Genomic DNA, 386,017 nt, shown 5'->3' on the forward strand with positions numbered 1-386,017 from the left:
CAACGGCCCAGGAACGCGTCGTATCGGCCGCCGGCACTGCGTCGGACAAGGTTGCAGCGGCTGCGTCGACCGCGTCGGAAAAGGTGTCGGCTGCGGCATCTACCGCCTCGGAAAAGGTTGCCTCGGCCACCAACGCGACGATCGAAGCGGCGAAGGAGCACCCGCTTGCCGCAGCCGCCATCGCCGGCGGCGTTGTCGCTGCCGTGGCGGGTGCCGCATATGGCGTCTCCAAGCTTCTGGAGGCCGACGCCAAGCCCAAGCCGGCACCGAAGCCGCGCCCGGCTCCGCGCGTGAAGGCGACAGCACCCAAGGCTCCCCCGGTCAAGGCCGTGCCGAAGAAGTAACCGGACCAGTCCGGCGACAGGACAGGGCGCGCAATCCAAACGGGTTGCGCGCGCTTTTTCTTATGGCGTTGCACAGTTTGCGCCATCGGCGATCCGACGACGGCGGGTGTCGAGCCAACAGCGCCGCCGGATCATGTCCGGCAGACCGCGCGTCGCGACCGCGCGGGGGACGGCCTACTGCTCTTGCAACGCTTCGCCGCCGCTCCTAACCCTGTCCGATGACACATGCCGCCGATATCGTCGCCGACCTCGATCGCCTCTACACCGCGTCGGTTGATCGCCTCAAATCCGCCCTGACCGCCTATCTGGCCGACGGCACCCGTCCCTCGCCCGCCGCGCGCAGCGACGGTTCGTTCGCCTACCCCGAAATCCGCCTGCGCTTCGCCGGCGACACCGACCGGCCAGCCCCGCTGCGCTCGTTCGGTCGGCTCGTCACCCCCGGCGATTACCGGATCAGCGTCACCAAGCCCGCGCTGTTCGCCGATTATCTGGTCGAACAGTTGACCCTGTTGATCGAGGATTACGACGTCACCGTCGAGGCAGTGGCCGGACGGCAGGAAATCCCGTTCCCCTATGTGCTCGATCCCGGCCACGCGCTGAGCCTGGACGAAGTGTCGGCATCCGAACTGGCGCGTCATTTCCCGGCGACCGAACTGGCGCATATCGGCGATGAAATTGCCGACGGCCTGTGGATCCCGCACGACGACATCCGCCCGCTCGCACTGTTCGACGGCCTGCGCACCGATTTCAGCCTCGCCCGCCTGCGCCATTACATGGGCACGCCGGCCGAGCATGCGCAGCGGTTCGTGCTGTTCACCAACTATCACCGCTATGTCGACGAATTCGTCCGCTGGGCCGGGTCGCAGCTTGGAGAAGGCAGCCGGTTCACGACCCTGTCGGGGGCTGGCGGCATCACGATCACGTCGGGCGACGATATCGACAAGATCATTTCGGACAGCGCGTGGCGGCGACACCAGATGCCGGCCTATCACCTGATGGCCGACGACCGCACCGGCATCACCCTCATCAACATCGGCGTCGGCCCGTCCAATGCCAAGACGATCTGCGACCACCTCGCGGTCCTGCGGCCCGAGGCGTGGCTGATGATCGGCCATTGCGGCGGGCTGCGCCCCAGTCAGCGGATCGGCGACTATGTGCTGGCCCACGCCTATCTGCGCGACGATCACGTCCTGGACGACGTCCTGCCGCCCGAAATCCCGGTACCCGCGATCGCCGAGGTTCAGGTGGCGCTGGCCCGCGCGGCCGAAACCGTGTCGGGTCAGTCCGGCGAGGAACTGAAGCGCCGCCTGCGCACGGGCACGATCGTGACCACCGACGACCGCAACTGGGAATTGCGCTACTCCAAATCGGCGTTGCGCTTCTCACTGTCGCGCGCGGTCGGGATCGACATGGAATCGGCGACGATCGCCGCGCAGGGCTACCGCTTCCGCGTCCCCTATGGCACGTTGCTCTGCGTCTCGGACAAGCCGCTCCACGGCGAACTGAAGCTGCCGGGTCAGGCCAACCGGTTCTACGAACGCGCGATCAGCGAACATCTTCGTATCGGCATCGAAACCTGCGAACAGTTGCGCAAAGAGGGACCGAAACTCCACAGTCGCAAGCTGCGCGCCTTTGACGAGCCGCCGTTCCGCTGATCCGGGACATCGGCCGTTGCTGGTAGGGTATCGAAACCATCACGACGTCACCACGACACCACAGGGAGCAGATCATGGCTACCACGCCGCGCAAGCCCGCCAAACCGCGCTCGACCACGCCCCCGACGCGGCGCGCTCGGCCGCCCAAGCCGTCGGCCCCCGCGCCCATCGACGTCGCGCAGCCTGACCCGACCGAATCTCCCGACGACGCGAGCGTATCGTCGGCCACCACGTCGGCCGGGTCGCCCCGCAAGTCGCGCACACCATCGCCGGCCGGCACGGAAGCCTCGCCAGCGGCAACTGCGGCAAAACCCAAGCCCGCACCCAAACCGCGCTCCACGAAGCGGGCAACTCCCCGCCCCCGCCCAAAGACTGCGGCCACGCTCGCCGAACCAGCGACCACCGGCAAGACCAGCGATGGTCCGGCCGGCAAATGGGGTGTGGCCGCCATCGCCGGCGGCATCGTCGCGGTCGGTGCAGCCGCGGCCCTGCTGACCCTGCGGTCCAGCACGCCAAAGCGGCGTGCGGAAACCCCGGAATCCGGCGGCGCGCATGAGGCCGATGGTACGGATTCATCGGCATCCTTCGCCGCCGACATCGCCGACGAAGGCACTGTCCCCAATTAAGCCGGATCATCCGACGACCGACGAACGCAGCAAGAACGGCGGCTGACCCCGGTCAGCCGCCGTCTGCTCACCGCGTCACCATGTTCCCACGCCCGAACAGGTCGACCATGTTCGGCGTAATCCAGCCATAGGCGTAGTTGAGCTGAAACAGCGTGAACAGGATCGTCGCGACGACCGTCACGCGCAGCGCCAGCCGACCAAGATGGAACTCATGCGGCGCGCTTTCCGCTTGGCCCGGCACCACCGCCCCGCCGGCCTCCCGCGTGGTCTTCACGCCGAACGGCAGGACGAGAAATACGGTGAACGCCCAGAACAGGATGTAGATCGCCAGCGCCGAGGTCCACCGCATCGCCATGATGTCAGCCCGCGATCAGCAGGACGTCGACGATCGGCTTCTTGCCGGTCCACCGTGTGGCCACACGCCGCACCGACAGACGGATCTGTTCGCGCAGCTTGTCCTGGTCCCTGGCCCCGCCGCGCATCGTATCAGCCGCCGCATCGACCGCGTCGGCGATGAACGCATCACGATCCTCCTCGACCGGTACGCCCTGCACCCGCACCTGCGGCCGCCCGACCATGCGGCCGTCCTTCACGGCCACGGCGACCGAAATGAGACCGTGCAGCGATAGGCGACGACGTTCGTTGATCGTCGTGCCCTCCGCCGGCAGGATCACGTCGCCGTCCAGCACGAGCCGGCCAACCTGCGCCTTGCCGACCTTCTTGGCCGCACCCGGCAGCAGGCGGACGATGTCGCCATCGCTCTGCACCAGCACCTGCGGCACGCCTTCGGACAATCCGAACTTGGCATGCTCCATCATGTGGCGCATTTCGCCGTGGACGGGGATCAGCACCTGCGGGCGGATGAACTTGTACATCTGTGCCAGTTCGGGCCGCGCCGGGTGGCCCGACACATGGACATGCGCCTGACGCTCGGTCACCATCTCGATGCCACGCCCAGCCAGCAGATTCTGGATCCGGCCGATCGCCACCTCGTTGCCCGGAATCTGCCGCGCCGAGAAGATCACCGTATCGCCGGAGTCGAGCGAGATCGTGTGCGATCCGTTGGCGACCCGCGCCAGCGCCGCGCGCTCTTCGCCCTGACCGCCGGTCGCGACGATCAGCACCCGGTCACGCGGCAGCCGCATCGCCGTGTCCGGATCGATCGTCTCCGGAAAATCCTTCAGATAACCGCAGGCTCGCGCAACCTTCAGGATCCGGTCAAGCGAACGCCCGGTGACGCACAACTTGCGTCCGGTTTCGCGGGCGACCTCGCCCAGCGTCGACAATCGCGCCGCGTTGGAGGCGAAACTCGTGACCATGACGCGACCACGCGCCTTGGCGACCGTCTCGGCCAGACCGCGACGCACGCTGCTCTCCGACCCCGACGCCTCCATCGTCATGGCGTTGGTCGAATCGCAGACCAGAATGTCGACACCGGCATCGCCGATCGCCATCAGTTCGTCCGGAGTAGCCGGCTTGCCGATGACGGGGTTGGCATCCAGCTTCCAGTCGCCGGTGTGGAACACCTTGCCCAGCGGCGTATCAATCAGCAACGCGCTGGATTCAGGGATGGAATGCGCCATCGGCACGAAGCGGAAGCCGAACGGCCCGACCTCGAACCGCTTGTCCTGTTCGATCACACGCACCTTGACGCGGTTGGCGATGCCCTCCTCTTCCAGCTTGCCGCGGATCAGCCCGGCGGTGAACTGCGTCGCATAGAGCGGCACACCCAGATCCTCGGCCAGATACGGCAGCGCCCCGATGTGATCCTCATGCCCGTGGGTCAGCACGATCCCGACCAGATCGTCCAGGCGCTCCTCGATGAAGGCCAGGTCGGGCAGGATGATGTCGACGCCGGGGTATTGAGGATCGGCAAAGGTGATGCCGCAATCGACCATCACCCACTTGCCATTATAGCCATACAGGTTGACGTTCATGCCGATCTCGCCGGAGCCGCCAAGGGCGCAGAAGAGAAGTTCGTTCTTCGGTGTCATTCGTTACTTTCAAAGGGTCAGGAGGATTGTCGGCACCAAGCCGACCTGAATGAGGATATGCGCCCGCCGGCCGTTGATCGGCGCGAGCGCGTGAGGGTTACATATGGGCGCGTTCCCACATCATCGCCAGCCCCTGTATCGTCAGGTCCGGCTCGATATGGTCGAATACCGTGGTGTGCTGCTCGAACAGCGTCGCCAGACCGCCGGTCGCGATCACCGTCACCGGCCGCCCCACCTCGGTTTTCATCCGCGCGACCAGCCCCTCGATCATCGCGATATAGCCCCAGTAGATGCCGATATGCATCTGGTCGACGGTATTGCGCCCAATGACGCTGGTCGATGCCGGGGCCTCGATCGCGATTCGCGGGAGTTTGGCCGCCGCCGTTACCAGCGCGTCGAGCGACAGATTGATCCCCGGCGCGATGATCCCGCCCTTGTACGCGCCGCGATAATCGCTCAGGTCGAACGTCGTCGCCGTCCCGAAGTCGATGACGATCAGATCGCCGGGGTACAGCGCATGCGCCGCAATGGTGTTGACCGCGCGGTCCGCGCCCAGCGACGCCGGCTCGTCGACGTCGATCGCCATGCCCCAGTCGACCGGCGGCTTGCCGGCGATCAGCGCCGGACCACCGAAATACTTCTCCGCCAGCACCTGAAGGTTGTGAAGGGCGCGTGGTACAACCGTCGCGACGATCACGCCGGTCACGACATGCCGGTCATAACCCGCCAGGTGGAGCAACTGGCTGAGCCACACCGCATATTCGTCGGCGGTCCGGCGGGGGTCGGTGGCGATGCGCCAGCGTGCCTTGATGGCCCGCCCCTCGACCAGCGCGAACACGACATTGGTATTGCCGGCATCAATCGCGAGCAGCATGGCGAAACCCTTCAGATCGCAAAGACGTCGGCCGCATGAATGACATGGCGTGCCCCGTCCGCCAAGCGCAGGATCAGCGCCCCGTCCGGGTCCAGCCCCTCGAACGCACCTTCCACCACCGAACCGTCGGGCTGGCGCGCGGCCAGTGCGGTGCCGACCGGATGCGCCCGTTCCAGCCAGCGCGCGCGGACCGCGGTCACACCCTGGCCCCGCCAGATCTCCCTCCAACGATCGAACGTAGCCGCCAGCATCCGGAGAAAATCCGCCGGCGTCACCGACACACCGTGGCTGCGAAGGTCGGTCGTCGCGCGGTCGGGCAGGTCAGGATGGCTGCCGAGGTTGACGCCGATCCCGACGACCACAGCGTCTCCCGCCCGCTCCAGCAGGATGCCCGACAGCTTCGCACCACCAAGCAAAAGGTCGTTGGGCCATTTCAGCGTCAGTTTCGATCGCGCGTCATAGTTCAGGACGGCCGAAACCGCCTGCTCAAGCGCGACCGCCGCCACCAGCGCCAGCGTCGGGGCCGGCGGATCGTCGGCGCGCAACCGGACCAGCGTACTGGCGTACAGATTGCCGACCGGCGACGCCCAGTCTCGACCAAGCCGCCCCCTACCCGATCGCTGCCGCTCCGCACGCAGCCAAAGTCCGTCTTCCGCACCCGCCTGCGCGAGTGACAGGACATCGGCATTGGTCGACCCCGTCTCCGCGACCGTAATAAACCGGCTCAGATCCGCCTCGCTCAGAACAGCGACTGTGCCGCCGCCATCGTCCACGCGCCCAGCAACGGGATCAGCAGATAGCCGAGCGGCGAGACGAACGCCGCCGCGACGACGATCAACCCACCCTCGATCATGCTCTCGCTCTTGCCGAAGGCTGCGACCGGCTCATCGAAATACATCGTCTTGACGACGCGCAGGTAATAATAGGCACCGATGACCGATGACGCGATACCGATCACCGCCAGCGGGAACAGCCCGGCGCCGACGGCGGCATCGAATACCGCAAACTTCGCATAGAAGCCGAACAGCGGCGGAATACCGGCCAGGCTGAACATGAAGATCGCCAGCGCAAGCGCAAGGCCCGGACGGGTCCGCGACATGCCGGCCAGTGCCGAAATATCCTCGACCGCCTCACCCGCCTGATCGCGCATCTGGATGACCACCAGAAAGCTGCCGAGCGTCATCGCGACATAGATCGTCATGTACGTCATGACCGACGCGACGCCTTGCTGCGTACCCGCGGCCAGACCGATCAGCGCGAAGCCGACATTGTTGATCGACGAATAGGCCAGCAGCCGCTTGATGTTGGTCTGTCCGATCGCCGCGACGGCACCGAAGATGATCGACGCCAGCGATGCGAAGATCACGATCTGACGCCACTGGTCGACCGCCGGACCCATCGCTTCGACGGCGACCCGGACCGCGAGGCCCATCGCCGCCACCTTGGGCGCGGAGGCGAAGAACGCGGTGACCGGGGTCGGCGCGCCCTCGTAGACGTCGGGCGTCCACATATGGAACGGCACCGCCGAGATCTTGAACGCAAGCCCCGCGAACACGAACACCAACCCGAACAACAGGCCCATCGACTTAGCACCGCTCGCCGCCGCCGTGTTGGCTGCAAATGCATCAGCGATGCCGTCGAACAGCGTCGTACCGGAGAAACCGTAAACGAGGCTGATGCCGTACAGCAGGATACCGCTGGCCAGCGCGCCAAGGACGAAATACTTCAGACCCGCTTCCGCCGACCGCGTGTCCCGCCGCATGAAGCTGGCCAGAACATAGGCGGCAAGGCTCTGCAGTTCGAGGCCGACATACAGCGTCAGCAGGTCCGACGCCGACACCATCATGCCCATGCCGCATGCCGACAGCAGGATCAGCACTGGATATTCCGGGCGCAGATCGTCGCCGGCCGAGCGGCGGAAGAAATCCGGGGCCATGATGATTCCGACCGCGGCGGCGATGTAGATCAGCACCTTAGCGAACGCGGCGAACGCGTCGGCGCGGTACAGCCCGTCAAAGGCAACGCCACCCGACGACGCCGGGCCGATCAGCGCGATCCCGGCACCCGCCAGCACGGCGACCGAAGCCCACGATACCGCCCGGGTCGATGCGGGACCGCCCCAGGCCGACGCTAGCATCAGCACGATCGCACCGACCGCCAGGACGACCTCGGGCAAGGTCATCGCGATATTGGCTGCGTAATCCATCAATGCGCCCCCCCATGGGCTTCAGCAGGAGCGTGCGCACCGTCTTCATGCACCGCGACCGGACGACCGGCTGTCGGCATCGAATCACTCGGCGGTGCGGCACGGTCGATCCGCGCGAGCAACGTCGCGACGTCCTTGCGCATCGGCGCGAGGAAGCTCTCCGGGTACACACCCATCCACAACACCACGGCAGCGATCGGCGCGAGCAGCCACATCTCACGGCCGTTCATGTCCGCCATCGCCTTCACGTCGTCGAACTTCAGATCACCGAAGACGACCCGGCGATACAGGTACAGCATGTATGCCGCGCCCAGGATGATGCTGGTCGTGCACAGCAGCGCGATCGTCGTCGACACCTGATAGGTGCCCATCAGCGCCAGGAACTCGGCGACGAAGCCGCTGGTGCCCGGCAGACCGATCGACGCCATGGTGAAGAACAGGAACAGGATCGCGTAGCGCGGCATGTTGATCGCCAGCCCGCCATAGCGCGCAATCTCGCGGGTGTGCAGCCGGTCATAGATGATCCCGACGCACAGGAACAATGCACCCGATACCAGACCATGGCTCAGCATCATGATCATCGCGCCCTCGATCCCCTGCGCGTTGAACGCGAACAGACCGATGGTGACGATCGCCATGTGCGCCACCGACGAATAGGCGATCAGCTTCTTCATGTCGGACTGCACCAGCGCGACGAGGCTGGCATAGATCACGGCCACGGCCGACAGGCCGAAGATCAGCCACGTCAGTTGCCCTGACGCTTCCGGGAACATCGGCAGCAGGAACCGCAGGAACCCATAACCACCCAGCTTGAGCAGCACGCCAGCCAGAATGACCGACCCCGCCGTCGGTGCCTGCACATGCGCGTCCGGCAACCAGGTGTGGACCGGCCACATCGGCATCTTCACCGCGAACGACGCGAAGAACGCCAGCCACAGCCATGTCTGGACATGCCCCGGGAAGTCGTACGCCATCAACGCCGGGATGCTCGACGTGCCCGCCGTCTTCGCCATGTACAGCATCGCGATGAACATCAGGACCGAGCCAAGCAGCGTGTACAGAAAGAACTTGTACGACGCATAGATCCGGTTCGCCCCGCCCCAGATGCCGATGATGAGATACATCGGGATCAGGCCGGCTTCGAAGAACACATAGAACAGGAACAGGTCCTGCGCCGCGAACGTGCCGATCATCAGCACTTCGGTGAACAGGAACGCCGCCATATATTCCGGAACACGCTTGGTAATCGCGCTCCAGCTCGCCCCGATGCAGATCGGCATCAGGAACACGCTGAGCATGATGAGCATCAGCGCAAAGCCGTCGATGCCCAGCGACCAGCCGAACGGGCCGAACAGCCCGGGGGCATGTTCGACGAACTGCCACTGTGCGCCGCCGATATCGTAGCTGGCCCACAGCACGATGCCGAGGACGAAATCCGCCAGCGTGGCGGCCAACGCCAGCCAGCGCGCCGCGTTCGCGGACAGGAACAGACAGGCGATGGCGGCGATCGCGGGGATCGCCAGCATCAACGACAGGATGGGGAAGCCTTGCATCAGTTCAGCACCCTCAACCCGCAATGGCCCAGGTGACCGCAGCGGTCAGCCCGATCAACATGACGAACGCATAGGAATAGACATATCCAGTCTGGAAACGACCCGCGAGCCGGCTGCCCGCCTGTACCAGCCACGCCGAGCCGTCCGGCCCGAAGCGGTTGATCGTCTGCTCGTCGCCGCGGTGCCACAGGATGCGGCCGATCGCGAAGGCGGGGCGAACGAAGATCAGGTCGTAAAGCTCGTCGAAATACCATTTGTGCAGCAGGAAATTGTACAACACCCGGAACTGCTCCGCGACCTTGGCCGGGAACGATGGCGAGCGGATGTACGAATACCAAGCGATGTATAGCCCCAGCAGCATCGCGATCGTAGCCGACAGCTTGATGGCAACCGGCACACCATGCATCTCGTGCATCAGGTGTTCGCGGAAGGCGATCGCCCCCTTCCAGAACGTCTCACCCGCTTCCGGCTCAATGAAGAAGCCGTGGAATGCGAAGCCCGCCAGCACCGCACCGATCGACAGGACGATCAGCGGAACCAGCATCGACAGCGGGCTCTCGTGCGGATGATACCCGCCATCGCCGGTCGCCGGCGCATGATGCACGTCGTGATGATCGTGCGCGTGGTGTGCCGCATGAGCGTCATCCGCGTGGTGCGCGTCATGCCCGTGCGCATCGTGAAGCGCATGCTGGATGTGCTCCGATGCGGCCCAGCGCGGCGTGCCCCAGAAGGTCAGGAACATCACGCGCCACGAATAGAAGCTGGTCAACAGTGCGACGAGCACGCCAACAAACCATACACCCGGCTGCCCAGCGGCCCAGCTGGCCTCGATGATCGCATCCTTCGAATGGAAGCCGGCGAACCCGAACGCGGCATTGCCGAAGATACCCGGAATACCGACGCCGGTAATCGCCAGCGTACCCGCCATCATGCCCCAGAACGTCAGCGGGATCTTTTTCCGCAGTCCGCCATAGAACCGCATATCCTGCTCATGATGCATCGCATGGATGACCGAGCCGGCCCCCAGGAACAGCAACGCCTTGAAGAACGCATGGGTGAACAGATGGAACATCGCCGCGCCATACGCGCCGACACCGGCGGCAAAGAACATGTAGCCCAGCTGCGAACAGGTCGAATAGGCAATAACGCGCTTTATGTCGGTCTGGACCAGACCGCAGGTTGCCGCGAACAGGCAGGTCGCGGCCCCAACGGTGGTGACGACGGTCAACGCGGTCGGGCTCATCTCAAACATCGGCGACAGGCGGCACACCATGAAGACACCGGCCGTGACCATCGTCGCAGCATGGATCAGCGCCGACACCGGGGTCGGCCCCTCCATCGCGTCGGGCAGCCAGGTGTGCAGCCCGAGCTGCGCCGACTTGCCCATCGCACCGACGAACAGCAGCAGGCACAGCACCGTCATGGTATCCGCGCGGAACCACAGAAAGCCGATCGTCGACCCCGCCATCGCCGGCGCGGCCGCAAGGATCGCCGGGATCGACACGGTGCCGAACACCAGAAACGTGCCGAAGATGCCGAGCATGAAGCCGAGATCGCCGACGCGGTTGACGACGAACGCCTTGATCGCGGCGGCGCTCGCCGACGGCTTCTTGAACCAGAAACCGATCAGCAGATACGACGCCAGACCGACACCCTCCCATCCGAAGAACATCTGGATGAGGTTGTCCGCGGTGACCAGCATCAGCATCGCGAAGGTGAACAGGCACAGATAGGCGAAGAAGCGCGGCTGGTCGGGATCCTCGTCCATATAGCCCCAGCTATACAGGTGGACGAGCGCCGAGACGCTGGTGATGACGACCAGCATGACCGCGGTCAGCGCATCGACACGCAACGACCACGACACGTCAAACGTGCCGCTGGTGATCCAGTGCAGCACCGGCGTGACGGTCGCGACATTGCTGCCGGTCAGGAAACCGATGAAGATCGGCCAGGACAGCAGGCACGAAGCGAACAGCGCCCCGGTCGTGACGAGTTTGGCCGGCACGTTGCCCAGCGTGCGATTGCCAAGTCCGGCAATGGCGGCTGCCAGCAACGGCAGGAAGACGATCAGAAGGATCAACCGATTTACCCCTTCATCCGGTTGACGTCGTCGACCGCGATGGTGCCGCGACCACGGAAATAAATGACGAGAATGGCCAGCCCGATCGCCGCCTCACCCGCCGCCACCGTCAGCACGAACATCGCGAACACCTGACCCACCAGATCCTGGAGGTACGCGGAGAACGCGACGAAATTGATGTTCACCGCCAGCAGGATCAACTCGATCGCCATCAGGATGACGATCAGGTTCTTCCGGTTGGCGACGATGCCCAGCACGCCGAGGCCGAACAGGATCGCCCCGACGACCAGATAATGGACGAGACCGACGGTCACAGCTCGACTCCCTGCCCGACGGGCGGATTGGTGTTGCGCGTCGCATCCTGCGGACGGCGCGCGATCTGGTGCGGAATGCTCTGCGCCTTCACGCCGCCACGCTGGCGATGCGTCAGCACGATCGCGCCGATCATGGCGACCAGCAGGACCAGGCCCGCACCCTCGAAGATGAACAGATACCGCGTGTACAGCAGGTTGCCGATGGCTTCGATATTCGGCACCGCTGCCTCGATCGGCGCGGCACGACGGGCCAGCTGAATCGAGCCCGTGCTCCACGCGCCAACCGCGATCACCATCTCAGCCAGCAGCGCGACCGAAATCGCCAAGCCCAGCGGCAGATATTTCACGAAACCGGTCCGCATTTCGGCGAAGTCGATATCGAGCATCATGACGACGAACAGGAACAGTACCGCGACCGCGCCGACATAGACGATGACAAGCAGCATCGCGATAAACTCGGCCCCCACCAGCACCATCAGCCCGGCGGCGTTGAAGAACGCCAGGATGAGCCACAGCACCGAATGCACCGGGTTGCGCGACGAAATCGTCATCGCACCGCTTGCGACCACGATGATAGCGAACAGATAAAAAGCCAAGGTCTGGATCACGATGTGCTCGGCCCCCTAGACCGTCCGGATTGGAATTGGGCGCGCATTAACGGTACGGCGCGTCGGCGGCAAGGTTTGCTGCGATCGCACGCTCCCAACGATCGCCATTATCGAGAAGCTTGGCCTTGTCGTACATCAGCTCCTCGCGCGTCTCGGTCGAGAACTCGTAATTCGGTCCCTCGACAACCGCGTCGACCGGGCACGCCTCTGCACACAGTCCGCAATAGATGCACTTGGTCATGTCGATGTCGTAGCGCGTCGTGCGACGGCTGCCGTCGTCGCGCGGCTCGGCCTCGATCGTGATGGCCTGCGCCGGGCATACCGCCTCGCACAGCTTGCACGCGATGCAGCGTTCCTCGCCGTTCGGATAGCGACGCAGCGCGTGTTCGCCGCGGAACCGCGCCGACACCGGGTTGCGCTCATAGGGATAGTTGATCGTCGCCTTTTCCTTGAAGAAATACTTCAGGGTCAGCGCATGGGCCTTCAAAAACTCCCAGAGGGTGAAGGCCTTGATGTAACGAGCGACGCTCATGAACCCACTCCAACCCGATCGAGCATCAGATAACCCGACACGAGGAAAACCCAGAACAGCGACAGCGGCAGGAACACCTTCCACCCCAAACGCATCAGCTGGTCATAGCGATAGCGCGGCACGGTCGCCTTCACCCAGCTGAACAGGAAGAAGAACACCAGGATCTTCGCGAAAATCCAGATGATGCCGGGCACCATGTACAGCGGCGCCCAGTCGATCGGCGGCAACCAGCCACCCCAGAACAGCGTCGCGTTCAGCGCGCACATCAACAGGACGTTGGCATATTCACCAAGCCAGTAGAGCGCGAACGACATCGACGAATATTCGGTCTGGTAGCCAGCGACGAGTTCCGATTCCGCCTCGGTCAGATCGAACGGCGCGCGCTGCGTCTCGGCCAACGACGAGATGAAGAACACCACCGCCATCGGGAACAGCAACGGGTTCAGGAAGTAGCCGTTGAAGATCCAGACGTGCGACTTCTGGTTCAGCACGATGGCCGACAGGTTGAAGCTGCCGGTCCACAGCACGACGGAGATCAATACGAAGCCGATCGCGACTTCATACGACACCATCTGCGCCGCCGCGCGCAACGCCGAGTAAAAGGGATATTTCGAGTTCGACGCCCAACCGGCGATGATGATCCCGTACACGCCGAGCGACGACGCCGCGAGCACATACAGCAGGCCGACATTGATGTTGGCCAGCACCACGCCGTCGCCGAACGGCACCACCGCCCAGACGATCAGCGCAACCGTGAAGGTGATGATCGGCGCGAGCAGGAACAGGCCCTTGTTCGCGGCCGTTGGAACGATCGTTTCCTGCAGGAACACCTTCAGGCCGTCGGCAAACGACTGGAGCAGACCGTACGGACCGACCACGTTCGGCCCACGCCTGAGCGCCATGGCTGCCCAGATCTTGCGGTCGGCGTAGATAATCATCGCCACCGCCAGCATCAGCGGCAGCGCGATGACCAGGATGCCGATGATCGTCGCGAGGAACCACGACAGGCCGTAGCCGAAGCCGACCGTCTGATTGAAGAACGCGGTCATTCCGCCGCCTCCGCATAGTCAGCCCCATGGACCAGTTCGGCCGAGCACCGCTGCATGGTCGGGCTGGCGCGGCAGATCGCGTTGGTCAGGTAGAAATCCTTGATCGGATAGCCGGTCATCACGCCCTGCGCCGTACCGTCGATCGCCGGTGCCAACCAGTCGAAAGTCTTCAGACCCTCGGTCGCCAGCATCGGCACATCGGCGGCCATCGCCTTGCGCAGTTCGGGCAGGGTGTCGAACGGCAGCCGGTGACCCATCACGTCGGACAGCGCGCGGAAGATCGTCCAGTCCTCGCGCGCGTCGCCCGGCGGGAATACCGCGCGCTCACCTCGCTGGACGCGGCTTTCCAGATTGACCCACGTCCCCGACTTCTCGGCATAGGTCGCGCCCGGCAGGATCACGTCGGCCTTCGCCGCGCCCTTGTCGCCGTGATGGCCGACATAGACCTTGAACCCGGCGAACGCATCGAAATCGACCTCGTCCGCACCGAGGAAAAAGCCAAGCTTCGCGCCCATCACGTCGGCAATGCCGCCCGCCTGCGCATAGCCGAGCATCAGCCCGCCCATCCGCGACGCCGCCATATGCACGACGTTGAAGCCGTTCCAGTCGCCCTTGATAAGCCCCAGCGTCTCGACCAATTTCAGCGCGGCGCCATGGCCACCCTTCAGCGCACCACCGCCGACGATCACCATCGGCCGCTCCGCCCCGGCAAACGCCTCAGTCACCGCCTCGGGCAAAGTGCCGAGCAGGGCCAGATCGTCGCCGATCCACGTCACCGGGTACGTCAGCTCGGTTTCCGGCCCGATCGCGAAGACCTTCGCGCCCTTCTTGATCGCCTTGCGGATTCGCGTGTTCACCAGCGACGCTTCCCAGCGCAGGTTGGTGCCGACCAGCAGGATCGCGTCGGCGCGCTCGGTGCCGGCGATCGTGGTGTTGAAGTTGACCGCGGCCAGGCTCGACGTGTCATACGCCATGCCGGTCTGACGGCCCTCGAGCATGGTCGAGCCAAGCTTGGCGAGCAGCGCCTTGGCCGCGTACATCGTCTCGCAATCGACCAGATCGCCGGCGACCGCCGCGACGCTCGATCCCGCATCGACCGCGGCGATGGCAGCGAATGCCTCGTCCCAGGTCGCCGGGACCAGCTTGCCGTTCTTGCGGACATAAGGCTTGTCGAGGCGGTTGCGGACCAGACCGTCGACCGCATGCCGCGTCTTGTCGGTCGCCCACTCCTCGTTCACGTCGTCGTTGATCCGCGGCACGCAGCGCAGCACCTGACGGCCCCGGCTATCGAGGCGGATATTGGTGCCGACCGCGTCCATCACGTCGATGGTCAGCGTCTTGCGCAGCTCCCACGGGCGCGCCTCGAATGCATAGGGCTTCGACGTCAGCGCACCGACCGGGCACAGGTCGACGACATTGCCCGACAGCTCGCTGGTGACGGCATGTTCCAGATACGACGTGATCTGCATGTTCTCGCCGCGACCGATCGCGCCGATCTCCTCGACGCCGGCAACTTCCTCGGCAAAGCGGATGCAGCGTGTGCACTGGATGCACCGGGTCATGACCGTCTTGACGATCGGCCCCATATATTTTTCGGTGACCGCGCGCTTGTTCTCGTCATACCGCGAATGGCCGCGGCCATAAGCAACCGACTGATCCTGCAAATCGCACTCGCCGCCCTGATCGCAGATCGGGCAATCGAGCGGATGATTGATGAGCAGGAACTCCATGATGCCCTCGCGGGCATTCTTCACCATCGGCGTATTGGTGAAGATTTCCTGCTTGTCCGCCGCCGGCAAGGCGCACGACGCCTGCGGCTTGGGCGGACCAGGCTTCACCTCGACCAGGCACATCCGGCAATTGCCGGCGATGCTCAGACGCTCGTGGTAGCAGAAACGCGGGATTTCCTTGCCGGCAAGCTCGCACGCCTGCAGCACGGTGGCACCCTGCGGCACCTCGATCTCGACGCCATCGACTTTGACAATAGGCATTATTCAGCGGCTTCCATCATCGGTGCGGTGTCACCACCGCGCTCGCGGATACGGCGCTCCATCTCGGGGCGGAAATGCTTGATGAGGCCCTGGACCGGCCATGCGGCCGCATCGCCCAGTGCGCAGATCGAATGGCCCTCGATCTGCTTGGTCACCTGATACAGCGTGTCGATCTCGGAAATTTCGGCGTCGCCGGTCCGCATCCGCTCCATCACGCGCCACATCCAGCCGGTACCCTCACGGCACGGCGTGCACTGGCCGCAGCTTTCATGCTTGTAGAAATAGCTGAGGCGGGCGATCGCGCGGACGATGTCGGTCGACTTGTCCATAACGATGATCGCCGCGGTGCCCAGACCCGACCCGACCGCCTTCAGGCCGTCAAAGTCCATCGGCGCGTCCATGATCTCGGCCGCCGGCACCAACGGCACCGACGATCCGCCGGGGATCACCGCCAGCAGATTGTCCCAGCCGCCACGGATCCCGCCGCAATGCTTTTCGATCAGTTCGCGGAACGGAATGCTCATCGCCTCCTCGACCACGCACGGCCGCTCGACATGGCCGCTGATCTGGAACAGCTTGGTTCCGCGGTTATTCTCCGCGCCGAAGCTGGAGAACCAGGCCGCGCCACGCCGCAGGATCGTCGGCGCCACCGCGATCGATTCGACATTGTTGACCGTCGTCGGGCAGCCGTACAGACCCGCGCCCGCCGGGAATGGCGGCTTTAGCCGTGGCTGGCCCTTCTTGCCCTCAAGGCTTTCGAGCATCGCGGTTTCTTCGCCGCAGATATATGCGCCCGCGCCCCGGTGGACGAACACGTCGAAGTCGTAGCCCGACCCGCAAGCATTCTTGCCAATGAAGCCGCGATCATACGCCTCGGCCACGGCCGAAAACAGCGTCTCGGCCTCGCGGATGTACTCGCCGCGAATGTAGATGTAGGCGGCGCGCGCGCGCATCGCGTAACCGGCGATCAGCGCACCCTCGATCAGCTTGTGCGGATCGTGGCGGATGATCTCCCGGTCCTTGCAGCTGCCCGGCTCGGACTCATCGGCGTTGATGACCAGGAAGTTCGGCCGGTCGGCCTTCGGCTCCTTGGGCATGAAGGACCATTTGGTGCCGGTCGGGAAGCCCGCGCCGCCACGCCCGCGCAGACCCGACGCCTTGACGACGTCGATGATCGCGTCCTGACCCAGCGTCATCAGCGCCTTGGTATCGTCCCAGTCGCCGCGCATGATCGCCGCGTCGATATTCCATGGCTGATAGCCATAGACGTTGGTGAAGATACGGTCCTTGTCGCTCAGGCTCATGCCCATTCGCCCCGGTAATCGTGGTTTTCGTCGACCATCGCGGTCAGCGAGGTCGGGCCGCCGATCGGCTCGCTCGATTTCCGCCCGTTCTGTGGTCCGGCCCTCGGGCTTTCGCCACGCGCCAGCGCCTCAAGGATCGCAGTCGTGCTGTCATAGTCGAGATCCTCGAAATTATCGTCGTTGATCTGGACCATCGGCGCGTTCGAGCAATTGCCCATGCACTCTACCTCGGTCAGCGTGAACAGGCCGTCGGGTGTCGTCCGCCCTTTGATGAGGCCCTTGTTCTTGCACGCCGCCAGCACGTCGTCCGACCCGCGCAGCACGCACGGCGTCGTGCCGCAGACCTGCACATGAAACCGGCCGACGGGGGCGAGATTGAACATCGTGTAGAAGGTGGCGACCTCGTACACGCGCATGTATGGCACGCCGATCGCGCGCGCGACGAACTCGATCACCGGCACCGGCAACCAGCCTTGCGTCTGCGTTTCCTCACCGACCTGCCGCTGGGCGAGGTCGAGGAACGGGATCGACGCCGACTGTTCGCGACCCTTGGGGTAGCGCCCAAGGATCTCGTTCGCCTTGATCTGGTTTTCGTCCGACCATGCGAACGCACCCCAGCGCGCGCGAGTCTCGGCTTCGTCGGGAATTTTTGGTGCGTCAGCCATTAGCGAATAAACTCCACGCGATCGACCTTGTCGCCGCTGAAGGAATAGATGGACATGACGTCGAACTGCTCGCCGTCCGGCGCGCGCGACACGGTTTCGTGCAACACCACCGTATCGCCAAGCCGCCACGATGCCAGGATATCCGCCCGGTTCTGCGGGAACTGTGCGAACATGGCCTTCAGACCGGAACGCACACCCTCACGACCGTCGCGCAGGACGGCACCACGATAGGTCGCCTCGCACGCCGTATCGGTCATATGCTCGACATAGCCATCGGCGTCCTGCGCATTATAGAGCGCAATCATCCGGTGCGCGGTGTCGATACGCGGATCGCTCACCGATCGCACTCCCCGAACACGATGTCCATCGCGCCCAGAATCGCAGTCGTGTCCGCGAGCATGTGGCCCTTGGTCATGAAGTCCATCGCCTGCAGGTGGCTGAACGCGGTCGGACGGATCTTGCAGCGATACGGCTTGTTGGTGCCGTCCGCGACCAGATACACGCCGAACTCGCCCTTGGGGCTTTCGGTCGCGACATACACGTCGCCGGCGGGCACATGATAGCCCTCGGTATACAGCTTGAAGTGATGGATCAGCGCCTCCATCGACCGCTTCATCTCGGCGCGCTTGGGCGGGCCGACCTTGCGATCGGTGGTCATGATCGGGCCTTCGGGCATCTGCGCCAGGCACTGCTTCATGATCCGCGCGGACTGTCGCACTTCCTCGACGCGCACCATGAACCGGTCATAGCAATCGCCGCGCGTGCCGACCGGCACGTCGAAGTCCATCTTGGCATATACGTCATAGGGCTGCGACTTGCGCAGATCCCACGGAATGCCCGATCCACGGATCATCGGGCCGGAAAAGCCCCATTTCACCGCATCGTCGCGGCTGACCACGGCGATGTCGACATTGCGCTGCTTGAAGATACGGTTGTCCGCGACCAGCGAAATCGCGTCCTCGAACAGGCGCGGCAGGCGCGTGTCGAGCCAGTCGCCGATGTCGGTCAACAGCTTCAGCGGCACGTCCTGATGGACGCCACCCGGCCGGAAGTAGTTCGCGTGCATCCGCGCGCCGCTCGCGCGCTCGAAGAAGTTCATGCAGTCTTCGCGAATCTCGAACAGCCACAGGTTCGGCGTCATTGCACCGACGTCCATCACATGCGAACCCAGGTTCAGCATATGATTGGAAATGCGCGTCAGTTCGGCGAAAAATACGCGCAGATATTGCGCCCGCTCCGGCACCTCCAGATCGAGCAGCTTCTCGACCGCCAGCACGAAGCTATGCTCCATGCACAAGGGCGAGCAGTAATCGAGCCGGTCGAAATAGGGCAGCGCCTGCTGGTACGTCTTGTACTCGATCAGCTTCTCGGTGCCGCGATGGAGCAGGCCGACATGCGGATCGACCCGCTCGACGATTTCGCCGTCCAGTTCCATGACCAGACGCAGCACGCCGTGCGCCGCCGGGTGCTGGGGACCAAAATTGATCGTGTAGTTCTGGATGGTGACATCGCCGGTCGTCGGATCGGCGGCATCGCTATGGCCCAGCAGTTCGTCGACATAGTCGCTCACTGGTTCTGTCCTCCGCTGGCATTGGCACCCGTGGTCGGCACGACGTCGGGATTCACCGGCTTGTCCCTGGCCTCGTTGCCAGGATCGCGCTCGCCCGCGCCCGTCTGCGCGGTCGACTCGCTTGCCTTCGGTTCGGCTGGCGGTGCCTTGGTCGGGGTCGCGGCCGCGGCGGCCTTGGCAATCTCGGCGGCACTCAACGGCGTCGGCGCGCCCTTGGCCTGCGGCAGAGCCGCCTTTTCATCGCCCGGCAGGACATATTCCGCGCCCTCCCAGGGACTCGTGAAGTCGAACGTGCGGAAATCCTGCGCCAGCTTCACCGGCTCATAGACCACGCGCTTCGCCTCCTCCGAATAGCGCAGTTCGACGAACCCAGAGAGCGGGAAGTCCTTGCGCTGCGGATGGCCACGAAAACCGTAATCGGTCAGGATGCGACGCAGGTCCGAATTGCCGCTGAACAGCACGCCGTACATGTCGTACACCTCGCGCTCCAGCCAGCCCGCGACCGGCCAGATCCCCGTCACCGACGGCACCGGCTTTTCCTCATCGGTCGCGACATGGACGCGGATGCGGTGGTTGCGGGTCAGCGACAACAGGCAATAGACCACCTCGAACCGCTCGTCGCGATCCGGATAGTCGACGCCGGCGATTTCCATCAGCTGCTGATATTCCAGCCCCGGCGTATCACGCAGCGCGACCATGGTATCGACCAGCGTTTCGCGCCGGACGTGCAGCGCGACTTCGCCGACATGATCGACGCCGTCATACAGACCAGCACCCAGCACCGCACGGACAGCGTCGATCACGCCATCATTGGCGGCATAGGCGGGAGCAGGCGCCCTCACCGTTCGATGCTCCCGCTGCGGCGGATTTTCCGTTGCAGCTGCATGATGCCGTACAGCAAGGCCTCGGCGGTCGGCGGGCATCCGGGAACGTAGATATCGACCGGCACGATCCGGTCACACCCGCGAACGACGCTGTAGCTGTAATGATAATAGCCGCCGCCATTCGCGCAACTGCCCATCGAAATCACATATTTCGGCTCGGACATCTGGTCGTAGACGCGGCGCAGCGCCGGGGCCATCTTGTTGCACAGCGTGCCCGCGACGATCATCACGTCGGACTGGCGCGGCGACGCGCGCGGGGCCGCGCCAAACCGCTCAAGATCATAGCGCGGCATGTTGACGTGGATCATCTCGACCGCGCAGCACGCCAGCCCGAATGTCATCCACCACAACGAACCGGTACGCGCCCAGGCGAACAGATCCTCGGTCGTGGTGACCAGGAATCCCTTGTCGGTCAGTTCACCGTTCAGATTGTCGAAGAACCCCTGATCGGGCGGCAGCATCGCGCCGCTGGCCGCGGGGGTCGTGAGCTCTACTCCCAATCGAGTGCTCCCTTCTTCCATGCATAGACAAGGCCGAGCGCAAGCTCGCCGATAAAGATCATCATCGAAATCCAGGCGGTCCAGCCGAGGTTGAACACCGACACGGCCCATGGATACAGGAACGCGGCCTCGAGATCGAAGATGATGAACAGGATCGCGACCAGATAGAAGCGCACGTCGAACTGGCTGCGCGGATCCTCGAACGCGGGGAAACCGCACTCATATTCGCTCAGCTTGTCGGCGTTCGGCTTGTGCGCGCCGGTCGCCTTGGCGACCACCATCGGCAGCACGACGAACGCCGTCGACAACGCGAGCGCGACGCCGAGGAACAGGAGAATGGGCAGGTATTGCGACAGATCGACCAATGGGCTTCTCGCAGGTGCGAAGGTGATGGTTGCGCTTTAGGCTCTGCGCGCGGGTCGGGCAAGCGTGAGACCCTGTGAGAATCACTCGCAAAACACCTTTGGGCCGGTGCTGGAACATAGGTTAGCAAAGGATGCCACCAAGCTCCGGCCCGCCACCCTCACGACGGCAAGGATCCAGCTTCTGCGTCTTCTGCCGGCAGGAAAAGGGCAGCAGCGGAACCCTCACCTGCGCGAGGGTGACAGACAAGCGAAACTCACCGCAGCGCGTTGGCGATCAGCTTGTGCATGCGCGAATGCAGCGCGTCGTTGGCGGCCAGGAACTCCTTGCGCTCCATCACCTTGTCGCCGCCGCGATAGTCGCTGACGAACCCGCCGGCTTCCTTGACCAGCAACATGCCGGCCGCGACGTCCCACGGGGCCAGGCCCGACTCCCAGAACCCGTCATACCGGCCGGCGGCGGTCCAGGCGAGGTCGAGCGAGGCCGCGCCAAAGCGCCGGATACCGGCGACTTCGGGTGCGATCGCGCCGAAAATGCGGCTCCACTGCACGAAATCGCCATGCCCCAGAAACGGGATGCCGGTCGCGATCAGCGCGTCGGACAGATCGCGCCGCGACGATACGCGCAACCGCTGCTCCTGCACCCAGGCCCCACGCCCCTTTTCGGCGGTGAAGCTTTCATCGGTCAGCGGCTGATAGACCAGCGCCGTCGTGATCTCGCGCTTGCCGTTCGGCATCGGCTCCTCGACCGCGATCGAAATCGCGAAATGCGGGATCCCGTGCAGGAAGTTCGACGTGCCATCCAGCGGATCGACGATGAAGCGCGGCTTGTTGGGATCACCCGCCACCTCGCCGCGCTCCTCCATCAGGAACCCCCAGTCGGGGCGCGCGCGCGAGAGTTCCTCATAGATCGTCTGTTCGGCGCGCTGGTCGGCCATCGTCACGAAATCGGCCGGCCCCTTGCGGCTGACCTGCAGCAACTGGACCTCGTTGAAGTCGCGGCGCAGGCGCGGAGCCGCTTTGCGCGCGGCGCGCTCGATGACGGTCATGAGGCCGGATTGGGCTGGCATTGTCTTCTACTCCCCCCTCCCGCACGCGGGAGGGGTCGGGGGTGGGTATTCTACTCTCCCTTCCCGCGTGCGGGAGGGGTCGGGGGTGGGGCGTTCCAGGGCGCCACGAGCAAAGCCCGCGTCGTCGGCCGCGCTTCGCGCGCCGGCCGGTCTGACTGGACGGACAGCCATGCTGTCCGTCCAGTCAGACTCAGTCCGCGCGCCTCACATATGTCTGCTCGTATACGTCTACGACGATCCGCGTGCCGGCACCGATATGCGGCGGCACCATCACGCGCACGCCGTTTTCCAGCACCGCCGGCTTGTAGCTGGACGAGGCGGTCTGCCCCTTTACCACCGCGTCCGCCTCGACGATCAGCGCCTCGATCGTGTCGGGCAACTGGACCGAGATCGGGCGTTCCTCCCAAAGCTCCATCACCACGTCCATGCCGTCCTGCAGGAACGCGGCCGCCTCGCCCAGAATGTCGGCGTCGAGCGTGATCTGCTCGTAATTGACCTTGTCCATGAAGGTCAGCGTGTCACCCTCGCGGAACAGGAACTGGAAGTCGACGGTGTCGAGCCGCACCTTTTCCAGGCTCTCGGCCGAACGGAAGCGGACATTGTTCTTGCGACCGTCGATCAGGTTCTTCAGCTCGACCTGCATATACGCGCCGCCCTTGCCGGGCTGGGTGTGCTGGATCTTGACCGCGCGCCAGATGCCACCTTCATATTCGAGGATGTTGCCGGGGCGGATTTCGACCGCATTGATCTTCATGGAGCCTACCTGTTTGAAAGAGCTGTTGGCCGCCGCCCTTACCGTCCGGCCCCTTTTCCCGCAAGCAGCGGATAGGGATTGATGTCCTGGCCCTGCCACCACCGCTCGCCCGGATCGGTGCGGGTCAGGCCGAAATGCAGGTGATAATTGCCCGCGCCCGCATCCCCGGTATCGCCGACATAGCCGAGCAGCGTCCCGCGTTTCACCGCCTGCCCCTCGTGAAGACCCGCCGCGTACCCGGCCAGATGCGCGTAGTAATAGGTCCAGCGACGCGCCGGCGAACGAACGTACACGGTCGTCCCGCCCCGCTCGCTCTGGAACAGCTTTTCCACCGTGCCCGCCGCCGCCGCCACGACCGGCGTGCCGGCCGGGGCCATGATGTCGGTGCCATGATGCGCCCGCGCACCGCCTTCACGCGCATCGCCCCAGCTGTCACCGATCGCGTCGCGCGGCACGCCCGCGACCGGCACCGTCAGGGCGCGCACGGTCGGCTGGACCCGCTCGACGACCGAAGCGACCGGATCGAACCGCGGGGCGACTCTACCACCGCCCGCAACGCCGAAGTCGGTCATCGACACGAACAGACCCACCACGACGACGATAATGCCAAGGATGATCCAGCCGACCCGGTTCATGGCCTCTCCGCTCCGGACCCTAGTTCTGGAAAACGGCCGGCGTCCCCGGCTTGACCATTAGTGCCAGCCGCGCCGCGTCCCAGTTGGTCAGCCGGATGCAGCCATGGCTTTCGGCCCGGCCGATCGTCTCGGGATTTGGCGTCCCGTGGATGCCGTAATGCGGCTTCGACAGGTCGAGCCAGACGACGCCGACCGGACCGTTCGGCCCCGGCGGCAGCAACGCCTTCTTGTCGCTGTTGTCCGCGTCCCAGAACAGCTTGGGGTTGTAATGGAACGGCGGATTATAGGCCGCGCCCTTGATCGTCCACGACCCGATTGGCAGCGGGTCATATTGCGACCCCATCGTCGCCATGAACTGCGCGACCAGCTTGCCGTCCTTGTCCAGCACGCGCAGCACCTCGTCGGACTTGTCGACGACCACCTTCGCGCCCTGCGGCTGGTTCGACCCGACGTTCAGCGACGCCAGCGTCGCCCGCCAGTCTTCCGGCAATTTCGGGTCGTAATTGGCGGCGTCGGGCAGCGCGTTGGGGAACACCACCTTCGTCCCCGCCGTCAGCTTCGTCTGCGGGCTGTTCAGCGCCATCAGCACCGCCGGGGTGGTGTGGAACATCTCGCCCAGCTTCTCCATCACCGTCTTGTACCCCAGCATCGGCAGCTTGGCCTGCTCGGGCGCGTCCCTGGGGAACGGATTGGTATAGGGACCGGCCAGCATTTCGGGCGTCAGCGCGATGACGGTGGTGGGCCGCATCTGGCGATAGAGGTAGAGCGCGCGCAGGGTGGCGGCATCGGCCTTGCCGGTTTCCGGCAATCCGCGCTGCTCCTGAAATCCCTTCAACGCCGCGGCCAGCGACTTGCCCTCGCGTCCGTCCAGCACGCCCGGCGAAAATCCCAGATGGTCGAGGATGACCTGCACATGCAGCACGCTCCGGTCGACCGTCACCGGTGCCCGCACGGGGGTGCCGGTCTGCGCCGATGCCGCGCCGGCCATGGCCATCAATCCCGCGCCGATACCAGCCCCGATCATTGCCCGATATGTCATGCCATCATCCTCCACTGTTACGCTGTGGAGGGAAACGGTCGGCGGGCGTCTTGTTTCCGCCGCGCAACGAACTCAGCGTTTTGCGAGGATTTCGGCAAAGGCCCGGACAGCGGCGGCTTCGTCCCCGCCCCATACGCTGTGCGATACCGCCAGGAAATCCGCGCCGGCCTTGACCAGCGGCGCGGCGTTGGCCGGCGTGATCCCGCCGATCGCCACGCACGGTATCTCGAACAGCGTCGACCACCAGCTCAGCAGGACCGGATCGGCGACATGCTCGACCGTCTTGGTCGTCGTCGGGAAGAACGCGCCGAACGCGACGTAATCGGCATTGGCCTCGCCCGCCTCCATCGCCAGATGGCGGCTGTCGTGGACGGTAACCCCGATCTGCGCGGTCGGCCCCAGCGAATCGCGGGCCTCGCGCGGGTCGCCGTCGCCCTGCCCCAGATGCACGCCGTCCGCACCCAGCCGTTTGGCCAGGCCGATATCGTCATTGACGATGAACGCGACTTCCCGGTCCGCGCAGATCCGCTGCAGCGGCTCGGCCAGGTGCGCGGCGGCATGCTGGTCGATGTCCTTCACCCGGAACTGGAACGCGGCCACCGGACCGGCGTCGAGCGCGCGTGCAAGCCGGTCGGGGAAGCCACCGCCGACATCGAGCGGCGATACCAGATACAACTGACAGGGCGGCCGGCGCATGTCGCGGGAAAAGCCGGCGGCAAAATTCGGGTCGAGGGGGCCGAGGGGATCGTCTTCAATCATCCCGCCCCCCTAACGACTATACGGGCGCGGCGCCACTACCGGCAACCACGCCCGCGCCAGCGCCCTTATTCCTCGCCCCTATTCCTCGCCCTTGTAGATCCGCACCAGCTTGTCGAGCATCGCCAGCGCCTCGTGGCGTGGCCGCTGGAACGTGTTGCGACCGATGATCGACCCGTTGCCGCCGCCGGCCAGGATGTCGCGCGCGTCCTGATACACCGCGTCCGCGCCCTTGGCCGCACCGCCCGAGAACACCACGATCCGCCGGCCGGCAAAGCACGACTGGACGACATGCGCGACCCGGTCCGACTGCTTCGACCAGTCGGTGCCCTCGTACGACTTCTTGGCGTCCTTCTGCTCGATATGGTCGCCCGGCAGCTTCACCTTGATGATGTGCGCGCCCAGCAGCGTCGCCATGTGCGCGGCATACGCCCCGACGTCGAGCGCCAGTTCCCCCGACTTGGGCAGGTCGCCCCCGCGCGGATAGGACCAGATGACGGTGGCGATACCGACGGCCTTGGCCTCCGCCGACAGTTCCTTGATCTCCTCCATCATGTCGAACACCTCGTCGGCACCCGGATAGATGGTGAAGCCGATCGCGGAACAGCCCAGCCGCAGCGCGTCGTCGACGCCGCCGGTCACCGCCTGGTTGATCTGCGTCGCCCAGCTGTTCGAGCTGTTCAGCTTCAGGATGGTCGGGATCTGGCCGGCGAACGTGTCCGCTCCCGCCTCCAGCATCCCGAGCGGTGCGGCATAGGCCGACAGCCCCGCGTCGATCGCCAGCTGGTAATGATAATGGGGATCATAGGCGGCCGGGTTGATCGCGAAGCTGCGCGCGGGGCCGTGTTCGAAGCCCTGGTCGACGGGCAGGATGATGAGCTTGCCCGTACCGCCCAGCTTGCCCTGCATCAGGATGCGGGCGAGGTTGGTCTTCACGCCGGGATTGTCGGACTCGTACTTGTCGAGAATCGCCTTAACGGTCGGAGTCATCATCTTCCCCTCGAATATGCATCGTCGTGCTTCGCCATGCGGTTAGCCCGTGACCGGCCGGCGCTCAACCCCGCGCACGTCGGATCCCCTGCCCTGACGGACGCCTGCACGGAAAAAACATTTGACGCATACCCGGCCGGATCCGACCATATGGGCGGGGAAAAACAGCGGGGAATCATCGCCATGGTCTGGCTACGTCACATCGTCGCGCTGCTCGCGCTCGCGGCCACGGCGTCCGTCTCGGCGGAACCGCTGAAGGTCGGTGACCGGGCGTCGGATTTCCAGCTGACGATGCTCGACGGATCGAAGGTTACGATGGCCGACCTGCGCGGGCAGGTCGTGGTCCTCAATTTCTGGGCGACGTGGTGCGGGCCGTGCAAGGCGGAGTTGCCGCTGCTCGACGCCTATTACCGGATGCGAAAAGCCAATGGCCTGCGGGTCTTCACGATCGCGACCGAGGATTCGCTGCCCACGTTCAAGCTGAAACCGCTGTTCGCGGCGATGGCGATTCCGTCAGCGCGGCGGATCAAGGGCAATTACGGCGTGCTGGGCGCGCTGCCGACCAACTATGTGATCGATCGCGGCGGGATCGTCCGGTACGCCAAACCCGGCGCGTTCGACCTCGATGATCTGAACAGCCTGCTGGTGCCTTTGTTGAAGGATTCCGCGCCGGCTCCGAGTGTGGTGCGCTAACCCTTCCCGTCACCCACGAGCGTAGCGAAGCAATCCAGAGCAGCCCGCTACGCACCGGATTGCTTCGCTACGCTCGTGGGTGACGGATTGATGACTATCGCGTCAGCGCCGCCACGCCCGGCAATTCACGCCCCTCCATCCACTCCAGGAACGCGCCGCCGGCGGTCGACACGAAGGTGAACTGGTCGCCCACCCCCGCCTGATTGAGTGCCGCGACGGTGTCACCGCCGCCCGCGACCGAGACAAGGGATCCGTCCTGCGTCAGCGCCGCCGCCGTCCGCGCCAGCGCGACCGTCGCGGTGTCGAACGGCGGCGTCTCGAACGCGCCCATCGGCCCGTTCCACACCAGCGTGCGGCAGTTCTTCAGCACGTCGGCCAGCGATTCGACCGCCGCCGGCCCGACGTCGAGGATCATCTCGTCGGCCGCGACCTCGTGCACGTTCACCGTGCGCGTCGGCGGATCGGCGCGGAATTCCTTGGCCACCACCACGTCATAGGGGAGATGGACGGTGCAGCGCGCCGCATCGGCCGCGGCCATGATCTCGTCCGCGACGCTCGCCAGGTCGTGCTCGCACAGCGACTTGCCGACATCGACCCCGCGTGCGGCCAGGAACGTGTTGGCCATGCCGCCGCCGATGATGAGGTGATCGACCTTGCCGACCAGATGCTTCAGCACGTCGAGCTTGGTCGACACCTTGGCCCCGCCGACGACCGCCGCGACCGGATGCTCGGGCTTGCCCAGCGCCTTTTCCAGCGCGTCGAGTTCAGCCTCCATCGCGCGGCCCGCAAACGCCGGCAACGCCCGCGCCAGTCCCTCGGTCGAGGCATGCGCGCGGTGCGCGGCCGAAAACGCGTCGTTCACATACAGGTCGCCCAGTGCCGCGAAGCGCGCGACGACGGCGGGATCGTTCTTCTCCTCGCCACCGAAGAACCGCGTGTTCTCCAGCACAGCGATATCGCCAGCCGACAGCGCAGCAACCGCGCCCTCGGCCCCCTCCCAGTCGATGAACCGGACCGGGCGGCCCAGCACGTCGGCATAGGGCGCGACGATCTGCTCCAGCGAGAATTCGGCGCTCGGCTGCCCCTTGGGCCGCCCGAAATGCGCGAGCACGAGCACGATCGCACCCTTGTCGGCCAGTTCGGTCACCGTCGCCAGCGTCGCGCGCAGGCGCGTGTCATCGGTCACCCGGCCATCGGCCATCGGTACGTTCAGATCCTCGCGCACCAGCACCCGCCGGCCCGCAACTTCACCGATATCGTCCAGCGTCTTGAATGGCTTGGTCATGGATGTTCCACCTCTATCGTATCACCAATCGCAATGTCGCCGCCCGCGACCACGCGCGCCAGCACGCCGCCGCGCCAGTCCGGCGTCAGCGCCGCCTTCAGCCCCGGTGCGATCGTCTCCATTCGGCTGCACGGATCGCATTCCTGCGTCACCAGCAGGACCACCGTGCCGATCCGCAGCCGCGTGCCCGGAACCTGCGGCAGGTCCAGCCCGTCGACCAGCAGGTTCGCGCGCCGCTCCTGCCATGGCAGGCTGTGCCCGGTTTCGGCCATCGCACGGTCCCAGTCGCCCCGCTCGATCAGCGACACCTGACGCCGGCCGCGACCACCGGGCTTCACGCTCCCGCGAAAATCGCCGGCCAACCCGGATTCGATGGAGACATGGACATGGTCCAGCGTCTCCATCGGACCCTTGGGTCGCCCGTGACGGGCAATGCCGGCGATGCGTCCCGTCATGGGCCTAGAGGAACTTCGCCATCGCGGTCGCGGTGTCGACCATGCGGTTCGAGAAGCCCCATTCATTGTCGTACCAGCTGACGACGCGCACCAGCTTGCCGTCGATCACCGCGGTCTCCAGGCTGTCGACCGTCGACGATTGCGGCGTGTGCATCAGGTCGATCGAGACGAGCGGCTCGTCCGAATAGACCAGCACGCCGACCAGCGGGCCGCTTTCCGACGCCGCCTTCAGGATCGCGTTGACCTCGTCCTTCGTCGTGTCGCGCTTCGGCGTGAAGGTCAGGTCGACGAGGCTGACGTCGGGCACCGGCACGCGGATCGCCGAACCGTCCAGCTTGCCCTTGAGTTCGGGCAGCACTTCACCGACCGCGCGCGCGGCCCCGGTGGTGGTCGGGATCATCGACATCGCGGCGGCGCGCGCCCGGCGCAGATCCGGGTGGATCTGGTCGAGAATCTTCTGATCGTTGGTATAGGCGTGAACCGTCGTCATCAGGCCGCGCTCGATGCCGATCGCATCGTTCAGCACCTTGGCGACCGGGGCCAGGCAGTTGGTCGTGCACGACGCGTTCGACACGATATTGTGGTCGGCGGTCAGCTTGTCGTGGTTGACGCCGTACACGACGGTCAGGTCGACATTCTTGCCCGGCGCCGAAATCAGCACCTTCTTCGCGCCTGCGTCGATATGCTTCTGGCAGGCGACGTCATCGGTGAAGAAACCGGTGCATTCCAGCACCAGGTCGACGCCCAGTTCCTTGTGCGGCAGGTTCGCGGGATCGCGCTCGGCGGTCACACGGATATGCTTGCCGTCGATCACGATGTCGTTGCCCTCGGCCGTCACCACGCCGGGATAGCGGCCGTGGATGCTGTCGCGGCTGAACAGCCAGGCGTTCGACTTGGCATCGGCCAGGTCGTTGATCGCGACCAGATCGAGCAGGCCGTCGCCCCGCTCCAGAATCGCCCGTGCGACGAGGCGGCCGATACGGCCGAACCCATTGATCGCTACCTTGACCGTCATCGAACTGTCTCCTTCAAGTCGTTGTCCGCGCGAGGATCTCGCCTGCTCATGGCATCGCCGGATACGGACCACGGGCAACCCCCGCGTCGCAACCGACGATCAAGTCGGCGAAGCCTTTGCGAGTCCTTGCTCACCGCGTCAACCGCGCAGGTGGACGGATTGCACCGGTACATATCCCGGTTCGTCCTTGCCGCCAGTCACGCGCATGCTATCTCGGCTGATATGACAGAGACTTCCCCCACGGCGGCCGATCGGGTCGACGCCGCGATCGCGCGGATCGAGGCGGCGATCGACGCGCGCGCCCGCGCCGCCGACGCGCTGGCGGCGCGCCACGCCGCGTTGAAGGCGCGCATGGCCGAGGCGGTCGCCGCGCTCGACGACGTCATCGCCCGCGAAAGCACCGGGTGATGGCCGACGTCACCCTGACCATCGGCGGCCGTCCGCACATCGTCGCCTGTCGCGACGGCGAGGAACACCGCGTCCGCCATCTCGGCGGCCTGCTCGACAGCCGTTGGGCGGCGGCGAACCGCGCGGCCGGCGGGCTGAATGCCGAGCGCGCGATGCTGTTCGTCGCGCTGATGCTGGCCGACGATCTGGACGATGCCGAAACCCGGCCACCGGCGGGGGCCGCGGTCAGCGAGGCCGCGCTTGCCCGCATCGCCGACCGGCTCGAGTCGCTCGCGGCGACCCTTGAGCAAACCGCGCCGACACCCTAAGTATGCAGGCGACGGGTACTGCCCGGTGCGAGCCTAAAATTATCCCTGAGGCTATTCATCATCCATGGGGGCTGTCCCTGCTGGGACCCTGGTCCCGAGTATATGGTCCCCACCTGACGTTACCAGGCGTCGGCGGATAACAAGGCACACGGCCATGGTGGTCCCGTCACCCTCCCCCAGCGACGACAAGCGCGACCGCCGCGCGCGCCTGCGTGCCGCGCGCGCCGGCTTTGCGCACGCCGGCTTTGCACTGGATGGCGCATTGCCGGTTCCCGACGCCTTTCGCCGCCGCCTTGCGCCCGGTCTGACCGTCGCTTCCTATGTACCGCTTGGCGACGAGGCCGATCCCGCCCCGTTCGCCGACGCCGCCCGTGACGCGGGATGCCGGATCGCCCTGCCCCATGTCGCTGGCCGTGGAGCCGCCAAAGAGGTCGACCGCATGCGGTTCCTGTATCCATGTGGCCGCGACCTGGAAAACGGCCCGTACGGCCTTCTGCAGCCGCCTGCCGACGCCGCCGAGGCCGTGCCCGATATCGTCCTGACGCCATTGCTTGGGTTCGACCGGCGCGGTACCCGTCTGGGCCAGGGGGCGGGCTATTACGACCGCGCGTTCGCGCTGCTGCCGAACGCCTGGCGCGTCGGCATCGCGTGGAGCGTGCAGGAGGTCGAAACCCTGGTCGCCGATCCGTGGGACATGCCGCTCCACGCCATCGCGACCGAACTGGAATGGATCGAATCATGACGCCAAGCTGGCGCAAACCCGCAGGGATGTTCGCCATCCTCGCGCTCATCGCGCTGTGGTGCGTCGCGATCGCCAGCCTGTCCGGCGTGATCGGCGAATGGCACTGGGCGCTTCAGGCGATCTTCTATCTGGTAACGGGGATCATCTGGATCACGCCGTTGAAGCCGCTACTGCGGTGGATGGAAACCGGGCGGCTTCGCTGATAGCCGAAGGGGCTGATATTTGAGGGGGGGGAGTTTCGCGCCGCCTTCGAACTGATCGAAGGTGGCGCGAGTGACGGGACTCGAACCCGCGACCTCCGGCGTGACAGGCCGGCGCTCTAACCAACTGAGCTACACCCGCAAACCCCGGGGTACTCGTACTCTTTCAAGACCGTCCCTTCAACGAAAGGATGGCGCGAGTGACGGGACTCGAACCCGCGACCTCCGGCGTGACAGGCCGGCGCTCTAACCAACTGAGCTACACCCGCTGAAAGCGTCGAGGCGCGCCACCTATGTCAGTGTGCCGGACGCGTCAAACATTCTTTTCAGGCGCGCCGCTATTTTCACGCGACCCCGCCCCCTCCTGCGGCTGCACCAGCGTCCCGTGCTCGAACAGGAAGCCCGCGATATCGGGCTTGCCCGCCGCCCCCAGCACGGTCTGCAGGATGATGAGCAGCGGCACCGCCAGCAACGCGCCCGACGTCCCCCACACCCATCCCCAGAAGCTCAGCGAGATCAGGATCATCACCGGATTGATCGTCAGCCGGTGACCGACGATGAACGGCGTGATCGCATTCGCCTCGACCAGATGGCATCCGTACATCACCACCGGCGGCAGCAGCGCCAGCCAGATGTCGTTGAACGTCATCAGCCCGCCCAGCGCCAGCAGCGCGGCGGCGATGATCGGCCCGAAATAGGGAATGTAGTTCAGCAGCGCGACGATGCCGCCCCACATCAGCGGATAGGGCATGCCGAGCAGCCACAGCGCCAGCGACACGACAAGGCCAAGCGCCACGTTGATGACCGTGATCGTCCCGAGATAGGCCGACACGTCGTCGACCACGTCCTGGATGACGCGCGCGGTCGCCATCGCCCCGTTGAAGCTGGCGCGGTTGGTGATCGTCCGCTTGCGCATGCCGGTCCAGCCCGACAGGAAGAAGAACACGACGAGGATCGCGAAGATCAGCTGGACGATCACCGCCGGGGCCGAACTGGCGACGCCGCCGATAAATGACGTCGGCGTGCCGAAGCTGGACACCATCGGCGCCCTCGCCGGGGTCGCCGCGATCTGGCGCAGCGTCTTGTTCGCGAATTTCTCCAGGCTGGAATACAGGTCGAGCAGCGGCGCAAGGTTGCTCTGGATCTGCCCAAGCCGGCTGGGCAACAGGCGGAAGAAGTCGGACGCGGGCACCACGATCGCGGCGATCGCGACATTGGCGGCCAGCAGGAACAGCAGGACGCAGATGATCGCGGCCAGCGGCGACGGCACCCGCCGCCGTTCCAGCCATTCCAGGATCGGAATCAGCGCGACCGCGATCACCAGCGCGGCGGTCGTCGGCAGGAAGAATTCCGCCCCCGCCTTCAACGCGAACGGCATCGCGACCATCAGGCCGATGCCGGCGATCAGCGTCAGCGCGGCGAGCAACCGGTCGCGCCGCTGCGCGATTCGCAGCGCGTCGGCCGTGTCGATTCCCATCGGCGTCCCCAGCAGGCTGTCGCCCTCGGTCATCACCGGCCCGGCACCGGCATGGTCGCGGCCAGTCTGTTCGCGGCTCGGATGTTCGCGGCCCGGATGTTCGCGGTTTGTCTGTTCGTTCATGGGCCGGGACCGTAGCGCCATTCCAACACGACGCAATCGCCGCTAGCATCGGATCATGCGCGATCATATCCTTGTCATCGACGAAGGCACCACCTCCACCCGCGCGATGCTGTTCGCGCTCGACGGCCGCTGCATCGCCAGCGAGGCGACCGAGCTGGAGCAGCATTATCCGCGCCCCGGCCGGGTCGAACACGACGCCGCCGAAATCTGGCGCAAGACACTGCGCGTGACCGCGGCGATGGTCGCGCAAGGCGGCGGCGCGGAGCGGATCGCCGCGATCGGCATCACCAACCAGCGCGAGACCGTGGTGTTCTGGGACCGCGCGACCGGCCAGCCGCTATCCCCCGCCATCGTCTGGCAGGACCGCCGCACCGCCGGCGACTGCCGCGCGCTTCGCGACGCTGGGCACGAGGCGATGGTGCAGGACCGCACCGGCCTGATCCTCGACCCCTATTTTTCCGGCTCCAAGATCGGCTGGGCGATGCGCGAATGGCCCGAACTCGCCAGCGCCGGCGACCGGCTGGCGGTCGGCACCGTGGAAAGCTGGCTCGTCTGGAACCTGACCGGCGGGCTGCACGTCACCGACGCCAGCAACGCCAGCCGCACCGCGCTGATGAACATCGACACAGGGGTTTGGGACGACGACCTGATCGCGCTGTTCGGCGTGCCCCGCGCCGCGCTGCCCGAGATCGTCGACTGCGCCGGCACGTTCGGCACCACCACCGCGTTCGGCGCGGCCATCCCGATCTGTGGCCTCGCCGGCGATCAGCAGGCGGCGACGATCGGTCAGGCCTGCCTTGCGCCGGGCCAGACCAAGGCGACGTTCGGCACCGGCGCGTTCGTGCTGACCCAGGCGGGCACCACCCGCCCCGTCTCCCGCCACCGCCTGCTCTCCACCATTGCGTGGCAGCTTGACGGCGAACGGCATTACGCGCTCGAAGGATCGGTGTTCGTCGCCGGCAGCCTCGTCAAATGGCTGCGCGATTCGGTCGGGCTGATCGGCGACGTGCGCGAAACCGATACGCTGGCGCGCAGCGTGCCCGACACCGGCGGCGTCTACCTCGTCCCCGCGCTCAGCGGGCTTGGCGCGCCGTGGTGGGAACCCGACGCCCGCGCGGCGATCACCGGCATGAGCTTCGCGACGACGAAGGCCCACATCGTCCGCGCCGCGCTGGAGGCGATGGCGCATCAGGCGCACGACCTGAAGACCGCGTTCGCCGCCGACGGGCAGGACTGGCAGGCCCTGCGGATCGACGGCGGCATGGTCGCGAACGACTGGATGGCGCAGGATCTGGCCGACATGCTCGGTCTTGTCGTCGAACGCCCGCGCTTTGCCGAAACCACGGCGCTTGGCGCGGCCATGCTGGCCGGAATTGGCGCGAGGGTCTTCGCCGACCTGGCCGAGGCGAGCACGATGCGCGGCGACGTCGAGCGGTTCGAGCCGACGATGGCCAGCACCCCGCGCGACGCGCGACTGGCGGGGTGGAAGGCGGCGGTCGGGTCGGTGGTCGCCTGACCCGTGCTCCCGCGCCGGAATACGGGGCAGACGGCAGATATTGCACCGCAGCACGCTTTCCCCTAGACCCGCCCCACTCGCTCTGGACCCGGTGAAATTCCGGGTGGCTATTCCGGCCGCCGATCCGCCGGACAACGCACATCGCTTTCCGTGACCGACGCCCGTGGCCACCCCGCCACGCCGCGCACCTGCGATATTTGCGGACACTCCATGACAATGACCACCGAATCCCTCGCCCGGTACCGGACCGAATGGTTCGCCGGGCCGACCATGGCCCGCCGCGACATCCTGGCCGGCATGGTCGGCACCTTCGCACTGATCCCCGAAGTCATCGCCTTTTCCTTCGTCGCCGGCATCGACCCCGAAGTCGGCCTGTTCGCCTCGTTCATCATCGGCATCGTCATCGCCATCGCCGGTGGCCGCCCGGCGATGATCTCGGGCGCGGCGGGATCGGTTGCGCTGGTCGCCGCCGCGCTGGTACATGCGCACGGCCTGCAATATCTGCTCGCCGCGACGATCCTCGCCGGCGCGTTCCAGATCGTCTTCGGCCTGCTGAAGCTCGACGTGTTGATGCGTTTCGTGTCGCGCTCGGTCCGCACCGGGTTCGTCAACGCGCTCGCGATCCTGATCTTTTCGGCGCAGGTGCCCCAGATGCTCGATGTGACGTGGCACACCTATGCCATGATCGCCGGCGGCCTCGCCATTATCTACCTGCTGCCCCTGATCACCACCGCCATCCCCTCGCCGCTGATCTGCATCGTCGTGCTGACCGCGATCGCCATCGCCTTCCCGATGCCGATCGCGACGGTCGGCGATCTCGGCCGCCTGCCGTCGTCGCTGCCCGCTTTCGCGCTGCCCGGCGTGCCCGCGACGCTCGACATGCTGGCCATCGTCGCGCCCTATGCGCTGGCGATGGCGGCGGTCGGCCTGCTCGAATCGATGATGACCGCGCAGGTCGTCGACGATCTGACCGCGACCACCAGTTCCAAGGCCCGCGAATGCACCGGTCTCGGCCTTGCCAACATGGCCGCCGGGCTGTTCGGCGGTATCGCCGGCTGCGGCATGATCGGCCAGACGGTCGGCAATGTCCGCTATGGCGGCACCGGCCGGCTGTCGACGCTGGTCGCGGGCGTGTTCCTGCTGGTCGTCATGGTCCCGTTGCGCCCCTGGGTCGCGCAGGTGCCGGTCGCGGCGCTGGTCGCGATCATGATCATGGTGTCGATCAGCACCTTTTCCTGGGAATCCCTGCGTGACCTGACGCGACATCCCAAGGTTTCGGGCGTCGTCATGCTGGCGACCGTCGTCGTCACCGTCGCCACCCACGACCTGTCGCGCGGCGTGCTGGTCGGCGTGCTGCTCAGCGGCGTGTTCTTCGCGTTCAAGGTGACGCGGATGATGGACGTCGCGGTCGACCACGATCCCGTCACCGACACCCGGATCTACACCGTGACGGGCCAGGTCTTCTTCGCCAGCGCCGACATCTTCACCGACCGGTTCGTCACCGACGACAGCGCGCGCCGCGCGCGCATCGACCTGACGGCCGCACATCTGTGGGACGTCACCGCGGTCGGCGCGCTCGACGACGTCGTCGCGAAAATGCGTCGCCACGGCATGACCGTGGATCTGGTCGGCCTGAACGAGGCCAGCGCCATACTGGTCGACCGCCACGCGCCGCTGGCGCGGGGGTGATCCGGGATCACGCCACCGCCATATCCGCGAACAACGCGCGCAGATCCTTTTTCAGGATCTTCCCGTTCGCGTTGCGCGGCAGGGTATCGTCGACGAAGCGGATCGCCACCGGCACCTTGAACCCGGCCAGCCGCGCGCGGACCCAATCCTGCAATTCCGCCTCGCTCGCCGAACAGCCCGGGCACAGGTGCACCACCGCCACCGGCTCCTCGCCCAGTATCCGGTGCGGCACGCCGACCAGCGCGCAGTCGGTAACCGCCGGGTGCGCGTACAGGACGTTCTCGACCTCGGTCGAATAGATGTTCTCGCCGCCGCGGATGATGATGTCCTTGGCGCGGTCGACGATGTAGCAGAACCCCTCCTCGTCCAGCCGTGCGAGATCACCGGTCCGCACCCATCCGTCGACAAAGGTCGCCGCCGTCGCCTCGGGCCGGTTCCAGTATCCCTTCACGATCATCGCCCCGCGCGCCCACAGTTCGCCGACCTGCCCGACCGGCATTTCGGTCAAGCCGTCCTCGCCCATGATCTTCAGGTCGGCGACCGCGACCGGCGGTCCGGCGCTGTCGGGCCGGTGCAGGTAATCCTCACCCACATGACTGGTCACCGTCGCCATCGTTTCGGTCATGCCCCAGCCATTGCCGGGCAGCGCACCGAACTCGGCATGGATCCGCCGCACCAGTTCGGGCGCGGACGGTGCTCCGCCATAGGAGATCATCTCGAGCGACGAGAGGTCGTATTTTGCGCGGTCAGGATGTTCCAGCAACTGCCACGCGATCGTCGGCACGCCACCGGTCGCATGCACCCGCTCGCGCTCGATGATTTCCATCGCCCGCACCGTGTCCCACTTGCGCATGAAGACCAATGTGCTGCCGCTGGCGATCGCCCCCATCATCGTCGCGCTGCACGCGGTGACGTGGAACAGCGGGATGACCGTCAGCATCGTCTTCGGCACCGGCGCGGCCGGCGGCACCTCGCCCCGGCGCAGCATCGCCCGCGCGGCGGAAAAGCCGGCCGACAGGATGTTGGTCGTCAGGTTGCGGTGGGTGCCCAGCGCCCCCTTGGGATGCCCCGTCGTGCCGCTGGTATAGAAGATCGTCGCATCGTCATCCGGCAGCAGGTCCACCGGCGGCAGCGCCAGGTCGGGCAGCGTCGCCCAGTCATGCGGCGTGCCGATCGCATCCTCCAGCCGGCTGGCGATCCCGGTCAACGGCGTCGTCGCGCGCGACACCAGCACCTGTTCCAGCGCCGGCAGGGCCGCATAATGGTCGGCCAGCCGCGCATGCCGCTCGGCATCGGTGATGAAGATCCTCGCGCCGGAATCGGCCAGTCCGAACTCCAGTTCGCCACCGGTCCACCACGCGTTCAGCGGCACGATGATCGCGCCGATCGCCGCGCCGGCGAAGAACGCGACCGGCCATTCGGGCAGGTTGCGCATCGCGATCGCCACCCGGTCGCCCTTGCCGACCCCCATCGTCACCAGCCGCGCGGCCAGCGTCGCCGTCGCGCGGTATGTCGCCTCGTAACTGACCCGCTCGTCCTCGTGGATCGTGAACAGCCGCTCGCCATGCCCGCGCGCGGCCGCCGCCAGCCATGCTAGCGTCGGCGGCGCGTTCTTCCACACCCGCGTCGGAATCCCGCGAATCGGGATCGTCTCCATCTCGAAGCGCGCGCCGGCGGCGGTCAGCGCCGCTGTGGCCTGCGCGATCGTCATGGCCGGCCAGTCGCCTGGCGGGGTGCTGGGAAATACGCTTACCACGGACGATCCACTTCGTATCTTGAATGTCGGGTTTGGCTTATCGCCAGTCCGAATACAGGTTATAGTTGATTTGTACGGCGCTCAAGGCAATAGCATCACGGGCAAGCCGAATTGGTTCGAATGAGAGGTATGGGCGTGTCGACGAAGCGGGCGAAACCCGGGCTGCACGGTTTCGACGCCGCACGTCTGGAGCGGATCGACGTATTCATCGCCGATCGGTACATCGAAACCGGTATCCTGCCGCACGCCCAGCTGCTCATCGCCCGCGACGGCGCGGTCGTGCATTTCAGCAGTCAGGGTGCCGCCCGCGACGGCCACGGCCGCACGATCGACGAAGGATCGCTGTTCCGCATCGCCTCGATGACCAAGCCGGTGACCTCGGTCGCGTTCATGATGCTGGTCGAGGCGGGCCTAGTCGCGCTCGACGATCCCGTATCGCTGGTGCTGCCCGAATTTGCCGACATCGGTGTCTATGACGGCGGCGGCGGCGGCATGCCGTTCGTTACCCGCCGGCCCGCCCAGCCGATGCGGATGATCGACCTGCTGCGTCACACCGCCGGCCTGACCTACAGTTTCCAGAACCGCTCGAACATCGACGCCGCCTACCGCACCGGCAAGCTCGAACGCTGGCACGGCGGCCATGATCTCGACGGCTTCGTCGCCGCGCTGGGGCAGTTGCCGCTGGAGTTTTCGCCCGGCTCCGCGTGGAATTACTCGGTGGCGACCGACGTGCTCGGCGCTGTCATCGAGCGCGTGTCCGGCCTGCCGCTCGACCGGTTCCTCGCCACCCGCATCTTCGCGCCGCTGAAGATGACCGACACCGGTTTCGTCGTGCCGGAGGCCAGCCTCGACCGCCTGACCGACTGCTACACGATCCTGCCGGGCAAGGGCCGGGTGATGTACGACCGCGGTGAAACGAGCCTGTGGGCCAAAACCCCCCGCCTGCTGTCCGGCGGCGGCGGCCTCGTGTCGTCCACCCTCGACTATCACCGCTTCTGCCTGATGCTGCTGAACGGCGGCGAGCTGGACGGCGCGCGGATCCTCGGCCGCAAGACGATCGACCTGATGACCCGCAACCACCTGCCCGGCGGCGCGGCGCTTCCCGACCTGTCGACCTCGCTGTTCAGCGACGCGGCCGGCACCGGCTTCGGCCTTGGTGTCGCCGTCACGACCGACGTCGCCCGCACGATGATGCCGGGGTCGGTCGGCCACTATTTCTGGAGCGGCATGTATTCCACCACCTTCTTCGTCGACCCCGTGGAGCGCGTGACGATGGTGTTCATGACCCAGCTCAGCCCCATCACCGCCCACCCCATCCACCGCGCGCTGAAGACGATGATCTACGCCGCGATGACCTGATCTCTCCCCTTACCCAGACACATGCGACCCGCGCAGGAGACCACGAAATGACATCCCCCATCCGCACCGAACGCCACGACGACATCCTCGTCATCGTTTCCGACAACCCGCCGGTCAACGCGCTGGGTGCCGCCGTCCGCCAGGGGCTTGAGGCCGCGATCCGCGAAGGCACCGCCGACGAGTCCGTGACCGCCATGGTCATCCGCTGCGACGGCCGCACCTTCTTCGCCGGGGCCGACATCACCGAATTCGGCAAGCCGATGCAGGAACCGGGCCTCCCCACGCTGGTCGACATAATTGAGGCCAGCGACAAGCCCGTCGTCGCGGCGATCCACGGCACCGCGCTTGGCGGCGGCTGCGAAGTCACGCTTGGCTGCCACTACCGCGTCGCCGTGCCCTCCGCCAAGATCGGCACGCCCGAGGTGAAGCTCGGCCTGCTCCCGGGCGCGGGCGGCACGCAACGCCTGCCCCGCATCGCCGGCGTGAAGCTGGCACTGGAAATGACCGCCAAGGGCGATCCCATCCCGGCCAAGCTCGCCGCCCAGGCCGGCCTGATCGACCGCATCGTCGGCGAGGACAGCCTTGCCGCCGACGCGATCGCCTTCGCCCGCGAGATCGCGTCGGTACGCCCGCTGCCCCGCGCGTCGGAAAAGACGGTACAGGCCGACCCGGACGCGATCGCCGCGTTCAAAAAGGACAATGCCCGCCGCTTCCGCGGGTTCGAGGCTCCGCTCGCCAACATCGCCTGCATCGAGAAGGCGTCCGACGGCTCCAGCTTCGCCGACGGCCTCGCGTTTGAGCGCCAGGAGTTCATGCGGCTGATGATGGGCGTCCAGTCCGCCGCCCAGCGCCACATCTTCTTCGCCGACCGCCAGGCCGCCAAGATCGACGACGTCCCCGCCGACACGCCCCTGCGCCCGATCCGCCGCGTCGGCGTCATCGGCGCGGGCACCATGGGCGGCGGCATCGCCATGAACTTCCTGTCGGCCGGCATCCCCGTCACCATCGTCGAGATGCAGCAGGAGGCGCTCGATCGCGGCACGAGCGTCGTCCGCAAGAATTACGAGGCCTCGGCGGCCAAGGGCCGGCTGAAGCCCGAACAGGTCACCGCCGCGATGGACGCGCTGACCCCGACGCTGAACTTCGACGACCTCGCTGACTGCGACCTCATCATCGAGGCGGTGTACGAGACGATGGAGGTCAAGAAGGACATCTTCACCCGCCTCGACGCGATCTGCAAAGCGGGCGCGATCCTCGCGTCCAACACCTCCTATCTGAACATCGACGAAATTGCCGCCTGCACGCAGCGTCCCGAGGACGTCGTCGGCATGCACTTCTTCTCGCCTGCCAACGTCATGAAATTGCTGGAGGTCGTGCGCGGCGACAAGACCGCCGACGACGTGCTGGCAACGGTGATGGCGCTGGCCAAGACCATCCGCAAGGTCGCGGTCGTCGCCGGCGTCACCCACGGCTTCATCGGCAACCGCATGCTGATGCCACGTCAGGTCGAGGCGATGAAGCTGCTGCTGGAGGGCGCGACGCCCGAACAGATCGACCGTGTCCATGTCGCGTTCGGCATGCCGATGGGGCCATTCCAGATGAGCGACCTCGCCGGCGTCGACATCGGCTGGCACCGCGACCCGACCCGCATCGAAAGCATCCGCGACGCGCTCGCCGCCGAGGGGCGCTGGGGCCAGAAGAAGCAGGCCGGTTTCTACGACTATGACGAGAAACGCAATCCGACCCCCTCGCCTCGCGTGGCCGAGATCATCGAGGATTTCCGCAAATCCTCCGGCGCGACCGTCCGCGAGATCAGCGACGACGAGATCATCGAACGCACGCTCTACACGATGGTCAACGAGGGCGCGCTGATCCTGGAGGAAGGCAAGGCCCAGCGCGCGTCCGACATCGATGTCGTCTGGATCTATGGCTATGGCTGGCCGGTCTATCGCGGCGGCCCGATGTTCTGGGCGCAGACCGAGGGGCTGCCCAAGGTCGTCGCCGGCCTCGAAAAACACGGGTTCCCGGTTGCCGCCTCGCTGAAGGACGCGGCCGCAAGCGGCGGAAAGATCAAGTGAACCTTGCCCGCCCCGCCTTCGTGATCCCGGCGCACGTCGGGATCCAGAGCCATGGGCGGGACACTTCATTGTCTGGAATGACGGAGACGACCCCATGACCGATCTCGACACCTTCCGCACCGAAACCCGCGCATGGCTCGCCGAAAACTGCCCACCCGAAATGCGCGAACCCGTGCGGTCCGATGCCGATATCTGCTGGGGCGGCCGCAACTTCAAACCGTCCAGCCCCGCGCAGAAGGACTGGATGGACCGCATGGCCGCGCGCGGCTGGACCGTGCCCGACTGGCCCCGCGCCTATGGCGGCGGCGGCCTGTCGCCGGCCGAAACCAAGATCCTGCGCGAAGAAATGGCGGCCATAAAGGCGCGCAACCCGCTTAACAGCTTTGGTATTTCGATGCTCGGGCCGGCCCTGCTGAAGTACGGCACCGAGGAGCAGAAGCTAGACCATCTGACCAAGATCGCGCGCGGTGAAATCCGCTGGTGCCAGGGTTATTCCGAACCCAATGCCGGATCCGACCTCGCCTCGCTCGCCGCCTCGGCCGAGGATGCGGGCGATCATTACATCGTGAACGGCCAGAAGGTCTGGACCAGCTACGCCGACAAGGCCGACTGGATCTTCTGCCTCGTCCGTACCGACAAGACCAGCAAACAGGGCGGAATCAGCTTCGTCCTGTTCGACATGACCTCGCCCGGCGTCTCGACCAAGCCGATCCTGCTCATCTCCGGCTACTCTCCTTTTTGCGAAACCTTCATGGACAATGTGAAGGTGCCGAAAAACCAGCGCGTCCATGACGAGAACAAGGGCTGGGACGTCGCCAAATATCTGCTGGGTCACGAGCGCGAAATGATCTCCGGCATGGGCCTTGGCACCGCCAGCGGCAATCCGCTGATCGACGGCGCGATCGCGACGATCGGCATCGGGCCGGACGGTCGCCTCGCCGACCCGCTGCTCCGCGCGCAGATCGCCACGTTCGAGGTCCGCGCGAGTGCATTTCGCGCCATGTCCGAACGCTTCATCGACGAGCTGAAGGCCGGCCGCGCGCATCCGGCCCAGCCCAGCATGATGAAATATTACGGTACCGAACTGAACAAGAGCCGCCACGAACTGATGATGGCCGCCGGCGGGGCCGATGCGCTGGAATGGGAAAGCGTGGCATCGAACGGCGGGGCCGGTGCCCGCGCGTGGCTGCGTACCAAGGCGAACTCGATCGAGGGCGGCACCAGCGAAATTCAGCTCAACATCGTCGCCAAGCGGATCCTCGACCTGCCCGCCTGAAAGCCCGCTCCCTGTCCTCGCATCCTGCCTGAGAAAGACGTTCCATGCCCCTGTTTCTAGACGAAGACCAGACCGCATTGCAGGACACGATCCGCGATTTTGTGGCGGACCATGCGCCGGTCAGCCACATGCGGGCGTTGCGCGACGCCAACGACCCGGTCGGCTTTTCGCGCGACCTGTGGAAATCCTTTGCCGACATGGGTTTCACCGGCGTTCTTGTCGATGAATCGCATGGTGGTATGGGCATGGGGCATGTCGAGGCGGGTGTGGTGCTGGAGGAGATCGGCCGCAACCTGTCGCCTTCCCCGTTCCTGTCCACCGCCGTTGCCGCCGTCGCCGCACTGAAGGGCACGGCGCAGGCCGATCGCTGGTTTCCCGGCATCGTCGCCGGCGACGTCGTCGCCGCGCTTGCGATCGACGACGGGCCGAAACACCGTGACAGCATCGCATTGAAGGCGACCCGCTCGGGCAACGGCTTCACCCTGAATGGCACCAAGCAGTTCGTCACCCATGGTCATGTCGCCGACCTGCTGATCGTCGCCGCCCGCACCGCCGGCGACGCGGGCGACCGCGACGGCGTGACCCTGTTCGCGGTCGAACGCGATGCGCCCGGTCTGACCGCGACACCCGAACGGCTGGCGGACTCGAGCCTCGCCGCCCGCCTCTCCTTCGACGGCGTGACCGTGGATGCTGACGCGGTGATCGGCGAGGTCGATGCCGGCCGCGTCGTGCTCGACCGCCTGCTCCACGCCGGCCGCGCCGGTGCCGCCGCCGAGCTGGTCGGGGTCGGCTCCGGCGCGATGGACCGGACCGTCGCCTATCTGAAGGAACGCAAGCAGTTCGGTGTACGGATCGGCAGTTTCCAGGCGCTGCAACACCGTGCCGCGCATCTCTATTCGGAAATGGAGGTCGCCCGCGCCGCCGTCCTGAAGGCACAGCAACTGCTCGACGCCCGCTCGCCCGAGGCCGACGCGGCGGTATCGGTCGCCAAGGCGATGACCGCGATGGCGACGACGCTCAGCGTGCAGGAGGGGATCCAGATGCACGGCGGCATCGGCATGACCGACGAATATGACATCGGCTTCTACATGAAGCGCGCGCGCGTCCTGAGCGAAATGTTCGGCGATGCCAATTTCCACGCCGACCGCGTGGCGCTGGCGGCGGGATACTGAGGCCGGAATTGACCCTCCGTCGTCTCGGGGCTGCTCCCGCCGACGACGAACAAGAGCCTGAATCGCATGGACCTGAACACCAATCCTGACACCAGTCCTGAGGATCTGGCCCGCGGTCTCGTCGCGTTGCTGGATGTCGAGGAAATCGACACCGACCTGTATCGCGGCCCCCGGCAACCGGGCGGCGAAGGTCGTGTGTTCGGCGGTCAGGTCATCGCCCAGGCCCTGCAGGCCGCACAGCGATCGACCGACGGCGGCAAGGTCGCCCATTCGCTCCACGCCTATTTCATGCGGCCCGGCAGCGAGGATCACCCGATCGTGTACCGGGTGGAACGTGATTTCGACGGACGCAGCTTCGCCAACCGACGCGTGGTCGCGATGCAGCGCGGCATGCCGATCCTGAACCTTGCCGCATCGTTCCAGACGCCCGAAACCGGGCTGGCGCATCAGGCGACGATGCCCGACGTGCCCGCGCCGGACGGGCTGCGATCCGAACGCGACCTGCGGGCCGAGGCGGTCGATGCGATCCCGCCGAAGTTCCGCCGCCACATGCTGCGCGCGCGGCCGATCGAGATCCGCCCGGTGACGCCGCGCGACTGGGCCAGCCCCGTGGCCCAGCCGCCGTTGCAGCACAGCTGGTTCCGCGTCTGCGCCGGCGTCGGCGACGATCCCGCGATCCACCGCGCGATCCTGGCCTATGCCTCCGACATGCAGTTGCTCGGCACCTGCACCCTGCCCCACGCCGTCAACTGGATGACGCACAATCTCCAGACCGCCAGCCTCGATCACGCGATCTGGCTGCACGACAATTTCCGCATCGACGACTGGCTGCTCTACGCCACCGACAGCCCCTGGGCCGGGCACGCCCGCGGCTTCAATCGCGGCAGCATCTTCACCCGCGACGGCCGGCTGGTCGCCAGCGTCGCGCAGGAGGGGCTGATCCGCCTGCGCGACTGACGGTATCGGGTCGCATCGGAAAAACCGCTGTCCTATTGCAGCGATTTTTGCTTCACCCTTGAGGATGCAATCCAACGCCGCCCTCGAATGCCGACGTCACATCCGAAGTGCACACTTTTCCCGCAAACCCCGTCCCCCTGTCCACATAGGCTACCCCCCGCTCCCGGTGTAACCTTTGTAACCTTCCGGATCACTCCGTCTCCGGCTCGCCTTCCCTGTTCGGCATGACATACCGGACGCGTTCGATGCAGCCGACATAGCCCTGCGACGGCGGCTGGGTCGCCTGGCGGATGACCTGCATCGCCGCATCCCCGAACGCCGCCGCCGGCTCCGCCGCGATCACCCGGACATTGCCGGTCTGCCCCCACGGCGCGACATCGAACGCGACGACCGCCCAGCCCTCGATCCGCCGCCGGCTGAACGCGGTGGGATAGCGCAGCACCGGTTTTGTCGCCCACCCTGTCTCGATCGGGCAGGTCGATCCTGCCGGCCGCACCTTCAGGGCTTCCGGCGATACCGGAGCCGCCAGCGCCGCCCCGCGCCGCCAATAGGGATAGGCGCAGCCCCGCCGCTTGCCCGGCTCGAACCGCGACCGCCCGACGGCCGTCACCGCCGCCCGGTCCAGCGCGGCATTGCCGCTGGAATACCGCACACCGATCGCTGATGGCTTGCCGGACGCGCCGATGTCGTAACCCACCAGCGTCCAGTCGCTGGTTCCCGGCTCCTGCGGGATCGCCTTGAAGTCGGGATAGGCCCGAAGGCGAACCTCGGGCGGTGGTGTCATGCAGTCCGTGTCCGGCGCGAATCCCCGCGCATAGGCCGCGCGTGGCGGACGGACCTCGGGAAAGATCGTCGCCGCCACCACCATCTGCGCCGGTGCCTCTTCGATGGTCGCCTGCGTGGCGGTGAACCGGATCTCGCACCCGGTCCGCGCTGCGCCGGACGCGAACCGTGCGGCCGCCAGCGCGGGCACGATATCCTGGCTGCCGTCGCCATAGGCATCGCGTGCCCGGCCGATCGCGTGGGGTCGCCCAGCGGAATCGATCGCGAACGTCACCACGACCGGCATCGACGATGGTGCTGCCGGATAACGCTGTACGATGACCGGATCGACCCGGGGACCGCGCACAACGGCCTGTACCACGCCACCGCAGCTTACAGGCCCTGCGTCCCAGCCAAGCACGCGAGGCGACGGTGGCCGCCAGACCGGTGGGGCTATTTGCGGCATCGGCGCCGATGGCGCGACATGAACGACCGGCGGACTCTGCGCTCCGCCAAGCAACAGGGTTAGAATTGTGAGACTCGGAGCTAGGTACCTCATGGAGCGAAGGATGATCCGCATCTGCGCGGATCACAAGTCTGCTCAGACGGCGGTCCTGCCATAATCCTGTCGCGTCACCGGATGACTGGACGACAGCCCGCCATCCACCGCCAGCGCCTGCCCGTTGACATAGCTCGCCTCGGCGGATGCCAGGAACAGGATGACGTTCGCCAGTTCCTCCGCCTGCGCACCCCGACGCAGCGGGTTCAACCGACCGACCCGGTCGATCTTGCCCGCATCGCGCGCATAGTCGAACGTCGGTTTCGTCATGCCCGTCTCGGTCAGGCCCGGGCAGATCGCATTGACGCGCACGTTAGACCCGGACAATTGCTGTGCTGCGACCTGCGCCAGATTGATGACGCCAGCCTTGGACGCGGAATAGGCGGGTGATCCGGCCCCCGATCGCAGCCCCGCCACGCTGGCCGTCAGCACGATCGCCCCGCCGCCGCGCTCGGCGATCAGCGGTGCCGCATGCTTGATGGCGAGGAACGGCCCGATCAGGTTGATCCGCAGCACGTCGGTCATCAGTGCCACGTCGGTGTCGAAGATGTTCGCCATCCCGCCCGAAATCCCGGCATTGGCCACCATCACGTCCAGCCCGCCATGGGCATCGCACGCCAGCGCGATGGTGCGGACGACATCCTCCTCGCGGCCGGCATCCATGCGAATGGCCCGGGCAATCCCGCCGGCCTCGCCGATCATCCGCGCGGTATCGTCCACGCCTTCGCTGATATCGGCGGCGACGACAGAGCCACCCTCTGCCGCGAACGCCAGCGCGGCGGCGCGACCGATGCCGGATCCCGCCCCGGTGACGATGATGGAGCGATCGGCGAAACGCGTCATGCGCCGGCCTTCACCGCAAAGGCCCACGCCGCGTCCGCCAGCCCATGGATTCGCGCGACCGTCTGCTCGGCCTGTGCGCTGGAGGCGGTGCCGTCGATGATCCGCCGCTTGATCCCCTGAACGATGCCGGTCAGGCGGAACAGGTTGTAGGCGAAATACCAGTTCAGGTCGGGCACGCCGTCCCGCCCGGTCGCGGCGCAATATCGTTCGACCACCGCCTCGACGGTCGGGATGCCCGTTTCCGGCCCGGTCAGCCCCTGCACGCCCGATCGCCCCTCCGGCTCGGTCACCCAGCTCATCAGGAAATACGAGAAATCGGCCAGCGGATCGCCCAGCGTCGACAATTCCCAGTCGAGTACCGCGATGACGCGCGGTGCGTCGCTGGCGAAGATCATGTTGTCGACGCGGTAATCGCCGTGGACGATCGACGTCGCCGTCTGTTCGGGCAGGGTACGCGGCAGCCAGTCGATCAGCCGCTCGACCGAGTCCATCCGCTCCGTTTCCGCCGCGCGATACTGCTTGGTCCAGCGGGCGACCTGCCGCTCGAAGTAGTTGCCCGGCTTGCCATAGCTTTCCAGACCGGCCGCAGCATAATCGGTAGTGTGCAGGGCGGCGAGCGTATCGACCATCGCCGCGTAACGCGCACTCCGGTCGTCCGGCGTCAGGCCGGGCATCGCCCCGTCCCAGATCGTCCGCCCCTCGACCATCTCCATCACATAGAAGGCTGAACCGATGACGGCCGGATCCTCGCACAGGCCATAGGGGCGCGGCACGGGAAAGCCGGTCGGGTGCAGCCCGGCGATGACCCGGTATTCCCGGTCGACCGCATGGGCCGATGGCAGGATCGGACCGAACGGCTTGCGCCGCAGGACATAGGCCTTGTCCGGCGTGTCGAGCCGATAGGTCGGGTTGGACTGACCGCCGGCGAACTTGGCATAGGACAGCGGCCCGGCGAAGCCGTCGACCGCCCCGCGCATCCAGTCGCCCAGGCGGTCAAGGTCGATGCGGTCCCGTTCGCCAACGGCGATCGTCCCTTCCATGCCCGCCGATGCGGCGCTCATGCGAAGGTCACCACGCTGCGGGTCGCATCACCCCGGCGCAGTTCGTCGAACGCATCGTTGATCCGCTCCAGCGGCAGGCGCTCGGCGATGATCGTGTCGAGGTCCAGTTGCCCGCGCATGTAGAAATCGACCAGCCGGGGAATATCGACCGGAAACCGGTTCGATCCCATCAGGCCACCCTGCAACCGCTTGCCCGCCAGCAGGTCCATCGCCGACAGGCCGACCTTCTCCCCCAGCGGCATCATGCCAAGGATCGTCGCGGTGCCGCCCCGACGCAGTACCTTGACCGCCGTTGCCGCCGATTGCGGGCGACCGACCGCCTCGATCGCGTGGTGGACGCCGCCTTTGGTCAACGCGATCACCTCCTCCGCCGCGGTGTCGGACAGCGCGTCGAAACTGTGCGTCGCGCCCAGCTTTTCGGCGATCGTGCGCTTTTCCGGAACCGGATCCAGCGCGATGATTCTGGCCGCGCCGGCGATCTTCGCCGCGTTGATTGCGGCCAGACCGATCCCGCCGCACCCGACCACGCACACCGTCTCGCCCGGCGTTACGTCGGTGGTATTGAACACCGCGCCGGCGCCTGTCGTGATCGCGCAGCCGAGCAGCGCCGCGCGGTCCATCGGCATGTCGCGGTCGATCGCGACGCAGGCATGTTCGTGGACCAGCATCATTTCCGCATAGGCGGACAGGTTCAGCATCTGCGCGATCGGCCTGTCGCCGAGCATCAGCCGCGCCGGCGCACCCTTGGGCCGCCGAACGCTCGGATCGACGCACAGCGACAGGCGGCCGGTGACGCAGAACTCGCAATGTCCGCAGAACGCCGACAGGCAGGTGACGACGTGATCGCCGACCTTCACGGTCGACACGTCGCTGCCGACCGCCTCGACCACGCCCGCCGCCTCATGGCCGGGAATCGTCGGCATCGCGTGCGGATAGGCCCCGTCGACGAAGTGCAGGTCGGACCGGCACACACCCACCGCCACCGTGCGGATAAGTACCTCGCGCGGGGCGGGCTTCGACACCGTGACGTCTTCGATCGACAGCGGCGTGTTCGCTTCAAAAAGAACGGCGGCTTTCACAAGGATCTCCGAATGACTGCGACAAGAGAACGGTGGATCAGCGCCGCACCAGATCCCTGGCGGCGATCGCCTCGGGCAAGTCCGCATATTTGCCGAACTCGTTGCGTGCGATCGACCGGTTGTGAACCTCGTCCGGGCCGTCGGCGAAGCGCAGCGTGCGCATCGCCGCCCAGTCATGCGCCAGCCGGAAGTCGCCCGACACGCCGCCGCCGCCATGCGCCTGGATCGCGTCGTCCAGAATCTGCAACGCCATGGTCGGGGCCGCGACCTTGATCATCGCGATTTCCAGCTGCGCCGCCTTGTTGCCGGCCTTGTCCATCATGTCCGCCGCCTTCAGGCACAGCAGCCGGGTCATCTCGATGTCGATCCGTGCCTTGGCGATCCGCTGTTCCCAGACGGACTGGTCGGCGATCCGCTTGCCGAACGCCACCCGGCTCAGCAAACGCTTGGCCATGGCCTCGATCGCGGTTTCGGCGACGCCGATCGTGCGCATGCAGTGGTGGATCCGCCCCGGCCCCAGCCGCCCCTGTGCGATCTCGAACCCGCGGCCCTCACCCAGCAGGACGTTCTCGACCGGCACGCGGACGTTTTCCAGCACCACCTCGCCATGGCCGTGCGGCGCATGGTCGTAGCCATAGACCGACAACATCCGTTTGATTGTCACGCCGGGCGTGTCCATCGGCACCAGGATCTGGCTCTGCTGGCTGTGGCGCGCGCCCTCCGTCGCGGTCTTGCCCATGACGATGGCGATCTTGCAGCGGGGATCGCCCACCCCGCTCGACCACCATTTCGTGCCGTTGATGACATAATGATCGCCGTCGCGCACCATCGAGGTTTCGATATTGGTGGCGTCGGACGAGGCGACCGCCGGTTCGGTCATCAGGAACGCCGAGCGGATCTCCCCGCGCATCAGCGGCCCGAGATACGCCTCCTTCTGCGCGCGGGTGCCGTAGCGGTGGAATACCTCCATGTTGCCGGTATCGGGAGCGGAGCAGTTGAAGCACTCCGACGCCCAGCCGACCTTGCCCATCTCCTCGGCACACAAAGCGTATTCGAGGTTGGTCAGCTGCGTGCCCTCGAACACGAAACTGTCGTCGACGTGCGTCTGACCCGAGTGCGGCGGCATGAAGAAGTTCCAGAGACCGGCGGCCTTGGCCTTGTCCTTCATCTCCTCGATGACCGGCAGCACCTTCCAGCGCTCGCCCTCATGCGCCTGACGGTCGTAATCGTCCTGTCGCGGACGGATATTCTGGTCGATGAAGGCCCTCACCCGGTCCCGGAAATAGGTTTCACGTTCGCTGAGGGTGAAGTCCATGCACGCTCTCCGGTCGATATCAGTGTCGGCCTGCGGCTTAGACCATACCGAATATTCGGTAAAGTGCGAACCGAGGTACAACTCGGCTTTGATTAGAAGACACGACGCCATGCCCGAAAAATGACTGTCCCTGCGAAGCGATCTTGCTACAGTCCACCGATGACCGATACGGGGCTCGATGCGAGCGATACCACCGCTGATGGTGGGCAGGGAACGAAGCGCTTCCGGGCGAAGCGCGATGCGATCCTGGCGGCGGCGGCCGCCGCGATCAACGAACAGAGCGCGAAAGGCATGACCTTCGCCGATGTCGCGCGCCGGGTCGGCCTGAACACCACCAGCGTCACCTATTATTTCAAGCGCAAGGAGGAGCTGGCCGCCGCCGCGTTCGAGCATACGCTGGAACGGCTGACCGCCATGCTCGACGAGGCTATGCAGGAACCGACGCCGGAACTGCGCGTCGCCCGGTATCTCGCGCTGAACATCGACCGGCTGGCCCGCATCGAACGCGGCGAGGAAACCGCCTTCGCCGTCCTGTCGGACCTGCGCGCGACCGAGGATCCGATCCGGTCGCGGCTGATGGCCGGGTGGCAGCGGGTGTTCCGCAAGACGCGCGGACTTTGGGGTCACGCGCCCGACCGGGCGCACACCGACCTGCACGGCGCACGCGCGCACGTCCTGCTGGAAAATACCTTCTGGCTGCCGATCTGGATCGCGCGCTACGAACCCGATCAATATGCGCGGGTCGAGGCGCGATTGATGGACGTGTTCCGTCACGGAGTCGCCGGTCCCGACGCCCGCTGGAACCCCACGCTGCTCGACCTGGAGCATGACGGTGCGGAGCCGGGGCGCAGGGCCTTCCTGCTGGCGGCGACGCGGCTCATCAACGAACTGGGCTATCGCGGCGCGTCGGTGCAGCGGATCGCGTCGGAGCTGAACGTCACAAAAGGCAGCTTCTACCATCACCTCGATGCCAAGGACGATCTGGTCATCGCGTGCTACAAGCGCAGTTTCGATACGATCGTCGATGCGCAGCAGCAGGCCGATGCCGCGGGTGGCAGCCACTGGCAGCGCCTGACCAGCGCCATCGCGACGTTGCTGGACGTCCAGTTCTCCGAACGGGAACCCTTGTTGCGGACGACAGCGCTCAGCGGACTGCCGATCGAGGTGCGCCGGGCGATGGTCGACCGGTCGAACCGGATCGCGCGGCGCTATGCCGGGACGATGATGGACGGCATCGCCGAAGGGTCGATCCGCCCGGTCGACGCGCTGATCGCGGCGCAGGCGTTGATGGCGGTGCAGAACGCGGCGTTCGACATGCGCAAATGGGCCAGTACCATGCCACGCGACCGGGCAGTGGCGATGTATGCCTCGACCCTGTTGTACGGTCTGTTCGACGACCGGGCGGCGGGATAATCATTGCGCGGGAAGACCGCTGCCGCCGTGGCGGCAACGGCTTCCTTTTCAATGTGCCAGCCGAACCGCCGCCTCATCCCGCTTCAGCAGCACACCCGCGCGCCAGTAATGGAAGATCGCCCAGGGCGTGAGCATCGCCACGATCGCCATCGCATAGCGCAGCGAGTCCGCGCCGAAACTGGGGGCCAGCAGATCGCTCAATCGCCCGACGATCAACGGTCCCAACCCCAGACCCACCATATTGATAACCAGCAGCGTGATCGCCGCCCACATCGCCCGCAGCCGCAAAGGGGCCAGATGCTGGATCAGCGCGAAGCTCGGTCCCAGATAGCTGTTGGCGAAGATCAGCGACACAAAATACAAACCGATCGCCAACGTCGCATCCTCGACCAGATAGAAGCCGAGCATGAACGGCAGCGCCAGCAGCTTCATCACCGCGACGACCCAGCTTTGCACATGCAAACCGCGTCGCTTGGCCAGCGCATCGGCGATGCGTCCACCGAAAATCGCCGAAACGGACCCCAGCAACGCGCCGGGCAGCGCGACATATTTGGATACGTCCAGCATCGACAGGCCAAGCGACCGCTGCATATAGCTTGGTCCCCAGCCGGTCAGCGCATAGCCGATCATCGACGTCAGCGTGACGGCAACGACCAGGTGAAGCGCCCGGCTGTTCTGCCAGATCGAGGCGAACCCCTGCATGATCCCGGGCTGCGCGCCACCCTCGACCGCGCGCGCCGCATCCGACAGCCCGCGTCGCGGCTCGACCACGAAGAACCGTACCAGCAACGCCAGCGCCACGCCGGGCAGCCCCACGGTAAACATCGCCACGCGCCATCCGAATGAATGGGCGACGACCCCGCCGATCATCGTCCCGAACCCCGCGCCCAGCACGACGCCCAGCGAATAGATCGCCATCGCGCTCGCCCGTTTTTCCGGCGGGTACAGATCGGCGATGATCGAATGGCTGGGCGGACTGGATCCCGCCTCGCCAATGCCGACGCCAACCCGCGCCAGCATCAGTTGGATGAAGTTCTGCGCCAGCCCGCACAGCGCGGTCATCAGGCTCCATACCGCGAGACTGCCGGCGATGATGTTGCGCCGGCTGGTCCGGTCCGCCAGCCGCGCGATCGGGATGCCGAGCGTTGCATAGAACACCGCGAACACCAGCCCCGACAGCAGCCCGAGCTGCGTATCGGTCAGCACCAGATCCGCCTTGATCCGCTCCAGCAGGATCGCGAGGATCTGCCGATCCATGTAACTGAAGAAATAGGTCGCGGTCAGCAGCGCCAGCGTCAGGCTCCGTCGACGCAGCGCCAGCGTATCGGCGATTTCCGGCGCGGCCCGCGCCTTGTCGAGCAGCACGGATCAGTATCCGTTCAGGCGGGCGAACCGTTCGCGGTGGAACGCCGCATTGCCCCACATCGCCTCCAGCACCGCCGCGCGCTTCAGATACAGGCCCGCATCATGTTCGTCGGTCATCCCGATGCCACCGTGCAGCTGCACCATTTCCCGGCTGACCAGTCTGAGCGTCTCGCCGCCGACGGCCTTGGCCAGACTGACCGCCTGGTCGACGTCGGACCGACCGGAATCGATCGCCTCAAGCGCGCCCTCCACCGCCGATCGCATCAGTTCGAGTTCGGTGAACATCTTCGCCATGCGGTGCTGCAGCGCCTGAAAGGTCGACAGTTGCTGGCCGAATTGGACCCGCGTCTTCAGGAAATCGTTGGTCACGCCGAACGCCTGTTCGGCCAGCCCCAGCATTTCGGCGGCCAGCAGGGCGGTTGCCCGGTCGATGATCGTCGCGGTCAGATCGGGTCCGCCCAGCCGGATCGCCGGTGCCTGGTCGAACCGGATTTCGGCGTGGCTGCGCGAATCCGCCATGCGGCGCGGCGAGCGGGTGATCCCGTCCTCGCCCGTCACCAGATACAGGCCATCGACCGCCGATACGACGAAGGCATGCGCGGCATCGCCCTCCGCCACGAACATCTTGGTGCCGGTCAGGCGGCCGTCGACGACGGTCGTTGCCAGCTTGCGCGGATCATGCACCGGCCCCTCGTCGATCGCCAGCGTCACGATCGCCTCGCCAGACGCGATGCGCGGCAGCCACTGGTCTTGCGCCGCTTCGGACTCGCCAAGCGAGATGGCGGTCGCGGCCGGCCCGGTCGAAGCCAGCGGCGACGCCGCCAGATTGCGTCCCAGCTGCTCGATCACCAGCCCCAGTGAGAGATAGCCGAACGCCGATCCGCCATGCGCCTCCGGCACGACCACCCCGGCCCAGCCCATCTGGCCCATTTCGGTCCAGGCATCGGCGTCGAATCCCTCGACCGGCGCTGCGCTGCGCAGGCGGCGAAAGGCGGCAACCGGCGATTCGTTATCGGCCCATTCGCGCGCCATGTCGCGCAGCATCGTCTGTTCTTCGTTCAGCAAGGCCATGATCGGTACAACTCCCGGATGTTGTGGATCGGGCAATCACCGGGCCGCGCGCACGCGATCCACCGGTGCGGCCCGTGACATTACTGGTGGTCGAGCATCCCCAGGATGCGCTTGGCAATGACGTTGTTCTGGATCTCGCTCGACCCGCCATAGATCGACACCGCCTTGCCCCATAGCCATGTCCGGGTCTGCTCCAGCTCGGCATCGGTAAAACCCGCACCCTCCCAGCCAAGCCCGTTCATGCCCATGATCTCGATCGCCAGTTCGGCGCGGTCCTGCGTGATCCGCGCACCGACATTCTTGAAGATGGAGGTCGCGGCCGATGGTCCCTGTGCTGATTTCGCCTCGATCGCCGCACGCCGCAGCGTCAGCGCGAACGCCCGCTTGTCCATCTCGTGCCGGACGATACGCATCCGCAGATCGCTGTCGGAAACCTTGCCGCCGTCGTCACCGCGATACTGTTTGGCCATGTCGGCCAGCGGCGACACCTGGAACAGTCGCGCCGCGCTCGCACCACCGCCGGACAGGTTCTGCCGCTCATGCTGGAGCAGCCGCTTGCCGATGGTCCAGCCCTGCCCTTCCTCGCCGACCAGATTGCCCTTCGGCACCTGCACATCGGTGAAGAACGTCTCGCAGAACGGCGACGAGCCGGAAATCAGCCGGATCGGTTTCACCTCGACGCCGGGGCTTTTCATGTCGATCAGCAGGAAGCTGATACCCTCATGCTTGCGCGTCTTGTCGGTGCGGACGAGCGCGAAGCATTTGTCGGCCCATTGCCCGCCGCTGGTCCAGGTCTTCTGCCCGTTGACCAGATAGTGATCGCCCCGGTCCTCAGCGAACATCTGCAAGCTGGCCAGGTCGGAGCCGGCACCCGGCTCGGAATAACCCTGACACCAGCGAACCTCACCCTTCGCGATAGCGGGGATATGCTCCAGCTTCTGCGCCTCGCTGCCATATTCCAGCAGGGTCGGGCCGAACATCATCACGCCCATGCCGCCGATCGGGTTCCAGGCCCCGATGCGTGCCATTTCTTCGCTCAGCACCCGCGCCTCGGCCCGGTTCAGGCCGCCGCCGCCATAGGCCGCGGGCCAGGTCGGTACGCCCCAGCCCTTCTCGCCCATCGCCTGTTGCCACGCGCGCTCGTCGTCGCTCGGCGCGCTTGGTCCCTCCAGCGCCGACAGCGACCCGTCCTTGCCCCGAAGCGATGCCGGGAAATGCGCGGCAAGCCATTCGCGAACGTCCTTGCGGAATCCGTCGAGCGGGTCGGTGCCGGTGTCGAGCGTGGCGGCGGTCGCCATGGCCTGTCTCCTGAAAGCCGAATATGAATATCGGGTATGCCGCTGTCTGGCACGGATCGACGCCCGACGCAAAGGGGCTGACGCATGTCCGGCCCGAAGACGGACGTCGAGTCCGACTTGGCGAAGCCAAGGGCACGCCCCATTTGCGAACGCACATCACCGCCCCACGGAGACCAACCATGATCGACCTGCACTATTGGCCCACGCCGAACGGCCAAAAGATCACGCTTTTTCTGGAGGAAGCGGGGCTGGAATACCGGATCGTGCCGGTCAACATCGGCAAGGGCGAGCAGTTCGCCCCCGCGTTTCTGGCGATCGCCCCCAACAACCGGATGCCGGCGATCGTCGATCATGCCCCCACTGGCGGTGGCGAACCCGTCAGCGTTTTCGAATCCGGTGCCATCCTGCTCTACCTGGCCGAGAAGACCGGGCGATTCCTCAGCGCCGATCCCCGCGACCGGATCGCGACGATCCAGTGGCTGATGTGGCAGATGGGCGGCCTTGGCCCGATGCTTGGCCAGAACCACCATTTCAACCGCTATGCACCCGAGAAGATCGACTATGCGATCAATCGCTATGTCAACGAAACCCGTCGCTTGTACGGCGTGCTGAATACACAGCTGGAGGGTCGCGACTTCATCGTCGGCGACTATTCCATCGCCGACATGGCCTGCTATCCCTGGATCGTCCCGCACGAGGCACAGGGTCAGAACCTCGACGACTTCCCGCATCTGAAGGCGTGGTTCACGCGGATTGCCGACCGGCCCGCAACCGCCGCCGCCTATGCCCGGGGCGATGCCGTCAGCACGCAGCCGACGGTCAATGCCGACAGCGCCAGAATCCTGTTCGGCCAGACCGGGCAAAACTGACCAGCACAAGGCAAGGTCGCACGACTTAGAATATTGCGTATGGTGTCAGCCGCGACCTTCACCTAGCGTTGCCCGATGATGACCGCGCCAGAAATGCTTGCGACCGCGTTCGCGACCCTGCCCGACCTGATCCGCGCGCATGCGGCCGAACGACCGACTCGACCGGCCATCGTCGATGATGCCGGCGGAATCGACTATGCGGCGCTTGATCGCAGGATGGACAGGATCGCGACGGCACTCCAGCGCGACGGGATCGTGCAGGGCGATGCCGTCGCGATCCTGTCCACGCCTTCGATAGACCAGGCCTGCATTTTCCTCGGCGCGCTCCGGGCCGGATGCTGTGCCGCGCCGATCGCACCGTCCGCCACGCCGATGGCCATCGCGGCGATGATCGCCGACTGCGGCGCGCGCATCGTCTTCTGCGACGCTGCCAACGCGGGCGTGCTGGCCGACCAGCCAGTCGACGCACGGATCGTAACGTTCGGCAGCGACGACTACGCGGTGTGGCTCGGCGCGGAGGACGCCCGGCCTGCCCCCGTGATGATCGCGCCCGACGACGCGTTCAACATCATCTATTCGTCCGGCACCACCGGGATACCGAAGGGCATCGTCCAGAGCCACGCGATGCGCTGGCAGCATCTGTCGCGCAACGCGGCGGCCGGGTTCGGCGACGCGGTAACGATGATCGCCACCCCGCTCTATTCCAACACCACGCTGGTCAGTTTCCTGCCGACGATCGGCTGGGGCGGTACGGCGGTGTTGATGGCGAAGTTCGACGCGCGCCGGTATCTGGAACTGGCGGAGCGGCACGGCGCAACGCACACCATGCTGGTCCCGGTGCAGTATCAGCGGATCATGGCCGTTCCCGACTTCGACCGGTTCGACCTGTCGCGTTTCCGCTTCAAGACCTGCACGAGCGCGCCGTTTTCGCCCACGCTGAAGGCGGATATCCTCGCGCGCTGGCCGGGCCTGCTGGTCGAATATTACGGCATGACCGAGGGTGGGGCGTCCTGCGCACTGAACGCCACCGCGCATCCCGACAAGCTGCATACCGTCGGCCAGCCGATGCCCGGTCACGAGATCCGCCTGATCGACGACAACGGCCATGAGGTCGCGGACGGTGAGGCCGGCGAGATCGTCGGCCGCTCGGCCGCGATGATGAACGGCTATCACGGTCGTGCCGACGCCACGCGCGCGGCCGAATGGCATGATGCCGATGGCCGCCGCTACATCCGCCACGGCGATATCGGCCGGTTCGACGATGACGGCTTCCTGATCCTGATGGACCGCAAGAAGGATCTCGTCATATCCGGCGGCTACAACATCTATCCGTCCGATCTGGAGGCGGTGCTGGCGGAGCACCCGGACGTCGCCGACTGCGCGGTGCTCGGCATGCCCAGCGAGGCGTGGGGTGAGACACCGGTCGGTGTCTTCGTGCCGCGCGGTCCCGACGCCGACCCATCGGTGATCCTCGGCTGGACCAACGACCGCCTCGGCAGGACGCAGCGCCTGTCCCGATTGATACCGATGGCGGAATTGCCCCGCAGCGCGATCGGCAAGATACTGAAGCGATCCCTGCGCGACCAGCTGGAGATGATGGCATGACCAGCCTTGGACAGATCCTCGCCGCGCTGGAGCCGGCCGATGGCGGCTTTCGCGGCGTCATTCCCGACAACTGGTTGCAGGGCCGGACCGCGTATGGCGGGCTGTCGTCGGCACTGGCGCTGCATGCCGCGATGGCCTCGGACACCGACCTGCCGCCGCTGCGCTCGGCACAGGTCGCCTTCATCGGCCCGCTGTCGGGCGCGGTGACGATCACCGCCCAGCGCCTGCGCCGGGGCCGCAACGCGGCTTTCATCCAGGCCGATGTCACCAGCAATGCCGGACTGGGCCTGCGCGCCACCTTCGTCTTCATGCGCGATCAGGAATCGCGGGTCGATCACGCGGCCGGCGTCATGCCGGACTTCGCCGCGCCCGCCGCCGATGCGCAAGGGTACAGCCATAGCGTCGTCGCCTTCGCCCAGAACTTCGAGTTTCTCGACCGGCGCGACGGGACGCTCGGTGCAGCGGAATGGCTGCGCTGGGTACGGCTGAAGGATCGGGACGGTGTCGACCCGGTGGTCGCGCTGATGGCGGTGGCGGATTGCCTGCCGCCCGCCGCGCTGAAGCTGATGGGTGGCCCGGCCCCGGTCAGTTCGCTGACCTGGCAGATCAACCTGCTGACGCCTGCACCGACGACGACCGACGGCTGGTGGCTGCTGCGCGCCGACAGCAGCTACGCCCGCGCCGGATCGTCGGCCCAGGACATGGCGATCTGGAACACCGACGGCATGCCGATCGCGCAGCAGGTGCAAAGCGTCGCCCTGTTTGGCTGATCGGCTGACACAGTTTGCGACAGTTTTCGCTTGCCATGACAAATCCGGGCGACAGGGGACGGCGATAACGGCATCACTCGACGGGGATAGTCCCCGCGACCGGAGACTTTCGATGCGTAAACTGATCCTCGGCCTGTCGCTCGCCGCCACCGCCTTCGCCGGTACCGCCATCGCGCAGACAGCGACCCAGCCAACCACGACCCAGCGCCCCGCCCGCCCGATGGGCATGGATGCCAACAAGGACGGTATCGTCACCCGCGCGGAGGCGCTGGCCCAGGCCGATGCACGCTTTGTAGCGTCCGACACCAACCGCGACGGCACGGTCACGCGCGAGGAGCGCCGCGCCGCCCGCGAACGGATGCGCGCCGCCGCGGGCAAACCGGCCAAGCCCGATCGCGGCGTCACCCGCGCCGACATGCAGGCCCGCGCCGCCGCGCGTTTCGACCGGATCGACACCAACAAGGATGGCCGGATCGACGCGACCGAAAAGGCCGCGATGCGCGACATGCGCCATAACCGGCGCGGCCACCGCGGGATGCGTGGCGGCATGCGTCCGTAGCAGCCAGCCACTGCGCCCGCCGCGCCGATGACGCCGGCCGGCCAGTAACGCCCCAGTAACGCCCTGGTGCCGGGCGCGACATCGCCCGGCACATCCGCTGCCCCGGATGAAAAGCCATGCTACAGGCCGATCCCATGACCGACACACCGCACCTCCTGCTCGTCGACGACGAACGCTCGATCCGCGAGCCGCTGGCCCAGTATCTGACCAAGCAGGGGTTTCGCGTGACCCAGGCGGGCGATGCGGACGCCGCGCGAACCCGGCTGGCGGCCTATGCCATCGACCTCGTCATCCTCGACATCATGATGCCGGGCGAGGACGGGCTGAGCCTGTGCCGGCATATCGCGGCGACCAGTGACGTGCCCGTCATCCTGCTGACGGCCAGGGCCGAGGAAACCGACCGCATCGTCGGGCTGGAAATGGGGGCGGACGATTATGTCGTCAAACCCTTCTCCCCACGCGAACTGGCGACGCGCGCCCGGGTCGTGCTGCGCCGCGCGACCGCCGGTGGCGCGCGGCAGCATGCGCCTGACAGCGGCTCCTACGCCTTTGCCGGATGGGTGCTGAAATCCGGCGAGCGCGCGCTGGTCGATCGCGACGGCGTGTCGGTGCCGCTGTCGACCGGTGAATACAACCTGCTGCTGGCGCTCGTAACCCGCCCGCGTCAGGTGCTGACCCGCGACCAGCTGCTCGACCTGACGCAAGGCCGCGAGGCCGCCGCCTTCGACCGCGCGATCGACAATCAGGTCAGCCGCCTGCGCCGAAAGATCGAGGTCGACGCGAAGAATCCGGAGATCATCAAGACCGTCTGGGGCGGCGGTTATACGCTGGCCGCCGAAGTCACCCGGCTGTGAAGGCCCGCGCGTGAGGACCCGCCTGTGGCCCGGCAGCCTCGCGGGGCAACTCCTGCTGCTGATTGCGATCGCGCTGTTCGTCGCGCAGGCGATCAATTTCGGCCTTCTGTTGCAGGAACGGCGGACCTCGCGGCTGGCACAGCTCGTCACCCCAGCAGTGACGCGGATCATCGACGCGACCGAACGCATGGCGCAGGGGCGCGGGCCGGTCGCCGACCGTGGCCGGGTCCGCCGTCTGCCCGCCAACCCCATCGCCCCCGGCCTGCCGCGTCAGGTCGCGATCGAAACCGGCGTTCGCCAGGGGCTGACCGATGCGGGCCTGCGCGTCGGCCGGATCGTAACCGGCGTGCGTCCCTTCACCGGCGGGCGACGTGGCTTGCGCCGCCCCCTGCGGCGTCCGATGTCCGACAGCGAACTGGTCATCGCCATCGAACAGCCGGGCCGTGGCTGGCTGGTGCAGCGCCTGCCCTGGCCGCGTAGCGACGCCTATCTGATCTGGCGACTGATCGGCCAGACGCTGATCCTGTACGGCATCGTCCTGATCCCGGTCCTGTGGATCACCCGGCGGATCGCCCGCCCGCTGAAGGCGCTGACGCTGGCGGCGGAGGGGTTCACGCCCGGCGACATCAGCCCGGCGGTGCGCGAGGCGGGTCCACGCGACATCGTCGCGCTGATCGCCGCCTTCAACGCGCTGCGTCTGCGCGTGACGGCGATGCTGGATGAGAAGGACCGGATGCTCGGCGCGATCGGCCATGATCTGCGGACGCCGCTCGCCGCGTTGCGGGTGCGGATCGAATCGGTCGAAGACGACACCGACCGGACCAAAATGGCCGACACCATCGCCGAGATGAACCGGACGCTGGACGATATCCTGTCGCTCGCCCGGCTGGGGCGGCCAAGCGAGCCGCCGACCGATGTCGACCTGCCCGCGCTCGTTGACGCGGTGGTCGAGGATTTCCGCGATCTCGACTGTGACGTGCGCTTTCTCGACAGCGACCGGCTGACGCTGCGGCTGCGGCCCTCGCTGATGCGCCGGGCGATCCGCAACCTCATCGAGAACGCGATGAAATACGGCCATTCCGCCGAAGTCCGGGTCGAACCCCGCAGCGACGGGGTCGCGATCGTCGTCGCCGATCAGGGGCCGGGTATTCCCGACGACCGGCTGGCCGATGTCTTCGCGCCGTTCACACGGCTGGAAACATCGCGCAATCGCGAGACCGGCGGTATCGGCCTCGGCCTCGCGCTGGCCCGCGCGATCGTGCGCGAGGCGGGCGGCGAGATCATGCTGGTCAATCGCGCCGGCGGTGGCCTCGATGCGACGATCCTGTTGCCGCGCCAGACCCGTTAGGCATCGCGCGGCAGGCGCAGCATCGTGATTGCCGCCAGCCCGACGACGACCGCCGCCACCGCCATCGCCCAGACCGGCTCACCCGGGAAAAAGGTCCGCATCACCTGACCCATCACCGACGACACGATCAACTGGGGCAGGACGATGAAGATGTTGAACAATCCCATGTACACGCCCAGTTTCGCCTGCGGCAGCGCGCTGGACAGGATCGCATAGGGCATCGTCAGGATCGACGACCACGCGATGCCGACCAGCACCATCGACCCGATCAGCCAATAGGGATCGCGCACCACCAGGAACGACGCGAAGCCGGCGGCTCCGCTCAGCAACCCGACGACATGCGTATCGCGCCGCCCGATCCGCGCCGCCAGCGCCGGCATCACGAACGCCCATAAGGTCGCCACGCCGTTGTAGATCGCAAACAGCACCCCGACCCAGTTCGCGCCGTCATTATACGCCGCACTGCTGGTGTCGGTGGTGCCGAATACATGCTGCGTGACGATCGGCGTGGTATAGATCCACATGATAAACAGCGCGGACCAGGTGAAGAACTGGACCAGCGCCAGCCGTTTCATCGTGGCCGGCATCGCCGCCAGATCGCCGACGATCTGCGCCAGCGTCGCGTCGCCCCGCCCCCGCCGCACCAGCGCCGCACTGGCCAGCAGGGCGACCCCGTACAGCACCAGCCCGCCGCCCAGGATATAGACCGGCTTGTCGAGGCCGTAAGTCGCGACGAGCGCGATCACGATTGCGCCCAACGCGATCCACAGCGGGGCCAGCCGCGCATCGGCACCGCCCGCCGCATGGGAAATCGCCGGTTCGTCAGCCTCGAACCGCGCCATCTGCTCGGGCGAATATTCGCGGGTGGTGACCACGGTCCACAGCACCGCCAGGAACAGCGCCGCCGCACCGATGTAGAACCCGTAGCGGACCGACGCCGGCACCATGCCCGGCGGCGCGGTGTTGGCGACCTGGAACACTTCGGTCAGGATGATCGGGGCGAGACTGCCGATCACCGCGCCGGCACCGATGAACGCGGTCTGGAAGGCATAGCCGGCGGTCCGCTGCCGCTTGGCCAGCATGTCGCCGACGAACGCGCGGAACGGCTCCATCGCGACGTTCAGCGACCCGTCGAGCATCCACAGCAGCAGCGCCGCGATCCATAGCACCGGCGCGTTCGGCATCGCCACCAGCGCCAGCGTCGCCAGCAACGCACCCGCCAGGAAATACGGCCGCCGCCGCCCCAGCCGTCCCCAGGTCCGGTCGCTGTAATGGCCGATGATCGGCTGCACGATCAGCCCGGTCAGCGGCGCGGCGATCCACAGGAAGGCGAGATCGTCGATGCCGGTGCCCAGCGACTGGAAGATACGGCTGATATTGGCGTTCTGGAGCGCGAACCCGATCTGGATCCCGAAGAACCCGAACGAGATGTTCCACAGGCCCCAAAATCCCTGACGCGGCTTTTCCTGCATATCCTCTTTGGTCCCTGTTCGGGCGCTGGTCGCGCCTCGTTCCGTTATAGTCAGGTGGCGGACGACCGGCGCACAACCAGCCGGGTCGGCAGCATCGTCCGGTCGACCCGCTCGTCGCGTATCCGACCCAGCAGCGCCTCGACCACCCGCCGGCCGGCAAGCCCCGCGTCCTGCGCGACCGTCGTCAGCGGCGGATTGGCCAGCGCGGCGGCAGGAATATCGTCGAACCCGACCACCGCGACATCCTCGGGCACGCGCAGGCCGGCCCGCGCCAGCACCCGCATCGCGGCCAGCGCGATCACGTCGCTGGCCGCGACGATCCCGTCCGGCGGCGTACCACGCGCCAGGAGCACGGCGGCCGCGCGTTCGCCGTCATCCTCGGTCGAGATCGCCGACACCTGCATCGCCGGGTCGGCCTCCAGTCCGGCTTGGGCAAGCGCGGCCAGATAGCCACGGTGCCGATCGCGAAACTCGGGGTAGTGATCGGTGGCATCACCCAGAAACGCGATCCGCCGGCGACCGGTCGCGATCAGGTGCGCGCAGGCCTGCGTGCCGCCATCCACGTTGTCGCAGCCTATCGTCAGCCCCGGTTCGCCCGCCTGCACCGACCCCCATCGGACGAAATGCGTGCCCTGCGCCACCAGTTGCTCCAGCCGCGCCTTGTACGCCGCATAGTCGCCATAGCCGAGCAGGATTAATCCGTCGGCGCGGTGGCTGTCCTCGTAATCCATGTGCCAGTCGCTGCTGAACTGCTGGAACGAGATCAGCAGGTCGTGCGCGTGTTCGGCACAGGTCGTCATGATCGACCCCAGCATCGCCAGGAAGAACGGGTTGATGATCGAGCGGTCGGGCGTCGGATCCTGGAACAGCAGCAGCGCCAGCGTTCGCGTATGTCCCGACCGCAGGTTGGAGGCGGACCGGTCGACGGTGTAGTTCAGGCGCTTGGCGATCGCTTCGATCCGCGCCCGCGTGGCGGCGTTGACCGTCGGACTGCCGCGCAGCGCACGCGACACCGTCGGCTGGGAGACGCCCGCCAGCTGGGCGATGTCGAAGGAGGTGGGCTTGCGCTGCATGGAGTGTCCGGTGGCGACAACAGCGCAGTTTGTCCAAAGCGTCAACATACCCGGTGTTGCAGTCCGGCCACAGGTCCGGTCCGGCCGCTTTGAATACGTATGCGGGCGACTTGGCATGGGACGCGACTGAATCCATTGGAGCTGCAGCATTTCCGTCCACGGCGCACAAAGACGCCGACGGACACCACAGGGGAGGATCAATATGACCGATCGGGTCGGCACGTCGCATTTCGACATTCGCAACATTCTGAAACTCGGCGTCAGCGGTGGCGCGCTCGGCTTTGCCATGCTCGTCGCGGCGGGCGGTGCCCATGCCCAGAGCAACTCGCCGGCGACGACCGCACCCGCCGGTCAGGCCGAGCCAGCGCCACAGAGCGACACCGACCAGGCCGATTCCGAAATCGTCGTCACCGGCTTTCGCGCCGCGCTGGAAAACGCCGTCGCCGAAAAAAAGGCGAGCAGCCAGGTCGTCGAATCCATCTCCGCCGAAGATATCGGCAAGCTCCCCGACGCCTCGATCGCGGAGTCGATCGCCCGTCTGCCCGGCGTCACGTCGCAGCGCGTGAACGGCCGCTCCAACTCGATCTCGATCCGCGGTTTCGCGCCCGACTTCTCGACCACCCTGCTGAACGGCCGTGAGCAGACCTCGACCGGGGACAATCGCGCGGTCGAATATGACCAGTATCCGTCCGAAGTCATCAATCAGGTGCTGATCTACAAGACCGCCGACGCGGGTCTTGTCGGCCAGGGCCTGTCCGGGACCGTCGACCTGAAGTCGATCCGTCCGATCGAATATGGCAAGCGCGTATTCTCGGTCGGCGCGCGCGGAACCTATGCCGATATCGGCAAGCTGAACGCCGGATCGAAGGAATATGGCTACCGCGTCAGCGGCACCTATGTCGACCAGTTCGCCAACGACACGATCGGCGTCGCGCTGTCTGCCGCCTACCTGAACGAGCCGTATCAGATCCAGGAGTTCAACGCCTGGGGCTACAACAACGTGGCGCAAGGGGCCGTGATCGGCGGGTCCAAGTCCTACGTCACCTCGACCACGCTGAAGCGTCTTGGCCTTCAGGGCACGCTGGAATGGAAGCCCGCGCCCGAGTTCACATCGACCTTCGACGGCTTCTATTCCGACTTCAGCGACGACCAGATCAAGCGCGGCATTGAGCTGCCGCTGAGCTACGGCGCGCCGACGCTGTCGAACACGACGGTCGAAAACGGCCTGGTGACGTCGGGCACGTTCACCGGAGTCGAGGGCGTGGTCCGTAACGACAGCTTCGAGCGCAAGGCCAAGCTGTATTCGTTCGGCTGGAACAACAAGTATGAGGGCGACGACGGCTGGAAGGCAATGCTCGACCTCAGCTATTCGCGCACCAATCGCGACGAAGTGGTATTCGAGACGTACAGCGGCACCGGCTACGGCGCGGGTGTCGGTGCGACCGACACCATCCGCTTCAACAGCGGCCAGACCGGTGCGTTCTTCACGCCGACCCTGAATTATTCCGACCCCAACCTGATCCAGCTGACCGATCCGCTCGGCTGGGGCGGCAGCAACGTCCAGACCGGCTATTACAACGACCGCAAGGTCATCGACGAGATCAAGCAGTACCGGGTCGAGATCGAGAAGACGATCGACAGCCCGCTATCGAGCGTGAAGTTCGGCATGAACTACACCGACCACACCAAGTCGCTGACCCCGAACGAGGCGCTGGTCCAGCTCGCCAATGGCGCGACGCAAACGCCGGTCCCCAGCCAGTTCCTGCAGGATCCGACGAACCTCGCCTATCTCGGCCTTGGCCCTATCGTCAGCTACGACCCGCGTGATTTGCTCAACGGCGGCGTCATCAAGCTGACGCCGAACTTCAACGCCGACGTCGCGGCCAAGGCCTTCCAGGTCGAGGAAGACGTGATGACCGCCTATCTTCAGGGCAACCTGAAGGCGGCGATCGGCAGCGCCGACCTGACCGGCAATTTCGGCGTGCAGGCGGTGATGACCGAGCAGAAGTCGACGGGTCTGGTCAGCAACGGCGCAGGCTTTACCCAGCTGACGCGCGGCGCGACCTATGTCGACTTTCTGCCCAGCATCAATCTTGCCCTGCGCCTGCCCAGCGACTTCGTGATCCGTGCGGCGGCAGCGCGTCAGATGCAGCGGCCTCGCATGGACGATATGCGGATCGCCATCGGCTACGGCTTCGACCAGCAGCGCGGGGTCATCAACGGCGGCGGCGGCAACCCGTTCCTGCGGCCGATCCGGTCGAACAGCTATGACGTGACGCTGGAAAAGTATTTCGGCACGCGCGGCTATCTGGCAGCGCAGGGTTTCTACAAGGACCTGAAGTCCTACGTGTACAACCTTGAAGTCCCATATGATTATTCGGGCTTCCCCACGCCGACCAACTTTCCGGTCGGCGCACCGACGCAAGGGTTTGCGACGCTGCCCATCAATGGCGAGGGCGGCAAGATCTACGGCGTCGAACTGGCCGGTACGCTGGGTCTGGGCGACATCATCCCCGCGCTCGACGGCTTCGGCCTGACCGGCGGCGGTTCGTACACCAAGACCGAAATCAGCCCGACCCCGGGCGGCGCGTCGGAGGATATTCCCGGCTATTCGCGCTGGGTCGCCAACGGCACCGCGTTCTTCGAGAAATGGGGCCTGAATACGCGTGGCAGCGTCCGGTATCGGTCGACCTTCGTCGGCGAACTGTCCGGCTTCGGCGCCGGTCGCGTCCGTCGCCGCGCACTGGGCGAGTTGATCGTCGACGCACAGGTCGGGTATGACTTCAAGAACGGCGCGCTGAACGGCCTGTCGCTCTATGTCCAGGGCCAGAACCTGACCGACGAGCCGTTCGTCACCACCAATCCGGGCCAGCCGTTGCAGGTGATTGACTACCAGCGTTACGGTCGTCGCTTCCTCGGTGGCTTCAGCTACAAATTCTGAGGCAATCGTCCCCGTCCGGCACCGGGCGGACGGGGACAGCGCTGGAGGCTTCGATCATGACCGAGACGGCGAACCGGACGATCGTGATCGTTGGCGGCGGCACGGCCGGATGGATGGCGGCGGCGATGCTCGCGCGCTTCCTGGAGGCTGGCTGGACCATCCGGCTGGTGGAAAGCGATGCGATCGGCACGGTCGGCGTCGGCGAGGCGACGATCCCGCAGATCCGCCTGTTCAACGCCGCGCTTGGCATCGACGAGGGCGATTTCCTGCGCGCCACAAAGGGCACGATCAAGCTTGGCATCGAGTTTGCCGGCTGGACCACCCCGAACGCCCGCTACATGCACGGCTTCGGCGCGGTCGGACGGCCGCTTGGCCTGATCGGCTTCCACCAGTACTGGCTGCGCGCGAACGCCAAGGCCAAGGTACAACCGTTCGGCGACTATGCCCCGAACATCACCGCCGCCTATGCCGGACGCCACGCCCCGGCGCGGGGACCGACGCCCCTGCCCTATGCCTATCATTTCGACGCCGGCCTTTATGCCGGCTATCTTCGCACGCTGGCCGAGGCGCGCGGCGTGAAGCGGACCGAGGGGCGGGTCGTCGCGGTCGATCGCGACGCCGCCACCGGCGATATTACCGCCGTCACGCTCGACGATCAGCGCCGCGTGGCGGGCGATCTCTTCGTCGACTGCACGGGGTTTCGCGCGCTGCTGCTCGGCCGGACGCTGGATGTGGGGTTCGACGATTGGTCGTACTGGCTGCCCTGCGACCGGGCAATGGCGGTACCCTGCGCCCGTGTCGCCGATCCCGTGCCCTATACCCGCGCGACCGCGCGCGCCGCCGGCTGGCAATGGCGGATCCCGCTTCAGCACCGGACCGGCAACGGGCTGGTCTATGCCAGCGCGTTCCTCAGCGACGACGAGGCCGCCGCCACCTTGCTCGGCAATCTCGACGGTGCCGCGCTTGGCGATCCGCGCCCTATACGCTTCACGGCGGGCAAGCGGCGCGCGTTCTGGTCGCACAACTGCATCGCGATCGGGCTGGCGAGCGGGTTTCTGGAGCCGCTGGAATCGACCAGCATCCACCTCGTCCAGACCGCGATCGCCCGGTTGTTGCAAAACCTGCCCGGCCCGGGGACCAACGACGCCGCCCGCCATGCCTACAACCGCCAGACGCACCGCGAATATGACCGGATCCGCGATTTCCTGATCCTCCACTACCACGCCAACCGCCGCGACGAACCGATGTGGCGGGCGGCGCGCGCCATGGCGCTGCCCAAAGATCTGACAGCCAAACTGGCGCTGTGGCGCGAACGGGCGCAAGTGTCGCGGGAGGACGATGAGCTGTTTACCGAAGCCGGCTGGACGCAGGTGCTGATCGGTCAGGATATCCTGCCCGATGCCTGGCACCCGCTGGCCGATCAGGTCGCGTCCGACGATCTGTCCGTTTTCCTCAATACCGCAGCGACGATGGCCGCGCGTGTCGCCACCAGCCTGCCCGCCCATGCCGACCTGCTGCGCGCGCTCGCCGCCGCCCCGAACCGGAGCCTTCCCGCATGACCTTACGCCTTGCCGCCGCCCTGCTGGCCGCGACCACCCTTGCGACACCCGTCGCGGCCGCCGCCGATGCACCGGCGGTGACGCGGGACTACCGCGCCCGCCTGCCGCAGGACGAGGTCATCTATTTCGTGCTGCCCGACCGGTTCGAAAATGGCGACCCGTCGAACGATCGCGGCGGCCTGTCCGGCGGGCCGCTAACCACCGGCTTCGATCCGACCCACAAGGGCTTCTATCACGGCGGTGACCTGAAGGGGCTGACCGAGCGGCTGGACTATATCCAGTCGCTCGGGGCGACCGCGATCTGGCTTGGCCCCATCTTCCAGAACAAGGCGGTGCAGGGCGCGAAGGGTCGGGAGTCCGCCGGCTATCACGGCTACTGGATCACCGACTTCACCCGCGTCGACCCGCATCTGGGGACCGAGGCCGACATGAAGGCGTTCGTCGACGCCGCGCATGGCCGGGGGATGAAGGTCTATATGGACATTATCGTCAACCACACCGCCGACGTGATCCAATTCCACGAATGCGGCGAGGGCACGCCCTGTCCCTATCGCGACCGGGCAACATACCCCTATCAGCGCAAGGGCGGCGTGTCGGGCAAGCCGATCAACCCCGGCTTCGCTGGTGAGGACGTGCAGACCCCCGCCAATTTCGCCAAACTGACCAACCCGTCCTATGCCTACACCCCCTATGTACCCGCCGGCGAGGCACAGGCGAAGACTCCGGCATGGCTGAACGACGTGACGCTTTATCATAATCGCGGCAATTCGACCTTTGCCGGCGAAAGCTCGACGATGGGCGATTTCTCCGGCCTCGACGATCTGATGACCGAAAACCCACGCGTGATCGCCGGCATGATCGACATTTTCGGCGGCTGGATCGACCGTTACGGCGTCGACGGCTTCCGGGTCGATACCGCCAAGCACGTGAACCCCGCTTTCTGGCGCAGCTTCGTCCCCGCGATGCAGGCCCGCGCGGCCGCACGCGGCATCCCGAACTTCCATATCTTCGGCGAAGTCACGTCGGGCATGGAGCCGGGCTATCTCGCACGCTGGACCAGGATCGCCAGCTATCCGGCCGTCCTCGACTTCGCGTTCCAGACCGCAATCCAGCAGGTCGTGGGGGAAAACAAGCCGACCAGCGTGCTGGCCAGCCTGTTCGAGGGCGACGTGCTCTACGCCAGGGGTGAGGACACGGCGGCGATCCTGCCGACCTTCACCGGCAACCACGACCACGGCCGTTTCGCCCGCGACGTCCGCCTCGGCAACCCCCAAGCCTCGGATGCGGAAATCCTGTCGCGCGTCGAACTGGGCAACGCGATGCTGATGCTCCTGCGCGGCGTCCCCACGATCTATTCGGGCGATGAGCAGGGGTTTGCCGGCGACGGCAACGATCAGGACGCGCGCGAGGACATGTTCGCCAGCCGCGTCGCGGTCTACAACGACAACGCGCTCGTCGGCACCAGCAAGACGACGGCGACCGCCAGCTTCGACCCGCGCCACCCGCTCTACCGTCAGATCGCGATGCTCGCCCGGCTGCGGACCACCACTCCCGCGTTGACCCGTGGCCGTCAGATGCTCCGCGCGGCCGGCGACGCACCCGGCCTGTTCGCGGTGTCGCGGTTCGACCCGACCACGGGGCGCGAAGTGCTGATCGCCTTCAACACGACGCCTGCGCCGATCACCCAGGCGGTGGAGGTGGACACCGCCTCCACGCGCTTTACGACGCTGGCCGGACGCTGCGCCCCCCGTGCGGCGGCACCGGGCAGCGTGATGCTGACCCTGCCCGCATTCGGCTATACCGTGTGCGCTGCGGAGAAGAACTGACATGCCCCAGACCGATCGCCTGCCCGCTGCCCTGCCCGACCGCCCCTGGTGGAAGGGCGCGGTGATCTATCAGATCTATCCGCGCTCCTTTGCCGACTCCAACGGCGACGGGATCGGCGACCTGAACGGCATCACCGCGCATCTCCCATACGTCGCCAGTCTTGGGGTCGACGCGATCTGGCTGTCCCCGTTCTTCACATCGCCGATGAAGGATTTCGGCTATGACGTTGCGGACTATCGCGATGTCGATGCGATCTTTGGCACGCTCGTCGATTTCGACGCCCTGATGGCACGCGCCCACAAACTGGGGCTGAAGGTCATCATCGACCAGGTCTACAGCCATACCAGCGACGAGCATCCTTGGTTCACCGAAAGCCGATCGAGCCGCGACAACCCCAAGGCCGACTGGTATGTCTGGGCCGATGCCAAGGCCGATGGCAGCCCGCCGTCGAACTGGCAGTCGGTCTTCGGCGGCCCGGCCTGGACCTGGGATGCCCGTCGCCGGCAATATTATCTTCACAACTTCTTGAAGGAACAGCCGCAACTCCATGTTCATAATGGCGAAGTTCAAGATGAACTGATCGACACCGCGCGGTTCTGGCTCGACCGCGGCGTGGACGGTTTCCGGCTCGATGCGATCAATTTCACGATGCACGAACCGGCGCTGACCGATAACCCGCCAGCCCCGCCGACGAACCGCGTCCGCACCCGACCGTTCGACTTCCAGCTGAAGGTCAACAATCAGAGCCACGCCGACATCCCGCTGTTCCTCGAACGGATCCGGGCCTTGCTCGACACCTATGGCGACCGGTTCACCGTGGCGGAGGTCGGCGGGGACGACAGCGAACGCGAGATGAAGCTGTTCACCGCCGGCGAAACGCGGCTGAACAGCGCCTACAGCTTCGACTTCCTCTACGCGCCCGCGCTCGACCCGCAGACCGTCGCCGCCTCGACCCGCGTCTGGCCCGAGGATGCGGCGGCTGGCTGGCCAAGCTGGGCGTTCGAGAACCACGATGCCCCGCGCGCCATTTCCCGGTGGGGGGCGACCGACCGCACCGCCTTCGCCGCCATGAAGATGCTGCTGCTGCTGTCCTTACGCGGCAATGTGTTCCTATATTATGGCGAGGAACTGGGCCTGCCGCAGGTCGACGTCCCCTTCGAGTTGCTTCAGGACCCCGAGGCGATCGCGAACTGGCCGCTCACCCTGTCGCGCGATGGCGCGCGGACGCCAATGCCCTGGATCGCCGACGCGCCCAATGCCGGCTTCGGATCGGGCACGCCGTGGCTGCCGGTCGGCCCGGAGCATATTCCGCTGGCCGTCGACCGGCAGGAGGCGGATCCTCGTGCCCTGCTCCACCTGACCCGCCGGCTCATCGCGCTGCGTCGCGACAACCCGGCACTGGCTGCGGGGGACCTGACGCTGGTCGAGGTCGGAGCCACGATGCTCGTATTCGAACGCCGCGTTGCGGACCAGACCCTGCTCTGTGCGTTCAACATGGGGCCGGAACCGACCATCTGGCGGCCGATCGACCCTGATACCTGGCGGCAGCTGGAAGTCGTAAACGACGTGAATAGCTGGCATTTCAATGGATACGGCGCAATCGTCGCCGAAAGGATTGCATCATGAAATTTCTCGCATCCACCGCGCTCGCGCTGACCCTGCTCGCCACCGGCGCGACCGCACAGGACGCGCCGACCGTCAACGAGACGATCAAGCCACAGCCGCCGGTCGTCATCCCCAGCGCGACCGTGACCTCGCCCGACGGCAACATCGTCGTCACCGTCGCGACCGATCCCGAAGGCCACACGGTCTATTCGGTAACGCGCAAGGGCGAACTGATCGTCGCGCCGTCGCGGCTCGGCTTCCTGCTGACCGACCAGCCCAAGCTCGATCGCAACATGCAGATCACTTCGGCGAAAGAGACGAAGTCCGACACCAGCTGGACGCAGCCGTATGGCGAATGGAAGACGATCCGCAACAATCACAAGGAACTGCGCGTCCGCGTGACCGAGGCGACCAGCTTGCACCGGATGATGGACATCGTGTTCCGGGTCGAGGACAGCGGGGTCGGCTTTCGCTACGAACTGCCCGCACAGCCCAACCTGACTCATGCCAATATCGCGGAGGAACTGACCCAGTTCGCCTTTGCCGATCAGGCGACGGCATGGTGGATCCCCGCGTTCGAGTGGAACCGTGAGGAATATCTCTACAACACCACCCCGCTGAAGGACGTCGGCACCGCACAGACGCCGATGACGCTGAAGCTGGCCAGCGGCACGCACGTCGCGCTGCACGAGGCGGCGCTGGTCGATTATTCGGGGATGCAGGTCGCCAAGGTCGAGGGTAATACGTTGAAGGCCGTGCTGATGCCGGGCGCAGGCGCCGCCAAGGTCAGCCGCGACCTGCCGTTCGCAACACCGTGGCGGACGATGATTATCTCGGACGACGCGCCCGGTCTCTACATGAGCCACCTGGAGCTGAACCTCAACGAACCCAACAAACTGGGTGACGTGTCGTGGATCAAGCCCGGCAAATTCGTCGGTGTGTGGTGGAACATGATTACCGGCAAGTGGACCTGGGCGACGGGTCCGAAGCATGGCGCGACCAACGCCAATGTGAAGACCTACATCGACTTCGCCAGCGCCAACAAGATTCCGGGCGTACTGGTCGAGGGCTGGAACGTCGGCTGGGACGGCGACTGGTTCGGCAACGGCAATGCGATGAACTTCTCGCAACCGACGCCGGATTTCGACGCCAAGTATCTGGCGGACTACGCAAAGTCGAAGGGCGTCTATCTGATCGGCCATCACGAAACGGGCGGATCAGCCAGCCATTACGACAGCCAGCTCGACAGCGCGTTCGCCTTTGCCCGCGACCACGGCGAGCCGGTCGTGAAGACTGGCTACGTCACCGACGCCGGCCAGATCGAGCGTGTTGACGCCGACGGCACCCGCAAGCGCGAGTGGCACGAGGGGCAGTGGATGTCGAACCACTATCTGCGCGTCGTGCAGACCGCCGCCAAGTACAAGGTGTCGATCGACAGCCACGAGCCGTTCAAGGACACCGGCCTGCGTCGCACCTATCCCAACTGGGTCGCTCGCGAAGGTGCGCGGGGCATGGAATATAACAGCTGGACGGTGAAGAACCCGCCCGAGCATGAGGCGAACCTTGCCTTCACCCGGATGCTCGCCGGGCCGATGGACTTCACGCCGGGCGTCCTCAGCCTGAAGGGGTCGGATGACAGCGATATCCTGTCGACCATCGCCAAGCAGCTGGCGCTTTACGTCGTGCTGTACTCGCCGGTCGTGATGGCCGCCGATACGCCCGAGAATTACGCGAAATATCCGGCCGCCTTCCAGTTCATCAAGGACGTGCCGACCGACTGGTCCGACACCCGCGTCCTGAACGGCGCGGTCGGCGATTACGCGACCTTCGCGCGCAAGGATATGAAGTCCGATGACTGGTATATCGGCAGCGTCACCGACGAGAACCCGCGGTCGATGACCATCACGCTCGATTTCCTCGATCCCGGCAAAACCTACACCGCGCAAATCTATCGCGACGGGCCGAACGCGGATTACCGCACCGCGGCGCGTCACGCGATCACCATCGAGACGAAAACGGTCCGCAAGGGCGATACGATGGTCATCGCGCTGGCCCCCGGCGGCGGGCAGGCCATCCGTCTGAAGGCGGGCCGGTAACGCAACCGTCATCCCGGACCTGATCCGGGATCCAGAGCCACGAGGGATACCCCTTGCAGCTCTGGATCCCGGCGCGCGCCGGGATGACGAGGTCGTTACTGCACGGGAAAACCCCGCTTCTTCAACAACGCATTCACGTCCGGGTCGCGGCCACGGAAGGCGCGATAGGCCTCGGCCCGGTCGGTTTCGTTGCCGGTCGACAGCAACAGGGTGGCGAACCGGTCCGCGGTCGGCTTGTCCCACGGACTGCCCGCCTCCTCGAACGCGGCGAAGGTGTCGGCGTCCATCGTTTCGGACCACAGATAGCTGTAGTAGCCCGCGGAATAGCTGTCCGACGAGAACAGGTGCTGGAACTGCGGCACCCGGTGACGCATCACCAGTTCCTTGGGCATGCCGATCGCGGCCAGCGTCTTCGCCTCGAACGCATCGGGGTCGATCACGCCGTCGGGCACGGTATGGATCTTCATGTCGACGATCGCCGACGACAGATATTCGGCGGTCGCGAACCCCTGATTGAAGGTGCGCGACGTCTCGACCTTGTCGAGCAGATCCTGCGGCATCGCCGCGCCGGTCTGGTAATGGCGAGCATATTTGTCGAGCACGTCGCGGGTCAGCAGCCAATGCTCGTTCACCTGGCTGGGATATTCCACGAAATCGCGCGGCGTCCCCGCGAGGCCGGGATAATACACGTTCTGCAGCATCGCATGGATCGCGTGGCCGAATTCGTGGAACAGCGTCTGCGCGTCGTCGAGGCTGATGAGCACCGGCTCGCCCGCCGCGCCCCTGGCGAAGTTGTTGTTGTTGGACGACAGCACCAGTTGCGCCGGCGGCAGGCCACGCTGGCTGCGATAGGTGTTGGCCCACGCGCCCGACCGCTTGCCCGTCCGCGCGAAATCGTCGCGGTAGAACAGGCCCACGGGTTTCCCTGCGCGGTCCGTCACGCTCCACACCCGCATGTTCGGCTCGAACACGGGCACGGTGCCGGTGATTTCCTTGAACGTCAGCCCGTACAGCCGGTTGGCGGCATAGAGCGAACCCTGGATGATGTTGTTCAGCTCGAAATACGGCTTCAGCTGCGCCTGATCGAGATCATAGCGGCTCTTGCGCACCTTTTCCTGATAGAAGCGATAGTCCCACGGCTCGATCGTCAGCGACGTGCCGGCGATCTTTTGCATGTCGGCCACCTCCTCGGCCACGCGCGCCTTCGCCGCCGGCCACACCCGCATCATCAGGTCCATCGCCGCCGCCGGCGTCTTCGCCATGGTGTCCTGCATCCGCCAGTCGGCATGCGTCGTAAAACCCAGCAGGTGCGCACGGTCGGCACGCAGTTTCACGATGGCCGCGATCGTCGCGTTGGTATCATTGGCATCGCCATTGTCGCCACGCCCGACGAACGCGCGCCAGACCTTCTCGCGCAAAGCCCGGTCGGTGGCGTAGGTCAGCACCGGGTCCACCGCCGACCGCGTGTTGACGATCGCCCAGCCGGGCAACTTACGTTCGACCGCCGCCGCTTTTGCGACGGCCTTCACGCTGGCGGGCAACCCGGCAAGCTGCGCTTCGTCGGTGACGCTGATCGCGGTACTCTCATCGGCAAGCAGTTTTTCGGAAAAATTCGAGAATGCCCGCGCAAGCTGCTGATTATACTGACCCAGCTGAACCTTTTGCGCCGGGGTCAGTCTGGCCCCCTGGCGGACATAGCTGTCGTACATCCGGGTCACGAGCCGCTGCTGCTGCGCATTCAGCCCGCTTGTAGTGCGCGCCTGATAGATCGCGGCGATCCGCGCGAAGAGTTTGGGGTCGAACGTGATCGCGTCCGATGCGGCGGAAAAGCGCGGCGACCATTCCCGGTCGAGCGCCTGATAGGCCGGACTGTTCATGTTGCCGGTCATCACCCCGAACAGGGTCATGACCCGGCCGTACCGCGCGCCCGCCGTCTGCATCGGCACGATCGTGTTGGCGAAGGTCGGCTTGGCGGGATTGTCGGCGATGGCGCGATACTCCGCCGCGCGTTCCGCCATCGTCGTGTCGAACGCCTGCGGGAACAGCTCGGGCTTCACCTTGTCCCACGGCGGCACCCCGCCAGACGGACCGGTCCAGTCGGCGAGCAGCGGGTTGGCGGTAGCAACCCCCACCTGCGGACTGGCCAGCGCCGGGGAGGCGAGCAGGATGGTGGAGGCGGCGGCGAAAATCGGATGCATGCAGTACTCCGGGGGTGACAGGCGGCACAGCATACGCGCTTCACGCCCGCCGCCAACCCGTCACGGCACCCCATCACGGCGCGGTGGACGGCACCCCCCAGCCGCCGCCCAGCGCCTGGTACAGCGTCACCGCCGCCGTCAGCCGGTCGGCGCGCGCCTGCACCAGTGCCAGTTCGGTCGCGAGCAATCCGCGCTGTGCGTCGACCTGTTCGAGATAGGCCGAATAGCCGCTGCGATAGCGTTCGGTCGCCAGTTTCAGCGCCAGTGCCGCCGCATCACGCTGCGCCGCCAACGCGCGTTCCTGCTCGTCGTATCGGCGCACCCCGGCCAGCGCGTCATCGACGTCGCGAAACGCGCCCAGTGCCGCCTTGCGATAGGCGAATGCCGCCTGATCGCGCCGGGCCGCCGCCGCATCCGCCTGCGCGCGCAGCCGCCCGCCCTGAAAGATCGGCTGCAACGCATTGGCACCGATCGAAAAGATGCTGACCGGATTGGCGAGCAGGCTCGACACAACGAACCCGCCCGACCCGGTCAGCGCGATGTTCGGCATGAACGCCGCGCGCGCGGAATCCAGCGAACGATCGGCGGCAACGATCTGCGCCTCCGCCTGCGCGATATCCGGCCGGCAGCGCAGGACCGATGCCGGCACCGGCGCGGTGATCGGCGGCAGGGCCAGCCGGTCGAGTGCGACCCCGCGTTCGATCGCGCGCGGCGACGTGCCGGTCAGGACGCTGATCGCATCCTCGGTCCGCGTGATCGCCAGCAAGGCGGCCGGGATCAGCTGTTCGGTCGCGCGGTAGTCGGCATCGGCCTGCGCCAGTTCGAATCGCGACGAATAGCCGACGTCGAACCGCCGCCGCGCGATCCGTCGCGATTCCGCGCGTGCCGCCAATGTCTCTCGCAACACCGCCAGCCGGGCATCGAGCGACCGCAACGTCATGTAGGCGCTGGCCGTCGAGGTCGCGATCGCCAGACGGACGGTATCGCGTGCCGCTTGCGCCGACAGCAACGTCGCGCGCGCCGCCGCCGTCTGGTTCCGCAACCGGCCGAACAGGTCGAAGTCGTAGGACACCGTCGCCTGCACCTGCCCGATCGTCTGGTCGACGGGCACGCCGAACGGATTGATCGCACGCTGCTCGACGGGGCCGCCGCCGACCCCGATCGCCGGCAGTTGCGCGCCACGCGCCGCCAGCACGCCGGCCCGGGCTTCCTCGACCCGCGCCGCCGCCGTCGCAATATCCGGATTGTTCGCCAGCGCCTGTTCGATCAACCGCGCGAGAACAGGATCGCCGAATGTCCGCCACCATTCGGTCGCGATCACGGTATCGGCGGTGCCGCCCGTGCGCCATCCGGCCGGCGGCGCGACCGAGGCGGCGCCCGGCGCCATCGGCCGTGGTCCGGCACAGGCACTGGCCATCAGCGCCAGGATCAGGATCGACCGCGTCATCGGGCGCTCGTGTCCACGCGCGCCTCGACCGACATGCCGGGCCGCAGCCGCGCCGCGAGCGGCTGGCCGGGATCGACCGTGATCCGCACGCCGATCCGCTGCGGCACCTTCACGAAATTGCCCGTCGCATTGTCCGGCTTCAGCACCGCGAACTCCGATCCCGCGGCGGGGGACAGTCGCTCGATATGACCCTTCAGCACCGCATCGCCCAGACCGTCGACGACCAGCGACACCGGCTGGCCGGGGGCCATCTTCGCGGTCTGTGTTTCCTTGAAATTGGCGATGATCCAGCGGTCGGCGGGTACGATCTGCAGCAGCTGCGTACCGTTGGTCACATATTGCCCCAGCCGCACACCCACCTCGCCGACCTGCCCGGCCTCGGGGGCGCGGATCACGGTATTGCCAAGGTCGATCTGCGCGAGATGGAGTTGCGCACGCGCAGCCTCGACCTGCGCCTCCAGCCCGCTGCGGCCGACCTGCACCGTGCGGACGTCCTGGCGCGCGATCTCGCCGGCCGCCCCCGCCTGACGCACGGTCGCCTCTGCCGCCCTCAAGGCCGCCAGCGTCTGGTCGCGTTCACGCTGCGACACGGCACCGTCGCGGACCAGATCGTCGACACGGGCCATGTCCGCCCGCGCCTTCAGCAACTGCGCCTTAGCCGAGGCGAGCGCCGCCGACTGGCTCAGTACGCCGGCCGCACGCGACGCCTGGCTCTGCCGGCTGTTGGCCAGCGAGGCGAGCGCCGCGTCGACATTGGCCTGCGCCTGCGCCACCTTCGCGCGGTAGATCCGGTCGTCGATCCGCGCCAGGACTTGCCCGGCCTTCACCTGCGCGTAATCCCGGACCTCGACTGCGACCACATAGCCGCTCACCTGCGGGGCGATCACGGTGGTACGGCCGCGGACATAGGCATTCTGCGTCACCTCGTCGCCCGCCCCGAACGGCGGCAGCTTCCATGCCGCGGCGATCGCCAGCAACGCCGCGATCGCGATCAGGATGATGACGACGCCGGCGACCGGATGGCGCGGTGCCGGCCGCCAGGTCCGGCGCGGCCCGGCGGTCGCGGGCGTTTCGGCTGCATCTGTGGGTGCGGGTGCGGGCGCGGGTGTGGCTGGGGCGGGTGCCGGGGCGGCGGTATCGGTCATGTGGCTGGTCCCAGGGCCGCGCGTTTCTGGCGGACACGGTTGGAGAGACGGAAGAACAGGATCACGCAGAAGGTGACGATACCCAGCAGCGCGATGACGCGGAACATGTCGTTGAAGCCCATGATCGTCGCCTGCTGGGTCAGCGCGGCCGACAGCGCACCGGGGCCTTGTGCCAGCCTTGCGGCGACCTGCGGGTCGCTGCCCAGCAGGTGTTCGGACATGGCCAGCGCGTGGACGCGGGTCCGCGCGACCTGATAGGTGCCAAACAGCGCCGCGCCCAGCAGGCCGCCCAGATTCTGCGTCAGGTTGAACAGCACGACCAGGCTGACCAGCACGGTCGCCCCGCGCTCCATCAGTCGCATGAACCCGTAGAGCAGGCAGGGGCCGATGAAGAGCATGGTGGCGAACCCGACCATCGCCTGGCTGACCATCAGTTGCGCCGGACGGGTCAGCGCGGTCGCGTCGCTGTCCATCCACGCGGCCAGCGTCACGATCAGCGCGGCGACCATCACCTGATAGGGCGGACTTTTCGGCGAGGCGGTCAGCACCGCCGTCACCGCCCCCGCCACCATCGCCGCCATCACGACCCCGAACAGCCGGTGCGTCTGGTCGGTGTTCAGCCCGGCGGCGGTAATCAGGCCGATCGCGCCGACGCTCTGTTCGGACAGGATCAGCCGCATCAGGAACGCGACGATCGCGAACCGGGCCATGTCGCGACTGGTTATCCAGCGCAGGTCGATCAGCGGGTTCTTGCGGTTCAGTTCGATCAGCAGGACGCCGACGACCAGCGGCACCGCCGCCATCAGCGCCCATCCCAGCCACGGCGTGTCGGTCCACCATAGCAGCCGCGCCGATGCCAGCACGCCGCAGATCAGCCACATCGCCGGCAGGAACAGCGCGACCGTGACCAGGTCCAGCTTCTCGAACGCCTTGTGCTGCTGGCTGGGCGGCAGGGGGGCCGCCCACATCGCCGCCAGCGCGGCCAGCGCAAGGCCAAGCTCGATCAGGTGCAGCCCGTGCCAGTTCCCCGCCACCAGCATTTCCACCGGCACCATCCGCGCCAGCGGCGATCCGAACTGCGGCAGGGTGACCCCCAGCAGCAGTGCGATCGGCCGGAACTTGGCCGGTACCATCTGGATCAGGTAATACAGCGTCAGCGTCGACAGCGCCGCCGCCGTCATCCCGTCGACCGCGCGCACCATCAGCGCCGAACCGAACCCGGGCACCAGCACCTGAAACACGGTCGCGCCGGCATAGACGATCAGCAGCGTGTGCGAGACGGCGGGGATCCCGAACTGCTGCCGCGCCTTGACCAGCAACAGGTTCGCGCAGGCGTTGGTGCCGACATAGGCGGCGGTGAGCCAGCCGGCATCGGCGACATAGATGTCGAGTCCCCCCGCCAGCGCCTGGATGTTGATCGTCACCAGCGCGTAGCCGAAGGTCATGGTCAGGGCCATGACCACCGCGACCAGGCCGTACACCACGCGACGCCACGTCGCGTGTGCGGGGTTATAGGGCGATCCGGGAAAGGTCGGCTGTTCGTGGGGCGCGAAGCTGTAGTCGGCCATCGCCGCCCGAGCCTTACGGCTCGTCCTCACCCTGTCCAACATCCTCTGCACCGCCATCAGCTATGCCGGTCCCGCGACGCTGACAAGCGCATGATAGGACAGCCTCGTTGCAGTATTTGCATCCGACGCCGTACGCCGACCGGCTACATTGCCGGATCGCCCGGACGCGCCTATTTCGCCCGGGACATGATGATGGACGAACGACCATGAGCGACGACAAGTTTGAACGCCACCGCCAGCCGTGGAAACCGGACGAGATCCAGAAGCTGAACCTGCTCGCCAAGAAGGGCATGCCGCTGAAGGCGATCGCCAAAGCCCTGACCCGCAGCGAGGAATCGACCAAGGATCGCGCCAAGGCCGACGGCCTGACGATCGCCAAACTGCGCTGAAGGATATACCGCGTCGCCATCCCCGCCTGTGCGGGGGTGACGGCGCGGTATCCAGGGGCGATTGACGATTTCCCGTCCTTGAACACGCCACGAACACACCACTCGCTTTTTGCCGCATTCTGGTGTAGGCGGCCGCTTCGATGTTGCCGGTGCGTCCGGCGACCCATGTAATTTGACGGTACCGATGACACGTCTGCGCACTGGTGCAGCCGGCCCCGGAGCCGTTTTCGACCGCGTTTGGCGGTCCACCCCGGAGGCCCATGCCCTTTTCGAATCTACCCCCCCTGCTGTCCAGCGCGCTGACCGAACGCGGATACGAAGCCCCCACCCCGGTTCAGGCGTCTGTCCTTGAACCGCAGGCGATCGGCCGCGACATGGTCGTCTCCGCCCAGACCGGTTCCGGCAAGACCGTGGCATTCGGTCTGGCGATGGCCGGCGAACTGCTCGGCGAGGAAGGTCAGCTGCCGCCGCCGCGTCTGCCGATGGCGCTCATCATCGCCCCGACCCGCGAACTCGCGTTGCAGGTCAGCCGCGAACTGATGTGGCTCTATGCCAAGGCCGGTGCCCGTATCTCGACCTGCGTCGGCGGCATGGACGCCTCGAAGGAGCGTCGCAGCCTCAGCCACGGCGCGCATATCGTCGTCGGCACGCCGGGCCGCCTGCGCGACCATCTGGAGCGTGGCGCCCTCGACCTGTCGGCGCTGAAGGTCGCCGTGCTCGACGAGGCGGACGAGATGCTCGACATGGGCTTCCGCGAGGATCTGGAGCATATCCTCGACGCCTCGCCGCCCGAGCGCCGGACGCTGATGTTCTCGGCGACCATGCCGCGCCCGATCGTCGCCCTCGCCAAGCGCTATCAGCGCGACGCGCTGCGGATCTCGACCGTCGGCGAGGATCGCGGCCACGGCGACATCACCTATCAGGCGATGGCCGTCGCGCCGTCCGACATCGAACATGCGGTCATCAACCTGCTGCGTTTTCACGAGGCGGAAACGGCGATGCTGTTCTGCGCCACGCGCGACAATGTCCGCCACCTGCATGCCAGCCTGATCGAGCGCGGGTTTGCCGCCGTCGCGCTGTCGGGTGAGCACAGCCAGAACGAGCGTAACGCCGCACTTCAGGCGCTGCGCGATCAGCGCGCCCGCGTCTGCGTCGCCACCGACGTTGCCGCGCGCGGCATTGATCTGCCGACGCTCAGCCTGGTCGTCCATGTCGAAATGCCGCGCGATGCCGAGACGCTCCAGCATCGCTCGGGCCGTACCGGTCGCGCGGGCAAGAAGGGCACCGCCGTGCTGATCGTGCCCTATCAGCGCCGTCGCCGCGTCGATATGATGCTGCGCGGGGCCAAGATCAACGCAGAGTGGGTACCGGTGCCGTCGCCCGACGACATTCGCGCCAACGACCGCGAACGCCTGATCGTCGCGCTGCTCCAGCCGGTCGAGGTCGATGACGAGGATCGCGCGCTGGCCGAGCGCCTGATGGCCGAACGCAGCCCCGAGGATATCGCGGCGATGCTGGTCCACGCGCACCGCAACGCGATGCCGGTGCCGGAGGAAATGCTCGACCAGGGTGCCGCCCAGCGCCCCGAGCGCAACGACGGGCCGCGCGCCGGGTTCGAGGATACCGTCTGGTTCCGCATGAACATCGGCCGTCGCCAGAACGCGGATGCGCGCTGGATCCTGCCGCTGATCTGCCGTCGCGGGCACATCACCAAGAACGAGATCGGCGCGATCCGCATCGGTCAGAACGAGACGATGTTTGAGATCCCGCGCGTGGCGTCGCAGCGGTTCGTCGCCGGCCTCTCGCGCAGCAGCCCCGAGGAGGCCGATGACGTCGCGATCGAGGCGATCCAGGGCAAGCCCGACCTGCCGCAGGGCGGTGCGCCGCGTGGCGGCAGCAACGACCGTCGCCCACCGCAGCGTCGCGAGGGCGGCCCGCCGCAGCGCGGTGGTGCCCCCACCCGTCCGACGATGCGCGCACGCCGTCCGCAGGGTCAGTAAGCCTGTCCGTGGCGGGCGTCCGTATCCTCGTCGATGCCGACGCCTGCCCGGTCAAGGACGAGATCTACAAGGTCGCCTGGCGCCATGAGGTGCCGGCGACCATCGTCAGCAATGCGCATTTCCGCATCCCGGCCCATCCGCTGATCGACCGGGTCGTCGTCAGCGACGGGTTCGACGCGGCCGATGACTGGATCGCGGACACCGCCGACGCGCATTGCGTGGTCGTCACCGCCGACATCCTGCTCGCCGATCGGTGCCTGAAGGCCGGCGCGACGGTCGTGTCGCCCACCGGCAAGCCGTTTACCCATAGCTCGATCGGCAACGCGGTCGCCGTCCGCGCGATCATGGCCGACCTGCGCGCCGGCGGCGATGCGGTGGGTGGCCCCGCCCCGTTCGCCAAGACCGACCGCTCACGCTTCCTGTCGGCGCTGGACGCGGCGCTGGTGCGGTTGAAGCGCGGCTGAAACCCTGTTTGCGTCATTGCGAGCGTAGCGAAGCAATGACGGGCTTGGGGGGACCGTGAACGTCTGCCCCCTCACCCCTTGGGGAAGAAGCGCTCCACCACGCTCGCCGCCAGCCGCGCCGGCCGCAGCGTCTGCGCGTCCAGGCAGCACCAGCTCGACTTGACCTCGGCGATGACGTCCTCGCCGCGCTTGATGACGGTGTCGTAGAACGCGCGCGCGCCCTGCACCTTTTCCAGCAGAACGGTGGCCACGACATCGTCGTCCAGGAACGCCGGCTTGCGATAGGTGATCTCGTGCTTCAGCGCGACCCACAGATGGGCGGCGACCGCGTCGGGCGGCGCGATGCGCTGCCAGTGGCTGATGACCGCCGCCTGCACCCATTTCAGGTAGCTGGCATTGTTGACATGACCCATGAAGTCGATGTCGGCCGGATCAATGCCGATCGGGAAGCTGTGGGGGATGCTGTGTGACACAGACGTCATGTAGCAGACCGCGACGACGCTGGCGATGCCAGGCTCGGTCAGGCGGCGAAGATTTGCGATGGGTGAGGATAGATTTGGATGATGCCGTCAGAACGGCGAATTCATCATCCGGGGAAGAAGTGGTGGAGCCGAGGGGGATCGAACCCCTGACCTTTCGCATGCCATGCGAACGCTCTCCCAGCTGAGCTACGGCCCCATTTCTTCCCGGGAGGCGCGTCCCTAGCCGGGGTCGCCAACCTTGGCAAGCATCATATCGCACTTGCCCGAAAAACTTTGCGGCGGCGGTGTTCCCGTCCGGTCCGACCGGACCGCGGAACACCGCCGCCGCGACGACTCAATGATCGTCGTCGTTGACCGGCGCCTCGACGCCAAGATCGTCGTCACCGCCCAGATCGACCTCGTCGTCGGCCGAGGGTTCCTCGTCGTCGGCGGCCACGGCCAGTTCTTCGTCGTCGGCACCCAGGTCGGCGTCGTCCTTCTTGGTGTCGGCCTTGACCACCTCGAACGGCAGCGGCTGCTTCGACTTCAGGATCGGTTCCGGCTCCCACGCGTGCCCGCAATTGATGCAGGTGACGGGATTGTCCTTTTCGAGGTCGTAGAAACGCGTCGCGCATTTCGGGCACGAACGCTTCGTACCCCATTCCGGCTTGATCATGCCGCCTGCTACCTTTCGGATATGGACTGTGGTGATTTCCGGCCGGACACAAAAGTGCCGCCCACGAAAGTTGCCCGCGCCTTGCCATAGCGGGACCGCACTGTCAAAAGCCCGCGCCGATGGCCCATGACACACCCCAGCCCCACGCCAGCGCGCCCCAGGGTCCGCTGACCGGATCAATCGCGGTTCCCGGCGACAAGTCGATCAGCCACCGCGCGCTGATGTTCTCGGCGCTCGCGGTCGGCACCAGCCGCGTGACCGGCCTGCTGGAGGGTGAGGACGTCCTTGCTACCGCGGCCGCCCTGCGTGCCATGGGCGCGACGATCGTGCGCGAGGACGACGGCACCTGGGTGATCGACGGCGTGGGTGTCGGCGGGCTGCTGCAACCCGAAACCGCACTCGACATGGGCAATTCGGGCACCTCGACCCGGTTGTTGATGGGACTGGTCGCCAGCCACCCGATCACCGCGACCTTCATCGGCGACGCGTCGCTCTCGGGCCGGCCGATGGGCCGCGTCATCGCGCCCTTGTCGACGATGGGCGCCGACATCACGGCCAGCCCCGGCGGCACATTGCCGCTGATGGTGCGCGGCATCTGCCCGGCGGTGCCGATCACCTACACGCTGCCGATCGCCTCGGCACAGGTGAAGTCGGCGATCCTGCTCGCCGGCCTCAACACGCCGGGCATCACCCGCGTGATCGAGCCGGTCGCCACACGCGATCACAGCGAGCGGATGCTCCAGGGCTTCGGCGCGCATCTGAGCGTCGAGGACAGCCCAGAAGGTAAGGTCATCGCGATCACCGGCGAGGCCGAGCTGACCCCGCAGGATATCGTCGTGCCCGGCGATCCGTCGTCCGCCGGCTTCTGGCTGGTCGCCGGGTCGATCGTGCCGGGGTCCGACCTGATCGTCCGCAATGTCGGGCTGAACCCGACCCGCACCGGCCTTATCACCGCGCTGCAGATGATGGGCGCGGACATCACCGAACTGGACCCGCGCACCGTCGGCGGCGAGCCGGTCGCCGACCTGCGCGTCCGCCACGCCCCGCTGACCGCGATTACCGTACCGGCCGACCTCGCGCCCAGCATGATCGACGAATATCCCGTGCTGTTCGTGGCGGCGTCCTATGCGACCGGCACCACGATCGCGCGCGGCGCGCACGAACTGCGCGTCAAGGAATCGGACCGGATCGCGACCATGGCCACCGCCCTGACCGCCTGCGGCGTCGTCTGCCGCGAGCATGACGACGGCCTGGAGATCGACGGCAGCGGCGGGACGGCCATTCCCGGCGGCGCGCGGGTCGCCTCGAAACTGGATCATCGGATCGCAATGAGCATGACCGTCGCCGGACTTGCCGCCGCGGCCGCGATCACGATCGACGATATCGCACCGGTGGCGACCAGCTATCCGGCCTTTTTTGACTCGCTCGCGATGCTGACGGATACCCGGCTGACGGATACCGGGCTGACGAACAACGAGGCGCAGCAACCAGCATGATTATCGCCGTTGACGGACCCGCCGCCTCGGGCAAGGGCACCATCGCCCGCGCCCTCGCACGCCATTACGGATTGCCGCATCTCGACACCGGGCTGCTCTACCGCGCGGTCGCGATGACCGTGCAGACGATGCGGCTGGACCCGTGTGTCGAGGCCGACGCCGTCGCCGCCTGCGACTTCGACGATGCCCTGCTGGCCGACCCGGCGCTGCGCAGCGACGAGGTCGGCCAGCGTGCGTCGCTGGTGTCGGCGCATCCGCTCGTGCGCGCCGCCCTGCTTCAGCGGCAGAAGCGGTTTGCGCGCCAGCCGGGTGGCGCCGTGCTCGACGGGCGCGACATCGGTTCGGTGATCGCGCCCGACGCCGATGCCAAGCTGTTCGTGAAGGCGACGCCGCAGATCCGCGCGCAACGCCGTCACAAGGAGCTTCAGGCCGGCGGCTCGGGCGTCAGCTTCGACAAGGTGCTGGCCGATATCCGCGCGCGCGATGCGCGGGATTCCGGGCGATCGGCCGCCCCGCTGGTCATGGCCGCCGATGCCGCGCTGCTCGACACCAGCTTCCTGTCGATCGAGACGAGCGTGAAGAAGGCGATCGCCCTGGTGGATGCCCGGCGCGCGGGCTGACCGGTACCGGGCAATATCGGCTGCCAGTGTCGGCTGCCAGTATCGGCTGCTTGTATCGGCGGCGCTTTCGCCCTATGACATTGCGGTCCAGTGAGCCGGTGCTCGCGGGGGAAGGCGCGGATGGCTATGCCTCCTGCGCCCTTTTCGCATGAAGCGCATTGTTTTCCCCGGCGTGTCCCAGCCCCACGGATGCCGCGACCGGCATGGGGTCGCCGCGGCGTTTTCAGCCAAGACCAGCGGAACCAACCGCTTGGCCGGAAACAGATAAACCTGAGGACACTCCAACCCTATGGCTACCCAGCCCACTCCTACGCGCGATGATTTCGCAGCGATGCTCGATGACATGTTCGGCGGCGCCGACAGCTTCGAGGGACGCGTGGTGCACGGCACCGTTACCGGCATCGAAAACGACATGGCCGTCATCGACGTCGGCCTGAAGTCCGAAGGCCGCGTGCCGCTGCGTGAATTCGCCGCCCCCGGCCAGAAGGCCGACCTGAAGATCGGCGACGAAGTCGAGGTCTATGTCGACCGCGTCGAGAACATGCATGGCGAAGCGATGCTGTCGCGCGATCGCGCACGTCGCGAAGCCGCATGGGACAAGCTGGAAACCGAATTCGCCAAGACCGCGCGCGTCGAAGGCGTGATCTTCGGCCGCGTGAAGGGTGGCTTCACCGTCGACCTGAACGGTGCCGTCGCGTTCCTGCCCGGTTCGCAGGTCGATATCCGCCCGGTGCGTGACGTAACGCCGCTGATGGACATTCCGCAGCCGTTCCAGATCCTGAAGATGGACCGCAAGCGCGGCAACATCGTCGTATCGCGTCGCGCCGTGCTGGAAGAAACCCGCGCCGAGCAGCGTTCGGGCCTGATCCTGAGCCTGGCCGAAGGTCAGGTCATCGACGGCGTGGTCAAGAACATCACCGATTATGGTGCGTTCGTGGACCTCGGCGGCATCGACGGCCTGCTGCATGTGACGGATCTGTCGTACAAGCGCGTCGGTCACCCGAGCGAGGTTCTGAACATCGGCGACACCGTCAAGGTTCAGATCATCCGCATCAACAAGGACACCCAGCGCATCAGCCTCGGCATGAAGCAGCTGGAGAGCGATCCCTGGGATGGCGCGATGGCGAAGTATCCGATCGGCGCCAAGCTGTCGGGTCGCGTCACGAACATCACCGAATATGGTGCGTTCGTCGAGCTGGAACCGGGCATCGAGGGTCTGGTCCACGTTTCGGAAATGTCCTGGACCAAGAAGAACGTCCACCCGGGCAAGATCGTTTCGACTTCGCAGGAAGTCGAGGTCATGGTCCTGGAGGTCGATTCGGAAAAGCGCCGCATCAGCCTCGGCCTCAAGCAGGCGCAGGCCAATCCGTGGGATGCGTTCGCCGCGGCCCATCCGATCGGTTCGACCGTCGAGGGCGAAGTCAAGAACGCCACCGAGTTCGGCCTGTTCATCGGTCTGGACAACGATGTCGACGGCATGGTCCACATGTCGGACATCGCCTGGGGCGTGTCGGGTGAGGATGCCCTCAACCTGCATCGCAAGGGCGAGACGGTTCAGGCCGTGGTCCTCGACATCGACGCCGAGAAGGAGCGTATCAGCCTTGGCATGAAGCAGCTGGAGCGCGGTGGCCCGTCGGTCGCCGGTGTTGCGGCAGCAGGCGACAAGCTGAACAAGAACGCGATCCTGACCGTCACCGTTCTCGAAGTCCGCGATGCGGGTCTCGAAGTGCAGGCGGGCGACGATGGCGCGACCGGCTTCATCAAGCGTACCGATCTCGGCCGCGACCGCGACGAGCAGCGCCCCGAGCGGTTCCAGGTCGGCCAGAAGTTCGACGCGATGGTCACCGGTTTCGACCGGTCCAAGAAGCCGACCTTCTCGGTCAAGGCCATGCAGATCTCGGAAGAGAAGCAGGCCGTGGCACAGTATGGCTCGTCCGATTCGGGCGCGTCGCTGGGCGACATCCTCGGCGAGGCCCTTAAGGCCCGCATGGACGACGCCAAGAAGTAAGTATCGGTTCGGCCGGCATGCGGGTTCACCCCGCATGCCGGTTCGGTACGCCGACGCGTACAAATGTCTCAAACTGAGATTAACGTCGTTTCGGTCCTATCCTCGTGTCGCCATAACCTGTATCAGGCGGGGGCGTAACGATCTTCGAGCCGGCATCCCGCCGGTCGAGGCGAGGAGGCACAGGCGCAGGATGATACGATCTGAACTGGTCCAGTCGCTCGCGACGGCCCATCCCGACCTTTCCCCGCGTGACGTCGAGGCGATCGTAACGACGTTCTTCGACGAGATCACCGAACGACTGGCGGCCAATGGCCGGGTCGAATTGCGCGGATTTGGAGCATTTTCCACCCGCGCGCGCGATGCCCGCAACGGCCGCAACCCGCGCACCGGCGAAGTGGTCGAGGTCGACGCCAAGCGCGTCCCCTATTTCAAACCCGGCAAGGAAATGCGCCTCCGCCTCAACGTCTGATCGCGGAACAGGCATATCCCGGCTTGACCTGCGCGTCGCGCTGGGCTTGTCCTTGCGGCGTGTGCGGACGTGGCGAAATCGGTAGACGCTGCCGACTTAAAATCGGTTTCCATCGGAGTGCGGGTTCAAGTCCCGCCGTCCGCACCATCCTGACGACCCTGTTGCTGCTCACGGCCGGCTGCGACCGCCGACCCGACACCGGTGCCGTGGTCGTCAGTGCGATCGGTCCAGCGCCCACCGGCCTGCTGCGCGACCCCCTGCCCCCGCCTGCACGCCTGCTGGTCGATTCGACCGCGCAGGGGCTGGTCCGCTTCGATGCCGCGGGACAGATCGAGCCGGGGCTTGCCGAACGCTGGATCGTGATCGACCAGGGCACAAGTTACATATTCCGGCTGCGTGAAGCCCAATGGGCCGATGGCAGCCCGGTCACCGCCGAACAGGTGTCGACCATCCTGCGCCGCCGCATGAGCCTTCGCGGGAGCGGGCCGCTCGCCCCGTTCCTGACCGCCGTCGACGAAATCGTGGTGATGACGCCGCAGGTCATCGAGGTCCGGCTGCGGCATCCGCGACCCGACCTGCTGAAGCTGTTCGCGCAGCCCGAACTGGCGATTGCGCGTCGCCGCCCGACGATCGGATCGGGACCATTCCGTATTTCGGGCGTCCAGCAGGGGTCGGTCGCGCTGCGGCCGGCCTTCGACCCCAATATGGCCGATCCCGAAGACCAGCGTGAAGCGGTGCCCGAGGAGGACGTACGGCTGATCGGCGAACGCGCGGCGCGGGCGATCGTCCGCTTCGTGCAGCGCCGGGCCGATCTGGTGACAGGCGGCTCCTTTGCCGACTGGCCGCTGCTGGCCACCGTCCGCATCGCCCCCGCCGACCTGCGGATCGACCCGGCGGCCGGGCTGTTCGGGCTGGCGATCGTGTCGCGTGAGGGCTTCCTTGGCGATGCGCTCAATCGCGGTGCGCTGGCCCAGGCGATCGACCGGGGTGCGGTGACGTCCACCGTCGCACCGGCATGGGAGGGCACCGACCGCATCCTGCCCGACACGCTCGACTCGGCCCGCCCCCCGGCCGTGCCCGGCTGGACGTTGCTCGATCAGGCCCAGCGTCAGGCGGGGGCCGCCGCGCGCGTCGCCAACTGGACCGGCGGTCCGGTACGACTGCGGATCGCAATGCCGGCGGGTCCGGGCGGAACATTGCTCTATGCGCAGATTGCCGCTTCGCTCCGGCGGATCGGCGTCGGGGCGGACCGGGTCGCGATCGACGCCGACGCCGACCTGCGGCTGGTCGACGCGGTCGCGCCCTATGACAGCGCGCGCTGGTATCTTGCCACCGCCTGCCAGCCTTGCGGCGCGGCCGCGACCGCCAAGCTGGACGAGGCGCGACAGGCCCCGACCATGGCCGACCGCGCGGCCCGAATCGCCGAAGCCGATGTGCTGATCGTCGACGATGTCCCCTTCATCCCGATCGCCCGGCCGCTGCGCTGGTCGCTGGTCGCACCGCGCCTCAGCCAGTGGCAGGCCAACACGCGCGCATGGCACCCGTTGAATCGGCTGCGCAGCGACCCCAACTCCGCTCCATGACCCAGCGCGCCACCCGCATCGACCCCATGGACGTCCTGAACCGCATGCCGGTCGGTCGCGATCCCGCCGCCATCCGCGCCCGCGTCGTGGCGATCGAGGCGATGATGGAGCGGGCCTTCGTCATCCCCGGCATCAACCGGCCCGTCGGCCTGGACGCCATCATCGGGCTGATTCCGGTGCTGGGCGACGTGTTCGGCGCGGCGATGGGCAGCTGGATGATCTGGGAGGCGCGCAATCTTGGCATGTCGAAACTGCAACTGGCGCGGATGGGCGGCAATGTCGCGTTCGACACCGCGATCGGCCTGATCCCGTTCGTCGGCGACGCGGCCGACTTCCTGTTCCGGTCGAACACCCGCAATTTGCGGATCATCAAGCGGCATCTGGACAAGCATCACCCGGCGACGGTCACCGTCACCGGGTAAGGAATCACCGGCCGCCGCGCCAGATCTTCAACGTGGCACCCGGTTTCAGCCCGCCCTGATGCGCCGGGCACCGGGTATAGCGGAACGCCGTGTCGAGACAGATCCAGATCTCGTCCAGCCACCCCTGCCGGTTGGCCGTTACCCGCATCATCCCGGCACCAAGCCCCGGATTGCTGCGCGCCATCGCCTGTGCCAGGCCGCCGGCGGTCAGCGGTCGCCGCGACAATGCGTTCATATCCGGGTAGCGCAGGCGACCATAGAGCGCGGTCGAGCGGGCGAAATAGGCGTCGGGATCGAAACCGGGCATGCAGGTGCCGTGCTTGGCCCATTCATGCTGCAACAACTGGGCAGAGGGCGTCGAGCACAGGTTGCGCCGGATCGTCGCCGCCGACAGCAGGTCGGTCGATTTGCAATATTGCGGCCAGTCCTTGCCCACGCCGTCCGGCCACAGGCCGTGCAGCGTGAATCCGAACCGCCCACCCCCACCAGTGCCGCCGCCGCCGCACTGGAACCGGGCGGAGGCCTGTCGCCCGTTCTGACGGCAATATTGCGGCGTCCAGCTGATCGCCAGCGTATAGCTGCCGATCGGCAGCACACGGCGGGGCTGGCTCGCGGTGGGCAGGTCGGGGCGCGGACGCGGCGGCGTCGCCGGGACCGAACAGCTATAGGCCTGCGCCTGCGCCACCGCCGGACTGGCGAACAGGGTGATCGCGATCAGTGTGCGAACGGCGTTGGTCATGCGTCGAACTCCGTATCGACGTCACCCATGTACCGACGCTCGGCAAACCATTCGCGCGCCGTGGTGCGAAAGAACAACTGGCAGGCAACGATGCCGAGGATCGCCTGTGCGGTCGTCAGGATGCCGAACAGGCCATTGGCCAGCACGCCGCTGGCCACCTGGAGCAGATACCCGCCCGCGTTGATGGTTGTCAGCACGACCAGCAGCCACAACGCGACCCGGCTGGCCCGCCGCGTGGTCAGGATCAGCAGCAGCAGCGACAGGCCGATGAAGAAGGCGTTGACCCCGATCGCCACCGTCGCCCCGCTCTGCGCGACTGCGTCATCCCAACCGAGAATGGCGAGGACCAGCAGCAGGACAATAGACGCCAGATAGAGATATTCGCCCTGTACGATGGATTTGGGACGCATGGGCGCTCCTGCTGGTGACGGCTTCAGGCTGTGACGGCTAATCTCTCGGTGCCATCAGGCCGTGGCGAAGTCGAGGCCGATATCGGCGGCTGGCGCGGATTGGGTCAATCGCCCAACGCTGACATAGGTCACGCCGGTCGCGGCGATCGCCTGGATGGTGTCGAGGGTGACGCCGCCCGATGCCTCGGTCGGCACACGCCCGGCGACCAGCGCCACCGCCTCGCGCAGCAGGTCCGGTCCCATATTGTCCAGCAGCAGGTGGGTGCCGCCCGCCGCCAGCGCGGGTTCGATCTGGTCGATCCGGTCGACCTCGACGATGATGCGGGCGATCCCCGCCGCCTTTGCGCGCGCGACCGCCGGGCCGACGCCGCCGGCGACCGCGACATGATTGTCCTTTATCATCGCCGCATCCCACAGGCCCATGCGGTGATTCTGCGCGCCGCCCATCCGGGTCGCATATTTCTCGATCACGCGAAGTCCGGGAATGGTTTTCCGCGTATCGAGCAAAATCGCGCCGGTGCCCGCGATCCGGTCGACATAGTGGCGGGTCATCGTCGCGATGCCCGACAGATGCTGCACGGTGTTCAGCGCGCTGCGCTCGGCGGTCAGCATCGCGCGCGCATTGCCCTCCAGCCGCATCAGGTCGGTGTTGGCCGACACCCGGTCGCCATCCGCCACCAGCCGTTCGATCCGCACCTCTGGGTCGAGATGCCGGAAAAACGCCTCGGCGATGTCCAGCCCGGCGACGGTCACGGCATCGCGACTGTCCATGATGCCGACAAAGCGGGCGTCGGCGGGAATCACCGCCGCCGACGTGATGTCGCCACCCTCCCCCAGATCCTCGGCCAGGGTTGCCGTGACAAACTGGTCAATGTCGAAACCGGGCAGGTCGATGGGCATCCGTGATTTTCCCGCGAAAGGTTACAAAGGTTATACCCACAACCGGGGGTAAGGGGGCGGAAATCAGTCCCCCGTCACCCTGGCCGGTCCCAGATCGCCCTGCCCCACGGTGCCGCCGGCCATCGCCAGCATCGCGTCGAGGCTCTTCTTGGCGCGCAGGCGGAGATCCTCGTCGATCTCGATTCGCGGGGTCAGGTCGCGCAGCGCGATGTACAGCTTCTCCATGGTGTTCAGCGCCATGTAGGGGCAGATGTTGCAGTTGCAGTTACCGTCGGCACCGGGCGCACCGATGAAATGCTTGTCCGGCATCGCCTTTTCCATCTGGTGGATGATGTGCGGTTCGGTCGCGACGATCAGCGTCTGCGCAGGGGTGGTGCGCGCATAATCCAGGATGCCGCTGGTCGAGCCGACATAGTCGGCATGGTCGAGGATGACCGCCGGACATTCGGGATGCGCGGCGATCGGCGCATCCGGATATTGCGCCTTCAGCTTCAGCAATTCGGTTTCGCTGAACGCCTCGTGGACGATGCAGACGCCCGGCCACAGCAGCAGGTCGCGACCGGTCTTGCGCGCCAGATAGCCGCCCAGATTGCGATCCGGACCAAAGATGATCTTCTGGTCCGCCGGCAACTGGCTCAGGATCTTTTCGGCGGACGAACTGGTGACGATGACGTCGCTCAGGCCCTTCACCGCCGCCGAGCAGTTGATGTACGTCAGCGCGATATGGTCGGGATGCGCGGCGCGGAAGGCGGCGAAATCCTCCGGCGGGCAACTGTCCTCCAGGCTGCATCCGGCATCCATGTCAGGCAGGATGACGGTCTTTTGCGGGCTGAGGATCTTGGCGGTTTCGGCCATAAAGCGCACACCGCAGAAGGCGATGACGTCGGCGTCCGTCGCCTGCGCCTTGCGGCTGAGGTCGAGACTGTCGCCGACGAAATCGGCCAGATCCTGAATCTCGGGCCGCTGGTAATAATGCGCCAGGATCACGGCGTTGCGCTCCTTGCGCAGCCGGTCGATCTCCGCGCGCAGGTCCAGGCCGGTCAGGGTGCCGCCGATGCCGTTTCGTGCGTCCATGGTCTTCAAAGCTCCGGTGGCGGAAAGGTCAGGTGTCCCGCGCCCTGTAGCGCGACGGACACCGCTGGCGAAAGTCCTAGTTGGTGTTGCCCAACACCTCCTGCAACGACCGCGTCGTGTCCCAGCGGCTGTCGTCGGCCTTCGGTTCGTCGGCAAAGCGCACCTTGACCGTCGCGTTCAGCCCCGCCGCCCGCAATGGCATGGCAAAGCTGCCCTCGACCGCGCGGCGGGTCGCGTCACGGGCCAGCTTCATCGGCATCGCATCGCGCGCCTGCCGCACCAGCTCGACTTGTCCGGCCCGGCGATTGGCGGCATCCAGCCGGCTTTCGGCATCGGTCAGCGTTGCCAGCAGCCCGCCCGACCCATATTCGCGGATCGCGTTCATATCGACCTGCGGCCCCTCCACCTCGATCGGCGGCAGGGTGACGAGCAGAGTCGAGGTGGCGGCGTCCCACGCGACGTCGCGCTGGGTCAGCTTGCTCATGTCGACCTCGTACCGCACCAGCCCCGGCATGATGAGCGTCTTCTGCGTCGACAGGCCCATCCGCTCCTGCCGCGAGGTGACGACCGCGACGTAGCGCGCGGCGAAGGCCGACAAGCGGTTCTGTTCACGCACGCCCTGCAGGCTGGCGCTGGCGATCGTCGTCGGATCGGGCGACAGGCGTTGCGTGACATAACGCTGTACGCCCCACGCCAGCAGCAAGGCGGCCAGCACCAGCAGCAGCAGGACGCCCGCCGTTTTCAGCAGGAACGCGCCAACCCCGCCACGCGGGCGTATCGTCACAGTGTCGTCCACACGCCGTCCTTTCCGGTCACCGCCCCGCGATCGCGCAGGTCGTACAGATGCGCCAGCACCGAGCGGGCGGCGGCCGGGGCCAGTCGCGGGTCGATGCCGACATACATGCGCGCGACCAGATCGTTCAGGTCGTGCGATCGTTCCGCCAGCAGGCGCAGGATCTGTCCCTCGCGTTGCCTGCGATGACCCAACATGCTGCGGACCCAGCGATGCGGCCGCTCGATCGCCTTACCGTGGCCCGGGTAATAGACGCGGTCGTCGCGGCGGAGCAGCGTGTCGAGACTGGCCATATACGCCGCCATGTCGCCATCGGGCGGTGAGACGACGCTGGTCGACCAGCCCATGACATGATCGCCCGAAAACAGCGCACGCGTCTCCGGCAGGGCAAAGGCCAGATGGTTCGACGTATGCCCCGGCGTTGCGATGGCCGCCAGCGTCCAGCCCGTCCCGCTCACCGTGTCACCCTCCGCCAGCACGCGGTCCGGCCGGTAGCCGGCGTCGAACGACGGATCGGCGGCCCCGTTGTCGTTACGCCGGTAATGAGCCGCTGCCCCGACGATCGGCGCGCCGGTGACGACCGCGAGCGGGCGGGACGCGGGGCTATGGTCGCGGTGGTGGTGCGTGATGACGATCGCCCGCACCGGCCGTCCGGCGATCCGATCGAGGATCGCGGTCAGATGTGCGGGATCGTCCGGCCCCGGATCGACGACCGCCACGTCGGTCTCACCGACAATATGCGTCTGTGTACCGGTGTAGGTGTAGGGCGATGGATTGGGTGCGAGGATCCGGGTGACCAGGGGTTCGAGCTGGATCGGGATGCCGGTCGGATGCTCGCTCATCGTCATGCAGATGGCGGCTCGCCGCGCGGCACGCAAGGGGGGCGCAGGAATCAGAAGCGGACGGGGTGTGCCCGTCCGCTTCCCCTGTCTTACTTCTGCGACGCGATTTCCGCGCGCACTTCGGCTTCGGCGGCGTCGAGATCCTTCAACGCCTCGGCGCGATCGGCATCGCTCATCGGCGCGTTGGCGATCGCCGCACGCCCGGCGTTCAGCCCCGCAATGGCGGAGGCCATGGCGTCCCGGCGGATCTGCTCGGCATTCGCGGCGGTCGCCGCGCCGTTGGCCGCGACCTTTTCGATGCGGTTGGTGCAGATGAGCATGACGTTGCGCGCCCCGACCTTGCGGGTGACGACCAGTTGTTGGTCCCCGCCATCGGTGCCGGACTTGCAATCGGTTTCCGAGACGGTGGGCATGCCGGTCAGGCCGGTGGTCACGACCTGCCCGTTGCGGGCGCGGATGGTGCGGACCTGGATCGGCTTGCCGCTGGTGTTGGTCACCGACACGGTTTCGGAGGTCGTGCCGGAAACCGGGGCTGGCGGGGCCGGTGACTCGGGGATGTCCGCGGCGTTCGGCGGCGAGGCGCGCTCCGGCGTCGTGGCAGGCACCGCCGCCTGCGACAGGTCGACGCCGATGCTGTCACCGACGCGGGTGGTGACGGCGGCGACGGCGGCCGTGCCCGATGCGGTCAGGCCAAGCCCGGCGGTGATGACAAGCGCGATGGTTGCGGCACCGGCGGCAAGCTGGCGGCGCGAAGCGGGGGTGGTGGTCAACATGCGGAGTCTCCCTTTCAGATCGGCGATGGTGTGAAGATGACAGGCCGCCGACACAGCGCCGCCGTGCGCGGCCTTGACGATGGCGCAGGCATAGATGTGGCGATCGACCGCCGACCGCCCGTTCAGCACGCGGGCGTCGTTGGCGAGTTCCTGATCGTTACGGAACGCCCGGAAGGCCGCCCAGGCCAGCGGGTTGAACCAGTGCAGCGCCAGCACGACCAGCGCCGCCCAGTTGGCGATCAGGTCCCCGCGCGCATGGTGGCCAAGCTCGTGCGCCAGCGCCAGTTCGCGCTCGTCGGCGTCATAACGGTCGGCAAAGTCGCCGGGAAACGCGACACAGCGCCGCAGCAGGCCGAACGCGACCGGTCCGGGCGCGGCGTCGCTTTCCACCACGTCGATGCCGTCGATGGTCGCGACGATGCGGCCCCGCGCCATGATCCTCCGACAGAAATCGGCATGGGCGGTCAGGTGCCAGGCGAGGAACGCCGCCGCACCCACGCCCCACAGACCTAAGGACACGGGGCCGAGCCAGGACAATGCGGGGGTGGATGCGACGACGGCGGAACCGGCGGGCGAGGTCACGAAAATCGTGATCGTCTCCCCGGCACGCGTGATGGGGGTGGCGGCGGCCTCGCGCCACCCCGATGGCATTGGCGGCAGCAGCAGGCGCAGGACCGGCAGCGCCCACAGCGCATAGGCGACCGCCGGCCCGAACGCCCGCCGCACCGGCGCGCGGACCAGCAGCACAAGCGCCATCAGCAGCGCCGACGCGATCAGCGCCTCGACCGCCCAGACGCCCAGGCCAGACACGCTGGCGGCGTTCACTTCTTGAGGTCCTGAAGGATCGCCTCGATCTCGGCGATGTCCTGCGCGGTCAGTTCATCACGTTGCGCCAGATGCGCGACCAGCGGGGTCAGGCTGCCACCGAACAGCCGGTCGATCAGGCGCCGCGATTCGCCGCCGACATAATCCTCGCGCGCCACCAGCGGCCGGTAGAGATAGCGCCGACCGTCCGCGTCATGCGCGATCACCGTCTTGGCGAGCAGCCGGCCCAGCAATGTCTTGACCGTATTCGCGCTCCAGCCGCGCGCGGGATCGACCCGCTCCGCCACATCCTGCGCGGTCAGCGGCGACTGATCCCACAGCACCTCCATGACGACATGTTCGGCATCGCTGATACGTTCGGCCAAGACAGATACTCCAGTTCGACTACGTCTGTAGTCTCACTGATTACAGGCGTAGTCAACGGACGATTCCGCCACGTCGGAAATCTTTACATATCGGCCTCGGCGCCACCGGCCGTTAACCAGCGGAATCGCCGCTATTCCATCATTTAGCCCGACTGGCACGCGCGGTGCTTATACAGGGGTGCCGAGCGCATGGCGCTTCAGCAGGGTGGGTCGGTGCCGTCTTTCCGGATCTCCGCACCGATCCACCCGCACCCGGCTTCCTTGTCTTTTGCAGTTCGCCCCGCCGTCCTCCCGGAGAACGCGGGGATCCGCAGTCACGCGGCGCAGCGCCCTGCCGCTCTGGATTGCTTCGCTGCGCTCGCAATGACGGTGCCTGTTCGGCACGTCAGTCATCGTGTCCAATGACCAGACACGAAAACAGGGCGCGCGACCATCGGCCACGCGCCCTGTCCCGGCGTCTCCGTATGGCGGGCTTACTTCGCCAGCATCGTCGCCAGTTCACCCGATTCGTACATTTCCATCATGATGTCCGACCCGCCGACGAACTCGCCGTTGACGTAGAGCTGGGGGATCGTCGGCCAGTCGGAAAACGCCTTGATCCCCTGGCGGATACCCTGGTCCTGCAACACGTCGACGCTTTCGAACTCGACGTTCAGGTGGTTGAGGATCGCGACCGCGCGGCTGGAAAAGCCGCACTGCGGGAACAGCGGCGACCCTTTCATGAACAACAGGACGGGGTTCTGCTCGACCAGCGCGGTCAGGCGGGCTTGGGTGTCATCGGTCATCATGTCAGTCCTTGGCTACGGTTGTCAGCTGGAGCGCGTGGAGCACGCCGCCCATCCGACCGCCGAGGGCGGCATACACCGCCTGATGTTGTTTAACGCGCGACAGGCCGGCGAAACTCGCCGACGCGACGCGCGCCGCATAATGGTCGCCGTCGCCGGCAAGGTCGGTGATCGCGATGTCCGCGTCGGGGATTGCTGCACGGATCATCGTTTCGATATCGTCTGCGCTCATCGCCATGATTTACTGCGCTTCCATCAACTGGCGGCGGGCGTCGATGGTCCTGGCCTCAAGCGCGGCGCGGATCTGCGCCTCGTCAATTTCGACCCCGGCGGCGGTCATGTCACCAAGAAGCTTGCGCACCACGTCCTCCGCATCCGGCCCCTCGAAATCGGCATGGACGACCGACGACGCATAGGCATCGGTTTCCTCCGGCGTCAGCTTCATCTGTTCCGCCGCCCAGACGCCGAGCAACCGGTTACGCCGCGCGGTGATCCGAAACGCCATCTCGTCGTCGCGGGCAAACTTCGCCTCGAATGCGCGCTCGCGTTCGTCGAACATGGTCATTGCGTCTGCGTCCCCTTGCGTGTGCCTGACCGGAGATAGGCGCTGCGGCGGACTGGCGCAACGTGTGCGACGGGGTAGGTGATCCTTGCGAACGGAGTGGCTGTATCTCGTCCGTGATTTCAGCGATCGGGGCTTATCCGAAATAGGCCTGTGAATGATCGCTTAGGTCGTTAGCTGCCGTCCCGCTTCGCTAGTAAGAAGTACCGCAGCGAGGTCCCTATCACATACCCGCCCATTGCCCCGAGGCTTGCCCATAGTGGCACGAACAGAAATTCGAGGCCGCTTGTAGACGTAAGGCTTTCTGGGTGGGCGCTCTGGCACGCATACACGTAGGCGATCATCGCGAGTGGAACGATCCATAAAGCCGCACAACCGAATTTTGAATTGCGGAGAGCCAAGCCGATGATGAAACCGATAAGCGCACCCGCAAGAAGCAACATCTCGATGGTCATAGCGCATGATGCACCGCATGCCCGAACGTCCGCAAGTGAGCGAAATGGTCACGGCGCTAGGAGCGCGGCTACAGCCCCCTCACCCCACCTCCACCACCAGTTTCCCGATCGCCCCGCGCGCCGCCATCGTCGCGATTGCGTCGCCGCCGTCCTCGAACGCGAAGGTGCGGGTCACGCGTGGGGCGATCTTCCCCTCCGCCCAAAGCCGGAACAGATGGTCGACATGGGCCTGGTTCGCGGCCGGATCGCGCGCGGCGAATGCGCCCCAGAACACGCCGCACACGTCGCACGACTTCAGCAGCGTCAGGTTGAGCGGCAGTTTGGGGATACCGGCGGGGAAGCCGACGACCAGATACCTGCCCTCCCACGCGATCGAGCGCAGCGCCGGTTCGGCATAGTCGCCGCCGACCGGATCGTAGATCACGTCCGCGCCGCCCTTGCCGACCGCCGCCTTGAACTGTTCGGCCAGAGCCTTGGACTGCCCCTTGTCGAACGGCGCGCGCGGGTAGACGATGACGCTGTCCGCACCCGCCGCCTTCGCCGCCGCCGCCTTTTCCTCGGACGACACCGCCGCGACGACGGTCGCACCGAACGCCTTGCCAAGCTCGATCGCCGCCAGCCCGACGCCCCCGGCCGCGCCCAGCACCAGCAACGTCTGCCCGGCCTGCAACCGCCCGCGGTCGAGCAGCGCATGGATGGTGGTGGCATAGGTCAGCATCATCGCCGACCCTTGGGCAAAGCCGCGGCCTTCGGGCAACCGGTACAGCTTGCTCGCCTCGACCAGCACCTGTTCGGCCAGACCACCGTGACCGATCATGCCGATCACCCGGTCGCCGATAGCCCAGCCGGTCACGCCCTCGCCCAGCGCGGCAATGGTGCCAGCGATCTCGCCGCCCGGCGCGAAGGGGCGCTGCGGCTTGAACTGATACTTGTCCTCGATAATCAGGACATCGGGGTAGTTGATCGCGCAGGCCTTCACCGCGACGACGACTTGCCCCGAGCCGGGGGCGGGATCAGCCACCTCGGTCATTTCCAGTATTTCAGGTCCGCCGATCGCCCTCGACAATAGTGCCCGCATACCCGCTCCTGTTCTCGATCCACGGGCGATGCTCTGCCATCGCCGTCTCGAAATTTGAAATCTGGGTATCCCTTGCCAGTGTCAGGCCGACCTCGTCCAGCCCTTCCATCAGACACTGGCGACGAAACGGGTCGAGATCGAAGGTGAACCGGTCCTGAAACGGGGTCGTGACGGTCATCGTCTCTAGGTCGACGGTAACGATATTGGTCTTCGCGACCTCGACCAGCCGATCGATCGCCGCTTGCGGTAGAACGACGGGTACGATTCCGTTCTTGACCGCGTTGCCGGAAAATATGTCCGAATAGCTTGGCGCGATGACCGCGACCACGCCCATGTCGGACAGCGCCCAGGCGGCATGTTCGCGGCTGGACCCGCACCCGAAATTGTCGCCCGCAATCAAAATCGGACTGCCGGCATAGCGGGAATCGTCGAAGATATTGTCCGGTTGCGCGCGGATCGTCTCGAACGCGCCACGACCCAGACCCGACCGGCTGATCGTCTTCAGCCAGTGCGCGGGGATGATGACGTCGGTGTCGACGTTCTTCGCGCCCCAGGGATAGGCAGTCCCCTCGACCTTGGTGACCGCGCGCATCAGTCGGCACTCGCCGGGAAGGCGGGCAGTTTGGCGATGTCGGCCGGATCATGCTGAAGGATGACGGTCGCTTTGGTATTGGTGGCCAGCGCCTTGAACCGCTTGAACGAGGCCAACGTCGCCGCGCGGTCGGTGTTGAAGCTCGGCACGCCGTCGCTGTCGTAATTCTCGCGGAAATGCGCGGTGTCGCCGGACAGCAGGACATAGCCGGTGTCGGCGAGCTTCACGAGCAGCGCATGGTGATCGGGCGTGTGCCCCGGCATCGCCACCATCCGCACGCCGCCGTCACCGAACACGTCGCGGTCGCCCTCGACGGGATCGACCTTGCCACCGCCGGAGATCCAGTGGGCCAGCGGCGCCGGGTTGACCCGCTTGTCCGGCTCCGACGCGCGCAACGCGGCCCAGTCCTTCGCACCGATCAGCAGCGTCGCGTTCGGCACGGTCGCGGCCTGACCGATATGGTCGAAATGATAATGGCTTACCCCCAGCATCGTCACCTGTTCGGGCTTGATGCCAAGCTGCGCCAGTTGTTCGGCGATGGTCACGCGGACGGTCGCATCCATCGGCAGTTTCGGGTCGATCGCCTTGCCCTTCAGCGCGGCGGGCAGCCCCGCATCCCACAGCATCAGCGTGTCGCCGTGGCGGATCAGGTAGCAGGACGCCACCAGCCGCTTCGCCTTGCCGACATAGGCGTCGGTGTCCGAAAACTGGTTCAGGTCGTTTGCCGCCACGCTGCCGCAATCGAGCCGGGTCAGCGTGACCTTTGTCGACGGGTCGGCGGGCGCGGTATAGGCGGCGACACCGCTGATGAGCGATCCGGTCGCGAGCAGGCCAAGGACGAACTTCACGCAGTGGTCTCCATCAAATCGCGGACGTCGGCCAGTCGGCCAGTCACCGCCGCCGCCGCCGCCATCGCCGGCGAGACGAGGTGGGTGCGCGCGCCCGGCCCCTGCCGCCCGACGAAATTGCGGTTGCTGGTCGAGGCGCAGCGTTCGCCCGGCGGCACCTTGTCCGGGTTCATCGCCAGGCACATCGAACAGCCCGGCTCGCGCCACTCGAAACCGGCCTGCACGAACACCCGGTCCAGCCCCTCGGCCTCGGCCTGACGCTTGACGAGGCCCGACCCCGGCACGACGAGCGCGCGGACGCCATCCGCGACATGACGACCGTTCGCCACGGCGGCGGCGGCGCGCAGATCCTCGATCCGGCTGTTGGTGCAGCTGCCGATAAAGACATGCTGCACCGGCACATCCTGCATCCGCGTGCCAGGCGTCAGGCCCATATAGTCCAGCGACTTCTGCGCCGCCGCCTGTTTCGACGGATCGGCAAAGCTGGTCGGCTCGGGCACGACGCCGGTGATCGGCACAACGTCCTCGGGACTGGTGCCCCAGGTCAGCGACGGCGCGATGTCGTCGGCGTGAAGGTAGACGACCTTGTCATAGACGGCACCCGGATCGGTCGCCAGCGTCCGCCACCACGCGACCGCCCGGTCCCAGTCCGCACCCTTGGGGGCCATCGGGCGACCCTTCAAATAGGCGAAGGTCGTGTCGTCGGGCGCGATCAGGCCGGCGCGCGCGCCCCCCTCGATCGACATGTTGGCGATGGTCAGGCGGCCCTCGATCGACAGGTTCCGGATCACCTCGCCGGTGAACTCGATGATGTGGCCGGTGCCGCCCGCCGCGCCGATCCTGCCGATGATCGCGAGGATCACGTCCTTGGCACTGACGCCGAAGCCCAGCGTCCCGTCGACGCGGACCTCCATCGTCTTCGCCTGTTGCAGCAGCAGCGTCTGGGTGGCGAGCACATGCTCGACCTCGCTGGTGCCGATGCCGAACGCCAGCGCGCCCAGTGCCCCGTGTGCCGACGTATGACTGTCGCCGCAGACCAGCGTCGTGCCGGGCAACGTGAAGCCCTGTTCCGGGCCGACGACATGGACGATACCCTGCGCCGCCGCCGTCGCGTCGATATAGTCGATGCCGAATTCGGCGGTGTTGCGGCGCAGCGCGTCAAGCTGTTGCGCGCTCTCCTTGTCGGCGATCGGCAACACACTGCCCGCCGCATCGACGCGCGGCGTGGTCGGCAGATTATGGTCGGGCACCGCCAGCGTCAGTTCGGGCCGGCGCACCGTGCGCCCGGCGGCGCGAAGCCCCTCGAACGCCTGTGGGCTGGTCACCTCGTGGACGAGATGGCGGTCGATATAGATGAGGCACGTCCCGTCGTCGCGGCGTTCGACGACGTGGGCGGCCCAGATCTTTTCGTAAAGCGTTTGGGGACGGCTGGCCATGATGGCGGCGGGTTAACCGATAATGACCGCAGACGGAACCACCGCTGCCGCTTTCTTGCGCCGGACTGCCGATTTTATCGCGGCGGCGGCATCGTCCGGTTCAGGAACGCCACGCTGTCGGCCAGCACCGGCGCCTTCCCGCGAAACGGCTTGGACAAGGCCATCGCGACATTCTCGTGGGTGAGGCCGGGATAGTCGCGAAGCTCCACCAGCGCGCCAGCCGCGCGCAGGCGGTTCGCCAGATTGACCGCGTTGTACGGCCGGACCACGCTGTCCCTGTCCGACGTCACCAGCAGCATCGGCGGCGCGTCGGCGCGCGCATAATGAATCGGCTGGGTGGTCAGCGGATCGGCCACCCCGGCCATCGCATCGGCTGCGCTTTGGGCGGTGAAGGGATAGAAATCATACGGCCCCGACAGCCCGACCGCCGCCCTGATCGTCGTCGGCGCGACGCCCGCCGCGCGCAGATAGCGCGGATCGAGCGCCAGCATTGCCGCGATATACGCCCCGGCGGAATGGCCGGCGACGGCAATCCGGTCCGGGTCGCCGCCAAAGTCGCGGATGTGATCGCGGGTCCAGCGCACCGCCTGCGCCCCGTCCTCCAGAAACGCCGGGAAACGCACCGCCGGCACCTTGCGATAGTCCGGCACCACGACGACGAACCCGCGCGTGGCAAAGGCGCGTCCGGCAAAGCTGTAGCCAGCCCGCGTTCCCGACGTCCAGCCGCCGCCATACCAGAAGATCACGACCGGCAACGGCTTCTGCACCCCCGCCGGTCGCCAGACGTCCAGCGCCTGCCCGTGCGAACCGAACGCCACGCCCTCGCCCGCCCGCTGCACGCCCGAGCCGCCGCCGACCAGCCCGTCGGCCGCTGACAACAGCCCCGGGCCGCTACACCCGCCAAGGACCAGCGCCAGCGCGAGCGCCGCCCGCTTCACGAGGTATAATGCGCCGTGGTTTTTGCCGCGACCTCATCGGCCGTCACGCCGGGTGCCAGTTCGATCAGCGCGAAGGGCGACTGGTGGTCGGGCCGGCGGAACACCGCCAGATCGGTCACGATCATGTCGACCACGTTCGCGCCCGTCAGCGGCAGGGTGCAGGACGGAATGAACTTCGGGCTGCCGTCCTTGGCGTTGTGGTCCATCACGACGATGATCTGCTTGACGCCGGCGACCAGGTCCATCGCCCCGCCCATGCCCTTGATCATCTTGCCCGGAATCATCCAGTTGGCGATGTCGCCATTCTCGGCGACCTCCATCGCGCCCAGCACGGTCAGGTCGATATGCCCGCCGCGGATCATCGCGAAGCTGTCGGCCGAGCTGAAATAGGCGCTTTGCGGCAATTCGCTGATCGTCTGCTTGCCCGCGTTGATGAGGTCGGCGTCCTCCTCGCCCTCATAGGGAAACGGGCCGATGCCGAGCATCCCGTTTTCGGACTGCAACGTCACCGTCATGCCGGCGGGGATGTTGTTGGCGACCAGTGTCGGGATACCGATGCCCAGATTGACGTAATAGCCGTCGCGCAGTTCCTGTGCGGCGCGCGCGGCCATCTGGTTGCGATCCCAACCCTTGGGTTGCCCCGTGCCTTGATCCGCCATGTCTTACTCCTTGGTCGCGCCGGGATCGACCCAGCGCTGATCGGTGGGAAATACCGCGTCGTAATCGCCGGCCAGCGCGGTGCCGTAGACCGGGTTCGGCAGCAGGAACCAGCCATTGCCCCACAGGCCCGCCAGCGCCGGCGCGGAAACGGCGGCCCGCCGCTGCGCCGGGGTCAGCCCCGCGTTGAACAGGTCGGTCATGTCGCCAAGCTGGTCGCCGACCATCGCGATCACGCAGTAGCGCGCGGCGATGATCGCCCGGCGCGAATCCTTGGCCGACCCGCCGCCCGATCTCTTGGGCGCGTCACCCTTCAGGAACAGTGTCTCGCCGTGCTTCGCCGGCCCCAGCCCCGCGCGGGTCAGTGCCGCCTCGGTGTATCGCGCATTGGCGGCGGTGCGGTTGGAATTGAAGATCACCGTCACGCCCTGCGCACGGATCGCGGCCAGTGCCTCGACCGCGCCGGGCACGGGACCGGCCGCACGCCCGTCGCTGCGCTCCCACCGTTCCCACCGCGCCGAATCATAGGGCAGGCCGCTGGCCGCGTCGGCATATTCGTAACCGGTATTCAGCAGCACGGTCTCGTCGGCGTCGAGCACGATCGCTGGGCGCTTGCCCGCGCAGTCGACAAAACGCGGGTCCGCCAGCGTCGCACGGTCAGCGAACACCACCGACTGCGGGATCATCCGCACGGTCGGCCCGCCGCCGACCGGCCAGTGCATCCGCACCTTGCCCGCGACATACGTCGTCAATGCGGCATAGGCCTGTCGGCTGATCGCCGCCGCCTCGCCCGATCCATAGAGATACTGCATCCCCGTCGGCACGCCGCGCACCGCCGGTGGTGCCGCCACGGTCACCGGCGCGACGCTGATGCACCCCGACAGCGCGGCCGCGAGGCCAAGCGCGGCACAGCCCCGACGCATCACGCGGTCGCGTCCTCGCGTTTGCGGGTCAGCCGGAACTCGATCTTCTTGTCATAGGGGCTGCCCACGATCATCCGCTTCACATAGATGCCGGGCAGGTGGATGCAGTCGGGGTCGAGGCTGCCGACCGGCACCACCTCCTCGACCTCGGCGACGCAGATCCTGCCCGCGGTCGCCATCGGGTGGTTGAAGTTGCGCGCGGTCTTGCGGAAGATCAGATTGCCGCTTTCGTCGGCCTTCCACCCCTTGATGATCGACAGGTCGGCGCGGATGCCGCGTTCGAGGATGTAATCCTGCCCGTCGAACGACTTGACCTCCTTGCCCTCGGCCACCTGGGTGCCGACGCCGGTCCTGGTGTAGAAGCCGGGAATCCCCGCGCCCCCTGCCCGGCAGCGTTCGGCCAGCGTCCCCTGCGGACAGAACTCGACCTCCAGCTCGCCGCTCAGATACTGCCGCTCGAACTCCTTGTTCTCGCCGACATAGCTGGAGATCATCTTCTTGACCTGACGCGAGCGCAGCAGCTTGCCCAGGCCTTCATTGTCGATGCCCGCATTGTTCGACGCGATGGTCAGCCCGGTCACGCCGCTCGCCTGGATCGCGTCGATCAGGCGTTCGGGAATCCCGCACAGGCCGAACCCGCCGGCGCAGATCGTCATCCCGTCATGAAGCAGGCCATCGAGCGCGCTCGCGGCGTCGGAATACAGCTTCTGCATCGGCATATCCTATCCTGTTGCGGATCAGCGATTAGGCGGGGCGCGGGCTGGCGGTCAAGCGACCCGCGCCCGTCTCATCGCCCCTCACACCGCAGTCCCGACCAACCGCCCGATCGCAAAGGTCACCGCCAGCGCCGGCGCGCCCCAGAACGCGACCCGCACCGTCGCCCGCCCCAGCGGCGCACCCCCCGTCCGCGCGCCGACCGCGCCAAGTCCCGCCAGCAACAGCAGGGTCACGACCGGCACCAGCCAGGCCAGCAGGGTGGGCGGGGCCAGTAGCGCGACCGCCAGCGGCACCGCCGCTCCGACGGCGAAACTCGCCGCCGACGACAGCGCCGCCTGCACCGGTCGCGCCGCCATCGCATCATGGATGCCCAGTTCGTCGCGCAGATGGGCGCCCAGCGCGTCATGCTCCATCAACTGGCCGGCGACCTGCCGCGCCAGCCCGGCCTCGACGCCCCGGGCGCGGTAGATAGCGGCCAGTTCCTCATGCTCGCCCGCCGGGTCCAGCGCGAGTTCGGCCTCCTCGCGCCCGCGATCGGCGGCCTCGGTATCGGCCTGGCTGCTGACCGAGACATATTCGCCGGCCGCCATCGACATCGCGCCCGCCACCAGCCCGGCGGTACCGGTCAGCAGGATCGTGGCGCGGTCCGACCCCGCCGCCGCCACCCCGACGATCAGGCTGGCGGTCGAAACGATCCCGTCATTGGCCCCCAGCACCGCCGCGCGCAGCCAGCCGACCCGGCTGACAAGGTGGCGTTCACCATGGTCGATGCGGCTCATGCTGGGCTGGCTTTCACGGGAGGGGTAATGGTGCGTTGGTCTAGGCCGCGCGGGGGTAGCGGACAACTGCGGCGACAGGTCTGCAGGCAACGCATAACACACGTCACACTACTTCCCCGGCGAAGGCCGGGGTCCATTGGGGAATACGCCAGTGACGGCGGACCGGAAGCCGTTACAATAGACAGTGCGACTGGGCCCTGGCCTCCGCCGGGGAAGCAAGGGCAGGTAACCGCAAACCGCCGTCACCCTCCCCCCCACACCACCACCATACCGTAGCAGACCATTCCCATGCGCCGGCGACAGCCGTGGTGCCGACCGTCCAACGCGACGGCGAGGCCGTTCCCCCGCCAAGGCGGGGGTCCAGGCCCACTTATCCGGAACGCCATTGTCTTGCCTGGCGCTGGATCCCCGCCTGCGCGGAGAAACCACGCGGGCGAGCCGCCGCATCCCGTCTCGACTTACCGCCCCGCGCCCGGCACAACACGCGGCATGACCCAACGTACCGGTGGCCGCATCCTCGTCGACAACCTGCTGGCGCAGGGGTGCGACCGCATCTTCACCGTGCCGGGGGAGAGTTTCCTCGCCGTGCTCGACGCGCTGCACGACACGCCGGCGATCGACCTGGTGGTGTGCCGGCAGGAGGGCGGGGTCGGGTTCATGGCCTGCGCCGACGGGGCGATGACCGGGCGGCCCGGCGTCGCCTTTGTCACGCGCGGTCCCGGCGCGACGAATGCGTCGATCGGCGTCCATGTGTCGCGGCAGGATTCGCAACCGATGATCCTGTTCATCGGCGATGTCGACCGGGGCACCCGCGACCGCGAGGCGTTTCAGGAGGTCGATTTCGCCGCGATGTTCACCCCACTCGCCAAATGGGCAGCGCGAATCGACGATGCCGCGCGGATCCCCGAATATGTCGCGCGCGCCCATGCCGTGGCCATGAACGGACGGCCCGGACCGGTGGTGCTGGCGCTGCCCGAGGACATGCTGCTCGATCGGGTCGATGCGATCGACCGGCCTCGCGTCGAGCGGCTGGCGCAAGGCTGCGACCCGCGCGCGATGGAGCGGCTGGCCGACATGGTCGCCACCGCCGACAACCCGCTGGCCATCGTCGGCGGCGCAGGGTGGGACGCCGCCGCGTCTCAGGCGTTCGCCGACTGGGCGACGCGGATCGGCCTGCCCGTCGCCGCCGCCTTCCGCCGGCAGGATGCGATTCCCAACGCCTGCCCGGTCTATGCCGGCAATCTGGGCTATGGTCCCAACCCGGCACTGGTCGCGCGCGTGAAGGCCGCCGACCTGCTGCTGGTCGCCGGGCCGCGGCTGGGGGAGGCGACGACCGATGGCTACACGCTCGTCACACCCGAGCATCCCGGCCAGCGGCTGGTCCACGTTCATCCCGATCCGGGCGAGCTTGGCCAGACCTATCGCACCGATCTTGCGATCTGCGCCGACATGGCGAGCTTTGCCGAAGGGTGCCTGATGATCGACCGGGCGGTGCTGGCCAGCGGCATGGCCGCGCACGAGGACTGGGTGGCCTGGTCAACGCCAGCGCCGCGCGCCGTGACGATGGATCTTGGCCCCTGCGTCACGGCGATGCGCGACGCGTTGCCGGCCGATGCGATCATCTGCAACGGGGCGGGTAATTACAGCGGATGGTGGCATCGCTACTGGGCCTATGCCGGACCGGGATGCCAGCTGGCCCCGACCGCCGGCGCGATGGGCTATGGCGTCCCCGCCGCCACCGCCGCCGCATTGCGCCACCCCGGCCGCATGGTCGTCGCGCTGGCGGGCGATGGCTGTTTCCTGATGAACGGGCAGGAGCTGGCGACCGCCGTCGCCCACGGGGCCGACATGCTGGTCGTCGTGGTGGACAACGGCGCGTACGGCACGATCCGCATGCATCAGGAGCGCGAGTTTCCCGGCCGCGTCACCGGGACCGCGCTTGCCAACCCCGATTTCGCCGCGCTCGCCCGCGCCTATGGCTGCTGGGCGGAGGCGGTCGATACCACCGCCGGGTTCGCGCCCGCGCTGGACCGCGCGCTTCGGGAAACCGGCGTGCGGCTGCTGCACCTGAAGACCGATGTCGATGCGATCACCGCCGCCACGACGCTGACCGCGATTCAGGCTGCGCACGCCGGAAAGCCCGGACGTTGAGCCACTGGTCGATGATCCTGACACGGATCATGCGGAAGATCTGGTTTCGCGCCGCGATCATCAGCCTGCTCAGCGTCGCGCTGGCGATCCTGGTGGCGGTCGGCACGCCGTATCTGCCCTACGAGCTACGCGGCGACCTGGGCCAGAACGCGGTCGGCACCATCCTGCAGATCATGGCGTCGAGCATGCTGGCGGTCACGACCTTCTCGCTGACCGCGATGGTCAGCGCCTATTCGTCCGCGACCCAGCTGGCCACGCCGCGCGCCACGCAGTTGATGATCAGCGACCCGACGTCGCAGAACGCGCTGTCGACCTTCCTTGGCGCGTTCGTGTTCTCGATCGTCGGCATCATCGGCCTGCAGACCAGCGCCTATGGCCATGACGGGCGGATCATCCTGTTCGGGGCGACCGTCGTCGTCGTGATCTGGGTGGTCGTCACGCTGCTGCGCTGGATCGCGCACATCACCGCGTTCGGCCGGATGTCCGACGTGATCGACCGGGTGGAAAGCGCAGCCTGCGACGCGATGGCCGGTTTTGCCGCCGACCCCGACCTTGGCGGCAAGCCCGCCGTGCCGATTCCCGACGCCGCCCGCCCCGTGCACGGCGATACGACGGGTTATGTCACCCATGTCGATATCGAGGCGCTCGGCCGGCTGGCAACGCGGGCCGACTGCGTCATCCACGTCACCACCCTGCCCGGCACCATGGTTCATCCGCGGCGCGAACTGGTGCGGGTGGAGGGTGCGATCGACGACGAGCTGGGCGACACGATCCGCGGGGCGTTCACCGTCGAACGTCACCGGACGTTCGATCAGGATCCGCGGCTTGGCCTGATCGCCTTGTCGGAAATCGCCAGCCGCGCGCTGTCGCCCGCCGTCAACGACCCCGGCACCGCGATCGAGGTGCTGAACGCCCTGCTGCGCGTCCTGCTGAAGCTGCCGCCGCAGGAACCCGGCAAGCCGGGCAGCGCGGACCGCCCGCGCGTACACCTCATCCGGCCGACCTTCGACGATATGCTGACCGACGCGTTTCGTCCGATCCAGCGCGACGGCGGATCGAATGTAGAGGTAATGATCCGGATGACCGGCACGCTGGCCGCCCTGCATGCCGGGCTGCCACGCAGGCAAAGCCTGATTCGCCAGTCCGCTGAAGCCTGCGCCACACGGGCCAGGCGGCTGATCGACGATCCCGACGATCTGGCCGCGTTCGAGGCGGCGCATCGCGAATACTGGCCGGCGGGCTGATCCGCCTCTGCCGCTTCCTGCGCCACACGGAAAAGGCCGCCCCGGTTGCCCGGAGCGGCCTTTTTTATTCTGCCTGGGAGCAGATGATTAGATGTCGTCGCCGAGTGCGCCCTTGACCTTGCCGGCGGTCTGCTGGGCCTTGCCCTTGGCTTCCTGCTCGGCACCTTCGGCCTGGGTTTCGGGATTGTCCGACTTCTGCTTCAGGTTACCGATGGCTTCGTTGACGTTGCCTTTGATCTTGTCGACCAGTTCGCCCATGATGACCTCCATCGCGTATGCGGTACGACTGCCGTCCCGCTCGAATTCGCAGAGGTAAAACGGGCGACCCGTCGTCCGGTTCCGTGACAAATCCGTCAGATAAGCCCGGCCAGCGGACTTGACGGGTCGGCGTAACGACGCAGCCCCATGCGTCCGGCGCGATAGGCCAGCCGCCCGGATTCGACCGCCGCCTTCATCGCCGCCGCCATCATCACCGGATCCTTCGCCTCGGCGATCGCGGTGTTCATCAGCACGCCCTCGCAGCCAAGCTCCATCGCCACGGCAGCGTCCGACGCGGTGCCGACCCCGGCATCGACCAGCACCGGGATACCAACGCCCGCGCCCTCGACAATCAGGCGGATGGTGATGCGATTCTGAATGCCAAGCCCCGACCCGATCGGCGCGCCCAGCGGCATGATCGCCACCGCGCCCGCATTCTCCAGCCGCTTGGCCGCGATCGGATCATCGACGCAGTACACCATCGGCAGGAAGCCTTCCTTCGCCAGCACCTCGGTCGCGCGCAGCGTCTCGTGCATGTCCGGGTACAGCGTCTTCGCCTCGCCCAGCACCTCCAGCTTCACCAGATCCCAGCCGCCCGCCTCGCGCGCCAGCCGCAGCGTGCGGATCGCCGATTCGGCATCGAAACACCCGGCCGTGTTCGGCAGGTACGTCACCTTCTTCGGGTCAATGAAATCGGTCAGCATCGGCGCGTTGCGATCCGACACGTTCACCCGGCGCACCGCCACGGTCACGATCTCCGCGCCGCTCGCCTCCAGCGCGGCGGCGTTCTGCGCGAAGTCCTTGTACTTGCCGGTGCCGACGATCAGCCGCGAGCGGAAGGTGCGCCCGGCCACCGTCCAGCTGTCGTCCTGATGATCGCCACCGCCGACGAAATGGACGATCTCCAGCGCGTCGCCATCCTCGACCATGACCTGCGCCAGCGTGGAGCGCGGCACGACTTCAAGATTGCGTTCGACCGCGATCTTTTCCGGCGCGAGTCCCAGTTCGCTCGCCAGCGCCGCCAGCGACAGGCCTGCACCGACGCGCTTGTGCTCGCCATTGACGGTGATCGAAACGGTGCCATCGGTATGGGCCATGGGATTTCCAGTTCGTGCGAGCGGCATGTAAGGGGTCGCCCGGCATATAGGGGGCCGGTCACCGGCCCCGCAACCGGGAGCCTTTCCATGTCGTCCACCATCTACGTCCTGAACGGCCCGAACCTGAACCTGCTGGGCCTGCGCGAACCCGAGATCTACGGCACCGACACGCTGGACGACATCGCCGGCATGCTGGAGGATCGAGCCGCCGAACTGGGCCTGACCATCGACATGCGCCAGTCCAACCACGAGGGGCATCTGGTCGACTGGCTGCACGAGGCGCAAGCGACGGGGGCAAAGGCGGTGCTGCTGAACGCGGGCGGCTTCACCCACACCTCGGTCGCGGTCCACGACGCGATCAAATCGGTCACGACTCCGGTGATCGAGGTTCACCTGTCCAACCCCCACCGGCGCGAGGCGTTTCGCCACGTCAGCCTGGTCGGACAGGCCGCACGCGGAACGATCGCGGGTTTCGGCGCGCTTTCCTACACGCTGGCGCTTGAAGCGGCGGCGCGGTTCTGACAGGACGCGTCGCTATGACTGACACAATTGAACAGGGCGCGATGCAGGTCGACGTCGAACTCGTGCGCCAGCTCGCCCAGATGCTGGACGCAACCCAGCTGACCGAAATCGAAGTGGAGGACGGCAGCCGCCGGATCCGCGTGGCGCGCAAGGCCGCGCCGGTGGCAGCGCAGCCGATGCAATATGCGCCGCCACCGCCGCCGGTCGCGGCTCCGCTGGCCATCCCGCAGGCGTCGGAGGCCGGGACGCCAGCACCTGCCCCGTCGGCGAACGCGGTCAAGTCGCCGATGGTCGGCACCGTCTACCTGTCGGCCGAACCCGGGTCCAAGCCGTTTGCCAGCGTCGGGCAGAAGGTCGCCGCCGGTGACACGCTGCTGATCGTCGAGGCGATGAAGGTGATGAACCAGATTCTTGCGCCCAACGCCGGCACCGTCACCGCCGTGCTGGTCGAGAACGGCCAGCCGGTCGAGTTCGACCAGCCGCTGATCGTGGTCGAGTAATACCCTTGCGCCCCATCAAGAAACTGCTGATCGCCAATCGCGGCGAGATCGCGCTGCGCATCCACCGCGCCTGCCACGAAATGGGCATCCAGACGGTGGCGGTCCATTCGACCGCCGACGCCGACGCCATGCATGTGCGGCTGGCGGACCAAGCGATCTGCATCGGCCCGCCGTCAGCCACCGACAGCTATCTGAATATCCCGAACATCATTTCCGCCGCCGAAATCTCGGGCGCGGACGCGATCCATCCGGGCTACGGCTTCTTGAGCGAAAACGCGCGCTTCGCCGAGATCGTCGAGATGCACGATCTGCTGTTCGTTGGTCCCAAGCCCGAACATATCCGCACGATGGGTGACAAGGTCGAGGCCAAGCGCACGGCCGGCAAGCTCGGCCTGCCGCTGGTACCCGGGTCCGACGGCGCCATCAGCGACGTGGACGAGGCCAGGCGGCTGGCCGCCGGGATCGGCTATCCGGTCATCATCAAGGCGGCCAGCGGCGGCGGCGGTCGCGGCATGAAGGTATGCGAGAACGAGGACACCCTCGAAACGCTGATGCAGCAGGCGGGCCGCGAGGCGAAGGCCGCGTTCGGTGACGCCACCGTCTACATGGAAAAATATCTGGGCAATCCCCGGCATATCGAGTTCCAGATCTTCGGCGACGGCAACGGCAACGCGATCCATCTGGGCGAGCGCGACTGCTCGCTCCAGCGCCGCCACCAGAAGGTGCTGGAGGAGGCTCCCTCGCCGATCATCACGGCTGAGGAACGCGCGCGGATGGGCGGGATCGTCGCGAAGGCGATGGCCGACATGGGGTATCGCGGTGCGGGCACGATCGAGTTCCTGTGGGAAGCCGGCGAATTCTATTTCATCGAAATGAACACCCGGTTGCAGGTCGAGCATCCGGTGACCGAGATGATTACCGGCATCGACCTGGTGCGCGAACAGATCCGCGTCGCCGAGGGGCATCCGCTGTCGGTGACGCAGGACCAGGTGCAGTTCCACGGCCACGCGATCGAATGTCGCATCAATGCCGAGGATCCCCGCACCTTCGCCCCCTCGCCCGGGCTGGTGAAGCAGTTCCATGCGCCCGGCGGCATGCACGTCCGCGTCGATAGCGGGCTGTACGCCGGCTACAAGGTGCCGCCCTATTACGACAGCATGATCGCCAAGCTGATCGTCTATGGCACCACCCGTGAACGCTGCATCGCCAGGCTTCGCCGCGCGCTGGAGGAGTTCGTGATCGACGGCATGAAGACCACCATCCCGCTGCACCGCAACCTGATCGAGGATCCGGAGTTCCAGAGCGGGGACTATACGATCAAGTGGCTGGAGGACTGGCTGGCCCGGGAGACGCAGTAGCATCGCTACTGCGCACCGGGGCACACCCGGCCAGCGCGAACGAAGCCGCGCCACAAGGCGCGGCTTCGCCGCGTCTGACGGCGCGAAGCGGGCGGGATGAACGCGCCCCCGCGTTACTGTTCCCCGGCGAAGGCCGGGGTCCAGTCGCAACGTCTTCTGCGGAGAGGACCAGACCTCAGCCACGATTGCCTTCCCGATTGGGCCACGGCCTTCGCCGGGGAACAAGAAGTCCCCCCTTCCAATGTTGGAAATCCCCCGGCACAGTCATACCCATGCCGCGCGCGCCCACCACTCCTGGCACCATCGAACACGACGCTCCCATCCGCCCCGAAATTGACAAAACGGCACCGTCTCTGATGCAGGTCGTCAACTTCGGCCCGGTTTTGACGCCAGCACCGCACCTGCCCGACAATCGGGCACGCTGTCCGATTCCCGGGCAGGTCATGCCATCGACGGCCGCAAAAACGGCGGTTGCCCGTCACGCTGGCTGGTGGCACGATCGGTGCAAGGTACCCGCGCGGGCGAGGGTTCCAGTCCGAAAACCGGGGGCGTTACACCTGTGAAAAAGATCGAAGCGATCATCAAGCCGTTCAAGCTGGATGAAGTGAAGGAAGCACTGCACGAAGTCGGCGTGTCCGGCATCACCGTGACCGAGGCCAAGGGCTTTGGCCGGCAGAAGGGGCATACCGAACTGTACCGCGGTGCCGAATATGTCGTGGATTTCCTGCCCAAGGTGAAGCTGGAAGTCGTCGTCGAGGATTCGCTGGCCGACCGCGTGGTCGAGGCGATCGCCGCCGCCGCGCAGACCGGCCGGATCGGCGACGGCAAGATCTTCGTCATTCCGGTCGAAACCGCGCTGCGCATCCGCACCGGCGAACGCGACGACGACGCCATCTGATCCGATCGCGTAAGCACGGTCATGTCCGTGCTTACGCGAACGGCATTTGACGCGACGCAATATTATGTGGAAGTGACCGCCGCAGCCGCAACGCGAGCGGGCCTCATCCCGAACAAAACTTTTCGATAAGCAAAGGGCACAGCATCATGGCGAACACTGCATCCGACGTTCTGGCGATGATCAAGGACCAGGAGATCGAGTGGGTCGACCTGCGTTTCACCGATCCCAAGGGCAAGTGGCAGCATCTGACGATGGTCGCCGGCCTGATCGGCGAGGACGAACTGACCGACGGCCTGATGTTCGACGGGTCGTCGATCGAGGGCTGGAAGGCGATCAACGAATCCGACATGACGCTGAAGCCGGATCTGGACGCAGTCTATGTCGATCCGTTCTCGGCCACGCCGATGCTGATCCTGATCTGCGACATCACCGATCCGTCGACCGGCGAACTGTATTCGCGCGACCCGCGCTCGACCGCCAAGCGCGCCGAGGCGTATCTGCTGACCACCGGCGTCGGCGACACCGTGTATGTCGGCCCGGAAGCCGAGTTCTTCATGTTCGACGACGTGCGGTTCGAGAACAGCTATTCGACCAGCTATTACAAGATCGACGACGTCGAACTGCCGGGCAATTCGGGCCGCGAATATGAGGGCGGCAACATGGGCCACCGCCCGCGCGCCAAGGGCGGCTATTTCCCGGTCGCGCCGGTCGACAGCGCGGTCGACATCCGCGGCGAGATGGTCTCGACCATGATCGAGATGGGCCTCCCCTGCGACAAGCATCATCACGAAGTCGCGGCCGCGCAGCATGAGCTGGGCCTGACCTTCGGCACGCTGACGCAGACCGCCGACCGGATGCAGATCTACAAGTATGTCGTCCATCAGGTGGCGCACGCCTACGGCAAGACCGCGACGTTCATGCCGAAGCCGATCAAGGAAGACAACGGTTCGGGGATGCACACCCACTTCTCGATCTGGGAAGGCAAGACGCCGCTGTTCGCCGGCAATGGCTATGCCGGCCTGTCCGACATGTGCCTGTATTTCATCGGCGGCATCATCAAGCATGCCAAGGCGGTCAACGCCTTCACCAACCCCTCGACCAACAGCTACAAGCGGCTGGTCCCGGGTTACGAGGCCCCCGTGCTGCTCGCCTATTCGGCGCGCAACCGGTCGGCGTCGTGCCGTATCCCCTATGGCACCGGCCCCAAGGCCAAGCGCGTCGAAGTGCGTTTCCCCGACGCGCTCGCCAACCCCTATCTCGCCTATGCGGCGCTGATGATGGCAGGCATGGACGGCATCCTGAACAAGATCCATCCGGGTGAAGCGATGGACAAGAACCTGTACGACCTGCCGCCGGCAGAACTCGCCCAGGTTCCGACGGTCGCCGGTTCGCTGCGTGAGGCGCTCGACTGCCTGGCTGCCGATCACGACTTCCTGCTGAAGGGCGACGTGTTCTCGAAGGACCAGATCGAATCGTTCATCGAAATCAAGATGGCCGAAGTCGCGCGTTGGGAAATGACCCCCAGCCCGGTCGAATACGACATGTACTACAGCGGCTAAGGCGAACGGCGGGCGCTCAGCGCCCGCCCAGGCCCGGACGGCGGGGCCAAAAGCCCCGACCGACGGCATGGCTTTACCATGCCGCGACCACACCGATGGAATGGGACGCGCCGTCAGTCGGTTGCGTCCCTTCTTGGTTCAACAAAGGCTGGCAATCGGTCAGCGAAAGCGGCGACGTCGCCTGCGTTGGCGGACCCGGTTACGATGCAACGGTCAGTCCTTGCATAATGCTCGGCTTTTATGCCGGCATTGCGCGCTGCCGAGTTCGGCTCCATTTTGCCGCAACGTCGGATATCGCTACACCGACTATAACGGCACTGCGGATACACCGAACATCGTGAAGAGCAGCATCGGCCTCGACCGACGTCAGGTGTTGGCCGGTCCGGGCGTTCGCGTCTGACGACGCGGCGCCGGTTACACGACCAGCACCGTGCTGCCGCGTGTTTCGCCCGCCTCCAGCGCGCGGTGCGCGGCGGCGGCGTCCTCCAAGGCGAAGGCCCGGCCGATGTCGGGCCTGATCGCCCCGCTATCCAGCATCGCGAAGACGCGGGCGATGCCGGCGGCGCGTTCGTCGGCGGTGGCGTAGTAATCGAACAGGGTCGGCCGGGTCACGAACAGCGATCCCTTCGCCGCGAGGATGCCGAGATTGACGCCGTCGACCACACCGCCGGCATTGCCATAGCTGACGATCAGCCCGCGCCGCGCCGCACTTGCCAGCGACACCGGCCAGGTCGCGCCGCCGATGCCGTCAAATACCACCGGCACCCCCTGCCCGTCGGTCAGGTCACGAACGCGGGCGGCAACATCCTCGGTCTTGTAGAACAGGATATGGGCGGCCCCGGCGGCGCTGGCGTGGGTGGCCTTTTCCCCGGTGCTGACCGTCGCGATGACCGTCGCACCGATCGCGGTCAGCCAGCCCGTGAGCAATTGCCCGACGCCGCCGGCCGCCGCGTGGACCAGAACCGTCTGCCCCGCCGTCACCTTCGCGCACCGTTCGACCAGAAACTCGGTCGTACAGCCTTTCAGCAGCAACGCGGCCGCCGTCCGGTCATCGACGCTGTCCGGCAGCGGGAAGACTTGCGCGGCGGGCAGGTTGCGCGCCGTGGCATAGGCACCCCGCGCCGGCCCGAATGTGCCGACCCGGTCGCCGACCGCGACGCCATCGACGCCCTTGCCCAGCGCGACGATGATGCCCGCCGCCTCGCTGCCAAGACCGCCGGGCAGATCGATCGGATAGACGCCGCTGCGATGATAGGTGTCGATATAGTTCAGGCCGACGACGGTGTTGCGAATCGTCACTTCGCCGGGGCCGGGCGGCGGCAGGTCGATGTCGACCCACTGGATGACCTCCGGCCCACCGGTCCGTTCGATGCGTGCCACGCGTGCCGTCGTCATGCCGTATCGTCCTTCTTCACCGTCCACCCGAATATGCAGGATGTACGGTGAAGGCGCGCAAGGACAACCCCGGTTCAGTTCTCCAGTTGCCAGCGCACGTTGCGCAGCGTGAAGCTGGACGCGACCGGTTGGCCATCGGCGTCGCGGGCCGGCGTGAACCGCCCGTTGCGCGTCGCCAGCCGGCAGGTCGCGCCGTCAAGGTCCGCGTTGCCGCTGCTTGATACGACGCGGCAATCGGTGACGCGGCCGTTGACGCCGATGCCGACGGTCACGCTGACCCGCCCTTCCGCGCCTTCGCGACGGGCGGCGGCGGGGTAGCTGTCCTGCGGAAACCAGTCGCCCTGATTGCCACGCGGGCTGACGCCGGCGGACAGGGACATCGGCGCGGGTGTCGGGGTGACGGTGACCGGCGGCACGGGCGGTGTGACGGGACCAATGTCGACAGGATATGCCGTGAGCGGCGGCGTGTCCGTCACGACAGCGACCACCGGATTGACCGGCGCCACATCGACGATCCGGTCGGGGGCGCTGAGCGGGCGGGCCGGTGCGGGCGCCGCCACGATCTTCTCCTCGACCGGCGGCGGGACGATCGGAACGGGCACGTTGTAGGTGTCGATCGGATCGACGAACGTCGTGTAGGCGGTGTAGGCCAGCCCGGATATCAGCGCATAGCCGATCCCGGCATGGATCAGCGCCACCGATCCGATCGCAACGAGGCGATCGCGACCCGGTTTCTTGTCGGCATAGGACATGATGGTTCCTCCTGACGCATCGGCCGATTCCCAGGACGAGTCGCCCTGCAACGCCGATGAACCGAATGTGACGTTATTACGTCGCATCCGTCAATCGGGATTTCAGGGTTTCGGGTTGCAACCGATATGCCGGCGCATCATGGTCGCCGCCGACATGAAAACGGCAGGAGCGGCGACATGCAGAGCTATACCAGGCATTATATCGGCGGGCAGTGGGTCGAAAGCGATGGCGGCGCGCACCATCTGGTCATCGACCCGTCGACCGAGCAGCCCTGCACCGAAATCACGCTGGGTACCGCCAGCGACGTCGACAAAGCCGTCGCCGCCGCGCGTGCTGCGTTCGAAAGCTGGTCGCAGACGAGCGTCGAGGAACGTCAGGCCGTACTGGCCCGGATCATGACCGCCTACAAGGCGCGGATGCCGGATCTGGCCAAGGCCATCAGCGTCGAGATGGGCGCACCGATGGGCCTTGCCAGCATGGCGCAGGTGCCGAGCGGCCTTGGCCATTTCGCGATGACCGCCAAGGCGCTGGCCGAGTTCCGGTTCGAGGAAACGATCGGCAAGGCGCGGGTGCGCCACGAACCGCTTGGCGTCGTGGCGATGATTACCCCGTGGAACTGGCCGCTGAACCAGATTTGCGCGAAGGTCGCGCCGGCCCTGGCGGCGGGCGACACGATGATCCTGAAGCCGTCGGAGGAAGCGCCGGGCTGCGCGGCGATCCTGGCCGAGATCATGGACGCCGCCAGTGTTCCCGCGGGCGTGTTCAATCTGGTCAATGGCGACGGGGCCGGTGTCGGCGCGGCACTGTGCGCACACCGCGACGTCGACATGGTCAGCTTCACCGGATCGACCCGCGCCGGGATCGCGGTCGCGCAGGCCGCTGCGCCAACGGTCAAGCGGGTCCATCAGGAACTGGGCGGCAAGGCGGCGAATCTGGTGCTGGAGGGGTCGGATCTGGCCGCCGTCCTGCCGCCCACCGTCGCGGGCGTGCTGGCCAATTCGGGCCAGAGCTGCATCGCGCCGACCCGGCTGCTCGTGCACCGGAATCAGGTCGGTGAGGCGACCGCGATCGTCAAGGCGATGATGGAGCAGACCCAGGTCGGCGATCCGGCGGAGATGGGCGCGCATATCGGGCCGGTGGTCAACAAGGCGCAGTATGAGAAGATCCAGGGGTTGATCCAGTCGGCGATCGACGAGGGCGCGACCCTGGTCACCGGCGGCACCGGACGGCCCGATGGTCGAGGCGCCGGGTTCTTCGTCCGCCCGACCCTGTTCGCGGATGTGACGCCCGACATGCGGATCGCGCAGGAGGAGACGTTCGGGCCGGTGGCGACGATCACCGCCTATGACGATCAGGCGGACGGCATTCGCATCGCCAACGACACGCCCTATGGCCTGTCGGCCACGATATCGGGCGATCCGGCGGCGGCGGCGGCGGTCGCGCCGAAACTGCGCGCCGGGCTGGTGACGATCAATTCGTGGAGTCCCGACCTTGGCGCACCGTTCGGCGGGTACAAACAGTCGGGCAATGGTCGCGAGAACGGGCGGTATGGCCTGACCGATTTCATGGAGGTGAAGACGGTGCTCGGCCTGCCGGAGTGATACACCGGGTGCCGGCGCGCTGCTAAATCCGCTCGTCATCCCGGACGTGATCCGGGGTGACGTGGTGGGTGAGGGCATGGGATTGACGTATGCGAGGCACGCGGCGTGCCGGATCAGTAATCCTTCGACACGCGGACGTTGACGCTCTGCCGGCCCAGCGTGGAAATGCTCGACAACAGCGACAGCCAGCGGGTGACCTGGAACTCGACCTGGGTGGCGGAATAGCCCTGACCATCGGTGACGATCTCGGCATACAGCCGGCGGGTTACGTATTTGCCTGCCGCGATCGACGTGCCCTGCCCGGTCTGAACGTCGGCGGGCAGGATGCGCAGCCGGTCGAGACCGGCCGCGCGGCGCACCGCGTTGATCGGATTCAGCCCGTTGCCGCCATTCTGCAATGCCGCCACCGCCGCCGCCAGTTGCAGTGCCTCCGGGGCTGACAGATTGGTGATCGAGGTGCCGAACAGCAGGCGCGACAGCAGCTCGTCCTCCGGCAGCGCGGGCGTGCTGGAAAACGCGATCTCGGGCTTCAGCGCGGTGCCGGTGACGCGGATCGTCGCGCGCAGGCCGGTCGAATCGGCGTTGGCGGCGATATCCAGCGCAGGATTGGCCGGGGTTTCACCGGAGAAGCGGATGATCCCGCGCTCAAGCTCGAACTCGCGACCGGCAAACTCGTAATCGCCGCGGATCATCGTGGCGCGGCCGGTAATCGCGGGGTTCTGCGGTTCGCCGCCGATGTCGAGGTCGGCCGACCATTCGCTGGTCAGCCCAAGGCCCGAGACAAGCAACTGGTTGGCGGCGCGCGCCTTGACCGCCAGTGTCCACGGTCTGGCGATGCGCGCCTCATCCTCATCGCCACCGGGCACGTTGATTTCGCGGATATTGAGTTTCGGCACGGCCCCGGCGGCGGCGGCCTGACCAAGCCGGTAGCGGCTCTTGTCGAGCACGACATCGCCGGCGATCACGCCGCCCGAGCCATCGGAGGTGAACGACAACGGGCCAGTGACCGTGGCGGCGATGTCGTCGCGCGCGATCATGACCGCCTTGTCCGCCTGTAGCCGGAGGTCGATGCCGAGGCCGTTGGCGGCGGCAAAATCGAACTGGCCGGTGCCGGTGACACGGCCGCCCTTGCCGGCATCCGCGCCGAACCGGTCGATCACCAGCCGCGATCCACCGAAGCGCCCGACCGCCTGCACGTTGGTCAGCACGGTTCCCGTCACGGCGCTTTCGATCCGCGCGCCGCTGGCCTGGACACGACCGCGAATGGTCGGGCTGGCAACGCGGCCTCCGGCATCGGCGGCGATCGACACCGGGCCGGACAGGTCGAACAGCTCGACACCGGTCAGCCGCCACAGCGTATCGGCGGGGCCGACATAGCGAAGCTGCGCGGTCAGCGGTGCCTGACGGATCCGGGTCACGAGGTCGCCGCCGGCCAGCGGACGCAGCAGGGCCTGCCCGCGCCCGATCACCTTGCCGCCCGACGCCATGACCGCCCGCACTCCAAGCTTGTCGGCAGACAGCGCCGCTGCCAGACCGACGTCGATCGGCCGCGACGACAGGGTCAGGCCGGAGCGGCTCAACCCGCGAATGGTCAGGTCGGCATGACCGGTCGGGGGGCCACCCGCCGTGGTCGCATAGTCGAACTTGCCCGACGCCGTGCCGCCGAGGCCAAGGCCGGGATAGCCGATGTCGAGGATCGCCAGCGGCATCCGCGTCAGTCCGGCGTCGATCGCCATGCCCGTGGGCGACAGGCGTCCGCCAAGCCGCGCCTCGCCACCGGCAAAGGTCAGCCGGGTGGGCGCGACCCGCCAGCCATCGCCGTCGCGGGTCACGACGGCCGGCTCCAGCAGGGTGAGCGGGCGGCGGTCCAGCGTGCCGCGCGCGGTGATGCTGTAGCGATCGGGCGTGACGGCCGTGACGGTCTGGATATCGAACGCGCGGCCACGCGACCCGGCGATGGCGGCACGGATTTCACCGAACCCATCGCGCAAGGTGGCCGACGCGGTCATCCGCGCCAGACTGAGCGCGCCGAGACGCACGCCGACCGCCTGCGCGCTGCCCTCCACCGTCGTGCCGGCGGGGTCGAGCATCGTCGTGAAGTCCAGCCGACCGCGGCGGACCGTCACGCCGCCGGCCAGTCGCGCCGACGCGGCGACCAGATGCGTTTCGATCCGCTGAATGGTGCCGACCGGGCGGAACAGCAATTCGCCGGCAAGACCGCCGCCGGCAACGCCAAGCCGCCCGTCAAATCCACCATCGACGATGGCCAGCGTTCCGCTGGCGCGGGTGCCCGCCACGTCGAGCGCGGAGACGACGATGCTCGACTGCGCGCCGCGTGGCAGCAGGATCGCGCCCGTTCCGGTAAAATTGCCAAGACGCGATCCACCGGCGGCGGTGAAGGCATAGCCCGCCGGCGTCGAATCGAGATGCGCGCGGACGTTCGCCAGGCCGAGCGTGGCGTTGGGGGCGGTGAAGACCAGATCGAGCGTCGGTCGCTCGATCCGGCCATCCAGCTTCAGCGTCAGGGGACCATATTGCGCCTGTCGCCCGGCGCCCTCGAAATGGAAGCTGCCGTCGCGGCGGCGATAGCCATTGCCGGCGATGCGGATCGACGGCGCGGTCAGCACCATATTCCGGAAAAGCAGCGTGCCATCCGGCAGGCGTTCCAGATTGGTGACGATGCGCGGCAGGCCGCCGGCCAGACTGCGGAAGAAGCCGTTGTCCAGCCGCAGCATCTGGGCACTGCCCTGACCGATCACCCGCGTCCCCCTGCCGTTCGCCCCCGGCACGACGCGCAACGTGGAGCGGACATCGACCACGCCAAGGCCGGGGATGAGGTAGCGGCCCAGCGCGCCGTTGACGCCGACCTGATACCGACCGGTTTTCAGGTCGAGGACGAGGGTGATCCTGCCGGACAGCTTGTCCGACCGCAGGCGCAGGTCGTCGCCCGTAATGGTCGTGGCGCTCACCCGCAATTTGCCGTCAAGCGACAGGTTGCGCAGGATGCCGCCAGCGACATCGCCGACGCCGGTCACGCGGGCGGCGGTAAAGCGGATCGGCACGATGACCGGCCAGCGCGACAGACGCCCCCTGCCCGCCGCGCGCGCCTGTTCGAACCCGGTGTTGTCGAAAGCGAAACGGTCGGCGGCGAGGCGATAGTCGAACGCGGCGGTCGCGAACGGACCGTCGAGGATCGCGCGCAGCGTCACCCTGCGTCCGGTCATGTTGCGGAACAGCGCCTGTGGGCGCAGCAGCGCGGCGGTGATGCGGACGTTGCGAAAGGCGTTGCGGCCGAGGTCGACGACACCGGTCGTGTCGAGCGACAGCGATGGCGACCGCAGGACAAGCCGCCCGTCGAGCCGGCGGTCGGCAAAGGTCGCGGTGCCGTTTATCGCCACACGCGGTGCCGACAGGGTCAGCAGCTTGCCCTTGGCGAAAGGCGCTGGCGCGATCATGCCGCGCAGCCCGTACCGGCCAGCCTCGGCGGTGAGTGCGAGGTCGATGACACGGTCGCCCCGAACGTTGCCGACCGCGCGGCCCGACCATCGCGCCCAGCGGCCATCGCCGGTCACGTCGAGCGCGATTGGACGGGCGATGCCCGACATCGCCGCGAGGATGCCGTTGGCCGCGCCCCGCGCCTGCACGTCGATGTCGAAGCGGTCACGGTCCGGCGCGGCGTCGATCCGAAGGTTCAACCGGTCGGTGCCGGCGACCACCGCCCGCACATCGACCAGCGCGCGACCGGCGCGGATATCGGCCCGTGCGACCAGTCGCCCGACCCGGCGCTGGCCCAGCACCGGCGGCGCGATCGTCAGCGTGTCGATGGCGAACCGGCCGATGTGGATATCGAAATCGGGCAGGATCGGCCCGCGCCGGCCGGTCGGAATTGTCTGCGGTTTGTTCCACAGCGTCGCGCGCGGGGCTTCAAGCCGGTCGATGACGAGGCGGTTGCGGACCCAGGCGAAGGGATGCCACGACAGGGCGACGCTTGGGGCCTGAAAAACCAGGCCTTTCGGGTCGTAGACCCGCAGGTCGACGATCCGCGTGTCACTGTACAACGAGCCGTCGATCCGCCCGACCGAGAAGCGCAGGCCGTTGGCGGTTCGGATGGTCGCGATCCGGTCAGCGACCAGGCGGTGACCGATGTCAGTGTCGACCATTGCGACGACCGCGACCACCAGCAGTACGACACCGGCGATCAGACTTGCGATCCACCGCCACCACCGGCGGGGCAGTCGTTGGGGCACCGGTGGTGTCGCGTCGGGGTCGGTCAAAATGCCTGCCCCAGCGAGACATAGACGGCGATCCGCGAATCGCCGGGCTGCGGGTTGATCGGCGTGCCGACGTCGAGGCGGATCGGCCCGAAATTCGAATAATAGCGCACGCCGATGCCGGTGCCGTAGCGAAAGCCGCTGAAGTCCGGGAGCGTGGAGGTGTAGATATTGCCGGCGTCGAAGAACGGCACGATGCCGAAATTGCCGAACGCCTTGACCCGCGCCTCGATCGAGAACTCGGCCAGGCTGCGACCGCCGATGGGATCGTTGTTGGGGTCGCGCGGGCCGATCGACTGGAAGCCGTAGCCGCGCACCGAAGCGCCGCCACCGGCGTAGAACCGCCGCGACGGCGCGACCTGATCGCGCGGTGCGCCAAGGATCGAGCCGATCCGCATCCGCCCCGCCAGGATCACCCCGTCGCGCACCGGCTGATAGGTGCTCGCGTCGATCTGCGCGCGGGTATAGCCGAACACCGATCCTTGCAGCGAGGCCTCCGGGCTGAGCCGACCGCCGAGGCGGAATCCCCGCGTCGGATTCAGCAGGTCGTCCGATCCGTCATAGGTCAGGCTGGTCGGCAGCGCGCCGATGAAGAACGTCCGCCGACGCGGATCGCCGGTCGACAGGATGACGTCGCGTTCGTCGGACGCCAGCAATTCCGCTCCGACCGACCAGGCCCACGCCTTTTGAAAGAAGATGTTGGTCTGCCGCTCCAGGCTGCCCGACAGCGAGAAGGTCCGCGCCTGATAGGCGTCGCGGTTGAGGTTGGCGGCCGACAGCTGGAACGTCAGCACCCGGTCTCGGCCGTTGAAATTGTTGCGCCGGAAGGTGACCGCGCCAAGCTGTTCGCGCGTCCCCAGCACACCGCGCAGGGTCAGCGCGCCTTCCGGCGGGAACAGGTTGCGGTGGGTCCAGCTGATTTCCGCGCGGGCGCCCTCGCCGGTGCCGTAGCCGACCTCGCCCGCCACCGTGTGCGGCGGAGCCGGATCCATCTTCACGGCGATGTCGACGGTGCCGGGTGCCTGCCCCTCGACCGGCTTAACGCTGAGCGACGACACCAGACTGGTCTGGATCAGCGCGCGGCGCAGGTCGTCCAGCGCGGTCGCATCATAGGGCGCGCCTGGAACGAAGCGGGCGATATCCTGGATATGATCGGCGTCGAACACGCCGTTGTCGGGCGGCGTGGTGATCCGGCCGAACAGCCGGGTCGCGCCTGGCCGGACCGACAGGTCCAGCGTGGCGGTGCGGGCGGCGCGGTCGATGACGATTTCCGATTCGCCGACCTTTGCGAAGGGAAAGCCCTCCTTGCCGATCTCGGTCGCCAGCTTCGCCTCGCCCGCGACGATCGTGTCGGCGTTGACCGGATCCTCCGGCTTGACGCCGAACGCCTTTGCCAGCGCGTCGGCCTTCGGTCCGGCCGCCGCCAGACCATCCAGCGTCACGCCCTTGAAGCGGTACAGCGTGCCGGGCGCCGCATCGAGCACGACGAGCGGCCGGGTGCCGGGTTCGACGCGGGTCGTGACGCGCGCGTCGTAATAGCCCTCTCCGCGCAACAGGCTGGTCAGCAGGTCCGCATCCTCGTGCGCGCGACGGTCGATCTGCGCGGCGTTGGCCGGATCGCCGTCATTGGCATCCAGCGAGGACAGCGCGGCGAACCGCTGGTTCAGCAGCGGCGTGGCGACCGTGTCGATACCGTCGATCCGCCAGGCGTAGCGGGTTTCGGCGGCGATGTCGGTGGTCTGGGCGGCATCGGCCGCCGCCGCCGGATCGGCACCGATGACGGGCCATGCGACGCCGATGTCGGGCAGGTCAGCGAGCGGCGCGTCAGGATCGAGCGCGGGCAGATCGTCGGACGGCCGGCCGGCGGCAGGCGCGGGGATGCTTTGCGCAAAGGCCGGCGCGCCGGCGAGAACAAGAAATGACGCGGCGGTCGCGGTCGCGCCCAGCCGCCCCGCGCGGAACACCATGTCCCTGTCCTAACGGGCGTTCGCTCGCAGCGACAGTCCCCGATATCGCGATTCGCCGCTTACTGCACGGTGCCCGGCGCATGATCGGTGCCGAGCAGCACGATCAGCCGTTCGATCTGCCGCCAGTGGCAGAAGCGGACGTGGTTGCCGATGTCCCGGCTGCGGTCCGCGCGGATCGATGCGAACAGCGCGGCCTCCTCGCCATGCGCGGCGATCAGGTCGACGGCGTCGAGAACCGATCGGGAGTCGGCGATATAGGGCATTGGAGTCACGGCGTATCCTCGATCGCGCTGAGCGTTGCGGTGTCCATCATCCAAAAGCCATGCCGGATCGACCGTTGAGCCGGTGGCGGCGGAACGCGGTGGTAAACGGACCTGCGCGGACTGTGCCGCCTGTCCCGTTCAGGGACGGCTGGCGTCCCGGCGCGGGACGTGGCAGTCAGCGGCGATGCAATCCTCCCCACCCCCCGCCGCCGGTGGCGCGCTGGTCGCGTTCGGTGTCCTGATCGGAGCCGGCATCGGTTTTTCGGTTGGTCAGGCAACACCGGGCGCACTGATCGGCCTGGCCCTGGGCGTGACCATCGCCGGGCTGATCTGGTGGCGCGACCGCCGCCGCGCGGGGCGCTGAAACCCGGTCATCACCGGGCAAATCAGCGCCGGACGGATCAGCGGGGCGCGCGCATCTGCCACACGACCCGGCCGATGACGGTCACGGCACCGCGCGGCACCGGTCCCGCCGCCGGATTGTCGCTGGTCACGACCAGCCGGTTGCCGAGGCGCGCGACGCGCTTGACCATCAGCGTGTCGTCGATCCGCACGACATGGACCGCGCCGCGCGGGCCGGGGTTGCGGCTGGTCAGGTCGACGAAGATCGTGTCGCCGTCGAACAGCCCCGGCTCCATCGAGTCGCCCCGGACGCGGATGCTGGCCGCGGTGTCGGCTGACAGCCCGAGATACCGGGCGAGCGCGGGTGTGATCGAATCGCTGCCGACCGTCAGTTCATTGTCGACGAACGCCCCCGGTCCGGCCGACGCGGCGAGCGCGAGGCGGGGGATCGCCACCAGCGCCGGGCCGCGCGCGACCGCGCCGAGCCGGGTTTCGTCGACCCCGAGCATGTCGGCCAGCAAACGCCGATCGCGTTCGGACAGGCGACGCGGGGTGCCGCGGTGGACGAACTGCTGAAGATAGGCGGGATTGCGCCCTAGCATCGCCGACAGGGCGGCAAGGCTGTGCCCACCCGCCTGCGCCAGTTGCGCCAGTGTCGTTCGCGGATCGTCGTCAGCCATGTCCCGATCTAGTACGAGGATTTTTCCTAGACAAGTTGGAAATTGAAGAACAGACCGCGAACGCACGCTGAGGAGTCGGAGCAATGCGGGATGTCGGTGCTGGTCAAGATCAATCGCTATCTGCAACGGACGGGCATGCCCGCGACCACCTTTGGCCGGCTGTCGGTCAACGATCCGCGCCTGGTGTTCGACCTGCGCCGGGGTCGTCAGCCCGGACTGCGGATCGTGGCGCGGGTCGAGCAGTTCATCGCGCAACCCCCGCCGCCGTAACCCGGCGATCCGCCGACTGCGGGGATGCCGCGTCGGTGCTGGCGCGCGCGCTGGCCGGCAGTGCCATCGCCGCCGGATGCAGCGTGCGGGTCATTGACCATCGCAGCATCGCGTGGTCGAGCGCAACCTTCGTGGGGGAACGGCACCGATTGACGCTGGTCACGTCCGGCGATGCCGCCGACTGGCTGGCGGGCCTGCCGGATGCGGAGTTCGCCTTGCGCGGGCATCTGGTTGTCGACCTGCTCGTCGTCGGGATCGACGCCGATGCGGTGGCGACGGTTGAGGTACTGACGCTGATCGAGTCGTGATCGGTCAGCGATCCTCGCGCGGTCGATCGCCGATGGCGCGGTCCACGCCGCGTAACGTTCCGAGCGCCTCGTCGATCGACGGACGCGGCGCGTCGGACCGGCGGCGCGCACCGCGTTCCAGCCGGGCGAGCAGCGCTTCGATGCTGGGTGGTGAGTCGTCCGCCGGTATCGCCACGGACGGCGAACCCGCCGCCGGGGTCGATGGTACGGGCAGCGGTGCCGGCGGCGCACTGGCCGGCGCGTCGGGACGAGCCTCCGGTTCGATCCGCAGGGCGGCGGCGGGGTCGGTTTCGACCGATTTGATGGCGACGCGCGGTTCGCTGACCGGCGCTGGCGCGTCCGTCGGCGGAGCGAAACGCGGTGGCGGCGTGATCGGCAGGGGGGGTGCCGGTTCGGGTGTCGCCGCAACCGGCGGGTCCGCCTCGGGAACAGGATCCGATGACGGCCGGGCGATCAGCGCGCCGACCGGGCGGACCGGTTCGCGGGGAGCAGGCAGGATCGCATGCGGATCATAGGCGGCCAGCGGCTGGTCGAGATCGTCGGGCAGGTCGCGCACCAGCGGCGGCACGGGCGGCAGGACGGGGGTGGGCACCGGATCGCCGAAATCGGCGGCGGCCGAAATCGGGCGGCGGGCCGGGGCATCGGGGTGCGAATCGGCACGACGCAGAACGGGTACGCCATCGGCCGCCGGCGCGCGCGGGGCAAAGACTCCGCCCGGACCGAACAGCAGATACAGCGACGACCAGACGACGGCGGCCGCAATTATCCCGAAACCGAGCGCCAGCACCGCGCGGGCGGTGATGCCCAGCGGCGGCTGCGCGACCGGGACCAGCGCGGCGATGCCGCTGTTCCACGTCCAGTCCTCCAGCATGTCCTGCGGCAGGAAGGCGAAGACGAGCGCGACGATGACGGCGGCGGCGATACCACCGGCCGGCGGGATCGCGGCGTTCAGACGGAGACGGGAGTACGCGACCATGATCTTCCCAATGATGCAGCGTCGATCAGCTGCTGGTAAACAGGACCGTAACGCGAAATATTTGACGACCAGTTACGCTCGGTCTCGACAAATATACGCGCACGGTCGCGTCGCGCATCCCATCCCGACCGGTCGGCGAACATCGCCGCCAGCGCCGATGCGATAGCCGACGGATCGTCCGGCGCAAACAAGGTGCCGGTATCGCCATCGCGGATCAGCTCGCGGTGGCCGCCGACGTCGGATGCCGCCACCAGCCGGCCTTGCGCCATCGCCTCCAGCGGTTTCAGCGGCGTGACCAGATCGGTCAGGCGCATCGCCTTGCGCGGATAGGCGAGGATGTCGATCAGGCCGTAATAGCGTTCCACCTCGGTATGCGGCACGCGCCCGATGAAGCGGATCGCCGACGCGGCGGGTGACGCCGCCGCCTGCGCGCGCAACGCCGCCTCCATCGGACCGCCGCCGACCAGCACGAGACGGGCGGCGGGGCGCGCGGCGATCAGCGCAGGCATGGCGGCGATCAGATCGTCCAGCCCCTCATAATCATAGAAGCTGCCGATGAAGCCAACGACGTCCGCGCCATCAAGGCCAAGTTCGGTCGCCAGCGCGGTGTCACGCGGCGGCGGCGTGCCGAACAGGCCAAGGTCGACGCCGTTCGGTGACACCAGGATCTTGGAATCGGCGATGCCGCGCGCGATCAGGTCGGTTCGCAATCCGTCGCAGATGACCGCAACCGCATCGGCCCGACGCACCGCCCATGTCTCCAGCATCCGTGTCGCGCGGTAGCGGGCCGATCCTTCGGTCCCGGTCCCGTTGCCGACCGCCGCATCTTCCCAGAAGGCGCGGATTTCGTAGAGCAGCGGCAGACGGTGCCGCCGGGCGACACGCAGCGCTGCGAGCGCGTCGAGCACCGGTGAATGGGCGTGGAGAATGTCGGGTTTGAACGTGGCGACCGCGCGGTCGATCCGCCGAGCAAAGGCGGCGATGCCCATCAGCTCGGCGACCGGCCCCCGCCCCTTGCGGGCCGGCGTCCGATAGAATGCCAGGTCGTCGACGGTTTCGAGCGCATCACTGTCGGTGCCGTGGCGCGGGCCGGTAACGGCGGCGACGGTCCATCCGCTGGCGACCTGCGCCTTCAGGATCGCCCGCGTGCGGAACGTGTAGCCGCTTTGCAGCGGGAGTCCGTGATCGAGGACATGGAGGATTCGCATGGGCAGCGTATGCCACGAACGAGGTTAATATTTGCGTGATGATGGGGGAGCGAGATTTGGCAAAATACAACTCTGCCATCGTCATTGCGAGCGTCGCGTAAAATTCGGGATTCCGGTCGCCATTGTGAGCGTGTTCTCCGGCGAAGGCCGGGGCCCAGTCGGGTTGCAGTTGGTCGTCATCGCCGACGTTTGCCCAACTGGACCCCGGCCTTCGCCGGGGAACGAGACGGGGGTCGGAGAGCAGGAAGCGAACCGCCATCGTGACGGTCCGCGTTGCGGGTGACTATGAAGCCACATGCTCCCTTGCCGCCTGCTTAACCGCGTATAAACCGGCGGCGGCCTAGTCCTGGCAATGTCGTCGGCCGGGGTCGCGTCGTTCAAGGATATCGCCTGCGTCATGATCGACAATTTCGCGCTTGGACTGACGCACGGCCTGTTGATGCTGATCGCGTTCCTGTTGCTGAAGCGGCCCGACCTCGATCGCGAGGAGCCGGTCGAGCCGTCTCATCCCCAGAAACGCCCGCCGCGAAAAGGCCGCCCGCGTGCGTGACCTTGCGTTCATCGCCTTCCTGCTCGCACTGTTCGCGACCGGGTTCAGGCGGCCGTTCCTGTTCGTGCTGGCCTATGTCTATATCGACATCGTCTCGCCGCAGCGGCTGACCTATTTCCTGCTGAACGCGGTGCCCATTTCGCTGATCGCGGTCGCGCTGGCGGTGCTGGGCTGGGTAATCGCCGACGACAAGCGCGATTCGCGGTTCGCGCCGCGTCAGGCGCTGATCGTCGTCCTGCTGCTGTATTGCTGGGCGACCACGATCGGTGCCGATTTTCCGGTCGAGGCGAAGGAGAAGTGGGACTGGGTCTGGAAGGCGCTGGCCTTTGCCGCGTTCCTGCCGCTGACGCTGCGCACGCGGTTGCGGATCGAGGCGCTGCTGCTGTTCATGGTCGTCTCCGCCGCGTCGATCATCATCGTCGGCGGGATCAAGACGCTGGCGAGCGGCGGCGGGTACGGTCAGCTGAACCTGATGGTCGACAACAACAGCGGGTTGTACGAGGGCAGCACGATCAGCGCGGTGGCGGTGGCGATCGTCCCGGTCATCATCTGGTTCACGAAATACGGTACCATCTTCAAGCCCGACTGGCGGGTGAAGACCTTTGCCTATGCGCTGGCCTTTGCCTGTCTGCTGATCCCGGTGGGGACGTCGACGCGGACGGGCCTGCTGTGCATCGTCCTGCTGGGACTGATGTTCGTCCGGGTGGCGAAGCGGAAATTGCTGTATGTCGGGATGATGGCCGCCGCCGGGCTGATGGCGGTGCCGTTTCTGCCTTCCGCCTTTTCCGAACGAATGGGGACGATCCAGGGCTATCAGGGCGACGAATCCGCCTCGACCCGGCTGGCGGTGTGGCAATGGACGATGGACTTCGCCAAATCACACCCGTTCGGCGGGGGGTTCGAGGCGTATCGCCAGAACAAGATCCGCATCGACATCGTCCGCCGCGACGGGGCGGCGGGCACGCGGATGGCGGAGGAATATGACCAGGCGCGCGCCTATCACAGCGCCTATTTCGAGATGCTGGGCGAACAGGGCTATCCGGGCCTGATCCTGTGGCTGGTCATCAACCTGACCGGGCTGGTGCGGATGGAGGTGCTGCGCCGGCGCTATCGCGACCCCGACGGCCCTTACGCCTGGGCCGGGGAACTGGCGAGCGCATTGCAGATGGGGCACGGCGTCTACCTGCTTGGCGCGGCGTTCATCGCCATCGCGTTCCAGCCGTTCATCTACATGCTGATCGGCGCGCAGATCGGGCTGGACACCTATCTGGCGCGCAAGCGGGCGGGCGAGACGTACCGGGGCATGCGCAAGGTCGCGCCCGGCCCCCTTCCCGTTTCGTGAGTGAACTGCGCGCGCTGACGGGGATGCGCGGCATCGCGGCATGGTTCGTCGTGCTGTATCATATCCGCCTGTCGATCGCGGGTTTGCCGGTGGGGTTACGCGACGTGCTGGCCAAGGGATATCTGGCGGTCGATTTCTTTTTCCTGCTGTCCGGGTTCGTCATCTGGCTGAGCTGGGGCGCGCGGTTGCGGCGCGACGGGTGGCGGGCGGTGCCGGTTTTCCTGCGGCGGCGGGTGGCGCGGATCTGGCCGTTGCATCTGGTGATGCTGGGCCTTGCCGTCCTGCTGGCGGGTGCGCTGGCGCTGACCGGGCGCGGTGATCCGGCCGATTACCCGTGGGGCGAGCTGCCGCTGCATATCGTGCTGGTACAGAATTGGGGGTTTACCGACCGGCTGACGTGGAACGATCCGGCGTGGTCGATCAGCACCGAGTTGGCCGCGTACCTGCTGTTCCCGCTGCTGGTGATGGCCATCGACTGGCGACGGGTGGCGACCGGGTGGCTGGTTGTGGTCGCGGGTGGACTGGTGACGGGACTGTATCTGGCGATGGGCGACGCGCCGACGCTGGGGACCGACATCTGGCGTTATGGACTGGTCCGGTGCCTGTTCGAGTTCGCGCTCGGCACGGTCGTCTGCGCGCTGTGGCTGCGCTGGCGCGATCGGCGGGGGGCGATGCCGGTGGCGATCGGCGTGGCGGCGGTGGTGGGCGTGGCGCTGATCGCCGGCGTGCCCGAGACGCTGGGCGTGCCGGCGCTGTTCGCGGTGCTGCTGCTGGCGCTGGCGCTATCGTGCGAGCGGGCGGGGAACCCGCTGGAGGCGCGCTGGATGCACGGGCTGGGCGAGGTGAGCTACGCGACCTATCTGGGCCATTTCCTGCTGTGGGTGGCGTTCAAGCTGGTCTTCGTGGCCGATGCGCGGGCGGTGCCGTGGTGGCTGGTCGGCCTCTATCTGACGATGGTGCTGGCGGCATCCGTCCTGCTCTACCGCTGGGTCGAGCGGCCGGCGCAGCGGTGGATCAACGGCAAGGCGTAACGCCATCCCGGACCTGATCCGGGATGGCGCGATGTTGTGTCTCAGTCGACCGGCTCGTCGGCCAGTTCTTCCTCCAACGCGGCAAGGATCGCGCGATTGAAGGCGGGGATGTCGTCGGGCTTGCGGCTGGTGATGAGGTTGCCGTCGACGACGACCTCCTCGTCGACCACGTCGGCACCGGCATTCTCCAGGTCGGTGCGGACCGATGGCCAGCTCGTCACGCGGCGGCCATCGACCACGTCAGCCTCGACCAGCAGCCACGGCGCGTGGCAGATCGCGGCGATGATCTTGTCGTCCTCGAAGAACTCGGTGACGATCTCGACTGCGCGATCCTCGATCCGCAGCTTGTCGGGGTTGCCGACGCCGCCCGGCAGCAGGAGCATGTCGTAATCGTCGGTGTCGACCTGATCGAGCGTCAGGTCGGGGGTGATCGTGTCGGCGGGCTTGCTGTCGTTGACGACGCCCTGGATCGGATCGGTCTTGATGGATGCGAGCGTGATCTTCGCACCGGCATCGAGCAGCGCCTGACGCGGCTTGAACAGCTCGTCATTTTCAAAACCGTCGGTGGCGAGGATCAGGACCCGCGCAAGGGAAAGGTCGGCCATGTCGCTATTCTCCAGTGGTACACCCCGGGGGGACGGGTTGCCTCTTCAACCCCGGTCCAACCGGCGTGTTCCGGAACGATGCGGTGGCTGACGCATTTTCATGGTCGTTACGAAGGAGTTCCAATGGCATCCGCCAAGGTCGTGTACTGCGATGACAGCAAGCCCGGCATCACGCGGCGGCGGGCCGGCAGCGGCTGGTCCTATTACGACGCCGATGGATCGCGCATCACCGACCGCGCCGAAATCGACCGGCTGAATGCGGTCGGCCTGCCGCCCGCCTACCGCGACGCATGGTATTGCCCGAAGGCGAACGGGCATATCCAGGCGGTCGGATGGGACGAGAAGGGCCGCAAGCAATATCGCTATCATGTCGATTTCCGTGAGGCACGGGACGCGGCGAAATACGAACGTTGCGCCGAATTCGGTCACGCCCTGCCCTCCCTGCGCAAGCGGGTGGAGGCGGACCTAAGGAAGCGAACGCTGAGCCGCGAGCGGGCGGTGGCGGCGGTCGTCCGGCTGCTCGACCATACGCATATCCGCGTCGGCAACGAGGCCTATGCCGCCAGCAACAAGAGTTTCGGCGCGACGACGCTGCGCAAGCGGCACGCACGGATCACGGGCAACACGCTGAAACTGCAGTTCGTCGCCAAGTCGGGCAAGACCTGTGCGCTGAAGATGACCGACAAGGCGCTCGGGCGGTTCGTGAAGACCTGCCAGGATCTGGACGACCAGCATCTGTTCGCGTGGCTGGACGAGGCCGGCGAGCCGCGCCCGGTCACCTCGGCCGACGTCAATGCCTATATCCGCGAGGCGACGGGCACGGACTTCACCGCCAAGCATTTCCGCACCTGGGGTGCGAGCGTCGTCGCGTTCGAGACGCTGGCGACGGCCGAGAATGACCTGAGCCTGAAGGCCATGCTGGAGCCGGTGACGCAGCAGTTGAACAACACGGCCGCCATTGCGCGCAAGTCCTATGTCCACCCGCTGCTGATCGGTCTGGTGAAGACCGGCCAGTCGCTATTCCGCAAAACGCTTCGCCTGCCGCGTTCGGCCCGCTATCTGTCGCGCACCGAACGCGGACTGATCGCCTTTCTTGAGCGCGCCGCGCCGCCAGCCGCCAAGCCAGCCTGACCCCCGCCTGACCAGAGTATGTCCATGTCCAATACCGCCGCCGCCACCCCCGTCCCGAAGATCGACCCCGAAAAGGTCCACGGGCAATTGCGCGAGCTGTTCGACAGCAGCATCCTGTGGTTGCAGACCAACTGGGCGCAGATCCTGATCGCGGTCGGCATCGGTGCCGCCATCGTCGTCGCGCTGCATTTCGCCCGCAACCAGGGCAACCGGCTGTGCCGCGAGGATCGCCGGCTTGGCGGATGGGGCATGGTGTTCGGGCGCGCGGTGGTGCGGACCAACAATTTCTTCATCGTGATGCTCGCGGCCAAGCTGGTGGTCGGATATGCCGATGCGCCGGCCGCGCTGACCACCACGGTCAATTTCCTGTTCACGGTCGCGGTCGTGTTCCAGGCGGCGATCTGGGCGCGCGAGATCATCCTGGGGTCGGTCGAACACCGGGCCAGTCGCGAGAACTACAATGGCGAGGCGCTGGTCAGCGCAATGGGGCTGATCCGCCTGCTGGTCACCTTCGTGCTGTTCGCGATCGCGCTGATCGTCGTGCTGGACAATCTGGGGGTCAACGTGACCGGTCTGGTCGCCGGTCTGGGCGTCGGCGGCATCGCGATCGGTCTGGCCGCGCAAGGGATCTTCGCCGATCTGTTCGCGGCGCTGGCGATCATCTTCGACCGGCCGTTCCGGCGCGGCGACGCCATCACCTATGACACGACGTCGGGCACGGTCGAGGAAATCGGCCTGAAATCGACGCGGATCCGCGGGCTGAACGGCGAGGAGCGGATCATCAGCAACAAGACGCTGCTCGACAAGGAAATCCAGAACAACACGCGGCGCCAGCGTCGGCGGATCAAGTTCGCGATCGGCGTGACGTACCAGACCGCGCCCGACGTCTGCCTGGCCATCCCGACGATGCTCAGCGAGATCGTTGCGGCGCACGACCTGGTGTTCGTCCGGTCGGGCTTCGTCAATTTCGGCGCGTCGAGCCTGGATTTCGAGGTCGAGTTCGACACCCACCTGCCCGATTTCCAGCACGCCTACGACGCGCGCCACACGGTCGGGCTGGCCATCCTGAAGCGGTTCAACGACGAGAAGATCGAGATCGCCTATCCGACGCAGACGACCTTCACCGCCGCGCCCGACGGAACGATGGTGATGCCCTATCCGCAGGTGCAGACGGTGCGCGCGATCGACATCGAGAAATAGGCGCGCCGGACGCAGACCCGGCGCGCGCGTCGTCAGATCCCGCCTTCATCCAGCGACAACAGGCTGGCGTTGCCGCCCGCGCTGGTCGTGTCGACCGACACCACCCGTTCGGCGCAGAAGCGGTGGAGATAGTGCGGACCGCCCGCCTTGGGACCGGTGCCCGACAACCCCTCGCCGCCAAAGGGTTGCGACCCCACAACCGCGCCGATCATCGACCGGTTGATGTAGAGATTGCCGACCCGCGCCTCCGCCTCGACCACTTCGGCCGACCGGGCGATGCGGCTGTGCAAACCCATGGTCAGGCCGTATCCCTTGGCGTTGACCCGGGCGATCGTGTCCGACAACTGCCCCGCCTCCCACGTCGCGACGTGCAGGATGGGGCCGAAAAACTCCTGCGTCAGATCCTCGATTCGGTCGAGCCGGACCAGCGTCGGCGGCACGAAGAGGCCGTCGTCGGGCACCGCCACCGTCTTCAGGATGCGATCGGCAGCGGCGGTGCGATAGGCCATCAGCCGGTCATAGGCCGCACGGTCGATGACCGGGCCGACGTCCGTCGCCGGGTCGCCGGGCGCGCCGATGGTCAGCGTCTCCATCGCCCCCTTCAGCATCGCGACGACGGTGTCGGCGACGTCCGCCTGCACGAGCAGCAGGCGCAGCGCGGAACAGCGTTGCCCTGCCGAGCGGAAGGACGAGGCGACGACGTCGGCCACCACCTGTTCGGGCAGCGCGGTGGAATCGACGATCATCGCGTTGATGCCGCCGGTTTCGGCAATCAGCGGCACGATCGGCCGTTCGTCATCGGCCAGCAGCGACCGGGCGATCTTTTTTGCCGTCGCGGTCGAGCCGGTGAAAGCCACGCCCTGGATCCGCACGTCGGCGGTCAGCGCCGCGCCGACCTCCGGCCCGCCGGGGACAAGGATCAGCGCGTCCTTCGGCACACCGGCCTGATGCGCCAGCGCGACCGCGCGGGCGGCGATGGCCGGGGTCTGTGGTGCTGGCTTCGCCACGACCGTGTTGCCGGTGACGAGCGCGGCGGCGGTCTGGCCGAGGAAGATCGCCAGCGGGAAGTTCCACGGCGCGATCGTCGCCCAGACGCCGCGCCCCTCGCAGTGCAGCGTGTTGCGCTCGCCGGTCGGGCCGGGCAGTTCGATCGGGATCAGACGATCGCGCGCTGCCTGCGCGTAGTAGCGGCAGAAATCGGCGGCCTCGCGCACTTCGCCGATCGCGTCGGGGATGGTCTTGAACGCCTCCTGCACACAGATCGCCATCAGCTCCTCGCGGTGCTGCTCCAGCAGGTCGGCGAGACGGTCGAGGATCGCGGCGCGGGCGGTGACGGGGGTGCGCGACCAGTCGGGGAAGGCGGCGTGGGCGCGGGCGATGGCGTCGGTCACATCCGGCGTCGGCAGCGGCTGCGCGAGCAGGGCGACCGGCGTGTTCACCACCCTAGTAATTGCGTCCAGCGTCGGACGATCGCTCAGGTCGATGCCCATCGAATTGCGGTGGCTGGCCCCGAACAGGTCGACCGGCAGCGGGATCGACGGATGGCGCGTGCCGCCGACGGCGGCGATCTTGGCGACCGGATCGGCGAGGATCTCCGCCTCGGTCATGCGTTCGTCGGCGAGCTGGTGGACGAAGCTGGAGTTCGCGCCGTTTTCCAGCAGACGGCGGACCAGATAGGCGAGCAGGTCGCGGTGGCCGCCGACCGGCGCGTAGATCCGGCACTTGTACCCGTTCTCACGCACCAGCCGCTCATACAGGCCGTCGCCCATGCCGTGCAGCCGCTGGAACTCGAAATCGCGGCCGTTGCCCGCCCATTCCATGATCGTGGCGACGGTCAGCGCGTTGTGGCTGGCAAAGGCGGGGCGGATGTTCTTCGCGTCCAGCATGTCGCGCGCGACCGCCAGATACGACACGTCGGTCGCCGCCTTGCGCGTGAACAGCGGATAGTCGGCCAACCCCTCGACCTGCGTGCGCTTGATCTCGCTGTCCCAATAGGCGCCCTTGACCAGCCGGACGTTCATGATCCGGCCCAGCCCGTCGGCCCAGGCGATGACCGGCCGCGCGCGCTTGCCATAGGCCTGCACCGCCATGCCGAAGCCGTCCCAGCCGCTCAGGCCCGGCATCGCCGCCACGCGGCCGATGATGTCGAGGCTCATCTCCAGCCGCTCGGATTCCTCGGCGTCGACGGTCAGCGCGATGCCCTTGTCGGCCGCCTGCCGCGCCAGGATGCCGAGCATTTCGGCCAGCTCGGGAACGCACTTGTCCCAGCGCGCGACCTCGTAGCGCGGGTGCAGCGCGGACAGCTTGACCGAGATCGAATGGCCGGCGGCGGGATCGTTGCCGACCGCGTCGATCGCGTCGACATAGGCGTTGAAATAGCGCGCCGCGTCCTCGACCGTGCGCGCCGCCTCGCCCAGCATGTCGAAACTGGCGGTGAAGCCGGCATTGTCGGGCTTCTTCATGCGGCGCATCGCCTCGTCGATGGTGCGGCCCATCACGAAAATCTCGCCCATCATCTTCATGGCGGCACCCACCGCCTGCCGCACGAACGGCTCSCCGGCGCGGGCGATCAGGCGGCGCAAGGGTCCGCTCTCGCCCTCGCGTACCAGCACGCGGCCGACGACGAGGCCCCAGGTGGCGGAATTGACCAGCTTCGACGACGACTTGCCGGTGTGCGCGCGCCAGTCGGCATCGCCCAGCTTGTCGGCGATCAACAGGTCGGCGGTTTCGGGATCGGGCACGCGCAGGAACGCCTCGGCCAGGCTCAGCAGCGCGATCCCTTCCGACGAGTTCAGCCGGTATTCCTGGAGGAAGCGGTTCACCCAGCCTTTCGACTGTTCGGCGCGCAGGTCCGCCAGCAGCCCGGCGGCATGGCCCAGCACCCGCTCACGCGAATCACTGGTCAGCGCGGCGCGGTCCAGCAGCGGTTTTAGAATATCGGGTTCGGCCGCCCGATACTGGTTTGCCATGGCCTTGCGAGCGAGTTCCGTAGCGGCGTTCGACATTTTCATGCTTTCGGTCGGGTGAGACTTGCGGGACAGGGCGTGCCCGTCCTACAGGGATGCCTGAAGCGCATACCGCCAAATGACGCAAAAGGGGAACCGCCCGTGACGAGTACGACCCCGGCAGACGGCATCACGCCCGACCAGATGCAGGCGCGGATCGGCACCGAAAGCGTGTCCGACTGGGTCGCGGTGACGCAAGGGATGATCGACCAGTTTGCGGCCGCCACCGGCGACCATCAGTTCATCCATGTCGATCCCGTCGCCGCCGCGCAGACCCCGTTCGGCGGCACCATCGCCCACGGTTTTCTGACCCTGTCGCTGATGCCGCTGCTGGCGTCCAAAGTTCCCGACGCGCCACGGATCGCGGGTACGAAGATGGGCGTGAACTATGGCGGCAATTCGGTGCGGTTCCTGTCGCCCGTGCGGTCGGGGTCGCGGGTGCGCGGGCGGTTCACCTTGCTGTCGTTCGATGAAAAGCGGCCCGGCCAGTGGCAGCAGACCAATGCGTTTTCGGTCGAGATCGAGGGGCAGGAGAAGCCCGCGCTAATCGCCGAATGGATCAGCCAGATTTTCGTCTGACCCGCACCCATTGCCCCGGCCGGACGGTCGGGGCCGATACTTTCAGGAGAGACCATCATGCGTTCAGCCGTCATCGTTTCCACCGCCCGCACCCCCATCGGCCGCGCCTATCGCGGGGCGTTCAACGCGCTGCCCGCGCCGACGCTGGCGGGCCACGCGATCAAGGCGGCGGTCGAGCGCGCGGGGATTGCCGGTGACGACGTTGCCGACGTGGTGTTCGGCGCAGCGCTGCAACAAGGTAGCCAGGCGGGCAATATCGCGCGCACCGCGCTGCTGCGCGCCGGCCTGCCGACCAGCGTGTCGGGCATGTCGGTCGACCGGCAATGCGCCAGCGGCCTGATGGCGATTGCGACGGCCGCCAAGCAGATCGTGGTCGACCATATGGACGTCGCGATCGGCGGCGGCGTGGAAAGCGTCAGCCTGGTCCAGACGCCCAAGATGAACCTGATGCCCGACCCCGAACTGGTGGCGATGCACAAGGACATCTATATGCCGATGCTCCAGACCGCCGAGGTCGTCGCCAGCCGCTATGGCATCACCCGCGACCAGATGGATGCCTATGCGCTCCAGTCGCAGCAGCGCACCGCCGCCGCGCAAGGCTCCGGCCGCTTCGACGCGGAGATCGTGCCCGTCACCGCGACGATGGCGATCGTGAACAAGGAAACGAAGGAGGTCACGCACAAGGAGATCACGCTGTCGAAGGACGAGGGCAACCGAGCGGACACGACGCTGGAGGGCCTGCAGTCGCTAAAGCCGGTGCTCGGCCCCGATGCGACGATCACCGCCGGCAATGCCAGCCAGTTGTCGGATGGGGCCTCTGCCAGCGTGCTGATGGAGGAAAAGGTGGCGGCCGCGCGCGGGCTGACTCCGCTTGGCCGTTATGTCGGCATGGCGGTGGCGGGTACCGAACCGGACGAAATGGGCATCGGCCCGGTCTTCGCGATCCCCAAGCTGCTCGAACGCTTCAACCTGAAGATGGACGATATCGGCCTGTGGGAGCTGAACGAGGCGTTTGCGGTACAGGTGCTGTATTGCCGCGACCGGCTGGGGATCCCCGACGAGCTGCTCAACGTCAATGGCGGCGCAATCTCGATCGGCCATCCGTATGGCATGAGCGGCGCGCGGATGACCGGCCATGCGCTGATCGAGGGCAAGCGGCGCGGGGCGAAATATGTCGTGGTAACGATGTGCGTCGGCGGCGGCATGGGCGCGGCCGGGTTGTTCGAGGTGCTGTAACCCACGGCCGCGATCATACGGGGCGGCAACCATCGCCGCCCCGGCACGTTTCTCGACCAGACCCACCGTCAGGAGAGAATATCGTGGCAGACCATGACAATCCGCAGGAAATCGCCGCCAAGTTTCTGGACAAGCTGAAGTCCAGTCCGTTCGTCATGCTGGGCTTGATGGACGGTCAGCATTCCGAGCCGATGACCGCGCAGCTGGACGACGACCAGCCGAACACGCTGTTCTTCTTTGCCGGCAAGGACAATCGCGCGGCCAAGGGCGGCGACGCAATGGTGCAGTTCGTGGCGAAGGGGCATGACTTTTTCGGCTGCCTCGCCGGCGCATTGTCGCAGCACAACGATGCGGCGCAGATCGACAAGCTCTGGAACAACCAGGTCGAGGCATGGTTTCCGGGCGGCAAGACCGACCCCAATCTGACGCTGCTGCGGTTCGACGTCGATTCCGCCGAACTGTGGGAAACCGACATTTCCCTGTCGGGCAAGCTGAAGATGCTGTTCGGCGGCACGATCACGTCGGACGAATCCAGCAGCCATGCGGTCGTCAATTCGGTCGGCTGACCAAATTGACGCTTTAAACAAAAAAGGGGCGCTCCATGACGGAGCGCCCCTTTTTTTTTGCGCCGTCCGAGGACCGCGTCAGTCGTTATGCGCGGCGATGAAGCCCTCCACGACCGGGGCAACCTTGTCGCGCCAGCGCGATCCGTTGAAGATGCCGTAATGGCCCGCACCCTCGGCCATGTAATACATCTTGTGATCGTCGCTGAGCGCGGTTGCCAGGGTCAGCGCGGCGCGCGTCTGGCCCAGCCCCGAGATATCGTCGCGCTCACCCTCGATCGCCAGCAGGCCGATGTCGGTAATTGCCGCCGGATCGACCGGCTTGCCGCGATGCGTCATCGTCCCATTGGGCAGCGCATGGGTCTGGAACACCAGATCGACGGTCTGGAGATAGAACTCCGCCGTCATGTCGCAGACCGAGCGATATTCGTCGTAGAACTCCTTGGTCGCGTCCGCGCTGCTGTCGTCGCCCTTCACCAAATGTTTGAACATCTCGAAATGCGACATCATGTGGTTGCCCAGGTTCATCGACATGAAGCCGGCAAGCTGGAGGAAACCCGGATAGACCTTTCGCCCGGCCCCGGGGTGCATCAGCGGCACGGTGACGATCGCATTCTGTTCGAACCAGGCATGCGGGCGCTTGGTGGCCAACGTATTGACCGCGGTCGGTGCCTCCCGCGTGTCGACCGGACCGCCCATCATCGTCAGCGTGCGCGGGCGGCAGGGGTTCCGGTCGGCGCTCATGACGGCAGCGGCGGCGTAGCACGGCACCGAGGGCTGGCAGACCGCGAGCATGTGTGCGCCCGGTCCGATCGCCTCCATGAAGGCGATCAGATAGTCGATATAATCGTCGAAATCGAAACTGCCGTCCGACAGCGGCACCAGCTTCGCATCGCGCCAGTCGGTGATGTACACCTCGGCCGACGGCAACATCCGCTCGACCGTGCCGCGCAGCAGCGTGGCGTAGTGGCCCGACATCGGCGCGACGATCAGCAGCTTGGGGCTGCCCTCGACGCCCTCGCGCACGAACCGCTTCAGCTGGCCGAAGGGTTTGCGCAGGACGATCTCCTCACGCACCGCGACCTCGCGACCGTCGATGGTCGTGCTGGTCAGGCCGAAAGCGGGCTTGCCGCGCGGCGCGGCGGCGTGAGCGAACACCGACAGCGCCGATCCGACGACCGTGCCACCGCCCATATAAGAAAACGGGTTTGCCGGATTCTGCAGGAGGCCTGCGCCCCAATTGGCCATCGCGCTGGCACCGGCCAGCATGGAGCGTTGCATTTCATAAGCATCGTAGAGCATCGGGTATCCTGTACCTCCAAAGGCTTGCGGATCTCATAACATATTTCCGGTCGATTGGGTAACGCCGACGATAGCGTTTGGGATGCATCGCACCGCCGACCATCCGTCCCGCGGTCCATTCACTCCCGATCCGCCAAGCGCGTTGAGCGGTTCTCCGCGCCCTGCTAGGCGCTGATCCATGGCAGACACAGCATCGCGACCGTCCCCCGCCTCCACCGAACCCGCACCGCCTGCGGCGAAACGGCGGGTCGGCAATCTGGCGATGGTGTGGCGCTATGCCTCGCGCTATCCGGTGCAGATCGCGATTGCGGGTCTTGCCCTGCTGGTGTCGGCGGGCGCAACGCTCTGGATCCCGCGCACCTTCAAGATGGTGGTCGACAACGGCTTTGCCGCGAACGCCGATGCCGGCCGGATCGCACCCTATTTCCAGGGGCTTATCGGCGTCGTCGTGGTGCTCGCGATCGCGACGGCGGTGCGCTTCTATTTCGTGTCGTGGCTGGGGGAGCGGACGGTGGCGGACATCCGCACGGCCGTACACCGCAACCTGCTGCGGCTGGCCCCGCGCTGGTTCGAGGAGAACCGGCCGTCGGAGATCGCGAGCCGGCTGACCGCCGACACCGCGATCATCGAACAGGTGGTCGGGTCGACCGTGTCGATCGCGCTGCGCAACATCGTGATCGGCATCGGCGGGGTGATCTATCTGTTCGCGCTCGCGCCGAAACTCGCCGCGTCCCTGCTGCTCGGCATTCCGGTGCTGATCCTGCCGATCGTAGTGCTGGGCCGGCGGGTGCGGCGCTATTCGCGGACCAGCCAGGACCGGCTGGCCGATATCGGTTCGATCGCGGTCGAGACGCTGGGCGCGATGAAGATCGTCCAGGCGTTCGGGCAGGAAACCCGCGAGGGCGACCGGTTCGAGGCGGCGGTCGGCAACAGCTTCGCCAGCGCGCGCCAGCGTTTCGCCCTGCGCGCGGTCATGACGGCGATGGTCATCGGCCTGCTGTTCGGCGGCGTGGTCCTCATCATGTGGGAGGCAGTGCATGACGTCGCCAACGGCAGCCTGAGCGGCGGCGCGCTGACCGCGTTCGTGCTGACCGGCGGGATCGTGACGGGATCGTTCGGCGCGCTGACCGAGGTGTGGGGCGACCTGTTGCGCGCGTCCGGTGCGGCGGCGCGGCTGTCCGAACTGCTGGCCGAGGAGCCGGAGATCGCCGCCCCGGCGGTGGTCACCCCCCTGCCCCAGCCGGCGCGCGGGGCGATCGCGTTCGAGGGTGTGCGGTTCCATTACCCGACCCGGCGTGAGGTGGCGGCACTGGAGGACTTCACCCTGTCGGTCCAGCCGGGCGAGACGGTCGCCGTCGTCGGCCCATCGGGCGCGGGCAAATCGACCCTGTTCCAGCTAGCGCAGCGGTTTTACGATCCCGATGCCGGCCGGGTGACACTGGACGGCGTCGACCTGCGCGACGCCGTCCCGGCGGCGGTGCGCGCTCGGATCGCGATGGTGCCGCAGGAGACGGTGATCTTCGGCGCGTCGGCGCGCGACAATCTGCGCTACGGCCGGTGGGAGGCGAGCGACGACGCGTTGTGGGCAGCGGCCGAGGCGGCCAATGCGGCGGAATATCTGCGCAAGCTGCCCGAGGGCCTCGACACGTTCCTGGGCGAGGGCGGCGCGCGGCTGTCGGGTGGCCAGCGCCAGCGGCTGACGATCGCCCGCGCACTGCTGCGCGACGCGCCGATCCTGCTGCTCGACGAGGCGACGAGCGCGCTGGACGCGGAGAGCGAGCAACTGGTCCAGCAGGCGCTGGAACGGTTGATGGCAAACCGCACGACACTGGTCATCGCCCACCGGCTGGCCACCGTGCGCGCGGCCGAGCGGATCGTGGTGATGGACGACGGACGGATCGTCGAGGAGGGCAGCCACGGCGTGCTGATCGGCCGTGGCGGCCTGTACGCGCGGCTGGCCAGTCTGCAGTTCAACGACGCGGTCTGACGCAAACGGTTGCATCCGGCTACCGTTCTTGCGATCCTCCGAAAAACGGCAGGAGAGTGGGATGCGCGACTTCGACGTCATCGTGTACGGGGCGACCGGGTTCACCGGGCGACTGGTCGCCGAATATCTCGTCACCGCCTATCCGGGCGATGCCGCGCCGCGCTGGGCGATGGCCGGGCGGTCGCTGACGAAGCTCCAGTCGGTGCGTGACGCCATCGGCGCGCCGGCCGACCTGCCATTGCTGACCGCCGCCGCCGACGATCCCGCCGCGCTGCGTGCGATGACCGCGCGAGCGACCGTCGTCCTGTCGACGGTCGGACCGTATCAACTGTACGGCGCGGATCTGGTCGCGGCCTGCGTGGCAACCGGAACCGCGTATGTCGACCTGTGCGGCGAACCCGTCTGGATGCGGCACATGATCGACGCGCATCACGCGCAGGCGCAGGCGTCCGGCGCGCGGATCGTGTTTTCCTGCGGGTTCGATTCCATCCCGTTCGACCTCGGCGTGCTGACGCTGCAGGATGCCGCCAAAGCGCGGTTCGGCGTGCCCGCACCCCGCGTGAAGGGGCGGGTACGGGCGATGAAGGGCGGCTTTTCCGGCGGGACGGCGGCCAGCCTGAAGGCAACGCTGGCGGCGGCGGCGCGCGATCCGTCGATCCTGAAGCTGCTGACCAGTCCGTTCGCGCTGACCCCGGGTTTTACGGGCGCGCATCAGCCAGCCGGCCTGCTGCCCGAATATGATCCGACGATCGCGGCGTGGGTGGCCCCGTTCATCATGGCCCCGATCAATACCAAGAACGTCCATCGCACCAATTTCCTGCTCGGGCAGGCCTATGGCGCGGACTTCGTCTATGACGAGATGGTGGTGGCGGGCCTTGGCGACATGGGCCGGGCGGCGGCGGAGGCGCTGGCGAAGATGAACCCGCTGGCCTCTGACAAGGGCCCGAAGCCCGGTGAGGGACCGAGCCGGGAAGAGCGCGACACCGGCCATTACGACATTCTGTTCGCCGGCCTGATGCCCGATGGCAGCCGGATCGACGCCGTCGTCACCGGCGACCGCGATCCGGGCTATGGATCGACATCGAAGATGATCGCGGAAACGGCGCTGTGTCTGGTACGGGATGTGGCCGGCAATGGCGGCGTCTGGACGCCCGGAGCACTGATGGGCACGGTGCTGCGCGACCGGTTGCAGGCCAAGGCGGGGCTGACCTTCACCGCCGACGCAGCGGACTGATTATTCCGCCAGCGCCACCATCGTCGCGGTGGCGGTTGCGGCGGCGGCTCCGATCGTGGCGAGCCAGCCGAAGCGGCGGCGGCGGGCGACGTGGCGAAATGCGGTCAGGCGATTGCTGTCGAGATAGAAGCGGCCGGGTGCCGGCTCGACGATAGCCCCGAACTGGCGCAATTGGCGGAACAGCCGGCGCATGTCGCCCCGCGGTTCGTAGGCAATGGCATGGCGGGGCGTAACGGCACCGGCGTGAACGAAGTCGCGTACGATCCGCTTGCGCGACCGCACCGCCGCCATCGTCGAAATCAGTGCCCGCATCTGTCCGCCCCCGGAATAGTCCGCGTCGCACGGTAACGGGTCGATCGTTAACGACAAGTAACGAATGAGGATCAATCGGCACTCACCGGAGGATGACCCGTGTCGGACCCTCATTCCGGGATGACGGCAATCGGCGGCAGATGCCGATCACCCCTAACGCCGCTTGCCCTGATGGCGGATGTTGGCGGGGCGGCCGCGTTGTTTCAGGATTCGGTCGGTGCGCCGTTTGGACGGTTTGGCCGGACCCGCCGCGCCCTTGCCGCCGGGGATCTCGAACCGCAGCGCACCCGATACCGGGTTCGCCTCGGCCAGCCGCAGTTGCAGGCGCATGCCCAGCGTGTATTCCTCGCCGCTGGTTTCGCCGACCAGCTTGCGCGCGGCCTCGTCGAAGCGGAAATATTCGCCGCCAAGATCGCGAACCGGCATCAGCCCGTCGCCACCGATCCCGTCGACGGTGGCGAAGAAGCCGAAATTGGTGACGCCGGTGATGCGGACGTCCATCGTCTCGCCGACCTTCTCCGACAGATAGGCCGCGACATAGCGGTCGATCGTGTCGCGCTCCGCCTCCATCGCGCGGCGTTCGAGCCGGCTGATCCCCTCGCCGATGGCCTCCATCGCCTGCGACTCGGCCGATGTCAGCCCGCCCTCCCCCAGATGATACGACGCGACCAGCGAACGGTGGACGAGCAGATCGGCGTAACGGCGGATCGGCGAGGTGAAGTGCGCGTAGGACCCAAGCGACAGGCCGAAATGGCCGTGATTGGCCGGCGCGTAATAGGCCTGGGTCTGCGCGCGCAGGATCTGCTCCATCACCTGCGGGCGGAAATCGGCATCGCCGACCTTGTCGATGATGCGGTTGAAGGTTGCCGGGCGCACCACCTGACCCAGCGCGAAGGGGATGTCGAAGGTTTCGAGATAGTCCTTCAGGCCCAGCAGCTTCTCGCGCGCCGGGGCCTCGTGGACGCGGTACATGACCGGGGCCTTCTTCGCCTCCAGCGCCTTGGCGGCGGCGACGTTGGCGGCGATCATGTAATCCTCGATCAGCCGGTGCGCGTCGAGCCGTTCGCGCGGCGCGACCGACATGATCCGGCCGGTTTCGTCGAGCACGACGCGGCGTTCGGGCAGGTCGAGGTCGAGCGGCTCGCGTTCGTCGCGGGCGGACGCGAGCGCACGCCAGCAGGCCCAGAGCGGGATGAGGGCGGCCAGCACGTCCGCGCGCGGCGCATCGGCCGGCGCGTCGATCATCGCCTGCGCGTCCTCATACGCGACATTGGCGATCAGCCGCACGACCGCGCGCGTAAAACGCCAGCTTTTCAGCGTGCCCGACCTGCTGACCTGCATGTGGCAGGCGAGCGCCGCGCGGTCCTCGCCGGCCTTTAGCGAACAGACATCGGCCGACAGGATTTCGGGCAGCATCGGCACGACCTGATCGGGGAAGTACACGCTGTTACCGCGCCGCCGCGCTTCCTTGTCCAGCGCGGAGCCGGGGCGGACGTAATAGCTGACGTCGGCGATCGCGACGATGGCCTTCCAACCACCCTCGTTCGACGGATCGTCATCAGGCGTGGCCCAGACCGCGTCGTCGTGATCGCGGGCATCGGCCGGGTCGATCGCCACGATCGGCAGCGCACGCAGATCCTCGCGGTCATCGGCCAGATCGAGCGCAGCCATTCGCGGGGCCTCGGCCAGCGCCTCGTCGGAAAAGGCGGTCGGAATTTCCAGCTTGTGGATCGCGATCATCGAGAAACTGCGCGGCGCGAACGGGTCGCCCAGCACCTGCACCACGCGGCAGGTCAGCCGCGGCGGACGCCCGCCCTTTTCGGCGGTGACGAGATCGCCGGGCTTGCCGTCGCCAGCGTCGGCGACCTGATATTCGCGGCGTTCACGCTTGTCGACACTGGTCAGCCAGAGCCGCCCCGCCTCCTCGCGCAGCACGCCGACCAGCATTTCGGAGGCGGGCGCAAGCGTTTTCAGCGGATGCGCGATCCAGCCATTTCCGGCCTCCTCGGTCCGCGCCAGCACCCGCTGACCGATGCCCAGATCGCCGCGCTTGCGTTCGCGGACGCGCAGGCGCGGCACCGGCGCGTCGGATTCCCAACGCTCGGGCACCGCCCACACATTGCCGCCGTCATCGACATCGGCGATCCGCAGGACCGTGACTTTCGGCAGACCGCCCATCTGGTGAAACGCGCGGCCGGGGGCGCTGTCGATCAGCCCCTCGTCCGCCATGTCCTTCAGCAACGCCTTCAACAGGATCTTGTCCTGCGCGGTCAAGCCGAACGCCTTGGCGATCTCGCGTTTGCCCGCCGGCACGTCGGACCGGCTGATGAAGTCGAGGATCTGCTGGCGGCTGGGAAGCCCGGGGGTCGGTTTGCGCATCGACAGCAGATAGGGTTTCGCAAGGCCGTCGTCACCTTGTAAGAGTGCGCGTCTCAGGTAGAACGGGGCCATGACAACGCTGACATACGACCTGCTGATCGTCGGGGGTGGCATCAACGGTTGCGCCATCGCGCGCGAGGCCGCGCTGAACGGCCTGCGCGTGCTGCTCGTGGAAAAGGGCGACCTGGCCGGGGCGACGTCGTCGGCGTCGACGAAGCTGATCCACGGCGGCCTGCGCTATCTGGAATATTACGACTTCAAGCTGGTGGCGGAGGCGCTGCGCGAGCGCGAGCGGCTGGTGAAGGCCGCGCCGCACATCATCCAGCCGATGCGCTTCGTCCTGCCGCACGAACACGCGGTGCGGCCGTGGTGGATGGTCCGCGCCGGGCTGTATCTGTACGATCTGCTGGGCGGGCGGATGACGTTGAAGCGGTCGCGGGGGCTACGCGCGAACGATACCGCCTATGTCGCGCCGCTGAAGGGTGGAGCGAAGGGTTTCGTCTATTCGGATGCGTTCGTCGACGATTCGCGGCTGACGGTGCTGAACGCGGTCGATGCGGCGGCGAACGGCGCGGAAATCGTGGTCGGCGTGGCGCTGGAAAGTGCGCGGCGCGAAGACAATCTGTGGCGCGCGGTCCTGTCGGATGGGCGGACGGTCGAAGCGTATGGTCTGGTCAATGCGGCCGGGCCGTGGGTCGCCGAGCTGCTTGGACGGCTTGGGATGAACGCGGCGGCCGGCGTGCGGCTGGTCAAGGGCAGCCATATCGTCGTGCCGAAACTGTACGACGGCACCCACGCCTATATTCTGCAACAACCCGACCGGCGGATCGTGTTTGCCATCCCCTATGAGGGCGGGACCGAGATCGGCACGACCGACATCCCCGTGGAGCGCCCCGAGGATGCGGTGATCGACGCAGACGAGATCGCCTATCTGTGCGAGGCGGCGAACCGGCATTTCGTGACGCAGATCACGCCCTCCGACGTGACGTCGACTTGGTCAGGCGTCCGGCCGCTGTACGACAACGGCGCGAGCGAGGCGCGGGCGGTAACGCGCGATTATGTGCTGGAACTGGATGACAGCGGCCCTGCCCTGCTGTCGGTATTCGGCGGCAAGATCACCACCGCGCGACATCTGGCCGAGGAAGCGGTGGCGAAGATCGCGCCGAAGATCGGCTGGGGGGTCCACCCCCGCACCCGCGCGCGCGTCTTTCCCGGCGGGATGATCGGCAACCTGCCCGACTGGATCGCGAAGGTTCAGGCGACCTGGCCCTTCCTTGGCGACGAACGCGCTGCGCGGATGGCGCGGGGCTATGGCGCGATGCTGGCCGAAATGCTGGACGGCATTACCGACGTAGCGGGCATGGGCGCGGACCTTGGCGGCGGGCTGACCGAGGTCGAGGCGCGCTGGATGCACGACCACGAATGGGCGCGGTCGCCTGAGGATGCGTTGATGCGCCGGTCGAAGATCGGCTTGCGGCTGAGCACGGACGAACGCGTGGCGTTCGATGCGTGGTGGGCGACCACGTTCGGCTGAGGCGTTACCCCAACCGCTGCGCTTTCGCCCAGGCAAGGAACAGGTCGGGCCATGCCGCGACCGGTTTGCCGACGGTGCCGCGCAGACCGAAACCGTGGCCGCCATGCGCGAACAGATGCGTCTCGACCGGCACCCCCGCCGCCTTCAACGCCGCGCGGAAGGCGACCGTGTTGCCGACATCGACGGTTCCGTCATCCTCGGCATGGAGCAGGAAGCAGGGTGGCGTGGTAGCGGTGACGTTCAGCGCGGTGCTATGCGCGCGCTCCTGCGCCGGGGTCCGGTTCGCCCCCAGCAGGCGGGCGCGCGACCCGGTATGGCCGAGCGGCAGCGTCATCGACTGGACGGCGTAGATCGGCGCGGCGGCGTCGGGCCGCGCGGACTGGCGATCAGCGGCATCGACCGGGGCATAGGTCCGCGCGTCGAACCGGGTCGCCAGATCGCCGCAGACGTGGCCGCCGGCGGAAAAGCCCATTGCCGCGATCCGGTCCGCGCGAAGGTCATAGATCCCGGCCCGCGCGCGGATCAGCCGCATCGCCCGCTGCGCATCGGACAGCGCCACGTCCGGCCCGGCCGCCCATCCGTCGCCCGGCAGGCGATAGAACAGCACGAACACCGTCCAGCCGCGCGCCGCCAGCCAGCGCGCGATTTCATACCCCTCCTTGTCGATAACGATGCGGACATAGCCGCCGCCGGGCATCACCAGCGCCGCCGATCCGTTGGGCACGGCGGGGCGGAACACGACCAGGCGCGGGGTCGCGATGCCGCTGACCGAACGGTCGGACAGCGCGGGATTCGTACTGCGCTGGGTGATGGTTTCGACCGGCGGCACAGGCGGCGCGCCGGGCGCACCGTTCGGCCAGAGGTCGATCGTCTCGACCGGGTCGGGCAGACGGCCGGTCGCGCCCGGCGGACGAGTCTGCGCGGTGGCACCGCCGGCGACCAGCGCGGTGGCAAGGGTGCCGAGCAGGGCGTGACGGCGGTCGATCATGGGGCGCGGGCCTTTACAATTGCCAACGAGTGGTCCGTCCTTGCGAGCGTCAGCGAAGCAATGACGGGATGGGGATGACGCGACATCATCCCCCACCCATCACATCTTGAACCGCGCGCCGGCCAGGAACGTGCGGCCGAAGTGGTTGTATTCATAGTTCCGGTTGGCATCGAGGTCGGTGTAGCGGCTGCGGTAATTGTCCGTCAGGTTGGTCCCCTCCAGCGAAATCTCGAAGCCCGGCGTGATCTTGTACCGGACCGACGCATCGACGTTCAGCGTGGAATTATACCCCTCGAAGATATTGCCGGTGCCGGAGCTTCCGTCGATATACGGGCTGCGATAGCTGACCGATCCACGGGCCGAGAACTTCGTGTCCTCGTAATACAGCGTCCCGTTATAGGCGCGCTTCGACAGGCCATATAGGGTTTCGGTCCGCGTCACGTTGACGAGCGCGCCGCCCGGCACCACCGCCGGGCCGCTCTGCACATAGGTCGCATCCGAATCCACGAAGGTCGCGTTGGCGATCATGCCGAAGTTCTTCAGGAACCCCGGCAGGAACCGGAACGTGCTCTGCAACGATAGTTCCAGCCCCTTCAGCGATGCGCCGCGGCCGTTGGTGATCGTGCTGATCTGCCACCCCTCGGGCCGCTCCACCATCGAGGCTGCGGGCGAGCTTGGCGGGATGACCGATGTCGGCAGGCCGGTCGAGGCGAAGGTGCCGCTGGTCGTGACCGAGACGGGGAAGCTTTCGACGGATTTCTTGAAGATCGCCACCGACAGGATCGACTGCGGCGCGAAATACCATTCCGCCGCCAGATCGTACGCCGTCGCGCGGAACGGTTCGAGCTGCGGATTGCCGAAGCTGATCCGGTAGTTGAACCCGTCGACCGATCCACCCGGCGTCAGGTTGCCGAGCGTCGGCCGCGTGATGACCTTGGCGATCGCGCCGCGCAGGATGATCTCGTCGGTCGGGAACAACGCGACGTTCATCGATGGCAACCAGTCGTCATAGGTCCGGTCGATCGTGACGGTCGCGCCGTTGTTCAGGCCAGTGGAAGTCTGCGCGGTGTGGGCATAGCGCATGCCCGCGTTGGCGGCGTAGCGCAGACCGAGGACGTCGCCTTTCACATCGACCTGGAAATAGCCGCCGGTCACTTCCTCGCGCACCGCCCGCGTATTGCCGGGGTCGATGACGGGCGTGCGGCCGTACAGATTGGTCAAAGCCGCCGACTTGTCGATGTTTGGAATGATCCAGGTCGTGGTCGTGCCGGCCGGCTGGCCGGCATTGCCCAGCGTGAAGCTTTCACCCAGGCCGGTCGCGGGCAGGCCGTACACCGCGCCGGGCGCGAACACCTGGTTCGATGCCGAGCAGGTGACAGCACCGATAACATTGTCCCGCGCCGGAGCCGCGAGCGTCGGGCAGACGACGGCATCACGGGTGAAGCCCTCTGTCTGGAAGTCGAACCGGCGGTACATGCCGCCGGCCTTCAGCTGAAAGCCCTCGGCAACGTCCCATTCGGCGCGCAGCTGGCCGGTGCGGAACTTGTTGATCGTGTTCGACGGGCGGTCGCGGATTTCGGCGAGCTGGAAATTGGCCTCGTCGGTGACGCTGGTGCCGAAGGTCAGCTTCGGCTGGAACATGTCGGAATAGTCGTAGGAATAATTACGGGCGGTGCGGTTGTCGAACACGAACGTCGTTTCGACCGGGATGCTGGCGGTCGATTTGGAGAAACCGCCCATCGCGGTAAAGCGGACCGTGTCGGTGACGTCCTGATCCCAGCTGCCGCCAAGCTGGTAGAATTCGGTCTTCGACTGGCGCAGATAATGTTCGGTGCGGACATAGGCGTCGTTCAGCGTGGCCGAAATCATGTTATTGTTGGCGTCATAGGTCGGATTGACGAGGTCGATCGAGCGTTCGTTCGACCGCAGCAGCACCTCCGCCCATTTTTCCTCGCGGCGTTCCTTGAAGCGCGAATACAGGCCGTCGATCGAGATCTTGGTCGCGTCGCTCGGCGCATATTGCACGCTGCCGGTGATGCCCAGCCGCTCGCGGCCGTGGAATACCTCGCCGTAGCGCGGGATGCGCGGGTGGAAGGCGAGTGCTGCCGTGTTGCACGCCGCACTCGGGCGATAGGTGCCGCCGGCATTGGACGACGGCACCGCGCTGGTGGCGCTGGTATAGAAGCAGGGCGTGCCGTTCACCGAATCGAACCGCGCCTGCGCCCAGCGGACGGTGTTGTTGCCCAGTTCCAGATTGTCGGTCTTGGTATAGGCCGCCGAAACCGCCACGCCGAACGTGCCGTCGGGCGACTTGTACGACAGCAGCCCGGCAAGCCGGGGCCGCGTATTTTCGCTCAGGTCGTTGTAGCTGGCCTGCGCCGACCCGACGAGCGTGAAGCCGGTCTTGCCGCCCAGCGGGTTGCCGGTGTTCAGGTCGACGACCGCGCCGAGCGACCCTTCGTCGAGTGAGGCCTCGGCGGTCTTGTGGACGACGATCGAGTTGAACAGTTCGGAGGCGAAGACGTTGAAATCGAACGCGCGGTCGCGGTTCGCGCTGGCCCCGTCGGTCGACGTCGCAACCGTTTCCAGCCCGTTGACGCGGACGCGGGTGAACTGCGCGCCGAGACCGCGGACGGTAATCGCGCGCCCCTCGCCGCCGTCACGCTGGATCGAGATGCCGGGAATACGCTGCAACGATTCGGCGAGGTTCTGATCCGGGAACTTGGCGATGTCCTCGGCGACGACCGCGTCGACCGCCGACACCGACTCGCGCTTGACGCTGAGTGCCGCATCGAGCGAGCGGCGGAAGCCTGTGACGACGATCTCGGCGGCCTCGCCATCGGCGATATCCTGCGGCGCGGATGGCGGGGCCATGGTCGCGGCGGGATCGACCGGCTGGCCGGCGGGGACGACCGCTGTCTGCGCGGGGGCGGGATCGACCTGCGCCGGCGTGCCGGGCGTCGCCGTATTCGGAATCTGTGCGGCCTGCGCGAAGGCGCTGGCCGGCATCGCCAGCGCCAGGATCAGCGTGCCTGCGGAAACGCCCCCGAGCCAGCGCGGCCCAAAAGAGCGCGGATGCCCGTTCGCCATTGCCTGAATGTCCATATGCTCCACTCCCCGTTCCGGCCGAAGCCGATGACACCGGTAGCGCGCAGCGATCGTCGATCGCGCGGCCACCACCTGATCTCAAATGGGGGAGTTCAGCCCGTCCGCAGTGACGCCACGGTGACGCCATCACGACGGGGGCAGATCGTCCTCTCCCGAACGGCCGGCTTTTGCTGGTCCGTTCCCCGCTTCCCTGTTCGCCTTAGGTAACCGGTGTCACAACAATGTCGAACGAGTCGGGCCGTGTCAACACACCCCCTCGACATTGATCGACGTTGAGACCGAAGCGGGTCGGCGGTCAGGTGCCGGGCTGGATATAGGGGACGCGCGCGAACAGCTCGCGCTGCCAGCGGCGGGGATCATTCTCCACGCGGCTGCGGACGTCGAAGATCATCGTCGCGCGGGTCTTGCGGTCGTGGCGCGGCCAGTGGCCCAGCCCCGCATGATCGGGGTCGCCGCGAGTCGCGAACGCGACGAAGCTGTCCTGCATCGCCGTCGACACGGCGCGGGCATCGGCCGCCATGCCGGTCTGCGACCCCTCAGCCCCCAAGGTGCCGAACACCAGCGGGATATCCATCGTGTGGAATGCGCCGCGCCCGGGGTCCGTGCGCGAGGTGAAATCAACCTGATAGACCCAGGCCGGAACACCCGCATCGGCCCGCGCCTCCGCCTCGATCACTTGGCCCCGCCAGCTGCGCCCGGCGGTGGTCGCGTCGTAGAAGATGTCGGTCGGTGACCAGGCGGGATAGCGCGCGCGGTATTGTGCCACGACCCATTCGGGCAATATGTCGATCTTCAGTTCAGGCGCCATCCGCTCGGCCAGATTGCTCCAGTCGAGCCCGCGCACCTTGGGCGAGTCGATCGACAGGAAGGCACGCGTCTCGTCATGCGTGTTGCCCAGCATCATCGGGATGCGGTTGCTCAAGGGGTTGGCGTCGGGCCAGAACGGATGGCGCGTCAGCCACGTCATGTCGAGCACCGGCCCGAAATACACGCCGCCGCCCATGACCGGATCTGGCGCCGACAACCCCTCGACCAGCCGCTCCACCGGCATCGTCAGCAGTGGCGACAGGTCGCCGGCACCCACGCCCAGTTTCGCCAGATAGGCGCGCGCCCGCTCTGTCGCGTGCAGCGGGCCGGATGCCGTCACCTGTTGCCCGCTCATCGTCGCGGCACGGTGGAACAGGCCTGCGGCGGCGGACATGCCCATCAGCGTCGCGATCTTGGCCCCGCCGCCCGACTGGCCGAAGACCATCACCCGGTTCGGGTCACCACCGAAGGCGGCGATGTTGTCCCGCACCCATTGCAGCGCGAGGATCAGGTCGAGTTGCCCCGCATTGCCGCTGTCGGGAAACCGGTCCGACAGCCGCGCGAGATAGAGATAGCCCAGCGCGTTCAGCCGGTGGTTGACCGTCACGACCACGCAATCGCCCCGCGCCGCCAGCGCCCGCCCGTCATTCTGCGGATCGGTGACGCTGCCGTTCGCATAGGCCCCGCCGTGGATGTAGAGCATCACCGGCCTGCGCGCGCGGGCGTCCGCGTCGGCGGTCCAGACGTTCAGGAACAGGCAGTCCTCCGACTGCGGACCATAAGGCCCGGTCTGCGGACAGACCGGACCGAAGTCCTGCGCGGGCCGGATCCTTCCCGGCGTCGCCACCGCGACCGGCGCGCGGAAGCGTTCGGCGCGGCCATAGCGGATACCGCGAAATGCCAGCACCTGCCCGTCGGACGTGCCGGTGAAGTCGCCCGCGGGCGCGCGGACGACCGGAGGACTCATCGCGCGCGCGGCCGTGCCGGCCAGCAGCAGGGACGCCCCCGCCCCGGCGATCGCACCACGACGGGACCAGCCGTCCCCGGATTCATCGCCGGACATCAAGCCCGCCGGCCAGATACGCATCGACATCGGCCTGCCGGAACAGCGAAGCATCGCCGGGCAGCGAGTGCTTCAGCGCCGCGAGCGCAAGTCCGATCCGCGCCACGTCGGCAAGGTCCGCGCCGGAGCGGATACCGTGCAGCACGCCGGCCGCGAACGCATCGCCGCCGCCGATCCGGTCGACGATACCGGCCAGCACGACTTCATCGGTCTGGACGTGCGCGTCGCGGGTGTCGATCCGCGCCGACAGCCGGTGCAGGTCGACATGCTCGACATGCCGCGCGGTCGAGGCGATCGTCCGGAGCCTGGGAAACGCCGCGAACGCCGCCTCAGCCGCTTCACGCCGACGATCCTCGGCGTCGGCGGAAAAGTCACGGCCCAGCAGCAGCGCGATGTCGCGGTGGTTGCCGAACATCAGGTCGGCATGTTCGACCAGCCGGGTCAGGATCGCGCGCGGGTCGGAGTCCCAGCGTTCCCACAATTTGCCACGCCAGTTGCCGTCGAACGACACCGGGATGCCGCGCGCGCTCGCCGCCTCGACCGCCGCGATCGCGCTGTCGGCCGGGACCGGTCCCAGCGCGGGCGTGATGCCCGACAGATGCAGCCGGTCGACCCCGTCCAGCAATGTATCCCAGTCCCATGCCGCGACGGGCGCCTGCGCGAAGGACGACCAGGCGCGGTCGTAAATCACTTCGGTGGCGCGCATCCCCGCCCCCGACGTGACGAAATACAGCCCTATCCGGTCTCCACCGGTGACGATATGACGGGTATCGACGCCGTGCCCGCGCAGGCAAGCGATCGCCGATCGGCCAAGGTCGTTGTCGGGCACCATCGTCGCCATGCCGACGTCATGGCCAAGCCGCGCCAGCTGGGTGACGACATTGGCCTCGGCACCCGCGACCCATACGTCGAGTCTGGGCGTCTGGAGCAGCAGTTCACGGCCCGGCGGCGACAGACGCAGCATGATTTCGCCAAATGCCAGGAATGTCGCCATGTCTCTCTCCCTGATCTTCGCCCAAGCCGGGGAAGATCGTCCATATTAGCGCGCCAGCCAACCGCCATCGACGGCCAGGATATGCCCCTGGACGTAATTCGCCGCCGCCGACGACAGGAACACCGCCGCCCCGCCAAGGTCGCCGGCATCGCCCCATTTGCCCGCCGGAATACGGTCGAGGATGCTCTTGTTGCGAGCCTCGTCCGCCTGCAATGCGGCGGTGTTGTTGGTGGCGATATAGCCCGGAGCGATCGCGTTGACGTTGATGCCCTTGGCCGCCCATTCGTTCGCCAGCAGCTTGGTCAGACCGCCGATGCCGGATTTGGACGCGGTGTAGCTCGGCACGCGGATGCCGCCCTGGAATGTGAGCATCGAGGCGATGTTGACGATCTTGCCAGAGCCTTGCGCGATCATGTGCCGCCCGGCGGCCTGGCAGAGGAAGAACACCGATTTCAGGTTCGTGTCGATCACCGCGTCCCAGTCCGCCTCGCTGAAATCGACCGCGTCGGCGCGGCGGATGATGCCGGCGTTGTTGACGAGGATGTCGAGACCGCCAAGCGCGGCGACGGTCTCATCGACCACGCGCTGCACCGGTTCGATGGTCGACAGGTCGGCCGACACGATGACCGCGCGGCGGCCGAGATTACGGATCATGCCGGCGGTATCGTCGGCCGGGGTGCGGCCAACACAGGCGATATCGGCACCGGCGGCGGCCAGCGCGACCGCGATCGCCTGACCGATGCCGGTGTTGGCCCCGGTCACGATGGCGACCTTGCCGGTCAGGTCGAAGGGGCTTGGGACGGCGGAGTTGGTCATGCTGAACTCTCCCCCCTCCCGCTCGGGCGGGAGGGGTCGGGGGTGGGCGGGCGGTGCGCTTGGCCGCATCGGACGGGAGGTGGAACGAAGGCCCACCCCCAGCCCCTCCCGCCATGCGGGAGGGGCGATGCGGTTACGCGAGCTGGCAGATGTCCAGCACGTTCATGTCGGTATAGTCCTGATTCTCGCCGGCCATCGCCCAGATGAAGGCATAGGCCTTGGTCCCCGACCCCATGTGGATCGACCAGGGCGGGCTGATGACCGCTTCCTCGTTGGCCATGACGATGTGCCGCATCGCCTCGCCCTCACCCATGTAGTGGAAGACGCGGTCGCTGGGGCCGTCCAGCTCGAAGTAGAAATAGATCTCGCTGCGCCGCTCGTGGATGTGCGGGGGCATCGTGTTCCACACCGACCCCGGCTTCAGCACAGTCAGGCCCATGACCAGCTGCGCGCTGTCGCAGATGCCGGGGATGACCATCTGATAGATCGTCCGCTCGTTCGATTCCTCCAGGCTGCCACGCTCCAGCGTGGTCGCGTCGCCGACCGAGATGACCCGCGTCGTGAACGCCTTGTGCGCCGGGCAGGACGCCAGATAGAAGCGCGCGCCATCGCCGGAAAACTGCACGTCCTTCGCGCCCATCGTCACATACAGGCAATCCTTGTTGCCCAGCGTGAACGCTTCGCCATCGACGGTCACGGTGCCGTCGGTCTTGCCGACATTGACCACCGCCAGTTCGCGCCGCTCCAGGAACGGGTGACCCGCCGCCGATGCCGGCGCGGTCTGGTCGGGCAGCTTCACGCTGCCATTGGCGACCGCGACGCCGCCGATCACGAAGCGTTCGGCATGCGTGTAGTTCAGCACGCATTCGCCATCGCGGAACAGGTTCTGGATCAGATACCGGTCGCGCAACTCGTCGTTGGACACGCATTCCATCATGTCGGGGTGGGTGGCGTAATAGGTGCGGTCGAACATGGTCTGCTCCGGTCGATGCGACGCGCCGACAGGGCCGCGTCCAGAAAAATGATAGGCAGGCAATTGCATATATTGGAACGTTATCCCACAGGATTATCGTCGATCCGGTAGGCGCGCCGGACGAGTCCGCTGGTCAGTTCGTGAGCCAGATCGGCGGCCTCCCAATCCTCCAGCCGATGCTCGGCGACCAGACGGGCGAGAAAACCGCAGTCGATCCGCCGCGCGACGTCGTGACGGGCGGGAATCGACAGAAAGGCGCGCGTGTCGTCGTTGAAGCCGACGGTGTTGTAGAAGCCCGCTGTCTCGGTCGTCATCTCACGGAACCGGCGCATCCCCTCGGGACTGTCGTGGAACCACCAGCTCGGCCCCAGTTTCAGGCACGGGTAATGCCCGGCCAGCGGGGCCAGTTCGCGGGCATAGGTGCTTTCGTCCAGCGTGAAGAGGATGATCGACAGCGCGGTCGATGTCCCGAACCGGTCGAGCAGCGGTTTGAGCGCATGGACGTAATCGGTGCGGGTCGGAATATCCGCCCCCTTGTCGCGCCCGTGACTGGCGAACAGGCCGGCATTGTGGTTGCGCGACGATCCGGGATGGATCTGCATCACCATGCCGTCCTCGACGCTCATGCCCGCCATTTCGGTCAGCATCTGCGCGCGGAACAGTTCGGCATCGGCCGGCGTCCAGTCGCCACCGACGATCCGGGTGAACAACGCCTCGCATTCGGTGACGGACAGGTTGGCGGTCGCGGCGGTCGGATGGCCATGGTCAGTCGCGGTGGCCCCGGCGGCGCGGAAATCGGCGCGGCGCTTGCGATGCGCGGCAAGATAGCCCTGCCAGCCATGCACGTCCTCGCCGGTCAGGTCGCCGAACCGCGCAAGCGCGCCGGCGAACTGTTCATGTTCGACGTCGATGACGCCATCGGGTCGATAGGTGGTGACGACGCGACCCTGCCAGCCGCTCGCGCGGATCCGGTGATGCGCGTCGAGGCTGTCATGCGCGCCCTCGGTCGTGGCCAGGAAGTCGATGCGGAACCGGTCGAACAGCGCGCGCGGGCGGAATGCGTCGGTTGCCAGTTTCTCGCCGATCGTGTCGTAATACAGGTCGGCCGTCGTCGGCGCGAACGCCTGCGTCATGCCGAACACGTCGGCGAACACATGATCGAGCCACATCCGCGACGGCGTGCCCCGGAACAGGTGATAATGATCGGCCAGCAGCCGCCATGCGGCGCGGGTATCGGTCGCGGATACGCCCGCCCGGCTCGGGATCGCCAGCGAATCCAGGTCGACGCCCTGGCTGTACAGCATGCGATAAAGATAATGGTCGGGCGCGAGCAGCAGCGTCGTCGCATCGGTCCACGCGGCGTTGTCCGCGAACCAGGTCGGATCCGTGTGGCCGTGCGGACTGACGATCGGCAGATCGGCGACGGTCGCGTACAGCGCGCGCGCGATCGACCGCGTCGATGGATCCGCCGGGAAAAGACGGTCCGGATGCAGTTCCAGGGCCCGTACCATCGTTCATCCTCCCTACCGCTTCTTCGCGAGCGTGCATCACGCCGGTAACCGGTGTCACGACATCAAGCAACCGTGAAGTGACTAGTCCCAGCCGACACCACCCGTCAAACCCCGTCGTCGAACGGCGCCGCCACCGACCCGCGCCGGATCAGCGTCGACAGGAACAGCGACGGCTCCTCGATCACGTCGCCGCCATCCTCGCCGGCGATCAGTTTCAAAGCGGCGGATCGCGCCATCGACGCGATCGGCCAGCGCACCGTCGTCAGCGGCGGCCAGACATGCGCGGCGATCGGCGTGTCGTCGAAGCCGACGATCGACAGGTCGCGCGGAATATCCAGCCCGCGCTGGCGCGCGGCGTGGATGATCCCGGCCGCCATTTCATCGTTCGACGAAAAGATCGCGGTCGGGCGGGGCATGACGTCGAGCAGCCGTTCGGCGGCGACCAGCCCGGATTCGAAGGTGTAGTTGCCATCGGCGATCATGCTGCGCGGCAGGGCGATCCCGGCGGCGGCCAGCGCGTCCTCGAACCCCAGCCGCCGTTCGTGCGCGGATCGGAAACCGTGCGGCCCGGCGACCAGACCGATCCGCCGATGCCCCTGCCGGATCAGATATTCGGTCGCGGCACGCACCGCCTCCCGGTCGTTCGAGGCGACCATGTGGTCGGCGTCGTCGATCACCGCCGACCCCATGCGGACATAGCGGCAGCCGATCGAGTCGCACAGCGCCGCCACCGAATCATTCTCGCTGACCGGCGGCATCAGCAGGACACCGAACAGCCGCTGGCGTTCCAGAAAGTGGCGCAAATCGTCGAGCATGGTCGCCGAGCCGCGATTGAGCGGCCGCACGACCATTTCGAACTCCGATCCCTGCAGCGCCTCCAGCATGCCCTGCTGCACGTTCAGCACGGTCTGCGCATTGGGGTTGTCGTGGACCAGGCCGATCAGGAAATTGCGCCGCAGCGCCAGCGCGCGTGCCTGCGGGTTGGGAATATAGCCAAGGTTGCCGATCACCTCCTCGACCCGCTTGCGGGTGTCGTCGTTCAGCAACGGCGACCGGTTGATGACGCGGCTGACCGTCTTCTTGGAGACGCCCGCGATCCGGGCCACGTCGTTGATCGTCGGCTGACCGGTTTTCTGCATAGATGCATTGCATAGCCCGAACGGATATGAACGGCCAGCCTTGCCGAATCGGATACGGACGCGCATGGATCGTGACACCGGTTACCAGATATAAAGAGGATGCCATGGCCAAGGCCCTGCGGGTCGATCCGCATGACAGCGTGGCGACGCTGCTTGAAGATGCCCGGCGCGGCGACGTGATCCTCGACGGCGCGGATGCGACCATCCTGGCGGCCGACGTGCCGCGCGGCCACAAGGTCGCGGTGATACCGGTCGCGGCGGGATCGCCCGTCGCGAAATACGGTTTTCCGATCGGGCTTGCCACCTGCGCGATCCCGGCGGGCGCGCATGTCCACACGCACAACCTGAAGACCGGCCTCGAAGGCACGCTGGCTTACCGCTACAGCCCGGTCGCCGCCGCTGCCCTGCCCGACCAGCCGGTCCCGTCGTTCGACGGCTATGTCCGCGCCAACGGCCGGGTGGGAACCCGCAACGAAATCTGGATCCTGTCGACCGTCGGCTGTGTCGCCCGCACCGCCGAGCGCATTGCCGCAAAAGCCGCCGGCCTCGTCGGCGATCTGGTCGACGGCGTCCACGCCTTCACCCATCCGCATGGCTGCTCGCAGCTGGGTCAGGATCTGGCCGGCACCCGCACGATCATGGCAAACCTGGCGAACCACCCGAATGCGGGCGGCGTGCTGATCGTCGGGTTGGGATGCGAGGAAAACCAGATCGCCGCGCTGATGGCCGAAATCCCGCCCTCGCGCCACGCGATGATCCGCACGCTGACGACCCAGGCCAGCGACGACGAAATCGCGGAAGGATGCCGGCTGGTCGCCGAGCTGGCCGTCCTTGCCGCCGCGCCGCGAACGGCGGTCGGGCTGGACCGGCTGGTGCTGGGCGTCAAATGCGGCGGATCGGACGGACTGTCTGGCCTGACCGCCAACCCGCTGGTCGGGCGGATGAGCGACCGCGTCGCCGCCGCCGGCGGTCGGGTCATCGCCACTGAAATCCCCGAGATCTTTGGCGCGGAACAGATGCTGATGAACCGCGCCGCCGACACAGGGATATTCGACCGGGTCGTTGCCGTGGTGAACGACTTCAAGCAGTATTTCCTCGACCACGGTGAACCGGTGTCCGAAAATCCCTCCCCCGGCAATGTCGCGGGCGGCATCACCACGCTGGAGGAAAAGTCGCTCGGCGCGGTGCAGAAGGCGGGCCACGCCCAGCTGTCCGACGTGATCGGCTACGGCGAACAGGTGCGCGGCCCCGGCCTCACCCTGCTGGAGGCGCCGGGCAACGATGCGGTGTCGTCGACCGCGCTGGCGGCGGCGGGCGCGACGGTCATCCTGTTCACCACCGGGCGCGGCACGCCGCTGGGCTTCCCGGTGCCGACGATCAAGATCGCGTCCAACACCGATCTCGCCACCCGCAAGCCGGGCTGGATCGATTTCGATGCGGGTGCGGTCCTGGACGACGGGATGGCGGCAACCGGCGACGCGCTGCTCGACCGGATCATCGCCATCGCAGGCGGTGTCGAGACGGCAGCCGAACGCAACGGCGAACGCGAAATCGCGATCTGGAAACGGGGTATAACGCTATGATCCGCCTGTCCCATGCGACCCTGGACCGACTGCCCGTCGATATCGCGACACCTCGCGACCGTCCGGCCGGCGGGGTCGGCATCGTTCATTTCGGCCCCGGCGCGTTCCACCGCGCGCATCAGGCGGCGTATATCGACCAACTGCTGGCCGACGATCCGCGCTGGGGCATCGCGGCGGTGTCTTTGCGGACGCGCGGCACGGTCGATGCGCTGGCGGCGCAGGACGGATTGTACACGCTGGCCATTCGCGATGCCGAACCCGCGATGCGGGTGATCGGCGCGCATCGGGCGTTCCTGGGGCCGGAGGATGCGGCGCGGACGCTGGCGTTGCTGGCCGATCCGGCGGTGGCGCTGGTGACGACGACGGTCACGGAAAAGGGCTATTGCCTGGCCGGCGACGGCACGCTGGATCTGGCGCATCCCGATATCGTCCACGACCTTGCCCGATCCGCCACCCCGCGCAGCGTCGTCGGCTGGATCGTCGCCGGACTGGCGGCGCGCAAAGGTGCCGGCACCCGACCCTTCACGCCGATGCCGTGCGACAATCTGGCCAGCAACGGCCCCAAGCTGAAGGCGGCACTGGTCGCATTCGCGCGGGCCGGTGATCCGTCGCTCGCCGACTGGATCGACGGCGAGGTCCGCGTGCCGTCGACGATGGTCGATTCGATCACGCCGGCCAGCGATGCCGGGCTGGAGGCCGATGTTGCCACGACCCTGGGCGTCATCGACCGCGCGCCCGTCCAGCGCGAGACGTTCACCCAGTGGGTGATCGAGGATAGCGGCCGGCCGATCGGCCCCGATCTGGGTGCGGCGGGGGCGACGATCACCGACGACGTGGCGGGGTATGAACAGGCCAAGCTCAGGATCCTGAACGGTGCCCATTCGACCCTGGCCTATGCCGGCCTGTTGCGCGGGGCGACCAGCGTTGCCGACGCGATGCGCGACGCCGATCTGGCGGACTTCGTCGATGCAATGATCGCGCGCGATATCATCCCGATGCTCGCACCGGTGCGCGGGCTGGACATCCAGGCGTACCGCGCCGCCGTGCTGCAACGGTTCCGCAATCCGGTGATCGTCCACCGGCTCGACCAGATCGCGCAGGACGGATCGCAGAAGCTGCCCTACCGGCTCGGCGACAGCCTGATCGCCAATCGGCGGGCGGGGCGGATGCCTACGCGGATCGTCGCCGCATTCGGGGCGTGGGTCGCGTTCCTGATCCAACGGACACACGACGGCGGGCCGATCGTCGATCCGGCGGCGGACACGCTGAAAGTAATTGCGGCGGATGGCGACGCGGCGGCGGTGGTCGCCCGTCTGGCCGAACGCGGACTTGGCATCCCGCGCCTCGCGCAGGACGACGCGACGCTGCTGACCGCCTTGCAACGCGCCGCTGCAGCCGCGCAAGCGGGCGACTGGGCGACAATCTTCGCCGAATGACGGCATGCGCTTGTCAATGACACCGGTTTCCCATACGCTGCGGTCAACGATAAAAACGACAGGAGAGGTCCCTTGGCGATACAGCCGATCACGACCGACATGACGACCGCGATCGCCCGGCGCTTCGTCGCGGCGCGGCGCGACGGCACGGCGCTGCCCGAGTTTCCGGGTCAGGTGCCAGCGACGCTGGCGGAGGGGTATGCCGTGCAGGACGCGGCGCTCGCGCTGACCGATGGCGTCGTCGCGGGCTGGAAGGTCGGCCGGATCAACCCGCCGCTGAACGGCGTGGATCGCCTCGCCGGCCCGATCTTCGCCGATCAGGTCTTCACCGCCGACGGCGCCGAACCCTGCGCCATGCCGGTCTTCGCCGACGGGTTCGCGGCAGCCGAGGCGGAGTTCCTGCTGCGGATCGGCACCGCGCCCGATTTGGCCAAAACCGACTACACCATCGACGAGGCGCGGACGCTGATCGACGCGGTCCATGTCGGCATCGAGATCGCCAGTTCCCCCTTCCCCGGCATCAACGCGCTGGGGGCGACCGTTACCGTGTCCGATTTCGGCAACAACAACGGGCTGGTCGTCGGCGACGATGCCGCCGGCTGGCGTGATGGCGACATCAACGCCTGGCCGGTCGAACTGTGGATCAACGACGCGCGGATCGGCGCGGCGACGACCGCGACGATGCTCGACGGCCCGTTCGGCGCGGCGCGCTATCTGTTCGAGCATCTGGCGCGCCGTGGTATCGCGCTGACACCGGGTCAGTGGATCTCGACCGGCGCGGTCACCGGCGTCCATCCGGTGCAGGTCGGCGACCGGGTCGAGGCCCGCTTCGACGGGCGGTTCTCCGTCCACTGCACGATCAAGGCCCGATAGAGGCGCATCACGAGGGGAAGACCAATGGCAATCGTGGATACGCCGGAGGTCACCGGCGCGGCGGGCCGGATCGGACGCTATCGCTGGCTCATCTGCAGCCTGCTGTTCGCGGCGACCGCGATCAACTATGTCGACCGGCAGATGATCGGCGTGCTGAAACCGACCATTTCGGCCGAACTCGGCTGGAACGAAACGACCTATGCCGACGTCATCTTCTGGTTCCAGGCCGCTTATGCGATCGGCTACTTAAGCTTCGGCAGGATCGTCGACGTGCTGGGCGCGCGGATCGGTTATTCGGTTGCCTTCGTCATCTGGACGCTGGGCCACACGCTGTGCGGCTTTGCCGGCAACGCCTTCCAGTTTTCCGCCGCGCGCGTCGTGCTTGGCCTTGGCGAGGCGGGCAACTTCCCGTCCGGAATCAAGGCGGTGTCGGAATGGTTTCCGGCGCGTGAGCGTGCCTTCGCCACCGGCGTGTTCAACGCGGGCGCGAACATCGGCGCGGTCATCACGCCGCTGATCGTGCCGATCATCACGATCGCGTTCGGATGGCGCATGGCGTTCATCATCACTGGCGCGATCAGCCTGATCTGGCTGGTCGCCTGGATCGCGATCTATCGCCGCCCGCGGGAAGTCGCCAAGCTGTCGGCGGCCGAACTGGCACATATCGAAAGCGATCCGGCGGACCCCGCCGAAAAGATCGGCTGGCTGAAGCTGCTGGGCTACCGCGAAACCTGGGCCTATGCGCTGGGCAAGTTCCTGATCGACCCGATCTGGTGGCTGTTCCTGTTCTGGACGCCGGATTTCCTGGCAAAGACGTACAATCTCGACCTGAAGAGCTTCGGCCCGCCGCTGGTCGTCATCTACATCATTTCCGATCTGGGCAGCGTGGCCGGCGGCTGGTCGTCATCGAAACTGATGAAGCGTGGGTACAGCGCCAATTTCGCGCGGAAGATCACGATGCTGGTCTGTGCGTTCGCGGTCATGCCGATCTTCTTCGCGCAATATGTCGACAATCTCTGGCTCGCGGTGGGGATCGTCGGGCTGGCGACGGCGGCGCATCAGGCGTTCTCAGCCAATCTCTACACGATCCCATCGGACATGTTCCCGCGCGGGGCGGTCGGGTCGGTGGTCGGCATCGGCGGCACGGTCGGCGCGATCGGCGGCATGATGATGGCCAAGTTCACCGGCTATGTCCTGCAGACGACGGGCAGCTACACGCTGATCTTCGCGGTGGCGGGCAGCACGTATCTGATCGCGATCACCGTCGTCCATCTGCTGTCGCCGCGCCTCGCCCGGGTCGAACCACGCTGACCACACCGATCGCCGGAGAGACGGGGTTACCCCGCAAAGGCCCCAAGGGAGAGACCGTCCGTGAAGCGTATCGTCATGACGTCCATCCTCGCCCTGTCCTGCGCCGCACCAGCGGCGGCACAGGACAACGGCCTGCTGTTCCGGGTATCGGCCGACACCAGCCTGACCGCCGACACCGCGCGCGGCGACCCGGTCCCCAATTTCCGCAGCGGCGCGGATGTCGTCGCGGACGGGGCGATCGGCGGTGCGGCGCGCTGGGCCGATGACGGCTATGTCGCGTGGAAGGCCCCGGGCAATATCCGGGCGCAGCGTGGCACCCTCGCCTTCTTCTGGCGCCCGCGCCAGCCGGTCGGCGAGGCCCCGTTCGTGCTGTTCCGCGTGGGGTTCGCCGACCACAGCAGCTGGGACATGGCGTTCCTGCGGATCGACTGGAACGGTCACGGCTTCGACGCCTTCGTCACCGACGCCAACCTGTCGCGGGTGCGCGTGTCGTGGGCGATGCCGACCCCGCCCGCCCCTGATGCATGGCGGCATCTGGCCTTTGCCTGGGACGAGACGACGGGCGTGCGCCTGTTCGTTGACGGGCGGGAGGTGGCGCGCAAGGACCAGAGCGCGGATCTGGATAGCGGGCTGGATCAGCTGGGGCTGGCGGGTCGGGTGCTGTCGCCGCATCAGGTGCAGAGCCGGTATAATTTCATGCGCGGATCGGATTTCGATGAAATCCGCGTCTACGATCATAGGCTCGGGGACGCCGATGTCGCCGTGCTGGCCGGCAAACGTGAACCCGCCCCCCCGCCCCCTGCGGACCGCGCCGCGCTGCGCGCCGCATGGCTGCATCGCTATGGCTGGGACCGGGGATCGCCGCCGCCCCTCGACGCGCCGGTCACCCGCGTGCGGAAGGTCGAGTTCGCCGATGCGAAAGACCTGAAACAGTGGATGTGGAAAGGCGTCGACGGCATTGCGGAGACGACGTGGCCCGGCGTCTACAACCGGTCGAAACTGCCCGGTCGCGACGATTATTTCCAGTTGCCCGACTGGAACACCTATGTCGAGGGTGGCAAGCGGTACGACCTGACCATCCCGCCTGCCGAGCGCGTCAACCGGGTCGAGATCCGGGGTGCGGCCTATGGCAGGCTCGACTGGAGCGACGGCACCGCCACCACGACGCTGTCCAAACGACCGCAAGGGATCGTCCGGAGCGTCGACCAGTTCGTGCCCCGTACCGGCGGTCGCCTCAGCTTTACCAACGTGATGCAGGAACAGCCGATCCAGGAGATCTGGGCGTATGACATCGGCGCTGGCACGGAGCCGGCGGGTCGTTTCAAACTATCCTATACCATCAACGCCGCGACCTCCGCCGATATCGCCGCGCTGAGCGACCTCAACGCCTATATCGCCGGGCGGTTCGCGCCCGACGAGCGCGCCACCGTCGTCGCAATGCCGTCGTCCGGGCTGAAGGCGGCGGTCGGGGCCGGGACCGCCGGCGCAGGCGGCGCGGTCGTCCGGGCGAAGGACGACGCGCCGATCGTCCACATCCTGATCCCGGCCAGCTTCGGGGATGCCCTGCCCGATCGGCCGCTGGCGCGCGCATTCGATTATGGCTGGCAGAACCTGCATGACGGGCTGGACGGCATCGCCATCGACATTCCCGCGCTGACCGCGACCGCCAACGCCGCCGGCCTCATCCCGCTCAACATCCGGGTGAAGGATCCGGTCTGGCCGGGTCGCGACATGATCGACCTGTCGGTATCGGTGCGGCCGGGTGAGGCGCGGACGCTGTGGCTCGACCTGCGCGACCGGATCCTGCCCGACGCCAGCCTGTACCTGACCATCGCCAGCGCCGCGCCCGACTTCACCGCCGACAGCCTGAACGGCGCGAAGATCCGGCTGGTGTTCAAGCCGCGCGGGGCGGCAAAGGCCGAACACGTCGCCGACCGCTTCGCGCAGGTGAAGGACAATTGGGGCTTCCTGGTCGAGGAGCATACCGCCTCCAAACGCGCCGGGCTGTATGCGCGGCTGTTCGCCGACATATCCGACCTGCTGCGCGTCGATCCCGACCATGTGCAGGCGCGCGCCTATTGGGCGGACATCAACTATCGGCCCGAAAACATGCCCGCCTTCGTCCAGCCGACGCCGCCCGCCGGCGTGCCGCTCTGGGCATTCCGCCAGTTGGAGGATCTGAAGCGCGTCCGTCATTTCGTCGACTGGTGGATCGACAACCGGCAGGTTCCCTATGGCGATTTCGGCGGCGGCATTTCCGATGACGTCGACCTGGTGCAGCAATGGCCGGGCCTTGCGCTGATGGGGGTCGATCCCGACAAGATCAACGCATCGGTCCGCGCGCTGTCGGACGCGGTGTACCGCAACGGCATGATCGTGAACGGCCTCGGCGCGATCACCACCGACGAACTCCACGCCTATGAGGAGGGGCTGAACATCAACGCCGCGCGGCTGTACCTGAACTGGGGCGAGCCGCGCAGCGTCGAACGGCTGATGGACAACACGCGCGGGCTTCAGCGCGTGATCCTGAAGAACCCGGCCGGACATCTGCACTTCGCCAGCAACTGGTATGGCGGGCGCAAGATGTACCGCGAGGGCGCGTGGGAATGGCAGAAGCCCTATTCCTTCACCGTCCTGCACGGCCCGATCCTGCTGGGGCTGTACAATGGCAGTCCGGCGGCGCGCGCCATGGTGACCGGCGTCACCGACGGGTGGATGGCGCATGGCAGACAGGCGGCGGACGGCAGCTGGTCGTGGCCGAACGAGATCAACTGGCGCACCGATGCCGAGCGCGCCGGCGATGGCGGCGGCGTGTCGACCCCGCTGCAGGGCGCGTGGTCGGCGTGGCGCTTCACCGGCGATGCGAAATATCTCCGGCCGATCACCGCGCGGATCGCGAAGGCCGGTGCCGGCGCGCTGGCCGAATTCAACGAGAATGCCTTCGACCTGATGCCGGGCGGCCGGGACGTCTGCGCGACGCTGGCCGCGTCGGCCTCGACCGATCCGTTCGCGCGCTATGCCCGCTGGGCCGCGACGGGCGACACCGCCCCGCTGGAGGCGCTGCACGCCGACGCGATCGCCGACAAGGCGAGCCACGAATATATGTATACGGAAGGGCATTGGTGGTCGGACCGCGTCGACCAGCCGAACGAGATCCTGCAACGCGAGCGGCTGGGCGGCATTGCGCTGCGCCGCAACCAGACATGGCCCGGCAACACCGTCAGCTGGCGGTTCGTCGCAGCCGGCGCGGCGGAAAAGGTCGCGATCCTCGTCCCCGGCGCGACCCGCGACCGGTTCCGCATCATCGCCTGGAACACCACCGACGTCGCGCAGGCGGCGGCGATGGCGACGTGGAACGTCACCGCCGGCCGCTGGACGATGCAGGCGTCGACCAGCAGCGACGGCGGGCGGACGCTGACCCCGACCGCGCCACCACGCGACGTCATGCTGGAACGCAGCGCCACGACCGACGTGACCTTCGCGCCCGGCACCACGACCGTCCTCGACTTCGCGCTGGTCGCGGCATCGACGCCGGTCGACCAGCGCCCTGACCTTGGCATCGGCCGCGACGATATCGTGGTGACAGGACGCCGGGTGGCGGTCGACGTCCACAGCCTGGGCGCGGTCGGCACCGGCGGCGGACGGGCCGACCTGGTTGATGCGGGTGGCGCGGTGGTGGCGACGGCGCGCATCCCCGCGCTGGCCGCGCCGGTCGACCTGCTGCCCCAAACCACGCGGGTGACGTTGACCATGCCGGCAAAGGCAGATCCGGCGACGCTGGCGGTTCGCGTCGCGCTGGACGGCGACGCGGCGGAGATCACGCAAGGCAACAACCGCGTGATGCTGCGGCCGTGACGACGCGCCGTGCCGTGCTGGCCGGGCTGGCGGCGTCGGCGCTGGTCCCCGCCGGCGTCCGTGCCGGGTCCGGGCTGCGACCGGCGCTGGACGCGGCGGCTGCCCGTGCGGCGGACGATCCGGCCGGGGCGTTGCGATTGCTGGCGGGCTTTGACCCGACCGCCCTGCCGATCCGCGACCACCTCGACCTGACCAGCGCGCGCGCCGGGCTGGCGATCGACGCGACGCTCGCGCGCGACTTCCCCAACGGACGACGCGGGCGGGGGCCGTACCGGGTCACGCACATGAGCGGCGCGTGGAAAGCCGCACCGAACGACCCGGCGGCGATCGACGCGGACACCGACGGCCTGATCGCCGATGCGGACGCCGGTGTTGTCCTGCCGCTTGCCTCGCTGGATCGTACCATCGCTGCGCTGTCCACCGCCCGGGCTATTGCTCCCCCGTCGATCGTGGTCGCCCTGACCCGGCAGATCGCCACGCTGGACGCCATGCGCGACCGGTCCGGCACGCGCCCCGGCATCGGCCGATTGCGGCATGGGGCCGACTGGTACGCGCTGCTGCTGCAACGCGCGCTGGGACCGGTGACGCCGGGCATGGCCGAGCGGCGGCTGATCGCCGAACGCGACCGCCTGCATGACCGCGCGCAAGGGCTGTTCGACCGGATCGGCGCGCCTGCCGGGACCATCGCCGATCGCTATGCCCGGCTCTGGCGCGACGACCGCTTCCTGTATCCCGACAGCGCGGACGGACGCGCGCGGCTGATCGCCGACATGAACGGGATGCTCGCGACGGCTCGCGCCGCCGTGCCGGCCATGGTCGGGCCGGGCGTGCCGTCCTGGTGCCTGGACGCGGTCGCCCGGCCGCTGGCCCCGGCCGAGATCGCCGCCGGGCGTGGCGGCTACCGCGTGGTGCCGACCGCGACCACGCCCGGGGCCTATGTCGTCGATTTGAAGGATATTCGCCGCCGCCCCCGCTGGACGCTACCGGCCGTGGTCGCGCACGAACTGCTGCCCGGCCACATGATCCAGCTCGGGCTGGAAACCGCCGCCCCGCCGCACCCCTTGCGGATCGACTATGCGGCGGCGTTCGTCGAGGGGTGGAGCATCCACGCCGAAACGCTGGCGGCAAAAACGGGGGCCTATGACGATCCGCATGACGCGCTGGGCCATGTCCACTGGCTGCTGTTCCGCGTGACCCGCGCGCTGGTCGATCTGGGCATCCACCGGCACGGCTGGTCGATCGAACAGGCGCGCGCGGCGCTGGTCGCGTGGCAGGGGGAGCCGGCCTATTTTGCGCCGTTCGACGTCGAACTGGCGCGGATCCCGATCGAACCGGCCTCGCGCGTTACCGAGGCGATGGCCTGGCTGGCGATCGCCGACGCCCCGCAATCCGCCACCGGGTGGGCCGCACGGCTCGCCGATGGCCGCCGGCGCACCGACGATCTTGGGAGACGAACGCGATGACCATCACCCGGCGTGACGCCTTTGCCGGCCTCGGGGCCGCCGGCGCGCTCCTTCTGCCCGCCAGTGCCACCGCGACGCCCGCCCCCGGCCCTGCCCCTGCCCCCGACTGGCGGCGTGGCCTCGACAACCAGCGGATCGCCGATCTGGGCGACGGCCGGTTCCTGAACCCGGTCATGGCCGGCGACCGGCCCGACCCCGCCATCCTGAAGGACGGCGCGGACTATTACATGACCTTTTCCAGTTTCGATTCCTATCCCGGCCTCGTCATCTGGCATTCGCGCGATCTGGTGAACTGGCAGCCGATCGGCCCGGCACTCAACCGCAACATCGGTTCGGTCTGGGCAGTCAGCCTGGAAAAGCATGACGGCCGGTATTTCCTCTACATCCCCGTAAAGGCCGATCCGAACACCATCTACGTCATCCACGCCGACCGGATCGCGGGACCGTGGAGCGACCCGGTCGACCTGAAGCTTCACAAGCATATCGACCCCTGCCACGTCGTCGGCGAGGATGGCAGCCGCTGGCTGTTCCTGTCGGGCGGGGACCGGGTGCGGCTGGCCGATGACGGCCTGTCGACGGTCGGCGCGGTCGAGCATGTCTATGACCCGTGGCGCTATCCGGCGGACTGGGTCGTCGAGGGCTTCTCGCCGGAGGGGCCGAAGATCGTCCGCCACGGCGGCTGGTTCTATCTCATCACCGCGGTCGGCGGCACCGCCGGCCCGCCGACCGGACATATGGTCATCGCCGCGCGCTCGCGCTCGATCCACGGACCATGGACCGACTGCCCCGCCAACCCGATCGTCCGCACCACCGACGTCGCCGAACGCTGGTGGTCGCGCGGCCATGCCTCGCTGGTCGAGGGGCCGGCCGGCGACTGGTGGGCGCTGTATCACGGCTATGAGAACGGATACTGGACGCTGGGCCGCCAGACCCTGCTCGATCCCGTCGAATGGACCGCCGATGGCTGGTTCCGCATGACCGGCGGCGACCTGTCGCAGCCGCTGCCGGCACCGAAGGGCGGCCGCCGCGTGCCCCACGGTCAGGCGCTGTCCGACCGGTTCGACACGCTGGCGCTGGGGACGAAATGGAGCTTCTTCCGGCCTGCGCCCGACGAGGCGAAGCGGGTGTCGGTGAAGGACAACACGCTGACCATGGCGGCCAGCGGCACCGCACCGGTCGATTCATCCCCGTTGCTGCTGATCGCCGGCGACACGCGCTACCGGTTCGAATGTGACATCGCGATTGACGCGGGCACGACCGCCGGCCTGCTGCTATTCTACGACGACCGGCTGTATTGCGGGCTGGGGTTCGACGGCACCCGCTTCGTCACGCATCAATATGGCGCGGAGCGGGGACGCCCCGCCAATCCGCATGGCCGTACGATGCGGATGCGCGTGACCAACGACCGGCATATCGTCACCTATGACACCAGCGGCGACGGCGGCCGGACATGGCAGCGGTTCGATCGCGGGATGGAGGTGTCGGGCTATCACCATAATGTCCGGGGCGGGTTCCTGATGCTGCGCCCCGGCCTCTACGCCGCCGGGGCGGGCAGTGCGCGCTTCCGCGATTTCCGCTTTACCGCGCTGTAGCCGCCCCCGCCGGCCGCGCCGGCTTCACATACGTGTCAAGCCAGTCGGTCATCTGCCACAGCGTCTCGCTCGTCGATTCCAGCGCGCGATAGCCGTGCGGCTCGTTCGGCAGGACGACATAGCGGACAGTCGCGCCATTGCCCTTCAGCGCGGCGTACATCCGCTCCGACTGGATCGGGAACGTCCCAGAATTATCGTCCGCACCGCCATGGATCAGCAGGATCGGGGCCTTGATCCGGTCGGCATAGGTGAAGGGCGACATCTCGGTGTAGGTCGGCGTCGCCTGCCAGTAGGTGCGCTGTTCGGCCTGGAACCCGAACGGGGTCAGCGTGCGGTTGTACGCGCCCGACCGGGCGATGCCGGCGCGAAACAGACTGGTGTGCGCCAGCAGGTTGGCGGTCATGAACGCGCCATAGCTGTGTCCGCCGACCGCGATCCGGTCCCGGTCGGCCACCCCCAGCTTCACCACCGCATCGACCGCCGCCTGCGCATCGGCCGCCAGCTGCTTCACATAGGTGTCGTTCGGCTCCGCCCCGTTCTCGCCGATGATCGGCATCGCCGGATCGTCGAGCACCGCATAGCCTTGCGTCAGCAGGAACAGGTGGCTGGTCCCGCGCGGCCGGGTAAAGCGGTTGCCCTGATCGACCGTCTGGCCGGCGACCTTGGCGTCGGTATATTCGGACGGATAGGCCCATAGCAGCGTCGGCAACGGCCCGTCGCGCGCCGCATCATAGCCGGCCGGCAGGTACAACGTGCCCGACAGCGGCAGGCCGTCGGCGCGAGTGTAGGTGATTGTCCGCTGAGTCACGCCGGCGAACACGGGGGCCGGATCGGCGAAATCGGTGATCGCGCGCGCGGTGCCGCCGCCAACGCTGCGCAGGACGTAATTGGGCGCCTGCGCCGCGCTTTCGCGCCGCGTCAGGATCCGGTCGCCCGTCTCGTCGAGCAGCGAGACGACGGTTTCATAATAGGGGGCCGCCGCCGTCCACACCCGGGTCGGGGCCGCGCCCGACACCGGCATCCGCGACAGGAACGGGAACGCGCCCGCCTTCGTCGCGCCATCGCCGGTCGCGAACACCGCCGCATGATCGGGCGTGAACTGCATCACCGGCTTGCCCGCCGCATTCTCCTCGGTGATCGGCAGGCCGGGGTCGCCATATTGATCCTGATAGTTGCGCGTCGCCAGCAGGCGGGTCGTGCCGGGCCTTGCGGGCGCGACCGCATAGCGCCGCTCGGTCCGCGTCTTCCACGCCCGGTCGATCAGCAGCGCAAAGCCGTCGTCGCCCCACATCGTCGCCGCGTGGCGGTTTACGGTCTTGGCCAGCTCGACCGGCGGCGCGGCAAAGGGGGCGGCCTGCATCATCACCCGATCGTGGAACGGCACCGCCGCCTTCGGATCGCCGCCGTCCAGCGCCTCGGTCCAGACCAACGTGGCCGGCGCGTCGCTGCGCCATTCGGGTTCGCGCGGACCCTTCACGGTCGCGTCGAAATCGACCGGCAGGTCGTCGGCCAACGGCCGGTCGGCAACTGTCCGAACCGGTTGGCCGGAGATCGTCGTCACCGCGATCTCGGTCGGGAAGTAGTAGGCGGGCAGCAGATAGGAATAGGGCCGCTTGAACCGTTCGGTCAGCAGGTACCGGCCGTCCGGCGAGACGCTGAAGCCGACATACAGGCCCGGCGCGCCGATCGGTGTCGCCGCCCCGCTGGCAGCGTCGATCCGGGTCAGCTGGCCGGTGAAATAATGGTCGAACAGCGCCTCGTCATGCGCGTTCAGCAACAGATCCTCATAGGTCCGCGCAGCCGATGTCCGCCCCTTGCTTTCCTGCACCACCGGTCCGGCGGGCGTTGCGGGCGCAGCCGGAGCAGGCCCGCGACCGGCGACGACCAGCCGCGCGACGATGGCGCGGCTGTCCGGCATCCAGGTGAAGGACGACCCCAGCGCCGCGTTCAGCCCGCGCGCCAGTCGCCGGGCACGACCGTCGCGTCCGGCGATCCACAGCGCCAGCCCGTCCGCTTCCTGCACCACGAAGGCGAGATGGCGGCCATCGGGCGACCAGTCGGGCGAGGCGAAGCGGGTGCCCGCCGGCAGCGCGACGGGAATGGTCCGGCCGCTGGCGATGTCCTTGAACGACAGCGCGTTCAGCCACTGCACGCGCACCTCCGCCGGGCCGTTGGTCGCCGGGTCGATGCGATAGCCGGCCAGCCGCAGGATCGGCTTCGAAAGATTGGCGATGGTCGGCAGGTTCTCACGACCCAGGATGGCCAGCGTGGTGCGATCCGGGCTGACCGCGACCGACGGGGTCGGGGCCGCCTCCAGGATCCGCGCGATCGCGGGGGGTGCCCGGTGGTACCCGCTGGCCGGATCGCCCGCCGCCGCCCCGGCCAGCGCACCCGTCGCCGTTCCCACCGACACCAATGCCATCACGATGCCGCTCCCGATCCGCTTCATTCCGATATCCCGATATGGTCGTCGTCGGGCGGGACAGTGTCGCAAGCCGGCCACACGGGCAAGGCGCGCCTGCACCCGATCTGCACGGGATCAACACCGGTCGGGCACGGGCACAGCGGTCCAGCCGCGATATCGACCGGGCAAACCACGCTCTCCCTGTCCGGAGACCCGTTGATGCCCCGTCCGCCATCCCCCGCCCGCTTCAGTTTCCATCGCAAGGTCGCCGCCGCCATCGCGCTGGTCGCGCTGGCCGACGGGATGCTCAACGGGTGGCTGGCGGTGCCGTTGCCCGCCATCTTCGCGCTGTGCTGGACCGCTGTGCTGGCGTTTGCGGTGGCGGCGGTGCGGCGGGACCGGAGGGCGCGGGCCGCGCTCCTCCTCGCGCTGGCGTTCGCGCTGCTGCTGGTCGAGGATCCGACCCTGCTGGGCTGGTCGCTGTTCTGGACCGCGATCGCCAGCGCCGCCCTGCTGCCGCGCCACCGCTTCGATGACGCCGCGCGCTGGGCGATGCGGCTCGGCCTGCACGCGCTGTCGGGCATCGCCGCGCCGTTTCACGATACCGCCCGCCTCACACGGCTCGGCCGCGACGGACAGTGGTGGCGGCCACGCACGGTAGCGGCGACGATTGCCCTGCCGCTGATCGGCGGCATCTGCTTCGTCGCGCTGTTCGCGGGCGCGAACCCGATCATCAGTGCGGCGTTCGACCGCATCGCCCTGCCCTCGCCCGCGATTGCCATCGCGCACGGCGTTATCTGGTGCGTCGTCCTGCTCGGCACCTGGGCCAGCTTCAGGCCGCATGCCATCATCGGGCTGGTCGGCGCGCGCGGCACCGGTCCCGTGCAACGATTGCCCGACGTACCGGTCGCGACGCTGGGCCTGTCGCTCATCACCTTCAACATCGTGTTCGCGGTACAGAACGCGCTCGACATCGCCTTTTTGTGGAGCGGGGCCGCGCTGCCCGCCGGCATCACGCTCGCCGACTACGCCCATCGCGGGGCGTATACGCTGATCGCCGCCGCGCTGCTCGCCGGGCTGTTCGTCCTCGTCGCGCTTAGCCCGGACGGGGCCGCCGCCCGGCAACCGGCGCTACGCCGCTGGCTGGTGCTCTGGATCGGCCAGACCCTCCTGCTGGTGGCGTCGAGCATCCTGCGCCTGTTCGACTATATCGCCGTCTATTCGATGACCGTCCTGCGGTTGTCGGCGCTGGCGTGGATGCTGTTGGTCGCGGTCGGCCTGATCCTGATCGTCTGGCGGTTGCTGACCGCCCGCAGCGCCGCGTGGCTCATCAACGCCAATGCGCTCGCCGCCGCACTGGTGCTCAGCGCGGCCGGCGTCATCGACCTCGGCGCGACGGCGGCGGCGTGGAACGTGCGCCACGCGCATACCGCCGGCAACCTGGACCTGTGTTACCTGCGCGGCCTCGGCCCGTCGGCGCTGCTGTCGCTGATCGCACTTGAACGCCGGGTTCGGGGCGCGCGGTTGCAGGACCGGGTCGCCTTCGTCCGCGCCGAGGCGATGCAGATCCTGATCGAGCAACAAGCGAACCCGCAGGACTGGTCGTGGCGCGGTGCGCGCCGCCTGCGTGCGGCAGAGACGGCGCTGGGGCCGCATCCTCGCGCGGTCGCCGCAACGACCAATGGCCGCAACTGTGACGGCACGCCGTTCCCGCCGCCGCCCGCCCCATTGACGCCGGGGCCGGAACAATGATCCAGTGTCCCATGCCGCGCACCGTCCTGATCGTCGATGACGACCCGCATATCCGCCAGTTGCTGGTCTTCGCACTGAACAAGGCCGGGCTGGAGACGATCGAGGCGGATGACGGCGAGGCCGCGCTGACCACCGCCGCCGCCCATGCGCCCGACCTGGTGGTGCTGGACATCAACATGCCGCGCATGGACGGGCTGGAGGTCTGCCGGCGATTGCGCGGCACCGGCGACGTGCCGATCCTGTTCCTGTCGTCGCGCGACGACGAGATCGACCGGATCCTGGGGATCGAGCTGGGCGCGGACGATTATGTCGTCAAACCCTTTTCCCCGCGTGAGGTCGTCGCCCGCGTCATGGCGATCCTGCGCCGCACCGCCGCCAGCCCGCCGCCGGTCGACCATGCCGGCCCGGCAGTGCGACGCGGTCGGTTGAGCCTCGACTTCGACGGCTGGCGCGCGAGCTGGGACGGGGTGGAGGTGCCGCTGACCGTCACCGAATTCTCGATCCTGCGCACGCTCGCCTCGATGCCGGCCAAGGTGTTCAGCCGCGACTCGATCATCGACCGGCTGCACGGTCCGGGCTTCGCGATCACCGACCGGACGATCGACAGTCATATCCGCAACCTGCGCGGCAAGTTCGCGCAGGCCGGCGGGGCCGACGTGATCGAGACGCGCGCCGGCATCGGCTATTGCCTGGGGGCCTGCACTGGCGACACCGGATGATGATGGCCGTGAAGGCGTGGGCGAAGCGGCACTGGCCGGCCTTGCGCCTGCGGACCATCCTGTTCGCCACGTTGTTTCTCGTGGCCGCGCTGCCCGGTGTCGGCGCGGTGTTCCTGCGGGTGTACGAGAACACGCTGGTCCGCCAGACCGAGGCCGAACTGGTGGCGCAAGGGGCCGCGTTGCAGGCCGCGTCCGAGGCGCTGTGGCCCGGCGCGCCGGCAGCGGCCATGCCCCCACCCGGCGACCTGCACCCGGAGCCGCCGCAGATCGACCTGAGCAGCACGCCGCTCCTGCCCGAGCGCGCGGCCCCGGTCCGTGACGGTCGTCCGGTGGCGGCGGATGCGCGGGCGGCGGGGGCGGCGATCCTGCCGCTTCTCGCGCGGACCCGGCAAACCACGCTGGCCGGGATCCTGCTGCTCGATCGCGATGGCCGGATCGTCGGCGGCCCGGCGGCGGGCGCTGGCATGGCCCGGCTCGCCGAGGTGCGCGCGGCGATATCCGGCCGGCCGGCCACCGTCCTGCGCCGCAACGGGGCCTACCGCGCCACCTATCGCTTCGAATGGCTGTCGCGCGCGGCGGCGATCCGGGTGCATCACGCGCGGCCGATCGTCGTCGGCGGGCGCGTGGTCGGCGTCATCCTGCTGTCGCGGTCGGCGCGCGCGCTGTTCCGGGGGATTTACGAGGATCGCGGCAAGATCGCGATCGGCATCGGCGCGATCCTGCTGGCGCTGATCGCCCTGAGCGGGCTGTTGTCGCGTGGCATCGCCCGGCCGATCGAGGCGCTGGGGGCGGCCACGCGCGCGGTAGCGCGAGGGAGCGGCACGATCCCGCCGGTGCCGCCGACCGCCGCAATCGAGATTCAGGGCCTGTATGCCGATTTCGCGGCGATGGCGGTCGCGATCGACCACCGGTCCCGCTACCTGCGCGACTTCGCCCACGCCGTCAGCCACGAATTCAAGACCCCGCTCGCCGGCATCCGGGGTGCGCTGGAACTGCTGGTCGACCATGATGCGACCATGACGGCGGCGGATCGCGCGCGGTTTCTCGCCAACGCGGACGCCGATGCCGGGCGGCTGACGTTGCTGGTCACCCGGCTGCTCGATCTGGCGCGCGCGGACATGACCGCCGCCGCGACGCAAGCGCGCACCGTCCTGCCGCCGATCCTGTCGCGGCTGGCCGACGCGCACCGGTCGCCGTCCTTTGCGGTCGTGGTCGTTGCTGACAGTGATGTCGGGCCGGTCACGCCCAGCGCCACGACGATCGAGACGGTGCTGACCACGCTGATCGAGAACAGCCGCCAGGCCGGCGCGACCAAGGTAACACTCACCCTGTCCGCCACGCCGCAGGCCGCGATCCTCCACATCGCCGACGACGGCCCCGGCGTAGCCGAAGCGGACCGCGCGCGTATTTTCGAGCCGTTCTTCACCACCCACCGGGCGCGCGGCGGAACCGGTCTTGGCCTGCCGATCGTCCGGTCGCTGCTGGCGACTGCGGGGGGCGGTATCGAGCTGGTTGCGTTGCCCGGACCTGCCATATTCATCGTGACGATCCCTCGCGCGGAGTAAGGGCTGTTGGCGGATTGCCGGCGACCCGGTAATCGGGCGGCCATGCGCTTACCCCTTTTCATCGCCGGCCTGATCGGCCTGTCCCTGTCGAACGCCGCGCCGGGCCAGTCGGCCGACCGCCCGACCGCCGGGTTCGTCCGCGTCCGGCTGGTCACGTCGGCCGGGCCGATCGTGCTGGCGCTCGACGCCCGACATGCGCCGGCGACCACCGCCAATTTCCTCGCCTATGTCGACGACCGCCGGTTCGACGGGATCGTGTTCTATCGCGCCGCGCGCAGCCGGCTGGCGCCCAAGTTCGGCTATATCCAGGGGGGTATCCGTACCGATCCCCGGCGGATCCTGCCGCCCTTCCCGCATGAACCGACCACGCGCACGGGTATCCACCATCTTGACGGCACGATCTCGATGGCGCGGCGGGCCGAGCCCAATTCGGCGGGCGGCAATTTCTTCATCACCGTCGGGCCGATGCCCAGCATGGACGCCACCGCCACCGCGCCGGGTTACGCCGCGTTCGGCCGTGTCGTCGCAGGGATGCCGGTCGTGAAGCGGATCCTGGCCGCGCCGACACAGGACGGCGCGTTCAAGGGTCAGATGATCGTCCGCCCGATCACCATCCTCACCGCCCGCCGGCTGGACGGCAAACCGCGTCCGACCGGTCGCGTCAAAAGCTGGCTCGTGAAGCTGCCACCCAAACGCTAGGTGCCGATCAGCGCAGGCGCGTCCAGGTCTGCGTCTTGCACAGCGGCACGAAGACGCAGCCGCGCACCTTCAGCGTGTCGCCGCCAACCGGCGTGACCTTCGCCTTGTAGGTCTTGCCGTCCTCCGGGTTGTAGATCGTGCCGCCGGCCCAGGCATCGCCATCGGCGGTGAAGCCGCCAAGGATCGGCATCCCGCGCAGCGTCCGGTTGCGCAACGCGGCATCGGCGTTGCGCGCATCCTTCATCGTCGGGTTGGCCCGCAGGGCGTCCGACGTGACGATCCGCCCGCAGATCGACGGACCGCAGCGCTGAATTTCGACGACGCCGTTCAACCGCCCCGTCTTCCAGCGGCCGATCGCCGCGTCGGCGGGTTGTGGCGCAGCCGCGAGGGTCAAGGCGGTGAGAAATGCGATCATGAAAATGTCCTGTATTGATCGGCCGGGCGGACAGGGCCGCGCTTGCCGGATTACTGTCCGTCATCCCGGCCTACGCCGGGATGACGGTGTGCGTCCTCAGTTCCGCAGCGGCTTGCCCGTTTCCAGCATCTGCTTCACGCGCGCCTGCGTCCGGGAATCGCGCACGCTCTCCATGAACGCCGCGCGTTCCAGCGTCAGCAGCGCGTCTTCGGTCACGATGTCGACCGGATCGGCCTCGCCACCAGTCAGGACGCGCGCCACGCGGCCGGCAACGACCACGTCGTAATCGGTCGCCACGCCCTTCTTGTGGAAATCGGCGACCGCGCCGGCGATGCCGACCGCGCCACTCTCCCCCGCCAGACGGAAGGTCGGCGGCTCAGGGGGGGCATAGCCCTCGACCATCGCCAGCGCGCGCGCCTTTGCATCCGCCAGCAACCGGTCGCGGTTCATGGTGATGCCGTCGTCCTTGCGCAGGATCTGCATCGCCTTCGCCTCGGCTGCCGACTTGGACACCTTGGCGGTCGAGATCATCTCGAACACCTTGCCAAGCGCCGGCATCGGCCCGCGCGGCATCATCGGTGCCTTCGCCCAGCGATCGAGCATCTCGCCATGCCCGCCCCAGCCGGGGACGAGGCCGACGCCCGCCTCGACCAGCCCGGCATAGGTTTCGGCATGCGCCTGGATGGCGTCCGAATGGAGCAGGATCTCGCACCCCCCGCCCAGCGCCATGCCGGCGGGTGCACCGACCACCGGGAAGGGCGCGTATTTCAGCGCCTTGAACGCGCGCTGGCCGCCCGCGATCAGCTTCTTGATCTCGCCCCAAGCGCCCATCGCGACCGCGAACAGCGCGACGCCCAGATTGGCCCCGGCCGAGAAGTTCGACCCCTCGTTATACACCACCATCGCCGTGAACCGGTCACGGACCAGCGGCACCGCCTCCTCGATCAGCGCGATGACATGCGGGTCGAGCGCGTTCATCTTGCCGGTGAACTCCAGCGCCACGACGCCGTCACCGACATCCCACAGCGCGGCCGAATCGTTGCGGAGCAACGGTTCGGACCGCCGCTTGATATCCTCCAGCAGCAGCACCCCGTCGGGGCGAACCACATCGGCGTATTCGCCGTCCAGCGACAGATATTGCCGCTGGCCGTCCTGAACCCGGTAAAAGCTGCGATCACCGACAGTATCGAGGATCGCCGGCACCGGCCGACCTTCGGCGCGCAGACGGTCGGCAAACGTCTTCGGCCCGATCCGGTCTAGCAGCTCGAACGGCCCGAACTTCCAGTTGTAGCCCAGCGTCATCGCGTCATCTATCGCGACGATATCGTCCGCCGCCTCGCCGACCAGTGCGGCGGCATAGGATAGCGTGTTGCCAAGAATCGCCCAGGCATAGGCCCCGACCTTGCCGGGTGCCGCGATCAGCGCGGCCAGATCCTTGTCCGCCCCGCCGGTCAGCTTGGCCGGAGTTTCGGTCGGGCGATAGTCGCCGGTCGCGAGGTCGAGCGACAGCTTGGTCCGGCTGCCGTCCGCGCCCTTGTCCAGCCGGTAGAATCCGCCCTTGCCCTTGCGGCCGGTGAACCCGTCGGCGATCATCCGGTCGACCACGGGCATCGGCCGCACCGTGTCGAAATACGGGTCGCCCGCCGGCAGCGTCGACGACAGGCTCTTGGCCAGCAACGGCATCAGGTCGACACCGACCAGGTCGATCAGCCCGAAGATGCCGGTCTTTGGCACGCCCATCGGCCGCCCGCCGATCTGGTCGGCCTCCTCGATCGTCACGCCCTGATCCATCGCCGCGTTGACCGCGATCGCCAGCCAGTAGGTGCCGATGCGATTGGCGATGAAGCCCGGCGTATCCTTCGCGCGGACGATGCGCTTGCCCATCGACCGGTCGATGAAGTCGGCGACACGGTTCGCGGTGGCCGGGTCGGTGTGTTCGCCGGTCACGATCTCGATCAGCCGCATGTAGCGCGGCGGATTGAAAAAGTGCGTGATGAGGAAGTCGCGCTTGAACTGATCCGACCGACCCTCGACCAGATGTTCGAGCGGGATGGTCGACGTGTTCGACGACACCGCCGTGCCCGGACGCTTCAGCGCCTCCAGCTTCGCATACAGCGCCTGCTTGATGTCCAGTCGTTCGACGATCGCCTCGACCACCCAGTCACATTCGGCGACGCGGTCCAGATGGTCGTCGATATTGCCGGTTTCGACCAGCTTGGCCGCCGCCGCCGACATGAACGGGGCCGGCTCTGTCTTGAGCATCTTCGCCACCGCACCCTTGGCGACGGCGTCACGGTCAGTGCCGTCTTTCGGCACAATGTCGAGCAGCAGGACGGGGATACCGGCATTGGCGACCTGCGCCGCGATGCCCGCCCCCATCACGCCCGCACCGATGACGCAGACCTTTTTGATAGACTCTCCCATCATGCGCGCTCCAGCACCGTGGCGATGCCCTGCCCGCCGCCGATGCACTGGGTCGCCAGCGCATAGCGCCCACCCTCGCGCGCCAGCAGCGACGCCGCCTTGCCGACGATTCGCGCGCCGGTGGCACCCAGCGGATGCCCCAGCGCGATCGCGCCGCCGTCCAGATTGATCGTTTCTTCGGTCAGGCCAAGGTCGCGGATGCAGGCGATCGCCTGCGCCGCGAACGCCTCGTTGATCTCGACCACGTCGAGGTCACCGACGCTCAACCCGGCGCGCTCCAGCGCCTTTTTCGACGCGCCGATAGGCCCGAGGCCCATCGTTTCCGGCGCGCAGCCAGACACGCCGATCGCCTTGATCCGCGCCAGGATAATCAGGCCGTGCTTCGTCGCGAACTCCTCCGACGTTACCAGCACCGCCGATGCACCGTCGGTCAGCGGCGATGACGTGCCGGCGGTGACCGATCCGTCCTTGCTGAACGCGGGCTTCAGGCCGCCGAGCACCGCCTCGGTCGTTTCGGCGCGGATGATGCCATCCTCGCTGACGACGCCGGCCTTCGTCTGGATCGGCACGATCTCGTCGGCGAACTTGCCGGCGTCACGCGCGGCGGCGGCCTTGTGCTGGCTTTTGACCGCAAAGCTGTCCTGTTCGCCGCGCGTAATTTGGTATTTGCGCGCGACGTTTTCCGCCGTCTCGCCCATGCCCATATACGCCCCGGCGCTTTTCTTCGCGAGTTCGGGGTTGGGCATCGGATTGTAGCCACCCATCGGGATCCGGCTCATCGATTCGAGACCCGCGCAGATGAACGCCTCGCCAGCGCCGATCGCGATCTGGCCGACCGCGATGTGGATCGCGCTCATCGACGACCCGCAAAAGCGGTTCACCGTCATGCCGCCGACCGACAGCGGCAGGTCGGCGAGCAGCCCGATCATCCGCGCGACGTTCAGCCCCTGCTCGCCTTCGGGAAACGCGCAACCCAGCACGATATCCTCGATCTGCGCGGGATCGACGCCGGTGCGGTCGATCAGGCCCCGGATGACCTGTGCGGCAAGGTCGTCCGGGCGGACCCGGGCGAGCGCGCCCTTGCCGGCGAGGTGGAAGGGCGAACGGGCGTAGCCCGCGATCACGGCGTTAGTCATTCGATCCTCTCGACGGCTGACCCGGCTTGACGACGGGTCTTGCGGTTTGACGCAAAGGTGCAGTACCTCCCCCATACGTCAAGTGAAACCGCCCGGCAATATCGCGAACCGCGGGCACTTGCGAGAAATTGGGGAGAGACGCCGTGGCCGATACCGACATCCCGACAATGGCCTTCGGCGCGCCGTTCGCGCATGAACCGCGGCTGCTAACCGACATGCTGGATGCGACGGTGGCGCGGCACGGCGCGCGGCCGGCGATCGATTTCATGGGACGGATCACGCCATATGCCGACCTCGCCCGGTCGATCGAGCGGGCGGCGGCGGGGTTGCAGGCGCTGGGCGTCGTCAAGGGTACGCGGGTGGCGCTCTGCCTGCCGAACACGCCCTATTACCCCATCCTGTTCTTCGCGACGCTTCGGGCCGGCGGGATCGTGGTCAACGTCAACCCGCTCTACGTCGAGCGCGAGCTGCGCCACCTGCTGGTCGATTCGGGCGCGCAGATCATCGCTACCTGCGACATTCCCGAGATCCAGGCCCGCGTGCTGGCGATCGCGGCCGAACTGGGCATGGGCCATGTCATCACCTGTCCGATGGCCGATGTGCTGCCGCGCCTGAAGTCGGTCGCCTACCGGCTGTTGCGCCGCAGCGATATCGCTCCCCCGCCGCCCGCCTCGCCGCGCCATGTGACGTTCGCGGCCTTGCTGGCACGCGGCACGGCACCGACACCGCTGTCGGTGCCGATCACGCCGGGCGACGTCGCGGTGCTGCAATATACCGGGGGCACGACCGGCCTGCCCAAGGCGGCGATGCTCAGCCATGACAATCTGGTCTCGAACGCCGACGCCAATCTGGCGCATACCGGTGGAAATGATGCCGAAGCGGACCGCATCCTGGGGGTGCTGCCGCTGTTCCATGTCTTTGCGCTGACGACCGTCCTGGGGGCGGCGGTGCGGATCGGCGCGATGATGATCCTGATGCCGCGTTTCGACCTGGCCCAGACGCTGAAGACCATCGCGCGGACGAAACCGACCTATTTCCCCGCCGTCCCAACCATCTTCGGCGCGATCGCCAAGCTGGCAGAGACGCAGACCATCGACCTGTCGGCCATCAAGACCTGCATTTCGGGGGGCGCGGCCCTGCCGGCCGAGGTAAGGCACAGTTTCGAAACCCTGACCGGCGCGACCCTGGTCGAGGGCTATGGCCTGTCGGAAGCCTCGCCGATCATCACCTGCAACCCGATCGGCGGGTTGAACAAGCCGGGGTCGGCGGGCCTTCCCTTTCCCGGCACGACGATCGAGATCCGCGACCGCGAGAATCCCTCCCGCCTGCTGCCGCGCGGGCAGAATGGCGAAATCTGCGTGCGCGGACCACAGGTCATGAAGGGCTATTGGAACCAGCCGGCCGAAACCGCGAACGTCTTTGTCGACGGCGCGCTGCGGACCGGCGATGTCGGGCATCTCGATGCGGACGGCTATCTGTTCATCGTCGACCGGATCAAGGATCTGATCCTGTGCGGCGGCTACAATGTCTATCCGCGCGTGATCGAGGAGGCGCTGTACGAGCACCCGGCCGTCGTCGAGGCGGTCGTGATCGGCATCCCCGACGCCTATCGCGGCCAGTCGCCCAAGGCGTTCGTCACGCTGACCGCGCCCGGTGCGGCGACGCCGGTCGAACTGCGCGATTTCCTGCGCGACAAGGTCAGCAAGATCGAGCTTCCCCGCGAAGTCGAAATCCGCGAAAGCCTGCCCAAGACGCTCATCGGCAAATTGTCGAAAAAGGAGCTGGTCGAAGAAGAACGCATCAAGGCAGCCAGTGTGAGCGATCCGCGACGATGAACGACGCCGAACCCGAACTGCGCGGCATCCAGGCGGTGGCCGACACGCTGGGCATCACCCCGCGCACGCTGCGCTTCTACGAGGATCGCGGGCTGATCCAGCCGCAGCGGGTCGGCACCGCGCGCATCTATACCAGGCGCGAAACCGCGCGGATGCAGCTGATCCTGCGCGGCAAGCGGCTGGGGTTCTCGCTGCGCGAGATCCAGGAATTTCTCGACCTGTACGATGCAGACCCGGGCCATGCGGAGCAGATGAAGGCGCTGGCCGAACGCTGTCGCCTGCGCATCGACGAGCTGGAGCATCAGAAGGACGCGCTGGTCCAGACGCTTGCCGAACTGCGCACGATCGAGGATGCGGCGCTGGACCGGGTCCGCGCCGCGGGCACGGGCAAGCGTTGCGCCGACGGCGGCCCCGTCACCCCATAGGCATTACCGCAACCGGACGCGCGCGATCCGGTCGCTGGAGGTCAGGAACAGCGACCGGCCGCCCTCACCGATACAGCAATTGGCGACCGCCAGCCCGGTGCCGATGATCCCCAGCAACCGTCCGTCCGGCGAACAGACATGGACGCCGCCCGGCCCGGTCGCAAAGACGGTGCCGCGCGCATCGGTCTTGATCCCGTCGGGCAGGCCGGGGCGGCCGGCGGCAAGTTGCGGGCGCATGTCGCGGAACCGCCTTACACCGGTCGGCATCCCACGCGCGTCGAGCGCATAGGCCAGCACCTCGGGCCGCGCCTCGTCCGACAGCGCAACGTACAGCGTCCGCTCGTACGGGGACAGCGCGACGCCGTTCGGCCGGTGATGGCTGCGGTCGATCGCCACCACCGTGCCGTCCGCGTCTCGGCGATACACGCCGTTGAACGCCATTTCCCGCAAAGGGGACATATCGCCATCGGCCAGACCATAGGGCGGATCGGTGAAATAGATCGCCCCCGACCGGGCAATGGCCAGATCGTTCGGGCTGTTGAACCGCTTGCCCTCGAACCGGTCGATCAGGATGGTGCGCTTGCGGGTTTTCAGGTCGACGCGCGTAATCGCCCGGGTGCCGCTGTCGGCGATCACCAGCCGCCCCTGCCCGTCCAGCGCCAGCCCGTTCGACCCGCCCTCGCGAATGCCGGCCGGTACTGGCCCGCGCAGGCCGGACGGCGACAGGTACGGCCGCGCCCCCGTCTTCGCGCTCCAGCGATAGGCGATGTTGGCCGGCACGTCGGAGAACAGCAGGCTCTTGTCCGCGGGGTTCCAGACCGGCCCCTCCGCCCAGCGATAGCCGGTGGTGAGGATCTCCACCCGCGCGTCGGCCGCGACGATGGCATCCAGCGCCGGGTCGAGCCGCTCGATCCCGGCGACCGGCGCGGCCGCGCGGACCATGTCCGCAAGCGGCAGGACGGCCAGTCCGCCAAGCACCGCGCGACGGGTGGGCGCGCTCATGCGACACCCGGCACGACAGCGCGGCCCTCGCGCGCGGAGCGATAGATCGCCTCGATCACCAGCATGTCGCGCAATCCCTCCTCGCCCGCCACGATCGGTTCGCGGCCGGTCTTCACGCATTCCGCCAAATGGTCGAGCTGGCCGACGAACTGGTTTTTCCGCGCCGGCGGCAGGACGCGCGGCTCGGTCTTCCAGTCCTTGTTGATTCGCATCGCCTGCCCTTCATAGGGCGTCGCCGGCTCCATCCCGATCCAGCCCTTCGTGCCGGTCACGCGGTAGGCGTTGTGATTGCTGCTGTAGCTCGACACGCCGTTGCCGAGGATGCCGGAGGGGAAGCGCAGATGGAAGTCGATCCGGTCCTCCACGGTGCGGAAGCGTGGATCGCCGCGGTCGGTCGCCTCGACCGCGCTGACCAGCACCGGCTCCTCGCCCGACAGATACCGCAGCGCGTTCAGGCTGTAGATACCGATATCCATCAGCGACCCGCCACCCGACATCGCCCGGTCCAGCCGCCACTGGCCCGGTTGTGCGTCGAAACCGTGTTCGGCGGTGATGATCCGGGTCGCCCCGACATGCCCGCCGCGCGCCAGCTCGATCGCAAGCCGGTTGTACGGCTCGAACCGGCTGCGATAGCCGATCATCAGCTTCCTGCCCGCCTTGCGGCACGCGGCGATCATCGTGCGACATTCGGCGACCGACACCGCCATCGGCTTTTCGCACATCACATGCTTGCCCGCCTGCGCCGCCCGCACGACATATTCGGCATGCAGGCTGTTGGGCAGCACGACATAGACGATGTCGATGTCCGGGTTGTCGCGGATCCGGTCGAAGCTTGTGTAGTCATAGCGATGCGTTTTCGGGATGCCGTACTGGCTGCCGTATTTTTCCAGCTTGGCCGGCGTGCCGCTGACCAGCGCGACGAGGCGGGCATGGTCGCAATCCTTGAACTGCGGCATGATCTGGTTGGTGGCATAGGAGCCAAGGCCGACGATCGCATAGCCGAGCTTGCGCTCGCCGGTCGCGGCCAGCACGCCACCCGGCAATGCGCCGAGGGCCAGCCCCGCCGCCATTCCGCGCAAGATCCCGCGCCTGTCGTCCTGCATCATCATACCGCTCCCGTGGTGTCTGCCGGGTGTGTCCGCGTTTTCGGCGGTGAACTCAACCGCCTACCGTGATCCGCTGTGTCGCCAGCCGGTCCGCCTCGGCCGCATCGTGGGTGACGTACAGGATCGGCAGGCGCAAATCGTCGCGGATCCGCTCGATCACGGTCATGATCTCGTCCCGCCGCGCGGCGTCGAGCGACGACAACGGCTCGTCCATCAGCAGCGCGCGCGCGCCCGACAGCAGCGCCCGGCCGATCGCCACCCGCTGCGCCTCGCCCCCCGACAGCGATCGCGGCCAGCGGTCGAGCAGATCGCCGATCCCCAGAAAGGCGACGACCTCGTCAGGGGTGATCCAGCGGTCGCCCGACGCCGCCAGCCGGTGGCCGTACAGCAGGTTGGCGCGCACCCGCCGGTGCGGGAACAGCCGCCCGTCCTGAAACACATAGCCCATCCGCCGCTTGTCCGGTGCAACGTCGATCCCCGCGCGCGCATCGAACAGCGTTTCGCCATCGACGCGGATATGCCCGCGCGCCGGCGTCATCAGCCCGGCGACCATGTTCAGCACCGATGTCTTGCCCGCCCCCGACGGGCCGAACAGCACGGTAAGCCCGCCCTCGACCACGAACGACAGCGCGATGCGGGTATCGCCGACGGTCCGGCTGATCGCGACGTCAAACGCCATGCGCCCGCTACCGCCTGCCATCACGCCGCCCCGCGCCGCCGCGCCGCGCCAGCCATTCCGACAGGATCAGCGCCGCGAACGACAGCGCGACCGCGATCCCCGCCAGCCGCACGACCGCGCTTTCGCCCCCCGGCACCTGCAACGCCGCATAGATTGCGATCGGCAGCGTCTCGGTCTCGCCGGGAATATTGGAGACAAACGTGATCGTCGCGCCGAACTCGCCGATCGACCGCGCGAAGCCGAGCACCAGTCCGGCCAGCACGCCCGGCAGCGACAGCGGCAGCGTGATCGTCGCGAAGGTCCGCCACGCGCCCGCGCCCAGCGTCCGCGCCGCGCCCTCCAGCCGCCGGTCGACCCCCTCGATCGACAAACGGATCGCGCGGACCATCAGCGGCAGGGCCATGACCCCGGCGGCGATCGCGGCCCCGGTCCAGCGGAACAGCACCGACACGCCGAACACGGATTGCAGCCACCCGCCGATCGGCCCGTCCTGCCCGAACGCCAGCAGCAGCAGCCATCCGGTCACCACCGGCGGCAGGACCAGCGGCAGATGGACCAGCGCATCGACCACCGACCTGCCCAAGAAATCCCTGCGAGCGAGGATATAGGCCAGCGCGAAGGCGAGCGGCAACGTCGCTGTCATCGCCACCGCGCTGACCTTCAGCGACAGGCCGATGACCTGCCAGTCTTCCGCGCTCAGCATCACGGATTCAGCGCGCCGAGAACCCGAAGCGGCGGAAGATCGCGCGGCCCGCCGGCGAGGTCAGGAACCGGCGGAAACCGATCGTGTCCGGGCTGCGCGCGGTTGTCAGTACCGCGATCGGATAGGTGATCGGCGGGTGGCTGGCGGCGGGGAAGACCCCGACCACCCGGACCGCGCGCGAGGCGCGGGCGTCGGTTTCATAGACGATGCCGTAGGGCGCGTTGCCGCTGGCCACCAGCGCCAGCGCGGCGCGGACGCTGTCGCCCTTCGCCAGCCGCCCCTGCACCGACGGCCAGACGCCAAGCGCGGTCAGCGCCGCCTTGCCATAGCGTCCGGCGGGCACGGCGGCGGGATCGGCCATCGCCAGCCGCCCGGTCCCAAGCGCGCGGGCCAGCGGAAAGCCGCGCCGGATCGCGATGCCGCCACGGGCCGCGGCCGGCGCGATCAACACCAGCCGGTTGCCCAGAAACGACGATCGCGTGCCGGGGCGGATCAGCCCGCGCCGCTGCACGTCGTCCATCCAGTCGGTATCGGCGGAAATGAAGATGTCGGCGGGCGATCCGGCGGCGATCTGCCGGGCCAGCGCGGACGAGGCGGCGAATGAGATGACCGGCCGGCCGTGCCCCTGCGCCGCCCAGACCCGTGCCGCCTCGCTCAGCGATTCCTGCAGGCTGGCGGCGGCGAGAACCAGCGGCGGTCGCGGCTGTGCGATCGCCGGGGACAGCACGGACATGGCGGAAAGGACCGCAAGTACCAACCGTATCAACAGTCCCCGCATTTTCATTCCCTTCGCCCGCCGCGCCATGATCGACCTATAGGCGAAAAATCCGCGTCGTCAGCCGCCGATGCGCACGCAACCCCTATGCCCGTCGGACAGGCAGAATATGGCGACCCCAACATTTATTTCCCCGATGCCGGGTCGCGCGCTCCAGCACGGGATGGTAGTTGGAGATCGGTTCAGCCTACAGCATGGGTTGATGATGCAAGCGCCGGGACACGCGGTTTCGCGGCCACGGCGGGAAAGACGAATGACGATGCGTACCGAAATGAACATCCGTTGCCGGCGGCTCGCCGCGAACGCGCGCGCCGGCATCGCGCTGGCCGTCCTGACGGCGGTGACGACCGCGCCGCTACACGGCCAGATCATTCCCCCGCCGGTCGTCCCGACCGTGCCGATGACACAGGCGATCACCCCGACACCGGCGATCCCGACGCTGACCACGGCGCAGATGGAGCAGCTGACCCGCTTCCTGACCGACGGTGCCGCCGCCCACGGCCTGCGCCAGTCGACCGCCTGGACCGCGACACCGACGAGCAACGCCGAGATGGTCCGCGCCGTGCTGGATCAGGCGCACGCCATCCACTCCGGCCGGCTCGACACCGCCGATTTCCAGCAGGACTGGGGCCTGCGCCCCGAGCCTTATGATCCCGCTCCCGCCTTCGCGGCCGCGGTCCGCACCAACAGCCTGAAGCAGTGGATCGCCTCGCTGGCACCGCCCTATGCCGGCTATGACGGGCTGGTGGAGGGCCTGACGACCTATCGCAAGCTGGCCGCCGCCGGTGGCTGGGCAACGCTTGCCGCCGGGCCGGACCTTGGCATGGGCGCGACCGGAGCGCGCGTCACCGCGCTGCGCACCCGGCTGGCGTTCGAGGATCCCGACGTCGCCAGAACCGGCACGACGTTCGACGCAGGGCTGCGCGACGCGGTGCGCCGGGCGCAGAACCGCTATGGCCTGAACCCGACCGGTGTCGTGTCGACGCAGACGCTGGCGGCGCTGAACGTGCCGGCGATCGGGCGGGTGCGACAGATCATGGCCAACATGGAACGCTGGCGCTGGCTGCCCGCCGAGCTGCCCAAGGACCGAATCCAGGTCAATATCGCCGCCGCGGTGCTGACGGTGTTCGACGGCGACAATCCGGTCGCCTCGATGCGCGCGGTCACCGGCCGTCCGGGCAACGAGACGCCGATGCTGCGCTCGACGATCCACAGCGTCGTCATCAACCCGCCGTGGAACGTGCCGACCTCGATCGCGACCAAGGAATTGTGGCCCAAGGAAAAGCGCAATCCCGGCTATCTGCGCCGCGCGGGGTACAAGATCATCCCGACCGGCAACGGCGGCACCCGGTTGCAGCAGGAGGCGGGCGACCGCAGCGCGCTGGGCCGTTACAAGTTCGATTTCGATAACCCCTATGCGGTCTACCTGCACGACACCCCGTCACAGGCGACCTTCGCCAGCTTCAGCCGGCTGGCCAGCCATGGCTGTGTCCGGCTCGAAAAGCCCGGCGAATTGGCCGACCTGCTGCTGAAGGGCGACCCCACCTGGACGCCCGAGATGATCGACGCGACCGTGGAAAAGGGTGACACCACCCGGGCGCGGTTGACCAGGCCGGTGGCGGTGTACCTGCTGTACTGGACCGCCTTTGCCAGCGCCAACGGCCGGATGAACTTCCGCGCCGATCCTTATGGCTGGGATACGACGCTGGCATCGAAGATCGAGGCGCGCTCGACGCGCCAGACCATGGCTGCGCTCTGAGCATGACGAGGATGATGATGACCCGTTTCCCGCGCTATCGCGCAACGACGCTGGCTGGCCTGATGGCGCTGGGCGTCCTCGCCGGCTGCTCCGGTTCCGAGCCGGAGAACCAGCCGCCCGAGGCCACGGAGACCAGCACGGTCAACGATGACGCGGCCCCCCCGGCGGAGGCTCCCGCCGCTACCACGACGATCGCTGCGGAACCGGCCGGACTGCAACCGCCCGTCGTCGTACCCGAAATAGAGCCGGTCGAACCGACCCCGCCCGACGCGCAGGTGCTGGAGGATGCCGATGCCACCGGCATGACCGCGCGCGTGCGCCGTGACGAGGCCCCCGCCCCCGGTTCGGAGGAAACACCGGCGGCGTCGGAGCCGGCCCCGGATACCGGCGAAACCCCCTGATGACGGCATGACGCCAGCGCACACCGACGAGGCACGCGAAGCCGTGCCGACGTCGCGTGCGCCCACCGCTGTGGCCGCCGCTGTGCCCGCCCATCGCCGCTGTTCACGCTCGGCTCGCCCGATCCTGGCGGCGGCGGTCATCGCGACGATATCGGTCGTGCTGCCCGCCGGTCTGTCCGCCGCGGCAACGACCAGCGCAGCCATACCGGGGCGGTGCGCCTATGCCGAACCGCTTGTGCGCTCCCGGCAGCAGACCGTCCTCGTCCTTTGCGACAGCGTCACGATCGACCGTGATGACACGCTGGCGATCATTGATTTTCGTCAAAGAAGCTGGGGATCGAAGGCGCGGATTACCGGCGAAGTGGCGGACGACCGCCTGTCGACATCATCGGCGGCCATCGCCGGTCGATCCCCGGTCGCGGCATCCGGCACCTGCCGAATGGACCACCGCAGCGACGGGCGTCTGTCCGGGGTACGCTGCCTGCTGAAAACCGGCAGCCGCTGGTACGCCGCCAGTTTCATCGCATCGCGCCTCTGACGCCATGTGACGGACCGCCACCCGGTGACCGGGTGGCGGCGATGCATCACCTCAGTTGCGGCGCGCAAGTTCCTTGTTGATGCCCAGCGCCACCAGCGTTCCGACCGCGCCGGACAGCAGATACCCGCCGGCGGCCGCCAGCCCGAAATTGCTGGCCAGCAGCAGCGCGACCAGCGGCGCGAAGCCCGCACCCACCAGCCAGGCGAGATCCGACGTCAGCGCCGCGCCGGTATAACGCCGTGCCGAGGCGAAGTTGGCCGATACCGCGCCCGACGACTGACCGAACGCCAGACCAAGCAGCGCAAAGCCGGAAATCATGAACACCAGTTCGCCCAGATCACCGCCGTTCAGCATCTGCGGCGCAAAGCCGCTGAACACCGCGATGCCGGTGGCCGAGGCCGCCAGCAGCGAGCGACGACCGATCCTGTCGGCGATCAGGCCGGAGGCGACGACCGCGACGACGCCGACGATCGCGCCGATGATCTCGATCACCAGGAATCGGGCCGGCGTCTCGCGCGTGAACAGATACACCCACGACAGCGGAAACACCGTGACCATGTGGAACAGCGCGAAACTGGCGAGCGGGGCGAACGCGCCGATGACGATGTTGCGCCAGTCGCTGCGGATCGTCTCGCTGACGCGCGAGGGCTGAAGCTCGCGGGTTTCGAACAGGCGGGCATAATCCGGCGTCGACACGATCCGCAGCCGCGCGAACAGCGCCACGACGTTGATCGCGAAGGCGACGAAGAACGGATAGCGCCAGCCCCAGTCAAGGAAGTCGGCGCTGGACAGGGTGGAGATGAAGAACGCGAACAGTGCGCTCGCCACCATCAGGCCAAGCGGCGCGCCAAGCTGCGGGATCATCGCGTACCAGCCGCGCTTGTTCTCGGGTGCGTTGAGCGCCAGCAGCGACGGCAGGCCGTCCCACACGCCGCCAAGCGCGATGCCCTGGCCGATGCGGAACACCGCCAGCAGGATCGCGGCCCACGACCCGATCGTCGCGTAGCTCGGCAGGAACGCGACCGCCGCAGTCGATCCACCCAGCAGGAACAGCGCGATGGTCAGCTTGGTGCCGCGCCCCAGATTGCGGTCGATCGCCAGAAAGATCACCGAGCCGATCGGCCGGGCGATGAACGCAAGCGCGAAGATCGCGAACGAATAGACCGTGCCGGTCAGGCGGTCGACATAGGGAAAGAACAGGGCCGGAAACACCAGCACCGACGCGATCGCGTAGACGAAGAAGTCGAAAAACTCCGACGTCCGCCCGATGATGACGCCGATGGCGATCTCCCCCGGCGCGATGTCGCCGTGTCGCGCATTGATCGCGCGGGAATCGCGTTCGGCCCCGTGCGAGCCAGTCACGGTCTGTGCAGTCATTACTTCATGTCCTTCGCAACCGGCGGACGTCGTACCCGCCGGTATCGCCCGGATCGCGCCGGTATGCTATGCCTATGCGTCAAATATGCGTTGGTCGGCATTGGACAAAATGTCCAGTGTTGCAGCGCAGCGTGCAGGCGTAACGCGATCCCATGTCGAAGCTCCCCCGCCTTCCCCGTACCGGTATTCCCCGCCCGAAGACCCAGGGCATCGCCCGTGTCGGCAGGATGCTGGCCGCGCTTGCCCTGCCGGCCGTGCTGGCGGGGTGCAACATGGTCGTCATGAACCCGTCCGGCGACGTGGCGCTGCAACAGCGCAACCTGGTGCTGATCGCGACGGGGCTGATGCTGCTCATCATCATTCCGGTGCTGTCGCTGATTGCGCTGTTCGCCTGGCGCTATCGCCACACCAATACGGACGCCGAATATCAGCCGGACTGGGACCATTCGACCCAGCTGGAGCTGGCCATCTGGGGCGCGCCGCTGCTCATCGTCATCTGCCTTGGCGCGGTGACGTGGACCGGCACGCACCTGCTCGACCCCTATCGTCCGATCGAGCGGCTGGAGGCGGGTCGCCCGATCCGGGCGGGCACCCGGCCGCTTGAGGTTCAGGTCGTCGCGCTCGACTGGAAGTGGCTGTTCATCTATCCGGAATACGGCTTCGCGACGGTCAACGAACTCGCCGCCCCGGTCGACCGGCCGATCCAGTTCCGCCTGACGTCGTCGTCGGTGATGAACGCGTTCTATGTGCCCACGCTGGCCGGCATGATCTACGCCATGCCGACGATGGAAACCAAGCTGCACGCGGTCATCAACAAGGCCGGCAATTATGAGGGCTTTTCCTCGAACTACAGCGGCGCCGGCTTCTCGGGCATGCGTTTCCGTTTTCACGGGCTGAGCAACGCCGACTTCGCCGGCTGGGTCGCCCGGAACAAGGCGGCGGGCGGGTCGCTCGACCGCACGCGGTACATCGCGCTGGAAAAACCGACCGAGAAGGTTCCGGTCATGCGCTTTGCCAATGTCGATCCCGAATTGTTTGACGTGGTCGTCAACAACTGCGTCAAGCCGGGCACGACCTGCATGTCCGACATGATGGCGATGGACGGCACGCACAGTGCGGGGATGGAGCACACCGCCAATGCGGGCAATCCGCAGGGCAAGGTTCAGGAGGAACCTCTGACCGGGGCCGACGCAGGCAAGGCGCCGCCAAGCGACCATTCGGCCAGCGGCAAACGTACCAACTCGTCGCCCGCCAACCCGAACACCCTTTGATTGGTCTGGAACCATGACACTTTCCCCCCTCTCCGTCAGTCCGATATTCGGCCGCCTGTCGTTGGAATCGCTGCCGCTGCATGAACCGATCGTCGTCGCCACGTTCTGCGCGGTGGCGCTGGGCGGGGCCGCGCTGGTGGCGGCGCTCACCTATTTCAAACTGTGGGGCTATCTGTGGACCGAATGGTTCACGTCGGTGGACCATAAGAAGATCGGGATCATGTACATGATCCTGGGCATCGTCATGATGCTGCGCGGTTTTTCCGACGCGATCATGATGCGCGCGCAGCAGGCGATGGCCTTCAACGGATCCGAAGGCTATCTGAACGCGCACCATTACGACCAGGTGTTCACCGCGCACGGCGTCATCATGATCTTCTTCGTGGCGATGCCGTTTGTCACGGGCCTGATGAACTATGTCGTCCCGCTCCAGATCGGCGCGCGCGACGTGTCGTTCCCGTTCTTGAACAATTTCAGCTTCTGGATGACGGCGGCCGGTGCGGTCATCGTCATGATGAGCCTGTTCGTCGGCGAGTTCGCGCAGACCGGCTGGCTGGCCATGCCGCCGCTGTCGGGAATCCTCTCCAGTCCCGGGGTCGGCGTCGACTATTACATCTGGGCGTTGCAGATCGCGGGCGTCGGCACGCTGTTGTCGGGCGTCAACCTGATCGTGACCATCGTCAAGATGCGCGCACCGGGCATGTCCATGATGAAGATGCCGATCTTCTGCTGGACCGCGCTGTGCACCAACGTGCTGATCGTGGCCGCCTTCCCGGTGCTGACCGCCGTCCTCGCGCTGCTCAGCCTCGACCGCTATGTCGACACCAACTTCTTCACGAACACGCTGGGCGGCAACCCGATGATGTACGTGAACCTGATCTGGATCTGGGGCCACCCGGAGGTGTACATCCTGATCCTGCCGATGTTCGGCGTGTTCTCGGAAATCACCTCGACCTTCTCGGGCAAGCGTCTGTTCGGCTATACCTCGATGGTCTATGCGACGGTCGTCATCACGCTGCTCGCCTATCTCGTCTGGCTGCACCATTTCTTCACGATGGGGTCGGGGGCGAGCGTCAATTCGTTCTTCGGCATCACGACGATGGTGATTTCGATCCCGACGGGCGCGAAGATCTTCAACTGGCTGTTCACGATGTATCGTGGGCGCATCCGGTTCGAGCTGCCGATGATGTGGACGATCGCGTTCATGGTCACCTTCACGATCGGTGGGATGACCGGCGTGCTGCTGGCGGTGCCCCCGGCCGACTTCGTGCTGCACAACTCGCTGTTCCTGGTGGCGCATTTCCACAACGTCATCATCGGCGGCGTGGTGTTCGGGGCGTTCGCCGGCATCAACTATTGGTTCCCGAAGGCCTTCGGTTTCAAGCTGAACGAATTCTGGGGCAAGATCTCGTTCTGGTGCTGGACGGTCGGCTTCTACTTCGCCTTCATGCCGCTTTATGTGCTCGGCCTGATGGGCGTCACCCGTCGCCTGCGCACCTTCGAGGATCCTTCCTTGCAGATCTGGTTCATCATCGCGGCGTTCGGCGCGGCGCTGATCGCGGCCGGGATCGGGGCGATGCTGATGCAGTTCTACGTCAGCGTGCGCGATCGCGAGGAGCTGGCCGACACCACGGGCGATCCCTGGAACGGGCGCACGCTGGAATGGGCGACCTCGTCGCCGCCGCCGGCCTACAATTTCGCGATGACCCCGGTCATTCATGACGGCGACGCATGGGCCGACATGAAGAAGCGCGGCTACCAGCGGCCAGTGCAGGGCTTCAAGGCGATCCACATGCCAAGCAATACCGGCAGCGGCGTGGTGCTGGGAGCGCTGTCGGTGGCGTTCGGCGCGGCGATGATCTGGTACATCTGGTGGCTCGCGGCGCTCAGCTTCGTCGGGATCGTCGGTTACTCGATCGTCCACACCTTCAACTACAAGCGCGATTTCCACATCCCCCAGGACGAGGTGATCGCGACCGAGGCCCAGCGGACCGCGCTGCTGGCACAAAAGGCGTAAACGACGATGTCCGGTACCAACATGACCGCCACGCCGACCGGGGAGGACGCCACCGTCTTCTACGTGGTCGACGAACACGACCACCCGGAAGGCGGCAGCACGATGCTGGGCTTCTGGATCTACCTGATGAGCGATTGCCTCATCTTCGCGATGCTGTTCGCGACCTACGGCGTGCTGGGGACCAGCTACGCCGGGGGGCCGGGTCCGAAGGAGCTGTTCGACTTGCCGCTGGTGGCGCTGAACACGTCGATGCTGCTGTTCTCGTCGATCACCTACGGCTTTGCGATGCTGGCGATGAACGACGGCAAGCAGGGCGCGACGCAAGGCTGGCTGGCGATCACCGGCCTGTTTGGCCTCGCCTTCCTGGGCATCGAACTGTACGAATTCTCGCACCTGATCCACGAGAACGCCGGGCCGACGCGCAGCGCGTTCCTGTCGTCCTTCTTCACGCTGGTCGGCACCCACGGCCTGCACGTCACCTTCGGGCTGATCTGGCTGGTCGTGCTGATGGTGCAGGTGCAGGTGAAGGGCCTGATCCCCGCCAACACCCGACGCCTGATGTGCCTCAGCCTGTTCTGGCACTTCCTCGATGTCATCTGGATCGGCGTCTTCACCTTCGTCTATCTGATGGGAATGCTGCGATGAGCGCCGACCACCACGCCCCCCCCGCCCACAGCGGCGATCTTCACGCTTCCGGGCTGCATGGGGCGGTCCACCACAACGACCATGCCGACGATCACGCGCACGGCAGCCGCAAGGATTATGTGATCGGCTTCGTGCTGTCGGTGATCCTGACCGCGATCCCGTTCTGGCTGGTGATGACCAACCCGCTGTCGCAGCAGACGACCGCGCTCATCATCATGGCGTTCGCGATCGTCCAGATCGTCGTGCACATGATCTACTTCCTGCACATGAACGGCAAGAACGAGGGCGGCTGGTCGATGATGGCCCTGCTGTTCACAATCGTCGTCGTCGTCATCGCGCTCAGCGGCTCGCTGTGGGTGATGTATCACATGAACACCAACATGATGCCCGCCGCCGCCGAAATGGGGCAGATGGGATGACCGCCCGCGTCGATCGCACCGTCGGGGCTGCCCGGTCGGCGCGATCGACGGTGCTGCTTGGGCTGCTCGCCCTGCTGATGGTCGTCGCGCTGGTCGCGCTGGGCACCTGGCAGGTGCAGCGCCGGGCGTGGAAGCTGGACCTGATTGCGCAGGTCGACGCCCGGCTGAAGGCCCCTCCCGTCCCCGCCCCCGGCCCGGCCGCGTGGCCGCGCATCGACAAGACCGACGCCTATACCCGCCTGCACGCCGACGGCATCTGGCTGGTCAGCATGGACACATTGGTCAAGGCGGTCACCACGCGTGGCTCGGGCTGGTGGGTGATGACCCCGCTGCGGACCCGCGACGGCGCGACCATCCTTGTCAATCGTGGTTTCGTCCCCGCCCGCACCTATCGCCATGCCGAGGGGCCGGCATCCGTGACCGGCCTGTTGCGCGTGAGCGAACCGGGCGGGGCCTTCCTGCGGTCCAACGACCCGGCGGCGGGAGCGTGGTATTCGCGCGACGTGGCCGCGATCGCCGCGCATCACCGGCTCGACATGGTCGCCCCCTATTTCATCGACGCGAACGCGGTGCCCGGCCCGGCCGACGCGCCGGTCGGCGGCCTGACCATCGTGTCCTTCTACAACAACCACCTTGTCTATGCGCTGACCTGGTACGGTCTGGCGCTGATGGTGGCGGGGGGATACGCGCTGCTGCTGCGCGAGCGGGCGCGGCGGCGGGCCGCGACACCGGATCCATCGCGATGACGACCCGTCCGGCCGACCAGCGCGTGCTGTCGGAGGGCGGTTCGCCCGTCGCCTCGTTCGTGCCGGTCGATGCCGCCGGCCACAAGAACATGATCCAGCTGATCGAGCTGCGCTGGCTGGCCGTCGTCGGTCAGTTGCTGACGATCGCGCTGACCCGCTGGGGGCTGGGCATCGGCCTGCCGCTGGTGCCGATGGCGATGGTGCTGGGGTCGCTGGTCGCGCTCAACCTCGTCAGCCTGCTGCTGCTCAAGTGGCGGCGGCGGGTGACCAACATCGAACTGTTCGTCACGCTGCTGCTCGACGTGATCGCGCTGTCGATCCAGTTCTGGCTCAGCGGCGGCGCGACCAACCCGTTCATCTCGCTGTTTCTGCTACAGGTGGTGCTCGGGTCGATCCTGCTCGAACGCTGGTCGACCTGGGTCATCGTCGTCGCGACCAGCATCGCCTTTGCGTGGCTGACGGTCAGCTACCACCCGCTCGCGTTGCCGCCCGGGTTCGGCGAGACGCTGTTCGGCCTGCACATCCGCGGCATGTGGGTCTGTTTCGCGCTGGTCGCGGTGCTGCTGGTGATGTTCGTCGGGCGGATCACCGCCAATCTGCGCGCGCGCGACGAGGATCTGGCCGATATCCGCCAGCAGACGACCGAACAGGATCACATCATCCGCATCGGCCTGCTCGCGTCGGGCGCGGCGCATGAACTCGGCACCCCGCTGTCGTCGCTGTCGGTGATCCTTGGCGACTGGCGACGGATCCCGCGCATCGCCGAAGACCCCGAACTGGTGCAGGAAATCGGCGAGATGCAGGCGGAGGTGCTGCGTTGCAAGGCGATCGTCACCAACATCCTGCTGTCGGCGGGCGAGGCGCGCGGCGAGGCATCGACCGCGACCACGGTCCACGCCTTTCTCGACGGAGTCTTTTCCGACTGGATCAGCGCGCGCGGCTACCCGAACGCGCATTATCTCAACAGCTTCGGCCCTGATCTGCCGATCGTGTCGGATACGGTGCTGCAACAGGTGCTGTACAACGTCCTCGACAATGCGGCGGAGGCGTCGCCCGACTGGCTGCGGATGAATGTCGCGCGTGACGGCGATACGCTGGTGGTGACGGTGTGCGATCACGGCCCTGGCTTTGCGCCGGAAATGCTGGAGCGGCTCGGCAAACCCTATCAGTCGAGCAAGGCGCGGCTGGGATCGGGCCTCGGCCTGTTCCTGGTGGTCAACGTCATGCGCAAGCTGGACGGCAGCGTGACGGCCAGCAACCGCGCGGGCGGCGGCGCGGAAATCCTGCTCACCCTGCCGCTGTCGTCGCTGGCGCTTGCGGAAGGATGATGATGGCAACCGAACCCCTGCTGTTCCTGGTCGAGGATGACGCCGCCTTCGCGCGCACCCTGCAACGCTCGTTCGAGCGGCGCGGATACCGGGTGTCGGTCGCCGCCGACCCGGACGGGCTGACCACGCTGCTGGCGCACGCCACCCCGGATTATGCGGTCGTCGACCTGAAACTGGGGCAGGCGTCGGGCCTGACCTGCGTCCAGACGCTGCACCAGCATGATCCCGACATCGTCATTGTCGTGCTGACCGGCTATGCCAGCATCGCGACGGCGGTGCAGGCGATCAAGCTGGGCGCGACCTCCTACCTCGCCAAGCCCGCCAATACCGACGATATCGAAACCGCGTTCGGCACCATCGGCAACGTCGACACGCCGATCGGCGAACGGCCGACCTCGATCAAGACGCTGGAGTGGGAGCGGATCCACGAAACGCTGGCGGAAACCGACTTCAACGTCTCCGAAACCGCCCGCCGGCTGGGGATGCACCGCCGCACGCTGGCGCGGAAGCTGGAAAAGCGGCGGCTGACCTGATGTCGCCGCCCGCCCGGCCGTGACCGACCGGCGCACAGCCGATAATCGGGCACTGAGCGGCAATTCGGACGGACAGGCCCTGAAGTGATCCCGGCCCGCCCTTGCGCGCCCCTGACGGGCATCGCGGGGGTAGCAAGCGGCCGGTCCATCGGCTAGGGTATCGTCACCAAAACGAAACAACCCGAAAGCCCTGAGATTTGACCGACGCGACGCTGATCGCCGAACCTGCCGGTATCGAGACCATCTCGATCGTGGACGAGATGAAGTCGAGCTATCTCGACTACGCCATGAGCGTCATCGTCGCCCGCGCGCTGCCCGATGTGCGCGACGGTCTGAAGCCGGTGCACCGCCGCATTTTGTATTCCGCGCATGAAAGCGGCTTCGTCGCGGGCAAGGCCTATCGCAAGTCCGCGCGCATCGTCGGCGACGTGATGGGTAAATACCACCCGCACGGCGACAGCTCGATCTACGACGCGCTGGCCCGCATGGCGCAGGACTGGTCGATGCGAGTGCCGCTGGTCGATGGCCAGGGCAATTTCGGGTCGATGGATCCCGATCCGCCCGCAGCCATGCGCTATACCGAGGCGCGGCTGTCGAAGGTCGCCAACGCGCTGCTGAACGATCTCGACAAGGACACGGTCGACTTCACGCCCAATTATGACGGGTCGGAGCGTGAGCCGTCGGTGCTGCCGGCGCGCTTCCCCAACCTGCTGGTCAATGGCGCTGGCGGCATCGCCGTCGGCATGGCGACCAACATCCCGCCGCACAATCTGGGCGAGGTCATCAACGCCTGCCTTGCCTACATGGACAACGGGGCCATCACGACCGAGGAACTGATCGAGATCGTTCCCGGTCCCGACTTCCCGACCGGTGCGATCATCCTCGGCAAGGCGGGCGCGCGATCGGCCTATGAGACCGGGCGTGGTTCGGTCATCGTCCGCTCGCGTCATGTCGTCGAGGAAGGGCGCGGCGAGAAGCGCGCGATCGTCCTTACCGAAATCCCCTACCAGACCGGCAAGAACGGCCTGGTCGAAAAGATCGCGGAGGCCGCCAAGGACAAAAGGATCGAGGGCGTCAGCGACATCCGCGACGAGTCCAACCGCGAGGGCGTCCGCATCGTCATCGAACTGAAGCGTGACGCCACGCCGGAAGTCGTGCTGAACCAGCTGTGGCGGCACACGCCGGCGCAGTCGAGCTTCCCCGCCAACATGCTGGCGATCCGTGGCGGCCGCCCGGAACTGCTGAACCTGCGCGACATCATCGCCGCGTTCATCGGTTTCCGCGAACAGGTCATCACCCGCCGGTCGAAGTTCGAGCTGAACAAGGCCCGCGAGCGCGCGCATCTGTTGCTCGGACTCGTCATCGCCGTCACCAATCTGGACGAGGTCGTCCGCATCATCCGCGGGTCGTCCAGCCCGGCGGAGGCGCGCGCGAAACTGCTGTCGCGCGCCTGGCCGATCGCCGAAATTGCCGGCTATCTGCAACTGGTCGAGGCGGTCGAAAAGGAGATCGAGGGCGACACCTACACGCTCAGCGAGCTTCAGGTCCGCGCCATCCTCGACCTGCGTCTCCACCGTCTGACCGCGCTGGGTCGCGACGAGATCGGCGACGAGCTGAAGACACTGGCCGATTCGATCAGCGAGCTGCTGCTGATCCTCGCCGACCGTGCCAAGCTGTACGAGGTGATGCGCCAGGAATTGCAGGCGGTCCGCGACGAGTTCGCGACCCCGCGCCGCTCCGAGATCGCCGCCGCCGCCGACGGCATCGACGACGAGGATCTGATCGAGCGCGAGGACATGGTCGTGACCGTGACCATGCAGGGCTATATCAAGCGTACCCCGCTCGAAACCTTCCGCGCGCAGGCGCGTGGCGGCAAGGGGCGGTCGGGCATGGCGACCAAGGACGAGGACGTCGTCACCGAACTGTTCGTGACGAGCACCCACACGCCGGTCCTGTTCTTCTCGACCGCCGGCAAGGTGTACCGGATGAAGGTCTGGCGCCTGCCAGAGGGCGGTCCCGCCACGCGCGGGCGGCCGATGGTCAACCTGCTGCCCCTGGCGGCGGGCGAGACGATCTCGACCGTTCTGGCCCTGCCCGAGGACGAGGCGGAGTGGAGCAAGCTGCACGTCATGTTCGCGACCGCGCGCGGGGCGGTCCGTCGCAACGCAATGGATTCGTTCGCCAACGTGCCGTCCAACGGCAAGATCGCGATGCGGTTCGAGGAAGGATCCGAGGACAAGCTGATCGGCGTCGCCCTGCTCAGCGAGCATGACGACGTGCTCCTCGCCACCCGCAGCGGCAAGGCGATCCGCTTCGCCGGCGACGACGTTCGCGAGTTCCAGAGCCGGACCTCGACCGGCGTGCGCGGCATCATGCTGAAGGCGGACGACGAGGTCATCTCGCTGTCGGTCCTTCACCGCGTCGAGGCGACGCCGGATGAGCGCGAGACGTATCTGAAGTTCGCCCCGTGGAAGGGCGAACGCGAGGGCGACCACGGCCTCGGCGCAGACCGCTATGACGATCTGCGGACCCGCGAACAGTTCATCCTGACCGTCTGCGCCAACGGATATGGCAAGCTGTCGAGCGCCTATGACTATCGCCAGTCGGGTCGCGGCGGACAGGGCATCACCAACATCGACAATATCGGCCGCAACGGCCCTGTCGTCGCCAGCTTCCCCGCCGGCAAAGGACACCAGCTGATGCTGGTCACCGATCAGGCCAAGCTGATCCGCATGTCGCTCGGCAGCTTGCGCGTCATCAGCCGCAATTCGGCGGGCGTGAAGCTGTTCGACGTCGGCAAGGGCGAGCATGTCGTCTCCGCCGCGCGGATCGAGGAAACGGAGGAGGAGGCGCAGGTCCATCTGGCCGACGATACCCCGACCATCGCCCCCGATACCGGCGCGACGATCGGCGACGACGCGGCCGAAGGTCCGGCGGAGGGCGAATGACGCCGCCCCCCATGTCGAACGCCGTGTCGACCACCGCCTACAAGGTGCTGACCGCCGATCAGATGGCGACGCTGGAGAAGGACAGGACCTTCGCCGGCGCGCCGGTCGACCGGGCCGATGGCTACATCCACCTGTCGACCGAAGCGCAACTGACCGAGACGGTCGACAAGCATTTCAGCGGCCAGACCGACCTGCACGTCGTCGCGGTCGACCTTGAGGTGCTGGGCGAGGCTGTCCGGTGGGAGCCGTCGCGCGGCGGGCAGTTGTTCCCGCACATCTACGGCGCGCTGCCGCTCGACGCGGTGCTGGCCTATGGCCCGCTCGCGCGCGATGCGGATGGCAGGGTCAGGCTGCCCGTCGCCGGCTGACGCGGTACCGCGGGATCACCGCACGATCTGCACACGGCCTCGACATCGCGGCGATATCACGGGGAAACACCCGTGAAGGCCCGCCCGTCATGTTCGTCCGTCCCCGCTACGCGATCGCCACCATCCTCCTCCTGCTGGCAGAGACGGGTATCGCCCTGTTCCTGCGCGATCCGCTGATCCGCCCCCATGTCGGCGACAGTCTGGCCGTCACGCTGGTGTATTGCGGGCTGCGCGCCGGAACGCGGGCACGGGTCCGACCGGCCGTTACGATCGCGCTAATCGTCGCCACCATGATCGAAATCGGGCAGCGGTTCGGCGCGGTCGATCGGCTTGGCTTCGGGACCTGGCCGATCGCGCGCGTCGTGCTCGGCACCGGCTTCGATCCATGGGACTTCTCTGCCTATGCGGCTGGCGGTGCACTCGTCCTGGTCGTGGAAACCGTTCGTCGAGCGGGGATCACGCCGGGGCCTGCACCAGCCGGATCAGCGTGCCGTCGGGGTCGATCAGCGCCCCTACCCGCCCGCCCCACGCCTCGCGACGCGGGCGATGCGCGCGCGGCCAGCCGCGCGTCGCCTCCACAATCCCGGCATTGATGACGACCGCGAAGAACGAATCGACATCGTCCATCCGAAAGCAGCAGCTGAACGAACTGCTCGCTGGATCAAGATTGGGAAACGAGAAGAATTCGAGAGTCAATCCGCCGCGCCGCAGGATCATCCAGCCCGCATCCCGCCACGTCTGCTCGAACCCCAGCCGACCATAAAAGGCGGCGGTACCATCGAAACTGCGCGACGGCAGATTGGGTGTCGCGACGTCGGACATGCCATTGGTCCCGGCTGTTGAGGCACCAGCATACACCGCGCATGGCCCCTGTCACATGCCCCCTACCAATGTTGGAAATCGTCTGACATCGGATGCCGCATGATCGAGCATCCGCCTCTCCTCCAAACCCCGTCGCGACCATCCGCGACCATGGTCGCCGAAGTTGACGAAACGACACCGTCTCTGATGCAGGTCGTCAACTTCGCTGCCGTGCAGCCCCCATGCTGGCCCTTCGCCCCTCGCCCCGCTATCGCCGAATCATGACCCACGACATTCACATCATCGGCGGCGGACTCGCCGGTTCCGAAGCCGCCTGGCAGCTTGCCGAGGCGGGCATCAAGGTTCGCCTGTCCGAAATGCGCGGCAGTGGCGAAGCGACGCCGGCGCACCAGACCGACGGCCTTGCCGAACTCGTCTGCTCGAACAGCTTCCGCTCGGACGATGCGGAAAGCAACGCAGTCGGCCTGCTGCATCAGGAACTGCGGACGCTCGGCTCGCTCATCATGCGCCAGGCGGATCTGCACCGCGTCCCCGCCGGCTCCGCGCTGGCGGTCGACCGCGACCTGTTTTCGGACAGCGTCACGCAGGCGATCGACCATCACCCCAACATCACTCTGGTGCGCGAACGCGTCGATACCCTGCCCGACGGTCCGGCGATCATCGCCACCGGCCCGTTGACCGGGGCGGCGCTGGCCAGCGACATCGGCGCGGCGACGGGCGCGGAATCGCTGGCGTTTTTCGACGCGCTCGCGCCGATCGTCCACCGCGATTCGATCGACATGGACATCGCCTGGTTCGCCTCGCGCTGGGACAAGGGCGAGACCAAGGACTACATCAACTGCCCGATGACGCAGGAAGAGTATCTCGCCTTCCACACGGGACTCGTCGAGGGTGAGAAGACGCCGTTCAAGGACTGGGAAAAGGACACCCCCTATTTCGAGGGCTGCATGCCGATCGAGGTGATGGCGGAGCGCGGTCTGGACACGCTGCGCTACGGGCCGATGAAACCGGTCGGCCTCGACAACCCGAAAACCGGGCGCTGGCCGCACGCCGTCGTTCAGTTGCGTCAGGACAATGCGCAGGGCACACTCTGGAACATCGTCGGGTTCCAGACCAAGCTGAAGCACGCCGAGCAGGTCCGCCTGTTCCGTACCATTCCGGGGTTGCAGAATGCCGAGTTCGCGCGGCTGGGCGGCCTGCACCGCAACACTTTCATCCGCTCGCCCGAACTGCTCGATGAGACGCTGCGGCTGAAATCGCGGCCGAACATCCGCTTCGCCGGACAGATCACGGGATGCGAGGGCTATATCGAAAGCGCGTCGATCGGGCTGCTGGCGGGGCGCTTTGCGGCGGCCGAGCTGAACGGCACGACGATGACCCCGCCGCCGGTCGCGACCGCGCTGGGCGCGCTGCTGGGGCACATCACGGGTCTTGCCGAGGTCGAGACCTATCAGCCGATGAACGTGAACTTCGGCCTGTTCCCGCCGATCGCCGGCCGCACGAAAAAGGCCGACCGCAAACGGATGTACACCGACCGCGCGCGGGCCGCACTGGCCGACTGGATGGCGAACCAGTCACGGCCGGTGGCCGCGTCCGTCGGCTAGCAAGCCAGATGCGTCATTTCCGAAACCCTGGACTGTTTCGCCACGCGCGCAATGACGGATGGACCGGGGTGTCAATCCGGCCCTAATCGTCCACAGCCGCAGCGGCGGGCGGACAGACGCAGCGCGCACGGGCGGTGCGTTTGGGGGCGGTCGTGGCGAACTCGACCGGCGTCATCGTCCCCGACGTGTCGCGGTCGGCGGTAGCGAACTTCGCGGTGGTCTTGGCTGCCCATTCGTCGAACGACAGCCGGCCGTCCTTGTTGGTGTCCAGCTTGGCATAGGCTTTGCGCCGCGCGGCCAGATATTCGTCGCGGGTGATCCGGCCGTCGCGATCCTTGTCATAGCGGCCGAACCGTTTTTCCTCGCGGGTTTTCGGCGTCGCTTCGGGCAGGGCCGGCAGGGCTTCGGCGCCACCGGTCTGCATCGGTGTCGCCACCGCGGCGGCCGGCGTCGCGGGCAACAGCGGCTCGGGCCGGGTATGACTGCCGAGCACGAGCGCGCCGGCCCCGACCATCGCCAGCGCCGCCGCGCCGCCCGCCAGATATCGCCACATCATCCCACCCCCGCCTGTCCCTGTCGCCGCCACGCTATCACGTCGTCACCCGGCCGCAACCCCGCCGATCAGCGACCGGTCAGGCGGTGGAGCAGCAGTCGCCCGACCCGCGACGGGCTGCCCGGTGCAGTGCCGGCCAGATCGGCACGCGCCAGCACCGCCAGCGCCCCCAGCGCCCGCAACCGGCGCGGCAGCGTACCCGTCAGCCCGGCCGCCAGGTGCCGCGCCGCCGCCTGCCCGGCCCGCGCCGCCGCCGCGCCATCGCGCAGCTTGGCCGCCAGGTCGGCCAGCGCCCAGCCGGCACCCAGATCGGCGATCCGTCCGTCACCCCCGCCGCAGACGGTCGCCGCCGCCGCGAACAGCACGCCCCCGCGCCGCTGCCCGAACAGCGCGATCGCCGCGTCGTCGGGCGACGGATCGTCCAGCAGCACCTCCCATGCGTCGATCATCACGGCCAGATCGGTTCCGGCGACGCCCGCCGGGACGACATGCGTGGCGATGCCCTGCAACACCGGCTCGGCCGGCGGCGGCGCGGTGGCGAGCGCGGCCAGCGCATCGTGCCACCACGTCAGCCGCATCTGCCCGACCAGCGGCTGGCTGGTCGACCGGACGATCCCGCCCAGCGTCGTATCGAGGGCCAGCAACGCCGCCAGCCCGGGCTGCGCGGCATCCGGCGCATAGCCAAGGGCAAGGCCGCGTTCGGCGGTTAAGGAGTCGTTTACCATGACATTTGATCGGACCTTAGCGGGTGCGGCGGCAAGGAGGACGCGGATTCATCCGAATTGGGCGTATAGTGAATGCGGCAGGGCCAAGACAAACCACGGCGATCGACGCGATCGCTGCTGCTGGATCGCGGTGGTAACACGCTGGCGATCATGGCGGCGGCGTTGATCCCGTTGTCGGCGATGGCCGGGTCGGCGGTGGACATGGCCCGGATGTACGTCGTCAAGGTGCGGTTGCAACAGGCGTGCGACGCCGGCGTTCTGGCCGGGCGCAAGTTCATGACGCTGGATTCGGGCACATCGCTGGGGACCGATGCCACGAACAGGGCAACGGCGTTCTTCGACAACAATTTCAAGGTCGGTTGGTACGGGACTTCGGCACCGGACCCCGCCAAGCGATTTGTGCCCACGCGGACCAGCGACAACCAGGTATCGGGCGTGGCGACCATCACTTTGCCGATGACCGTCATGAAGATGTTCGGCAAGCCCGACGTCGTCCTGTCGACGACCTGCATGGCGCGGTTCGACGTCGCCGATGTCGACACGATGTTCGTCCTCGATATCACGGGATCGATGACCTGTGCGGCGAACGAAAGCGTTTGCACGATGACGTCGGAAACCTACACGCGTGACGACGGCACGACGGGCTATAGCTATACCGAAAAGCCGTCGTCCAAGATCAGGGCGCTGCGATCGGCCGTGCTCTCCTATTACGACACGCTGAAATCCAGCGCCGATACCGCGACCAAGCTTCGCTTCGGCTTTGTGCCTTACGCGTCCTCCGTAAACGCAGGCGCGGCCATTCGCGCAGGAAATCCGTCACTAATGGTCAGCCCGCAGTGGGCCTATCAATCCCGCCGGGTAATCGGCGACGCCAACGATGGAGGATCCTATACCAGCGCTGGCACCGGATTCACCTATGCGGCGTGCATGCAGTATAACGGGCTACGCAGCCCCCAATCCGGGTGGGACGGCAACGGCCGCGCCGTCTATTATTCGAACGCCAACTGGAGCAGCCGGAATGGCTATTGCTCGGCAACGACCCAGGGGTTGCGGCCGCTGTGGCGGTACGGCCAGTGGAATGCCGACATCACCGGTTTCCTGGCCGGTAATCCGGTGCAGGATCCTAGCCAGGTCGTGACCGCGATGACCCGGTGGTCCGGTTGTATCGAGGAACGGATGACGACACCGGGCGTGACCTCGTTCGACCAAGCCAACCTTCCCCCAGATCTCGACCCCGATCGCGTACCGACCGACACCGCAACCCGCTGGCGGCCGATGTGGCCAGAGAGTGTCTACATCCGCAACAATCCCGGCCCAGCGTCACAGGACACCGCCGACGACCTGAACGCGATCGGTTCCGTTGGCAATCAGCAGGGCGGCTTTGCGGCCTGTGGCAAACCCGTGAAGCGCATCACGCCGATGGATCGCACCGACGTCAGCAACTATGTCAACGCGGTCGATTTCCGGGCGATCGGCGGCACCTATCACGATGTCGGAATGATCTGGGGCACCCGCCTTCTGTCACCAACAGGCGTCTTCGCCAACGACACGGCGGCGTGGCCCAACCGGAACGCGCCCAACCGCAATATCATCTTCATGACCGATGGCGCGATGGCCCCGAACGAGACGATCTATGGCATGTACGGCCTCGAATGGAGCGACCAGCGGGTATCGGGCGGCGATTTCGGCAACCTGACCGCCTATCACAACGCCCGGTTCCTGGCGGAGTGCGACGCGGCAAAGGCGCGCAACATCACGGTGTGGGTCGTCGCGTTCGGCCAGACGATCAACGACGAACTGCGCAACTGCGCCTCCACGCCCGACCGCGCGTTCTTCGCGTCGGACAATGCCACGCTGACCACGCAGTTCCAGTCGATCGCCCGCCGCATCGCCATGCTACGACTGTCGCAATGATGCGGCCGCGCGCACTCTGGCGGGACCGGCGCGGGGTGACCGCGATCGAGTTCGCCATCATCCTGCCAGTCATGCTGCTGACCATCATGGGCCTGAGCGATCTGGCGTACCGCGAATATGTGCAGGTGGTGTTCGAGGGCGCGTTGCAGAAGGCCGGGCGCGATTCGGCGATCGAGGGCGGCGACGACATGGCCGCCGATCTCGATACCAAGGTGATGACGTCGGTATGGACGGTCGCCAAATCGGCCACCTACAGGACGGCGCGCACCACCAACGCCACCTTTTCGCAATTCAAGCCCGAACGCTTCACCGACAGCAACGACAACAAGAAATACGATGCGGGCGAATGTTTCGACGACGTCAACGGTAACCGGCAATGGGATCAGGATCCGGGTGCCACCGGCCAGGGTCGCGCCAACGACGTCACGCTGTACGTCATGACGATCACCTATCCGCGGCTGTTCCCGCTGCTGAAATCGCTGGGATTCCCGACCATGGAGACGTTGACCGCGCGCACCCTGCTGAAGAACCAGCCCTATGCCAGCCAGGTCGTGACGTCGCAGCCCGTCGTGCCGATCTGTTCATGACCCCCGCCCTGCACCACCGCCTCCGCCGCGCCCTGCGCCGGTTCGCCCGCGAAACCCGCGGCGTCGCGCTGGTCGAATTCGCGTTCGCCGCGCCGATCGTGCTCGGCATCGGTACCTATGCGGTCGAGCTGGCCAATTACGGGATCACCCAGATGCGGGTCAGCCAGATCGCGCTGAACCTGGCCGACAACGCATCGCGCGTCGGCGCGACGAGCAGCCTGTCGATCCAGCAACTGCGGGAGGGCGATATCAACGACGTGCTGCAGGCGGCGCGCTATCAGGGCAGCAGGATCGGCCTGACCACGACGGGGCGCATCACCTTGTCCAGCCTGGAACAGAACAGCAGCGGCGGGCAGTGGATCCACTGGCAGCGCTGCATCGGCCTGAAACGGGGGGTCGGGTATGATTCCAGCTATGGCACCGAAGGTGACGGCGCGAGCGGGACGGGCTTTGCCGGCATGGGCGAGACAGGCGCGAAGGTGACGGCACCGCCCGCGTCGGGCGTGATGTTCGTCGAGATCAACTACGACTATCAGCCGGTGTTCGGCAACTGGGTGCTGGGGACCAAGAAGATCCGATACATCGCGTCGTTCATCGTCCGCGACAATCGCGATTTTGGCCAGATCCACAATCCGGCACCGGCCGCCGCCGCATCATCCTGTTCGCTCTATACGGCCTGACCGACCGCCCCGGAATTTCCGGGACGGTCGGGGCAGGACAGGTCAGACGACCTTCTTCACCGTGGCGACGATCTTGTCGGCGGTGATGAGCGCCAGCTTTTCCAGATTGGCGGCATAGGGCAGCGGCACGTCCTCGTTGGTCACGCGCAGCACCGGCGCGTCGAGGTCGTCGAAGCCGTGCTCCATCGCCAGCGCGACGATTTCGGACGCGATCGAGCAGGTCGGCCAGCCTTCCTCAACCACGACCATGCGGTTGGTCTTGGAAAGGCTTTTCAGCACCGTGCCGGTATCGAGCGGGCGCAGCGTGCGCAGGTCGATGACCTCCGCGTCGATGCCCTCGGCCGCCAGCTTCTCGGCGGCTTCGAGGCTGAGGCCGACGCCGATCGAATAGCTGACCAGCGTGACGTCCTTGCCCTCGCGCATGATCCGCGCCTTGCCGATCGGCAGGACGTGGTCGTCGAGCTTGGGCACGTCGAACGACCGGCCGTACATCAGCTCGTTTTCGAGGAACACGACCGGATCCTCGCTGCGGATCGCGGCCTTCAGCAGACCCTTGGCGTCGGCCGCGTCATATGGCGCGATGACGATCAGGCCGGGGACCGATGCGTACCACGGGCCATAGTTCTGGCTGTGCTGCGCGCCGACGCGGCTGGCAGCACCATTGGGACCACGGAACACGATCGGGCAGCGCATCTGGCCGCCGGACATGTAATTGGTCTTGGCCGCCGAATTGATGATGTGGTCGATCGCCTGCATCGCGAAGTTGAACGTCATGAATTCGACGATCGGGCGCAGGCCCGACATTGCCGCGCCGGTACCGACGCCGGCAAAGCCGTATTCGGTGATCGGCGTGTCGATGACGCGACGCTCGCCGAACTCGTCCAGCAGCCCCTGCGTAACCTTGTACGCGCCCTGATATTGCGCGACTTCCTCGCCGATCACGAACACGCGGTCGTCGCGGCGCATTTCCTCGGCCATCGCATCGCGCAGGGCTTCGCGGACGGTCGTCTTGACCATCTCGGTACCCTCCGGAATTGCCGGATCAGCCTTGCCGGTCTTCTCGGCCGCGGCCACCAGTTGCTTGGTGCCGGTGTCGACGTCGTGACCAGCCGCGCCCTCGGGGGCCGGCGGGGTCGCGCCGCCATCCGACGGCGCTTCCTTCGGTGCGGCGTTGGCCGCATCGCCCGAACGGTCGGACTTGGCCGCAGGCTCTTCACCCTCGGCGGCGATCGTCGCGATGACGGTGCCAACCTTCACGCCGTCCGTGCCCTCGGCCACGTCGATGCTGGCGATCGTGCCCTCATCGACCGCCTCGAACTCCATCGTCGCCTTGTCGGTCTCGATCTCGGCCAGGATATCCCCGGACTTGACCGTGTCGCCTTCCTTGACCAGCCACTTCGCCAGCGTACCCTCTTCCATCGTGGGCGAGAGCGCCGGCATCTTGATTTCGATCGCCATCAATAGGACTCCACCAGGATGTCGGTATAGAGTTCGGCCGCATCCGGCTCGGGGGTGTTCTCGGCGAAGTCCGCGGACTCGTTCACGACCTTGCGGATTTCCTGCTCGACCGTCTTCAGTTCCTCAGCCGTCACGCCCTGTTCTTCCAGCAGCTTCTTGACGTGCTCGATCGGGTCGGACTTGTCGCGCACGGCCTGAACCTCGTCACGGCTGCGATACTTGGCCGGGTCGGACATCGAATGGCCGCGATAGCGATAGGTCTTCATTTCGAGGATGACCGGCCCCTTGCCCGCGCGGACCCAGGCCAGCGCCTCCTCGGCAGCACCGCGGCACGCCAGCACGTCCATGCCGTCGACCTGGATGCCGGGGATGCGGAAGCTTTCGCCGCGACGGTAGAGCTGGTCCTCGGCCGATGCGCGGTTCACGCTCGTGCCCATGGCGTACTGGTTGTTCTCGATCACGAAGATGATCGGCAGCTTCCACAGCTCGGCCATGTTGAAGCTTTCGTACACCTGGCCCTGGTTCGCCGCGCCATCGCCGAAATAGGCGAGGCAGACGCCACCGTCGTTGCTGTACTTGTGCTTGAACGCGAGACCCGCACCCAGCGACACCTGCGCACCCACGATGCCGTGGCCGCCATAGAACTTGTGCTCGGTCGAGAACATGTGCATCGACCCGCCCTTGCCGCGCGAAATGCCGGCGGCACGTCCCGTCAGCTCGGCCATGATGACCTTGGGATCAATACCGTAGGCGAGCATGTGACCATGATCGCGGTAGCCGGTGATGACCGAATCCGTGTCGTTGTTCAGCGCGGACTGAAGGCCGACCGCGACCGCCTCCTGACCGATGTACAGGTGACAGAAGCCACCGATGAAGCCGAGGCCGTAGAGCTGGCCCGCCTTTTCCTCGAAACGGCGGATCAGCAGCATCTGCTTGTAGAACGCCACCAGCTCGTCCTTCGACGCCTGATAGGGTTGCGGCTCCGCGGGACGCTCGCGGTTGACGATGGGTGGCTCGCTCGAAGGGCGGGCTGGGGCTTTGGCCACGATGGGAGACCTCGTTTCCGTAAGGGAGGATAGGCGGCTGCTATAGTCCGGGTCGGACGCAAACTGCAATTGCCCAGACGCCTACGATCTCGCCGACGATCTCCACCGACGATATCCCGCCTTTGCGCGACCATAGGCAAAGCCGGTTGCGGCCGGCATCGCCACGGGCCTAAAGCCGCAACCGATGACATCCGCCGCCCATTCCCCGCCCCATCCCTTTTCGATACCCAATTTCCGCGCCTATTGGGCGGCGCGCCTGATGATGACGCTGGCGCAGAACGGCATGATTATCGTGGTCGGGTGGCAGACCTACACCATCGCCCGCGCGACCATGTCGCCATCGGCCGCCGCCGCGCAGCTCGGGCTGATCGGCCTGTTGCAATTCCTGCCGCTGTTCGCCTCCACGCCGATCACCGGATGGGTGGCCGACCGGTTCGACCGGCGCTGGATCACGCGGGTCACGGTGACGCTGCAACTGGCCTGCGCGCTGACGCTGGCGGTGGTGACGTACGAGAATACGATGACGCTGCCGGTGCTGTTCTCGGTTGCCGTCGCACTGGGCGTCGCGCGCGCCTTTGCCGGACCGGCCTTTTCCGCGCTCGCCCCCAATCTGGTCCCGCGCGAGGTGCTGCCGACCGCGATCGCGCTCAGTTCGATCTCGTGGCAGATGGGGACGATCGTCGGCCCGGCGATCGGCGGTTATGCCTATGCCTGGACACCGTCCGCCGCCTATTTCCTGGCAACCGGACTGTTCGCGCTGGCGCTGGTGTGCCTGTTCCTGATCGGTCCGGTCGCGCGCAGCATCGCGGTGCGCAAGGGCAACCCGCTGCGCCAGATCGCCGATGGCCTCGCCTATGTCGGGCAGAACAAGCTGGTCCTCGGCGCGATCACGCTGGACCTGTTCGCGGTGTTCCTGGCCGGGACCAGCGCGCTGCTGCCGATCTATGCGCACGATATCCTGAAGGTCGGGCCGACCGGCCTCAGCGCGCTGGCCGCCGCCCCCGCCGTCGGTGCGGCGCTGGTCGCGCTGATCTTCTCGATCCGGCCGCTGAAGACCAATGTCGGCCCCAAGATGCTGGTATCGGTGCTGGTCTACGGCACCGCGACGGTCGTGTTCGGCCTGTCGACCGCGATGCCGCTCAGCCTGATCGCGCTGGCGGTGGCCGGCGCGGCCGACATGTTCTCGGTCTATATCCGCCAGTCGCTGATCCAGCTCTATACCCCCGACGACAAGCGCGGGCGGGTGGGCGCGGTGTCGCAGCTGACGATTTCGGCATCCAACGAGCTGGGCGAGGCCGAATCAGGATTTCTCGCCTCTGCGCTCGGGCCGGTCGGCGCGGTGCTGGTCGGCGGCGGCGGGGCGATCGTCGTCACGATCCTGTGGACCTTCCTGTTTCCCAGCATCCGCCGCGCGCGGACATTCGATCCGCCACAGGCGTTACTTGACGAAGCCCAGCAAACGGAGACAGCCCGATGAAGGCCAACACCATTCTCGACACGATCGGCAACACGCCGCACGTCCGCGTCGCCCGACTGTTCCCGGACGCCGAGGTCTGGATCAAGTCCGAACGCTCCAACCCCGGCGGGTCGATCAAGGACCGGATCGCGCTGGCCATGATCGAGGCGGCCGAGGCCGACGGCCACCTGAAGCCAGGCGGTACGATCATCGAGCCGACCAGCGGCAATACCGGTGTCGGGCTGGCGATGGTCGCGGCGGTCAAGGGCTATACGCTCGTGCTGGTGATGCCCGAAAGCATGTCGCTGGAACGCCGGCGGCTGATGCTGGCCTATGGGGCCAGCTTCGACCTGACCCCGCGCGAGAAGGGCATGAAGGGCGCGATCGAACGCGCGATGGAGCTGGTCGAGCAGACGCCGAACAGCTGGATGCCGCAGCAGTTTGAAAATACCGCGAACATCGACGTCCATGTCCGCACGACCGCACAGGAAATCCTCCGCGACTTCGCCGACACGCCGATCGACGCCATCATCACCGGCGTCGGCACCGGCGGCCACATCACCGGTGTCGCCGAGGAGCTGAAGCGCCACTGGCCCGCGCTGAAGGTGTTTGCGGTCGAACCGCTCGCCTCGCCGGTCATCAACGGCGGTCAGGCGGGTCCGCACCCGATTCAGGGCATCGGCGCCGGCTTCATTCCCGCCAACCTCCACACCCAGTCGCTGGACGGCGTGATCGGGGTCGACGCCAACGACGCCAAGGACATGGCCCGGCGTTCGGCCGCCGAGGAAGGAATGCTGGTCGGGATCAGTTCGGGCGCGACGCTGGCGGCGATCCGCCAGAAGCTGGCCGATCTGCCGGCGGGGTCGCGCGTGCTGGGCTTCAACTACGACACGGGCGAGCGGTATCTGTCGGTCCCGGACTTCCTGCCGGAACATTGATGACGACCGACAAGACCGAAACGACGCCAGCGATCCGCGCGATCCTTGGCGTCGTCGCCGTTGCCGCCATTGCCGGGCCGGCGCTCGTCGTGCGCCATGCACCGATGCCGGCGGCCAAGCCGGTGATGGTCAGGATCCCAAAGCGGGTGGTGCCCCAGGCGGAGGTGCCGCCGGTCGAGCCGGTGACCTTTGTCGATCTGGCCCCCGACGATGCGCGGTCGTTCAACGCGACCGTGCCGTTCTCCACCGCGCCCAACCCGGCCGCGCGGCCCTTCGTGCTGCCCGGCGGACAGGAAGACCGCGACCGCGCGACCGACTGCCTCGCGGCGGCGTTGTGGTACGAGGCGGGCGACGACGCGGTCGGTGAGAAGGCGGTGGCGCAGGTCGTGCTGAACCGCGTCCGCCATCCGGCCTTTCCCAAGACGGTGTGCGGCGTGGTGTTCGAGGGATCCGATCGCAAGACCGGCTGCCAGTTCACCTTCACCTGCGACGGTGCGATCACGCGCCGTCCGTCGGACACCGGCTGGCAGCGCGCCCGTGCCATCGCCACGTCGGCGTTATCGGGCGAGGTCTACAAGCCGGTCGGCTATGCCACCCACTACCACACCGACTGGGTCGTGCCGTACTGGCAGTCGAGCCTGGACAAGGTGGCGGCGGTCCACACCCATCTGTTCTTCCGCTGGACCGGCTGGTGGGGCACGCCGCCGGCCTTCAACCGTCAGGTGCAGCCGTCGGAACCGGTCGTCGCCAAGATGGCCGCGCTGTCCGACGCCCACCGGCTGGGGGCCGTCATCGCCGCTGCCGATGCGTCGATCGTGGCGGCGACGCCGTTCTTCGGTCGCGCATTGCAGCCGCTGGTGAGCGATCCGAACACCTTCCTGACGACGCTGGCCCCGACGACCACGCCGCAAAGCTATCGCGCGCTGGCCGAGCAGGCCTGTGGCGACCGGCCGACATGCAAGGTGATGGGCTGGACCGACGTGGCCAACATGGCGTTCACCCTGCCGCTGGAACCCGAACAGATGGCGGCGATGTCGTTCAGCTATCTGCGCGACCGGCCGGCGGGGTTTGAAAAGGCCCTGTGGAACTGCACCGAGTTCAAGGGGCTTGCGCCAGCCGCCTGCATGAAGCGACAGGCGCTGCGGATCACCGCACCGAGTGAGCCGGCCGCCGCGCCAGGACCGGACGCGCCACGCGGACCGGAGGTGCTGGACGGCGTGCGGCGGAAAACGGCGATCGAGCCGGTGAAAACACCCGTTCCAACTCCATCACCGACGCCAACGCGGCCTTCATAGACGCAGCCACCCTCACCCTCCCGGTGCTCACGCGCCTCCTTTCCTCTCCCGATGGGAGAGGAAAGGAGGCGCCGAAGGCGACCAAGGGTGAGGGTGATACGCCAGGCCTCTACCTCACCGCCCGATCACGCCGCCAGGAACATCTCCGGCGGCAGCGCCATCAGCGACTCCGCGCCGCCCTCGATCTTGCGGCGGTGCGCGCCGGCCTCGGGCAGCAGGCGTTCGGCGTAGAAGCGCGCAGTGACCAGCTTGGCGTCGAGGAACGCGGCGTCGCCCTCGCCCGCCGCCTTCAGCGCAGCGGCGGCCACCGCCATCCGCAGCCACATCAGGCCAACCGCGACCAGACCCATCAGGTGCATGTAGCTGACCGCGCCAGCGCCGACATTTTCCGGGTTCTTCATGCCATTGGCCATGAACCACATCGTTGCCGCCTGAAGCTCGTTCAGCGCGCGCTCCAGTTTGCCGGCAATGTCGGCGGTGGCGGGATCGGCCTTGGCCGCGGCGGTTTCCGCCGCGACGATGCCGAAGAACGCCTGCACCGCGCGGCCGCCATTCTGGGCCAGCTTGCGGCCGACCAGATCCATCGCCTGCACGCCGTTGGTGCCTTCATAGATCATCGCGATCCGCGCATCACGGACGTACTGCTCCATGCCCCATTCGGCGATGTAGCCATGCCCGCCATAGACCTGCTGCGCGTTGGTCGCGATCGCATAGCCCATGTCGGTGCCATGGCCCTTGATGACCGGGGTCAGCAGGCTGATGAGGTCGTCGGCCAGCTGCTTTTCGGCCTCGTCCTGCGCGTGATGCGACAGGTCGACCTGCAATGCGCCCCACAGGCACAGCGCGCGAAGCCCCTCGGTCAGCGCCTTGCCCTCCATCAGCATGCGGCGGACGTCGGGGTGGACGAACAGCGTATCGGCCTTTTCCTGCGGCTCGGCAGGGCCGGTCAGCGCGCGGCCCTGACGCCGGTCGCGAGCGTAGTGGACCGCGTTCTGGTAGGCGGTCTCGGCCACGCCCAGCCCCTGCAAGCCCACGCCAAGCCGCGCCGCGTTCATCATGATGAACATCGCGGCCAGCCCCTTCATCTCGTCACCGACCAGCCAGCCGATCGCACCGTCATAGTTCATGACGCAGGTCGAGTTGGCGTGGATGCCCATCTTGTGCTCGATCGAGCCACAGGTCACGGCGTTGCGCGCGCCGATCGACCCATCCTCGCCGACCATGAACTTCGGCACCACGAACAGCGAGATACCCTTCGAGCTGTCCGGCGCGCCCGGCGTCTTGGCGAGAACCAGATGAATGATGTTCTCGGTCAGGTCATGCTCGCCCGACGAAATGAAGATCTTCGTGCCGGTGATCGCGTAGGATCCGTCGCCCTGCGGCTCTGCCCGGGTGCGGATCAGGCCCAGATCGGTGCCGCACTGCGGCTCGGTCAGGTTCATCGTGCCGCCCCACTGGCCCGATACCATCTTGGGCACATACATCGCCTTCTGCGCGTCGCTGCCCTTGGCGAGCAGCGCGGCGATCGCGCCGTGCGTCAGCCCGGGATACATCGCAAACGCCATGTTCGACGAGATCATGTACTCCTCGAACGCGGTCGCCACGACATGCGGCATCGCCTGGCCGCCGAATTCCTCGGGCGCGGACAAGGTGGCCCAGCCCGATTCGACGAACTGGTTGTACGCCTCCTTGAAGCCCTTGGGCGTGGTCACCGATCCGTCGGCGTGGCGGGTGCAGCCCTCCTGATCGCCCGACTGGTTGATCGGGAACAGCACCTCGGCGACGAAGCGTCCGCCCTCCTCCAGCACCGCATCGACCACATCCGGAGTCGCGTTCTGGAAACCGGGGACGTTGGCATAGCGCGACAGGCCGACGACATGGTCGAGGATGAAGCGGGTGTCACGAACGGGGGGCGTGTACTGGGGCATCTCAGCGATCCTTGGTTTCGATAAGGGCAACGAAGTCGTTCAGTTCGGCAATGGCGGCGTCCAGGTCGTGCTTCTGTGCTTCGAGCAGGGCGACCCGCGCGCGGCAGCGTTCAATCGTCACCGCGCGCTGCGCCTGACGACCGTCGCCGATGTCGTAGAGGTCGATCATCTCGCGAATCTCGCCCAGGCTGAACCCGACGCGCTTGCCGCGCAGGATCCAGGCGAGACGCGCACGATCCCGGTGCGAATAGATTCGCTGGGTGCCGCGCCGCTCCGGCGCGATCAGCCCCTCATCCTCGTAGAAGCGCAGCGCGCGCGCGGTCACCTCGAACTCGGTGCACAGGTCGGAAATGGAGAACCAGTCCCGGTCGGGTCGCGGTGTGACCGCGGAATAGGCGACAGCAATCGACATGGCGACACTATGCCTGCCGTTTACGTCAACGTCAACTGCCGCAAAGGGCCTGACCGGTGGTGCCGCGTAACGCCCTTGCCTCCGACACCGATTCGCTGACCTGCGCGACGTCCAGCGCGGCGAGCGATGCGCGCCCGGTGCACAGCGACTCACACGCCGCGGGAACCTCGGCGGGAAACACGATCCGCTCGCCATCGAACGTCGCGTCGATCCGGCACGCACCGAAGGTGATCGCCAGCGTGTCCGTCGACCGCTGCGCGGTGCCGGACGCGGCGCATCCCGCCCCCTCGCCATAATCGACGATCGCCCCGACACGCAGGTCGCGCCCCGACCCGGCGACGATGCACATCCGGTCGCTGTCGCGCGACCACAGACCGGTCAGGACCGCACGGGTGGGATCGGGCACCAGCCCCGCCGTCACCGCCGCCGCCTCCAGCGCGGCGCCGGCCGACCCGTCGTTACCGGCCGGATCGGCGGGTCCGCACGCCGTCACCATCAGCGTCAGCGCGAGTATCCGCCTCATTCGACCGGAGTCAGGCGATCGCCCTCGATCCGCCGGAAGAAACAGGATCGCGCACCGGTGTGACAGGCCGGGCCAGCCGGCTCGGCAATGACCCAGACCGCATCCTGATCGCAGTCGATGCGCAGTTCGCGTACGCGCAGGACGTGGCCCGAACTTTCGCCCTTCTTCCACAACCGCCCGCGGCTGCGCGAATGGAAATGCGCCTCCCCGGTGGCCTGCGTCGCGGCCAGCGCCTCGGCATCCATGTGCGCCAGCATCAGGATTTCGCCGGTGCCGGCGTCGGTCACCACCGCCGTCAGCAGACCTGCGGCGTCGTATTTCGGGTCGAGCGTCAGCCCGGTGTCGCGTGGGTCCGTCATGCCCGCCGGTGTAAACCGTGGCGACGGTCGCGTCACCCGTCGCGACGGTGTTACAAAAGGGCGACAACCGCGATCGGGGGTTCTATAGGGCTGGCTCGCACAAGCCATACGCGGGCGACCATGCTGACCACACATCCCTATGACGACGACAAGCTGCGCGAAGAGTGCGGCATCTTTGGTGTTTCGAGCAGCGAAGGGGCGGCGGCCATGGTCGCGCTGGGCCTGCATGCGTTGCAGCACCGCGGCCAGGAGGCGGCCGGGATCACGAGCTTCGACGGCGCGCATTTCCACACCCACCGGGCGATGGGCCATGTCGCGGGCAATTTCGACCGCGACGATGTGATCCGCAGCCTGCCGGGCACCGTCGCGTGCGGCCATGTCCGCTATTCGACGACCGGCGAAACCGCGCTGCGCAACGTCCAGCCGCTCTATGCCGATCTGGCGACCGGCGGCTTTGCGATCGCGCATAACGGCAATATTTCCAACGCGATGCGCCTGCGCCGCGAACTGGTCCGGCGCGGGTCGATCTTCCAGTCGACCAGCGATACCGAGACGATCATCCACTTGGTCGCCACGTCCAACTATCGCACGCTGATGGACCGGTTCATCGACGCGCTGAAGCAGGTCGAGGGCGCGTATTCGCTGATCGTGATGACGCCGGAGGGGATGATCGCCTGCCGCGACCCGCTCGGCATCCGGCCGCTGGTCATGGGGCGGCTTGGCGAATCGGTGATCTTCGCATCCGAAACCGTCGCGCTCGACGTGGTCGGGGCCGAATTCGTCCGCGCGGTCGAGCCGGGCGAACTGGTCGTCGTGCAGGGGTCGGAGATCCGCTCGCTGCGTCCGTTCGCGCCGATGGCCCCGCGTCCGTGCATCTTCGAATGGGTGTATTTCTCGCGTCCCGATTCGATCGTCGAGGATCACTCGATCTATTCGGTCCGCAAGGGCATCGGCGCGCAGCTGGCGATCGAATCACCGGTCGACGCCGACTATGTCATCCCCGTCCCCGATTCGGGCGTGCCGGCGGCGATCGGCTATGCGCAGGCGTCGGGCATCCCGTTCGAGCTTGGCATTATCCGCTCGCACTATGTCGGCCGCACCTTCATTTCGCCGGGCGACAAGGTCCGTCACCTGGGCGTCAAGCTGAAGCACAATGCCAACCGCGCACTCATCAAGGGCAAGCGGATCATCCTGGTCGACGACTCGATCGTACGCGGCACCACCTCGCTGAAGATCGTGCAGATGATGCGCGATGCGGGTGCCAGTGAAGTGCACATGCGTATCGCCAGCCCGCCGACCCGCCACAGCTGCTTTTACGGCGTCGACACACCCGAGCGCGCCAAGCTGCTCGCGGCCAAGCACGATGTCGGCGGCATGACCGACTTCATCCACGCCGACAGTCTTGCGTTCGTGTCGATCGACGGGCTGTACAAGGCGCTGGGCGAGGCCAAGCGCGCCGAGGTGCGTCCGAAATATTGCGACGCCTGCTTCACCGGTGACTATCCGACCACGCTGACCGACCATGACGAATGTTCGGATGTCGACCAGTTCGCGCTGCTCGAAGAACGACTGGTCTGACGGTCATGACGAAACCACTTGAGAGCAAGCTGGCGCTGGTCACCGGGGCCAGCCGGGGGATCGGGGCCGCCACCGCGCTGTCGCTGGCCGCGCAGGGCGCGCATGTCGTGCTGACCGCGCGCACTGCCTCGGGGCTTGAGCACATCGAGGAGGCGATCTTCGATGCGGGCGGATCGGCGACGATCGCCCCGCTCGACCTGACCGAAACCGATTCGATCGCGCGGCTTGCCACCGCGATCGGCGGACGCTGGCAGGCGCTGGACATTCTGGTGCTGAACGCAGGGATGCTTGGGTCGTTGTCGGCGGTGCCGGCGATCGACCCCAGGGAAATGGCCAAGGTGCTGACACTGAACGTCAGCGCGCAGGCAGCGATGATCGCGGCGTTCGACCCGATGCTGCGCAAATCGGCGGGTGCGCGCGTGATCGGCGTCACCTCCAGCGTGGGGCGCAAGCCTCGCGCCTATTGGGGCCTGTACGGCGCGTCGAAGGCCGCGTTCGAGACGCTGTTGCTGGCGTATGGCGACGAAATGGCGGAAATCGGCCAGATCCGCACCGCGATCCTCGACCCCGGCGCAACCCGCACCGCAATGCGCGCCCGCGCCTATCCGGGCGAGGATCCGGCGTCGGTCAAGGAACCGCAGGTCGTCGCCGACCGGATCGTCGCACTGGCGATCGACGGGTTCGAGGCTGGACATTTCGAGCGGGTGGGCTGACCTCTTGTTCCCCGGCGCAGGCCGGGGTCCAGTTGGGAAAACGCTCTTTGGTGAGTTTCGGCCGCTGCCACAGTTACCCTGGCAACTGGACCCCGGCCTTCGCCGGGGAACGGCAAGGTCAGCCCCGCTTCATCAGCGTAACCTGTGCGACGTCGATACCACCGCCACGAAACCCGCCCTCGCAGTACATCAGATAATAGCGCCACAGCGCGACGAACCGCGCGTCGAACCGCGCGGGCAGCCGTCCAGCCGCCACCGCCGCATCGAACGCCAGCCGCCACAGCCGCAGCGTCTCGGCATAGTCCAGCCCGAACCCGTGCCGGTCGCGCCAGTCCAGTCCCCGCACCTCGGCCAGCGCGCGAAACGCGGATTCGGACAAAAGCATCCCGCCGGGAAAAACGTACCGCTGGATGAAGTCGACGCTGGCGGCGTAGGCGGGGAAGATCGCGTCGTCGATAATGATATACTGGATCGCCGCGCGCCCGCCCGGTTTCAGCACGCGCGCGATCGTGTCGAGATAGGTCGGCCAGTATTGCTGCCCGACCGCCTCGACCATTTCGATGCTCGCCACCGCGTCATATTGCCCGGTGGCGTCACGATAGTCGGTCAGGCCGACGGTGACGCCCGTGAGGCCCGCCGCCGCCATCCGCGCCTCGACATGCGCCTTCTGCTCGGTCGACAGTGTCAGCGCGTGGACCTGCCGGCCACCGCGCGCCGCAACCTCGGCAAATGATCCCCAGCCGCAGCCGATCTCCAGGATGGTGTCGCCCGGGCCTGTCCCGGTCCGATCAAGCACGGCCTCAAGCTTGCGCTGCTGCGCCGCAGCCAAATCCTCGCCCTCGGCAAAGATCGCACTGGAATAGGTCAGGCTGGGGTCGAGCCATGTCTCGTAGAAGTCATTCCCCAGGTCGTAATGCGCGGCGATGTTGCGGCGTGACCCCGCGCGGTGATTGCGCCGCAGCCAGTGGCCGAGCCGCATCGCCCCGCGCACGAACCCGCCGGCGCGCGCCGCGCTGCCCAGCGACGCGCGGTTGCGCATGAACAGGTCGAACAGCGGCACCGGATCGGGACTGGACCAGTCGCCGGCAGCCCAAGCCTCGTACCAGCCGACCGATCCGCCGGTCGCCAGCCGCACCAGTGCGCGCCAGCGATGGAGGTGGACGACCGGCACCGGTCCGGGTGAACGCCCGCCGATCAGCCGGTGCGTCCCGTCGGGCAGATGCGCGTCAATCGCCCCCTCGGCCAGCCCGGCGTCGATCCGGTCGAGCAGCCGGTGGAACACGGGTGCTGTCGCGCGCCTGACGACGGACCTGCGCTGTTCTGTCCGCGCTTCAACGACGTGCCCTGGATTCATGCGCGCGCTCTTGCACCGATGGGTGACGCTAGGAAAGCCCGAACGTCAGAGCCGCGCCGCCGCCGCCAGCGCCCGCTCGCGCGCTTCGCGGTGGCCGATGATCTTGGCCGGGTAGGCGCGCGGCCGACACCCGGCCTCCTCGGGATCGTGGATCGCGGCGTCGCGCACGCCCTTCAACTCGGGCACCCATTCCCGGATGTAGCCGGCGGCGTCGAACTTTTCCGACTGGGTCAGCGGTGCCATGATCCGCCCGAACATGTTGGAATCCACGCCCGTCCCCGACACCCACTGCCAGTTGACCGCGTTGTTGCCGTAATCCGCGTCGATCAGGCAGTCCCAGAACCAGCGCTCGCCCTCCCGCCAGTCGATCAGCAGGTGCTTGATGAGGAAGCTGGCGGTAATCATCCGTACCCGGTTGTGCATCCACCCCGTCGCCCACAATTGCCGCATGCCGGCGTCGACAATCGGATAGCCGGTCTGCCCGGTCTGCCACGCCTTCAGGTCGGCCTTCGCCGCCTTGCCCGTCCGCCAGGCGAGCGCGTCGAACTTGGGGCGACCATTTGCCTCGGCATAGTCCGGCATCGCCATCACGACCCCGGCGGTAAAGTCGCGCCACGCGATCTCCTTGCGGAACGTCGTCAGGCTCTCACCGCCGGTGTCGACCGCGTGCCACACCTGGCGCGGGCTGACCTCGCCGAAATGCAGGTGCGGCGACAGGCGCGAACTGCCGTCGATCGAGGGCATGTTGCGATCGGTATCGTAATCCGCGACCTTTTTACCGAAGCTCGTCATCGCCTTGCGCGCGGCATCCTCGCCCGCCGTCCAGTCCTTCGCAAACCCCGTAGCCCAATCGGGTTTGGTCGGCAGAAGATCCCAGTCCTTCAGCGTATCGCTTTTCGGCCAGCGACCGGGCGCACCGATCGTGCGCGGCATGGCGATCGGCTCGGGCGGCGGCATCTGCTTCGTCAGCGCCTTCCAGAACGACGAATAGACCTTGAACTGGCCGCCGGACCCGGTCCGCACATCCTCGGGCCGGGCCAGATGGTTGCCGTCGTGCAGCGTCAGCGCGTCGCCCAGCGCATCCTCCACCTTGCGCCACCACGGTTCGTAATGCCGGATCGCGTGGACAGCGCCAGCACCGGTTTCCTGCATGACCGCCCGCAGCGTTTCGACCGCCGGGCCGCGGCGCAGGATGAGGCGCGACCCCCTGGCCTCCAGCGCCTTGGCCAGTGCCGCCAGGGCGTGGTGGAGATACCAGCGTTGCGCGCCGCCCATCCGCCAGTCGCCGGGACCGTCATCGTCCAGCACATAGACCGGAATGACCGGCCCGGCATTGGCGGCCGCGACCAGCGCTGGCTGGTCGTGCAGCCGCAGATCCTGGCGCAGCCAGAGGATGACGGGATCGGGCATCGGGTCGCTTTCGGCAGAGGTTTCGGGATCAGGCGCCTAACGCATGGTGCCGGCAAACGCCGCACCCAGCGTCAGGATCGCGCCGACGTGCCGCGACGCGATCTCCAGCGCGTCGTCGCCGTACCCGCCGCCGACCGTACTGGCGAGCGGGATACCGCGCGCGATCGCCAGCCCGGCAACCAGCCGCTCACGCCGTGCCAGCCCGTCCAGCGTCAGCGACAGCCGGCCCAGCCGGTCGCCCGCGAACGGATCGACCCCGGCCTGATACAGGATCAGCTCGGGCCGCTCCGCCTCCAGCAGCGGCACCAGAGTGTCGGTCAGCGCCGCAAGATAACCGTCGTCGTCAACCCCGTCGGGCAGGCCGACGTCCAGCGTCGAGCGGGCCTTGCGCACGGGAAAATTCTTTTCGGCGTGGATCGAATAGGTCGTGATCCCCGGCCGGCCCGCCAGCAACGACGCCGTCCCGTCCCCCTGATGCACGTCGCAGTCGACGACCATCAGCCGATTCACGTCGCGCTCCTCGATCAGCCGGACGGCGGCGATGGCCAGATCGTTGAACACGCAATAGCCGGCACCGGTCGCATGCAACGCGTGATGGCTGCCGCCAGCGGTGTTGGCCGCGAACCCGTGCGCCAGCGCCAGCCGCGCGGCGAGCCAGGTACCGCCGGGCACGACCGCCGACCGGGCCGCGACCGCATCGGTGACCGGAAAGCCGATCCGCCGGGTCTTGTCGGCGGGCACGCTGGCGGTCAGCACCTGATCGACATAGTCCGCATCGTGTACGGCCTCCAGCCAGTGACGCGGCATCGCTTCGGCCTCGTGCCACGTCACCGCCGTCCCTTGCGCCCGCAAGAGGTCGCGGATCAGGCCGTTCTTGTTCCACTGATAGGTCGATCGTGCCGGGGCCGGCGCGACATAGGCGGGATGATGGACGACCGGGATCATCCGGCATAGGTAATCACGACCCGCCCGCCGCCCAAGGTGGCGCAGAAAAGGTACATGCCGATGTCCGACGCCGTCAGTCCGAACGCGACGCCAGCCCCCTATGTCCGCCCGGACGTCGCCGCTTTCCTTGCCTATGCCAATGCGATGCCCGGGCCGCGCATGCACGAACTGGGGGCACCGGCGGCACGGGCGATGTACCATGCGATGAAGGATGTCGCGGACCTGCCCACCGGCGACCTTGCCGTCATCCGCGACCTGTCGATCGCCGGACCCGCCGGGCCGATCGCGCTGCGCCTGTTCGACGCCGCCGAAACGCGCGTCCCCGGACCGGTCGTCCTATTCTTCCACGGCGGCGGCTTCGTCATCGGCACGATCGAGACGCACGCCAGCATCTGTGCGGAGGTTTCACGGCAACTTGGCCTGCCGGTCGTCTCGGTCGAATATCGTCTGGCGCCCGAGGCCCCCTGGCCGGCCGCGCCCGACGATGCGGAGGCGGCGGCGCGCTGGATCGCGTCCAGCCCGCCCGAACTGGGCCTTGCCGTGACAGGTCTGGTGACGATGGGCGACAGTGCGGGCGGCACGCTGGCCATCACCACCGCGATGGCGCTGCGCGATGCGCCGGCCGCCGTGCCGGTGCTGGTCCAGGCCCCGATCTATCCGGCGGCCGACATGGGCACCGACTATCCATCCTACAGCCAGTTCGCCGACGGTCATGTCCTGACGCGGGAGGGGATGGACTGGTTCGCCGCCGCTTATGCCCCCGACGTCACCGACCGGCGCGGCTCGCCGATGGCGGGCGACCTGCACGGCATGCCGGCGGCCGTCATCATCACCGCCGGCCTTGATCCGATCCGCGATCAGGGTCGCGCCTATGCCGCCGCGCTCGTCACTGCCGGCGTTGCGGTCACGTTCCGCGAGGCGATCGGCACCGTGCACGGGTTCGTCACGCTGCGCCGGGCGATTCCGTCGTCGCAGGGCGACGTCGCCGGCTATCTGTCGGCGGTGAAAGCGGCAATCGTCGAGGCGGAGGCGGCACGGGTCATGGCGCAGGCCGCCGGATAGCGGTGCGCGGCGTGCAGGCAGGTAGGCGGGCGGGCGGCGATCAACCGCCGCGTCGGTGCGACGGACGGTGCAGCTTCGCCTTGCTTCGGCCACGCACGCGGGAGAAAGGGAAGGAATCATGACGCAAACGCCCCCAGACGCCCTGCCCTATCGCCCCTGTGCCGGGGTGATGCTCGTCAATGCCGAGGGCCGGGTCTTCGTCGGCCAGCGCCGCGACGCGACAGTGTCGGCGTGGCAGATGCCGCAGGGTGGGATCGACCCCGGCGAGGATGCGCTGACCGCCGCCATCCGCGAGCTGGGCGAGGAAACCGGCGTGGCCCCCGACAAGGTGGAGCTGATCGCCGAAGCGCCGGGCGAGTTCGTCTACGACCTGCCGCCCGACCTGATCGGCAAGGCGTGGAAGGGCAAGTGGCGGGGCCAGCGCCAGCGCTGGTTCCTGTTCCGCTTCCTGGGTACCGACGCGGACATCGACATCGACACCGACCACCCGGAGTTCAGCGCGTGGCGCTGGTCCGACCCCGTCGACCTGCCCGCGCAGATCGTGCCGTTCAAGCGCAAGCTGTACGAGGACGTGCTGACCGCGCTCGGGCCGCATCTGTGAAACGCTGCTGGCCGATCCTGCTGGCAACGCCGCTGCTGCTGGCCAATGCCGATCCCAGCGACATTCCGATCCCGCCGGCGATCCGCGCGATGCTGGATGCCGCCATCGCGTCCAACAACGACAGCGAGATCGCGGTCATCGTCAAATATGCCCGCGCGGTCGATCCGGCCAGCGGCGACGCGGTCGCGCGGATCGCCGACAGCTGGCGCGTGAAACGCCGCGAGGATCAGGTCCGTACCATCCGCGAGGCGAGTTTTGTCGACCTGTGGACCGGCCGCGCACAGCTTGGCGGGTGGAAAACGACGGGCAATTCCGACAATACGGGCCTCAGCGCGGTCATCGACCTGAACCGTGAAGGCATACGCTGGCGTCAGAAATTCAAGGCGCAGGCCGATTATCAGGAAAGCGCCAACGTCACCACGCGCGAACATTATCTCGCATCCTACGAACCCAACTACAAGATCGACGACCGCGCCTATATCTACGGTGCCGCGCAATATGAAAGCGACCGGTTCCTCGGCTATTACGATCGGTATTCCGCCTCGGTTGGCGCGGGCTACAGCGCGATCAAGACGCCGCGCGTGAAGCTCGACCTCGAACTCGGCCCCGCATTTCGCGACACGTCGTTCACCGACGACACGCAACAGCGCAGCGCGGCGGCGCGTGGCTCGCTGGACTTCAACTGGAAGCTGACCAACGGCCTCAGCATCAGCCAGACCGCGTCGGCCTATGTTCAGCGGTTCAACAGCACGGTGAACGGCCTCACCGCGCTGAACGCCAAGCTGATCGGCCCGTTGTCGGCACAGCTGTCCTATAACGTCCAGTTCGAAAGCACCCCGCCGGTCGGGTCGGTGAGCACCGACACCACGACCCGCGCCTCGCTGGTCTATAGTTTCTAGGCGGTATTTCCGCTTCTCCACGATCCGCGCTACACCGGCCGGCATGAGGGGATTATCCACGACAGAGCGCGATGCGGTCGCGCGCGCCGGCGACGCGCCGATGCTGCAACAGGTGCTGGACTGGGCCGCGATCAACAGCGGCACCCGGCACCTGGCCGGGGTCGCGCGCATGGCCGATGTTCTCGCGGATGCGTTTGCGGTCCTGCCGGGCCGGATCGCGCTGGTCGCGCCGGACCCGGTCGACAGCGTCGATGGCGACGGGCGGGTGGGGGCGCTGGACCATGGCCGGCACCTGCACCTCGCGGTCCGCCCCGACGCGCCGGTGCAGATGCTGTTCACCGGCCACATGGACACGGTCTATCCGGTCGATCATCCGTTCCAGTCGCTGACGATGCGCGACGACGGGACGCTGAACGGTCCCGGTGTCGCCGACATGAAAAGCGGCCTGTCGCTGATGCTGGCCGCGCTGTCGGCGGTCGAGGCATCACCGCTGGCGTCGCGGATCGGCTATGAGGTCGTTATCAATTCCGACGAGGAAACCGGGTCGCTGTCCTCGGCCGCACTGCTGGCGCGCGCGGCGCGCGGCAAGGTCGCGGCGCTGACCTACGAACCCGCGCTGCCCGACGGCACGCTGGCCGGCGCGCGCGGCGGCACCGGCAATTTCTCGATTACCGTGCGCGGTCGCGCCGCCCATGCCGGCCGCAACCCGGAGGATGGCCGCAACGCGATCGTCGCCGCGTCCGACCTCGCGCTGCGGCTGCACCAGTGCCGGGGGCCGCGGCTGGCGGTCAATCCGGCGCGGATCGACGGCGGTGGGCCGAACAACGTCGTGCCCGACCTCGCCGTCCTGCGCGTCAACTTCCGGCCCGCCGGGCTTGACGACATCACCCGCGCCAAATCCGAAATCGACGCCGCCGTCGCGGCGGTCGCCGCTGCCCATGACGTGCACATCGCCGTGCATGGCGGGTTCAACCGACCGCCAAAGCCGGTCGATGCAACGGCCGAACGCCTGTTAACGCTGGTGCAACAGGCCGGGGCCGCGCTCGACATCCCTGTCTCCTGGCGCGCGACCGGGGGCGTGTGCGACGGCAACAACATCGCCGCCGCCGGCGTCCCCGTGGTCGACACCATGGGCGCGCGCGGCGGTGCCATTCACTCAACCGAGGAATTTCTGATCGTGGAGTCGCTTGCCGAACGGGCCGCCCTGTCCGCGGTCACCATCCTGCGCATCGCCGAACGGGGTGGCCTGTGACCTTCCGCATCCGCGCCGCGCGCGATTCCGACCTGCCGCATCTGTACGAAATGGCCAAGCTGACTGGCGGCGGCTTCACCAACCTGCCCCCCGACCGCAAGGCGCTGACCGCCAAGCTGGAGCGGAGCCACGCCGCGTTCGCCCGGACCAGCGGCCCGGTCGCCGACGAACTGTTCGTCCTGATCCTGGAAAACACGGTGACCGGCGAAGTGCGCGGCACCTGCCAGATCTTCACGCTCGTCGGCCAGACCCACCCCTTCTACAGCTACCGCATCGGCACACTAACCCAGCACAGCCGCGAGCTTGGCCGCACGTTCCGCGCCGAAATGCTTGGGCTGACGACTGATCTGGAGGGGTCGAGCGAGGTCGGCGGCCTGTTCCTGCACCCAGGCGAGCGCGCCGGCGGGCTTGGCCTGCTGCTCGCGCGCAGCCGCTATCTGTTCATCCGCGCGCACCGCGACCGGTTTGCCGACCGGATCCTCGCCGAATTGCGCGGCGTCATCGACGAGGCGGGCGGGTCGCCGTTCTGGGACGGCCTGGCTGGCCGGTTCTTCGGCATGAATTTTCAGGATGCCGACCAGTTCAATGCGATCCACGGGCACCAGTTCATCGCCGACCTGATGCCGAAACACCCGATCTACACCGCCATGCTGTCGGAGGGCGCGCGCGCCGCAATCGGCCTGCCCCACCCGTCGGGTCGCGCGGCGATGCGGATGCTGGAAAATGAGGGCTTCTCGTTCGAGAATTATGTCGACATCTTCGATGGCGGCCCGTCGATGACCGCCAAGACCGATCAGGTCCGTACCATCCGCGACGCGCGCGCGGCGACGATTGCGCACATCGCCGACAATGACGGACCGGAGTCGCTGGTCGCCACCGGTCAGCTGGCGGCATTCCGCTGCACGTTTGGCGCGGTGCGGGACGGCGACGGCGGCGTTATCGTGTCCGGCGATTGCGCGCAGGGGCTGAACGTCGCCACGGGCAACACGATCCTTCATGTGGGGCGTATCTGATGCAGGTCGAGATCAATTTCGACGGGATCGTTGGTCCCAGCCACAATTATGCCGGCCTCAGCCACGGCAATCTTGCCGCCACGCGCAACGCCGGCCTGATCGCGCGACCGAAGGCGGCGGCGTTGCAGGGGATCGCCAAGATGCGCGCCAACCTCGCGCTCGGGCTGGTGCAGGGAATCCTGCTGCCCCACGCACGCCCCGATCACGCGTGGCTGACAACGCTGTCCACCGATTACGCCACCGCCGATCCGCATCTGAAAGCGCAGGCGCTGTCCGCGTCGGCGATGTGGGCGGCGAACGCGGCGACCGTGTCGCCGGCCGCCGACACGCGCGACGGCCGGTGTCACCTGACCGTCGCCAATCTGGTGACGATGCCGCATCGCAGCCACGAATGGCCGGGCACGCTGGCGCAACTGGAAATCGCGTTCGCGCACCCGGCCTTCGCGGTCCACCCGCCGGTGCCCGCTCCGTTCGGCGACGAGGGCGCGGCGAACCACATGCGGCTGTGCACCGACCACGGATCACCGGGCGTCGAGATCTTCGTCTACGGCGTGGCCGGTGGCCCCTTCCCCGCGCGCCAGCATGTCGAGGCCAGCCGGGCCATCGCACGCGGTCACGGCCTGTCGCCCGGTGCCACGGTGTTCGTCCAGCAATCGGCCGAGGCGATCGCCGCCGGCGCATTCCACAACGATGTCGTCGCGGTAGCCAACGAAACCGTGCTGTTCGCGCATGAACTGGCGTTCGCCGACCGCGACCGATTCCACGCCGAATTGCGCGCCGCAATGCCGACGGTCGAGATCATCGAGGTGCCCGCCACCCGTGTCTCGCTGGCCGATGCCATCGCCTCCTATCTGTTCAACGCGCAGTTGGTGACCCTGCCCAGTGGCGGCGGCATGGCCCTGATCCTGCCCGGCGAGGCGCGCGAGAACGTGGCGGTCTGGACATGGTTGACCGAACTGGTCGCCGGCAACGGTCCGATCCGTCGGCTGGAGGTGGTCGATGTCCGCGAATCCATGGCCAATGGCGGCGGTCCGGCCTGCCTGCGGCTGCGGGTCGTCGCCGATCCGGCGACGATCGACCCGCGCTTCCTGGTCGACGATGCCAAACTCGACCGGATCGCCGCGGTGATCGACACCCACTGGCCCGACGCCATTTCGCCCGACGCCATCGCCGACCCGGCGCTGGTGGCACGGATAGAAGCTGCCCGCGCCACCCTGCTCGCGACACTGGATCTTGTCGGGTTAATTGACAGGTAACCATGTTCGTTAGAACCGAAATGGCTTGAATCGGCGGGTGGCACGGAGCTTGCTGCTGCATCGCCCATGTGGAATCGCATCGTTCGCCTGTTCACGATCAAGACCAAGTTCGAGGCGTTTCTGGTCATCTACGGCCTTGGCCTCGGCTCGGTGCAGCGCGGGGTGCAGTATCTGCACCAATATCCCGGCACCGGCGGCTGGCTGCTGTTCGCGGTCTGCCCGCTGGCGGTGTTCATGGCCGGCGCGCGCATCCTCGATTCGATCGAGCGTGGTCGCGACGACTGAACGACTTGCAACAGGGTAAGGAAAACTTGGTCGCAGATACGCCCGAAGGCGGTATGTCGGTTTCATGCCCAATCTGACTCACCTTCAGCGGCTTGAAGCCGAAAGCATCCACATCCTGCGCGAGGTCGTGGCAGAGGCCGAAAATCCGGTGATGCTGTATTCGATCGGCAAGGATTCGGCGGTGATGCTGCATCTGGCCAAGAAGGCGTTCTATCCCGCGCCGCCGCCCTTCCCACTGCTCCACGTCGACACGACCTGGAAATTTCGCGCGATGTACGCGCTCCGGGATCGCGCAGCCGCCGAGGCCGGGATGCGGCTGATCGTCCACAAGAATGCGGAGGCCGAGGCGCTGGGCATCAACCCGTTTGACCACGGTGCCCGCCACACCGATATGTGGAAGACCGAGGGGTTGAAGCAGGCGCTGACCGCCGGCGGCTACGACGCCGCCTTCGGGGGTGCGCGCCGCGACGAGGAAAAGAGCCGCGCGAAGGAACGCGTCTTCAGCTTCCGATCGGCGGCGCAAGGCTGGGACCCGAAAAACCAGCGGCCCGAACTCTGGCATCTGTACAATGCGAAAAAGGCGAAGGGCGAAAGCATCCGCGTCTTCCCGCTGTCAAACTGGACTGAACTCGATATCTGGCAATATATCCTGGCCGAGGGGATCGAGATCGTGCCGCTCTACACCGCCGCGATGCGGCCGACCGTGGAGCGTGACGGCATGTTGCTGATGGTCGACGACGACCGGTTTCCGCTGGCCCCCGGTGAAGTGCCGGTCGAACGGTCCATCCGCTTCCGGACGCTCGGCTGCTATCCGCTGACCGGCGCGGTCGAGAGCGAGGCGACGACACTGCCTGAGATCATTCAGGAAATGCTGCTGACGACCACCTCCGAACGACAGGGGCGCGCGATCGACCACGATCAGGCCGCCAGCATGGAAAAGAAGAAGCGCGAGGGCTATTTCTGATGACCGCCTACACACCCGACGCGCTCGTTGCCGAAGACATCGACGCCTATCTGGCGCAGCACGCGACCAAGACCATGCTGCGCTTCATCACCTGCGGCTCTGTCGATGACGGCAAGTCGACGCTGATCGGCCGGCTGCTCTACGATTCCAAGATGATCTTCGAGGATCAGCTCGCCGCGCTGGAGGCGGATTCGAAGCGGCTGGGCACGCAGGGGCAGAATATCGACTTCGCGCTGCTGGTCGACGGTCTCGCTGCCGAGCGCGAGCAGGGCATCACCATCGACGTCGCCTACCGGTTCTTTTCGACCGACAAGCGCAAGTTCATCGTCGCCGACACGCCCGGCCACGAACAATATACCCGCAACATGGTGACCGGTGCCTCGACCGCCGACCTCGCCGTCATCCTGATCGACGCGCGGAAAGGCGTGCTGACCCAGACCCGGCGGCACAGCTATCTCGCGCACCTGATCGGCATCCGCGAAATCGTGCTGGCGGTGAACAAGATGGATCTGGTCGGGCACGATCAGGCGACCTTCGACTCCATCGTCGCCGAGTATCGCGCCTTTGCCACCTCGATCGGGATCGAGCGGTTCACCGCCATCCCCCTGTCGGGGCTGTCGGGCGCGAACGTTGCCGATCCCTCGCCCAACATGCCGTGGTACACCGGCCCGACGCTGATGACGCATCTGGAAACGGTCGAGGTCGACAGCGACCGTGCGGCCACGCGCCCGTTCCGCATGCCGGTGCAGTGGGTAAACCGGCCAGACCTCGACTTCCGTGGCTTTGCCGGGCTGATCGCCAGCGGCACCGTGTCCGCCGGCGATCCGGTGCGGATCGTGCCGTCGGGCAAGACCTCGACCATCGCCCGCATCGTCACGCATGGCGGCGACCTGCCCCGCGCGGTCGCTGGCCAGTCGGTGACATTGGTACTGGCCGACGAGGTCGATTGCTCGCGCGGCGACGTGATCGCCACGGCCGAGGCTCCGCCGCAGTCGTCGGACCGGTTCAATACGACGATCGTCTGGATGGCCGACGACGCGCTGGTTCCGGGCCGCGCCTATTGGCTGAAATCCGGCACGCAGACGGTCAGCGCGACCGTGCAGGCCCCGCGCCACGTCGTCGACGTGAACACGCAGGCCGAACTGTCCGCCAAGACGCTGGGCCTGAACGACATCGGCGAGGCGGAGGTCTATACCGACACGCCGCTGGCGTTCGAGCCGTATGACGACAATCACGATCTGGGCGGCTTCATCCTGATCGACCGCGCGACCAACGCGACGGTCGCGGCCGGCATGATCCGCTTTGCCCTGCGCCGCGCACAGAATGTCCACTGGCAATCGATCGACATCACGCGTGAGGCGCACGCCGCGCAGAAGGGCCAGAAGCCGCGCGTATTGTGGTTCACCGGCATTTCGGGGTCGGGCAAGTCGACCATCGCCAATCTGGTGGAAAAGCGGTTGCACGCGCTTGGCCGGCACAGCTTCCTGCTGGACGGCGACAATATCCGCCATGGCCTGAACCGCGATCTTGGCTTCACCCAGGCCGACCGGATCGAGAATATCCGCCGCGTCGGCGAGGTCGCAAAGCTGATGGGCGATGCCGGCCTGATCGTCCTGACCGCGTTCATTTCCCCCTATCGCGAGGAGCGCGACATGGTGCGCGGCATGCTGCCGCCGGGTGAGTTCGTCGAGATCTTCGTCGACACCACGCTGGAGGAGGCCGAACGCCGCGACGTGAAGGGGCTGTATGCCAAGGCGCGCGCGGGCCAGATCGCGAACTTCACTGGCATTTCCAGCCCCTATGAACCGCCGGTCGCACCCGACATCCATATCGAAACGGCGCAGGAAGACGCCGCGTCCGCCGCCGAACGGATCGTCGCGCATGTCATGGGCGCATGGGAAACGTCGCAGTGAACGGCGTGACCGACGTGGAACTCGCCAGGCAGATCGCGGTCGATGCCGGGGTGCTGCTCTGCGACGTGCGCGCCACGGCTGAACACAGCGGCAAGGCGCTGGGCGATCAGGGCGATGCCCAGGCCAACCGGTTGATTATCGACCGGCTGCGCGAAGCCCGCCCGGACGATTTCGTCCTGTCCGAGGAATCGACCGACGACCGCACCCGGTGCAGCGCGCAGCGGGTGTGGATCGTCGATCCGCTGGACGGCACGCGCGAATATGCCGAGGGGCGCGACGACTGGGCGGTCCACATCGCGCTGTCGATCGACGGGCGGCCGGATGCGGCGGCGGTGTCGCTGCCGGCGACCGCGCGCGTCCTGACCACCGACGATGCGCCGCCCGCATATGGCCCGATACCCGCAGCGCCGCGCATGGTCGTCAGCCGGTCGCGGCCGCATGCCGTGACGTTGCACGTCGCGACCGCGATCGGGGCGGAACTGCTGCCGATGGGGTCGGCGGGGGCCAAGGCGATGGCGGTGGTCGACGGTATCGCCGACGCCTATCTGCACGACGGCGGGCAATATGAATGGGACAATTGCGCGCCGGCCGCCGTGGCGATGGCCGCCGGGCTGCATGCGTCACGGATAGACGGGTCGCCTTTGGTCTACAATTGCGAGAACCCGTTCCTGCCCGACCTGCTGATCTGTCGCCGCGAACTGGCCGGTCCGATCCTGGCCGAGATCCGCGCGTACAAGGCGTCGACGCCGGACTGACACCCACCCGTCGTTGCGAGCATGGCGCAGCGATCCGGAGCGTCTTGCCTGTGGTGCTGGATAGCTTCGCCGCGCTCGCAATGACGGGTGAATCAACGGCAGTTCACCCGTACTTCGAGGTCTTGATCCTCGGCACACCGGCGCGCAGAACAGCAATGTCCGCCGACCGGTGCTTGCGATCCTGCCTCACGTTCGGACGGACGCTCGCCAACGCCGAACTATCCAGGACACAAAAAAGCCGGGTCGTCGCCGACCCGGCTTTTGTCCGTGCTGCCACGGTTTCCAAATGGTGCGCCCAGAGCGATTCGAACGCCCGGCCCTCAGATTCGTAGTCTGATGCTCTATCCAGCTGAGCTATGGGCGCACATTGGAGTGGCGCTGATAGCAGCGTTTTTTGCCGACGCAACCCCGTTGCGCCAATTTGTTCGACGCCATAGACGATTTGCATGATCCGCACCCCTTCCCCGCCCAAATCTCCGCCCGAATCTCCGCGCCGCCGTCTGCACATCCTGCCGCTATGGCTTCTGCCCGCGCTGACCGGCCTGACAGCCTGCGTGAAGGATATGACGCCCTATCCCTCGCTCGCGCCGCGCGCGGTGGAGAAACAGGGTTTTGCCGAGCCGGAGGTGCCGGTCGCGGTCGCCACGCCCGACGCGGCACTGGATGCCCGCCTCGCCGCGCTGGACAGCAGGCTGACCGGACTGGAGGCGCGGTTCGCGACCGAATCGGCTGCCGCCGAGCGTGCGGCCCGCGCTGCGAAGGGCGCGCGTGCGGGGTCGGAGAGTTGGATCACCGCGCAGACGCTGCTGGCCGGGCTGGACGACGTGCGTGCGCAGACATCGTCGGTCGTGACCGATATCGAACAGATCGCCATCGACCGCGCGGCGACGTTGGCCCCGGTCTATCCGGCCGTCACCGCGCTGCAGAACCGGGCGAAAGCGACGACGACGCGCCAGACCGGGACGATCGACCGCATCGGCGCCTCACTCGCACCGGCGTAAGGCCCTGTCTACCGAAGCCCGCGGATCAACGGCAGGATCGTCGAGTAATCGTCGGTCCAGGCCGCGAACCCCGGCGTTGCCCGTGCCGGCCGCCAGTCAGGATCATTTTCGCGCAGCGCCGCCGGCGCCCCGGGATCGCGCGACAGGGCGACCCATAGCGACCGGTTCGCCCCGATCGCCAGCGACGACGGCGCATAGTCCAGCGTGATCGCCTGCCACCCGCCGGCCCTGGCGGCGGCAGCCACCACCGGTTCCAGATCAAGGAACCGGTTGGAGATATGCACCAGCAGCAGCCCGCGTCGACTCAGCACCCGGCCATAGGTCGCGAACGCCTCCACCGTCATCAGGTGCATCGGCACGCTGTCCGACGAAAAGGCATCGAGCGCGAGCAGGTCAAGGCTGTCCGACGGTTCGGCCGCCAGGCTGATCCGCGCATCACCGATCCGGATCGGCGGATCGGGCAGGCATTTGGGCAGGAACGTGAATTGCCCGCTATCGCGCGCGATGTGGACGATCGCCGAATCGATCTCGTAGAACCGCCATGCCTGCCCTGGCCGCGCGTAGCAGGCGAGCGTCCCCGTCCCCAGCCCGACGACGCCGACACGCGCCCCCGGCCCATAGAGCGGCCCGAGCAGCGTCATCGCCTGCCCCACGCCCGATCCCGGCGCGTAATAGGTGGTTGGCGTCCGCTCACGCGCGTCCGACCCGGTCAGCTGGACGCCGTGGACGGTCGTGCCGTGGTCCAGCTCGCGCGTCCGACCCTGATCGCGCACGGTATAGACACCGAAATAGCTGCGGGTCCGCGCACCGCCCTCCACCGACAGGGTCAGCGAGCGATAACCACCGAACAGCAGCAGCGCCGACGCCAGCAGCACGACATAGGGCACCCGCGCGCCGATCGCGATCAGGCCGACCAGCGCGATGACCGTAAAGGCACCCCCCTGCCGCGTTTCGCCGAACAGATCGTCCGGGCCGACGAATCGCAGCACGAACAGCCCCAGCGCGATCGCGATCACCGCCCCGAACGCGACCCGCCGCCAGCGCCCCATCCACAACCGGCGGATGCCGGTGGTCAGGTACAGTTGCGGCACCAGCGCGCCCGCCGCCAGGATCAGCAGCGGATATTCATAGGTCCAGTCGAACACGACCGGCGCGATCAGCCCGGCGAACACCCCGCCCAGCGCACCGCCGATCGACATGGCGAGGTAGAAGGCGGTCAGCCGGTCCGGCTCGGGCCGCGCGCGGTACATCGCGGTGTGCAGCGCGACGGCGGTCATGAACAGCAGGATCAGCGCGATGCCGGCGTTCAGATATGGCTTTTCCTGATAGCCGCCGATCATGATGCCGCCGAACAGCAGGATGGTGATCGGCGCGATCCGGGTCAGCATCTCGGCGGTATCGCGGGACGAGGCGAAGGCGATCGTGAAACTGAGCAGGTACAGCCCCAGCGGCAGCACCCACAGCAGCGGCATCGCGACGATATCCGTGGTGATGTAGGTCGATGTCGCCAGCATCAGCCCTGACGGCACGAACGCCAGCGCGATCCAGTGCAGATAGCGCGGCCACGGCACCCGCGGACTGGTCGCCACCACATGCTCCGCGCGCGCCGTTCCGGGCAGCAGCATCGCGCAGGACGCGACCAGCAGGACGACCAACGCATAGCCCGCCGTCCACAACAGGCTCTGCGCGTGGAGGCTCATCAGCGGCTCGACCAGCAACGGATAGGCGATCAGCCCGGCAAAACTGCCAAGGTTCGACGCCGCATACAGCGCATATGGATCGCGCCCACCGCTGGCCGTGCTGTACCAGCGCTGGATCAGCGGGGCCTGCGCCGACACCGCGAAGAACAGCGGCCCGATCGACAGGCCGAGCAGCCACGGCACCCACACCGCCGGCTGCGCGTCGGCCGGCAGCGGCATCGCGATCAGCCCGATCGGCAGCCACAATGCGGCGAGCAGCAGGACGCCGCCATGCACCACCGCCTGCATCCGCGGCCGCACCCGCCCCAGCCAATGGGCATAGGCATAGCCGCCGAGCAGCAGCGCCTGATAGACCAGCATGGCCGAGTTCCACACCGCCGGCGCACCGCCCAGCCGCGGCAACGCCATCCGCGCGACCATCGGCTGGACGAGGAACAGCAGGAACGATCCCGCCAATATGGTGGCGACGTACAGCGCGCGCGGCACGGCGCGGGGACTGACTTCAAACGGCTGTTCGGTCACGGCGCTATCGCCCTGCAACACAGTGAACCGTCATTTGCGGGAAGCGCGTCCCATGCCGCCTCGCCCTGCCCGTTCCCCCGCGCAGGCGGGGGTCCAGGGACACACATACTGCAAGCCTTTGTCCTGCTTGATTCTGGATCCCCGCCTTCGCGGGGAAACGGCCAAAAGCCTGCATCGCACGCTTGCCCGACGCCATCACGCCCCCAGCAGTCGCGCCGCATGGGCCGCATGATAGGTCAGGACGCCCGAACATCCGGCGCGTTTGAACGCCATCAGCGTTTCCAGCACCAGCGCGTCACGCTCGCCCGCGCCGGCCGCGACGCTCGCCTCGATCATCGCATATTCGCCCGACACGCTGTACGCGAAGACCGGCACCTGAAACGCCGCCTTCACCCGCATGATAATGTCGAGATAGGGCAGCCCCGGCTTCACCATGACGCTGTCCGCGCCCTCGGCCAGATCGGCGGCGACCTCGCGCAGCGCCTCCTCGGCGTTGGCGGGGTCCATCTGATAGGTCTTCTTGTCGCCCTTCAGCAGCCCGCGCGAGCCGACCGCGTCGCGGAACGGGCCGTAGAAGGCGCTGGCATATTTGGCGGCATAGGACATGACCTGGACATTGTGTCGCCCGTCGCTTTCCAGCGCACCCCGGATCGCACCGATCCGGCCGTCCATCATGTCGCTGGGCGCGATGATGTCGCTGCCCGCCGCCGCTTGGTTCAGCGCCTGTGCCACCAGCGCCTCGACCGTCGCGTCGTTCATCACATAGCCGGCCGCATCGACCAGCCCGTCATGGCCGTGGGTCGTATAGGGATCGAGCGCCACGTCGGTCAGCACGCCGACCTCCGGCACCGCATCCTTCAGCGCAGCGATCGCCCGGCACATCAGATTGTCGGGATTGACCGCCTCCGCGCCGTCGTCGCTGCGCAGATGGCCGGGCGTGTTGGGGAACAGCGCGACGCACGGAATACCTAGGTCGCGCGCCTCGCGCCCCCGCGCGACGATGCCGTCGACCGACCAGCGCGACACACCGGGCAAGGACGACACCGGCTCCTCCACCCCCTGCCCCTCGGCAATGAACAAGGGCCAGATCAGATCGGCCGGTGTCAGGACGGTTTCGGCATGAAGCCGGCGGCTCCAGTCGGTGGCGCGCGTACGGCGCAGGCGAAGGGCGGGATAGGTTGCGGACATGGGCCGGCTTGTGCGGGATCATACACGCCCCTGCAAGCGTTACGGGGGCGTAACCGCCATCCGGCGAGGGGGAAAAGCCATGCGCGAGATCAAGTCCGCGGCGATGATCGTCAATGCCAAATCGCGCCGTGGCCAGGCGCTGTTCAAGCGCGCCTGCGCCGCGATGGAGGGACTGCCCTACACCGTGGATGCCCATGCGGTCGAGGACCCCAGGCATCTGGAACGCACCGTCCGCCGCGCGCTGGCGAAGAAACCGGACCTCGTGATCCTTGGCGGTGGCGACGGGACCATCAGCGGCCTCGTCGACCTGCTGGTCGGCAAGGATGTGATCCTCGGCGTCCTGCCGCTTGGCACCGCGAACAGCTTTTGCCGCACGCTCGGCATCCCGATGGATGTCGACGGCGCGATCGACGTGCTGCGTACCGGCCGCCCGCGCCGGATCGACCTGGGCATGATCGACGACGATTATTACGCCAATTGCGCGGCGATGGGCATCTCGCCGCAGATCGCCAAGACCGTGCCGCACGGGCTGAAGAAGGTGCTGGGCCGGCTCGGCTATCTTGGCTGGGCGGCCTATCAGTTCATGCGCTTCCGCCCCTTCACGCTCATCATCGGCGAGGGCGAGACGCAGGAACGCCTGCGCGTGGTGGAGGTTCGCATCTCCAACGGTCCGTATCACGGCGGCACCGATCTGGTCGACGCCGCCGAAATCGATTCGGGCGAAATCGTGGTGCAGGCGGTGTGTGGCCATGTGAAGCGGCGGCTGGTCAAGAACTGGGTCGCCAGCGTCTTTCGCCACAAGTCCCGACATGAGGACACGCGCGATTTCCGCGGCAAGAGCATCCGCATCCAGACGATCCCGCCGCTCCCCATCTCGATCGACGGCGAGGTGCTGGCCAAGACGCCGGTGACCGCCCGCATCGCCGCCGGCATTATCGAGGTCATGGCCCCAATCGAAGGCCCGGTGTCGGCGGCCGACTGGGGGTAGGATTTCGGGGGTAGGCGTCAACCGACCGGCATCGGCTTGCCCGTCGGCTGCCCCTCGGCCATCGCCTGTTCGTGACATTCCGCTTGATCCGGCTTGGTCACCAGCGTCGATTTGCGCCAGTTGCCGAAGCGGTAATAGGCGATGGTCAGGATCATCGACGCAAACGACCCCGCCGGGAAACTCCACCAGATCGCGTCCGCACCCCAGCGCGGTTCCAGGGCATAGGCCATGCCGAACCGCACCGGGAACATCGCGGTCGCCAGGATCAGCAGCGGCGCGATCACCACTCCGTTCGCGCGCACCGTCGCCGACAGCACCATCGACACGCCGAACAGCACGAAGCTCCAGCCCGCGAGCAGGTTGATCCGCACGGCGATGTCGATCGACGCGGCGTCCTGCCCCAGGAACAGCCACAGGACATGGCGGTCGAGCAGGGTCAGGATCACGATCAGCGCGCCGGTCAGGCCAAGGTTCATGACCAGCCCGTCGCGCGTGATCCGGTCGACCCGGTCCCAGCGGCCGGCCCCGATATTCTGCGCCGCCATCGCGCTGACCGCCGCACCCACCGCCATCGCCGGCATCTGGACATAGGTCCATAGCTGGTTCGCAGCACCATAGGCGGCGGTGGTCGACGTGCCGTTGCGGTTGACCAGACCGATCATCGCCAAGGCCGACGTGGACACGACCAGCATCTGCAACCCCATCGGCAGCCCCTTGGTCACGATGGACTTCAGCAAGGTCGGGTCGGGCCGCAGATAGCTCATTTCAGGCCCGCGCAGCCGGATCGGCAGGTCGCGGGCATAGATGTACCAGACAAGTGCGCTCAGCGAGACGCCGTTGGCGACCAAAGTCGCCAGCGCCGACCCCTGGATTCCCAAGGCCGGGATCGGTCCGATCCCCCGGATGAACAGCGGGTTCAACACGACGTCGACCACCGACCCCAGCGCCATGAACTTCAGCGGCGTCAGCGAATCGCCCGTGCCGCGCAGCGCCATCGTAAGCAGCACGGTCAGGAACCCCGCCGGCATCGCGACGAAGATGACGCGCAGATAGGCCAGCGCCAGGGGATAGACCTCCGCCGGAGTGGACAACGCTGTCAGGATCGTCGGCGCGACGAACCACCCCACCACGACCGTCACTACCGAGATGATCGCGAACAGCCCGAAGGCGGTGCCCAGCACCCGCCGCACCGCGTCCATGTCCCGCCGGCCCATATTCTGGCCGATCAGGATCGTCGCGGCCATGCCGAAGCCGAAGACGGCGGCAATCAGCAGGAACATGATGATGTTGGCGTTGGTCGTCGCCGCCAGCGCACGCTCGCCCAGAAACTGGCCGATCCAGATCGCGTTGATCGACCCGTTCAGCGACTGCAGCACGCTCGACCCGAGCGTCGGCAGCGCGAACGCGAGCAGCGTCTTGCCGATCGGGCCGGTGGTCAGGTCACGCTGTCCGGGTCTGCTCGCCACGATAATTCCCCTCCCGCTTGCGGGAGGGGTCAGGGGAGGGCCTGATCCGACGCGCAAGGTATGTCCGGGAGGAAGCCCCTCCCCCAGCCCCTCCCGCAAGCGGGAGGGGAGTTACCCCAACCGCCCCAGCGCCGCGTGCAACCGCGCCGCCTCCGCCGACTTCTCGGCATGGTCGGCCTTGGCCTTTTCCACCGCCTCTGGCTTGGCCCGTTCGACGAAGCTCGCGTTCGACAGCCGCCCGCCCAGCGCATCGCGTTCCTTCTCGACCGCCGCAATCGCCTTGGTCAGCCGCGCGCGTTCGGCGTCGAGGTCGATCACGCCGTCCAGCGGCAGGACGAACGTCGCCTCGTCGACCACCACCTGCGCCGCACCAGCGCCGCCGGTCGCCTCGCCCTCCGCATGAGTCACGCGCGCCATCCGCGCCAGCACCGCCCCCTGCCGCGCGATCCGCGCCAGCGTGTCCGGCGACGCATCGCGCACATGCATCGGCAGGCGCGCGCCCGGGGGCACGTTCAGTTCGTTGCGCGCGGTCCGCACCTCGCCGACCAGCCGGATCAGCCAGTCGATCTCGCGGCTCGCCTCGGGGTCGATCGCGCGCGCATCGGCCATCGGCCACTGCGCGACGATCAGGTCATGCTCGCGGGGGCTGAGCGCGTGCCACAGTTCCTCGGTGATGAACGGCATGAACGGGTGCAGCAGGACGAGGATCTGGTCGAGCACCCAGCCGGCCACGGCCTTCGTCTCGTCATCCACCACGCCCTTTTGATCACCGACCATCGGCGGCTTGATGAGTTCGAGATACCAGTCGCAGAACCGGCTCCACACGAACTGATAGATCGCGTTGGCCGCGCCGTCGAACCGGTAATCGGCCAGCGCCAGGTCGACCGCCTGCACCGTCTGGATCGTCTCGGCGATGATCCATTTGTTGACGGCCAGCGTCGCCGTGGGTGCCTCCAGCGTGGTCGATCCGCCGATGCCGTTGGCCTGCGCGAAGCGGCTGGCGTTCCACAGCTTGGTCGCGAAGTTGCGATACCCCTCGACCCGCTTCTCATCCATCTTGATGTCGCGGCCCTGGCTCTCCATCGCCGCCATGAAGAAGCGCAGCGCGTCGGCCCCATAGGTGTCGATCAGGCCGAGCGGATCGACCGTGTTACCCTTCGACTTCGACATCTTCGAGCCGTCCGCCGCGCGGACCAGACCGTGCAGATACAGCGTCTTGAACGGCACATCGCCCATGAAGTGCAAACCCTGCATCATCATCCGCGCGTTCCAGAAGAACAGGATGTCGAAGCCGGAAATAAGCACGTCGTTAGGATAGCGACCGCCGAGTTGCGACGCGGGACGCCCCAACTGCCCGTTCGTTTCGAGCGCAGTCGAGAAACCGGCCCCGGGTACGGGCTTCTCGACGTCGCTCGAAGCGAACGGAGACTGGGAACCATCCCACCCAAGCGTGGCAAACGGCCACAAGGCACTGGAAAACCAGGTATCGAGAACGTCGGGATCGCGTGACAGCGCCACATCCGCGCCAGCTTGTGCCTGCGCTTCTGCCTCCGTCTCGGCTACGAACACTGATCCGTCATCGGCAAACCAAGCCGGAATCCGGTGCCCCCACCACAGTTGCCGCGACACGCACCAGGGCTGGATATTTTCCATCCAGTTGAAATACGTCTTCTCCCACGACTTCGGCACGATCTGCACCGCGCCCGATCGCACCGCCTCGATTGCCGGCTGGGCGAGCGTCTTGGCGTCGACATACCATTGGTCGGTCAGCCACGGCTCGATCACCACGCCCGAGCGGTCGCCATAGGGCGTCTGGATCGTACGCGGCTCGGCGTCGTGCTCCACGCCGTCCTTGTCGGTGTGCGGGATCAGGAACCCCTCGTCCTTCAACCGCGCGACCACCGCCGTGCGCGCCTCCGCTGTGGTCAGGCCCAGCAGCTCGGCCGGAACCAGACCATCCGCCGTCTGGACGATCCGCGCCTTCGGATCGAGCATGTTGAGCATGTCGCGCGCCTCGATACCCGCGCGCCGGCCGACCTCGAAATCGTTGAAGTCATGCCCCGGCGTGATCTTCACCGCGCCCGACCCGAGCGCCGGATCGGCATGTTCGTCTGGCACGATGTCAATCAGCCGCCCGGTGATCGGCAGGCGTACCTGCTTGCCGACCAGCGCGGTGTAACGCGCGTCCTCGGGGTTCACCGCGACCGCCATGTCAGCAAGCATCGTCTCGGGCCGCGTCGTCGCCACCTCGATGAAGCCGCTGCCGTCCGCCAGCGGATAACGCAGGTGCCAGAAGCTGCCCTTGATCTCGCGCGTCTCGACCTCAAGATCGCTGATCGCGGTGCCAAGGCCCGGATCCCAGTTCACGAGGCGCTTGTCGCGATACAGCAGGCCCTGCCGGTGCAGCTCGACGAACACCTTCAGGACGGCCTTGGAAAAGCCCTCGTCCATCGTGAAGCGTTCGTTGGCCCAGTCCATCGAACAGCCAAGGCGGCGCAGCTGGCGCGTGATCTCGCCGCCGCTCTCGGCCTTCCAGTCCCAGACCTTGTCGACGAATGCCTCGCGGCCAAGGTCGGTACGCTTCACGCCGTCCTTGGCCAGATTGCGCTCCACCACCATCTGCGTGGCGATGCCGGCATGGTCGGTGCCGACCACCCACAGCGCGTCCTTGCCCTTCAGCCGGGCGTGGCGGACCAATATGTCCTGCAACGTGTTGTCGAGCGCGTGGCCGATATGCAGGCTGCCCGTGACGTTGGGCGGCGGATTGACGATCGTCCACGGCTCGGCACCCGGGCGATCGGGGCGGAACAGGCCCTTTTCTTCCCAATGCTTGTACCAATGCGCCTCGATGGCGGCGGGGTCGAAGGTCTTGGACATCTCGCTCATGCCCCGCGCTGTAACGGGACGCGAGCGGCTAGGCCAGCCTCAGCGCTGCTGGCTGGAGATTCGCGCGATTTCCTTGGCCACCATTGCCTCGACCATGTCGGGCAGGTGCGAATCGAGCCATTCGGCCAGCATCGGGCGCAGAAGGTCGCGGACCAGCCCCTCCAGCGTGCCGTCGCTGCCCGGTTCGGGCTTCACCACCATGCGGGTCAGCGCATCGAGCGAGCCGCGCGTGGCGCTGGCGGCGCGGGTCGAGACTATGGGGTCGGGGTCCGGTTCAGCGGCGGCAGGTGCCGCAATTGGCGGCGGCGCGGGCGCGGCGGGTGCCTGCGCGCGCGGCTCCGGCGTCACCTTGGCAAAGACCGGGCGCTGCGGCACGGGTTCTGGCCGCGCCGGGGCCGGAATCGGATCGCTGAGTTCGAGAATCTCGTCCTCGTCGCCATCCTCGTCCAGCAGCCGCGACGGCGTACGCGCGCGCCGTGGCCGCGCGGGCGCGCCGCTTTCCTCCTCGGCGATGATCCGTTTGATCGACGAGAGGATTTCCTCCATCGACGGTTCGGCGCTGATATCCCCCATCACGTCTTCCACCCGTAGCTTACCGAACAGGTGCACCCCCGCGGTTCGGCGAGTCCGCACCTGTGGTTATCGCCGCGTTTCTGTCAACACTGCTGTCGAGCATCGGGTCGCTGGTCGGCCTGACGGCGGCGGTCTGTGCGCGACTGTTAGCGGTCGAGGTCGCCACTGGCGCCGGCTCGCCATCGCTGTCGAAATCATTGATGCGGTTGCGGACGCGGTCGTAATTGGCGACCGGATCGTACAGCGCACCGCCGTCCAGCCCCAGGTTCCGCGCCTCGGCCCGGCCCATTGCCGCCAGCAGCGCGAAGCCCGCGACATAGGCGTCGCGGCGCGCGGTCACCAACGTGACCTGACTGTTCAGCAATTCCTGCTCGGCATTCAGGATGTCGAGGATGGTGCGCGTGCCGACGCTGTTTTCAGCGCGGACGCCCTCCAGCGACAATTTGTTGGCGTTGACCGCGATTTCGGACGACGCGATCACCTGCTCCGCCGACCGCCAGACGGCATAGGCGGAGCGCGCCTGCGCGATCACGCCGCGTTCGGCCAGCGTCACCTGCTCGATCGCGCGCGACTGCAACGCCTCGGCCTGCCGCACCTGCGCCGCGGGGCGCCCACCCTGGAACAGCGGCACCGACAGCTGCAGCCCGGCCTGCGCCGCCGTGCCCGACAGGGGGATCCCGCCGACCAGACTGCCCGCCGCGCCCAGCGAATTGAGATAGTTGTAATAGCTGCCGCCCGCGACCGCGCTCAGCCGCGGCAGGCGGGTGGCACGCGCGACACCGACATCATACCGGCTTGCGTCGCGCTCCTTGGCGGCGGCCAGCAACGCCGGATTGTTCTGCAGCGCGACCGCGACCACCGTGTCGGACGCTGCCGGCAGATTGGGCAGCACCGGCGGTTCGACCAGCGACTGCGGTTCGTCGCCGACCACGCGGATGTAGTTTTCGCGGCTGGAAATCAGCTGCGCCTGTGCCGACTGCAATTGCGCGCGGGCGAGCGCCAGCCGCGCTTCGGACTGGGCGACGTCGGTGCGGGTCAGGTCGCCGACCTGGAACCGGTCCGAACTGGCGCGCAGGTTGACGTCCAGCACCCGGACATTCTGCGTGTTCAGACCGACGATCGCCTCGTCGCGGATGACGTCCATATACGCCGCGACGACGTTGGTGAACAGGTCCGCCTCGGTACTGCGCAGCGTGGCGCGACCGCCCTCGACCCGGGTACGGGCGGCCGCGATCTGGTTCTTCACGCCGCCGCCCTGGTACAGCGGGATCGACAACTGGGTGTTGGCCGTGGCCTGTCGCGCCGGATTGAAGACGCTGTTGCCGGCGACCACGAGATTTTCGGTGAACGCCCCGTTGGCCGTCAGCGCCGGCAGGCTCGACGCGCGCGCGATCGGCACATTCTCGTCCGTCGCGCGGAGCGTCGCGCGCTGGGCGGTGAGCGTCGGATTGGTGGTATACGCCTTGACCATCGCCTCGCGCAGCGTCTCGGCAGTGGCCGGCGCGACCAGCGCAAGGCCGGCCACCCCGGCCAGAAACACAGCAACAGGTCGGGTCAGGGCGTTGGTCATGGTCGCTTTCAGAAGGTGAAGCTGCGGGGCAGCGCAAAGCCGGGAAGGCCGACGCAATCGACATCGGCGAACGGCGTCAGCGCGAAGCCGCCCGCCGTCCGCGTACCCTGTGCCAGCCGCGTGATGCCGCGATCGACCAGACCGGTCAGCACGCGGCCGCCGACCGCCACCTGGGCGACCAGCGCGTCGGGCAGATGCTCGACCGCGCCGTCGACCAGCAATAGGTCATAGGGTGCGTCGGCGGCGTGACCCGCCTCCAGCGCGCCCTCAACGACCGTGACGTTGGCATAACCCGCCAGCGCCTCGCGGGCGTGCGCCGCCAGCGCCGCGTCGCTTTCGACCGCGACGACGCGCGCCACCAGGCCGGACAGCAAGGCAGCGGTATAGCCACCCGCCGCCCCGATCAGCAGCACCCGGTCGGTGCCGGTCAGATACGCCTCGGTCAGCAGCTTGCCGGTCGCCATCGGGACATTGGCATGGCGACCATTGCCGATCGGCAGGGCGGTGTCGCGATAGGCGATCGCCGCCGCCTCACCCGGCACGAACCGCTCGCGCGGGACGGTCGCCATCGCCGCGACGACGCGCGGATCGTTGACCGCCGTCGTCCGCAACTGGCTCGCCACCATCGCGTGACGCATCGTGTCGAAACCGGTCTGTGCGCTCGTCATCGTCATAGCCTCGCCTCTGTGCCACGGCTGTCTTAGCCGCACAATACACTAAATCACTGTCGCGCTTGTATCGCGCGCGCGGCATCAGGCCAAGCCCGACGGAGGGGCGCACAGGCCGACCGGACGCACTATTCGCAAGACATGTGGTTGACATGCCACGTCCCCCACGGCATCAGCCGCCGCCTGCAACGCGTTGAGGCCCGATGGCGGAGTGGTGACGTAGAGGACTGCAAATCCTCGCACCCGGGTTCGATTCCCGGTCGGGCCTCCAATTCTACAGCGGCAGCGCGGTCGTGGACTTGATCTCCTGCATCGCAAACGACGACGACACGTCGTGCAGGTCCGCGACCTTGGTCAGCTTGCGATAGATGCGGTCGTAATCGGCGATGTCGCGCGCGACGATCTTCAGCAGATAGTCGATTTCGCCGCTCATGCGATAAAACTCCACCACCTCGGGTATCGCCGATACGCCGGCCGAAAAATCGTCAAGCCACGCATCGCTGTGCCGCGCGGTCTTGATCGCCACGATCACCGTCACCCCCAGCCCCAGCCGGTCGCGGCTCAGGATCGCCACCCGGCGCTCGATCACGCCGTCACGCTCCAGCCGCTTGATCCGTTTCCAGCACGGCGTCGTCGACAGCCCGACCGCCTCGGCAATGTCCGCGACCGACCGATTCGCGTCGACCTGCAACATGGCGAGGATGCGCCGATCGACGGGATCGAGAACAATATTCTCCATATGCACGCTCCGGCAGCAACAACTGCCTCCTTCATGCCGCCGGCCTGCAAAACTTGGAACCAATTTCTTGGGCAGGCCAGCTATGATCGTGTCGTCGCAATGAAGGACCGATAATGATCGAGCGGTATTTTCTGGCCCATCCCCGCACCGTCGACGAGGGCTATGTCGCGCATATGGGCCATTCACTGTTCTTCGCGCGGCACCTGCTGACCGCCGGCTGCGCCGCGCTGGTCCACGCCTTCGTGCCCGCGCTGTTCGAGCGGACCGGCAGCACGCGAATCGTCATGCTGCACGACCGGATGGTGACCAATCGCCGCCGGATCGCTGCCAATGAAGCGCCGGCCGGCCTGACCTGGGTTATCTGACGGCGCGATCGCGCGGCAGGATTTAGTCCAGCAACCGCACCAAAGCCTCGACCAGCGGCACATCGGCCGGCGGCATCGGCAGGTGGTGCAATGCCTCGGGCCGCTCCCATCGCAGCGCGCTGGCCTCCAGCGGCTGCGGCACCCCCTGCCACCCATCGACGCGGTACAGCAGCAGGACCAGGTGACGCGCGCCGAGTCCGTGGCTGGCAAAGGCGATCGGCCGCAGATCCCCGATCGCCACGACGATGCCCAGTTCCTCGGCCAGTTCGCGGACCAGAGCCGCCTCCGGCGTCTCGCCCGGCTCGATCTTCCCGCCCGGAAATTCCCAAAGACCGCCCAATGATTTGCCCGCCGGCCGCTGTTGCACCAGCACCCGGCCACCCGCATCGTTCAGCGCGGCGGCGACAACCGGCAACAGGTACGGAATCGACATTCGGCAGCGGCCCTTTGATGGTTCGTTAAGCAATACGGGTTAAACCAGCCTCATGAAGTCGCGGCTGCTCCCCTCGCGCGCCGTACAGCGCCTTGTCCGCTTTGCCCGCGATCGCCGGGCCGCGACCGCGATCGAATATGGCCTCATCGTCAGTCTGGTCGTGATCGCGATGATCGGTGCCTTCACGCAGGTTGCCGACGTCACCACCGCGCTGTGGGGCAACATCAGCACCAAGGTGTCGAAGACGAACTGATCGACGGCGCTTCGACATTGTTCCCGGCTCTTAAACATTTCTCAATGTCCACCGTCTACCTCCAGTTGCGTCGACCCGGTCATGCCGGTTCGACCGGGTGACTGAAGCTTTTGCAACCATGGAGACCGGTATGAAGACGATCCGCAAGTTTTTCGGCGACAAGAAGGGCGCAACCGCAATCGAGTACGGCCTGATCGCCGCGCTGATCGCCGTTGCCGCCATTGCCGCCATGCAGGGCCTGGGCAACCAGCTGACCAAGACGTTCAACAACGTCTCGACGAACATGAAGGCTGGCTGAGTTTTTCTGCTCGGACAACGGAACGGGGCGGCAAACCAGGTTTGCCGCCCCTTTTCGTATTGGCCGATGACGCGACGGCCTAAAGCCGCCCCATCGCCAGAAACTTCTCGCGCCGCTCGCGCCGCAGCGCCTTGGGGTCCAGCGCGACCAGACTTCCCAGCGCCCCCTCGATCGCATCGCCCAGCGAACTGATCGCCACGCCTGGGTCACGATGCGCGCCACCGACCGGTTCGGGCACGATGGTGTCGATGACACCGAACGTTTTCAGATCCTGCGCGGTCACCCGCATCGCCTCGGCCGCATCGGGCGCCTTGTCCGACGTGCGCCACAGGATCGACGCGCACCCCTCGGGCGAAATCACCGAATAGACCGCGTGCTCGAACATCAGCACCCGGTTGCCCGCGGCCAGCGCCACCGCGCCACCCGATCCGCCCTCGCCGACGATCACCGACACGACCGGCACGTCGGCCTCAAGACAGGCAGCCGTCGACCGGGCGATCGCCTCGGCCTGGCCGCGCTCCTCGGCCTGGATACCGGGGAACGCACCCGACGTGTCGACCAGTGTCACGATCGGCAGGCCGAACCGCGCCGCCAGCTCGACCAGCCGGATCGCCTTGCGATATCCCTCGGGCTTGCCCATGCCGAAATTGTGGCGCAGCCGGCTGGCGGTGTCGTTGCCCTTTTCATGGCCGATCACCATCACCCGCCGTCCGCGGAACATCGCGAAGCCGCCGATGATCGCCTGATCGTCGGCAAAGGCGCGGTCGCCGGCGAGCGGCACGAACTCGTCGAACAGGCCGGCGACATAATCCTTGAAATGCGGGCGTTCGGGGTGGCGCGCGACCTGTGTCTTCTGCCACGGCGTCAGCCGGGCGAAGGTATCGCGCAACAGCTTGTCGGACTTGGCCTGCAACCGGCCGATCTCCGCGTCGATATCGACCGTGCCATCGGCCGCCGTCGTGCGCAGTTCGTCGATCCGGCCCTGAAGCTCGGCGATCGGTTTCTCGAAGTCGAGGAAGCTTGCCATCATCTCTTTCGTCTTGGGGTAGCCGCTCGCGCCCTTCTATCGACGCCCCGCGGAAAGGCCAGCCCCGCGAGGGTCGACCACAAAGCGCGGCGCGTTAGGCCGGCGGCCGGCGCGCGTCAATCTCGGCCAGCGGATGACGCATATTGACCAGCTCGACCAGCCGCCCGGCATCGACATGGGTGTAGATCTCGGTCGTCGCGATATCGGCATGGCCCAGCATCATCTGCAACGCGCGCAGGTCCGCGCCGCCTTCCAGCAGATGCGTCGCGAACGCATGGCGCAGGACGTGCGGGCTGACCCGGTCGGGCGGGATGCCGGCATCGGCGGCCAGCGCCTTGACCAGCTGATACAGGCGGATGCGCGACAGATGCCCCTTTCCCCCCTGCTCCCTGCCGGACGGGAACAGCCACGCGCGATCGGCCGGCACATGCACCCGCCACGCCGCCACCGCCATCCGCGCCCGGTCGGAAATCGGCACCAGCCGCTCGCGCCCGCCCTTGCCCTTCAGGATCAGGAACGGCCGGTCCGCCGCCAGCGCCGCGCGCGGCAGTCCGACGAGTTCGCTGGCGCGCAGGCCCGACCCGTACAGCAGCTCGACCAGCGCCGACAGACGCAGGTCGGCCGGGGCGACCGGCTTGGCCGCGACCCGCTCGGCGATGCGGGCGAACAGCCGGTCGACATCGCCGTGCGACAGGATTTTCGGCAGGGGTCGCCGGATACCCGGACGTGGCAGCGCCTGCCCCACATCGTCGGTACGGTAGCCGTCATCCACCAGAAAGCCGTAGAACCGCCGGAGCGCCGCCGCCTTGCGCGACACGGTCGAGCGCGCCAGCGCAGACCAGCCCCCGGCCAGCCGCTGAACGCCGTCGGTATCGGCCACCGCCAGCGCGCCGCCGGCCGCAACCGATGCCAGCATCAGGTCGCTGCGATACGCTGCGATGGTGTTGGCCGCCGCGCCCGCCTCCGCCGCCAGCATGTCGAGAAACCGGTCGATCAGCACGCGGTCGCTCGGCACGCCGTCGGTGGGAGGTGTCACGCCCGCGCGATCGCCTCGGCCGCGATCATCCGCGCCTCGCCCTCCAGCCCGACCATCCGCAGCGCGGCGACGATCCGGTACAGCGACGCCGGCGGCACCCCACGCCAGTCACGCGCCTGCATGCCGACCGCCGCCAGCAAGGCGACCGTGCCCGGCTGCGAATCGCGCGCGGCCTGCGCTATGGCCCGCGTCCACGGCGTCTCGGTGCCGATCTTCACGTCCAGCATCTCGGCCGCGCGCTGCATGTCGTCGGTCGACATCCGCCCGAGGCCGGCAAGGCCGGCGAACAGGAACTGCTGCTTCAGCGCGGCATTGCCGGTGCCCGCATAGCCGGCGAGCTGGCGATACGACACGCGCTGCCGCAGGTCGGGATCGGCGAGCATCAGCATCGCCCAGCCATCGCCGCCTTCGCTGACCGACGATGCCCAGCGCGACGCTGTCCGGTCCAGCCCGGCCGACAGCATCGACGCGACCAGCCAGTCGGCATCGGCGCGATCACCTGCCGGCGGCACCCGCACCGCCGCCCGCGCGGTCAGCACCAGCCGGGCATAGTCCGGCCGTCCCGTTCCCCAGAGCTGGCGGATCGCCGACAACCGCGCATCGACGTTCCGGTCGGTATAGGCGGTCCGCAGATCCTGCGCGACGCCACTGGCGACCGCGCTCGATTCGTCGTCGTCCGCCACCGCGCCGTACGCATCGACCAGCGCCGCGCTGGACAACACACCCTGCGCCGCCGCCGCTTCCGCCGATGCCAGCCGTTCGCCCAGCGCCACCGACGGCGACAGGGCGTACCAGTAGCGCGCCTGCCGCCCGACCGTGTCGAACAGCGCGGTCGGGATCGACACACCGGTCGCGGTCGCCAGGCCGAACCGCCAGACGTTCAGCGAATCGACGCCGTCCCACTCAATCGTTACCGCCTGCCCGCCCTGCGCGCCGGCCCCGACGACTTTCCGCGCGAGCAGCAGATCGATGCCGCTCGCCACCTTGCGCCGTCCCGCGGTCTTGATGAGCGCATTGGCGCGCGCCTGTTCACCCGCCAGCGCCGCGCACATCGCCTGCGCCATCGTCCAGGCCCGCTCGCCCGTCGCGCGCGCACCACCATCGGCCAGCGGACACAGACCCCCCGGATCACCCGTCGCCAGCAGCGCGTTCATCGCTACCTGATACAGTTTCGGCGTATAATTGCCCGTGTCGACACCCTGCACCACCGCCCGCGCGGATGATGATTCGCCCATCCGCAGCAGCAGCCACGCACGCTCGGCCGCGAAGTCCGCGCCGTTGACGTCGCCCGGTGTCGCCAGCCGCGCCACCAGCGCCCGTCGCAGCAGGATCGACGCCCAGCGCGACGGCAGCGGCGCATCGAGCCGCCGCATCAGCGTTTCCAGATATCGCCCGTCCGCCTCGCCGAAAGCGTCGCCCTCCAGCGCGCCCTCCCGCATACCCGCCGGACCGACGCGCGCCAGTGACCGCCGGGCAAAGGCCGGCAGCTCATATTCAGCCAGTGCCGCCGGATCGACCGCCACGGGCGTCGGGGTGGCGGCCGGTGTCGGCGTGGCCCCGGGCATCGGCAGGGGCTGCACCACCGCCGTTCCCGCCGACGGCGCAGGGGTCACCGGCGCTGTCGTGCCGGTCCGGGGCGATGGTGACGGCGCGGGGGCCGGTGTCGGTGTCGACGGATCGCCGAACCCGGGCGGCAGGATCGATTCCGGCCGGTCCTGCCCCAGCGCCGGCCAGCCGAGCGCCGCCGCCAGTAGCAGCGCGGTGCCGCCGCCGAGCGCGAGCCGCTTAGTTCGAGAGGTTCGCAAGCGGCACGACCTTCTCGACCTGGGTCTGCGGTTGCTCGGTCGCGCGCCCGGCGAGCAGGAACAGCCCCCCGACGACCACGACCAGAATGACGATGAGCGATACGGTCAGGCGGGACATGCGACAAAACCCTGTACGAAAAACGAATACGCGTTTGCGCGCCGAACCTTTTGCCGTCGCGCGCCGTCGCTGTATAGCCCGCCACGCGATGATGCAAAGCCACACCCTTCCCGCGGCGATAACGCCTGAGACATGGACCGGCCGGCCGATCGTGCTCGTCGGGTTGATGGGTGTCGGCAAATCGACCGTGGGCCGTCGCCTGGCCGCGCGACTGAAACTGCCGTTCGCCGATGCCGATCACGAGATCGAGGCGGCGGCCGGCATGCCGATCACCGAAATCTTCGCGACCTATGGCGAGGCGTATTTCCGCGACGGCGAACGCCGCGTCATCGCCCGGCTGATCGACGGCACGCCCAAGGTCATCGCCACTGGCGGCGGCGCGTTCATCAACGACGACACCCGCGCGCTGATTCTTGCCGACGCGGTATCCGTCTGGCTGCGCGCGCATCCCGACATTCTGGTCGAGCGGGTCCGCCGCCGCGACAACCGCCCGCTGTTGCAGGGGCGCGACGCGGGCGCGGTCCTGCGCGAACTCGCCCGCGTCCGCGATCCCGTCTACGCGCTGGCGCAACATCATGTGACGAGCCGCAAAGGCCCGCACGACCTCACCGTCTCCTCGATCCTGGAAGCCATCGGCCGATGAAGACCGTCACCGTCGATCTCGGCGCGCGCAGCTATCCCATCCATATCGCGACCGGGCTGCTGGCCGGCGCGGCTGAGTATCTCGCGCCGCTCGCGCGCGGTCGGATGATGGCGATCGTCACCGACCGGAATTGCGTCGTTCACCTCGCGACGCTGCAAGCCGCACTGACCACCGCCGGCGTCACGAGCGAGGCGATCGTCCTGCCGCCGGGCGAGGGCACCAAGAGCTGGGCCAGCCTTGCCACCCTCACCGACCGGCTGCTCGACCTTGGCATCGAGCGCGGCGACCATGTCGTGGCGCTTGGCGGCGGCGTGATCGGCGATCTGGTCGGCTTTGCCACCGCGATCCTCAAGCGTGGCTGCGGTTTCGTGCAGATCCCGACCACGCTGCTGGCGCAGGTCGATTCGTCGGTCGGCGGCAAGACCGCGATCAACACCCCCGCCGGCAAGAATCTGGTCGGCGCGTTTCACCAGCCGCGCCTTGTCCTGATCGACCCGCAGGTGCTCGACACGCTGCCACCGCGCGAAGTCCGCGCCGGCTATGCCGAGGTCGTCAAATACGGGCTGATCGACGATGCCGACTTTTTCGACTGGTGCGAGGCCCACGGCCCGGCGCTGCTGGCGGGCGATCCCGACGCGCGGACATATGCCATCACCCATGCCGTCGCGGCGAAGGCGCGGATCGTCGCCGCCGACGAGCACGAAACCAACGGCACCCGCGCGTTGCTGAACCTCGGCCACACCTTCGGCCACGCGCTGGAGGCCGAAACCGGCTTCTCGCAGGCGCTGATCCACGGTGAGGGCGTTGCCGCCGGCTGCGCGCTCGCCTTCGCCTATTCCGCCGCGAAAGCGCTTTGTCCACAGGCTGATGCCGACCGGGTCGCCGCCCACTGGCGCGCCTGCGGCCTGCCCGACGGGCTTGCCGCCGCCGGCATCACCGCCAGCGGCACGACATTGGTCGACCACATGCGCCACGACAAGAAAATGGCCGCCGGAACCCTGCCCTTCCTGCTCGCGCGCGGGATTGGACGGACCTATCTCGACAAGACCGTCGATCTCGCCGACGTCGCCGCCTTCCTCGACCGGCAACCCCGGCCGGACGCGCGCTGATGCCCAACGGCGTCAGCAAGGCCAACCTGCCGACCAAGATGTGCCCCGCCTGCAATCGTCCGTTTACCTGGCGCAAGAAATGGGCGCGCGACTGGGACAGCGTCGTCTATTGCTCGGACGCCTGCCGCAAGAAGCGATAGGCGATCAGCCGCGCAAACCCGTCCACGCCAGCCACAGCCACCCGCCAATCAGCAACGCACCGCCGATCGGCGTCACCGCGCCCAGCCAGCGCGGCGCACCCAGCGCCATCGCATAGAGCGTACCCGCAAACACCGCCGCGCCGACCACGAAGATCCAGCCCGGTCCTCGCGCATCCATCCGCAACGCGACGATCGCCGCGACCGCATGGATCAGCTGATAGTGCCCCCCGGTCTTCAGCCAGTCCGCCGCGACACCACTCGCGCCATGCGCGCCGAACGCCCCGGCCCCGACCGCAACCGCCCCGGACACCGCCGCCAGCATGAGCAACAGGTTCATCGTCCGATCCCCAAAACCATCAGGACACGCGGCAGGCTTTCCCAGGCCAATGCCGCCGCCACGCACACCGCGCCCACACTGACAACCAGCACCGCGCCGGCCAGCATGTCCTTCAACACCTTCACCTCGGGGTGGATGCCCGGATGCAGCAGGTCCGCCATCGTTTCCACTGCGCCGTTTATCAGTTCCAGCGCCATCACCAGACACACGGCAATCGCAATGATTGCCCACCACACCGGCGCGGGTTGCAGGACAATCAGCGCCACCAGCACAAGACCAGCGGCACCGATATGGGTGCGGAAACTTCGCTCTCGTCGCCATCCCGCGCACAGGCCCGCGACAGCGAAGCCCAGTCGCTCTGCCAGAGGCCGGTTCTTCACCGCCCCGTCATCCACATTCCGGCTGGCCCGGCGGGGTGTTGTGCCGGGTAATGATCTTGGCGATGCCGGCGCGCAGGTCGCCGGTTTCGGTCTGCTGGGTCAGCCGTTCCTGATCGCGCGCACGATATTCGTTTTCGCTCCGGTCGATCTGCTCGCCGTCGACATCGACCGCGACCATCGCCATCCGCGCCATGCACACCGCCGATTCCAGCACCTCGCGCACGGTGCCCGCCACCGGGGCGCCGCGCATCTTCATCACGCTGCGCCGGTCATAGGCGCGGACGAACACCTGCGCGTCGGGGAAGGCCTGTGCCACCGAATGAAGCAGGTCGGCGTCGATCACGTCCCCGTCGATGCAGAACAGCAGCAGCTGCACCTCGGCCGCGCCCGCCTGTCGCAACAGGTCCAGGCGGGTGCCGTCGCCATAATAGACTTTCGATCCGAACGATCCCGCCGTCTCGATCATCTCGGGATCCTTGTCGACCAGCGACACCGAAATCCCCTGCGCAATCATCATCTGCGCGACCGTCTGGCCGAACCGGCCATACCCGATGACCAGCGCGCTGGCCCCGTCGGCGCGCGGCTCGGCCAGCCCCGCGCCATCGCGCACCGGTTCGGTCCGCAGCCGGCGCGTCATCATCATCAGGAACGGCGTCGTCGCCATCGACAGCGTGACGATCGCCCCGAACAGGCTGGCCGCCTCCGGTTCGATCAGCAGCGCGTTCTGCGCCTGCGCGAACAGCACGAAACCGAACTCGCCGCCCTGGCTGAGCAACAGGCCCATCGCCAGCGCCTGCCGCCAGGTCATCCTGAACAGCAGGCCGATGCCGAAGATGATCGCCGCCTTGGTCGCCACCAGCACCGCCGCCATGCCGACCACGAACAGCGGCCGCTCGGCGATCGCGGTCAGGTTCAGCATCATGCCGACCGCCAGGAAGAACAGGCCGAGCAGGATCGAGCGAAACGGCTCGACATCGGCCTCCAGCTCGTGCCGGTACGGGCTGTCGGCCAGCATCACGCCGGCGACGAACGCCCCCAGCGCGGTCGACAGGCCCAGCGCCTCCATCAGCGCGGCGCTGGCGATGACCGTGAACAGCCCGGCGAACACGAACATCTCGCGCTCGCCCAGCACGCCGATCAGCCGGAACATCGGCCGCAGCAGGAACCGGCCGGCAAAAATCAGCCCGCCGACCGCCAGCACGGTGTAGACCGCCAGCAACCAGCCCGGCGGCGCGCCGGCGGGCGCCGGCGCACGGCTGAGCGCGGCGATGATGGTGATGAGCGGGACGATCGACAGATCCTGGAACAGCAGGATCGAAAAGGTCCGCTCGCCGAACGGCGTCCGCATCCGCCCCGCCGATTGCAGCATCGGCAGAACCTGCGCGGTCGACGACAGCGCCAGCGGCAGGCCAAGCGCAAGCGCGGCGGCGGGCGAGAACTGCGCCAGCCCCCACACCAGCACCGACACCGCGATGCCGCACAACACGACCTGCATCAGCCCGAGGCCGAAGATATCGCGCTTCAGCTGCCACAGCCGCGACGGGCTGAGTTCGAGGCCGACGAGGAACAGCAGCAGCGTGATGCCAAGCTCGGCGATGCCCAGCTTGGTTTCCGCGCCACCGACCAGCCCCAACACCTGTGGCCCGACGATCGCACCCGCAACCAGATAGCCCAGCGTCGCACCCAGCCCCAGCCGCCGGAACAGCAGGACGAAGACCAGCGCGAAGCCCAGCATGAGGACGCCGTCGCGCAGCAGCGACGCCGATTCATGCATGCGCGGTGTCCTTGGCAACGGCCGCTTCCGCGGCGTCCGCCGCCGCCTCGAACGCCAGCCGGATCGAGGCATGACGCGCGGTGTAGGTCAGCGCGGGCGCGAACACGTCCAGCCCCGGCCACCCCGGCGCCGCGCCATCACCCGCCAGCCAGCGGGTCAGGTCGTCGCGTGCGGCGGCGATCTCGGCCGGGGTCCGCCCGACGACATGGGTCGCCAGCAACGCCGACGACGCCTGGCCCAGCGCACAGGCGCGGACCAGCATTCCCACCGCGCGTACCCGACCCTCGTCGTCGATATCGACGTCGACCGTCACCCGGCTGCCGCAGATCGGCGAGCGGCGCTCGGCGCTGCCCATCGGGGTTTCAAGCCTTTCGTGATGCGGGATCGACGCGGCCAGCCGCAGGATTTCGGCATTGTAGAGGGGGGCGTTCACCGTGCGACCTCGCTGTCGTTGGAGGGTGTGGCGACTGGCGGTGCACCCGTCCGGCCGAAGACCGGCAGGCCGCGTCGTCGCCGGTCGACGAAATCGGCGATGCTCGCGCTGGTCGCATTCAAAAGCGGATAGGTCCGCGACGTCCGCATCCATTCCGGCCGGTGCGCCGCGCCGCCGCCCAGCGTGTCGAACACCAGGGTCGCCAGCAGGAAGGCGAGACTCGCCATGATAAGCCCCTTGAGCGCGCCGAAGCCGAAGCCCAGCGCCCGGTCGACCGGTCCCAGCACCGACGTCCGCGTCCGCGCGCCCACCGCGCGTGCGACCAGCCGCCCGAGAATCCAGGTTCCGCCGGCCAGCACCACGAACGCCAGCATCGCAGCACCCGACACCGTACCGACCACACCGACCAGCGCCTTGGCGAACGCGGTGTGAAAGAACTTCACCGCCATCACCACGCCGCCCCATGCGAACAGCGACAGGACCTCGGTCACGAACCCGCGCGACAGGCCGAGCAGCGCCGATCCAGCGACACAGATCAATACGGCAATGTCGAGTGCGGTCAGGGCCATCGCGTGTCGTTCGTTTCCATGCAGGGATCGGCCTTGGCCGTGTCGCTCCCAAATGGCGCATCACACGGCAATTCGCTACCCCCTCGGATCGTTACGGGTCCGTTGGGTTTTCGTAACGCCGGCTCCAAAGCCGTTCCCCGGCGAAGGCCGGGGAACAGAAACAGAAAACGAAGCCCTCCTACTTCCCCAGCATATGCCCGACAAACGCCCCCAGCGACTTGAACCCGGACAGCTTCAACCCGGCCCCGTCCGCCGCCATCGACGCCGGGACCAGCGCGCGCTCGAACCCCAGTTTCGCGGATTCCTTGGTCCTGAGCGCGCCGTGCGCCACCGGCCGGATTTCGCCCGACAGCGCGATTTCGCCGAAGACCACCGAATCGACCGGCACCGGCCGCTCGCTCAGCGCCGACACCAACGCCGCCGCCACCGCCAGATCGGCGGCCGGATCCTGCACCTTGTACCCGCCGGCGATATTCAGATAGACTTCCGACGTCGCGAAGCTGAGGCCGCAGCGCGCCTCCAGCACCGCCAGCAGCATCGCCAGCCGCCCGGAATCCCAGCCGACCACCGCGCGGCGCGGCGTCGCCCCGCTCGCCAGCCGCACGGTCAGCGCCTGGATCTCGACCAGCACCGGCCGCGTCCCTTCCAGCGCGGGGAACACGGTCGTCCCCGCAATCCCGTCCTCGCGCTGGGTCAGGAACAAGGCGGACGGGTTGGCGACCTCGGTCAGCCCTTCTGTCTGCATCGCGAACACGCCGATCTCGTCGGTGCCGCCGAAGCGGTTCTTGATCGCGCGCAGAATCCGGTATTGGTGGCTGCGCTCGCCCTCGAAGCTCAGCACCGTATCGACCATATGCTCCAGCACGCGCGGGCCGGCGATCGACCCGTCCTTGGTCACATGGCCGACCAGTACCACCGCGGTGCCGCGTTCCTTGGCGAAGCGGATCAGTTCCTGGCTCGACGCGCGGACCTGGCTGACGGTGCCGGGCGCGCCCTCGATCAGGTCGCTGTGCATCGTCTGGATCGAATCGATGACCAGCAGCGCCGGGGGCATCCCCTGCCCCAGCGTCGTCAGGATGTCGCGCGTGCTGGTCGCCGCCGCCAGCATCAGCGGCGCATCGCCCAGCCCCAGCCGCCGCGCGCGCAACCGCACCTGATCCGCCGCCTCCTCGCCCGAGACATAGATCACGCTCCGCCCGGCGTGCGCCAGCTTGGCCGCCGCCTGCAACAGCAGGGTCGACTTGCCGATGCCGGGATCGCCGCCGATCAGCGTCGCCGACCCCTCGACAAAGCCGCCGCCCAGCGCGCGATCCAGTTCGGCGATCCCGGTCTGCATCCGTTCGGGCAGCGTGATTTCGGCATCCAGCCCGACCAAGGTGATCGACCGGCCGCCGGTCTGAAGATTGTGCTTTGCCTGAAACGGGGTCGCCGCCGCCGCGGTTTCCTCGACCAGCGTATTCCACTGCCCGCAATCCGCACACTGTCCGGCCCAACGCGAGGCCACCGATCCGCACGACTGGCAGACAAATCGTTTCTGGGGTTTTGCCATGGGCAACGCCTTAGCGAATGCGGAACGGGAAGGGAACAAAAACTGCTGGCGATGGCGCAGCCCGATTGCCGCGCTCCGCTACGGCCACTGGCCTTTCGCAACCATGGCCGCTATCGCGCGGCAATCATGAAACCGTCGGATCTCCGCGTCGCGCTCTTCAGCGGCAATTACAATTATGTACGCGATGGGGCCAACCAGGCGTTGAACCTGCTGGTCGGCCATCTGCTGCGTCGCGGGGTCAAGGTGCGGGTCTATTCGCCGACCGTCGCCAAGCCCGCCTTTCCCGCGACCGGCGATCTGGTCGACGTGCCGGCGTTCCCGATGATCGGCGGGCGCGGCGAATACAAGCTGGGTCGCGGCATCACCCCGACGGTGGCCAGGGATCTGGAGGCGTTCGCGCCGAACCTGATCCACGTTTCCGCGCCGGAATTTCTCGGCCACGCCGCGCTCACCTATGGCCGCAAGCACGGCATCGCCACGATCGCCTCGCTGCATACCCGGTTCGAGACATATCCGCGCTATTACCATATCGGCTTCATCGAACCGTTGATGGTGAAGATGCTGACCCGATTCTACAGCCGCGCCGACGCGGTGCTGGTGCCGGGGGCCGGCATGGCCGACATCCTGCACCAATGGGGCGTGAAGACGCCGATCGCGATCTGGTCGCGCGGGGTCGATCATGGCCGCTTTTCGCCGGCGCGCCGCGACATGGCATGGCGGCGGTCGCTCGGCATCGGCGACCACGAAATCGCGATCGGCTTTCTCGGCCGGCTTGTGAAGGAAAAGGGTCTCGACGTTTTCGCCGACGTCATCAAGGCCCTGCAGGCGCGCGGCATCCCGCACAAGGTGCTGGTCGTCGGTGAAGGCCCCGCCGCCGGCTGGTTCGCCTCCCAGGTGCCGGGCGCTGTGTTTGCCGGGTTTCAGGCGGGCGACGACCTTGGCCGCGCGGTCGCGTCGATGGACCTGTTCTTCAACCCGTCGGTCACCGAAACCTTCGGCAACGTGACCCTGGAGGCGATGGCCGCCGGCGTGCCGGTGCTGGCCGCCCGCGCGTCGGGCGCGGTCGGGCTGGTCGACGACGGCGTCACCGGCATGCTGGTCGAACCGCGTGACATCGCCCGCTATGCCGACGCCATCGCGCGCATCGTCGCCGAACCCGGCCTGCGGGACCGGATGGGGGCCGCCGGCCATGCGAAGGCCGCCGGCTATCGCTGGGACACGATCAACGAAGCGGTGCTCGACGCCTATCTCGACGTGATGGGCAGCAAGCACCAGACGCGGGCGATGCCGACGTTGTGAGTAGTGCTCCTGTGAACGCAGGAGCACGAACCCTTACCGCCAGTCGAACGTCAGCGGTGCCTCCCGGAACGCAAAGCGGTTCAGGTGTTCCTCCACGACGCCGCGCATCCGGGCCACATTGCCATCCTCCGGCACGGTCAGCACCACGTCCAAAGTCTCGCTATCGCCACGCATCTCCAGCCGGCTGCCGTTCGGAAAGTCGATCGTCGCCGACTCCGTGTCGAACACCACCGTCATCTTGTGGGCCCAATGCTTGGCAAGCTGCTGGAGATAGCGGCTGGCCGATCCCGTCGGCACCCGGGCGACTGAGGCGCTCATGCCAGTCGCTCGATCTTCTGCGCCGCCTCGTCGATCAGTGCCGCCACCGCGTGCTGATCCTCGATCGACAGGTCCGCGCGACCGAGCCGGTGCATCAGCACCGCCTTCAGGTTACCCATCGCCCGGCGGACCGGCGCGCTGTCGGTGCGTTCGCGGTGGGCGCTCATTTCGGCGATCCGCGCGAACAGTCCGTCGATGACCGACTCCTGTTCGGCGATCTGCGCGCGGCCCGCTTCCGTCACCGCGAACCGCTTCTTCGCGCCCTCCGACACCTGTTCCTCGATCAGCCCCATCTCGTCGAGCAGGGTCAGCGTCGGATAGATCACGCCCGGACTCGGCACATAGCCGCCACCGGTCAGCGCCTCCAGTTCACGGATCAGGTCGTAGCCGTGGCGCGGCGTGTCGCCGATCAGCTTCAGCAGCACCAGCTTCAGTTCGCCGCCGTCGAACACGCGTCGCCCACGCGGACCACCCCCTCCGCCGCCGTGCGACCGATGATGGCCCCGGCCCGCCCCGCGTCCCATGCCGTCCTCACCCGATGTCCAGGCATCATGCCCCATACCAAATCGCATTTCACCATATCTCCGATATATCTTATAGATTAGATATATCGCCGAACGTCAAAGATACAAGAGGTGACGATCACGGCGTGATCGGTAGGAAAGCCGGCGCGCATGGCCTATCTGGGCAGGACGATGGCCGATCTCCTCACCGGGCTGGAACCGGACCGCCCCGCCGATACGCCCCCCAGCGAGAACGCCCCGTTGGCCGACCGGCTGCGCCCGCGCACGCTGGCCGAGGTCGTCGGGCAGGATCACGTCACCGGGCCGGAGGGCGCGATTGGCCGGATGGTCGCCGCCGGCCGCCTGTCGTCGATCATCCTGTGGGGACCGCCCGGCACCGGCAAGACGACGATCGCGCGCCTGCTCGCCGACGCGGTGGACTTGCGGTTCGTTGCCATCTCGGCTGTGTTTTCAGGCGTCGCCGACCTGAAGAAAGCCTTTGCCGATGCGCGCGAGCATGCCCGGATCGGCAAGCGGACCCTTTTGTTCGTGGACGAGATCCACCGTTTCAACCGCGCGCAGCAGGACGGATTCCTGCCCTTCGTCGAGGACGGCACCGTCACCCTGGTCGGCGCGACCACCGAAAACCCGTCGTTCGAGCTGAACGCCGCGCTGCTCAGCCGCGCGCAGGTGCTGATCCTCCACCGGCTCGACCGCGCCGCGCTGGAGCAACTGCTCGACCGCGCGGAGGCCGAAATGGCGCGCCCATTGCCGCTCGACACGCCGGCGCGCGACGCGCTGGTCGCCAGCGCCGATGGCGACGGCCGGTTCCTGCTCAATCAGGTCGAGACGCTGTATTCGGTCGCGCTCGATGCGCCGCTTGAACCGGCCGGGCTGTCCGCCTTCCTGCAACGTCGCGTCGCGGTGTACGACAAGGACCGCGAGGGGCATTACAACCTCATCAGCGCGCTGCACAAATCCATCCGCGGGTCGGACCCGCAGGCCGCGCTGTATTATCTCGCGCGGATGCTGACCGCGGGCGAGGAACCGCTCTTCGTGCTCCGCCGCCTGACCCGCGCGGCGGTCGAGGATATCGGGCTGGCCGACCCGCAGGCACTGGTCCAGTGCATCGCCGCCAAGGATACCTACGATTTCCTCGGCTCGCCGGAGGGGGAACTGGCGATCGCGCAAGCCTGCCTCTACCTCGCCACCGCGCCCAAATCGAACGCCGCGTACAAGGCGCAGAAGGCGGCGTGGAAGGTCGCGAAGGAAACCGGCTCGCTGATGCCGCCCGACAACATCCTGAACGCGCCGACCAAACTGATGCGCGATATCGGGTATGGCAAGGGCTACGCCTACGACCATGACCGCGAGGACGGGTTTTCCGGCGCGAACTACTGGCCCGCCGACCTGCCGCCGCAACGCTTCTACGATCCGACCGAGCGCGGCTTCGAAAAGCGCCTGTCCGAGCGGATGGCATGGTGGGACGAACGCCGGGGACGCGTCGATGAATGAAGCGTGCGCCCCCGCCCCTGATCGCTTCCGTCGTTTCGCCGCGATCGACTGGTCGGGGGCCAGGGGTGCGCGACACAAGGGCATCGCCCTTGCGACCTGCGACAGCGGCACCGCCGCGCCGACACTGGTCGATCCGCCCGACAGCGTCTGGTCGCGCACGCAGATTCTCGACTGGCTGCTGGCGCACCGCGACGAACCGATGATCGTCGGCTTCGACTTCAGCTTTTCCGCGCCGTTCGTGGCGCGCGGCGCGCATCTGCCCGGAGAACCCGAAACCGCCGACGCCCGTGCGCTGTGGGCGCATGTCGACGCGAACAGCGCCGATACGGACCTCGGCGCGGCCGGCTTTCTGGAGGCGCGGCGCGGCACGCATTTCTATCTCGGCGCGGCCGATGGGCGAAAGGCCGACTTCCTCCATTACCGCGCGTGCGAGGCGTGGGCCGGTGGCAAGCCATCGACCGTGTACGATGCGATCGGCGCGGCGCAGGTGGCGAAGGCCAGCTTCGCCGGTATGCGTCTGCTTCACGCGCTGGACGGCAGGATCCCGGTCTGGCCGTTCGATCCCGTCCCCGACAGCGGCGCGGTGATCGTCGAGATCTATACCGCCATCGCCGCGCGCGCGGGCGGTGTGCGGAAAGGACGCAGCAAGCTGCGCGACGGCGAATCGCTCGATGCCGCGCTGGCCGCGCTCGGCTGCGATCCGCACGCCGGCCTGGCGACGTATGACGACCACAGGACCGATGCGATCCTGACCGCCGCATGGCTGCGCGCGACCGCCCACACCCCCACCCTGTGGTCCCCACCGGCGATGACCGCGCAAATAGCCGCAACCGAGGGCTGGACCTTCGGCATATCCTGACGCAAAGGAAGCGCACATGCCGGTTTAGCTCAGTTGGTAGAGCGCCAGTTTTGTAAACTGGATGCCGCGGGTTCGAATCCTGCAACCGGCACCACCATCCCGGCGTTACGCCCGCAGAATGATAAAAGCCGCCAGCTACAACATCCGCAAGGGGATCGGCACCGACCGCCGGCGCAACCCCGAACGGATCCTCGACATCCTGCGCGAGATCGACGCCGACATCATCACGTTGCAGGAGGCGGACCGGCGCTTCGGCGACCGGATCTGCGTGCTGCCGCCGAACCTGCTGGCCGATCACAGCGACTGGAAACCGGTCCCGCTCGGCAATCGCGCCGGATCGATGGGCTGGCACGGCAACGTCATCCTTGTCCGCAAAGCGGCCGATATCCTCCACCACGCCGACATCCACCTGCCCGCGCTGGAGCCGCGCGGCGCGGTGATGGCCGACGTGCGGACCACGGGCGGCACGATCCGCGTCGTCGGCATGCATCTCGACCTGTCCGGCCTGTGGCGGCGGCGTCAGGCGGCGGCGATCATGGCCCATGTCGATGCCTGCGCCGATCGCTTGCCGACGGTCATGATGGGCGACCTGAACGACTGGAGCGCGAATGGCGGATGCCTGCGCGATTTCGGGCGGCACTACACACTGGCCACGACCGGCCCCAGTTTTCACGCCCGCCGCCCGATCGGCAAGCTCGACCGGATCATGGTGTCGCCGACCCTGCGCATCGCCGACTGCGGCGTCCACCAGACCGCCCTGTCCCGGAAAGGGTCGGACCATCTGCCGATCTGGGCCGTGATCGAACCGGCATGAGGACCGGGCGGGCCTGATGCGCGAGAAGGAACTTCGCCTCGCTCTGGTCTGCTATGGCGGCATCAGCCTCGCCGTCTACATGCACGGCATCACCAAGGAGATCTGGCGGCTCGCCGGCGCCAGTCGCGCCTTTCACGACGATGCCCCCGCCACCAGCGGCAGCCAGGCGGTCTACCGCGACCTGCTGACCGAAATGGAGGCCATCAGCGGTATCCGCGTCCGCATACTGGTCGACATCGTCGCCGGGGCCAGCGCGGGCGGGATCAACGGCGTCTTCCTCGCGCAGGCGATCGCCACCGGCCAGAGCCTCGACCCGCTGACCGACCTGTGGCTCACCTCCGCCGATGTCGAAGCGCTGATCGACGCCGAGGCCGCACCCGCCTCGCGCTTTTCCAAGGTCTGGGCCCTGCCGCTGGCGTGGATGGCCGCCGGGCGCAGCGCGGAGAGCGTCGACGCGCTGGCCGACGCCGCCACGCGCGACGAGGTGAAGGCCAAGCTGTCGCATTTCGTCCGGTCGCGCTGGTTCGAGCCACCCTTTGGCGGCGAAACCTTCACCACCCTGATCCTCGATGCGTTCGACGCGATGCGCACCAGCGATACCGGCCCGCGGCTTCTGCCGGCCGGACAGCCGCTCGACCTGTTCGTCACCGTGACCGACTTCACCGGCCACCCCGAACGGCTGCGGCTCAATTCCCCGCCGGAAGTGGTGGAGACCGAACACCGGCTGGTCATCGGTTTTTCCGACCACGGCCAGCCTTGCGAGACGCTGGCCGACGTGGCCGAACTGACCTTCGCCGCGCGGGCGACCTCCAGTTTTCCCGGCGCGTTCCCACCCTTCACGGTCGCCGAACTTGATGCCGTGCTGGAGAAGCGCGCGACCGGCTGGCCCGGACGGCCCGCCTTCCTGCGCCGGATCCTGCCGCGCCAGTCGGCCGCCAAGGCCGCCGACAAGGCGGTGCTGATCGACGGATCGGTGCTGGCCAACGCGCCGTTCCGCCCGGCGATCGACGCGTTGCGCGACCGACCCGCCCGCCGCCAGATCGACCGCCGTTTCGTCTATATCGACCCCTCGCCCGGACAGAAGTTCCGCCTTGGCCCAAAGGCGACCACGCCGGGCTTTTTCCAGACCATCATCGGTGCGCTCAGCGAATTGCCGCGCAAACAGCCGATCCGCGACAATCTCGACGCCATCGCCGACCGGTCGGCGCTGATCGACCGGATGCGCGCCATCGTCGACGCGATCCGGCCGGAGGTGGAGAGCGAGGTCGAATCGCTGTTCGGCTACACGCTGTTCCTCGACCGCCCGACCCCCGCCCGCCTCGTCGCATGGCGGCGACGCGCGCAACAGGCCGCCGCCAGCCGCGCCGGCTACGGTTTTGCCGCTTATGGTCATCTCAAGCTGTCGGGCGTGGTCGACACCGTCGCCCGGATGCTGGAACAGGCCAGCGGGCAGTCCGGCGACCGGCAGCGCCTTCGGACCGCGCTCGATGCCGAAACCGCGCGGCGTGGTGTCACCGATGCGACCGGCGACGCGCCGGCCCTAGTCGACTTCCTGCGCACCTTCGACCTGTCGTTCCGCATCCGCCGCCTGCGCTGGATGGCGCGCCGCCTGACCGATCTGGAAACCGATGCCGAACCCGGCGCGCTCGATCCGGTGCGCGACGCGATCTACGCCGCGCTCGCCACCTATCTCGATATCCAGCGCACCGAAACGCTCGCGCCGCTGCGTCGCATGGTCCGGGCCATGCGCGGCGAAGCGGGGCCGGTCCTCGACGCGCTGGCCGCCACGCTCGACCTGCGCGGGCGCGATACCGCCACCGACGCGGGCCTTGCCGCCGCCTTTGCCGCGCTGCCCAGGGATCTGCGGCGACCACTGCTGCTCGCCTATCTGGGCTTCCCCTATTTCGACGTCGCCACCCTGCCGCTGCTGCGCGGCGAGGGGCTGGACGAGTTCGACCCGATCAAGGTCGACCGGATCGCCCCCGACGACGCGACCGGCATCCGATCCGGCGGGGCCGAGGCCACGCTGAAGGGCATCCAGTTCAACAGTTTCGGCGCGTTCTTCAGCCGGGCCTACCGCGAGAACGACTATCTCTGGGGCCGCCTGCACGGGGCGGAGCGCATGATCGACATCACCGTGTCCACCCTGCCGCCCACCGTCCGCATGAAGCCGGGCCGAGTCGCCGCGATCAAGCGCGCCGCGTTCCTCGCGATCCTCGACGAGGAGGAGCACCGGCTGACCGCGATCCCCGCCCTGTTCGCGCAGTTGCGGACCGAGATCGGCTGAACGCTGGCAAAAGCGCGGGCGACCGGCTAGCCTTGGCGTCGACGTCGTACTGCCCAACGAAAGAGTGACCCCGCCGATGCAGTTCCTGAAAATCCTGTTCTGGTGCCTGCTGGCCTTTCTCGTCGCGCTGTTCACCTTCGGCAACTGGACGACGGTGCCGATCCAGCTGTGGGGCAATCTGGTCGCCGACGTGAATCTGCCGCTGCTGCTGCTCGCCATGTTCCTGCTCGGCTTCGTGCCGACCAGCCTCTATTACCAGACGGTGCGCTGGCGCCTGCGGCAGAAACTGTCGAGCCACGAGCGCGCGCTGGCCGATTACCGCGCACCGGCCGCCACCGCCTATGACACGACCATGCCCCCCGGCGCGGTCCCCACCGCCGTTCCGCCGGGCGTCGCCTGACATGGGCAACCGCATCTATGTCGCGATCGACACGCCGGACATGGCCCGCGCCAGGGCCATCGCGACCCGCGTCCGCCACCATGTCGGCGGGATCAAGCTGGGGCTTGAATTTTTCTGCGCCAACGGAGCCGCCGGCGTCCACACGATGGCGGAGCTTGGCCTGCCGGTCTTCCTTGACCTGAAGCTGCATGACATTCCCAACACCGTCGCCAAGGCGGTGCAGGCGCTGTCCCCGCTCGCCCCCGCCATCCTGACCGTCCATGCCAGCGGCGGCCGGGCGATGCTGGAGGATGCGAAGGCGGCGGCCCCCACTGGCACGAAGGTCATCGCCGTCACGATGCTGACCAGCCTCGACGCGTCCGACCTGTCCGCCACCGGCGTCACCGGCAGCGCCCACGACCAGGTCGTTCGCCTGACCGACCTTGCGCGCGAATCCGGCATCGACGGCATCGTCTGTTCCGGCGCGGAGGTCGCGGCGGCCAAGGCGGCATGGCCGAAGGGGTTCTTCGTCGTTCCCGGCGTCCGCCCCACCGAGGCCCAAGCCGGCGACCAGAAGCGCGTCGTGACCCCGCGCGCTGCGATCGACGCCGGTGCCTCGATCCTCGTCATCGGCCGCCCCATCACCCAGGCCGATGACCCCGACGCCGCCGCCCGGGCGATCGTCGCGACGTTGTAAGGCGGCTCGTCGTCTCGCGGCGGCGTGGCCCTTCGCGCCGATGACGCTGGCTTTGTCTATTCCGATGTAGGGTGATGCCCCGAACATTAGAGCCGCCTCCCCGGCGAAGGCCGGGGTCCATTCGGGAAGGCGCTCGTGATGAAGCGATGCGGGCAACAATCGGCGTTACCCGACCAGTCGCAGAGTGTTCGCAGGACATTGCCCAACCGCCCCGGTCGTTCCCCCGCGAAGGCACCGGCCCCGGGGTTCCCCGGGTTTCAGAGACAACAGCCGCCGGACATCAAAGCGTGATCCGACTCCCACGATGCCAGACCTCGACTATCCCGCCACCCGGCACCGCCCTATAGCCCCCCGATGCACACCACCGCCAAGATCTGCGGGCTGTCGACGCCCGACACGCTCGACGCCGCGATCCGGAGCGGGGCGAGCCATGTCGGCTTCGTCTTCTTCCCCCCCTCCCCCCGCCACCTGACCTTCGCCCTGGCAGAGCAGCTCGCCGCGCGGGTGCCGCCGCCGGTCGCGCGGGTCGGCGTGTTCGTCGATCCGGCCGATGAACTGGTCGAACGTGCGCTGGAGTCCGGGAGCCTCGACATCCTGCAACTGCACAAGACCACGCCCGCGCGCGCCGCCGCGATCCGCGCGAAGACCGCGCGCCCGGTGTGGGCGGCGGTTGCGGTCCGCACCCGCGCCGATCTGGCCGCCGCCGCCGGCTTTGCGGGCGCGGCCGATCGCATCCTCTACGACGCCAAGACGCCGGAGGGCGCGGCGCTGCCCGGCGGCATGGGGCTTCGTTTCGACTGGAGCCTGCTCGACGGGTTTCGCCACCCGCTTCCCTGGGCGCTGTCCGGCGGCCTCGACCCCGACAATGTCGAGCAGGCGATCGCGCGCACCCGCGCACCGATTGTCGACGTGTCGTCCGGGGTGGAGCGCGAACCCGGCGTGAAGGATACAGGCAGGATCGCCGCCTTCCTGCGCGCGGTGGCGGGATAGCCGCCGCCCCATCCAAGCAGGGGTGACACGCCCCGCGCACATGCTAAACGCGGGGGCATGAACGCTCCCAATTCCTATCGCGCGCAGCCCGACGAGCGCGGCCATTTCGGCGATTTCGGCGGCCGCTATGTGGCCGAGACGCTGATGCCGCTGGTCCTCGACCTTGAGCGCGAATATCGCGCGGCACAGGCCGATCCCGCATTCCAGGCACAGTTCGACGACCTGCTCGAACATTATGTCGGCCGCCCCAGCCCGCTCTATTACGCCGAACGCCTGACCGAGACGCTGCGCGAAAGCGCCGAGCCGGGCATGGGCGCGCAAGTCTGGTTCAAACGCGACGAATTGAACCACACCGGCGCGCACAAGATCAACAACTGCATCGGCCAGATCCTGCTGGCGATGCGGATGGGCAAGACGCGGATCATCGCCGAAACGGGCGCGGGGCAACACGGCGTCGCGACCGCGACCGTCTGTGCGCGCTTCGGCCTCCCTTGCGTCATCTACATGGGGGCCAAGGACGTCGAGCGTCAGGCGCCCAACGTGTTCCGCATGAAGCTGCTCGGGGCCGAAGTCCGCCCCGTGACCAGCGGCGCGCACACGCTGAAGGACGCGATGAACGAGGGGATGCGCGACTGGGTCGCCAACGTCCACGACACCTTCTACATCATCGGCACCGCCGCCGGCCCGCATCCGTACCCCGAACTCGTCCGCGATTTCCAGAGCGTGATTGGCAAGGAGGCGCGCGCGCAGATGCTGGCGCGCGTCGGTCGCCTGCCCGACCTGCTGGTCGCGGCGATCGGCGGCGGATCGAACGCGATCGGCCTGTTCCACCCGTTCCTCGACGATGCCGACGTCGCGATGCTCGGCGTGGAAGCCGCCGGCCATGGTCTGGACAAGCAACACGCCGCCAGCCTCGCCGGCGGCTTTCCCGGCATCCTGCACGGCAACAAGACCTATCTGCTGCAGGACGACGACGGCCAGATCACCGAGGCCCATTCGATCTCGGCCGGCCTCGACTATCCCGGCATCGGCCCGGAGCACGCCTGGCTGCGCGACATCGGCCGGGTGGCCTATGACAGCGCGACCGACACCGACGCGCTCGACGCGTTCCAGCTGCTGTGCCGGACCGAGGGCATCATCCCCGCGCTGGAGCCGGCCCACGCCATCGCCGTCGTCGCGCGCAAGGCCCGCGAGATGCGACAGGACCAGATCATCCTCGCCAATCTGTGCGGTCGCGGCGACAAGGACATCTTCACCGTCGCCGAAGCGCTGGGAGCCAGGATTTGAGCGCATCCCTCACCCGGTTTCGCGACGCGTTCGTGGGCGCGCTGACCGAGGCGCTGCGCGAGGCCGGTATCGCCGGATCGCCCGCGCCCACGTCCCGCATCGAACTGCACCTGCACGGCACGCACGACCTGACCATCGACGAGACGGTGTCCAATCTGTTCGTCAGCGAGGATGATTTCATCCACACGATCGACGTGACGCTGGATCGCCACGACAATGACGGCACCCATTTCGTCGTGCGGATCGGCGACATGCGACCGGTGCCCTGGGAGCAGACCCTGTCGCCCGAAACCTTCGGCCCGTTCAACGTGGCGACGCCGGCATGAGCCGCCTGTCCGACCGCTTCGCCGCAACGTCCGCGGAAGGCCGCGCCGCGCTCGTCACCTTCGTCACTGCGGGTGACCCGTCCGCCGCCACGACGCCGGCGATCCTCGACGCGCTGGTCGCCGGCGGGGCCGACGTGATCGAACTGGGCATGCCTTTCACCGATCCGATGGCCGATGGACCCGCGATCCAGGCCGCCAATATCCGCAGTCTCGCCGCCGGCATCACCACCGCCGCGATCCTTGCCATCGCCACCGATTTCCGTGCGCGCCACCCGGCCGTGCCGCTGGTCCTGATGGGCTATGCCAACCCGATGCTGCGGCGCGGGGCCGACTGGTTCGCCACCGCCGCCGCCGCCGCCGGGGTCGACGGCGTGATCTGCGTCGACGTGTCGCCGGAGGAGGACGATTCGCTTGGGCCGGCCCTGCGCGCAGCCGGCATCGACCTGATCCGCCTCGCCACGCCCACCACCGACGCCGCGCGCCTGCCGGTCGTGCTCGATGGGGCCAGCGGCTTCGTCTATTATGTCTCGGTCGCCGGCATCACCGGGTTGCAGCAGGCCGCGCAGACCTCGATCGACGACGCCGTCGCCCGGCTGAAGGCCGCGACCGACCTGCCGGTCGCGGTCGGTTTCGGCGTTCGCACGCCCGAACAGGCCGGTGCGATCGGCCGCGTCGCCGATGGCGTCGTCGTCGGCTCGGCGATCGTCGATCTCGTCGCGGCGCACGGTACGCAAGCCCCCGCCGCCATCACACCCTATATCCAGAGCCTCGCCGAAGCGCTTGTTTCGGCGCGAAAGGTTTCCCAATGAGCTGGCTCAACAGCGTCCGCAACGTCCTGTCCTTCGTCTCCAAGAAGGAGACACCCGAAAATCTCTGGCACAAGTGCAAGGGCTGCGGGCAGATGATCTTTATCCGCGAGCTGGAGGAGAACGCCTATGTCTGCCCGAAATGCGATCATCACGATCGCATCGGGCCGAAGGAGCGGTTCCGCCAGTTGTTCGATGAAAATAGCTGTGCCGAGCTGCCCGCGCCGAAGGTGCCCGAGGATCCGCTGAAGTTCCGCGATTCCAAACGCTATGTCGACCGGCTGAAGGCTGCGCGCGCCGCGAACAGCGAATCCGACGCGCTGGTCAACGCGCGCGGCACGATTCTGGGTAACCGCGTCGTCGTCGGCGTGCAGGATTTCGGCTTCATGGGCGGGTCGATGGGCCTTGCCGTCGGCGAGGCGTTCATCCGCGGTGTCGAGGCGGCGATCGCCGACCGCTGCCCCTATGTCATCTTCACCGCCTCGGGCGGCGCGCGGATGCAGGAGGGGATCCTCAGCCTGATGCAGATGCCGCGCAGCACCGTCGCGATCCAGATGCTGCACGACGCCGGCCTGCCCTATATCGTCGTGCTGACTGACCCGACCTCGGGCGGCGTCATGGCGGCCTATGCGATGCTCGGCGACGTTCAGATCGCCGAGCCGAAGGCGACCCTGGCCTTCACCGGTCGCCGTGTCATCGAAAGCACGATCCGCGAAAAGCTGCCGGAGGATTTCCAGACGTCGGAATATTATCTCGATCACGGCCTGATCGACATGGTCGTCCACCGCCACGACCTGCGCGAACGACTGGCCACCGTGGTCGGCTACCTCTGCGGCGACCGCAAGGCGGCCTGAGCCCCCGTCCGCCTGCAAAGCGCGCCATGCCAGACCACGCCAGCTCTACCGACGCCGCCGTCCAGACGCAGCTCGACCGGCTGTGGTCGCTGTCCCCCGGCGCGGATGTGCTGGGGCTGGACCGCATCACCCGGCTGCTGGCGCGGCTGGGCGACCCGCATCACCGCCTGCCGCCGGTGTTCCACGTCGCCGGCACCAACGGCAAGGGGTCGACCTGTGCCTTCCTGCGCGCGGCGCTGGAGGCGGCGGGTCATGCCGTCCATGTCTATTCCAGCCCGCATCTGGTGCGCTTCAACGAACGGATCCGTCTGGCCGGCCATCTGATCGACGACGCCGCGCTGGCCGCGCTGCTGGCGGAGGTGCTGGACCATGCCGACGGCATCGGCGCGAGCTTTTTCGAGATCACGACCGCCGCCGCGTTCCTCGCCTTTTCACGCATCCCCGCCGCCGCCTGCATCATCGAGGTCGGGCTTGGTGGCCGGCTGGATGCCACCAACGTCATCGCCGACCCGCTGGTCACCGGCATCGCCGCGCTGGGCATCGACCATCAGGCGTTCCTGGGCGACACGCTGATCGAAATCGCCGGCGAAAAGGCCGGCATCGCCAAGCCGGGCGTGCCGCTGGTCACCATGGCCTATCCGCCCGACCTGACCGCCATCATCGCCGACGTCGCCGCTAGCGCAGGCGCGACCGTCATCGCGCAAGGCTCCGGCTGGACGCTGGAGACGGCGGCCACGACCCTGCGCTATGCCGATTCCGGGTTCGCGCTGGTCGCCGATCGGCCGCGCATGGCCGGCGCACACCAGTCTGAAAACTACGCGCTCGCCATCGCGATGCTGCGGCATCAGGGGCGGCTGTCGGTGCCCGAGGCGGCGATGCGCGCGGCGGCGGACTGGACGCACTGGCCGGCGCGGATGCAGCGTCTGGCACCGGGACCGTTGCGCGACCTGTTGCCAGCGGAAACGACGCTGTGGCTGGACGGCGCGCACAATCCGTCCGCTGCCGCGCCCGTTGCGACCGCCCTGCGCGATGCCGCCCCCGGCGGTCGCGCCGTCGCCATCCTCGGCATGCTGGCGAACAAGGATGCCGGGGCGGTCATCGCCCTGCTCGCCCCGGCGCTGTCGGCACTCGTCGCGGTCCCGGTTCCCGGCCACGCTCATCATGCGCCCGAAGCACTGGCGGCCCTGGCCAATCGCCACGGTCTGCCCGCCACGACCGCCCCCGACATCGCCGACGCGCTGTCGCAGATCGCCGCCGCCCCCGCACCGGACGCCGTCCTGATCGCAGGCTCGCTCTACCTCGCCGGTGAGGCGCTCCGCGCGAACGACGAGAGTCCGACCTGACTCCTAGTTGCTATTGACTTGCAATAACGAACAGGCGACCTTGCGCGAGCCACTCGCGGAGTTTCGTTGCATGTCCCCCACGTCCACCCCAATCCCTACCCCAGCCACGACTCTTGTCGGCCTGTTGCCGCACACCCTGCCGACCTGTCCCAATGCCCGGATCGTGCTGTTCGCGGTGCGCCGGATGGGCGCGTGCGGCCTGAACGACGCACGCGCCGGCCACACGCTGTTCACCGCCTTCGGTCAGGATTTCCGCCGCCCGCTGGTGCTGCTCCGCGCGCTGATGGCCGACCTTGCCGGCACCGCCGCCGGCCCGATCGCCATCGCGCCGTGCTGCTGCGCGCGCATGACAGCGGCGGAAAGCGCCTTGCTGACCATCATCGGCCGGGTCGAAACCATGCCGGAAACGGCCCGCTACCTCCTGTCGGACCTGCTCGGCGTTCGCCGGGTCGACGGCGTACTGGCCAGCGCGGCGGCGGTGGCGATGGCCTTCGCCGATGCGGGCCGCCCGGTCGGCGGGTAGGGTTTGTCTGAAAACCGCTGCTCGCGCGTCTTGCGGCTCAGCCTCTCAAGTAGCACCCGGCTGGCGCACGGCCGAGACGACGAACCCGCGCCGCCACAAGATCCAGAGCAGAGCCAGTCCGGGTAGCGCCATAACCATCGTCAGCAGCCAGAAGCCCGCCCAGCCAAGGGCCTCGGCCGCATAGCCCGACGGCGTCGACAACCAAGTCCGGCCCATCGCGGCGAACGACGACAGCAGCGCGAATTGCGTAGCGGTATAGGCAATATTGGACAGGCCCGACAGATAGGTGACGAACACCGTCAGCCCGATGCCGCTCGTCACCTGTTCGGTTGCGACGGCGATCGTCAGCCATGTCAGCGAATGCCCGTGCCACGCCAGAATAACAAACGCGAGGTTGCTCACCATCATCAGCACGCCCGACACAAACAGTGCTCGGCCCATGCCCAACCATGCCATAAACGGAGCCGCTAGCGCAGTGCCGAAGATCAGGCCCCAGAAGCCTACAACCTTGTTTATCGCGAGAAATTCCGTGTCGCTGAACTTCAGATCGACGATCATGGGGTTGAGCATAACCTGCCCCATCGCATCACCCAACTTGTAGATCAACACGAACAGCAGGATGAGCAGCGCGCCGCGCCGACTGAAGAATTCGCGGAATGGCCCCACGACGGTATCGCCCAGCCATGCGCCGATGCCGCGATCGCCGATTGTGGTGACGGTGCGTTCGTGTAGCCCCGGCCCGGCCAGCAGCGCGGCAACGATCGCAGGCAGCACGCACAGGCTGGTCAAACCGTAACCCAGCGCCCAGCCAAGGTTCAGCCCCTGTGGTGAGGCGATGGCAATGGTGCCCACGCCCGCGGCAAAATTGCCGAGCCGATAACCGAACTGGTTATTGGCGGTGCCGTGCGGCAATTCGGCTTCGGGTAGGATTTCGATACGATACGCATCGATAACGATATCCTGCGTCGCAGATAGGAAGGCGGTGAGAATCGCCCAGAACGCGAATACTCCTAGATGCCGAGCCGGATCACTGGCACCCAGCATCCAGACCGCGCCGAATAGTAATGCTTGGATGAGAAACAGCCACGCCCGCCGCTGCCCGAAAACATTTGCCATCAGCGGCAGTCGGATGCGGTCGATGAACGGTGCCCACAAGAATTTTAGCGTGTATGGCGTGGTAAGACCTACCGCAAAGCCGATCGTCTTCTTGTCGATTCCCTCACGCGCCAGCCAGAAGGTCATCGTGCCAAGCAGAAGCGTCAGCGGAAAACCGCTGGATATGCCAAGCATCAGCGCGGCCAGTGGCCTGGGACGCAAATAGGGTGCGAGCGTCGCGAGAAGACCAGTGCGGGCGGGAAGCGTAGCGGACATTCCCCGACCATAGCGCGATCGTCGCATAGTGGAAGCCGCGCCATATACCGAGGAAGAAAGCCAGCGATACCTTATCGCGGATCAGCCTTAACCGGAACGCGTCAGGTTACAATCGCCCGCACTCTTTCGTAACGTGCGCGCTTTTTCCCGACGCGCCTCACCCCGACCTCACGCAAACAGCTTCAGGCCCGACGGAAGGCGCTTGGGGGTCTTGCCGTCCTTCGTCATCTCGATCGCCTCGATCGCGCCGATCAGGTCACGCGGCTGATATGGCTTCGACAGGCAACCAGCGGCAAAGGACTCCGCGCCCCCCGGCCACTGCCCGGTCACGAACAGGACGGGAATGGCCCGGGCAAAGGCCGCGCGCGCGACGTCGATGCCCGATCCATCGGCCAGCGTCAGGTCGACCAGCACCAAGTCGATCGACCGGCCATCGGCGATCGCCGCCACCGCATCGGCGACGCGGTCGACCGTCTTGACGATCTCGAACCCCGCCTCCGACAGAAAATGCTCGGAATCGAACGCCACCAGGGGTTCGTCCTCCACCAGCAACAATCGCGTGATCGTCCGCTTCCTGCGCCCGAACAACATGGTATTTCCCCAATGCAACGCGCCCCTGTGGACCCGTTCCGTCACGCTAAACGCACCGTACCCGAAACGGTCGCATGGCGGCACGGTCAAAATATGTCGGACGACGCCGCATTTCGGCTGTATCAGGGCGATTATGTCACAATCGAACGAACCAGATTCCCCGCGCAGCGAAACCGCTCCCGAGGCCATGACCGACTCCCCCATCACGCCGAAGGCGGAAAAGGCGGATCCCAAGGCCGACCACCGCATCGCCAAGCTGCTCGCCCGCGCCGGCGTCGCCTCGCGCCGCGAGATCGAACGCATGATCGTCGAGGGGCGCGTCGCGCTGAACGGCACCGTGCTCGACACGCCGGCGACCATCCTGAAGTCGCTGGCCGGCGTCACGGTCGACGGCGAACCCGTGCAGGCCCCGGAGGCAGCCCGCCTGTTCCTGTATCACAAGCCCGCCGGCCTGCTGGTGACCGAGCGCGACCCCGCCGGCCGCCCGACGATCTACGACCATCTTGACCGCGACCTGCCCCGGCTGGTCCCCGTCGGCCGCCTCGATCTGTCGACGGAAGGGTTGTTGCTGATGACCACCGACGGCGGGCTGAAGCGTCAGCTGGAACTGCCCGCCACCGGCGTCGAGCGCGCCTATCGCGCGCGTGCCTACGGCGAGATCACCCAGGCCCAGCTTGAGGATCTGATGGAGGGTGTCGAGATCGAGGGCGTGCGCTATGGCCCGATCGACGCGAACATCGAACGTCGTACCGGCGCGAATGTCTGGATCGAACTGATCCTGACCGAGGGCAAGAACCGCGAAATCCGCCGCGTCCTCGAATATCTGGGGCTTCAGGTCTCGCGCCTGATCCGTACCCGCTACGGCCCGTTCCTGCTCGCCGACCTGCCACCCGGCACGATCGGCGAAGTGAAGCAGCACGACCTCGTCGCCTTCCGCAAGACGCTGGGCAGCGCGGCACAGAACGTCGTCCCCGGCGGTCAGGCGACCCAGGTCAAGGTGGCGAAAATCGAGCGAACCGGCACGCGCCCCGGTTACGAACCCGACGCGCCGCGCCGCGCCCGCCTGCAACCCGGCGGCACCCCGCCGCGCACCGACGGCTTCCGCCCGGCGACGATCGCAGCCGCCGCCGCCGCTCCCCGCCAGACGCCGTGGTCGTCGACCCAGCGCCCCCGCACCGACGATCGCCCGACCGCCGGCAAGGCCTTCGCCCCGCGCGGCCTCGCCCAGTCCGACCGGCATGAGCGCACCCCCCGCCCGGTCGCGGCCAAGCCGTTCGCCAAGCCGGCCCGCAGCCCCGCCGCGCGCGACGCCTCCAGCGACACCTACGCATTGCGCATCGCCAACCCGGTCGCGACCGCCGCCGACAATGCCCGGCCCAGCAAGCCCTATGCCCGCCGCGACGGCCAGACCGACGCCCCCCGCTCGGCGCGGGACGACCGCAGCGCCTCGCGCGCATCGCGTTTCGTCCGCGACATGGGCGAAGGCCGGATGACGCCCGATCCCGAGGGTCGCCGTGGCGGCCAGCGCGGTTTCGGCCGACGCGAGGGTCCGCCCGCTGGTGACACGCCCCGTTTCGGCCGCGACAACGGACCAAAGCCCTTCGCCCGCCGCGGCGAGGGCAATGCCGACGCCCCCCGGTTCGGCCGCGACGGCGGCACCGCCCGCCCGGCGTCCTCCGGCAAACCCTTCGGCCGCCGGACCGAGGCCCAAGGTGACGGTGCGCGCGACGCCCCGCGCTTCGGCCGTGACGACAGCCGCCCCCGCCGCGACGACAGCCGTCCGCAAACCGGGCGTCCGCCAACCGGGCGTCCGTTCGCGGGAGGACCGCCGCGCGGCGATCGCCCGAACGCCGACGCGCGCCCACCGCGCAGCGGTGGCGTCGACGCCCGCCCGCCGCGCGGCGGAAACGACGCCCGCCCACCGCGCAGCGGCGGCTTCGACAGTCGCCCCCCACGCGGCGGCGGAGCCAGCGGCGGCGGGTTCAACCCCAATGGCGGCGGTCGCCGTCCCACGCGAAAGGGCTGATCCATGCGAGTCATCGCCGGTCAGTGGCGCGGTCGCGCCATCGTCGCACCCAAGGGGGACGCCACCCGCCCCACCGCCGACCGCATGCGCGAGGCGCTGTTCTCGATGCTCGCCAGCCGCGTCGGCAGTTTCGAGGGGCTGGCCGTCGCCGACCTGTTCGCCGGTTCCGGTGCGCTGGGGATCGAGGCCCTGTCGCGCGGGGCCGCCTCCTGCCTGTTCGTCGAGCAGGACCGGGTCGCGGTCGACGCGCTGAAGGCCAATCTCGCCAAGCTGGAGGTCCGCGCGCCGGTGGCTGATGTCCGCGCGACCTCGGTCATGGCGCTTGGCCCGGCACCCGCCCCGCTCGACATCATCCTGATGGATCCGCCCTACGAAACCGGGGCTGGCATCGTCGCGCTGGACAAGCTCACCCGCCTCGGCTGGACCAGCCCGGCCACCTGGATCAGCCTGGAAACCGCCAAGGCGGAGGAGCCGACGCTGGCCGGCTTCACCGTCGACACGACGCGCGTCCACGGCAAGGCGCGGATCACGCTGCTGCGGCCCGAATAATCAAACGGCGCGGCGGCGCACCAGCATCAGTCCACCCAGGCTGAGCACCCCCGCCGCGCCCAGATACGCGCCGACCAGCGCCAGCCCGCCCCGCGTCGCCAGATCCTGCGCGATGATGGGTGCCAGCGCGCCGCCAAGAATGCCGCCCAGATTGAACGTCATCGACACGCCGGTATAGCGCACACCGGCCGGAAACAGGCTCGGCAGCCATCCGCCCAGCGGACCGTACGCGAACCCCATCACGAACAGCGCGAACGACAGCCACGCCCACACGACCCACAGCAACGGCGCACCCAGCATCGGCCCCATCAGCGCGCCCGCGACGATGCACCCGCCGAATCCGATCGCCAGCATGGCGGGCGCGCCGGTCCGGTCGGCCCACAGGCTCGACACGATGACCCCGGCGGCCAGGAACAAAATCGCGCCCAGCTCGACCCCCAGCATCGCCTCGCGCCCATGGCCCAGCACCGTCGTGCCGTATCCAAGCGCGAACGCGGTCGCGAGATAGAACAGCGCGAAACACGCGACCACGCCCAGCGTCCCGGCCAGCGTCGCGCGCAGGTGATGGCGCACCAGCGTCGCGATCGGCACCTTGGGCAACGCCTCCTCCTGCACGGCCGCGACGAAATCGGGCGTCTCGGTCAGCTTCAGCCGCACCCACAGGCCAAGCCCCACCAGCACCGTGCTCGCTAGGAACGGCAGCCGCCAGCCCCAGTCGCGGAACTGCGCATCGGTCAGCACCAGGCCCAGGATCAGGAAAAACCCGTTGGCGGCGATGAATCCGACCGGGGCACCCAGCGGCGGGAACATGCCATATGTGTTGCGCCGATGCGGCGGCGCGTTCTCGACCGCCAGCAACGCCGCCCCGCCCCATTCGCCGCCAAGCCCCAGCCCCTGCCCGAACCGCATGGTACACAGCAGCAGCGGTGCGACCCAGCCGACCTGCGCGTGCGTCGGCAGGAACGCGATCCCCACCGTCGATGCGCCCATCAGCAGCAGCGAGGCGACCAGCGTCGACTTGCGCCCCACCCGGTCGCCGAAATGCCCGAACACGATCGCGCCGACCGGCCGCGCGACGAAGGCAAGGCCGAAACTGGCATAGGACGCCAGCAACTGCGCCGCCGGCGACGAGGCGGGGAAAAACAGCGGCCCGAACACCAGCGCGGCGGCGGTCGCATAGATATAGAAATCATAGAATTCGACCGCCGTCCCGACGAGGCTGGCGGTCAGGATCCGGCGGGTGGAGGCGGGCGTGGTCATTGCCGGCTCTTCGGGCGAAGCGGCGATGGGGTCAACCGCGCGGACGCGGTCAGCAGAACCCCGATGCTGAAGCTATCCGTCTTTGCGAGCGCAGCGAAGCAATCCAGAGCCCCAGGCACGACGTCCTCGATTGTGTCACGCCACCCGCAAGGACGGGGGGCTCCATGCCACGATGCCAGCCGCTCAGAACTGCTTGCGCACCCCGATCCGCACCGACCGCCCCAGCGGGTCCAGATAGGCCGCCTGGAACCGGTTCGGCGTCGCGCCGTTGCGATCGCGGACGTTGATCCGGTCGTTCAGCACATTCTCGATCGTCAACTGCATCGACAGCCCCCACGCCCAGGGCCGGCTGACCATTCGCGCAATATCGAACGAGGCATAGGGCACCAGCCACACCCGGCCGGAAAAGCGCAGGTCCGATGTCGGGGAATCGCCACGGATCCGGGTCGGCCCCTGAATTCGCCCGTAGAGGCCGATATTGGCGGCACCGACCGAGCCGCGCAGGTCCACCTCACTCTCCCATCGCGCCCGTCCGCCGACACCGGTCAGCGTCGCGCCGTCGAGCAGGTCGAGCGCGGGCGATCCCGGGGCAAGGGTCAGCCGGTCGGCCAGCCGCACCGTCGTGACGACCGACGCATTGATCGACGGACGCGGCTTCGGCAATTTCGGCGGCGGCGCGGCCGGGTCCGTCGCGGCGGCCTCTGGGGGTGTTGGCGAAGGCGGTGGGGCGCGGCCGATCTGGGTGGACAGGTTGACCGTCATCCGCAGCTTGCGCTCACGTTCGCGGGCGATCGTCACCGGCCGCAGATCGACCGTCACCAGTTGCCCGGCATCGTCGCGCACGAAGGCCTGCGGAAAGGCCGACTGGAACGCGGCCGTGGCACTGCCCAGCGTGGACGTCTGGTTGTCGATCCGCGTGTCGATATAGTCGACGCCGAACCGCAATTCCCGGCCCTTGATCGGGCTTACCTACGCGCCAAGCTGCGTGATCCGTCGCCGCTCGGGCACCAGCGCAGGATTGCCCCCAAGCACCGCGGTCACCGGCACCGTGACGCCGGTCGTGAAGTCGAAGAACGGCGTGTTGGGCACGCTGACCAGCGGATCGGTCAGCAGCGCGATCGCAGGCGGGGTCCGGCCGTCGCTGGCCAGCGCGGTCAGTTGCACCGCGCGCACCGGTGCCCAGGTCAGCCCGTAGCTGGCGCTTGCCAGCCGGCCATAGGCCGATACGTCGGACAGGCCGACCGTCCCCGTCGCGCCCATCCGCCCCAGAAACCCCAATGCCCCCTGCCCCGGCGCGGTGATCGGCAGCGCGGCGTTGATGCTCCCCCCGCGTGTCGTGCGCCGCAGGTCGCGCGGTGCGACGCCGGTCCCGGATCCGCCCCCCGCATCACGGCTCGTGGACCGGGCATGGTCGAGCGCAACGGTCACCTGCACGTCGCCCGCCGGGACCGCGAACGCCGGGCCGGTCACGACCGCCTTGGTCACGACCGTATCCGTCACCGTCGCGGACCGGAACCGGTCGCGCACGTCGCCTGCCACCGGAACGGACGCCGCCTGTTCGGACAGGGCGGTATTGCGCACGCGATCATAGGCGCTGGTCACGCTCCACCCCCAGCGGCGGATGCCACCCTGCACGATCCCGCCGGCATGCAGCGTCATGTCGGTCGTCCGCTGGCGCAGCAGCGCATCGGGCCGATACTGGTACGTCCCGTCCGTCAGCGGAGCGAGGCCGTTGAACCCCCGGCTGCGCTGCGCCTCCATCGACAGGTTCAGCGATGCGTCGACCGCCTTGCCGATCGGCGACGCCACCGTCCCGTCGACGCGCACCCGGTCGCTGCGTTGCTGCAACGATCGGTACGGCGCGCTCGCCGCGCTGCCGGGGGCGTCGGGATCGGGGGTGATGTCACGCTCGCCCTGCACCACCGGGTTGAGCCGCAGGTGCGAAACGCTGATCGACACGCGGCGCGGCCCGTCGATCCGGGCGGCCGTCACCGCGCCAAAATGGGTTTCGCCGCCACCCTCGGTCGTGGTGCCGGGCAGAAGCTGGACCGTCGCACCGCGAAACTGCGTCTTGGTGATGAAGTTCAGCACCTTGACGGTCGGCGGATAGCCGAACCGCGCGGCCTCGGTTTCGGACAGAACCTCGGTCCGCTCCATCGCCTCGGGCGGCAGGCTGTACAGGTCGCCGAAGCCCGACATGCGCCGTCCGTTCAGCAGGATGACGGGATCGCCGCCACCCGCCGAGTCCGTCAGCGGCTTCAGCCGATCGAGCAGTTCCTTCAGGCTGGTCGCACCGACGGAACGAATCGCGGTTTCGTCCAGCACCGCGATCGGTGCGATATCGCCGATCGCGGATCCCGCCAAGCGTTGCCCGGTGACGACGATGTCGCCGGTGTCGGCGGCCGCTTCATCAGGTGCGGCCGGTGGCCGGTCCTGCGCCAACGTCGGGGCCGGGCCGATCAGGCCGCCGGCCAGCCAGACCAGTCGATAGCGTCTCGATCGACCGTCCCGCATCACGCCGCATCCCGTCTGATGGTGTCGGCGTGAAGGAAGCAGGCCAAGATGTTCGAAATACGGCGTTTTCGCGGTCTGCCCGCGACAGGCGAGGCTCAGACGCCCAGACCGCGCACCACCTGCAGCAACACCCAGTAAAGCCCGCCCGCCAGCAGCATCGCGACCGGCAGGGTCAGCACCCAGGCCAGCACCATGTTCAGCACCGTGCGCCGCTGCAATCCCGCGCCATTGGCGACGCTCGCGCCGGCGACACCGCTGGTCAGGATATGCGTCGTCGACACCGGCATTCCGAAGCGTTCCGCGAGCAGGATGGTGGAGGCGGCCATCAGCTCGGCCGACGCGCCCATGCCATAGGTCAAATGCGTCTTGCCGATCCGCTCGCCGACCGTCTTCACGATCCGCTTCCACCCGACCATCGTGCCAAGGCCGAGCGCCAGCGCAACCGAGATCTTGACCCACAGCGGAATGTAGCGTGTCCCCTGCTCCAGCTGCTTGGCATAGGCCTTGACCGACGCCTGTTCGGCCGCGGTCATGGCCCTGGCCGCGCCCTCGTCCTTGCCGACCAGCCGCGCGGTGTCGAGCACCAGATACATGTCGTTGCGCAGGTTCGGCGTCTGCGCGGCGGGCACGCGGCTCAGCGATCCGAACGCCGCGATCCGGGTCGACACATCGCGCGTCACCGCGCCCATTGCCGCATAGGTCGCCGGCTGTTCCACCCGGTGCGACCGCAGCGCATCGGCCAGCAGTCCACGCGCCTGCGCCACCGGGATCACGACCCCGTCCGACTGCCGCTCGAACGCCGCCGCCGCGCTGGCGGACGCCTGCACGAATGCCGGCGTCGCGCTTTCGGGCATCGTCCGGTTCAGCGCATAGGCGGTCGGCGCGCAGCCGATCAGGATCAGCATGATGAGACCCATGCCCTTCTGCCCGTCATTCCCGCCATGCGCGAAGCTGACCGCGGTGCAGGTGAAGATCAGCAGCGCGCGGATGCCCTTTGGCGGCGGCGCATTGCCCTCGGGCGCCGAGTACAGCTTCGGGTTCGGCAGCACCCGCTTCATGACGAGCAGCAGCAGGAACGCGCCGAGAAAGCCGATCGCCGGGCTGATGAGCAGCGACGTCAGCACCTTCTGCGCCTGTGCCCATTCGACGCCCGACGTGCCCCCGGGGCCGCCCGACAGCAGCTGGTTGGCAAACCCGACGCCCAGGATCGACCCGATCAGCGCATGGCTCGACGAATTGGGCAGGCCCACGAACCACGTCGCCAGGTTCCACAGCACAGCGGCCAGCAGCAATGCGAAGATCATCGCATAGCCCGCGCCCGACCCGACGTTCAGGATCAGGTCGACCGGCAACAGCGTGATGATCGTATAGGCGACCGCCCCGCTCGACATCAGCACGCCAAGAAAGTTGAAGAACCCCGACCACACCACCGCCAGCGGCGCAGGCATCGAATGGGTGTAGATGACGGTCGCGACCGCGTTGGCGGTATCGTGAAACCCGTTCACGAACTCGAACCCCAGCGCGATCAGCAGCGCAAGGCCCAGAAACGCGAACACGCCGATCGCCAGCGTCTCGCCGACCTGCGCAGTGTCATTGGCGATGCTGAACCCGGCATAGCCAAGCCCGCCCACCAGCAGGGCCAGGAAGATCCAGCGCCCCGACGGATGGATCGCGTGATCCAGATTCGGGCCGCCGAGTGTCGGGGCGCCGAAAACAGGGGCTGGGGCGGCGGGCGCGGAAGCGAGTGTTGCCATGATAGAGCTGCCTTCGCCCCGCTTGATGACGCTTTTATGACATACGCCGCACCAGCAATCCGGCCCGGAGGGGCGGGGATCGCCGGCATCGGCGTTTCGGGCGGCAAAGCACCGGCCATGCCATGCCGCGCCGCCGCCCGATCCGCCACCTGATCCGGTCAGCGGCGAGGTTCGATGCCGGCCAGCAAGGTCGGTGTGGCGCGTGCGGCGATCAGGGCGGCCTTGTTGCTGCCATCGGCCCGCATTTCCGCCTTGCAGCGCTCTGCATCCCTGCGCATCCGCCGGTCGCTGCCCTGCGCGACACAGGCTATATTGGCGGCACGGCGGACGCGTATGTCGAACATTGCTCGATCCGCAGCGCGGGTCAGGTTCAGATCGGCGTGTCGGACACGCACCGTTACGGCGTCGCGCATTTCGGCCTGCGCGGTGGACGACAGGCACGCAGCGGCGGTCACCGCCAGGACGGCGATACGGATGATGGACATGGGGATAGGACTCCTGCGATTGGGACGTGCCCGTCGCGCCGCCGTCCATCCTCCCGGCCAGCGGCCAAGATGCTGTCGGCCGTCACCGGCACCCCCACCGCCTAGCCCCGCTTCGTTACGCCTGCGCGACGATCCCGCGTCGATCTGGCGACGTGGCCGCCGGCATGTCCCCCGCGCTTGCCTGATCCGCCCCCGTTCCCTACCTGTTCGCCGATGACCGCATCGCCCGTGCCCCTGCCCGCTCCCTCCCCCAACGACCCGCCCTATCTGCGCGGGCTGAACGAACCGCAGCGCGCCGCCGTGCTCACCACCGAGGGGCCAGTGCTGATGCTGGCCGGGGCCGGCACCGGCAAGACCGCAGCACTCACCGCACGCCTCGCCCACCTGCTGTTCACGCGCAAGGCGTGGCCGAGCGAGATCCTGAGCGTCACCTTCACCAACAAGGCCGCGCGCGAGATGCGCGAGCGCGTCGCCCGGCTGGTCGGCGATTCGGTCGAGGGGATGCCGTGGCTCGGCACCTTCCACGCGATCGCCGCCAAGATGCTGCGGCGTCACGCCGAGCTGGTCGGGCTGCAATCCAATTTCAGCATCCTCGATACCGACGACCAGTTGCGCCTGCTGAAACAGCTGATCCTCGCCGCCGACATCGACGAGAAGCGGTTCCCCCCGCGCAGCCTCGCCGGGCTGATCGACGAGTGGAAGAACAAGGGGCTGGTCCCCGCCGACATCGGCGCGGGCGAGAGTGAACGCTATGCCAATGGTCGCGGCGGCGAGCTGTACGAACAATATCAGACCCGCTTGCAGGCGCTGAATGCCTGCGACTTCGGCGACCTGCTGCTCCACATGCTGACCATCCTGAAGCGGCACCGCGACGTGCTGGAACTGTACCAGACGCGCTTCAAATACATCATGGTCGACGAGTATCAGGACACCAACAGCGTCCAGTATCTCTGGCTCCGCCTGCTCGCGCAGGAACGCCGCAACATCGCCTGCGTCGGTGACGACGACCAGTCGATCTATTCATGGCGCGGCGCGCAGGTCGAAAATATCCTGAAGTTCGAAAAGGACTTTCCCGGCGCGGCGGTCATCCGCCTCGAACAGAATTACCGGTCGACCCCGCACATCCTGGCGGCGGCATCCGGCGTCATCGCCAACAATGGCGGCCGCCTCGGCAAGACGCTGTGGACCGACAAGGACGCGGGCGAGAAGGTCCGCGTCATCGGCGTCTGGGACGGCCCCGAGGAGGCGCGCCGCGTCGGCGAGGAGATCGAGGCCCGCGCCCGCGCCGGCACCAGCCTGGACGACATCGCCATCCTCGTCCGCGCGCAGCACCAGACCCGCGAGTTCGAGGACCGGTTCATCGCCACCGGCGTCAACTACCGCATCGTCGGCGGCGCGCGCTTCTATGAACGGATGGAGATCCGCGACGCGCTCGCGTACCTGCGCGTCGTCAACCAGCCCGCCGACGACCTCGCGTTCGAGCGCATCGTCAACGTCCCCAAGCGCGGCCTCGGCGACAAGGCCGTCGCCAAGGTCCATCAGTTGGCGCGTGGCGAGGGCGTGTCGCTGACCACCGCCGCCGCGCGCATCCTCGACACCGACGAACTGACGCCGCAGGCCCGGCGCGCGCTTGGCAACCTCGTCGGCGATATCCACCGCTGGCGCGGCCTCGCCAACGACCTGCCCCATGCCGAACTCGCCGGGCGTATCCTTGACGAAAGCGGCTACACCGCGATGTATCAGGCGGAAAAGTCGGTCGAGGCCGCCGGTCGCCTCGAAAACCTGTCCGAACTCGTCCGCGCGATGGAGGAATACGAGAGCCTCGGCGCGTTCCTCGAACATGTCAGTCTGGTCATGGACAATGAAAGCGGCCGTCAGGAGCCGCAGGTCACGATCATGACCATCCACGGCTCCAAGGGGCTGGAGTTCGACACCGTCTTCCTCGTGGGCTGGGAAGAAGGGCTGTTCCCCTCACAGCGCGCGATCGACGAGGGCGGGACCGCGTCACTGGAGGAGGAACGCCGCCTCGCCTATGTCGCGATCACCCGCGCGCGGTCGCGGGCAACGATCCTCCACGCCGCCAACCGCCGCATCTACGGCCAATGGACGTCAAGCATCCCCTCGCGCTTCGTCGCCGAACTGCCGCAAGCGCATATCGAGAGCGAGACGACCATGTCCGGCGGGGCGAGTCTGTGGCAGGCCAACTGGTCCGAACAGGCCGACCCCTTCGCCAACGTCGCACGCGGCACCGGCCGCGGCCCCGGCTGGCAACGCGCGGCGGGCAGCCCCTACACCACCACCCCGTCGCGCGTCGTCGAAAGCCGCGCCAGCGCCGTCAGCCTCGGCAACAAGGGCCGCGACGACCTGACCGTCGGCCAGCGCGTCTTCCACCAGAAATTCGGCTACGGCGCGATCGCCGAGATCGAGGGCAACAAGCTGGAGATCGAGTTTGAGACGGCGGGCCGGAAACGGGTGATGGATTCTTTCGTGACCGTATCAGACGCGTAACGAACCTGTTGCCGGCTTACGTCGTTGCGTCCAGAAGGTCGATCGCAATGCCACCTGTCCCATCGGAAGAAGCCTGAATGTCGTTTTCGTATGACTCTGCCGATAACAATGTTTCGGTCGGCAGCAACATAGAGCTTTCGGGATCCATCACCGGGTCCGGCAATGTCGTCAAAATTGGTGCAACCCGCAGACCACAACGCCTTTCCCTTTTTATCAATGGCAACGACAACTACGTCAACATAGGATCAGAGCCGGTATTTAACGCCTTGCGTATAGATATTGGCAACGAAAAATGGCGAAGTTCCGCAACGGGCCTGACGATCGGCGATAATTTTTCTATCGCCAGCAATTCCCGCTTCATTTTACCAAATTCTGCAAACATTGTAGAAATTGGCAATAACTGCATGTTTTCTAACAATATTATCATACGCGGCGGCGAATATCCGCATTTGATTTTCGATCTCACGACCAACGAATATTTGGATGTGTCCGACGGAATATTTATTGGTGATCGCGTTTGGGTTGGAGAAGGGGCCTATATCAATAAGGGGGTCAGCGTCGGCAACGATTGTATCGTCGGCGCTCGCAGCGTCGTGACTAAACGGTTTACCGTCAACAACGCGGTCATTGCAGGCAATCCGGCTCGCGTCGTTAAGGAAAATGTGCAGTGGGTCGCAAACGAACTACTCTTGAACGCGTACCCTGACCTGGCCGCATCTTTCGCTGATACCGCGTTGAACCGGATCAACAAAACCAATCGGTGATCGATCGTATTCACCGTATGGCAAATTCGCCATAATTGACTGGCTGCGTACGACCGCATTTCAATCGATACATACCTTTCGTCCGGACGATAGCTGTTTTTGCCCACTGTTCAGGGACCAGACCATTTCCTCCGCGTATAACGCGCCGGCCCGAGTCTCCGGGCACTCAAGGATGATATTCATGCCTCATCATCGTTCTTCAATCCTGTTGCTGACCGCCGCTGCGGCAGTCCTGACGCTCGCCACCACCGCGCCCGCCCGCGCGCAGAGCAGCGCCGACGACGCGCGGTTCCAGCAGGCGCAGGCGCGCTTCGACCGCGAATACCAGATCTTCCGCGACGAGGCGGCGCGCTATCAGGCTTCGCGTGGTCGGACCGGGGGCTATCAGGATCCGGACAGCCCATCGCAGGGCGGATACCGCCGCGCGCCCGATCCGCAGACCCGCTATCAGGACGAGCGGGACGAGGGCGATTATGACGCGGCCCAATATTACCGCCCCGCCGCGCAGGACCGCGTGCTGAACACCAACGAGCGCGTCTATGCCGGGCAGGACGGTCGCTATTATTGCAAGCGCAGCGACGGCACGACCGGTCTCATCATTGGCGCGGCGGGCGGTGGCATCCTCGGCAACGTCATCGACGGCGGGCGATCACGCACCGTCGGCACCCTGCTGGGCGCGGCGGTCGGCGGCCTCGCCGGTCGCTCGGTCGAGCAGGGCAACAGCCAGATCCGCTGCCGCTGATGCCCCGATGGCGGTCGGCGTGGCGGTCGGCGTGTCGCCTCAGCGCGGCAGGTCGACCGCCATCAGCGTCGTGCCCTCATATTTGAACTCGGATGGCAGGAACAACGCCGTGTTCGGCGTGAACCGGCGTGCGGTCAGGCGAAGTCCGGCCAACCCGGCCACCTTGAAGGCGCCCAGTTTCAGTTCCTTGGGCGGCTTGCCGTCGCGCTCGATCGTCACGCCGTCGACATACAGTTCGCCGTGGCGGGTGTAGATGATGTGCGGGGCGATCGTCGCCTCGACGCGGTTGTAGGTCGCAATGACGCACAGCCCCTTCACGATCGCCTCGAAGATGATCGGCGCGACGGCATTGGGATCGGAAATGGGGCGGGGCGTATCGGTGGTGGCGGTCATGCGGCTTTCATGCCGTTTTTGTTGCGGCGCAGCAAGAACCGAGACGCCCGCTGCAATCGTTTTTGCGGCACACCCTCGCATCCCCTGCCCGCCCGCCGCGTTATCGCTCTACAGTATCGGGATTTTCCATCATGCCGCGTGGTGACAAGACAGCCTATACCGACAAACAGAAGCGCAAGGCCGCGCATATCGCCGAATCCTACGAGGATCGCGGCCTGCCGCATGATGAGGCGGAGGCGCGCGCCTGGGCGACCGTCAATGCCGACTCCGGCGGCGGCAACAGGTCCGGCTCCGGTCGTGGTCACCCCGAAACCACCGCCGCCAGCCGCCACGCCGACCGCTCCGCCGCCGCGAAAAAGGGCTGGGCCCACGCGGCGGGCGAAGGCCGGCTAGTCCGCCACGACCCAGTCGATCGGTTTGAACGACCCGTTGTTGGATTGCAGCGCCGAACACGCGGTCAGGCCGATGACGAGGTCCATTTTAGCGACGAACGCAATCCGGTCCCCCGCCCTGCTCAAGGGCGCCTCGACCATGAATGCGCCCGTCGCGCCATCGACCGGCACGTTCATGAAACAGTTGAAGGCAACCGGAATATCATCCTCGACCACCCCATATGGCGCCAGCGCGGCGGCAAGGTTGCCGAAACAGCCGCGATGCGGATCGGTGTCGCCATAGATGATCCGAAACGTGTCCCGGGAACACGGCGTCAGCAGGAAGTCGTGCCGGCCGACATCGTCACGGACAATCTCCAGCATCGGCCGGCTACGGTTGGAATACAGCAGGTCGCCCGTCGTCAAGTAGATCCTGTTGGCATAATCCAGCGTCCGGCCCGACGACACAACCTCGCGGATGTCGGCCGCGTTGAATGCCAGCAGGTCGGCGACCTGCTCGCCCGTGGGGTCGATCACCGACAGCATCTGTCCGGCCTTCATCGTGAAGGCCGTGCCGGAGCGGGGCGGGATCCTGTTGGCGATGCTATGCGACATGACGGTGGCTCCGGCGACCGGCGAACGGGCATTGCCAGTCCGCCCCGACCATCCGCCCGCTATATTGCCGCGCCTCCGACACGGTGCCGTGCTGCGCCAGCATCGGGTTCATCGTGCCCGCCAGCGCCAGATCGCGGTCCAGGATCGACCCGCGCAGCTTGTCGTACCGCCCCTGCTCGCGCAACTGCTCGAACTGGTCGTGCAGGTTGAACACCATCGCCGGAACCGCGAACCGCCGTGCGGGCCGGCTGGCCGCCGGATGCAGCCCGACGACGAAGAACGCCTCGCCGCCAAAGCTCAGCGAGAAATGCGGATCCGCCGGGTCGCTGCTGACGCGGGCGTCGGTGGATTGCCCAAGCCATTCGTCCTTGTCGCTGAGCGACTGGACCCTGGCCCACATATGCCGTTCGTAGGCGGCCTCATCCAGCGTGGCCTCGGTCTCGAACAGGATCACCAGCGACTGGAACAGGGTCGGGCTGGCGGCATAGCTGCGCGCCAGATCCATCAGCATGGCGTGGATACGCAGGTCGTCCCAGCCCGACCGGATGTCACGCGCCACCGCGATCCGCAGCGTCCCCTTGCCCAATGCCGATTTGGCACCGACGCAAGGGAATGCGGGATCACGAACGAAGTGCCGAAACTGTTCGGCAAGGGGGTGTTCTTTCAATGCGGTCATGGATGTCATGCCGGGCCAACGGCGGGACGGGACATTTCGTTTCGTCCCCCACCCACGTTCTTGACAGGGATTAGGAAGAATCCGACGGAGAACCCGACGCGCAACCGGCGCAAATGTGCTTTTGGATGTGCCGATGAAACAACGGGAGATACCGGTGGCAACGACGACCGACTTTCTGCGATCGCGCCGCCGTGTCGAAATCCCCGCCGAACAGCTACAGGCGCTGGACGACGTGATGTCGGATCCGATCCGCATGTCCGCGCGCAAGGTGCTGTCGCGCCGGGGCGACCTGGTGAACAAGAGCACCTTGCTGGTCGAGGGCTATATGTGCCGATACATGGACGACCGGAACGGCCACCGCCAGCTGGTGGCGGTGCATGTCCCCGGCGATTTCGTCGACCTGCACGGCTATCCGTTGCAGCGACTGGACCATGACGTCGCGATGCTGACCGATTGCGTCGTCGCCCAGGTCGAGCACGACGTGCTGACGCCGCTGATCGAACGCTATCCGCTGCTTGGCCGGATGCTGTGGTTCAGCACCCTGCTGGACGCGGCGATGCACCGCGAATGGATCTTCCAGCTTGGCCGCCTCGATGCCGCCGGACGGATCGCGCACCTTCTGTGCGAAACGCATGCGCGGCTGGCGGCGGTCGGGCGCACCGATGGCGACAGCTTCGATTTTCCGCTGACCCAGCAGGATCTGGCCGAGGCCTGCGGCCTGACCAGCATCCATGTGAACCGCGTGCTCGCCCGGCTGCGCCGCGAGGGCAGGCTGGAGATCCGCGACCGGCGGGTCTACCTGCTCGACCGGCGCGCGCTGGTCGCGATGAGCGAGTTCGACCCGGAATATCTGTACATCGACGACGGTTTGCTGACGCCGTAATTCCCGCCCCCGGGATCCGGGACAAGGTGATTGCCGCCGCGATCGTTGGCGGTCACACTATCGCCTTAAGATTCGGGAGATTACCAGAATGCGCCTTTCCGCCCTGCTGTCGGCGACGATGCTTGCGACGACGCCGTTGCTCGCGCAAACCTCGCCGATGACCACCCCCGCCCCTACTGCCGCCCCTGCCGCCGCCCCGACCCCGGTTTCGACCGACATCGCCGATCCGTATATCTGGCTTGAGGACAAGGACGGTCCGAAGGCGCTGGCCTGGGTCGAGGCGGAGAATGCCAAAACTCTGCCCCGGCTTCAGAACGACCCGCGCTACGCGACGCTGTATGCCGAGGCGCTGGCGATCGGATCGGCCAAGGACCGGATCCCGATGCCCGACCAACGATATGGCCGCATCTATAATTTCTGGCGCGATGCCGATCATCCGCATGGCATCTGGCGCTGGACCAGCGAGGCCGACTACGCCTCGCCCGCGCCGAAATGGACGGTCGCGCTCGATCTGGACGCGCTCGGCACGGCCGAGGGCAAGCAATGGGTGTGGAAGGGCGCGACCTGCCTCCAGCCCGAGGATCGCCGCTGCCTCGTCGCGCTGTCGGAGGGTGGCGAGGACGCGATCACCTATCGCGAGTTCGATCTGGCAACCGGCGCATTCGTCCCCGGCGGGTTCGTGCTGCCGAAATCGAAACAGGGCGCGACCTGGATCGACGCCGACACGCTGTTCGTGTCGCGCGACTGGGGTGCGGGCACGATGACCACGTCGAGCTATCCGTTCGTGGTCAAGGCGGTGAAGCGCGGACAACCGCTGGATCAGGCCCGCGAGGTGTTTCGCGGCGAGGCGAGCGACCAGCTTGGCACCTATGCCAATGTCCTGACCGACGGATCGGGCAATCGCGCGGTTATGATCCAGCGCCGGCCGACCTTCTTCGGTGGCAAGACCTTCATCGAGGTCGATGGCGCGTTCAAGCCACTCGACCTGCCGGCCCGCGTGTTCCCGGCCGGCATGGTGGATGGCCAGATCGTCTTCTCGCTGTCGGAAAGCTGGGGCAAGGCCCCCGCCGGTGCCATCGCCTCAGCCCCGCTCAGCGCGGTCAGGACCGGCCGCTTCACACCGACGGTCGTCTTCGCGCCTAATGCCCGCCAGTCGGTCGACGGCACTGCCTTCACGAAGGGCACGATGATTGCGGCCATCTACGACAATGTCCGCGGCCGCGCGGTCGTCTTCACGCCCGGTGCCGGCGGCTGGACCAGCAAGGCCGTCGCGCTACCCGACAATGTGTCGATCGACGTTGCCAGTGCCTCCGACCGCAATGACCGGACCTACCTCAGCGTCACCGGCTTCCTCCAGCCGACGACGCTGTGGGCGTTCGATGCGAAGGCGGGCGCGCCGCGCGAGATCAAGGCGTTGCCGCCCAAGTTCGATGCATCCAACCATATGGTCGAACAGTTCGAGGCGACGTCGAGCGACGGCACGAAAATCCCGTATTTCGTCGTCCACCGCAAGGATATCGCGCTTGACGGCACCACCCCGACGATCATGACCGCCTATGGCGGGTTCGAGATTTCGATGACTCCGGCTTATTCGGGCGGCATGGGCAAGCTGTGGCTGGAACGTGGTGGCTCCTATGTCCTCGCCAACATTCGCGGCGGCGGCGAGTTCGGCCCCGCATGGCACGATGCCGGTCGCAAGACCAAGCGGCAGATCATCTATGACGACTTCGCCGCGGTCGGCCGCGATCTGATCGCGCGCAAGCTGACCAGCGCGGACAAGCTGGGCATCTATGGCGGGTCCAACGGCGGCCTGCTGATGGGGGTCGAGTTTACCCAGCATCCCGAATTGTGGAAGGCGGTGACCATCCAGGTGCCGCTGCTCGACATGCTGCGCTATCAGAAGATCGCCGCAGGTGAGTCCTGGGTCGACGAATATGGCAGCGTTGAAAACCCGGACGAGCGCGCCTTCCTCGCCAAGATCTCGCCCTATCACAACATCAGGAAGGGCGTGGCCTATCCCGAACCCTATATCTGGACCACGACCAAGGACGACCGCGTCGGCCCGCAGCACGCGCGCAAGTTCGCCGCACGGCTGAAGGAATACGGCCTGCCCTATTATTTCTACGAGGACACCGCCGGCGGCCATTCGGGCGACGCCGATATCGCGCAGGCCGCGCGGATGCAGGCGTTGCAGATGACGTACTTCATGCAGAAACTGGTCGGCCCGGCGAAGTAGAGCAGCAGGCGGAGTGACGCCCGCTACCTGTTCCCCCGCGCCGGCGGGGGAACAGGTAGGGTTCCCCTCAGAACACAGCCATTGGTGCAGGCTCCGCCATCATCGTCTGGCGAACCAGCGGGATCGGTGGGCCGCCGAAGCTGAGCAACTGGTCGTGGAACGCCTTCCACGCCTTGCGACCGCCGCGGGTCGCGGTCCAGTCGTCGCGCAGCTTGCGGATCATCAGCTTGCCCATCGTGTAGTTCAGATAGGCCGGGTCGTAGGTGCCACGCGCCGACTGCTGCCGCGCGTTGCCCTCATCCTGATAGCATTGCTCGACGAACATTGTCCGCGACTGTTCCTGCGTCATGCCGCGCGCATGCATGCCGATCGCCGAGAGATAGCGGCAGTCGCGCAGCAACGCGTTCGAGATCTGGCCGATATGCGTCTCCGGGCTGCCGTTATCGAGGCCCGCCTCCCACATCATTTCCTCGGCATAATGCGCCCAGCCTTCGGCAAAAGCATAGCCGACGAACATCTGTCCGAAGCGCGACGGCGACCGGTTGGCGTGGAGGAATTGCAGGAAATGTCCCGGCATGACTTCATGCACCGACGTGAACAGCAAGTCCTTCTCGCCCGGCACGAACGCATCCTGCACCGCCCTGGTCCAGCTCGGATCGGGCGGGGAGATGTAATAGACCGACGGCACGTTCTTCTCGAACGGCCCGGCGGGGTCGATATAGGCCGAGTTCTGGCGGTTATAGGGCGGGCTTTCCTCGACCAGCGCCTGTTCAGTGCCGGGGATCGTCACCAGATCCTTGGCGACCACGAACGCACGCAGTTCCGGGATCTGCCGACGTGCCGACGCCACGGGACCGCCGACCGGCTTGTTCGCGTTCATCTTCGCCATGCACTCCGGCACCGTCCTGCCCCTGGCGAACAGCGCGCAGGCCGCGACCAGCGCCTCCTGATTACGCTTCAGGTCGGCACGACCGGCCGCCTCCAGCGTGTCGAGCGAGGCATCCACCCCCTCGGTCGCCAGCACCATGCGCGCGAACCGGTCCGGGCCAAGCGCGAACCCTTGCGTCGCGGTCGCGCGCTGACCCGCCAGCCACTTGCCGAGGTCCTTCATCGCCGCCGCTGCCGCCGCTGCATGGGTCGCCAGTTGTTGCTGCATGGCCGGGTCGTCGACGCTCGCGAACGCCTTGCGCGCGTCGCCATTGTAGTAATCGGCATAGCCATCGAACGCGGCCACGCCGAAATTGACGAAGCTGAGCGGCATCGGCGTCTTCAGGTTCGCGCGAATATTCTGCGTCGCCGCCGGGATCTTCTGGAAAAACGCATCCAGCGCCTTCATCCGCGTCGCCGGATCGGCATAGGGCCGCGCGATGTAGACATTGGGGTCCAGCCCGGCATTCACATACCATTGCGGGTTGGTGTGCGGCTGGTCGGCATCCTCCAGCCAGAACAGTTTGCCTTCCGCGACACGGACCAGATAGTCGCGCTCGAACCGCGCCTCGGGCGTCATCGCGGCTGTATCGAACGCCTTGGCCTCCGCGATCGCGCGCCGCAGGAAGTCGCCCTGCCGCTTCAGGCCGGCCGCGCTCCAGTCGCCAAGACCGCCATCGAAGTCGTGCCGCCCCAGATAGACGGCGGTCGCCGGGTCGATCTTGAACCATGCCTCGACAAAGCCATCGCGGAACCGTGCCCAGTCCGGCGCGGCCCTGGCCGGTGCCCCCGCCGCGGCGGTCGCACCGTTCCGGGGTGCATCGGCCTTGCCGCACCCACCCAGCGCCAGCGCGATCATCGAAACCGCCGCCCACGTCTTCATATACGCCCTCTCCCTGATTCGCATCGTTCGGCCGATGCTGACAGCCCCAGCGCCGCCACGCCAGCAAAAGGGGAACAGGCACGGCGACGGCTCGTTCAGTCGGCAGTTCTTCACGGTTATGGAGCGACCTGATGCCCTATATAAAAACACGCGACGGCACAGAAATTTACGTCAAGGATTGGGGTCAGGGTCGCCCCGTCATTCTCACCCATGGCTGGCCGCTGTCGGCCGACAGCTGGGATCCGCAGGCGATGGCGCTGGCCGACGCCGGCTTTCGCGTGATCGCCTATGACCGTCGCGGTTTCGGCCGCTCGTCCCAGCCGTTTACCGGCTATGACTATGACACGCTGACCGACGATCTGGCCGATGTGATGCAGGAAACCCGCGTGACCGGTGATGCCGCGCTGTTCGGCTTCTCGATGGGCGGCGGCGAGGTCGCGCGCTACATGAGCCGCTATGACGGCAAGGGCGTGATCGCCGCCGGCCTCATCAGTTCGGTCGTGCCGTTCATGTTAAAAACCGAGGACAATCCCGACGGCGTGCCCGAAGACCAGCTCGCCAGCATCGGCGAGGGAATCAAGAAGGATCGCCCGGCCTTCATGCGGACATTCATGAAGCAGTTCTTCGGCGTCGGCATGATCTCAAGCCCGGTGTCGGACGAAATGGTTGACTGGGCATGGCGTCTGGCGATGCAGGCAGGCCTGAAGCCGACGCTGGCCTGCGCGGAAAGCTTCGGCCACACCGACTTCCGGCCCGATCTGCCAGCGTTCCGTGTGCCCACGCTGGTCGTCCATGGCACCGGCGACAAGACGGTGCCGATCGCCGCGACCGGTCACAAGGCGGCAGAGGGTATCGCCGGCGCACAGCTGGTCGAATATGACGGCGCACCGCACGGCCTTTTCGCGACCGAGGGCGACCGGTTGACCAACGACATGCTGACCTTCCTGGGTCGCTGAACGATAACGGGGCCTTGACGATCGCTCGCAAGGCCCCGTTTTTCTATTCCCCCGATCAGTCGAGCGGTACGATGATCTCGTCGGGGTGCGCGACGTTCAGTTCCTTGCGAACCAGCTCGTCGACCATATCCGGATTGGCATGGTGCGGATCGAGCAGCGCGACCCGGTTGCGCAGCATTTCGCGCTTGTGGTCCAGCACGGCATAATCCTGCTCCCGCTTCGCCAGTTGCCGCTTGTAGTCGCCATAGGCGAACATCCCGTTTTCGCCGAGCACCGCATAGGCCCCGAAGAATGCGATCACGGTAAGCCCCAGCGCCGGCAGGGCGGCGCGGCGCAGGGTACGGCGAAAGGCGGAGGTGGCTTTGGTCACCCCCGCACAATCGTCGGTAACAGGCTGGTAATCAAGCCTCAGACGCGCAGAATATCGCGTCCGGCATAGCGGCCGACATTGCCCAGTTCCTCCTCGATACGGATAAGCTGGTTGTACTTGGCAAGCCGGTCCGACCGCGCAAGGCTGCCGGTCTTGATCTGACCGCAATTGGTGGCAACCGCCAGATCGGCGATCGTCGAGTCCTCGGTTTCGCCCGAACGGTGCGACATGACGGCGGTGTAGCCCGCACGCTGCGCCATCGCGACCGCTTCCATCGTTTCGGTCAGCGTGCCGATCTGGTTGACCTTCACCAGCAGCGAATTGGCGAGGCCATCGGTGATGCCCTGCCGCAACCGCTTCGGATTGGTGACGAACAGGTCGTCGCCGACGATCTGGACCTTGTCGCCGATCAGGTCGGTCAGCGCCTTCCAGCCGGTGAAATCATCCTCGGCCATGCCGTCCTCGATCGAGAAGATCGGGTAGCGGCGCGTCAGGTCGGCCAGATATTCCGCCATTTCGTGGCTGTCGAGGATCTTGCCCTCGCCCGAAATGTCGTACTTGCCGTTCTTAAAGAACTCGGTCGCGGCGCAATCCAGCGCCAGCATCACGTCGTCGCCCGGCGTGTAGCCGGCCTGCTCGACCGACTTCATGATGAAGTCCAGCGCATCGGTGGTGCTGGCGAGGTTCGGTGCGAAACCGCCCTCATCGCCGACCGACGTCGCCAGCCCCTGCGCCGCCAGGTTCTTCTTCAGCGTATGGAAGATTTCCGATCCGCAGCGAACCGCCTCCAGGATCGACGATGCGCCGACCGGCACGATCATGAATTCCTGGAAATCGATCGGGTTGTCGGCATGCTCGCCGCCGTTGATGATGTTCATCATCGGCACCGGCAGGACATGGGCCGACACGCCGCCGACATAGCGATACAGCGGCAGGCCGCGCGCATCCGCCGCCGCCTTGGCCACCGCCAGGCTGACGCCCAGGATCGCGTTCGCGCCCAGCCGGCTCTTGTTCTCGGTTCCGTCCAGCTCGATCATCGCCATGTCGACATCGGCCTGATCCTCGGCGTCGATGCCCAGTACGGCGGCGGCGATCTCGCTGTTGACCATGTCGACCGCGGAATCAACACCCTTGCCGCCCCAACGGCTCTTGTCGCCGTCGCGCTTCTCCACGGCTTCGTGCGCGCCGGTTGAGGCGCCCGACGGCACCGCTGCGCGACCGAAGCTGCCGTCCTCCAGCATCACGTCAACTTCGACCGTGGGGTTGCCCCGGCTGTCAAGGATCTGGCGGCCGTGAATGTCGATGATTGCGGTCACGTAACGATGCTCCTAGATTGTCTGCGTCGGGGCGCGGGCCCGCCTCTATAGCGACCGGCGTCGAAGGGCAATTCCGCGTGGTCGATGGAACCGGCCCGACCGGCCGGGGTTGAAGGCGAAACAACGACATAAGGGATCGTCATGTCCGACATCGACACCACTGCATTCGACAGCACCGCCGCCGGTGCCGCCGACGCTACGCACGACAAGGCGACCAAGGCTGCGCAGGGTATCCGTACCGGCGCAGAAAAGATCGGGCAGCAGGCGACCGACAAGGTTCGCGCGTTTGCCGAAATGGGCAAGGACAAGGCGGGCGGCACGCTCGACCAGTTCGCACAGATGCTGACCGACGCCGCCGGCACGGTGGATGAGAAGATCGGCGCGCAATATGGGCAATATGCCCGCCAGGCCGCCGATACCGTGTCCGGGCTTGCCGACACTATCCGGGCGAAGGACGTCGACGCGCTGGTCGACGATGCGCGCGGTTACGTCCGCGCCAGCCCTGGCGTGGCGATCGGCGTGGCGGCTGCCCTTGGCTTCGTCGTCGCCCGGCTTGTCCAGTCCGGCCTCGACGAAAAGGCCTGACCGCGATGGCTTGGGGGAGCGTCACGGAACCGGTGGCCCAGCAGGTCGGCGTGGCCGATCTGGTCGGCCAGCTAACACAGGACGCGCGTGCCGTGCTGTCGGCGGAAATCGCCGTGCAGAAGGCGCGCGTGACCGGTCGGGTCACGATGTACAAGGCGGCGGCGATCAATCTCGCCATCGCCGGTGTGCTGGGACTGGCGACGCTCATCGCGTTGCTGTGCGGACTTATCATGACGTTGACGCCATTGGTCGGGCCGGGGTTTGCCACGCTGATTGTCGTGGGCGTCATGGCGTGCCTGATCGGCATCTTCGCGATGAAGGGGTTGGGCGCGTTGAAGGCCCCTTCCATGGGAGACCGGTCATGACCGATACGCCGCTCGCACTGGCCGAGGCCGAAGCCCTCGCCGCCCGCGCACGACTGGCCGCCACGCTTGAGACGCTGCAATCCAGGCTCGACCCCAAGGCGATGGCGAAAAAGGCCACGCAGGATGTGGTGGACGCCAGCGAAAAGGCCGCACGCGTCGGCGCGGAGGCTGTGAAGGACAATCCCGGAAAGGCGGCCGGTGTCGCCGCCGCCATCGGACTTTTCCTGGTACGCAAACCCCTGCTGTCGATGCTGCGCAGGCGTCGCGACCGTTAGATTTACCCGAGATACAGACCGGGGTTCGCCCCCGTGAAAAGGATACAGCCATGACGACGAACACGCCCAACACCGGCCTTCCCCACGACGATCACAGCCGCATCCGCGACGGCGTCGAAACCGTCAAGGAAACCGTTGCCCATTCTCTCGACAAGACCAAGGAAGTTACCGCCCACGCGCTTGATGTGTCGAAGGCCAAGGCATCCGAGGCCGCCCGTTCGACGTCGCAGGCCATTGACGCAAATCCGCTGACCATCCTTGTTGGCGGTCTTGCGCTTGGCGCCATCGTTGGTGCGCTGATCCCGCGCAGTGCGCGCGAAAAAACCCTGCTGAAGCCGCTGGGCGCTAAAATTGGTGCCGCCGCCGCGATGGCCGTTGCCGCCGCGCGCGAAGCCGGCTCGTCGGAACTGCATACCCTTGGCCTCGACCCCGCCTCGATGCGCGGACAGGCGAAAACGCTGTTCGAGGGGCTGGGCAAGGTCGCGTCGACTGCGGGTGCTGCGGCTGCAAAGAAGGCTACCGGTAAAACCGAGGGTTGAGGGTTCAAACCGGCCGCCGTTGACGCTAAGGCATCTGCGATAGTTTCGTTACCTGAATCGGATCTCGCGCATGAGCAAACTGCATCTCGTCTTCGGCGGCCGCGTCAGCGACCCGCGCACACTGGACTTCAGCGACCTGAACTCGATCGACTATGTCGGTGTGTTTCCCGATTACGCAAGCGCGGAAAAAGCATGGCGCGCCGCAGCACAGCGGACCGTCGACGACGCTGAAATGAAGTACGTCGTGGTGCATCTGCACCGGATGCTGGAGCCATCGCTCATCCCGTCGAAGTAGGACTGTCGAGCGGGGCCGGGCCAGCAGTCAGGCCCCGCGATATCGCCAGAGCAGCAGAGGTTTGGCGAGCGCAAGACCCACGATAAACCCGCCAATATGTGCTCCGATGGCGACAACGACACCGTCCCCGCCAGCCATACCGGCCAGACCGATCAAAGTCTGAATACCGATCCACCCGGCCGCCAGCCAGACGACATGCAGCATGTTCGCCGAAATCGGCCCGAATGATCGCGTACGGGCCTGTCCATATGAAATGGCATGGGCCGCAACGATCGCCGAAATCGCGCCGCTGGCTCCGATCATCGGAACGTCGGACAATGGCCCGATTGCCCATTGCACCAGCGCGGCGGCATAGGCCCCCGCGACATAGAGCAATACCATGCCACGCGCGCCGATCGCACGTTCGGTCAACACGCCACAAAATACCAGCATGACCATGTTGAGCGCGAGGTGCGCTGCGCCACCATGCAGGAGCGTGGCGGTCAACGGTGTCAGCCACGCCGGCATCAGCCAGGGCATCTCGCCAGCCATGACCGATGCGTCGAACCGCACCGGGATGAAACCGCCGGCAATGGCCGCGTAGGGTAACGACCCTGACAGGAACACGCCAACCGACGCCACGACCGTGATCGCCGCGATGACGATGGTCGCCGGGGCGTCGGCAAAACGCATCGTGGTCAGATGAACTCGATCTTCGATACCAGATAATAGCGATCGCCCGACGGCACCGTCACCTCGACCTCGTCCTCCACCTTGCGCCCGATCAGCGCACGGCCGAGCGGCGAGTTGTAGGAGATCCGGCCGGACTTCGCATCCGCCTCGGTCTGTCCGACGATCTGATACTTTACCGGCTTGTCGTCGTCGTCGAGCAGGGTCACAGTCGCGCCAAACACAACCTTGTCGCCCGACAGATCCTTCGGGTCGATGATCTGCGCGCGCGACAGCTTGTCCTCGATGTCGTTCAGCGACGCCTCGATCTGGCCCTGCCGCTCCTTCGCCGCATGATATTCGGCGTTTTCCGACAAATCACCATGCGCCCGCGCTTCCTCGATCGCATCGACGACGAGCGGTCGCTCAATCTTCAACCGCTTGAGATCGGCGGAAAGCTTGTCATAGCCTTCCTGCAGCATCGGCATCTTTTCGACCGTGGCCATCGCTTCGTCCTTCGTCCCCGTGGTATCCCTGTCGCCCAGACCGGTTCGGCAATCGTCCGAACCGGTCCGCACATCACGCTCTCATGTCGGGGGTCAATTGTGCGAAGCGGAATAATAGGATTGCAGCGGCCGTACTTCAAGGCTGCCCGATCCACCGGCTGCAATTGCCTTGGCCGCCTCGACGCTGGCCGAAGCCGTTGTGAAGTACGGAATCCGCTGACCGAGCGCCGACGCGCGGATGGGCGCGGAGTCCTTCAGGCTCTGCCACCCCTCCGTCGTGTTGAAGATCAGGTGGATGCCGCCATCCTTGATCCGGTCGACGATATGCGGCCGCCCCTGCGCCACCTTGTTCACGGTTTCGACCGGCAGGCCCGACCGCACCAGATATTCGGCGGTGCCGCCGGTCGCGACGATCGTAAAGCCAGCCTCCACCAGCACCTTCACCGCGGGCAGGATGACCGGCTTGTCGCTGTCCTTCACGCTGACGAACACGCTGCCTTCGGTCGGCAGGACGGTCCCTGCGCCCAACTGCGCCTTGGCGAAGGCGGTGGTGAAATCGGGATGGATTCCCATGACTTCACCGGTCGACTTCATTTCCGGTGACAGGACCGGATCGACGCCGGGGAACTTGTTGAACGGGAACACCGCCTCCTTCACCGCATAATAGGCGATATGCCGGTCGATCACGGGCAGGTCGCGCAGCATCTCGCCCGCCATCACCCGTGCGGCGATCTTGGCGATGGGTGCGCCGATGGCCTTGGCGACGAACGGCACCGTCCGGCTGGCGCGCGGATTGACCTCGATCAGATACACCAGGTCTTCCTTGGTGCCGTCCTCCCGGACGGTGGCCTTCACCGCGAACTGGATGTTCATCAGCCCCTTGACCGACAATGCATGCGCCAGTGCCACGGTCTGCCGTTCGATCTCGCCGATGATCTCGGGCGATAGGCTGTAGGGCGGGATCGAACAGGCGCTGTCGCCCGAATGGACGCCGGCCTCCTCGATATGCTGGAGGATACCGGCGACGACCACGTCCTCGCCATCGCACAGCGCATCGACATCGACCTCGATCGCATCACGCAGATACTGGTCGATCAGCACCGGCGAATCGCCAGACACCTGCACCGCGGTCTGGATGTAATCGTCCAGCTGACCCAGCGTATCGACGATCTCCATCGCCCGGCCGCCCAGCACATAGCTGGGGCGCATCAGCACCGGATAACCGATCCGCTCGGCGGCGGCGACCGCCTCGTCCCGGCTGCGCGCCAGGCCATTGGCAGGCTGCAAGAGCTTCAACTTGTTGATGAGCGCGGCAAACCGCTCGCGGTCTTCCGCCAGGTCGATCGCGTCGGGGCTGGTGCCGAGGATCGGGATCCCCGCCGCCTCCAGCGCGCGCGCCAGGTTCAGCGGCGTCTGCCCACCGAACTGGACGATCACGCCGACCAGCTCGCCATTCTGCTGCTCGGCATGCAGGATTTCCAGCACGTCCTCGGCGGTCAACGGCTCGAAATACAGCCGGTCCGACGTGTCGTAATCGGTCGACACCGTTTCCGGGTTGCAATTGACCATGATCGTCTCATAGCCCGCGTCTGCGAGGGCAAAACACGCATGGCAGCAGCAATAATCGAACTCGATCCCCTGCCCGATCCGGTTCGGACCACCGCCGAGGATGACGATCTTGCGCCGCCCGGTCGGCTGGCTCTCGCACTCCGGCTCGCCGAAGCTCGGCGCTTCGTAGGTCGAATACATATACGGCGTCTTGGCGTCGAATTCAGCCGCGCAGGTGTCGATCCGCTTGAACACGGGCCGCACGCCCAGTTTCAGGCGATGCGCGCGCACCTCGTCCTCGGTCACGCCGCCGGTCATCGCCTTGACCGCCTCGTGGATCAGGCCGGACCCGCGCGCGATCCCCCGGCTCATGCCGCGCAGGTTCGCGGATTGCAGCGCCAGCCATGCGAGCCGTTTGTCGCTGAAGCCCATCGACTTCAGCCGGCGCATCCCCGCCGCGTCGATCGGCAGGCCGTCGGCGCAGACCTCCGCCTCCGCCGCGACGATCTCGGCGATCCGCTCCAGGAACCACGGATCGTATTTGGCGATCGCGTGCACCTCGGCGACGGTGAAGCCCTCGCGCAACGCCTGGGCGGCAACCAGCAGCCGGTCGGGCGTCGCGGTGGCCAGCGCCGCCTCGATTGCGCCGCGCGGCGCACCGGCGAGGCGGTCGACGGTGTTGAAGCCGCTCAGCCCCGTCTCCAGCCCGCGCAATGCCTTCTGCATCGATTCGTGGATGTTGCGGCCGATCGCCATCACTTCGCCGACCGACTTCATCGCGGTGCCAAGCACGACCTCGGCCCCCTTGAACTTCTCGAACGCGAAGCGCGGGATCTTGGTGATGACATAGTCGATCGTGGGCTCGAACGCGGCCGGGGTGGCCCCCGTGATATCGTTGGTGATCTCGTCCAGCGTATAGCCGACCGCCAGCTTGGCCGCGACCTTGGCGATCGGGAAGCCGGTCGCCTTCGACGCCAGCGCCGACGAGCGCGACACGCGCGGGTTCATCTCGATGACGATCAAGCGGCCGTCCTTCGGATTCACCGCGAACTGGACGTTGGAACCGCCTGTTTCGACACCGATTTCACGCAGGACCGCGATGCTCGCGTTCCGCATGATCTGATATTCCTTGTCGGTCAGCGTCAGCGCGGGCGCGACCGTGATGGAATCGCCGGTGTGGACGCCCATCGGATCGACATTCTCGATCGAGCAGATGATGATACAGTTGTCGTTCCGGTCCCGGACGACCTCCATCTCATATTCCTTCCACCCGAGCAGCGATTCCTCGATCAGCACCTCAGTGGTCGGCGACAGGTCCAGCCCGCTGCGGACGATCGCGACGAACTCCTCGCGGTTGTACGCGATACCGCCGCCCGATCCGCCCATCGTGAAGCTGGGCCGGATGATCGCGGGCAAGCCCGTCTTCTCAAGCCCTTCCAGCGCTTCTTCAACGCTGTGCGCGATCGCCGAGCGCGCGCTTTCCAGGCCGATCTTGTCCATCGCGTTGCGGAACTTCAGCCGGTCCTCGGCCTTGTCGATCGCCTCGGCATCCGCGCCGATCATCTGGACGCCGTATTTCTCCAGCGTGCCGTCACGGAACAGCGCCAGCGCGGTGTTCAGCGCGGTCTGACCGCCCATCGTCGGCAGTACCGCGTCCGGCCGCTCCTTGGCGATGATCGCGGCGACCACCTCCGGCGTGATCGGCTCGACATAAGTCGCGTCGGCGAGTTCCGGGTCGGTCATGATCGTGGCGGGGTTGGAGTTGACCAGAACGATCCGGTAGCCCTCCTCCTTCAACGCCTTGATCGCCTGCGTGCCCGAATAATCGAACTCGCACGCCTGGCCGATGACGATGGGTCCAGCGCCGATGACGAGGATGGACGAGATGTCGGTGCGTTTTGGCATTGTCTAGATCAGCTTTGCTAATTTGCTATCCGTCGGGACAAGCGCGAGTCCGATAGTAGCGTTGAGTCCATGTTTGCGACTAAGCGCAGCTTTAGTAAATGAGTGCGACTTGGTTCGTTCGACCTCCGATATTTCGGAATCGTCCATAAAAATCTCGCCATCAGCGACCTTGTAAACCAATACCCAGTGGTCACCGTTTTTTTCGAAAGGCCAAACCACCTCACCGCCGTCGGCAACAACGGCTTCAGTTACAGAAAATATATCTTCCGTACCTATTTCTTGGCATACAGCGAAGAGGGGTACAGCGACGTAACCCATACACCAATCATTAGAGACCTTATCGAATATAGCTCGCAGCTTCGGCCATTCAAATCCATCCCACATGTGAAGGGCGCTAAGAAGCTGGAGCTGCTCGATCGCTTCAAACACATATCGGAACGTCTCACGATCACTCGAAAATTCGCTGCGATTTCTAAAGAAGTTAATCAGCGAGTAGACCCCACATAGCCCGTCCGGTCCTCCCTGCTGGGCTGGTGGAAGGCGTTTTGTCTTCATGGTGCTTTTGCGGTAATCAAGCTGACAAACCGCTCGAACAAATAGAAACTATCCTGCGGTCCCGGGCTGGCCTCCGGGTGATACTGCACCGAGAACGCCGGCCGATCCGTCAGTTCCAGCCCCGCGTTCGATCCGTCGAACAGCGACACATGCGTCTCGCGCACGCCCTCCGGCAGGCTGTCGCGTTCGACCGCGAAGCCGTGGTTCATCGACGTGATCTCGACCGCGCCATCGCTCAGCCGCTTGACCGGGTGGTTCGCGCCGCGATGGCCCTGGAACATCTTGGTCGTGGTGCCGCCAACCGCCAGTGCGAGCAGCTGGTGGCCGAGGCAGATGCCGAACAGCGGCTTGCCCGTGTCGAGCAACTGGCGGATCACCGGCACCGCGTATTCGCCGGTCGCCGCGGGATCGCCGGGACCGTTGGACAAGAAGATGCCGTCGGGGTTCAGCGCCATGATCTGCTCGAACGTCGCAGTCGCCGGCATCACCGACACCTTTGCCCCGGCGTCAACAAGGTTGCGGAAGATGTTGCGCTTGCTGCCGTAATCTATGGCGACGACGTGGGGGCGAGGTTTCTCGACTGCGCTCGAAACGAACGGCTGGGAGGATGGGCCGGCTTCGCCATTCGTCTCGAGCGACGTCGAGAGACCCGTATCGCCATAGCCGAACCCAAGCCGCCAGGTGCCGGACTTGCCGCCCTCGCCCCAGCCATAATGCATTTGCGTCGACACGTCCTTGGCGAGGTCCATGCCCTCCAGCCCCGGCCAACCTTGCGCCATTGCCAGCAGCGCGGGCACGTCGAACACCCCGTCCGCCGCATGCGCGATCACCGCGTTGGGCGCGCCGTTCACGCGGATGCGGCGGGTCAGCGCGCGGGTGTCGACGCCCGACAGGCCGATGCGCGCATGCCGCTTCATCCAGCCATCCAGCCGCTCGACGGCGCGGAAGTTGGACGGCGCGGTCACGTCCTCGCGCACGATCATGCCCAGCGCGTGGGGGTCGTCGGCCTCGACGTCCTCCTCGTTCGCGCCGACATTGCCGATGTGCGGAAAGGTGAAGGTCACCATCTGCCCGGCGAAGGACGGATCGGTCATCACCTCCTGATAGCCGGTCATGGCGGTGTGGAAGCAGACTTCGCCCACCGCCGCCCCTTCCGCGCCGAAGCCACGGCCCCAGACCACCTCTCCGCTGGCGAGGACGAGGACGCCGGTGGCTCCTTCAGGCGCGGCAGAGGGTTTGGCGTCGGCCATGACAGGCGGGCACTCCATATGGTTTTGACGATGTCGCTAAGTCGCGTCCGCTAGAGGCCATGCCCGCCAGCGTCAATCCTGTTCACGCGCATCGCTTGCCGTTACGGTCCGCGTTTGCCCGACCAGACAAAGAGATATTCCGTCATGATTCGCGACGACATCAAGGCTGCGCTCATCACCGCGATGAAGGGCGGTGACAAGACCACCACCGGCACGCTGCGCCTCATCCAGTCCGCGCTGAAGAACCGCGACATCGAGGTCCGCACCGGCACCGCCTATGCCGACGACGACGTGCTGGTCGTCGAGGTGTTGCAGAAGATGGTCAAGCAGCGCCGCGAATCGATCACCATGTTCGAAACCGGCGGCCGCCAGGAACTGGCCGATGCGGAAGGTGCCGAGGTCGCGGTCATCGAACGCTTCCTGCCGCAGACGCTGAGCGACGACGAAACCCGTGCCGCGATCGAGACGATCAAGGGCGAGCTGGGCGCGACGGGCATGAAGGACATGGGCCGCGTGATGGCCGAACTGAAGGCACGCCATGCCAGCGTGCTGGACATGAGCAAGGCCAGCGGGCTGGTGAAGGCGGCGCTGGCGTAAAGGCTTCTCCCCTCCCGCTTGCGGGAGGGGTTGGGGGAGGGCCTGATACGAAGGACGACGCCGAAGACATGGAGCAAAGAACCCGTATACGACAGCTTCGCAACGCCCCCACACGGGCGGAAAGCGCCTTGTGGCAGCAGCTCAGCGCGCGCAAAGTGGTGGGTGTCCGCTTCAACCGACAGGTGCCGATAGGTCCGTATATTTGCGACTTCGTATCGCGGAGCGCCAAGTTGGTGATCGAAGTGGATGGTGGCCAGCACGACTGGCAGTCGAACGCGGACGCGGCACGAACGCGGTTTATCGAGGCACAGGGGTTTCGCGTGGTCCGGTTCTGGAACGACGATGTGCTGGAACGAACTGAAGGCGTCATTGCGGACATAGAGCGGGCGCTTGCTGCGCGCCCCTCCCCCAGCCCCTCCCGCAAGCGGGAGGGGAGCGCGTGAGTCTCTCCCCGCAGTTCCTCGACGAACTCCGCGCCCGCACCTCGCTGTCCGCACTCATCGGCCGCACGGTAAAGCTCACCAAGGCCGGACGCGAGCACAAGGGCTGCTGCCCGTTTCACAACGAGAAGACGCCGTCCTTCTACGTGAACGACGACAAGGGCTTCTATCACTGCTTCGGCTGTTCGGCGCATGGCGATGCGATCCGCTGGATGACCGATCAGCAGGGCCTGCCGTTCATTGATGCGGTGAAGGAGCTGGTCCAGAACGCCGGCATGGAAATGCCCGCGCAGGACCGCCAGTCGGTCGAGCGGGCCGAGCGCGCAAAGGGGCTGCACGAGGTGATGGCCGACGCCGCCGCGTGGTTCACCGAGCAACTGAACGGCATTGCCGGCTCCGAGGCACGCGCAGTGCTCGACCGGCGCGGCGTATCGGCGACGACCGCGCGCGACTTCGGCCTGGGCTTCTCGCCCGATTCGCGGGGCAAGCTGAAAACCGCGCTGAAGGACTATGGCGACGCGATGCTGGTCGAGGCCGGCATGCTCATCAGCGTCGAAGGCAAGGATCCATACGACCGGTTCCGCGGCCGGCTGATGATCCCGATCCGCGACGCGCGCGGGCGGACGATCGCGTTTGGCGGGCGCGTGATCGGCGACGGCGAACCCAAATACCTGAACTCGCCCGACACCCCGCTGTTCGACAAGGGCCGCACGCTCTACAATCTCGACCGCGCCGCCCCCGCCGCGCGCAAGGCCGGCCGCGTGCTGGTGGTCGAGGGGTATATGGACGTCATCGCGCTGGCGCAGGCGGGAATCGGCGAATGCGTCGCACCGCTGGGCACCGCGCTGACCGAGGCGCAGCTGGAACGGCTGTGGCGGATGGTCGACGTGCCCGTACTGTGCTTCGACGGCGATTCCGCGGGGCAGAAAGCCGCGCTGAGGGCCGCCCACCGCGCGCTGCCGATGCTGGCCCCGGGGCGCAGCCTGTCGTTCGTCACCCTGCCGCAGGGGCAGGATCCGGACGATTTGGTCAAGGCCAAGGGCAAGGCCGGTATGGAGGCGCTGCTGTCCGCCGCCGAACCGCTGGTCGACCGGCTCTGGGCCACCGAAGTCGCGGCCGAGCCGCTCGATACGCCCGAACAGCGCGCCGGGCTGAAGCGCCGTCTGGGCGAACTGGCGGGCGGCATCGCCGATGGATCGGTGAAGTCCGAATATCAGGCCGAGTTCCGCAAACGCTTCGACGACCTGTTCGCGCGCGCGCCGCGTGCGTTTCAGCCCTATCAGCCCCGTGCCGCCCGCGGTGCGCCCGGTGCCAAGTGGAAGCCACCCGTCCCGCCGGCGACCGCCGACGCCAAGGCGTTCCTGGCGACCGGCATCGACCGGGTGCTGGCCAAAGCGGTTCTCGCCGGGCTGATCCGCCACCCGGCCGAGATCGCGCGGCACATGGAGGTTCTGGGTGGATTGCGGCTGGCCGACGGCGCGCTGGGCCGACTGTTCGAGGCGGTCGTGGACCTCGCGCTGGAGGACCGGGTGCTTGATAGCGCGCGGCTCGTGACCATATTGGCGAGGTCGGGCTTCGATTCGGTCGCCAGCGACCTGTTGCGGGCCGACACAATGCCCTATTCGTTCACGCAGCGATCAGCGGATCCGGCCCGTGTGCAATCGGATCTGGATGAGGCGATCGCGATATTGGTGGCGGGGCCGGAGATCAACGCGGCGCTTGCCGAAGCGACCGCGGCGATGCAGGCCCGGTTCACCGATGAGGCGTTTGAACGGCAAGTGGCGTTGGTGAGAGATAAAGCGGCGTTGGAGCTTCGACTTGCAAATCTGATGCAGTCGAACGAAGACGCCCGGGCATTGGGTTTCGAGGGCGATTGATGGCGAAGGCGAACATGGCGGACGCGTCCGATACGACTGAAACGGGCGACGCCCCGCTGATCGACTTGAACGATGCGTCGATCAAGAAGGTGATCGCGCGCGCCAAGAAGCGCGGCTACATCACCGTCGACCAGCTGAACGAGGCGCTACCGCAGGACCAGATGTCCACCGATCAGATCGAGGACGTGATGTCCGCGCTGAACGAAATGGGCATCAACATCGTCGAGAACGACGAGGCCGGCGAAGACGGCGAGCAGGAGGAGCGCGCCGACGACGACGAGGCGGAGACGCCCGATGCCGCCGAGGAAAGCGCTCCTGCGCTCGAAACCAAGAAGAAAGAGACGATCGACCGGACCGACGACCCGGTCCGCATGTACCTGCGCGAAATGGGCGCGGTCGAGCTGCTCAGCCGCGAGGGCGAGATCGCCATCGCCAAGCGGATCGAGGCCGGTCGCGACACGATGATCCTGGGGCTGTGCGAAAGCCCGATCACGTTCAACGCCATCATCGACTGGTCGACCGCGCTGAACGAGGGCACGATGCAGCTGCGCGAGATCATTGATCTCGACGCGATGCTGTCCAAGGATCCCGCACCGGAAAGCCTGACCGAGGACGAGGAAGGCGACGGCGAGATCAACGAAAAGACCGCCGGCCCGTCGTTCAAGGAAGAGGCCGAGCCGGAAGAAGCCTCGGTCGACGAGGAGGAGGATGGCGAGCGTCGCGCGCCGCGCCCATCGGATGACGAGGAGGAGGACAACACCCTCTCCCTCGCCCAGATGGAAGAGACGCTGAAGCCGCAGGCCTTGGAAAAGTTCGCGCAGATCACCGCGCTCTACAAGAAGTTTTCCAAGGTCCAGCAGAGCCGGCTGAACGCCCTGAACGGTGGCCTCGACCTGTCGGCGGCGGACGAGCGCAAGTATCAGAAGCTCCGCGAGGAACTGACCGCCGAGGTCGAGAGCGTCCAGTTCCACAACGCCAAGATCGAATATCTGGTCGACCAGTTGTATGCATACAACCGCCGGCTGACGACGCTGGGCGGACAGATGCTGCGTCTGGCCGAACGGCACAAGGTCAACCGCAAGGACTTCCTCGACCGGTATATCGGCCATGAGCTGGACGAGAACTGGATTGCCGGTCTTGGCAAGCTCGACAAGAAATGGACCGCGTTCGTTACCAACGAAACCGAGTCGGTCGACCGGATTCGCGGTGAGATTTCGGATATTTCGCAGCAGACCGGCATGGCGCTTCCCGAGTTCCGCCGGATCGTCAACATGGTCCAGAAGGGCGAGCGCGAGGCGCGCATCGCCAAGAAGGAAATGGTCGAGGCGAACCTGCGGCTCGTGATCTCGATCGCCAAGAAATACACCAACCGCGGGCTTCAGTTCCTGGATCTGATCCAGGAGGGCAATATCGGCCTGATGAAGGCGGTCGACAAGTTCGAGTATCGCCGCGGCTACAAGTTCAGCACCTATGCGACGTGGTGGATCCGTCAGGCGATCACGCGCTCGATCGCGGATCAGGCGCGGACCATCCGCATCCCGGTCCACATGATCGAGACGATCAACAAGCTGGTGCGCACCAGCCGTCAGTTCCTGCATGAGCAGGGCCGCGAGCCGACCCCTGAGGAGATGGCCGAACGCCTCTCAATGCCGCTGGAGAAGGTGCGCAAGGTGATGAAGATCGCCAAGGAGCCGATCTCCCTCGAAACGCCGATCGGCGACGAGGAGGACTCGCATCTGGGCGACTTCATCGAGGACAAGAACGCGATCATCCCGGTCGACGCGGCGATTCAGGCGAACCTGAAGGAAACCGTGACGCGGGTGCTCGCCTCGCTCACCCCGCGCGAGGAACGCGTTCTGCGGATGCGGTTCGGCATCGGCATGAACACCGACCATACGCTGGAAGAGGTCGGCCAGCAGTTCAGCGTGACCCGCGAGCGCATCCGCCAGATAGAGGCGAAGGCGCTCCGCAAGCTGAAGCACCCGAGCCGCAGCCGCAAGATGCGCAGCTTCCTCGATCAGTAGAGGCACTATGAAAACCCCGGTGTCGCCGCACCGGGGTTTTTCGTGACCGGCCGGCACGGTCTTGCCGGTATCCGGCAGGTTAACGCCGCATACACCCTGTTTTTACCGGGTTCCGTATAGAAGCAGGGTCCATGCAGGACGCAGGCGGCCTTCCGGTCGCGCGTTCTGCACCACGGGATCTGGCATGCCTCCACGCTTCGCGATCAGCGATCAGACGAATCCGGCCTGGGAGGCGATGCGGGACCGCGTCGCCGTCGATGGCAGCGCGACGCATCCGATGGTCGCGCGCCTGATCGCGCCCAACGGCATCCATCGCGACATGGCCGATGCCATCCATATTCTCGGCATGGTGCACGGCCATCATCCCGGCCTCGCCGACGAAACGCTGACCCACAATGTCCAGCCGGCTGCTGCCGCATGGCTGGCCGGGGTCGGTGCCGCCTTCGCCGACGAGCGCGCCTATCTCGCCGCGCTGGTGTCGGCGGCCGGCCCCATTCCCTCCACCCCGGGGCAGGCCGAAACCGAGGCCGCGCTGGCCGGCCAGCATCACGCGCTGCACATGCTGGCCGGGTCGGCCCGCGCGGGGTGTGCCGCCGGTGCGGTACTGGCGCAGATGCTGGACTGGCGCGCGATCCGCGCGGTGCTCGACCACGGGGCGGCGCGGTTCGGCCTGGCGATCGCCCCCCTCTCCTTCCCGCATCCGCACGAGACGGCACTCCTCGTCGGACAGCTGGCCGATACCCTGGGCAGCGACCGCGCGATGCGGTTTGGCGCGGACCAATTGCTCGCCCAGCATCGCGGGCTGTGGAATCTGGTCGAGGCGCGGGCATCGGCGCGCGACCATCTGTAACCACGCCGTTTCGCTTGCCTGCCGGGGCCTTCCCGCCCTATCCATACCCCGTCTTCGAACGATGCGGGAACGGTGTGAATGCGCTTTCAGGGAACACGCGATTACGTCGCCACCGATGATCTGAAAGTCGCGGTCAACGCCGCCGTCATGCTGCGCCGCCCGCTGCTGGTGAAGGGCGAGCCGGGCACCGGCAAGACCGTGCTAGCGCACGAAATCGCCAAGGCGGTCGGCGCGCCGCTGATCGAATGGACGGTCAAGTCGACGACCAAGGCCCAACAGGGCCTGTATGAATATGACGCGGTCGCCCGCCTGCGCGACGGGCAACTGGGCGACGCGCGCGTTCACAACATCGGTAACTACATCCGCCGCGGCAAATTGTGGGAGGCGTTCACCCATCCGCAGACGCCCGTTCTGCTGATCGACGAAATCGACAAGGCGGATATCGAGTTTCCCAACGACCTGTTGCAGGAACTCGACCGGATGGAGTTCCACGTCTACGAAACCAACGAGACGGTGAAGGCGGTCGAGCGACCGATCGTCGTCATCACCTCGAACAACGAAAAGGAACTGCCCGACGCCTTCCTGCGGCGCTGTTTCTTCCACTATATCAAGTTTCCCGACCGCGAGACGATGCGCGCGATCATCGACGTCCACTTTCCCGGCATCCAGACGATCCTGGTCAACCGCGCGATGGACATCTTCTACGACGTGCGCGAGGTGCCGGGCCTGAAGAAGAAACCCAGCACCAGCGAACTGCTCGATTGGCTGAAGCTGCTGCTGTACGAGGACATGCCGCTCGATGTCCTGCAGAACCGCGACCCGACCGCCGCGATCCCGCCGCTGCACGGCGCATTGTTGAAGAACGAGCAGGACGTGATGATGTTCGAGCGGCTCGCCTTCATGGCCAAGCGACAGGCCCACCGGCCCTGAAATCGCGCCAAGTCGTTGCGAAGGCGGCACGTTAACCAGCCTTCGCAAGCCGGCGGTCATGCTCGTGGCGCTACACCCGATCCATGGGAAGCGTATTTTCTCGAATCGGTATGGTGCTGGCGGCGGCGTGTATGGTCGCCCCCGCGCACGCAGGCTCGCTGCTCGACTATGTCGGGCAATGCGTGCCCTTCGCGCGGTCGGCATCGGGCATCCAGATCTATGGCGACGCCTGGACCTGGTGGGAGCAGGCCGATGGCCGGTATCGTCGCGGCCATGATCCGAAGACCGGGGCCGTCGTTGTCTTCGCCAAGACCAGCCGCCTGCCGATGGGTCATGTCGCGGTCGTCAGCCGTGTCGTCGACGACCGGGTGGTGATGCTGACCCATGCCAACTGGTCACGCCAGAACGGCGAACGCGGCCATGCCGAACAGGACGTCACGCTGTTCGACGTGTCCCCGCGCGGCGACTGGTCGTCGGTGAAGGTCTGGTATCGCGATTCCAACGGCCTTGGCGGCGGCGTGTACCCGGTGAAGGGCTTCATCTATGGCGATCGCCAGCCGGCGCGGGAGCTGACGTCGCGCAATCCCGACTATGTCGGCGCGCTCATCGACGCCTATGTTCCCGGGTCGGGTCAGCCGGGCCGATAAGCGCCGGGCGGCCTCGATGCGTTCGTCGCGGGACCCATACCGTTCATCGCTCGTTTCGGTAAGTGTTGCTAGACTGCGCACCTCGCAGCCCCCGCCGCGTACGGAGATGATTCGATGTCCTTCCCCTCTGGTCGCCCCTTCGGTCGAAAGACCGTGGCCGCCGCCCTCGGTGCCAGCGTTCTGATGGTCGCCGGTTGCGCGACCGAGACCACCTATCGACCCGCCACCGGGCAGGGTTTCGCCCGTACCGGATATAGCGACCGCCAGATCGAACCGAACCGGTTCCTGGTCAGTTTCTCGGGCAACAGCGTCACGTCGCGCGACACGGTGGAGCGTTATCTGTTCTTCCGCGCCGCCGAACTGACCCTGCAGCAGGGCTATGATTATTACGTCATGGCCGACCGCGATACCGATCGGCAGACCCGCACCTATACCACGCCCGGACTGAACGGCGGTTTCGGCGGCGGGTACGGGTTTGGCGGCTTCGGCGGCTATTGGGGTCCGGCATGGCGCTATCACGGTCGCGGGTTCGGCTGGCGCAGCTATGATCCGTTTTTCGGCGGCGGTTTTGGCGGCCCATGGGGCAACGACTTCGATATCCGTACCATCGACCGGTTTGAGGCAACGGCCGAAATCGTGATGCGCAAGGGGCCGATCCCCAAGGACAATCTGCGCGCGTTCGACGCCCGCGCGGTCGTCAACAGCATCGGACCAACGGTGGTACTGCCGAAGTAACCGGATACGCGGTTGCGACAAAAAAAGGGGCCGGTCGCGTGTGCGACCGGCCCCTTTTTTGTTGTGTCCGTCACGCATGGCAACCTTAGGCGCGCTGTCACAACGCTGGATCGCTTCGCTACGCTCGTGGGCGACGCGGTTGAAGGGACGGCATCCCTTCGCTTGGTTTCAACTTCGACTCCATCGGGCCAAAGCTTCCGTCATCCCGGCGTACGCCGGGATCAAGAACCACAAAGGCGATCGCCCGTGGCTCCGGATCCCGAAGCGAGTTCGGGATGGCGGGTTTCGCGTCGGACTGGTCGAAAACGGCTCTGCCCGTCCGCTCCCGATCAACCCTCCCCGATCAGGCCGTCACCGCCCCGTGGCAATGCTTGTACTTGCGCCCCGACCCGCACGGGCACGGTGCGTTGCGGCTGACCAGCCCGTCCCAGGCGGCGGGGTCGCCGCTCAGTTCGTCCGGCTGGGGCTGCGCCATCTGGAGCGGCGGCATCTGCGTCTGGATGAGGCCCAGCGTGCCCGCGTCGATGTCGTTCGAATTGTCCTCGCCCGTGAACGGATCGAAATGGGTGGTGATGAAATCGGGCAGGTCGGGCAACGGCGGCGGCGACTGCATCTGGAAGTTCGCAAAGGCGATCGTCCGGGTCACGTCCTCGCGGATCGATTCCAGCATCCGCTGGAACAGGCTGAACGCCTCCTGCTTGTATTCGTTGATCGGCGTCTTCTGTGCATAGGCCCGCAGGTGGACGACCTGGCGCAGCGCATCCAGCGTCGCCAGATGCTCCTTCCAGTGATGATCCAGGTTCTGGAGAAGGATCGACTTTTCCACCGACGTCCAGGTTTCCGGGTCCAGCTGTGCCGCCTTCGCCTCGATCGCGGCATCGGCCATCTCGCGGACGCGCGTCTCGACCAGCTCGGGGTCGATCGCCTCCTCCTTCAGCCAGTCGTCGATCGGCGGGTCGAGGTTCAGCACCTCGCCGATCCGCACCTTCATCTCCTCGACATTCCATTGTTCGGGATAGCTGTTCGGCGGGCAGGCATCGCCGACGATCGTATTGACCGTCTCCGCGCGCATGTCGACGACCACGTCGCCGACGGTGGCGGCATCCATGATGTCGCTGCGCTGTTCGTACACCACCTTGCGCTGGTCGTTCATCACGTCGTCATATTCGACGACCTGCTTGCGGATGTCGTAATTGCGTGCCTCGACCTTCTTCTGCGCGGTCTCGATCGCCTTCGACAGCCACTTGCTGCCGATCGCCTCGCCATCCTCGATATTGTTGCGCATCATCTTGGCGAACAGCGTGTCCGGCCCGAAGATGCGGAGCAGATCGTCGTCGAGGCTGAGGTAGAAGCGCGACAGGCCCGGATCGCCCTGACGCCCCGAACGCCCGCGCAACTGGTTGTCGATGCGACGGCTTTCGTGGCGTTCGGTGCCCAACACGAACAGTCCGCCCGCCTCCAGCACGGCCTTCTTCTCGGCCGCGATCTCGATCTTCAGCGCCTCGGCCTTGGCATCATAGTCCGGCGTGCCGGCCTCCAGCTCGGGGAACTCGTCGCGCATCCGGAACTCCAGATTGCCGCCCAGCTGAATGTCGGTGCCGCGACCGGCCATGTTGGTCGCGATCGTCACCGCACTGGCGCGACCCGCCTGCGCGACGATATGCGCCTCCATTTCGTGATAGCGCGCGTTCAGCACCTTGTGCGCGACCCCCTCGACGACGAGAAACTCGCTGAGCAGCTCGGACTTCTCGATCGAGACGGTGCCGACCAGCACCGGCTGGCCGCGCTCGGCATGGACGCGGATCTTCTTGGCGATCGCGCGGAACTTGTCCTGCGTGTCCTTGTAGAACTCGTCCTCCTCGTCGACGCGCTGCACCGGCACGTTGGTCGGGATCGACACGACGTTCATCTTGTAGATGTCGAAGAACTCGGCCGCCTCGGTCGCGGCCGTACCCGTCATGCCGCCCAGCTTGGGGTACATGCGGAAATAATTCTGGAAGGTGATCGAGGCCATCGTCTGGTTTTCCGGCTCGATCTCGACGCCCTCCTTGGCCTCGACCGCCTGGTGCAGCCCGTCCGACCAGCGCCGGCCGTCCATCATGCGGCCGGTGAACTCGTCGATGATGACAACCTTGCCGTCCTTGACGATATAGTCGGTGTCCGCCTTGAACATCATGTTCGCGCGCAGCGCCTGATTCAGGTGATGCACGACCTGCGTATTCTCGAAATCATACAGGTTCTGACCCTGCAGGTGGCCGGCCGCCTCCAGCATCCGTTCGGCCTTTTCGGTGCCGTCCTCTGTCAGGATGATCGACTTCTGCTTTTCATCCTTCTCGTAATCGGCGGCCTCAAGCTGCTTCACGATCAGGTCGACCTGCATGTACAGTTCGGACTTGTCGTCGGTCGGGCCGGAAATGATGAGCGGGGTGCGCGCCTCGTCGATCAGCACCGAATCGACCTCGTCGACGATCGCCATGTTGAACGGGCGCTGCACCATCGACGACCGCTCATACTTCATGTTGTCGCGCAGGTAATCGAAGCCGAACTCGTTGTTCGTGCCATAGGTGATGTCGGCGGCATAGGCCGCGCGCCGCTGTTCGTCGGACAGGTTCGGGATGATCGTGCCCGTGGTCAGACCCAGGAAGCCATAGACCTGCGCCATCCACGCCGCGTCGCGCGCCGCCAGATAGTCGTTCACCGTGACGACATGGACGCCAAGACCGGGCAGCGCGTTCAGATAGGTCGCGAGCGTCGCGACCAGCGTCTTGCCCTCACCGGTCCGCATTTCCGCGATCTCGCCGCGGTGCAGGACGATGCCGCCGACCATCTGCACGTCGTAATGCCGCTGGCCCAGCACGCGCTTGGCCGCCTCCCGCACCGTCGCGAACGCCTCGGGCAGCAGGTCGTCTAGCGTGGCGCCGTTGGCCAGTTGCTCACGGAACTTGATGGTCTGTGCGGCGAGCTGGTCGTCGGTCATCGCCAGCAGCGACGGCTCGAACCCGGCAATCTTCTGGACGATCGGGTTGAGCGACTTGACGTAGCGGTCGTTGGACGAACCGAACAGGGATTTGGCGAGGCCACCGAACATGGGCGTGTTTCCTGTAAAAAGCGGATCGCGCGCGACGGATCGCAGGCGCGTTGGAATGGCAAGGGGTATGGAGCGCCGACGCTGAACGCCGGCTGAAACGCTATTCGCGCCTGCGGGCCGCGTAGAGCGGTTCTGTGACCGCCGGGCTGGTCCAGTGGCCCAAACCCGAAATTGATGACGCCTTGAGGCTTGGCGGCACGCTGACGGGCCTGCGCGTCGCCACCCGCACCGCCGCATCGGCCACCCGCGCGGCAATTGCCTGCGCCGACACCGCCTGCGGCACCCGCTCGACACGCCCACCCGTCACCACGCCGGTCAGCGCGGACAGCAGGGCGGAAAGGAGGAGGAGCAGGTTCATGCGGGAAATGCCATAGTTGCGGTCAGGACATAGGGGCTGGCGCATCCGTCGTCCAACGCAAATCCGCACCGCCCCATCCGCGCCATCAGTCTTCTGGCAGCACCCAGCGTATGCGCACGCCGGGCCAGCGCCGGGCGGCGACAAACCCGTCAGGCGCGCCGTTGAACCGCGCCGACCGCATGAAAACGTGGCAGGTGGCTGCGTCCAGTGCGGGTGCGCCGCTGGATTGCACCACCATGCAGCGGATCGGCCTTCCGCGAGGATCGACGTCCAGCGCGGCCCTCACCGTGCCCTCCTGCCCCGCCCGGATTGCCGATGCCGGATAGTCATTGGCGGAAACCCATTCCGCAGGACGGACGGGTATCGGAAGTGTCGACCGAACCACCGAATCCGCGTCGCGGGTCCGCTGATCCAGAAGGGTATCGCCGTCCGGGGGCGTATCTGCCGTCCCCCTGTGCGGCACTGATCCAGATGTCCTTGAGGCCATGGTCAGCAGCCATCGCTCGACGTGCGGCCCAACAGCGATGGTCACGAGGGTGAAGATCGCCACGGCCAGCAAGGCACAGGTAGACAGCACGATCCACACCAGCGTCTTGCCTTCGTTCGATCGCACGTTACCACCCCCGGTCCAACACCCTGGCTAATCCCGGAACCACGACCATGTCATCCGAAACCTCGCCCCTAGCCCTCCCCTTCCCGACCCTGCCCGCAATTCCCGGCGTGGACCTCCGTGTCGCGCGGGCGCAGTACAAGACCTGGGACCGGTGCGACCTGACCTATGTGACGCTTCAGCCCGGCACAGTCGTCGCGGGCGTCGTGACGCAGAGCAAATGCCCGTCGCCCGAAGTCGAATGGTGCCGCGCCGCGCTGACGCTGGGTCAGGCGCGGGCGCTGGTGGTGAACGCGGGCAATTCCAACGCCTTCACCGGCCACCGTGGCCGCGCGGCGGTGGAGGCGATCGCGGCGCGGACGGCGGCGCATCTGGGGTGTCAGCCGTCCGACGTGTTCGTCGCCTCGACCGGCGTGATCGGCGTACCGCTGCCGATCAACAAGGCGGAGGCGGGGCTGGACGCCGCCTTCGCCGCCGAACCGTGCGGCTGGGCGGAGGCGGCGGCGACGATCATGACGACCGACACCTTCGCCAAGGCCGCCGTCACCTCCGCCGTGGTCGGTGGCAGGACGGTCAATCTGGTCGGCATTATCAAGGGGTCGGGCATGATCGCGCCGGACATGGCGACGATGCTGGGCTTCGTCTTCACCGACGCCGCCGTCGATCCGGCGTTCCTGCAAGGCGCGCTGTCAGCGGCGAACACGCGCAGCTTTTCGTGCATCACGGTCGACAGCGACACCTCGACCAGCGACACGGTGCTGGCCTTTGCCACCGGGGCGGCTGGCAACGCACCTTTGGTCGATGACGACAGCGATGGCGCGGACGCATTTCGCGCGGCGCTGGCCGACCTCTGCCACCAGCTCGCACTGCTCGTCGTGCGCGACGGCGAAGGCGCGACCAAGCTGATTGAGATCACCGTCGAGGGCGCGGAGAGCGATACCAGCGCGCACCGTATCGCCATGAGCATCGCCAATTCGCCGCTGGTGAAGACCGCGATCGCGGGTGAAGATGCGAACTGGGGCCGCGTCGTCATGGCGGTCGGCAAGGCCGGCGAACCGGCCGAGCGCGACAAACTGTCGATCCGTTTCGGCGAGACGCAGGTGGCCGAGGGCGGGCTGGCCGTTACCGGCTATGACGAGGCACCAGTCGCCGCGCACCTGAAGGGCAGCGAGATATCGGTCGGTGTCGATCTGGGCCTGGGCGACGGCCGCGCCACCGTGTGGACGTGCGACCTGACGCATGGGTATATCGCGATCAACGCGGATTATCGGAGCTGATCGCTATGTGGTCGGTCACGCTCCAGACTGAAAAGGATGCGCTGGTTTCGGCGCTCATCGAAGCATGCCGGCAGGAGCATGGCGGCACAAAATCAATTTCAGCCACCACCGATCCATGCCGTCATCTGGGCATATGTGACGAAGATCTGGACGAAATCCAAGTCTTAGCGGCCACCGAGTGTGGCCTCAGGATGCCGTATCCGGGCGAACCGTTAGTGATGCCGTGGCACGGGCCGGAACGGCTATCAACCATTGACGATATTGCCGGGTGGATAGCCGTTAACGGTCGTCCGCTGCCTTAGGCCAACTCACCCTCAAGCCACGCCTTCAACCGGCCCTTCGGCTCGGCACCGACCTTGGTCGCGGCGGGGACGCCGCCCTTGAACAGGATCATCGTCGGGATACCGCGCACACCGTACTCGCCCGGCGCGTCGGGATTGTCGTCGATGTTCAGCTTGGCGATCGTTACCTGCTCACCCAGTTCCTCGGAGATTTCCTCAAGGCTCGGTCCGATCATCTTGCACGGGCCGCACCATTCGGCCCAGAAATCGACCAGCACCGGCTTGTCGCTGGACAGGACGTCGGTGTGGAAGCTCGCGTCGGTGATCTGCTTGGTAGCCATGGGTAATACTCCTTCGGGCTTAATCTAGGATCGCTGGGTCGGTGGCTCAACCACCGGGGGCCAAGCTTTGCTCCGTCGATGCGAAGCCCGGCTTCTGCGCGGCGAGCAAGGCGGGCGACAACGCGATCAGGCTGGGGCCGGCGGTGTAGAGCAGCGCCGCCTCGATGGTCCGGCCCGGGAAGATGACCGCCAGCGCCGCGGCATAGGCCGCCATCTGCTTCAGGTGATAGGACGGGACCGCCGACGCACCGGCCGGCACCATCCGCCCGGTCTTGAAATCGACCACCCGCACCCGGTCGCCGCCGATCAGCAGCCGGTCGACCGTGCCCGACACGACCACGCCGTCGTCGATCACCGCCGCGATCGGGGCCTCGGCCAGTGCCTCAGGCCCGAACAGGTCGGCGAAGTCGGTCAGGATCTTCAGCACCGGCGCGGCGATCGCCGTGCGCTCGGCACGATCGGCCACCTGTCCGACCTGCGCCAGCCAGCGGTCCGCCGCCGCCGCCCGGTCCGCGACCGCCACTGGCGGCAACCGCTCGAACAGCGCGTGGATCAGCCGCCCACGTTCGGCCGCCGCGCGCATGGCCGGGGTCGGCGGCGGGTCTGACACCCTGTCCTCGCCCAGCGCGGAGGGCGCGAGCGGACGCGATGGCCGCGCCTCGCGCGGGGCCTCGCGCCGGGCCCAGTCGGGGATCGCGGTGTCGGTTGCCACGGCGGCGGCGCGGGGCGGCTTGACCGGGACCGGCGGCTGCGGCGCGGATCCGGTGAACACGCGCTCGCCCTCCTCCTCACCCGCCGGGATCCCCAGCACGTCGAACGCACGCGTCGCCGCGGCATACCAGCTGGCCGGCGGCGGCACACCCCTGGCGCGCGACCCCAGCGCGCCGGCAATGACCAGCGTATCCTCTGCCCGGGTGGCAGCGACATAGAACAGCCGCCAATGCTCCTCCATCTCGCGCAGATCGGTGTCGGCCATCGCCTCAGCCAGCGGCCCGCCGCGCTCGACACTGCGCGGGCGGAAGATCGGGATCGGCAGCGCGCCCGGCTCGGGCGACCAGCGCAGCACCGATCGCGGCGCGCTGGTCGGATCGACCGTCGCGTCGGCCAGGATGACCAGCGGCGCCTGCAATCCCTTGGCCCCGTGCGCGGTCATCACCCGGACGGCATCGAGCGGCTGCGACGGATCGCGCACGATCTCCACGTCGCCGCGATCGAACCAGTCGAGGAAGCGTTGCAGCGACGGCGTGGTCGTCGTCTCGAAATCCAGCGCGGCGTTCAGCAGTTCTTCGATCGGGTCGCGCGCCTCCGCCCCCAGCCGGTGGATCAGCTTGCGCCGCCCGTCCATCGTTCCCGACAGGATTTCCTCCAGAAACCGGTAGGGCGTGGTCAGGTCGGCACGGCCCAGCATCGCGACCAGCGGCGCGAGCCGGTCCGCGCTCTGCGTTGCGCCCAGATGCCGCCACAGGCTCCCGCGCCGCCCGACCGACGCGGTCATCAATTCGTCCTGGCTCCAGCCGATCAGCGGCGACACCAGCAGGCTGGCCAGCGACAGATCGTCGGCGGGTTGCAGCACGAACCGCACCGCGCTCAGCAGATCCTGCACCGCCAGCGGCGCGTTCAGCCGCAACCGATCGACGCCCGCGACAGGCACCCCTTCCGCATACAGCCGCGCGACAATCAGCGAGGCGAGTTCGCCGCGCCGCTTGACCAGGATCATGATGTCCTCAGGGCGCAGCGTGCGCCCCTTGCTGCCCAGCATCGTCCCCGACGCCAGCCAGTCGCGGATCGACCGCGCGATCCGACGCGCGGTTTCGCGCACCGCATCGTCGACCCAGCCCTCCTCGTCGTCCTCGCTGCCGCCCGCGACGATCGGCGGCCACAGCACGACGCGTCCCGGCCCCGGCACTTCGCTGGCGTGCACATCGACCCGGTCGACACCCAGCCCCGGCCCGCCGGTCTGCGCCACCGCCGCATCGACAAACTCCAGGATCGGCCGGGTCGAGCGGAACGACTGGGTCAGCGACAGCCGCGCGAACGGCAGGCCACGATCGTCAATCGGCGTGTCGTCATCGCCCATCGCTTCCAATGCACGTCGACCGAAATGCGCCTCCGCCGCCTGAAAATTGATCGGGCTGGTGCCCTGAAACCCGAAGATCGCCTGTTTGTGGTCACCGACCGTGAACAGCGTGCGCGTACCCGGCGCATGCACCCCGCGCCCGACGAAGAACTCGTCGGCCAGCGCGCGGACGATCCGCCATTGCGCCGCATTGGTGTCCTGCGCCTCGTCGATCAGGACATGCTCGGTCGTCTGGTCCAGCTTGTAGCGGACCCAGTCGCCGATCCCGGGCTGTTCCAGCAGCGCGACCGTCTGCGCGATCAGGTCGTCGAAATCGACCCCGCCGATCCGCCGCTTGGCCAGCGCATAACGCCGCGCATAGTCCCGCCCGACCTCCAGCCCGTCGGCCAGCAGGTCGGCATAGGCGGCGCGATCGACCAGCGACAGCAGGTCGCGGCACCGGTCGCCCAGTTCCTCGGCCAGCGCCTCGTATCCGGGATCAAGGTCGAGCAGTTTCTTGCCGACCTTGCGCGGTTCCAGCTTGGCGGTCAGCACGACGCTGGCCAGATCGCCCAGCGTCGCCACCCGCGCGGGCGCGTCAGCGGCGATCCAGGCTTCGATCGTGGCGGCGGCCTTCACCCCCGTCGCGGTGTGCCAGGTCCGGTTGGCGTCGGCGATCCGCCGCACGTCGGACAGGTCGAACGCGTCGCACTCCATCGCCATCACCTCGGCAATGTCACCCTCGGGCAATTCCAGCGCGCGGCGCAACCACGGGCCGATCCCGCTCGGCAACGCCTCCAGCGCGGGCAGCGCCCGCGCGCAGGCGAGCAGGAACCCTTCCGCCCCGCCCTCACCCAGCCGCCGGCTCAGCGCGCCGATGGTGGCGATCGGTCGCTCGCGACCCTCGCGTTCCGCCTCGGCCAGCATATCGGCGAGCGCCTCGCGCGCCAGCAACGATTCCTCGCGCGCCTCCATCGGCCGGAAACCGGGGGTCAGCCCCGCCTCGACCGGAAACGCGGCGAGCAGCGACTGGCAGAAGCCGTGGATCGTCTGGATCCGGATGCCGCCACCCGGCGCGTCGAGCACCTTGGCGAACAACGTGCGCGCCCGGTCCTGCAATTCGGGCTTCGGGCGTTCGCCCAGCGCATCGAGATCGCGCGCCAGCTCGGTCGCGGGCATCCGCACCCACGCCGCCAGCCGCCGGCTGATCCGCCCCGACATCTCGGCCGCCCCCGCCTTGGTGAAGGTCAGGCACAGGATCGCGTCGGGATCGACGCCGCGCAGCAACAGGCGGAACACGCGCGCGGCCAGCACCTGCGTCTTGCCGGTCCCCGCCGACGCTGCCAGCCAGACATGCGCGTCGGGCGCGCTGGCGGCGGCCTGCGCGTCCTTCAGACGCGGGAGGGCGGAGGTTTCGGGGCCGCTCATTGGGCAATTCTCGTGAAAATGCGATGCCCCGCATTTGCCCTTCCACCTTCCCCGGCGACTATCTCTGCGAAGCCCCGCGGACTCCGCACCCGCTCAATCCCGCTCACGACCATACCATTCATCCCGGCGCATCAACTGGTCATATTCGGCATAAGGCGCATATTCGGGCACCAGCTTGGCGGTGAAGGGATCACGACCGGTCAGCCACTTGCCGGCGACCTCGATGAAATTGGCGGCGGCGATGCCCGTGAACTCGTCCGTCACGATCCGCTCGCGCTTGCCGTCCGGGTCCACCGGCGTGGCGATAAAGCCGAAGCCGTTGCGATCCTTGCCCAGCGACCAGTATTCGAACGCCCCCGCCTTGCCCGACAGGCCCGCGAACCCGCCGCGCTCGGCGATGATACCCAGCAGCCCCAGTTGCAGACTGAAGCCGTTGCGCACCGCCGCGGTCGAGGGCGGCTTGCCGGTCTTGTAGTCGATGATCGCAAGCCCGCCGTCCGCCAGCCGGTCGACGCGGTCATAGCGCCCCGACAGGCGCACCCCGGCAATGTCGATCCCGCCCTGCCCCTCGGCGCTCAGCACCGCGCGGCCCGCCGCCGCCTGATCCGCAACGGTTTGCGCGATCCAGTCGATCGCCTCCATCAGTCGCGGCTGCCACAGCGCGCGGATCAGCGGGTGGGTGCGCGCATCGGCGAGCATCGCCTCGCCACGCGGACGCAGGGCCTCGACCGCGCAGCCATCCTCCTTCCACCACGCCTCAAGTATCGCGTGGACCGCGTTGCCGCGCCACGCGGGGCTTGGATCGGCATCGACCGGATCGAGCGGCCCCAGCCCCAGCACGCGCCGCGCGTAAAACGCATACGGGTCGGCCTTCAGCCGGTCGACCTCGGTCACCGAAATCGCCAGAGGACGCAGGGATGCCGGTGGCGACGGTGCAGGGCGGGTCGCCGGCGCGTGTTCGCCCGGATCATCGAGCGCATCGACCCAGCCGGCCAGCGCCTCCGCCCGCGCGAACCGGTCGCCGGCCATCGCCTCCAGCCGCAGCCAGAATCGCGACGCCAGCGCCGGCGACTTCGCCTCGCGCCGCGCCCGCGTCAGCAGCACCGCGCGTGCGCCAAGCCCTTGCGCGAAATCATGCGCGGCAACACCGATCCGGCGCTCAAGACCCGGCAGCCCGATTTCGGCACGGATGCGCGGGGCCAGCCACGGATCGGGTGCCGGTGTCCCCGGCCATGTGCCCTCGTTCAGCCCGCCCAGGATCATCAGGTCGGCGGTCTGCAACCGCGCCTCGATCAGACCGTAAATGGCCAGGCGGGGGTGCCCGCCGGGCTGCGGCCGCACCGCCACCTCGTCCAGCAGGACGCGCAGCAGCGGCGCGACCCCGGCCGGGTCGACCAGCGCCGGCCCGACGATCGCCTCCGCCTCCAGATCGGCGATAAAGGCGGCGGCGCACCGCCCCGGCGGCTCGGCCCAGGCGGCGTTCCCGGCCATCGCCGTCGCCGCATCGCGCAGGGTCGCCACCATCGCCGCAATCGGCTGGGGTCCGCGCGCGAAGGCGGCGGCCAGCGGTTCGAGCAACGCGCGCGCCTCCGGCCACCACGCCGCCGCCTGTGCGCGCAGTCTGGCGTCGCGCGCGTCGCCATCGGCCAGATGCGCGTCGATGCCGCCAAGCCCCGGCGACGGGCGTGGTCCGCGCAGGACGCGGTCGAGCGCGCGTACGCCGTCGAGCCACACAAGCCGCCCGGCATCGCGCCGTACCAGCGGATGCTTCAGCAGCGCCAGCAGCGGCAGCGGCGCGAACCCCTGCGCCGCGGCTTCCGCCAGCGCGAGCAACAGCGTCCCCGACGGCAACAGTGACAACGGCCGCCCGGCGGTGTCGTCGACCTCGATCCCCCAGCGCCGGCAATGCGCCGCCACCCGCCGCGCCAGAACCCGGTCGGGCGTCACCAGCGCGGCGGTCCGCCCCGGCATCTCCAGCGCCTCGCGCATCGTCAGCGCGATGGCCTGCGCCTCGGCCGCCGGCGTCGCCAGTTCGGCGGCGGTCACCCCGGTCAGCCGCCGGTCCTCAGCGCCAAGCGATGTCCATTTCCCGGTGAAGGCGGCCGGCGCCATCGCATTCTCGATCGCCTTGCCGCGCGCCAGCGTGCCGTCGTGCGGACTGCGCGCCTCCCACTCCACGGCATCCTCGCGCGTCAGGCCCATCTGCGCGAGCATCCGCTTCAGGTGGAATTGCGGATGGCTTTCGATGGACCGGCGGCGCTGGCCCGTCACCGGGTCCGGGGTATGCGGCCCCAGCGCATCCCATTCGTCGACCGGCATGGCCGTACCCAGCCCCGCCAGCACGACCATTCCGTCGGGCAGATCGGCAACGCAGCGCATCAGCCGTGCGACGGCGGGCGCGGAATCGGTGACACCGGCGGCGCAGACGAACCCGCCCGGCGGCGCGACCCGCCAGCGCGCGGCCAGCCGGTCCAGCACGTGTCCCCGCCGCGCCGCCGCGTCGATCGCGCCGATCCGCGCCAGTTCGGCCGGCCAGCGGTCCAGCACGATCCCGAACAGCGCCAGCGAACGTTGCCAGTGATCCGACAGTTCGGGGGCCAGCGGCAGATCGCGCAGCGCGTGGGGCGAAATCTCCTCGACCAGCAACTGGTCGAGCGTGTGCGCCAGGTCGCCGGCCAGCCGTGTCGCCTCCGCCGCATCGACCGGCTGGCCGGCCCGCGCGCGCTCCTCCGACACCAGCCGCGCCAGGACCATCCGCCGCCGCATCGGCGCGACCGCCGGCGGCGGCGGCGCGTCGTCCGCCGGATCAAGCGCCGCGCCGACCGCCTCGCCAAGATCGGGGTCGCCGATCGGCACCAGCCGGGGCAGCAGCAGGCCCTTGCCGCTCGCCCGCACGAACGCATCGGTCACCGCGCGCACGGCCCGGTTGTTGGGCAACAGCACCAGGCCGCGCGCGATGCCCATCGGCGTACCCGCGTACCGCCGCATCAGTCCGGCGACGAGCGCATCGGCAAAGGCCCGGTGCGCCGGGATCGTGTAGAGCGACGGCCCGGCCGCCCGCACCGCCGCCGATCCAGCCTCAGCCATCGGCCAGGATCGCCTCGGTCTTCGGGATCGCGCCCGGCGTGCCGACGTCGAACCACAGGCCTTGGTGCACCAGGCCATAGGCGCGGCCGGCGGCCAGCGCGCGTTCCCAGAACACCATCGTCGAGAACGGTCCCTCCGGCCAGTCGGCAATCAGGCGCGGATGCAGGATCTGGATCCCGGTATAGGCGAACGGCGCGACCCGCCCGGCCTTGCGCCGGCCGGTGATGCGGCCATCGGCGGCCAAGTGGAAATCGCCCTGACCGCCGTGATTATGCGCGCGCGACAGCGGCACCATCAGCAACAGCGCGTCCATCGTGTCGGGGTCGAACCGCGCGGCGAGTTGCTTGATCGTGTCGATCGGCCCGTCGATCCACAGATTGTCGCTGTTGACGACCAGCACCGGCGCGTCGCCCAGCAGCGGCAGCGCCTGGACCAGCCCGCCGCCAGTCTCCATCAACTGCGCGCGCTCGTCGGACAGGACGATCTCAAGTCCGCTCTGGTGCGCCAGATGCGCCTCCAGCGCGTCGGCCAGATAATGCACGTTGACGACCGCGCGCGCGACGCCGGCGGCGCGCAGCCGGTCGAGGACATGGTCGATCAACGGCTTGCCGGCGACGCTGACCAGCGGCTTGGGCCGGGTCGCGGTCAGCGGGCGCATCCGCTTGCCAAGGCCCGCCGCCATCACCATCGCGGTCTGCGGCACCACGACTTTCGGGTCGGGGCGGATCGCCCGCAGCCGGGTCACGCGCGCGCGACCACGATCGGGTCGCCGCGCCGATCGGCGGGCACGTTCCGCGCAAACCAGTCCGCAACCGGGGCCAGTGCCGGATGCGCCAGATCGCGCGCCAGATAGCGCCAGACCCGCGGGCACAGCGTCGGATAGCGCGGCTTGCCGTCGCGCACCCACAACCGGGTGAAGATGCCGATGATCTTGGCGTTCCGCTGCGCGCCCAGCACCGTGTAGGCCGCGTCGAAATCCGCACCGACCCCGGTTGCGGCACGATAGCGGTCGATCATCATCGTCTCGATCGCCGGCTCCACGTCGCGCCGCGCATCCTGCAGCAGCGATACCAGGTCATAGGCCGGATGCCCCGCCAGCGCGTCCTGGAAATCCAGCAGGCCCAGCCGGTCGCCGGGCAGCAGCATCAGGTTCTCGGCATGATAATCGCGCAGCACCGTGACCGGCGCATCGGTCACCACGTGGTCGAACACCGCGTCCCATGCCGCGCGGTAGCCGTCGGTATCGACGGTCAACCCGACCGCCGGGCAATACCATTCGGTGAACAGCCCGGCCTCCCGGTGCAGCACCGCGCGGTCATAGGCGGGCACGTCGGCGGCCGGGTGGCGGTGCAGGTCGACCAGAATGTCGATCGCCGCGCCGTACAACGCCGGGCCACGATCCGCCGCCGCATCGACCGCCTCGCGCATCCGCGCGTCGCCGAAATCCTCCAGCAGCACCAGGCCGCGCGCCAGGTCGGCGGCGAGGATCGCCGGAGCCGCAAACCCGTGATCCGCCAGCCATCGGGCGATGCGGACGAACGGTTCGGGATTTTCGTGCGGCGGCGGCGCGTCCATCAGCACCGCATGGCGCGCACCCTCGGTCACCCGGAAATACCGGCGGAACGACGCATCGCCGGCCAGCGGCGCGACGACCGCCCCGCCCCATCCGTTCGCATCGAGGAACTGCGGCGCATCGGCCGGCGGAGTCATGTCGATCACCATCGCGCCGTCCATGACGGCGGCACGTCGGCTGTCAAGCCGCGCGTCCCGTCCGCCTCGATGCTCAGGTGCAGGCGCAGCGCGTCCGGCCATGCGCCCGCCCCTGCGCGTTCGGGCCACTCGACGACCAGCACCGAATCCGCCAGCGCCTCGTCCAGCCCCAGTTCCTCCATCTCGCCCGGGTCGTCGATCCGGTACAGGTCGACATGCAGCACCAGCAGCCGGACCTCGGGCGGGGCATAGGGCTGGACGATCGCGAAGCTGGGACTAGGGGCCTCGCCCGCCAGCCCGAGCGCCGCGAGCAGCCCGCGCGCCACGCTGGTCTTGCCCGCGCCCAGCGTCCCCGTCAGCGCAATGACGTCCCCGGCGCGCACCTTGCCCGCCAGCGATGCGCCGAAGCCTTCGGTCGCCGCCGCATCGGGCAGGACTATCATCGAAGACACATGCGATCCTCCACAACCCCAACCTCCGTCATCCCGGAGCAAGCCCGGGATGACGCAAGGAGGAAACCGGTCGACAAAAGCTCCACCCCCCTCACCGGCGCGGCAACGACACGGTGACCAGCGTGCCCTCGTCCGGCTCCGACACCAGCGCGATCGTCCCGCCATGCGCCTCGACGAACTGCTTGGCGAGCGGCAGGCCGAGCCCCAGCGCGCGTTCGCCCGACGGCTGGATGCCCGGTTCGGCAAACCGGTCGAACGCGCGCGCGACACTGGCGGCATCCATGCCGATGCCGTCGTCGGATACCACGATCCGCGCGGCGGTGGCGTGGCCGTCGGCGTGCAGCAGGATCCGCCCGCCCTCCTGCGTGGACGCAATGGCGTGGCGCAGCAGATGCTCGATCGTCTCGCGCAGGCGCCGCGAATCGCCGGTCACGCGCCCGGTCGAGCGCGCAACCTCGACCGCGAAGTCGATGCGGTGGCGCTTGGCGGTCGCGCGCACCGTGTCGGCGGCGGCCCGCGCGACCGCGCCCAGATCGACGTCGCCGCGCTCCACCTCGGTCCCGTCGCCCTCGGCCTGGGTCAGGTCGAGCACGTCGTCGATCAGCAGGCCCAGCCGCTCGACCGAATCGAGGATCGCCGCGACATAGCCGCTGGCCTGTTCGCTCAACGCCCCGGCATAGCCGCCGTGCAGCATCTCGGCGAACCCGCTGATCGACGTCAGCGGCGTGCGCAGTTCATAGCTCATATTGGCGACAAACGCGGTCTTCACCCGGTCCGACGCCTCCAGCGCGTCGTTGCGGTCGCGCAAGACCTGTTCGATCCGGCGGCTGTCGGAAATGTCGAGCATCGTGAACAGCGCGTTGCCATCGGGCAGCGGCACCGCCGCGAACTCGAAGTGCCGCCCGTCGGCAAAGGCGACGCGGCCGCCACGCTGCTGCCGCTCTACCGTCGCCGATCGCACCAGATCGGTGAACAGCGCGGACCGGTTCGGCGTCGCCAGCTTCGACGCGGCGGCGGCGGCGAACACGTCGACGCGCGGGTGGCTCGACAAAAACTCCTCCTCGAACCCCCACAGCGCGCGGAAGCGGTTGTTCCACAGCTGCAACCGGCCATCGGCGGCGAACACGCCCAGCGCCTCGAACAGATTGTCGAACGTCGCGGTCCGCACCCGGAGCAGCGTGTCGCGCGCGCTGGCCAGCTGCACCTGCTCGGTCCGGTCCTCGAAGATCAGCAGCAGCCCGCCATCGGGCAGCGGCTGCGCGACGACGCGCAGGTGGGTGCCGCCGGTCAGGTGCCAATTCTCCTCGGTCGCCTCGTCGGCGGCGACGAACCAGTCGCGGCGTTCGGCCTTCCACCCCGGAAAGTCGCGGACCTCGGGCAGGCGATTGGCCTCGCGCATCCGTTCCAGCACCCGGTCGAACTCGGGCCGGTCGGACAGCCATTCGGCGCGCATCGCGAACATCCGCCGGAACGGCTGGTTGCAGAAGACGAGCGCCCGGTCGGGGCCGAACTGCGCCACGCCCGCCGACAACCGGTCGAGCATCGCCCGCTGCGCCTCGGCAAAGCGTTTCGCCCCGACGCGCGCCTGTTCCAGTTCCTCGATATCCACCGCGAACCCGGCGACCCCGCCGGTCGGCAACGGCACGTCGAACAGCTTCAGCGTCTTGCGCGCACCGCCGATCGTCGCGGGCAGCACCTGTTCATGCGGCCGGCCGGTATCGCGCGCGGTCGATGCGCCGCCCAGCGGCCCGCCGCGCCCCGACCCCTCGACCAGTTCCAGTCCGCGCGCGACCACGTCGACCGCATCGCGCCCCTCGACCGCGCCGACATAGGCGGTGTTGACCATCGCCAGCTTCAGGTCGGGGCCGCGATACCACATCGGCAACGGCGCGGCCTCGATCAGGCAGGTCAGCGCCTCGAACGCGACGCGCAGCCCGTGTACTTCCTGGCCCAGCCGGGTGATCTCGGCCTCGCTGTCGGTCGCGTCGAACGCCCACAGGATGACGCCGCCATCCGTATCCACCGCCGCCGGCGCGCGCTGCCCGCGCAACAGCAGCGCGCGGCCCGACCCCGGCGGCCGGACCGCACGCACGAAGCTGCGCCCCGATCGCTGGGCCGCCGCCACGTCCATCGACAGGCCGTCGGCATCCTCCATGGTCAGCCCGGTGCCGCCAAGCGCGACGATCGAATCGGGTGCGGCCTGCAACCCGAACCAGTCGACCATCCGCTCGGGCATCTCGATGCGTCCGTCGCCCCGCACGATCGCCGCCAGCGCCGGCCCAGACCGGATCAGCGCATCCAGCCGCGCGCAGTCGGCCAGCACCGCCGCCGCCTCGCCCTTCAGCCGCAGCCCCTGGAACAGCAGAATCGCCGCCGCCAGGACCAGCGCCAGCAGGATCGCGCCGCTCGCCACCGCGGCCGCGCCGCCCAGCACGATCATCGCGCCCCGCCTGTCGTCTGTTCTGTGCCCCGTTCGCCCATGCCCGTATCCTAGAGCAGATCGACGCCCGGCAGAAACAGGCATTTTCCGGGCGGCGGCAACACACACCCCGTCTCACCTACCCCACCATCACCATCGTTGCCGTCCCCGCCATACAACCCTAAAGCACGGCGCTTATCGCTTTCGTCCCAAGAACGGTTGCTCGCGTCCATGCTCAGATTCTTCCGCCGCATCATCAATTCCAAGGCCGGCATGGTCGTGACCTTCGTGGTGCTCGGCATCATCGCCCTCGCCTTTGCCGCGACCGACATCACCGGGCTTGGCAGCCCGACGGGTGCCGGCGTGACCGGCGGCAACGTCGCCACCGTCGGCGGGGAGTCGATCGGCGAGGCGGAATTGCGGACGCAGGCGGCCAGCGAAATGGAAAGCTATCGCCAGCAGCAGCCGACGCTGGATATGGCGAGCTATATCCAGCAGGGCGGGCTGGACGGCACGCTCGACCGGCTCGTCACCGGCCTCGCCTTCCTGAAGTTCGGCGAGGACCACGGCATGGTCGTCAGCAAGCGCAGCATCGACGGCGAGATCGCCAGCATCCCGGCGTTGCAGGGTCCGACCGGCAAGTTCGACCAGACGCTGTACGAACGCATCCTGGCCGAGCGCAAGCTGACCGACGCCGGCATCCGCGCCGACATCGAGCGCGAACTGACGCAGCGCCGCCTGACCGCGCCGACGATCGGCGCGGCGCAGATGCCGCAGCAGATCGTCCTGCCCTATGCCTCGCTGCTGCTTGAAAAGCGCACCGGCCAGATCGCCTTTATTCCGGCCGGCGCGGTCAAGACCGGTCCCGCCCCCAGCGACGCGGATATCCAGACCTATTACGGCCGCAACCTGAGCCGCTACACCGTGCCGCAGCGCCGCGTCGTCCGCTACGCGCTCGTCACGCCCGCTCAGGTGAACGGCACGCCGACCGAGGCGGAAATCGTCAAATCCTATAACGACGACCGCGCGAACTACGCCCCGCGCCAGACGCGGACGATCACCCAGGTCGTCGTGCTCGACCAGGCCGGGGCCACCGCGATCGCCGCCAAGGTCCGCGCCGGCCAGTCGGTCGCCGATGCCGCCCGCGCTGCCGGGCTTGAGGCCTCGACCAAGGCCAAGGTCGAAAAGTCCGACTATGCCGCGCAAAGCTCGGCCGCCGCCGCCGATGCCGCCTTCTCGGCCGCCAGTGGCGCGATCGTTGGGCCGGTGCGCGGTGCGACCGGCTGGATCGTGGCCAGGGTCGATGCGATCGAACAGGTTCCGGCGAAGACGCTGGATCAGGCGCGCGCGGATATCGTCGCGGCACTGACCAAGCAGAAGACCGCCGACGCGATGGGCGCGATCCACGACAAGCTGGACGACGCGATCGCCGGCAAGGCGACCTTCGACGAGCTGGTCAGCGACGGCAAGCTCGCGGCCATCACCACGCCGCCGCTGCTCGCCAACGGCATCAACCCCGATGCGCCGACCACAAAGCCCGATCCGGCCATGACGCCGATCCTCGCCGCCGCCTTCGGGGCGGAGGAAGGCGATTCGCCGCAGCTGGTGCAGATCGGCGAGGACGGCCGCTTCGCGCTGGTCGGCGTCGGCCGGATCGTACCGGCCGCGCCGCGTCCGCTGGCGCAGATCCGCGCGCAGGTGCTGGCCGACGTCACCGCCGACCGCGCGCAACAGGCTGCGCGGAAAGTGGCGAGCGAGGCGGTCGCCAGGCTGAACAAGGGCGCGCCGCTCGCGCAGGTGCTTCAGCAGACCGGCCTTGCCCTCCCGGCCCCGCGCCCGCTGTCGATCGCGCGCGCGCAGATTGCCCAGCGTCAGGGTGTCGAGCCGGCACTCGCGCTGCTGTTCAGCATGGCCCCCAACACGTCCAAGATGCTGGAGGCCCCGGACAATGCCGGCTGGCTCATCGTCAAGCTGGACGCGATCCAGCCGGGCAATGCGGCGGGCAACGCCGGCATCCTCGCGGCCACCCGCAACGACCTCGGCCGGTCGATCGGCCGTGAATATGTCGAACAGTTCGCCCGTGCGGTCCGCGCCGATGTGAAGGCCAAGACCGATCCGGCCGCCGTCGCCCGCGTCAAGGCGGCGCTGCTCGGCCAGAGCGGCAACTGAGTCGCGGCATGACCGACCCGTCGTCGCCTTCCACGACAAGGGCTGCGCACGACGCGGCTGAAGCATCGCTTGCCGCCGGGCGTCCCGCCCTGTTGTGGCACGCCCAGGTGGCGGACACCGAGACACCGGTGGCCGCCGCGCTGAAGCTGATCGAGTCCGGGCGCGGCGACTTCCTGCTCGAATCGGTCGAGGGCGGGGCGACGCGCGGCCGCCACAGCCTGATCGGCCTTGCCCCCGATCTCGTATTCCGCGCGCACGGGCAGCAGGCGGCGATCAACCGCGACTGGCTGTCCGACCGCGACGCCTTCGCGCCTTGTGTCGCGCCGACGCTCGATGCGTTGCGCGATCTGGTGGCCGAATGTCGCGCCGACGTGCCCGCCGCGCTGCCGCCCGCGCTCGCCTGCCTCGTCGGTTATTTCGGCTATGAGACGGTGGGGCTGGTCGAACATCTGCCGCAACCCGACGCCGACCCGCTCGGTCTGCCCGACATGATCTTCGTGCGGCCGACCGTGATCTTGGTGTTCGACCGGCTGGCCGATACGCTGTTCCTCGTCGCGCCCGCCTGGCCCGATTCCCGCCGGACACCCGCCGATATCGTCCGCGCGGCGCAGGACCGGCTCGACGCCACCGCCGCGCGCCTAGCCACCGCGACCCTGCCGCCGCCGGTGCGGGTCGAGGCACCGGAACCCGTCTACACCCCCAACCTGCCCGCCGGCCGCTATGGCGAGATGGTCGCCCGCGCCAAGGACTATATCGTCGCGGGCGATATCTTTCAGGTCGTGCTGGCGCAGCGGTTCAGCGCGCCGTTCGCGCTGCCGCCGTTCGAGCTGTACCGCTCGCTGCGGCGGATCAACCCGTCGCCGTTCCTGTATCACCTCGACCTGCCCGGCTTCACGCTGACCGGCTCAAGCCCCGAAATCCTCGTCCGCGTCCGCGACGGCGAGGTCACGATCCGCCCGATCGCCGGCACCCGCCCGCGTGGGCGAACCGCGGCGGAGGACGAGGCGAACCGGACGAGCCTGCTCGCCGATCCCAAGGAGCGCGCCGAACACCTGATGCTGCTCGATCTGGGCCGCAACGACGTCGGCCGCGCCTCGGCTGCCAGCAGCGTGCGCGTTACCGACAGCTATACCGTCGAATTCTACAGCCACGTCATGCACATCGTCTCGAACGTCGTCGGCCGGCTGGCGGACGGCAAGGACGCGCTCGACGCGCTGTTCGCCGGTTTCCCCGCCGGCACGGTCAGCGGCGCACCCAAGGTCCGCGCCTGCCAGATCATCGCCGAACTGGAGTCCGAGCGACGCGGGGCCTATGCCGGCGGCGTCGGCTATTTCTCGCCCGACGGGTCGATGGATTCCTGCATCGTCCTGCGCACTGCCGTCATCAAGGACGGCACGATCCATGTTCAGGCGGGTGCGGGCATCGTGGCCGACAGTGACCCGGCGTCGGAACAGCGCGAATGCGAGGCCAAGGCGGGAGCTATCCTGGCGGCGGCGCGCGATGCGGTTGCGCGGGCGGGGGCACCGGGTTTCGGGCAGTAGGCGCAGCCTCGCCTCTCTGCCGTCAGTGCCGCGCTATGCTCGCAATGACGGATTTTTTTGCGTTCTCACGGCACCCCCGCCGCGTCATTCGCCGCCTGCCGCTTTTCCGCCGCGAACGCGCGGTTCAGCTGCAACGCGCAACCGCTCTGCCCACCGCTGCCGACCGGCGAGCAGGTGTCGGGCAAACCGCCCGCGACCCGTCCGACCTGATCCATCGTCGCGGCGCGATTGACCCAGCTCTGCTGCGCCGCGTCCTTCTTCGTCTCACGGAACGCCTTGGGGATCCGATAGGGTTCGCCAACCGTCTGGCAGACCACGATTTCGGTATCCGTCGATTCAGGGCATTTGTCCCCGGCACCGGTCAGCGTCACGCTGCGCACGCGTTGCGGCGCCTTGCCGGTTTCCGCCTGGCGGTCGGTCGTGGTGGCCGGCGTCGTCTGGGGGGCTGCGTCCTGCGTCTGCGCGATCGCGGTGCCCGACAGCATCAACAGGCTGGCGGCGATCAGGGGGCGATACATGGTCGATGGTCTCCGGGGGTGTGGCGCATAACGTGTCGGCTGCGATGTTGATCCGACCTGAACGAAACGAACCGTCCTGCCGATAATCGCACCCCGCCGGCGACAGCGTCCCCCGCCGACACCGTCACGGGCGTTGCACACGCCCACGCATCGGCTATGGCGGGCCGCATGATCCTGGTCGTCGACAATTACGACAGCTTCACCTGGAACCTAGTCCATTACCTGATGGAACTGGGCGCCCCGGTCGAGGTGGTCCGCAACGATGCGATCTCCGTCGGACAGGCGCTGTCGTCCGGTGCGAGCGCGTTCCTCATATCCCCCGGCCCCTGCACCCCGTCGGACGCGGGCGTCAGCCTGGATCTGGTCGCGGCCTGCGCCGATGCCGGCCGCCCGCTGCTCGGCGTATGCCTGGGCCATCAGGCGATCGGCCAGCATTTCGGCGGGCGGGTCGAGCGCGGCGGGCTGATGCACGGCAAGACCTCGCCCGTCCTGCACGACGCGACCGGCCTGTTCGCCGGATTGCCCTCGCCCTTCACCGCGACGCGCTACCACTCGCTCATCGTCAATGACGTCCCCGACACGCTGATCGTCAACGCGCGTGCGGAGGACGGCACCGTCATGGGGTTCCGCCACGCCACGCTGCCGATCCACGGGGTCCAGTTCCATCCCGAGAGTATCGCCACCGAACACGGCCACGCGATGCTCGCCAACTTCCTGCGTATCGCGGGCATGGCCGTGAAGACGCCGGCGTGACGACGCTGACCCGCCTGCCCGACCCCGCCACGCCGCTGTCGCGCGACGACGCCCGGGCGGCGTTCGCCGACATCCTCGACGCGCGCGTCGGCGAAGACGCGATCGCAGAGTTCCTGATCGGCCTGACGACACGCGGCGAAACCAGCACCGAGATCGCCGAGGCCGCGCGCGCCTTGCGCGAACGCCTGATCCCGATCACCGCCCCCGCCGGCGCGGTCGACGTCTGCGGCACCGGCGGCGACGGCCACCACACGCTCAACGTCTCGACCGCGGTCGCGCTGGTCGTCGCCGCCTGCGGCGTACCGGTCGCCAAGCATGGCAACCGCGCCGCCTCCAGCAAGGCGGGGGCCGCCGACACGCTGGAGGCACTCGGCCTCGACATGACCCGCGCCGGCGCGCTGGCGGAGGCGAGCCTTGCCGACATCGGCATCGCCTTCCTGTTTGCGGCCAACCACCATCCGGCGATGGCGCGGATCACGCCGATCCGCCGGAAAATCGGCCGCCGCACGATCTTCAACCTGATGGGGCCGCTCGCCAATCCGGCGCACGTCACCCGCCAGCTGATCGGCATTGCGCGCCCGGATTACGCGGCGGTGTATGCCGAGGCGCTGGAGCAGCTGGGCACGGAGGCGGCGCTGGTGGTATCGGGCGCGGAGGGGCTGGATGAACTGTCCGGGGCCGGTCCGAGCATCGCCATCCCCGTCGGCCGCGTTCGGATCGCGCGCGACATCGTGCCCGAGGATGCCGGCCTGTCCCGGCATCCCACGACCGACCTGACCGGCGGCGACGCCGCCCATAACGCCGCCGCCCTGCGCGCGCTGTTGCGGGGAGGCCACGGGGCCTACCGCGACGCCGTACTCCTCAACGCCGCCGCCGCGCTGATCGTGGCCGACCGTGCGTCGTCGCTGGTCGACGGCGCTTCCCTGGCCGCGGAGGCGCTCGACAGCGGTGCCGCCGATGCGCTGCTCGACCGCTGGATCGCCTACCGATGACCGTTCTCGACCGTATTCTCGAAACCAAGCGGGCCGAAGTCGCCGCGCGCAAGGCCACCACCTCGCTTGGCGATCTCGACGCCGGCATCGCCGCGGTGTCCAAACCACGCGGGTTTCGCGCCGCGCTGGATGCGAAGGCCGCGACCGGCTACGCGCTGATCGCCGAGATCAAGAAGGCCAGCCCCTCCAAGGGCGTGATCCGCGAGGATTTCGATCCCCCCGCCCACGCCCGCGCCTATGCCGCCGGTGGTGCCGCCTGCCTGTCGGTGCTGACCGACGAACACTGGTTCCGCGGATCGGACGCCTATCTGATCGCCGCGCGCGCCGCCGTCGACCTGCCCGTCATCCGCAAGGATTTCCTGGTCGACCCGTGGCAGGCGACCGAGGCCCGCGCGATCGGCGCGGACGCGGTGCTGGTCATCATGGCCGCGCTGGACGACACGCAGGCCGCCGAGATCGAGGCATCGGCGCTGGAATGCGGCATGGACGTGCTGGTCGAGGTCCACGACCGCGCCGAACTCGACCGTGCGCTGAAGCTGAAATCGCGGCTGATCGGCGTCAACAATCGCGATCTGCGCGACTTCACCGTCGATTTCGCCCGCACCTATGATCTGGTCGCCCACGCGCCAAAGGACTGCACCTTCATCGCCGAAAGCGGCCTGACCACCCGCGCTGATCTGGACGCGATGGCCGAACACGACATCCGCTGTTTCCTGATCGGCGAGGCGCTGATGCGGCAGGACGATGTCGAGGCCGCGACGCGGGCGATGATCGGGTGACCGCCCTCACCCATATCGACGCGACCGGTGCCGCCCACATGGTCGACGTCGCCGACAAGGCCGCGACCACGCGCCAAGCCGTCGCCACCGGCCGGATCGTCATGTCGGCGCAGGCGCTGGCCGCGATCACCGACGGGGCGGCGAAAAAGGGCGACGTGCTGGCGGTCGCGCGGATCGCCGGGATCATGGCGGCCAAGCGCACCAGCGACCTGATCCCGCTGTGTCATCCGCTGCCGCTCACCCGCGTCGCGATCGACCTGACACCGCTGTCCGACGGCATCACCGCGACCGCGACCGTCCGGACCGAGGGCAAGACCGGCGTCGAGATGGAGGCGCTGACCGCCGTCTCGGTCGCGCTGCTGACGATCTATGATATGGGCAAGGCGATCGACAAGGCCATGACGATGACCGACATCCGCCTGCTGACCAAGACCGGTGGCAAGTCGGGCGACTGGTCCGCCCCATGAGCCTGCTGCCGGTGGCCGAGGCCCAAGCCCGCCTGTTCGCGCTGGCGCGGCCCATCGGATCCGAAACCGTGCCGATCCGCGCCGCCGCCGGCCGCTGGGCATCGGCGGATATCGCCGCGCTGCGCACCCAGCCCGCCGCCGACCTGTCGGCGATGGACGGCTACGCCATCCGCTTCGCCGACCTGCCCGGCCCGTGGCGGGTCATCGGCGAAAGCGCCGCTGGCCGGCCCTTCGCCGGATCGGTCGGCGCGGGCCAGGCGACTCGCATCTTCACCGGCGCGGCGATGCCCGACGGCGCTGACACCGTGCTGGTGCAGGAGGAGGCGGGCCGCGACGGCGACGCGCTGACGCTCGATGGCGAGGGTCCGTTACACGTCGGCCGCAATACGCGGGCCAAGGGGCTGGATTTCACCACCGGCGATACGCTGGTCCGTGCCGGCGACCGGCTGTCGGCCGCGCGAATCGCGGTGGCGGCGACCGGCGGGCACGGTACGCTGACCGCAAACCGGCGTATCCGCGTGGCGATCGCGGCCACCGGCGACGAGTTGGTGCCGCCGGGGTCGCCGCTGACCGGCGCCGACCTGCCCGAATCGAACGGGGCGATGCTGGCGGCGATGCTGGCCGACCTGCCCGTCGACATCGTCGATCTGGGGATCCTGCCCGACCGGCTCGACGTGCTGCGGGATGCCTTTGCCAATGTTGCGTGCGACCTGCTGGTCACCACCGGCGGCGCGTCGGTCGGCGATCATGACCTCGTCCGTCCGGCGATCGAGGCGGCGGGCGGGTCGATCGACTTCTGGCGGATCGCCCTGCGCCCCGGCAAGCCGATGATGGCCGGGCGGCTGAACGGCGCGGTCGTGCTCGGCCTGCCCGGCAACCCCGTCTCCGCCTTCGTCACCGCCACGCTGTTCGTCCGGCCGCTGATCGCGGTGCTGGGCGGCGCGGCCGACCCCGCCCCCCGGCCTACCAGCGCGATCCTTGGCGAGGCCCTGCCCGCCAACGGCCCGCGCACCGATTACCTGCGCGCCGAACTGCGCGACGGGCGGCTGTTTGCCTCGACCATCCAGGACAGTTCGATGCTGCTGACGCTGGCACGGTCGAACTGCCTGATCGTCCGTCCGGTCGATGCACCCGCCGCCAAGGCCGGCGACTCGGCGGATATCCTCGTCATCGCTTGACGCCATCGTTTTTGTTCCGTAGAAGTTCCGCGTCTGTTCCCGGACGGAGGATCGCCATGCTAACCCGCAAACAGCACGAACTCGTCTGTTTCATCAACGACCGGTTGACCGAAACCGGCGTGTCGCCCTCGTTCGAGGAGATGAAGGAGGCGCTCGATCTGAAATCCAAATCGGGGGTCCACCGGCTCATCAGCGCGCTGGAGGAACGCAATTTCATCCGCCGCCTGCCCAACCGCGCCCGCGCGCTCGAAGTGCTGCGGATGCCGGAACGCAGCGAAAAGGCACCGCCCGCGCCCAGGGCGAACGTCAAGGCCGCCGCGATTCGCGAACCCGCAAACGACGTCGTGGAAATCCCCCTCCACGGACGGATCGCTGCCGGCGTCCCGATCGAGGCGTTCGAGGGCACGTCGATGCTCGCCGTCCCCGCCGCGCTGCTGGGGTCCGGCGAGCATTACGCGCTGGAGGTGTCGGGTGATTCGATGGTCGAGGCCGGGATCCTCGACGGTGACTATGCGCTTGTCCGTCGCACCGATGTCGCGCGCGATGGCGAAATCGTCGTCGCGCTGATCGAGGAAACCGAGGCCACGCTGAAGTTTTTCCGCCGCGAAGGTGCGATGGTGCGTCTCGATCCCGCCAACCGTGCCTATGACCCGCAACGCTACACCCCCGCGCAGGTCCGGGTTCAGGGCAAGCTGTCCGGCATCCTGCGCCGGTACGACTGACGGGACATACCCCCTGCGCTGGGTGTAACCTTTGTAACCTTCCAGCGGTTGTTGGCGATGCTGATTTGCGCACAAGCACCTGATAAACAATCAGTTTATCAGCCGGCGCACGATAAGGCGATGACGACCGCGTGTTTCGTCGCTGCAAACAGAACCAGGCAGCCCGGATAGAGTCGTCATCGAAAACAAGGCGAAGCAGTCCAGAGTCCTACGCACAACGCTGTGATCGCCTGCGACCAGCCCCACCGACCCATCACCCGGCCTAGCCGGGTAGCCGGACCTGAAGGCTCCGGGTTGTAACCCTGGATCCCGGATCAAGGCCGGGACGACGGCGTGCTGAAGCGGGTCGCAGACACCCGCAGCCTGAACGTCAACCACGCAGCCTCGAATTCCCCGTCATTCCGACGCACGCCGGGATCTGGAATCGCAGGGGCGATGGCCCGCGGCTCTGGATCCCGAAGCAAGTTCGGGATGCCGGGTGGAGTAAGGCTGATCGAAAGCGATCCAGCCTGTAGCCTTGGATCCCGGCGTGCGCGGAGATCACGGATGGGTTGTACCGGTACAGGCAACCCGAAAATAATGGTCGGCAACGCGCCGCAACGCCCCCGACCGGACCGGCCTCGCCCCTTTGAAAACTCCGCCCACGCGACCACCGCCAAACCGGTCAGAAAAATTGGGGTTTCCCGGACACCGCGACACCCATCCGAACCGAATGACCGGACCACCCTGACCGTCCACTACTGGCGACCCCGCCATCAGGACCGTCGTCGATCGCCCCGCGCTTCACGCCCTTCACGCACGGGCCGCGGCACCAGCGGCGGGTCGCGCCACGGATGCCGGTCGCCCGCCTGCCGCACCGTCGTCACCCGCCCCGTGGCAAGCACGACCGCCACGCCGCCGGTCCGGGCCAGCACCGGCCGGTCCAGCTTCAGCCAGCGCGAGCCGCAGGTGCGCGGCAAGCGACGGTCGCTGACGATGATGTGCACCGCCCGGCACAACGCGACCGTCTCGGCGATCGGCATCAGATACGCGCTGCGCGTCGCGGCGACGGTCCAGCGCCGCCCGTCCGCCATCACGTCCGTCACGCAGGCATCGCGATTGCATCGCGCCCCCGGCTGGTCGGCCAGCAACAGCGGCGCGCCATCGACGCCACCATTTTCGGCCAGCATGTCGCGCGTGTAATCCCCCGCCCGGTCGCGCAGCATCGCCAGCCCGCCGCCCGGCATCCGCATCGCGACATGCCGCCCGTCGCCCGTCACCAGCAGGTCCGGGACCGGCGTCGCCAGCGCCCAGGCCGCGCCGACGCCGATGCCGATCAGCCCCAGCCGCCTTACCCGGCTGCGCCACAGCGCCAGCCACAGCCCGCCCGTCACCATCGCCGCGAACGCCGCCCCCGGCATCGCCGGCAGCGCCGCGACCGATCCCGGCGCGGCCGCCACCCGGTGCGCCAGCCACAACAGTCCCGCCAGCGACCGCTCGACCAGCCACCACAGCGGCGCGCCCAGCCCGGCGAGATCCAGCAGCAGCGCCCCCGCCTCCAGCGGCATGACGACGAACGTCGTCAGCGGGATCGCGACGATATTGGCCAGCGCGCCGTACAGCCCGGCCTTGTGAAAATGATACACCGCGATCGGCAGCAAGGCCGCCTCGACCAGCAAGCCGGTCATCAGCAACGATGCCAGCCCGCGCAGCGCGCGACGTGCCCACCCCTCCTCGTGCGGGCCGAACCAGTCACGCATCCGGGGGTGGTCGTGCAGCGCGACGATCGCGGTGATCGCGGCGAACGACAGCTGGAAACTCGCGCCCGTCACCGCCTCCGGCCGGAACAGCAGCACCACCGTCGCGCCGGTCGCGACCAGCCGCAGCGTCATCGCCTCCCGCCCCAGCGCGATCGCCGCCAGCACGAGCAACGCGGCGACGCACGACCGCACGGTCGGCACCTCGCTGCCGGTCAGCAGCGTATAGCCGATCGCCGCCAGCGCGCCGAACCCGGCGGCGATCAGCGGCAGCCGCGCGTTCAGCGCCAGCCACGGACTGAGCGCCAGCAGCCGCAGCATGACCAGCATCGTCGCCCCGACCACCGCGGTGATATGCAGGCCGCTGACCGACAGCAGATGGGCAAGGCCGGCGCGGCGCATCGCCTCCGAATCCGCATCGCCGATCGCGCCGACGTCACCGGTCGCCAGCGCGGCCGCGATCCCGCCCTCGCTGCCCGGCACCGCCTGCGTGATGTGCCGCGACAGGCGCGCGCGCAGACCGCCGCCGGCCTTCCCCGGCACCACGATCGCGATCGGCCCGAAGGCGCGGCCGGTCGCGCCGATCCCCGTGAACCACGCGACGCGGGCATAGTCATAGGCACCCGGCAGCGCCGGCTGTGGCGGCGGCATCAACCGCGCGCGCAGGCGGACGGTGGCCGCATCGCCCAGGCCCGCCGGCGCATCGCCCAGCGCAACGTTGACGCGAACGACCGGCGGCAAGGCGACGTCGCTGACGATGGGGCGCAGCGTCAGCCGGATCCGGTCGCGCGCGGGCTGCATCTCGACCCGCTCGACCATGGCGGTGACCGTCGCGATCGTCGGCCCGCCCAGCACCGGCGCGGCGACGCGCTCGGCGCGGGTCCAGATCAGCCCAAGCCCCAGCATCGCGGTCACACAGCCGATCGCGATCACCTGCGCCAGCCGCCCGGTCCGCCCCACCGCCAGCGCGCACGCCGCGACACCGGAAAGCACCAGCAGCGCGATCACCCACCACCGCGGATCGGGCAGCAGGAACCACGCCGCGATCCCCGCCCCCAGCGCGGCCGGCAACCACAACACGAGCTGTTCGCGTTCCGCCTCCGGCCACCGCTCCACCGCGGCACCCGGTCGCGCGAACACGTCGCCGATTTGTCGTGGCCAAGGGTGCATGCTAGGGGCGCGGGCGGCTGAACTGGCCATGGATTTCTTGTCTGGGAGTATGCGCGTTTGGGCGCAACTAATGATACGGGTGCGGCGATCACGCCAGCGCCATCCACGAAAGTCGTGACGCGCTTCGCGCCGTCGCCGACCGGCTATCTGCATCTGGGCGGCGCGCGCACCGCGCTGTTCAACTGGCTGTTCGCGCGGGCGCATGGCGGCGACTTCCTGCTGCGGATCGAGGATACCGACCGGGTCCGATCGACCCAGCCGGCGATCGACGCGATCATCGAGGGGATGCGCTGGATCGGCCTGGACTGGGACGGCGAGACCGTGTTCCAGTTCGCGCGCGCCGACCGCCATGCCGCGGTCGCGCACCAGATGGTCGCGGACGGTAACGCCTATCGCTGCTACATGACGCAGGCCGAGATCGCCGCGATGCGCGCGGCGGCCGAGGCGGCGAAGAAGCCCCTGCGCATCCGCAGCCCGTGGCGTGACCGCGATACCGCCGATGCGCCGGCCGATCAGCCCTTCGTCGTGCGCCTGCGCGCGCCGCTGGAAGGCGCGACGACGATCGACGATCTGGTCCAGGGCAAGGTCACGGTCCAGAATGCCGAGCTGGACGACCTGATCCTGCTGCGCTCGGACGGCACGCCGACCTATATGCTCGCGGTCGTGGTCGACGACCACGACATGGGCGTCACCCACGTCATTCGCGGCGACGATCACCTGAACAACGCATTCCGCCAGTTGCCGATCATCCGGGCGATGGGCTGGGCGGAGCCGACCTATGCGCACATCCCGCTGATCCACGGCCCGGACGGCGCGAAGCTGTCCAAGCGCCACGGCGCGGTCGGGATCGAGGCGTATCGCGACGAGATGGGCATCCTGCCCGAAGCATTCGCCAACTATCTGCTTCGGCTTGGCTGGGGTCACGGCGACGACGAGATCATCAGCTGCGATCAGGCGGTGGAATGGTTCGGCCTCGACGCGGTCGGCAAGTCGCCGTCGCGGCTCGACCTGAAGAAGCTGGAAAATCTGAACGGCCATTACATCCGCGAGGCCGACGACGCGCGGCTGGCCGATCTGGTCGCCGCGCGGATGGGTTTCGAAGTCGGGGTACGCGGGCGCGAATTGCTGCAACGCGCCATGCCGGTGCTGAAACCGCGCGCGCCGAACCTGAACGATCTGGCGACCGGATCCGAGTTCCTGTTTTCCTCGCGACCATTGCACATGGACGATGCGGCGGCGGCCCTGCTGGGCGGCGAGGCCCCGTCGGTCCTTGCCGCAGCGCACAGCGCGCTTGACGCGGTCGAAAGCTGGGATACGGAGGGTTTGGAAGCCGCGGTCCGGCGCGTGGCCGAAGAGCGGGGCTTGAAGCTCGGCCAGGTCGCGCAGCCGCTGCGGGCTTCGCTCACGGGGCGCAAGACGTCGCCGGGGATCTTCGATGTCCTTGCGCTGTTGGGGCGTGAGGAAAGCCTGGGTCGGATCGCCGACCGCATGGCCAGCTGACCGACTATCTGGAGGGATTGGAATGAGCGACACTGCAAAGCTGAACGTCGGCGGCAAGGATTTCGATTATCCGGTCATGACCGGCACGATCGGGCCGGACGTGGTCGATATCCGCAAGATGTACGCGCAGACCGGCGCGTTCACCTATGATCCCGGGTTCACCTCGACGGCGTCGTGCCAGTCGAACCTGACCTATATCGACGGTGACGAGGGCGTGCTGCTGCACCGCGGCTACACGATCGGCGACCTGGCCGAGAAGTCGAGCTTCATGGAGGTGGCCTATCTGCTGCTGAACGGCGAACTGCCGTCGTCGGACGAGATGGACAGCTTCAACGGCACCATCACCCGCCACACGATGCTGCACGAGCAGCTCGCGACGTTCTTCCGCGGGTTCCGCCGCGACGCCCACCCGATGGCGATCATGTGCGGCGTCGTCGGCGCGCTGTCGGCCTTCTATCACGATTCGACCGACATCCACGATCCGCGCCAGCGGATGATCGCGTCGCACCGGCTGATCGCCAAGATGCCGACGATCGCGGCGATGGCGTACAAGTACAGCGTCGGCCAGCCCTTCGTGTACCCGGACAACTCGCTGTCCTACACCGGCAATTTCCTGCGAATGACCTTCGGCGTTCCGGCCGAGCCATATGTGGTGAACCCGGTCGTCGAAAAGGCGATGGACCGCATCTTCATCCTGCACGCCGACCACGAGCAGAACGCATCGACCTCAACCGTCCGCCTGGCGGGTTCGTCGGGTGCGAATCCGTTCGCGTGCATCGCGGCGGGCATCGCCTGCCTCTGGGGTCCGGCGCATGGCGGCGCGAACGAGGCCGCGCTCAACATGCTGCGCGAGATCGGCACCGTCGACCGCATCCCCGAATTCATCGCACGCGCCAAGGACAAGAACGATCCGTTCCGCCTGATGGGCTTTGGTCACCGCGTCTACAAGAACTACGATCCGCGCGCGACCGTGATGCAGAAGACGGTGCGCGAAGTGTTCGAATCGCTGAACGTGTCCGACCCCGTCTTCGACGTCGCGTTGAAGCTGGAAGAGATCGCGCTGAACGATCCGTATTTTGTGGAAAAGAAGCTGTTCCCGAACGTGGACTTCTATTCGGGTGTCATCCTGTCGGCGATCGGGTTCCCGACGTCGATGTTCACCGCGCTGTTCGCGCTCGCCCGCACCGTCGGCTGGGTTGCGCAGTGGAACGAGATGATTACCGATCCCGACCAGAAGATCGGCCGCCCGCGCCAACTCTACACCGGCCCGACCACGCGTGATTACGTCGCGCTGGACGCCCGTTAAGATGGCACGCCTCCGTCCGGTTATCCTGTCCATCGGCGTGCTCTGCACGCTGATGGGTCTGTTGTGGATCGGTCAGGGGCTGGGATACGTCCATTGGCCGCAGTCGAGCTTCATGCTCGACCAGCGGCCATGGGCGGATCGCGGGGCGTTCCTCGCGATCGGTGGACTAGCGCTGATTCTCGCGGGCCGCCGTATCCGCCGGTAGGGTCAGCGTAAAGCACGCGCCCTCACCCACCACGCTGTCGACGGTCAGGTCGCCGCCCATCGCCCGCGCCAGTCGCCGGGCGATGTACAGGCCAAGGCCGTTGCCGCCGACCTCGCTCGAATCCACGCGCTCGAACTTTTCGAAGATGCGGACCTGATCCGCCGCGGCAATCCCCTTGCCCCGGTCGATGACGCGGACCGACGCCATGCCATCCGCCTCGCCAAGCGACAACAGGATCGCCGAGCCGCGCGGCGCATAGCGGATCGCGTTGCCGATGACGTTCACCAGGATCTGCAAGACCCGGCGGAAATCGCCCCGCGCCGGCATCCGTGCCTCGAACGGCGGTCGCATCACGACGACACCGGCCGCATCCGCGCGCACGCCCAGCAGTCCGGCGGCGCGGCGCGCAAGATCGGCCAGGTCGATCGCCTCGTTCGGCAACACGAAATCGGGCCGCTCGACCGCCTGCAGGTCGGCCAGATCGTCGACCAGCGCCATCAGGTGGCGTCCCGCGCTGGCGATGTCGCTGGCATAGGCGGCATAGTCGGGCGCGACCGGCCCCTCGGTCTGCGCGCTGATGCTGTCGGCATTGGCGATGATCCGCCCGAGCGGCAGACGCAGGGCGCGTTCCAGCCGCCGGGCGAAGGTTGCTGGCACGCCATCCTCGACCGGTGGGGCGACGCTTGCCGACGTCATCCGCACACCGCCGGCGTATCCGGCGAAGCGGCCGGGTCCATCGAACCGCGCGACCGCCGATATTTCCAGATCCTGTCCGCCGGGCAGCAACCGCGCCTCGGCGCCGACGAAGGATTGGCGCGCGGTCAGCCGTTCGCCGATCACCGGCCCGCCGAACAGCATGTCGAGCGGGCGGCCAAGCAGCCGGGCCGCGTCAAACCCGTACCGCGCCCCCGCCGCCACGGGCAGGTGGCTGAAGGTCAGCCCGGCATCGCTTTCCCAATGCCAGTCGCTGTCGGCGGCGATCACCGCCAGTTCGGCCGCCGGCCGGCGGTCGACCGGCTGCCACGCCCGCCGCTCATGCCAGCCGCTGATCGCCAGACGGACCATCGCATCCTCGGGCTGGGCGCGCACCCACAGGTCGATATCGGCATCCTCGTCGGCGACGTGGACGCTGCGCGAAATGACGATGCCAAGCCGGCGGGCGAGCCGCGCGATCGTCGCCAGTTGCGGCACCGCCAGCCCGGACCCGATCTTGCCACCGGCGCGCGCGTTCAGCGTCAGGATCGCCGGGTCGGCCGACACCAACCGCCCGTCGGCATCGACCATCGCGATCGCGATCACCGCCTCGCCGCCGGTCATGCCGCCAGTCCGATCGCCCGGATCGCGTCGCGAAAATCCCGGTCGAGGCTCATCGGGGCCAACGCCAGCGCACAGTCGGCCACCGGCATCGCCATGATCGCGTCGATCCGGTCGGCCAGCGCATCCACGTCGCGGCGCGGGTCCGCCTGCGCCAGGGCGACCCCGATGCCGGCCATCGCCCGCCGGTCGATGCCGATCGCCCGCAGCGCGCACAGCAGGCGATCACCCGCCGGGTCGATCACCAGACCGCGCGCCTGATCGAAATCCATGCCAGCCGCCCGCGCCAGTACCGCCACGAACAGCGCGGGCCGCCGGTCGCCCAGGGATTCCAGCATCAACGCCGGCAATTCGTCCGGCCGGGCGTCGATCGCCGCCGCCAGCCGGACCGCCGCCGCCTCCACACGGTCGCCCTCGTCATGCGCGGCGATGCAGCCCCATGCGGCCTCCGCCAGTGCACGATCCCGGTCCGGCAACACCGCGTTGACCGCCCGCACCGCCGCCGCAACCTGCCAGACCAGACGGTGATGGAGTTCGGCCGGCAGGTCGCTGCGCGGCCCTGCCTCGGCATCGCGCCGCCGGGCCTCGTGCGTGAACAGGTCGACGGCCGCCGCCGCAATCGCCGCATCGGGACAGTCGACCAGCCGCGCCAGCAGGCTGACCCCGTCCTGCGTGGTGGCGACCGGCACCAGCCGCGCGGCCAGACCGTCCAGTTCGACCCGCGCCAGCAGCATCCGCATGACCGCGCCATGCCGGACCGCTGGCGTCGCGCGCAGCCGCGCGACGACCATGTCTCCACCGGCCAGCGTGGCTACGGACCGGGTCGCGCCGCGCCTGATCGCGGACCGCCCGGCCCGGTCGCGCAGGTCCGCCTCGATCGCGTGGACGATGCCCGCGAACAGCGTATCGAGCGCCTGTCGCGTGCGGTCGTCGATCCGGTCCACGGGATCGCGAAAGAAATCGTCGATCGCCGCCGTCGCGCGCGCGCCATCCCGCGCATCGGCCATCGCCATGCGCCGGTTCAGCCCGGCACCGTTATCGGCACCGCCACAGGAGTCTGGATCAACCGACATCGGGCATCGTCTATCAGGCGTGTCGTTAAGAGCGCACTAAGCCTGACGGCGAAGATCGTCGATTGCGGCGGCCAGTGTCGCGGTGACATAGGCGGCGGCCAGCGCTATGCCGATAACCGGCAGGCCGACCGCGGTCGCGACCGTGGCGACCAGCAGATAGGCAGGCGGACGGCCCCACCAGGTCCGCCGGACAACGACCGCCCGCTCGCCCAGCGTACCGATTGCCACAGCGGCGACGGCGGCGGTCATCGCGGTGCCGTCCCCCGTGACTGCGCCGACGCCGTAGCCCAGCATCAGCACCGCCAGCGCCGGCAGGATATCGACCGCCAGCCCAAGGCCGCGCTCGACCGTCGCATCGTCGCGCAGCGCGGCCAGCGTCGCGCCGGTCGACAGGCCGATGCTTGCCAGAAACGCCGCGATCATGCCGCTTCCCGTCCAGCCAAAGCCGATCGCCGCCAGTCCGACGACGCCGATCGCCGCACTCATCGCGCCGACAAGGCCGGCGGAGACGTGACGGGCCACCAGCCCGGGCAGGGTCAGGCGGGCGACGGGGGCCAGCACCATCCGGTCGAACCAGCCGGCGCGGTCCGACACGATCGACGCGAGCACCGCCCGCCCCCGCGCGGCCAGCGCCTGCGACCGGTGTTCGATCCCGTGTCCGTCACGCACCGCACTCGGCGGCAGCAGCATGTGGCCGGCATGGGCCTGCGCCGCCAGCCGGATCAATGCCGACTGCATGTCGTAATCGCGCGGCAGGGCGGCGACCTCGGCCAGCCGCCGCGGGTCGATGCGCGCAACGCCGGCCCACGCCATCCGTCCGCCGACGCGTTCGTAATCCTGTCCCGATTCGGATTCCTCGACGACCAGCAGCGCATCCTCCCCCTCGCCGGCCAGCAACCGGACGACGGCCTGCGTGGTGATAAGGCCGTCGGCCAGCATCAGGATGCGCGCCAGCGGGTGAAACTTTTCCGACGCTTCGTTGGCGGTACGCACCGCGTCGACCGTCACGCCGCGCCGGCCGATCCGGTTGATCGCGCCCAGCAATTCGGGCGTCAGCCGCGCGACGACGACCACGATCTGCGACACGCCCGCCGCGATCAGCAGCCGCGCCTGATATTCGATCAGCGTCACGCCGCCGAACGGCAACGTCGCGGCCAGCCGGTCGGGGCGTTCGTCGGCGTCGTGGGTGGCAAAGAGCAGTCCGGCAAGCATCCCCTGGCTGTTAGGCGGTGCCGCCCGACAAGGCAAAGCCCGTGTGCGTCCTGTCACACCGGCTCTTTCGAATCACCCGGATCTTTCGGATCACAACACCGCTACCAGCCCGCGCAGACGCGCGAGCATCGACGCGTTGACGCCACCGCGAGCCGCCTCGGTCGCGGCGGTCATCAGGTCCGCGGCACCGAAGCTGGCGGCCAGTCCGTTGAGCCGCCACGCCGCATCGCGCCAGCCATCGGCATCGACCGCCATCGTCATCGCTTGCAGGGCCTGGACCGCACTTTCGCGGAACGCCGCGTGCAGTTCGGCGATCAACACGGGTTCGTCACCCACCGCGGCGGCAAGGGCGGCGTCGATTGCTCCGGGATCATAGGTCATGAAAACGGGCCTAACCGAAAGACCCTTAAGGCAAGGTTCGCGCAATTCCCTTTGCACCCCTCGCAAACCTGATAAACCCGGACGTGATGACCGGGGGGCGAATGATGGGAAGTTGGGCTGACGGCGGCCGTGCGCCGGCGATGTCCCTTGGGCTGGGGGCCATGACCATGGACGCCACTGGTGAAAACAGCCGGATGCACGACCCCATCGTGGATCACCGCCAGCCCGACGACGCCGACGGCTTTTATGATGACGTCTCGATCCATCCCGACGAAACGCCGGATGCCGGTCCGGAACGGCGCCGGGGCCGGATCGCCGCTGCCGGTGCGGTCATCGTCACCCTGCTCTGGGTCGGTGGCGCGGCATGGGCGGCGCGCGCTGGGCTGGCGTCGATGGACGCGGCCGGCATCGTCCAGTTCGTATCGGCCCTGGCCATCGTCCCCGTCCTGATCGGTCTTGTCTGGTTGCTCGCGATGCGGACCAGCCGGGCAGAAGCACGGCGTTTCGGGGCAAGCGCACGGGCGATGCGCGCGGAGGCCGCCAGTCTGGAACGCACCATCGCGACGCTGGCCGGCGCGATCGAGGCCAACCGCGCGCGCCTTGCCGATCAGGTCGGTACGCTGATGACGATGGGCGACGGGGCCAACGAACGGCTCGCCAGCATCGGGCGCGGCATGACCGAGGAAATCGCGCGCGCCGACGCGCATGGCCGGATCCTGTCCGAAACCGCCGCCAATACCCAGTCGAGCCTTGGCGTCCTGCTCGCCTCGCTGCCGCGCGCGCAGGCGGGGATCGAATCGGTCGGCGACCTGCTGCGCGCGACCGGCCTGTCGGCCAGCGAACATGCCGCCGCCCTCGACGCGCAACTGGTCGCGCTGGCCGATCGTGGCCGCGAGGCGGACATCGTCGCCGGCGGGGCCGCACAGAAACTGTCGGCGCACATTACCCGGATGGAGGCGACCAGCGAAACCGCCGGTGCCCGGCTGGAGGCGGTGACCGCCAGCATGTCCGACTCCGTCGACACCCTGCTCGATCGCACCGCCGAGGCGGTCGACGAGGCGCGGAAAGGCATCGCCGCACAGGGCGACGCGATGCTGGCGATGGTCCGCGCCAATCAGGCGGCACTCGACAGCGCGGCGCGCGACAGTGCCGAGGCGCTGGCGACACGGATCGCCTCGGTCGAACAGGCGATCGACCGTCTGGCGGGTCAGCTGGAAACGCAGCGCGTGTTCGGCGACGCGATGGTCGACGACCTGTCCGCCGGCATCGGTGCGGTGGAAACCCGCCTGTCCGCGCTGCACCACGCCGGCACCGAACGCACGCAGGTGCTGGCCGCGTCGATCAGCGCGCTCGGTGGATCGGCCGATGCGATGACCGAGGCGCTGAAGGCCGGCGACACGATGGCGACGCGGACGATCGGCACCACCGAATCGCTGCTGATCGCGCTGGACGCCGCCGCGCGCGAGATCGACGAAACATTGCCCGACGCGCTGAACCGGCTCGACGACCGCGTCGCCTCCAGCCAGCGGGTCGTGGGGGCCGCCAAGCCCGAACTGCTCGCGCTGGTCACTGCCGCCGAAAGCACGCACGACGCGATCGAGGCGATTGCCGGCGTCATCGGCGAACAGCGCCGGGTGCTCGACCAGTTGTCGAACACGCTGCTGGACACCCTGTCGACCGGCCGGGCCAAGGCCGACGCGCTGGGCATGATGGTCGACGAGACGATCGACAAGACCAGCCGGTTTGCCGAACAGGCCGCCCCCCAGCTGATCGAGGCGCTGATGCGCGTCCGTGACACCGCCTCCGCCGCCGCCGACCGCGCGCGCGAAACGCTGGCCAGTGTGATCCCCGAGGCCGCGCAGGCGCTGGAGGCGGCGAGCGGCGACGCGATGCGCCGGGCCACCGCCAACAGCGTCGATCGTCAGGTCAGCGCGATCACCGACGCCGCCGACGCGGCGGTCGACGCCACCGCCCGCGCGACCGAACGGCTGGCGAAACAGGTGCAGGTCATCGCCGAACAGACCAAGGTTGTCGAAACCCGGATCGAGGAGGCGCGCCGCGACCGCGACGATGCCGACCGCGACAGCCTGGCGCGGCGTGTGTCGTTGCTGATCGAATCCCTCAATTCCGCGTCGATCGACATTGCCAAGGTATTCGCGCCCGACGTGTCGGACAGCGCGTGGGCGGCGTATTTGAAGGGCGATCGTGGTGTCTTCACCCGCCGCGCCGTCCGCCTGCTCGACACCGGCGACGCGCGCGATATCGCTGGACTGTATGACGACGACGCGGCGTTCCGGGAAAGCGTCAACCGCTACATCCACGACTTCGAATCGATGCTGCGCGCGATCCTGGCGCAGCGTGATGGATCACCGCTTGGCGTCACGTTGCTCTCGTCCGACATGGGCAAACTCTACGTCGCGCTGGCGCAGGCGATCGAGCGATTGCGGTAGTCGTCCATCTCATCCCGTCATTGCGAGCGAAGCGAAGCAATCCGGGGCGTCACGGGGTACGCTGGATTGCTTCGCGGCGCTCGCAATGACGGCTGGAATGAAGCCCTATTCCTTGGGCACCAACGTGTAATCGACCCACACCGTCACGCCAATCGCCTGTTGGCCGGGCGATATTGGCGCGCCGGCAACGCGAGAACCAGTCACGACAATATCGCTGCTTTCCACTGACCGAGCCGCCCGCTCGCTGACGCGGATCACGCGTGATCGACGCAGGCCAAGTGCCCCGGCGTAGTCGTCCGCCTCGCGGGAGGCCGCCGCAATCGCATTCTGTCGCGCACGCGTTTTCAATGGCTCGTCGTCGCGGAACGAAAAATTGGGACCATCGACCTCGGTCGCGCTAGCCTTGGCAAGCGCATCGAGAATGGACGTAGCCTTTTGGATATTCCTGATCGTAAGCGTCAAACGGTTGGTCGCGCGGTATCCTATGATCTCGCTGGTATCGTCTCCATCCGCGTCCTTGCGATATTGCGCGCGAACGGAAAGATTGCTTGTCCGCTGGTCGATTGGAGGTAGCCCGGCGCTGGTCACGGCTTCGATCAGACGGTGCGCCGCCACGGCATTGGTTTCCATCGCCGCGCGCGCCGTGCGACCGTCCGTTGTCACGCCGGTGGAGAATTCGGCCTGATCCGGCACCGCCTTCACCTGCCCATACGCCTCGACTTCCAGCAGGGTTTCATTCGGCATCAGCCGCGCTTCCTGTGCGCCAACGGGCGAACTCAGGAGCAGCGCCAGCAGGGCGCCCGCGATGAACATCCTTACCATCCGCTTGGTTTCCCCTTGTTCTGTGCGTCGAGCCAGGTCTTCAGCGGCGCGAAATATTCGACCAGCGCCGCGCCCGACATGTCGCGGCTGCCGGTGAACGCCTGCAATGCGTCGGGCCACGGCTTCGACTGGCCCATCGCCAGCATCGCGTCGAGCTTTGCGCCGACCCGCTTGTCGCCATAGAAGCTGCACCGGTGCAACGGCCCCTTCCACCCGGCCTGCGCGCACGCCGCCTTGTAGAACTGGAACTGCAGCACCCGCGCCAGGAAATAGCGGGTATAGGGCACGCCCGCCGGGATGTGATATTTGGCACCCGGATCGAACCTGGTCTCGTCGCGCGCGACCGGCGGCGCGACCCCCTGATATTGCAGGCGCAACTTGTCCCAGCCGGCCTGATAGCCGTCAGTCGGGATCGCTCCTGCAAACACGCCCCAGCGCCATTTGTCGATCAGCAGCCCGAACGGCAGGAACGCAACCTTGTCCATCGCCTGACGCAGCAGCAGGCCGATGTCCTTGTCCGCACTCGGCACCCGCGCGGCATCCAGCAGGCCGATCTTCACCAGGTAATCCGGCGTGATCGACAGCGCGATCGTGTCGCCGATCGCTTCGTGGAAGCCGTCGTTCGCGCCGTTCTTGTAGAGGAACGGCTGCGCCTTGTAGCTGCGCTGATAGTAATTGTGGCCAAGCTCGTGGTGGATCGTGACGAAGTCGTCGCCATTGACCTTGGTACACATCTTGATGCGGATGTCGTCGGCATTGTCGATGTCCCACGCCGAGGCATGGCAGATGACGTCGCGGTCAGCCGGCTTGGTGATTTGCGACCGGGCATAGAAGGTGTCCGGCAGGGCTGCGAACCCCAGCGAGGAATAGAAGCCCTCCCCCGTCTTCACCATCTTCAGCGGGTCATAGCCCTTGGCCTTCAGCAATTCGCCGGTGTCGAACCCAAGATCGCCCGCCCCCTTTGGCGCGACGAGGTCATAGATATTGCCCCATTCCTGCGCCCACATATTGCCGAGAAGGTCGCTGCGGATCGGGCCGGTCTTCGCCTGCACCGCGTCGCCATATTTCTCGTTCAGTTTCCAGCGAACATAGGTGTGTAGCGCCTTGTACAGCGGCTCGACCTCGCCCCAGATCCGGTCGGTCAGCGCGGCGAACGCCTCCGGGGTCATGTCGTAGCCCGACCGCCACATCGCGCCGGTGTCGGCATAGCCAAGCGCCTTCGACCCTTCATTGGCCAGCGCGGTCATCTTCGCATAGTCGCCGCGCATCGGTGCGCCGACCCGGTCATGCCAGCTGACCCACATTTCCTTCAGCCTGGCGGGATCGCGCTCTTCGCCCATCGCCGCTTCGATATCCGACCCGTTGATCGGCTTGCCGCCCGACAGGCCGGTGCCCTTGCCATAGGACGACGACATGGCGGTCACCAGCGTCGCGAGTTGATCGGCGGCTCCGGGGCGTGGTGCGGCCGGCAGGGTGATGGTGCCGCGCAGCAGGTCCAGCTTGCGCCTCGTGTCGAACGACAGGCCCGGCAGGCTGGCGTACTTCGCCGCCTCGCTCGCCAGCTTCACCGACAATTCGGTCGATTTCGCGTTGGCCTGCGCCGCCAGCGCATCGGTATCGTCGGTGATGTAGGTCGCATTGACCCAACCGATCCGGTTCACGTCGAGCGACAGCGCGGCGAGCTGTGCCTCCGCGTCGCGGACGAACGCGTCGGCCTGCGCGGGCGTCGCGGTCTGCGCCGGGACTTGGGCGGTGGAGGATGCGGCTGCGATAAGTGCGAAAGCCGAAATGGCGGTACGGATCATGCAAACCCCTGTGTTGACCATACCCGCCCCTCGTCATCCCGGCATGCGCCGGGATGACGAGGGGCGGGTATGGGCCTGAGAGTGCGTCGCCCGCACACCCCCGTCAACCGCCGAGAAAATCCGCGATCGCCTGCCCCAGCTCGACCTTCACCACCGAACTCATATGCCCGCCCGGCACCTCGACATAGCGCGCGCTGGGCAGCGCATCAGCCAGATCGGGCGCGGAGCCATTGTCGAAATCCTCGACGCCCGCGACCACCAGTGCCGGCTGGGTAAAGCCCGCCAGTGCATCCGCCGGCGTATCGGCAAAGGTTTCGAGGATGCCGAGCAGCGCGACCGGATCACCACCCGTCGTCTTCAGGAACGCCTCCGCCAGCCATTCGGGCGTGCCGCGTGCGTGCGACCCCAGATTGGTCAGGATGTTGCGGAAATGCCCGACCCGGCGGTCGGTCGCGGTCAGCCCCTCCAGCCCCATGCCGGCAAAGATGATCCGCCCCGGCGTCGCGCCCGTCACCAGCATCCGCGCCGTCGTCCGCGCGCCCAGCGAATAGCCGCCCAGATCATAGTCGGTCAGCCCCAGATGCGCGATCAGCGCGTGACCGTCGCGGGTCAGCGCGTCCTTCGGATAGGCGGCCGGGTCGTGCGGCCGGTCGCTGCTGCCATGCGCGCGCAGGTCGGGCATGATGACGCGAAAACCCTTCGCGGCGATCGCGTCCGCATGGCCGTAGCGGATCCAGTTGGTGACCGCGTCGGAGAAATAGCCATGGATCAGCACGGCCGGCCGCCCCTCGCCAATCTCGCGCCACGCAAGCCGCGTGCCGTCGAAGCTGTCGAAATATTGCGGGTCTGGGGGCGTGATCGCCATAAGGCTGCTCCTGTTGGGCTCTTGTCGCGACTGCTATACCCGTGCTGCACGCTCCGTCGACCCCGCAGCCGCCATCCGGACGTGGCGCGGAGGCGGCGGATCGGTTACACAGCCTGTGACAAGGCATCCGACAGCGATGCCGGCACGGGCAGAGGATGCCGGGCAAGACCCCGTCCGGAGCGCCGATGCAATACCGAACCCAGACCCAGCCCAACATTGGGCCGACCGCGCCCGCCGTGCCGGTCACCACGCCGCGTCCGCACAGCCTGTGGGAGGATGCCTATGCGCTGGTCATCGGCTGCATCCTGCTGGTGCTGGGGCTGGTGCTGCTGAAACAGGCGGGGCTGGTCACGGGCGGCGTCGCGGGGATCGCGTTGCTGCTGTCCTATATCATTCCGCTGCCCGCCGGCGTGCTGTTCACGATCATCAACATCCCCTTCTTCCTGTTCGCGCACAAGATGATGGGGGCGCGGTTCGCGGTGAAGACGGTACTGGTCAACGTCGGCATCTTCAGCTTTTCGGTGCTGGCGAAGGCGTCGGTGCGCGTGGTCGATGTCCACCCCGCCTTCGCCGCGATCGTCGGCGGCACCGTCATCGGCTTCGGCATCCTGTCGCTGGCCCGGCATCAGGCGGGCGTCGGCGGCACCGGCGTCATCACCCTGTGGCTGCAACGCACGCGCGGATGGAATGCGGGTCGCACGCAGATGGTGCTTGATATCGTCATTCTGGCGGCGGCAATTCCCGTCGTCAGCCCGTCACAGCTGGGCTGGTCGGTGCTCAGCGCCGGCGCGATCAGCCTGATGCTGATGACCTGGCACCGGCCGGGGCGATATATCGGACATTGAGGGGACGAGCCCCACCCATACCGTTACTGCTCATGGTTCCCCGGCGGAGGCCGGGACCCGGACGGGCAAACTGGCGTGACCTCTTTCAACCTAAAGCTTTAAGCTGCCTTCCCAACTGGACCCCGGCCTTCGCCGGGGAACATAAGGCCATCATCCCTTCTGCAGATGCCGCCGGCCAAGCAGTTCGGCGATCTGCACCGCGTTCAGCGCCGCGCCCTTGCGCAGGTTGTCCGCCACGCACCACAATGCCAGGCCGTTCTCGACGGTCGAATCCTCGCGCACCCGGCTGATGAAGGTCGCATAGTCGCCGACGCATTCGATCGGCGTCACGTATCCGCCGTCCTCATGCTTGTCGACCAGCATGATCCCGGGGGCCTCGCGCAGGATTTCCTTGGCTTCCTTGGCCGAGATTTCGTTCTCGAACTCGATATTGATCGCTTCGGAATGGCCGACGAACACCGGCACGCGGACGCAGGTCGCGGTGACCTTGATCTTGCGGTCGAGGATCTTCTTGGTTTCGACCACCATCTTCCATTCTTCCTTGGTCGATCCGTCGTCAAGGAAGCTGTCGATGTGCGGGATCACGTTGAACGCGATCTGCTTGGTGAACTTCTTGGCCTCCGCCGGATCGCCGACGAAGATGTTGCGCGACTGCTCGAACAACTCGTCCATGCCCTGCTTGCCCGCGCCCGATACCGACTGGTAGGTCGCGACGACGACGCGCTTGATCGTGGCGAAGTCGTGCAGCGGCTTCAGCGCGACGACCATCTGCGCGGTCGAGCAGTTCGGGTTGGCGATGATGTTGCGCGCCTTGTACCCGTCGATCGCCTCCGGGTTCACCTCCGGCACGATCAGCGGCACGTCGGGGTCCATCCGGTACAGCGACGAATTGTCGATGACGGTGCATCCCGAGGCGGCGGCGATCGGCGCATAATGCGCGGTCGCCTCGGACCCGATCGCGAACAGCGCCATGTCCCAGCCGTTCCAGTCGAAATGCTCGATGTTCTGGACCTTGATCGTTTTTCCGGTGTCGCCGTAATCGACGGTCAACCCCTGGCTGCGCGACGACGCGACACAGGCGATCTCATCCGCCGGAAACTCGCGCTCGGCCAGGATGTTCAGCATCTCGCGGCCGACATTGCCGGTCGCGCCCGCGACCACGATCCGATAACCCATGTTCATTCTCCGTGAAGAGGGTGCGCCGTAGCGCAGCCCTCCCCGACATGAAACCCAATTCTACCTTGGCTCGCGCGTACTTTTATTTCGCCGGCTTGTTCTTCACCTCACGGTCGAGGAAGTTGAGGATCGTCTTCCACAGATGCTCGCCGACGCCCGGTCCACCGACGCGGTGGGTGTAGCCGGGGTAGAACATCATCTCGAACGGCGTCGCGGTCGCCTGCAGCTTCGCCGCCACCGACGTCGAATTGTCGAGGAAGACGTTGTCGTCGGCCATGCCGTGGATCAGCAGCAGCGGATCGCGAATCGTGCCGGCATCCTCGACCACGCCCGACGCGTCATAGGCGGCGGCATCGGTCTTCGGGTTGCCCATATAGCGTTCGGTGTAGTGCGTGTCGTACAGTTGCCACAGCGTCACCGGCGCGCCGGACACGGCGGCGGCATAGACCCCCGGCGTCTTCTCCAGCATCTTCAGCGACATGTAGCCGCCATAGGACCAGCCATAGGTTGCGATCTTGGCAGGGTCCACGAACGGCAGCGTCTTCAGATAGTTCGCGCCCGCCAGCTGGTCGGCGACCTCGACCGTGCCCATCGCGCGGTAAATCTGGTCCTCGAACGCCTTGCCGCGGTTGTACGAGCCGCGATTGTCGATCTTGAAATAGATCCAGCCCTGGTCGACCAGGAACTGCGGCAACGCGCCCTGCCAGCCGCGCGTGACCTGCTGGCCGGTGCCCGGACCGCCATAATGTTCGAAGAATACCGGGTAGGTCTTGCCCGCCTCCATCTTCGGCGTAATCATTTCCCAGTACAGGGTGGTGCCGTCCTCGGCCTTGATCGTGCCGAACTTCGTCGGCTGATGGCTGGCCAGATAGGGCGCGTAAGGATGCCCCGCGACCACCGCATTCTCGTTGATCCACGACAGCCGCTTGCCGGTCGCGTCGGCCAGATAGACCTGGGTCGGCTGCGACGGGTTCGACCGCGACACGATCAGCCGGCTCGCCGCGCCGTCCATCGTCGCGCCGTTCCACCAGCCGCGCTCGGTCAGGCGGGTCAGCCCGGTCGGATTTTTCAGGTCGAGCGCATAGAGATGCTGCTCCAGCACGTCGTCCTTGTTGCCGGTCAGGTACAGCCGGCCCTTCGCCTCATCGACGCCGACCAGCCCGGTGACGACCCACGGTCCCTTGGTCAGCTGCGTCCACTTGCCCGATGCGAAGCGATACAGGTGGCCATAGCCATCGCGCTCCGACCGCCAGATCAGGCTGCCGTCCTTCATCATGTGATAGGAATCGGACAGGTTGATCCAGCTGCGCTCCCCCGACCTCTCGGTGAACAGCACGGTCGACTTGCCGGTCGTCGGATCGACGCGTAGCATGTCGAGCGTCTTCTGGTCGCGGCTCTGGCGCTGGACCAGCAAGGCCGAGCCGTCGGGCAGCCAGTCGACGCGCGCCAGATAGATATCGGGATCGCTGCCCAGGTCGACCTTTACCCGGCCCGATCCGTCCGCCTTCATCACGAACAGGTCGACCGTGACGTTGGGCGTGCCCGCCGCCGGATACCGCTGGTCGTACACCTTGGTACCGGTCGCGCCGATCGCCGCACGGCTGAACACCGGCACCCTGGCCTCGTCGAACCGCTCGACCGCGATATACTGCTCTGTCGGCGACCACCAATAGCCGGTGCGGCGGTCCATTTCCTCCTGCGCGACGAACTCCGCCTCGCCGAAATGCACGGTGCCCGCACCTTCGGTCGTCAGCGCGCGGGCGGCTCCCCCGGACCCTGCTTGGGACAGGGGCTGGACGAACAGATTCTGGTTGCGCACGAAGCTGACGAACCCGCCCCTGGGGCTGATCGCCGGGTTCAGCTGCCCGCCCGGCGTATCGGTCAGCCGACGCGCCTGCCCATCCAGCGTCGCGACATAGAGGTCACCGTCGAGCGGCACGAGGATCGACTTGCCATCAGGTGCCCAGTCATAGGCGACGATGCCCTTGGACCCGGCGATGCGCGCCCGCTCGCGCTGCATCTTTTCCGCCTCGCTCAGTTCGGCCCCGCTGCCGACCTTGCGCGAATCGACCAGCATCCGCTCCTCGCCGGTGCGCGTGTCGCGCGCCCACAGGTCGAATCGCTCCTTCTCGTCGGCGCGCGGCCGCAGCAACGTCAGCAACGTGCCGTCGGGCGACAGGCGCACGCTGCGCGGCTGCGATCCCGACAGATCGGGGCTGGCAAAGACACGCTTCAGCGACAGGTCGCCGGCGGGCGTCGCATCAACGGCCGCCTGCGCCTGCGCCTGCGCGGCACTACCCGCCATGGCGGCAACCCCGACCGAGGCCAACGCAAGTCCGATCAACCATGAACGCATCCCATACTCCGCTTAACCTGAAGATCCGACCTGTGTCGGCGTTGCCGTGTTATCGCGGCGGTCGCGCGCGGGGTAAAGGACATTGCGTCATGGTAATCGCCACCGGCCGCCACCGAAAAAGCCGCGACAAGGCCAATCCATCCCGGATCGGACCACTCACGCGAAGCGTTACGGATGCAATATGAAACTTGCCATGCTTCGTCTGCCGGCCGCCTGGGCCACCGTCGCCGCCGTCACGTTCGGCCCCGCCATCGTCCCTGACGCCCTGTCGGGGGTGGTTGCCGGCCTGCTGTTCCTCTGGCTGCTCGGCATCATCTTCTGGGCCGCGTTCGGGGTGGTGCACGAGGCCGAGGAGATCGCCGAAAGGCTGGGCGAGCCGTTCGGAACGCTGATCCTGACGCTGTCGATCGTCATCATCGAAGTGGCCCTGATTTCGGCCGTGATGCTCGGGGCCAAGGACGTTCCCACGCTGGGCCGCGATACCATGTTCGCCGTGCTGATGATCGTGCTGAACGGCGTCGTCGGCCTCGGGCTGCTGGTCGGTGGGCTGCGCCATCACCAGCAGAGCTTCAATCTTCAGGGTGCCAGTTCGTACCTGGCGGTGACGATCCCCCTGGCAGTCATCGCCCTCGTCCTGCCCAACTTCACCACCTCGTCATCGACCGGCACCTTGTCGACCGTTCAGTCGGCGCTGTTCTCGGCGCTGACGATCGCGCTGTACGGCATCTTCCTGTGGTTGCAGACCGGGCGGCACCGCGCCTTCTTCCAGCCCGTCGGCACAGGGGCGGAGCAGGCACCGGAGGCGTCGTCGTCCGCCACGCCCCCCGGCACGCCGATGCCACATGCCGACGATGATAGTACGCCATTGTGGCGGCACGTCGTCCTGCTGCTCGCCAACATCCTGCCGATCGTCATCCTGTCGAAAAGCCTCGCGACGCTGCTGGATGCGGGGATCGAGGCGACCGGCGCACCGATCGCGCTCAGCGGCATCATCATCGCAATGATCGTCTTCACGCCGGAGGGGATTTCGGCCCTGCGCGCGGTGGCGGCCAACGAGCTGACCCGCGCGGTCAACCTCTGCCTCGGCGCGGCGACGTCAACGCTTGGGCTGACGGTGCCCGCCGTCCTGCTTATCGGCCTGCTGACCGGTCAGGCGGTCGTGCTGGGCCTTTCCGCCGCCAACATGGTCCTGCTGGCAATGACCCTGGTGCTGAACGCGCTGACTTTCTCGGGCAATCGCACGACCATGCTGGAGGGCGCGGTCCATCTGTCGCTGTTCGCGGTTTTCCTGGTGCTGGTATTCAGCCCGTGAGCCGGGATCAGCGCCGGTCGCGATCCTGCGCCGTGTATTCGTTCACCCAGTCATTGGCCTGCACCATCCAGACACGCACGGGCCGCCCGTTCGGCTCGCGCGCCGGTTCGTAGACGAAACGCTCCTCGACCAGACGGCAGGTCGTTTCGTCGACTTCGGCATTCCCGCTCGAACTGGTAATCACGCAGTGCGAGGGGCGACCGTCGACCTCAATGGCGAAGCGGATTTCGACCGTCCCGCTGAAGCCGGCCGCCGCCGCGGCCTTTGGGAAGTCGGAGTCCTTGATCCGCCCCTTTTTCCAGCGTGGCGGGATCAGGTCACCCGCCCCGTCTCCGTCGCCCGAACCGCCGCTGCCCGTCCCATTGCCGACACCGCCCGCCCCGGTGCCGGGGCCGGCGCGATCGGATGCGCCGGATGACGCCTGATTGCCCGTCGCGGCGACGGGCGCGACGATCAAGGGTGGCGGCACGGGCACGACAATGATGGGTACCGGTGCAACCACCTCGGTTGCCTTGGATCGAAGATTGGGCGGCGCGGCGGCCCCCTCGGGTCGGCTGCTGTAGACCTTGGGTGGAATCGGCTTCGGGATGGGTGGCGGGGGCGGTTCGGGCGCGACCGCGAAAACCTTCAGCGCATCTTCGACCGCGCCGGGCATGCCGACCGCCAGGCCCTGCACGAGCGCATAGACCAGCAGCCCCTGGATGAGGACCGCGGCCGCGCCGGCCTTGACCCGGTCGCGGTCGATGGAGTGCAGGAAACGCATCCCGCGTCCCTACCGAAACGCAGATGAACCCAGCCTTTGCGGCAGGCACGAAAAAAGGGCGCGGGGACCATCGTCACCCACGCCCTTTTCGTCAGACCGGAAGACCCGCGCGGATTACTCCGCAGCGGTGCCCTTGGCCGGACGCGTGTCGCGACGCTCGGCGATACGCGCCGACTTGCCGGTACGACCGCGCAGATAATACAGCTTCGCACGACGCACCGCGCCCTTGCGGACGACGACGATCGAATCGATGTTTGGCGAATAGAGCGGGAACACGCGCTCGACACCCTCACCGAAGCTCATCTTGCGCACGGTGAAGCTCGAACCCATGCCCTTGTTCGAGCGCGCGATGCACACGCCCTCATAGTTCTGGACGCGGGTACGCTCGCCTTCGACGACGCGGACGCCGACCTTCAGCGTGTCTCCGGGGCGGAATTCCGGGATCGTCTTGGTCTCGTGGAACTTGGCAATCTGCTCGGCTTCGAGCGTCTGGATCAGGTTCATCGACATCAGTCCTTCGTTCGCCGCGCGCCAGAGGGCGACCCGACCCGAGCGTCCTCATGACGCTCCCAAAGGTCCGGCCGCCTTAGCCGTGTATCGCTCAATGCCATCGACTTGCGCCAGGCCGCGATCCGCGCATGATCCCCCGATCGCAGCACTTGCGGGATCATGCGCCCTTCCCAATCATTGGGTCGGGTGTATTGCGGGTATTCGAGAAGGCCGCTTTCGAAGCTCTCGTCGTCCCCGCTGGAAGCCGCGCCCATTACGCCGGGCAGCAGCCGAATGCAAGCATCCAGCAGCACCAGCGCGCCCATCTCGCCCCCCGACAGGACATAGTCGCCGATCGCCACCTCCTCGATCTCGCGCCCCTCGAACAGCCGCTCGTCGAAGCCCTCGAACCGGCCGCACAGGATGGTCACGCCCGGCCCCGCCGCCAGCGTTCGCACGCGGGCCTGGCTGAGCGGACGCCCGCGGGGCGTCATCGCCAGCACCGGGCTGTCGGGGGCCGCCGCCAGCGCATGGTCCACCGCCGCCGCCAGCACGTCGCAGCGCAGGACCATGCCCGCCCCGCCCCCGGCCGGCGTGTCGTCGACCGAACGATGTTTGTCGGTGGCGAAATCACGGATCTGGACGGGGTCACACCGCCACGTCCCTTCCGCCAGTGCGCGCCCCGCCAGCGACAGGCCAAGCGGTCCTGGAAACATTTCGGGATAAAGCGTGAGGATCTGCGCGTGAAAGGGCATGATGCCCATTCCCGCGCGGTGCGTGCGGTGACAAGAGGCAAAAGCGCATGAATGCGATCGACGACTGCATCATCATCGGCGGCGGCCCGGCCGGGCTCACCGCCGCCATCTATCTCGCGCGCTTTCACCTCGCGATCCGGCTGTTCGATTCCGGCAACAGCCGCGCGGCGCTGATCCCACGCACCCACAACCATGCCGGCTATCCGCACGGCATCACCGGTCCCGACCTGCTCGCCCGGATGCTGCGCCAGGCCGAAACCTATGGCGCGGTGCGCGAGGCGGCGACCGTCGATTCGATCGAACGACTGGACGACGGATTCGCGGTCCGCATCGGCGATCGGATAGCCCGCGCGCGGACCATCCTGCTGGCGACCGGCGTGGTCAATCACCGGCCGGACATGCCCGATGCGGTGCATGACGCGGCGTTGCGGCACGGCCTGCTGCGCTACTGCCCGATCTGTGACGGCTATGAGGTGACCGACAAGCGGGTCGGCGTCATCGGCACCAGCGACCACGGCATGCGCGAGGCGTTGTTCCTGCGCGGCTACACGCGTGACATAACGCTGATATCGCCCGGCGGTGCGCATGATCTGGACGAATCCTGTCGGGCAAAACTGGACGACGCCGGCATCGTCCATGTCGACGGCCCTTGCGGCGGCTTCGCGATCGAGGGCGACCGGCTGGCGCTCGACACTGCCACGGGTCGGCTCGCGTTCGACAGCGTCTACCCCGCACTCGGCTCGCGAATCCGGTCCCGGCTGGCGGTTGCCGCCGGCGCGCGTGCCACCGACGAGGGCTGTCTGGAGGTTGACGATCACCAGCGCACCAGCATCCCCGGCCTGTTCGCCGCCGGCGACGTCGTGAAGGGCCTAGACCAGATCAGCCACGCGATGGGCGAGGCCGGCGTCGCCGCCACCACGATCCGCAACCTGCTGGACGAACAGCGCCCGCTACGGCGATGATCCGCCGCATGGCCGGTCAGGCCGGTCTGATCCATCGTCATCCCGGACTTGCTCCGGGATGACGCCGTGTTTCGACTAATTCGGGTTGCCGACCGGGATCACCGCATTGCCCTGATAGGTGGCGAGCTTCACCCGCAGGACTTGCGGCGTGCCAGTGAAGTTCAGCCCGTAATCGGTCTGGTCGCCATTCTGCACCCGTTCGAACACCCAGCGGCCCTTGTCGTAATGGCCCTCCTCGACCCGGTCGTAGAGCATCGCCTGCCCGCGCGCGCCGTCGGCCAGCCCGAAGCTGACCCGCGTGTCGAACCCGGCCACCAGATATTCATCCGGTCCCAGCTCGGCGATGGCGAGGCCACCGGTCGGCTGCGGGTTGCCGGTCGGCTTGTCGGTCCCGAACTGATGCTGGCCGAAGGTCGCGGTGGCGGTGTATTTGCCCAGTTTCATCACCTGCGTATGATTGGCCTTCGGGTCGGTCGGTTCGGCCACGCCCCAGGTCTTGCCGGCGAACCCCGCCCTGGCCCATTCGCGCATCATCGGTTCGAACACGCGATAGGTGCGCGCGAACTGTTCCAGCGTCGCAGCGTCGAGCACCCTGGCGCCCAGCGGATAGTTGGAATAGCCGGTGTCATCCATGCCGAACGGCGCGAAGCCTAGTCCGCCCATACCGATGACGGGATAGAAATACCGCGCGAATTCGGCGGCATTGCCCGTTTCCGGCACCAGCAGCGGGTTGTCGGGCCGGCCGTACAACCGCAGATATTCCAGATACGCCGCATGATCGCGCGCATAGATATCAGGGGCCAGCAGATCGAGCGCGGGCGCCGCCGCCTTGTACACGTCGATGACGTGGTGGATCGGCCCGCCGCTGGAATAGGTCGCCGCCGGTTGCCGCCCGAAGGCCGACGCGAGCGACGCATTGACGTACATCGGCAGCGGCTTGACCGCCTTGCCCGCCGCCGCGATCTCCTGAATATACGACGCCACGGCCCAGGCATGGAAATATTCGTCGGCATCCGCGCCGAACACCTGTTTCCAGCTGCCGGGCGCTTTCTTCATCTTCGCCAGCAGCGCGGCCGGCACCGGACCATCGAACAGTTTCTGCGCGGTCGGCGAAAAATCGCGCACGCTGACATAAGTGCCAGGCTCGTTCTCCGGCTGGACCATGATGATCGTGTTCTGCGGATCGACCGCCTTGATATGCGTCATCAGCGTGACGAACGCGCGCTTGTCCGCCTCCAGCGTGGCGCGGCTGTGCGGCGACAGCGCGTAATGCGTCTCGCCCTTGGCGTTGGTCATGCGCGGGAAACGGGCATTGTCCAGCTTGACCCAGGCGGGCGCATAATTGGGCGAGGTATTCTTCCACGTCGCGAACCACAGGATGACCAGCCGGACGTTGTTGGTGCGCGCCTCGGCGATCAACTGGTCAAGGAACGAGAAGTCGAATTGCCCCTCCTTCGCCTCGATCTGCTCCCAGGCGATCGGCACCTCGACCGTGTTGGCGTGCATGGCGCGGATCGTCGGCCAGACCTTGGGCAGCGCGGACGGATAGTTGCTGGAATTGTTGACCTGCGCGCCAAGCATCAGGAACGGCGCGCCATCGACCATCAGTGCGTGGTGGCCGTTCTTCGTGACGATACGCGGGATCTCGGTCGGTATGGTCTGGGCGACCACCGCGCCGCCTGAAAAGGCAAGCGCGAGTGCCGCCGACTGTCGAATGAACGCGCGCATGTCTGTCCCCGCAAGAGCCGCTCCACACGGCAATACTCAGACATGACTATGGTATCACGATCGCGACGACAAGCGCGGCGCGCCCTATCCGACCGCGTCGACCTCATCGGTGTGCACCTCGAACCCGACGAGCCTGGCCGGACCGAAGGTCGTGGTCAGCGCGGTGTCGGTGGCATCACGACCGCGCGCCATCAGGATCCGGCCGATCCGCGGCGTATTGTGGCGCGCGTCGAACGTGTGCCAGCGACCGCCGAGATACACGTCGAACCACGCGGAAAAATCCATCGGCGCATCGACCGGCGGAATGCCGATATCGCCGAGATAGCCCGTGCAATAGCGCGCCGGGATATTCATGCACCGGCACAAGGTGATCGCCAGATGTGCGAAGTCGCGGCACACGCCCTGCCGCTCCTGATGCGCGTCCCACGCGGTCTTGGTCGACCGGGCGTGATGATAGCCGAACTCGACATGGTCGTGCGTGAACTGGACGATCGCCTGCACCCGCTCCCACCCGGCGGGTACGTTGCCGAAGAGGCCCCAGGCGGTTTCCGACAGCCGGTCCGTCTCGCAGTATCGGCTGCCCAGCAGATAGACAAGAATGTCGTCCGGCAGATCCTCGACCGCGTGCTGCACGGCGTCGCGGTCGATCGGGTCGGGCCGGCCGTCGTCATGGATGGTGAAGTCGCACGACAGGGTCAGCCCGCCCGCAGGCACCGTGACACGCGTGCAGATATTCCCGAACGCGTCCAGATAATCGTACATCGGCACGTCGGGCGAACCGACGATCCGCTGCGGCGTCTGCAGGTCCTTGTTACGCGACGGATGCACGCTGAGCATCGCCAGCATGGGTGTCGGCACATCGGTCTCGAACCGAATGTCATAACCGGCTTTTATCAGCATGGACTGGCCTTCCTTAAGGTCGTGTCGGGCGTGACGATATCGGGCGTGTCGTCATCGACGGTCGCATCGACGCTGACCGTCATGTCGAGGAAACTGCCCGGAAAACCGGCCCATGTCCCGGAAATCGGCACGGCCTGATAAATATCGCGGACGATCGCGACGCGGATCAGGCCGCGATTGCCGACGATACCGTTGGTCGGGTCGAACTCGACCCAGCCAGAGCCGGGCAGGTACACGCGAACCCAGGCATGGGTGTTACCGCCGCCGGTCCGCAGGTCGCGCTTGGTCGGGTTGTAGACATAGCCCGACACGAACCGCGCCGCGAACCCAAGCGCGCGCACCGCCTCGATCATCAGCATCGCGTAATCGCGGCAGGTTCCTTTACGCCGCGTCAGCGTCTCGATCGGTGTCTGCGTGCCCTTTTCGGGACGCGGGACATAGGTGAACTCGCGCCGGATCGTCGCGGTCATCTCGGACAACATCGCCAGCGTATCGGTCGGCCCCGCCGGGTTCAGGAACCGCCGCGCCCATTCGTCGATCTGCCGCAACGGATCGTGATGCTGCCGCTCGATCGAACGCAGCAGGTCCGGCATCTCCTCCGATGCATAGGTGAAGGGATAGAAGCGGGCATATTCCTCGATATCGACATGCTGGAGGTCGGCCGGGCTGTGCCGCAGGCGGATCCGGCTGTCGAACACCAGCGTCTTCGCGCGTTTCGTGAACGTGGCGATGGCGACCGCATTGCCGAACACATCCTGCAGCCAGCGGACCTCGCTCGGCTCTGGCGAGATCGTCAACGTCGCGTCCATGACGTGCTGGTCGAAACTCTCGCGCGGGCGCACCATGATACGGTGCTCGCCAAACGCGACCGGGTTCCGATAGGTGTAGGTCGTTACATGGGAAAGGGTCAAAGATGGCATCGCGCGTCCGGTTCAATGCGTAGCGTATCAGGCGACAAGCTGCTTCAGGCCGCCGATCCATCACCGGTGCGAATCATCAACCCGGCAGGCGCATCATCGTTCCTGCTGCTGGGCGATCATGCCGGAAATGCTGTGCCGCACAAGCTGGAAGCGCTGGGTCTGCCGCCGGTCGAACTCGCACGGCACATCGGCTGGGATATCGGCATCGGCGGGCTGGGGCCGCTGCTGGCCCGGGCGCTCGACGCGCCGTTCGTACGCCAGACCTATTCACGACTGGTCGTCGACTGCAACCGCGCGATCGAGGCGGCCGACGCCATGCCGCCGGTCAGCGACGGCACGGTCGTTCCGGGAAACGCCGGCCTGACGCCTGACGATCGCGCCGCGCGCATCGCCGAAATCCACGCTCCCTATCAGGCCACCATCGCCGAGCTGCTCGCCGCGCGCGACGCGGTCGGCCTGCGGACCGTTCTGGTGTCGCTGCACAGCTTCACCCCGGTCATGCAGGGGCACACACGGCCCTGGGACGTCGGTGTGCTGTACGACGGCGGCGACACCCGGTTTGCGACGGCTGTCCTGACCGCGTTGCAGGGGCGCGGCGACCTGGTCGTCGGCGACAACGAACCGTATCGCATGGACCTGATCGACTACACGATCCCGCGCCACGCCTATCCCGCCCGCCCCTATGTCGAGTTTGAGATCCGGCAGGACCTGATCGCAGACGAGGCCGGCCAACGCCGCTGGGCGCGTATCGTCGAAGCGGTGTGTCGCGAGGCGCTGGCCGCGATCGAACCTTGAGCGGTAACGGGGCGCATCACACGCCCCGCCCAACACGTCCTAGCGCCGCTTCACCACCAGTTGCGTGCCCGTATACGTCACGGTCGCATCGGGTTTCGCATCGAAGTCCAGCGCGCGGGGCCTGGCCCCCGTCATCCAGCGGATATTGAACACGCGGGCTGCGGCCATTCCCGGATAGCGCCCCTCGCGCGCGCCGATCGTCAGCGTGCCCGTGACGTCGTCATAACGCATCGGGATGCGGGCCGAAGCCCCGGTACGATATTGCTCGGTTGTGCCATCATCCTCGTACAGCGAATATTGCCCATCCGCGCCGGCATAGACGGTCAGCGTGACCGGCGCGTTCGGCTTTTCCCCGACATATTGCATCGCCGGACCGGTCGGCAGGATCGACCCCGCCCGCACGAACAGCGGCATCCGTTCATAGGCCGCATCGGCATTGATGGTTCGACCGCCCTGCTCCATCCGCCCGGTGTAATAGTCGTACCAGGCCGTGCCCGCCGGCAGGTAGACGGGCCGCGACCGCGCCTTGAACGTCGTGACCGGTGCGACCAGGAACGCGCGACCGAACAGATACTGGTCGTTGATGTTCCACACGTTGCGATCGGCGGGGAAGTCCATGACCATGCCGCGCATGATCGACCCGTCCTTCGCATAGGTATCGGCCGCCAGCGTGTAGATGTACGGCATCAGGCGGTAGCGCAGCGTGTCGTACCATTCCATCGACCGGTACATCGCCGATCCGGCCGGCGCTATCTCGTAGATCTCGCGCTTGGGCGTCTCGCCGTGGCTGCGGAACAGCGGGCTGAACGCGCCGAACTGGAACCAGCGCAGGTTCAGCTCGCGCCATTCGGCCAGATGCGCCGGTTCCTGCTTGGTGTAGCGGTCCTCCAGCGCGAAGCCGCCGATGTCATGCGTCCAGTTGGGGATGCCCGACATCGAGAAGTTCACGCCGGCCGAAATCTGGTCCTTCAGATCGTCCCAGCGCGAGGCCACGTCGCCCGACCAGATCGCCGCACCCGCGCGCTGCATGCCGCCGAAACCCGAACGGGTCAGGATGAACGGCCGGGTGTCCGGCTTGTACTGACGCCAGCCCTTGTACACGCCCTCGGCATGGACCAGCGGGAAGCTGTTGAAGAACGCCGCCCCCGGTCCCATCGCGGTCGGACCCATCCGGTACGCGCGCTGCTCGACCGACAGGTTGGAATGAATATCCGGCTCGGTCGCGTCCATCCACCAGGCATCGACACCGATGTCGGCCAGCCGCTCCTTCATCTGCCGCCAGTAAATCGCGCGGCCCGCCGGGTTGTACGGGTCGTAATCGGTATTCTCATACCCCTTGCCGACCCAGTCCTTCTCATGCGCCTCAAGGTTGCGGGTGTAGACCGCGCCGGCCTTCGCCAATTCCTTGTAGTTGTCGGTGGTCGGATAGAATTTCGGCCAGACCGAGATCATGAAATGCGCGTTCAGATCGTGGATCGCCTCGATCATGCCCTTGGGATCGGGCCAGCGCGCGGGGTCGAACTTGTGGCTGCCCCAGTCGTCCTCGCGCCAGTAGAACCAGTCGAGCACGATGTTGTCGAGCGGCAGCTTGCGGGTGCGATACTGTTTCACCACATCGAGCAACTCGGCCTGCGTATTGTACCGCTGGCGGCTCTGCCAGAAGCCGTACGCCCAGCTCGGCATCATCACGGCCTTGCCGGTCAGCGTGCGATAGCCGGAGATGACGCCGTCCATGTCCTTGCCGCCGACATAGTAATAATCGACCGCATGGCCGACGTCGGAGGCAAAGCCGATCGAATGCAGGTCCGCCTCGGGACGCGGATCATTGTGCAGCAGCGCGATATAGCCTGCGTTCGGCTCCCATTCGACGCGGACCTTGGCGGTCTTGCCCGCCGTCATCGGCAGGTCGAAATTATGGTACCAGGGGTTCCAGTTCTGGCGCCAGCGCTCAAGCACCTCCTTGCCGTCGACGAACACCTTGGCATAGCTCGACGAATAGAGCCGGAACTTGTGGATGCCGGTCTTGTCGGCGGTCACATCGCCGGTCCAGATCACACGCTGCGTCTGCACCGCGTTGCCGGCGGTGTTCTGCCCCCCGGTCGCGGCCACGGTCTGCGCCTTGGCGGCGGCCGGCCATTTCGCCTGATCCTCGATATACTGGTAATCGATCGTCGGCTCCTGCCGCGTGACCGCCAGCTTGTCGCCGAGATAATATTGCGCGGTGAAGCCGGGCTGACCGTTCGCGCCGGTCACCTTCAGCTCGTCGCCGACGAAGCCGTAGGGCTTGGGATTGCCGACCCGCGTGATCGAATTATTGTCCCACAACAGCCCGTAATTGCGGGTCGACACCAGGAACGGCACAGCCACGTCCATATTGTGCTGGGCGAGTTCGACGTCCTCGCCATTATAGTTCATCTGGCCGTTCTGGTGCTGGCCAAGGCCGTACAGCCCCTCGTCGGTGCCGCGATTGAACTGCTGGCGAACGGCGGTGTAGTCGCGACCCTCCACCTTGACGGGTGCGAAGCCGGGCGTGCCGCTTTCGGCCAGCGTGACGCGGCCGGTCTCGTCGCGGAACGTCACCTTGCCGTCGCTCAGGTCGACATCGGCGCTGAGGCGCGCGGTGGTCAGGATGACATGGCCGGCGCGCTCGGTCACCGCATAGGCACGGGCGACGGGGGCCGCGACCACCATCAGGCTGGCCGGCACCTTGGTATCCGCCGTCGGCATTTCGGTCACGCGAACGATCTCGTCGCCATACACCTGAAGCCGCACCGCCTTCGCACTGCCGCGATCGGGCGTCACGACGATTCCGTCGGCGGTCTTCACATAACGGCCGGCGGCCTGCGCCTCGCCCGATGCGGCGACCAGCGCGATGGCGAGGGTAAGGCGTGAAATCATCGTCGTCGGCATGGCCGTGTCCGCTCCTGCTGTCCGAACGGGGCGCTTGACCGTCGAATATGGTGCGCCCTTCGTCAGCGATAGCGCTACCACTTGTCCGAGTTAACGGTCAATCAGTGATCCGCAAGGCGGAGCAGCACCTTCAGCTTCGGCTTGACGACGGGGATGGTCAGCATGGTGCTGGCAACCGCCATCAGCAGCAGCGCGGTAAAGGTCGCGTTGGTGATGATCGCCTTGTCCAACAGGATGTTGCAGAAGATAATCATGATGAGCGCCTTGGTCTGGAGCAGCCAGCCGATCGCCGACGCCTCCCCCGGTTTCCAGCCCAGAATCCGCCCGGCGATGCGGATGCCCGCCAGCTTGCCGCCGACCGACGCCGCCAGCAGCAGCGCGGCCGCACCGAACACCGCGACCCCGCCGACATCCCAGCTGGTGCGCAGTCCGGTGCTGAGGAAGAATACCGGCATCACCGCCAGCAGGATGTTGCCGCGAAACGCGTCCATCGCCGCCAGGTCGAACCATTTCGCATCCAGCACGGCGCCCGCGAGGAACGCGCCGACCATGTAATGCAGCCCCGACCAGTCCGACGCGAAACCCGACACCGCCAGCCAGATCAGCCCGACATACCAGCGATCCCGCTGCGGCAGGCGCGTCATCAGCCAGCGGATGGCCAGCGCGGCGATCGTGAAGCCGACCAGGAACCCCAGCTGGCGACCGACCCGGTCCCAGTCCAGCAGGATCAGCGCGAGCACGCCCCAGATCGCCACATCGTCCATGCTGGCGTAGCGCAGGATCCGCTGGCCGATCGGCTGACGCAGGATCTCCAGCTTTTCCATCAGCAGGATCAGGATCGGCAGCGCGGTGACCGCACAGGCCATGCCGATGCCAAGCACCACCTGCCAGCGCGTGCCGCCGGTGCCGATCCAGCCGGTGCCGGTCCGCAGCATCACGATCGCCGCGACGCTGCCGAAGACCAGCGGCACGGCCAGGGCGAGACCCGCCGTGATCCCCGTCTCGCGCCGATATTTCCACGCCTGTCCCAGATCGAGTTCGATGCCCGCGACCCAGACGAACAGCATGACCGCCCACCACGCGATGCCGTTCAGCGCACCGATCACCTGCAGGTTGAACACGAACGCGTGATAGGCCGGGAACAGCGCCCCCAGAACGCCCGGCCCCAGCAGGATGCCACCGACGATCTGCACCACGACCAGCGGCGCGTAATGATCGGTCCGCAGCACGCGCCAGACCAGATACGGTACGCTGAAGATGATCGTCATCGCGATCAGGAATATCTCGGACGTGTTCATTGCGGCCTGCATGTGCGGTCCCCCCGACCAAGGCCCCTGCGCCGTGTTTCAGCGTCCGGCCGGTCCCCCAACGCGGACTGCTAGGCGGGGACGGGATGGGTATCAAGCGGGGGATGGGCGATGCCGATGCTCGCCGTCAAACGGTGGTGCGGGTGGCCGGGGTCGAACCGGCACTCCTTGCGGAACCGGATTTTGAGTCCGGCGCGTCTACCAATTCCACCACACCCGCACGGTATGAGGGGGTCGCTGATGCGAACCCGCTGGCTGTGTGCGGACGGCTAGACCAACTCGCGCGCCGCCGCAAGCCACCGCGCGGCGTTACAGTTCCTCGGCGACCTGCGCATGCGCCAGCACCGCGAACAACACCGTCCCGCCGATGATGTTGCCCGCGAGCGTCGGCAACAGGAACGTGCCCAGTCCCCAGCCGATCGTCGCCTCGCCCGACAATACCAGCAACCACATTTCGCCGGAGCCGGCAACGACATGGCCGAATCCGCCCAGCGCCACGAAATAGGTGAGGATCAGGATCAGCCAGAACTCCTGCCCGCGCGCCGCCGGCGCCGTCCACGGGATCGCCGCGATCAGGAACCCCGCGGGAATCGCCGCCTGCAACGAATCCAGCGCATCGCGTTTCAGCAGCTTGCGCGACAGTTCCAGCATCGCGTCATGCTGCCCTTCCACCCCGAACAGACCGGCATTCGCCACCGCCGCGACAAGGAACGTGCCCGTCACGTTCGCCAGGAACACGATGCCCCACAAGCGTAGCATTCGTGTCGCGTTTGAAACCGTGGGATGCGTCGCGACCGGTATCACCGCCGACAGCGTGGTTTCCGTGAACAGCTGCATCCGACCCATGATGACGATCAGGAATCCGAGCGAATAGCCGATGCTCGCCACCAGCGGTCGCCAGGGCGCGTCCGGCAGGGCATGCTCCATCATCGCGTGCCCGAGGATCGAGGCGCTGACAGCCACGCCGCCGGCAACCCCCGACCACCACAAGGACGATGCGGGCCGATCCAGTTCCTCGTCCCCCTGCCGCCGGACGACCTCGTGGACGATCGTGGCGGTGATGCCCATATGCTCGGCCACGCTGTCGCGGTCCTCGGTATCAAGGTCGATGTCGCGCTCACGCGCTTCGGATTCGGCTTCGGCCTGCTGGTCGGTCATCGGGTATGTCCTGTTGTGGATGCCGTGCATCCCGGTACGAATATCTGTCGGTCCAAACGCCGGGTCGCGCTCAATTCACCGGCGGTCGTCGTCTGTAGCTCAGCGCCTCGGCGACATGAACGCGGTGGACGGCCTCGCTCCCGGCGAGATCAGCGATCGTCCGGCCGACGCGCAGGATGCGGGTATAGCCGCGCGCGGTCAGGCGCATCGCTTCCGCCGCCTGCGCCAGCAGCTTGCGCCCCGCCTCGTCGGGCATCGCCACCCCTTCCAGCAACGGGCCGTCCGCCTCGGCATTGGTACGCGCGGGCGTGCCGTCATAGCGCGCCCGCTGGATGGCGCGGGCGGCGGCGACACGCGCGGCGACGTCGGCCGAGCCTTCGGTCGGCGGCGGCAGGATCAGGTCGGCGGCGCTGACGGCGGCGACCTCGACATGCAGGTCGATCCGGTCGAGCAGCGGCCCGGACACCTTCGCCTGATAATCGGCCGCGCATTTGGGCGCGCGGGCGCAGGCGAGCGACGCGTCGCCCAGATGCCCGCAGCGGCACGGGTTCATCGCGGCGATCAACTGGACACGCGCCGGGAAGGTGACGTGCGCATTGGCGCGGGCGACGCTGACATTGCCGGTCTCCAGCGGCTGGCGCAGCGAATCGAGAACCGCGCGCTGGAATTCGGGCAGCTCGTCGAGAAACAGGACGCCCAGATGGGCCATGCTGACCTCGCCCGGCTTCACCTTCAGCCCGCCTGTAAAGCAGGTACACCGGTTTGCACTGCCCACCCGCCCGCACCCGGCTCGGCTCGCACTAACGTTTGCACTGAGGCTGGCTGAGCATTGCACTACATTCGCATACGGGCACCGCGATAGCATTGGTGAGAAACTCGTTCGTCTGAACTTCTTTCCCATCAGATTAACAATCGTTCGCTAATACCCCCTCATTTACATGACGCTCTTGATCAATGATGGTAGTCAGCAAGTGTCCGGATAACGGTTCACCTTGAAGCATTTCGGACACCCTCTCCCACTAAGTCAATGTAGACTCACCCGGGCGAAAGTAGCATTACCGACATCAGCGCACATAGTTTGCAGTGCCTAGTCAGCACGGAGATTTTCAAGGCGATGAAGGGTATCGAAGACCAAGTAGAGCCTTTAACCATAGACGGCTCGGAAATGTCCGACCGTCAAATGAAGAAAGCTCTCGAACGAAAGCCCATTATTGATTCGCTTTTGCTATCTAGCCAAAATACCGGCGAGCAGGTCCGGGAAGCCGCAGGGAAGCTCCATTGCTCGCCCAGGACGGTTTGGTATCTAATCAAACGTTATGGGGCTACCCGGCGCCTAGTTGATCTTGCTCCAAGACAAGGCCACGGGCGCAGTGGCATGACATTCATTAAACCTGAGGTGGAAGACGTCATCTCTGAGGTTTTAGATGGGTTTCATCTCAGCCGCATGCGACCAACGGTTACTCAGACCGTAATGGAGATCAGACGCAAGTGCGCCTCGGCGGGTCTTCCGCCTCCCGATGAAGGCACGATTAAACGCCGGCTAAAAAAGATTCCGGATATCGAGATCGTAGCGGCCCGAGAAGGCAAGAAATTCGCCCGCGAACGATACAAAGCGATGCCAGGAAAAACGTTGGATACGCAATGGCCACTTCAGAGAATACAGATAGACCACACGATGGTTGATTTGATTGTCGTAGACGAGTTGAATAGGCAACCACTAAGACGACCATACTTGACGATAGCAATAGATGAGTTTTCGCGCGCAATTCTCGGCTTCCACTTAAGCTTAGAGGCTCCTTCTGCGACATCTGTCGGTCTCTGCCTCGTTCATAGCATCTTGCCGAAAGAGCAATGGGCGGGGCGAATAGGTTTACAATTTGATTGGCCAATGCACGGGCGACCGGACTGCCTCTATGTCGACAATGGCTCAGACTTTCATTCGGAGGCGGTCGAAAAGGGCTGCATCGCTTGGGGAATGAATATCGAATACCGCCCGCCGGGAATGCCGCATTTTGGAGGCATCGTCGAACGTATGATGCGAACTGCCATGGGAGCGGTCAAGATATTGCCCGGAGCGACCGGTGGCTCAATCGCCGAAAAGGGAGACCGTGACCCTGATGCCGGCGCGGCTATGACATTGAAAGAGTTGGAACGCTTTTTCGCAACTTTTTTTGCCGGTCAGTATCATCGAACTCCCCATTCTTATCACAGCAAGACGCCCAATACCCGATGGAGAGAAGGCATCTTCGGCACCGCATCTCAACCTGGGCGCGGCATCCCGCCATTGATTAATGACCCGGAACGCTTGTTAATAGATTTTTTACCCCTGGAGCGTCGGCGCATCACGCAACGCGGCATTCGCTGGGGCGGCGTCCATTACATGGACGATGTTTTACGGGAGTACATGGGCTCCAATAACGCGGATCCATTCATAGTTCGACGAGATCCAAGAGATGTATCAGCTATTTGGTTTTTATCGCCGAATGATGGTCGCTACTATCACATCCGTTCCCGAGACATTGCTAGGCCGTCAGTATCTCTTTGGGAGCTCGAAGCGGCACGCCAAAAGGTGAGATTGGAAAGAAATTCTGACTATGACGAGACCGCCCTGTTTGAGGCCGTCGAAGCGCAGCGCCGCATCGTCGAAAAAGCTGCGGAAAGTAAAGCGGCCGCTCGAAGAGGTCGCCTCGCCGTTGAAAGGCGCGCACGAAACGCAGAAGGCACACACGCATCGTACGAAGGACAAGGTGACGACACCGCCCGTTCCAGCTCCCATAGGCCTTGGAGCTTCTCCAAACTGCCTGACTTGCCAGAAGATGATATTTTTGAGATCGACGAATGACGGACGACCGCCGCCTTTCGAAAACGGCGCGGGATTTACTCGGCTCGACTGCAGAGACGCGGATCAATGCGATCCAGAGTATCCCTTTTATATCCTACGCAGCGGCAAAACTCATTCGAGCGCGGATGGAGCAAATCGTCATCGCGCCGAGGTCGCACCGCCCAGCAAGCATGTTAATTGCCGGTTCCACCAACAATGGGAAAACAATGTTAGTGCGACGATTTGTTGAATCTCATCCTGACTTTGATGACCCTGACGCAGACGCGTCATTAGCTTCAGTTCTTTACGTGCAGATGCCTCCCACCCCCGATCCGCGCCAATTTTATATGGCCATACTCGACCGACTACAGTCACCGGTACGAAGAACTGCTGTTTTAAGTCAGCTTCAAAGCCAGACAATACGCCTTTTAGGCTTAGTAAACACCAAGGTCTTAGTTATAGATGAGATTCATAACATACATGCCGGTAGAATAGAGCATCAGCGGGGCTTTTTGAATCTCCTCAGGTACATATCCAATGAGCACGGTATTCATCTGATTGCCTGCGGATTAGCAACATCTGTAAGAGCCCTACAATCGGATGAACAACTTGCTAACCGTTTCGAGCATTGGCCCTTACCGAAATGGCGGGTTGATGGTTACACCAAGGCACTTTTAAACACTATTGAGACGCTCCTGCCATTGAGAAAACAGTCAAGCCTATCTGATCCCGAATTGATTAAGCGTATTGTAGGGCTTTCTGAAGGGACCATAGGAGAAATAGTAAGATTGATATTATCCGCTGCTTGCGAAGCGATCCGGTCTGGTCAAGAGTTTGTGGATAACATACTCATAGACGAACTTCGATGGATTCCTCCCAGTGAACGTCGTGCTGCTGCGGAGCACATGCTTGGGGTGAGAACGTAAGTGGCCCAACTCCTGCCGTGGCGCCCAAAGCCGTATGATGACGAGATTCTCTCGTCATGGTTACGACGTGTTGCTTATGGCAACTCATCTAAGCTGCATACATTTTGCCATCTTAAGTGGCCTGGCCTTCAGATATGGAATAGAGACTTAGACTCTTTAGGATCTCGGTCTTTCATCAACGACCTTTGTGTGATGACGGGAACCGCTGAAAATCGAGGGCATGCTACATCACTGAGATCTCTAGAAGGCATCGTATTTGATAGACTTAGATTGACCGGCCTTACCCGTTGGATTCTGCCTTTGGGCATCTATCATCGAACCAGGAGGCGCTCCGGACAACAATGGTGCCCTTCCTGCTTAAAAGAAGGAAAGGCCCCATATTATAGAAGGGCGTGGCGACTGGGATTCTCTACAACGTGCTCTAGCCACGGATATGTATTAGCAGATCGTTGTCATCAGTGTGCACTACCAGCATCCCCTCATCGCGGGGAGGATCCATACTGCAGCCATTGCTTCACCGATCGTCGGGACCATCCTACGATGTTCGGGGACGCCCTGACACTGCAGCTCGAACATCGCATGCGAGCAACGTGGTTAGGCCCGCCCTCCGCCATGCCCGAGCTTGGGTGTGGGCACCCGCTCAGCTATTTCACGCTCGTCCGTCAAATTCTAAGCATTGTGACGTCTAACCCCCGAGCCAGTCGACTCAGGGACGTAGTTTGTCGAGAGCATGGCTTAGATCCGGCGCCCCCCCTATTTGAGTCGAAGCTGCCGATGCCTGAGTTTCTTTCGGTTATTGAACGCCATCGTATGATGGCAATCGTAGCTCGACTTCTTCAGGGCTGGCCCTTCAAATTTGTCGCGTTTTGCGCGGAGGCTGGAATGTGGCGATCGTGGGCCATCAGAGGAAACTCTGGAGTCCTGCCGTTCGCTTACGATGCAGTTATTGATACATATTTGACATCACCTGACGTGCCGCCTCGCAAGCTCAAGCCAGTGCGCTTATCAGCGACCTCCCACGGTCATCCATGAGTACCGATGCACTTCGTCATGTAATCATGCATGTTGGCGTCGTTCCACGGCTTCGGTCTTAGAAGCACGACACGACATGCGAGGCGCCGTCGCTTTGGTTGGTTCAGAATAGGAAACGGCATGATCGGTTGGAGAATTACAATTTATCGACAGCCGCCTGATAACTGTCCTTCGAATTTGACCCGGACTTCAGTGCTGGCCGATTGGAAGGTTGGGTCTAGAGGTATAATCTGGCTTGATCAACTGGTCGAGCACGGGGAGGCCCAACTGGTGAAGACCGGTGGGTATCCTAACCTATACACGGCGTTGGCGGGATCGATCGTGCCGCTATTTCTTGGAGAGGTACCTCCAGCAGAAGACGACGTGCCGTGGCGTATGCCACGGGAAATTACTATCAAGCGCGCTGAGCTGGCGCTGTGCCAAGCCAACGAAGTACTGACTATCACGGTGTGGGATCAGAGCTGAACGCTGGCCAATGGCGAGGTGGGGGTAACCATCGCTAGGGTCACGACTCATTGATCAGAGCCAGAAGATGACGGTGGCGGCGAGCGCGATAGCGGAAAAGAAGACGGTCGGGCATCGATCGTAGCGGGTAGCGACGCGGCGCCA

The 386,017-nt window shown here is 67.1% G+C and carries 345 protein-coding genes, 8 tRNA genes, 5 pseudogenes and 1 other annotated feature (1 of these 359 running past the window's edge); of the genes and pseudogenes, 170 read left to right on the forward strand and 188 right to left on the reverse strand.

The genetic code is table 11. The annotated features are described in order from the left end of the window. From ASE75_RS07240 to ASE75_RS15090, 3 genes are all read left to right on the forward strand, one after another. Positions 1 to 344 carry the 3' portion of a hypothetical protein gene (locus ASE75_RS07240; protein ID WP_055931233.1) on the forward strand. Its footprint begins 67 nt before the window's first position, so the window shows 344 of its 411 coding nt (coding positions 68-411); the start codon falls outside the window, past its left edge; its stop codon occupies positions 342 to 344. Between the two features lie 218 nt (positions 345 to 562). Continuing rightward, entirely contained in the window at positions 563 to 1,999 is a 1,437-nt protein-coding gene (locus tag ASE75_RS07245; protein WP_055931234.1) for an AMP nucleosidase, read from the forward strand. Between the two features lie 74 nt (positions 2,000 to 2,073). Continuing rightward, positions 2,074 to 2,625 (forward strand): hypothetical protein, encoded by a 552-nt coding sequence (locus ASE75_RS15090; RefSeq protein ID WP_082463851.1) that lies wholly within the window; start codon positions 2,074 to 2,076, stop codon positions 2,623 to 2,625. A gap of 67 nt (positions 2,626 to 2,692) precedes the next feature. Here ASE75_RS15090 and ASE75_RS07255 read toward each other — a convergent pair whose 3' ends face one another. From ASE75_RS07255 to ASE75_RS07375, 25 genes are all read right to left on the reverse strand, one after another. Continuing rightward, a complete protein-coding gene (locus tag ASE75_RS07255; protein WP_055932109.1) occupies positions 2,693 to 2,974 on the reverse strand; it encodes a DUF1467 family protein in 282 nt (93 codons plus the stop codon). A gap of 10 nt (positions 2,975 to 2,984) precedes the next feature. Beyond that, positions 2,985 to 4,619, reverse strand: a complete 1,635-nt coding sequence (locus tag ASE75_RS07260) for a ribonuclease J (protein WP_055931237.1) — start codon at positions 4,617 to 4,619, stop codon at positions 2,985 to 2,987. 97 nt (positions 4,620 to 4,716) lie between these two features. Further along, the gene (locus ASE75_RS07265; RefSeq protein WP_055931239.1) at positions 4,717 to 5,493 is read right to left on the reverse strand and encodes a type III pantothenate kinase; all 777 of its coding nucleotides are present in this window, start codon (positions 5,491 to 5,493) and stop codon (positions 4,717 to 4,719) included. A gap of 11 nt (positions 5,494 to 5,504) precedes the next feature. After that, positions 5,505 to 6,266, reverse strand: a complete 762-nt coding sequence (locus tag ASE75_RS07270) for a biotin--[acetyl-CoA-carboxylase] ligase (protein ID WP_235512549.1) — start codon at positions 6,264 to 6,266, stop codon at positions 5,505 to 5,507. Continuing rightward, a complete protein-coding gene (nuoN, locus tag ASE75_RS07275; protein ID WP_055931242.1) occupies positions 6,233 to 7,699 on the reverse strand; it encodes an NADH-quinone oxidoreductase subunit NuoN in 1,467 nt (488 codons plus the stop codon). Before nuoN ends, ASE75_RS07270 begins: the two co-directional genes overlap by 34 nt. After that, positions 7,699 to 9,252: an NADH-quinone oxidoreductase subunit M gene (locus tag ASE75_RS07280; RefSeq protein ID WP_055931245.1), complete on the reverse strand. Its 1,554-nt coding sequence runs from the start codon at positions 9,250 to 9,252 to the stop codon at positions 7,699 to 7,701. The genes nuoN and ASE75_RS07280 overlap by 1 nt, the downstream gene beginning before the upstream one ends. Before the next feature lie 13 nt (positions 9,253 to 9,265). Beyond that, positions 9,266 to 11,332: an NADH-quinone oxidoreductase subunit L gene (gene nuoL, locus ASE75_RS07285; RefSeq protein WP_055931248.1), complete on the reverse strand. Its 2,067-nt coding sequence runs from the start codon at positions 11,330 to 11,332 to the stop codon at positions 9,266 to 9,268. A gap of 5 nt (positions 11,333 to 11,337) precedes the next feature. Continuing rightward, complete coding sequence (gene nuoK / locus ASE75_RS07290; protein WP_055931255.1) at positions 11,338 to 11,646, reverse strand: NADH-quinone oxidoreductase subunit NuoK; 309 nt, start codon at positions 11,644 to 11,646, stop codon at positions 11,338 to 11,340. Then, complete coding sequence (locus ASE75_RS07295) at positions 11,643 to 12,254, reverse strand: NADH-quinone oxidoreductase subunit J (RefSeq protein WP_055931258.1); 612 nt, start codon at positions 12,252 to 12,254, stop codon at positions 11,643 to 11,645. The genes nuoK and ASE75_RS07295 overlap by 4 nt, the downstream gene beginning before the upstream one ends. Positions 12,255 to 12,300: 46 nt before the next feature. Then, a complete protein-coding gene (gene nuoI / locus ASE75_RS07300; RefSeq protein WP_055931260.1) occupies positions 12,301 to 12,786 on the reverse strand; it encodes an NADH-quinone oxidoreductase subunit NuoI in 486 nt (161 codons plus the stop codon). After that, positions 12,783 to 13,835: an NADH-quinone oxidoreductase subunit NuoH gene (nuoH, locus tag ASE75_RS07305; protein ID WP_055931263.1), complete on the reverse strand. Its 1,053-nt coding sequence runs from the start codon at positions 13,833 to 13,835 to the stop codon at positions 12,783 to 12,785. The genes nuoI and nuoH overlap by 4 nt, the downstream gene beginning before the upstream one ends. Continuing rightward, a complete protein-coding gene (nuoG, locus tag ASE75_RS07310) occupies positions 13,832 to 15,826 on the reverse strand; it encodes an NADH-quinone oxidoreductase subunit NuoG (RefSeq protein ID WP_055931265.1) in 1,995 nt (664 codons plus the stop codon). The genes nuoH and nuoG overlap by 4 nt, the downstream gene beginning before the upstream one ends. Next, entirely contained in the window at positions 15,826 to 17,136 is a 1,311-nt protein-coding gene (nuoF, locus tag ASE75_RS07315) for an NADH-quinone oxidoreductase subunit NuoF (RefSeq protein ID WP_055931268.1), read from the reverse strand. The genes nuoG and nuoF overlap by 1 nt, the downstream gene beginning before the upstream one ends. Next, the gene (locus tag ASE75_RS07320; RefSeq protein WP_055931271.1) at positions 17,127 to 17,795 is read right to left on the reverse strand and encodes a complex I 24 kDa subunit family protein; all 669 of its coding nucleotides are present in this window, start codon (positions 17,793 to 17,795) and stop codon (positions 17,127 to 17,129) included. Before ASE75_RS07320 ends, nuoF begins: the two co-directional genes overlap by 10 nt. Continuing rightward, positions 17,795 to 18,100, reverse strand: a complete 306-nt coding sequence (locus ASE75_RS07325; protein ID WP_443025309.1) for a nuclear transport factor 2 family protein — start codon at positions 18,098 to 18,100, stop codon at positions 17,795 to 17,797. Before ASE75_RS07325 ends, ASE75_RS07320 begins: the two co-directional genes overlap by 1 nt. A 29-nt stretch (positions 18,101 to 18,129) precedes the next feature. Further along, positions 18,130 to 19,344, reverse strand: a complete 1,215-nt coding sequence (locus ASE75_RS07330) for an NADH-quinone oxidoreductase subunit D (RefSeq protein WP_443025310.1) — start codon at positions 19,342 to 19,344, stop codon at positions 18,130 to 18,132. 17 nt (positions 19,345 to 19,361) lie between these two features. Then, a complete protein-coding gene (locus ASE75_RS07335; protein WP_055931282.1) occupies positions 19,362 to 20,207 on the reverse strand; it encodes an NADH-quinone oxidoreductase subunit C in 846 nt (281 codons plus the stop codon). Further along, complete coding sequence (locus ASE75_RS07340) at positions 20,204 to 20,749, reverse strand: NuoB/complex I 20 kDa subunit family protein (RefSeq protein ID WP_055931285.1); 546 nt, start codon at positions 20,747 to 20,749, stop codon at positions 20,204 to 20,206. Before ASE75_RS07340 ends, ASE75_RS07335 begins: the two co-directional genes overlap by 4 nt. Continuing rightward, entirely contained in the window at positions 20,740 to 21,114 is a 375-nt protein-coding gene (locus ASE75_RS07345) for an NADH-quinone oxidoreductase subunit A (RefSeq protein WP_055931287.1), read from the reverse strand. Before ASE75_RS07345 ends, ASE75_RS07340 begins: the two co-directional genes overlap by 10 nt. Before the next feature lie 254 nt (positions 21,115 to 21,368). Continuing rightward, the gene (locus tag ASE75_RS07350) at positions 21,369 to 22,181 is read right to left on the reverse strand and encodes an inositol monophosphatase family protein (protein ID WP_055931292.1); all 813 of its coding nucleotides are present in this window, start codon (positions 22,179 to 22,181) and stop codon (positions 21,369 to 21,371) included. 190 nt (positions 22,182 to 22,371) lie between these two features. Continuing rightward, positions 22,372 to 22,935: an elongation factor P gene (gene efp / locus ASE75_RS07355; RefSeq protein ID WP_055931295.1), complete on the reverse strand. Its 564-nt coding sequence runs from the start codon at positions 22,933 to 22,935 to the stop codon at positions 22,372 to 22,374. A gap of 38 nt (positions 22,936 to 22,973) precedes the next feature. Next, positions 22,974 to 23,570, reverse strand: a complete 597-nt coding sequence (locus ASE75_RS07360; protein WP_055931298.1) for a M23 family metallopeptidase — start codon at positions 23,568 to 23,570, stop codon at positions 22,974 to 22,976. 19 nt (positions 23,571 to 23,589) lie between these two features. After that, positions 23,590 to 24,558, reverse strand: a complete 969-nt coding sequence (locus ASE75_RS07365; RefSeq protein WP_200922334.1) for a L,D-transpeptidase family protein — start codon at positions 24,556 to 24,558, stop codon at positions 23,590 to 23,592. 123 nt (positions 24,559 to 24,681) lie between these two features. After that, positions 24,682 to 25,368 (reverse strand): thiamine phosphate synthase, encoded by a 687-nt coding sequence (thiE, locus tag ASE75_RS07370; protein WP_055931304.1) that lies wholly within the window; start codon positions 25,366 to 25,368, stop codon positions 24,682 to 24,684. 78 nt (positions 25,369 to 25,446) lie between these two features. Further along, complete coding sequence (locus ASE75_RS07375) at positions 25,447 to 26,355, reverse strand: class I fructose-bisphosphate aldolase (RefSeq protein WP_055932115.1); 909 nt, start codon at positions 26,353 to 26,355, stop codon at positions 25,447 to 25,449. Positions 26,356 to 26,538: 183 nt separating this feature from the next. Here ASE75_RS07375 and ASE75_RS07380 point away from each other — a divergent pair, with 183 nt between their 5' ends. Further along, positions 26,539 to 27,048: a TlpA family protein disulfide reductase gene (locus tag ASE75_RS07380; RefSeq protein ID WP_055932118.1), complete on the forward strand. Its 510-nt coding sequence runs from the start codon at positions 26,539 to 26,541 to the stop codon at positions 27,046 to 27,048. A 94-nt stretch (positions 27,049 to 27,142) separates the two neighbouring features. Here the strand turns inward: ASE75_RS07380 and ASE75_RS07385 are convergent, their stop codons facing one another. From ASE75_RS07385 to gap, 3 genes are read right to left on the reverse strand one after another with little or no spacing between them, the layout of a single operon-like run. After that, the gene (locus tag ASE75_RS07385) at positions 27,143 to 28,333 is read right to left on the reverse strand and encodes a phosphoglycerate kinase (protein ID WP_055931307.1); all 1,191 of its coding nucleotides are present in this window, start codon (positions 28,331 to 28,333) and stop codon (positions 27,143 to 27,145) included. Continuing rightward, complete coding sequence (locus ASE75_RS07390; RefSeq protein ID WP_055931321.1) at positions 28,330 to 28,788, reverse strand: MOSC domain-containing protein; 459 nt, start codon at positions 28,786 to 28,788, stop codon at positions 28,330 to 28,332. Before ASE75_RS07390 ends, ASE75_RS07385 begins: the two co-directional genes overlap by 4 nt. Positions 28,789 to 28,792: 4 nt before the next feature. Beyond that, positions 28,793 to 29,803 carry a type I glyceraldehyde-3-phosphate dehydrogenase gene (gap, locus tag ASE75_RS07395; RefSeq protein ID WP_055931325.1) on the reverse strand — a complete coding sequence of 337 codons (1,011 nt, stop codon included), beginning with the start codon at positions 29,801 to 29,803 and terminating at the stop codon, positions 28,793 to 28,795. 222 nt (positions 29,804 to 30,025) lie between these two features. On the opposite strand from gap, the gene ASE75_RS07400 reads away from it, so the two are divergent. The 4 genes from ASE75_RS07400 to ASE75_RS07415 all read left to right on the forward strand — a co-directional run bounded on the left by ASE75_RS07400 (position 30,026) and on the right by ASE75_RS07415 (position 31,464). Further along, positions 30,026 to 30,211 (forward strand): hypothetical protein, encoded by a 186-nt coding sequence (locus tag ASE75_RS07400; protein ID WP_156340298.1) that lies wholly within the window; start codon positions 30,026 to 30,028, stop codon positions 30,209 to 30,211. Then, positions 30,211 to 30,519 (forward strand): cell division protein ZapA, encoded by a 309-nt coding sequence (locus ASE75_RS07405; RefSeq protein ID WP_055931328.1) that lies wholly within the window; start codon positions 30,211 to 30,213, stop codon positions 30,517 to 30,519. Before ASE75_RS07400 ends, ASE75_RS07405 begins: the two co-directional genes overlap by 1 nt. A 154-nt stretch (positions 30,520 to 30,673) precedes the next feature. Further along, positions 30,674 to 31,261, forward strand: a complete 588-nt coding sequence (locus ASE75_RS07410; RefSeq protein WP_082463852.1) for a 5-formyltetrahydrofolate cyclo-ligase — start codon at positions 30,674 to 30,676, stop codon at positions 31,259 to 31,261. Continuing rightward, the gene (locus ASE75_RS07415) at positions 31,258 to 31,464 is read left to right on the forward strand and encodes a DUF2842 domain-containing protein (RefSeq protein ID WP_055931330.1); all 207 of its coding nucleotides are present in this window, start codon (positions 31,258 to 31,260) and stop codon (positions 31,462 to 31,464) included. The genes ASE75_RS07410 and ASE75_RS07415 overlap by 4 nt, the downstream gene beginning before the upstream one ends. Before the next feature lie 62 nt (positions 31,465 to 31,526). On the opposite strand, the gene ASE75_RS07420 is transcribed toward ASE75_RS07415, so the two are convergent. The 3 genes from ASE75_RS07420 to ASE75_RS07430 all read right to left on the reverse strand — a co-directional run bounded on the left by ASE75_RS07420 (position 31,527) and on the right by ASE75_RS07430 (position 32,938). Then, a tRNA-Asp gene (locus tag ASE75_RS07420) sits at positions 31,527 to 31,603 on the reverse strand. 50 nt (positions 31,604 to 31,653) lie between these two features. Further along, positions 31,654 to 31,730 (reverse strand) — tRNA-Asp (locus ASE75_RS07425). A 44-nt stretch (positions 31,731 to 31,774) separates the two neighbouring features. Continuing rightward, positions 31,775 to 32,938 (reverse strand): AI-2E family transporter, encoded by a 1,164-nt coding sequence (locus tag ASE75_RS07430; protein WP_235512574.1) that lies wholly within the window; start codon positions 32,936 to 32,938, stop codon positions 31,775 to 31,777. Positions 32,939 to 33,116: 178 nt separating this feature from the next. On the opposite strand from ASE75_RS07430, the gene glpK reads away from it, so the two are divergent. After that, the gene (gene glpK, locus ASE75_RS07435) at positions 33,117 to 34,577 is read left to right on the forward strand and encodes a glycerol kinase GlpK (RefSeq protein WP_055931333.1); all 1,461 of its coding nucleotides are present in this window, start codon (positions 33,117 to 33,119) and stop codon (positions 34,575 to 34,577) included. Positions 34,578 to 34,658: 81 nt separating this feature from the next. Then, positions 34,659 to 34,714 (forward strand) — a sequence feature (sul1 is cis-regulatory element that is thought to sense ions involved in sulfur or methionine metabolism; They are found in Alphaproteobacteria). A gap of 79 nt (positions 34,715 to 34,793) precedes the next feature. Further along, positions 34,794 to 36,266 carry a SulP family inorganic anion transporter gene (locus ASE75_RS07440; RefSeq protein ID WP_055931336.1) on the forward strand — a complete coding sequence of 491 codons (1,473 nt, stop codon included), beginning with the start codon at positions 34,794 to 34,796 and terminating at the stop codon, positions 36,264 to 36,266. 7 nt (positions 36,267 to 36,273) lie between these two features. Here ASE75_RS07440 and ASE75_RS07445 read toward each other — a convergent pair whose 3' ends face one another. Then, positions 36,274 to 37,977, reverse strand: coding sequence for a class I adenylate-forming enzyme family protein (locus tag ASE75_RS07445; RefSeq protein ID WP_055931339.1), 1,704 nt, complete (start codon positions 37,975 to 37,977; stop codon positions 36,274 to 36,276). Positions 37,978 to 38,151: 174 nt separating this feature from the next. Between ASE75_RS07445 and ASE75_RS07450 the strand changes: the two genes are divergently transcribed. The 5 genes from ASE75_RS07450 to ASE75_RS07470 all read left to right on the forward strand — a co-directional run bounded on the left by ASE75_RS07450 (position 38,152) and on the right by ASE75_RS07470 (position 44,864). Further along, positions 38,152 to 39,381 carry a serine hydrolase domain-containing protein gene (locus ASE75_RS07450; protein WP_055931341.1) on the forward strand — a complete coding sequence of 410 codons (1,230 nt, stop codon included), beginning with the start codon at positions 38,152 to 38,154 and terminating at the stop codon, positions 39,379 to 39,381. A gap of 47 nt (positions 39,382 to 39,428) precedes the next feature. Beyond that, positions 39,429 to 41,459: a 3-hydroxyacyl-CoA dehydrogenase NAD-binding domain-containing protein gene (locus tag ASE75_RS07455; RefSeq protein ID WP_055931347.1), complete on the forward strand. Its 2,031-nt coding sequence runs from the start codon at positions 39,429 to 39,431 to the stop codon at positions 41,457 to 41,459. A gap of 94 nt (positions 41,460 to 41,553) precedes the next feature. Continuing rightward, positions 41,554 to 42,735 carry an acyl-CoA dehydrogenase family protein gene (locus tag ASE75_RS07460; protein ID WP_055931349.1) on the forward strand — a complete coding sequence of 394 codons (1,182 nt, stop codon included), beginning with the start codon at positions 41,554 to 41,556 and terminating at the stop codon, positions 42,733 to 42,735. A 44-nt stretch (positions 42,736 to 42,779) separates the two neighbouring features. Then, positions 42,780 to 43,907 (forward strand): acyl-CoA dehydrogenase family protein, encoded by a 1,128-nt coding sequence (locus ASE75_RS07465; protein ID WP_055931351.1) that lies wholly within the window; start codon positions 42,780 to 42,782, stop codon positions 43,905 to 43,907. 66 nt (positions 43,908 to 43,973) lie between these two features. Further along, the gene (locus ASE75_RS07470) at positions 43,974 to 44,864 is read left to right on the forward strand and encodes an acyl-CoA thioesterase (protein ID WP_055931353.1); all 891 of its coding nucleotides are present in this window, start codon (positions 43,974 to 43,976) and stop codon (positions 44,862 to 44,864) included. Positions 44,865 to 45,054: 190 nt separating this feature from the next. On the opposite strand, the gene ASE75_RS07475 is transcribed toward ASE75_RS07470, so the two are convergent. From ASE75_RS07475 to ASE75_RS07495, 5 genes are all read right to left on the reverse strand, one after another. Beyond that, positions 45,055 to 46,008 (reverse strand): TonB family protein, encoded by a 954-nt coding sequence (locus ASE75_RS07475; RefSeq protein WP_162233722.1) that lies wholly within the window; start codon positions 46,006 to 46,008, stop codon positions 45,055 to 45,057. A 219-nt stretch (positions 46,009 to 46,227) separates the two neighbouring features. Next, positions 46,228 to 47,028, reverse strand: a complete 801-nt coding sequence (locus ASE75_RS07480) for an SDR family NAD(P)-dependent oxidoreductase (protein WP_055931358.1) — start codon at positions 47,026 to 47,028, stop codon at positions 46,228 to 46,230. Next, a complete protein-coding gene (locus ASE75_RS07485; protein ID WP_055931361.1) occupies positions 47,025 to 48,089 on the reverse strand; it encodes a phosphotransferase family protein in 1,065 nt (354 codons plus the stop codon). Before ASE75_RS07485 ends, ASE75_RS07480 begins: the two co-directional genes overlap by 4 nt. Further along, the gene (locus ASE75_RS07490) at positions 48,086 to 49,168 is read right to left on the reverse strand and encodes a Zn-dependent alcohol dehydrogenase (RefSeq protein WP_055931363.1); all 1,083 of its coding nucleotides are present in this window, start codon (positions 49,166 to 49,168) and stop codon (positions 48,086 to 48,088) included. Before ASE75_RS07490 ends, ASE75_RS07485 begins: the two co-directional genes overlap by 4 nt. Before the next feature lie 37 nt (positions 49,169 to 49,205). After that, positions 49,206 to 50,483, reverse strand: coding sequence for an acyl-CoA dehydrogenase family protein (locus ASE75_RS07495; protein ID WP_055931366.1), 1,278 nt, complete (start codon positions 50,481 to 50,483; stop codon positions 49,206 to 49,208). A gap of 159 nt (positions 50,484 to 50,642) precedes the next feature. Between ASE75_RS07495 and ASE75_RS07500 the strand changes: the two genes are divergently transcribed. Further along, the gene (locus ASE75_RS07500) at positions 50,643 to 51,896 is read left to right on the forward strand and encodes a TetR/AcrR family transcriptional regulator (protein ID WP_055931370.1); all 1,254 of its coding nucleotides are present in this window, start codon (positions 50,643 to 50,645) and stop codon (positions 51,894 to 51,896) included. Positions 51,897 to 51,944: 48 nt separating this feature from the next. Here ASE75_RS07500 and ASE75_RS07505 read toward each other — a convergent pair whose 3' ends face one another. The 3 genes from ASE75_RS07505 to ASE75_RS07515 form a co-directional block, all read right to left on the reverse strand. After that, complete coding sequence (locus ASE75_RS07505) at positions 51,945 to 53,261, reverse strand: spinster family MFS transporter (protein ID WP_055931373.1); 1,317 nt, start codon at positions 53,259 to 53,261, stop codon at positions 51,945 to 51,947. Positions 53,262 to 53,264: 3 nt separating this feature from the next. Then, positions 53,265 to 54,332 carry an acyl-CoA dehydrogenase family protein gene (locus tag ASE75_RS07510; RefSeq protein ID WP_055931376.1) on the reverse strand — a complete coding sequence of 356 codons (1,068 nt, stop codon included), beginning with the start codon at positions 54,330 to 54,332 and terminating at the stop codon, positions 53,265 to 53,267. Positions 54,333 to 54,412: 80 nt separating this feature from the next. Next, a complete protein-coding gene (locus tag ASE75_RS07515; protein WP_055931379.1) occupies positions 54,413 to 55,630 on the reverse strand; it encodes an acyl-CoA dehydrogenase family protein in 1,218 nt (405 codons plus the stop codon). A 179-nt stretch (positions 55,631 to 55,809) separates the two neighbouring features. Here ASE75_RS07515 and ASE75_RS07520 point away from each other — a divergent pair, with 179 nt between their 5' ends. The 6 genes from ASE75_RS07520 (at position 55,810) to ASE75_RS07545 (ending at position 61,635) form a co-directional block, all read left to right on the forward strand. Further along, positions 55,810 to 56,499 (forward strand): glutathione binding-like protein, encoded by a 690-nt coding sequence (locus ASE75_RS07520; RefSeq protein ID WP_055931382.1) that lies wholly within the window; start codon positions 55,810 to 55,812, stop codon positions 56,497 to 56,499. Between the two features lie 78 nt (positions 56,500 to 56,577). Continuing rightward, positions 56,578 to 58,104, forward strand: a complete 1,527-nt coding sequence (locus ASE75_RS07525) for a class I adenylate-forming enzyme family protein (protein WP_055932129.1) — start codon at positions 56,578 to 56,580, stop codon at positions 58,102 to 58,104. Continuing rightward, positions 58,101 to 58,874 carry an acyl-CoA thioesterase gene (locus tag ASE75_RS07530; protein WP_055931385.1) on the forward strand — a complete coding sequence of 258 codons (774 nt, stop codon included), beginning with the start codon at positions 58,101 to 58,103 and terminating at the stop codon, positions 58,872 to 58,874. Before ASE75_RS07525 ends, ASE75_RS07530 begins: the two co-directional genes overlap by 4 nt. Positions 58,875 to 58,986: 112 nt before the next feature. Continuing rightward, positions 58,987 to 59,433, forward strand: a complete 447-nt coding sequence (locus ASE75_RS07535; protein ID WP_055931388.1) for a hypothetical protein — start codon at positions 58,987 to 58,989, stop codon at positions 59,431 to 59,433. Positions 59,434 to 59,567: 134 nt separating this feature from the next. Next, positions 59,568 to 60,287, forward strand: a complete 720-nt coding sequence (locus ASE75_RS07540) for a response regulator (RefSeq protein ID WP_055932132.1) — start codon at positions 59,568 to 59,570, stop codon at positions 60,285 to 60,287. Between the two features lie 10 nt (positions 60,288 to 60,297). After that, entirely contained in the window at positions 60,298 to 61,635 is a 1,338-nt protein-coding gene (locus tag ASE75_RS07545) for a sensor histidine kinase (RefSeq protein WP_055931391.1), read from the forward strand. Here ASE75_RS07545 and ASE75_RS07550 read toward each other — a convergent pair. Continuing rightward, positions 61,632 to 63,107, reverse strand: coding sequence for an MFS transporter (locus ASE75_RS07550; protein WP_055931394.1), 1,476 nt, complete (start codon positions 63,105 to 63,107; stop codon positions 61,632 to 61,634). The two genes, ASE75_RS07545 and ASE75_RS07550, sit on opposite strands and share 4 nt — an antisense overlap. A gap of 50 nt (positions 63,108 to 63,157) precedes the next feature. Continuing rightward, the gene (locus ASE75_RS07555) at positions 63,158 to 64,180 is read right to left on the reverse strand and encodes a LacI family DNA-binding transcriptional regulator (protein WP_055931397.1); all 1,023 of its coding nucleotides are present in this window, start codon (positions 64,178 to 64,180) and stop codon (positions 63,158 to 63,160) included. Positions 64,181 to 64,382: 202 nt separating this feature from the next. Between ASE75_RS07555 and ASE75_RS07560 the strand changes: the two genes are divergently transcribed. From ASE75_RS07560 to ASE75_RS07580, 5 genes are read left to right on the forward strand one after another with little or no spacing between them, the layout of a single operon-like run. After that, a complete protein-coding gene (locus ASE75_RS07560) occupies positions 64,383 to 67,121 on the forward strand; it encodes a TonB-dependent receptor (RefSeq protein ID WP_055931400.1) in 2,739 nt (912 codons plus the stop codon). Positions 67,122 to 67,177: 56 nt separating this feature from the next. Further along, a complete protein-coding gene (locus tag ASE75_RS07565; protein ID WP_055931404.1) occupies positions 67,178 to 68,680 on the forward strand; it encodes a tryptophan halogenase family protein in 1,503 nt (500 codons plus the stop codon). Then, positions 68,677 to 70,506: an alpha-amylase family glycosyl hydrolase gene (locus ASE75_RS07570; RefSeq protein WP_082463856.1), complete on the forward strand. Its 1,830-nt coding sequence runs from the start codon at positions 68,677 to 68,679 to the stop codon at positions 70,504 to 70,506. Before ASE75_RS07565 ends, ASE75_RS07570 begins: the two co-directional genes overlap by 4 nt. A 1-nt stretch (position 70,507) precedes the next feature. Beyond that, on the forward strand, positions 70,508 to 72,133 hold the full coding sequence (locus ASE75_RS07575) for an alpha-amylase family glycosyl hydrolase (RefSeq protein ID WP_055931407.1): 1,626 nt from the start codon (positions 70,508 to 70,510) through the stop codon (positions 72,131 to 72,133). Further along, on the forward strand, positions 72,130 to 74,208 hold the full coding sequence (locus ASE75_RS07580) for a glycoside hydrolase family 97 protein (protein ID WP_082463857.1): 2,079 nt from the start codon (positions 72,130 to 72,132) through the stop codon (positions 74,206 to 74,208). Before ASE75_RS07575 ends, ASE75_RS07580 begins: the two co-directional genes overlap by 4 nt. 95 nt (positions 74,209 to 74,303) lie before the next feature. Here the strand turns inward: ASE75_RS07580 and ASE75_RS07585 are convergent, their stop codons facing one another. From ASE75_RS07585 to ASE75_RS07600, 4 genes are all read right to left on the reverse strand, one after another. Beyond that, the gene (locus ASE75_RS07585) at positions 74,304 to 76,406 is read right to left on the reverse strand and encodes a M3 family metallopeptidase (protein WP_055931410.1); all 2,103 of its coding nucleotides are present in this window, start codon (positions 76,404 to 76,406) and stop codon (positions 74,304 to 74,306) included. Between the two features lie 73 nt (positions 76,407 to 76,479). Continuing rightward, positions 76,480 to 77,853 carry an efflux transporter outer membrane subunit gene (locus tag ASE75_RS07590; RefSeq protein ID WP_055931413.1) on the reverse strand — a complete coding sequence of 458 codons (1,374 nt, stop codon included), beginning with the start codon at positions 77,851 to 77,853 and terminating at the stop codon, positions 76,480 to 76,482. Beyond that, positions 77,850 to 78,998 (reverse strand): HlyD family secretion protein, encoded by a 1,149-nt coding sequence (locus tag ASE75_RS07595; RefSeq protein ID WP_055931416.1) that lies wholly within the window; start codon positions 78,996 to 78,998, stop codon positions 77,850 to 77,852. The genes ASE75_RS07590 and ASE75_RS07595 overlap by 4 nt, the downstream gene beginning before the upstream one ends. Continuing rightward, the gene (locus ASE75_RS07600) at positions 78,995 to 80,596 is read right to left on the reverse strand and encodes an MFS transporter (RefSeq protein ID WP_200922326.1); all 1,602 of its coding nucleotides are present in this window, start codon (positions 80,594 to 80,596) and stop codon (positions 78,995 to 78,997) included. Before ASE75_RS07600 ends, ASE75_RS07595 begins: the two co-directional genes overlap by 4 nt. Positions 80,597 to 80,772: 176 nt before the next feature. On the opposite strand from ASE75_RS07600, the gene ASE75_RS07605 reads away from it, so the two are divergent. The 3 genes from ASE75_RS07605 (at position 80,773) to ASE75_RS07615 (ending at position 83,419) form a co-directional block, all read left to right on the forward strand. Further along, positions 80,773 to 80,955 (forward strand): hypothetical protein, encoded by a 183-nt coding sequence (locus ASE75_RS07605; protein ID WP_055931419.1) that lies wholly within the window; start codon positions 80,773 to 80,775, stop codon positions 80,953 to 80,955. Positions 80,956 to 81,215: 260 nt separating this feature from the next. Then, positions 81,216 to 82,955 carry a DEAD/DEAH box helicase gene (locus ASE75_RS07610; protein ID WP_055931422.1) on the forward strand — a complete coding sequence of 580 codons (1,740 nt, stop codon included), beginning with the start codon at positions 81,216 to 81,218 and terminating at the stop codon, positions 82,953 to 82,955. An 8-nt stretch (positions 82,956 to 82,963) separates the two neighbouring features. Continuing rightward, positions 82,964 to 83,419: a YaiI/YqxD family protein gene (locus ASE75_RS07615; protein ID WP_055931425.1), complete on the forward strand. Its 456-nt coding sequence runs from the start codon at positions 82,964 to 82,966 to the stop codon at positions 83,417 to 83,419. 71 nt (positions 83,420 to 83,490) lie between these two features. Here ASE75_RS07615 and ASE75_RS07620 read toward each other — a convergent pair whose 3' ends face one another. The 3 genes from ASE75_RS07620 to ASE75_RS07630 form a co-directional block, all read right to left on the reverse strand. Continuing rightward, entirely contained in the window at positions 83,491 to 83,892 is a 402-nt protein-coding gene (locus tag ASE75_RS07620) for an acyl-CoA thioesterase (protein WP_200922327.1), read from the reverse strand. A gap of 129 nt (positions 83,893 to 84,021) precedes the next feature. After that, positions 84,022 to 84,097, reverse strand: a tRNA-Ala gene (locus ASE75_RS07625). 138 nt (positions 84,098 to 84,235) lie between these two features. Next, a complete protein-coding gene (locus tag ASE75_RS07630; protein ID WP_055931430.1) occupies positions 84,236 to 84,556 on the reverse strand; it encodes a TIGR02300 family protein in 321 nt (106 codons plus the stop codon). 119 nt (positions 84,557 to 84,675) lie between these two features. Here ASE75_RS07630 and aroA point away from each other — a divergent pair, with 119 nt between their 5' ends. The 7 genes from aroA (at position 84,676) to ASE75_RS07665 (ending at position 91,154) form a co-directional block, all read left to right on the forward strand. Next, positions 84,676 to 86,052, forward strand: coding sequence for a 3-phosphoshikimate 1-carboxyvinyltransferase (gene aroA, locus ASE75_RS07635; RefSeq protein WP_055931434.1), 1,377 nt, complete (start codon positions 84,676 to 84,678; stop codon positions 86,050 to 86,052). Continuing rightward, a complete protein-coding gene (gene cmk, locus ASE75_RS07640; RefSeq protein ID WP_055931437.1) occupies positions 86,049 to 86,672 on the forward strand; it encodes a (d)CMP kinase in 624 nt (207 codons plus the stop codon). The genes aroA and cmk overlap by 4 nt, the downstream gene beginning before the upstream one ends. A 289-nt stretch (positions 86,673 to 86,961) precedes the next feature. Then, entirely contained in the window at positions 86,962 to 88,680 is a 1,719-nt protein-coding gene (rpsA, locus tag ASE75_RS07645; RefSeq protein WP_055931439.1) for a 30S ribosomal protein S1, read from the forward strand. 190 nt (positions 88,681 to 88,870) lie between these two features. After that, positions 88,871 to 89,149 (forward strand): integration host factor subunit beta, encoded by a 279-nt coding sequence (locus ASE75_RS07650; RefSeq protein WP_055931442.1) that lies wholly within the window; start codon positions 88,871 to 88,873, stop codon positions 89,147 to 89,149. Positions 89,150 to 89,212: 63 nt separating this feature from the next. Further along, positions 89,213 to 89,296, forward strand: a tRNA-Leu gene (locus ASE75_RS07655). Positions 89,297 to 89,310: 14 nt separating this feature from the next. Continuing rightward, entirely contained in the window at positions 89,311 to 90,732 is a 1,422-nt protein-coding gene (locus tag ASE75_RS07660) for an ABC transporter substrate-binding protein (RefSeq protein WP_235512551.1), read from the forward strand. Next, positions 90,729 to 91,154 (forward strand): DUF4112 domain-containing protein, encoded by a 426-nt coding sequence (locus tag ASE75_RS07665; RefSeq protein WP_082463859.1) that lies wholly within the window; start codon positions 90,729 to 90,731, stop codon positions 91,152 to 91,154. Before ASE75_RS07660 ends, ASE75_RS07665 begins: the two co-directional genes overlap by 4 nt. Positions 91,155 to 91,158: 4 nt before the next feature. Here ASE75_RS07665 and ASE75_RS07670 read toward each other — a convergent pair whose 3' ends face one another. The 21 genes from ASE75_RS07670 to ASE75_RS07770 all read right to left on the reverse strand — a co-directional run bounded on the left by ASE75_RS07670 (position 91,159) and on the right by ASE75_RS07770 (position 107,645). Further along, positions 91,159 to 91,893, reverse strand: coding sequence for a ribonuclease T2 family protein (locus ASE75_RS07670; RefSeq protein ID WP_055931446.1), 735 nt, complete (start codon positions 91,891 to 91,893; stop codon positions 91,159 to 91,161). Then, entirely contained in the window at positions 91,890 to 92,303 is a 414-nt protein-coding gene (locus ASE75_RS07675; RefSeq protein ID WP_055931448.1) for a hypothetical protein, read from the reverse strand. Before ASE75_RS07675 ends, ASE75_RS07670 begins: the two co-directional genes overlap by 4 nt. A 54-nt stretch (positions 92,304 to 92,357) precedes the next feature. Then, positions 92,358 to 93,203 (reverse strand): carboxylating nicotinate-nucleotide diphosphorylase, encoded by an 846-nt coding sequence (nadC, locus tag ASE75_RS07680; RefSeq protein ID WP_055931450.1) that lies wholly within the window; start codon positions 93,201 to 93,203, stop codon positions 92,358 to 92,360. Between the two features lie 63 nt (positions 93,204 to 93,266). Continuing rightward, positions 93,267 to 94,277 (reverse strand): quinolinate synthase NadA, encoded by a 1,011-nt coding sequence (gene nadA, locus ASE75_RS07685; protein WP_055931452.1) that lies wholly within the window; start codon positions 94,275 to 94,277, stop codon positions 93,267 to 93,269. A gap of 76 nt (positions 94,278 to 94,353) precedes the next feature. After that, positions 94,354 to 95,073 (reverse strand): DUF4230 domain-containing protein, encoded by a 720-nt coding sequence (locus ASE75_RS07690; protein WP_082463860.1) that lies wholly within the window; start codon positions 95,071 to 95,073, stop codon positions 94,354 to 94,356. Further along, positions 95,058 to 95,912, reverse strand: coding sequence for an MBL fold metallo-hydrolase (locus ASE75_RS07695; RefSeq protein WP_055932155.1), 855 nt, complete (start codon positions 95,910 to 95,912; stop codon positions 95,058 to 95,060). The genes ASE75_RS07690 and ASE75_RS07695 overlap by 16 nt, the downstream gene beginning before the upstream one ends. 89 nt (positions 95,913 to 96,001) lie before the next feature. Further along, a complete protein-coding gene (locus ASE75_RS07700; RefSeq protein ID WP_055931454.1) occupies positions 96,002 to 97,510 on the reverse strand; it encodes a M56 family metallopeptidase in 1,509 nt (502 codons plus the stop codon). Continuing rightward, positions 97,507 to 97,875, reverse strand: a complete 369-nt coding sequence (locus tag ASE75_RS07705; RefSeq protein WP_055931457.1) for a BlaI/MecI/CopY family transcriptional regulator — start codon at positions 97,873 to 97,875, stop codon at positions 97,507 to 97,509. Before ASE75_RS07705 ends, ASE75_RS07700 begins: the two co-directional genes overlap by 4 nt. A 473-nt stretch (positions 97,876 to 98,348) precedes the next feature. Continuing rightward, positions 98,349 to 98,660 (reverse strand): Grx4 family monothiol glutaredoxin, encoded by a 312-nt coding sequence (grxD, locus tag ASE75_RS07710; RefSeq protein ID WP_055932158.1) that lies wholly within the window; start codon positions 98,658 to 98,660, stop codon positions 98,349 to 98,351. A 4-nt stretch (positions 98,661 to 98,664) separates the two neighbouring features. Beyond that, a complete protein-coding gene (locus tag ASE75_RS07715; RefSeq protein WP_055931460.1) occupies positions 98,665 to 98,898 on the reverse strand; it encodes a BolA family protein in 234 nt (77 codons plus the stop codon). A gap of 3 nt (positions 98,899 to 98,901) precedes the next feature. Continuing rightward, complete coding sequence (locus ASE75_RS07720; protein ID WP_055931462.1) at positions 98,902 to 99,225, reverse strand: DUF1476 domain-containing protein; 324 nt, start codon at positions 99,223 to 99,225, stop codon at positions 98,902 to 98,904. Positions 99,226 to 99,395: 170 nt separating this feature from the next. Beyond that, positions 99,396 to 99,677 carry a hypothetical protein gene (locus ASE75_RS07725; RefSeq protein WP_055931465.1) on the reverse strand — a complete coding sequence of 94 codons (282 nt, stop codon included), beginning with the start codon at positions 99,675 to 99,677 and terminating at the stop codon, positions 99,396 to 99,398. Between the two features lie 79 nt (positions 99,678 to 99,756). Beyond that, a complete protein-coding gene (locus ASE75_RS07730) occupies positions 99,757 to 100,755 on the reverse strand; it encodes an NADPH:quinone oxidoreductase family protein (protein ID WP_055931472.1) in 999 nt (332 codons plus the stop codon). Further along, a complete protein-coding gene (leuD, locus tag ASE75_RS07735; protein ID WP_055931475.1) occupies positions 100,718 to 101,347 on the reverse strand; it encodes a 3-isopropylmalate dehydratase small subunit in 630 nt (209 codons plus the stop codon). The genes ASE75_RS07730 and leuD overlap by 38 nt, the downstream gene beginning before the upstream one ends. Beyond that, a complete protein-coding gene (locus ASE75_RS07740) occupies positions 101,347 to 102,195 on the reverse strand; it encodes an N-acyl homoserine lactonase family protein (protein WP_055931478.1) in 849 nt (282 codons plus the stop codon). The genes leuD and ASE75_RS07740 overlap by 1 nt, the downstream gene beginning before the upstream one ends. Further along, entirely contained in the window at positions 102,192 to 103,631 is a 1,440-nt protein-coding gene (leuC, locus tag ASE75_RS07745) for a 3-isopropylmalate dehydratase large subunit (protein WP_055931481.1), read from the reverse strand. The genes ASE75_RS07740 and leuC overlap by 4 nt, the downstream gene beginning before the upstream one ends. Before the next feature lie 74 nt (positions 103,632 to 103,705). Continuing rightward, on the reverse strand, positions 103,706 to 104,569 hold the full coding sequence (locus tag ASE75_RS07750; protein WP_055931484.1) for an alpha/beta hydrolase: 864 nt from the start codon (positions 104,567 to 104,569) through the stop codon (positions 103,706 to 103,708). Next, positions 104,566 to 105,228 carry a CoA transferase subunit B gene (locus ASE75_RS07755; RefSeq protein ID WP_055931487.1) on the reverse strand — a complete coding sequence of 221 codons (663 nt, stop codon included), beginning with the start codon at positions 105,226 to 105,228 and terminating at the stop codon, positions 104,566 to 104,568. The genes ASE75_RS07750 and ASE75_RS07755 overlap by 4 nt, the downstream gene beginning before the upstream one ends. A gap of 3 nt (positions 105,229 to 105,231) precedes the next feature. Then, positions 105,232 to 106,149 (reverse strand): 5'-nucleotidase, lipoprotein e(P4) family, encoded by a 918-nt coding sequence (locus ASE75_RS07760; RefSeq protein WP_055931490.1) that lies wholly within the window; start codon positions 106,147 to 106,149, stop codon positions 105,232 to 105,234. After that, positions 106,149 to 106,862, reverse strand: a complete 714-nt coding sequence (locus ASE75_RS07765) for a CoA transferase subunit A (RefSeq protein ID WP_055932161.1) — start codon at positions 106,860 to 106,862, stop codon at positions 106,149 to 106,151. The genes ASE75_RS07760 and ASE75_RS07765 overlap by 1 nt, the downstream gene beginning before the upstream one ends. An 84-nt stretch (positions 106,863 to 106,946) precedes the next feature. Then, positions 106,947 to 107,645 (reverse strand): VIT1/CCC1 transporter family protein, encoded by a 699-nt coding sequence (locus ASE75_RS07770; protein WP_055931492.1) that lies wholly within the window; start codon positions 107,643 to 107,645, stop codon positions 106,947 to 106,949. Positions 107,646 to 108,134: 489 nt separating this feature from the next. Here ASE75_RS07770 and ASE75_RS07775 point away from each other — a divergent pair, with 489 nt between their 5' ends. Beyond that, positions 108,135 to 109,796 carry a thiamine pyrophosphate-binding protein gene (locus tag ASE75_RS07775; RefSeq protein ID WP_055931496.1) on the forward strand — a complete coding sequence of 554 codons (1,662 nt, stop codon included), beginning with the start codon at positions 108,135 to 108,137 and terminating at the stop codon, positions 109,794 to 109,796. 29 nt (positions 109,797 to 109,825) lie between these two features. After that, positions 109,826 to 111,040, forward strand: a complete 1,215-nt coding sequence (locus ASE75_RS07780; protein WP_235512552.1) for a DUF2254 domain-containing protein — start codon at positions 109,826 to 109,828, stop codon at positions 111,038 to 111,040. Between the two features lie 87 nt (positions 111,041 to 111,127). Here the strand turns inward: ASE75_RS07780 and ASE75_RS07785 are convergent, their stop codons facing one another. Both ASE75_RS07785 and thiS read right to left on the reverse strand, forming a co-directional pair. Then, a complete protein-coding gene (locus tag ASE75_RS07785) occupies positions 111,128 to 111,298 on the reverse strand; it encodes a CsbD family protein (RefSeq protein ID WP_055932167.1) in 171 nt (56 codons plus the stop codon). 95 nt (positions 111,299 to 111,393) lie between these two features. Beyond that, positions 111,394 to 112,395, reverse strand: a complete 1,002-nt coding sequence (thiS, locus tag ASE75_RS07790; protein WP_055931499.1) for a sulfur carrier protein ThiS — start codon at positions 112,393 to 112,395, stop codon at positions 111,394 to 111,396. An 87-nt stretch (positions 112,396 to 112,482) separates the two neighbouring features. On the opposite strand from thiS, the gene aroQ reads away from it, so the two are divergent. The 5 genes from aroQ (at position 112,483) to glnA (ending at position 117,232) form a co-directional block, all read left to right on the forward strand. Next, positions 112,483 to 112,917: a type II 3-dehydroquinate dehydratase gene (gene aroQ / locus ASE75_RS07795; protein WP_055931502.1), complete on the forward strand. Its 435-nt coding sequence runs from the start codon at positions 112,483 to 112,485 to the stop codon at positions 112,915 to 112,917. 14 nt (positions 112,918 to 112,931) lie between these two features. Next, complete coding sequence (gene accB, locus ASE75_RS07800; protein ID WP_055931505.1) at positions 112,932 to 113,417, forward strand: acetyl-CoA carboxylase biotin carboxyl carrier protein; 486 nt, start codon at positions 112,932 to 112,934, stop codon at positions 113,415 to 113,417. 5 nt (positions 113,418 to 113,422) lie between these two features. After that, complete coding sequence (gene accC / locus ASE75_RS07805; protein WP_055931507.1) at positions 113,423 to 114,775, forward strand: acetyl-CoA carboxylase biotin carboxylase subunit; 1,353 nt, start codon at positions 113,423 to 113,425, stop codon at positions 114,773 to 114,775. Positions 114,776 to 115,334: 559 nt separating this feature from the next. Then, entirely contained in the window at positions 115,335 to 115,673 is a 339-nt protein-coding gene (locus ASE75_RS07810; protein WP_055931510.1) for a P-II family nitrogen regulator, read from the forward strand. A gap of 146 nt (positions 115,674 to 115,819) precedes the next feature. Next, a complete protein-coding gene (glnA, locus tag ASE75_RS07815; protein WP_055931513.1) occupies positions 115,820 to 117,232 on the forward strand; it encodes a type I glutamate--ammonia ligase in 1,413 nt (470 codons plus the stop codon). Between the two features lie 414 nt (positions 117,233 to 117,646). Here glnA and ASE75_RS07820 read toward each other — a convergent pair whose 3' ends face one another. Both ASE75_RS07820 and ASE75_RS07825 read right to left on the reverse strand, forming a co-directional pair. Next, positions 117,647 to 118,627, reverse strand: coding sequence for a quinone oxidoreductase family protein (locus ASE75_RS07820; protein WP_055931516.1), 981 nt, complete (start codon positions 118,625 to 118,627; stop codon positions 117,647 to 117,649). A 74-nt stretch (positions 118,628 to 118,701) separates the two neighbouring features. After that, on the reverse strand, positions 118,702 to 119,379 hold the full coding sequence (locus tag ASE75_RS07825; RefSeq protein ID WP_055931524.1) for an energy transducer TonB: 678 nt from the start codon (positions 119,377 to 119,379) through the stop codon (positions 118,702 to 118,704). Positions 119,380 to 119,556: 177 nt separating this feature from the next. Here ASE75_RS07825 and ASE75_RS07830 point away from each other — a divergent pair, with 177 nt between their 5' ends. Next, positions 119,557 to 120,981, forward strand: coding sequence for an aldehyde dehydrogenase family protein (locus ASE75_RS07830; RefSeq protein WP_055932170.1), 1,425 nt, complete (start codon positions 119,557 to 119,559; stop codon positions 120,979 to 120,981). Between the two features lie 113 nt (positions 120,982 to 121,094). Here ASE75_RS07830 and ASE75_RS07835 read toward each other — a convergent pair whose 3' ends face one another. The 3 genes from ASE75_RS07835 to ASE75_RS07845 form a co-directional block, all read right to left on the reverse strand. After that, a complete protein-coding gene (locus tag ASE75_RS07835) occupies positions 121,095 to 125,141 on the reverse strand; it encodes a translocation/assembly module TamB domain-containing protein (RefSeq protein WP_055932173.1) in 4,047 nt (1,348 codons plus the stop codon). A gap of 110 nt (positions 125,142 to 125,251) precedes the next feature. After that, positions 125,252 to 127,219, reverse strand: coding sequence for an autotransporter assembly complex protein TamA (locus ASE75_RS07840; protein WP_055931527.1), 1,968 nt, complete (start codon positions 127,217 to 127,219; stop codon positions 125,252 to 125,254). A 59-nt stretch (positions 127,220 to 127,278) separates the two neighbouring features. Beyond that, complete coding sequence (locus ASE75_RS07845) at positions 127,279 to 127,482, reverse strand: hypothetical protein (RefSeq protein WP_055931532.1); 204 nt, start codon at positions 127,480 to 127,482, stop codon at positions 127,279 to 127,281. Between the two features lie 184 nt (positions 127,483 to 127,666). Between ASE75_RS07845 and ASE75_RS07850 the strand changes: the two genes are divergently transcribed. Then, positions 127,667 to 127,846, forward strand: a complete 180-nt coding sequence (locus tag ASE75_RS07850) for a hypothetical protein (protein ID WP_055931535.1) — start codon at positions 127,667 to 127,669, stop codon at positions 127,844 to 127,846. Between the two features lie 37 nt (positions 127,847 to 127,883). Here ASE75_RS07850 and ASE75_RS07855 read toward each other — a convergent pair whose 3' ends face one another. Further along, positions 127,884 to 128,504: a S24 family peptidase gene (locus ASE75_RS07855; protein ID WP_055931536.1), complete on the reverse strand. Its 621-nt coding sequence runs from the start codon at positions 128,502 to 128,504 to the stop codon at positions 127,884 to 127,886. 90 nt (positions 128,505 to 128,594) lie between these two features. Here ASE75_RS07855 and ASE75_RS07860 point away from each other — a divergent pair, with 90 nt between their 5' ends. Both ASE75_RS07860 and ASE75_RS07865 read left to right on the forward strand, forming a co-directional pair. Continuing rightward, positions 128,595 to 128,774, forward strand: coding sequence for a hypothetical protein (locus tag ASE75_RS07860; protein WP_055931539.1), 180 nt, complete (start codon positions 128,595 to 128,597; stop codon positions 128,772 to 128,774). Positions 128,775 to 128,809: 35 nt separating this feature from the next. Then, positions 128,810 to 129,082, forward strand: a complete 273-nt coding sequence (locus ASE75_RS07865; protein ID WP_055931542.1) for a hypothetical protein — start codon at positions 128,810 to 128,812, stop codon at positions 129,080 to 129,082. Positions 129,083 to 129,086: 4 nt separating this feature from the next. On the opposite strand, the gene ASE75_RS15095 is transcribed toward ASE75_RS07865, so the two are convergent. Beyond that, positions 129,087 to 130,058, reverse strand: coding sequence for a hypothetical protein (locus ASE75_RS15095; RefSeq protein ID WP_082463862.1), 972 nt, complete (start codon positions 130,056 to 130,058; stop codon positions 129,087 to 129,089). Continuing rightward, positions 130,031 to 131,266: a TIGR04063 family PEP-CTERM/XrtA system glycosyltransferase gene (locus tag ASE75_RS07875; RefSeq protein ID WP_055931545.1), complete on the reverse strand. Its 1,236-nt coding sequence runs from the start codon at positions 131,264 to 131,266 to the stop codon at positions 130,031 to 130,033. Before ASE75_RS07875 ends, ASE75_RS15095 begins: the two co-directional genes overlap by 28 nt. 397 nt (positions 131,267 to 131,663) lie before the next feature. On the opposite strand from ASE75_RS07875, the gene ASE75_RS15680 reads away from it, so the two are divergent. From ASE75_RS15680 to ASE75_RS07890, 3 genes are read left to right on the forward strand one after another with little or no spacing between them, the layout of a single operon-like run. Continuing rightward, positions 131,664 to 131,816 carry a hypothetical protein gene (locus ASE75_RS15680; RefSeq protein ID WP_235512553.1) on the forward strand — a complete coding sequence of 51 codons (153 nt, stop codon included), beginning with the start codon at positions 131,664 to 131,666 and terminating at the stop codon, positions 131,814 to 131,816. Beyond that, positions 131,809 to 133,158, forward strand: coding sequence for a putative O-glycosylation ligase, exosortase A system-associated (locus ASE75_RS07885; protein ID WP_055931551.1), 1,350 nt, complete (start codon positions 131,809 to 131,811; stop codon positions 133,156 to 133,158). Before ASE75_RS15680 ends, ASE75_RS07885 begins: the two co-directional genes overlap by 8 nt. Further along, on the forward strand, positions 133,155 to 134,189 hold the full coding sequence (locus ASE75_RS07890; protein WP_235512554.1) for an acyltransferase family protein: 1,035 nt from the start codon (positions 133,155 to 133,157) through the stop codon (positions 134,187 to 134,189). Before ASE75_RS07885 ends, ASE75_RS07890 begins: the two co-directional genes overlap by 4 nt. A 41-nt stretch (positions 134,190 to 134,230) precedes the next feature. Here ASE75_RS07890 and ASE75_RS07895 read toward each other — a convergent pair whose 3' ends face one another. Beyond that, positions 134,231 to 134,794, reverse strand: coding sequence for a type 1 glutamine amidotransferase domain-containing protein (locus ASE75_RS07895; protein WP_055931554.1), 564 nt, complete (start codon positions 134,792 to 134,794; stop codon positions 134,231 to 134,233). 123 nt (positions 134,795 to 134,917) lie between these two features. Here ASE75_RS07895 and ASE75_RS07900 point away from each other — a divergent pair, with 123 nt between their 5' ends. Together ASE75_RS07900 and ASE75_RS07905 are read left to right on the forward strand one after the other, a co-directional pair. Next, a complete protein-coding gene (locus tag ASE75_RS07900) occupies positions 134,918 to 135,925 on the forward strand; it encodes a DNA topoisomerase IB (protein WP_055931558.1) in 1,008 nt (335 codons plus the stop codon). Between the two features lie 24 nt (positions 135,926 to 135,949). Then, positions 135,950 to 137,125, forward strand: a complete 1,176-nt coding sequence (locus ASE75_RS07905; RefSeq protein ID WP_055931566.1) for a mechanosensitive ion channel family protein — start codon at positions 135,950 to 135,952, stop codon at positions 137,123 to 137,125. A gap of 32 nt (positions 137,126 to 137,157) precedes the next feature. Here ASE75_RS07905 and ASE75_RS07910 read toward each other — a convergent pair whose 3' ends face one another. Next, positions 137,158 to 140,094, reverse strand: a complete 2,937-nt coding sequence (locus ASE75_RS07910) for an L-glutamate gamma-semialdehyde dehydrogenase (protein WP_055932178.1) — start codon at positions 140,092 to 140,094, stop codon at positions 137,158 to 137,160. A 180-nt stretch (positions 140,095 to 140,274) separates the two neighbouring features. Here ASE75_RS07910 and ASE75_RS07915 point away from each other — a divergent pair, with 180 nt between their 5' ends. The 3 genes from ASE75_RS07915 to ASE75_RS07925 all read left to right on the forward strand — a co-directional run bounded on the left by ASE75_RS07915 (position 140,275) and on the right by ASE75_RS07925 (position 142,511). Then, positions 140,275 to 140,709, forward strand: a complete 435-nt coding sequence (locus ASE75_RS07915; RefSeq protein ID WP_055931569.1) for a MaoC family dehydratase — start codon at positions 140,275 to 140,277, stop codon at positions 140,707 to 140,709. A gap of 57 nt (positions 140,710 to 140,766) precedes the next feature. After that, positions 140,767 to 141,945 carry an acetyl-CoA C-acyltransferase gene (locus ASE75_RS07920; RefSeq protein WP_055931571.1) on the forward strand — a complete coding sequence of 393 codons (1,179 nt, stop codon included), beginning with the start codon at positions 140,767 to 140,769 and terminating at the stop codon, positions 141,943 to 141,945. Between the two features lie 83 nt (positions 141,946 to 142,028). After that, on the forward strand, positions 142,029 to 142,511 hold the full coding sequence (locus tag ASE75_RS07925) for a pyridoxamine 5'-phosphate oxidase family protein (protein ID WP_055931574.1): 483 nt from the start codon (positions 142,029 to 142,031) through the stop codon (positions 142,509 to 142,511). A 78-nt stretch (positions 142,512 to 142,589) separates the two neighbouring features. Here ASE75_RS07925 and ASE75_RS07930 read toward each other — a convergent pair whose 3' ends face one another. Then, positions 142,590 to 143,810 (reverse strand): polyhydroxyalkanoate depolymerase, encoded by a 1,221-nt coding sequence (locus tag ASE75_RS07930; RefSeq protein WP_055931577.1) that lies wholly within the window; start codon positions 143,808 to 143,810, stop codon positions 142,590 to 142,592. Positions 143,811 to 143,988: 178 nt separating this feature from the next. Here ASE75_RS07930 and ASE75_RS07935 point away from each other — a divergent pair, with 178 nt between their 5' ends. Both ASE75_RS07935 and ASE75_RS07940 read left to right on the forward strand, forming a co-directional pair. Continuing rightward, entirely contained in the window at positions 143,989 to 145,797 is a 1,809-nt protein-coding gene (locus ASE75_RS07935; RefSeq protein WP_055931580.1) for an ABC transporter transmembrane domain-containing protein, read from the forward strand. Positions 145,798 to 145,858: 61 nt separating this feature from the next. Next, a complete protein-coding gene (locus ASE75_RS07940) occupies positions 145,859 to 147,031 on the forward strand; it encodes a saccharopine dehydrogenase family protein (protein ID WP_055931583.1) in 1,173 nt (390 codons plus the stop codon). Here ASE75_RS07940 and ASE75_RS07945 read toward each other — a convergent pair whose 3' ends face one another. Next, on the reverse strand, positions 147,032 to 147,343 hold the full coding sequence (locus ASE75_RS07945; protein ID WP_055931586.1) for a hypothetical protein: 312 nt from the start codon (positions 147,341 to 147,343) through the stop codon (positions 147,032 to 147,034). Between the two features lie 153 nt (positions 147,344 to 147,496). Further along, positions 147,497 to 149,722, reverse strand: coding sequence for a ribonuclease R family protein (locus ASE75_RS07950; RefSeq protein WP_055932181.1), 2,226 nt, complete (start codon positions 149,720 to 149,722; stop codon positions 147,497 to 147,499). Between the two features lie 70 nt (positions 149,723 to 149,792). Between ASE75_RS07950 and glpD the strand changes: the two genes are divergently transcribed. Then, positions 149,793 to 151,256 carry a glycerol-3-phosphate dehydrogenase gene (glpD, locus tag ASE75_RS07955; protein WP_235512555.1) on the forward strand — a complete coding sequence of 488 codons (1,464 nt, stop codon included), beginning with the start codon at positions 149,793 to 149,795 and terminating at the stop codon, positions 151,254 to 151,256. Positions 151,257 to 151,260: 4 nt separating this feature from the next. Here the strand turns inward: glpD and ASE75_RS07960 are convergent, their stop codons facing one another. From ASE75_RS07960 to ASE75_RS07995, 8 genes are all read right to left on the reverse strand, one after another. Beyond that, positions 151,261 to 152,244, reverse strand: a complete 984-nt coding sequence (locus ASE75_RS07960) for an alpha/beta hydrolase (RefSeq protein ID WP_055931589.1) — start codon at positions 152,242 to 152,244, stop codon at positions 151,261 to 151,263. 99 nt (positions 152,245 to 152,343) lie between these two features. After that, positions 152,344 to 155,349 carry a TonB-dependent receptor gene (locus ASE75_RS07965; protein WP_235512556.1) on the reverse strand — a complete coding sequence of 1,002 codons (3,006 nt, stop codon included), beginning with the start codon at positions 155,347 to 155,349 and terminating at the stop codon, positions 152,344 to 152,346. A gap of 298 nt (positions 155,350 to 155,647) precedes the next feature. Then, positions 155,648 to 157,246 carry a carboxylesterase/lipase family protein gene (locus ASE75_RS07970; protein ID WP_235512557.1) on the reverse strand — a complete coding sequence of 533 codons (1,599 nt, stop codon included), beginning with the start codon at positions 157,244 to 157,246 and terminating at the stop codon, positions 155,648 to 155,650. After that, a complete protein-coding gene (locus ASE75_RS07975; RefSeq protein WP_055931592.1) occupies positions 157,209 to 158,216 on the reverse strand; it encodes a sugar kinase in 1,008 nt (335 codons plus the stop codon). Before ASE75_RS07975 ends, ASE75_RS07970 begins: the two co-directional genes overlap by 38 nt. A gap of 45 nt (positions 158,217 to 158,261) precedes the next feature. Further along, on the reverse strand, positions 158,262 to 159,032 hold the full coding sequence (kduD, locus tag ASE75_RS07980) for a 2-dehydro-3-deoxy-D-gluconate 5-dehydrogenase KduD (RefSeq protein ID WP_055931595.1): 771 nt from the start codon (positions 159,030 to 159,032) through the stop codon (positions 158,262 to 158,264). Positions 159,033 to 159,165: 133 nt separating this feature from the next. Then, on the reverse strand, positions 159,166 to 160,005 hold the full coding sequence (gene kduI, locus ASE75_RS07985; RefSeq protein WP_055931598.1) for a 5-dehydro-4-deoxy-D-glucuronate isomerase: 840 nt from the start codon (positions 160,003 to 160,005) through the stop codon (positions 159,166 to 159,168). Between the two features lie 80 nt (positions 160,006 to 160,085). After that, positions 160,086 to 161,516, reverse strand: coding sequence for a glucuronate isomerase (uxaC, locus tag ASE75_RS07990; RefSeq protein WP_055931601.1), 1,431 nt, complete (start codon positions 161,514 to 161,516; stop codon positions 160,086 to 160,088). Positions 161,517 to 161,620: 104 nt separating this feature from the next. Beyond that, entirely contained in the window at positions 161,621 to 162,655 is a 1,035-nt protein-coding gene (locus ASE75_RS07995; RefSeq protein ID WP_055931604.1) for a LacI family DNA-binding transcriptional regulator, read from the reverse strand. Between the two features lie 104 nt (positions 162,656 to 162,759). Here ASE75_RS07995 and ASE75_RS08000 point away from each other — a divergent pair, with 104 nt between their 5' ends. The 7 genes from ASE75_RS08000 (at position 162,760) to ASE75_RS08030 (ending at position 174,768) form a co-directional block, all read left to right on the forward strand. Further along, positions 162,760 to 164,238 carry a UxaA family hydrolase gene (locus ASE75_RS08000; protein WP_055931607.1) on the forward strand — a complete coding sequence of 493 codons (1,479 nt, stop codon included), beginning with the start codon at positions 162,760 to 162,762 and terminating at the stop codon, positions 164,236 to 164,238. Further along, positions 164,235 to 165,674 carry a mannitol dehydrogenase family protein gene (locus tag ASE75_RS08005; protein ID WP_055931610.1) on the forward strand — a complete coding sequence of 480 codons (1,440 nt, stop codon included), beginning with the start codon at positions 164,235 to 164,237 and terminating at the stop codon, positions 165,672 to 165,674. Before ASE75_RS08000 ends, ASE75_RS08005 begins: the two co-directional genes overlap by 4 nt. Positions 165,675 to 165,773: 99 nt before the next feature. Continuing rightward, on the forward strand, positions 165,774 to 166,547 hold the full coding sequence (locus ASE75_RS08010; RefSeq protein ID WP_055932193.1) for a 2-keto-4-pentenoate hydratase: 774 nt from the start codon (positions 165,774 to 165,776) through the stop codon (positions 166,545 to 166,547). Positions 166,548 to 166,571: 24 nt separating this feature from the next. After that, positions 166,572 to 167,858 (forward strand): MFS transporter, encoded by a 1,287-nt coding sequence (locus ASE75_RS08015; protein ID WP_055931613.1) that lies wholly within the window; start codon positions 166,572 to 166,574, stop codon positions 167,856 to 167,858. A gap of 75 nt (positions 167,859 to 167,933) precedes the next feature. After that, positions 167,934 to 171,713 (forward strand): LamG-like jellyroll fold domain-containing protein, encoded by a 3,780-nt coding sequence (locus tag ASE75_RS08020; protein ID WP_055931616.1) that lies wholly within the window; start codon positions 167,934 to 167,936, stop codon positions 171,711 to 171,713. After that, on the forward strand, positions 171,710 to 173,176 hold the full coding sequence (locus tag ASE75_RS08025) for a DUF885 family protein (protein WP_055931619.1): 1,467 nt from the start codon (positions 171,710 to 171,712) through the stop codon (positions 173,174 to 173,176). Before ASE75_RS08020 ends, ASE75_RS08025 begins: the two co-directional genes overlap by 4 nt. Next, the gene (locus ASE75_RS08030; protein WP_055931622.1) at positions 173,173 to 174,768 is read left to right on the forward strand and encodes a family 43 glycosylhydrolase; all 1,596 of its coding nucleotides are present in this window, start codon (positions 173,173 to 173,175) and stop codon (positions 174,766 to 174,768) included. Before ASE75_RS08025 ends, ASE75_RS08030 begins: the two co-directional genes overlap by 4 nt. Here the strand turns inward: ASE75_RS08030 and ASE75_RS08035 are convergent. Then, positions 174,755 to 177,217, reverse strand: a complete 2,463-nt coding sequence (locus tag ASE75_RS08035; protein ID WP_235512558.1) for a S9 family peptidase — start codon at positions 177,215 to 177,217, stop codon at positions 174,755 to 174,757. The two genes, ASE75_RS08030 and ASE75_RS08035, sit on opposite strands and share 14 nt — an antisense overlap. 174 nt (positions 177,218 to 177,391) lie before the next feature. On the opposite strand from ASE75_RS08035, the gene ASE75_RS08040 reads away from it, so the two are divergent. The 4 genes from ASE75_RS08040 to ASE75_RS08055 are packed head-to-tail and all read left to right on the forward strand — an operon-like array spanning position 177,392 to position 181,907. Next, complete coding sequence (locus tag ASE75_RS08040; protein WP_055931625.1) at positions 177,392 to 178,924, forward strand: DUF4153 domain-containing protein; 1,533 nt, start codon at positions 177,392 to 177,394, stop codon at positions 178,922 to 178,924. An 11-nt stretch (positions 178,925 to 178,935) separates the two neighbouring features. Beyond that, the gene (locus ASE75_RS08045; protein WP_055931628.1) at positions 178,936 to 179,643 is read left to right on the forward strand and encodes a response regulator transcription factor; all 708 of its coding nucleotides are present in this window, start codon (positions 178,936 to 178,938) and stop codon (positions 179,641 to 179,643) included. A gap of 2 nt (positions 179,644 to 179,645) precedes the next feature. Further along, positions 179,646 to 181,208 (forward strand): sensor histidine kinase, encoded by a 1,563-nt coding sequence (locus ASE75_RS08050; RefSeq protein ID WP_235512559.1) that lies wholly within the window; start codon positions 179,646 to 179,648, stop codon positions 181,206 to 181,208. A gap of 42 nt (positions 181,209 to 181,250) precedes the next feature. Continuing rightward, entirely contained in the window at positions 181,251 to 181,907 is a 657-nt protein-coding gene (locus tag ASE75_RS08055) for a peptidylprolyl isomerase (RefSeq protein ID WP_055931633.1), read from the forward strand. Positions 181,908 to 181,914: 7 nt separating this feature from the next. On the opposite strand, the gene ASE75_RS08060 is transcribed toward ASE75_RS08055, so the two are convergent. From ASE75_RS08060 to ASE75_RS08070, 3 genes are all read right to left on the reverse strand, one after another. Next, complete coding sequence (locus ASE75_RS08060) at positions 181,915 to 182,322, reverse strand: DUF2147 domain-containing protein (protein WP_055931636.1); 408 nt, start codon at positions 182,320 to 182,322, stop codon at positions 181,915 to 181,917. A 96-nt stretch (positions 182,323 to 182,418) separates the two neighbouring features. Next, complete coding sequence (locus ASE75_RS08065; protein ID WP_055931638.1) at positions 182,419 to 184,746, reverse strand: 3-hydroxyacyl-CoA dehydrogenase/enoyl-CoA hydratase family protein; 2,328 nt, start codon at positions 184,744 to 184,746, stop codon at positions 182,419 to 182,421. After that, positions 184,746 to 185,882 (reverse strand): thiolase family protein, encoded by a 1,137-nt coding sequence (locus ASE75_RS08070; RefSeq protein ID WP_055931641.1) that lies wholly within the window; start codon positions 185,880 to 185,882, stop codon positions 184,746 to 184,748. Before ASE75_RS08070 ends, ASE75_RS08065 begins: the two co-directional genes overlap by 1 nt. A gap of 167 nt (positions 185,883 to 186,049) precedes the next feature. Between ASE75_RS08070 and ASE75_RS08075 the strand changes: the two genes are divergently transcribed. Together ASE75_RS08075 and ASE75_RS08080 are read left to right on the forward strand one after the other, a co-directional pair. Continuing rightward, positions 186,050 to 187,717: a long-chain-fatty-acid--CoA ligase gene (locus ASE75_RS08075; RefSeq protein ID WP_055932199.1), complete on the forward strand. Its 1,668-nt coding sequence runs from the start codon at positions 186,050 to 186,052 to the stop codon at positions 187,715 to 187,717. Continuing rightward, a complete protein-coding gene (locus ASE75_RS08080) occupies positions 187,714 to 188,142 on the forward strand; it encodes a MerR family transcriptional regulator (RefSeq protein WP_055931644.1) in 429 nt (142 codons plus the stop codon). Before ASE75_RS08075 ends, ASE75_RS08080 begins: the two co-directional genes overlap by 4 nt. A gap of 3 nt (positions 188,143 to 188,145) precedes the next feature. Here the strand turns inward: ASE75_RS08080 and ASE75_RS08085 are convergent, their stop codons facing one another. The 5 genes from ASE75_RS08085 to modA are packed head-to-tail and all read right to left on the reverse strand — an operon-like array spanning position 188,146 to position 192,410. Further along, on the reverse strand, positions 188,146 to 189,144 hold the full coding sequence (locus tag ASE75_RS08085) for an SMP-30/gluconolactonase/LRE family protein (RefSeq protein WP_055931646.1): 999 nt from the start codon (positions 189,142 to 189,144) through the stop codon (positions 188,146 to 188,148). Then, positions 189,141 to 190,247, reverse strand: coding sequence for a Gfo/Idh/MocA family protein (locus ASE75_RS08090; RefSeq protein WP_055931648.1), 1,107 nt, complete (start codon positions 190,245 to 190,247; stop codon positions 189,141 to 189,143). Before ASE75_RS08090 ends, ASE75_RS08085 begins: the two co-directional genes overlap by 4 nt. A 55-nt stretch (positions 190,248 to 190,302) precedes the next feature. Next, entirely contained in the window at positions 190,303 to 190,929 is a 627-nt protein-coding gene (locus ASE75_RS08095; RefSeq protein WP_055931650.1) for an ATP-binding cassette domain-containing protein, read from the reverse strand. Between the two features lie 7 nt (positions 190,930 to 190,936). Continuing rightward, complete coding sequence (modB, locus tag ASE75_RS08100) at positions 190,937 to 191,632, reverse strand: molybdate ABC transporter permease subunit (protein WP_055931652.1); 696 nt, start codon at positions 191,630 to 191,632, stop codon at positions 190,937 to 190,939. A 7-nt stretch (positions 191,633 to 191,639) separates the two neighbouring features. After that, positions 191,640 to 192,410: a molybdate ABC transporter substrate-binding protein gene (gene modA, locus ASE75_RS08105; protein ID WP_055932202.1), complete on the reverse strand. Its 771-nt coding sequence runs from the start codon at positions 192,408 to 192,410 to the stop codon at positions 191,640 to 191,642. 250 nt (positions 192,411 to 192,660) lie between these two features. Here modA and ASE75_RS08110 point away from each other — a divergent pair, with 250 nt between their 5' ends. From ASE75_RS08110 to ASE75_RS08120, 3 genes are read left to right on the forward strand one after another with little or no spacing between them, the layout of a single operon-like run. Beyond that, positions 192,661 to 194,166 carry a L,D-transpeptidase family protein gene (locus tag ASE75_RS08110; RefSeq protein ID WP_443025305.1) on the forward strand — a complete coding sequence of 502 codons (1,506 nt, stop codon included), beginning with the start codon at positions 192,661 to 192,663 and terminating at the stop codon, positions 194,164 to 194,166. Between the two features lie 17 nt (positions 194,167 to 194,183). After that, the gene (locus ASE75_RS08115; RefSeq protein ID WP_156340307.1) at positions 194,184 to 194,567 is read left to right on the forward strand and encodes a hypothetical protein; all 384 of its coding nucleotides are present in this window, start codon (positions 194,184 to 194,186) and stop codon (positions 194,565 to 194,567) included. Between the two features lie 7 nt (positions 194,568 to 194,574). Further along, positions 194,575 to 195,105, forward strand: coding sequence for a hypothetical protein (locus ASE75_RS08120; protein ID WP_055931656.1), 531 nt, complete (start codon positions 194,575 to 194,577; stop codon positions 195,103 to 195,105). 51 nt (positions 195,106 to 195,156) lie between these two features. On the opposite strand, the gene ASE75_RS08125 is transcribed toward ASE75_RS08120, so the two are convergent. Beyond that, positions 195,157 to 196,482 (reverse strand): MFS transporter, encoded by a 1,326-nt coding sequence (locus tag ASE75_RS08125; RefSeq protein WP_055931658.1) that lies wholly within the window; start codon positions 196,480 to 196,482, stop codon positions 195,157 to 195,159. A gap of 227 nt (positions 196,483 to 196,709) precedes the next feature. On the opposite strand from ASE75_RS08125, the gene cyoA reads away from it, so the two are divergent. The 10 genes and pseudogenes from cyoA to ASE75_RS16140 all read left to right on the forward strand — a co-directional run. Next, positions 196,710 to 197,753: a ubiquinol oxidase subunit II gene (cyoA, locus tag ASE75_RS08130; RefSeq protein ID WP_055931661.1), complete on the forward strand. Its 1,044-nt coding sequence runs from the start codon at positions 196,710 to 196,712 to the stop codon at positions 197,751 to 197,753. Positions 197,754 to 197,766: 13 nt separating this feature from the next. Beyond that, a complete protein-coding gene (gene cyoB / locus ASE75_RS08135; protein ID WP_055931664.1) occupies positions 197,767 to 199,770 on the forward strand; it encodes a cytochrome o ubiquinol oxidase subunit I in 2,004 nt (667 codons plus the stop codon). A gap of 21 nt (positions 199,771 to 199,791) precedes the next feature. Then, entirely contained in the window at positions 199,792 to 200,415 is a 624-nt protein-coding gene (gene cyoC, locus ASE75_RS08140; protein ID WP_055931667.1) for a cytochrome o ubiquinol oxidase subunit III, read from the forward strand. Then, positions 200,412 to 200,834, forward strand: coding sequence for a cytochrome o ubiquinol oxidase subunit IV (gene cyoD, locus ASE75_RS08145; protein ID WP_055931671.1), 423 nt, complete (start codon positions 200,412 to 200,414; stop codon positions 200,832 to 200,834). Before cyoC ends, cyoD begins: the two co-directional genes overlap by 4 nt. Then, the gene (locus tag ASE75_RS08150; RefSeq protein WP_055931673.1) at positions 200,831 to 201,580 is read left to right on the forward strand and encodes an SURF1 family protein; all 750 of its coding nucleotides are present in this window, start codon (positions 200,831 to 200,833) and stop codon (positions 201,578 to 201,580) included. Before cyoD ends, ASE75_RS08150 begins: the two co-directional genes overlap by 4 nt. After that, positions 201,577 to 202,908, forward strand: coding sequence for an ATP-binding protein (locus ASE75_RS08155; RefSeq protein WP_082463864.1), 1,332 nt, complete (start codon positions 201,577 to 201,579; stop codon positions 202,906 to 202,908). Before ASE75_RS08150 ends, ASE75_RS08155 begins: the two co-directional genes overlap by 4 nt. Before the next feature lie 2 nt (positions 202,909 to 202,910). Continuing rightward, positions 202,911 to 203,441: a response regulator transcription factor gene (locus tag ASE75_RS08160; RefSeq protein ID WP_055931675.1), complete on the forward strand. Its 531-nt coding sequence runs from the start codon at positions 202,911 to 202,913 to the stop codon at positions 203,439 to 203,441. A gap of 197 nt (positions 203,442 to 203,638) precedes the next feature. Further along, positions 203,639 to 206,389, forward strand: a complete 2,751-nt coding sequence (gyrA, locus tag ASE75_RS08165; RefSeq protein ID WP_055931678.1) for a DNA gyrase subunit A — start codon at positions 203,639 to 203,641, stop codon at positions 206,387 to 206,389. Then, positions 206,386 to 206,757, forward strand: a complete 372-nt coding sequence (locus tag ASE75_RS08170) for a DUF952 domain-containing protein (protein ID WP_443025306.1) — start codon at positions 206,386 to 206,388, stop codon at positions 206,755 to 206,757. Before gyrA ends, ASE75_RS08170 begins: the two co-directional genes overlap by 4 nt. An 89-nt stretch (positions 206,758 to 206,846) precedes the next feature. Further along, positions 206,847 to 207,158: pseudogene (locus tag ASE75_RS16140) on the forward strand (DUF2809 domain-containing protein); the annotation flags it as partial. A gap of 55 nt (positions 207,159 to 207,213) precedes the next feature. On the opposite strand, the gene ASE75_RS08175 reads toward ASE75_RS16140, so the two are convergent. Continuing rightward, positions 207,214 to 207,579 carry a bleomycin resistance protein gene (locus ASE75_RS08175; RefSeq protein WP_055931681.1) on the reverse strand — a complete coding sequence of 122 codons (366 nt, stop codon included), beginning with the start codon at positions 207,577 to 207,579 and terminating at the stop codon, positions 207,214 to 207,216. A gap of 260 nt (positions 207,580 to 207,839) precedes the next feature. Here ASE75_RS08175 and trmFO point away from each other — a divergent pair, with 260 nt between their 5' ends. Continuing rightward, positions 207,840 to 209,183: a methylenetetrahydrofolate--tRNA-(uracil(54)-C(5))-methyltransferase (FADH(2)-oxidizing) TrmFO gene (gene trmFO / locus ASE75_RS08180; protein WP_055931684.1), complete on the forward strand. Its 1,344-nt coding sequence runs from the start codon at positions 207,840 to 207,842 to the stop codon at positions 209,181 to 209,183. An 82-nt stretch (positions 209,184 to 209,265) separates the two neighbouring features. Here the strand turns inward: trmFO and ASE75_RS08185 are convergent, their stop codons facing one another. Together ASE75_RS08185 and ASE75_RS08190 are read right to left on the reverse strand one after the other, a co-directional pair. After that, on the reverse strand, positions 209,266 to 209,736 hold the full coding sequence (locus ASE75_RS08185; protein WP_055932209.1) for an EF-hand domain-containing protein: 471 nt from the start codon (positions 209,734 to 209,736) through the stop codon (positions 209,266 to 209,268). Positions 209,737 to 209,804: 68 nt separating this feature from the next. Further along, the gene (locus tag ASE75_RS08190; protein ID WP_055931687.1) at positions 209,805 to 210,461 is read right to left on the reverse strand and encodes a squalene/phytoene synthase family protein; all 657 of its coding nucleotides are present in this window, start codon (positions 210,459 to 210,461) and stop codon (positions 209,805 to 209,807) included. Positions 210,462 to 210,533: 72 nt separating this feature from the next. Between ASE75_RS08190 and ASE75_RS08195 the strand changes: the two genes are divergently transcribed. From ASE75_RS08195 to ASE75_RS08205, 3 genes are read left to right on the forward strand one after another with little or no spacing between them, the layout of a single operon-like run. Continuing rightward, positions 210,534 to 212,375 (forward strand): TadE/TadG family type IV pilus assembly protein, encoded by a 1,842-nt coding sequence (locus ASE75_RS08195; RefSeq protein WP_055931690.1) that lies wholly within the window; start codon positions 210,534 to 210,536, stop codon positions 212,373 to 212,375. Further along, positions 212,375 to 212,962, forward strand: a complete 588-nt coding sequence (locus ASE75_RS08200; protein ID WP_235512560.1) for a TadE/TadG family type IV pilus assembly protein — start codon at positions 212,375 to 212,377, stop codon at positions 212,960 to 212,962. Before ASE75_RS08195 ends, ASE75_RS08200 begins: the two co-directional genes overlap by 1 nt. Continuing rightward, on the forward strand, positions 212,959 to 213,642 hold the full coding sequence (locus ASE75_RS08205; RefSeq protein WP_055931696.1) for a TadE/TadG family type IV pilus assembly protein: 684 nt from the start codon (positions 212,959 to 212,961) through the stop codon (positions 213,640 to 213,642). Before ASE75_RS08200 ends, ASE75_RS08205 begins: the two co-directional genes overlap by 4 nt. 42 nt (positions 213,643 to 213,684) lie before the next feature. Here the strand turns inward: ASE75_RS08205 and ASE75_RS08210 are convergent, their stop codons facing one another. After that, positions 213,685 to 215,100 carry a pyruvate dehydrogenase complex E1 component subunit beta gene (locus ASE75_RS08210; RefSeq protein WP_055931699.1) on the reverse strand — a complete coding sequence of 472 codons (1,416 nt, stop codon included), beginning with the start codon at positions 215,098 to 215,100 and terminating at the stop codon, positions 213,685 to 213,687. Beyond that, the gene (pdhA, locus tag ASE75_RS08215; protein WP_055931702.1) at positions 215,100 to 216,146 is read right to left on the reverse strand and encodes a pyruvate dehydrogenase (acetyl-transferring) E1 component subunit alpha; all 1,047 of its coding nucleotides are present in this window, start codon (positions 216,144 to 216,146) and stop codon (positions 215,100 to 215,102) included. The genes ASE75_RS08210 and pdhA overlap by 1 nt, the downstream gene beginning before the upstream one ends. A 184-nt stretch (positions 216,147 to 216,330) precedes the next feature. Here pdhA and ASE75_RS08220 point away from each other — a divergent pair, with 184 nt between their 5' ends. The 3 genes from ASE75_RS08220 to ASE75_RS08230 are packed head-to-tail and all read left to right on the forward strand — an operon-like array spanning position 216,331 to position 219,835. Further along, entirely contained in the window at positions 216,331 to 217,623 is a 1,293-nt protein-coding gene (locus ASE75_RS08220; protein WP_055931704.1) for an MFS transporter, read from the forward strand. After that, positions 217,620 to 218,540 (forward strand): cysteine synthase A, encoded by a 921-nt coding sequence (gene cysK / locus ASE75_RS08225; protein ID WP_055931708.1) that lies wholly within the window; start codon positions 217,620 to 217,622, stop codon positions 218,538 to 218,540. Before ASE75_RS08220 ends, cysK begins: the two co-directional genes overlap by 4 nt. Beyond that, entirely contained in the window at positions 218,540 to 219,835 is a 1,296-nt protein-coding gene (locus ASE75_RS08230) for a cell wall hydrolase (RefSeq protein ID WP_055931711.1), read from the forward strand. The genes cysK and ASE75_RS08230 overlap by 1 nt, the downstream gene beginning before the upstream one ends. Positions 219,836 to 219,960: 125 nt before the next feature. On the opposite strand, the gene ASE75_RS08235 is transcribed toward ASE75_RS08230, so the two are convergent. From ASE75_RS08235 to hisI, 4 genes are read right to left on the reverse strand one after another with little or no spacing between them, the layout of a single operon-like run. Continuing rightward, entirely contained in the window at positions 219,961 to 221,763 is a 1,803-nt protein-coding gene (locus ASE75_RS08235) for an acyl-CoA dehydrogenase C-terminal domain-containing protein (RefSeq protein ID WP_055931714.1), read from the reverse strand. Between the two features lies 1 nt (position 221,764). After that, positions 221,765 to 222,175 carry a MerR family transcriptional regulator gene (locus ASE75_RS08240; protein ID WP_055931717.1) on the reverse strand — a complete coding sequence of 137 codons (411 nt, stop codon included), beginning with the start codon at positions 222,173 to 222,175 and terminating at the stop codon, positions 221,765 to 221,767. 31 nt (positions 222,176 to 222,206) lie between these two features. After that, positions 222,207 to 222,698, reverse strand: a complete 492-nt coding sequence (locus tag ASE75_RS08245; RefSeq protein ID WP_055931720.1) for a hypothetical protein — start codon at positions 222,696 to 222,698, stop codon at positions 222,207 to 222,209. Next, complete coding sequence (gene hisI / locus ASE75_RS08250; RefSeq protein ID WP_055931724.1) at positions 222,695 to 223,057, reverse strand: phosphoribosyl-AMP cyclohydrolase; 363 nt, start codon at positions 223,055 to 223,057, stop codon at positions 222,695 to 222,697. Before hisI ends, ASE75_RS08245 begins: the two co-directional genes overlap by 4 nt. Before the next feature lie 120 nt (positions 223,058 to 223,177). Between hisI and purF the strand changes: the two genes are divergently transcribed. Both purF and ASE75_RS08260 read left to right on the forward strand, forming a co-directional pair. Further along, positions 223,178 to 224,635, forward strand: coding sequence for an amidophosphoribosyltransferase (gene purF, locus ASE75_RS08255; protein WP_055931728.1), 1,458 nt, complete (start codon positions 223,178 to 223,180; stop codon positions 224,633 to 224,635). Between the two features lie 5 nt (positions 224,636 to 224,640). Next, a complete protein-coding gene (locus ASE75_RS08260; protein WP_055931731.1) occupies positions 224,641 to 225,348 on the forward strand; it encodes an SDR family NAD(P)-dependent oxidoreductase in 708 nt (235 codons plus the stop codon). A 118-nt stretch (positions 225,349 to 225,466) separates the two neighbouring features. Here ASE75_RS08260 and ASE75_RS08265 read toward each other — a convergent pair whose 3' ends face one another. The 3 genes from ASE75_RS08265 to ASE75_RS08275 are packed head-to-tail and all read right to left on the reverse strand — an operon-like array spanning position 225,467 to position 229,057. Next, on the reverse strand, positions 225,467 to 226,702 hold the full coding sequence (locus tag ASE75_RS08265) for an SAM-dependent methyltransferase (protein WP_082463866.1): 1,236 nt from the start codon (positions 226,700 to 226,702) through the stop codon (positions 225,467 to 225,469). Between the two features lie 45 nt (positions 226,703 to 226,747). After that, positions 226,748 to 228,112 carry a cryptochrome/photolyase family protein gene (locus ASE75_RS08270; RefSeq protein WP_055931736.1) on the reverse strand — a complete coding sequence of 455 codons (1,365 nt, stop codon included), beginning with the start codon at positions 228,110 to 228,112 and terminating at the stop codon, positions 226,748 to 226,750. 36 nt (positions 228,113 to 228,148) lie between these two features. Next, entirely contained in the window at positions 228,149 to 229,057 is a 909-nt protein-coding gene (locus tag ASE75_RS08275; protein ID WP_055931740.1) for a histone deacetylase family protein, read from the reverse strand. Between the two features lie 60 nt (positions 229,058 to 229,117). Here ASE75_RS08275 and ASE75_RS08280 point away from each other — a divergent pair, with 60 nt between their 5' ends. The 10 genes from ASE75_RS08280 to ASE75_RS08325 all read left to right on the forward strand — a co-directional run bounded on the left by ASE75_RS08280 (position 229,118) and on the right by ASE75_RS08325 (position 239,057). Continuing rightward, the gene (locus tag ASE75_RS08280; RefSeq protein ID WP_055931742.1) at positions 229,118 to 230,119 is read left to right on the forward strand and encodes an alpha/beta hydrolase; all 1,002 of its coding nucleotides are present in this window, start codon (positions 229,118 to 229,120) and stop codon (positions 230,117 to 230,119) included. A 118-nt stretch (positions 230,120 to 230,237) separates the two neighbouring features. Beyond that, positions 230,238 to 230,720: an RNA pyrophosphohydrolase gene (locus ASE75_RS08285; protein WP_055931745.1), complete on the forward strand. Its 483-nt coding sequence runs from the start codon at positions 230,238 to 230,240 to the stop codon at positions 230,718 to 230,720. Then, the gene (locus ASE75_RS08290) at positions 230,717 to 231,619 is read left to right on the forward strand and encodes a DUF481 domain-containing protein (protein ID WP_235512561.1); all 903 of its coding nucleotides are present in this window, start codon (positions 230,717 to 230,719) and stop codon (positions 231,617 to 231,619) included. Before ASE75_RS08285 ends, ASE75_RS08290 begins: the two co-directional genes overlap by 4 nt. A 43-nt stretch (positions 231,620 to 231,662) precedes the next feature. Further along, complete coding sequence (locus tag ASE75_RS08295; protein ID WP_055931748.1) at positions 231,663 to 232,871, forward strand: hydrolase; 1,209 nt, start codon at positions 231,663 to 231,665, stop codon at positions 232,869 to 232,871. After that, positions 232,868 to 233,884 carry an arginine N-succinyltransferase gene (locus ASE75_RS08300; RefSeq protein ID WP_055931751.1) on the forward strand — a complete coding sequence of 339 codons (1,017 nt, stop codon included), beginning with the start codon at positions 232,868 to 232,870 and terminating at the stop codon, positions 233,882 to 233,884. Before ASE75_RS08295 ends, ASE75_RS08300 begins: the two co-directional genes overlap by 4 nt. Beyond that, positions 233,884 to 235,140 (forward strand): N-succinylarginine dihydrolase, encoded by a 1,257-nt coding sequence (locus ASE75_RS08305; RefSeq protein ID WP_055931755.1) that lies wholly within the window; start codon positions 233,884 to 233,886, stop codon positions 235,138 to 235,140. The genes ASE75_RS08300 and ASE75_RS08305 overlap by 1 nt, the downstream gene beginning before the upstream one ends. Positions 235,141 to 235,206: 66 nt before the next feature. Further along, positions 235,207 to 235,425, forward strand: coding sequence for a hypothetical protein (locus tag ASE75_RS08310; protein ID WP_055931758.1), 219 nt, complete (start codon positions 235,207 to 235,209; stop codon positions 235,423 to 235,425). A 64-nt stretch (positions 235,426 to 235,489) separates the two neighbouring features. Next, complete coding sequence (gene cysD, locus ASE75_RS08315) at positions 235,490 to 236,389, forward strand: sulfate adenylyltransferase subunit CysD (protein WP_055931761.1); 900 nt, start codon at positions 235,490 to 235,492, stop codon at positions 236,387 to 236,389. Further along, positions 236,389 to 238,302: a sulfate adenylyltransferase subunit CysN gene (gene cysN, locus ASE75_RS08320; protein WP_055931764.1), complete on the forward strand. Its 1,914-nt coding sequence runs from the start codon at positions 236,389 to 236,391 to the stop codon at positions 238,300 to 238,302. Before cysD ends, cysN begins: the two co-directional genes overlap by 1 nt. Beyond that, positions 238,284 to 239,057 carry a 3'(2'),5'-bisphosphate nucleotidase CysQ gene (locus tag ASE75_RS08325; protein ID WP_055931767.1) on the forward strand — a complete coding sequence of 258 codons (774 nt, stop codon included), beginning with the start codon at positions 238,284 to 238,286 and terminating at the stop codon, positions 239,055 to 239,057. The genes cysN and ASE75_RS08325 overlap by 19 nt, the downstream gene beginning before the upstream one ends. A 287-nt stretch (positions 239,058 to 239,344) precedes the next feature. Here the strand turns inward: ASE75_RS08325 and ASE75_RS08330 are convergent. Next, positions 239,345 to 239,421 (reverse strand) — tRNA-Arg (locus ASE75_RS08330). Positions 239,422 to 239,503: 82 nt separating this feature from the next. Between ASE75_RS08330 and ASE75_RS08335 the strand changes: the two genes are divergently transcribed. Further along, positions 239,504 to 240,058: a hypothetical protein gene (locus tag ASE75_RS08335; RefSeq protein WP_235512562.1), complete on the forward strand. Its 555-nt coding sequence runs from the start codon at positions 239,504 to 239,506 to the stop codon at positions 240,056 to 240,058. Positions 240,059 to 240,066: 8 nt separating this feature from the next. Here ASE75_RS08335 and ASE75_RS08340 read toward each other — a convergent pair whose 3' ends face one another. Both ASE75_RS08340 and hemB read right to left on the reverse strand, forming a co-directional pair. Beyond that, the gene (locus ASE75_RS08340; RefSeq protein WP_235512563.1) at positions 240,067 to 242,280 is read right to left on the reverse strand and encodes a spermidine synthase; all 2,214 of its coding nucleotides are present in this window, start codon (positions 242,278 to 242,280) and stop codon (positions 240,067 to 240,069) included. A gap of 195 nt (positions 242,281 to 242,475) precedes the next feature. Then, positions 242,476 to 243,468: a porphobilinogen synthase gene (gene hemB / locus ASE75_RS08345; RefSeq protein WP_055931770.1), complete on the reverse strand. Its 993-nt coding sequence runs from the start codon at positions 243,466 to 243,468 to the stop codon at positions 242,476 to 242,478. 79 nt (positions 243,469 to 243,547) lie between these two features. Here hemB and ASE75_RS08350 point away from each other — a divergent pair, with 79 nt between their 5' ends. After that, complete coding sequence (locus ASE75_RS08350; protein ID WP_055931773.1) at positions 243,548 to 244,456, forward strand: diacylglycerol/lipid kinase family protein; 909 nt, start codon at positions 243,548 to 243,550, stop codon at positions 244,454 to 244,456. A 17-nt stretch (positions 244,457 to 244,473) separates the two neighbouring features. On the opposite strand, the gene ASE75_RS08355 is transcribed toward ASE75_RS08350, so the two are convergent. From ASE75_RS08355 to ASE75_RS08375, 5 genes are all read right to left on the reverse strand, one after another. Beyond that, the gene (locus ASE75_RS08355; RefSeq protein ID WP_055931776.1) at positions 244,474 to 245,922 is read right to left on the reverse strand and encodes an MATE family efflux transporter; all 1,449 of its coding nucleotides are present in this window, start codon (positions 245,920 to 245,922) and stop codon (positions 244,474 to 244,476) included. A 111-nt stretch (positions 245,923 to 246,033) separates the two neighbouring features. Next, complete coding sequence (locus tag ASE75_RS08360) at positions 246,034 to 248,808, reverse strand: valine--tRNA ligase (RefSeq protein WP_055931779.1); 2,775 nt, start codon at positions 248,806 to 248,808, stop codon at positions 246,034 to 246,036. A gap of 39 nt (positions 248,809 to 248,847) precedes the next feature. Continuing rightward, positions 248,848 to 249,381, reverse strand: a complete 534-nt coding sequence (locus ASE75_RS08365; RefSeq protein ID WP_200922329.1) for a DUF2497 domain-containing protein — start codon at positions 249,379 to 249,381, stop codon at positions 248,848 to 248,850. 19 nt (positions 249,382 to 249,400) lie between these two features. Then, the gene (locus ASE75_RS08370; RefSeq protein ID WP_055931782.1) at positions 249,401 to 250,951 is read right to left on the reverse strand and encodes a TolC family outer membrane protein; all 1,551 of its coding nucleotides are present in this window, start codon (positions 250,949 to 250,951) and stop codon (positions 249,401 to 249,403) included. 8 nt (positions 250,952 to 250,959) lie between these two features. Then, complete coding sequence (locus tag ASE75_RS08375) at positions 250,960 to 251,625, reverse strand: protein-L-isoaspartate O-methyltransferase family protein (protein ID WP_055931785.1); 666 nt, start codon at positions 251,623 to 251,625, stop codon at positions 250,960 to 250,962. Positions 251,626 to 251,816: 191 nt separating this feature from the next. Here ASE75_RS08375 and ASE75_RS08380 point away from each other — a divergent pair. Further along, positions 251,817 to 251,890, forward strand: a tRNA-Cys gene (locus ASE75_RS08380). Positions 251,891 to 251,893: 3 nt separating this feature from the next. On the opposite strand, the gene ASE75_RS08385 is transcribed toward ASE75_RS08380, so the two are convergent. Then, positions 251,894 to 252,358, reverse strand: coding sequence for an Lrp/AsnC family transcriptional regulator (locus ASE75_RS08385; RefSeq protein WP_055931788.1), 465 nt, complete (start codon positions 252,356 to 252,358; stop codon positions 251,894 to 251,896). A 113-nt stretch (positions 252,359 to 252,471) separates the two neighbouring features. Between ASE75_RS08385 and ASE75_RS08390 the strand changes: the two genes are divergently transcribed. Then, positions 252,472 to 252,723, forward strand: a complete 252-nt coding sequence (locus tag ASE75_RS08390) for a DUF6356 family protein (RefSeq protein ID WP_055931794.1) — start codon at positions 252,472 to 252,474, stop codon at positions 252,721 to 252,723. A gap of 22 nt (positions 252,724 to 252,745) precedes the next feature. On the opposite strand, the gene ASE75_RS08395 is transcribed toward ASE75_RS08390, so the two are convergent. Continuing rightward, positions 252,746 to 253,156: a (deoxy)nucleoside triphosphate pyrophosphohydrolase gene (locus ASE75_RS08395; RefSeq protein WP_055931797.1), complete on the reverse strand. Its 411-nt coding sequence runs from the start codon at positions 253,154 to 253,156 to the stop codon at positions 252,746 to 252,748. 52 nt (positions 253,157 to 253,208) lie between these two features. Here ASE75_RS08395 and ASE75_RS08400 point away from each other — a divergent pair, with 52 nt between their 5' ends. Together ASE75_RS08400 and ASE75_RS08405 are read left to right on the forward strand one after the other, a co-directional pair. Then, entirely contained in the window at positions 253,209 to 253,409 is a 201-nt protein-coding gene (locus tag ASE75_RS08400) for a Flp family type IVb pilin (protein ID WP_055931799.1), read from the forward strand. Positions 253,410 to 253,539: 130 nt separating this feature from the next. Continuing rightward, positions 253,540 to 253,707 carry a Flp family type IVb pilin gene (locus ASE75_RS08405; RefSeq protein WP_055932225.1) on the forward strand — a complete coding sequence of 56 codons (168 nt, stop codon included), beginning with the start codon at positions 253,540 to 253,542 and terminating at the stop codon, positions 253,705 to 253,707. A gap of 79 nt (positions 253,708 to 253,786) precedes the next feature. Here ASE75_RS08405 and ASE75_RS08410 read toward each other — a convergent pair whose 3' ends face one another. The 4 genes from ASE75_RS08410 to ASE75_RS15740 form a co-directional block, all read right to left on the reverse strand. Next, positions 253,787 to 254,734, reverse strand: a complete 948-nt coding sequence (locus ASE75_RS08410; protein ID WP_055932227.1) for an acetyl-CoA carboxylase carboxyltransferase subunit alpha — start codon at positions 254,732 to 254,734, stop codon at positions 253,787 to 253,789. 94 nt (positions 254,735 to 254,828) lie between these two features. Beyond that, entirely contained in the window at positions 254,829 to 255,749 is a 921-nt protein-coding gene (locus ASE75_RS08415) for a tyrosine-type recombinase/integrase (protein ID WP_055931802.1), read from the reverse strand. A 17-nt stretch (positions 255,750 to 255,766) separates the two neighbouring features. Continuing rightward, entirely contained in the window at positions 255,767 to 257,575 is a 1,809-nt protein-coding gene (locus ASE75_RS08420; RefSeq protein WP_055931805.1) for a hypothetical protein, read from the reverse strand. Beyond that, positions 257,556 to 257,693 carry a hypothetical protein gene (locus ASE75_RS15740; protein WP_200922330.1) on the reverse strand — a complete coding sequence of 46 codons (138 nt, stop codon included), beginning with the start codon at positions 257,691 to 257,693 and terminating at the stop codon, positions 257,556 to 257,558. The genes ASE75_RS08420 and ASE75_RS15740 overlap by 20 nt, the downstream gene beginning before the upstream one ends. An 88-nt stretch (positions 257,694 to 257,781) precedes the next feature. Between ASE75_RS15740 and ASE75_RS08425 the strand changes: the two genes are divergently transcribed. Genes ASE75_RS08425 through ASE75_RS15105 form a run of 3 tightly spaced genes read left to right on the forward strand, consistent with a single transcriptional unit; the run spans position 257,782 to position 259,585 of the window. Continuing rightward, complete coding sequence (locus tag ASE75_RS08425) at positions 257,782 to 258,336, forward strand: shikimate kinase (RefSeq protein ID WP_055931808.1); 555 nt, start codon at positions 257,782 to 257,784, stop codon at positions 258,334 to 258,336. After that, entirely contained in the window at positions 258,333 to 259,445 is a 1,113-nt protein-coding gene (aroB, locus tag ASE75_RS08430) for a 3-dehydroquinate synthase (protein WP_055931811.1), read from the forward strand. Before ASE75_RS08425 ends, aroB begins: the two co-directional genes overlap by 4 nt. Continuing rightward, positions 259,445 to 259,585, forward strand: a complete 141-nt coding sequence (locus ASE75_RS15105; RefSeq protein WP_082463867.1) for a DUF2256 domain-containing protein — start codon at positions 259,445 to 259,447, stop codon at positions 259,583 to 259,585. Before aroB ends, ASE75_RS15105 begins: the two co-directional genes overlap by 1 nt. A 4-nt stretch (positions 259,586 to 259,589) precedes the next feature. Here ASE75_RS15105 and ASE75_RS08435 read toward each other — a convergent pair whose 3' ends face one another. From ASE75_RS08435 to radA, 6 genes are all read right to left on the reverse strand, one after another. After that, positions 259,590 to 259,922, reverse strand: coding sequence for a DUF423 domain-containing protein (locus tag ASE75_RS08435; RefSeq protein WP_055931814.1), 333 nt, complete (start codon positions 259,920 to 259,922; stop codon positions 259,590 to 259,592). After that, on the reverse strand, positions 259,919 to 260,317 hold the full coding sequence (locus tag ASE75_RS08440) for a diacylglycerol kinase (protein WP_235512564.1): 399 nt from the start codon (positions 260,315 to 260,317) through the stop codon (positions 259,919 to 259,921). Before ASE75_RS08440 ends, ASE75_RS08435 begins: the two co-directional genes overlap by 4 nt. Continuing rightward, positions 260,310 to 262,076, reverse strand: a complete 1,767-nt coding sequence (locus tag ASE75_RS08445) for a cation:proton antiporter domain-containing protein (RefSeq protein WP_055931817.1) — start codon at positions 262,074 to 262,076, stop codon at positions 260,310 to 260,312. Before ASE75_RS08445 ends, ASE75_RS08440 begins: the two co-directional genes overlap by 8 nt. Continuing rightward, the gene (locus ASE75_RS08450) at positions 262,069 to 262,509 is read right to left on the reverse strand and encodes an iron-sulfur cluster assembly scaffold protein (protein WP_055931819.1); all 441 of its coding nucleotides are present in this window, start codon (positions 262,507 to 262,509) and stop codon (positions 262,069 to 262,071) included. Before ASE75_RS08450 ends, ASE75_RS08445 begins: the two co-directional genes overlap by 8 nt. Next, the gene (locus ASE75_RS08455; protein WP_055931821.1) at positions 262,506 to 263,078 is read right to left on the reverse strand and encodes a CvpA family protein; all 573 of its coding nucleotides are present in this window, start codon (positions 263,076 to 263,078) and stop codon (positions 262,506 to 262,508) included. The genes ASE75_RS08450 and ASE75_RS08455 overlap by 4 nt, the downstream gene beginning before the upstream one ends. A 178-nt stretch (positions 263,079 to 263,256) precedes the next feature. Further along, the gene (gene radA / locus ASE75_RS08460) at positions 263,257 to 264,627 is read right to left on the reverse strand and encodes a DNA repair protein RadA (protein ID WP_055931823.1); all 1,371 of its coding nucleotides are present in this window, start codon (positions 264,625 to 264,627) and stop codon (positions 263,257 to 263,259) included. Positions 264,628 to 264,753: 126 nt separating this feature from the next. On the opposite strand from radA, the gene ASE75_RS08465 reads away from it, so the two are divergent. Continuing rightward, positions 264,754 to 265,926 (forward strand): glycosyltransferase family 4 protein, encoded by a 1,173-nt coding sequence (locus ASE75_RS08465; protein ID WP_055931826.1) that lies wholly within the window; start codon positions 264,754 to 264,756, stop codon positions 265,924 to 265,926. A gap of 33 nt (positions 265,927 to 265,959) precedes the next feature. On the opposite strand, the gene ASE75_RS08470 is transcribed toward ASE75_RS08465, so the two are convergent. Next, a complete protein-coding gene (locus ASE75_RS08470) occupies positions 265,960 to 266,244 on the reverse strand; it encodes a DUF2218 domain-containing protein (protein WP_055931829.1) in 285 nt (94 codons plus the stop codon). Then, on the reverse strand, positions 266,241 to 266,816 hold the full coding sequence (locus ASE75_RS08475) for a PadR family transcriptional regulator (RefSeq protein ID WP_055931833.1): 576 nt from the start codon (positions 266,814 to 266,816) through the stop codon (positions 266,241 to 266,243). Before ASE75_RS08475 ends, ASE75_RS08470 begins: the two co-directional genes overlap by 4 nt. Positions 266,817 to 266,939: 123 nt before the next feature. Here ASE75_RS08475 and ASE75_RS08480 point away from each other — a divergent pair, with 123 nt between their 5' ends. The 14 genes from ASE75_RS08480 (at position 266,940) to ASE75_RS08545 (ending at position 279,427) form a co-directional block, all read left to right on the forward strand. Further along, entirely contained in the window at positions 266,940 to 268,262 is a 1,323-nt protein-coding gene (locus ASE75_RS08480) for a replication-associated recombination protein A (RefSeq protein ID WP_055932234.1), read from the forward strand. Then, a complete protein-coding gene (locus ASE75_RS08485) occupies positions 268,255 to 269,121 on the forward strand; it encodes a hypothetical protein (protein WP_055931836.1) in 867 nt (288 codons plus the stop codon). Before ASE75_RS08480 ends, ASE75_RS08485 begins: the two co-directional genes overlap by 8 nt. An 18-nt stretch (positions 269,122 to 269,139) precedes the next feature. Beyond that, a tRNA-Thr gene (locus tag ASE75_RS08490) sits at positions 269,140 to 269,215 on the forward strand. Positions 269,216 to 269,239: 24 nt separating this feature from the next. Then, positions 269,240 to 269,935 (forward strand): endonuclease/exonuclease/phosphatase family protein, encoded by a 696-nt coding sequence (locus tag ASE75_RS08495; protein ID WP_055931839.1) that lies wholly within the window; start codon positions 269,240 to 269,242, stop codon positions 269,933 to 269,935. A 16-nt stretch (positions 269,936 to 269,951) separates the two neighbouring features. Further along, positions 269,952 to 272,222 carry a patatin-like protein gene (locus ASE75_RS08500; RefSeq protein WP_055931842.1) on the forward strand — a complete coding sequence of 757 codons (2,271 nt, stop codon included), beginning with the start codon at positions 269,952 to 269,954 and terminating at the stop codon, positions 272,220 to 272,222. 76 nt (positions 272,223 to 272,298) lie between these two features. Further along, positions 272,299 to 272,622, forward strand: coding sequence for a lipopolysaccharide assembly protein LapA domain-containing protein (locus ASE75_RS08505; protein ID WP_055931845.1), 324 nt, complete (start codon positions 272,299 to 272,301; stop codon positions 272,620 to 272,622). A 1-nt stretch (position 272,623) separates the two neighbouring features. Continuing rightward, a complete protein-coding gene (gene pyrF / locus ASE75_RS08510; RefSeq protein WP_055931849.1) occupies positions 272,624 to 273,298 on the forward strand; it encodes an orotidine-5'-phosphate decarboxylase in 675 nt (224 codons plus the stop codon). Positions 273,299 to 273,652: 354 nt separating this feature from the next. After that, positions 273,653 to 274,288 (forward strand): phosphoribosylanthranilate isomerase, encoded by a 636-nt coding sequence (locus ASE75_RS08515; protein WP_055931852.1) that lies wholly within the window; start codon positions 273,653 to 273,655, stop codon positions 274,286 to 274,288. A gap of 57 nt (positions 274,289 to 274,345) precedes the next feature. Next, a complete protein-coding gene (gene trpB, locus ASE75_RS08520; RefSeq protein WP_055931854.1) occupies positions 274,346 to 275,575 on the forward strand; it encodes a tryptophan synthase subunit beta in 1,230 nt (409 codons plus the stop codon). After that, positions 275,572 to 275,901: a hypothetical protein gene (locus ASE75_RS08525; protein WP_055931857.1), complete on the forward strand. Its 330-nt coding sequence runs from the start codon at positions 275,572 to 275,574 to the stop codon at positions 275,899 to 275,901. The genes trpB and ASE75_RS08525 overlap by 4 nt, the downstream gene beginning before the upstream one ends. Beyond that, positions 275,898 to 276,710, forward strand: coding sequence for a tryptophan synthase subunit alpha (gene trpA, locus ASE75_RS08530; protein WP_055931860.1), 813 nt, complete (start codon positions 275,898 to 275,900; stop codon positions 276,708 to 276,710). Before ASE75_RS08525 ends, trpA begins: the two co-directional genes overlap by 4 nt. Further along, positions 276,707 to 277,561 (forward strand): acetyl-CoA carboxylase, carboxyltransferase subunit beta, encoded by an 855-nt coding sequence (accD, locus tag ASE75_RS08535; protein WP_055931862.1) that lies wholly within the window; start codon positions 276,707 to 276,709, stop codon positions 277,559 to 277,561. The genes trpA and accD overlap by 4 nt, the downstream gene beginning before the upstream one ends. Before the next feature lie 26 nt (positions 277,562 to 277,587). Next, the gene (locus tag ASE75_RS08540) at positions 277,588 to 278,904 is read left to right on the forward strand and encodes a bifunctional folylpolyglutamate synthase/dihydrofolate synthase (RefSeq protein ID WP_055931865.1); all 1,317 of its coding nucleotides are present in this window, start codon (positions 277,588 to 277,590) and stop codon (positions 278,902 to 278,904) included. A gap of 70 nt (positions 278,905 to 278,974) precedes the next feature. Further along, positions 278,975 to 279,427 (forward strand): DUF6628 family protein, encoded by a 453-nt coding sequence (locus tag ASE75_RS08545; RefSeq protein ID WP_055931868.1) that lies wholly within the window; start codon positions 278,975 to 278,977, stop codon positions 279,425 to 279,427. A gap of 45 nt (positions 279,428 to 279,472) precedes the next feature. On the opposite strand, the gene ASE75_RS08550 is transcribed toward ASE75_RS08545, so the two are convergent. Both ASE75_RS08550 and ASE75_RS08555 read right to left on the reverse strand, forming a co-directional pair. Further along, positions 279,473 to 280,798 carry an AmpG family muropeptide MFS transporter gene (locus ASE75_RS08550; protein ID WP_055931871.1) on the reverse strand — a complete coding sequence of 442 codons (1,326 nt, stop codon included), beginning with the start codon at positions 280,796 to 280,798 and terminating at the stop codon, positions 279,473 to 279,475. Positions 280,799 to 280,966: 168 nt separating this feature from the next. Continuing rightward, the gene (locus tag ASE75_RS08555; protein ID WP_055931876.1) at positions 280,967 to 281,389 is read right to left on the reverse strand and encodes a response regulator; all 423 of its coding nucleotides are present in this window, start codon (positions 281,387 to 281,389) and stop codon (positions 280,967 to 280,969) included. A 133-nt stretch (positions 281,390 to 281,522) separates the two neighbouring features. On the opposite strand from ASE75_RS08555, the pseudogene ASE75_RS15440 reads away from it, so the two are divergent. Together ASE75_RS15440 and rsmD are read left to right on the forward strand one after the other, a co-directional pair. Next, positions 281,523 to 282,338: pseudogene (locus ASE75_RS15440) on the forward strand (pseudouridine synthase); the annotation flags it as partial. Positions 282,339 to 283,418: 1,080 nt separating this feature from the next. Then, positions 283,419 to 283,964 (forward strand): 16S rRNA (guanine(966)-N(2))-methyltransferase RsmD, encoded by a 546-nt coding sequence (gene rsmD / locus ASE75_RS08565; protein WP_055931878.1) that lies wholly within the window; start codon positions 283,419 to 283,421, stop codon positions 283,962 to 283,964. On the opposite strand, the gene ASE75_RS08570 is transcribed toward rsmD, so the two are convergent. The 5 genes from ASE75_RS08570 to ASE75_RS08590 all read right to left on the reverse strand — a co-directional run bounded on the left by ASE75_RS08570 (position 283,965) and on the right by ASE75_RS08590 (position 289,977). Then, the gene (locus tag ASE75_RS08570; protein ID WP_055931882.1) at positions 283,965 to 285,224 is read right to left on the reverse strand and encodes an MFS transporter; all 1,260 of its coding nucleotides are present in this window, start codon (positions 285,222 to 285,224) and stop codon (positions 283,965 to 283,967) included. A gap of 183 nt (positions 285,225 to 285,407) precedes the next feature. Further along, positions 285,408 to 286,169, reverse strand: a complete 762-nt coding sequence (locus ASE75_RS08575; RefSeq protein ID WP_055931885.1) for a hypothetical protein — start codon at positions 286,167 to 286,169, stop codon at positions 285,408 to 285,410. 24 nt (positions 286,170 to 286,193) lie between these two features. Then, the gene (locus tag ASE75_RS08580) at positions 286,194 to 287,738 is read right to left on the reverse strand and encodes a TonB-dependent receptor plug domain-containing protein (RefSeq protein ID WP_055931889.1); all 1,545 of its coding nucleotides are present in this window, start codon (positions 287,736 to 287,738) and stop codon (positions 286,194 to 286,196) included. A 95-nt stretch (positions 287,739 to 287,833) separates the two neighbouring features. Then, positions 287,834 to 289,492, reverse strand: coding sequence for an inorganic phosphate transporter (locus ASE75_RS08585; protein WP_082463869.1), 1,659 nt, complete (start codon positions 289,490 to 289,492; stop codon positions 287,834 to 287,836). A gap of 158 nt (positions 289,493 to 289,650) precedes the next feature. After that, positions 289,651 to 289,977, reverse strand: a complete 327-nt coding sequence (locus ASE75_RS08590; protein WP_055931892.1) for a UrcA family protein — start codon at positions 289,975 to 289,977, stop codon at positions 289,651 to 289,653. A gap of 213 nt (positions 289,978 to 290,190) precedes the next feature. Between ASE75_RS08590 and ASE75_RS08595 the strand changes: the two genes are divergently transcribed. The 3 genes from ASE75_RS08595 to ASE75_RS08605 all read left to right on the forward strand — a co-directional run bounded on the left by ASE75_RS08595 (position 290,191) and on the right by ASE75_RS08605 (position 293,991). Continuing rightward, positions 290,191 to 292,485 (forward strand): ATP-dependent helicase, encoded by a 2,295-nt coding sequence (locus ASE75_RS08595; protein WP_055931895.1) that lies wholly within the window; start codon positions 290,191 to 290,193, stop codon positions 292,483 to 292,485. A gap of 77 nt (positions 292,486 to 292,562) precedes the next feature. After that, positions 292,563 to 293,249, forward strand: a complete 687-nt coding sequence (locus tag ASE75_RS15115; RefSeq protein WP_082463870.1) for an acyltransferase — start codon at positions 292,563 to 292,565, stop codon at positions 293,247 to 293,249. A gap of 181 nt (positions 293,250 to 293,430) precedes the next feature. Then, the gene (locus tag ASE75_RS08605) at positions 293,431 to 293,991 is read left to right on the forward strand and encodes a glycine zipper 2TM domain-containing protein (protein WP_055931901.1); all 561 of its coding nucleotides are present in this window, start codon (positions 293,431 to 293,433) and stop codon (positions 293,989 to 293,991) included. Positions 293,992 to 294,030: 39 nt separating this feature from the next. Here ASE75_RS08605 and ASE75_RS08610 read toward each other — a convergent pair whose 3' ends face one another. Beyond that, on the reverse strand, positions 294,031 to 294,384 hold the full coding sequence (locus ASE75_RS08610) for a hypothetical protein (RefSeq protein WP_055931904.1): 354 nt from the start codon (positions 294,382 to 294,384) through the stop codon (positions 294,031 to 294,033). 131 nt (positions 294,385 to 294,515) lie between these two features. Between ASE75_RS08610 and ASE75_RS15880 the strand changes: the two are divergent. Beyond that, a pseudogene (locus ASE75_RS15880) lies at positions 294,516 to 294,749 on the forward strand (plasmid stabilization protein); the annotation flags it as partial. Between the two features lie 24 nt (positions 294,750 to 294,773). Here ASE75_RS15880 and ASE75_RS08615 read toward each other — a convergent pair. Beyond that, the gene (locus tag ASE75_RS08615; RefSeq protein WP_055931907.1) at positions 294,774 to 295,370 is read right to left on the reverse strand and encodes a DUF1989 domain-containing protein; all 597 of its coding nucleotides are present in this window, start codon (positions 295,368 to 295,370) and stop codon (positions 294,774 to 294,776) included. Beyond that, a complete protein-coding gene (gntA, locus tag ASE75_RS08620) occupies positions 295,360 to 296,046 on the reverse strand; it encodes a guanitoxin biosynthesis heme-dependent pre-guanitoxin N-hydroxylase GntA (RefSeq protein WP_235512565.1) in 687 nt (228 codons plus the stop codon). Before gntA ends, ASE75_RS08615 begins: the two co-directional genes overlap by 11 nt. Positions 296,047 to 296,179: 133 nt before the next feature. Between gntA and ASE75_RS08625 the strand changes: the two genes are divergently transcribed. Both ASE75_RS08625 and ASE75_RS08630 read left to right on the forward strand, forming a co-directional pair. After that, a complete protein-coding gene (locus ASE75_RS08625) occupies positions 296,180 to 296,929 on the forward strand; it encodes a Crp/Fnr family transcriptional regulator (protein WP_055931913.1) in 750 nt (249 codons plus the stop codon). 118 nt (positions 296,930 to 297,047) lie between these two features. Next, the gene (locus tag ASE75_RS08630) at positions 297,048 to 299,165 is read left to right on the forward strand and encodes a prolyl oligopeptidase family serine peptidase (protein WP_443025312.1); all 2,118 of its coding nucleotides are present in this window, start codon (positions 297,048 to 297,050) and stop codon (positions 299,163 to 299,165) included. A 67-nt stretch (positions 299,166 to 299,232) separates the two neighbouring features. On the opposite strand, the gene ASE75_RS08635 is transcribed toward ASE75_RS08630, so the two are convergent. Beyond that, entirely contained in the window at positions 299,233 to 300,975 is a 1,743-nt protein-coding gene (locus ASE75_RS08635) for a DUF885 domain-containing protein (RefSeq protein ID WP_235512567.1), read from the reverse strand. A 131-nt stretch (positions 300,976 to 301,106) separates the two neighbouring features. Between ASE75_RS08635 and ASE75_RS08640 the strand changes: the two genes are divergently transcribed. After that, the gene (locus tag ASE75_RS08640; protein WP_055931919.1) at positions 301,107 to 301,931 is read left to right on the forward strand and encodes an alpha/beta fold hydrolase; all 825 of its coding nucleotides are present in this window, start codon (positions 301,107 to 301,109) and stop codon (positions 301,929 to 301,931) included. Positions 301,932 to 301,986: 55 nt separating this feature from the next. Here ASE75_RS08640 and ASE75_RS08645 read toward each other — a convergent pair whose 3' ends face one another. Next, positions 301,987 to 302,301, reverse strand: coding sequence for an FtsB family cell division protein (locus ASE75_RS08645; protein WP_055931922.1), 315 nt, complete (start codon positions 302,299 to 302,301; stop codon positions 301,987 to 301,989). 38 nt (positions 302,302 to 302,339) lie between these two features. Continuing rightward, positions 302,340 to 303,617 (reverse strand): phosphopyruvate hydratase, encoded by a 1,278-nt coding sequence (gene eno / locus ASE75_RS08650; RefSeq protein ID WP_055931925.1) that lies wholly within the window; start codon positions 303,615 to 303,617, stop codon positions 302,340 to 302,342. Positions 303,618 to 303,758: 141 nt separating this feature from the next. Between eno and ASE75_RS08655 the strand changes: the two genes are divergently transcribed. The 5 genes from ASE75_RS08655 (at position 303,759) to ASE75_RS08675 (ending at position 305,676) form a co-directional block, all read left to right on the forward strand. Then, positions 303,759 to 304,202 (forward strand): hypothetical protein, encoded by a 444-nt coding sequence (locus ASE75_RS08655; RefSeq protein ID WP_055931929.1) that lies wholly within the window; start codon positions 303,759 to 303,761, stop codon positions 304,200 to 304,202. Positions 304,203 to 304,207: 5 nt separating this feature from the next. Further along, positions 304,208 to 304,567, forward strand: coding sequence for a phage holin family protein (locus ASE75_RS08660; RefSeq protein ID WP_055931933.1), 360 nt, complete (start codon positions 304,208 to 304,210; stop codon positions 304,565 to 304,567). Then, the gene (locus ASE75_RS08665) at positions 304,564 to 304,842 is read left to right on the forward strand and encodes a DUF3618 domain-containing protein (protein WP_055931935.1); all 279 of its coding nucleotides are present in this window, start codon (positions 304,564 to 304,566) and stop codon (positions 304,840 to 304,842) included. The genes ASE75_RS08660 and ASE75_RS08665 overlap by 4 nt, the downstream gene beginning before the upstream one ends. 50 nt (positions 304,843 to 304,892) lie before the next feature. After that, on the forward strand, positions 304,893 to 305,381 hold the full coding sequence (locus ASE75_RS08670; RefSeq protein WP_055931938.1) for a hypothetical protein: 489 nt from the start codon (positions 304,893 to 304,895) through the stop codon (positions 305,379 to 305,381). Positions 305,382 to 305,451: 70 nt separating this feature from the next. Further along, the gene (locus ASE75_RS08675; RefSeq protein WP_055931941.1) at positions 305,452 to 305,676 is read left to right on the forward strand and encodes a DUF4170 domain-containing protein; all 225 of its coding nucleotides are present in this window, start codon (positions 305,452 to 305,454) and stop codon (positions 305,674 to 305,676) included. Positions 305,677 to 305,703: 27 nt separating this feature from the next. Here ASE75_RS08675 and ASE75_RS08680 read toward each other — a convergent pair whose 3' ends face one another. From ASE75_RS08680 to carA, 5 genes are all read right to left on the reverse strand, one after another. Then, positions 305,704 to 306,348: a rhomboid family intramembrane serine protease gene (locus ASE75_RS08680; RefSeq protein ID WP_055931944.1), complete on the reverse strand. Its 645-nt coding sequence runs from the start codon at positions 306,346 to 306,348 to the stop codon at positions 305,704 to 305,706. Positions 306,349 to 306,353: 5 nt separating this feature from the next. Continuing rightward, the gene (greA, locus tag ASE75_RS08685) at positions 306,354 to 306,830 is read right to left on the reverse strand and encodes a transcription elongation factor GreA (RefSeq protein WP_055932242.1); all 477 of its coding nucleotides are present in this window, start codon (positions 306,828 to 306,830) and stop codon (positions 306,354 to 306,356) included. A 93-nt stretch (positions 306,831 to 306,923) separates the two neighbouring features. Beyond that, on the reverse strand, positions 306,924 to 310,283 hold the full coding sequence (gene carB, locus ASE75_RS08690) for a carbamoyl-phosphate synthase large subunit (RefSeq protein WP_055931948.1): 3,360 nt from the start codon (positions 310,281 to 310,283) through the stop codon (positions 306,924 to 306,926). A gap of 3 nt (positions 310,284 to 310,286) precedes the next feature. Next, complete coding sequence (locus ASE75_RS15445; RefSeq protein WP_156340309.1) at positions 310,287 to 310,838, reverse strand: hypothetical protein; 552 nt, start codon at positions 310,836 to 310,838, stop codon at positions 310,287 to 310,289. Continuing rightward, on the reverse strand, positions 310,835 to 312,088 hold the full coding sequence (carA, locus tag ASE75_RS08695) for a glutamine-hydrolyzing carbamoyl-phosphate synthase small subunit (protein WP_055931951.1): 1,254 nt from the start codon (positions 312,086 to 312,088) through the stop codon (positions 310,835 to 310,837). Before carA ends, ASE75_RS15445 begins: the two co-directional genes overlap by 4 nt. A gap of 144 nt (positions 312,089 to 312,232) precedes the next feature. Here carA and ASE75_RS08700 point away from each other — a divergent pair, with 144 nt between their 5' ends. The 8 genes from ASE75_RS08700 (at position 312,233) to ASE75_RS08735 (ending at position 320,188) form a co-directional block, all read left to right on the forward strand. Continuing rightward, positions 312,233 to 312,685, forward strand: a complete 453-nt coding sequence (locus ASE75_RS08700; protein ID WP_055931954.1) for a GatB/YqeY domain-containing protein — start codon at positions 312,233 to 312,235, stop codon at positions 312,683 to 312,685. 68 nt (positions 312,686 to 312,753) lie between these two features. Further along, a complete protein-coding gene (locus ASE75_RS08705) occupies positions 312,754 to 313,128 on the forward strand; it encodes an endonuclease domain-containing protein (protein WP_055931957.1) in 375 nt (124 codons plus the stop codon). Beyond that, positions 313,125 to 315,002 carry a DNA primase gene (dnaG, locus tag ASE75_RS08710; RefSeq protein ID WP_055931960.1) on the forward strand — a complete coding sequence of 626 codons (1,878 nt, stop codon included), beginning with the start codon at positions 313,125 to 313,127 and terminating at the stop codon, positions 315,000 to 315,002. Before ASE75_RS08705 ends, dnaG begins: the two co-directional genes overlap by 4 nt. After that, on the forward strand, positions 315,002 to 317,026 hold the full coding sequence (rpoD, locus tag ASE75_RS08715; protein WP_055931962.1) for an RNA polymerase sigma factor RpoD: 2,025 nt from the start codon (positions 315,002 to 315,004) through the stop codon (positions 317,024 to 317,026). Before dnaG ends, rpoD begins: the two co-directional genes overlap by 1 nt. A 184-nt stretch (positions 317,027 to 317,210) precedes the next feature. Further along, entirely contained in the window at positions 317,211 to 317,876 is a 666-nt protein-coding gene (locus ASE75_RS08720) for a DUF6975 family protein (RefSeq protein WP_235512568.1), read from the forward strand. A 78-nt stretch (positions 317,877 to 317,954) separates the two neighbouring features. After that, complete coding sequence (locus ASE75_RS08725) at positions 317,955 to 318,806, forward strand: AAA family ATPase (RefSeq protein WP_055931963.1); 852 nt, start codon at positions 317,955 to 317,957, stop codon at positions 318,804 to 318,806. Positions 318,807 to 318,937: 131 nt separating this feature from the next. Beyond that, positions 318,938 to 319,453, forward strand: a complete 516-nt coding sequence (locus ASE75_RS08730) for a CHAP domain-containing protein (RefSeq protein WP_235512569.1) — start codon at positions 318,938 to 318,940, stop codon at positions 319,451 to 319,453. 114 nt (positions 319,454 to 319,567) lie between these two features. Further along, a complete protein-coding gene (locus ASE75_RS08735) occupies positions 319,568 to 320,188 on the forward strand; it encodes a CC0125/CC1285 family lipoprotein (RefSeq protein ID WP_055931969.1) in 621 nt (206 codons plus the stop codon). Positions 320,189 to 320,531: 343 nt separating this feature from the next. On the opposite strand, the gene secA is transcribed toward ASE75_RS08735, so the two are convergent. The 3 genes from secA to ASE75_RS08750 all read right to left on the reverse strand — a co-directional run bounded on the left by secA (position 320,532) and on the right by ASE75_RS08750 (position 324,247). Continuing rightward, the gene (gene secA, locus ASE75_RS08740; RefSeq protein ID WP_055931972.1) at positions 320,532 to 323,276 is read right to left on the reverse strand and encodes a preprotein translocase subunit SecA; all 2,745 of its coding nucleotides are present in this window, start codon (positions 323,274 to 323,276) and stop codon (positions 320,532 to 320,534) included. Between the two features lie 100 nt (positions 323,277 to 323,376). After that, entirely contained in the window at positions 323,377 to 323,634 is a 258-nt protein-coding gene (locus ASE75_RS08745) for a hypothetical protein (RefSeq protein ID WP_055931974.1), read from the reverse strand. An 85-nt stretch (positions 323,635 to 323,719) separates the two neighbouring features. Beyond that, positions 323,720 to 324,247: an energy transducer TonB gene (locus tag ASE75_RS08750; RefSeq protein WP_055931977.1), complete on the reverse strand. Its 528-nt coding sequence runs from the start codon at positions 324,245 to 324,247 to the stop codon at positions 323,720 to 323,722. Between the two features lie 47 nt (positions 324,248 to 324,294). On the opposite strand from ASE75_RS08750, the gene argJ reads away from it, so the two are divergent. Next, positions 324,295 to 325,521, forward strand: a complete 1,227-nt coding sequence (argJ, locus tag ASE75_RS08755; protein WP_055931980.1) for a bifunctional glutamate N-acetyltransferase/amino-acid acetyltransferase ArgJ — start codon at positions 324,295 to 324,297, stop codon at positions 325,519 to 325,521. Positions 325,522 to 325,819: 298 nt separating this feature from the next. On the opposite strand, the gene trxA is transcribed toward argJ, so the two are convergent. The 7 genes from trxA to ASE75_RS08790 all read right to left on the reverse strand — a co-directional run bounded on the left by trxA (position 325,820) and on the right by ASE75_RS08790 (position 337,316). After that, complete coding sequence (trxA, locus tag ASE75_RS08760; protein WP_055931983.1) at positions 325,820 to 326,143, reverse strand: thioredoxin TrxA; 324 nt, start codon at positions 326,141 to 326,143, stop codon at positions 325,820 to 325,822. A 46-nt stretch (positions 326,144 to 326,189) separates the two neighbouring features. Next, on the reverse strand, positions 326,190 to 329,627 hold the full coding sequence (gene addA / locus ASE75_RS08765) for a double-strand break repair helicase AddA (protein ID WP_055931985.1): 3,438 nt from the start codon (positions 329,625 to 329,627) through the stop codon (positions 326,190 to 326,192). Positions 329,628 to 329,720: 93 nt separating this feature from the next. Next, positions 329,721 to 332,714: a double-strand break repair protein AddB gene (addB, locus tag ASE75_RS08770; RefSeq protein WP_055931988.1), complete on the reverse strand. Its 2,994-nt coding sequence runs from the start codon at positions 332,712 to 332,714 to the stop codon at positions 329,721 to 329,723. Continuing rightward, the gene (locus ASE75_RS08775; RefSeq protein ID WP_082463889.1) at positions 332,707 to 333,402 is read right to left on the reverse strand and encodes a nucleotidyltransferase family protein; all 696 of its coding nucleotides are present in this window, start codon (positions 333,400 to 333,402) and stop codon (positions 332,707 to 332,709) included. The genes addB and ASE75_RS08775 overlap by 8 nt, the downstream gene beginning before the upstream one ends. 53 nt (positions 333,403 to 333,455) lie before the next feature. Then, positions 333,456 to 334,424 carry a phosphotransferase gene (locus ASE75_RS08780; protein WP_200922337.1) on the reverse strand — a complete coding sequence of 323 codons (969 nt, stop codon included), beginning with the start codon at positions 334,422 to 334,424 and terminating at the stop codon, positions 333,456 to 333,458. Between the two features lie 5 nt (positions 334,425 to 334,429). Then, entirely contained in the window at positions 334,430 to 334,867 is a 438-nt protein-coding gene (gene tsaE, locus ASE75_RS08785; RefSeq protein WP_055931993.1) for a tRNA (adenosine(37)-N6)-threonylcarbamoyltransferase complex ATPase subunit type 1 TsaE, read from the reverse strand. A gap of 100 nt (positions 334,868 to 334,967) precedes the next feature. Continuing rightward, positions 334,968 to 337,316, reverse strand: coding sequence for a sensor histidine kinase (locus ASE75_RS08790; RefSeq protein ID WP_055931996.1), 2,349 nt, complete (start codon positions 337,314 to 337,316; stop codon positions 334,968 to 334,970). Positions 337,317 to 337,526: 210 nt separating this feature from the next. Here ASE75_RS08790 and ASE75_RS08795 point away from each other — a divergent pair, with 210 nt between their 5' ends. Continuing rightward, a complete protein-coding gene (locus ASE75_RS08795) occupies positions 337,527 to 339,464 on the forward strand; it encodes a peptidylprolyl isomerase (RefSeq protein WP_055932000.1) in 1,938 nt (645 codons plus the stop codon). Between the two features lie 8 nt (positions 339,465 to 339,472). Then, a complete protein-coding gene (trpE, locus tag ASE75_RS08800; protein ID WP_055932003.1) occupies positions 339,473 to 341,005 on the forward strand; it encodes an anthranilate synthase component I in 1,533 nt (510 codons plus the stop codon). 65 nt (positions 341,006 to 341,070) lie between these two features. Here the strand turns inward: trpE and ASE75_RS08805 are convergent, their stop codons facing one another. Further along, on the reverse strand, positions 341,071 to 341,523 hold the full coding sequence (locus ASE75_RS08805; protein ID WP_055932006.1) for a hypothetical protein: 453 nt from the start codon (positions 341,521 to 341,523) through the stop codon (positions 341,071 to 341,073). Positions 341,524 to 341,691: 168 nt separating this feature from the next. Here ASE75_RS08805 and ASE75_RS08810 point away from each other — a divergent pair, with 168 nt between their 5' ends. From ASE75_RS08810 to lexA, 6 genes are read left to right on the forward strand one after another with little or no spacing between them, the layout of a single operon-like run. Then, positions 341,692 to 342,276, forward strand: a complete 585-nt coding sequence (locus ASE75_RS08810; RefSeq protein ID WP_055932251.1) for an anthranilate synthase component II — start codon at positions 341,692 to 341,694, stop codon at positions 342,274 to 342,276. Continuing rightward, positions 342,273 to 343,268 carry an anthranilate phosphoribosyltransferase gene (gene trpD / locus ASE75_RS08815; RefSeq protein WP_055932011.1) on the forward strand — a complete coding sequence of 332 codons (996 nt, stop codon included), beginning with the start codon at positions 342,273 to 342,275 and terminating at the stop codon, positions 343,266 to 343,268. The genes ASE75_RS08810 and trpD overlap by 4 nt, the downstream gene beginning before the upstream one ends. Continuing rightward, positions 343,265 to 344,047, forward strand: coding sequence for an indole-3-glycerol phosphate synthase TrpC (trpC, locus tag ASE75_RS08820; RefSeq protein WP_055932014.1), 783 nt, complete (start codon positions 343,265 to 343,267; stop codon positions 344,045 to 344,047). The genes trpD and trpC overlap by 4 nt, the downstream gene beginning before the upstream one ends. Continuing rightward, on the forward strand, positions 344,044 to 344,514 hold the full coding sequence (moaC, locus tag ASE75_RS08825; RefSeq protein WP_055932017.1) for a cyclic pyranopterin monophosphate synthase MoaC: 471 nt from the start codon (positions 344,044 to 344,046) through the stop codon (positions 344,512 to 344,514). Before trpC ends, moaC begins: the two co-directional genes overlap by 4 nt. Next, positions 344,511 to 345,692 (forward strand): molybdopterin molybdotransferase MoeA, encoded by a 1,182-nt coding sequence (locus ASE75_RS08830; protein WP_055932019.1) that lies wholly within the window; start codon positions 344,511 to 344,513, stop codon positions 345,690 to 345,692. The genes moaC and ASE75_RS08830 overlap by 4 nt, the downstream gene beginning before the upstream one ends. Before the next feature lie 56 nt (positions 345,693 to 345,748). Further along, positions 345,749 to 346,414, forward strand: a complete 666-nt coding sequence (lexA, locus tag ASE75_RS08835; protein WP_055932022.1) for a transcriptional repressor LexA — start codon at positions 345,749 to 345,751, stop codon at positions 346,412 to 346,414. 755 nt (positions 346,415 to 347,169) lie between these two features. Here lexA and ASE75_RS08840 read toward each other — a convergent pair. Then, the gene (locus ASE75_RS08840; RefSeq protein ID WP_055932025.1) at positions 347,170 to 349,320 is read right to left on the reverse strand and encodes a ComEC/Rec2 family competence protein; all 2,151 of its coding nucleotides are present in this window, start codon (positions 349,318 to 349,320) and stop codon (positions 347,170 to 347,172) included. 114 nt (positions 349,321 to 349,434) lie between these two features. Between ASE75_RS08840 and gltX the strand changes: the two genes are divergently transcribed. From gltX to ASE75_RS08855, 3 genes are read left to right on the forward strand one after another with little or no spacing between them, the layout of a single operon-like run. Then, a complete protein-coding gene (gene gltX / locus ASE75_RS08845) occupies positions 349,435 to 350,820 on the forward strand; it encodes a glutamate--tRNA ligase (protein WP_235512571.1) in 1,386 nt (461 codons plus the stop codon). Between the two features lie 22 nt (positions 350,821 to 350,842). Beyond that, positions 350,843 to 352,126 (forward strand): citrate synthase, encoded by a 1,284-nt coding sequence (locus ASE75_RS08850; RefSeq protein ID WP_055932028.1) that lies wholly within the window; start codon positions 350,843 to 350,845, stop codon positions 352,124 to 352,126. Between the two features lies 1 nt (position 352,127). Beyond that, positions 352,128 to 352,331: a hypothetical protein gene (locus tag ASE75_RS08855; protein ID WP_055932032.1), complete on the forward strand. Its 204-nt coding sequence runs from the start codon at positions 352,128 to 352,130 to the stop codon at positions 352,329 to 352,331. On the opposite strand, the gene ASE75_RS08860 is transcribed toward ASE75_RS08855, so the two are convergent. From ASE75_RS08860 to ASE75_RS08875, 4 genes are all read right to left on the reverse strand, one after another. Next, positions 352,293 to 353,648: a sensor histidine kinase gene (locus ASE75_RS08860; protein WP_055932035.1), complete on the reverse strand. Its 1,356-nt coding sequence runs from the start codon at positions 353,646 to 353,648 to the stop codon at positions 352,293 to 352,295. The genes ASE75_RS08855 and ASE75_RS08860 overlap by 39 nt on opposite strands. Then, positions 353,645 to 354,718 (reverse strand): DUF2336 domain-containing protein, encoded by a 1,074-nt coding sequence (locus ASE75_RS08865; protein ID WP_055932037.1) that lies wholly within the window; start codon positions 354,716 to 354,718, stop codon positions 353,645 to 353,647. The genes ASE75_RS08860 and ASE75_RS08865 overlap by 4 nt, the downstream gene beginning before the upstream one ends. A gap of 36 nt (positions 354,719 to 354,754) precedes the next feature. Then, on the reverse strand, positions 354,755 to 355,930 hold the full coding sequence (locus tag ASE75_RS08870) for a hypothetical protein (protein WP_055932039.1): 1,176 nt from the start codon (positions 355,928 to 355,930) through the stop codon (positions 354,755 to 354,757). 90 nt (positions 355,931 to 356,020) lie between these two features. Beyond that, positions 356,021 to 356,311 carry a hypothetical protein gene (locus tag ASE75_RS08875; RefSeq protein ID WP_055932042.1) on the reverse strand — a complete coding sequence of 97 codons (291 nt, stop codon included), beginning with the start codon at positions 356,309 to 356,311 and terminating at the stop codon, positions 356,021 to 356,023. Positions 356,312 to 356,472: 161 nt separating this feature from the next. Here ASE75_RS08875 and ASE75_RS08880 point away from each other — a divergent pair, with 161 nt between their 5' ends. Next, positions 356,473 to 358,761, forward strand: coding sequence for a hypothetical protein (locus tag ASE75_RS08880; RefSeq protein ID WP_200922332.1), 2,289 nt, complete (start codon positions 356,473 to 356,475; stop codon positions 358,759 to 358,761). Between the two features lie 105 nt (positions 358,762 to 358,866). On the opposite strand, the gene ASE75_RS08885 is transcribed toward ASE75_RS08880, so the two are convergent. From ASE75_RS08885 to ASE75_RS08895, 3 genes are all read right to left on the reverse strand, one after another. Then, positions 358,867 to 359,574, reverse strand: coding sequence for an SIMPL domain-containing protein (locus ASE75_RS08885; RefSeq protein ID WP_055932045.1), 708 nt, complete (start codon positions 359,572 to 359,574; stop codon positions 358,867 to 358,869). Positions 359,575 to 359,576: 2 nt separating this feature from the next. Continuing rightward, a complete protein-coding gene (locus ASE75_RS08890) occupies positions 359,577 to 361,388 on the reverse strand; it encodes a M2 family metallopeptidase (RefSeq protein ID WP_055932048.1) in 1,812 nt (603 codons plus the stop codon). A 103-nt stretch (positions 361,389 to 361,491) separates the two neighbouring features. Beyond that, on the reverse strand, positions 361,492 to 362,253 hold the full coding sequence (locus ASE75_RS08895; RefSeq protein ID WP_055932051.1) for an alpha/beta fold hydrolase: 762 nt from the start codon (positions 362,251 to 362,253) through the stop codon (positions 361,492 to 361,494). A 185-nt stretch (positions 362,254 to 362,438) separates the two neighbouring features. Between ASE75_RS08895 and ASE75_RS08900 the strand changes: the two genes are divergently transcribed. Continuing rightward, positions 362,439 to 363,098: a YitT family protein gene (locus ASE75_RS08900; protein WP_082463872.1), complete on the forward strand. Its 660-nt coding sequence runs from the start codon at positions 362,439 to 362,441 to the stop codon at positions 363,096 to 363,098. Between the two features lie 150 nt (positions 363,099 to 363,248). Here the strand turns inward: ASE75_RS08900 and ASE75_RS08905 are convergent, their stop codons facing one another. Both ASE75_RS08905 and ASE75_RS08910 read right to left on the reverse strand, forming a co-directional pair. Continuing rightward, entirely contained in the window at positions 363,249 to 364,274 is a 1,026-nt protein-coding gene (locus ASE75_RS08905; RefSeq protein ID WP_055932260.1) for an aspartate-semialdehyde dehydrogenase, read from the reverse strand. Positions 364,275 to 364,356: 82 nt separating this feature from the next. After that, complete coding sequence (locus ASE75_RS08910; protein ID WP_055932054.1) at positions 364,357 to 366,630, reverse strand: S9 family peptidase; 2,274 nt, start codon at positions 366,628 to 366,630, stop codon at positions 364,357 to 364,359. Between the two features lie 181 nt (positions 366,631 to 366,811). Here ASE75_RS08910 and ASE75_RS08915 point away from each other — a divergent pair, with 181 nt between their 5' ends. Continuing rightward, the gene (locus ASE75_RS08915; protein ID WP_055932057.1) at positions 366,812 to 367,942 is read left to right on the forward strand and encodes a calcium:proton antiporter; all 1,131 of its coding nucleotides are present in this window, start codon (positions 366,812 to 366,814) and stop codon (positions 367,940 to 367,942) included. A gap of 7 nt (positions 367,943 to 367,949) precedes the next feature. On the opposite strand, the gene ASE75_RS16030 is transcribed toward ASE75_RS08915, so the two are convergent. The 3 genes from ASE75_RS16030 to trmD all read right to left on the reverse strand — a co-directional run bounded on the left by ASE75_RS16030 (position 367,950) and on the right by trmD (position 369,949). Beyond that, positions 367,950 to 368,705, reverse strand: coding sequence for an energy transducer TonB (locus ASE75_RS16030; RefSeq protein WP_082463873.1), 756 nt, complete (start codon positions 368,703 to 368,705; stop codon positions 367,950 to 367,952). 114 nt (positions 368,706 to 368,819) lie between these two features. After that, positions 368,820 to 369,209 carry a 50S ribosomal protein L19 gene (gene rplS / locus ASE75_RS08925; RefSeq protein WP_055932267.1) on the reverse strand — a complete coding sequence of 130 codons (390 nt, stop codon included), beginning with the start codon at positions 369,207 to 369,209 and terminating at the stop codon, positions 368,820 to 368,822. Positions 369,210 to 369,214: 5 nt separating this feature from the next. Next, positions 369,215 to 369,949 (reverse strand): tRNA (guanosine(37)-N1)-methyltransferase TrmD, encoded by a 735-nt coding sequence (trmD, locus tag ASE75_RS08930; RefSeq protein WP_055932270.1) that lies wholly within the window; start codon positions 369,947 to 369,949, stop codon positions 369,215 to 369,217. Positions 369,950 to 370,005: 56 nt separating this feature from the next. On the opposite strand from trmD, the gene ASE75_RS08935 reads away from it, so the two are divergent. Continuing rightward, positions 370,006 to 370,911: an NAD(P)/FAD-dependent oxidoreductase gene (locus ASE75_RS08935; RefSeq protein WP_055932273.1), complete on the forward strand. Its 906-nt coding sequence runs from the start codon at positions 370,006 to 370,008 to the stop codon at positions 370,909 to 370,911. 75 nt (positions 370,912 to 370,986) lie between these two features. Here the strand turns inward: ASE75_RS08935 and ASE75_RS08940 are convergent, their stop codons facing one another. The 3 genes from ASE75_RS08940 to ASE75_RS08950 form a co-directional block, all read right to left on the reverse strand. Next, positions 370,987 to 372,639 carry a DUF5597 domain-containing protein gene (locus tag ASE75_RS08940; RefSeq protein WP_055932060.1) on the reverse strand — a complete coding sequence of 551 codons (1,653 nt, stop codon included), beginning with the start codon at positions 372,637 to 372,639 and terminating at the stop codon, positions 370,987 to 370,989. 84 nt (positions 372,640 to 372,723) lie between these two features. Next, entirely contained in the window at positions 372,724 to 373,539 is an 816-nt protein-coding gene (locus ASE75_RS08945; protein WP_055932062.1) for a transglutaminase-like domain-containing protein, read from the reverse strand. Beyond that, complete coding sequence (locus ASE75_RS08950) at positions 373,533 to 374,459, reverse strand: transglutaminase family protein (protein WP_055932065.1); 927 nt, start codon at positions 374,457 to 374,459, stop codon at positions 373,533 to 373,535. Before ASE75_RS08950 ends, ASE75_RS08945 begins: the two co-directional genes overlap by 7 nt. 15 nt (positions 374,460 to 374,474) lie before the next feature. Between ASE75_RS08950 and ASE75_RS08955 the strand changes: the two genes are divergently transcribed. Beyond that, positions 374,475 to 375,254 (forward strand): N-formylglutamate amidohydrolase, encoded by a 780-nt coding sequence (locus ASE75_RS08955; RefSeq protein WP_055932068.1) that lies wholly within the window; start codon positions 374,475 to 374,477, stop codon positions 375,252 to 375,254. A gap of 39 nt (positions 375,255 to 375,293) precedes the next feature. Here ASE75_RS08955 and ASE75_RS08960 read toward each other — a convergent pair whose 3' ends face one another. The 5 genes and pseudogenes from ASE75_RS08960 to ASE75_RS08980 all read right to left on the reverse strand — a co-directional run. Then, positions 375,294 to 378,164, reverse strand: a complete 2,871-nt coding sequence (locus ASE75_RS08960; protein ID WP_235512572.1) for a TIM-barrel domain-containing protein — start codon at positions 378,162 to 378,164, stop codon at positions 375,294 to 375,296. A gap of 101 nt (positions 378,165 to 378,265) precedes the next feature. Then, positions 378,266 to 379,474 (reverse strand): cation:proton antiporter, encoded by a 1,209-nt coding sequence (locus ASE75_RS08965; protein WP_055932072.1) that lies wholly within the window; start codon positions 379,472 to 379,474, stop codon positions 378,266 to 378,268. Positions 379,475 to 379,606: 132 nt separating this feature from the next. Further along, positions 379,607 to 379,691, reverse strand: a tRNA-Leu gene (locus ASE75_RS08970). 89 nt (positions 379,692 to 379,780) lie between these two features. Then, positions 379,781 to 380,629 carry a formate/nitrite transporter family protein gene (locus ASE75_RS08975; protein WP_055932074.1) on the reverse strand — a complete coding sequence of 283 codons (849 nt, stop codon included), beginning with the start codon at positions 380,627 to 380,629 and terminating at the stop codon, positions 379,781 to 379,783. Positions 380,630 to 380,699: 70 nt separating this feature from the next. Further along, a pseudogene (locus ASE75_RS08980) lies at positions 380,700 to 381,374 on the reverse strand (ATP-binding protein); the annotation flags it as partial. Between the two features lie 369 nt (positions 381,375 to 381,743). Here ASE75_RS08980 and ASE75_RS15125 point away from each other — a divergent pair. Genes ASE75_RS15125 through ASE75_RS16145 form a run of 3 tightly spaced genes read left to right on the forward strand, consistent with a single transcriptional unit; the run spans position 381,744 to position 385,408 of the window. Beyond that, positions 381,744 to 383,471, forward strand: a complete 1,728-nt coding sequence (locus tag ASE75_RS15125) for a Mu transposase C-terminal domain-containing protein (protein ID WP_156340313.1) — start codon at positions 381,744 to 381,746, stop codon at positions 383,469 to 383,471. Then, complete coding sequence (locus tag ASE75_RS15450; RefSeq protein WP_082445690.1) at positions 383,468 to 384,376, forward strand: TniB family NTP-binding protein; 909 nt, start codon at positions 383,468 to 383,470, stop codon at positions 384,374 to 384,376. The genes ASE75_RS15125 and ASE75_RS15450 overlap by 4 nt, the downstream gene beginning before the upstream one ends. Then, on the forward strand, positions 384,377 to 385,408 hold the full coding sequence (locus ASE75_RS16145) for a TniQ family protein (protein WP_156340315.1): 1,032 nt from the start codon (positions 384,377 to 384,379) through the stop codon (positions 385,406 to 385,408). It begins immediately after the preceding gene. 519 nt (positions 385,409 to 385,927) lie between these two features. Here the strand turns inward: ASE75_RS16145 and ASE75_RS15460 are convergent. Next, positions 385,928 to 386,017 (reverse strand): annotated as a pseudogene (locus tag ASE75_RS15460) (IS5 family transposase); the annotation flags it as partial.

The sequence above is a fragment of the Sphingomonas sp. Leaf17 genome (genome assembly GCF_001421505.1).
Taxonomy (GTDB): Bacteria; Pseudomonadota; Alphaproteobacteria; order Sphingomonadales; family Sphingomonadaceae; genus Sphingomonas.

Bases quoted from the DNA above. Each gene is read 5' to 3' on its own strand.
- ASE75_RS08500 (WP_055931842.1), top strand. From the start codon at position 269,952: ATGCGCGAGAAGGAACTTCGCCTCGCTCTGGTCTGCTATGGCGGCATC.
- ASE75_RS07530 (WP_055931385.1), top strand. From the start codon at position 58,101: ATGACCAGCCTTGGACAGATCCTCGCCGCGCTGGAGCCGGCCGATGGC.
- ASE75_RS07830 (WP_055932170.1), top strand. From the start codon at position 119,557: ATGCAGAGCTATACCAGGCATTATATCGGCGGGCAGTGGGTCGAAAGC.
- ASE75_RS08840 (WP_055932025.1), bottom strand. From the start codon at position 349,320: ATGCACCCTTGGCCACGACAAATCGGCGACGTGTTCGCGCGACCGGGT.
- ASE75_RS07905 (WP_055931566.1), top strand. From the start codon at position 135,950: ATGTCCAATACCGCCGCCGCCACCCCCGTCCCGAAGATCGACCCCGAA.
- gntA (WP_235512565.1), bottom strand. From the start codon at position 296,046: ATGACCGCATTGAAAGAACACCCCCTTGCCGAACAGTTTCGGCACTTC.
- ASE75_RS08790 (WP_055931996.1), bottom strand. From the start codon at position 337,316: ATGATCGTGCTGGGCGGCGCGGCCGCGGTGGCGAGCGGCGCGATCCTG.
- ASE75_RS08050 (WP_235512559.1), top strand. From the start codon at position 179,646: ATGGCCGTGAAGGCGTGGGCGAAGCGGCACTGGCCGGCCTTGCGCCTG.
- gap (WP_055931325.1), bottom strand. From the start codon at position 29,803: ATGACGGTCAAGGTAGCGATCAATGGGTTCGGCCGTATCGGCCGCCTC.
- ASE75_RS07780 (WP_235512552.1), top strand. From the start codon at position 109,826: ATGCGGAAGATCTGGTTTCGCGCCGCGATCATCAGCCTGCTCAGCGTC.
- ASE75_RS07265 (WP_055931239.1), bottom strand. From the start codon at position 5,493: ATGCTGCTCGCGATTGATGCCGGCAATACCAATGTCGTGTTCGCGCTG.
- ASE75_RS08335 (WP_235512562.1), top strand. From the start codon at position 239,504: ATGATCCGCACCCCTTCCCCGCCCAAATCTCCGCCCGAATCTCCGCGC.
- ASE75_RS07575 (WP_055931407.1), top strand. From the start codon at position 70,508: ATGCCCCAGACCGATCGCCTGCCCGCTGCCCTGCCCGACCGCCCCTGG.
- hisI (WP_055931724.1), bottom strand. From the start codon at position 223,057: ATGACGGACCCACGCGACACCGGGCTGACGCTCGACCCGAAATACGAC.
- ASE75_RS08155 (WP_082463864.1), top strand. From the start codon at position 201,577: ATGACGACCCGTCCGGCCGACCAGCGCGTGCTGTCGGAGGGCGGTTCG.
- ASE75_RS08945 (WP_055932062.1), bottom strand. From the start codon at position 373,539: ATGCTGATAAAAGCCGGTTATGACATTCGGTTCGAGACCGATGTGCCG.
- ASE75_RS08065 (WP_055931638.1), bottom strand. From the start codon at position 184,746: ATGGGAGAGTCTATCAAAAAGGTCTGCGTCATCGGTGCGGGCGTGATG.
- ASE75_RS08150 (WP_055931673.1), top strand. From the start codon at position 200,831: ATGACCGCCCGCGTCGATCGCACCGTCGGGGCTGCCCGGTCGGCGCGA.
- ASE75_RS08545 (WP_055931868.1), top strand. From the start codon at position 278,975: ATGTCCCCCACGTCCACCCCAATCCCTACCCCAGCCACGACTCTTGTC.
- ASE75_RS08680 (WP_055931944.1), bottom strand. From the start codon at position 306,348: ATGCGTTTTGCCGACGCCCCGGCGACCATCGTCATCGCGGCGATCACG.
- ASE75_RS08110 (WP_443025305.1), top strand. From the start codon at position 192,661: ATGACGATGCGTACCGAAATGAACATCCGTTGCCGGCGGCTCGCCGCG.
- ASE75_RS08555 (WP_055931876.1), bottom strand. From the start codon at position 281,389: ATGTTGTTCGGGCGCAGGAAGCGGACGATCACGCGATTGTTGCTGGTG.
- ASE75_RS15125 (WP_156340313.1), top strand. From the start codon at position 381,744: ATGAAGGGTATCGAAGACCAAGTAGAGCCTTTAACCATAGACGGCTCG.
- ASE75_RS08360 (WP_055931779.1), bottom strand. From the start codon at position 248,808: ATGAGCGAGATGTCCAAGACCTTCGACCCCGCCGCCATCGAGGCGCAT.
- ASE75_RS07540 (WP_055932132.1), top strand. From the start codon at position 59,568: ATGACCGACACACCGCACCTCCTGCTCGTCGACGACGAACGCTCGATC.
- ASE75_RS08235 (WP_055931714.1), bottom strand. From the start codon at position 221,763: ATGCCCCAGTACACGCCCCCCGTTCGTGACACCCGCTTCATCCTCGAC.
- ASE75_RS15095 (WP_082463862.1), bottom strand. From the start codon at position 130,058: ATGGTCGCGTACTCCCGTCTCCGTCTGAACGCCGCGATCCCGCCGGCC.
- ASE75_RS08975 (WP_055932074.1), bottom strand. From the start codon at position 380,629: ATGACCGACCAGCAGGCCGAAGCCGAATCCGAAGCGCGTGAGCGCGAC.
- cyoB (WP_055931664.1), top strand. From the start codon at position 197,767: ATGACACTTTCCCCCCTCTCCGTCAGTCCGATATTCGGCCGCCTGTCG.
- ASE75_RS07525 (WP_055932129.1), top strand. From the start codon at position 56,578: ATGACCGCGCCAGAAATGCTTGCGACCGCGTTCGCGACCCTGCCCGAC.
- trpC (WP_055932014.1), top strand. From the start codon at position 343,265: ATGACCGTTCTCGACCGTATTCTCGAAACCAAGCGGGCCGAAGTCGCC.
- ASE75_RS07755 (WP_055931487.1), bottom strand. From the start codon at position 105,228: ATGGCGGATCAAGGCACGGGGCAACCCAAGGGTTGGGATCGCAACCAG.
- ASE75_RS07485 (WP_055931361.1), bottom strand. From the start codon at position 48,089: ATGAGCGCCGCATCGGCGGGCATGGAAGGGACGATCGCCGTTGGCGAA.
- ASE75_RS08570 (WP_055931882.1), bottom strand. From the start codon at position 285,224: ATGACCACGCCCGCCTCCACCCGCCGGATCCTGACCGCCAGCCTCGTC.
- ASE75_RS07920 (WP_055931571.1), top strand. From the start codon at position 140,767: ATGCGTTCAGCCGTCATCGTTTCCACCGCCCGCACCCCCATCGGCCGC.
- ASE75_RS08585 (WP_082463869.1), bottom strand. From the start codon at position 289,492: ATGGCAACACTCGCTTCCGCGCCCGCCGCCCCAGCCCCTGTTTTCGGC.
- ASE75_RS08745 (WP_055931974.1), bottom strand. From the start codon at position 323,634: ATGAACCTGCTCCTCCTCCTTTCCGCCCTGCTGTCCGCGCTGACCGGC.
- ASE75_RS08445 (WP_055931817.1), bottom strand. From the start codon at position 262,076: ATGCATGAATCGGCGTCGCTGCTGCGCGACGGCGTCCTCATGCTGGGC.
- ASE75_RS07715 (WP_055931460.1), bottom strand. From the start codon at position 98,898: ATGGCGATGAGCGCAGACGATATCGAAACGATGATCCGTGCAGCAATC.
- nuoN (WP_055931242.1), bottom strand. From the start codon at position 7,699: ATGGATTACGCAGCCAATATCGCGATGACCTTGCCCGAGGTCGTCCTG.
- ASE75_RS08390 (WP_055931794.1), top strand. From the start codon at position 252,472: ATGATCGAGCGGTATTTTCTGGCCCATCCCCGCACCGTCGACGAGGGC.
- ASE75_RS08775 (WP_082463889.1), bottom strand. From the start codon at position 333,402: ATGGTGATGGCGGCGGGCCTTGGCAAGCGGATGCGCCCGCTGACCGCG.
- ASE75_RS07460 (WP_055931349.1), top strand. From the start codon at position 41,554: ATGACCGATCTCGACACCTTCCGCACCGAAACCCGCGCATGGCTCGCC.
- nadC (WP_055931450.1), bottom strand. From the start codon at position 93,203: ATGCCCATCGACCTGCCCGGTTTCGACATTGACCAGTTTGTCACGGCA.
- ASE75_RS08095 (WP_055931650.1), bottom strand. From the start codon at position 190,929: ATGGCGTTTGACGTCGCGATCAGCCGGACCGTCGGCGATACCCGCATC.
- uxaC (WP_055931601.1), bottom strand. From the start codon at position 161,516: ATGGTACGGGCCCTGGAACTGCATCCGGACCGTCTTTTCCCGGCGGAT.
- ASE75_RS08015 (WP_055931613.1), top strand. From the start codon at position 166,572: ATGGCAATCGTGGATACGCCGGAGGTCACCGGCGCGGCGGGCCGGATC.
- ASE75_RS08055 (WP_055931633.1), top strand. From the start codon at position 181,251: ATGCGCTTACCCCTTTTCATCGCCGGCCTGATCGGCCTGTCCCTGTCG.
- ASE75_RS08515 (WP_055931852.1), top strand. From the start codon at position 273,653: ATGCACACCACCGCCAAGATCTGCGGGCTGTCGACGCCCGACACGCTC.
- ASE75_RS07465 (WP_055931351.1), top strand. From the start codon at position 42,780: ATGCCCCTGTTTCTAGACGAAGACCAGACCGCATTGCAGGACACGATC.
- aroA (WP_055931434.1), top strand. From the start codon at position 84,676: ATGGCCCATGACACACCCCAGCCCCACGCCAGCGCGCCCCAGGGTCCG.
- ASE75_RS07770 (WP_055931492.1), bottom strand. From the start codon at position 107,645: ATGAGCCGCATCGACCATGGTGAACGCCACCTTGTCAGCCGGGTCGGC.
- ASE75_RS08955 (WP_055932068.1), top strand. From the start codon at position 374,475: ATGCGTAGCGTATCAGGCGACAAGCTGCTTCAGGCCGCCGATCCATCA.
- ASE75_RS07730 (WP_055931472.1), bottom strand. From the start codon at position 100,755: ATGCGGGCACTATTGTCGAGGGCGATCGGCGGACCTGAAATACTGGAA.
- ASE75_RS15740 (WP_200922330.1), bottom strand. From the start codon at position 257,693: ATGTCCCGCCTGACCGTATCGCTCATCGTCATTCTGGTCGTGGTCGTC.
- kduI (WP_055931598.1), bottom strand. From the start codon at position 160,005: ATGTTCGACCGCACCTATTACGCCACCCACCCCGACATGATGGAATGC.
- ASE75_RS08730 (WP_235512569.1), top strand. From the start codon at position 318,938: ATGGTCGCCCCCGCGCACGCAGGCTCGCTGCTCGACTATGTCGGGCAA.
- ASE75_RS08890 (WP_055932048.1), bottom strand. From the start codon at position 361,388: ATGATCCGTACCGCCATTTCGGCTTTCGCACTTATCGCAGCCGCATCC.
- ASE75_RS07915 (WP_055931569.1), top strand. From the start codon at position 140,275: ATGCAGGCGCGGATCGGCACCGAAAGCGTGTCCGACTGGGTCGCGGTG.
- ASE75_RS08810 (WP_055932251.1), top strand. From the start codon at position 341,692: ATGATCCTGGTCGTCGACAATTACGACAGCTTCACCTGGAACCTAGTC.
- ASE75_RS07785 (WP_055932167.1), bottom strand. From the start codon at position 111,298: ATGGGCGAACTGGTCGACAAGATCAAAGGCAACGTCAACGAAGCCATC.
- ASE75_RS08045 (WP_055931628.1), top strand. From the start codon at position 178,936: ATGCCGCGCACCGTCCTGATCGTCGATGACGACCCGCATATCCGCCAG.
- ASE75_RS07935 (WP_055931580.1), top strand. From the start codon at position 143,989: ATGGCAGACACAGCATCGCGACCGTCCCCCGCCTCCACCGAACCCGCA.
- cyoD (WP_055931671.1), top strand. From the start codon at position 200,412: ATGAGCGCCGACCACCACGCCCCCCCCGCCCACAGCGGCGATCTTCAC.
- ASE75_RS08495 (WP_055931839.1), top strand. From the start codon at position 269,240: ATGATAAAAGCCGCCAGCTACAACATCCGCAAGGGGATCGGCACCGAC.
- ASE75_RS08400 (WP_055931799.1), top strand. From the start codon at position 253,209: ATGAAGTCGCGGCTGCTCCCCTCGCGCGCCGTACAGCGCCTTGTCCGC.
- ASE75_RS08875 (WP_055932042.1), bottom strand. From the start codon at position 356,311: ATGACCTATGATCCCGGAGCAATCGACGCCGCCCTTGCCGCCGCGGTG.
- ASE75_RS08720 (WP_235512568.1), top strand. From the start codon at position 317,211: ATGCCTCCACGCTTCGCGATCAGCGATCAGACGAATCCGGCCTGGGAG.
- ASE75_RS16030 (WP_082463873.1), bottom strand. From the start codon at position 368,705: ATGCGTTTCCTGCACTCCATCGACCGCGACCGGGTCAAGGCCGGCGCG.
- nuoF (WP_055931268.1), bottom strand. From the start codon at position 17,136: ATGGGCATGAGCCTGAGCGACAAGGACCGTATCTTCACCAACGTCTAT.
- ASE75_RS08030 (WP_055931622.1), top strand. From the start codon at position 173,173: ATGACCATCACCCGGCGTGACGCCTTTGCCGGCCTCGGGGCCGCCGGC.
- accD (WP_055931862.1), top strand. From the start codon at position 276,707: ATGAGCTGGCTCAACAGCGTCCGCAACGTCCTGTCCTTCGTCTCCAAG.
- nadA (WP_055931452.1), bottom strand. From the start codon at position 94,277: ATGGACGCACGAAACGGCATCGGCGGCACCCTGACCGGCCTGGACCTG.
- argJ (WP_055931980.1), top strand. From the start codon at position 324,295: ATGTCATCCGAAACCTCGCCCCTAGCCCTCCCCTTCCCGACCCTGCCC.
- ASE75_RS07665 (WP_082463859.1), top strand. From the start codon at position 90,729: ATGACCCAGCGCGCCACCCGCATCGACCCCATGGACGTCCTGAACCGC.
- ASE75_RS08870 (WP_055932039.1), bottom strand. From the start codon at position 355,930: ATGCTTGCCGGACTGCTCTTTGCCACCCACGACGCCGACGAACGCCCC.
- ASE75_RS08705 (WP_055931957.1), top strand. From the start codon at position 312,754: ATGGAGCAAAGAACCCGTATACGACAGCTTCGCAACGCCCCCACACGG.
- ASE75_RS08880 (WP_200922332.1), top strand. From the start codon at position 356,473: ATGACCATGGACGCCACTGGTGAAAACAGCCGGATGCACGACCCCATC.
- ASE75_RS08200 (WP_235512560.1), top strand. From the start codon at position 212,375: ATGCGGCCGCGCGCACTCTGGCGGGACCGGCGCGGGGTGACCGCGATC.
- ASE75_RS07520 (WP_055931382.1), top strand. From the start codon at position 55,810: ATGATCGACCTGCACTATTGGCCCACGCCGAACGGCCAAAAGATCACG.
- ASE75_RS08485 (WP_055931836.1), top strand. From the start codon at position 268,255: ATGAATGAAGCGTGCGCCCCCGCCCCTGATCGCTTCCGTCGTTTCGCC.
- ASE75_RS15680 (WP_235512553.1), top strand. From the start codon at position 131,664: ATGATCGACAATTTCGCGCTTGGACTGACGCACGGCCTGTTGATGCTG.
- ASE75_RS08475 (WP_055931833.1), bottom strand. From the start codon at position 266,816: ATGCGATTTGGTATGGGGCATGATGCCTGGACATCGGGTGAGGACGGC.
- pyrF (WP_055931849.1), top strand. From the start codon at position 272,624: ATGGGCAACCGCATCTATGTCGCGATCGACACGCCGGACATGGCCCGC.
- ASE75_RS07325 (WP_443025309.1), bottom strand. From the start codon at position 18,100: ATGATTGCGCTCTATAATGCGCAGGACGCCGATGGCTATGTCGAGCAT.
- thiE (WP_055931304.1), bottom strand. From the start codon at position 25,368: ATGATTGAAGACGATCCCCTCGGCCCCCTCGACCCGAATTTTGCCGCC.
- ASE75_RS07495 (WP_055931366.1), bottom strand. From the start codon at position 50,483: ATGGACTTCACCCTCAGCGAACGTGAAACCTATTTCCGGGACCGGGTG.
- ASE75_RS07765 (WP_055932161.1), bottom strand. From the start codon at position 106,862: ATGCAGAAGCTGTATTCCGACGCCGCGAGCGCGCTCGATGGCCTGCTT.
- ASE75_RS07720 (WP_055931462.1), bottom strand. From the start codon at position 99,225: ATGACCATGTTCGACGAACGCGAGCGCGCATTCGAGGCGAAGTTTGCC.
- ASE75_RS08240 (WP_055931717.1), bottom strand. From the start codon at position 222,175: ATGTCGATTGCTGTCGCCTATTCCGCGGTCACACCGCGACCCGACCGG.
- ASE75_RS08795 (WP_055932000.1), top strand. From the start codon at position 337,527: ATGCTCAGATTCTTCCGCCGCATCATCAATTCCAAGGCCGGCATGGTC.
- ASE75_RS08120 (WP_055931656.1), top strand. From the start codon at position 194,575: ATGACGCCAGCGCACACCGACGAGGCACGCGAAGCCGTGCCGACGTCG.
- accB (WP_055931505.1), top strand. From the start codon at position 112,932: ATGACTGACACAATTGAACAGGGCGCGATGCAGGTCGACGTCGAACTC.
- ASE75_RS07840 (WP_055931527.1), bottom strand. From the start codon at position 127,219: ATGGTGTTCCGCGCGGGGCGGCTGGGCGCGACCGCGACCGCCGCGTCA.
- ASE75_RS08905 (WP_055932260.1), bottom strand. From the start codon at position 364,274: ATGGGTTATCGGATCGTGGTCGCGGGCGCGACCGGCAATGTCGGCCGC.
- ASE75_RS08700 (WP_055931954.1), top strand. From the start codon at position 312,233: ATGATTCGCGACGACATCAAGGCTGCGCTCATCACCGCGATGAAGGGC.
- ASE75_RS08205 (WP_055931696.1), top strand. From the start codon at position 212,959: ATGACCCCCGCCCTGCACCACCGCCTCCGCCGCGCCCTGCGCCGGTTC.
- ASE75_RS08220 (WP_055931704.1), top strand. From the start codon at position 216,331: ATGACATCCGCCGCCCATTCCCCGCCCCATCCCTTTTCGATACCCAAT.
- ASE75_RS07515 (WP_055931379.1), bottom strand. From the start codon at position 55,630: ATGGCGACCGCCGCCACGCTCGACACCGGCACCGACCCGCTCGACGGA.
- ASE75_RS08210 (WP_055931699.1), bottom strand. From the start codon at position 215,100: ATGGCGATCGAAATCAAGATGCCGGCGCTCTCGCCCACGATGGAAGAG.
- ASE75_RS08850 (WP_055932028.1), top strand. From the start codon at position 350,843: ATGAGCGACACTGCAAAGCTGAACGTCGGCGGCAAGGATTTCGATTAT.
- cyoC (WP_055931667.1), top strand. From the start codon at position 199,792: ATGACCGCCACGCCGACCGGGGAGGACGCCACCGTCTTCTACGTGGTC.
- trpE (WP_055932003.1), top strand. From the start codon at position 339,473: ATGACCGACCCGTCGTCGCCTTCCACGACAAGGGCTGCGCACGACGCG.
- trmD (WP_055932270.1), bottom strand. From the start codon at position 369,949: ATGCCCTTTCACGCGCAGATCCTCACGCTTTATCCCGAAATGTTTCCA.
- ASE75_RS08305 (WP_055931755.1), top strand. From the start codon at position 233,884: ATGCAGGTCGAGATCAATTTCGACGGGATCGTTGGTCCCAGCCACAAT.
- ASE75_RS07845 (WP_055931532.1), bottom strand. From the start codon at position 127,482: ATGCCCTATATCGCCGACTCCCGATCGGTTCTCGACGCCGTCGACCTG.
- ASE75_RS07260 (WP_055931237.1), bottom strand. From the start codon at position 4,619: ATGACACCGAAGAACGAACTTCTCTTCTGCGCCCTTGGCGGCTCCGGC.
- ASE75_RS08965 (WP_055932072.1), bottom strand. From the start codon at position 379,474: ATGCAGGCCGCAATGAACACGTCCGAGATATTCCTGATCGCGATGACG.
- ASE75_RS07480 (WP_055931358.1), bottom strand. From the start codon at position 47,028: ATGACGCGTTTCGCCGATCGCTCCATCATCGTCACCGGGGCGGGATCC.
- ASE75_RS07445 (WP_055931339.1), bottom strand. From the start codon at position 37,977: ATGACGATCGCGCAGGCCACAGCGGCGCTGACCGCCGCCGGCGCGCGC.
- ASE75_RS07950 (WP_055932181.1), bottom strand. From the start codon at position 149,722: ATGCGCAAACCGACCCCCGGGCTTCCCAGCCGCCAGCAGATCCTCGAC.
- ASE75_RS08365 (WP_200922329.1), bottom strand. From the start codon at position 249,381: ATGGGGGATATCAGCGCCGAACCGTCGATGGAGGAAATCCTCTCGTCG.
- ASE75_RS07855 (WP_055931536.1), bottom strand. From the start codon at position 128,504: ATGGCTGACGACGATCCGCGAACGACACTGGCGCAACTGGCGCAGGCG.
- ASE75_RS08910 (WP_055932054.1), bottom strand. From the start codon at position 366,630: ATGCGTTCATGGTTGATCGGACTTGCGTTGGCCTCGGTCGGGGTTGCC.
- ASE75_RS08595 (WP_055931895.1), top strand. From the start codon at position 290,191: ATGACCGCATCGCCCGTGCCCCTGCCCGCTCCCTCCCCCAACGACCCG.
- greA (WP_055932242.1), bottom strand. From the start codon at position 306,830: ATGGCCACGGTCGAAAAGATGCCGATGCTGCAGGAAGGCTATGACAAG.
- ASE75_RS15090 (WP_082463851.1), top strand. From the start codon at position 2,074: ATGGCTACCACGCCGCGCAAGCCCGCCAAACCGCGCTCGACCACGCCC.
- ASE75_RS08505 (WP_055931845.1), top strand. From the start codon at position 272,299: ATGCAGTTCCTGAAAATCCTGTTCTGGTGCCTGCTGGCCTTTCTCGTC.
- ASE75_RS08170 (WP_443025306.1), top strand. From the start codon at position 206,386: ATGACGCCGCCCCCCATGTCGAACGCCGTGTCGACCACCGCCTACAAG.
- rplS (WP_055932267.1), bottom strand. From the start codon at position 369,209: ATGAACCTGATCCAGACGCTCGAAGCCGAGCAGATTGCCAAGTTCCAC.
- ASE75_RS08735 (WP_055931969.1), top strand. From the start codon at position 319,568: ATGTCCTTCCCCTCTGGTCGCCCCTTCGGTCGAAAGACCGTGGCCGCC.
- purF (WP_055931728.1), top strand. From the start codon at position 223,178: ATGCTGACCACACATCCCTATGACGACGACAAGCTGCGCGAAGAGTGC.
- ASE75_RS08940 (WP_055932060.1), bottom strand. From the start codon at position 372,639: ATGCGCGCGTTCATTCGACAGTCGGCGGCACTCGCGCTTGCCTTTTCA.
- ASE75_RS08885 (WP_055932045.1), bottom strand. From the start codon at position 359,574: ATGTTCATCGCGGGCGCCCTGCTGGCGCTGCTCCTGAGTTCGCCCGTT.
- ASE75_RS07590 (WP_055931413.1), bottom strand. From the start codon at position 77,853: ATGACGCGGTCGATCCTGATCCTGGCGCTGATGGCCAGTGCCTGTGCC.
- ASE75_RS07455 (WP_055931347.1), top strand. From the start codon at position 39,429: ATGACATCCCCCATCCGCACCGAACGCCACGACGACATCCTCGTCATC.
- ASE75_RS08640 (WP_055931919.1), top strand. From the start codon at position 301,107: ATGCCCTATATAAAAACACGCGACGGCACAGAAATTTACGTCAAGGAT.
- modA (WP_055932202.1), bottom strand. From the start codon at position 192,410: ATGCGGGGACTGTTGATACGGTTGGTACTTGCGGTCCTTTCCGCCATG.
- ASE75_RS08615 (WP_055931907.1), bottom strand. From the start codon at position 295,370: ATGTCGCATAGCATCGCCAACAGGATCCCGCCCCGCTCCGGCACGGCC.
- modB (WP_055931652.1), bottom strand. From the start codon at position 191,632: ATGCTGAGCGCGGAAGACTGGCAGGTCATCGGCCTGTCGCTGAAGGTC.
- ASE75_RS08005 (WP_055931610.1), top strand. From the start codon at position 164,235: ATGATCCGCCTGTCCCATGCGACCCTGGACCGACTGCCCGTCGATATC.
- ASE75_RS08040 (WP_055931625.1), top strand. From the start codon at position 177,392: ATGCCCCGTCCGCCATCCCCCGCCCGCTTCAGTTTCCATCGCAAGGTC.
- ASE75_RS07605 (WP_055931419.1), top strand. From the start codon at position 80,773: ATGAGCGACGACAAGTTTGAACGCCACCGCCAGCCGTGGAAACCGGAC.
- ASE75_RS08675 (WP_055931941.1), top strand. From the start codon at position 305,452: ATGAGCAAACTGCATCTCGTCTTCGGCGGCCGCGTCAGCGACCCGCGC.
- ASE75_RS07930 (WP_055931577.1), bottom strand. From the start codon at position 143,810: ATGCTCTACGATGCTTATGAAATGCAACGCTCCATGCTGGCCGGTGCC.
- thiS (WP_055931499.1), bottom strand. From the start codon at position 112,395: ATGGCCCATACCGATGGCACCGTTTCGATCACCGTCAATGGCGAGCAC.
- cysD (WP_055931761.1), top strand. From the start codon at position 235,490: ATGCCCAATCTGACTCACCTTCAGCGGCTTGAAGCCGAAAGCATCCAC.
- ASE75_RS08625 (WP_055931913.1), top strand. From the start codon at position 296,180: ATGAAACAACGGGAGATACCGGTGGCAACGACGACCGACTTTCTGCGA.
- ASE75_RS08540 (WP_055931865.1), top strand. From the start codon at position 277,588: ATGCCAGACCACGCCAGCTCTACCGACGCCGCCGTCCAGACGCAGCTC.
- ASE75_RS07670 (WP_055931446.1), bottom strand. From the start codon at position 91,893: ATGACCAACGCCGTTCGCACACTGATCGCGATCACCCTGTTCGCCAGT.
- grxD (WP_055932158.1), bottom strand. From the start codon at position 98,660: ATGACCGATGACACCCAAGCCCGCCTGACCGCGCTGGTCGAGCAGAAC.
- ASE75_RS08915 (WP_055932057.1), top strand. From the start codon at position 366,812: ATGAAACTTGCCATGCTTCGTCTGCCGGCCGCCTGGGCCACCGTCGCC.
- ASE75_RS08160 (WP_055931675.1), top strand. From the start codon at position 202,911: ATGGCAACCGAACCCCTGCTGTTCCTGGTCGAGGATGACGCCGCCTTC.
- ASE75_RS08285 (WP_055931745.1), top strand. From the start codon at position 230,238: ATGACGCAAACGCCCCCAGACGCCCTGCCCTATCGCCCCTGTGCCGGG.
- nuoH (WP_055931263.1), bottom strand. From the start codon at position 13,835: ATGACCGCGTTCTTCAATCAGACGGTCGGCTTCGGCTACGGCCTGTCG.
- ASE75_RS07970 (WP_235512557.1), bottom strand. From the start codon at position 157,246: ATGCGTATCTGGCCGGCGGGCTTGATGTCCGGCGATGAATCCGGGGAC.
- ASE75_RS07975 (WP_055931592.1), bottom strand. From the start codon at position 158,216: ATGGCGACATTCCTGGCATTTGGCGAAATCATGCTGCGTCTGTCGCCG.
- ASE75_RS08075 (WP_055932199.1), top strand. From the start codon at position 186,050: ATGGCCTTCGGCGCGCCGTTCGCGCATGAACCGCGGCTGCTAACCGAC.
- radA (WP_055931823.1), bottom strand. From the start codon at position 264,627: ATGGCAAAACCCCAGAAACGATTTGTCTGCCAGTCGTGCGGATCGGTG.
- ASE75_RS07820 (WP_055931516.1), bottom strand. From the start codon at position 118,627: ATGACGACGGCACGCGTGGCACGCATCGAACGGACCGGTGGGCCGGAG.
- ASE75_RS15450 (WP_082445690.1), top strand. From the start codon at position 383,468: ATGACGGACGACCGCCGCCTTTCGAAAACGGCGCGGGATTTACTCGGC.
- kduD (WP_055931595.1), bottom strand. From the start codon at position 159,032: ATGACCAACTCCGCCGTCCCAAGCCCCTTCGACCTGACCGGCAAGGTC.
- rpoD (WP_055931962.1), top strand. From the start codon at position 315,002: ATGGCGAAGGCGAACATGGCGGACGCGTCCGATACGACTGAAACGGGC.
- ASE75_RS08950 (WP_055932065.1), bottom strand. From the start codon at position 374,459: ATGCCATCTTTGACCCTTTCCCATGTAACGACCTACACCTATCGGAAC.
- ASE75_RS15105 (WP_082463867.1), top strand. From the start codon at position 259,445: ATGCCCAACGGCGTCAGCAAGGCCAACCTGCCGACCAAGATGTGCCCC.
- ASE75_RS08860 (WP_055932035.1), bottom strand. From the start codon at position 353,648: ATGACCGGCGGCGAGGCGGTGATCGCGATCGCGATGGTCGATGCCGAC.
- ASE75_RS07470 (WP_055931353.1), top strand. From the start codon at position 43,974: ATGGACCTGAACACCAATCCTGACACCAGTCCTGAGGATCTGGCCCGC.
- ASE75_RS07535 (WP_055931388.1), top strand. From the start codon at position 58,987: ATGCGTAAACTGATCCTCGGCCTGTCGCTCGCCGCCACCGCCTTCGCC.
- ASE75_RS07365 (WP_200922334.1), bottom strand. From the start codon at position 24,558: ATGGCCGGCGCGGCATCGGCGCAGACCGGCACCCCCGTGCGGGCACCG.
- ASE75_RS08590 (WP_055931892.1), bottom strand. From the start codon at position 289,977: ATGTCCATCATCCGTATCGCCGTCCTGGCGGTGACCGCCGCTGCGTGC.
- ASE75_RS08635 (WP_235512567.1), bottom strand. From the start codon at position 300,975: ATGAAGACGTGGGCGGCGGTTTCGATGATCGCGCTGGCGCTGGGTGGG.
- ASE75_RS08260 (WP_055931731.1), top strand. From the start codon at position 224,641: ATGACGAAACCACTTGAGAGCAAGCTGGCGCTGGTCACCGGGGCCAGC.
- ASE75_RS08085 (WP_055931646.1), bottom strand. From the start codon at position 189,144: ATGAGCGCGCCCACCCGTCGCGCGGTGCTTGGCGGACTGGCCGTCCTG.
- lexA (WP_055932022.1), top strand. From the start codon at position 345,749: ATGCTAACCCGCAAACAGCACGAACTCGTCTGTTTCATCAACGACCGG.
- ASE75_RS08375 (WP_055931785.1), bottom strand. From the start codon at position 251,625: ATGACGATGACGAGCGCACAGACCGGTTTCGACACGATGCGTCACGCG.
- ASE75_RS08125 (WP_055931658.1), bottom strand. From the start codon at position 196,482: ATGACTGCACAGACCGTGACTGGCTCGCACGGGGCCGAACGCGATTCC.
- ASE75_RS08010 (WP_055932193.1), top strand. From the start codon at position 165,774: ATGACGACCGCGATCGCCCGGCGCTTCGTCGCGGCGCGGCGCGACGGC.
- ASE75_RS08195 (WP_055931690.1), top strand. From the start codon at position 210,534: ATGCGGCAGGGCCAAGACAAACCACGGCGATCGACGCGATCGCTGCTG.
- secA (WP_055931972.1), bottom strand. From the start codon at position 323,276: ATGTTCGGTGGCCTCGCCAAATCCCTGTTCGGTTCGTCCAACGACCGC.
- ASE75_RS08610 (WP_055931904.1), bottom strand. From the start codon at position 294,384: ATGACCGCCACCACCGATACGCCCCGCCCCATTTCCGATCCCAATGCC.
- ASE75_RS07630 (WP_055931430.1), bottom strand. From the start codon at position 84,556: ATGATCAAGCCGGAATGGGGTACGAAGCGTTCGTGCCCGAAATGCGCG.
- ASE75_RS07565 (WP_055931404.1), top strand. From the start codon at position 67,178: ATGACCGAGACGGCGAACCGGACGATCGTGATCGTTGGCGGCGGCACG.
- ASE75_RS07860 (WP_055931539.1), top strand. From the start codon at position 128,595: ATGTCGGTGCTGGTCAAGATCAATCGCTATCTGCAACGGACGGGCATG.
- leuC (WP_055931481.1), bottom strand. From the start codon at position 103,631: ATGGCCAGCCGTCCCCAAACGCTTTACGAAAAGATCTGGGCCGCCCAC.
- ASE75_RS07245 (WP_055931234.1), top strand. From the start codon at position 563: ATGACACATGCCGCCGATATCGTCGCCGACCTCGATCGCCTCTACACC.
- ASE75_RS08780 (WP_200922337.1), bottom strand. From the start codon at position 334,424: ATGACTCCGCCGGCCGATGCGCCGCAGTTCCTCGATGCGAACGGATGG.
- ASE75_RS08405 (WP_055932225.1), top strand. From the start codon at position 253,540: ATGAAGACGATCCGCAAGTTTTTCGGCGACAAGAAGGGCGCAACCGCA.
- ASE75_RS07675 (WP_055931448.1), bottom strand. From the start codon at position 92,303: ATGCGTCCCAAATCCATCGTACAGGGCGAATATCTCTATCTGGCGTCT.
- nuoG (WP_055931265.1), bottom strand. From the start codon at position 15,826: ATGCCTATTGTCAAAGTCGATGGCGTCGAGATCGAGGTGCCGCAGGGT.
- ASE75_RS07410 (WP_082463852.1), top strand. From the start codon at position 30,674: ATGGTGGTCCCGTCACCCTCCCCCAGCGACGACAAGCGCGACCGCCGC.
- ASE75_RS07965 (WP_235512556.1), bottom strand. From the start codon at position 155,349: ATGGACATTCAGGCAATGGCGAACGGGCATCCGCGCTCTTTTGGGCCG.
- ASE75_RS07360 (WP_055931298.1), bottom strand. From the start codon at position 23,570: ATGAACCGGGTCGGCTGGATCATCCTTGGCATTATCGTCGTCGTGGTG.
- ASE75_RS07940 (WP_055931583.1), top strand. From the start codon at position 145,859: ATGCGCGACTTCGACGTCATCGTGTACGGGGCGACCGGGTTCACCGGG.
- ASE75_RS08350 (WP_055931773.1), top strand. From the start codon at position 243,548: ATGCGCGAGATCAAGTCCGCGGCGATGATCGTCAATGCCAAATCGCGC.
- trpB (WP_055931854.1), top strand. From the start codon at position 274,346: ATGAACGCTCCCAATTCCTATCGCGCGCAGCCCGACGAGCGCGGCCAT.
- ASE75_RS08455 (WP_055931821.1), bottom strand. From the start codon at position 263,078: ATGGCCCTGACCGCACTCGACATTGCCGTATTGATCTGTGTCGCTGGA.
- ASE75_RS07570 (WP_082463856.1), top strand. From the start codon at position 68,677: ATGACCTTACGCCTTGCCGCCGCCCTGCTGGCCGCGACCACCCTTGCG.
- carA (WP_055931951.1), bottom strand. From the start codon at position 312,088: ATGGCCGACGCCAAACCCTCTGCCGCGCCTGAAGGAGCCACCGGCGTC.
- ASE75_RS07650 (WP_055931442.1), top strand. From the start codon at position 88,871: ATGATACGATCTGAACTGGTCCAGTCGCTCGCGACGGCCCATCCCGAC.
- ASE75_RS07875 (WP_055931545.1), bottom strand. From the start codon at position 131,266: ATGCGAATCCTCCATGTCCTCGATCACGGACTCCCGCTGCAAAGCGGC.
- ASE75_RS15445 (WP_156340309.1), bottom strand. From the start codon at position 310,838: ATGAAGACAAAACGCCTTCCACCAGCCCAGCAGGGAGGACCGGACGGG.
- glpD (WP_235512555.1), top strand. From the start codon at position 149,793: ATGACAACGCTGACATACGACCTGCTGATCGTCGGGGGTGGCATCAAC.
- ASE75_RS08020 (WP_055931616.1), top strand. From the start codon at position 167,934: ATGACGTCCATCCTCGCCCTGTCCTGCGCCGCACCAGCGGCGGCACAG.
- ASE75_RS07555 (WP_055931397.1), bottom strand. From the start codon at position 64,180: ATGCAGCGCAAGCCCACCTCCTTCGACATCGCCCAGCTGGCGGGCGTC.
- efp (WP_055931295.1), bottom strand. From the start codon at position 22,935: ATGAAGATCAATGCGGTCGAAATCCGCCCCGGCAACATCCTCGAATAT.
- ASE75_RS07510 (WP_055931376.1), bottom strand. From the start codon at position 54,332: ATGGCCTTGCTGAACGAAGAACAGACGATGCTGCGCGACATGGCGCGC.
- ASE75_RS08830 (WP_055932019.1), top strand. From the start codon at position 344,511: ATGAGCCTGCTGCCGGTGGCCGAGGCCCAAGCCCGCCTGTTCGCGCTG.
- addB (WP_055931988.1), bottom strand. From the start codon at position 332,714: ATGGCTGAGGCTGGATCGGCGGCGGTGCGGGCGGCCGGGCCGTCGCTC.
- ASE75_RS07585 (WP_055931410.1), bottom strand. From the start codon at position 76,406: ATGCATCCGATTTTCGCCGCCGCCTCCACCATCCTGCTCGCCTCCCCG.
- cysK (WP_055931708.1), top strand. From the start codon at position 217,620: ATGAAGGCCAACACCATTCTCGACACGATCGGCAACACGCCGCACGTC.
- ASE75_RS08855 (WP_055932032.1), top strand. From the start codon at position 352,128: ATGGCACGCCTCCGTCCGGTTATCCTGTCCATCGGCGTGCTCTGCACG.
- ASE75_RS07380 (WP_055932118.1), top strand. From the start codon at position 26,539: ATGGTCTGGCTACGTCACATCGTCGCGCTGCTCGCGCTCGCGGCCACG.
- ASE75_RS07850 (WP_055931535.1), top strand. From the start codon at position 127,667: ATGCAATCCTCCCCACCCCCCGCCGCCGGTGGCGCGCTGGTCGCGTTC.
- ASE75_RS07550 (WP_055931394.1), bottom strand. From the start codon at position 63,107: ATGCAGGAAAAGCCGCGTCAGGGATTTTGGGGCCTGTGGAACATCTCG.
- ASE75_RS07760 (WP_055931490.1), bottom strand. From the start codon at position 106,149: ATGCGTCGGGGCTGTGCCGCGCTTGGCCTCGCGGCCGCGCTGTCGGGG.
- ASE75_RS08190 (WP_055931687.1), bottom strand. From the start codon at position 210,461: ATGGTAAACGACTCCTTAACCGCCGAACGCGGCCTTGCCCTTGGCTAT.
- ASE75_RS08325 (WP_055931767.1), top strand. From the start codon at position 238,284: ATGGGAAACGTCGCAGTGAACGGCGTGACCGACGTGGAACTCGCCAGG.
- ASE75_RS07895 (WP_055931554.1), bottom strand. From the start codon at position 134,794: ATGGCCGACCTTTCCCTTGCGCGGGTCCTGATCCTCGCCACCGACGGT.
- ASE75_RS08385 (WP_055931788.1), bottom strand. From the start codon at position 252,358: ATGGAGAATATTGTTCTCGATCCCGTCGATCGGCGCATCCTCGCCATG.
- rpsA (WP_055931439.1), top strand. From the start codon at position 86,962: ATGGCTACCCAGCCCACTCCTACGCGCGATGATTTCGCAGCGATGCTC.
- ASE75_RS07900 (WP_055931558.1), top strand. From the start codon at position 134,918: ATGGCATCCGCCAAGGTCGTGTACTGCGATGACAGCAAGCCCGGCATC.
- ASE75_RS07500 (WP_055931370.1), top strand. From the start codon at position 50,643: ATGACCGATACGGGGCTCGATGCGAGCGATACCACCGCTGATGGTGGG.
- ASE75_RS08470 (WP_055931829.1), bottom strand. From the start codon at position 266,244: ATGAGCGCCTCAGTCGCCCGGGTGCCGACGGGATCGGCCAGCCGCTAT.
- ASE75_RS08370 (WP_055931782.1), bottom strand. From the start codon at position 250,951: ATGACCAACGCCCTGACCCGACCTGTTGCTGTGTTTCTGGCCGGGGTG.
- rsmD (WP_055931878.1), top strand. From the start codon at position 283,419: ATGCGAGTCATCGCCGGTCAGTGGCGCGGTCGCGCCATCGTCGCACCC.
- ASE75_RS08900 (WP_082463872.1), top strand. From the start codon at position 362,439: ATGCAATACCGAACCCAGACCCAGCCCAACATTGGGCCGACCGCGCCC.
- ASE75_RS08245 (WP_055931720.1), bottom strand. From the start codon at position 222,698: ATGAGGCGGATACTCGCGCTGACGCTGATGGTGACGGCGTGCGGACCC.
- ASE75_RS08550 (WP_055931871.1), bottom strand. From the start codon at position 280,798: ATGTCCGCTACGCTTCCCGCCCGCACTGGTCTTCTCGCGACGCTCGCA.
- ASE75_RS08410 (WP_055932227.1), bottom strand. From the start codon at position 254,734: ATGGCAAGCTTCCTCGACTTCGAGAAACCGATCGCCGAGCTTCAGGGC.
- ASE75_RS08070 (WP_055931641.1), bottom strand. From the start codon at position 185,882: ATGACTAACGCCGTGATCGCGGGCTACGCCCGTTCGCCCTTCCACCTC.
- ASE75_RS08605 (WP_055931901.1), top strand. From the start codon at position 293,431: ATGCCTCATCATCGTTCTTCAATCCTGTTGCTGACCGCCGCTGCGGCA.
- ASE75_RS08630 (WP_443025312.1), top strand. From the start codon at position 297,048: ATGCTTGCGACGACGCCGTTGCTCGCGCAAACCTCGCCGATGACCACC.
- ASE75_RS08655 (WP_055931929.1), top strand. From the start codon at position 303,759: ATGTCCGACATCGACACCACTGCATTCGACAGCACCGCCGCCGGTGCC.
- ASE75_RS15115 (WP_082463870.1), top strand. From the start codon at position 292,563: ATGTCGTTTTCGTATGACTCTGCCGATAACAATGTTTCGGTCGGCAGC.
- ASE75_RS08425 (WP_055931808.1), top strand. From the start codon at position 257,782: ATGATGCAAAGCCACACCCTTCCCGCGGCGATAACGCCTGAGACATGG.
- aroB (WP_055931811.1), top strand. From the start codon at position 258,333: ATGAAGACCGTCACCGTCGATCTCGGCGCGCGCAGCTATCCCATCCAT.
- ASE75_RS07430 (WP_235512574.1), bottom strand. From the start codon at position 32,938: ATGGGAATCGACACGGCCGACGCGCTGCGAATCGCGCAGCGGCGCGAC.
- ASE75_RS08960 (WP_235512572.1), bottom strand. From the start codon at position 378,164: ATGCCGACGACGATGATTTCACGCCTTACCCTCGCCATCGCGCTGGTC.
- ASE75_RS07405 (WP_055931328.1), top strand. From the start codon at position 30,211: ATGGCCGACGTCACCCTGACCATCGGCGGCCGTCCGCACATCGTCGCC.
- ASE75_RS07400 (WP_156340298.1), top strand. From the start codon at position 30,026: ATGACAGAGACTTCCCCCACGGCGGCCGATCGGGTCGACGCCGCGATC.
- ASE75_RS07350 (WP_055931292.1), bottom strand. From the start codon at position 22,181: ATGCCAGCCCAATCCGGCCTCATGACCGTCATCGAGCGCGCCGCGCGC.
- ASE75_RS07695 (WP_055932155.1), bottom strand. From the start codon at position 95,912: ATGAGCGAGCATCCGACCGGCATCCCGATCCAGCTCGAACCCCTGGTC.
- trpA (WP_055931860.1), top strand. From the start codon at position 275,898: ATGAGCCGCCTGTCCGACCGCTTCGCCGCAACGTCCGCGGAAGGCCGC.
- ASE75_RS08670 (WP_055931938.1), top strand. From the start codon at position 304,893: ATGACGACGAACACGCCCAACACCGGCCTTCCCCACGACGATCACAGC.
- leuD (WP_055931475.1), bottom strand. From the start codon at position 101,347: ATGCGCGCGGTCACCAAGGTCGAGGGGACTGCCTATCCCTGGGGCGCG.
- ASE75_RS08725 (WP_055931963.1), top strand. From the start codon at position 317,955: ATGCGCTTTCAGGGAACACGCGATTACGTCGCCACCGATGATCTGAAA.
- ASE75_RS07835 (WP_055932173.1), bottom strand. From the start codon at position 125,141: ATGGTCGACACTGACATCGGTCACCGCCTGGTCGCTGACCGGATCGCG.
- ASE75_RS08435 (WP_055931814.1), bottom strand. From the start codon at position 259,922: ATGAACCTGTTGCTCATGCTGGCGGCGGTGTCCGGGGCGGTTGCGGTC.
- ASE75_RS08805 (WP_055932006.1), bottom strand. From the start codon at position 341,523: ATGTATCGCCCCCTGATCGCCGCCAGCCTGTTGATGCTGTCGGGCACC.
- trmFO (WP_055931684.1), top strand. From the start codon at position 207,840: ATGACCCACGACATTCACATCATCGGCGGCGGACTCGCCGGTTCCGAA.
- ASE75_RS07280 (WP_055931245.1), bottom strand. From the start codon at position 9,252: ATGCAAGGCTTCCCCATCCTGTCGTTGATGCTGGCGATCCCCGCGATC.
- ASE75_RS08060 (WP_055931636.1), bottom strand. From the start codon at position 182,322: ATGATCGCATTTCTCACCGCCTTGACCCTCGCGGCTGCGCCACAACCC.
- ASE75_RS07390 (WP_055931321.1), bottom strand. From the start codon at position 28,788: ATGACGGGACGCATCGCCGGCATTGCCCGTCACGGGCGACCCAAGGGT.
- trxA (WP_055931983.1), bottom strand. From the start codon at position 326,143: ATGGCTACCAAGCAGATCACCGACGCGAGCTTCCACACCGACGTCCTG.
- ASE75_RS07385 (WP_055931307.1), bottom strand. From the start codon at position 28,333: ATGACCAAGCCATTCAAGACGCTGGACGATATCGGTGAAGTTGCGGGC.
- ASE75_RS07580 (WP_082463857.1), top strand. From the start codon at position 72,130: ATGAAATTTCTCGCATCCACCGCGCTCGCGCTGACCCTGCTCGCCACC.
- ASE75_RS07825 (WP_055931524.1), bottom strand. From the start codon at position 119,379: ATGTCCTATGCCGACAAGAAACCGGGTCGCGATCGCCTCGTTGCGATC.
- ASE75_RS07320 (WP_055931271.1), bottom strand. From the start codon at position 17,795: ATGGCTGACGCACCAAAAATTCCCGACGAAGCCGAGACTCGCGCGCGC.
- ASE75_RS08480 (WP_055932234.1), top strand. From the start codon at position 266,940: ATGGCCGATCTCCTCACCGGGCTGGAACCGGACCGCCCCGCCGATACG.
- glnA (WP_055931513.1), top strand. From the start codon at position 115,820: ATGGCGAACACTGCATCCGACGTTCTGGCGATGATCAAGGACCAGGAG.
- ASE75_RS07995 (WP_055931604.1), bottom strand. From the start codon at position 162,655: ATGCAGAAAACCGGTCAGCCGACGATCAACGACGTGGCCCGGATCGCG.
- ASE75_RS08310 (WP_055931758.1), top strand. From the start codon at position 235,207: ATGTGGAATCGCATCGTTCGCCTGTTCACGATCAAGACCAAGTTCGAG.
- ASE75_RS07560 (WP_055931400.1), top strand. From the start codon at position 64,383: ATGACCGATCGGGTCGGCACGTCGCATTTCGACATTCGCAACATTCTG.
- ASE75_RS07725 (WP_055931465.1), bottom strand. From the start codon at position 99,677: ATGACCATCGAGATGTTGCTTCTTGCGGGTGCGCTTATCGGTTTCATC.
- glpK (WP_055931333.1), top strand. From the start codon at position 33,117: ATGCGCGATCATATCCTTGTCATCGACGAAGGCACCACCTCCACCCGC.
- ASE75_RS08090 (WP_055931648.1), bottom strand. From the start codon at position 190,247: ATGCAGGACGACAGGCGCGGGATCTTGCGCGGAATGGCGGCGGGGCTG.
- ASE75_RS07375 (WP_055932115.1), bottom strand. From the start codon at position 26,355: ATGACTCCGACCGTTAAGGCGATTCTCGACAAGTACGAGTCCGACAAT.
- ASE75_RS08275 (WP_055931740.1), bottom strand. From the start codon at position 229,057: ATGATCCCGGTCGTCCATCATCCCGCCTATGTCGCGCCGGCCCCGGCA.
- ASE75_RS07450 (WP_055931341.1), top strand. From the start codon at position 38,152: ATGGGCGTGTCGACGAAGCGGGCGAAACCCGGGCTGCACGGTTTCGAC.
- ASE75_RS07595 (WP_055931416.1), bottom strand. From the start codon at position 78,998: ATGACCGATACCGCCGCCCCGGCACCCGCCCCAGCCACACCCGCGCCC.
- addA (WP_055931985.1), bottom strand. From the start codon at position 329,627: ATGAGCGGCCCCGAAACCTCCGCCCTCCCGCGTCTGAAGGACGCGCAG.
- ASE75_RS08580 (WP_055931889.1), bottom strand. From the start codon at position 287,738: ATGCGGGACGGTCGATCGAGACGCTATCGACTGGTCTGGCTGGCCGGC.
- ASE75_RS08465 (WP_055931826.1), top strand. From the start codon at position 264,754: ATGAAACCGTCGGATCTCCGCGTCGCGCTCTTCAGCGGCAATTACAAT.
- cmk (WP_055931437.1), top strand. From the start codon at position 86,049: ATGATTATCGCCGTTGACGGACCCGCCGCCTCGGGCAAGGGCACCATC.
- cyoA (WP_055931661.1), top strand. From the start codon at position 196,710: ATGCTGGCCGCGCTTGCCCTGCCGGCCGTGCTGGCGGGGTGCAACATG.
- ASE75_RS08115 (WP_156340307.1), top strand. From the start codon at position 194,184: ATGACCCGTTTCCCGCGCTATCGCGCAACGACGCTGGCTGGCCTGATG.
- carB (WP_055931948.1), bottom strand. From the start codon at position 310,283: ATGCCAAAACGCACCGACATCTCGTCCATCCTCGTCATCGGCGCTGGA.
- ASE75_RS08395 (WP_055931797.1), bottom strand. From the start codon at position 253,156: ATGTCGATTCCGTACCTGTTGCCGGTTGTCGCCGCCGCGCTGAACGAT.
- ASE75_RS08185 (WP_055932209.1), bottom strand. From the start codon at position 209,736: ATGTGGCGATATCTGGCGGGCGGCGCGGCGGCGCTGGCGATGGTCGGG.
- ASE75_RS08865 (WP_055932037.1), bottom strand. From the start codon at position 354,718: ATGTCGGTTGATCCAGACTCCTGTGGCGGTGCCGATAACGGTGCCGGG.
- aroQ (WP_055931502.1), top strand. From the start codon at position 112,483: ATGTCGTCCACCATCTACGTCCTGAACGGCCCGAACCTGAACCTGCTG.
- ASE75_RS07255 (WP_055932109.1), bottom strand. From the start codon at position 2,974: ATGCGGTGGACCTCGGCGCTGGCGATCTACATCCTGTTCTGGGCGTTC.
- ASE75_RS08080 (WP_055931644.1), top strand. From the start codon at position 187,714: ATGAACGACGCCGAACCCGAACTGCGCGGCATCCAGGCGGTGGCCGAC.
- hemB (WP_055931770.1), bottom strand. From the start codon at position 243,468: ATGTCCGCAACCTATCCCGCCCTTCGCCTGCGCCGTACGCGCGCCACC.
- ASE75_RS08265 (WP_082463866.1), bottom strand. From the start codon at position 226,702: ATGAATCCAGGGCACGTCGTTGAAGCGCGGACAGAACAGCGCAGGTCC.
- ASE75_RS08035 (WP_235512558.1), bottom strand. From the start codon at position 177,217: ATGAAGCGGATCGGGAGCGGCATCGTGATGGCATTGGTGTCGGTGGGA.
- ASE75_RS07960 (WP_055931589.1), bottom strand. From the start codon at position 152,244: ATGATCGACCGCCGTCACGCCCTGCTCGGCACCCTTGCCACCGCGCTG.
- ASE75_RS08230 (WP_055931711.1), top strand. From the start codon at position 218,540: ATGACGACCGACAAGACCGAAACGACGCCAGCGATCCGCGCGATCCTT.
- ASE75_RS08295 (WP_055931748.1), top strand. From the start codon at position 231,663: ATGAGGGGATTATCCACGACAGAGCGCGATGCGGTCGCGCGCGCCGGC.
- nuoI (WP_055931260.1), bottom strand. From the start codon at position 12,786: ATGAGCGTCGCTCGTTACATCAAGGCCTTCACCCTCTGGGAGTTTTTG.
- ASE75_RS07775 (WP_055931496.1), top strand. From the start codon at position 108,135: ATGACCCAACGTACCGGTGGCCGCATCCTCGTCGACAACCTGCTGGCG.
- ASE75_RS08175 (WP_055931681.1), bottom strand. From the start codon at position 207,579: ATGTCCGACGTCGCGACACCCAATCTGCCGTCGCGCAGTTTCGATGGT.
- ASE75_RS08665 (WP_055931935.1), top strand. From the start codon at position 304,564: ATGACCGATACGCCGCTCGCACTGGCCGAGGCCGAAGCCCTCGCCGCC.
- ASE75_RS07945 (WP_055931586.1), bottom strand. From the start codon at position 147,343: ATGCGGGCACTGATTTCGACGATGGCGGCGGTGCGGTCGCGCAAGCGG.
- tsaE (WP_055931993.1), bottom strand. From the start codon at position 334,867: ATGATAGTCCTGCCCGATGCGGCGGCGACCGAAGGCTTCGGCGCATCG.
- ASE75_RS07415 (WP_055931330.1), top strand. From the start codon at position 31,258: ATGACGCCAAGCTGGCGCAAACCCGCAGGGATGTTCGCCATCCTCGCG.
- ASE75_RS08280 (WP_055931742.1), top strand. From the start codon at position 229,118: ATGTCCGACGCCGTCAGTCCGAACGCGACGCCAGCCCCCTATGTCCGC.
- ASE75_RS08000 (WP_055931607.1), top strand. From the start codon at position 162,760: ATGGCCAAGGCCCTGCGGGTCGATCCGCATGACAGCGTGGCGACGCTG.
- ASE75_RS07440 (WP_055931336.1), top strand. From the start codon at position 34,794: ATGACCACCGAATCCCTCGCCCGGTACCGGACCGAATGGTTCGCCGGG.
- ASE75_RS08895 (WP_055932051.1), bottom strand. From the start codon at position 362,253: ATGGCGATCACGCCCCCAGACCCGCAATATTTCGACAGCTTCGACGGC.
- ASE75_RS07610 (WP_055931422.1), top strand. From the start codon at position 81,216: ATGCCCTTTTCGAATCTACCCCCCCTGCTGTCCAGCGCGCTGACCGAA.
- ASE75_RS08270 (WP_055931736.1), bottom strand. From the start codon at position 228,112: ATGCCCGATCCCGTCATCCTCTGGCTGCGCCAGGATCTGCGGCTGCAC.
- ASE75_RS08660 (WP_055931933.1), top strand. From the start codon at position 304,208: ATGGCTTGGGGGAGCGTCACGGAACCGGTGGCCCAGCAGGTCGGCGTG.
- cysN (WP_055931764.1), top strand. From the start codon at position 236,389: ATGACCGCCTACACACCCGACGCGCTCGTTGCCGAAGACATCGACGCC.